Source organism: Lentzea sokolovensis (assembly GCF_033949975.1).
Classification (GTDB): Bacteria; Actinomycetota; Actinomycetes; order Mycobacteriales; family Pseudonocardiaceae; genus Lentzea; species Lentzea sokolovensis.
The window spans coordinates 343,274-804,646 of sequence record NZ_JAXAVU010000001.1 but is presented as its reverse complement, the minus strand read 5'-3'; the positions used below and the strand labels follow the sequence as shown (position 1 = coordinate 804,646).

The window sequence follows — 461,373 nt, the reverse complement described above, 5'->3', positions numbered from 1 at the left end:
CGCCGCGGTCAACGGCCCGAACAGCGTCGTCATCGCCGGTGACAAGGCCCAAGTCCAGAAGATCGCCAAGAAGTTCGAGAAGACCAAGCAGCTCACCGTCAGCCACGCGTTCCACTCGCCGCTGATGGACCCGATGCTGGACGACTTCCGCGCGGCGATCACAGGCATCACGTTCACGCCGCCGCGCATCCCGATGGCCACCACCGGCGACGTCACGACCGTCGACTACTGGGTGAACCACGTCCGCGACACGGTCCGCTTCCACGACAACGTCCAGAGCCTGAGCAACGTCGACACGTTCGTGGAGATCGGCCCGGACGGCGTGCTCGCCGCGATGGTCGACGGAGCCGTTGCCACGCAACGCAAGGACCGCGACGAGGTCAGCGCGTTCGCTCTCGCTCTCGGCACGCTGCACGTCCGCGGCGCCGAAGTCGACTGGTCGCAGTACTTCGCCGGCACGACCGCGAAACGCATCCCGTTGCCCACCTACGCGTTCCAGCGCGAACGCTTCTGGCCCACCACGACGCCGAAGTCCGTCACCGACGACTGGCTGTACGAGGTCGTGTGGGAGCAGCAGCAGGTCAGGACCACGACCGCAGGCACCTGGCTCGCGATCGGAGACACCACGGGCTTCGAGGGCGACACCGTCACGGAACTCGTGCCCGGTGACTACGCCGGCGTGATCGCGACGGGCAGCACCAGCCCGTTCGAGATCCTGAACACGCTGGCCGACAACGACATCACAGCCCCGCTGTGGTGTGTCAGCGACGAACCCGCTGTCTGGGGCGAAGGCCGCGTCGCCGCGCTGGAACAGCCGGAACGCTGGGGTGGCCTGATCCGCGTCGACACCGACACGTGGGCGATTCCTTTGCAGGAAAAGGAAGTTGCCTTCCACGACGAAGGCGCTTTCGTGCCACGCCTGCGCCGCATCGAAGCCACCACCCCGTGGATGCCGACCGGCAAGATTCTGCTCGTCGGCGCGGAAGGCCCGATGGGCGAACAGCTCAGGGCGTTGGAGAACACCACCGACACCCTCACCGACGACGTCACCGCGGTGATCCACCTCGGCGGCGCCGACTCCCTGAGGCAGCTCGACGAGCAGCTGGGCGACCGGGACCTGGAAGCGTTCGTGGTCTTCGGTTCCGTCGCCGGGACCTGGGGTTTCCGCGGCCAGGCCCAGCAGGCCGCGCACAGCGCGATCGTCGAGGAGTTCGCGCGGCACAGGAAGGCCCGTGGTCTCAAGGCGACGTCCATCGCGTACTCGCCGTGGGAAGGCACGACCGACCGGAGCATGACCGCGCATCTGCGGATGAGCGGCATCCCAGTCCTCGACGCCCCGAACGCCATCGCGGCGCTGCACAGCGCGGTCGCGAGTGGACGGACGAACGTCGTCGTCGCGAACGTCGACTGGAGCACGTTCCAGCAGCCCAACAAGCTGTTCAGCGGGTTCGTGCAGGAGAAGACGGTCGTCGAGCCGGTTCTCAAGCAGGTGATCGAGCGGCTGCCCGAGTACGAACGGCACGGCACCCTGCTGACCCTCGTCCGCGAGAAGGCGGCGTTGGTCCTCGGCCACAACGGGACCGACGCGATCGAGCCGGACGTGCCGTTCCGCGACCTCGGTTTCGACTCGCTCACCGCCGTCGACCTGCGCAACCAGATCCAGACAGAATCAGGTCTGCAGCTCAGCGCCGCGCTCGTGTTCGACTATCCGACACCGAACGAGCTCGCCGAGCATCTCCTCACCGAACTCCTCGGCGGCGCGGAGGAAGTCGAGTTCGTCGCCAGGACCCTGACCGACGACCCGATCGCGATCGTCGGCATGGCCTGCCGTTACCCGGGTGACGTGCGGTCGCCGGAAGACCTGTGGAAGTTGCTGCTCGACGGCGTCGACGCGATCGGGGAGTTCCCCGCCGACCGAGGCTGGGACCTCGCCACCCTCTACAGTGGACAGAGCGTCACGCGCAGCGGCGGTTTCCTCTACGACGTGCCGAACTTCGACCCGGACTTCTTCTCGATCTCGCCGCGCGAGGCGATGGTCATGGACCCGCAGCAGCGCATCGTGCTCGAAACCGCCTGGGAGGCACTGGAACGAGCGGGCGTCGACCCGGCCACGATCCGCGGCAGCGTCACCGGTGTGTTCGTCGGTGGTGGCAGCGGTGAGTACCGGCCGTCGCCCGAGGAGACCGGCCTGGAGTGGCAGACCGCGCAGTCCGCGTCGCTGCTGTCCGGCCGGCTCGCCTACACGTTCGGCCTGCAGGGCCCGACGGTCTCGGTCGACACCGCGTGCTCGTCGTCGCTGGTCTCGCTGCACCTCGCGGCCCAGGCGCTGCGCACGGGGGAGTGCGAGATGGCGCTGGCCGGCGGTGTGTGCGTGATGTCGACGCCGGTCGGGTTCATCGAGTTCAGCGCCCAGGGCGCGCTGTCGGAGGACGGCCGCTGCAAGGCGTTCTCCGACAACGCCGACGGCACGGGCTGGGCCGAGGGCGTCGGCATGCTGGTGCTGGAGCGGCTGTCGGATGCTCAGCGGAACGGCCACGAGGTGCTCGCCGTCGTGCGCGGTTCGGCGATCAACTCCGACGGCGCGTCGAACGGCCTGACCGCCCCGTCCGGACCGGCCCAGCAACGGGTCATCCGGCAGGCGCTGGCCGCGTCGGGACTGCGTCCGTCCGATGTGGACGCGGTCGAGGCGCACGGCACCGGCACGAAGCTCGGCGACCCGATCGAGGCGCAGGCGCTGATCGGCGTCTACGGGCAGGACCGGTCGGCACCGCTGTTGCTCGGTGCGGTGAAGTCGAACATCGGCCACACGCAGGCGGCGTCCGGTGCGGCGGGCGTGATCAAGATGGTGATGGCGATGCGGGCGGGCGAGCTGCCTCGCACCCTGCACGCCGAGACGCCTTCGTCGCACGTCGACTGGACCGCCGGCGCGGTGCGGCTGCTGCAGGAACGCACGGCGTGGCCTGCTGTTGACCGCGCGCGGCGCGCCGCCGTTTCGTCGTTCGGGGCGAGTGGCACCAACGCGCACGTGATCTTGGAAGCGCCGGGAGCGTCGGGGATCCCCCCAATTTCCAGCGTACCGGACGAAGGTGCTGGTCAAGGGGCCGCTCAGCGATCTGTGGACAACTTCGACCTGGTGCCGGTGCTCGTCTCCGGGCGGACGTCGCCGGCCCTGCGCGACCAGGCCGCGCGCTTGCTCGACGTGGACGCCGACCTGCTCGACATCGCCCGCTCGGCGGCCACCACGCGCGCCTCGTTCGACCAGCGCGCGGTGGTACTGGCGAGCAGCCGTGAGGAGCTGACCGGCGCGCTGGCCGCGCTGGCGTCCGACGTGCGCAACCCCCTGGTCGTCCGCGGCGAGGTGGCGCGCTCCGGCAAACTCGCGTTCCTGTTCGCCGGGCAGGGCTCGCAGCGTCTCGGCATGGGCCGGGAGTTGCACGCCAGATTCCCGGTGTTCGCGGCGGCGTTCGACGAGGTCCTGAGCCACCTCGCCCCCGGCCTGAAGGACGTCGTCTGGGGCGACGACCAGGACGCCCTCAACCTCACCGGCACCACGCAGCCCGCGCTGTTCGCCGTCGAGATCGCGCTGTTCCGCCTCGCCGAGTCGTGGGGCCTCAGGCCGGACTTCCTGGCGGGCCACTCGATCGGCGAGATCGCGGCCGCCCACGTCGCCGGGGTGCTCAGCCTCGAAGACGCGGCGAAGCTCGTGACCGTGCGGTCGGCGCTGATGCAGGCGCTGCCCGAGGGCGGAGCGATGGTCGCGGTCCAGGCCAGTGAGGACGTCGTTCTGCCGCACCTCACCGACGGCGTCGTGATCGCGGCGGTCAACGGCCCCGAGTCGGTCGTGATCGCCGGACCGGAAGATGCCGTCGTCGCCATCTCGGAACGCTGGAGGGCCAAGCGTTTGCGCGTCTCGCACGCCTTCCACTCGCCGCTGATGGACCCGATGCTGGACGAGTTCCGGTCCACTGTGGAGTCGCTGACGTTCCAGCAGCCGCGGATTCCCGTGGTGGCGGAAGGCGATGTGACCGACCCCGAGTACTGGGTGCGGCACGTGCGGGAAGCGGTCCGGTTCGCGGACAACGTCAGGACCCTCACCGGACGCGGCGTCACCACGTTCGTCGAGCTCGGCCCGGACGCCACGCTGTCCGGCCTGGTCGAAGGAATCCCGCTGCTGCGCAAGGACCGCGACGAGGAGCAGTCGATCGTCGGCGCGCTCGCCCGCCTGCACACCCGCGGCATGAAGGTCGACTGGGCCGGGTTCTTCGGCACCCAGGGCCGCAAGATCACGCTGCCGACCTACGCGTTCCAGCACCAGCGGTTCTGGCCGTCGACCATGGTCGGCTCCGCGAAGCCCGCCGCCTCGGCGAGAGACGACACGGCGTTCTGGGCCGCGGTCGAGGGCGAGGACTTCGGGTCGCTGCAGAACGTCCTGAGCGTCGACACCGACGCGTTGTCGCAGGTGCTGCCCGCGCTGCTCGACTGGCGCAAGCAGCGCACCGACCACGCGCTCGTCGACAGCTGGCGGCACCGGATCACCTGGAAGGCGTTGGACGCCACCAGGTCCGGTGAGCTGACCGGCACGTGGCTCGCGGTGACGACGGGTTCCGACGAGTGGAGTGACGCGGTCATCGACTCGCTCGGCGTGAGCGTGCTGCGGGTCGACGTCAGCGCCCCGGACCGCGAGGCCATCGCGGACGAACTGCGCTCGCTGGGCACGTCGTTCACCGGTGTGTTGTCGCTGCTCGGACGCGCGGAAGCCGGTGACGGCAGCGCGCCCGCCGGCGTGCTGCTGACCGCCGCGCTGATCCAGGCACTCGGCGATGCGGGCATCAACGCGCCGCTGTGGTGCGCGACCCGTGACGGAGCCGCCGTCAACGGAACGGCTCTTGAGGACCTGACGCAGGCCGCGATTCACGGCCTCGGCCGGGTCGTCACTCTGGAACACCTCGAACGCTGGGGCGGCCTGGTCGACCTGCCCTCCGTCATCGACGACAGGGTCGCGAACGGGCTCACGTCCGTCCTTTCCGGACTCGACGGCGAGGATCAGGTCGCGGTGCGGGCCAACGGCTTGTTCGGCCGGCGACTGGTCGCCGCACCGGCACCTGTGCCGGCACAGGAGTGGCAGCCACGCGGCACGGTCCTGATCACCGGCGGCACCGGTGCGCTCGGCGGCCACGTCGCCCGGATGCTCGCCCAGAACGGCGCCGAGCACCTGGTTCTGGTCAGCCGCAGCGGGGTGAACGCGCCGGGTGCGGACGAGTTGCGTTCGGAACTCGTCGGCCTGGGCGTCGACGTCACGATCGCCGCGTGCGACGTGTCCGACCGGAAGTCGTTGCAGGCAGTGCTTTCCGCGCTCCCGCAGCCGTTGACGGGTGTCGTGCACACCGCCGGCATCATCGACGACGGCGTGCTGGACAAGATGACGCCGGAGCGGTTCGAGGCGGTGTTCCGCAGCAAGGTCACCTCGGCACTGCTGCTGGACGAACTGACGGCTGACCTCGACGCGTTCGTGCTGTTCTCCTCCGCGTCGTCGTCGGTCGGCAGCCCCGGCCAGTCGAACTACGCGGCGGCCAACGCGATGCTCGACGCGCTGGCGGATCGCCGGCGAGGCCAGGGTCTCGCGGCGACGTCGATCGCGTGGGGTGCGTGGGGTGGCGGCGGCATGGCCGACACCGAGGACGCGCTGGCCAACGCCAAACGCGCCGGTATCGCCTCGATGGACCCGGTGCTGGCGTGTGTCGCTCTGCGTCAGCTCGTCGGCGAGGGACTGGCGACGGCGGTCGTGGCGGCGGTCGACAAGGGCAGGTTCTCCGGTGGGTTCAGGCCGAACCCGCTGCTGCGCGAGCTCGCCACCGAGGCCGCGGTCGAGGCTCCGGTCGCGGAGGGCGCGTTCCGCGAGAAGCTGCTGGCGTTGCCCGTGGCGAAGCGGCACGACGAGGTGCTGGAGCTGGTGCGGACACGGGCTGCAGAGGTGCTCGGGCAGGCCGACGTCGATGCCGTGCGCCCCGACCGGCCGTTCCGCGACCTCGGGTTCGACTCTCTCGCGGTGGTGGAGCTGCGCAACCAGCTCAACGCCGCCACGGGCCTGGCGCTGGCGTCGACGCTGGTGTTCGACCACCCGTCACCGGAGGAGCTCGCGACGCACGTGCTGACCGAGCTGATCCCGGACGCCGCTGCGGTGGACACGGAGGAGTCGGAGATCCGCGGCCTGCTGGCACGGGTGCCGCTCGCCCAGTTGCGCGAGATCGGCGTGCTGGAGCCGTTGATGCAGCTCATCGGCAAGGGAACGGCTCAGTCTGACGAGGACATCGACGAGATGAGCGTCGACGACCTCATTCAGGCCGCGCTGGACGGCCACACCGACTGATCCGGCCGCCGGTTTTCTGAGGAATTCGCTACCGCTTCCGCTGCTCCAATTGCTGGCGGGATGACCGTGTCCGGCTGGACTGACGGAGCTGATGAATGAGTACCTCCAGCGAGAAGGTGGTCGAGGCCCTCCGCGCCGCGATGAAGGAGGCGGAGCGGCTGCGCAAGCAGAACCGGCAGCTCGTCGCCGCCGCCACCGAACCGATCGCGATCATCGGGATGGCCTGCCGCTTCCCCGGCGGCATCAGCTCGCCGGAGGACCTGTGGGAGCTGGTGTCGTCCGGTCGCGACTCGATCTCCGGCTTCCCGGCCGACCGCGGCTGGGACATCGACGCGCTCCTGGGCGGCGGCGTCGACGAACGCGGCCACAGCGTGTCCGTGCAGGGCGGCTTCCTGCACGGCATCGCGGACTTCGACCCGGCGTTCTTCGGCATCTCGCCGCGAGAAGCCGTGACGATGGACCCTCAGCAACGCCTCTTGCTGGAGACGTCCTGGGAAGCGCTGGAACGCTCCGGCATCGATCCTTCTTCTTTGCGCGGCTCACGCACCGGTGTTTTCGTCGGCACCAACGGCCAGGACTACGAGCACCTGCTGATCCGCGGCCTCGACGACGCGACCGGCGACGTCGGTACGGGTATCGCGGCGTCCGCTGAATCGGGTCGCATCTCCTACGCCCTGGGCCTCGAAGGCCCGACGTTGACCGTCGACACGGCCTGCTCCTCTTCCCTGGTCGCGCTGCATCTGGCCGTGCACGCCTTGCGCGCGGGGGAGTGTTCACTGGCTCTCGCGGGCGGCGTCAACGTCATGTGCACGCCGGGTTCGTTGGTCGAGTTCTCGCGACAGGGCGGACTCGCGTCCAACGGCCGGTGCAAGGCCTTCTCCGACGACGCGGACGGCACGGGCTGGTCCGAGGGCGTCGGCGTGTTGGCGCTGGCGCGTCTGTCGGATGCCGAGTCTCTTGGCTACCCGGTACTTGCCGTGGTGCGCGGTTCGGCCGTCAACTCCGACGGCGCCTCCAACGGCTTCACCGCCCCGAACGGCCGCGCCCAGCAACGCGTCATCCGAGCCGCCCTCGATCGCGCCGGCCTTGGTCCGTCCGATGTGGACGTCGTCGAGGCTCACGGGACCGGCACACCGCTCGGCGACCCGATCGAGGCCCGCAGCCTGCTTGCGGCGTACGGCGCCGATCGTCCTTCGCCGCTGCTGCTGGGTTCGGTGAAGTCGAACATCGGCCACACCCAGGCCGCCGCCGGTGTCGCGGGCATCATCAAGATGGTGCAGGCGATGCGGCACGGCGTCGTGCCCGCCACCCTGCACGTCTCCCGGCCGTCCACACACGTCGACTGGACCACCGGCTCCGTCGAACTCGCCACCTCGGCCGTGGCCTGGCCTTCCACCGGCCGTGCCCCTCGCGCCGCCGTCTCGTCGTTCGGCGTCTCGGGCACGAATGCTCACGTGATCTTGGAAGCCCCGAGCGCGCCAGAACTGTCAGACCTGCCTGAGATGATTGAGATGGGGGCTCGCGACCCCCTGGGGGTCGGCCAATCCGAATCGATCCCGAACAGCGCGCCGCCGTGGCTCGTGTCGGCGAAGTCGGAGGCCTCGCTCGCGGCGCAGATCGAACGAGTGCGCGCGCTCGACGCCGACCCGGTGGACGTCGGGTTCTCGTTGGCGACCACGCGCGCGTTGTTCGAGCACCGGGCCGTGCTGCTGGACGGAACCGAGATCGCGAGCGGCCTGGCGCGGCGGACCGAGCTGGCACTGCTGTTCTCCGGTCAGGGTGCGCAGCGCGTCGGCATGGGCAAGGAGCTGTACACCGAGTTCGCAGTCTTCCGTGAGGCGTTCGACGAGGTGTTGCGGCACCTCGACCCAGGGCTGCGCGACGCCATGTGGGGCGACGAGGAAGCGCTGAACCAGACGGGCACCACGCAGCCCGCGCTGTTCGCGTTCGAGGTCGCCCTCTACCGGCTGCTGGAGTCGTTCGGCGTCACCGCCGCGCACGTCACCGGCCACTCGATCGGCGAGATCGCCGCCGCGCACATCGCGGGCGTGTTCAGCCTCGAAGACGCCGCCAAGCTCGTCCAGGCACGCGCGAGCCTCATGCAGGCGCTGCCGGGAGGCGGCGTCATGATCGCGCTCCAAGCCGCCGAGGACGAGATCACCCTCACTCCCGGCGCCTCCATCGCGGCGATCAACGGACCGGATTCCCTCGTCGTCGCAGGCGTCGAGAGCGACGTCCGCGCGATCGTGGCGCGGTTCGAAGGCCGCAAGAGCAAGCAACTCGCCGTCAGCCACGCGTTCCACTCGCCGCTGATGGACCCGATGCTCAACGCCTTCCGCGAAGCCATCGGCGGCATCACGTTCCACAGCCCGGCGATCCCGATGACCGGCGACGTCACCAACCCCGAGTACTGGGTCCGCCACGTCCGCGACACCGTCCGCTTCCACGACACCGTGACCGCCCTGGGCGACAGGACGCTGCTCGAAGTGGGCCCGGACGGCGTGCTGTCCGCGCTCGTCAACGCGATCCCCGCCCAGCGCAAAGACCGCGACGAGCGCACCGCGTTCATCACCGCACTCGCCCGGCTGCACGTCGCGGGCGTCGGAGTCGACTGGACACCGTTCTATCCCAACGGCAAACGTGTCGACGTCCCCACCTACGCGTTCCAGCACGACCGCTACTGGCCGTCGGTGTCGGTGAGCGCGGGCGACGCCGCCGGGCTCGGCCTGTCCCCGGCGGACCACCCGCTGCTCGGCGCCGCGATGACCGTGGCGGGCTCCGGCGAACTGATCCTCACCGGCACGCTGAGCAGGACGGGCTGGCTCGCCGACCACGTCGTGTTCCCGACCGCGGGTGTGCTGGAACTGGCGTTCCGCGCCGCCGACCTCGCGGGCTACGAGCGCGTCGAGCAGCTCACGCGGACCGCGCCGCTCGTGCTGCCTGACAGCGGTGCCGTTCAAGTGCAGTTCCACGTGGGACGCGACGGCGCGTTCCGCTTCCACGCACGGCGCGGCGACGCGGACTGGGTCGAGCACGCGACCGGTCTGCTCGGAGCAGGCGCTCCGGTACCGGCTGGGGAAAGCGAGTGGCCGCCGAAGGGCGCGACGGTCGTCGATCTCGACGGCTTCTACGACGAAACCCCGTACGGGGAGGCGTTCCAGGGGTTGCGCGCCGCCTGGAGGCGGGGACAGGAGGTGTTCGCCGAGGTCGCCTTGCCTGTTGACGCAAAGGGTTTCGGTGTCCATCCCGCGCTGCTCGATGCCGCCACGCACGCCGCCGCGTTCCTCGGTCTCGATGGTGTTCCCGCGAACTGGCAGGGCGTTTCCCTTTACGCGAACGGCGCGGAGGTCGTTCGCGCAAGGCTGTCTGTTGTGGATGGTGGCCTGAAGCTCGACGTCGTCGACGTGGCCGGGGACCCTGTCCTGTCCGCGGCCACCGTGACCATCGAGCCGTTGGGTGACCTGAGCACCCGATCCGGTGTCGACTCGCTGTTCCGCCTCGACTGGGTGCCCGTCAGCTACACGCCCGCCGACGTCACCGTCGCGCACTTCGCCGGTGAGCAGACGCCGGAGTCCGCGCACGCCCTGGCCGCGGCCGCGCTCGACGCACTTCAGCAAGCCACCGGAAAACTGGTCTTCGTCACACGCGGAGCCGTGACCGGGGACGACGTCGCGGCCGCGACCGTCTGGGGACTGGTGCGGTCCGCGCAGACCGAGGACCCCGGCCGCTTCCTGCTCGTCGACCTCGACGACGCGCCCGAGTCCGAAGCGCTGCTGCCCGGCCTCGGTGGACTGATCGACGCGGGGGAGACCCAGGTCGTCGTCCGCGCGGGCGAGGTGTTCGCGGGCCGGTTGGCGCGCGCCACCGACATCGTTGCGGGTGAATGGGATTCCGACGGCACGGTGCTCATCACCGGCGGTACGGGTGGGCTCGGCGCCGTCCTCGCCCGCCATCTGGTGACGCGCGGTCAGCGCCGGTTGCTGCTGGTCAGCCGCCGTGGTCTGAACGCCCCCGGTGCAGTCGATCTGCGCGACGAACTCACCGCGCTGGGCGCCGAGGTCGAGGTGAAGGCCTGCGACGTCACGGAACGCGCTGCCGTCGCGGACCTGCTGGCCGGCGAGCGGCTCACCGCCGTCGTCCACACGGCTGGTGTGCTGGACGACGGCGTGATCGGTTCGCTGACGCCCGAACGGCTTTCCGCTGTCCTGCGGCCGAAGGTTGACGCCGCCTGGCACCTCCACGACCTCGCCGGCGACGCGCGGCTCGTCCTGTACTCGTCGGTGTCCGGCGTGATGGGCGCGGCAGGCCAGGGCAACTACGCCGCCGCCAACGCGTTCCTCGACGCCCTCGCGGCTCATCGGCACGGGCTCGGCCTCCCCGCGTTGTCGCTGGCCTGGGGCGCCTGGGACACCGGCATGACGTCCACTTTGGATGAAGGCGATCTTCGCCGAATGCCCGTGCTGTCGGTGGAGCAGGGCCTCGCGCTCTTCGACGCGGCCGTCACCTCCGGCGAGTCCCTGCTCGTGCCGCTGGCATCCGGCGGTGCGGCGCAGGGTGACGTTCCCGCGATCATGCGCGGCCTGGTGCGAGCGGGGCGGCGCACGGCCGCGCGCGAGTTCGTGGCAGGCGGGCTGCTCGCGAAACTCGGCGGATTGGCTGGCCCTGAGCGCGTGCGGGCTGTTTCCGACGTCGTGCGCGCGGAGGCCGCGAAGGTCATCGGCTACGCCAACGCCGACGCGGTGGGGACGGAGAAGGAGTTCCGCGCGCTCGGCTTCGACTCGCTGACCGCGATCGAACTGCGCAACGCCCTCGCCTCGGCCACCGGCCTGACGCTCCCCGCGACGTTGATCTTCGACTACCCGACGCCGCTCGTGCTGGCCGAGCACCTGCTCGCCGAACTGACCGGCGAGGGCACTGATCTCGACATCACCGCGCAGGCCGTCGCGGACGCGGACGACCCGATCGTGATCGTCGGCATGGCCTGCCGGTTCCCCGGCGGCGTCTCGACCCCCGAGGACCTGTGGCGCCTGCTGGCCGACGGCACCGACGCGATCGCGAGCTTCCCGACCGACCGCGGCTGGGAGCAGGACGCATTGGCCGCCGGTGGCACCGGCGAAGGCGGTTTCCTCTACGGCGCAACGGAGTTCGACCCGGCGTTCTTCGGCATCTCGCCTCGCGAAGCGCTCGCGATGGACCCGCAGCAGCGTCAGCTTCTCGAAGTTTCCTGGGAGGCGGTCGAACGCGCGGGCATCAACGCGGCGACGTTGCGCGGCTCGAAGACCGGCGTCTTCGTCGGCACGAACGGACAGGACTACACGAACCTCGTGCTGCGGGCACGCGGGGACATCGAGGGCCACGCCTCGACCGGCCTCGCCGCCGCGGTGATCTCCGGTCGTCTGTCCTACACGTTCGGCTTCGAGGGGCCCGCGCTCACCATCGACACCGCCTGCTCTTCTTCTTTGGTGGCACTGCACCTGGCCGCGCAGTCGCTGCGCTCGGGGGAATCGTCGCTGGCGCTCGTCGGCGGTGTGACGGTGATGTCCACGCCGATGAACTTCGCCGGCTTCAACGCCCAGGGCGGCCTCGCGGCGGACGCGCGCTGCCGTGCCTTCTCCGACAACGCCGACGGCACCGGCTGGGCCGAAGGCGTCGGTGTGCTGGTCGTCGAACGTCAGTCGGACGCGATCCGCAACGGCCACACGGTGTTGTCGGTGGTCCGCGGCTCCGCGGTCAACCAGGACGGTGCGTCGAACGGCTTGACCGCTCCGAACGGCCCCGCCCAGCAACGCGTCATCCGCCAGGCCCTGGCCAACGCCGGTCTGTCCACTTCGGACGTCGACGCCGTCGAGGCTCACGGCACCGGCACGCGCCTGGGTGACCCGATCGAGGCCCAGGCGCTGCTCGCCACCTACGGCCGCGACCGGGCTGGAGCACCGCTCCACCTGGGCGCCATCAAGTCGAACCTGGGCCACACCCAGGCCGCGGCGGGTGTCGCGGGCGTGATCAAGATGGTGCTGGCCTTCCAGCACGGCCTGCTGCCGCGAACCCTGCACGTCACCGAACCGTCCTCGCACGTCGACTGGTCCGCGGGCGCCGTCTCGCTGCTCACGACGAACACCCCGTGGCCCGCCGTGGGCCGCCCGGTCCGCGCCGGTGTCTCGTCGTTCGGTCTCTCGGGCACGAACGCGCACGTGATCTTGGAGTCGCCGAGCGCGCCAGAACTGTCAGACCTGCCTGAGATGATTGAGATGGGGGCTCGCGGCCCCCTGGGGGCCGGGCAATCCGAATCGATTCCGCAGGGTGGCGGGGTGCCGCTCGCGGTGTCGGCGAAGTCCGAGGCGGCGTTGCGCGCCCAGGTCGAGCGGATCCGCGCGGTCGAGGCGGCGCCCGTTGACGTCGGGTACTCGTTGGCGGCCACGCGCGCATTGTTCGAGCATCGGGCCGTGTTGCTGGACGGCGAGGTGCTGGCCAGCGGCGAGGCGTCGGGGAAGACGCTCGCCATGGTGTTCTCCGGGCAGGGTGCGCAGCGGCTCGGCATGGGACGCGAGCTGTACGAGGCGTTCCCGGTGTTCGCCGAGGCGTTGGACGCGGTGCTGGAGCACCTCGGAGACGTTCGCGATGTCATGTGGGGTGACGACGCCGAGGCGCTGAACCAGACCGGGAACACGCAGCCCGCGCTGTTCGCGGTCGAGGTGGCGCTCTACCGGCTGGTGGAGTCGTTCGGGGTCGTTCCGCGGCTGCTCGCCGGGCACTCGATCGGCGAGATCGCGGCCGCGCACGTCGCCGGGGTGTTCAGCCTCGAAGACGCGGTGAAGCTCGTCCGAGCACGCGCGCGGCTCATGCAGGCGCTGCCGCAGGGTGGCGTGATGATCGCGCTGCAGGCGACCGAGGCCGAAGTGGCACCGCACCTGACCTCGGGTGTGTCCATCGCGGCGATCAACGCGGCCGACTCGCTGGTCATCGCGGGAGTAGAGGACGAAGCCCGCGCGGTCGTCGCCAAGTTCAACACCCGCAAGAGCAAGCAGCTGAACGTCAGCCACGCGTTCCACTCGCCGCTGATGGAGCCGATGCTCGACGAGTTCCGGCGGGCGGTTCAAGGACTCGCGTTCACCCGGCCAAGCATCCCGATCGCGTCCACGGGCGACGTCACCGATCCCGAGTACTGGGTCGGCCACGTCCGCGACACGGTCCGCTTCGCCGAGAACGTCGGCGAACTCAGGGAACAGGGTGCGAGCGCGTTCCTGGAGATCGGGCCAGACGGAGTGCTGGCCGCGCTCGTCGACGGAGCGATTCCGGTGCTGCGCAAGGACCGTGGCGAGCACAAGGCGTTCGTGACGGCACTCGCGCGACTGCACGTCAGCGGTACCGACGTCGACTGGTCTGGCTTCTACCTGGGCGGGCGCACGATCAGCCTGCCCACGTACCCGTTCCAGCACGAGCGGTTCTGGCCTGAAGCGGCGACCGCGGCGGTGGCGGCGGATCCGGCCGACGCGGCGTTCTGGACGGCCGTCGAGCAGGAGGACGTCGCCTCGCTGGCCGCCACGCTCGACCTCGACGGCGAGACGCTCGCCGGAGTGCTGCCGGCGTTGTCGGCGTGGCGGGGCAAACGGCAGGCAAAGTCCACTGTGGATTCTTGGCTGCACGGGGAGAGCTGGCAGCCGATCGCCGGTCTCACCGCCAAGCCGGGCAAGTGGCTCGTGGTCGGCGAGGCCGACGAACTGCTCTTGAGCGCGCTCGAAGACGTGACGGTGCTGGCGGTCGAGCAAGACCGCGAGCAGATGGCCGGGCGACTGGTTGAGTTCGCGCAGGTCTCATTCACCGGTGTCGTGGCGTTGCCGGCTCACGAGCCGATCATCAGCACGACCACGCTGATCCAGGCGCTCGGCGATGCCGGAGTCATGGCGCCGCTGTGGGTGCTGACGCGTGGTGCGGTGTCGACCGGGCGCGCGGACGCCGTCACCGACCCCTGGCAGGCCGGCGTGTGGGGACTCGGCCGGGTCGCCGCGCTGGAGCACCCGAACCGCTGGGGCGGCCTGATCGACCTGCCCGCCGAACTGGACGAGCGGGCGGCGCAGCGCGTCGTGGCGGTGCTGAGCAGCGACGAGGATCAGGTCGCAGTGCGGGCGTCAGGTGTGTTCGGCCGACGGATTCTCGTGGCACCACGGGGGTCGGGAGAATGGCAGCCGCGTGGAACCGTCGTGATCACCGGTGGCACCGGCGCGCTCGGCAAGCACGTCGCGCGGGACCTGGTCGCGCGTGGCGCGGAGAAGGTCGTGCTGCTGAGCCGCCGTGGCATGGATGCTCCAGGCGCGGCGGAGATCGTGGCCGAGCTGGGCGTCGAGGTCGTGAAGTGCGACGCCGCGAACCGCGCGGAGCTGGCCGCGGTGCTGACGGACGACGTCAAAGCCGTCGTGCACGCGGCCGGTGTGCTGGACGACGGTGTGCTCGACAGGCTCACGCCGGAGCGGTTCGCCGACGTGTTCCAGGCGAAGGTCACCTCGGCCTTCCTGCTCGACGAACTGACCCGCGAACATGAGCTGGACGCGTTCATCCTGTTCTCGTCGGTCGCGGGCGCGATCGGCAACCCCGGCCAGGCCAACTACGCCGCCGCCAACGCCGTTCTCGACGCGATCGCGACGCAGCGCCATGAGCAGGGGCTGCCCGCGACGTCGATCGCGTGGGGCGCGTGGACCGGTGACGGCATGGCGGGCGAAGAACGCGTCGCGCGGACCATCAAGTCGGTCGGTGCGTCCACTTTGGACCCGGAGCTGGCGGTCGCGGCGATGCGAGGAGTGGTGGCGGAGGCCGGGCCCACCGCCGTGATCGCGGACATCCACCACCCGCAGCTGCTCGGCGCGTTGCTGAGCCTGCGGCCCTCGCCCGTGCTGGCCGAACTGCCCGGCGCCCGCGAGGTGCTGGACGAACTGGCGGCCGCGCGCCGCGACAGCGAGTCGGCCGCTGCGGAGCTGCGTCGCAGTCTGCGTGAACTGCCTGCCGCGGAACGGATCGAGCCCGTCCTGGACCTGGTCAGAGTGCACGCCGCGCAGGTGCTCGGCCACTCCGGCAAGGACGCGGTGGCGAGCGACAAGGCGTTCCGCGACATCGGCTTCGACTCGCTGACCGCCGTCGAACTGCGCAACCAGCTCACCGAGATCACCGGACTCGCGCTGCCCGCCGGCCTGGTGTTCGACTACCCGTCGCCGCGTGTGCTGGCCGAACACCTGCTGGCGTCGTTGCTCGGCGAGGGCGCCGACGTCGACGACGTGTCGGTCGTGCAGACCACCGACGACATCGCGATCGTCGGCATGGCGTGCCACTTCCCCGGCGACATCGACTCGCCGGAAGACCTGTGGCGGTTGCTGATCGACGGCGAGGACGCGATGTCGGACTTCCCCGCCGATCGCGGCTGGGACCTGGCGTCGTTGCAGAGCTCGACGTTGCGCGGCGGCTTCCTGAGCGGTGTCGCGGACTTCGACCCGGCGTTCTTCGGGATCTCGCCGCGCGAGGCACTCGCGATGGACCCGCAGCAGCGTCTGCTGCTGGAAACCTCGTGGGAGGCCGTCGAACGCGCCGGCGTCGACCCCGCCTCGTTGCGCGGCTCGCGGACCGGCGTGTTCGTCGGCACGAACGGGCAGGACTACCAGCACGTGGTCATGGCGTCGAACGAGGACCTGGAAGGCCACGCCGGCACCGGTCTCGCGGCGTCGGTGATCTCCGGCCGCATCTCCTACGCGCTGGGGCTGGAGGGACCCGCGGTCACGATCGACACGGCCTGCTCGTCGGCTCTGGTGGCGCTGCATCTGGCGGCACAGGCGTTGCGCGGCGGTGAGTGTTCGCTGGCGCTGGCGGGTGGCGTCACGGTGATGGCGACGCCGACGTCGTTCTCCGGCTTCTCCCGGCAGGGCGGACTCGCGCCGGACGGGCTGTGCAAGGCGTTCTCCGAGTCCGCGGACGGCACCGGCTGGTCCGAGGGCGTCGGCATCCTCGTCGTGGAACGACTTTCCGACGCTGTCGCCGCCGGGCACCCGGTGCTCGCGATCGTGCGCGGCTCGGCGTTCAACCAGGACGGCGCGTCCAACGGCTTGACCGCGCCGAACGGCCCGTCGCAGCAACGAGTCATCCGGCAAGCGCTTGCGTCCGGTGGGCTGGCACCGTCCGATGTGGACGCGGTCGAGGCGCACGGCACCGGAACCGTGCTGGGCGACCCGATCGAAGCGCAGGCGCTGCTGACCGTGTACGGACAGGACCGCGCCGAGCCACTGCGGCTGGGTTCGGTGAAGTCGAACCTCGGCCACACGCAGGCGGCGGCGGGCGCGGCGGGCGTGATCAAGATGGTGATGGCGTTCCAGCACGGCCTGCTGCCGCAGACGCTGCACGTGACCGCGCCTTCGTCGCACATCGACTGGTCGGCGGGCGCGGTCTCACTGCTGACGGAGAACTCCGCCTGGCCCTCGGTCGACCGGCCGTGGCGAGCGGGCGTGTCGTCGTTCGGCATCAGCGGCACCAACGCACACGTGATCTTGGAAGCGCCGAGCGCGCCAGAACTGTCAGACCTGCCTGAGATGATTGAGATGGGGGCTCGCAGTCCCCTGGGGGTCGGGCAATCCGAATCGATTCCGCAGGGTGGCGGGGTGCCGCTCGCGGTGTCGGCGAAGTCCGAGGCGGCGTTGCGCGCGCAGGTCGAGCGGATCCGCGCGGTCGAGGCGGCGCCGGTCGACGTCGCGTACTCGCTGGTGAGGTCGCGGGGGTTGTTCGAGCACCGGGCCGTGTTGCTGCACGGTGCCGAGATCGCCAGAGGGGTCGCGGGGGAGCACGCGCTGGCCGTGCTGTTCTCCGGGCAGGGGTCGCAGCGGCTCGGCATGGGTCGTGAGCTGTACGCGCGGTTCCCGCAGTTCGCGGATGCGTTCGACGACGTGCTGGCGCACCTCGATCCGCAGCTCAAGAGCGTGATCTGGGGCGACGACGAGGAGAGGCTCAACCAGACCGGGTACACGCAGCCGGCGTTGTTCGCGTTCCAGACGGCGCTCTACCGGTTGCTGCGGGCCTTCGGGATCAAGCCCGCCCACCTCGCCGGGCACTCGATCGGCGAGATCGCGGCGGCACACGTCGCGGGCGTGCTCAGCCTGGAGGACGCGGCGAAGCTGGTCAGTGCGCGCGCGAGTCTCATGCAGGCGTTGCCGCGCAACGGCGCGATGGTCGCCGTGCAGGCGAGCGAACAGGAGGTGAGCGCGTACCTCACGAGCAAGGTGTCGATCGCGGCCGTCAACGGGCCGGCCAGTGTCGTTGTCGCGGGCGACGAGGCCGAGGTCGAGGCCATCGCGAGCCGGTTCGAGAAGACGAAGCGGCTCAAGGTCAGCCACGCGTTCCACTCGCCGCTGATGGAACCGATGCTCAACGACTTCCTTGACGCCATCAGCGCCATCACCTTCCACGCACCGAAGATCCCGATCAGTGCGACCGGCGACGTCACCGATCCCGAGTACTGGGTCAGTCACGTCCGCGACGCGGTCCGGTTCACCGACAACGTCGCGAAGATCCCGGCGACCAAGTTCCTGGAGGTCGGCCCGGACGGGGTGCTGTCGGCGCTCGTCGACGGTGCGATCCCGACGCTCAGGAAGAACAAGCCCGAGCAGGCCGCGCTGGCCACCGCACTCGGTCGCCTGCACGTCGACGGAATCGACGTCGACTGGACGCCGTGGCTCCAGGGCGGCCGACTCATCGCGCTGCCGACCTACCCGTTCGACCACGAGCGTTTCTGGCCCAAGGCCACCGTCGGCGGTCGTGCGGGCGACCCCACCGCGTACGGGCTCAGGTCCGGCGGGCACCCGTTGCTCAGTGCGGCGATCGCCGTCGCGGGCACCGACGAGCTCGTGCTCAGCGGCCGCCTCAGCCTCGCGACGCACCCGTGGATCGCCGATCACGTCGTTGGTGGAGCGGTGCTCTTCCCCGGCACCGGGTTCCTCGACTTCGCGATCCGCGCGGGCGACATGGTCGGCTGCGACCGCGTCGACGGGCTCACGATCGTCGTTCCGCTGGTGCTGCCCGAACGGGAGGCCGTCGCGGTTCAGGTGCGCGTCGGGGCGCCGGACGAGCACGGGCGCCGGCTCGTCAGCGTGCACTCGCAGCATCCCGGCGCGGACGAGTGGATCCAGCACGCCGGAGGCACTCTCGCCGAAGGGCCGCACCAGGCCGAGTTCGACACGAGCGAGTGGCCGCCCGCGAACGCCGAAAGCCTTGACCTCGAACGCTTCTACGAGACGCTCGCGGAAGGCGGGCTCACCTACGGGCCGATCTTCCGTGGCGCGCAACAGGCCTGGCGCAACGGTGACGAGGTGCTCGTCGAGGTCGCGTTGCCGGACAGCGTGGACGACGCGGCGACGTTCGGCGTGCACCCGGCACTGCTCGACTCCGCGCTGCACGCCATCACGTTCGTGGAAGGCGCCGGCCAGGGGCTGCCGTTCGAGTGGAACGGTGTGTCCCTGCACGCCATCGGGCCGTCGCGGCTGCGCGTGCGGCTGAAGCACACCGGCGGCGACGCGGTCGAGGTCACCGCCGTCGACGTCGAGGGCGCGCCGGTGCTGTCGGTGAAGTCACTGGTGGTCAGGACGCCCACGGCCGCCGCGCCGAGCAATCCTGTGCAGGACTCGCTGTTCCGCGTCGAATGGGTGCCCGTGCAGGTCGGCGAGGCGACCGAGATCGACGCGCGGGTCGTGGAGCTCAGTGGCGAGTCTGTGCGCGATACGACCCAGCGTGTGCTGGAGATCCTGCAGAACGCCGAAGAACGCGTTGTGTTCGTGACGCGGGGCGCCGCAGCGATCGGGGACGAACCGATCAGCGAACTCGGCGCGGCGGCGGCCTGGGGACTCGTCAGGTCCGCCCAGGCGGAGAACCCCGGCCGGTTCCTGCTCGTCGACCTGGACGAGCACAGCGAACTGACGCCCGGCATGCTCGTCACCGAGGAACAGCAGCTGATCGTCCGTGGCGGCACTGTCCACGCTGGACGGCTGGCGCGTCTGCAGACCGGCCCGACGCTGGTGCCGCCGACCGGAACGCCGTGGCGCCTCGACACGACCGCGAAGGGCAGCCTGGACAACCTCGTCCTGGCACCGTGGACGCCAGAGCCTTTGCGGGGCAAGCAGGTTCGCGTCGCGATCCGGGCGGCCGGGCTCAACTTCCGCGACGTGCTGAACGCGCTCGGCATGTATCCGGGCGAGGCGGGCTCGTTCGGTGCCGAGGCCGCGGGTGTGGTCGCGGAGATCGGGCCCGAGGTCGAGGACCTGAAGGTCGGCGATCGCGTGTTCGGCATGCTGTTCGGCGGCATGGGGCCGGTCGGTGTCATCGAAGAGCCTTACCTGACCAGGCTTCCGGACGGCTGGACGTTCGAGCAGGGCGCGTCGGTGCCACTGGTGTTCCTCACCGCCTACTACGCGTTGATCGAGCTCGGGAACGTGCGTCCGGGGGAGAAGGTCCTCGTCCACGCCGGTGCCGGTGGAGTTGGTATGGCGGCGATCCAGGTCGCCCGGCACCTCGGCGCTGAGGTGTTCGCCACCGCCGGCGAGGGCAAGTGGGACGTGCTGCGGGGCCTCGGCCTCGACGACGACCACATCGGCAACTCCCGCGACACCGGTTTCGCCGGCAGGTTCCCGCGGGTCGACGTCGTGCTGAACGCGTTGACCGGCGAGTTCATCGACGCCTCGCTGGGACTGCTCGGCGAGGGCGGGCGGTTCCTGGAGATGGGCAAGACCGACCTGCGGGAGGACGTGCCGGGCATCTTCTACCGGCCGTTCGACCTCGGCGAGGCGCATCCGGACCACGTCCAGCGCATGCTCGTCGCGCTCGTGGACCTGTTCGAGCGGGGCGTGCTGACCACGCTGCCCATCGCGGCCTGGGACGTGCGGCGGGCGCGCGACGCGTTCCGGTTCATGAGCCGTGCCCAGCACATCGGCAAGATCGTGATCACCGTGCCGGCGGGCTGGGACCCGTCCGGCACCGTCGTGATCACCGGCGGCACCGGTGGCCTGGGAGCTGAGCTCGCCCGGCACCTCGTCGCGCAGGGTGCGAGGAAGCTGTTGCTGCTCAGTCGCCGTGGCCTCGACTCGCCGGGCGCGGAGGAACTGCTGGCGCTGGACGCGGACGTCACGATCGCCGCTTGCGACGTGGCAGACCGGGACGCGCTGGCGGACGTCCTCAGTGGACATGAAGTGACCGCTGTCGTGCACACGGCCGGTGTGCTGGACGACGGCGTGATCGCGTCGATGACGCCGGAGCGCCTGGAGAAGGTGTTGCGGCCCAAGGTGGACGCGGCCTGGAACCTGCACACGCTGGTACCGGACGCGCACTTCGTCCTGTACTCGTCGGTGTCCGGCGTGCTCGGCACCGCGGGTCAGGGCAACTACGCGGCGGGCAACGCGTTCCTCGACGCCCTGGCCCAGTACCGGCGTTCACTGGGGCTGCCGGCGGTGTCGCTGGCGTGGGGCGCGTGGACGTCCGAGGTCGGCATGACGAAGACGATGGACGCGGCCGCGTTGGAACGGCTGGAGAAGTCGTCCATGCCGCCGATCTCGCTGGAGCACGGACTGGCGTTGTTCGACGCGGCGATCGGCGTCGACGAGCCGCTCGTCGTGCCCGCGCGGATCATCACCGGCGCCGGCACGACCATGGTGCCGCCGTTGCTGCGCAACCTCCTGCGCGGCGGCCGCCGAACCGCGGCACGGGCACAGGGAACGGTCGCGCTGCAGGGGTTGCAGGACGTTCGCCCGGCCGAGCGGGTGCGCACGCTCGTGGACCTGGTGCGAGGTGAGGCCGCCGCGGTGCTGGGACATGCCTCGGCCGACGCTGTCGACGGCGACCGCGAGTTCCGGCAGCTCGGCTTCGACTCGCTGACGTCGGTGGAGCTGCGCAACCGGCTCGGCACCGCCACAGGGCTGACGCTGCCCGCGACGCTGGTGTTCGACTACCCGACCCCGCAGGCGCTGGCCGAGCACCTTCTCGCCGAGCTGTTCGGTGGGACCGCCGAGGTCGAGGACTCGGTGCGTGTCTCCGACGAGGCCATCGCGATCGTGGGTATCGCCTGCAAGTTCCCCGGCGGCGTGTCGTCGCCCGAGGAGCTGTGGGAACTGGTGCTGGGCGGGCGGGACGCGATCAGCGGGTTCCCGGCCGATCGCGGCTGGGACGAGAACCTCGTCGGCGACGGCGCCGGGCAGTCCGTCACCGGGCAGGGCGGGTTCATCGACGGCATCGCGTCGTTCGACCCGGCGTTCTTCGGGATCTCGCCGCGGGAGGCCGTGTCGATGGACCCGCATCAGCGGCTCGTGCTGGAGACGTCGTGGGAGGCGTTGGAGCGCACGGGCATCGACCCGCTGGCGTTGCGCGGCTCGCGGACCGGCGTCTACGTCGGTGCGTCCGGGCAGGACTACGCGCACCTGATGCTCGCGTCCGAGCAGGCGCTGGAAGGGTATTCGGGCACCGGGACCTCGCCGAGCGTGATCGCCGGCCGCGTGTCGTACGCGCTGGGGCTGGAAGGCCCGTCGATGACCATCGACACGGCGTGCTCGTCGGCGCTGGTCGCGCTGCACCTGGCGGTTCAGGCGCTGCGCAACGGCGAGTGCTCCTTGGCGTTGGCCGGCGGTGTGCAGGTGATGTCGGCGCCGGGTGCGTTCATGGAGTTCTCGCTCCAGGACGGGCTGGCTCGTGACGGCCGGTGCAAGCCGTTCTCCGACACCGCTGATGGCACGGCGTGGTCTGAGGGCATCGGTGTGCTCGTGGTCGAGCGTCTGTCGGACGCTGTCGCCGCAGGGCATGACGTGCTCGCGGTCGTGCGTGGCTCCGCGGTCAACCAGGACGGTGCGTCCAACGGCCTGACCGCGCCCAACGGACCCTCACAGCAGCGGGTGATCCGGCAGGCGCTGGCCTCGGCGGGCTTGAAGTTCGCTGACGTCGACGCGGTCGAGGCGCACGGCACGGGCACGACTCTGGGTGACCCGATCGAGGCTCAGGCGTTGCTCGCGACCTACGGCCAGGACCGCGCGGAGCCACTGCTGCTCGGCTCGATCAAGTCCAACATCGGTCACACGCAGGCCGCCGCCGGTGCCGCCGGTGTGATCAAGATGGTGATGGCGCTGCGCCACGGCCTGCTGCCGCGCACGATCAACTTCACCGCCCCCTCGTCGCACGTCGACTGGACGGCGGGTTCGGTCGCGCTGCTGCGGGAGAACACGCCGTGGCCCGTCGCGGACCGGGTGCGTCGCGCGGGCGTCTCGTCGTTCGGCATTTCGGGCACCAACGCGCACGTGATCTTGGAGGCCGCACCGGCCGTTCCGGAATTGTCAGACCCGCTTGAGATGATTGGAAAGGGGACCTCGCGTCCCCCCAAGGGGGCGCCTCTCGTTTTTTCGGCGAAGTCCCCCGCTTCGCTGCGCGCTCAGATCGAGCGGGTCAGCGCGGTCGAGGCTGACGCGTTCGACGTCGGGTTCTCGCTGCTCAAGCGGTCGCGATTCGAGCACCGCGCGGTGCTGCTGGACGGCGTGGAGGTTGCTCAGGGGCAGGCGGGAAGGCGCAGGCTCGCCGTGGTGTTCTCCGGGCAGGGCTCGCAGCGGCTGGGCATGGGGCGGGAGCTGTACGAGCGGTTCCCGGCGTTCGCGCAGGCGCTCGACGAGGTGTTCGAGCACGTTGACGTTCGAGACGTCATGTGGGGCGATGCCGCAGCGCTCGACCAGACCGGGAACACGCAGCGCGCGCTGTTCGCCATCGAGGTCGCGCTGTTCCGGCTCGCCGAGAAGTTCGGCATCGAGCCCGACTACGTGGGCGGTCACTCCGTCGGCGAGATCGCGGCCGCGCACGTCGCCGGAGTTTTCAGCCTTGAGGACGCTGCGAAGCTCGTCAACGCGCGTGCCGCACTCATGCAGGCACTCCCAGCCGGGGGAGCCATGATCGCGGTCGAGGCCACCGAGGAAGAGGTCACGACCACCGGGCACGTGTCGATCGCGGCCATCAACGGGCCCAGGTCATTGGTGCTCGCCGGTGAGGAGGATGCGGTCCGACAGATCGCTGACGGGTTCGAAGCGATGGGCCGCAAGACTAAGCGTTTGCCGGTCAGCCATGCGTTTCACTCGCCGTTGATGGAGCCGATGCTGGATGACTTCCGCGCCGTGGTCACGGCGCTGGACCTCCGCGCGCCGCACATCCCCGTCGTCTCCAACCTGACCGGCACCGTCGCGGGCGCCGAGCTCACCGAGCCGGAGTACTGGGTGCGGCACGTCCGGGAAGCCGTGCGGTTCGCGGACGGCGTCACGGCGCTCGAAGCGGCAGGAGTCACCGCGTTCCTGGAGATCGGGCCGGACGGCGTGCTGTCGGCGCTGGTGGACGGAGCGATCCCCGCGCTGCGCAAGGATCGCGACGAGACCACGGCCTGGCTCACCGCGCTCGCACGACTCCACGTCGCGGGCACGAACGTCGACTGGGCGGAAGCGTTCGCGGGCACCGGTGCCCAGCGCGTCGACCTCCCCACCTACGCGTTCGACCACGACCACTACTGGCCGACGCCGATGGCCCAGACCGCCGACGCCTCCGGGCTCGGCCTCGGCCCGGCCGACCACCCGCTGCTGGGTGCCGCGCTGAGCGTCGCGCGGGAAGACTCCGTCGTGTTCACCAACCGGCTCGCGGTGGCGTTCCCGGAGACGGCGTTCGCCGAGATCGCGTTCCGGGCGGCCGACCAGGTCGGGTACGGCACGGTCGAGGAACTCACCGTCACCGGGCCGCTCACACCCGGCGTGCTGCAGGTGTGGATCGGTGCCCCGGACAACGGAAAGCGCTCCCTCACCGTCTACACGCGACCGAACGACGAGCAGCCGTTCAGCAGGATCGCGAGCGGAACCCTCGCGGAAGGCGAGTACCGGGCCGGATTCACGGTCAGCGAGTGGCCGCCGAAGGACGCGACGGCGATCGGCGAGCAGATCTGGCAGGCGGGCGACGCCGTCTACGCGGAGGTCACGCTGCCGGAAGGCACCACGGACGCCCAGTTCTACGGCGTCCACCCGGCACTGCTCGACTGCGCGACCCGGATCACCGAGGACACCCAGGTTCCGCTGGAGTGGCACGGTGTCAGCCTGCACGCGGTCGGCGCAGACACGGTGCGGGTCAGGCTGCGCGACGGAGAGTTCGCCGCCGTCGACACCAGCGGGTCGCCGGTCGTGTCGGCCCGGAACGTCGTCTTCGGCGCACCGCTCGCGGCCCAGCACCACCAGGACTCGCTGTTCCGCCTGGAATGGGTGCCCGCACCCGAAACCCAGCCCACCGCCGACGTGCGCGAGGTGCGGTTCACCGGCGAGAGCGTCGACCAGGCGCACGAACTGGCCGCCAAGGCGTTGGAGCTCCTCCAACAGACCGAGGAACGGCTGGCGTTCGTGACGAGCGGCCTGGCGAGCGCGACCGTCGATGGCTTGGTCCGCACGGCCCAGACCGAGAACCCGGGACGCTTCCTGCTCGTCGACACCGACGGCAGCACCCCGCTGCCCACCGGACTGCTCGACGCGGGGGAGACGCAGGCCCGTGTCCGCGACGGCAAGACCTACGTGGCCCGCCTCGCCCGCGTCACCGACACGGTCGAAACAGCCGAGTGGGACCAGGAAGGCACCGTTCTGATCACCGGCGGCACCGGCGGCCTGGGCGCGGAACTGGCCCGCCACCTCGTCGCGGAGCGCAACGTCAAGCGCCTGCTGCTCGTCTCCCGACGTGGTCCGGAAGCGCCGGAAGCCGTTGCGTTGCAAGCAGAACTCACGGCGCACGGCGCGGACGTCACGATCGCCGCCTGCGACACCGCCGACCTCAAGGCGGTGAAGAAGGTGATCAAGGGCGTCAAGCTGACCGCCGTCATCCACACCGCAGGTGTTCTCGACGACGGCATCGTCGGCTCCCTCACGCCGGAGCGACTCACCACCGTCTTCAAGCCCAAGGTCGACGGCGCCTGGAACCTCCACGAGGCCACGAAGAAGCAGAAGCTCCAGGCGTTCGTGCTCTACTCGTCGGTGTCGGGCGTGCTCGGCAGCGCCGGGCAGGGCAACTACGCCGCGGCCAACGCGTTCCTCGACGCACTGGCAGAACACCGGCGCGCCCAGGGCCTGCCGGCGACGTCACTGGCGTGGGGTCCGTGGGCACAGACCGGTGGCATGACAGCACATCTGCAGGACGGCGCGATGGACCGCATCGGCCGCACCGGCATGCCGCCGCTGTCCGTCCGGCAAGGCATGGCGCTGTTCGACGACGCGACCTCACGCGAGGACGCGGTGCTCGTGCCCGCCCGCATCACCACCGGTCGCACGAACGGCCCGGTCGCGGCGGTGCTGCGCGGCCTGGTGCGCGGCGGGAAGCGCGCTGCCGGCGCCGGGGAGTCGTCCACTGTGGACTTCGCGGCGACGCTCGACGCCGTGCCCGCCGAGGACCGGGCGAAGTACCTGGTCGACCTGGTGCGTGGCCACGCGGCAGGCGTACTCGGGCACGCGACGCCCGCGGCGATCGACAACGACAAGCAGTTCCGCGACCTCGGTTTCGACTCACTTACCGCCGTGGAGCTGCGCAACAGCCTCGCGTCCGCGACGGGCCTGAAACTGCCCGCCGGCTTGGTTTTCGACTACCCGACACCCGACGAGCTCGCCGACTACCTCGCGGGCGAACTGCTCGGTGACGACGCCGGGCCGTCGCTCGCGACCGAACTCGACAGGTTCGAGGCCGTGCTGGCCGCGAGTCCCGACGAGGACAGGGCCGGAATCGCCGCCCGCCTGCGCACGCTGCTCGCCCAGTACGGCGGCGCGAAGTCCGAGGAAGCCGTGAACGACCGCATCAACTCGGCCACCGTGGACGACGTGTTCGCCTTCATCGACAACGAACTCGGCCGACGCACCGAGCGCTGACCCCACCACGTGGACGGAAGGTTTCCGGCGATGCCGAACGAAGAGAAGCTCGTTGAGTACCTGAAGTGGGTCACCGCCGATCTCGCCCAGACCCGCCGGCGGCTGGAGGAGGTCGAGTCCGGCAGGCACGAGCCGGTCGCGATCGTGGGCATCGCCTGCCGATTCCCCGGCGACGTCCGCTCGTCGGAAGACCTGTGGGAACTGGTCTCGCAAGGCCGGGACGCCATCACCGGGTTCCCGACCGACCGAGGCTGGGACCTCGGCACCCTGGCCGGCGGCACCAGTGCGACGCTGCAGGGCGGATTCCTCTACGACGCCGCCGACTTCGACCCCGGCTTCTTCGGCATCTCGCCGCGTGAGGCGCTAGCGATGGACCCGCAGCAACGACTTCTGTTGCAGACCACGTGGGAGGCAGTCGAACGCGCGGGCATCGACCCGACGTCGTTGCGCGGCTCGCGGACCGGCGTGTTCGTCGGCACCAACGGCCAGGACTACGGCCACGTGCTGATCGCCTCCCAGGAGGACGTCGAGGGGCACGCCGGCATGGGCACCGCGGCCAGTGTCATCTCCGGACGCATCTCCTACACGTTCGGCTTCGAGGGCCCGGCCGTCACCGTCGACACCGCGTGCTCCTCGTCCTTGGTGGCCCTGCACCTGGCCTCCCAAGCGCTGCGCAACGGCGAGTGCTCGCTCGCGCTGGCCGGTGGCGTCACCGTCATGGCGACCTCCTCGAACTTCGCCGGATTCACCCGGCAGGGCGGTCTCGCGACCTCGGGCCGGTGCAAGGCGTTCTCGGACGACGCGGACGGCACCGGCTGGGCCGAGGGCATCGGCGTGCTGCTCGTGGAGAAGCTCTCCGACGCCCAGCGCAACGGCCACCCGGTGCTCGCCGTGGTTGCCGGTAGCGCGATCAACCAGGACGGCGCCTCCAACGGCCTCTCCGCCCCGAACGGTCCCGCCCAGCGCGAGGTGATCAAGGCCGCGCTGGCCTCGGCGGGCCTGTCGGCGTCCGATGTGGACGCTGTCGAGGCCCACGGAACCGGGACGGTGCTGGGAGATCCGATCGAGGCCGAGGCGCTCCTCGCCACCTACGGCCAGGACCGCGCGACGCCACTGCGGCTCGGCGCGATCAAGTCCAACATCGGCCACACCCAGGCGGCGGCCGGCGTCGCGGGCGTCATCAAGATCGTGGAAGCGCTGCGCCACGACACCCTCCCGCCGACCCTGCACGTCAGCGAACCCTCGTCGCACGTCGACTGGTCGGCGGGCAGCGTCGCCCTGCTGACGGAGACCACCGCCTGGCCACGGGGCGGTAAACCCCGCCGCGCCGGCATCTCGTCCTTCGGAGTGAGCGGCACCAACGCCCACGTGATCATCCAAGAGGCCCCAGAACTGTCAGACCTCCCTGAGATGATTGGGATGGGGGATGAAAGCCCCCTGGGGGCCAGCCAGCCGGAATCGATTCAGGGGCTGGCGGGCCGGTACCCGCTCGTCGTCTCGGCTAAGTCGGCGAACGCGCTGAAGGCCCGCGTCGAGCAGGTCAAGGCGCTCGAAGGAGAGCCGCGGGACCTCGCGTACTCGCTGCTCACCACGAGGCCGACGACGTTCGACCACCGCGCTGTGCTCCTCGACGGCGACGTCATCGCGAGCGGGACCGTGCAGCGCAAGCCGTTCGCCGCGCTGTTCTCCGGCCAGGGCGCCCAGCGCGTCGGCATGGGCAAGGAGCTGTACGAGGCGTTCCCCGCCTTCCGGGAGGCCCTCGACGCCGCCCTCCGGCATCTCCCTGCGGGCCTTAAGCAGGCCATGTGGGAGGACGAGACCCGGCTCGACCAGACCGGCCACACCCAGCCCGCGCTGTTCGCGTTCGAGGTCGCGCTGTACCGGCTGCTGGAGAGCTACGGCTTCAAAGCCGACCACGTCGCGGGCCACTCGATCGGCGAGATCGCCGCCGCGCACGTCGCCGGCGTCCTGAGTCTCGAAGACGCCGCGAAGCTCGTCACGGCCAGGGCGAGCCTCATGCAGAACCTCTCGGCAGGTGGCGTGATGATCGCGCTTCAGGCCACCGAGGCGGAGGTCATGCCGCACCTCACCGCAGGTGTCTCCCTGGCTGCCGTCAACGCCGAGGACTCGGTCGTCATCGCCGGCGTCGAGGAGGAGGCGCGGAAGGTCGCGGCGCGGTTCACCGACCGCAAGACCAAGCAGCTGAAAGTCAGCCACGCGTTCCACTCGCCGCTGATGGAGCCGATGCTCGACGACTTCCGCGCCGCGATCAGGACCATCACGCTGAACCCGTCGAAGATCCCGTTCAGCGCCACCGGCGACGTCACGAACCCCGAGTACTGGGTCAGCCACGTCCGCGACACCGTCCGCTTCGCCGGCAACGTCAGCCGCATCGAGGAAGCCACCCACGTCGAGATCGGCCCCAGCGCCGTCCTGGCCGCCCTCGTGGACCGCACCATCCCGACGATGCGCAAGGACAAGGACGAGGTCACGGCGTTCATCACGGCCCTGGCCAAGCTCTACACGGCCGGTGCCAAGATCGCCTGGCCCGCCAAAGGCACGAAGACGGCGCTGCCCACCTACCCGTTCGACACCGAGCGGTTCTGGCCGCGGAGCACCATGGCCCCCGGTGCCCAGCCGAACGCCGGCCGCCCCGCGCTCTACGAGCTGAACTGGGTGAAGTCCACAGTGGACGCACCGGCCATCACGGGCGCGCGCTGGGCGATCATCGGCGGCGACGAGTTCGACCTCGCCCACGTCCTGTACGCGGCGGGCCAGTCCGTCAGCGGCTACGGCGAAACCCTCACCGAAGCCGCCCAGAACACCACGCCGGACGTGTTCGTCGTGGCCGTCACGGGCGACAACACCCCGGAGACGACCCACGCGCAGACCCGGCGAGCGCTGAACATCCTCCAGGAAGCGCTGAAGTTCGAGAACTCCCGCGTCGTCTTCGTCAGCCGCGGCGCCGCGGCGGGCGAGGACCTGGCCGCGGCGGCCGTGTGGGGCCTGGTCCGCACCGCGCAGGCCGAGAACCCCGGCCGGTTCCTGCTCGTCGACAGCGACGGCCTCGACGTCTCCGGCGCCCTGCTCACCTCGCTCGTCAACGGCGACGAACCGCAGGTCGTCGTCCGCGAGGGCAAGGTCGAGGTCGCCCGGCTCAGGGAACTGCCCGAGAACCCCGACGCCAGGTACGAGTGGAGCGAGAACGACACCGTCCTGATCACCGGCGGTACCGGCGGCCTCGGCGCGGAACTGGCGAAACACCTCGTCACCAGGCACGGCGTCCGGCACCTCCTGCTCGCCAGCCGTCGCGGCGAGGAGGCACCCGGCGCCCAGAACCTGAAGCAGGAGCTGGAGAACAAGGGCGCCACCGTCACCATCGCGGCCGCCGACGTCTCGAACCCCAACGACGTCCAGACCCTGTTCGCGGCCACGGAACGCCCGCTCACCGCCGTCATCCACACCGCAGGCGTACTGGACGACGCCCTCGTCGACGCGCTCACCCCGGACCGTCTGAAAGCGGTCCTCACGCCCAAGGTCGACGCCGCACACCTGCTCGCCCAGCACGACCTCAAGCTGCTGGTGCTCTACAGCTCGGTCTCCAACGTCATGGGCGCGCCCGGCCAGGGCAACTACGCCGCCGCCAACTCCTACCTCGACGCCCTCGCGCAGACCAGGCCGAACACCCTCAGCCTCGCCTGGGGACCGTGGGCGCAGGACAGCGGCATGACCGCAGGCCTGAGCGACGCCGCCATGGACCGCATCGCCCGTTCCGGCATGCCGCCACTCGCCGCCGAGCAGGGCCTCGCACTGTTCGACGCCGCACTCGCGGAGAACAAGCGCGTCGTCATCCCCATGCACGTCAACCGCAACCAGCAGCGCGTTGCCCCGCTGCTGCGCGACATCGTCGACGAGCAGCTCCTCCCGCAGCAGAGCCAGATGGCGGCCGTCACGGTCCTCGACCGGTTGCGCAACCTCGACGGCGACGACCGCGTCAACCAGGTCCGCGAACTCGTCGTCGGCACGTGCGCCGCACTGCTCGGCCACCACGACGCGTCCACAGTGGACGCCGAGAAGAACTTCCTGGAACTGGGCTTCGACAGCCTCATCGCCGTCGAACTGCGCAACCAGCTCAACGACATGCTCGCCCTCAAACTCCCCGGCAGCGCCGTGTTCGACAGCGGCACACCGGCCGCGCTCGCCGCGAGGGTCGACGCCGAACTGGGCACCATCGCCGGGCCTGCCACGAGCAACGGCATGACGGTCAGCGCGCACGACACGGTGTTCGGGCTGTTCATGGACAGCGTCGCGGGCGGCAAGGTCGTCGAAGGTCTGAGGTTGCTCAAGGCCGTCGCCACCCTGCGTCCGATGTTCGACAGCCCGGCCGAACTGGAGGACCTGCCCGTCCCCGTCACCCTCGCCGACGGCCCGAAGCTGCCGAAACTGGTCTGCGTCAGCGCACCCGGCGCCACCGCCGGCGTGCACATGTACGCGAGGCTCGCCGCCCACCTGCGCGGCAAACGACACGTCTCAGCGCTCCCGCTCATCGGTTTCAACGAAGGCGAAGCACTGCCTCGCACCACCGAAGCCGCCGCCAGGTTCGTCGCGGAAAGCATTCTCAACGGCACCGACGGCGACCCGTTCGTCCTCGTCGGACACTCCTCTGGCGGCACCCTCGCCTACTTCGCGGCCGCCGTGCTCGAGGAGACCTGGGGGATCACACCGGAAGCGGTGATCATGCTCGACACCCTGAGCATGAACTACAACTCCAGCGAGGGCATGGACTTCGGCGCCGTCACCACGAACTACTTCAACACCATGGACTCGCCCGCGGTGAACATGAACAGCACGCGCCTGTCCGCGATGGCGCACTGGTTCCCGCTCATCATCGACACCGGCCTCCACACGACGGTCCCGAAGCTGCTCATCCGCTGCGCCAACGAGGTCAAGGGCACCGACCTCGTCACGACCGACCAGGACGTCGACGTGCCCGCCGACGAGATCCGCGTCGTCGCCACCGACCACATGGCGATGGTCAAGGAGGACGCGGGCGTCATCGCGGACGTGATGGAGGACTGGCTCAGCACCCGTATCGAGAAACTGGAAGGCGTCCGATGACCACATCGCAGGAACTGCCCCTCATCGGGGTCGAACTGCCGTCGATCCTGACGTTCAGCGAACTCCGCCTGCGGTTGCAGGAACAGGCGCCGGTGTGCCGCATCCGGACACCCGCGGGCGACGAGGGCTGGCTCGTCACCCGCCACGCCGAGGTGAAGGCGCTGCTGCAGAACCAGAAACTCGGCCGCAGCCACAAGGACCCTGCCAACGCGCCGAGGTACTTCCGCAACCCGATGCTCGACATGCTCATCACCGCCGACGACATCGAGGTCGAGAAGGAGCGCCACGAGAAGAAACGCGTCCTCTACACCAAGAGCTTCGCCGCCCGCCGCGTTATCGAACGCCGCGAGCGCGTGATCGGCATCGCGAACGACAAGATCGACGCGATCATCGCCGCCGGTCAGCCCGCCGACCTGCACAGCGCCTACTCGATGGACTACTCGCAGCAGGCGCTCTGCGACATGGTCGGCATTCCCGTCGAGGACCGCGCCAAGCTGCTGGAGATGATGGACACCGTCGGCGCCTCCGACCAGGAGTCCGCCGAGGCCGGCATGGACCCGTTGTTCGGATTCGCCGCCGACATCGGCGAACGCCGCAGGTCAGAACTCGGCGACGACGTCATCTCGCGGTTCATCGAGACCGGCCTGACCAACGAGGAGATCGGCCTCCACGTCGTCACGCTGCTGTTCACCGGCCTCGCGGGCCTCGCGAGCCACCTCGACTTCGGCGTGCTGCTGTTCCTGCGCAACCCCGAGCAGCGCGCGAAGGCCATGGCCGACCCGGAGATCATGGCCCGCGCCGTCGACGAGGTCATGCGCGCCACGATCAGCTCGCCCGTCCTGCCCCGCTACGCCAGCGAGGACATCGAGATCGGAGGCGTCACGATCAAGGAGGGCGACCTCGTGATGCTGGACTTCAGCCTCGCCAACTTCGACCCGCGCGCGTTCGAGAACCCGAACGACTTCGACGTCACCCGCTCGCCGAACCACCACTTCACGTTCGGTCACGGCATGCGGCACTGCACCGGCGCCCCGCTCGTGCGGATCATCCTCGCCGTCGCCTACACCACGCTGTTCGAACGCCTGCCCACGCTGCGGCTCGCCGTGCCGGAGTCGGAGCTCGAATCCCACCCCGGCGGCAGGCTCGCGGGTGGTCTCGAGCGGTTCCCCGTCACCTGGTGAGCAGGGTCACTCGGCTTCTTCCTCGAGGCGCGCCTTCTCCGCCAGGCGCGCCTCTTCGGCCTTGAACTCCTTGTAGGTGGCGCGCTCGCGCACCAGCCAGTCCGGGTTCTCGTCCTTGATCGCGGCGATCTGGTCGGTGGTCAGCGCCTCGGTGATGCCGGCGCGCACCAGGCCCGACGCCGAGATACCGAGCTTCTGCGCGATGAGCTGCTTGGGGTGCGGGCCGTTGCTGCGCAGGTTCGCCAGCCACTCCGGCGGGTTGGCCTGCAGCTCGTTCAGCTCGTCGCGCGACACGACGCCGGCCTGGAACTCCTCGGGGGTGGCCTCGAGGTACACGCCGAGCTTCTTGGCGGCGGTGGCGGGCTTCATCGTCTGCTGCGACTTCATGCGCAAAGAGTAACCGCTGCGTCCGGTAGCCTCAGCGCGTGACCGGCTCTTTCACGCTCGCGTACGTCCCAGGTGTGACGCCGGGCAAGTGGGCACGGGTCTGGGAGGAACGCCTGCCGGAGACCCCGCTGACCCTCGTCCAGGTGACCGTCGCCGAAGCAGGGGCGAAGGTGCGCTCTGGTGAGGCCGACGCCGCGCTGCTGCGGCTGCCCGGCGACCGCGAGGACCTGCACGCGATCCCGCTCTACACCGAGACCAGCGTCGTCGTGTTCCCGAAGGACCACGAGTTCGCCGCGGCCGACGAACTGTCCCTCGAGGACCTGGCGAAGCACGTCCTGTGGCAGCCGCTCGACGACCCGCTCGGCTGGGAGGCGCAGCCCGGTCAGCCGCCGGTCGAACGGCCGGAGACCACCGCGGACGCGATCCAGATCGTGGCCGCCGGCGTCGGCATGCTGGTCGTGCCGCAGTCACTGGCGCGGCTGCACCACCGCAAGGACCTCAAGTACGTGCCGCTCTCGGACGCGCCGCAGTCCCGCGTGGCGCTGTCGTTCCCGATCCGCGACGAGAACCCCGAGCTGATCGAGCACATGATCGGCATCGTCCGCGGCCGCACGGTCAACAGCACCCGCGGCCCCGCGCCGGAACCGGCCAAGAAGCAGGCGCCCCAGCAGCAGCGACGAGGCCCTGCGCCCCAGCAGAAGAGGCAGCCTGCCAAGCGGGCGAAACCCCGTCGCGGTCGCTGACGTCAGTCGTGCACCGTGATCGCCTGGGCCGGGCAGATGCCCCTGGCCGTCCTGGCGGCCGACTCCGCGTCACCAGAAGGACTGGCGTCGAGCACGGTGACGAACCCGTCGTCGTCCTGGTCGAACACGTCCGGCGCGGCCAGCACGCACTGCGCCGAGCCGATGCACTTGCCGGTGTCCACACTGATCCGAGCCATGACGATCCCTTCTCACCAACGCACAGGTAGCGCGTGGAGTCCGAACAGGACTCCGTCGTACTTGAACCGCAGCTCCTCCAGCGGCACCGCGACCTCCAGGGTCGGGATCCGCTGGAACAGCCCGCGGTAGGCGACGTCCATCTCCAGCCGCACCAGGTTCTGCCCGAGGCACTGGTGCACGCCGTACCCGAACGCCACGTGCCCGGTGGCCGAGCGGGACGGGTCGAACTCGTCCGGCCGCTCGAACATCTCCGGGTCGTGGTTCGCGCCGGCCACGAGCGGCACGATGCCCTCACCGGCCCGGACCAGCTGGCCGCCGATCTCGACGTCCTCGATCGCCACCCGCAACGCCACCAGGTCCGCGACGGAGTGGTAGCGCAGCAGTTCCTCGATCATGCGGTCGTCGTCGATCCACTGCTTCTGCTGCAACAGCGTGACGACGCCGAGCGAGATGTTGTTCGCCGTCGTCTCGTGGCCCGCGATCAGCAGCAGCATCGAGACGCCCGAGAGCTCCTGCGGCGTCAGCAGGCCGCCCTGCAGCAGCTTGCTGATCAGGTCGTCGCCGGGGCGCTTGGACTTGATCGTGATCAGCCGGTTGATGTAGCGCAGCAGGTGCTCGGACGCCTTGTCGCGCTGCTCGTCGGTCGACGTCAGCGTCACGAGGACCTTCGTCTTCTCCTCGAAGAAGTCGCGGTCCACCTTCGGCACGCCCAGCAGGGCCGAGATCACCAGCGACGGTACCGTCAGCGAGAAGTCCTCGACCAGTTCGGCCGTGTTTCCCTTGGCCAGCATCTGGTCGATGGCGTGGTCGACGATCTGCTCGACCGCCGGCCGCAACGCCCTGATGCGGCGCACCGTGAACTCGGGGATCAACGCCTTGCGGAACCTGTTGTGGTCCGGCGGGTCCAGCGACACGAACCAGCCCGGCACGTCGTCCGCGGACGGCGCGCCCACGGTCCGCGACGGACGCGGAAACCCCTCGTGCGTCGGGTTGGAGCTGATGCGCGGATCGGTGAGGACCGCGCGCACCTCCTCGTGCCTGGTCACCAGCCACACCGTCTCGCCCGACGGCAACGCGGCCTTCGTCAGGCCGGGTTTCGTGCGGAACCCCTCGTACTCGGGCGGAGGGAACGGCACGCCGGGGCGGCGCATCATGAACGGGACCAGGTCAGTGCTCGTCATGTCTCATCCCTCGTAGAACCGGCGGACCTGAGCCACGATGTGGTCCTGGTCGTCCTCGGTCAGCTCGGCGTGGGTGGGGAGGTACAACCCGTCCTCGGCGAACCGGTTCGCGTTCAGCGTCGGCCACACCGGGTCGAGATAGCCGGGCTGCCTGCTCATCGGCTTGAAGAAGAGCCGGGTCTCGATCCCGTTGTCCGCCAGGAAGGTCCTGAGCTCCTCCCGGCGTTCCGCGCGCAGGTCGTACATCCACAACACGTCCCGCGGCGGCATGAGGGTGATGCCGGCGATGCCGCGAAGGCCCTCGTCGTACCGCTTCTCGATCTGCGCGCGCGTCGCGATGATCTCGTCGAGGCGTTCGGTCTGCGCGAGCGCGACCGCGGCCTGCAGGTTGGTCATCCGGAAGTTGTAGGCGAGCTTCTTGTGCAGGAAGCTGTGGTCGCGGGTGAACGCCATGCCGCGCAGGTGCGCCATCTGCCGCGCCAGGTGCGGATCGTTCGTGACGCAGACACCGCCCTCACCCGAGGTGATGACCTTGTTGGCGAACAACGAGAACGCGGCGATGTCACCGGTCGGCTTGACGCCGTGCGCTTCCGCCGAGTCCTCGACCACGCGCAGGTTGTACTCGTAGGCCAGTTCGAGGATCGGCTCCATGTCGCACTGCCGGCCGTAGACGTGCACCGGCATGATCACCTTGGTGCGCTGGGTGATCTTCTCCTCGATCTTCGTGACGTCGATGTTCAGGTCGTCGGCGCAGTCAACGAAAACGGGGGTGGCACCGGTGTAGGTCACCGCCCACGCCGACGCGATCATCGTGAACTCGGGCACGATCACCTCGTCGCCGGGACCGACGCCCAGAGCCCTCAGTGCGAGCGTCAGAGCCGTCGTACCGGAAGAACACGCGACGCCGTACTTGACGTCGTTGTAGGCGGCGAAGGCCTCCTCGAACTGCGGCACGTACGGCCCCTGCGAGGAGATCCAGCCGTCCGTCACGGCCTTCGTCGTGTACTCGAGTTCGTTGCCGCGCAACGAAGGCATCGAGACGGGATAGCGATAGCTCATCGTCAACTCACTTCGAGGCCAGTGCGGGCAGAGAGAGGATCAGGTCGGCGGCGGTCTTGCGGCCGCCCGCGGAGTGCTGCAGTGCCGCGAGACGTTCGGCGTTCTCGGTGAACGCCGGGTCGTCCAGGACGCGGGTCAGCTTGTCCACGACGTCGTGGGGGTCGACGGTGTGAGGCTTGTCCAGCGTGAGCCCGACGCCGAAGCTCGTGGCGCGGACGGCCTGGTCGTAGCAGTCGACCCACAACGGCCGTGACACCATCGGCTTGCCGAAGTAAATGCTTTCGGTGTAGGCGTTTCCGCCCGCGTGCGTGAAGAACAGCTTGACGTTCGGGTGCGCGAGCACGTCGAGCTGCGACGGCACCCACGTCTCGATGCGCAGGTTGCCGGGCAGCGTGGAGGGCAGGAACTCCTGCTGGTCGCGCGGCAGCTTCCACAGGACCGAGTGCTTGCCGTTCAGATCGTGGGCGACCTGGACGAATGCCTCGACCTGGTCCCGGGTCAGCCGCGTGATCGTGCCGAAACCCATGTAGACGACGGACTTCTGCGCGTCCAGCCACGTGCCCAGCTCGCCGGGTTCCGCCTGGGGGAGTGGCGGCACCAGCGCGCCGACCGTGCGGATCTTCTCCGGAATGTCGAACGGGTAGTCCATCTCCGGGATCGAGTAGCACAGCACCATTTCGGCCTGCTCCACCCTCGCGAACTGGCCGAAAGCCTTGGAGGAGATGCCCAGCTCGGCGATCACCTTGGCGTTGCGCGCGTTGCGGTCCTTGTTGTCCTTGGTGAACGCGGTCGCGAGCGTGCGCCAGCCGAAGAGCCTGTTGGCCCAGCGCTGGGTCCAGGACATGTCGGCGGGCAGTCCGGTGTGCGGGCGCGGGAAGTCCTTCGGCGTGTACGAGGGACCGATCGGGATCGCGGACGTCACGAGGTTCGACGCGACGAACGGGTTGCTGATCACGTACGGCACGCCCTTGGTGATGGCGACCTCGTAGCCGAACATGCACATCGACTCGACGATCATCAGCGCAGGCCGGATCTCGTCGACCAGCTCCGAAAGCCCGCGGTACTTGGGAATCCGCTGCTCGGGTCGGTTCGTCTGCGCGATGACGGCCTTGCGCGCCTTGAACCGCGACCGCTGCGTCACCTTCGCGTAGACGTCGTCGGGCCAGGTGACCGAGGACATCTCCGGAATCACGTCCCCCAGCGAGAAGAACTCGATCGGCGAGCCGACCGCGGCCGCCTCGACCTCCTCGCGAGCCTTGTCGTCGGTGGCGAACCACAGGTCCTCGACGCCGCGGCGCGACAGTTCCTCGGCTAGCACGAGCATCGGGTTCAGCAGGCCGCTCTCCGGCAGACTGACGAACAGGATCGGCCGCTGGCTCATGGACTTCACCCTTCGGACTGACGCCTGATGACCGCGAGCCTGCCGGACCCCGAGGTGCCCTGTCCCAGGGCGGCAGTCTTCTCCGGAAGAAGACCTAGTGTTCGAAAGCACCGGCACTCCAGGAGAACACCTAGAACTGGCACGTATCGATTTGATGGGGATGCGTTCGCCTGCGACGCTCGGTGCCTCCTGGCGAGAGGTACATCATCATGACCGGGATGTCTGACAACGGCATGACCAAGGCGAGGCTCGCGGGCCTGATCGAGCGGGACGACCAGTGGGCCACCTTGGAGACGTTGCTGACGGACTCCCTGTCAGGATCTGGAAGGGTCGCTCTGCTCACCGGCCCTGTCGCGTCGGGGAAGACCGAGCTGCTGCACGCGTTCGGTGAGGCCTCCGGCGCTGGGTTCGTCAAGGCCACCTGCTCGGCGTTCGAGCGCGACCTGCCGTTCGGCGTGGCGAGCCAGATCTTCCACCCCCTGGACGCGCCGGACGAGGTCGGCGAACTGCTCGACGCCGCCGCCCGGAGCGCTGAGGGGCCGACCGCACGCCAGTTGCACGCGTTGTGCCTGGCGTTGCTGGATCTCACGGCCGAGACGCCACTGGTGATCGGCATCGACGACGTGCAGCACGCCGACTCGTCGTCGCTGCACTGGCTGCTGTACCTGATCCGCCGCATCGGCCAGGCGAAAGTGCTGCTGATGCTCAGCGAGACCGCCTCACCGCGTGCCGCGCACACCGCCCTGCACACCGAGTTGTTGCGCCACCCGCACTGCCGCGACGTCCAGCTGGCGCCGCTGGGATCGTTGGGCGAGTTGTTCGAGGCGTCCGCGCACGCCGCGGACGCGATGGCGTTGTCCGGCGGGAATCCTTTGCTGGTGCGGTCGTTGCTCGACGATCAACGGCTGTGCAAGCCGCGCGACGACGGCGGTCTGGTGATCGGCCCCAGCTACCGGCGAGCGCTGGTCAGCTGCCTGCATCGCAGCGACCACCACGTGCTGCCCGTCGCGCGGGCGCTGGCCGTGACGGGGGAGCAGGCGACGCACGAGTCGCTGGGGCGGCTGGCTCGCACCGACACCGACACCGTGGCGTCCGCGCTGGACGTGATGAACGAGGCCGGGCTGCTGTGCGACGGCTGGTTCCGCGACCCGGCAGCGCGAGGTGCCGTGCTGGACGATCTGTCCACTCAGGACCGCAAGGAGATGTACCTCGGGGCGGCCCTGCTGCTGCACGACGAGGGCGCGCCCGCCACCGAGGTCGCTCCCTACCTGGTGATGGCCGACCACTCCGAGAACCCGTGGATGGTGCCGGTGTTCGTGGAGGCCGCCGAACACGCCCTGCGCGACGAACAGATCGACACGGCGTTGCGCTACCTGGAACTGGCCCATCGGGCGTGCGTCGAGGTGCACGGACGTGCGGCGATCGCGGCGAAGCTGGTGCGGGTGGAGTGGCGGGTCAACCCGTCCGCGGCCGGCAGGAGGCTCGGCACGGTGGTGCCGGCGATGCGGGCCGGGCAGCTCTCCGACCGGGACGTCACGTCGCTGGTGCAGCCGATGCTGTGGAACTGCCAGGTCGACGAGGCCACCGAGGCGATGGACCGGGTCCGGCGCACCACCACGTCGAGCAACGGCCTGCGCGCCATGGAACTGTGGCTCGCCTGCTCGCACCCGACCCTGGCCCGCCGGGCGACGTCCACCCCGGAGGCCGTGAAGACCCGGACGGTGAGCCTGACCTCCGGCCCGATGCTGAAGGCCGTCACCGCGCTCGCGAACGTGCTGACGTACGGCAACAACGACGCTTCGGCCACCGACGCCGAGCACGTGCTGCAGGCCGCGCGGCCGTCCGACAGCGGCTGGTGGGGCCCGGAGTCGGCGATGCTGGCGTTGCAGGCCCTGGTCTACGCGGACCGGCTCGACGTGGCGGCGCAGTGGTGCGACAAGCTCCTGGACGAGGCGCGGACCAAGAACCTCGCGGTCGCGCGCGCCTTCTTCTCCTGCGTACGTGCCGAGGTGTCGCTGCGGCGCGGCGACCTGACCACCGCTTTCGAGCACGCCCAGAACGCCCTGGACCTCATGCCCGCCGGCGGATGGGGCGTGGCGCTGGGCATGCCGCTGGGGATCCTCATCAACGCGGCCACCAAGATGGGACGGCACGAGGACGCGGCGTCGTTCCTGGAACAGCCGGTGCCCGAGGCAATGTTCCAGTCGCGGTACGGGTTGCACTACCTGTACGCGCGCGGCCACCACTACCTGGCGACGTCCCGGCACTACGCGGCGCTCGCGGACTTCCTGTCCTGCGGCGAGCTGATGACGTCCTGGGGTGTGGATCAGCCGGGCGTGGTGCCGTGGCGGACGTCGGCCGCGGAGGCGTGGCTGCTGCACGGGGCGAACCGGGACGAGGCCAAGCGGCTGATCAACGAGCAGCTCGCCCGGCTGGGCCCGGACGCCTCGCGCACCCGAGGCGTGGCGTTGCGGTTGCTGGCCGCCACCAACCAGCCGCACAACCGGCCACAGTTGTTGCAGGACGCCGTGGTGATCCTGGAGGAGTACGGGGACCAGTACGAGCTGGCCCGCGCTCTGGCCGATCTGTCCAAGGCACATCAGGCTTTGCGGGAACACCGGCGCGCGTGGACCGTGGCCCGGCGGGCGTGGCACGTGGCGAACGTCTGCGACGCTGCCGAGTTGTGCGAGGAGTTGCTGCCTTCGCGGGGGAAGGCCGACGGCGAGGACGCGCCGGCCGAGGAGAAGCCGGCCGATCCGATCGCCACGCTGACGGACGCGGAACGGCGGGTGGCCGCGCTGGCCGCCGTGGGGTACACGAACCGGGAGATCGCGTCGAAGCTCTACATCACGCCGTCGACGATCGAGCAGCACCTGACGCGGGTGTACAGGAAGCTGAACGTCAAGTACCGCAAGGATCTCCCGGCGGATCTGCACTCGTACCTGCCCAGCACGGCTTGATCCTCCACTGAGGACGCCACGCTTTCACTCGATCGTGTTCACGCTGACCCGTTATCAAAACGTGATCTTGCGGTAGTGTCGAACACATGAGCGAACCGGACCCGTGCCTCCTCTCGACTGACGAGCTGCTCAGCAGCGTCGTCAGCGAGGTCGTGGAGATCAGGGTTCGTGAGCACGCGGTGCTGCGGAAGCTCGCTGAGCTGGACCGTCGCGGCGCCGCCGAGGAACTCGGTTACAAGGACCTGCCGCAGGTGTTGCGGCACGCGGTCCGCTGGGATCTGAAGACCGCCCGGCAATGGCTCGCGAACGCGCACGCCCTGAGCCACGACATCACCCCGACGGGCAGCAGGCTGGAGCCGGATCTCCCGGTGACCGCCGCCGCGGTCGCGGAGGGCACGCTGTCGGCCGACCACATCTCCGCCGTCGCCGAGGTGATGAAGAAGCTTCCCGCCGCGGCCGAAGCCCCGGTGGTGGAGTTCGCGCAGGCCCACGAGCCGAGCGCGGTCCGCTCCTTCGGCAAGGAACTGGCCTACCGCCTGTACCAGGACGACCCGGAGCCCCGCGACACCGAGCCCGCACCGCCGACGAACCAGCACGTGATGCGCTGGAAGGGCGAATGCCTGGAGATCTGGGCGAAGCTCGACAAGATCACCGGCGCGAAGTACGAGGCCCTGCTCGACCCATTGGCCAAGCCGCGCCCGGAAACGCCAGAGGAAGGCCCGGACCTCCGCACGCGCTCCGAACGCGAGGGCGACGCCCTGGCCGAGCTCGTCGACCTGATGCTGCGCGCCGACCAGCTGCCCGAACACGGCGGCGAACCGGTCAGCCTCACCCTGACGATGCGCTACGAGGACCTGGTGAGCCAGGCAGGTCAGGCGATGCTCGACAACCGCGAGCGCATCCCGGCCGCCGAAGCCCGTCAGCTCGCGTGCAACGCCGGCATCATCCCGCTGGTCCTGGGCGAACGCTCCCAGCCGATGGACATCGGCCGCAAGGCACGCACGTTCCCCGCCGCGATCCGCCGAGTGCTGGTGGCCCGCGACCAGGGCTGCGCCTTCCCCGGCTGCGAGCGCCCGCCGAAACACTGCGACGCCCACCACGTCCGGTTCTGGTCCAACGGAGGCGGCACCTCCGTCGACAACGCCGTGCTGCTGTGCCGCAACCACCACCGCCTGATCCACCACAGCGAGTGGGAGATCAGGATGGTGCACGGCCTGCCGCGCTTCTACCCGCCGGGCTGGCTGGATCCGGACCGCGCGGCCCGCCGCAACGTGCTCCACGCCTTCGAGGGTGATGAGCCCAAGACGAGACGCACCGACAGTCTGGGCACGCTGACGCCCAGTTGGGTCTTGCCACAACCGCGTCCTCAACCGGCTCCGGCCTTGGTCTAGCGCACCAGTGGCAGCTGCGCCTTCAGGTCGTTCACCAGCGCGGGCAGGTCAGCCCGGTCCGCTGCGAACCCGAACACGTAGTAGTCCGGCCGCACCAGCGCCGCCACCTTCTTGTACCCGGCCAGCCAAGGCAGGTAGAGGCGCTCGACGTCCACGACCTCGTGCGCACGAACGATCTTGGGCGGAATCCCGGCCGGCATCACCCGCACCAGGTGCGTTCCCAGTGACTTCAGGAACTCCAGCTCGTCCTCGCCCAGCGCCTCGTACGGGTCGAGCGTCGTGATCAGCTGCCACCCGCGTCCGACGACGTCGTCGAACCGGTCCCGCTGGGTTCCCCGCGCCACCACGCCCTGGGGCGACAGTTCGCCGTGCGGCAGGGTGATGTCCGGAGTGCGCCGGACGATGCCGTCCTCCAGCGCGTAGGCGGACGGCGCGAGGTCCACGCCCTCGGGCTTGGCCTGCATGGCGATCAGGAACGCGTCCCGCCGGGCCGCGGCCACCGGGTCGAGCTCCGACACGATCTTGCCCACCTCGATGGACATCTCGATCGTGTGCCGCACCTGCAGGGCACGCTCGGCCTGGTACGCGTCGAGCAGAGAGTCAGAGGCCAGGTCCCGCAGCACCAGGTCGAGCTTCCACGCCAGGTTCACCGAGTCGCGGATGCCGGAGCACATGCCCTGACCGGCGAACGGCGGCATCAGGTGCGCGGAGTCCCCGGCCAGCAGCATCCTGCCGTTGCGCCACTTGTCCGCCATCGCCGCCTGGAACGTGTAGACGATGTTGCGCGTCAGGTCGGCGTTCGCGGGGGTCACGTCATAGGGCGCCAGAAGCTCCCACATGCGCTCCACAGTGGACATCTCTTCGATCGACTCGCCGGGCAGCCGCATGAACTCCCAGCGCCGGTGCCCGCGCCCGGACGCGACGATCGTCGTCGGCCGGGCCGGGTCGCACACCTGCACGTCGTTCGGCCGGAACGCGCGCTTCTCGTGGAAGACGACGTCGACCAGCAGCCAGTCGTGCTTGAAGTTCAGGTCGATCATCCGCGAGCCCATGACGTCGCGGACGAAGCTGTTGGCGCCATCGCATCCGATGACGTAGGACGCCGTGACGTCACCCTCGTGGTCAGGGCCGGGCGCGGTGATCGACACGTGCGAGCCGTGGTCCTCGACCGCCTCCACCTTGTGCCCGAACAACGTCGTGATGTTCGGCAAGGTCAGCACGTGTTCGCGCAGCGCCCGTTCGAACGTCGGCTGGTGCATCACGGTCGCGATCGGCCAGCCGTCGCGGCCGGGCTCGTACGGTGCTTCGAAGCTGAACAGCTCGCGGCCCTCGGCGTTCTGGAACATGTACTGCCCCAGGGGTTCGCCGAGCTCCATCAGGTCGGCGCCGATGCCGGCCGAGGCGAACGAGCGGGCGGTCTCGCCGTCGAACGCGACGACGCGCGGGAACGGGTACTGGCCGCGGTACTTCTCCAGCAGGACGACCCGCCATCCCCTGTGCGCGAGGAGGATGGACAGAACGAGGCCGACCGGGCCGCAGCCGACTACCGCGACGTCGGCGGTGTGTGACTTCATCAGTTTCCCTGTCTGCCTGGGGGAATCAGAACACCGAGTCGATCACTCCGAGCGCCTGTCCGGGGTTCAGCCGCGGGTCGCAGAGGGTCTCGTAGCGCGCGGAGAGAGCGTTCTCGTCGGAGACGGACCCGCCGACGCACTCCGTCACGTCCGTCGCGGCCACTTCCAGGTGCAAGCCGGCCGCGTGCGCGCCCTCGGTCTCGAGGATGTGCCGGAACGCCGTGGCCTCCTCGATGATATGGGTGACATGTCGAGTCTTTCGCCCAGATTCGGTGGTGACCGTGTTGCCGTGCATGGGGTCCGAGATCCAGACGACGGGGTGGCCGGCGCGTCGCACGGCGCGCACGATCGGCGGCAGGGCGACGTGGATGTCCTCGCGGCCCATGCGGACGATGAGCGTCAGGCGGCCGGGCGTGTGGTGCGGGTCGAGCAGCTGGCACAGGCGCACGACGGTCTCGGGGTCGGCGGTCGGGCCGACCTTCACGCCGATCGGGTTCGCGATCGCCGAGAACATGCTGACGTGCGCGTTCTCGAGCTGGCGGGTGCGCTCGCCGATCCACGGGAAGTGCGTCGAGGTGAGGAACTGCTCGCCGGTGCGCTCGTCCGTGCGAATGAGCGCGTTCTCGTAATCCAGCACCAATGCCTCGTGAGCCACCCACGGACCACCGGACAGTTCCTCGGCACTTCCCGACCAGTGGGCGCGCACTTCTCGGATGACGGCGGCCGATGCGTCGTAAGCCTGCAACATTCGTTCCGGGTCGTGCCTGCGGGCGAAAACGTCAGGCTCGAACGAATTGACCAGCTCACCGCGGAACGACGGCAGATCGACTCCGTCGATCGTTTCGAAGTTGCTCGAACGGGGCTTCGCGTACTGCCCGGCCATGCGTCCGAAACGAGCCACCTGCTGCCCGGTTCGTTCCGCCAGCCGGGACGCGATGCGGCCGATGTTGCGCACCTTTCCGGAAGTTGTCACCGGGTCGACGTCTGAAAACGATTCCGCGCAGTCGCCGAGCTGCAGGACACGCGCCTCACCGAGGGCGGCGAGACCCAGAGCGCGTTTCGCCTCGCGAATTTCGGAATGCGCGACCAGGGGGAGCGCGCCGGACAGTTCGGCCTCGATCAGGTCGTAGTCGGGGTGGTGGTGCCAGTGCGGCTGTTGCGTCGCCGGCAACGTCATCCACGGGGCCGCCGTCTGCGTCTGCGTGAACTCGGTCAGCTTCACCGTCTGAGGCATTGTTCTCGCTCCTGTATCTGGTTCGGCCGGACGAGTCAGGCGATGATGCCCTCGATCTCCACGAGGAGATCGGCGCGGCAGACGTCGACGTTCAGGTACTGGACGCGGGCGTTCGGGGAGAAACGCTCCTCGCACATCCTGCGGACCGCCGGGATGTCGGAACGGTGACGGACGTAGACCTTGATGTTGTCGAGGTTCAGCAAGGAATTGCCCTGCGTGATCTCGTAGTCCGCCAGGTTCTCATCGGAGATGAGGTGCTCGATGTTGTCCAGCGACAACCTCACCTGCGCCTCGATGTCGCCGTCGTGCAGGGTCTCGTGGCCGCGGATGCTAGCGGTGCCGGCCACGTAGATCTGCCCTGACCTGCGGTCGGTGTGCGTGCCGGCGAGGTAGGTGGCCCGCGCGAACTTGGGCGGGCGCGGGCCGTACTGCCGCGGGTAGTGGTAGGCGGCCATCTGCTTCGAGTTCTCCACCGACGTCAGCGCGGCGGAGCGGGAGGCGAGGAAGTAGAACGCGATCCCGCCGCCCTGCGACCCGATTCCGGTCGCGCTCGGGACCTCCTTGTCGCCGAAGTGGAAGAGTTCGAACGCCTCGGCGCGGCCCTTGCAGAAGTCCCGGTAGATCTCCAGGCCCTCGGCGTTGTCGCCGTTGATGTCGTTGAGGAAGTTCCACATGCGGAAGCAGTTCTTGTAGCCGAGGCCGTCCATCAGGTCGAGCGCGGCGACGTAGGCGGCGCGGGTGTCCTCGGTGTAGCGGCCCGTCGGTGCGATCCGCCCGGCGACGAGGAGGTACTCGCCGTCGTGGGCGTAAACGACGCCGTGGTGCTCGCCGGTCTCGACGGTGCCGGTGGTCGTCCACACCTCCGCGAATGCCTCGCCGAGGTCGCTCGCCATGTGCAGGTCGAGCGTGAGGAGGCCATTCTCGACGCGCGGGTCGGTGCACTCGGTCGTGTAGTTGACGACTCCGAGAACGTTTCCGGTGGCCGCTGCGTGGCTGACTTCGGTGAGGCCGGTGAACACCGAGCTGGGAAGGTTCACCGTCTGCTGCGCCTGAGTCATTGGAATGCCCCTCCGAGGAGTAGGTAAAGAATTTTGCGGAGTGGAGCCGAATTATTGTTTCCGGCTGCTCTTCCGGGCCGGTGATCAAAGATTAGCCACCGGCTGGGCTCAGCAAAACTCCTGCGCCAGGAGAAAGCACTTTCGGCCGGATGATAGGGGGATCGTAGGGGGGTGCTAGGGGATTTCCTACTTACCGGCTCGATGAGGCCGAGGCTAGCATCGCTCGAGGTGCAGGCCACGTCTCCAGCAAGCCGGTAAATAGGGAGCGACGTCGGGATGTTTCGAACCGAACTGATCCGGCCGTTGTCCGAACTGCTGCGCTACCACGCCGCGAACCAGCCGGAGAAGGTCGCGTTCGCGGACTCGCGCCGCGCGGTCACGTACGCGGACCTGGAACTGCGCACCCGGCGGCTCGGCGGGCATCTCGCCGGCCTGCGGTTGCAGCCGGGAGACCGGGCGCTGATCTTCCTGGGCAACAGCGTCGACATCATCGAGAGCTACCTGGGCGTCACCCGCGCGAACGCGGTCGCGGTGCCGTTCAACCCGCACTCCGCCGACGCCGAGCTCGCCTACGTGCTGGACGACAGCGGCGCCCGCGTCGTGATCACCGACTTCGCGCACCTGGACCAGGTCCGCAAGCTCCTGCCGGGCCGTCCGTACCTCCAGGTGGTGGTGAGCGGTGACGAGCCGCTGCCGCGTGGCGGTTCCGTTGTGTCGTACCAGGAACTGACCTCGACGGACCCGGCTGTTCCCGCGCGGGACGACCAGGGCCTCGACGATGTTGCGTTCATGCTCTACACCTCCGGTACTACCGGCAAACCGAAGGGCGTGCTGTCGACTCAGCGCAGCTGCCTGTGGTCGGTCGCCGCCTGCTACGCCCCGGTCATCGGCCTGAACCACGAGGACAAGGTGCTGTGGCCGTTGCCGCTGCACCACTCTCTCGCTCACGTGCTGTGCGTCGTCGGCGTCACGGCGGTCGGCGCTTCGGCCCGCGTCCTCGACGGGTTCGCCGCGGACGAGGTGCTGACCGCGCTGGAAGGTGACGACTACACGTTCCTGTGCGGTGTTCCCGCCATGTACCACCATCTTCTGGAAGTCGCGCGCACCCGCGAGGTCTCAGCGGGCACGGTGAAGCGCTGCCTGACCGCGGGTGCCGCGTGCCCGCCGGCGTTGCGCGTCGAGTTCGAGGCCCTGTTCGGTGTCGCTCTGCTCGACGGCTACGGCAGCACCGAGACGTGCGGCCTGATCGCGGTGAACTGGCCGCAGGGCACCAGGGTCCCGGGTTCGGTCGGCCTGCCGGTGCCGGGTCTCGCGGTGCGGCTGGTCGACCCGGACACCCATGTCGACGTCGACGTGGAGGCCGAGGGCGAGGTGTGGGTGCGCGGCCCGAGCCTGATGGCGGGCTACCACAACCAGCCGGAGGCGACGGCCCAGGCGATGCCGAACGGCTGGTACCGCACCGGCGACCTGGCCAAGCGCGACCTCTACGGCTACGTCACGATCACCGGCCGCGTCAAGGAGCTCATCATCCGCGGCGGCGAGAACATCCACCCCGGCGAGGTGGAGGAGGTCCTGCTCAAGGTCCCCGGTGTCGCCGACGCCGCGGTGGTCGGCAAGCCGCACGACATCCTCGGCGAGGTGCCGATCGCGTTCGTCGTGCCCGGCGGGCAGGGCCTCGACCCGGTGCGCCTGTACGACGCCTGCCGCGAGCAGCTGTCGAACTTCAAGGTGCCGGAGGAGCTGTACGAGATCGACCACATCCCGCGCACGACCTCGGGCAAGATCACCCGGCACGTGCTGCTCGACCGCCCGGCCCGGTTGCGGGCCGCGAGCGGCGGGCAGCACGAGTCGTTGCTGCGCATGGACTGGGCGCCGATGACGTCGGTCCGCACCGCCGGCCTGGAACTGGCGAAGCGCTGGGCGGTCGTCGGTCCGGACATGTTCGGGCTGACGGCGTCCCTGGCCTCGGCCGGTGTGCACGTGGCCACCTATCCCGACGCGGCCTCGCTGCACGTGTCCGTTGTGGACGGAGAGCCCGCACCGGACGTCGCGGTGTTGTGCTGCCCCGACGACATGGACACCGGCGGCAAGCTCACGACGGCGGCGCAGGAGGCGTTGCGCAAGGTCGGTGGCGTGTTGCGGACGTGGGTGAACGACGACTGGTTCGCGCACTCCCGCCTGGTCGTGCTGACGCGCGGCGCGGTCGCGGCCGGAGTCGAGGACGTGCGCGACCTCGTGCACGCGCCGGTGTGGGGGCTGCTGCGGTCGTTGCAGGTCGAGTTCCCGAACCGGTTCACGCTGATCGACATCGACGACCAGGCGCCGTCCATCAGCGTGCTGCCGCGCGCGGTCGCCGCCGACGAACCGCAGCTCGCGATCCGCTCGGGCATCGCGTTGATGCCGCGGCTGAAGCGAGTCTCGGCGTCGGTCGACAGCGACGAGGTGCTGCGCATCGACCCCAAGCGCACCGTGGTCGTGACCGGTGCGGACGGCACCATGGGTGCCGCGCTGACCCGGCACCTCGTCGCCGCGTACGGCGCGCGTCACCTGCTGCTGATCAGCCCGCGCGGCCGCGCCGACGAGGCGACGGCACAGCTGGAGTCGGAACTGTCCGCGCTGGGCGCGAAGGTCGCGGTCGCGGCCTGCGACGTGGCGGACCGCGCCGCGCTGGCCGAGGTGCTCGGCAAGCTCAAGCGACCGATCACCGCGGTCATCCACGGCGAGGGCGAGCATCCGGCGAAGCCGTCGGCGAACCTGCCGCGCTCGGACGTGTTCCGGTCCGTTGTGGATGGTGCGGTGAACCTGCACCAGCTCACCAAGAGCGGCGACGTCACCGCGTTCGTCATGCTCTGCACGGTCGCCGGCGCGCTGGGCCTGGTCGGGTCCGGCGAGCAGGCGGCGGCGAACTCGTTCCTCGACGCGTTGGCCCGCTACCGCCGCAAGCGCGAGCTGGCCGCGACGTTCCTCGCGGTCGGATCGACGGACGCGCCGACCACGGCGTCGCGGGTGGGCGAGCTGTCGGCGCACGAGTTCAGCGCGATGTTCGACGTCGCGACCTCGGCGGGGCTCGCGCAGGCCGTCATCATGCGGATCAACAGCGCGGCGCTGCGCGAGCAGACGTCGTCGACCGAGGTCCCGGCGTTGCTGCGCGGCCTGATCGACGTCTCCGCGCGGCTCGCCACCCCGGACGAGCGCGACCTCTCCGCTTTACGCCAGCGCCTGGTCGCGATGTCGCCGGAGGAGCAGGACATCTTCCTGCTCAACCTGGTGCGCACCGAGGTCGCGGGGGTGCTCGGCCTGACCGGTGCCGAGCGCGCCGAGGCGAAGAAGACTTTCCGCGAACTCGGCCTGACCTCGGTGACCGCGGTCGACCTGCGCAACAGACTGACCGCCGCGACCGGCCTGCACCTGTCCGCGCCGGTCGCGTTCGACTACCCGACCCCGACCGTGCTGGCCCGGCACCTGCGGGCGGAACTGCTGGGTGAACGGGCTTCCGTCGTGCCGCTGGAGATGGTGCGGTCGGCGCCGGACGAGCCGATCGCGATCGTCGGCATGGCCTGCCGCTATCCCGGCGGGGTGTCCTCACCGGAGGACCTGTGGCGGCTGGTGATGGCGGGCGGCGACGTCGTGTCGCCGTTCCCCGCCGACCGCAACTGGGACCTGGAGAAGCTGTTCGACGGCGCCTCGCACACGCGTTCAGGCGGCTTCCTGCACGACGCGGCCGACTTCGACGCCGAGTTCTTCGGGATCTCGCCGCGCGAGGCGCTGGCGATGGACCCGCAGCAGCGGCTGCTGCTCGAAGTCTCCTGGGAGGCCCTGGAACGCGCGGGCATCGACCCCGCGACGTTGCGCGGCACCAACGGCGGCGTGTTCGCGGGCGTGATGTACCACGACTACGGCGCCGGGCTGCTGGACGCGCCCGCCGGGACCGAGGGGTACTGGACGACCGGCACCGCGGGCAGCGTCGTGTCCGGCCGCGTCGCCTACACGCTGGGACTGCAGGGGCCGGCCGTCACCGTCGACACCGCGTGTTCGTCGTCCCTGGTCGCGTTGCACTGGGCCGCGCAGTCGCTGCGGTCGGGCGAGTCGTCGATCGCGCTGGCCGGTGGCGTGACGATCATGTCGACGCCGCAGACGTTCGTGGAGTTCTCCCGGCAGGGCGGGCTGTCGGCGGACGGCCGTTGCAAGGCCTTCTCCGACTCCGCCGACGGCACGGGCTGGTCCGAGGGCGCCGGACTCGTCGTGCTGGAACGGTTGTCCGATGCTCGCCGCCACGGTCACACGGTTCTCGCGGTGCTGCGCGGTTCGGCGATCAACCAGGACGGCGCGTCGAACGGGCTGACCGCGCCGAACGGCCCGTCGCAGCAGCGCGTGATCCGGCAAGCGCTTGCGTCCGCCGGTCTGTCCACTTCGGACGTGGACGCGGTGGAGGCGCACGGCACCGGCACGACCCTGGGTGACCCGATCGAGGCGCAGGCATTGCTGGCGACCTACGGCCAGGACCGGACTGGGCCCCATTCCTCCGGGCCGCTGTGGCTGGGATCGGTCAAGTCCAACATCGGCCACACCCAGGCCGCGGCGGGTGTCGCGGGCGTGATCAAGATGGTGATGGCGTTGCGGCACGGCACGTTGCCGCGCACCCTGCACGTGACCTCGCCGTCGACCCACGTGGAGTGGGGGAGTGGCCGCGTCGAGCTGCTGACCTCGGAGCAGCCGTGGCCGTCGGTGTCGCGGGAACGCCGGGCCGCCGTGTCCGGGTTCGGTGTCTCCGGCACGAACGCGCACGTGATCCTGGAGCAGGCGCCCGAGGTCGAGGTGACGCAGGAGGAGCCGTCGTCGGTGCTCTCGGTGGTGCCGTGGGTGGTGTCGGCCAAGAACGCCGTCGCGTTGGACGCGCAGCTGGAGCGGTTCCGGGCGGTGCAGGCTCCCGTGCTGGACGTCGCGGCGTCGCTGGTGTCGACGCGAACGCAGCTGGAGCACCGGGCTGTGGTCGTGGACGGCGTGGAGATCGCGCGCGGCGTGGCCACGGAGCGTCCGCTGGCGGTGCTGTTCTCCGGACAGGGTTCGCAGCGGCTCGGCATGGGACGCGAACTGTACGAGCGATTCCCCGTGTTCGCCGCGGCGTTCGACGCGGTGCTGGAGCACCTGGACGGCTCGCTGCGCGACGTCATGTGGGGCCACGACCTCGACGCGCTGAACGAGACCCGGTACACGCAGCCGGCGTTGTTCGCGATCGAGGTGGCGCTGTTCCGGTTCGCCCAGTCGTTCGGCGTGCGGCCGGACTTCGTGGGCGGGCACTCGATCGGCGAGATCGTCGCCGCGCACGTCGCGGGTGTGCTTTCCCTGGAGGACGCCTGCCGGCTGGTCGACGCGCGGTCGCGGCTGATGCAGGCGCTGCCGCCGGGCGGGGCGATGGTCGCGGTGCAGGCCACGGAGGAGGAACTGCTGCCGCTGCTGGGGTCCGAAGTGTCGATCGCGGCGGTGAACGGACCGCGCTCGGTCGTCATCGCGGGCACCGAGGACGGTGTCGAGGCGGTCGTGGCCCGGTTCGCCGATCGCAAGACTAAGCGTCTCCCGGTCAGCCATGCGTTTCACTCGCCCTTGATGAACCCGATGCTGGACGACTTCCGCGCGGTCGTCGAGGGCCTGTCGTTCTCCGAGCCGCAGATCCCGGTCGTGTCGAACGTGACCGGGCAGCTCGCCGTGCGCGAACAGCTGACCTCGCCGGAGTACTGGGTGCGGCACGTGCGTGAGGCCGTGCGGTTCTCCGACGGCGTGCGGGCGTTGGGGCGTCAAGGAGTCTCGGCGTTCCTGGAGCTCGGGCCCGATGGCGTGCTGTCGGCGCTGGTGGCGGAGATGACCGAGACGGGCGCGGTGCCGCTGGACACCGCTGTCGTGCCGATGCTGCGCCGCGAACGACCGGAGGAGGCGTCCGCGGTGTCGGCGTTGGCGCGCCTGCACGTCGTGGGTGTGCCGGTTGACTGGTCCGTGCTGTTCGAGGGCACCGGCGCGGTGCGCGTCGACCTGCCGACCTACGCGTTCCAGCGGTCTCGTTTCTGGCCGGAGCCCGAGGTCGCGGCCGGCGGGGCCGATCCGCTGGACGCGGCGTTCTGGCAGCTGGTGGAGAAAGACGAGCTGGCGTCCGTGCTGGAGCTGGATCCTGAGGTCGCGGCGGCGGTCGTGCCGGCTTTGTCGTCGTGGCGGACACGGCAGCGGTCGCAGTCCATTGTGGATTCTTGGCGGTTCCGGGAGTCGTGGACCCGGCTGTCGCTGTCCGGTGCCTTCTCCGGGGCCTGGCTGGTCGTCGTGCCGCCGGGGGAGCAGGACACCTGGACGCGGGACGTCGTGGAGATCCTCGGCGGTGTCGCCGTGCCGCTGGACAAGGTCTCGGGGCTGACCGGCCGGGAGTTCACGGGTGTCGTGTCGTTGCTCGGTGTCGCGGACGACTCGGGTGACGTGCCTTACCCGCTGTCCGGAACGTTGGAGCTGCTGACGGCTCTCGAAGGCATCGAAGCTCCGTTGTGGACGGTGACGCGCGGTGCCGTGTCGACCGGTCACGGGGACATCGTGACGTCGCCGGTGCAGGCCGCGTTGTGGGGCATGGGCCGGGTCGCCGCTCTGGAGATGCCGCGCCGGTGGGGTGGCTTGATCGACCTGCCGGGCGGCGTGGACAACCAGATCGCGCAGGGCCTGCAGGCCGCGCTGCGGAACTCGCTGGGCGAGGACCAGATCGCGGTGCGCGGCAACGGCGTGTTCGCCCGTCGCCTGGTGCCCGCGCCGCGTGGCGAGCACGGCGAGGACTGGGCGCCGTCCGGCACGGTCCTGATCACCGGCGGCACCGGAGCGCTCGGCGGGTTCGTTGCGCGCGCTGTCGCCGCGCGGGGTGCTTCGCGCATCGTGCTGACCTCGCGCCGGGGTTCACTCACTCCCGGGATCGAGCACCTGGTGGCGCAGCTCGAAGGCTATGGCGCCGAGGTCTCCGTCGAGGCCTGCGACGTCGCCGATCGTGCTGCCCTCGCGGAGTTGCTGGACGGTCTGCCCGATCTGACGGCGGTCGTGCACTGCGCCGGAATCGACAGCGGTGACGCACCTCTGCTGGAGTTGTCCGCCGACCAGCTCGGGGATCTACTGCGCGCCAAGATGGTGGCGGCGCGGAACCTGCACGAGCTGACCGGGAGCCTCGACGCGTTCGTGCTGTTCTCGTCGGGCGCGGCGGCGTGGGGCAGCGGCGGCCAGCCCGCCTACTCGGCCGCGAACGCCTACCTGGACGGGCTCGCACAGTTCCGGCGTGGCCAGGGCCTGGCGGCGACGTCCGTGCAGTGGGGCGCGTGGGCCGAGGCCGGCATGGCGACCGACCCGCACGCCTACGACCAGTTGCGCCGCCACGGCGTGCTGCCGATGGATCCCGAACTGGCGCTGACCGCGCTGGTGCAGGCGGTGTCGGACGGCGAGACCGTGCTGACCGTCACGAACACCGACTGGGCCCGGTTCGCGCCCGGCTTCACCGCGTCCCGCCCGTCGCCGCTGTTCTCGTCGATTCCCGAGGTCGTCGCGGCACTGGTGCCCGACGCCGACGTGACCGGCGCCGAGGTGGCGTTGCAGGAGAAACTCGCGGGCCTGTCCGAGGCCGATCGATCGCGCGTGCTGCTGGACCTGGTGCGCTCCGAGGCCGCCGCGGTGCTCGGCTACTCCGGCGTCGAGTCGATCCACGCTGAGAAGGCGTTCCGAGAGCAGGGTTTCGACTCGTTGACCGCCGTGGAGATGCGCGACCGCCTGAAGGCCGCGACGGGCCTGCCCGTGCCGTCGGCCCTGGTGTTCGACTACCCGACGCCGCGCCAGGTCGCCGAGCACCTGCTGACCGGCCTGTCCGCCGCGACGGACGGCTCGGCGCTGGCCGAGCTGACCAGGCTCGAAACCGCGGTGGCCTCGTCGTCCGCTGATCACGACGCGATCCGTGAGCGCCTGGAGAAACTGCTCGGGCGCCTGAAGAAGCCGGTGTCCACTTCGGACGACGACATCCGCAACGTCTCCGTCGAGGACCTCCTGAACATCATCGACGACGAGTTGCTCGACCTCTCGTAGAAGCAGTGTTTGCCCGCACGAAATGAGGACGGACCAGTGCAGGAAGAGCAGCAGGACAAGGTTGCCGACTACCTGAGGCGAGTCACGGTCGAGTTGCGCCGGTCTCGCGAACGCGTCCTCGAACTGGAGCAGAAGCACAGCGAGCCCATCGCGATCGTGGGCATGTCTTGCCGCTTCCCCGGCGGGGTGACCACACCCGAGCAGCTGTGGGAGGCCGTTGTCTCCGAACGGGATCTGGTCTCCCCGTTCCCGGCCGACCGCGGCTGGGACCTGTCCTCGTTGCGCGACCAGTCGCTGGCGCAGGAAGGCGGGTTCCTGACCGACCTGGCGTCGTTCGACGCCGGCTTCTTCGGCATCTCGCCGCGCGAGGCCCTGGGCATGGACCCGCAGCAGCGCATGATGCTGGAGCTGACGTGGGAGGCCCTGGAACGCGCGGGCCTGGACCCCGCGGCGTTGCGCGGCTCGCAGACCGGCGTCTTCGTGGGCACGAACGGCCAGGACTACGCGGACCTGGTGTCGGTGGACGGCGACGGGCACGCCTCCACCGGCCTCATCGCGTCCGTGCTGTCGGGCCGTCTCTCCTACACGTTCGGCTTCGAGGGTCCCGCGGTCTCCGTCGACACCGCCTGCTCCTCGTCTTCTGTCGCCATGCATCTCGCGATGCAGGCCTTGCGCGGCGGCGAGTGCTCGCTGGCACTGGCCGGCGGCGTGACGATCATGGCCACGCCGAGCTCGTTCATCGAGTTCACCCTGCAACGCGGCCTCGCCTCCGACGGCCGCTGCAAGGCCTTCTCCGACTCGGCCGACGGCGTCGGCTGGGCCGAGGGCGCCGGCGTGCTCGTGCTGGAGCGGCTGTCGGACGCCGTCGCCGCCGGGCACCACGTTCTGGCTCTGCTGCGCGGTTCGGCCGTCAACCAGGACGGTGCCTCCAACGGCCTGACCGCGCCCAACGGCCCGTCGCAGCAACGCGTGATCCGCGCCGCGCTGGCCTCCGCCGGTCTGACGCCCGCCGACGTCGACGCAGTGGAAGCGCACGGCACCGGCACCACCCTGGGCGACCCGATCGAGGCCGCCGCCCTGATCGCCACCTACGGCCAGGACCGCGCAGTCCCGCTCTACATCGGCTCCATCAAGTCCAACATCGGTCACACACAGGCGGCGGCGGGCGTCGCTTCGGTGATCAAGGTCGTGCAGGCGATGCGGCACGGCGTCCTGCCCCGCACCCTGCACATCACCGAGCCTTCGTCCCACGTCGACTGGACGGCGGGCTCGGTCTCTCTGCTGACCTCCGCCACCCCGTGGCCGTCCGTCGACCGGCCGCGCCGCATCGGCATCTCGTCGTTCGGCGTCTCGGGCACGAACTCACACCTGATCCTGGAAGCGCCGCCCGCCCCGGAACTGTCAGACCTGCCTGAGACGATAGAGATGGGGGCCGAAAGCCCCCTGGGGGCCAGCCACTCGGAATCGATTCCGAGCGTTCCGTGGCTCGTCTCGGCCAAGTCCGAGGAGGCGCTCACCGCTCAGATCGCCCGGCTGCGCGACGTCACCGCGGACGCGAAGGAGATCGGCCACGCCCTGTCTGCGCGGACGCTGTTCGAGCACCGCGCGGTCCTCCTCGACGGCGCTGAGATCGCGCGCGGCGTCGCCGGTGAGAAGCAGCTCGCGATGCTGTTCAGCGGCCAGGGTTCCCAGCGGCTCGGCATGGGCCGCGAGCTGTACGACGCGTTCCCGGCGTTCCGCAGCGCGTTCGACGAGGTCGCGCAGCACCTCGACGTGAGCGCGATGTGGGGTGACGACGCCGACGCCCTGAACCAGACCGGCATCGCGCAGCCCGCGATCTTCGCGCTGCAGGTCGCGCTCTACCACCTGCTTCAGGAGTTCGGGGTCAAGGCCGACCACGTCGCCGGCCACTCGATCGGCGAGATCGCCGCCGCGCACGTCGCGGGCGTGCTCAGCCTCGAAGACGCCTGCACCCTCGTTCAGGCCAGGGCCCGGCTCATGCAGGCCCTGCCCACCGGCGGCGTGATGATCGCGCTCCAGGCCACCGAAGCCGAGGTGACCCCGCACCTCACCGCAGGTGTGTCCGTTGCCGCGATCAACGGCCCGGACTCGCTCGTCATCGCCGGTGCGGAAGAAGAAGCCCGCGCGGTCGTCGCCCGGTTCGAGGACCGCAAGTCGAAGCAGCTCCAGGTCAGTCACGCGTTCCACTCGCCGCTGATGGACCCGATGCTGGACGACTTCCGCGCCGCCATCGCACACCTGACCTTCAACGCGCCCACCATCCCGGGCCTGGGCGACGTCGCGAACGCCGACTACTGGGTCCGCCACGTCCGCGCCGCGGTCCGATTCCACGACACCGTGCAGGCGCTGGGCGACAGGAGGTTCCTGGAGATCGGCCCCGACGGCGTGCTGTCCGCGCTGGTCGACGGCATCCCCTCGCTGCGCAAGGACCGCCCCGAAACCCAGACCCTGATCACCGCGCTCGCCCGCCTGCACGTCGCGGGCACCGACGTCGACTGGACGCCGTTCTACGAAGGCGCCGCCAGGATCGACCTGCCGACGTACGCGTTCCAGCGCCGGCGCTTCTGGCCGTCGACCGCGAAGAACGCCGACGCGTCCGGACTCGGTCTCACCGCCGTCTCCCACCCGCTGCTCGGCGCGGCGATGGAACTGGCCGACGGCCAGGGAGTCGTGTTCACCAGCAGGCTCTCGGCCACCACCCACCCGTGGCTCGCGGACCACGTCGTCGGTGGCCGAATCCTGTTCCCCGGCACCGCTTTCGTCGAACTCGCGTTGCGCGCCGGCGATGAACTCGGCCTCGACCGCCTGGACGAACTGACCCTCTCCGCGCCGCTCGTGCTCAACGACCCGGTGCAACTCCAGGTCGCGGTCGGCGCCCAGGACGCGACAGGACGCCGTTCCATCACCGTGTACTCACGGCTCGACCCGGACACACCGTGGCTCGAACACTGCACCGGCTACCTCACCTCTGGCACCGGGACCACTCTCGACACTTCGGCGTGGCCGCCGAAGGGAGCGGAACCCGTTTCCCTGGAAGGGTTCTACGAGCGTTTCGCGGACAAAGGCTTCGCGTACGGCCCGGCGTTCCAAGGCCTCCAGGCGGCCTGGCGAGTCGGCGACGACGTCTACGCCGAGGTCACCATCGCGGACGAGACCGACCGCTACGGCCTGCACCCCGCCCTGCTGGACGCCGCCCTGCACGCCGCCGACCTCAGCACGTCCGAGGGAGGCATGCCGTTCGCGTGGCAAGGTGTCTCGCTGCACGCGACCGGTGCTTCCGCGCTGCGCGTGCGGATCCGGACTCAGGGCGAGTCGTTCGCGATCACCGCGACGGATCCCCACGGCACTCCGGTCATCTCGATCGACTCGCTCGTCACCCGCCCGATCCCCGGCGATGACTCGGGAATCGCGCGCGAAGCCCTGTTCCACGTCGACTGGACCCCCGTCGCTCTCCCCAGCGAGACCGCTGCGGCAGAGGTCGAGCTCGTCGTCTCCGAGGGCTCCCCGATCGAGTCCGCGCACGCCCTGACGTCACGGGTGCTCGCGCGCCTGCAGCAGTGGATCGCCGATGAGCGGCAGGACCGCCTGGCGTTCGTCACGCGTCCGGGCGACCTGGGTGCGGCGGCAGTGTGGGGTCTGGTGCGGTCGGCGCAGACCGAACACCCCGGCCGTTTCGTGCTGGTGGAGTCGGACGGCGACGTTCCGGCAGAGGTCTTCGCGCTGGACGAACCGCAGATCCGGTTGCGCGGCAACGAGGTGTTCGTGCCGCGCCTGACCCGCCTGGCCCCGGCCGGCGGGTTCTCCTGGCAGGGCAAGGTTCTCATCACCGGCGGTACCGGCGGGCTCGGCCTGGTGATCGCCCGCCACCTCGTCGCCACGCACGGCGTTCGCGACCTGCTGCTCGTCTCGCGGCGGGGCGAGGCCGACGTCACGGAACTGGAAGCGCTGGGAGCACAGGTCACCGTCGAGGCGTGCGACGTCTCCGACCGCGCCGCCGTTGCCGATCTCTTGGCACGCCACGAGGTTCGGGCGATCGTGCACACCGCGGGCGTTCTCGACGACGGCACCGTGGAGTCTCTGACGCCCGACCGCGTCGGCACCGTGTTGCGGCCCAAGGTGGACGCCGCCTGGCATCTGCACGAGCTGGCCACGAACCTCGACGCCTTCGTCGTGTTCTCCTCGGTCGCGGGCACGATCGGCACGGCGGGCCAGGGCAACTACGCCGCCGCCAACGCGTTCCTCGACGGCCTCATTGAACACCGCCGCGCGAACGGCCTGCCCGGCACGTCGCTCGCGTGGGGCCCGTGGATCGCGGGCATGCTGTCCGGTGCCGACGCGGAACGCGTGGCACGCACCGGAATCCCCGGTCTCACCGTCGAGCAGGGCGTCGAGCTCTTCGACGCGGCCATGACCGCCGGCAACGCCGTCCCCGTGCGCCTCGACCTGCCCGTGTTGCGCGGACGAGGCGACATCCCGCCGATGCTGCGCGGCCTGATCAAGACCCGCCCGCGCCGGGTGGTCGCAGGCTCGGACACCGCCGTCTCGCTCACCGGCCGCCTGGCGTCGCTCGACGGCGCCGCACGCCTGGAAGCGTTGCTGGACCTCGTGCGCGGCCAGGTCGCCACCGTCCTCGGACACGCGGGCACCGACGAGATCGACCCCGGCCGCGCCTTCCAGTCACTGGGTTTCGACTCGCTCACCGCCGTCGAACTCCGCAACCAGCTCACCGCCGTCACGGGCCTGCGCCTGCCCGCGACCCTGATCTTCGACTACCCGAACGCCGGTGTCCTCGCCTCCTACCTGCGCGACGAACTCTTCGGCGCTGACACGGTCGTTCGGCCGGCACAGGCGCGTTCCGCGGTCTCCGACGACCCGATCGTGATCGTCGGCATGGCCTGCCGCTACCCCGGAGGCGTGTCGTCGCCGGAAGACCTGTGGCGCCTGGTGGTCGACGGCGTCGACGCCGTCACCGACATGCCGTCCAACCGCGGCTGGGACGTCGACGCGCTCTACCACCCGGACCCCGACCACATCGGCACCTCCTACACCCGCTCCGGCGGCTTCCTGCACGACGCACCGCTGTTCGACCCGGCGTTCTTCGGCATGTCCCCGCGCGAAGCCCTCGCGACCGACTCGCAGCAGCGCCTGCTGCTCGAAACCGCCTGGGAATCCCTGGAACGCGCCGGCATCGACCCGGTTTCCCTGCGCGGCAGTGCGACCGGCGTGTTCGCGGGCGTCATGTACACGGACTACTCGGTCGTGATCAGCGGCAGCGAGTTCGAGGGCTACCAGAGCATGGGCAGCGCCGGAACGTTCGCGTCCGGCCGCGTCTCCTACACCTTCGGCTTCGAGGGCCCGGCCGTCACGGTCGACACCGCCTGCTCTTCTTCTTTGGTGGCACTGCATCTGGCCTCGCAGGCCCTGCGGAACGGCGAGTGCGCCCTCGCTCTCGCCGGCGGCGTCACGGTGATGTCGACCCCGTCCACGTTCATCGAGTTCTCCCGCCAGCGCGGCCTGTCCGCCGACGGCCGCTGCAAGTCCTTCTCCGACACCGCGGACGGCGTGGGCTGGTCCGAGGGTGTTGGTCTCCTCGTCCTGGAGCGCCAGTCCGACGCCATCCGCAACGGCCACACCGTCCTCGCCGTCGTGCGAGGCTCGGCCATCAACCAGGACGGCGCCTCGAACGGCCTGACCGCCCCCAACGGCCCCTCCCAGCAACGCGTCATCCGCTCGGCCCTCGCCTCCGCGGGCCTGTCGGTCGCCGACGTCGACGTGGTCGAAGCCCACGGCACCGGCACGACCCTGGGCGACCCGATCGAGGCCCAGGCACTCCTCGCCACCTACGGCCAGGACCGCGCCGAACCCCTCCTGCTCGGCTCCATCAAGTCGAACATCGGCCACTCCCAGGCCGCCGCGGGTGTCGCGGGCGTGATCAAGATGGTGCACGCGATGCGCCACGGCCTCGTTCCCGCGACCCTGCACGCGGACGAGCCCTCCACCCACGTGGACTGGGAAGCCGGTGACATCACCCTGGTCACGACATCCACCGAGTGGCCGGCCGCCTCACGCCCGCGCCGCGCCGGCGTCTCGTCGTTCGGCGTCTCCGGCACGAATGCTCACGTGATCTTGGAGTCGCCGAGCGCGCCAGAACTGTCAGACCTGCCTGAGATGATTGAGATGGGGGCTCGCGGCCCCCTGGGGGCCGGGCAATCCGAATCGATTCCGCGGAGTGGCGCGGTGCCGTGGTTGCTCTCGGCGAAGTCCGCGGCATCGCTGGACGGGCAGATCGACCGGGTGCTGGCGCTGCAGGGCGATGCGCGGGACATCGGGTACTCGCTCGCGCTGAAGACGACCTTCGACCATCGGGCTGTGGTGCTCGGTGGGCAGGTCGTCGCCCGGGGAGCGGTGAGTGGAAAGCCGCTCGCGTTCGTCTTCTCCGGGCAGGGTTCACAGCGGCTGGGCATGGGCCGCGAGTTGTACGAGACGTTCCCCGCGTTCGCGCGTGCGCTGGACGAGGTGTTGGAGCATCTCCGAGGCGTCCGCGAGGTCATGTGGGGCGACGACGCCGAGGCGCTGAACCAGACCGGGTGTGCGCAGCCCGCGATCTTCGCGGTCGAGGTGGCGCTGTACCGGTTGCTGGAGTCGTTCGGCGTGCGGCCCGGTCAGGTCGCCGGGCATTCGATCGGTGAGATCGCCGCCGCGCACGTCGCCGGAGTGCTCAGCCTTGAGGACGCGGCGAAGCTGGTTCAGACACGGGCCGCTCTCATGCAGGCGTTGCCGGTCGGCGGCGCGATGGTGTCGGTGATCGCGTCCGAAGAGGAAGTGCGCGCTCAGCTGACGGACGGAGTGTCCATTGCCGCCGTCAACGGACCGCGCTCTGTGGTCATCGCCGGCAATGAGGCAGAGGTTCTGGCTCTCGCGGAGCGGTGGAAGAACAAGCGTCTGAACGTCAGCCACGCGTTCCACTCGCCGCTCATGGAGCCGATGCTGGACGACTTCCGCGAGGCGATCAGTGGGCTGACGTTCCACGAGCCTGTTGTCGGAATGTCGACATCCGGCGATGTCACGACGGTCGAGTACTGGGTGGACCACGTCCGCAGCACCGTTCGTTTCCACGACAACGTCACGCGGTTGGGTGACGTCACGCTGGTCGAGGTCGGGCCGGATGCGCAGTTGACGGCGATGGTTGACGGGTTGATTCCGACGTTGACGCGGGTCAAGTCCGATGTTGAGTCAATGTTGACTGCACTCGGTCATGTACACGTCAACGGAATCAATGTTGATTGGGCGCAGCTGTACACCGGCGGTCGACGGGTCGACGTGCCGACGTACGCGTTCGAGCACCAGTCGTACTGGCCCGAGAACACCGCGAAGTCCGACGTCAGGTCGGCCGGCCTCGGCGCGGTGGAGCACCCGCTGCTCGGCGCGGCGGTCGAGCTCGCGGGTGGCGCGGGCTACCTGTTCACGGCACGGCTGTCACGCCGGTCCTGGCTCGCCGACCACACCGTGCACGGCGCGGTGCTCGTGCCGGGCGCGGCGCTGGTCGAGCTGGCGGTGCGGGCGGCCGACGAGGTCGGGCTGGATCGAGTCGAGGAGCTCACGCTGGCCGCGCCGCTGGTGCTGCCGGAGAGCGGTGGCGTCCAGGTTCAGCTGATCGTGGGCGTCGAGGAGAACGGCCGCCGGTCGATCACCGTCTACTCGCGGGCCGAGGCCGCGGTGGACGAACCGTGGACGGAGCACGCCACCGGTGTGCTCGGGTCCGGCGGGACCGTCGCCGAGGTCGGCGAATGGCCGCCGCGCGCGGAGGCGATCGACGTCGCGGACGCCTACGAGCGGTTCGCGGAGAACGGGTTCGAGTACGGGCCCGCGTTCCAGGGGCTGCGGGCGGCGTGGCGGACCGGCGACACCGTGTTCGCCGAGGTCGCGGTGCCCGAGGGTGTGTCGGCGAATGGCTTCGGGCTGCACCCCGCGCTGCTCGATTCGGCGTTGCACGCCGCGTTGCTCGTGGACGACGGCGCTGGACTCCCGTTCTCGTGGGAGGGCGTCCAGTTGCACGCGACGGGCGCGACGGCGTTGCGCGTGAAGCTGACCCGCGACGGCGACAGTCTCGCCATCGCGCTCGCCGACACCACCGGCGCACCGGTCGCGTCGGTGGACGCGCTCGTGGTGCGCGCCGTCTCGGCCGAGCAGCTCAGCACGACCGACCGCGACTCGCTGTTCCAGCTGGACTGGGTCGAGGTCGGCCTGCCCGCCGAACCCGCCGCGGACGTCGTGGTGGAGCACGTGGTCGCCGAGGGCGAGGTCGTCCAGGCCACGCACGCGCTCGTGGCGCAGGCGCTGGCGCGGCTGCAGGAGTGGATCGCCACCGAACGTCCCGAGAAGCTCGTTTTCGTCGCCGGCAAGGGATGCCTGGCAGGCGCGGCGGTGCGAGGCCTCGTGCGGTCGGCGCAGACCGAGCATCCCGGCCGGTTCGGCATCATCGACACCGACTCCGGCGAACTCGTCGCACGGGCGTCGGGGATCGACGAGCCCGAGCTGATCATCCGCGACGGCGTGGTCAAGGCGGCCAGGCTCGCGCGAGCGGCCGGTGTGCGGAGCGACGTCACCTGGCAGGGGCCGGTGCTGATCACCGGCGGCACCGGTGGACTGGGCGGCATCATCGCGAAACACCTTGTCGCACAAGGCGTCGAGGACCTGGTGCTGGTCAGCCGACGCGGCGAGAAGCCCGCATGGGTCACCGAACTGGACGCGCGCGTCACCGTCGCGAAGTGCGATGTGTCGGACCGCAAGGCCGTGCAGAAGCTGCTGAAGAAGCACCCGGTTCGCTCGATCGTGCACGCCGCCGGCGTGCTGGACGACGGCGTGATCGAGTCGCTCACGCCGGAGCGTCTCGCGACCGTGCTCAAGCCCAAGGTCGACGCCGCGTGGCACCTGCACGAGTTGGCGGGCGACCTGGACAGGTTCGTGCTGTTCTCGTCCGTCGCCGGAACGCTCGGCAGTGCGGGCCAGGGCAACTACGCGGCGGCCAACGCGTTCCTCGACGCGCTCGCCGAACACCGGCCGAACACCATCTCCCTCGCCTGGGGTGCCTGGGAAGGCGGCATGGCCGGGCAGCTGTCCGAAGTGGACGTCGAACGCATGCGTCGCGCCGGCATGCCACCGATCTCGGTGGAGCAGGGCGTAGAGCTTTTCGACACGGCCGTCGCGCACGGAGCCGGAACGCTGGCACCGTTCCGGCTCGACCTCGCCGTGCTGCGAGCCAAGGGCGAGGTGGCGCCGGTGCTGCGCGGCCTGGTCCGGACGCGCTCGAAGCGTTCGGTCGCGGGCTCGGACACCGCGGTCACCCTCGTCTCACGGCTTTCCCCGCTCTCCGAGACCGACCGGCTCGAAGCGCTGCTCGACGTCGTCCGCGTGGAGGTCGCCGGGGTTCTCGGCCACGTCAACGCCCAGGTGATCGATCCGGCGCAGCAGTTCCGCGACCTCGGCTTCGACTCGCTGACCGCCGTCGAACTGCGCAACCGCCTCACCGCGTCGACCGGCATCCGCCTGCCCGCGACGCTGATCTTCGACTACCCGACGTCCGGCGCGCTGGCGTCCTACCTGCGTGACGAACTGCTCGGAGCCGTTGTCGTCACGCCGAACCTGCCCGCGCTGGTGTCCACTTCGGACGATCCGATCGTGATCGTCGGCATGGCCTGCCGCTATCCCGGCGGCGTCACGACGCCGGAAGAGCTGTGGCGGCTCGTGATGGACGAGGTCGACGCCGTCACCGGGTTCCCGTCCGATCGCGGCTGGGACCTCGAAGGCCTCTACCACCCGGATCCCGACCACATCGGCACCTCCTACACGCGGTCCGGCGGGTTCCTGCACGACGCGGCCGAGTTCGATCCGTCGTTCTTCGGCATGTCGCCGCGGGAGGCACTGGCGACCGACACCCAGCAGCGCCTGCTGCTGGAGACCGCCTGGGAAGCCCTGGAGCGCGCGGGAATCGACCCGGCGTCGTTGCGGGGCAGCGCGACCGGCGTGTTCACCGGCCTGATGTACAACGACTACCAGTCCGTCGTCGGTGGCGGCGACATGGAAGGACACCAGGGCCAGGGCAGCGCGGGCAGCGTCGCGTCGGGCCGCGTGTCCTACGTGTTCGGGCTTGAGGGACCTGCCGTCACGGTCGACACGGCGTGCTCGTCGTCGCTGGTCGCGATGCACTGGGCGATCCAGTCGCTGCGGTCGGGGGAGTGCTCGCTCGCACTGGCCGGCGGCGTGACGGTGATGTCCACGCCGTCGACGTTCATCGAGTTCTCCCGGCAGCGCGGCGTCTCCGAGGACGGGCGCTCGAAGGCGTTCTCCGACTCGGCGGACGGTGTCGGCTGGGCCGAGGGCATCGGCCAGGTCGTGCTGGAACGCCAGTCCGACGCGCTGCGCAACGGCCACCGCATTCTCGCGGTCGTCCGGGGATCCGCGGTCAACCAGGACGGCGCTTCCAACGGCCTCACCGCCCCGAACGGCCCTTCACAGCAACGAGTCATCCGCGCGGCCTTGGCTTCCGCCGGTCTCTCCGTCACGGATGTCGACGCCGTCGAGGCGCACGGCACCGGAACGCCGCTGGGCGATCCGATCGAGGCCCAGGCCCTCCTCGCCGTGTACGGCCAGGATCGCGACGAACCGCTGCTGCTCGGCTCCATCAAGTCGAACATCGGCCACTCGCAGGCCGCCGCCGGTGTCGCGTCGGTGATCAAGATGGTGCAGGCGCTGCACCACGGCGTGCTGCCGCGCACCCTGCACGTCACCGAGCCGTCGTCGCACGTCGACTGGGAGGCCGGCGCCGTCGAACTGCTGACCTCGACGCGCGAGTGGCCTTCGGTTTCCCGACCGCGCCGCGCCGGTGTCTCGTCGTTCGGCGTATCGGGCACCAACGCGCACGTGATCCTGGAGGCTCCGAGTCTTCCTGCGGCCCAGCAGGAACCGTCCCAGGCCGGTCTGGTGCCGTGGCTGGTGTCGGCGAAGTCCGCGGAGGCGTTGGAAGCCCAGATCGAGCGGATCCGGGCGGTCGAGGCCGACCCGGCCGACGTCGGGTTCACGCTGGCCGCGCGGACCGCGTTCGACCACCGCGCGGTCGTCATCGGCGAGAACGTCGTCACCGGCCAGGTCACGACCGCGGGCAAGACCGTGTTCGTGTTCCCCGGCCAGGGCTCGCAGTGGGTCGGCATGGGCAGCGAACTGCTCGCCACCAACGAGGTGTTCGCCCAGAGGATCGCCGAGTGCGACGCGGCGCTGCGGCCGTTCGTGAACTGGTCGTTGATCGAGGTCCTCCGCGACGAACTGCCGCTGGACCAGGTCGACGTCGTGCAGCCCGTGCTGTGGGCGGTCATGGTGTCGCTGGCCGAGGTCTGGCGTGCGCACGGCGTCGAGCCGCAGGCGGTCGTCGGCCACTCGCAGGGCGAGATCGCGGCGGCGGCCGTCGCCGGGGCGCTCACGCTCGACGACGCGGCGCGGGTGGTCGCGCTGCGCTCGCAGGCCGTCGACGAGGCGTTGTCGCGCAAGGGCGGCATGCTGTCGGTGCCGTTGCCGGTGGACGAGGTGCGGCCGCGGATCGCGCGGTTCGAGGACCGGGTCGCGGTCGCGGCCGTCAACGGGCCCCGCGCCACGGTCGTCGCGGGCGAGGTCGAGGCACTCGCGGAGATCGTGCTGGAGTGCGAGACGCAGGGCATCCGGGCGCGCATGATCGCGGTCGACTACGCCTCGCACACTCCGCAGGTCGAGGCGATCCGCGAACGGGTGCTGGCTGATCTGGCGGAGCTGCGGCCGCGCACCGGCACGATTCCGTTGTACTCCACGGTGACCGGTGAACCGATCGACACCGCGATCATGGACGCCGGCTACTGGTTCACCAATCTGCGGCAGACCGTCGAGTTCCAGAACGCCACCAGCGCTTTGCTGCGTGACGGCTTCCGGTTCTTCGTCGAGCCGAGCGCTCACCCGGTGCTGACGTTCGGCGTCGAGCAGACCGTCGAGCACCACGACACCGAGGCCGTGGTGCTCGGAACGTTGCGGCGCAACGAAGGCGGGCACCTGCCCCTTGCTCTCGCGCAGGCTCACGTGCGAGGGCTCGACGTCCGATGGGACTTCCCCGGCGGCAAGCTGATCGACCTGCCCACCTACGCGTTCCAGCGACGGCGGTTCTGGCCGTCCCGGCAGGTACGGCCCGGCGAGCACCCGCTGCTCGGCGCGGCGGTCAGCGTCGCGGGCAGCGAGGACGTGCTGTTCACGTCAAGGCTGTCGGCGCACTCTCACCCATGGCTCGCAGATCACGCCGTCAGCGGCACTGTTCTGTTGCCCGGCACGGCTTTTGTCGAACTCGCGGTCCGAGCGGGTGACGAGGTCGGCTGCGAGCAGCTCGACGAGCTCACGATCTCCGCGCCGCTCGTCCTCGACGGATCCGTGCAACTGCAGGTCGCGGTGAAGGCCGAGGACGCGAACGGACACCGCCAGGTCGCGATCTACTCGCGCACCGAGAACGACGCGCCGTGGACGCAACACGCGTCCGGCACGGTGTCGACTGGCAGCGCTACCAGCGACTTCGACGCGTCGATCTGGCCTCCTCAAGCCGAAAGCGTTGACGTCGAAGGAGCTTACGAACGCTTCGCGGACATGGGCTTCGAGTACGGGCCGTCGTTCCAGGGCCTGCGGGCGGTCTGGCGTTCCGGCGAGGACGTGTATGCCGAGGTCACCACGTCCGAGGAGACCGCGGGTTTCGGCCTGCACCCGGCGTTGCTGGACTCCGCGCTGCACGCCGCGTTGCTCGCGAAGGACGGTGCCGGGCTGCCGTTCTCGTGGGAAGGCGTGTCGCTGCACGCCACCGGCGCGACGGAGCTGCGGGTCCGGTTGCGCTCCCGCGGTGACGCGATGGAGATCGCGCTCGCCGACACCACCGGTCAGCCCGTCGCGACCGTCGAGTCGCTCGTCGTGCGGCCTGTCGCGTTGCCGCGCAACGAGGTCGACCGCGACTCGCTGTTCCGCATCGAGTGGACGCCCACCGCACTGCCGTCCGACGTGGCCGAGAACGTCGTCATCGAGCACGTCGCAGGTGACGGCGACGTCATCGAGTCGACCCGCACCCTGACGACGCGAGTGCTCGCCAAGCTCCAGGAGTGGATTTCCGGCGAACGCGCCGAGCGCCTGGCTTTCGTGACCCGCGAGGGGGATCTGGCCGGGCAGGCCGTGTGGGGTCTGGTGCGGTCGGCGCAGACCGAGCACCCCGGCCGGTTCGTGCTGGCCGACGTCGACGATGAAGCCGTTCTGCCGCAAGCGCTTGCCGCGAACGAACCGCAGGTGCGGATCAGGCAGGGGCAGCTCTTCGCGCCACGGCTCCAGCGCGTCGCGGCGGCCCAGGAGACCGTCTGGGAGAGCCCGGTGCTGATCACCGGCGCGGGCGGGCTCGGCGGCGTGATCGCCCAGCACCTCGTCGCCGAGCACGGTGTCACGGAGCTGATCCTGGCCAGCAGGAGCGGCCGCAAGCCCGACTGGGACGTCGACGCGGCCGTCAAGGTCGTCAAGTGCGATGTCAGTGACCGCAGGGCGTTGCAGCGTCTGCTGAAGAAGCACACGGTCAAGTCGGTCGTGCACACCGCCGGTGTGCTGGACGACGGCGTGATCGAGTCGCTCACGCCCGAGCAATTCGACACGGTGTTGCGGCCCAAGGTCGACGCCGCGTGGCACCTGCACGAGCTGTTGCCCGACGCCAGGATCGTGTTCTTCTCCTCCGCCGCCGGCATTCTCGGCGGCGCGGGCCAGGGCAACTACGCGGCGGGCAACGCGTTCCTCGACGCGCTCGCCGAGCACCGCGGCAACGCCGTCTCGCTGGCCTGGGGCACGTGGGAGGCGACGGTCGGCCTCACCGGTTCGCTGACCGACGCCGACCGGGAACGCCTGGTGCGCGCCGGAATGCCGCCGATCACGCCGGCGCAGGGCACCGCGTTGTTCGACGCGGCACTCGCGACCGGGGAGTCGGTCCTGCTGCCCGCACGCCTCGACCTCGCGACGGTGCGGGCGCAGGGCGAGGTTCCCTCGATGCTGCGCGGCCTGATCCGGACTCGCACCCGTCGCACGGTCGCCGGTTCGGACGCGGCGACGGGTCTGGCCGCGAAGCTGCGCCCGCTGGGCGACGCCGAGCGCCTCGACGCGTTGCTCGACCTGATCCGTGCGCAGGTCAGTGCTGTGCTGGCGCTGGAGAGCTTCGACGCCTCGCGGGCGTTCCGCGATCTCGGGTTCGACTCGCTGACCGCTGTCGACCTGCGCAACCGCCTCACCGCGGTCACCGGGCTGCGGCTGCCCGCGACCCTGGTGTTCGACTACCCGACCGCTCACGTGCTCGCGTCGTTCCTGCGTGACGAGCTGTTCGGCGCGGACGGCGGCGACGTCGTCACGGCGCGGACGGTGTCGGACGACGACCCGATCGTCGTGGTCGGCATGGCCTGCCGGTTCCCCGGCGGGGTCAGCACGCCCGAGGACCTGTGGCGGCTCGTGCTGGACGGCACGGACGCGATCTCCGAGTTCCCGTCCGACCGCGGCTGGGACCTCGACACCCTGTTCTCCGGCACCGACATCGGCACCTCCTCGACGCGCCTCGGTGGCTTCCTGCACGACGCGGGCGAGTTCGACCCGGCGTTCTTCGGCATGTCGCCGCGGGAGGCACTCGCGACGGACTCGCAGCAGCGTCTGCTGCTGGAGACCGCCTGGGAGGCGTTCGAACGCGCCGGGATCGACCCGGTGTCGTTGCGCGGCAGCGACACCGGCGTGTTCGCGGGCGTCATGTACAACGACTACGCGCAGCTGCTCGGCGGTGAGTTCGAGGGCCATCACGGCACCGGTTCGTCGCCGTCGGTCGCGTCCGGACGAGTGTCCTATGTGCTCGGTCTGGAAGGCCCGGCCGTCACGATCGACACCGCCTGCTCTTCCTCTTTGGTGGCAATGCATCTCGCGGCGCAGTCGCTGCGGACGGGGGAGTCGTCGCTGGCTCTCGCCGGTGGTGTCGCGGTGATGTCGACGCCGGCGACGTTCATCGAGATCTCCCGGCAGCGCGGCGTCTCGCAGGACGGGCGGTGCAAGGCGTTCTCCGAGGGCGCGGACGGCACCGGGTTCTCCGAGGGCGTCGGCCTGCTCGTGCTGGAACGCCAGTCGGACGCTCGGCGAAACGGCCACAACGTCCTCGCGGTCCTGAAGGGCACCGCCGTCAACCAGGACGGCGCGTCCAACGGCCTGACCGCGCCGAACGGCCCGTCGCAGCAACGGGTGATCCGCGCGGCGCTCACGTCCGCGGGCTTGACCCCAGCGGACGTCGACGCCGTCGAAGCGCACGGCACGGGCACCTCGCTGGGCGACCCGATCGAGGCGCAGGCGCTGCTCGCCGTCTACGGGCAGGATCGCGCCGAGCCGCTCTACCTGGGCTCGATCAAGTCGAACATCGGCCACACCCAGTCGGCGGCCGGTGTCGCCGGCGTGATCAAGATGATCATGGCGCTGCGCCACGGCGTGCTGCCGCAGACGCTGCACGTGTCCGCGCCGTCGTCGCACATCGAGTGGGACGCGGGCGCCGTCGAGCTGCTCACCTCCTCCCGCGACTGGCCCGCAGTCGACCGGCCCCGTCGCGGCGGCGTGTCGTCGTTCGGCATCAGCGGCACGAACGCCCACGTCATCCTCGAGGCTCCGGAATTGTCAGACCTCCCTGAGATGATTGGGATGGGGGCTCGCAGCCCCCTGGGGGCCGGCCAAGCAGGATCGATTCAGCAGGGCGGCGTGGTGCCGCTGGCGGTGTCGGCCAAGTCGGCGGGGTCACTGCGGGCGCAGGTCGAGCGGGTCAAGGCGCTCGTGGCCGGTGGGCGTGACCCGATCGACGTCGGGTTCTCGCTGGCCGCGCGCAGCAGGTTCGACCAGCGCGCGGTGATCGTCGGCGACGAGGTCGTCGAAGGTGCGGTCGCGGACGCCGGGCCGGGACCGGTGTTCGTGTTCCCCGGCCAGGGCAGCCAGTGGCACGGCATGGCGGTCGCGCTGCTCGACGAGGACGAGACGTTCGCCCGGTGGATGGCCGAGGCCGACCGGGCGATCGCCGGGCACGTCGGCTGGTCGGTCATCGACGTGCTGCGCGGTGACGCCGAGCTGCTCCAGAGCATCGAGGTCCTGCAGCCCGCGCTGTTCGCGATCATGATCTCCCTCGCTCAGACGTGGCGCGCGAACGGCGTCGAGCCCGCCGCGGTCGTCGGGCACTCGCAGGGGGAGATCGCCGCCGCCTACATCGCCGGCGCGCTCACCCTCGACCAGGCCGCGCAGATCGTGGTCAAGCGGTCGCAACTGTTCGCGGACGAACTCGTCGGCAACGGCGCCGTCGCGAGCATCGCGTTGCCCGCCCCCGAAGTCGAGAAGCTGCTGCCGCCGGAGCTGGCGATCGCGGGCGTCAACAGCCCGCACGCCTGCACGGTCGCCGGCGCCGTCCCCGCGCTCGAGAAGTTCGTGGAAAGCTGTGTCGCCCAGGACATCCGGGCTCGCGTGATCGGCTCGACCGTCGCCTCGCACTGCGCGCAGGTCGACCGCCTCCGCGACCAGATCCTCGACCTGTTCGCCGACATCACGCCACAGCCCGGCACCGTGCCGTTCTACTCGACTGTCACGGCCGGGCGCATCGACACAGCGACCCTCGACGCCGAGTACTGGTTCCAGAACGCCCGCCAGCCCGTCAGCTTCGCCAAGGTGGTCGAGAAGCTCGTCGCGGACGGCCACCGCGTGCTGATCGAGTCGAGCGCGCACCCCGTGCTGATGCTGCCCGCGCAGCAGACCGCGGAAGCGGTCGGCGCCGAGATCGTCGCGATCGGCTCGCTGCGCCGTGACCAGGGAGGCAGCCGCCGGTTCGCCACCTCGCTCGCCGAGGCGTGGGTCGCGGGCCTCGACGTCCGGTGGCAGTACCCCGGTGGCCGGACCGTCGCGCTGCCGACCTATCCGTTCGACCACCAGAGGTTCTGGCCCGAACCGCTCGTCAAGGACACCTCCGACCCGGTCGACGCCGAGTTCTGGGAACTCGTCGACAACGGCGGCCTGGAGGACATGGGCGTCGGGCAGGGTGTCGCGCACACGCTCGCGCAGTGGCGCAACCGTCGCAAGTCCGAATCCACAATGGACACCTGGCGGTACCGCGACCAGTGGACGCCGGTCACCGTCAGCGGAACCCCGCCCGGCTCCTGGCTGGTCGTCACGTCCGGCACGGCGGCTCAGGACGTGATCGACGCGCTCGGCGCCGTTCACCTCGACGTCGACGAGCAGATCACCCGCGCCGACCTCACCGCGCGCCTGCCCGAGACGATCGACGGCGTCATCGCGATGACCGGCCTGCAGGCGACGATCACGCTGGTCCAGGCACTGGCGGAAGCCGGTGTCAGCGCGCCGATCTGGGCCGTCACCCGCAACGCCGTCGCGATCGGCGGCGAGGAGGTCGATCCGTCGCAGACCGCGATCTGGGGCCTCGGCCGCGTCGCCGCACTCGACCTGCCCCGCCGCTGGGGCGGCCTGATCGACCTGCCCGCATCGCTGGACGACAAGGCCGCACAACGGTTCGCGGCCGCGTTGACCGGCAAGGAGGACCAGGTCGCGATCCGCGGCAACGGCGTGTTCGCCCGCCGTCTCATCCGCACGAACGCCCACCACAGCCCGGACTTCCAGGCATCCGGCACGGTGCTGATCACCGGCGGCACGGGCGCGCTCGGCGGCCACGTCGCCCGCTGGATGGCCGAGGCCGGTGCCGAGCACCTGGTGCTCACCAGCCGCCGCGGCCTCGACGCGCCCGGCGCGGCAGAACTCAAGGCAGAGCTCGACACGACCACCCGTGTCACGATCGCGGCCTGCGACGCGGCGGACCGGGACGCCCTGGCGACCCTGCTCGCGGGCATCGACGACCTCACGACGGTCGTGCACGCCGCGGGCATCGGCACCGGCGACGCCCCGATCGACGAGATCCAGTACGAGAACGTCACCGCGTTGCTCGACACGAAGATCACCGCGGCCCGTCACCTGCACGAACTCGCGCCACAGGCCCGTTTCATCCTGTTCTCGTCGGGCGCGGCGAGCTGGGGGAGCGGCGGTCAACCCGCGTACGGCGCGGCCAACGCCTACCTCGACGGCCTCGCTCACCTGCGCCGGTCGCAGGGCCTGAAGGTGACGTCGATCGCGTGGGGAGCGTGGGCGGAAGCCGGCATGGCCGCCGATCACGGCATGTACGAGGCGCTGCAGAGGATCGGCATCGGCGCGATGCCGCCGGAGCTCGCGATGAAGGTGCTGCGCCAGGCCGTCGCCGACGATCAGACCCAGCTCACCGTCACGAACATCGACTGGGCCAGGTTCGCGCCGAGCTTCACCGCGGAACGCCCGAGCCCGCTGCTCAGCGGCATCGCCGAGGTGCGTGCGGCGCTGGCCGACGAGGTCGTCGAGGAGTCGGAGCTCAAGCAACGCCTCTCCCGGCTGACCGAGGCCGAACGCGACCGCGCGCTGCTCGACCTCGTTCGCGCCGAAGCGGCGAAGACGTTGGGTTACCAGGAAAGCGACCAGGTTCCGGTGGCCCGCGCGTTCCGCGAGCTCGGGTTCGACTCGGTCACCGCGGTCGAGATGCGCAACCGGTTGAAGACCGCGACCGGACTCGCGCTGCCCGCCACCCTCGTCTTCGACTACCCGACCGCGACGACGCTGTCGCGGCACCTGCGTGACGAACTGTTCGGTGGAACGCAGCAGATCGAGGTCCGCGCGGCCACGATCGCCACCGACGACCCGATCGCGATCGTCGGCATCGGCTGCCGCTACCCCGGCGGTGTGACGACGCCGGAAGCGTTGTGGGAACTGGTCTTCGAGGGACGGGACGTCATCTCGCGGTTCCCGGCCGATCGCGGCTGGGACCTGGAACGGCTCGCCAGCTCGACGTTCGAGGGTGGTTTCCTCGACGCCGTCGCCGACTTCGACGCGGGCTTCTTCGGCATCTCGCCGCGCGAGGCCGTCGTGATGGACCCGCAGCAGCGCCTGCTCCTGGAGACCTCCTGGGAAGCGCTGGAACGAGCGGGCATCGACCCGACGTCGTTGAAGGGCAGCCTGACCGGCGTCTTCGTCGGCACCACCGGCCAGGACTACGAGTCGCTGCTCAACCGCTCGCTGGAGGAGACTGGCCCGTACGCGACGACGGCGTTCTCCGCGTCAGTGCTGTCCGGGCGCATCTCCTACCTGCTCGGCCTCGAAGGCCCGGCCGTCACTATCGACACAGCTTGCTCGTCGTCGCTGGTCGCGATGCACTGGGCCGCACAGGCTCTGCGCAACGGTGAGTGCGACCTCGCGCTGGCCGGTGGCGTCGCGGTGATGACCACGCCGAACGCCTACTCGGCGTTCACCGCGGCCGGAGGACTCGCGCCGGACGGGCGCTGCAAGGCGTTCGCGGAGTCCGCCGACGGCACCGGCTGGTCCGAAGGCGCCGGTGTGGTGCTGCTGGAACGCTTGTCGGACGCTCGCCGTCACGGCCACGAGGTGCTCGCCGTGCTGCGCGGTTCGGCGGTCAACCAGGACGGCGCGTCCAACGGCCTGACCGCGCCGAACGGCCCGTCGCAGCAGCGGGTGATCCGCCAGGCGCTGGCGAACGCCGGACTGGCGCCGTCCGAAGTGGACGCCGTCGAAGCGCACGGCACCGGTACGACCCTGGGTGACCCGATCGAGGCTCAGGCCGTGCTCGCGACGTACGGGCAGAACCGGGAGACCCCGCTGCTGCTCGGTTCCATCAAGTCGAACCTCGGCCACCCGCAGTCCGCCGGCGGTGTCGCCGGCGTCATCAAGATGATCATGGCGCTGCGCAACGGCGTGCTGCCGCAGACCCTTCACGTCGACGCGCCGTCGTCCAACGTGGAATGGCAGACCGGCAACGTCGAGCTGCTCACCGAGCGCCGGGACTGGCCCGCGAACGGCCACGCGCGCCGTGCCGGTGTCTCGTCGTTCGGTGTCTCGGGCACGAACGCGCACGTGATCATCGAGGAGGCGCCGGAGTTCACGGCCCCGGTTCCCGAGGTCACGGCGACCGCTTCGGTGGTGCCGCTCGTGGTGTCGGGCCGGTCCGAGGAGGCGCTGGCCGATCAGCTCGCGGGCCTCGGTGCGGTCGATGCCTCGCAGCTCGATCTCGCCTGTTCGCTGGCGGTGTCGCGCAGCGCGTTCGAGCACCGGGTGGTGCTGGTGGACGGCGTGGAGATCGCCAGGGGAGAGGCCGGCGAGCGTGATCTGGCGCTGCTGTTCACGGGGCAGGGATCGCAGCGGCTCGGCATGGGCCGGGACCTGTACGAGCGGTTCCCGGTGTTCGCGGACGCCTTCGACGCCGTGCTCGCGCACCTCGACTCCGAGTTGCGGTCGATCATGTGGGGCGAGGACGCGGACGCGCTGAACCAGACCGGCAACGCCCAGCCCGCGATCTTCGCTCTGGAAGTGGCGTTGTACCGGCTCGCGGAGTCGTTCGGCATCAAGGCCGACCGGCTCGCGGGGCACTCGATCGGCGAGATCGCGGCCGCGCACGTCGCCGGAGTGTTCAGCCTCGAGGACGCGTGCACGCTGATCTCCGCGCGCGCCTCGCTGATGCAGGCGCTGCCGACTGGCGGTGCGATGTTCGCGATCGAGGCAGGCGAGGAGGAGATCACTCCGCTGCTCACCGAGGGCGTGTCCATCGCCGCGGTCAACGGCCCGATCGCCGTGGTCATCGCGGGTGGTGAACAAGAGGCACGTAGGATTGTTGAACAACTCAACGATCCTACGTCTGCGGCCGGGCAGCGCAAGGTCAAGCGGCTGCAGGTCAGTCACGCGTTCCACTCGCCGCTGATGGAGCCCATGCTGGACGACTTCCGCGCGGCCATCGCCGGGATTTCGTTCAACGATCCGACGATCCCGTTGTTGACTGGTGGGATTGTTCAACAATCCGAGTACTGGGTGCGGCACGTCCGAGAAACCGTGCGCTTCCACGACACGGTGCGCGCGCTCGAAGGCAGCACGTTCCTGGAGATCGGCCCGGACGGCGTGCTGTCGGCGATGGTCAGCGGCATTCCGCTGCTGCGCAAGGACCGTGGTGAGGAGCAGGCGTTCGTCGCCGGGCTCGCGCGTCTGCACGTCAGCGGCGCGACCGTGAACTGGAGCGCGCTGTTCGAGGGCACGGGCGCGCGGCGGATCGACCTGCCGACGTACGCGTTCCAGCACGAGCGCTACTGGCCGACCGTGCTCGACGTCGCACCGATCGACCGCGCCACGTCCACTGTGGACTCGTGGCGGCACCGCGAGTCGTGGGAGCGGATCACCCCGCGTGGCGCGATCTCCGGAACCTGGCTCGTGCTCGGTGCCGAGGACGACTTCGCCCGCGAAGTCGCGACGGCCGTCAACGGCACAGTGGTGCAGGAGGTGCCGGAGACGCCGTTCGACGGGATCGTGTCGCTGCTCGCGTTGGACGGAGAGGCCGATGAGAACGGCGTGCCGCAGGGCGTGATCGCGACGATGGAGCTGATCCAGTCGTTGGCGCGCAAGGGTGTGAGCGCCCCGGTCTGGGCAGTCACGCGAGGTGCGGCGACCAGTGCGACGCAGAGCGCGGTCTGGGGCCTCGGGCGAGTCGCGGCGCTGGAGCTGCCCGCGCAGTGGGGCGGTCTGGTCGACATCACCGGTGGCGTCGCGGAGCTGGCAGCGGTGCTCGCCGACGGCGAGACCGAGGTCGAGATCCGGCCTGAAGGCGTGTTCGCGAGGCGATACGACGCTGCTCAGCCGACCGAGGCGATGTGGGAGCCGCACGGCACCGTGATCGTCACCGGCGGCACGGGCGCGCTCGGCACGCACGTCGCCCGCGACCTCAAGCAGCGCGGCGTCGAGAAGATCGTGCTGGTCAGCAGGCGCGGTCTCGACGCACCGGGAGCCGCGCGACTCCAGGACGAACTGGGTGCGGAGATCGTGGCGTGCGACGTCGCGGACCGCGCGGCCGTGGCCGACCTGCTGAACACGTACTCGCCGAACGCCATCGTGCACACCGCCGGCGTGCTGAGCGACGGCGTGCTGGAAGGCCTTGCGCCGGAACGGTTCGCGGACGTGTTCCGCTCGAAGGTCGCCTCGGCCCTGGTGCTCGACGAGCTGACGCGTGATCGGGAACTGGACGCGTTCGTGCTGTTCTCGTCGGTCGCGGGCGCTCTCGGCAATCCCGGCCAGGCCAACTACGCGGCCGCCAACGCCGTGCTCGACGCCATCGCCCGCGACAGGCGCGCGCAGGGGCTCAAAGCGACGTCGATCGCCTGGGGCGCGTGGGCCGGTTCCGGGATGGCGGACGGTGTCGGCGCCGACCTGCGCTCGATCACGATGAGGCCCGACCTGGCGGTGGAGTCGATGTGGCGGGCGGTCGCGGAGGACGCGCCGACCGTCGCAATCGCGATCCTTCCGGACAAGAAACCCCAGGCACGCAAGAAGATCGAGGTCAGCGGTGACGTGCTGGAGGTCGTCCGCACGGCCGTCGCGTCGGTGCTCGGCTATGCCGGACCGCATGCGGTGGGGGTGGACAAGGAGTTCCGCGACCTCGGGTTCGACTCGCTGACCGCGGTCGAGCTGCGCAACCAGCTGTCGACGGCGACCGGCCGGACGTTGCCCGCGTCGCTCGTCTACGACTACCCGACGCCGCGCCGGCTCGCCGACCACCTGCGCGGGGGAGCGGTCGGGTCGCAGGAGAACGTCGTGGCGCGGAACGACGAACCGATCGCGATCGTCGGCATGGCCTGCCGCTTCCCCGGTGACGTCACCACGCCGGAACAGCTGTGGCAGCTGCTGCTCGACGGACGGGACGGCATGGGCGCGTTCCCGGCCGACCGCGACTGGGACGTGGAGTCGGTGCTGTCGACGTCGGTGACGCGCGAGGCCGGATTCCTCGCCGGGACCGCGGACTTCGACCCGGCGTTCTTCGGGATCTCGCCGCGTGAGGCGATGGCGATGGATCCGCAGCAGCGGTTCCTGCTGGAGACCACGTGGGAGGCGCTGGAACGGGTCGGCGTCGACCCGCTGTCGTTGCGGGGGTCGCAGACCGGTGTCTTCGTCGGCACGAACGGCCAGGACTACGCGACGCTGCTGACGTCGTCGGCCGAGGACACCGAGGGCCACGCGGCCACGGGACTCGCGGCGTCGGTGATCTCGGGTCGCCTGTCCTACACGTTCGGCTTCGAAGGGCCGGCGGTCACCGTCGACACGGCATGCTCCGCCTCTCTCGTCGCGATGCATCTCGCGGTGCAGGCGCTACGCGGCGGTGAGTGCTCATTGGCCGTGTCTGGTGGTGCGACGATCATGACGACGCCGTTCGCCTTCGCCGAGCTGACCCGGCAGGGTGCTCTCGCGGCGAACGGCCGGTCGAAGGCGTTCTCCGACGACGCCGACGGTGCCGGTTGGTCCGAGGGCGTCGGCATGGTCGTCATGGAGCGGCTGTCCGACGCGGTGCGCAACGGCCATCAGGTGCTCGCGGTGATCCGCGGTTCGGCGGTCAACCAGGACGGCGCCTCCAACGGCCTGACCGCACCCAATGGCCCGTCACAGCAGCGCGTGATCCGTGCTGCTCTCGCGAACGCCGGTCTGTCCGTGGGCGATGTCAACGTCATCGAGGCACACGGCACCGGCACAGCCCTGGGAGACCCGATCGAGGCGCAGGCCCTGATCAACACCTATGGCGCGGACCGGTCTTCGCCGCTGTGGCTGGGTTCGGTGAAGTCGAACATCGGCCACACGCAGGCGGCCGCGGGTGTCGCGGGCGTGATCAAGATGGTGCTTGCGCTGTGCCACAACCTGTTGCCGCGGACGCTGCACGTCGCCTCGCCGTCCTCGCACGTCGACTGGTCCGACGGCACGGTCGAGCTGCTCACCGAGGCCCGTAGTTGGGAGACCAACGGCCAACCGCGCCGCGCGGGCGTCTCCGCGTTCGGCATCTCGGGCACGAACGCCCACATGATCCTCGAAGAAGCCCCAGATCAGGCCAGTCGGCCGGAGTCCGTTCAGCAGGTCGGCGCGGTGCCGCTGGTCGTGTCGGCGAAGTCGCCGGCCTCGTTGAAGGCGCGCATCGAACAGGTCCGCGCGCTGGAGAGCGACGCGAACGATCTGGCGTTCTCGTTGCTGACGACCAGGTCGGTGTTCGACCACCGTGCGGTGCTCATCGGGGACGAAGTGGTCCAGGGCGTCGCGCAAGAGAGTGCGCCGGTGTTCGTCTTCCCCGGTCAGGGCAGTCAGTGGCACGGCATGGCGGTCGAACTGCTGGACGAGGACGAGACGTTCGCGCACTGGATCATCGAGTGCGACGCGGCGATCGGCAGGCTCGTCGGCTGGTCGGTGATCGACGTGCTGCGCGGCGAGGCCGCACTCCTCGAACGCATCGAGGTGCTGCAGCCGACGTTGTTCGCGGTCATGGTGTCGCTGGCCCAGACGTGGCGCGCCAACGGCGTCGAGCCCGCCGCGGTCGTCGGGCACTCGCAGGGTGAGATCGCCGCCGCCTACGTCGCCGGGGCTCTCAGCCTCGACGAAGCGGCCAAGATCGTCGTGCTGCGGTCGCAGCTGTTCGCGGACGAGCTCGTCGGGAACGGCGCCGTGGCGAGTGTCGCGTTGCCGGTCGAGGAAGCGCGAAAGCTCATCGAGCAGTGGCCGGTGCTGTCCATCGCGGGCATCAACAGCCCCAACGCCTGCACGGTCGCCGGCGCCCTGCAGGAGCTCACCGAGTTCGTGGAACTGTGCCAGGCCAGGGAGATCCGGGCCCGGGTGGTCGCGTCGACGGTGGCCTCGCACGGTCCGCAGGTCGAACCGCTGCGCGAGAAGCTGATGAGCCTCCTCGGCACGATCACGCCGCGCTCGACCGACATCGCGTTCTACTCGACGGTGAAGGCCGAACGCGTCGACACCGCGACTCTGGACGCCGACTACTGGTACGAGAACGCGCGCCGTCCCATCGAGTTCGTCGCGGTCACCAGGAAGCTGATCGAGGACGGCTACCGCGTGTTCGTCGAGACGAGCCCGCATCCGGTGCTGACGATGTCCGCGCAGGCCACGGCCGAAGCGGACGGCACGGAACTCGTCACGGTCGGCTCGCTGCGCCGCGACCAGGGCGGGAGCCACCGGTTCACCACCTCGCTCGCCGAGGCGTGGGTCGCGGGCCTCGACGTGCGGTGGAAGTGCGAGGGTCGCAGGATCGACCTGCCGACGTATCCGTTCAGCCGCAGCAGGTTCTGGCCCAAGGCCGGTGCCAAGGTCGTCAACGCCGAGGACAGCGCGTTCTGGCAGCTGGTCGAGAACGGCGAGCTCACCGGTGCTCTCGGCGTCGACGCGGAGAACGTCCTGCCCGCGCTCAGGGAATGGCGCGCGAAGCAGCAGACGCAGTCCACTGTGGATGGCTGGCGTTACCGCGACTCGTGGCAACTCCTGCGCGGCGTCCAGGCCACCGGCATCAACGGCACCTGGCTCGCGGCCGTGCCCGAGCACGTCGACGAGTGGACCGAGGCGGTGCTGCGGACGTTCGGCAACGACCTCGTGCGGGTCACCGTCCGCGCCAACGCCGAACGCGCTCTGCTCGCCACCGAACTGATCGGCATCGAACCGGTCGGCGTGATCTCGTTGCTGGGCACGGAGAACACCCCGCACGAGGAGTTCACCGCGACACCGCTCGGTCTCGCGTTGAACGTCCTGCTCCTGCAGGCACTCGGCGACGCCGGCAGCACCGCGCCGTTCTGGGCGGTCACGAAGCAGGCCGTCTCGACCGGCGCGACCGACCCCGTGCACCACCCCGAGCAGGTGGCGTTGTGGGGCCTGGGCAGGGTCGCGGCGCTCGACCTGCCGCGCCACTGGGGCGGCCTGGTCGACCTGCCGGGGACCATCGACGGCCAGATCGAACAGGGCCTGGTCGCCGCCATCACGAACGGCGGCGGCGAGGACCAGCTCGCGGTCCGCGACACCGGCGTCCACGGCCGCAGGCTCGTGCCGGCCCAGCGCGCGCCCCAGTCCGCGGAGTGGATCCCGCGCGGCACAGTGCTGATCACCGGCGGCACCGGCGCGCTGGGCGGCCACGTCGCCCGCTGGGTCGCGGGACGCGGCGCCGAGCACGTGCTGCTCACCAGCCGTCGCGGTGATCAGGCGCCTGGAGCGGCGGAGTTGCGCGAAGAGCTGGAAGCGTTGGGAGCGCGCGTCACCATCGCGGCCTGCGACGCCTCGGATCGGCAGAGCCTGAAGTCGGTGATCGACACGGTGCCCGACCTGCGGGCCGTGGTGCACGCGGCCGGCATCGTCGAAGGCAACGCGACCACCGACGCGGTGGGCATCGATCAACTGGATCGCTTGCTCAAGGCCAAGATGACGTCGGCCCGGCTGCTGCACGAACTCACGAGCGACCTGGACGCGTTCATCCTGTTCTCGTCCGGTGCGGCGAGCTGGGGCAGTGGCGCGCAACCCGCGTACGCCGCCTCGAACGCCTACCTCGACGGCCTCGCGCACTTCCGGGCCTCCCAGGGCCTCAAGGCGACGTCGATCGCGTGGGGTGCCTGGGCGGACTCCGGCATGGCGTCGGAGAACGAGGAAGGCGCCGAACAACTGCGCCGCCGCGGCGTGCACACGATGAAACCCGAACTCGCGATCACCGCGCTGCAGCAGGCGGTCGAGGACGGCCACACGTCGCTGACGATCACCAACATGGACTGGGAGAAGTTCGCGCCGAGCTTCACGGCATCGAGGCCGAGCCCGTTGCTGATGGGCATCCCGTCGGTCCGGGAAGCCCTGGAAGAGCCGGAAACGACGGACTCAGGGCTCAAGGAACGGCTCCTGGCGTTGCCTGAGGTGGAACGCGCGCGCACGTTGCTCGACCTCGTCCGCACGGAAGCCGCGGCGACGCTGGGCTTCGAGGGTGCCGAGGCGTTCGGGCCGGCCAGGGCGTTCCGCGACGTCGGCTTCGACTCGGTGACAGCGGTGGACCTGCGCAACCGGCTCAAGATCGTCACCGGCGTGGCGCTGCCCGCGACGCTGGTGTTCGACTATCCCACCCCCGCCGCGCTGGCCCAGTTCATCCGCACGGAACTGCTCGGCGAGGCCGCGACCACCGCCCACGACCCCGACGCGCCGATCCGGGACGCGCTCGCGGCGATCCCGATCAGCCGTCTGCGGCAGGCCGGGCTGCTGGACCTGGTGCTCCAACTTGCTCAGGACAGTGGGGAAAACAACAGCGCCGGAGATGTTGTGCTTGCAGCCGAGGCGGAATCGATCGACGACATGGACGGCGAAGCCCTCCTGCGTCTGGCGATCGGGGACGCCATGGACTAGCGGGCGATCCGAGAAGGAAGCGCGATGACCACCTCTGCTAACCAGTACGTCGAGGCTCTGCGGTCGTCACTGAAGGAGATCGACCGGCTGCGCAAGCAGAACCAGCAGCTGATCGCGGCAGCGGTGGAACCGATCGCGATCGTGGGCATCGGCTGCCGGTACCCCGGCGGGGTGATCTCGCCCGAGGACCTGTGGCAGGTCGTCGCCCAGGGCAGGGACGTGATCGGCGGATTCCCCGCCGATCGCGGCTGGGACGTCGCCGACCTCAACTCCGCCACCGTCGAAGGTGGTTTCCTCGAAGACCCGGCGTCGTTCGACGCCGGGTTCTTCGGCATCTCGCCCCGCGAAGCCGTCGTCATGGACCCGCAGCAGCGCCTCCTGCTCGAAACCGCCTGGGAGGCCCTGGAACGCGCGGGCGTGAACGCGCAGTCGTTGCGCGGCACCAAGACCGGTGTGTTCATGGGCACGACCTCGCAGGACTACGCCGATCTGCTCTCGCGCTCGGGCGAGGACGTCGGCCTCTACGCCACGACCGCGTTCGCCGCCTCCGTTCTCTCCGGCCGCATCTCCTACCTGCTGGGACTGGAAGGCCCCGCCGTCACCGTCGACACCGCTTGCTCTTCTTCTCTGGTGGCACTGCATCTCGCCTCGTCCGCTCTGCGCGCTGGGGAGTGCGACCTGGCGCTCGCCGGTGGTGTCGCGGTCATGACGACGCCCGCCGGGTTCGCCGCCTTCACTTCGCAGGGCGGGCTCGCCGGAAACGGTCGCTGCAAGGCGTTCTCGGACGACGCGGACGGTACCGGCTGGTCCGAGGGCGTCGGCGTGCTGGTGCTGAAGCGACTTTCCGACGCGCAACGCGCCGGCGACAAGATCCTCGCCGTCGTCCGCGGTTCCGCCGTCAACCAGGACGGTGCCTCGAACGGCCTGACCGCGCCCAACGGGCCCTCGCAGCAGCGCGTCATCCGTCAGGCGCTGCAGAACGGAGGCCTCGCACCGTCCGATGTGGACGCCGTCGAGGCGCACGGCACCGGAACCACGCTGGGCGACCCGATCGAGGCGCAGGCCATTCTCTCGGTGTACGGCCAGGACCGCGCCGAGCCGCTCTACCTCGGGTCGATCAAGTCCAACATCGGCCACCCCCAGGGCGCCGCCGGTGTCGCCGGCGTGATCAAGGTCGTCATGGCGCTGCAGAACGGACTGCTGCCGCAGTCCCTGCACCTCGGCACGCCCTCGACCCAGGTCGACTGGACCAAGGGCAACGTGTCCCTGCTGCACGACGCGCGGCCGTGGCCCTCGGTCGACCGCCCGCTGCGTGCCGGTGTGTCCGCGTTCGGCGTCTCGGGCACGAACGCGCACGTGATCATCGAACAGGCTCCTGCGCTGGTCGTCGAAGGCGCTCCTGTCGTGTCCGCTCCCGCTGTGCTGCCGTGGGTTCTGTCCGGTCGCACCGCCGCTGCCCTGGACGCGCAACGAGATCGGCTGCAGGCTGTCGTGGACTCCCTGTCGCCGCTGGACATCGCGTACACCCTGGCTACGGCGCGGGCGTCGTTCGAGCAGCGTGCCGTGGTGCTGCCGGACGGCACCGAGCTCGCCCGCGGGGTGGCCGCCGACGAGACCACGCTCGCGTTCCTGTTCTCCGGCCAGGGATCCCAGCGCCTCGGCATGGGACGTGAGCTGCACGCCCGGTTCCCCGTGTTCGCCGCCGCGTTCGACGCCGCTCTCGAACACCTCGACCCCGCTCTGCGTTCGGTGATGTGGGGCGACGACGCCGCCGCGCTGGAGCAGACCCGCTACACGCAGCCCGCGTTGTTCGCCTTCGAAGTCGCCATGTTCCGGTTGCTGGAGTCGTTCGGACTCGTGCCGGAGCAGGTGGCGGGCCACTCGATCGGTGAGATCGCGGCCGCGCACGTCGCCGGGGTGTTCTCGCTGGAGGACGCCTGCACGCTGGTGACCGCGCGCGCCTCGCTGATGCAGGCGCTCCCGGCCGGCGGCGTGATGATCGCCGTGCAGGCCACCGAGGACGAGGTCCTTCCGCTTCTCACCGACGGCGTCTCGATCGCCGCGATCAACGGCCCGGCGTCGCTGGTCATCGCCGGTGTCGAAGACGAAGCGCGTAGGATTGTTGAACAACTCAACGATCCTACGTCCGGCGTCGCGCCGCGCAAGTTCAAGCAGCTGCAGGTCAGCCACGCGTTCCACTCGCCGCTGATGGAGCCGATGCTGAACGACTTCCGCGCGGCGATCTCCGGAATTTCGTTCAACAATCCCTCAATTCCCCTGATGACTCGTGGGATTGTTGAACAATCCGAGTACTGGGTTCGGCACGTTCGCGACGCCGTGCGGTTCCACGACACCGTGACTGCGCTGGGCGACAAGACGTTCGTCGAGGTCGGCCCGGACGGCGTGCTCGCCGCGATGGTCGACGACGCGATCCCGACCGCGCGCAAGGACCGCGGCGAGGAGCTGGCGTTCGTGACGGCGCTGGCGCGGCTACATGTCGTGGGCGTTCCCGTGGACTGGACCCGGCTGTTCGAGGGTTCCGGGGCGCAGAAGGCGGACCTGCCGACGTACGCGTTCCAGAGGCAGCGGTTCTGGCCGCGTCCGAAGACGCAGTCCGGCGACGTGCGCGGCGCCGGACTCGGCTCGATCGGTCACCCGCTGCTCGGCGCGGCCGTGGAACTGGCCGGCTCGTCGGGACACCTGTTCACGTCCCGGTTGTCGCTGACGACGCACCCGTGGCTTGCCGATCACGTCGTGATGGGGCGGGTTCTGTTCGCCGGCACGGCATTCCTGGAGCTCGCCGTTCGCGCCGCGGACGAGGTCGGCTGCGACCGCGTCGAAGAACTCACGCTCGCCGCGCCGCTCGTGCTGGCGCCGGACGCCGCCGCTCAGGTGCAGGTCTCCGTCGGCGCTGCCGACTCCGAGGGCAAGCGCAGCGTCGCGATCTTCTCGCGGGCCGAGGGGTCCGTTGACCTGCCTTGGCTTCAGCACGCTTCCGGCGTGCTCGGCTCAGGCACCAACGCGGTCTCGTTCGACGCCTCGGTGTGGCCGCCCGCCGGTGCCGAGCCCGTCGACATCGCCGGGTCGTACGAGCGCTTCACCGACATGGGCTTCGACTACGGCCCTGTTTTCCAGGGCCTGCGGGCGGTCTGGCGTGGCGGCGACGGTGTCGTCTACGCCGAGGTGGCGCTGCCCGAGGGCGTCGACGGCGGAGCGTTCGGGCTGCACCCGGCGCTGCTGGACGCCGGTATGCACGCCGCCGGGTTCGGTGACCTCGGTTCGATCAGCCGTGGCGGGCTGCCGTTCTCCTGGCAGGGCGTGTCGCTGCACGCATCGGGCGCTTCCGCGGTGCGGGTGCGGTTGTCGCGCGGCGAGGACGGCTCGATGGAGATCGCCGTCGCTGACGCGACCGGCGCACCCGTTGCGTCCGTCGAGGCCCTGCAGACACGCCCTGTTCCCGTTGAGGAGCTGGGGTCCGGGGTCGAGCGCGACTCGTTGTTCCGCATCGAGTGGGCGCCTGTCGAACTGCCGGCGGGGTTCGCGGAGCAGACCGTCGCGGTGCTCGGGCCGGACGTGCTGTCGCTGGCCGCTGGTCCGGTCGTCTCCGAGTTGACGGACGCCGACCTGACGCTGGTTCCTGTGGTCGGCACGGATGTTCGCGAGACGTGTGCGCGGGTGTTGTCGCTGATCCAGGAGTTCGTGACGCGGCCCGAGGGGCGGCTCGCGTTCGTGACGCGCGGCGCGGTGGACGGCGACGATCTCGCCGCGGCCGCCGCGCGCGGCCTGGTGCGGTCGGCGCAGTCCGAGCACCCTGGCCGTTTCGTGCTGGTGGACCTGGACTTCTCCGACGCTTCCGTGGGCGCGGTGCTGCACGCGTTGACGACCGACGAGCCGGTGCTGGCGATCCGCGACGGTGTCGTTCTCGCCGCCCGCCTCGCCCGCGCCGCGCTGCCCACCTCGCAGTTGCCCTGGTCCGGTCGAGTGCTCATCACCGGTGGCACCGGCGGACTCGGTCAGCTGGTGGCCCGGCATCTCGTCGCGGAGCACGGCGTTCGCGACCTGTTCCTGGTCTCGCGCAGCGGCTCTGCCGACGTCTCGGCGTTGCAGGAGCTCGGCGCGGACGTGATCGTCGAGGCGTGCGACGTCTCCGACCGTTCGGCACTGGAGTCGTTGCTGTCGCGGCACTCCGTCGGCGGCGTCGTGCACACGGCCGCGGTGCTGGACGACGGTGTCGTCGAATCGTTGACGCCGGAGCGCATTGCCGTGGTGCTGGGCCCGAAGGCGGACGCCGCGCTGCACCTGCACGAGCTGTTGCCTGACGTGCCTTTCGTGCTGTTCTCGTCGGCCGCGGGCACGTTCGGTGGCGCCGGGCAGGCGAACTACGCCGCTGCCAACGCTTTCGTCGACGCTCTCGCCCGCATGCGCCGCGCATCCGGTCAGCACGCTGTCGCGCTGGCGTGGGGCGCCTGGGAGCAGACCTCGGGCATGACCGCCGCGATGTCGGACGCCGACATGCAGCGCATCGCCCGGTCCGGCATGCCTCCGCTGAAGGTCGCCGAGGGCTTGGCCTTGTTCGACGCCGGTGCCGCCGGATCGGACGCCTTCCTGCTGCCGCTTCGCCTGGATCTTCCCGCGCTGCGCGCCCAGGGCACGCCGCCGCCGTTGCTGCGCGGCCTGATCAAGACCCCGAAGCGCCGCGCCGCCGCGCAGTCCGTCGCGGCGGAAGGACTTGTCGCCGAACTGTCACGGCTCGGCTCCGACGCCCGGCTGGAAGCGTTGCTGAGCCTGGTCGCCACCGAGGTCGCCGCCGTGCTCGGCCACGGCAGCGCGTCCGAAGTGGACAGGACCCGCACGTTCCAGGGGCTCGGGTTCGACTCGCTGACCGCCGTCGAGCTGCGCAACCGCCTGACCGCGTCGACCGGTATCCGCCTGCCCGCGACCCTGATCTTCGACTACCCGACCGCCGGCGCCCTCGCCTCCTACCTGATGGACGAACTGTTCTGTGCGGACGTCTTCGTGCCGGAGGCGATCACCGGAGCGGTGTCCGACGACCCGATCGTGATCGTCGGCATGGCCTGCCACTACCCAGGCGGTGTGGCGTCACCGGAAGACCTGTGGCGCCTGGTGTCCGAGGAACGCGACGGCGTCACCGGCTTCCCGTCGAACCGCGGCTGGGACCTGGACGGGCTCTTCGACCCGGACCCGGACGCCGCCGGCAAGACCCACGTGATGCAGGGCGGTTTCCTGCACGACGCCCCGTCGTTCGACCCGGACTTCTTCGGCATGTCCCCGCGCGAGGCCCTCGCCACGGACGTGCAGCACCGGCTGCTGCTGCGGACCGCGTGGGAGGCCTTCGAGCGTGCGGGCATCGACCCGGCTTCCGTTCGTGGCTCCAAAACTGGCGTGTTCGCGGGCGTGATGTCCAACGACTACTCGACTTTGGTGTCCGACGACATCTTCGAGGGCTACCAGGGCACCGGTACCGCGCAGAGCGTGCTGTCCGGACGTGTCGCCTACACCTTCGGCCTCGAAGGCCCCGCGGTCACCGTCGACACGGCTTGCTCTTCTTCTTTGGTGGCACTGCATCTCGCGTCCTCGGCCCTGCGCAACGGCGAATGCTCACTGGCATTGGCCGGTGGCGTGACCGTCATGTCGACGCCGGGTTCGTTCGTCGCCTTCTCCAAGCAGCGCGGCCTCGCGATGGACGGCCGCTGCAAGTCCTTCGCCGACGCCGCCGACGGCACCGGCTGGGGCGAGGGCGTCGGCCTCCTCGTGCTGGAACGGCAGTCCGACGCGCTGCGCAACGGCCACACCGTGCTGGCGGTCGTACGAGGTTCTGCGGTCAACCAGGACGGCGCCTCGAACGGCCTGACCGCGCCGAACGGCCCGTCGCAGCAACGCGTGATCCGCTCCGCGCTGGCTTCGGCCGGACTTGCCGTGACCGACGTCGACGTCGTCGAAGCGCACGGCACGGGCACCACCCTGGGCGACCCGATCGAGGCGCAGGCGCTGCTCGCCGTGTACGGCCAAGATCGTCCGTCGCCGCTGCTGCTCGGCTCCATCAAGTCGAACATCGGCCACACCCAGGCCGCCGCGGGTGTCGCGGGCATCATCAAGATGGTCCACGCGATGCGCCACGGTGTCGTGCCCGCGACGCTGCACGTCGACCAGCCGTCGACCCACATCGACTGGACCGCGGGCGAGGTCTCCCTGGTCACGGCTGCGACGACGTGGCCTTCCGTCGCCCGCCCCCGCCGCGCGGGTGTCTCGTCGTTCGGTGTGTCGGGCACGAACGCCCACGTGATCTTGGAAGCGCCAAGCGCTCAGGAATTGTCAGAGGCGGCTCCGGTGCCCGCACCCCCCGCGGTGCCCGTGCCCTACGTGGTGTCGGCGCGCTCGGCGGACGCGTTGGCCGGGCAGGTCGAGCGGATCAAGGCGTGGCCGGGGGACGCGGCGGACATCGCGTTCTCGTTGCTGACCACGCGTGCGTTGTTCGCCCACCGGGCTGTAGTGCTTGACGGCGAGGTATTGGCTCGCGGTGTCGCCAAGGCCGGCGAGCCGGCATTCCTGTTCAGCGGGCAGGGGTCGCAGCGGATCGGCATGGGCCGTGAGCTGTACGGGGCGTTTCCCGTGTTCGCCGAGGCGCTGGACGCGGTGCTGGCCAACCTCGACCCGGCCGTCCGCGAGGTCATGTGGGGCGACGACCAGGAAGCGCTCAACCAGACCGGGGTCGCGCAGCCCGCGCTGTTCGCGTTCCAGGTCGCGCTGTACCGGTTGTTCGAGTTCTACGGCGTGAAGCCCAGTCGCATCGCGAGCCACTCCATCGGCGAGATCGCGGCCGCGCACGTCGCCGGTGTGTTCAGCCTCGAAGACGCCTGTCAGCTCGTGACGGCGCGTGCGTCGCTCATGCAGGCGTTGCCAGCCGGTGGCGCCATGGTGTCCGTGGTCGCTTCCGAGAAGAAGGTGCGCGAGCACCTGACTGATGGCGTGTCCATCGCTGTGGTCAACGGGCCTCGGTCCGTGGTGATCGCCGGCGTCGAAGAAGAAGTGCTCGCCATCGCGCAGAAGTGGAAGAACAAGCGGCTCAAGGTGTCGCATGCGTTCCACTCGCCGTTGATGGAGCCGATGCTGGACGACTTCCGCGAGGCCATCAGCGGGCTGACGTTCCACGAGCCTGTTGTAGGAATGTCGACATCCGGCGATGTCGACACTGTCGACTACTGGGTGAACCACGTCCGCGACACCGTTCGCTTCCACGACAACGTCACCGCGTTGGGTGACGTCAAGTTCGTGGAGATCGGGCCGGACGGCGTGCTGTCCGCGATGGTGGACGGCTGCGTGCCCGCGGTGCGGCGCAACGTTGACGAGGTCAGGTCAATGTTGACGGCATTGAGCCGAATCAATGTTGACGGCGTCAATGTTGATTGGAACAGGTTCTGTCAACATGGCCGGAAGATCGACCTGCCGACTTACGCCTTCGAGCAGCGAACGTTCTGGCCAGAGGTGTCCACGCGCTCGGATGTCCGGTCGGCCGGTCTCGGGGCGGTCGGGCATCCGCTGCTCGGCGCCGCCGTCGAGCTCGCCGGCGGAGAGGGCCTGCTGTTCACGAGCAGGCTGTCGCTGCGCACGCACCCGTGGCTGCGGGACCACTCGTTGCACGGCAAGGTCCTCGTGCCGGGAGCGGCACTCGTCGAGCTCGCGCTGCGGGCCGCGGACGAGGTGAGCCTCGATCGGGTGGACGAGCTGACGATCGCGGCGCCGCTCGTGCTGCCCGAGTCCGGCGCCGTGCAGGTGCAGATCCGGGTCGGCGGGGACGGCGACCGGCGGGCGGTGGCGATCCACAGCCGTCCCGAGGACAGCGACCTGCCGTGGACCGAGCACGCGTCCGGCTTCCTGATGTCCGGCGCCACGGCCGCGGACTTCGACACCTCGACGTGGCCGCCCGCGGGCGCGGAGGCCGTGCAGATCGAGGGCGCGTACGAGCGGTTCGCGGAGCTCGGGTTCGACTACGGGCACGCGTTCCAGGGCCTGCGGGCCGCGTGGAAGCTGGGCGACCAGGTGTTCGCCGAGGTCGCGCTCCCCGAGGACGTGGCGGCCACCGGTTTCGGCATCCACCCGGCGTTGCTGGACGCGGCGCTGCACGCGGTCGCGTTCGCCGACCAGCGGACCGAGGGCGCGGTGCCGTTCTCGTGGGAAGGTGTCGCGCTGCACGCGGTCGGCGCCACGTCGTTGCGGGTGCGGCTGCGGACCACCGGTGACAGCTCCATGGAGATCGCCCTCGCCGACGCCGCCGGTACGCCGGTCGCGACGGTCGGTTCGCTCGTCACACGGGCCGTGGCGGCGCAGCAGCTCAGCGCCGCGCAGGACGCGTTGTTCGGCTTGGACTGGGTGCCGATCACGCTCACCGAGGCGGTTCCGGCGGCACACGTCGTCGAGCGCGTCGAGACGGAAGGCTCTCCGGTCGAGGCCGCGCACGCGGTGACGGCTCAGGCACTCGCGAAGATCCAGGAGTGGATCGCGGCCGAACGCGCCGAGAAGCTCGTTTTCGTGACGCGGCAGGGTGATCTGGGCGCATCGGCCGTATGGGGGCTCGTGCGGGCCGCGCAGTCGGAGCACCCAGGCCGGTTCGCGTTGATCGAGACCGACGGCGACCTGCCGGACGCGGCGCTCGCGAGCGCCGAACCCCAGCTGCGCGTTTGGGGCGGCGAGGTCTTCGTGCCGCGTGTCGCCCGGGTCGCCGCCGGTGAGAGCGTTGTGCTGGAAGGACCTGTGCTGATCACCGGTGGTACCGGTGGGCTCGGCCAGGTCATCGCACGGCATCTCGTGGCCGCACATGGTGTCCGCGACCTGGTGCTGGTCAGTCGGCGCGGTGAGACGCCGGACTGGGTGGCGGAGCTGGACGCGTCGGTCACGGTCGCGGCCTGCGACGTCGCCGACCGGCACGCCGTCGCGAACCTCCTTGCAGGGCACCAGATCCGTTCCATCGTGCACACCGCTGGCGTGCTGGACGACGGCGTCATCGAGTCGCTCACGCCAGATCGTCTGTCGAACGTGTTGCGCCCCAAGGTCGACGCCGCGTGGAACCTGCACGAGCTCTCCGGCGACGTCTCGGCGTTCGTCGTCTACTCGTCCGGTGCGGGCATCTTCGGTTCGTCGGGCCAGGGCAACTACGCGGCGGGCAACACGTTCCTCGACGCGTTGGTCGAGCACCGGCGTTCGCAGGGCCTGCCGGGCGTGTCGCTGGCGTGGGGCGCGTGGGCGGAGACGGGCATGCTGTCCGGCGCGGACGCCGAGCGGCTCGCCAAGTCGGGCATGCCGCCGATCACGCCCGCGGAAGGTGTCGAGCTCTTCGACGCCGCATTGTCTTCCGGTGCCGCGCTAGTGCTGCCGCTGCGGCTCGACCTTCCGGTGTTCCGTGCGCGCGGCGAGGTTCCGGCGGTGTTGCAGGGGCTCGTGAAGGTTCGCGCTCGACGGGCGGCGGCGTCCGGCACCTCGTCGTCGCTGGTGCGGAAACTGACCGGTCTGGACGACGCCGGCCGCCTGGAGGCCTTGCTGGGCCTGGTCCGGGCCGAGGTCGGTGCGGTGCTCGGACACAGCGGCGGCGAGACGATCGATCCGTCGCGCGCCTTCCAGTCGCTGGGCTTCGACTCGCTGACCGCGGTCGAGTTGCGCAACCGCCTCGGTGAGGTCACCGGGTTGCGCCTGCCCGCGACGCTGACGTTCGACCACCCGACCGCCGCCGTGCTCGCCGGGTTCCTGAAGGACGAGCTGTTCGGCGCTGCGGACGCGGCGCCGCGGCTGCCCGCTCTGGTGTCCCCTTCGGACGATCCGATCGTGATCGTCGGCATGGCCTGCCGCTATCCCGGAGGCGTGTCGTCGCCCGAGGACCTGTGGCGGCTCGTGGCGGAGGGCGTCGACGCGATCACGGAGTTCCCGGTCAACCGCGGCTGGGACGTCGACGGCATCTACCACCCGGACCCCGACCACGCGGGCACGACCTACTCGATCGCCGGTGGCTTCCTGCACGAGGCGGGTGCGTTCGACCCGGCGTTCTTCGGCATGTCCCCGCGCGAGGCCCTGGCCACGGACTCACAGCAGCGCCTGCTGCTCGAGACCACCTGGGAGGCGCTGGAACGCTCGGGAATCGACCCGGCCTCGTTGCGGGGCAGTGCGACCGGCGTGTTCACCGGCGTCATGTACAACGACTACGCGTCCATTCTGGACGGTGGCGAGTTCGAGGGACACCAGGGCCAGGGCAGCGCGGGCTCGATCGCTTCGGGTCGCGTCTCCTACACGTTCGGCTTCGAGGGCCCGGCCGTCACGGTCGACACCGCTTGCTCTTCTTCTTTGGTGGCGCTGCATCTGGCTTCGCAGGCGCTGCGGTCGGGGGAGTGCTCGCTGGCTGTGGCGGGTGGCGTGACGGTGATGTCGACGCCCACCACCTATGTCGAGTTCTCCCGTCAGCGCGGTCTTTCCGTTGACGGGCGCTGCAAGGCGTTCTCAGACGACGCGGACGGCACCGGCTGGGGTGAGGGCGTCGGTCTGCTCGTGCTGGAACGGCAGTCTGATGCGGTTCGCAACGGCCACACCGTGCTGGCGGTCGTGCGCGGTTCGGCGGTCAACCAGGACGGCGCCTCGAACGGCCTGACCGCGCCGAACGGTCCGTCGCAGCAACGCGTGATCCGCGCGGCGCTGGCTTCGGCTGGGTTGTCGCCGGCGGACGTCGACGCGGTCGAGGCGCACGGCACCGCCACCCGGCTCGGCGACCCGATCGAGGCGCAGGCGCTGCTGGCGGTGTACGGGCAGGACCGCTCCGAGCCGCTCTACCTGGGTTCGATCAAGTCGAACATCGGCCACACGCAGGCCGCCGCGGGTGTCGCGGGCGTGATCAAGATGGTGCAGGCGCTGCGCCACGGCGTGCTGCCCGAGACGCTGCACGTCGGCACGCCGACCACGCAGGTCGACTGGGAGTCCGGCGCCGTCGAGGTGCTGACCTCGTCCCGCACGTGGCCTTCGGTGTCGCGCGCACGTCGCGCGGGCGTCTCGTCGTTCGGTGTCTCGGGCACGAACGCGCACGTGATCTTGGAGGCTCCTGACGCTCAGGAATTGTCAGACCCGGTTGAGATGATTGGGATGGGGGCTCGCAGCCCCCTGGGGGCCAGCGAGGCGGGATCGATTCAGGTCGTGGGTGCGCCGCTGGTGGTGTCGGCGAAGTCGGCGGCGTCGTTGCGGGCCCAGGTGGAGCAGGTCGGCGCGCTCGTGGCGAGTGGTGTGTCCGCTGTGGACGTCGGGTTCTCGTTGGCGACCACGCGGGCGTTGTTCGACCACCGGGCCGTGGTGCTCGGTGGTGAGGTTGTCGCCGAAGGCGTGGCGGCGGGCAAGCCGCTGGCGTTCCTGTTCTCCGGGCAGGGGGCGCAGCGGATCGGGGCCGGGCGTGAGTTGTACGAGGCGTTCCCGGTGTTCGCGGAGGCGTTCGATGCCGCGCTGGTCAACCTCGATCCGGCGTTGCGCGAGGTCATGTGGGGCGATGACCAGGAGGCGTTGAACCAGACCGGGGTGGCGCAGCCGGCGTTGTTCGCCGTCGAGGTGGCGCTGTACCGGTTGATCGAGTCGTTCGGGGTGCGGCCGGACCACCTGGTCGGGCACTCGGTCGGGGAGATCGCGGCGGCGCACGTTGCGGGTGTCTTGAGCCTTGAGGACGCGTGCCTGCTGGTTACGGCGCGGGCGGCTCTCATGCAGGCGTTGCCGGCCGGTGGCGCGATGGTGTCCGTCATCGCTTCCGAAGAAGAGGTGTTGCCGCACCTCACCGCAGGCGTGTCGATCGCGGCGGTCAACGGGCCGCGCACGGTCGTGATCGCCGGCGTTGAAGACGAGGTGCTGGCTGTCGCTGAGCGGTGGAAGAGCAAGCGGCTGAAGGTGTCGCACGCGTTCCACTCGCCGCTGATGGAGCCGATGCTGGACGACTTCCGTGAGGCGATCAGCGGGATCGAGTTCCGTGAGCCGCTTGTCGGAATGTCAACATCCGGCGATGTCACCACCGTCGACTACTGGGTCAACCACGTTCGGGACGCGGTGCGGTTCCACGAGAACGTCACTCGGTTGGGTGATGTCACGCTGATCGAGGTCGGGCCGGACGCCCAGTTGAGCGCCATGGTGGACAGCTCGACGTCGGTGTTGAGGCGTGATCGCGGTGAAGTCGAGTCAATGTTGACCGCACTCGGTCAAGTACATGTTGACGGAATCAATGTTGACTGGACGCAGCTGTACACAGGTGGGCGGAAGGTCGATCTGCCCACCTACGCGTTCGAGCACCAGATGTTCTGGCCGAAGGCGGTGCGCAAGGCCGGTGACGTCGGTGCGCTCGGGCTCACGCGGGTGGAGCACCCGTTGCTCGGGGCCGCGGTCGACGTCGCCGGTGCGGACGGGGTGCTGTTCACGAGCCGGTTGTCGCTGGGCTCGCACCCGTGGCTCGCGGATCACCGGGTGTTCGGGCAGGTGCTGCTTCCCGGCACGGCGTTCCTGGAACTCGCGGTTCGCGCGGGTGACGAGGTCGGGCTCGACCGTGTCGACGAGTTGACGCTGGCCGCGCCGCTCGTGCTGCCCGAGCAGGGTGCCGTGAGGGTTCAGGTCGCGGTGGGGGACGAAGAGAACGGACGTCGTACCGTCGGGGTCTTTTCACGGCCGGATGGCGAGAACGCGCCGTGGACGCAACACGCCACTGGCTTCCTGGCGAGCGGCACGACTGGCAGTGACTTCGATGCGACCGTCTGGCCACCGGACGCGGAAAGCGTTGACGTCGAACGGGCTTACGAACGGTTCGCGGAGAACGGCTTCGAGTACGGGCCGGTGTTCCAGGGGCTGCGGGCGGTCTGGCGCGGGGACGGCGAGGTGTTCGCCGAGGTCGCGCTGCCCGAGGACGTGGACGGGACGGCGTTCGGGCTGCACCCGGCGCTGCTCGACGCCACGCTGCACGCCGGCGGGTTCTTCGACGGGGCCGAGGCGGGGCTGCCGTTCTCGTGGGAAAGGGTGTCGCTGCACGCCACCGGTGCGACGTCGGTCCGGGTGAGGCTGCGGCGCGACGGGGACGCGTGGGTGATCGCGGTCGCCGACACGACGGGCGCTCCGGTCGCGACGATCGGGTCGCTGGTGACGCGGGCGGTGTCCGGGAAGCAGACGAGCGCGGTGGACCGCGACTCTCTGTTCCGGCTTGACTGGGTGCCGGTGTCGCTGCCCAACGCCGGTGCGGCCGCCGTGTGTGTGGAGGAGTTCGTCGGCGACGGGGACGTCGTCGCACAGACGCACGCTCTCGCCGCCCGTGCGCTGGAGTTGGTGCAGCGCTGGATCGCTGAAGAGCGTGCCGAACGGCTCGTGTTCGTGACGCGGCAGGATGATCTGGCCGCGAGCGCGGTGCACGGCCTGGTCCGGGCCGCGCAGAACGAGCACCCCGGCCGGTTCACGCTCATCGACACCGATGCCGAGGTGTCCGAGCAGGTTCTCGCGATCGACGAGCCGCAGCTGCGGGTGCGCGACGGTCAGGTGTCCGTGGCGCGGCTCGCGCGGGCCGAGGCGGCGGAGCAGGGCGAGTTCACCGGACCGGTGCTGATCACCGGCGGCACCGGCGGGCTGGGACGGGTGATCGCGAAGCACCTCGTCGAACGCTACGGCGTCCAGGAACTGGTGCTGGTCAGCCGCACCGGCAAGGCCGAAGTGCCCGATGTGGACGCCAAGGTCACCGTCGTCGCGTGCGATGTCAGTGACCGCAAGGCGTTGCAGAAGGTGTTGAGGAAGCACAAGGTCCGCAGCGTCGTGCACACCGCCGGAGTGCTGGACGACGGCGTGATCGAGTCGCTCACGCCGGAGCGGCTGTCGGCCGTGCTCAAGCCCAAGGTCGACGCCGCCTGGAACCTGCACGAGCTCACCAAGAACCTCGACAACTTCATCATCTTCTCCAGCGCCGCCGGCACGTTCGGTGCCGCGGGGCAGGCGAACTACGCGGCGGGCAACGCGTTCCTCGACGCACTGGCGCAGCACCGGCGTTCGGCCGGACTGCCGGCGGTGTCGCTGGCGTGGGGCGCGTGGAACCAGACCGGCATGCTGTCCGAGGCCGACGCCGAACGCATGGCACGCGGCGGAACTCCACCGCTGTCGGTGAAGCAGGGGCTCGCGCTGTTCGACGCGGCGATCGCCGGTGAGGACGCGGTGCTGCTGCCGTTGCGCCTGGACCTCGCGACGTTGCGCGGCCACGACGAGATCCGCCCGCTGCTGCGCGGACTGATCCGCACGAAGGCCCGTCGCGCGGCGGCCCAGGCCGACTCCGGGCTGGTTCAGCGGCTCACGGCGATGGCCCCGGAGGCACGGCTCACCGCGCTGCTCGACCTGGTGCGCGCCGAGGTCGCCGCGGTGCTCGGCCACGACGGGGTCGCCGCGGTGGACCCGGCGAAGGCGTTCCAGGACCTCGGGTTCGACTCGCTGACCGCGGTCGACCTGCGCAACCGGCTGACCGGCGTCACCGGGTTGCGCCTGCCGAGCACGCTGATCTTCGACTACCCGACGTCCGCGGTGCTCGCGGGTTTCCTGCGCGACGAACTGTTCGGCGCCTCGGACGTGCTGGAATCGCTGCCCGCGCTGACGTCCACTTCGGACGATCCGATCGTGATCGTCGGCATGGCCTGCCGCTATCCCGGTGGTGTCGCCACGCCGGAACAGCTGTGGGACCTCGTGGTCGACGGCCGCGACGCCATCACGGAGTTCCCGTCCAACCGCGGCTGGGACCTCGACTCGCTCTACCACCCGGACCCCGACCACGTCGGCACCTCGTACACGAAGTCCGGCGGCTTCCTGCACGACGCCGACCAGTTCGATCCGGAGTTCTTCGGCATGTCGCCGCGTGAGGCGGTGTCGACCGACGCGCAGCAACGCCTGCTGCTGGAGGCGTCGTGGGAGGCGCTGGAGCGGTCGGGGATCGACCCCGTCGCGCTGAAGGGCAGTCCGACCGGTGTGTTCGCCGGTGTCATGTACAACGACTACTCGCTGCTGCTCGAAGGTGATTCCGAGGGTTACCAGACGACCGGTGGTTCGCCTTCGGTGGTGTCGGGCCGGGTCTCCTACACGTTCGGCTTCGAAGGACCCGCGGTCACGCTCGACACGGCGTGCTCGTCGTCGTTGGTCGCGATGCACTGGGCGATGCAGGCTCTCCGCGCCGGTGAGTGCTCGCTGGCGCTGGCCGGCGGCGTGACGGTGCTGGCTTCTCCTGGCACGTTCATCGGGTTCTCGCGGCAGCGCGGCCTCTCGCCGGACGGCCGTTGCAAGGCGTTCTCCGACTCCGCTGATGGTGTCGGCTGGTCCGAGGGTGTCGGTGTGGTCGTGCTGGAGCGGCTGTCCGACGCTGTTCGCAACGGCCACGACGTGCTGGCTGTCGTGCGTGGTTCGGCGGTCAACCAGGACGGCGCCTCCAACGGCCTGACCGCGCCCAACGGTCCCTCGCAGCAACGGGTGATCCGGCAGGCGCTGGCGTCCGCCGGTCTGTCCACTGCGGACGTCGACGTCGTCGAAGCGCACGGCACCGGTACGTCTTTGGGCGACCCGATCGAGGCGCAGGCGTTGCTCGCGACCTACGGGCAGGACCGGCCGTCGCCGCTGCTGCTCGGCTCCATCAAGTCGAACATCGGCCACACCCAGGCCGCGGCCGGTGTCGCCGGCGTGATCAAGATGGTGCAGGCGCTGCGGCACGGCGTCGTGCCGCAGACGCTGCACATCGACTCGCCGTCGTCCCACGTGGACTGGGAAGCGGGGTCGGTCCAGCTCCTGACCGGCAACGCCTCGTGGCCTGAGGTCTCCCGTGCCCGCCGCGCCGCCGTCTCGTCGTTCGGTGTGTCGGGCACGAACGCGCACGTGATCTTGGAAGCGCCGAGTGCTCAGGAATTGTCAGACCCGGTTGAGATGATTGGGATGGGGGCTCGCAGCCCCCTGGGGGCCAGCGAGGCGGGATCGATTCAGGTTGTGGGTGCGCCGCTGGTGGTGTCGGCGAAGTCGGCGGCGTCGTTGCGGGCCCAGGTGGAGCAGGTCGGCGCGCTCGTGGCGAGTGGTGTGTCCGCTGTGGACGTCGGGTTCTCGTTGGCGACCACGCGGGCGTTGTTCGACCACCGGGCGGTGGTGTGGAACGGCGTCGAGCTCGCCTCTGGTGTGGTGCGGAACCGGCCACTTGCCTTCGTGTTCTCCGGGCAAGGGTCGCAGCGGGTTGGCATGGGGCGCGAGTTGTACGAGGCGTTCCCGGTGTTCGCGGAGGCCTTGGACGCCGCGCTGGTCAACCTCGATCCGGCGTTGCGCGAGGTCATGTGGGGCGACGACCAGGAGGCGTTGAACCAGACCGGGATCGCGCAGCCCGCGATCTTCGCGGTCGAGGTGGCGTTGTTCCGGTTGCTGGAGTCGTTCGGGGTGCGGCCCTCGCAGCTCGCCGGGCACTCCATCGGGGAGATCGCGGCGGCGCACGTCGCGGGCGTGCTGAGTCTGGATGACGCGTGCTTGTTGGTGACGGCGCGGGCGGCTCTCATGCAGGCGTTGCCTGCTGGTGGCGCGATGGTGTCCGTCATCGCGTCCGAGGGCGAGGTGCGTGAGCATCTGACGGACGGTGTGTCTGTTGCTGCCGTCAACGGGCCGCGGTCTGTGGTGATCGCCGGCGTTGAGACAGAGGTTCTGGCTCTCGCGGAGCGGTGGAAGAGCAAGCGACTGAAGGTGTCGCACGCGTTCCACTCGCCGTTGATGGAGCCGGTGCTGGGCGACTTCCGCGAGGCGATCAGTGGGCTCACGTTCCACGAGCCTGTTGTCGGAATGTCGACATCCGGCGATGTCACGACGGTCGAGTACTGGGTGGACCACGTTCGGGACACCGTTCGTTTCCACGACAACGTCGCTCGGTTGGGTGACATGACGTTGGTCGAGGTCGGGCCCGACGCGCAGTTGACGGCGATGGTTGACGGGTTGATTCCGACGTTGACGCGGGTCAAGTCCGATGTTGAGTCAATGTTGACTGCACTGAGTCAAGTACATGTCGACGGAATCAATGTTGATTGGGCGCGGTTCTACGGCGGCGGCAAGCGCATCGAGCTGCCCACCTACCCGTTCAACCGTCAGCGGTACTGGCCGGCGAGCGCCGGGAAGACGTCGGACGCGTCCGGGCTCGGGCTGGTCAGTGTCGGGCACCCGTTGCTCGGCGCGTCGGTGGAGCTCGCCGAGGGCGAAGGCGTCGTGTTCACCAGCCGGGTGTCGCTGAGCACGCACCCGTGGCTCGCCGACCACGTGATCATGGGGCGCACCCTGGTGCCGGCCGCCGTGCTGATCGAGCTGGCCATGAGGGCCGCGGACGAGGTCGGGCTGGACCGGGTCGACGACCTCACGCTGGCCGCGCCGCTCGTCCTGCCGGAGCGCGGAGCCGTGCAGGTGCAGTTGAAGGTCGGTGCGGAGAGCAACGGTCGCCGGCAGTACGCGATCCACTCACGGCCTGAGGACGCGCAGGACACGCCGTGGACTCAGCACGCGACCGGTTTCCTGGCGAGTGGCACGACCACGGGCAGCTTTGACGCCTCCGTCTGGCCGCCTGCTGGGGCTGTGGCGATGGACCACGAGGAGTGCTACGAGCGGTTCGCGAGCGTCGGGTTCGCCTACGGGCACGCGTTCCAGAACCTCAAGGCGGCCTGGCGGGTAGGTGGGGAGATCTACGCCGAGCTCGCGTTGCCGGAGGACGTCGACGGGGCCGCATACGGTCTGCATCCGGCGTTGCTCGACTCGGCGCTGCACGCGGCGTTGCTGGACGAGACGCTCGACGCCGGTCTGCCGTTCTCCTGGGAGGGCGTGTCGCTGCACGCCACCGGGGCGAGCGAGCTGCGCGTCAAGCTGACCCGCGATGAGGGCGGCATGCGCAGGACGATCGCGCTGGCCGACGTCACGGGTGCGCCGGTCGCCACCGTCGAGGCCGTGATCGTGCGGGCGGTGAACGTCGAACAGCTCGGCGAGGCCAGGCAGAGCGAGCTGTTCGGGCTCGAGTGGGTGCCGGTCACGCAGGAGGACGTCGCCGCGCCCGCGTCTGTCTCGGTGCTCGGGCCGGACGTGCTCGACCTCGGGTTCCCGGTCGTCGGCACGATCGCTGACGCCGATGCGGGGCTTGTGCTGGTGCCGATCGTGGGAACTGAAGATGTGCTCGGCAGCACGCACCGCAACGCAGCACGTGTGCTGGGACTGGTGCAGGAATGGATCAGCAGCGGTAAGGACGGCAGACTCACGTTCGTCACGCGGGGGGCGACCACCGGCGAGGACATGGGGGCCGCCGCGGTCTGGGGTCTGGTGCGGTCGGCGCAGTCGGAGCACCCGGAACGGTTCGGGCTGATCGACCTGTGCGGCAACAACCTTTCCACCGCGATGGTTTCAGTTGCGTTCGGGGTCGACGAGCCGCAGCTGGTGGTGCGTGACGGCGAGGTGGTGGCCGCACGGCTGGCGCGGGTCACCGGTGAGTCCGAGGTCCGGTGGGAAGGCAAGGTCCTGGTCACCGGCGGTACCGGCGGTCTGGGTGCGGTCGTCGCGAAGCACCTCGTCGAGGCGCACGGTGTTCGGGAGCTGCTGCTCGTGAGCCGTCGCGGCCACGCCGACACGGCGGAGCTGGAAGCGTTGGGAGCACAGGTCACCGTCGCCGCGTGCGACGTGACCGATCGGGATGCTGTCGCGGAACTTCTTGCCCAGCACGAGATCCGGGGTGTCGTGCACGCGGCCGGTGTGCTGGACGACGGCGTGATCGAATCGATGACGCCGGAGCGCGTCGCGAACGTGCTCAAGCCCAAGGCCGATGCCGCCTGGCATCTGCACGAGTTGACGTCCGATCTCACGGCGTTCGTGGTGTTCTCGTCGGCGGCCGGGGTGTTCGGCAACGCCGGGCAGGCCAACTACGCGGCGGGTAACGCGTTCCTCGACGCGCTTTCCGCGCATCGCAAGGCGTCCGGTCTGCCCGCGACGTCGATGGCGTGGGGCGTGTGGGCCGGTGTCAGCGGGATGACCGGCGAGCTGACCGAGGCCGAGGCCGCGCGGATGACCACCGCCGGCATGCCGCCGATCACGGTCGAGCAGGGGCTGGAGTTGTTCGACGCGGCCGTGACGAGCGGGGCGGCGCTGACTGTTCCGGTGCGGCTCGACCTCGCGACGTTGCGGGCACGTGGTGCGGTGGCGCCGTTGCTGCAGGGGCTGATCCGGGTCAGGGCGCGGCGGGCGGCGGCTGGTTCCGCCACCGCTTCCGGACTGGTGCAGAAGCTCGGCGCGATGGACGTCGCCGACCGGCACTCGGCTCTCGTCGACCTGGTGCGCGCGCAGGTGTCGTCGGTGCTGGGCCACGCCTCGATCGACGCCGTTGACGCGACGCGGGCGTTCCAGGACCTCGGGTTCGACTCGCTGACCGCCGTCGAGTTGCGCAACCAGCTGACCGAGGCGACCGGGTTGCGGCTGCCGGCGACGCTGGTGTTCGACTACCCGACGGCGATCGCGCTGGCCGATCACCTGCACGCCGAGCTGTTCGGTTCCGCCGACGTGGTGGCGGATCTGCCCGCGCTCGTGTCCACTTCGGACGACCCGATCGTGATCGTCGGCATGGCCTGCCGGTTCCCCGGTGGCGTGTCGTCGCCGGAGACGTTGTGGGACCTGGTGGCGTCGGGCACGGACGCGATCACGCCGTTCCCGGCGAACCGCGGCTGGGATCTCGACTCGTTGTTCCACCCGGACCCCGACCACCTCGGCACGTCCTATGCGCGCGCCGGTGGTTTCCTGCACGACGCGGACCAGTTCGATCCGGCGTTCTTCGGGATGTCGCCGCGGGAGGCGCTCGGCACGGACGGCCAGCAGCGCATCCTGCTGGAGACGACCTGGGAGGCGCTGGAACGGGCCGGGATCGACCCACAGACGTTGCGCGGCAGTCGAACCGGTGTGTTCGCCGGCGTCATGTACTCGGACTACGCGCAGATCCTGGAGTCCGACTCCGAAGGGCACCAGGGGGCCGGAACCTCGCCCTCGGTGGTGTCGGGCCGGGTGTCCTACACGTTCGGGTTCGAGGGGCCGTCGGTGTCGATCGACACCGCGTGCTCGTCGTCGCTGGTCGCGATGCACCTCGCGGCGCAGGCTCTTCGGGCCGGTGAGTGCTCGCTGGCGCTGGCCGGTGGTGTGACGGTGATGTCGACTCCGGGTGCGTTCGTCGGGTTCTCGCGTCAGCGGGGGTTGTCGGAGGACGGGCGGTGCAAGGCGTTCTCGGATTCCGCCGATGGCGTTGGTTGGTCTGAGGGTGTGGGTCTGCTCGTGTTGGAGCGTCAGTCGGATGCGGTGCGTCTTGGGCACACGGTCCTTGCGGTCGTGCGTGGATCGGCGATCAACCAGGACGGTGCTTCTAACGGGCTGACGGCGCCTAACGGGCCGTCGCAGCAGAGGGTGATTCGGCAGGCGTTGGCGTCTGCTGGACTGAGCACTGCTGATGTCGACACGGTTGAGGCGCACGGCACGGGTACGACTTTGGGTGATCCGATCGAGGCGCAGGCGTTGCTCGCGACCTACGGTCAGGATCGTGCGGTGCCGTTGCTGCTCGGTGGCATCAAGTCGAACATCGGGCACACGCAGGCGGCCGCGGGTGTGGCGGGCGTGATCAAGATGGTGCAGGCCATGCGGAACGGCGTCGTGCCGCCGACGCTGCACGTGACTTCGCCGTCCTCGCACGTCGACTGGAGCGAGGGGGCGGTCGAGCTCGTCACCGAGGCGACGCCGTGGCCCGCGGTGTCGCGGCCGCGACGGGCCGGTGTCTCGTCGTTCGGGCTCTCCGGCACCAACGCGCACGTGATCTTGGAAGCGCCGGGAGCGTCGGGGATCCCCCCAATTTCCAGCGTACCGGACGAAAGTGCTGGTCAAGGGGCCGCTCAGCGATCTGTGGACAACTCGGTGCCTGTGGACAACCTGGTGCCGTTCGTGGTGTCGGCCAGGACCGCGGAGGCGTTGCCCGGGCAGGTCGAGCGGGCCAAGGTCGCTGAAGGGGCGCCTGAGGACGTGGCGTACTCGTTGTTGAACACTCGGGCGCGGTTCGATCATCGGGCCGTGGTGCTCGGGGGCGAGGTGCTGGCGTCCGGGGTCGCGTCGTCGCAGCGGTCGGTCGCGGTGTTGTTCTCCGGGCAGGGATCGCAGCGGGTTGGTATGGGGCGCGAGTTGTACGGCGTGTTCCCGGTGTTCGCTGAGGCGCTGGACGCCGTGTTGATGTACCTCGACCCGGCTGTTCGGGACGTCATGTGGGGTGACGACCAGGAGGCGTTGAACCAGACCGGGGTGGCGCAGCCGGCGTTGTTCGCCGTTGAAGTGGCGCTGTACCGGTTGTTGGAGTCGTGGGGTGTCCAGGCCGAGCAGGTCGCCGGGCATTCCATCGGCGAGATCGCGGCGGCGCACGTCGCGGGTGTGTTGAGCGTTGAGGACGCGTGTCTGCTGGTCACCGCGAGGTCTGCGCTGATGCAGGCGTTGCCTGAGGGTGGCGCGATGGTCTCGGTTCAGGCTTCTGAGGACGAGGTTCTGCCGCACCTCACGGGTCGCGTGTCGATCGCGGCGGTCAACGGGCCCAGGTCCGTGGTGATCGCGGGTGTGGAAGACGACGTGCTGGCGATCGCTGAGCGGTGGAAGAGCAAGCGGCTCAAGGTGTCGCACGCGTTCCACTCGCCGTTGATGGAGCCGATGCTGGACGACTTCCGCGAGTCGCTCGCGGAGATCACCCTGCGAGAGCCGGGCATTCCTGTGGTGGCCAGCGGGGACGTCACGACTGTCGACTACTGGGTGAACCACGTCCGGGACGCGGTTCGGTTCACGGACAACGTGCAGCGGCTCAAGGATGGTGGCGCGACCACGTTCGTCGAGGTCGGGCCGGACGGGGTGCTCAGCGCTCTGGTCGAGGACGCGATTCCGTTGCTGCGCAAGGACAAGGGTGAGCGTCTTGCGGCGTTGACGGCGTTGGCTCGTCTGCATGTTGAAGGTGTGAGGGTCGACTGGAGCGGGTTCTGCGCCAGTGGCAAGAAGATCGACCTGCCCACCTACGCGTTCGACCACCAGCGGTACTGGCCCGCGGTGCGGATCGGCGGGGACGACGCGTCCGGCATCGGCATGGTCGCGGTCGGGCACCCGTTGCTCATCGCATCGGCGGAACTCGCTGACGGGGAAGGGTTCCTGTTCACGAGCAGGCTGGCGGCGCGCACGCATCCGTGGATCCGCCACCACACGATCATGGGACGCGTGATGGTGCCGGGTGCGGCGCTCGTCGAGCTCGCGCTGCGGGCCGGGGACGAGGTCGGGCTGGACCGGCTGGAGGAGCTGACGTTGTCGGCGCCGGTGATCCTGCCGGAGCACGGCGGACTCGCGCTGCAGATGAAGGTGTCCGCCGGCGATGACCGACGGACGTTCACCATCCACGCGCGGCCTGACGAGGTGACCGACGCGCCGTGGACCCAGGTGGTCAGTGGTGCGCTGGCCAAGGGGGAGCAGCGCGTCGAGTTCGACGCGAACGTCTGGCCGCCCAAGGCTGAAGTTGTTGACGTGGAGGGGTGTTACGAGAGGTTCGCGGAGGCCGGGTTCGCTTACGGCGGGCTGTTCCAGGGGTTGCGGGCGGCCTGGCGCGACGGTGACACGACCTATGCCGAGGTGGCGCTGCCGGACGACGTCAACGTGAAGCCGTTCGGGCTGCACCCGGCGTTGCTCGACGCCGCGCTGCACGCCTCGCTGCTCGACGAGAGCGGGGTCGCCGGGCTTCCGTTCGCGTGGGAGAACGTGTCGCTGCACGCGACGGCGGCTACGACGTTGCGGGTGAAGATGACGCGCGACGGCAACGGACTGCGGATCGCGCTCGCCGACCCCGCCGGCAACCCGGTGGCATCGGTCGAGTCGCTGGTGATGCGGGCCGTCGCGGCCGAGCAGCCGGCTGAGCTCGACGCGTTGTTCGCGGTGCGGTGGACGCCTGTCGCGGTGACGCCGGCCGAGGCGGGCAAGACCGTCAGCGTGCTCGGGCCGGACGTGCTCGGGCTGTCCGTCGGACGGGTCGAGGGTCTGCTTTCCCTGGCGGACACGGACGTTGTGCTCGTGCCGGTCGCGGGGGAGCAGAACGCCGAGTCGGTGCGGGCCGTGACGCACCGGGCGTTGGAACTGGTCCAAGAATGGATTCGCGAGGACCGCGACGGGCGGCTGGTGTTCGTCACGCGCGGTGCGGTCGAGGGTGACGACCTGGCCGGTGCGGCCGTGTGGGGGCTGCTGCGGACCGCGCAGACCGAGCACCCGGACCGGTTCGGATTGATCGACGTGGACGCGGAGGAGTCGTCGCTCGCGACGCTGCTCGGAGTGCTGGACCTGGACGAGCCTCAGCTGGTCGTGCGGGACGGTGAAGCTCGGGCGGCGCGTCTTGGACGGGTCACGGGTGGGGTCGACGAGGGTGCTTGGGAAAGTCCGGTGCTGATCACGGGTGGCACCGGTGGGCTTGGGCGGATCGTGGCTCGGCATCTGGTGGAGGCACACGGGGTCACGGAGCTGGTGCTGGTCAGTCGAAGCGGTTCCGGTGACGTGAGCGATCTGGAGGCGTTGGGTGCGAAGGTTTCTGTCGTCGCCTGCGATGCCGCTGACCGGACCGCCCTGTGGGAGGTGTTGAAGCAGCACAAGGTTCGTGGTGTCGTGCACGCGGCCGGTGTGCTGGACGACGGTGTGATCGAGTCGCTCACGCCGGAGCGGGTTGACGGTGTGTTGCGAGCGAAGGTCGACGCTGCGCTGAACCTGCACGATCTCGCGACTGAGGCGTCGAGGTTCGTGGTGTTCTCATCGGCGGCCGGGGTGTTCGGCAACGCCGGGCAGGGCAACTACGCCGCCGGCAACGCGTTCCTCGACGCGTTGGCCGCACACCGGCAGCTCAACGGGCTTCCTGGAGTTTCTTTGGCTTGGGGCGCCTGGGACACCGGCATGGTGTCGGCCGAGGACGCCGAACGGATGCGGCGTTCTGGCATGCCGGCCATCCCGTCCGAGCTGGGGCTGCGGCTGTTCGACGCGGTGGTCGCCGGAGCGGAGCCCGCGGTGGTTCCGGTGCGGCTCGACCTGGCGGCGCTGAAGCAGAACGGTGACGTGAAACCGTTGCTGCGCGGGCTGATCCGGGTCAAGGCGCGGCGCAAGGTCGCGGGGTCGGAGACGGCTTCCGGGCTGGTGCGGCGACTGTCCGCTCTGGACGAGGCCGGGCGGAACGAAGCGCTGGTCGACCTGGTTCGCGGCGAGGTCGCGGCCGTGCTCGGCTACGACACGATCGCCGCGGTCGACCCGGCGCGGGCGTTCCAGGAGCTCGGGTTCGACTCGCTGACCGCGGTCGAGCTGCGCAACCGGCTCACGGCGGTCACCGGGCTCAAGCTGCCGGCGACCGTGGTCTTCGACTACCCGTCGTCGGCCCAACTGGCCGGGTGTCTGAAGGACGAACTGCTCGGAGCGGTCACGGACGCCTCGGACCTGCCCGCGCTGGTGTCCACTTCGGACGATCCGATCGTGATCGTCGGCATGGCCTGCCGATACCCCGGCGGTGTCTGCTCGCCGGAGGACCTGTGGGATCTGGTCGCTTCCGGCGTCGACGCGATCACACCGTTCCCGGCGAACCGCGGCTGGGATCTGGACACGCTGTTCCACCCGGACCCAGACCACCCCGGCACGTCGTACGTGCGGGCGGGCGGCTTCCTGCACGACGCGGACCAGTTCGACCCGGAGTTCTTCGGGATGTCGCCGCGGGAGGCCGTCGCGACGGACTCGCAGCAGCGGCTCATGCTGGAGACCGCGTGGGAGGCGTTGGAGCGTTCCGGGATCGCGCCGGCATCGTTGCGTGGCAGCTCCACCGGTGTGTTCGCCGGTGTGATGTACAACGACTACACGCAGCTCATCGGCGGTGCGGACACCGAGGGCTTCGGCTCGACCGGAGCTTCGCCTTCGGTGATCTCTGGGCGCGTGTCCTACGCGCTGGGGCTTGAGGGACCGTCGGTGTCGATCGACACCGCGTGCTCTTCGTCGTTGGTGGCGCTGCATTGGGCCATGCAGGCTCTTCGGGCCGGTGAGTGCTCATTGGCATTGGCCGGTGGTGTGACCGTGATGTCGACCCCAGGCTCGTTCGTCGGGTTCTCGCGTCAGCGTGGTCTGTCGGAGGACGGGCGGTGCAAGGCGTTCTCGGATTCCGCCGATGGTGTCGGTTGGTCTGAGGGTGTCGGTCTGCTCGTGTTGGAGCGTCAGTCGGATGCGGTGCGTCTTGGCCACACGGTCCTTGCGGTCGTGCGTGGTTCCGCGATCAACCAGGACGGCGCGTCCAACGGGCTGACGGCGCCTAACGGGCCGTCGCAGCAGAGGGTGATTCGTCAGGCGTTGGCGTCCGCTGGGTTGTCCGCTGCTGATGTCGATGCCGTTGAGGCTCATGGCACCGGTACTTCTTTGGGCGACCCCATCGAGGCGCAGGCGCTGATGGCGACGTACGGGCAGGATCGGGACGTGCCGCTGCTGCTCGGTGGCATCAAATCGAACATCGGGCACACGCAGGCCGCTGCCGGTGTCGCGGGCATCATCAAGATGGTGCAGGCGATGCGGCACGGGGTGTTGCCGCGGACGTTGCACGCTTCGACGCCTTCGTCGCACGTCGACTGGAGCGAGGGCGCGGTCGAGCTGCTGCAGGAGAACACCGCGTGGCCTTCGGTGGAGCGGGCGCGGCGGGCGGCGGTGTCGTCGTTCGGCATCAGTGGCACGAACGCGCACGTGATCTTGGAAGCGCCTGGGGCGCTGGGGATCCCCCCAATTTCCAGCGTACGCGATGAAAGTGCTGGTCAGGGGGCCGCGCAGGAATCTGTGGATAACTCGCGGCCTGTGGACAACCTGGTGCCGTGGATCGTGTCGGCTCGGAGTGAGGCGGCGCTCGACGGGCAGGTCGAGCGGATCAGGCAGGCTCGTGGGTCGGCCGAGGACGTCGCGTACTCGTTGCTGACGAGCAGGACGTTGTTCGATCACCGGGCCGTGGTGCTCGGCGGTGAGGTGGTGGCGCGTGGGGCGGTGAGCAGGAAGCCGGTGGCGTTCCTGTTCAGCGGGCAGGGGTCGCAGCGGATCGGCATGGGGCGTGAGCTGTACGAGGCGTGTCCCGTGTTCGCCGAGGCGCTCGACAACGCGTTGCAGCACCTCGATCCCGCGTTGAAGGAAGTCATGTGGGGCGACGACCAGGAGGCGCTGAACCAGACCGGGTTCGCGCAGCCGGCGTTGTTCGCCGTCGAGGTCGCGCTGTACCGGCTGGTCGAGTCGTTCGGTGTCAGGCCGGATCACGTTGCCGGGCACTCGATCGGTGAGGTCGCGGCGGCGCACGTCGCCGGTGTGCTGAGCCTTGAGGACGCCTGTCAGCTCATCACGGCGCGGGCCGCGCTCATGCAGGCGTTGCCGCGGGGCGGCGCGATGGTGTCCGTCATCGCCTCGGAGGAGGAGGTGACGCCGTACCTGACGGGCAACGTGTCGATCGCGGCGATCAACGGGCCGCGGACCGTGGTGCTGGCGGGCGAGGAGGACGAGGTCCTCAAGATCGCCAAGCAGTGGAAGTACAAGCAGCTCAAGGTGAGTCACGCGTTCCACTCGCCGTTGATGGAGCCGATGCTGCCGGACTTCAGGGAGGCGATCAGTGAGATCACCTTCAGCGAACCGGCGATCGCGTTCCAGACCGCCGGCGACCCGACCACGGTCGACTACTGGGTCGCCCACGTCCGGGATGCCGTGCGTTTCCACGACAACGTGACCGCGCTGGGAGACAAGACGTTCCTGGAGATCGGGCCCGACGCGGCGCTCACCCCGCTGGTCGACGGGGCGATTCCGACGATCAAGCGGAACGAGAACGAGGTCACGCGGTTCCTCACGGCGCTCGGCCAGGCTCACGTCGAGGGCGTCAAGGTCGACTGGACGCCGCTGCTCGGCCACGCCAAGAAGATCGACCTGCCCACCTACGCGTTCCGCCGGCAGTCGTACTGGCCGAAGGTCGTGGAGGGCGCGAGCGATGTGAAGGCGGCCGGTCTCGGCAGTGTCGGGCACCCGTTGCTCGGCGCGGCGGTCCAGCTCGCCGGGCAGGACGGGCACCTGTTCACCAGCCGGATCTCGCTCAGGACGCACGCCTGGCTCGCCGACCACGTGATCATGGGACGCGCGCTCGTGCCCGGCGCGGCGCTGGTCGAGGTCGCGCTCAAGGCCGGCGAGGAACTCGGGCTCGACACGCTGGACGAGCTCACGATCGCGGCGCCGCTGATGCTGCCCGAGCAGGGCGGCGTGCAGATCCAGGTCGCGATCGGCGCCGAGGAGAACGACCGGCGTGCCGTCACGATCTACAGCAGGCCCGAGGACGCCGACCTGCCGTGGACCGAGAACGCCGGCGGCACGCTCAGCACCAGCGAGAGCCGCGGAACCGCGCTCACGGACTGGCCGCAGGGGGAGCCGATCGAACTGGACGGCGTCTACGACAAGTTCGCCGAGATCGGGTTCGCGTACGGGGACACGTTCCAGGGCCTCAAGAACGCGTGGCGTCACGACGGCGCCGTTCTCGCGGAGGTCGCGCTGCCCGACGGCGTCGAGCCCGGCGCGTTCAGCCTCCACCCGGCGCTGCTCGACGCCACGCTGCACACCGCGTTGCTGCAGGAAGGCGACGGGGGAGCGGGGCTGCCGTTCAGCTGGGAGGGCGTGAAGATCCACGCCACCGGTGCGGCCGCCGTCAGGGTCAGGATGACCAGGGACGACAGCGGCGCGATGCACATCGTCGTCGCCGACCCGCAGGGCAACCCGGTCGCCGAGGTCCGGTCGCTCGTGGTCCGCGCGGTCACCACGGGGCAGCTCAACGAGAACACCACCCGCGACGCCCTGTTCACGCTCGACTGGAAGCCGATCACCGCCACGGAACCCGTCAACGCCACCGTGGCCATCGCGGGCGAGGACCACTTCGGACTGGTCGGCCACTTCGTCGCCGGACGCGTCTACGGCACCATCGAGACCGCTGACGCCGAGGTCGTCCTCACCGAGATCAAGGCCTGCTCCGACGACGTCGTGGACTCCGCGCACGCCGCCGTGAGCGACGCCCTGATCAACGTCCAGCAGTGGATCACGGCGAACAGGCCGGGAAGGCTCTGGTTCGTCACGAAGAACGCCATCGCGGCGAGCAGCGCAGAAGCACCGGATCCCGTCGCGGCGGCGGTCTGGGGCCTCGTCCGGGTCGCGCAGTCCGAGCACCCCGGCACGTTCGGGTTGCTCGACATCGACGACGAGCGCTCCAGCCTCGCCGTGCTGCGGCAGGCGATCCAGGCCGAGGAACCGCAGATCGTCATCCGCGACGGCGAGATCCTCGGCGGCCGCCTCACCAGGGCGCAGCGCGGCGAGACCACGACCGAGTACGGGAAGGTGCTCATCACCGGTGGCACGGGTGGTCTCGGCCGGATCATCGCGAAGCACCTCGTCGAGAACCACGGCGTGCGGGAGCTCGTCCTCGCGAGCCGCACCGGTCAGGCGGACGTGCGAGATCTCCCGGCCGACGTCACGGTGGCGGCCTGCGATGTCAGCGACCGCGACGAACTCGCCGCACTGCTCGCCGGCCACAACCCGGCGACGATCATCCACGCGGCGGGCGTCCTGGACGACGCCACCGTCGACACCCTGACGCTGGACCGCATCGCCCCGGTGCTCCAGCCGAAGGTCGACGCCGCCTGGTACCTGCACGAACTGGCGCCGGAAGCCACCCTGATCCTGTTCGGCAGCGTCGCCGGCACGTTCGGCAACGCGGGTCAGGCCAACTACGCGGCGGCCAACGCGTTCCTCGACGCCCTTGCCGCACAACGCAAGGCGCACGGCCAGAAGGCGATCAGCATGGCGTGGGGCGCCTGGGACACCGGCATGCTCAGTGCCCAGGACGCCGAACGCATGGCCCGCTCCGGCATGCCGGCGATCACCGAGGAACTCGGCGTCACCCTCTTCGACGAGGCGCTCCAGACCGGCGCGGCAGCGACCCTTCCGGTGAAGCTGGACTTCGCGGTCCTGCGCAACCACGAGGTCGCACCGTTGTTGCGCGGCCTCGTGCGCACCAGGTCGAAGAAGGCCGTGGCAGGCCAGGAAACAGCGGACTCGCTGATCACCCGCCTGACCGCGCTCACCGACCAGGGACGCACCGACGCGTTGCTGGAGCTGGTGCGAGGCCAGGTCGCCGAGGTGCTCGGCCACGGCGAGAACGAGCAGATCGAGGGCGACCGGCAGTTCCAGGAGCTCGGCTTCGACTCGCTCACCGCGGTCGAACTGCGCAACCGCCTCGGCGGCGCGACGGGGCTGAGGCTGCCCGCCACGCTGGTGTTCGACTACCCGACGCCGAACGACCTGGTGGCACACCTCAAAACCGAGCTGCTGGCCGACGCGCCGGAGCCCGGCTTGCCGAGCGTGCTCGCCGACCTCGACGCGTTCGAGAAGGCGCTCGCCGCGGCCAGCGTGGATCCCGCGCTGCACCAGCAGATCGCCGGACGGCTCGACGTCCTGCGCACGAAGTGGGCCAGGAACACCAGCACCGAGAAGGACTTCGAGTCGGCTTCGGACGACGAGATGTTCGCGATGCTCGACGAAGAACTCGGTCTCTAGGCTAGGAGACGGACATGCTCGTGATCGGTGTGGTGGGGCTCGGCAGCCTCGGGGAGGGCCTCGCGAAGGTCCTGCTCGCGAACGGGGCCGAGGTGATCGGCGTGGACAGCGATCTCGACGTGCTGGCGCGCGTCCACGGCAGGCTCGGCGGTCCCCGGCTGGGCCTCGCGACCGAACTGGTCGACCTCAAGCGGGCCGACCTCGTCATCGAGGCGCTGCCGGAGGACTTCGGCGTCAAGGAGACCGTGCTGCGGCAGCTCGTCGACCAGTGCGCGCCGGGCACGGTCTTCCTCACCGCCACCTCGACGCTGTCCGTGGCGAAGCTCGCCATCGCGTCCGGTGCGCCGGACCGCGTCGTCGGACTGCGCTACTCCATCCCGCCGCCGTACGGGCGGCACGCGAGTCTGATCGGCACGTCCATGGCCTCCCCGGAGGCGTTTCACCTGGCGCGCAGGGCAGTCCGGCTGGCAGGCACCGAGCTCGTGAGCCTCGGCTGCCGGCCCGTCGAGGCGGCCACGGCGCTGCTGTACGCCTGCATGAACCGCACGATGAATCTCGCCGACGAGGGCTACGCGACCGTCGAGGACCTCGACGCCGCCCTGAAACTGGGCTGTGGCCTCAAGTTCGGTCCGCTGCACCTGCTCGACCTGATCGGACTCGACACCGTCCGCAAAGCTCTCCACCACCTCCACGACAGCACCGGTTCCGACTCCTACGTCCCGTCCCCGCTGCTGGTCCGCAAGGTCGAGGAAGGCCACCTCGGGCGGAAAACGGGCCAGGGCTTCCACCGGTACGACGACCGCGGCGAGATCCAGCCCCCGTCCCGCCACCGCGTCAGCGACGGCGAACCACGCGAGATCCGCCGCGCCGGTGTCGTCGGCGCCGGGCTGATGGGCCGGGGCATCGCGGAAGTCCTGATCGTGGCGGGCATTCCCACCACGCTCGTCGCCCGCACACCGGAAAAAGCCGAGATCGCACGGCAGCAGATCTGTTCTTCCCTGGGCAGACTCGTGCAGAAAGGCAGGATGTCCGAACAGGACCGCCAGGACGTCCTCGCGAGGCTCACCGCCGGCACGAGCTACGAAGAGCTCGCCGACGCGGACATCGTCATCGAGGCCGTGGCCGAGGACATGGCCGTGAAAAGCGCTGTGCTGCAAGGCATCGACGCCGCCGTCAAACCCGGCGTCATCATCGCCACCACCACGTCGAGCCTTTCCGTCACCGACTGCGCGAACGTCACGAGCCGTCCCCAGGACGTCATCGGGCTGCATTTCTTCAACCCCGCCCCGGTCATGAAGCTCGTCGAGGTCGTCCGCACGAGCCACACCGCCGACGACGTGCACGCCACCGCCCACGCGTTGGTGAAGTGGCTGCGCAAGACCGGCGTGGACTGCGCCGACCGGGTCGGGTTCATCGTGAACCACGTGCTGTTCCCGTATCTGAACGACGCCATTCGGATGCTCGGCCGCACCGACGTCACGGTCGACGAGATCGATTCGGCGATCGTCACGGCGTTCCACCACCCGATGGGGCCCTTCACCCTCCTCGACACCATTGGCCTCGACATCTCGCTCGCCATTCTGGAGACGCTCAGCGCCGCCTCTCCCACCGGAGAACCCGCGCCCGCCGAGGAACTGCGCCGGCTCGTCGCCTCCGGTCACCTCGGGCAGAAAACGGGCAGTGGATTCCGGCTCGGGAACAAAGGAAAGTGAGACATTCCCCTGGCATTGAACGCGGTACAACGGCATCAGGCAGCACGTCGTTCGCAGAGAGGTGGTCATCAACGATGGCCGAGGAGGTCGGCACCCGACGGCGGCACGTGGCGATCTTCGCCAATCCCGCGCAGGGCCAGGCACTACCGGCGCTCGCGGTGATCGAGGAACTGGTGCGCCGCGGCTACCGCGTCACCTACGCCACCTCGTCCGAGGTCGCCGCCCGTCTCGCGCTGAGCGAGGCGACCGAGGGCAGGTGGGACGTGGTGGGGTTCCTCGACGACAGCTCGTCGCCGATCTCGCTGGCACGCGGCTACTTCGCGGGCGACCTGCCCGACCTCGTCGTCTACGACAGCACCGCCGTCGACGTCGCGAGGGCCGCCGCGGAGACGTGGGACGGCCTTCCGGACGACGACTTCGTGGACGCCGCCTTCCGCGAGTTCCTCACCCGCTTCGGGCTCGCGTTCCTCCCGGAGAAACCGAGCCTCTACCGGGTTGTGCCGGGCCGCGTTGTGGCGTATTAGTTCACTGACTGGAACCGGCGGTGGATTCGCCACCCGCACAATGCGGAATCACCGCGCCAGACTTTGACACCTGCCTCACGGAGTTTGCGGTCCGGTCACCTGGGGCATTTATCCTCAGCGCAGGGTCACTCTTCGAGCCTGAGGCGGTAGGCGGTGGACGACCAGTCGGAGCTCTTCGGTCGTGAGAGCGTGCTCACCGCGGTGGCGCACCACACGACCGCGGCTCGCCGTGGCAGGGGCGCGCAGGCCGTGCTCGTGCGCGGGGGCCGTGGCTCCGGCAAGTCCGCCGTCCTGCGCCTGGCGGCCGCGACCGAGACTCGTGCCGGGACGACGGTGCTGAGCGCGGGCGGCCACGGCGAACGCCTGCCGCTCACCGTCGCCCGCCGACTGCTCGCCCAGGCCGGCACGGGAGTTCCGGAACTGACGGACACCTCCGCCGCCTCCTTCTACCGCGTGTACCGGGGCATGTGGCGTGACGTCGTGACGCTGGCGCGAAAGTCGCCCGTCTGTCTCGTCCTCGACGACCTCGACGCGTGCGACGACGCGACCGTCCGCTGGGTGGACTTCGTGCTGCGCAGGCTCGGCGACGAACCGGTCAGCCTGGTGCTGTCGCAGAACTCGCCGCTGCACGTGGATCTGGCCAGCGCGCACGTGGTCGACCTGCAGCCGCTCACCACGCCCCAGGTCGCCGACATGATCTCCACGACCCTGCACTTCCCGCCCGACGCGGTGTTCACGAACCTGTGCCTGCGCCTGTCCGGCGGCATCCCGAGTCACCTCACGACCGTGCTCGCGGACATCCGCGCCGCCCGGGCGTTGCGGCAGGAGTCCGTCGAACTCGTCGCCGCCCGCAGGCTGCGCGACCTGCCGGAACACCTGCGCTCCATCGCCACCGCGCTCGTGGTCGTCGACCGCGAGGAACTCGTCGGGCCGCTCGCCGGGGTGTCCGCGCGGGTGGCCGAGAACGGGATCTCCACGCTGCGCCGCCACCACCTGCTCGGCGACGGCCTGCCCGACCACGTCCGCGCCTGGTACCGGGCGGGAGTGCTCGACGTGCTCGACCCGGCCGAGGCCGCCGAACTGCGGCACCGCGCGGCCGTCGTGCTGGACGAGTTCGGGCACGACGCGGGCGCGGTCGCCGACCAGCTCGTCCACCTGCCCGCCGTCGACGCGCCCTGGATGTCCCAGGTGCTGCACGAGGCGGCCGCGGGCGGGCAGCCCCGGGACGCGTCCCGCTACCTGCGCCGGCTCGTCGAGCTCAGCCCGGACGACGTCGAACTGCGGGTCACCCTGGCGACCGAGCTGTCCCGGCACGATCCCGCGCAGGCGTGCGAACACCTCGCCGCCGCGTTCCACCGCACCACCGACCCGGAGCTGCGGGCCGCGCTCGCCGTGAAGCACGCGCTGACCGGGCGCACCCGCGCGTTCCTGCGACTGGCCAGGGATCCCGCGCTGTCCGCGGACCTGGTGACGCTGCTCGACGCCGTGCAGCTGTCGATCGACCTCGACGACGCCCGCGTGGTCGCGGCGGCCGTCGCGAAGGCCACGCCACCACCGGCGGGAGACACGACGGCACAACGCTGTCTGCTCGGCGTCGTCGCGGAGGCCGTCATGCGCGGCGGGGGAAGGATGGAGGCCGCCGTCGGGTACGCGCGAGCGGCCCTCGCCGACTCGGAGGCGCTCACCGACTGGTCGATGCTGTCCGCCGCAACGGTTCTGCGCGTGGCCGGTCATGCCGGGGAAGCGCTCTCCGTGCTCGACCGGGCCGTGGACGCCTTCTCCGGCAACGGGGATTCGCTCGCCCGCTGCCGATCGCTCGTGCAGCGCGCGCTCGTCCACATGTCGCTGGGTGATCTCCCGCGTGCCACCCAGGACGCGGCGACGGCTGTCCAGGCGATGCGCGACGGCGGCTGGCGGCTGCCCCGCGCGATCGTCCTGCTGGCCTGGCTGTCGCTGCAGACCGGCAACACCCCGCTCGCGGAGAAGCTGCTCGACGAGGTCGACGAGGACGACGTCCGGCACCTCACCCCGATCCACCGCGAGTACCTGCGCGCGTCCGGCTGGCTCGCGGTCGTGCAGGACGACCTCCCGCTGGCGGCCGAACGGATGACGGCCTGCCAGAAGGTGATGATCGAGGTCGGGCTCAGCGACCCCGGCGCGCTGCCGACGTGGATCGACGTCGTGCAGGTGATGACGCTGGCAGGACGGGACGCCACCGCCGCCACGCGCGAGGCGGACCGGCTGGCCAAGGCGTGGCCGACCAGGGAGTCGGCCGCGTTCTCCCTGCTGGCACAGGCTTACGCCACGACCGGGCTCGGCGCGATGGACATGGCCAGGGCCGCCGCGGACGGGTTCGCGGCCGTGCCGTCGCTCATCCAGCAGGCGCGAACTGAACTGCTGCTGGGCCAGCGGTGGGCCGGCGTGGGCGATCCCCGGCAGGCGCGAGCGCACCTGCGGGCCGCAGTCGGACTGGCGTTGCGGGCCGGCAGCAGGGCGCTCGCGGACTCGGCCAGGACGGTGCTGCTCGGCGTCGGCGGGCGGATGCGCGTGCCGTCCACTGTGGACGGACTGGCGGTGCTGACGGCCAGCGAGCGCAAGGTCGTGGACCTGGCGGCGGCCGGTGTGACGAACCGGGCGATCGCCGACCACCTGTTCGTCACGCTGCGGACCGTCGAGGTGCACCTGACCCGCGCCTACCGCAAACTCGGGATCTCCAGCCGTGCGGAGCTGGCGGACTACCTGGCCTCGTGATGATCCTGCTCGAACGCACCGAGGAACTGCGCCGGCTCACTCAGGCGCTGCACCGTGCCCGCCAGGGACACGGCGGTCAGGTCGTCATCACCGGACCGCTCGGCTGCGGCAAGTCCGCGCTGCTCGACGCGATCCGGACGCAGGCCACCGGCTTCCGCGTGCTCACGGCCACCTGTTCCGCGCTGGAGCAGGACTTCGCGTTCGGCGTCGCCCGCCAGTTGCTGGATCCCGTGCTGGCTCAGGACGGCGCCCGCCTGCTCAGCGGCCCGGCAGGGCTGGCGAGACCCGTGTTCGAGGAGGACACACCGGTCGACTCGGTGTTCGCCGTGCAGGAGGCGGCGATCAGCGGACTCACCGCGCTGCTGCGGGCGATCGGCGCGGAACAACCGGTGGTGCTGCTGATCGACGACCTCCAGTGGGCCGACGACCCGTCGCTGCACTGGCTGGTGACTCTCCGCGCGGTGCTGGAGAGCGAGCCGGTGCTGCTCGTCGCGGCCACCAGGGACTGCGCGCGCGGACTGATCGGGGGTACCGAGATCCGGCCGGAACCGCTGTCGCCGCAGGCGATCGCGGACCTCGTCGAACGCCGCGTCGGCAGGTGCCCCGACGAGGAGTTCGTCGCCGCGTGCCACGCGGTGACCGGCGGCAACCCGATGTTCCTGTGCGCGGTGCTGCACCACGTCACCAGCCCCACCGCCGACCAGGTCCCGCACGTCCGCGAGTTGCGGCCCGCGCGGCTAAGGGAACGGCTCGTGCGCGACCTCGCCACCCAGCCGCGGTTCGCCCAGGACTTCGCCAAGGCCGCGGCCGTGCTCGGGGAGGACGAGCTCGTCGGCCGGCTCGCCGGGCTCACCGAACGGCAGGCGCACGAGGCCCAGCGCGTCCTCGACCAGGCCGGTCTCGTGCTCGGCAGGCCGGTGATCAGGGACGCGATCGAGGAGTCGATGCCCGTCGGCGAACGCGACGACTGGCAGGCGAAGGCCGTGAAGTTGTTGCACGACAACGGCAGGCCCGCAGAACAGGTCGCGGCCCGGCTGCTCACCGCCACCTCCGCGCACGGCCCGTGGGCGATCGAGGCGCTCGGCGAGGCCGCCGCGACCGCGTTGCGCAGAGGCGCGCCCGAGGTCGCCGCCCGCTACCTGCGCCGCGCGTTGCGGGACGTGGCAAGGGATTCCGAGCAACGCGCCCGGCTGCTCGTCGATCTCGCCACCGCCGAACGCCTCTTCGACCCCGCCGCGTCCGTCCGGCACATCTCCTACGCCGTGCCGTTGTTCCGCGAGGCCGAGGAACGGGCGGCCGCGCTCGTGCGGATCGCGCCGACCGCCCTCGGCTCGGCACCCCGGCCGGTACGCGACCTCATCGACCAGGTCGCCGGCCTCACCAGCGACCAGGAGCTCGCGTATCGGCTCGAGGCACGCCAACGGTATGCGTGGCACTCCGATCCCGCGTCGCTCGCCGACTCCGCGCAACGCCTCCGGCAGATCAGCGGCGTCACCCCCGGCGAACGCGAACTGCAGATCGTGCTGCTCGACGCCGCCATGCTCACCGCCCGCATGCCCGCGCACGAGGTCGCGGCCATCGCACGGACCGTGCTGCGACAGGAACCGCCGCATCCCAAGCACGTGCACACCGCGTTGCCGTTGCTCATCAAGGTCCTCGCCGCCGCCGACGCCGCGCACGAGGCCGTGCCGTGGCTCGACCAGGCGCTCGGACAGGCGACGACCACCGTCGAGCAGGCCCTGATCCGCGCCCAGCAGTCGTTCGTCCTCATGCACCTGGGCAAACCGGGGGAGGCGCGCGTGGCCGCCGAACACGCCGTCGATCTCGCCGTGCTGGACTGGCGCGGTGACACCACGACCGCCGCGGTCGGGCTCATCGCCGTCGCGATGGACCTGCGCGATCCCGGGCTGATCGCGAAACTCCTCGCTTCCCGGCCCGATCGCGACGAACCCGCGGGCGTGGAGGCGGTGTACCGGATGTTGCACGCGATGGGTGAGGCGCTGGCGGGGGAGCACGCGCAGGCGCTCGAACGTCTCCAGGACTGCGGTCGCGTGTTCGACGCCGCGGGGTGGCGCAATCCTGTGTTGCTGCCGTGGTGCGTGTACGTCGCACGGCTGCATGCCCAGCTCGGTGACTTCGCGGCCGCGAGAGAAGCCGCGGCGGCCGGCTGGGACCGCGCCGTCGAGTGGGGCGCGCCGCTCGGCATCGGTCGGGCGCTCACCGTGCTCGGCCGCTACACGCCCGGCGGCCAGGGCCTCGAGATGCTGCGCGAGGCCGTCGAGGTCCTGCACGCCAACCCGTTCGAACGGGCCAAGACGCTGCTTCACCTCGGCGCGCGCGAACGTGCGGATGGCGACCCTCAGGCACAAAGCCGTCTCAGCGACGCGTATCAGCTCGCGGTGGAAAGCGGCGCCGAAAGACTGGCTCAGAGAATCGCGCAGGAACTCGACGGCAATTCCCCCGGCATCGTCGTGGCACTGACCCGCGCTGAGTTCAAAGTCGCCGGACTCGTGGTCCGCGGTCTCACCAACGCCGAAATAGCGGACGAACTCGCCGTGACCTCACGCGCGATCGAAAAGCACCTCACGAACTCGTTCCGCAAGCTCGGCATCCGCCGCCGCACGGAACTGGCCGGCGCACTCGCCAGGGCCTACCCGCCCGACGCGTAACACCGGCGACACATCTACGAATTTCTTGTGCGCATGTGCCGCACAGTTGAGCTGTGCCTCAGTTACCGCGCGGTGGCGTCTCGATCGGTCGCGCGGACATCTCCGCAGTTCAGGGCTGTATCGGGCCATCAGGTGAGACGCGGCCGAAACGCCCTACCGAAATACGCGGACGCCTCCCCGAACCCCCGGCCCACCCCTACCACAACATTAGGGGCCACCCCTCACACCTCGTTGACCGGGTTCGGCAGATCTTCCTACGATTCATCGTGTCAAGGTGAGATTCGGGAAATAGTTCTAGATCGCCTCGATGCCGCCTCAAGTTTCATTTCTGCACGAGAGGGATTCTCTCTGATGCACACTGTTGCCGCTGGTTCTCTCGCCACCGACCAGATCGCCGTTCCGGACGCGGACGTGTTCCGCTCTCTGCTCGAACGCTCCGGTCTCTGCCTCGCTCGTCTCGACCTGCAGCTGCGCGTGGTCGAGGCCAACGACGACTTCGTGACCCAGTTCGGCCACTCCCGCGAGTCGCTGCTCGGCCGCAGCTTCTACGAGCTGCTGCACCCCGGCGTGCACGGCCCGATGCGCAAGCAGTTCGACCGCCTGGTCGAGGGCCGCCGCCAGCGGTTCGTGGAGCACCTCGCCGGCATCGGCCCGCGTCACGCCGTCTTCACCGGCGACATCACCGGCATCGCCGTCCACGACGTGCACGGCGGCCTGGTGCAGTTCGTCGTCGTCGTGAACCCGGAGAAGGGCGAGCAGCCCAACGCCGTCGTGGTCGACCGCAACCGCATCCTCACCGAGCTCGACGCCCGCATCCTGGAGGGCATCGCCACCGGCGAGTCGACCGTGCGCCTCGCGTCGCGGCTGTTCCTGTCGCGCCAGGGCGTCGAGTACCACGTCGGCACGATGCTCAAGAAGCTCAAGGCCCCCAACCGCGCCGCGCTCGTCTCGCGCGCCTACAGCCTCGGCGTGCTCAGCGTCGCGAGCTGGCCGCCCCGGGTCTCCGCCGACTACATCAAGTAGGCCGTCGTGGAGGAGATCCTCGACCGGGCGGCGGAGGCCGCCCGCGAGTGGGGCACGACCCGGCCGGACGAGCGGGCGGCGGCACTCGACGCCGTCGCCGAGGCGCTCGACCGCGAGACCGGCGACCTGGTCGCGCTGGCCGAGTGGGAGTGCAGGCTCCCCGGCGAGGGCCTGCGCGCGGAGGTGGCCCGCACCACCTTCCAGCTGCGCTCGTTCGCCGCCCACCTGCGCTCGGGCGCGGTCAACGGAGTCGTCGTCGACCGCGAGGACCCGGCGTGGCCGGCCGGACCGAGGCCGGACCTGCGCCGCATGCTGGTGCCGCTCGGACCGGTCGCCGTCTTCGGCTCCACCTCCTACCCGTTCGCGTTCTCCGTGGCCGGCAGCGACACCGCGTCGGCGCTGGCCGCCGGGTGCCCGGTCGTGGTGAAGGCCAGCCACAGCTATCCCGATCTCGCCGACCGCACGGCCGAGATCGTCGAGGCAGTGCTGCCCAAGGGCGTGTTCGCGCTCGTGCACGGGCAGCGCCGCGCCCGTCAGCTCGTGCTCGACCCGCGGATCAAGGCCGTCGCGTTCATCGGCAGCAGCCGCGTGGGCCGCGAACTGCACCACCTCGCCGCGACCCGGCCGGAGCCGATCCCGTTCTACGGCGGGTTCGGCAGCGTGAACCCGGTGTTCGTGACCGCTCAGGCCGCTCGCGAGCGTGGTCGGGAGATCGCGCGCGGGTTCGCCCAGGCATTGGCGCAGCAGAGCGGGCAGCTCTGCACGAAGCCCGGACTTCTCGTCGTACCAGAGGCAATCGCCGACGACGTCGCCGCCGAGGTGCGCGCGTTGCGGGCGGAGCCGCTGTTCAACAAGCTCGTGGCGAAGCGGTTCGAAACGGGCGTGGAGGCGTTGACGGAGTTTCTCGACGTGCTCGTCGAGGGGGGCTCCGTGGCGGGCGGGCACGCGCCGACCCTGTTGCGCACCACCGCCACCGACGTCCTGAACGGCCACGACGAGGTGCTCAGCGAGTGCTTCGGGCCCGTGTCCGTCGTGGTGACCTACCGCGACAGCCACGAACTGCTGGAGCTCGCCGCCACGTTGCCGGGACAGCTGACCGCGACCGTGCACGGCGAGGACGACGACGTCCTGCCCGAGCTGGTCAGCGAACTGACCGGGCGGGCGGGGCGGATCGTGTGGAACCAGTGGCCCAACGACATCGCGACGACCCCGGCCATGCACCACGGCGGTCCCTGGCCCGCGACCACGTCGCCGTTCCACACCTCCGTGGGCGTGCGGGCCGTCGAACGGTTCCAGCGTCCCGTGGTGTTCCAAGGGTTTCCCAGCCGCTTCCTCCCGGAAGTCCTGGCTGACGAACGGTGAGGAAGGTCGGAGAATGCGCGCAGCGGTGGTCGCGGGACTCGGGTCATGGCTCCCGCCGCGGGTGGTCACCAACGACGAACTGACAGCCAAGCTGGACACGACCGACGAGTGGATCAGATCGCGGATCGGGGTCGCCACGAGACACGTGGTCGAACCCGGCATGGCGACCTCGGACCTGTCGGTCGAGGCGGCGCGGCGGGCACTGCGGTCGGCGGGCGTGCCGGGCGCGGGGGCGGTGATCCTCGCGACGACGACACCGGACCGGCCGTGTCCCGCGACGGCTCCGGAGATCGCGTCGCGGCTGGGACTGATCGACGTCCCGGCGTTCGACATCGCGGCCGTGTGCACGGGATTCGTGTACGGGCTGGGCGTCGGAGCCGGGCTGATCACGGCCGGCATCGTGGACAGCCTCATCATGATCGGCGGCGACGCCTACTCCACGATCCTCAACCCGCAGGACCGCACCACGTCCGTCATCTTCGGCGACGGCGCGGGCGCGGTGGTGCTGCGGGCGGGAGCCCCGGACGAGCCGGGCGCGCTCGGGCCGTTCGACCTCGGCTCGGACGGCGAGCTGTCCGACCTGATCACGGTGCCGGCCGGCGGCTCGCGGCAGCGGTCGTCGCGCGACATCGTGCCGCACGGCGACAAGTTCTTCCAGATGGAGGGCCGGGAGGTCTTCGCGAACGCGGTCGCGCGCATGTCCGCCGCGTCGCGCAACGCGATCAAGCGGCAGGGCTGGGTCGCGTCCGATGTGGACAGAGTGATCGCGCACCAGGCCAACACCCGCATCCTGGACGCGGTGTCGGCGGAGCTCGGGGTGCCGCGCGACAAGTTCATCTCCAACATCACCGACGTCGGCAACACCTCCGCCGCCTCGATCCCGCTGGCGCTCGCGCACGGCGTGCGGTCGGGGGAGCTGGAGGCGGGGCAGAAGGTGCTGCTCACGGCGTTCGGAGGCGGTCTCACGTGGGGCGCCACGTCGCTGGTGTGGCCGGAGCTGAGCCTTTCGGAGTGACGGCGAGAACGGCCGGGAGGACATGCCCTCCCGGCCGTTCTGGGTGCTGCTAGACGGGAAGTACGCGGCGGAAGATCGGCACGGACACCGCCGCCACGACGACGTGCATGACCATCAGTGCGAGCACGCCGACGATGCTCGCGCCCGGCAGGAAGAAGACCGGCACGTCGGCGAGGAACGACACCACGACCACGATCGGGACCAGCTTGCCGAGCGTGCGCGCGGGATCTTTGGCGCGCTTGCGGATCGTGGCCCACGCGATCGCGGCGATGATCACGCCCAGCGCGGTCAGCACGACGTAGCCCTGGGGTTTCAGGCCTTCGACGGCGTTCGGGTCGGCGCCCAGCGCCTGCGCCAGGTACGACACGACGGCGTTGCCGATCGAGGCCGCCACGATCGCGGCCACGACTCCGAGCACGACCTTGCCCGTGCTGGTCCTGGTTTCTGTTGTCACTGGAGGATCTCCCTGCGTTGGCGGTTGTGTCAGCGCTGCGAAGGCACAGCGGGCATGCCCACGCGGACCCGGCGGGACAGCTGGGCGGGGTCGGTGAGGAAGATGCTCTTGCGCTCGATCGAGATCCAGCCGCGCTGGGCGAAGTCCGAGAGCGTCTTGTTGACGGTGTCGCGGCGCGATCCGACGTACTGGCCGAGTTCCTCCTGGGTGAGGTCCTCGATCATCAGCACCGCGCCGCGGCGGTCGGTGCCGAACCGTCCGGCCAGGCGCAGCAACGCTTTCGCGAGCCGTGCGGGGGCGTCCATCTGCACCAGGTCCATGCGCATCTGGTGCGACTCGCGCTGCCGGCGGGCGATCTGGCCCAGCAGCCGTTCGGCGATCTCCGGGCACAGCGCGAGCCACTGCGTCAGGTCCGCCCGCGAGATCCGGCCCGCCCGCACGTCGGTGATCGCGACCGTCGTCGACACCGACGGCGCCGCGTCGAACAGCGTCGGTTCCACCAGGAGATCGCCCGCGCAGTGGAAGTCCAGCACCAGCTCGCGGCCGTCGGGGGAGGCGCAGCAGGTCTTCGCCTTGCCCGACCGCAGGACGATCAGGTCGTCGGCGGGGACCCCGAGCCGCAGCAGGACGTCACCGCGGCCGAACTCGACGGGGGCGAGGGCCTGCGCGAACTGGCGCCAGGCCTCGTTCGACGGCGTGAGGATCGGCGGCCGCGCCGGGGCGAGCAGCTGAGGTGCCATGCACCCGACGTTAGGGTCGCGGGCACTGGCGTACCGCTGGAGAACGCTGGGGGTTTCCCCACTGCCCGCGCTGAAATCCTTCAGCGGCGCGAAAGAGGGAGGGACCAGTGCTCTTCGACGTCGGTCGCCTGCTGCACGAGGAGTTCCTCGCCGTCTACCGGGCCGCCGCCGCTGACGCCGACGGCTGGGAGGACGCCGCCGTGGCCGTGGCGCACCGCGTCGGCTCCCGGCTGCGTTCGGCGAAGGTTCCGGTCGCGCACGTGGTCGTGGCCTTGCGGTCCACCGACAGGTTGCTGACCGAGGCCATGCTGGACGACGGCGGCGACGCCCGCGCCCTGGCCGCCGCCGGGACCGCGCTGACCGCCGAACTGATGTCGTCGTTCTGCGCCGCCGACGACGGGCTGGCGGACGCGGTGCTCGCCGGTGGCGCACCTGATGGCGCGGCCGCGTTCTACACCGTCGTCTCGGTCCGCGGAGCCCTGGTGGACAGGGTGATAAACGCTTTCCGCAGACACGGCACGGTGTTGCGGGCGTCGTCCGGTCACCTGCTGTTGCCGGTCTCTGAAACGGCGGCCCTGGCGTTGTGCCGGGAGGTGTGCCTCGACATCGGTGGCGAGGTGTGGCTGTGCGTCGCGGAACGGCCCGCCGCTCGCGTTCCGCTGGCACGCAAGGAGGTGGACGAGATCGACGCGCTCGTGTCGTCGCTCGGCCGGCCGCCGGGTGTCTACCGGATCGACGACGTGCTGTTCGAGAGCGCGATGATCCAGACCCCGGAGGTGCGCGACGAGCTGGACAGGGTCGTCGCGCCGCTGCTGGCGAACCCCGTTCTCGTGGAGACCGTGCTGGCGTTGCTGGAGGCCGACGGCAACCGGGCGGTAGCTGTCAGGAAGCTGTTCATCCACCGCAGCACCATCGACTACCGGTTGTGGCAGATCGAGGAGCTCACCGGACTGAGCCCCGTCAACCCGCGTGACCTCGCGGTTCTGGGCACGGCGATCGGGATGAGCCGCGCGAACGCCTGGGGCTGAACGGATTCAGCTCGCCGCGGTCAACGTCAAGACTCCCTCAAGCGGACTGTGCCGACTGTCGGCGGTTCCCTACCGTTCGGTGCGACATCGCAGACCCCTCGAGGAGGCGACGCGTGACCACCGTGCTGGACAGCAGACTGCTGGGAGACGTGCTGCGTGACATCCTCCGTCCGTTCGGCCTTCCGCCGGTCGAGGACGTGGCGACCCGTCGTCAGCTCGCCAGAACCCTGCTCTCCGGCCGTGACAACGGTTCCTTCGACGGACTGGCGCTGGCGTACGCGGTGATCGCGTTCTGCGCGTCCACTGAGGACGATGCGGCTCGCGTGCTGGAATCGTTGCGGGACAACGCCGACGCGCTGGTGCTCGACGGCGTTCGTGGCGGCTACGTGCTGCTGCCCTGTGCCCAGGACGGTCAGCTCGCGTTGGCCCGTGACCTGTACGAGCAGCTGGGCCTGGACGTGTGGATGGGCGTCACCTGGGCTCCCCGGCGTGATCTCGCGGCCGCCCGCGCGACGGCGGAGGACGTCCTGAGGATCGCTTCCTGCCGTGCGCCGGGCGTCTACGAGCTGCGCGACGTCCTGGCGGACTTCGCGGTGCTGCGCCAGCCGCACGTCGCCGAACGGCTGGCCCGCGTGATCGAACCCGTGGTGGCGCAACAGCCGCTGCTGGACGCGTTGCGGGCGTTCATCGGCGAGGACGGCAACCGCACGGCGGCGGCGCGGCGGCTCGACATCCACCGCAGCACGCTCGACCACCGCCTGCGGCTGATCGAACGGCTGACGGGCTGCCGTCCGACCTCGCCGCGTGCGTTGCTGACCCTGAGCGTCGCGCTGACCGCGCACTCAACGCCCGACGTGCCGCTGCCGCGCACTCACTGACTCTGCCCACTCACTGACTCCGGGAGGCGATCTGCTCGCGCATCCGGTCCTCCTGCGCCTTGATCTCGGGCGTCAGCGCGTCACCGAACGCCTCGTCGCCGTGGACCTGGCGGATCTCGACCTCGCCCTCCTGGAACGGTGCCTTCTTCAGCCACTCCACGGCGTCCTGCAGGCTCGGCAGCTCCCAGATCCAGAAGCCCGCGATCAGCTCCTTGGACTCGGTGAACGGACCGTCGATGACCGTCGTCGCGCCCTTGCCGTCGAACCGGACGCGCGCGCCCTTGTCGCTCGAGTAGAGGCCGTCGCCCGCGAGCATCACACCCGCCTTGACGAGCTCCTCGTTGTAGTTGCCCATGGCGGCGAGCTCGTCGGACGTCGGCATCACGCCCTGCTCGGTCTCCGGGGTGGACTTGACGATGACCATGAAGCGCATCTCGGGTCTCCTCTGCCTGGTGTCTGGTGCGTTTCTACCCAGGCGTCGATCGGGGACCCCGGCGTTTCGACCGGCTTCCGGCAATTGTGACCGGGGTCACAAGGTTAGTGTGGAGGGCATGCGCGAAGACGTCGACTGGATCCTCGAGAACTGCCAGGTCTGGGCCATCGTCGGGCTCTCGGACAACCCGTCCCGCGCGGCCCACGGCGTCGCCCGGTTCCTGCAGCAGCGCGGCAAGAAGATCGTGCCGGTGCACCCGTCCGCCGAGACCGTGCACGGTGAGCAGGGGTACGCGACCCTGGCGGACATCCCGTTCGCGGTCGACGTCGTGGACGTGTTCCGCCGCTCGGAGGACGCCGGGCAGTTCGCCGACGAGGCCGCGGAGATCGGCGCCAAGGCCGTGTGGTTCCAGCTCGGAGTGGTGGACGACGCGGCGTACGCGCGCGCTCGCGAGGCCGGTCTGCGCATGGTGATGGACGTGTGTCCCGCGATCGAGTGGCGCTCCCGTTGAACGACTAGCTAACCTGGCGTCGTCGTCACCGGGCACCTGGGGGTCCCGGGGGACAATCAGCCTGGGGGGCTTGATTTCGCATGTTCGTCGACATCACCGCTTTGCGGTCCGCCGAATCGCCGCGTCTTCGCGGCTGCAGCGACGACTTCGTTCGTTCACTGGCGTCGTCCGGCGCCCAGTTGCCACCGATCGTGGTGCACCGCCCGACGATGAGGGTCGTCGACGGCATCCACCGTCTGAAGGCCGCGGTGCTGCGCGGCTGCCGTTCCGTCGAGGTCGAGTACGTCGACGGACCCGTCGAGGACCTGTTCGGGTTGTCGGTGTCGCTGAACCTGGCGACGCTGCCGACCGCCGATCGCGAGGCCGCGGCCCGGCGGCTGCTGCGGTCGCACCCGCAGTGGTCGGACCGCGCGATCGCGGCCTCCACCGGCCTCGCCGCCAAGTCCGTCGGCGTGCTGCGGCGGGCCGTCGGCGGGCAGGCCCCGGTGCGGGTGGGCCGCGACGGGAAGGTCAGGCCGGTCAACTCCGCCGCCGGGCGCAGGCTCGCCGGCCGGATGGTGGCCGAACGCCCCGACGCCTCGTTGCGCGACATCGCCCGTGCCTCCGGAGTGTCGCCCGGGACCGTCCGGGACGTCCGCCGCCGTCTCAGCGCCGGGCTGGATCCCGTGCCCGAACGGATGCGGGCCTCCGAACGGGCCGACGCGGTGCTGCCGGCCGGGCGGACCGACGTCCGCGATCCCGACGCCACCCTGCCGATTCTGCGCCGCGATCCGTCGTTGCGGTTCAACGAGCACGGGCGGCTGGTGCTGCGGTGGCTGGAGGCGCACGCGGTGTCGTCCGGGGAGTGGGCCACCGTGGTGTCCGGGGTGCCTTCGCACTGCCGGGAACTGGTGGCGGACATGGCTCGCGGGGTCGCTGAGGCCTGGGTGGAGATGGCCGAGGCGCTGGAACGCGAGGACCGGGCCGCGGTCTAGGTCGCTTCCGCACACGGTCGTGTCGCCTTGGTCAGCCGATCAAGGCGATTAGCCTGTACGGCCCAATCCGTTCCGCTAGCGTCTGACGGCGTGATGTCAAGGGCGACCCTGGGGGACGCATGATCGATCCCGAACAGCTGCTCAGCCAGTACGAGGGCAAGCTCGCCGAGGCTCAGGCCAAGAGCGACGCCATCCGCGAGAACCTCGCGGCCATGCAGGTCACCGAACGCAGCCCGGACGGGCAGATCACGGTGACCGTGAACGATGCGGGCAACCTGGTCGGCCTGCAGCTCGGGCAAGCGCTGCAGCGCAAGGACGGTGCCGCTGTTGCCCAGGACATCCTGCGCACGCTGCAGGCCGCCCAGAGCAAGGTCGCCAACACGGTCCAGGAGTCAATGGCGCCATTGATAGGCGCTGACTCCGAGGCCATGCACATGATGATGGACAAGTTGCGCAGCGCCCAGCCGCCGCCCCCTGCCGAGCAGTACGTGCCAGGCGGTGGTGGTGGCGGATGGGGTCCCACCGAGCAGCGCCTGGGTGCCATTGAGGACGACGGCGGACCGCCCCAGGCCCGCCCACAGCAGCCTCCGCAACCGCCCCGGCGCCGTCCCGTCGAGGATGATGACGACTTCAGCGACGGAGGGTTCCTCCGATGACCTACCGCATCGACCTCGGCGAGATGGAAAGCCATGCAGGACGGGTCAACGAGATCGGCGGGCGCATCAACACCGCCATCGGCGCGGGCAGTTCGGCCGAGAACTCCGAGGCGTTCGGACTGCTCGGCATCCCGCTCGCGGCCATCTGCTTCGGCGCACAGCACATGGCGATGAACGTGCTGAAGGAGGCCGCCCAAGCCGCCACCGACCACCACAGGCGAGTCCTCGCGTGGCGCGAGGACGTTATGAACAACGAAGAGATGCAGCACGACCGCTTCAAGGTTGAGGACTGATGACCACGTCGAGCGTGGGGCCCGCACCCGCCCCGAACCCGCTGATCCGCAAGGGCTCCGAGACCCCGGCCACCGAGGGCGCGGGGATGTTCCACGACGCCACCGAAGCGGTGAAGGGCTTCGCCGACGGCAACTGGGCAGAGGGCCTGCTGAACCTGGCGAGTGCCGCCGGTGACTTCGCCAAGCTCGCCACCGACCCGCTCGCGTACCTGTTCAGCGCGGGCATCGGCTGGCTGTTCGAGCACGTCAGCTTCCTCAAGGAACCGCTCGACTGGCTGACTGGTGACCAGCAGACGCTGGACGGCATGGCGCAGACGTGGCAGTCCGTCGGCAGCTACATGGACGAGATCTCCACCGACCTCAAGAGCACCGTCAGCAAGGACGCCGGACAGTGGCTGGGCGATGACTCGATCGCCTATCGCGCGTTCGGCGAGGACCGCGCTGACACCTACGGCGCCGTCGGCACCGCCGCCAGCGGCATGGGCATCCTGGTCACGATCTGCCGGACGATCCTCAAGGTCGTGCGCGACATCGTGCGCGACCTGATCTCCGAGGCGATCGGCAAGCTGATCAGCATCTGCCTGCGCTGGGCCCCAGCGATGGCGGCGTTCGGTGCGGGCGTCGCCGGCGCCATCGCCGAATGCGTGCCCACCGCGGTTCGGTACGCGAACAAGTGCATCGAGTGGTGCCGCAAGCTGACCAGCGCGTTCGGCAAGGCGGGCGGCCTGTTCAAGAAGCTCGACGACATCCTCGCCAACGCCAGCAAGAACCTCGCCAAGAGCGGCGACGACTTCGTGACCGTGTTGCGGGCGACCGAGGCCGCGGACATCGCCCGCAAGACGCGGACGTTCAACTTCGGCGAGATGGCTTCGGAGGCCGGTCAGGCCACCAAGAAGGTCGTCGTCGACGGCATCACCGGCTTGCCGAAGGACATCGGTCCCGCCATGGGCGAGGAGTTCCGCAAGGAGGTCGCGAAGGTCTGGGACAACGGTGGCTGGCTGAACTGGCGCGAGCTTCAGCAGAAGCAGAAAGAGGACGAGAAGAACTCATGAAGGCTCTGCACCGCATCTTCGCTTTTCTGCTCGTTCCGTTCCTCGGCTACCTGCTCGGCGCCACGATCTTCAACTTCTTCTGGGACAAGGCCGAACCGGGCGACCTGGCGAAGGCCGACATGGTCGCGGTGGCGAAGTCCTGCGAGCGCAAGGGGCCCGTGGCCCTGCGAGGCTTCGGCTACTACTACGACTGCAAGATCGAGCGCCGGTTCAAGGACGGTGACATCAACACGTCGACCGTGACCGGCTGGCTGGACCCGTCGGACATCGGCAAGGAGTACGCCGCTCACAACGTGCGGCGTTCGCAGCCCGCGCCGGATGAACGGCCCCAGGTCTTCGTCGGCTGGTTGTGCACGTTCGTCTACGGGATGCTGTTCATGTACGTGTGGGCGAAGATCGCTGTTCCAGCCTTCGCGGATAGATTCCGGCAGATGCCCGAGCCGCAGGAGCCTCTGGCGACGTAGAACCGGGCCGCCGTCTAGGTGGCGAACAGGATGTCGCCGATCTCTCCCGCCACCTCACGCCCCGCCGCGGGACGCAGGCGGGACAACAGCTTGCTGAACGCCGTCAGGTCTATGTGGACGGTCGCCGACCGCACCTGGCGGATGTCGTCCAGCAGGTCGACGACCAGGTCGCAGGCGTGGTCGACGTCGCCGGCCTCGGCGTGGGCCAGGGCTCTGCGCAGGCCGAAGCGGGTGCGGGCGCGCAGGGCGGTGGGGGCGATCAGCGGCATCTGGTCGTCGAGGATCGCGGCGGCCTCGGCGTGGCGGCCCAGGTCGTGGAACGACCAGGCGCGGGCGATGGCCACCTGGTCGACGAGACTCGTTGTGCCGTAACGGGATTCACTCACGGCTCGCTGGAGTTCGGCGGCGCGGTCGAGGGCGGCCTGGCAGCGGTCGGCGGCGCCGGCCAGGGCGTAGCCCTGGGCTTCCCGTTGGGCTGCAACGGCTTTGACGGCGATCGAGCGGGATTTGCCTGCCTTGCGGGCGAAGTTGACGGTGGCGTGGGCGTCGCCGCGGTACAGGGCGAACTCCGAGGCGCGGACGTAGGCGTAGGCCTCCAGGTCCGGATCGCCGCCTCGTGCGGCGTACTGGACGGCGCGCCGGGTCAGTTCGGCCGCCGAGGCGTCGTCGCCGCGCTCCTGTTCCATCCAGCCCGCGTACTCGGCGTAGCGGGCGGCCAGCAGCCAGAGGCCCCGGCCCAGACCGGGGTCGTCGGCGGAGCGGGCCATCGAACTCAGCGCGTCCACCTGGGGGCGGAGACTGGACAACACCACCTCGGGGCTCAGGCGGTGGCCCAGAGCGCGGTGGTGGTCGAACATCGAGTCGAACGTCAGGAGAGTGGTGTGGTCACTGGGAATCGGACGGGCCGGTGCGTCCGCTAGTTCGATCAGGTGACCGTCAGCCTGAAGGACGTTGTCGAAGAGCCTGGCCATTTCGGGGTTCGGGTGAACCTGGCCGTTCTCGATCTTGCTGAGGTGTCCCTTGCTGTACGGTACGAGGCCGGTCATCTGACTGAGTGAGAGCCCGCGCTCGTTGCGCAGGCGGCGAACCTCCTGGGCGAACGTGGGCGACAACGGCTTCACCCCCCTCCCCCCGGAAGTGTGTACGCCGTCAAACACCCGAATGCCGAATGTCCACTTATTGGCCGTTGATTGACGATCAACTGGGGCTATCTGGAACGGTCGGCGATGGTTCCATGTGAGTCATGGTGATGACGCGGCTCGACGAGGCGGCTGGTGTGGTGATGGTCTGGCAGCGCTTGGCGACCAACGTGGTCCACCGGTCGCAGTGGTTCGAGGTTCGCTCCGACAGGGTCGTCAGACCCGATGGCGGGCATGGCACCTACACGCACGTCGTGGCGCCGGGATCGGTCACGATCCTCGCGATCCAGGACGACGACGAGGTCGTGCTGACCCGGCAGTGGATCTACACGCACGGCGGCACCGAATGGCGGCTGCCCGGCGGCGCCGTCGACCACGCGGACGCTGATCCGCTGGCCGCGGCACGTCGTGAGCTCGCGGAGGAGACCGGGCTGCGCGCGGCGAAGTGGGAGCGGCTCGGCCAGATCCACGGCGCGGACAGCCTGAGCAACCACGTCGACCACATCTTCCTCGCCACCGACCTCACCCAGGGCGAGGCGGCGCTCGAACCCGGTGAGGCGGACCTGCGCGTGCGGACGATGCCGTTCTGCCACGCGCTCGACCTCGTCCGGCAGGGCATGCTCCCGCACGCGGGCAGTTCGCACGCGCTGCTCGTGATGGCGTTGCGCCGCACGACCCAGAAATAGCGTTCCCCAAGGGTTTCCTCATTCAGCAGGAAACAGGAAACCCGTTCTCATTCGACTGGCGAAAAGCCACTCTTGGTGCATCGGCGAGAACAACAGCCCGAAAGCCAGTCAGAATGAGAAGGTGAATTCTTCCATGAGAATGATCTGCTCACTCGCCACCGTCATGAAGGTTGCCGCCATCTGTCTTTTTCTTGGATTCATGGCAGGCAGCGTCTTCATCGCGACGGTGATCTGACTTCATTTCGGACTGCGGTTCTCCCTGGCCATCAAAGGGAGGTGTCAGCCGTGGAACCGCACTTCTGCATCGACACGATCTGAACCCGCACGGCTTCTAGCGTGGCGTCCACTGCACGCCGTAGCCGCGGCCCTGGCGGGGATGGGGGAACTGCACGTCGATCTCCCCGATCTCGTCCAGCGGCAGCGTCTGCGGCCAAGGCGTCAGATCGTCGGTGTCGCGTGCCAGAGCCTCTTCGACGCGCCACACCGACTCCGGCAGGTCGTCCTGGTCGAATCGCACCCGCAACCGGAACGACTCGCACATCCGCTCCGGCCAGAACACGTAGGTCGGACGCATCGATTGTCCCCGCGGCACGCGCACTTCGAGCGCGAACTGGTGCGTTTGTCCCGCGTTGAGGGGTCGGGGCAACCGCAGCTTCATCAGGAAGCGTCGCGGGGACGGACGTTCGTGGCCGATGAGCTCGACCCCGTGCAACACCTCCACGTCCAGGTCGCCTGGAGCACCTTCGGGCGTGGGTGAGGGGATCGTGATCGACCACGCGATCTCGTTGACACCGTCGGTGTCGGCCACAACGGTCCGGCGTTCCGTGCACGCGGGCGTCGGACCGTCCAGCTTCAGCAGCGCGTCGAACTCCTTGACGTGCCACAGTTCCGACGGCGCCACGTGCGTCGTCGAAGGAGCCGGCTGCAGCGCCACCTCCACCAGGCGCTGCAGTCCGGCGTCCATCCGTCTGCGCACCGTGCGCGCCCCGCGGTCCTGTTGCTTCGCGAGCCACTCGATGCGTTCGTTGAGGAACCGGAACTGCGCTTCGTCGTGCAGTCCGAGGGGTGCCAGAACGGCGTTGCGGACCTCGACCGGGAAACCGCGCGTCGCGTTCAGGACCCAGTCGCGCAGTTTCGTCCGCACGGCTTCGGCGCCATCCCTCTCGACGATGCCGCACACCTGGCGCAGCGCCGGTCCGACGTGCAAGTCGATACCGGGAGTCTGCACACCGCGCCCACGGCACAAGGTGCGCAGTTCTTCCATCAGCTGCTCAGGTGAGACTGGCATCCGTCCTCCGCGCGGAAATGCTTTGCCGGGCATGTCGGGCTTACCCGATCGGACGTTACTCCGGATGCACCATCCGGGTGAACGAATGCGGGCGGCCGAACGGATTCTTCTACATCGTCCCGCTAGATGATCACCGCCGAACGACTGATGTCCTGACCTGGTCTTTGCCGGTAACGTGCTGGTCACGGGCGGTGACTCCCTCCGGTCGCCGCCACCCCTGCCGATGGAGGTTGTCTTCGTGCTGCGCACAATATTGTCCGTCGCCGCCGTGTTCTCGCTGGTCAGCGGCGTTCCTGCCGTCGCTGCCCCGGCAGAGAGCGCTTACCTGCTGCAGTTCCGCACCACCCTGAACGACGGCCAGCGCCACCAGCTCCAGGGCCTCGGCGTCCGGCTCGGCGCGTTCGTCCAGGACGGCACCTACCTCGCCCGCATGACGAGCACCGCGCGCGTCTCGCGGCTGAGCTACGTGCGCGAGGTCCGCCCGTTCCAAGCTCAGCCGCAGATCATGGCGCTGGGCGGCGCTTCCGACTACCTGATCACGCTCGTCGAGCAGGACGAGCGCGACCAGAAGGCCGTCGCCGCCAAGGTGAAGTCCTTGGGCGGCAAGGTGAACGTCATCTCCGCGAGCCGTGAGCACATCATGGCCACCTTGGACGCCGGTCAAGCCGCGCAGCTCGCGAAGCTGCCGGCCGTGATCGCGATCGACCCGGTGTCCGCGCCGGAGACCGACATGGCGATCTCGCGAGAGTCGTCCGGTGCCAACCACATCGAGAGCGTCGGCGGCTACAAGGGTCAGGGCGTGCGCGGCGAGGTGATGGACGGCGGATTCCGCCTGACGCACCAGGAGTTCCGCACCCGGCCGCCGTTGCAGCACACCGCCAACACCACCAACACCTCGCACGGCACCTCGACGTACGGGCAGATCTTCGCGTCCGGCGTCTCGTCCGCGCACCGCGGCCTGCTGCCTGAGGGCCAGGGCATCACGGCCGTCTACAACACCGGCGACCGCTACGCCCACACCAAGCAGCTCGTCGACCCGGCCGGCCAGTACAAGGCCGTGTTCCAGTCGAACAGCTGGGGTGACTCGCTCACCACGGCGTACAACTCGATCTCGCAGCAGATGGACCGGATCGTGTTCGACCACGACCTGCTGATCTGCCAGTCGCAGAGCAACGCGGGCACCAGAAGCTCGCGTCCCCAGGCGTGGGCGAAGAACGTGCTGTCGGTCGGCGGCCAGTACCACTACAACACCCTCGACCGCGCGGACGACAAGTGGAACGGCGGAGCGTCGATCGGCCCCGCCGCCGACGGCCGCATCAAGCCGGAGATCTCGAACTACTACGACCGCATCGACACCACGACGTCCACCAGCGACACCGCCTACACGACGTCGTTCGGCGGCACGTCCGGCGCGACGCCTATCACCTGCGGCAACGCCGGTCTGCTGTTCCAGATGTGGGCCGACGGCGTGTTCGACGGCGCGCCCGGCAAGGGGCGTGACGTGTTCGCGTCCCGCCCGCACGCGGCGACCGCCAAGGCGCTGCTGATCAACACCGCCAACCAGTTCACGTTCTCCGGCACCACCCACGACCAGACGCGCACGCACCAGGGCTGGGGCACGGCTTCGGTCCGCAACCTCTACGACCGCGCGAAGGCGGGCGGCTGGAAGCTGCCGGTGCTGGTGAACGAGACGGACCTGCTGGCCACCGGCCAGTCGCGCAAGTACACCGTCGCGTCCAACGGCCAGACGCCGCTGCGCGCGACGCTGGCCTACACCGACCCGGCCGGTTCGCCGACCGCGGCCAAGGCGACCGTCAACGACCTGACGCTGAAGGTCACCGCCCCGAACGGCACCGTCTACTGGGGCAACAACGGCCTGCTGGCCGGCAACTGGTCCACGTCCGGCGGCGTCGCGAACACCGTCGACACCGTGGAGAACGTCCTCGTCCAGACGCCCGCCGCGGGCAACTGGACGGTCGAGGTGATCGCGACCTCGGTCAACGTCGACGGTCACGTCGAGACGGCCGCGACCGACGCCGACTACGCGCTGGTCGTCTCCTGACCTACTCGAACCGGGTCGGGTCGCCCGCGCCGTAGCGGATGATCTCGGCCTCGCCGCTCGAGAAGTCCACCACCGTGGTGGGCGTGGTGCCGCACTCCCCGGAGTCGATCACCGCGTCCACCACGTGGTCGAGGCGTTCCTTGATCTCCCAGCCCTGCACGAGCGGCTCGGCCTCGTCGGGCAGCAGCAGGGTGCTGGTGAGCAGCGGCTCGCCCATCGCCTCCAGCAGCGCCTGCGTCACGACGTGGTCCGGGATGCGCGCGCCGACCGTCTTCTTCTTCGCGTGCATCATGCGGCGCGGCACCTCCTTCGTCGCGGGCAGGATGAACGTGTAGTTGCCCGGCGTGGAGGACTTGATCGCCCGGAACACCGCGTTGTCCACGACGACGAACTGACCGAGCTGGGCGAAGTTCTCGCACATCAGCGTGAAGTGGTGCTTGTCGTCGAGCTTGCGGATCTCCCGGATGCGGTCGATGCCGTCCTTGTTGCCCAGCCGGCAGCCCAGCGCGTAGCAGGAGTCGGTCGGGTAGGCGATCAGGCCGTCCTCCCGCAGGATCTTCACGGCCTGGTCGATGGCGCGCTTCTGCGGGTTGACCGGGTGGACGTCGAGGTACTTGGCCATGGCCGGTGAGCTTAGGCCGATCACCGAGGGGCCAGCATTTCGGCTCGCGCACGTTGATAACCTGGGGGTACTTCTTTCCCTGGTTTGGAGACCCCTAGCGATGCTCGACCGTGCCGTCGTCGACGCCCTGTTCCCCTCGGACCTGCCTGAACCGGCCTTCTGGGAGGAGCAGTACCCGCCTCGCGGGCTGGCAGAAGGCGCGAAGGTCACCCGTCTGGGCCCGTCGCCGACCGGGTTCCTGCACATCGGCGGCCTGTACGTCGGCATGATCGACCGCGACCTCGCGTCCCACTCCGGTGGCTCGTACATCGTGCGCGTCGAGGACACCGACCAGGCGCGTGAGGTTCCCGGCGCCGTCGAGCAGTTCAACAAGGCGTTCAAGTACTTCGGCATCGAGCCCGACGAGGCCGACGCGGTGGGCTCGTACGGCCCGTACCACCAGTCGCAGCGCGAGCAGGTCTACCTGACGTACGTGCGTGAGCTGGTGCGTTCCGGTCACGCGTACCTGTGCTTCGCGACGAAGGAAGAGCTCGCGGACATCACCGCCCGTCAGCAGGCCACCAAGCTGCCGACCGGCTACTACGGCCGGTGGGCGATCTGGCGCGACAAGACCGCCGAGGACGTTCAGGCCGCTTTGGACGAGGGCCGTCCGTACGTCGTGCGCTTCCGTTCGCCGGGCAAGGCGGGGGAGCGGACGTCGTTCGTCGACGCGATCCGCGGCCCGCTCGAGCACGACGCGAACCGCAACGACGTGGTGATCCTCAAGGCGTCCGACCAGTCGCCGCGCCTGCCCACGTACCACTTCGCGCACGCCGTCGACGACCACCTGATGCGCGTGAACCTGGTGATCCGCGGCGAGGAGTGGATCTCCTCGGTCCCCACCCACCTGCAGCTGTTCGACGCACTGGGCTTCGAGCGCGTCGAGTACGCCCACATCGCGCCGCTGATGAAGCAGCAGGGCGGCTCCCGGCGCAAGCTCTCGAAGCGCAAGGACCCCGAGGCGTCGGTCGAGTTCTTCATCGAGGCGGGCTTCCCGGCCCCGGCCGTCCAGTACTACATGCGCGGCCTGGTCAACGCCCGCCTGGCCGAGTTGCCGCTGGCCGAGGCCCTGGAGGCCCCGATCTCGCTCGCCGAGTGCGGCGTCGCGGGTCCGCTGGTCGACCTGGTGAAGCTCGACGACATCTGCGCCGACCACGTGGCGACGCTCTCCGGCGAGGAGATCATCTCGCTCGTCTCGGAGTGGGCGGCGACCTACGACCCCGAACTGGTCACCGTGCTGGCCTCGGAGCGTGACGCGGCGCTGGCGGCTTTGCGCGTCGAGCGCGGCCCGGAGGTCGCGAACCCGCGCAAGGACCTCCGCAAGTGGGCGGACTTCCGCACCGCCTACGGCTTCTTCTTCCCGTCGCTGTTCCCGCTCGTGTCCGACCGGACCGACGAGCGCCTCGGCGGTCTGGCGCCCGAGCTGATCTCCGCGTTCGCCGCGGACTTCGCCGACGGCTACGCGGACCTGGAGGACGGCCAGGAGTGGTTCGGCCAGATCCGCGAGCTCGCCGCGAAGCACGGGTTCGCGCCGAACCCCAAGGAGCTCAAGAAGAACCCGGACGCGTACCCCGGCTCGATCCGTGAGGCCGCGCAGCTCATCCGCGTGGCGCTGACGGGGTCGAAGGCGAGCCCGGACCTGCACGCGGTGGCCCGCACGCTGGGCACGGACGAGGTGCTGCGCCGGGTGCGCGCGCTCGCCGGCTGACGGTTCGTTCTGACGGCCCCTGGTTCCTGCGGGAACCGGGGGCCGTTCGCTGTCCGTGGTCCAACTGGACCACCACAAAAGTCCACACGAACGCACAAGCCCGGTATGGAAAATTAGTCCTGAAAGTTTCCGGAACAAAGTCGTGAGAGCGTTCCCATTGACGTGGACGTAACACGCCGTTGAGGATCGCGGCATGCATTGGAGAAGCACTCTCGCCGCGGTGCTGGGGCTGACACTGGTCGCCGGCACGACATCGGCGGCCGTCGCGCAGGAAGCGCAGCACTGGCCGCCGAAGCAGCCGGTCATCGGGCAGCCGAAGACGGAGCACGGTTGTGCTCGCATCGAGAAGTCCCTGCCGACGCTCAAGGACTGGCCGAAGGTCGAGAGCCAGCTCACGGGCGACCGCAAGGACGAGGCTCGGATCAAGGCGATCCTCAAGGACATGACGCTGGCCGAGAAGGTCGGCCAGATGACGCAGCCCGAGATCGGCGCGATCACGGCCGCGGACGTCACGACCTACGGGTTCGGGTCCGTCCTCAACGGTGGTGGCAGCTGGCCCGGCGCCAAGAAGAACGCGACGCCGCAGGAGTGGCTCGCGCTGGCCGACGCCTACTTCGAGGCGTCGAAGCAGACGCGCACCAAGATCCCCGTCATCTGGGGCATCGACGCGGTGCACGGCAACAACAACGTCTACGGCGCGACGGTCTTCCCGCACAACATCGGTCTCGGCGCGGCGCAGGACCCCTGCCTCATCCGCGACATCAACGAGGCCACGGCCGAGCAGATTCGCGCGACGGGCCAGGACTGGGCCTTCTCGCCGACGCTCGCCGTCGTGCAGGACGACCGGTGGGGCCGCACGTACGAGGGCTTCTCCGAGGACCCGCGGATCACGCGCGCCTACGGCTACGAGGCCATCAAGGGCCTGCAGGACAACGCGAAGAAGCGCATCGGCGAGGACGGCGTGATCGCCACCGCCAAGCACTTCATCGGTGACGGCGGCACGACCGGCGGCAAGGACCAGGGCATCAACGCCTCGTCCGAGAAGGACATGATCAACGTCCACGGTCAGGGCTACTACGGCGCGCTGGCCGCGGGTGCCCAGACGGTGATGATCTCGTTCAACAGCTGGACGAACGACGTCATCGCCGAGGGCAAGGTGCACGGCTCCAAGTACGTGCAGACCGGCATCCTCAAGGGGAAGATGGGCTTCGACGGCCTGCTCGTCGGCGACTGGAACGGCCACGGCCAGGTTCCGGGCTGCACGAACGCCAGCTGTGCGGCGGCGATCAACGCCGGCCTGGACATCCTCATGGTGCCGAACGACTGGAAGGCGCTCATCACCAACACGATCGCCCAGGTCGAGTCCGGTGAGATCCCGATGGCCCGCATCGACGACGCGGTGACCCGCATCCTGCGCGTCAAGCTGCGCGCCGGTGTCTTCGAGGCCAAGAAGCCCTCGCTGCGTGAGCACGCGGGTGACGCGAAGGCGTTGCAGCACAAGGAACTCGCCCGCGAGGCCGTGCGCGAGTCCGCCGTGCTGCTGAAGAACGACAAGCGCGTGCTGCCGTTGTCCAAGCGCAGCAAGGTTCTCGTCGTCGGCAAGAGCGCCGACAACATCGGCAACCAGACCGGTGGCTGGACGCTGTCGTGGCAGGGCACCGGCAACACCAACGCCGACTTCCCGAACGCCACCAGCATCCTCAAGGGCATCCAGGACACCCTGGGCGCCGCGAACGTCACGTTCGCCGAGACCGCGGAGGGCGTCGACCCGGCGCAGTTCGACGCCGTCATCGCCGTGATCGGTGAGACGCCGTACGCGGAGGGCGTGGGCGACCTCGGCAAGCGGTCGTTCGAGTCCGCTCGCCTGCAGCCGCAGGACCTCGCCGTGCTGGACAAGGTGTCCGGCAAGGGCAAGCCGGTCATCACCGTCTACGTCGGTGGCCGCGCGCTGTACATGAACAAGGAGATCAACCGCTCCGACGCGTTCGTGGCCGCCTGGCTGCCGGGCTCCGAGGGCGGCGGCATCGCCGACCTGCTGATCAAGGGCCGCCACAACGGGTTCAGTGGCAAGCTGTCCTACTCGTGGCCGGGCGAGGCCTGCCCCGCGCTGCCGGGTGAGCCCGCCAAGAAGCCGCTGTTCAAGCTCGGCTACGGCCTGCGCGACTGGGAGACCGGCCGCGTCGGCACGCTCGACGAGACCAGCCCCGGCGTCCTGTGCTCCGGCGGTGGCGGCGGTACGGCCACCGAGGACCTGGAGATCTTCAACCGCACGGACATCGCGCCGTACCAGTCGATGATCGGGTCGGCGGAGAACTGGGGCGGCACCGTGGTCGGCCCCGACGGCCAGGCCTCGCACGCCGAGATCAACGTCGTGCAGTCCGACGTCAACGTCCAGCAGGACGCGCTCAAGACGACGTGGACCGGTACCGGCCCCGGCCAGGTGTACCTGCAGAGCCCGGCGGTCAGCGACCTCCGCGGCTACGGCAACGCCAACGCGGCCATCCAGTTCGACGTGATCGTGCACCAGGCCCCGGCCAACCGCACCGTCATCAGCTCGCACTGCCAGTACCCGTGCATGGCGGAGATCGATGCCACGCAGGCGTTCCGCAACCTCCCCGTCGGGCAGAAGTCGACCGTCAAGATCCCGGTCTCCTGCTTCTCCAACAAGGGACTGGACCTGGAGAGCGTCAACACGCCGTTCCTCGTCTACACCGACGGCGCGTTCCAGGCCTCGTTCGCGAACATCCGGTGGGTGCCCAAGGCGGGCGCCGATCCGGACGCTCTGCCCTGCACCTAACCCATAACAAGTGACGGCGGCGCGCTTCAGGCTGTGTTCTGCAGCAGGAAGCGCGCCGCGGTCTGTGCCTGCCGGGCCGGTTCGGACGACACCGTGATCGCCGTGTTCGTCATCGCGCCCTCGAACAGCAGGAAGATCGAGTCCGCCACCCACTCCGGCCGCCCGCTCGCCGCGACCAGCGCCGCGATCGCGCCCCGCACGCCGGACTTCTGGTGGCGCACCACGGCCGTCACGCGTTCCGAGGACGGACCCAGCTCCGCGTAGGAGTTGATGAACGCGCACCCGCGGAAGTCGGTCGTGCCCGACGAGTCCGCCATCCAGTCGAAGACCGCCAGGATCTGCTCCTCCGGCGTCGACGCGCGCAGCACGTACTTCATGGTCTCAGCCGTGATGGCCTCCTCCCGCCGGCGCAGCACCTCCTCGACCAGCGCCTCCTTGCCGTCGAAGAGGCTGTAGAGCTTCTTCAACGAGACGCCCGCCTCCGCACGGAGCTCGTCCATGCCGACCGCGTGCGCGCTCTTCGCGTAAAACAGCCGGTCAGCGGCCTCCAGGACCCGCTCCCGCGCCTCTGTGTCCGTCGTCACCTCAGTACCCCTTGCCGTGGAGAACGCTCGTTCTCTACTGTAGCACTCATGCCGGAGAACGAGCGTTCTCCACAACTGAGGGAGACGGAAATGTCGAAGATCGTGCTGGTTCACGGACTGTGGCTCACCTCCGCCAGCTGGAAGAACGTCGCCGAGCGGTTCGAGGCGGCCGGCCACGAGGTGCTCACCCCGACCTGGCCCGGCTACGGCGAGGTCGCCGAGATGAGGGCCCATCCCGAGGTCGCGAACGGCCTGGGCGTCGTCGAGATCACCGACCACGTCGAGAAGTTCATCCGCGAGCACCACGCCGAGGACGCGATCATCATGGGCCACTCGTTCGGCGGCCTGATCACGCAGAAGCTCCTCGACCGGGGCTTCGGCAAGGCCGGCGTCGCGATCCACTCGGCGCCCGCCAAGGGCACGCTCGGCCTGCCGGTCTCGTCCATCAAGGCCGCGTTGCCGGTGCTGAAGAACCCGGCCAACGCCAAGCGCAACGTCGAGCTGTCGGCCGCGGAATGGCACTACGCGTTCACGAACACCCTGCCGGCCGACGAAGCCGAGGCGCTGCGGCAGCAGTTCGCCATCACCGCGCCCGGACGCCCGCTGTGGCAGGCCGCGACCGCGAACTTCACCACGCACAACGCGACCAAGGTCGACCTGAAGAACCCGGACCGCGCGCCGCTGCTGTTCATCGCGAGCGAGGGCGACAACGTCGTGCCCGCGTCGATGAACCGCGAGAACGCCCGGCGCTACAAGGGCCCCGCGATCACCGAGATCAAGGAGTTCCCGAACCGCCCGCACTTCGTCCTGGGCACGCCGGGCTGGGAAGAGGTCGCCGACTACGCCCTGAACTGGGCCGAGAAGTTCTGATCTGGGCAAGTTCTAACTGTCGAGGTCCACGGGCTCGCCCCTGATCGCGGTCACGGAACCGCCGGTCTGCGCGGCGAGCCAGACCTCGAAGTCGTCCGGGTCCTTCGTGAGAACGGTGAAGGTGACGTCATGACCGTATTCGGTGTCCGCGACGTGGTACCCGGCCGCGCGCAACGCGTTCTCCAGCTTCCCCGCCTGGTCGTGAGCCGAGACGAGACGTCTCGTCTCGTGGCGCTCGCGGGTGAGAGTGCCGAGCGCGTCGATGGCCTCCGACACTGCTCGTCCGTACGCCCGGACCAGTCCACCGGCACCGAGCTTGATCCCGCCGTAGTAGCGGGTGACGACGACAGCGGTGTCCACGAGATCCCGGCGCGTCAGCACTTCCAGCATCGGAACGCCTGCGGTGCCGGCAGGTTCGCCGTCGTCGGACGACCGTTGGGTGTCGAGAGTCCGGAACGCCGTGCAGTTGTGCGAGGCCTGCCAGTGCTCCTTGCGGATCCGCGCGAAGAACTCGGAAGCGTCGGCATCGGAGGTGACGCGGGCGACGTGACACAGGAACCGCGACCGCTGGATCTCGATCTCGTGCGTGCCGTCCCGCTTGATCACCTTCACGGCTCGATTGTCCGCCTGCGTTGTTCGGCCTCACCGAACAGGGCGTCCAGTTCGGCCGGCGCCACCTCTTCCAACTGCTCGTACGTGCACTCCATCGCGGTCTTGTCCGCACGGAAGCGCACAAGCCGTGAGGTGTGCCGGAACCGTCCACCCTGCACGTGCTCGTACCGCACCTCGGCCACGCGCGTCGGTTCGAGCAGCACGACCTGAAGCTGCTTCTCGGGGTTCCATCGGCTGTTCATGCCAGGACCCTCGTACGTCGCCCACGCGCTCCACGGATGCTCGGCGGGGTTGAGCAACGGCTTGAGCTCCTCGACCAGCTCCCGCCGCCGCGCCGCGGTGAAGCTGCTGGCCACACCGACGTTGTGCAGTTCGCCGTCCTGGTAGAGCCCGAGCACCAGCGACCCGACCGTTTCGCCGTCCTTGTGCCACCGGTAGCCCGCGACCACGCAGTCGGCGGTCCGCTCGTGCTTGACCTTGAACATCACGCGCTTGTCGGGCTCGTAGACGCCGTCCAGGGCCTTCACCATCACGCCGTCGAACCCCGCGCCCTCGAACCGGGTGAACCAGTCCTGCGCCACGTCCGGGTCCGCTGTGGACGGTGTCAGGTAGACACCGGGGACTTCGGTGACGATCTCCTCCAGCATCTTGCGCCGCTCGCCGAGCGACAACCCGGTCACGTCCTGGTCGCCGCACGCCAGCAGATCGAACGCCACGAAGCTCGCCGGCGTCTCCACCGACAGCTTGCGCACGCGCGACGCCGCCGGGTGCAGCCGCAGCTGGAGCGTGTCGAAGCTCAGGCCGTCGGGCGTGACCAGCACGATCTCACCGTCCACCACGCACCGCGGCGGTAGCGCCTCCCGCAGCAGCTCGACGACCTCGGGGAAGTACCGGGTGAGCGGCTTGTCGTTGCGCGAGCCCAGCTCGACCTCGTCGCCGTCGCGGAACACGATGCAGCGGAAGCCGTCCCACTTCGGCTCGTACGCGAGTCCGTCGCCGCGCGGCAGCACGGGCACGGACTTCGCGAGCATCGGCTTCACCGGCGGCATCACGGGCAGGTCCACACCGGGACCATAAGCTCAGCGGAGAGCCACCGCGAGCTTTTCGAGTTCCCGCACGTCCGCGTCCATGCCGTCGTCCTCGGGAATGGCCAAGGCGATCGGCCGCCGCATCGTGACCGCTCCCGACCTGCGCGTCTCCAGCCCGGCCCGCAGCCGTTCGGACAGCGGCAGCTCGTCCGGCGTCTCGGCGACGTACGGGCTGATCCGCACCAGCCCGTCCCGGCACTCGATCACCCGCCGGTAGTAGCGCCGATGCACGCCCCGCAACGACAACGTGTCGCGCTTGGACGGCACGCGGTGCAGGGCGTCCTCGGGGAACGACTGGTTCAGCAACGTCCACAGTGGAGAGAGCCGGTGGTACGCGCGCAAATGCCGCAGCCACAAACGAGTCGCCGCGAACCGCATCGCGGCGATCGGGTAGATCACGCCGACGACGCACAGCAGCACGCCGGGCAGCAGGAACCACACCGCGGTGGTCAGCAGCCAGCGGGGGAGCGGCTCGCCGAAGTAGCGGGAGACGTTCGACGACACGAAGATCGCGTCCGCGGGCACCAGCAGCGCGAGGCCCGTCGAGGTGATCCGCAGGCCGCGCCGCAGCCGGGGCTCGGCGCCGCGGGCGTAGCGGCGGGCCCACACGAACATCGCCGCGAAGCCGTAGAGCAGGTAGCCGTTGCCCAGCGCGTAGAACACCGTGATGGCGAGAACGCCGGTCGGGCCGCCGCCGAGCGAGTTCGGCACGCGGGCCGCCGCCACCCTCAGGTCGTCCGGGATCGCGAGCACGGCCCACGTCATGAAGCTGATGCACAGGGCGAGCGGGATCAGCTGCAGGAGAGCGTGCTTGCGGGCCTTCTCGTCGTCCAGCGCCGAGAAGATGAAGAAGCAGATCAGGCCGTACACGCCGACCTGCAGCATCGAGTGCTGGATCAGCTGGCAGACCATCGGGTCGAGCCCGAGGAACCACCGTCCGTTCGCCGCCGCGCGTCCGAACGGATACCCGATCGCCCAGCCGGCCACCAGGCCCGTCACCGAACGCAGCCGCGGATCGTGCGGGCGGCGGACGAGCAGGTACAGCACCACGGCCAGCGCGGAGAACGCGACGATGCCCTGGGTCTCCTTGAGGTACTCCACCTACAACCACCCCAGGCGGTCCGCGAGCGACTTCGACATGCGGCGGGCGGGACCCTCCGACGCCCGCGGCGCCACCTTGTCCAGCACCGACGCCCATTCCAGGATGATCGTCGCGACCGTCTCGGCCTCGCGCTCGTGCTCCGAGTCGTAGGACGTGCGCCGCAGCGCGCGCCGCACCGCGTCCGGTTCGAGGTCGGGGTACAGGCCCGCGAGCAGGTCGTCGTCCTGCTCGTCGCTCGTGTGACCGGCCAGCAGGTGGCCGAGTTCGTGCAGGATGATGTGGTTCTGGTGCGCCTTCGACGTCTCCTGCTGGTACAGGATGTAGTCGGCCTTGGCGGTGGCGATCCACACGCCGTACGGGCCGGGCACCGGAATCGGGTGCGCGATCAGCCGGATGGGCTTGCCGCGCTGGTCACCGACACGGCGGCAGAGCTCGCCGACGTCGAGCGGCGGCTGGATGTCCAGTTCGTTCAGCAGGCGGCGGCACCGCTTGCGCAAATCTCGTTCGGCCACGAGTCATCCTTCGCCGCGCTCGGCCTGTTCCTGTCGGTAGACGACGTCGAGCAGCTCCATGACCAGGCGGCGGCGGTCCGGCGACAGTTCCCCCGCCCGCATCGCCATGAGCTGCGCGTCGCTGCCCGAGGCGATCTCGTTGAGACGCGACTGCTCGTCCTGCAACGATTTCAGCTGCTCGTCGACGCGGTCGGTGACCTCGTCGTCGAAGAAGTAGCTCACGGGCACACCGAAGAAGCCTGCCAGTGCCTGCAGGTGCTTGAACGTCGGGTTGTCCTTCTTGGACTTGCGCAGTTGCCAGATGTAACTCTGGGAGATGGTCACGCCGGTATCGGCGATGGCCGCCGCGACCTGCTCGTTGCTGTACTCCTGGCCTGACCTGGCGGTGTGCCGCGCGAAGAGGTGGTTGAGCTTGTCAGCCAGGGACCGTTGCCCCGCCATGCCGCCTCCCCGGTCGCGCGCAGTGAGCGTCTCCACCCATGGAAAGGGCTATCTGGGTGACGAGATTTTCACCAGTTGAAAGCCCTCCAATGGCCAACATAGACTCCCCCCGTGTCTGTCTCAACTGCGGAGGGTGTCCGCGCGGTCCGCGACAGTCATGACAGCCCACCTGATCGCCACTTCGCGGAGGTTCCGGGACATGGCGCTTGCTGAACGACAGGGGTCGTTTCACCGCTCGGTGATCGACGTCGTCTACAAGACCATGAACCAGCTCGCGCAGACGGACTCGCCCAACGAGGTGTTCGAACTGCGTGAGCAGCTTCGTGCTGCTCTGCCGTGGTGGCGCGGGCTGCTGCGGATGCACGAGCCGAACGAGCGGCATCGGTGCAAGTCGTGTCACGCCTGGTACGGGCGGCATCGCGCGTGGCCCTGCCCGGTGTGGCGGGACGCGGTGCAGGCGCTGCACCAGCTCAACGACATGTACGGGTTTCTCGGGGCACCACACCCCGCGGACCCGCTTCCAGGGGAACGGGTGGTCGTGAGTGGTTCCGGGCGCCTCGACGACCAGAACCACTCACGATCCTCCTAGCCGATCTTGAAACTCTGCGCGGCCGACCCGTTGCAGGTCGCCTGGATCAGCTGCACACCGTCACCGGACCCGGCCGGCGCCGACAGGCACTTGCCGGAGTGGCGTGCCGTCAGCGTCGAGTAGCCGTCGGAACCGGTGGTGACCCGCCACTGCTGGTTGGTGCCACCACCGAAGTCCCACAGGTGGATGCCGGCGTTGTCGGCGCTGGACACGTTGCTCACGTCCAGCACCTTGGCCGGGTCGTTGCGGTACTCGACGCGGGAGTAGCCGTCGGTCGTCGCCACCGCGCGGAAGTTCTGCGCCGTGGTGCCGTTGCACGCGTACTGCTGGATGACGGTGCCGTTGCTCAGGCCCGCGGCGGCGGCGTCGACGCACTTGCCGTTGCCGCGGTTGACGACCGTCTTCCACTCACCCTGCGGCGGCGGGGTGCCGCCACCGCCCAGCCACAGCAGGCTGTCGATGAGGAAGTTGTTCTGGGTGGCGCTCGCGAACGTGGACGACAGCGGCCGGTTCGCCGCGTAGTCCATGGCGTTGTGCCCGAAGTTCGCGTAGATCATCTTGTAGTTCTTGTTCGACCACATGATCGGGTAGTAGCCGCTGCGCCACTGCTGGTTCGGGTCGGTGCCGAGCGGGAAGCTCGACGGGTCGACGCTCGCCAGGATCTGGATGTTCGGGTTCTGGCGCAGGTCGCGGTCCCAGCTGTACCACTCGCTGACCGCGGAGGTGAACTTCTCCGGCAGCCGCAGCGTCGACGGGTGCGTGCGGGTCTCGACCTTCAGCACCGCGGTCGTCGGGCCCCACGTGTTGCTGACGAAGTTCCCCTTGGCCAGGAACGTGTTGTGGTACCAGGGCCACTCGTTCGCGTTCTGGGTGAACGCGCTGACGTGGAAGCCGAAGAACCCGCCACCGGCCTCGATGTAGCGCTGGAAGCCGGTGCGTGCGGCCGCCCCGGTGGGCGCGTCGTCGAGGAAGATCACGACCTGCGCCTGGGCCGGGGTCAGGGTGCCCAGCCGGTTCCAGTCACGGGTCGACTCGTAGGTGAAGCCGTTCTCCTGGCCCGCGCGGGTGAGCCACGGGTTCGCCTCGTTCACGAACGCGATGTGCGCCGCGTCCCAGGTGCCGTTGTAGAAAGCGAGGACTTTGAACGGTGCCGCCTGTGCCGTGCTCGTTGCCGAGAGCGAAACCGGGACGAGGGTGGCGGCGAGCATTGCCAGCAACGCCAACAGTTTTCGAGCCATTCGGGTACACACCTTCGTGTAGCAGGGGTTGCGCGCCCGAAGATCATCGTAGAGAAGGTCTAGACCTGTTGGGGACCGGGACGTTCACAGAATTCTTTTGCGCCACAACATGATCCCGCCGAGGACGGCGAGCCCGCCCAGTGCGGCCACCACGGCCGATATGCCGAACCTCGTTGCGTTGGAAGGAGGTTGTTCGGCGCTCGACGCAACGGGAACAGGTCGCGGGATGCTCGACTTCGGTGCGGACGGCTTGGTCGACGGCGCGGCGGAGCTCGGGGGCGCGGCCAGCACCGGGGGTGCGGCGACGGGTGCGGGCTGGGCCGCCGGTGGTGCGGGCTTCACGGCCGCGGCGATCTCGACGTCCGTGCACGAGTAGTAGGTGTCGGGGGTGTCCGTGTTCTGCCAGACCGTGTAGATCAGGTGGCGTCCGGTCCGGTCCTTCGGCAGCTGCACCTTGAACTCGTAGGAGCCGTTGACCAACGGGGGAGAGGGCACGTCGAGGAACTGGTCGAGGTCCGCCCATCGCAGCGGCGCGGCGGGCGAGTAGCCGTCGCGCGTCACGTAGAAGCGGAACGAGCCCTGGTGCGGGATCGTGGCCTTGTACGTGAAGTCCGTGCTCTTCAGCTTCGTGGCGGGCCACTGCGCGCTCGGCAGGTCGAGACCGGCGTACTTCGGCAGCCCGGCGCTGCACAACCGGCCGTCCGGAACCTTGGCCTCGTCCTGGCCGCGGACGTTCGGCAGCCGGATGTTGTCCCACTCCTTGGACGGCAACCCCGCCGCGATGGCGCTGCGGCAGAGCGGGGATGATGCTGTGGGCTGACCTGGCGAACACAGGAAAGCCCTGCTCGCGGGGTCAGTGGGCGCGCCATGGGCGTGCGCGGGAACCGCGGAGAGCATCATGAGCAGCGATAGCACGCCCAAAAGGCGAAACACAGGCACCGCCCCCTTCCTTCTAGGGGTACGCGTGCCAGACCCAAGTCGTTCACGGAAGATGTATTGACATGTCCTTCGCTGATGAGGTGTCCGCGGCCGCAGCCCGGCTCGGCGGTGTAGCACGCACGACCCCGCTGGAGGTCAACCAGCGGTTGTCCGAGAGGACCGGGGCGCGCGTGTGGTTCAAGCGCGAGGACCTTCAGGTCGGCCGTTCCTACAAGCTGCGTGGCGCCTTCAACCTGCTCTGCCAGACCGAGTTCGCGTTCGGTGGAGCGGTCTGCGCGTCGGCCGGCAACCACGGCCAGGGCATGGCGTACGCCTGCCGCCGTCTCGGCATCGAGGGCCGCGTGCACGTCCCGCGGACCACGCCGCGCCAGAAACGCGACCGCATCCACGCCCTCGGGCAGGGCATGGTGCAGCTGGTCGTGGACGGCGACACCTACGACGACGCGGCCGCGCTGGCGAAGGAGTACGCGCAGCAGACGGGCGCGACCCTCGTCCCTGCCTTCGACGACCGCCGCACGGTCGCCGGTCAGGGCACCGTCGGCCTGGAGATCGTCCAGCAGCTCGGCGGCGCGCCCGACGTGATCGTGGTGCCCGTCGGCGGTGGCGGACTGCTCTCCGGCGTCGGCACGTGGTTCAGGGAACGCTTCCCGCGCACCCGGATCATCGGCGTGGAACCGGCCGGCGCCGCGAGCATGATCGCCGCCATCCAGGCCGGCGGTCCCGTGACGCTGCCCGAGGTGGACTCGTTCGTCGACGGCGCCGCGGTCCGCCGCGCCGGCGAGGTGACGTTCCCGATGGTGCGCGACAGCGGCGCCGAGCTCCTCACGGTGTCCGAGGGCGCGGTCTGCACGGAGATGCTGGAGCTGTACCAGATCGACGGCATCGTCGCGGAACCCGCCGGAGCGCTGGCCTCGGCCGCGCTGCTGGAGGAGATCTCCGTCGCGCCGGACTCCACGGTCGTGTGCCTGCTCTCGGGCGGCAACAACGACGTCTCGCGCTACGCCGAGATCGTCGAGCGGTCCATGATCCACCGCGGGCTGAAGCACTGGTTCCTGGTCGAGTTCCCGCAGGAGCCGGGCGCGCTGCGCCGGTTCCTCGACGACGTGCTCGGCAAGGACGACGACATCGTCCAGTTCGAGTACATGAAGCGGGACAACCGGGAGACCGGGGCCGCGCTGGTGTGCATCGAACTGGGCCGCCGCGAGGACTACGACCTGCTGTGGGGACGGATGAAGGAGTCCCCGCTCAAGATCCAGCACGTGGAGCCGGGGTCGACGGCGTACCGCTTCCTGATCTAGGCGGTGCTCACGCGGTGCAGCACGGCGCCGGTCGCGACCTCGATGACCTCGACCAGGTAGGCCGAGCGCTGGACCGCCACCCACGGCAACCCGTGGTGGAGGAGCACGGGACCGTCGAACTCGACGACCGTGCGCACGTCTTCCAGCGTGCGCGCCCGGACGACGGCACCCTCGCGGGTCAGCAGCGCCGGTCGATCGTCGAACTCGGTCAGCCCGAGGACCTCCTCGGCCGGTGGCACGGGGATGACCTCGCCGTCCCGCCCGTACCCCCACGTCACCCAGCCGTCGTCGCGCCGCCCCGCGGTCCTGCGGCTCGGGCCGAACAGCGACAGGCCCGCGCCGTCCAGCACGGTCTGGAACGGAAAGCGCTCGGGCTGGTGCACCTTGGAGTTCGACGGTTCGAGCCTCACGTGGCCGGGCGACCAGCTGAACTCCCACCACAGTCCGGCGCGGCGGAAGTAGACGCGGTAGTCCCAGAGCTCCACCGCGTGGAGGTAGAGCGGCGACAGGTCGCGCTCCGCCTCGTCGGCCACGCTGAAGTCGATCGGGATGCGCAGGTTGCGCATGATCGTGTCGTGGTCGTCCTCGTAGTGCACGAACAGTTCGCCGTCGACCTCGATGAGCGCGTTCAGGCCCGTTCTGGACACGTAGGTGGCGGCGAGCACGGGACCGGGCAGCCGGACCTCGGTCACCGGTGCGCCGGGCTCCCACAGCACCACCTCGTCGGGCCGGTGGCCGCGCGCGAGGAGGAACGGTCCGTGGCTGGGGAAGACGGGGAAGCGCAGCACGGTGCCGCGTGCCCCGGGCTCCAGCAACCGCCGGCACTCCTGTTCGGACGGTGGCCGGAACTCGAACCGCTCCTCGCCGATCGTGACGCGCACGAGTTCGCCGTCCTCCGCGATGGTCACCGGGCGTCCAGGACGACGTTCCTTGAAAACAGCCGCCTTGAGCGCGGCCGGCCATCCCCTGCGCGGAGGGGCCGGGACGCCCTCGAACTGCTCGCCCGCCCGTTCCAGCGCCACGATCACGGCCAGCCGCACCAGATCCAGCCGCGCGGAGGAGTTCGGCAGGTCTGCCGGAAGCAGCGTCCGGCCGGGGTGCGGTGTCGTCCCGGCGATCGCGTTCACCATCGCGCGGAACTCCGGCCCCAGCTCCGCTTCCATTCCCGCGTGCATCTTCGTCCCCCCAGACGTCGGCTGGGACGATCCTCTCAGGACAGGGGCGTGCCGGGCACCCCGTTCGCGGAATGCCCGGCACCTAGCGGGTACTACGGCTTGGGCGGGCAGACCTTCCACGCGAAGTGGTAGGTCGTCTCGATGGATCCGTCCGTCGAGTCCATCGCGATGAAGCTGGTGACCTTCTTCGGGTCCGACGTGCCCGCCATGACCCGCAGCTCCGTGTTGATGTTGAAGTTCCGCTTCTCGCCACAGGGGTGGTAGACGATGGCGGCCACGTCGGTCGTGTCCGTCGCCTGCCAGTCGTCGCTGAGCGGGCCCTTGTAGTTGTGCTGCTTGTACTCGGTCTGCGACATGCCCTGGAAGTAGTAGTTGGCCTTCTCCAGGGCCGTGGCGCCGCGTTCGAGGTGCGCGAAGCCGCGGTAGTCGGTGGACGCGATGCCGTAGGTGAAGCCGGACGGCACGTTGACGCGCAGGTTCAGCTGGCAGTTCTTGCGGAAGTCGGTGGGCAGTGCCTGCGGGCCGACCTGCGCCATGAACTCGCTGTAGGTGACGGTGAAAGCCTTGTTGTCGGGGCTCACGGCGACGGCGGCCGTTCCCGCCCGGCAGCCTGAACCGTTGATCGTCACGACGTCGATGGTGATGTTCTCCGGCGGGGGCGTGTCGCCGGGGGCGCCACCGGGGGGAATGATGATCGTCGACATCGCGAGCGCGGCCGCGGCGAGTGTGGTGAGCATGGGGCACCTTTCCGTCTGGGGTTCAACGAAATGAACGGGCGGCGGCAATCGGTGCCTGGATCAGCAACGCTTCCAGGAGAACTGGTACTTCGTGCTCACACTGCTGTCCGTGGAATCCATCGTCATGAAGCTGTTGGCCTTCGACGCGGTTCCCGCGTTCACGCGCAGTTCGGTGTTGATGTTCAGGTGGCGGACTTCCCCGCACGGCGCGTAGATGATTTCCGACACCGTCGCGCGGTCGGTGGCCTGCCAGTTGTCGCTCTTCGGGCCGTTGAACGTGTGGGTGCGGCTCGCGGTCTGCGACATGCCCTGGAAGTAGTAGTTGCCCTTCTCCGTGCCCGTGGCGCCCTGCTGCAGGTTGGCGAATCCGCGGTAGTCGGCCTGGGCGATGCCGAACGTGAAGCCCTGCGGGTAGCTCACTCTGATGTTGAGCTGGCAGTTCTTGCGGAAGTCGGTGGGGCCTGAGCCCTGTCCGGCCTGCGCCAGGTACTGGCTGTACGTGACCGTGAACGCCGTGCGGTCGTCCGCGGCCGCGACAGCCGCGGTGCCGGCCGGGCAGCCGGAACCGTTCACGGTGACGACGTCGATCGTCACGAAATCAGGAACATCGGATGCTGCGTTCGCGGCCGGCGCGGTCAGGACCGCGGACAGCGCGAGGGCAGCAGCCGCCACCGTTTTCAGCATGGTCAGCCTTTCCAAACATGACTGCGGTAGCGGCGGCGGAATTCAGACGATATCGGAAACTCTGCGTGGTGACGGGCCGCCGAATGGGTGACTGAATTGATCGGCAATGCCCGCACGAATTCACGACGAATTGCACGCCCGAAATCTTCGGCCGTGCGCGAACTATGTTCACTCACCGTGCAGGGAATTGACCTGACGATTGTCTGACGATCGCCGGCGGCTGCGCCGTCCGAGTGGTGCGCGGCACAGCGGTACCCCGGGAAGAAGTGCTCCTCGCCGAACGTTGACACTGATGACGATGTCCAACCCCGACGAGGAGTGCGCCTGATGGCTCCCGACCAGCTGACCGTCTACTCGACCTCGTGGTGCGGCTACTGCCGGATCCTGAAGAGCTCGCTCGACCGCGAAGGCATCGAGTACGTCGAGATCAACATCGAGGAGACGCCGGGCGCGGCCGACTTCGTGATGGAGGTGAACGGCGGCAACCGCACGGTGCCGACCGTGCACTTCCCGAACGGCGCGGCGCTCACGAACCCGTCGCTGGCGCAGGTCAAGGAACAGCTCGCGGCCTGACCCGCTACTCGTACAGGAACGCCGTGGTCGACTGACCGTCGAGCGTCTCGCGGATGATGTCCGCGTGGCCCGCGTGCTGCGCGGTCTCCCGGATCAGGTGCAGCACGATCCGCCGGATCGACATGGGCTTCGGGTTCTGGTCCCAGGGCGCGGACGGCAGCGGCACCAGCTTGTCGAGCGAAGCGGTGCGCACGGCCTCATCGGTCGTGCGCACCGCTTCGTCGTAGGACTCCAGCAACGCGTCGAGGTCGTCGCCGGTCCAGGTGTACTGGTCCCAGTCGAGCATGCCGGGCGGGGTGCCGGGCTGTTCGGTCAGGATGTGGGTCCAGCCGCGCTCACACCAGGTGAGGTGCTTGAGCAACCCACCCAGCGTGAGCTCGCTGACGGTCGTGCGCTTGACCGCCTCTTCGGCGGTGAGACCTCGCACGGTGACGCGGAAGGTCCTGCGCTGATCGTTCAGCTCGTGCAACAGGTCGTTGAGCTCCATGGTCATGAATTGAAGCTACGACCGAACTAGGACCGCTCAAGTCCTAGTCAGGGCGACCACTAGCAGTAGAGGTTGTTGCCCTGCGCCACACCGATGATGCCGGTGATCTGCTGGTACTTCGAGACGCGGCTCTGGACCTGCGCCGGGTTGCGGCCGTCGCATTCCAGGGATCCGTTGATGCTGCGGATGGTCTGGCCGAAGCCGGCACCGTTGACCATCGCGTTGTGCGCCGTCATGCTGCCTGGTCCGTTCTGGGTCATCCAGTACCAGAGCGCCGTCCTCCACGCGGTCTTGGAGTCCTGCGCCACCTGCCACGGGTTTCCGAGCAGGTCGAGACCCATGTGGTCACCCGCGGCCTTGTAGTTGAAGTTCCACGACAGCTGGATCGGACCGCGGCCGAAGTAGGCGTAGGTGCCGGCGGGGCAGCCGTACCACTGGCTCTCGTCGCAGAGATCGTTGTTCTTGTTGATCTCTTCGATGTAGACGAGGCCACCGGTCTCGTGCGACGCGTTCGCGAGGAACGCCGCGATTTCCTGCTTCCTCACCGTGTCGCTGCCCGTCGTGGCGAACCCGGCCTCGGAGTTCACCGCGTTGACGAAGCCCTGGTAGGTGTAGAAGCTGTTGCGGCCGGGGAACATCTGGTTGAACTGGGCCTCGCTGACGAGGGAGTTGCCGGGGTTGCCGGGGTCGCCGCCGCCGTTGCAGGAGTGTGGCTCCCAGTACCAGGTGGAGATGATCGGGTCGTAGCCCGGGTTCTCGTTCTTGGCGCGGTAGTACTGGCCGTTGGTGTACTTCACGATCGAACCGGCGGGGTACCACGTGCCTGCCGCCCAGTTCGGAGCGCCGGTGCAGGTGCCGCCACCGGGGGTGCCGCCGCCGTCACAACTCGTCGGCTCCCAGTACCAGGTGGAGATGATCGGGTCGTAGCCGGGGTTGTCGTGCTCGGCGCGGTAGTACTGGCCGTTGGTGTACTTCACGATCGCGCCGGTCGTGTACCACGTGCCCGCTGCCCAGTTGGTGAACGAGCAGGCCTGTGCGGACACTTCCGCCTGTGAAGACGCGGTCGGCGCGATGACGGCCATGGTCGCCGCCATCGTCACCGCCGCGAGAGACGCCAGAATTCGTTTTCTCAGCAAGGTCACTCACTCCTGGAGTCTTTGCGCCCGGAGGATCAGGTATGTGAACAGCGCTGAGATTGGCACCAATGGTCCAGACCAGTCAAGGGTCTAGACCTGTTTTGTCACTAGCAGTAGAGGTTTGATCCCTGTGCGACACCGATGGTGCCGGTGAACTGCCGGTACTTCGAGACACGGCTCTCGACCGCTCCGGGGTTCTTGCCGCCGCACTCCAGTGATCCGTTGATGCTGCGGATCGTCTGACCGAAGCCGCGCGAGTTGAGCATGGCGGCGTGCGGGGTCATGGTGCCCGGACCGTTCTGCGTCATCCAGTACCAGATCGCGGTCTTCCATGCCGTCGTCGCGTTCTTCGCGACCTCGCTCGGGGTCCTCAGCAGGTTGATGCCGAGGTAGTCGCCGGCTGCCTTGTAGTTGAAGTTCCACGACAGCTGGATCGGTCCGCGGCCGTAGTACTGCTTGACGCCGGCGGGACATCCGTAGGACTGGCTCTCGTCGCAGTAGTCGCCGTTCTTGTTGATCTCTTCGACGTATTTGAGGCCACCGGTCTCGTGGGAGACGTTGGCGAGGAACGCCGCGAGTTCCTGCTTCTTCACCGTTTCGGAACCCTGGTTCACGAAGGTGCCGGACCAGTTGATCGCGGACTTGAGGCCCGCGTAGGTGTAGAAGGCGTTGCGGGTCGAGGACGGGAACATGCTGTTGAACTGCGCTTCGGTGATGATGTACGGCGCTGCCGTCGCCGGCTGAACGAGCGTGAAGACGCCGATCAGCGCGACGATCAGGGCGGCGGCGCGTGTCCGGAACATGGGGACCAACTCCTCGGAGCATCTGCGCGCCCACGGTGTGTTACCGCTCTCACGGTGGCAGGCAAGGCACTCCGAGCACAAGAGGTGGTCTATACCTTTTAGATACGTGAACCGGTTCGTCAGCTGCCGGAGCCGTAGGGCCGGGTGATGATCTCCAGCGCATGGCCGTCCGGGTCGTTCCAGTAGACGCCGCGGCCGCCGTCGTTGCGGTTGATCTGCTGCGGCTGGCTGTGGAACGGGTCGGCCCAGTAGTCGAGGCCGCGTTCCTGGATGCGGCCGAAGATCTGGTCGAACTCCTCTTCGGTCACGAGGAACGCGTAGTGCTGCTCGGTGATCGGGCCGCGGGCCGTCATGTAGTCGAGCGAGACGCCGTTCGCGACCTCGACGACGAGGAACGGGCCGTAGCGCACCGGGTCGGGCAGGCCGAGCAGTTCGGTGAGGAAGCGGGCGGAGTGGTCCTGGTCGCTGACGTGGACGATGGTGTGGTTGAGCTGTACGGGCATGCTTCCTGCTTACTCGGGTGTCAGTGCGTTGTCAGCGCGAACGGCGACGATCACCCGCATGAAGAGGGCGATCATCGCCGCCGCGTTCGTGCTGCTCGGTTTTGTCTCTCCCGGTGTCGCCAACGCGGAGACGCCGCCCGGTTGCGCGAGTGCCGCGCAGATCGGGTCGACCGGGTACGTCAAGTGGCGCGGCGACAACATCGCGTCCGTGAAGCAGTTCGCCGGGTGCGGGTCGAACTCAACAGCAGCCAGCAGGACGACAACTTCACCGCGTTCTCCAGCAAGCGCTGCTAGCTAGCTTCGAATCGAGAACACCGGCCACGTACCCGTGTGGTTGGTCTTGCGGGTCTCGTAGTCGATGGTGTTGGCGATCAGGTCGCTCGGCCGGTTCTCCACGAAGTTCGCGTAGAACGTCGTGTCGGCGCCCGCGGAGTACGGCACCGCCAGGTCGTGCTTCGCCGTCACCGCCCCGCCCGGCGTCCACGACTTCACCAGCAACCGCTTGCGATCCGCACTGGCGTAGGAGAAGTCGACGCCGTTGCCGGTCGCGGCGAGGTCCTTGAACAACGACGTCGAGGTGTCGGCCGTCGTGGAAGTCCAGGTGCCACCGGCGAAACGGGAGAGCACGATCTTGGCGCTGGTGCTGGTGTGCACGCCGTAGCCGAGCACGAGCGAGCCGTCGCTCAACGGCACCGTCACCGGGTTCTCCTCCGGAAGGTCCTTGCCCGCCGGGAGATCGGTGGGGTTCGTCGTGACGACCCGGGCCTTGTCGGTGTCCGAGGAGTCGATCACCGTTCCGAGTGACGCGCCGCCGACGGTGAACAGGTTCCCGGACGCCGTGTCGAGGTAGGCGACGTAGATGTTCTTGCCGCCGCCGTTGTGGCCCCTGGGGCCGCCGTGCAGCGACCAGGTCAGGTAGACGCGGCCGTTGCGGTGTGTCACGCCGAACGCGTACACCTCGGCGTACCTGTCGGCCGTGCGTCCCGAGTCGATGATCGTGCGCGGTGCGGACCACGTCCTGCCGTTGTCCGTCGACTTGATCACCTTGTACGTGCGGTACGGGTACGAGAGATCCGTGTTGTGGCTGTAGAACAGGTGGATCGTGTTCCCGGTGACGATCGGCTCGGGGTAGGTGTTCTTGTCGGTGCTGATCGTCCGAGCGGTCCACGTGCCGGTGATCGACCGCGGCGTGGGCGCGGTGTAGAGCTGCATCGACGTCGTGTGCGTGGCCCGGAAGATCGCGAGCCTGCCGTCGCCGAGCTGCGTGAGCACCGGGTAGTCGTGATAGGCGTTGTCGTGCGTCAGGTTCAGCGCGGCGACCTTGACCGCCGCCGACCACGAGTGCGCGGCGTGGTCGAACGCCCTGACGTAGATGTCGTGCCTGGTCCCCGAGTACGTCACGAACGTCTTGTTCACCGTCGCGTCGTACACGCCGGCGCCGTTGGTGCGCAGGCACCCGTAAACGCTCGCTGTGGTGACCGTGTCGAGAGTGGGCGCGGCCTGCGCCGGTTGACAAAACGCGACAAGAAGCAGCAACACTGCGGCCAAAGCGCGCATCGCCGACCTCCGATGGGTGTCGGGGCGGCGACGATCGGACAATACTGCCTCCCATGCGGACACTGGTTGTAGTCGGGCTGTTACTGGGGTTAACAGTCCCTGCTCAAGCGGCACAGGCGGACGAGGATCCTTCGTCGTTGGTCAATCCCTTCGTGGGCACGCAGAACTTCGGCAACACCTTCCCCGGTGCCTCGGTGCCGTTCGGGATGGTGCAGGTCAGCCCTGACACGGGAGGTCAGGGCGGGTACGACTACAAGGCCACCTCCATCTACGGCTTCTCGCAGACACACCTGTCGGGCGTGGGCTGCGGCGTCATGGGCGAGCTGCCGGTCATGCCGACAGTCGGGTCCGTTGACAACGTTGACATCAACGCCTACAAGTCCGATTTCAGCCATTCGGACGAAACCGCGCAGCCCGGGTACTACCGCGTCGGGCTGCCTCGTTACGGCGTGAACGCCGAACTCACGGCCACGCAGCGGACCGGGTGGCAGCGCTACGCGTTCCCGTCCTCCGCAGCGGCGAACGTCCTGTTCAACACCGGACGGTCCAACCAGACGGTGCTGGACTCGGAGATCCACGTCGTCGGTGACAGAACCATCGAGGGCCGGGTGCGCAACGGCCGGTTCTGCGCGGGCAAGGACGAGCACACCGTGTACTTCACGGCGTCGTTCGACCGCCCGTTCGCGTCGTTCGGTGCGTGGCGGGGGAGCGTTCCCACGGCGGGCGTCCGGGACGCGGCCGGCACCGGTGGGAACGGCGCCTGGGTCACGTTCGACGCCACCGCCGACCGGGACGTCGTGCTGAAGCTCGGCCTGTCCTACACCGGCATCGAGGGCGCGCGGAAGAACCTCGCGGCGGAGGCTCCTTCCTACGACTTCGACGGCGCGGTCGCGGCGGCCAAGGACGTCTGGAAGAAGCAGCTGGACGCCGTGCGGATCTCCGGTGGCACGCGGGACCGGCAGGTCGCGTTCTACACCGCGCTCTACCACTCGGTGCTGCACCCGAACCTCGCCGGTGACGTCGACGGCAAGTACATGGGCTTCGACGGCGAGGTGCGCACGGCGTCGGGCTACACGCCGTACCAGAACTTCTCGCTGTGGGACACGTACAGACCACAGAACCAGCTGTTGCAGATCCTGGAACCGAAGGTCGCCCGTGACGTCGCGCTGTCCGTAGTGGCCAGTGGACGGGACGGCGGATGGTTGCCGCGCTGGGCTTTGGCGTCGTCCGAGACCAACATCATGACCGGCGACCCGGTGACGCCGTTCCTCGTCGAGGCCTGGTCCAAGGGACTGCTCAAGGGGTACGAGGAGGAGACGTACAAGCTGTTGCGCGCCAACGCGACGTCGTTGCCGCCCGCTGAATCGCCGTACAACGGGCGATCCGGTGTCACCTACTACAACGACCGCGGATACATCCCGTCCGGCCTGGTGCTGGGCAAGGACTGCGCGCACAAGGGCGGCGACAACGACTGCGTGCACCCGGCTTCCGCGACCCTGGAGTACTCGGCGGCCGACGCGTCGCTGGCGTTGATGGCCAAGGGGCTGGGCAAGAAGGCCGACGCGCGCCTGTTCGCCGATCGCGGCCAGTGGTACCGCAATCTGTGGGACTCGTCGATCGGCCAGTTCCGGCCGCGCACCGCCGCGGGCACGTGGCTGACGCCGTACAACCCGGTCGACGCCTCGCACCAGTTCCACGAGGGTGGCGCCTACCAGTACCAGTGGCTGGTTCCGCAGGATCCGGCCGGGCTGGTGTCGCTGATGGGCGGCCGCAAGGAGACCGAGAAGCGGCTCGACTCGTTCTTCGCCTACGAGAAGCTGCTCGCCGACCCGGCCGGCACCGCACGGCACGACTGGATCACCGAGCCGTACGACTACTACGGCAAACCCACCTACAACCCGAACAACGAACCGGACCTGCTCGCGCCGTACATGTACCTGTGGTCGGGCACGCCGTCGAAGACCGCGACCGTCGTGCGGGCGGCGATGACGTTGTTCACCACCGGCCCGGACGGCATGACGGGCAACGACGACCTGGGCACGATGTCGGCCTGGTACGTCTTCTCGTCGCTGGGCATCTACCCGACGTTCAACGGCGCGGACTTCCTCGCGTTGTCCTCGCCGCAGTTCGAGTCCGCGACCGTCCGAATCGGACAGCACGGCTCGCAGGGCGGCACGCTGACCGTGACGGCGCCAGGGGTCTCGGACACCAACCGGTACGTCAAGAGCGTGTCGTTCGGTGGCCGTGACGTCCGCAAGACCTGGCTCTCCTGGTCCTCGTTGCAGCGCGGTGGAAAGCTCGCCCACCAGGTGTCGTCCAAGCCCTCGTCGTGGGGAACCGCGAAGGGTGACGAGCCGCCTTCGCTCAACGACGGCGACGAGGACTCGCGTCGTGCGTTGTCCGCGTCGCTGCGGAATTCGGAGATCGTGCTGCCGACCTCGGACTCCGCGCAGTCGCTGACGGTGCAGCTCGACGTGCTGGCCCAGTCGCCGGGGGCCACGACCGTGCGGCCGGTCGCGACCGTGCCCGCCGGTTGGAAGGTGAGCGGTGCCAAGCCGTTCGTGATCGTGTCGCGGCACCTGCCGACGCAGAAGACGGTGCCGTTGACGCTGACCGTGCCCGCCGGGGTGGCTCCGGGCTCGTACGAGGTCTCGGTGCAGGTGGAGGCGGTGGCGCTCAAGGCCGTGGTCGAGGTCAAACCGGCCGCGCTGTGCGCGTTCTCGACGTGTTCGGTCGACGTGACGCCGGAGCTCAACCACGACGGCACGGCGACGGTCGCCGACTCCGCGTCCGGCAACTTCGACGGCGGTGGTTGGAGCTACGACGCGGCCCTGCTGCCCCCGGCCGGGCCGGTCACGTGGGGCGGCATCACCTACCAGGCGCCTGACCCCGCCGGCACGAAGCCGAACTTCGTGGAGGCACACGGGCAGGGGCTGTTGCTGCCCACCGGCCAGTTCTCGTGGCTGCACGTCGTGGGCTCGTCGCACAACGGACCGGTGTCGGCCGCCTTCACCGTCTGGTACACCGACGGCACCTCGGCCGAGGTCGTCGCCTCGGTGGCGGACTGGGCGGGCGGCGGCCCGACCGTGCTGGAGATGCCGCACCGCATCAAGGCGGGCCAGGGTGTCGACGGCCCGCCGGTCCGGCTGTTCGGTCAGTCGCTGAGGCTGGACGCCGCGAAGACGGTTCGTTCGGTCACGCTGCCCGACGATCCGCGGGTGGAGCTGTACGCGCTGACGCTGGCGTGACCAGTGCTGGTCGGGGTGCCCCCTTGAGGAACCGTTCCGCGGGCACCTCGACCAGCCGGTACAACAGCCACGCCCCGAGCATCGACACCACGAACATCCCCAGTGCCGCGACCAGCGGGAACGCGTGCACGTCGAGGAGCTTCTCGCTCACCCGGATGACGATCTGGTGGACCATGTAGAACGCGAACGACACGGTCCCCAGCCACACCATCGGTTTCGAGCGCCAGGGCGAGGGCCTGCCGGTGAGGTCGGCGACCGCCGCGGCCGGGATCAGCAGCGCCAGCGGGACGACCGTGCCCGCGACGTACGGGAACGAGGCCGGCAGGTAGCCCGACCCGACGTACGCGGCGACGAACAGCGCACTCGCGGGCCACAGCCCGAGGCCGATCCACTTCCCCTGCTGCACGACCCGCGCCATCGCCATACCGAGCACGAACTCCAAAGCGCGCACTGGCGGGAAGACGAAGACGAACCAGTATTCGATCGGACCAGGCATGGTTAGTGCGATTGCCGGAACGGCCATAATCGCGATCGCTGTTGCCGATGCGATCAACCAGGGACTGCGCATCTGCCACTTGATGAGCAACGGGAAAGCGAGGTAGAAGGCCATTTCGCACGACAATGACCACGCGGGCGTGTTCAGGCTGAAGTAGACGCTCTCGGCAGGGAACCACGCCTGGATCAGCGACAGGTTCACGAGCGCCGTCGCAGGGGACACCGCGGCGGCCGCGACCAGCACGAAGAGCCAGGTCGCGACGTGGTTGGGGAAGATCTTCGCCGCCCGGCGCCGCCAGACCGCGGGGGCGCCGGTGCCCGGCCTGGCAGACCACGTGAGCACGAATCCGGACAGGATGAAGAAGAAGCTGACCCCGGTCGCGCCCTGCCGGAATCCGATGTCGAGATATGGCCACAACCCAGCCGAGCTGATGTGGAATCCGAACACGACGAACGCGGCGATGAATCTCATGCCGGTCAGCGAAGGCAACCGCCCCGGCTTCGCTTCCGCCCCATGGTTCTGCACGCCGGTGAATTCGGCCGGATATCTTCCTCTGTTACAGCATTGCGCCGAATGGAAGATTGTTTCGTGGCATATTCTTTATGAATGTGGAATAGTCGTGTCCGTGCAGCGACTCAAGAGCGGTGTGCGGTCCCGCGTCTGGGCGGACGGTGACCGGATCATCAAGCAGGTGGTCGGCGACCAGGTGGCGTTCGAGCGTGAGGTCACCGCGCTGAGGCTCGCCGAGCACACCGGCGTGGTGCCGCGCGTCCTCGACGTCGACCACGAGAAGCGGACGGTGGTGCTCGAACGGCTGCGCTCCGACCCGTTCGGGGAGGACTGGGTGATCGCCTACGCCCGCGGTCTCGCCCGCCTCCACATGGCCACCGGGCCGGAGCACGCCGGGCTGCTGCCGCGCCAGGCGGTCCCGGACCCCGCCCCGTTCCTGCGGTTCGTGCGGGCGATGGAGGTCGAGATCGGGGGCGCCGAGAACGAGCTGGTGTTCGAGGACTCCGGGAAGTTCGACCTGGTGCACGGCGACCCGTGTCCCGGCAACGACATGTACACGCCGCAGGGCGCGAGGTTCGTCGACCTCGAAGGAGCGGCGCTGGGCGACGGGCTGACCGAGGTCGTCTACCTCCGCATCGGCTTCCCGACCTGCGCGACCGTCACCGAGACGCCCCGGGAGCTGCGGGAGGCCGCCGAGCGGGCCTACTTCGAGGAACGCGGGTTCACCGCGGGGCTCGAAGACGCGTGCGTGCGGTGGCTCGTGAACGGCGACGCGCTGGTGCAGCGCTCCGAGCGGGACGGCACCGACCACCTCGCCAAGGTCGTCGACGAGGACTGGTTCTGGTACAGCACGACGGCGCGCGGCCGGCTGATGTTCCGGGCGCGGGTCGTGGCGACGTTCACCGAGACCCACCCGGAGATGAGCGCGCTCGCCCAGCGGTTGCTCGACCGGATGGGCCAGGTCTGGACGCCGCAGCCGATCGGAACCCTCCGCACGCACGTCTCATGACCAGGCGGACAGCTTCAACCCCGAGGTGAACGAGCGGTCGACGCCCGACACGGGGTCCACAAAGGACAAGGTGCGGGCGAGGAGCTGGAGTGGCGCCGAGAAGTCGTCCAGGGGACGTTCCCTCAGCACCGGGTAGAAGTCGTCGTTCACGATCGGCAGGCCGAGCCCGGACATGTGCAGCCGCAGCTGGTGGGTGCGGCCGGTCACCGGCTTGAGGTGGTAGCGGCCGAGCGGACCACGATGCTCCACAAGGGACACGTGGGTCTCGGCGTTCGGTGCGCCGTCCTCCTCGAACGCGGTGATGATGCCGCGTTCCTTGATGATCCGCGAGCGCACCACGCGGGGCAGCTCCAGCGCCGGGTCGTACGGGGCGATCGCCTCGTATTCCTTGCGCACCACCCGATCGCGGAACATCGTCTGGTACTTGCCGCGCAGCTCGCGGCGCACCACGAACAGCACGAGCCCGGCCGTCACGCGGTCCAGCCGATGCGCGGGCGAGAGCTCCGGCAGGCCCAGCGAGTCGCGGAGCTTCACCAATGCGGTCTGCATGATGTGCTGGCCGCGCGGGATGGTCGCGAGGAAGTGCGGCTTGTCCGCCACCACGATGTAGTCGTCCTGGTGGACCACGCCGACCTCGAACGGCACCGGCACTTCGACGGGCAGGTCGCGGTGGAACCAGATGTAGGAGTCGGGCACGAACGGCGCGTCCACGCCCAGCGGCCCGGAGACGCTCCAGATCCGTTCCTCGGCCAGCATCTCGTCGATGCGTTCGACCGCCACCCGCGGCAGGCGTTCCACGAGGTGCTCGCGCAGGGACAGCCACGGACCTTCCGGCGGCAGCTTCAACCGCGCCGCGTCCAGGCCGTTGCGCTGGGGGAGAGGGGAGGAGGGTTTGCGTCTCATCGCACCGGCCAGTCTAAATGTTCGGGAAAACCGAACGATATCGCTCGCAAACATTCGCTGTACTGAAGGGACGGCGGAAACAACACTGGGTGCATGTCGGTCTTCCTCGTCCTCGGCTCGGTCGTCTCGCTGCAGTTCGGCGCGGCGTTCGCGAACCAGCTCTTCGGCCAGATCGGCGCGCCCGGCGCCACGGCCCTGCGGCTCGGCATCGCGGCGCTGATGCTGGCCGTGGTCGTGCGGCCGAAGTTCCGCCAGGAGACGCTCGTGCTCGGGATGACCATGGCCGGCATGAACGGCACGTTCTACCTCGCGATCGACCGGATCCCGCTCGGCGTCGCGGTGACGATCGAGTTCCTCGGGCCGCTCGGGCTCGCGGCGGTGCTGAGCCGGCGGCCCAGGGACTTCGTGTGGGTCGGGCTGGCGCTCGCCGGTGTCGTCGTCCTGGGCGTGCACGAGTACACCGGCGCGAAGCTCGACCTGATCGGTGTGGTGCTCGCGTTGATCGCGGCCGCGTTCTGGGCCTGCTACGTCCTCGCCGGGCGCAAGCTCGCGACGGCCGGGCTCGGCACCGGCGGTCTCGCGGGGGCGAGCCTGATCGCGGCGGCGCTCACCCTGCCGTACGGATTGTCGACGGCCGGCGCCACGTTGTTCGAGCCCAGGATCCTGTTGCTCGGCACGCTGGTGGCGCTGCTCGCGTCCGCGATCCCGTACACCCTGGAGATCAGGGCGCTCAAGACGTTGCAGCCCAGCACGTTCGGCGTCGTGCTCGCGCTCGAACCCGCCGCCGCCGCGCTGGCCGGAGCGTTGCTGCTCGGCCAGCACCTGAGCGTGATCTCGTTGTGCGGCATCGCCCTGGTGATCACGGCAGGGGTTGGAGCGGCGCTACGGAAAGCGCCAGCGCCTCCCGGAACGCCCGCACAGCGGGATGCTGACCTCGTCCTGCCCGTGCCGCAGTGAACAGCAGCCGCGACATCGGCACCGGCAGCTCGTGCAGGTCGACGGCGACCTCGCGGTCGTACCAGATGAGGTCCGGCAGCAACGCGACCGCGAGACCCCGTTCCACGAACCGCAGCTTCACCAGCACGTCGGTGGAGGAGAAGCGGACGTCCGGCTCGAAGCCGTTGTGGCGGCACCAGTTCACGTTGAAGATCCGCTGCGGGAAACCCTCGGTCTCCATGATCCACGGGTAGGAGCCGATCTCGGCGACCGGAAGTCCACGTGGGACGGCCAGCCGGATCGGGTCCCGGCACAGTTCCCGGTACTCCAGGCCGGTGAACCTGGCCTCCGGCTGGTCCGGCCACTCCTCCACGAAGACGAGGTCGAAGTCCCTGGCGTTCAGCGCGGAAAGCGCTTCCGCGGGGTCGAGGACCTGGAACTCGATCCGCAGTGACGGATGCTCGTCCCTCATGCGTGCCAGCGTCGCCGGGATCAGCGCGAGCGCCGCGGTCTGGAACGTCGCGACCCGCAGCGTGCCGGTGATCTCGTGCAGCGACGCGGCCACCTCCGACTCGGCCTGGTCCAGCCGGGCGAGCACCTCTTCGGTGTGCCGCACCAGAATTTCGGCCTGGGGCGTGAGCTTCACCCGCCTGCCGACCGGTTCCAGAAGGGGCACGCCGACCTCGGACTCCAGCAGGGAGAGCTGCTGCGACACCGACGACGGGCTGTAGTTCAGCGCCTGCGCGACGGCGGCGAGCGTCCCCCTTTGGGAAAGTTCTCGCAGCAGTCGCAGGCGATGGAGGTCGAACATCAGATCATTATCCGATACAGTGCCGCTACCGCCCCCTGAGAAAACGTGCTGTCCTCAGCACGCTTTGAGGAGGTATCGGTATGTCCAAACGACTCCGCATCGTCGCGGGGATCGCGCTGGCAGCCGGTCTGCTCGTGTCGGTCTCACCGGCACAGGCACAGGTCGAGACGGGTCCGTGGACCAGCTACTCACCGTCGTTCACCGTCCAGGAACGCGGCTGCGGCAACGTCAACAACCTCACGTTCCAGCTCACCTGCTCGACCGCGAGCGGTGACCAGCGTGCCGAGCGGCGTTACGCCACTTACACCGGCGGCACGCGCCAGTTCGAGGGGAGCTTCCGGATCACGAGTCTCGGCGGCACCCGCATCAGTCTCAAGCAGACGTTCCGGGAAGCTCCCACCGCCGGACCGTTCTGGATGCTCGCCGTGGAACGCGGCGGCCGGCTTTACGCCGTGCACGGGGGCGACACCATCGCCACCGGCGCGACCGTGGGGGCGACCGTGCGCGTGAACACCGTGCACAACACGGCCACGGAACACCGCACGTACATCAACGGCTCGCGTGCGCACACCTACGCGAGCTCGGGTTCGAGCTTCTACGACAAGTTCGGCGCGTATCGGACTTCCAGCGGCCAAGGACCTGCCACGGTCGTCTGGAGCAACATCAAGTTCTGGCGCAAGTGATCCGACGCACGACTGCTTTGGTGCTCCTGCTGTTCTTGGCTGCCTGCGGCCAGGAACAGCAGGACCCCGTGCTGACGTCCGAGCTGACCTCGCCGATCGACGTGACGCTGCACTGGCGTCCGGAGGCGGGGTCGGCCGGGCAGGTCGTCGAGTACGCGAACGCGGCCGACGGCGAGTACACGATCCTGGAGTTCGCCGCACCGGCGAAGGACACGTACAAGCATCCGGACCTGATCCCGGAAACCCAGTTCTACTACCGGGTCCGGCCGCTCGCCGGACCCGCTTCGGCCGCTGTGGACGTCGTGCTGCCCCCGGGCGAGGACGTGCCGGAGATCGAGGGGCCGGACTGGACCGCGCCGGTCAAGCGCGGTGGGGGCGCGACGCCGGTGGCCTCACCCGAGGCGGCGGCGACGAGCCTGAAGGCGGAGGTGAAGCACGCCAACGGGATCCTGTTCACCTGGGAGGACCACGCGTCCGACGAGGACGGGTACCTGATCGAGGTCAGGCCGGCGGGCGCGGCGGACTACCGCGTCGCCGTGCAGCTCGACCCGGACACCACCTCGTACGGGGTGATCACACTTCCAGACGAGAAAACCGCGACCTATCGGGTGCGCGCGTTCCGGTTCGGATCGCCGTCGAACCTGACGCATCAGACGACGGGGAAGGTCTGAGCGCCTGTCTGGCGCTCCACGCGCTCGCGGCGAGAAGCAACGCCGCGAGCGCGTAGGGCCAGGTCGTTCTCTCCGTGACGGCCAGTGCGACGTTGATCGCCGCGAGCAGGCCGAACACGCTGGTCAGCAGCCACCAGGTCAGTTGATCTTCGCGTGCGAGAGCGGTCATTCGGGTGGGCTACCCGTTTTCCAACTCCCTCACACCTTCTTCCTCTTCTTTTTTCTCGCCGCGGCGGCGCATGAACCCGAAGCCCGGGATGCCGAGGATCGCCTGGCGCATGTCGCTGGTGACCTCGAGCAGCTGGTGCACCTCCGGACCGACCTTGTCCAGGGTCGCGAGGATCGGCAGGATGTCGCTGGTCAGGTGCTCTGTCAGCACCGGCAGCTCGTCGACCAGCTTGATCGCGGCCTCGACCTCGTGCGGCGAGAGCTCGTCCACGAACCGCTTCGCGAGCGGCTGGGCCTGCTTGGCGAGCGGTTCGTACATGCCGATCAGTTCGTTGGCCGTGTTCGCGGTGTGGCCCGCAGTCGTGACGACCAGCCCGGCCCGTTCGGCGACGTCGCTCGCGCTCGTCGTGATCGCGCGGACCTCGTCGACGGCCTTCTCCGCGTCGGCCACGACATTGGCCGTGCGGTCGACCAGGTCGCCGGCTTTCGCGACGATGCCGTCGACGGCGTCGATCGTGCCGTTGACCTTGCGGACGAGTTGCTCGACCTCGCCGATCAGGCTCAGCACGCGGGCCGGAACGGCCGCGACGGCCACTGTCGTGTCGAGGGCGGTGTTGAGCGCCTGCTTGGCAAGTCCCATGCCGGGGATTTCCATGCGTCCACTCTGCCTTATGCGTTAGTCGAGTTGGGGGAACGCCATTCGGTTTTCGAAACTGCCGGTCGGCGTCGATCACCATTCCTGATGTCTGCCAGTCGGCTGACCAGGCGAACCGGGAACCATGCGCCGCCCGAAGTTGTCAGAGCCGGGGGTTAGCATCCCCGGCGGGCGAGGGAGGGCGCGTTATGTCTTGGTGGCACCGGATCAGACGCATTATCTCCGGTGGAGGGCGGGAATCGGCGAGTTTCGTCGCGGCACTGCTGGGTGTTCTGGTGCTCGCGGGCGCCGCGCTCGGGCAGGGCATCTCGCGCACGTCGGTCTCGGTGTCGGACGGGCTCACCTGGCTGGGCGATGATCAGCGCGGCGAGGTCGTGCAGGTCAACCCCGTGTCGGGCAAGCCGCAGACGCGGTTGCAGATCAGCGGGCCCGACTCGCAGCTCGAGATCGCGCAGGAGGACGGCCGGCTGATCGTCCTGAACCGGCGCACCGGCGAGATCACCGTCATCGACCTCGCGACGCTGCTCGCCTCCGGCCGCAGGCAGGCGCCGCCCGGTGCGACGAGCAAGGTGCTGGTGGCGAACGGGCTGGTGTTCGTCGTCGACCGCGCGGCCGGCACCGTGCACACCGCCGATCCGTTGTCGCTGGCCGACATCGGGCAGACGTGGCAGGCAGGACAGCCCCTGGCCGACGCCGTCGTGGACGAGCGCGGTGTGCTGTGGCTGGTCGATCATGGTGGCACGTTGCGTTCCCTGGACTGGTCGGACGACGAGGAGCGGTTCCAGGAGCGCTCGCAGCGTCAGGTCACCGGTGCCGGGCCTCGTACTGTTCTTGTGCCGCACGACCAGGGCGTCACGCTCATCGGCCTCGACGGCGGCGTCGTCGTTCGCGACGGCACGGGTGAGGACGTGGACTCGTCCACCGACCGCTCGGACGCCGAGGTGATCGCCGCGCAGACCTCGCCGCTGGACCTGGTGCCCGCGTCGGTGCCGTCGTCCTCGGTCGTGGTGCTGGTCGTCGGTCGCGAGGTCCTCCGTGTCGACGTCGGCGCGATGGGGTGCCCGAATCCCGGGCGGCCCGCGGTGTTCCGCGACAAGGTCTACGTGCCCTGCAAGGGATCCGGCAAGGTCATCATCCTCGACCGCTCCGGCAACCGCGGCGGCGACGACGTGCGCACGTCCGGCGGGTCCGACCCCGAGCTCGTGTTCGACGACGGCCGGTTGTTCGTCAACGTGCCCGGTTCCTCCACGGGTGTGCTGGTCGACGCGGACGGTGGGACGCGGTCGCTGACGATCCGCAGCCCTGAAGTTCCGGTGAAGGACCCGGACCGCTCGCCGCCGCCGTCCGTGCCGCCGCCCCCGCCGCCGAACCCGAACGAGCCGACGAAGCCGCCGCGCAACCCCGGCCTGGGCAACGGCCCGACGAGCGAGGTGCAGCCTCCGCCGTCGGCTCCGTCCACACCGCCGTCCGCCGGTGCCACGGCTCCGGCCGCGCCCGCGGGCGTGACCGTGAGGGAGAAGTCCCGCAACGCTTCCGCGCTCGTCGTGACGGTGAGCTGGACCGCGGCCGCCTCGACCGATCCGGTCGTGGGCTACACGGTCGCGGGCTCCGGCTCGTTCAGCGGTGGCTCGGTGTCGGCTCAGTCCGCCGGTACGTCCACTGATCTGTCGGTGCCGTGCGCGGGTTCCACGTTCTGCTCGGGCGGCAGACTGGACGTGACGGTGCGCGCGTCGACGGCGTCCGCCGCCGGTGCCGCCGGCATGGCCGCGTTCACGGTGGCGCCGCCGCCCCCGAACAACCCGCCGCCCAACAATCCGCCGCCGACCACCACGCCGCCACCGCCTCCACCGCCGCCTCCGGTGACGACGACCACCACCACGCCTCCACCGCCGCCTCCTCCGCCGCCCTCGCTGCCGAGCGCGGGTGCGGTGGTGATCACGTCGATTTCGGGTGTGCGCACGAACCCGACCCGCCGGGTCAACCTGGCGCCGCCCGCTGACTGGGCGAGCCACAACGGACGCTGCGAGGTCGTGAACCTGTCGTACGGGTTCTCCGTCGGAATCCCGTGCAACGCGACGTCGGCGACCATCGACGTGGACGAGGGCAGCAACGCGATCGTCGTGCGCGCTTACGCGGCCTCGGGAGCGGGCCAGGTCGACTCGGCGCAGAAGAACGCGCTCTTCACCTACGACGAGTGCGCGGGCAAGCCGAGCTGCATCCCGCGGATGGCGCCGGCCGGAGCCGGCACGGCGCCGATGGGCGCGGGCGGTCTGGGTCTGCTGGCGTGCGCGTTCCTGCTGCGCATCGGTGTTCGTCGTGGAGAAGAGGACAAGTGATCGACACCGGTGAGGTTTCCGCCTTCCGCGACCTGCACACCCGTCTCGGCGACGCGGTCGAGAGCGCGGTGCGCGGCAAGCGCGACGTGATCGACCTGGTGCTGGTGGCGATGTTCGCGGGCGGCCACGTGCTGCTCGAAGACGTGCCCGGCACGGGAAAGACGACGCTGGCACGTGCCGTCGCGGGTGCGCTGGGCGGCCTGTCGCGGCGCGTGCAGTTCACGCCCGACCTGCTGCCGTCCGACGTCACGGGCACCTCGGTCTACGACCCGCAGACGGGCCAGATCCGGTTCCGGCCGGGTCCGGTGTTCGCGAACATCGTGCTGGCCGACGAGATCAACCGCGCGGCCGCCAAGACGCAGTCCGCGCTGCTGGAGGTCATGGAGGAGCGGACCGTCACGGTCGACGGCATCGGGCACGCGGTGCCGGACCCGTTCCTCGTGGTGGCGACGCAGAACCCGATCGACCTCGACGGCACCTACCGGCTGCCCGAGGCGCAGCTCGACCGGTTCATGCTGCGCACCTCCATCGGCTACCCGTCGGTGGAGGACGAGCTGGACGTGCTGCGTCCCGGCAGCGGCGCGGGCCGGGTCGCCGACGTGCGCACGGTGTCGTCGCCGCGCGAGATCAGTTCGTTCAGCGGACGGTTGCAGTTGCTGCACGTCGCCGACCCGATCCTGCAGTACATCTCGTCCGTGGGCACCGGTACCCGCACCGACGAGCGGTTGCGGCTGGGCACCTCGACGCGTGGCCTGCGGACCCTCGTGCGGTGCGCGCAGGTCTACGCGGCGTCGAAGGGGCGGCATTTCGTTGTGCCGCAGGACGTTCAGGACATCGCCGAGCCGGTGCTGGCCCATCGCCTGGTGCTGACGCGGGAGAGCGTCCTGTCGGGCGTGACGACGGCCGAGGTGCTGTCCGACGTGCTGTCGCGCGTGGCGGTGCCCAAGCCCGCGGCACAATGAGACTCACCCTGCGCGGCACCGGAACCGCGGTGCTGGGCCTGCTGATGCTCGGTGTCGGGCTGTGGTGGCGGTACGCGGGGATGGCGGCGTTCGGCCTGGCGCTGACCGCGCTGGTCGTCGCCTCGATCGTCTCCGTGCTGGTCGCCTCACCGCTGTCGGTCTCGCGCACGGTCCGCCCGCGCACCGTGCCCCGGCTGGCCCGCTGCAACGGCCGGCTGGAGCTGTCCGCGACCGGGCGCTGGCCGGTGGCGCTGGACGCCGTCGACATGGTCGCGGGCTCGCCGATGGACGTCGACGTGCCGCTGCTGGCACCCGGCGCGGTCGAGGCCGTCGACTACGCGATCCCCACCGAACGCCGCGGCGTGTTCGACGTGGGCCCGTTGACGTTGCGGCGCAAGGGCTTGGCCGGTCTGGCGCAGGCGCGCACCGTGCTGGGCGAGGTCGTCCAGGTGCGGGTCGTGCCGCGCGTGCTGCCGGTCCGCGGCCTCCCGTCCGGTGCCCGCCGGGGCCAGGTCGGCGCCGACGAACGCGTCGAGCGCGGCGGCACGGACCTGGTGGGACTGCGCGAGTACGTGCCGGGTGACGACCTGCGGCGGCTGCACTGGGCGACGTCCGCGCGCACCGGCACGCTGATGATCCGCGAGGACGCCGACCCGGCCCGCCCGCACCTTGCCGTGCTGCTGGACGACAGCGTCTCCTCGTACGCCGAGGAACAGCGTTTCGAGGAGGCCGTCGAGGTGGCGGCGTCGCTCGTCACCTCGGCCCTGGAACAGGGGCACCCGGTGCGGCTGCTGACGTCGTCCGGCGGCACCGACATGGAGGAGCAGCAGGACTCGGCGCCGATCCTGTCCGCGCTGGCCGACCTCGAACTGCGGGACGTCGACGGCCGCCCGACCGTGCCGGTGCGCGACCTCGACGTGGTCGCCGTGATCAGCGGCAAGAGCGTTCCCGCGCTGGTGCTGGAGGCCGGGCGGGCCGCGTTCGGCGCGGTGCTCGTGGTGGACGAGAAGCGGCCGGTCGGCGCGGCGGGGTCGGTGCTGGTGATCAGCGGGGCGCGCGCGGAGGACCTGGTCGACTCGTGGAACGCGGTGGTGGCCCGATGAAGTTCGCGTGGGTCGCCGCCATTCTTCTCGTCGGCTCTCTCCAGCTCGCCCAGGCCTGGGACGGCGCGTTCGTCTACTTCGGACTCGCCGCGTTCGCGGGTTTCCTGGCTCTGCCGCTGAAACGTCTCGTCCCGGCCGGCCTCGCCGCGCTGGCGGTCATGGTGCTCGCGATGACGGGCGGGTTCTTCCTGGCCCGCGGCGCGTCCCCGGACCGCGACCCGACGTGGGTGCTGCTCGACACCGTGCCGAGGCTGCTCACCGCCGCCCGGCCCGCCCCCGCGACGCCCGAACTGCTCGTGCCCGGACTGCTGCTGATCATCGGCATCTCCACGGGAATGGTGCTGTCGGTGACCAAGCGCGGCACGGCGTTGTTCGTCCCGGCGCTCGGTGCGGCCACCCTGTACGTGTCGGCGGCGCTGCTCACCACCGGCCGTGCGGACCGCTACGGGCTGGTGGCGCTGACGCTGGTCGTGGTGCTCGCGCTGGGATGGCTGATCATCGACCGGCGCGGGCCCGTGGTGCCGCCGGCGGTGCTCGCCACCACGCTGGCCGCGCTGACGCTGCTGACCTTCGTGTTGCCCACCAACGGGTTCGAGCCGCGCAAGCTCGTCACGCCGCCCGTCACCGACCTCGCTCTCTCGAACCCGCTGCCGCAGCTCGCCTCGTGGGCGGCGCAGGGGGACACGGAGCTGTTCCGGATGCGCGGGCCCGAGGTGCCGGTGCGGCTGGTGACGCTGAGCCGGTACTCGGGGGCGTCGTGGGAGGCCGCGTCGACGTACGGACCGCTTGGTGTGGTGGACGCGCCGGACCTGCCGACCGGCGGGAAGTTCCAGGACGCCAGCGTCGATCTGCGGATCACCGGGCTGACGGGGGAGTGGCTGCCGGGCGTCGGGAAGCCGCAGGCGGTGTCCCTGAGCGACGCCATGGTGGATCCGGACACCGGCTCGTTGGTCGTGGCCGAGGGCCTCAAGACCGGGCTGAGCTACACGGTGCGCGGCGTCGTCGAGACGCCGGCCGACACCGATCTCGCCGAGGCTCAGGTTCCTTCCAGCGCAACGAGGTACACGGCGTTGCCGCGCCTGCCGTTCACGCTGGCGGACTACGCGCGCCAGGCGACGCAGAACGCGCGCACGCCGTACGAGAAGGCTGTTGCGCTGGAACAGGTCGTGCGGCTCAACCGCCGGCCGGACGCCGAGGCGCCGGTCGGCTCGTCCTACGCGCGGCTGGAGACGTTCCTGTTCGGCGCGGCGGGCGAGGCCGGCGCGGGGGCGGGGACGGCGGAGCAGTTCGCGTCGGCCTACGCGGTGCTCGCACGGGCGGTCGGGCTGCCGACTCGGGTGGTGGTCGGGTTCCAGCCGGTGCCCGAGCAGAACGGCGAGCGGATCGTGCGCGCCGCCGACGCCACCGCGTGGCCTGAGGTGTACTTCAGCGGGTGGGGCTGGGTCGCGTTCGATCCGGTGTCCGGCAACGGAAGCGGTCCCAGTGCCGCCTCGAAGCGCGAGGTGCTGAACCGGCTCGCGTCGACCACCGCGAAGCCGACGCCGACCTCGCTCCAGTCCGTGCCTCCGCTGGTGCAGCCGACCGCGGTGCGGGGCGACCAGGTGGCCGCGCCCGAGGCTCCGAAGGGGTTCCCGTTCTGGGTGTTCACGCCGGTGCTGCTGCTCGTCGGGCTGTACGTGGCACGGACTTCGCGGCGCGTCCGGCTGCGCGTGGCCGGACCGGTGGGAGCGTGGCACGAGGTGCTCGACGCGTTGCAACTGGCGGGACTGCGGCCGAAGCCGAGCCGCACCGTGCCGGACGTCGCGCGAGAGTGGGGAGAGGCGGGCGCACAGCTGGCCGTCTTGGTCGACCAGGCCGCGTTCGCACCACAGCCGGTCGTGGGCGAGAACAGCTGGCGGCTCGCCAGACAGGTGAAGAAAGCGGTGCGGCGCAAGGCTTCCTGGTGGCGCAGGCTGGTGTGGGCGATCGACCCGCGGCCGTTGTTCCGGCGCTGACGGATCAGCGCACCACCTGGGCGGGAATGCAGTTCTTCCCGATCACCTTGAACAGCGCCTCGCACAGCCCCGGTGCCGTGTCGGACGGGAACGGGCCGAGCCAGATGAACTGCGTGAATCGCGTGTCCTCGGGGACGATGACCGGGCAGACGTCGTCGCGTCTGGTCAGGAACGCGGTTTGGCCGCGCAGTGCGGGGTTCGCGCTCTCACGATGCTTCACCCACATCGTTTCGTAGTCCAGCAGCACCTGGACTTCCGACTGCGGCATCGCGCCTTCCAGCGAGTGCAGCACGAGGACGGACGAGCCGGGGTCGCAGGGCATGTCCGTGTATTCGAGCTGATCGGGCACAGCCGGGGAAGTGGGCGAGGCGCCCGTGTTCTGCCGGGACTCCGACTGCAGGTTGCCGCCGATCAGCATGCCGATCCCGATGCCGACCACGAGTGGAATGACCGCCCACACAATGAGAATGCGGCGCTTTCGTTGTCGAGCGAACATCGGTGGGCCGGCATAACGAGCGCTTTGCACCGGGGCAACCTACGCCAGTTCGTGCGTGCGCAACAACAACGGTCGTGAACAAGGTCAGTTCTTGTTGGCACAGACCTTTGCGGAGCTGCCACGTTCGCCGTTGTAGCCGAACGCCGCGATCTGGAAGCACCGCCGGTCACCGCCACCGTCCTCGATGACGTACTTCGTGCTGCCGCCGGTCACTCTCGTCACGGCGTTCGGCTTGGCGCCCGTCACGTCGACCACGACGAACTCGGCCTGGCCGTCGCTGGGATCGCTCCATTCCAGCTCGATCGCCCTGCCCTGGTACTCGGCGCGCTTGAGGACCGGGACGAACCTCGGGTCGGTGTTCGGTGACGGTCCCGCGTCGGCGGAGTCCGAGGTCGGCACGGGCGGTGTCGTTGTCGTCACTGGTGGTTGGGCCTGCTGACGGTCGTCACCCCGGTTGAGGAAGATGCCCGCGGCGAGCCCGCCGGTCACCGCGATCACGGCCAGCAACGCCAGCACCGCGCCGCGTTTGCTCTTGCGGACCGGCGCGGTCATCGGTTCGACGGGAGGCAGATCTACTGTCGGTAGCACCGCGACCGGCTGCGACCGGGGAGGCGGTGGCGGGACGAGGTCGTGCTGCCGGTAGGTCAGGTCTTCGAGCCGGCCCTGCCACGAGTCGTCGCGCTCTTGTTCCGGTTCGGGTTCGGGTTCCGGTTCGGGTCTGAAGCCGCGCGGCCCGAAACCCGGCGCCTCGGTCGGGCCCTCCGGGTAGTAGTCGGGGCGTTCGCCCAGCATCGCCGTCGCGTCGGGATCCACAGTGGACAGCGAGGTGCCGGAGTTCACCGCCATCAGCGCGTCGCGCAGCTCCAGTGCCGAACCGAAGCGCTCGGCCCGGTCCTTGCGCAGGCAGCGCTGGAGCACGGCGACGAGGGGCGCCGGCACGTCGAACCGCGTGAGCGACCGGGGTTCGCCGCTGCCGACCCGGCCGACGTAGGAGAGCAGCGTGTCCTCGTCCGGGTTGTCCGAGGCGAACGGCGGTTTGCCCTCCAGCAACGTGAACAGCGTCGAGCCGAGCGACCAGATGTCGTCGGCGAACGACGGCGCGGCGCCCTCCAGCATCTGCGGAGCGGCGTGCCGGTAGCTGACCATCTGCAGTGACGCGGAATGTCCCGCGTCGGCGCCACGCGCGATGCCGAAATCGGCCAGCACGTACGAAGTCGGGAGAACCAGGACGTTCTGCGGCTTCACGTCCCGATGCAGGATGCTCTGGCCGTGCGCGAACGCCAGCGCGTCCGCCACCGCGATGCCCGCCGCCACCACGTCCTGCACGGGCAACGGGCCCATGGCGCGCAACCGGTCGTGCAGCGAGCCGCGTTCGTAGAACTCCATGACGATGCACGGACGGCCGTCCGGGAGCGTGCCCGTGTCGAGCACCGTGACGATGTGGGGGTGCTGGCGGCCCAGTTCGACGGTGATGGCCAGCTCGCGGCGGAAGCGCGTCACCGTGGCCGGGTCCGTCACCTGCAGCACCTTGACCGCGACGTCGCGGCCCAGGCCGTCCTGGCGAGCGCGGTAGATCGTGCCCTCGCCGCCCTGCGCGATCACGCGGAAGCCGCTGTAGCCGGGCAACGCGATCTCCGGCGCCTGCGCAGCTCCCTGCGCGGGCGCCCAGGCCATCAGATCGTCTTCCACCGGCGGATCCTATCCCGGAGCGAACGGGGCATCGCTGGACGTTCGCAGGGATTGGCCGGGAGGTTCAGTCGCCGACGACCTTCACCTGGAATCCCAGTGCCTGCAACATTCCCGTCAGCATCACGCGGGTGTTGTCCTCGGCGCGCTTGAGGATCTCCGACTTCTGCGCGGCCTCGGTGAGCTTGGCCTCCGCGGCGACGTAGAACCGTTGCTGGTCAGGAGGTCCCGCCAGCGCCTGCAGGTCGTTGATCAGGCCGCGTTCCTGGCTGAACACGTACGACCTGTCGTGGTGCAGGTTCGGTTTGTCCAGCTGGGGCTTCGGCACGCGCAGTTCGACGGTCTTGCCGTCCGGCGACAGGATCAGCCCGTCGTCCTGGAGCGTCCCCAGGTCCACGAAGGCGTTGACGGACCCGGCCGCGACGAACAGCGTCCGTTCGCCGGCCAGTGCGGCAGGCACCCACTTCACGTCGTTCTCGATGTCCAGCACGACCTGGAACTCGCCCGCGGCGGCGTGGTACTGGCTCAGGTCCCGCACCGACTTCAGCATCGCGGGCTGGCTGCGGTCGATGGATTCGTCACCGAAGGGTTTTATTTGTGTGAAACCGAACGCCGCCACTCCGAGGAGAATGAGGACGGCCGCGACCAATGCTCCACGCGTCACCCAGCGCCTATACACCGCGTTGGAGTACCCGTGAGGTGATGCGCGCACACGGTCCGTATGGGCTAATCGACCCGAGCGGAATCAGTTCCGTGTCCACGTGGTTGGCTTGGACGAGACGAGAGCGACAGTTCAGGAGGCGTGCGGTGGACCCGGAGAACCTGTACGAGGTGGACTCGGAGGTCCCGGACCTCACGGGTGCGGTGCTGCTGCACCACTTCGAGGGCTTCATGGACGCCGGTGCCGCGGGCCGTCTGCTCACCGAGCACCTGCTGGAGACCCTCGAAAGCCGCGTCGTCGCGCGCTTCGACATCGACGGCCTGATCGACTACCGGTCCCGCCGCCCGCTGATGACCTACGCGACCGACCACTGGGAGGACTACGCCGCCCCGGAACTGGTCGTGCACCTGCTCTGGGACAGCGCGGGCCACCCGTTCCTGCTGCTCACCGGCCCCGAGCCGGACCGCGGCTGGGAGGCGTTCATCCAGGCCGTGCGCTCGCTGATCGACCGCTGGGGTGTGCGTCTGACCGTGGGCTACCACGGGATCCCGATGGGGGTGCCGCACACACGGCCGTTGAACGTCATCGGCCACGCCACGCGACCCGAGCTCGTGTCGGAGTACCAGCCGTTCTTCAACCGCGTGCAGGTGCCCGGCAACGTGTCCGGGCTGCTGGAGTTCCGCCTCGGCCAGGCGGGCCACGACGCGATGGGGTTCGCCGCCCAGGTGCCGCACTACCTGGCGCAGTCGCAGTACCCGACCGCCGCCGTGACCCTGCTCGACGCCCTCGCCCGCGCCACCGGCCTCGCGCTGCCCATCGGCTCGCTGGTCGACGCCGCGCAGGCCGCCGACGCCGAGATCCACCGGCAGGTCGCGGAGTCCGAGGAGGTCGCCCAGGTGGTGGAAGCGCTCGAGCGGCAGTACGACGCCTTCATCCAGACTGTGGGAAACACCGACCTCCCCAGCGCGGACGAACTGGGGGCCGAGTTCGAACGGTTCCTGGCCGAGCAGCAGCGTCCGCCGGACCACCTGTAGGAGCTCGCTATGGCCACCTGGGACGACGTGCACCGGATCGCCACCTCCATGCCCGATGTCACGGAGCGGGTGCGCGAGGGCGTCGTCGACTGGAGGGTCAAGGACAAGCTGTTCGTCTGGGAACGGCCGCTGCGCAAGACCGATCTGTCGGCGCTGGGGGCGGCGGCCCCGTCCGGACCGATCCTGGCCGCCCGCGTCCCGGACCTCGGCGCCAAGGAGGCGTTGCTGGCCTCGGACCACTCGGTCTACTTCACGACGCCGCACTTCAACGGGTATCCGGCGATCCTGGTGCGGCTGGAACACATCGAGGTGGGGGAGTTGGAAGAGTTGATCGTGGAAGCGTGGCACGCGAGGGCACGGCGCCGGTGACGCTGACGAAGTGGATCCGCGAGGTCGCGGACGAGCCGTTGCTGCTGACAGGTGATCTCCAGGCCCAGGCGGAGGAGAACACCTGGTCGCTGGGCAGGGCCAAGGGGGAGACACCCGTGGCGGCGGAGGTGGTCGCCGCGTTCGAGGAGACCGCGCGACGGCTCGGTGAGCGCGTGACCGCGATGGAGCGGACAGCGACCTTCTACGTCTGGTACGACGTGCAGGCAGGGCACCTGAAGTGTTCGACGAGCTCGGCGAAGAAGGACGCGCTGCCGTTCGGCGCCAAGGTCGATCCGGACGCGACGCTGGCGGCCGTCGTCGCTGACTACCTCGCCGGCGACTGGCCGGGAACGGACGAGGACTTCGTCCTTCCCGTGTGGACCGCCGAGGTCGGGCTCTAGTGGAGTTCCTCTGCTACCACCGGGATCGGCCGGGGTCGATGCCGGTGCGCTCAAGGCTGGTCGAGGCGCACTGGTCCTACATGGACGGGTTCGAGCTCATCGCCCGCGGGCCCACGTTCGCGGACGACGTGGTCACGGGCAGCGTGCACGTCGTCGACGTGCCGGACGCGGCCGCTGCCCGTGCGTTCGCGTTCGACGAGCCCATCTACCAGGCCGGTGGCTACCGGGACGTGCTGGTGCGCAGGTGGCGCAACGTGCTCGGGCGCACGATGTGGGACTTCCCCGGCGGCCGCGAGGGTGGTGGCCACCTGGTGCTCGGGTTCGGCTCCGGAGACCCCGCGGACCTCGTCCCTGCGCGGCCGGAGGAGCTGATCGCGTACGGGCCGTTGCTCTCAGACGACGGCAACGCCTGGCTGGGCACGGCGGCACTGGTCAGGTCGGCGGACCCGCGATCGGTGCTGACCGCGGACCGGTACGACGCCGTCGAGGTGCACGAGTGGGAGTTCGGCGGCCGTCGCTAGTAGCTGACGAACCGGTAGTGCAGGCCGCTGCTCGACTCCAGCCACTCGCCGACGCTGACCGGCTCCCGGTCCACGACGGGTGCGTACGTGTCGCCCTCGAACGCCTCGCGGATCTCGGTCACCTCGACGCGGTCGGCGAACGGCAGCGTCGCCGCGTACACCGCCGACCCGCCCATCACCCACAGGTCGCCGGTGACGTCGGCCAGGGCCTTCTCCAGGCCGTCGAACGTCTCGGCGCCCTCCTGGGGCGTCCGGGACAGCACCAGGTTGCGGCGGCCCGGCAGCGGCCGGAAGCGCGGCGGCAGCGACTCCCACGTGCGGCGTCCCATGAGGACGGCCGAGCCCGCGGTGATCTCCCGGAAGTGCTTCATGTCCTCGGGGACGCGCCAGGGGATGGCGTTGTCGCGGCCGATCACGCGGTCGGCGGTCTGGGCCCAGATCAGCCCGATCACACCGCCACCGGAGCCTTGATGCCGGGATGCGGGTCGTAGCCCTCGATCGTGAAGTCCTCGTACCCGTACTCGAACAGCGAGGCCGCCGGAGCCGTCTTCAGCGTGGGGAACTCGCGCGCGTCCCGGCTGAGCTGCAGCTCGACCTGCTCGACGTGGTTGTCGTAGATGTGGCAGTCGCCGCCGGTCCAGATGAAGTCGCCGACGCCGAGGCCGGTCTGCGCGGCGATCATGTGCGTCAGCAGCGCGTAGGAGGCGATGTTGAACGGCACGCCGAGGAACAGGTCCGCGCTGCGCTGGTAGAGCTGGCAGGAGAGCTTGCCGTCCGCGACGTAGAACTGGAAGAACGCGTGGCACGGCGGCAGCGCCATCTGCGGGATCTCGCCGACGTTCCAGGCGGAGACGATGATCCGGCGCGAGTCCGGGTTCGTCTTCAACGTCTTGAGCACTTCGGCGATCTGGTCGACGTGCCCGCCGTCGGGCGTCGGCCACGACCGCCACTGCACGCCGTAGACCGGGCCCAGCTCCCCCTCGGGGGAGGCCCACTCGTCCCAGATGGACACGCCGTGCTCCTGCAGCCAGCGGACGTTGCTGTCGCCACGCAGGAACCACAGCAGCTCGTACGCGATCGACTTGAAGTGCACGCGCTTCGTCGTGATCAGCGGAAAACCGGCGGCGAGCGGATAGCGCAGCTGGTGGCCGAAGATCGACCGCGTGCCGGTGCCGGTGCGGTCCTCCTTGCGCACACCCTCTTTGAGGACGTGGCGGAGCAGGTCTTCGTACTGCGTGTCGGGCATGAACGCACCCTAACTAATTCCAGCGGTCGAACGACGTCACCTCCGCCACGTCGCGTCGCACGGCCACGGAGAACTTCTCGGCGGGGTGGCCGAGCGGGACCATCGCGGCGATCTCCCAGCGCTCCGGCACGCCGAGCAGCTCCAGCGTCTCGGCCTGATGCACCCTGATCACCGTGGTCAGCGTGGTGCCGAGCCCCAACGCGCGCGCGGCCAGGCAGAAGTTCTGCACGGCCGGGTACACCGACGCGTGCACCGGCCCGATGTCGATGCCCTCCACCAGCGACGGCAGCCGGGGCATGAGGAAGAACACGATCACCGGCACGGACGCGAGGGTGTCGGCGAGGTGGTTCGCGGACCGGCCGATCCGCAGGCCGACCGCGTCAGTGCGTTCCGGCGCCATCTCGGCGTAGCGGGTGAACGCGCTGCGGTACAGCCTGCCCACCTCGGCGCGCACGTCCGGATCGGTGACGACCAGGTACCGCGTGGGCTGGACGTTGCCCCCGGACGGCCCCTGCTGGGCTGCCCGCAGACACGTCCACACGTCGTCGACGGCCACGGGCTCGTCGGTGAACCGGCGGATCGCCCGCGTGGTCATGATCGCTTCGAGGGCGTCCATCAGAACCTCGTCATGTCCGGGGCGAGCCCCAGCTTGAGCATCGAGTAGGTCTCCAGCATCCGCCGCGACACCACCGTGTGCTGCGCCGCCACGTGCGCGTCGCGCAGGCAGCGTTGCAGAGCGGACGACTCGAACACCGAACTGCCGCCGCCCGCCGCGAACGCCTTCTGCGTCACGTCCGTCGCCTCGCCCGAGGCGAACGAGCAGGCCAGCCGCAGCCGCGCCTTCACGGGATCCGCGGCGGCGGCGCCGGTCAGCGCCGCGTCCCAGGCCGCGCTCAGCGTCTCGTGCAGGAACGCCGTCGCCGACGACAGCCGTGCCTCCATCAGCGCGAGCTCGATCTGCACGCCGGTCTGCTCCGCGAGGCGGGACGTCGCGTACTGCGGCACCTTCTCGACGGCCAGCGCCTCGATCTCGTCGATCGCGCGGCGGGCCACGCCCAGGCACACGGACGCGACGCCCACGGCCAGGAAGCTGAAGTAGGGGAACACCGTGATGGGGCCTTCGATGCCGGGGGCGATGCCGATCGGCCACACCGCACGACGTGACGGCAGGAAGGCGTTCGTGAGAGAGAACTCGTGCGAACTGGTCGCGCGCAGGCCGGCGGCGTGCCACGTGTCGTGGATAGTCACGTCCTCACGCGGATACACGGCCAGACGCGGACCTACGGGCGTGAGCGTGCCACCGATGACCCATGAGGCGTGAGTGACGGCGCTGCCCCAGCCCCAACGGCCGGTCACGCGATAACCGCCGTCGGTTTCCACGGCCTTCCCCAACGGCGCGGCGGTGCCCGCGATCAACGCGCGCGGGTCGCCGAACACCTCGTCGGCGGCGTCGGTGGGCAGGTACCAGGCCAGCGACGACGAGATGGTGGTCGTCATCGCGGTCCAGCCGGTCGAGGCGTCGGACCTCGACAGCTCCTGGACCTCCCGGCTCCACTGCGGCAGCCCGAGTTCGGCGCCGCCGTAGCGCTTCGGGGCGATCAGGCGGTGCACGCCGTGGTCGACGAGCGCGGTCAGCACCGGTTCGGTGAGGGCGCGCTGCTGTTCGGCCACCGGCGCCTCGGCGCGGATCAGGGCGTGGAGATCCATGCGCGCGATCTTGCTCCAGCGGCTACAGCTTGGCGAGCGCCTCAACGAGTGGCTTGAGCTCCGGAACGTCCCCGGCTTCCGACAGCGACTCGGAGAGCACCTGGTCGTGCGTGGGACGGGCGAGCGCGAGCAGCTCGTGGCCCTTCTCGGTGACCTCGGTGTAGATGCCGCGCCGGTCGGTGGGGCAGAGGTAGCGCGACAGCAGGCCGCGGTCCTCGAGTCGCGTGACCAGGCGCGTTGTGGCTGACTGGCTGAGCACCACGGCGTTGGAGAGCTGGTTCATCCGAAGGTGGAACCCGTCCTGGCGATTGAGGACGTCCAGAACGGTGTACTCGCTGACGGAGAGTTCGTGGCCCTTCTGCAGCGCTCGTTCGAGGCGGTCCTCGATGCGCGCGTGCAACGCCGCGAGCGTGCGCCATCCCTGTGCGCGCGCCTGGACGGCGTCGTCGTCCAGTGACATAGGTCAACCCTTCTCGAATAGACAGCGTGTGCAACTATTGCGTACGCTTGTAATCGTCTTCAACAAGTCTACCGGGGAGAGACATGGATCTGTCGGGACGCACGGCACTTGTGACGGGCTCCACCGCGGGCATCGGCTTCGCCACCGCGGAAGGGCTGCTCAAAGCGGGTGCCGCCGTCGTCATCACCGGCCGCGCCGAGGACCGCGTGGCCGAGGCGGTCGGCAAGCTCAGCGCCCACGGTGACGTGCGCGGTGTCGCGGCGGATCTCGCGACCGCCGAGGGCGCGGCCGAACTGACCGGCCAGGTGCCCGACGTGGACGTGCTCGTCAACAACCTGGGCATCTACGGCGCGAAGCCGGTCTTCGAGATCGACGACGCCGAGTGGCAGCGGTTCTTCGACACCAACGTCATGTCCGGCGTCCGGCTCGCCCGGCACTACACGCCCCGCATGGTCGACCGCGGCTGGGGCCGGGTCATCTTCGTGAGCAGCGAGTCCGGCGTCTTCACGCCGACCGAGATGGTCCATTACGGCATGACGAAGACCGCGCAGATCGCCATCTCGCGCGGCATGGCCCAGGAGGTCAAGGGCACCGGCGTCACCGTGAACTCGGTGCTGCCCGGCCCCACGCTGACTCCCGGCGTCGAGGAGTTCATCCGCGAGCGCGTCGGCGACGGCGGCGAGGCGGAGTTCGTCCGCACCGAACGGCCGACCTTGTTGCTGGGCCGCCTGATCCGCCCCCACGAGGTCGCGAACCTCATCACCTACGTCGCGTCGGACCTGTCGTCCGCGACGACCGGAGCCGCGTTGCGCGTCGACGGCGGCACCGCTCCGACGCTCATTCCGTAAGTACAACCGTAAGGATTCTGCTTTGAACACCGTGAAGCTCAACAACGGCGTCACCATGCCCCAGCTCGGTTTCGGCGTCTGGCAGGTGCCGGACGCGGAGGCCACCCCCGCCGTCGCGGAGGCGCTGAAGGCCGGATACCGCAGCATCGACACCGCCGCGGCCTACGGCAACGAGGCCGGCACGGGTGCCGCCATCGCCCAGTCCGGTGTGGACCGTGACGACCTCTTCGTCACCACCAAGCTCTGGAACGACGACCACGGCTACGACGCGACGAAGCGCGCGTTCGACGAGTCGCTGCGCAAGCTCGGCCTCGACGTCCTCGACCTGTACCTGATCCACTGGCCGACCCCGGCGCGCGACAACTACGTCGACACCTGGAAGGCGTTCGTGGAGCTGCAGAAGGAAGGCCGCGTCCGTGCGATCGGCGTGTCCAACTTCCAGCCCGATCACCTTAAGCGGCTGATCGACGAGACCGGCGTCGTGCCGGCGGTCAACCAGATCGAGGTGCACCCGTACTTCCAGCAGACCGAGGTGCGCGCGTTCAACGCCCAGCAGGGCATCCAGACCGAGGCCTGGTCGCCGCTCGGCCAGGGCGGCGAGCTGCTGAGCGATCCGGTCGTCCAGAAGATCGCCCTGGCCCACGGCAAGTCGGCCGCGCAGATCGTGCTGCGCTGGCACCTGCAGATCGGCAACGTCGTGATCCCGAAGTCCGTGACGCCGTCCCGGATCCGGGAGAACATCGACGTGTTCGACTTCGAGCTGCCCGACGCCGAGATCGAGGCGCTGTCCACTCTGGACCGCGGCGGCCGCATCGGCCCGAACCCGGACGAGCTCAACTAGTGGCGTGACCCGGAAATACGAAGCCCCGGCCCGCTTGATCGCGGTCCGGGGCTTCGTCGGCGACGGGCCAAGGACTAGGCCCGCATGACTGTGGCGATCGGGATCCGTGCCGCCCTGATGGCCGGGATGAGCCCGCCCAGCACACCGGCGACGAGGCCCGCGATCACCCCGGCGACCCCCGCCTCCCACGGGAAGGCGGTGCCCACCAGCGACGGGAAGCGGCTGCCGAACATCATCAGCGCCACCTGCAACCCGGCGACGCCCGCGCCGATCGCGAGCGCGGCGGTCAGCAGACCGGTCAGCAACGTCTCGGCCAGCACGATGCCCGCCAGCAGCAGCCGGGACATGCCGACCGCGCGGCGCAGCGCGAACTCCTCGACGCGCTCACCGACGGTGGCGAGGCCGACGTTCAGGATGCCCGCGACACCGATCAGCAGCACCAGGAACGCCATGCCCAGGAAGATCAGTTGCATGATCCGCAGCTGGGACTCCATGCGCTCCTTGGACTTCACCGCCTGGAACTGCATCTGCTCCTGCGGCAGGCCCGCGCCGACGAGCTTGGCCTTGAGCAGCTGCTGCAGGTCGTCCGTGCCCGGCTGCATGAACAGCTCGAGGCTCGTGCCGCCACCGCGGTACTGGTTGGCGTTGCTGGTCGCGGTGGCCGACGGCATCCACGTGCGCAGCTCGTCGAGCCGCATGTAGATGCGCGGCTGCATGTCGCCGTCCTGCACCACGCCGATGATCTGCGGCGTCACGTGGTGGGTGGCGCCCTCGATCGTCATCTCGCCGGGGACGCGGTACTGCCGCAGGCCCTTGGCGGCCTCCTCGTTCAGCACGATCCGGGGAGCGAGCGACGGCGCGGTCCCGAAGTCGAGCCAGCTGCCGGAGACCGGGCGGAACGGCTTGAACGGGCGGATGTCGCCGGTCAGCGCGACCATGCTGACCTCGATGGCCTGACCGTCCGGCTTCTTCTCCGGCTCCTTCTGCTCCTGGCACGTGCCGTCGGCGTCGCAGATCATCCGCGGGCCGTAGTAGTTCCCGCCGCGGCCGGCGTACTCGAACGGCATGCCGCCCTCGTTGATCGGCCGCACACCGGGCTCGCCGATGATCGCCTGCGAGCTGATCATCGCGACGGCGTCGGCGCGGCCCTTGAACGTCGACTCGACGATCGCCGGCGCGCCCTTCTCACCGGGGACGTAACCCCGGATCGTGCCGTCCTTGCCCGACTGCAGTTCGACGTCGGTGAGCATCGCGCGTTCGGCGATCTCCGACCCCGCCTGCACGGCCACGACGGCGAGAACACCCAGGAACAGCGAGACCATCGAGAGGAACGTGCGCAGTTTTCGGGCGCGGATGCCCTGTCCGCCGATGACCAGGGCGGACCGGAACTTGCCGGAAAGCATCAGTTGAACCGCCCGTCGCGGAGCTCCATCACGCGGCCCATCTTGCGCGCGTGATCGTGGTCGTGCGTCACCAGCACGAGGCCACAGCCCTGCCTGGTCGTGTTGAGCAGCACCTCGACGACGAGGTTGCCGGTCTCGGTGTCGAGTGCGCCCGTGGGCTCGTCGGCGAGGATGATCCGCGGCTGCCGCACGAGTGCGCGGGCGATGGCCACGCGCTGCTGCTCACCACCGGAAAGCCTGGTGGGCTTGGACTTCGCGAGGTGCGCGATGCCGACCTGCTCCAAAGCTTCCATGACCAGCTGCTTGCGCTTGCGCCGTGCCGACCAGCCCTGGCCGTTCACCAGTGCCATCGCCACGTTCTGCGCCGCGGTGAGGTGCTTGAGCAGGAAGAAGCGCTGGAAGACGAACCCGAACTCCGCGCTGCGCAACGCCGCGGCCCTGCGTTCGGGCAGCTTCGTGATGTCGTTGCCGTGCAGGAAGTACTGGCCCTCGTCGGCGCGGTCGAAGAGACCGATCAGCGACAGCAGCGTCGACTTGCCGGAGCCGGACCGGCCGAGGATCGCCACGCTCTGTCCAGGATGGACGGTGAAGTCCACACCGGACAGGATCGTGCGCGGTTCCCCTTGCCCCTTCAGGACCTTCGTGATGCCGTTGAGCTGCAGCAGCGGTGCCTGCACCTGAACCGTGGGTTGATCGAAGGACTGCGTCATCACGGACCCGTCGGCTTGGTCTGGTCGCCGCCCTGCTGCTGACCCTCTGGCAGGTTCGGGCCCGGCACGGCCAGTTCCTCGTCACCGGTGAGACCCGACTTGATCTCGATGACCTTGCCGTCGGTCAGCCCCAGCGTCACGTCCGTGGTGCGGCGCGCGCCGTCTCCCGCGATGACGTCGACCTTGCCCTTGCCCTGCGCACCCGCGACGGCCTCGACCGGGACGACCAGCGCCTGCGCCGACTTGCCGGTGGTGACCTCGATCGACGCGCTGGCGCCGTTGATCATCTGCACGTCGGCGGGCGCGGTGCACACGATGCGCAGGCCCGTGGAGCCGCTCGGCTGCTGCGGCTGGTCCTTGGGCTGCTGCTGTTGCTGCGGCTGGTCCTTCTTCTCGTCCTTGGTGTCCGGCGTGACCGGCGGCTTCTCCGGGATCGTGCCCTGCGGCAGCGCGGCGATCGTGCCGAGCACCGCGCACGGGAACGGGCCGGGGCCGTTCTTGATCTGCACCACGACGTCGGTGAGCGCGCCGTTGATCTTGTACGCCTGCTGGCCGTCGATGTCGCCGACGATCGCGTAGCCGACGTGCTTGGCCGACGCGATCGGCATGCCCGCCGTCACCGTCGCCTTGTCGTCGACGAGCCTGCCGCTGAACGTGGATCCGGGCGGCGCCTCGACGTAGTTCGGCGTCTGGTCCTTCCACACCGTGGCGACCCGGATGGGCCTGGTCGGCGTGCCGTTGGGTGCCGGGACGTCGAAGTACCGCACCTCGCCCGCGACCGGCGCGACGAGCCCGAACGTCGGGTTCATCTCGACCTTGCCGGTGATGCTGATCTTGGTGGTCAGGTCCTGCCTGGTGGGCTTGACCTTGGTCATCGGCGTGCCGCGCGGCGCCAGCTCCGGATTGGTCTGGTCCGGACCTGACGGACTGCACGCCGCCACGGTCACCGTGACCAGCGCGCACAGCGGCGCGAGAACAATTTTGCGCACGAACGTCCCCCATGTCGTTTCGACCAACCTACCGATAAGGACACCTGATAGGTCCCTGAGGTTGCATCAGTCTTTCGGCCGATGTCCCTCGACGTTTCGGCCCTGATCGAAACTAGCGGCTCAGCGCGGCGGCATAGGTGGAAAGCGCTTCACGGTCGGGCTGGCCGGTCTTCGCGATGAGCGAGGCGACGTGCTTTTCCACCGTACGCGGCGAGATGTGCAGCCGGGTGCCGATCGCCTTGTTGCCCATTCGGTCGGCCAGCAGCACGAACACCTCGAACTCGCGCACCGTCACGCCGTGCCCGCGCAACTGCCGCGGTACCTGTTCCGTGCCGTTGCGGCGTTGCTGGACCGGCGCTCCGGCCTGGCGCAGCAGGCCGCGGCACGCCGACGCCACCGCCGGAATCGCGGCCTGGTGGAAGTACTCCTCCGCCGAACGCAGCCAGGACACCGGATCGCCCCAGCCCGTCGCCTCCGCCGCGATCAGCCGCCGGCCCAGGTGCCCGGCCAGCGGATACAGCTCCGAGGCTTCCTGGGCGTGCTGAAAGGCTTCCAGGGCCTCGGCGAACCGGTTGTCGCGGCCGAGGAGAACGGCGTGCGCCAGTTCGGTGAACTGCCGGTTCCACCGCATTCCCGAGGCGGACGCCGCGGTCAGCTCCCAGTAGTCGGACCAGCCGAACCGGCCGTCGAGCACACCGAGCAGCACCCGCATTCCGTGCGTGCCGGAAAGGTGGAACGTGGTGGGGTTCTGGGATTCCAGCGCGAGCGCGCGGTCGAGTTCCGCCATCGCCAGCGCGTGGTTCTCCTCCAGCAGGGCGCAGAACGCGCGGGCGAGCCCGAAGCACAGCGGGTACTCCTGCGCCCCGTTCTTCGCGACCGCCTCGAACTCGCTGATGGCGTCGTCGGTTTCGGCGCGGTTGCCCCGGTGCGCGGCCAGGGTCGCCTTCGCCATCAGCAGATAGCGGGTCAGCGCGTGGAACCGCAGGCGGGTCGTCGTGCGCAGGCAGCGGTCGATCTCCTCGGCCGCGACGACGTAGTCCCCGGTCAGCACGGACTGCAGCGCCAGGATCGCGTCCACGTTGTGCGCCACCGTGATCGCGCCCGCCCGGCACGCCTCGGCGTGCGTGCGGCCGAGCGACGCGGTGCTGCCGTGCTGCAGCCAGTCGTTGCCCGCCAGGCGGACCAGCGCGTAGACGTGCTGGATCGGCATCTGGTGCGCGTCCGCGAGCGCGAGAGCCTTGCTGAAGCAGGTGTTCGCCTCGTCGATGTCCTGCTCGCGCGCGATGATCCCGAGCAGTTGCCACGCCTCGCACGCGACCGTCGGCAGTTGCGCCCGGTCCGCCGCCAGTGCCGCCTGCTTGGCGAGGCCCGCGGCCGAGGAGATCCGGTCGGGGCTCGGGATGTTCAGCGTCAGGTAGGCGGAGTTGACGTCCAGCTGCGCGGCCAGTTCGTCAGGCGCGTCCGGTCCGAGCAACGTCCTCGCGACGCGCACCTGTTCCACGCCTTCGGTGAACCAGCCGGCGAGGTAGGCGACACGTGACAGTCGCGTGTGGAGCTTCGCGCGCTGCGGGCCGTCCAGGCCCTGGAGATCCTTCATCTCCAGGGCGAAGGCGCGTTCGAAGTCGCCCGTCTCGGCCAGCGCCGGCAGCAACGTGTCCAGAACGTCGGCGCGGGCGGCGTCGGTGAGCAGGCTCTGCGCGCGGTCGAGCAACGTGACGGCCGACTTCGCCGCACCACCCGCCAGCGCCCGTTTGCCCGCCTCGGCGAACAGAAGTCCTGCCTGGGTCGGCGAACCGGCGTCGAACCGCAGCTTCGCGACGAGCGGGCACCAGTCGCCGGGCAGCCCGGCGTGCAGGTCCTCGATCGCGTCGGCCGTGCGGCACGACAGGTCCACGCGTTCGGCCGGGGTCAACTGGGCCAGCAACGCGTCCGCGGTGAGCGGATGCCGGAACGCGTACCAGTCCGGCGCGGGCTCGTCCGGCGTCACGAGCTGTGCGGCCACCCCGGCGTGCAGGTGGCTGAGCAGCGCGCGGTCGTCGGTGCCGGTCACCTTCTGCACCACGGAGAGCGGGAACCGGTGGCCCAGCACCGCCGCGATGGACAGCACCTCGCGGCCCTGCGGCCCCAGCCTGTCCGTGCGGTGCGCGACACTGCGCACGAACGCCGCCGGCACCGGCAGTTTCAGCTCGCCGAGCACCTGCCAGCCGTGCGCACCGGCCACCAGCAGGCCGCCGCTGACCATGCCGTGCAGCAGTTCCTCGATGACGAACGGGTTTCCGGCGCTGTCCGTCCACAAGCGATCGACGAGCTCCGCCGGGATCAGCTCGCTCTCCAGACACGCGGCCGTCATCTGCCCGACCTCGTCCTGTGACAACCGGTGCAGCTCCACCAGCCGGCCGGAGCCGCGTTGTCCCATCCGGTGCACGAGTTCCAGCGCGTGGCCGGGTTCGGTGCGGATCGTGGCCAGCAGCAGGACCGGCTGGTCCTCCAGGTTGTCCGCCAGGTACTCCACGACGGCGAGCGTCTCCGCGTCCGCCTCGTGCAGGTCTTCGAGGACGAGCAGGCACGGCGTCTTGCGCGCGACGGACGCGAGCAGCCGGAGCACCGCTTCTGCCAGAACCACGACAGATTCCGTCGTGGACCGGTGGTCGTGCCACTCCGGGATCAGCGTGCCCAGCACGGGTTTGTACGGGCCGAGCGCGGAGTCGTCCGGCGGTTCGCCGCGGAAAAGACCCAGAAGTGCTTCCGCGATTGGACGAAACGGCACCATCGGCCCGATGGTCGTGCCGCGTCCTTTGAGCACCCGCATGCCCTCGTCGTACGCGTGGCCCGCCGCGTACCGGGCGAGCCTGGACTTGCCGATTCCCGCCTCCCCGGTGAGGAAGACGGCGCCGCCACGGGACTCGCGCGTGTGTCCGAGTGCCCCCGTGATGGCCGTGACCTCGCGATCACGGCCGACCACGTGGGGCGCTCTGGTCTGCATGTCTGGACCCTAACGGTCCTGCGCAGTTCTCCGTATCGGCTGCCCAGGCGTATTAGGGGTGAAAGTTTCCTACTTGTCGCTCACCGTGGTGTCCGAGATCGCGGGTGTGATGGCCACGAACGCGCTCATCGCCATGGTCACACCCATCAACGCACGCGCACGCGCACCCGCGAAGGTCTTCGGCGCGAGCTCCATCTCCCCGATCGCGTGCTCGGCCGGTTCGGGCTGGTCGGCGGTGCGGTGCAGGGACTCGTTCATCAGGAGCACTCCTCTTTGTCAGGTGACGATTGCAGTAGCAGGACCGACGGGACCGGGAACCCCTGGCGCAGCAGGCCGTGACCGATGCCGGCCAAACCTGTGAACAGGCCTGGTGACGGCACGCCGCCCGGGGTGGCGCAGTGCGCGCCGTGTTCCTCCAGTGCTCCCAGCAACAACGCCGTGCGACGGGTCGCCGCGCTGGGGTGGTGCGCGGCCAGTGCTTCGACGACGCCCAGTTCGCCGTGGCAGAGACTCATGTCCCGCAACGGTTTCCTGGACGCCAGCAGACCGGCCAGACGCTCGTCGTCCCTGGCGAGCGCGGCACCGGCCAGGCCCGTGCACCAGCCGGTGTCGGTCGGGTCGATGGCGTCGCTCTCCAGGAACGATCGTGCGGTCACGTCAGATAACTCGTCGCGAGCCGTTGCCGCGTAACGCCTCAGCGCCCATCCGATTCCCGCATGGCCGCGAGCGAAACCATTCGCGGAACAAATAGCACCACGCAGAGCAGACGCGTAGTGATCGGCCAGCGTGAGTGCTTCCGGCGTGCCGACCGCGAGCATCGCGGCCAGCGAGCCCGCGACGCCGTCCACGACGGTGAGCGACGAATCTTCTTCCGGCATCAGCCGCACGGCCTGGGTCAGCAGCTCGTCGTCCAGGCCGAGCAACGAAGTGAGACGCGCGAGCCCGTAGCAAATGCCGCCCAGGCCGTGGATCCCGCCGCCGGCCGCCGTGACGAGTTCCGGCTCCCCGGCGAACATCTCCAGCAGCGCGGGCAACGGCCGCAGCGCGTCGCGCGCGAACTCCTCGTAGCGCGCGGCGCCGGTCAGCGCGCCCAGTTCGGCCAGGAACAGCGCCACACCCGTGTAGCCGTTGGACAGACCGGCGCCGAGCGGCTGCACCGTCCAGTGCCGGTCGTCGACCAGTTCGAGCCCGAGCCAGTTGACGCGGTCCCTGCCGGTGACGGCGTGCGCGAGGATCTGGTCGGCGATCCCGCACGCGGCGACCAGCAGCCGGGCCGGATCCGGATCGACCGGCGCGACGTGCCCGGACACCGCGACGCCGCTGTGGTGCGACACCGGCCGCGGCCGCGACGCCAGCAGGGCCGTGATCACCCACTGCTGGTCGTGCCGGTCGACCTCGCTCATCGCCAGGATCTTGCGCGTCACGGCGTGCAGTCCGGGCTCCGGCAGCATCCCCGGCAGCCGGAGCCCGGACGCGGTCCACAGGTCGGTCGACCCCGGCCGGCACGTGAACAGCGGCACGTCGCCGCGCCACAGGTCGGAGACCTCGAACGGCACCAGCCGGTCGAGCAGCGGATCGTCGACCACCAGCACGCCGAACGCCAGGTCGCGGTCGAGTGCGTCGGCCAGCACGGACGGATGCGTCGACTCGTCCAGCAACCGCGCGTACTGCCGTGTCGCGCGTGCCACGAACCGCACTTCTTCGTTCACACACGCCCGCACGAGCCCCAGCAGTTCGTCGCGGTGCGCCACGATCGCGTCGTAGCCCGCGCGGAACCCGGCCAGCAGCGAGTCCTGGTAGTCGGCGGGTTCGGCGGGCTCACCCTGCAGCAGCGGCCGGTTGAGCGCACCCGACGACGTCTTGGGGCGCCTGACCAGCCGCATCCGGTCGGTTCCCGCGTCGGCCCAGTCGACCGCGTCCAACGGCGACAGCACGCCGTGATCACCGCCGACCCCGGACACGTCCGCGACCCCGTTGTCGCCCAGCAGCACGTGGGGGAGCAGGGCCGTGCGGTGCACCGAACGCACCAGGGCGAGCGTCGCGGGATCCGTGTCCGGCGTGAGCGTGGGGTGGAACAGCGTCTCGACGTCCACGAGCACCGGCTGGTCGCCGCACGCGATGAGGTTCTCGTAATGCATGTCGGTGCCGTCGACCGCGTAGAGCAACGCGAGCAGCGCGCCGAGCCTCTTGTAGAACTCGGCGACCCCGGCCACGTCCGCGCACGGTGCGTACGGGATGTGCTCCAGCCAGCCGTAGCCGTCGCGGGGGAGCAGTCGCGGCGCGCGGAACTCGATTCCGGTGCGCTGGGAAAGCCAGTCGAGTTGGTCCTGGAACCGCGCGTGCAGCCCTACCGGTCGCGGCCGGTAGATCAGCCTCTGGCCGGACTCGAAGGTCAGGATCGCGACGGTCCGGCCCTGCCGATGTGCGTCGCCCTGGCCCATGTCGATGGAGATCAGCGTGCCCGGATCGGTGTTCTCGAAGATCGTCCGGATGATCTCCCCGCGGTCGCGGGTGAACCGCGACGACAGCTCGTGGTGCGTGGAAACTGCCTGCTCACAGGCCTGCGCGAGCAATCGGGCCAGCACCGGGTAGCGGTTGAAGACCGACGACAGGCTCAACGTCCTGGTGAACTCGGTGAACCGCTCGGAGCTGGTGGGCGCGGTCAGCGTGTCCCGCGCGTTGTGCAGCTCCAGCACGAGCGTCCGCGCCGCGATGGCCACCAGCCGGCGGCCGAGCTGCTCGGCGAACGCCGCGTCGAACGGCGGCGCGACCTCCGTGCGGGACGCGTCGATCAGCGGGCGCAGAGCGTGCGCGAAAGCCGCTGTCCAGCTCTCGCCGGTGCTGGTCTCGGCCGCGGAGGTCACGCGGCCAACCTCGCACGCGCGGGCGGGCGGCACATGGGGATCAACCCCCCAGATTTGCGGGCGGACGTGAATATGGGGGATCGCCACCCATGTTTCGGCGGCCGATTCACCCGAGACTCGATGTCCGAGGGAGGGGAACGGGATGAGGGAGTTCGGAGAACTGCTGCGCACGCACCGCATCGGCGCGGGCCTCACCCAGCAACAGCTGGCTGACTTCGCGATGGTGAGCGTGCGGGCCATCCGCGACCTGGAATGCGGCCGCACCCGCTCACCGCGGGCCGAGACGGTGCGCCTGCTCGCCGACGGACTGCGGCTCGACGAGGCCGGCCGCGCGGACCTGCAACAGGCGGGAGGCCGGGCCGCGGGCCGCACCGCCGTGGCGCCGCCCGCACCGGCCGGGCAGGCGGGCCTGATCGTGGGACGGGAGGCGGAGGCCGCGGCGCTGTCGGCGTTGCTGACGGAGGGACAGCCGGAGGCGGGAGGCTACGAGTCCCGGCGGCTGATCACCATCACCGGCGTGAGCGGTGTCGGCAAGACCAGGCTCGCCCTGGAGGTCGCGGGCGAGCTGCACTTCCGGCACGGCTGGTCGGTCCTGTGGCACCCGGCGCAGCCGAGCCCGTCCGTCGACGACGACCAGGACACCGTCCTCGTCACCGATCGCCTGCCGGACCCGAGTCTGCTGGAGGCGCACCCGAGGCTGCGGATCGTCGTCACGGCACTGGCGCCGACCGGACTGGCCGGCGAGCACGTGTTCCCGCTGGGAGCGCTGGCCGATGACGCCGCGATGCGGGTGCTGCTCACGCACGTGCACCGGGTGCGGCCCGCGTTCAAGCCCGAGCCGGCCAACCAGGCCGCGCTCGTGGGTCTCGTGCACGAGCTGGACGGGCTGCCGTCCGCGCTGGAGTTCGCGGCCGGGTGGTTCATGGTCTACTCGCCGCAGCACCTGCTGGACCGGCTGCGGACCAACCCGCTCGACCCGACCTCGGCGCACCTGCGCGACTCGCTGCGCCGCTCGCTGTCCACAGTGGACGACGAGGGGCGGGAGCTGCTGGTGCGGATGGCCGAGGGAGACGACGCCGCACCTGGCCGGTCCCTGCGGGACCTGTGCGTGCGCGGGCTCGTCCGCCGTGCCGGATCCCGGCACGAGGTGCTGAACCTCGTGCGCGCGGCGGTGCTGGAACCGATGTCGGGGCCACACCTCGCGGGAGGGGTGGCCCTGACCGGACCGTGCTAGAAGGCTGCGGTCAAGCACGCGAGGCGGTCACCGGCGGTGCCCGCCTTGCCGTGCTCGGTGCTGGTGTGCGCGGCGTGCACGACGACGGCGTTCGCCTCGCCCTTGCGGAACTCCCACTTCACCGTCGCCGTGCCGGTCGCGGCGCCCTGCGCGTCGGTGGTGAAGTCCAGCCAGATCTCGTTCTCGGCGTTGGCGTACTTCGGGTCGACGCTCGGCGACACCGGGTCCTTCTCGTTCTGGTAGTGCGGGCCCGAGTCGGCCGGCTTGGCGCCGCACGGCTTGGTGTGCACGTGCGAGCCGTACTTCGTGTTCGGCAGCAGGCCGGACACCTTCAGCTCGACCGTCGTCTGTCCATTCGCGATGGACGAACCGGTGGAGAGCTTGGCGCCCAGCGGGATCCGCGCCACGTCGTAGGTGATGCCCTTCGGCTGGTCACCGGACGCCGCGGGAGCCACCGCGTCGGTCTCCGCCACCGGCTGCACGGCCTGGGTCCGCGGTGCGGACGGGGGCGCGGGCTCGCTCGAACAGGCGGCCAGTCCTCCGGTGAGCAGTACGGCTCCCGCGAGGGTCGCCACAGTCGTGCGCATGTTTCTCCTTGAGTCAACTGCGTTCCAGGTTCCCATCCCCTCCACGTTCACGATCGGGTGACTGGTTCAGATCGGCCGAGACGAGGTCCGTGAGCGCGTCTCGATAGGCCGTGCACAGGTGGTAGTCGCTGTGAGTCTCCACTTTGTCCGGTGACCCGTTGGTCTCGCCTGCGCGCCGGTCGAGGTCGTTGGGTTCCCAGCCGTGCACGGGAAAACCCAGGTAGTCGGTGCGACGCCACAGGTTGATCCAGTTCTTGTCCATCAGTCTGGTGAGCCCGCGTTCCGGTGTGCTGCCAGGATTTCGGCGCCACGGATCGCACGAGAACAGTGCGCCCGCACGGACCTCCGGTGTGCCCAGGACCGAAGGACCCAGCAGTTCTGGGAAGATCCGCCCGAAGTACGGCCGCAGCTGCACGCCGTAGGTGAGCAGCCGCACGCGCTGGAGATACCCCTCCGGCAACGCGAACAGCGCCGCCACAGCCAGCACGGCGCCCAGGCTGTGCGCGGACAGCACCACCCGATGATCAGGCGACTCGTCCAGGAACTCACGGGACCTGTCCGCGATCTCCGGCACCGCGCGCTCCGCGTAGCAGGGCGGCGCGAACGGGTGGGCGGTGCGCGGCAGGAAGCACATCAGGTCCCACACCAGGCCGAGGGGCCGGCGGTTGGTCAGCATCCCGGCCCCGACGAACGACCCGATCACCGCGACCCCGGCGAGCCCGGTGACCCAGTCGCCCTTGCCCACCACCCACGTCACGCCCGACCACTGCGACCACGAAGGCGAGGCGAACGCCAGGTAGCAGGTCAGCACCAGGGCGAGCACGCCCAGCGTCGACAGCACGCCCGCCACGGTCTCCGCCCGGTGCGTCACCGCGACCACGTGCCGCACCCGCACGACGAGCACCTCGGCCTCGTCGTCGTCGAGCACGGCGGGCTTGGTCAGCCGCGGCAGCAGCACGACGGCCTGGGCGATCACCAGCAGCACCAGCGGAACCAGCGCGACGGCGAACGCGGCGCTGAACCACGAGTAGAACGGCGGCGCCTGAAGACCCGTGCCGACCCAGCCCCGGAACGTCAGCACCAGCACGGTCGCCATCGTCACCGACGACGTCAGCGACAACCCCAGCAGCACACCGGGACCGGCGCCGCGCCAGGCCTGCCACTGATCACCGTCCTGCGGCCGGGCGCGCCACGCGAGCGCCCCGCCGGCCACGACCGCACCGATCCAGGCGAGCGGAACCCAGTACGTGGCAACCATGAAAGCCACGAACAGCACGAGCAGGACCAGCGGCCCCTTGGCGTCGTTGCGCCGCCACGACCATGCCGCCAGCACGGACCCGAGCAGCGCGACCGTGACGACCGGCGGTCCCCACGACGTCAGCCACAACGGCCCGTCGAACGCCGGTTCGATCGCGTACAGGCCGAACCCGTGCGCCACCAGCACGAGCACCGCCGAGATCATCAGCAGCCACGACCACAGGCCGCCCTTCTCGGTCGACGGCACGTCCGGGCAGTCGGTCGCCGTCACGACCACCCGCGCCATCACGACCGCCAGCACCCCGGCCGCGAGCACGGTCAGCACCAGGAAGAACGCGTGCCGCCACAACTGCGCGCTCGTCACCAGCACCACCACGCAACACCCCGCCGAGATGTGCAGCCGGGTCAGCCTGCGGATCCGCGGGCTGCCCTCCCACATCGACGCCCGGCTCAGCATCACGCCCGGCCGCCGCACGGGCTTGCGCCGCATCGTCGCCTGCTCGTACCTGTTGCGCGACAACGAGGTCAGCGCCACCAGTCCGAGCAACAGCAGCACCGGCACGACGGACGCGGCGAGCACCCTGACGTGCCGCGCGGGATCGCCCAGCACGTCCAGGAAGTCCGGCAGCCGCTTGCACGTGATGCCGGGCAGCGAGCACTGGATCGCGTAGACGTCGATCGCCACCTCGCACACCGCGAGCACCAGCAACACCGTCAGCCCCAGCCCGAAGAGCCGCGTCGAGGCCGCGCCGCGCCCGGCGTTCCACCAGACCATGTGCTTGGTCGTCGGCGTCGAGTCGTCGGGGAGTTTCCGCGACCAGTAGGCGACGTTCGCCAGCCCGAACGGCAGCAGCAGCGCCCACCCGACGCGCCCCAGCACGTTCGCGAGCACCGACGGCACCCCGCTGCCCGGCACCCCCGGACTGCTGCGCGCCATCCCGCCCCACGAGTACGCCTCGCGCCGCACGGCCGCAGGCACCTGCCCGGCGTGATCCGGCGGCAACTCGGCGAGCTTGTCCGGCTTCGGCCGCCAGAAGCTGCCGAACCGGTCGCCGCGGAACTGTTCGACCGCGTGCTCGGGAAGGGCCAGCATCGCGTCCGGGGGTGTGTTGTTGACCCCGTGGATGCGCAGTTCCAAGAACCGTGGGTTCATGACCGGCCTCCCCCTTTACTCCAGTTGTCGTCCTGAAAACTGCTCCAGTTAGCGGCCGAACGGGTGAAACAGGTGTATCCAGGCGCCCTGGAAAGCCTCTACTGGACAAGGAGGCCCCACCATGACCACAACCGCTCACCCGAACGTCGCAAACTCCGTCGGACTCGCCGAGTTCCTCGCGACGGCCGGCACCCTCACCCTGGCGCAGCGCAAGCTCATCGTCGACCAGGCGCTGATCCTGCTGGAGCAGAACTACGCGCACCTGCCCCTCAAGGTCGCCATGCACGCGGTGAACCCTGTGCAAAGACTCAGGGTTCTCCGAGCCAGACTCGAACGGCAGACCGACGCCACGGCCGAGGCCGAGTGGCAGTTCCACCGCGAGCTGTCGAGCACCTTCCACTCGGTGCGCGACCTGCACACGAACTACCTGCTGCCCGCGCCGTTCGCGGGCAGGATCGCCTTCCTGCCGTTCCAGCTGGAACGCTGTTTCGCCGCCGACGGCACCGAGCAGTACCTCGTCGCCCGCACGGTCGCCGGTTTCGACGGCATCCCGGCCGGTGCCGAGGTGACGCACTGGAACGGCACGCAGATCGGCCGTGCGGTGGCGTTGAACGGCGCGATCTTCGCGGGCAGCAACACCGCCGCGAACCTGGCCCGCGGCCTCGAGTCGCTCACGTTGCGCCCCCTGGTGATCCAGCTCCCGCCCGACGAGGACTGGGTGGTCGTCACGTTCCGCACCGAGGCGGGTACCGCCGAGGACGTCCGGGTCGACTGGCAGGTCACGGAGAACCTCCCTCCGATGACCGACGTCGACGCTCTGAGCCCCGCAGCGGCCGCCCAGGGCGTCGACCTGGACTCCGACGAGAAGGCGCGCGCCAAGAAGTTGTTGCACGCGCCCAAGGTCGTGCAGGCCGAGGCCGCCGGTGGCGCGGTCGCGATGGCGTCCCAGGACGTCGCCACGACGATGCCCGGTGTGTTCCGGGCGCGTCCGGTCGCCACGCCGTCCGGCACGTTCGGGCACCTGCGGATCTTCACGTTCAGCGTCGACGACCCGCAGGCGTTCCTCGCCGAGTTCGTCCGGCTCGCGAACCTGTTGCCGCAGAACGGACTCATCGTCGACGTCCGCGACAACGGCGGCGGCCACATCTTCGCCTCGGAGTTCCTGCTGCAGACGATGACGCCGCGGCCCGTGCAGCCGGAACCCGTGCAGTTCCTGAGCACGCCGCTGAACCTGCGGATCTGCCGGCGGCACGCGGAGGACCCGACCGGCCAGATCGACCTCGGCCCGTGGTTCCCGTCGCTCGACAGCTCAACGGAGACGGGCCAGGCGTTCTCCTGCTCGCACACGATCACGCCGGTCGACGGCGCGAACGCGGTGGGCCAGACCTATCACGGCCCGGTCCTGCTGATCACCGACGCGCGCTGCTACTCGGCCACGGACATCTTCGCCGCGGGCTGGGCCGACCACGAACTGGGCCCGATCCTCGGCGTGGACGACAACACCGGTGCGGGCGGCGCGAACGTGTGGACGCACGGTCTTCTGAAAACACTGCTGACGATCCCGGCACCGGGCGACGCCGAGTCGCCGTACAAGTCGTTGCCCAGCAAGGCGAACATGCGGGTCTCGATCCGCCGCACGTTGCGCGTCGGCAAGCTGGCCGGCACGCCGGTGGAGGACCTGGGTGTGCGCCCGACGCACCAGCACAAGGTCACACGCGCGGACCTGTTGCAGGGCAACGTGGATCTGCTCGCACGGGCGGGAGAGCTGTTGAAGGCGCTGCCGGTGCGACGGCTCGGAGTGGCGGTCGAGGGAACGACCGTCTCCCTGGACACCGTGAACCTCGACCGGGTGGACGTCTACGTCGATGGCCGCCCCGCCACCTCGCTGGACGTGACCGACGGCGCGCACACCGCGACGTTGACCGCGACCGGGCGCGAGGTGCGCGTCGAGGGGTTCGCGGACGGGCAGCTGGTGGCCGCGCGCAAGGTCGCCAGCTGATCGAGCGGGCGCTTCCGGTGACTCCATGACCGGAAGCGCCCGCTCTCTCTTCGAACTAGTGGTGTGGCCCAGAAAGTTGCCGGGCGAATTCGCGGTCAGACGGGTGCATCGTGGTGCCGCCCCCACGTCCTCGTACTGGTTTTACGGAGGCGTGGGGGCGGCGCCGCGAGGTGCCCTGCTGAGCGTGGATCACCTCGCCAACGTTCCGAGCCACACCACTAGCGCGTGAACGTGTACGCGCGGTCCGACGCCACCGCCGCCAGCTGTGCCTCGGTGCCCGGCGTCCAGCTCTGCACGTAGACCACCTCACCGTTGCGGCGGAAGTTCCACGCGGTCGCGGTGCCGTACAGGTCGTTCTTCGTGAAGACCGTCACGCCACCGCGGTGGTCGCTCTCCCTGCCGGTGCACGTGTTCTGCTCGCAGACCTGCGTCGGCGAGTTCGAGAAGAAGCCCGGGGCGTTGACCTGCATGAACACCGTGTTGTTCTGACCGTTGACGGTGAACTCCGTCCAGTTGGTCATGTACTGCATGTCGTCGAACACGCCCTCGGCCTCGCCACCCCAGTTGCCGGGCTCGACGTTCTGCGCGCCGCGGAAGACCTTCGGGAAGGTCTGCTGCAGGCGAGCGGTGAACCCGGCCGCCTGCTTCTCCAGTTCCGCCTTGGTCTTGTGGACCGGCGTGACGTCCTTCGGCGGCCAAGCCAGGCCGGTCTGAGCGGACGCCGTGCCCGCGAGTCCGAGAAGTGCCAAGCCCGTCAGGGCAGCCGCCATCACGTTGCGCATGCGCATAATTCCCCCTGGTGATCGTTCGCTTGCGAAGGGAAGGACGCCAGGTGATCACCGGAGGTTGCATGCGAGATCGTTTCTAGAGCCAGCCTCGCCGCATCGCCTGAACGCCTGCCTGGAACCGCGTCTGCGCCCCGCACCGGTCCATCAGCTGCCGCACCCGCCGCTGCACGGTCCGGGGCGCGAGCCCGAGCTGCCGCGCGATCGACTCGTCGGTCAGCCCGGCGGCGAGCAGGCCGAGCAGGTTCGGGTCCACGTCGGCCGCCGCCGCGTAGATGCCGCCGGGGCTGAACGGGATTCCCTTGTCCCAGTACAGCTCGAACGTCGAGCGCAGCACGTCCAGCAGCGCGGACGGCCGGATCAGCAGCACCTTGTCGATCACGTCGCCGGACGCCACCGGCAGCACGGCCGCGTGCGCGTCGATCACGGCGAGCTTGAACGGCAGCGTCGGCGTGACGCGGGCCCGTTCGCCGGCCGCGACCAGTTCGATGATCTCGGTGACTCGGCCGGGCAGGTCGACGGCGGACCTGTCGTAGACCACGCGCCACTGCACGTCGCGCTGCCGCGTCGAGTCCTCCAGCTCGGCGTGCTCCTCCTGCGGCGACAGGTACGGCGGCTGGTCCAGGACGCAGACCTCCTCGCGCGCGCCGCCCAGCAGCGTGCGCCACAGATCGCGCACAGCGTCCTTTCCGGACACCACCTCGACGAACGCGTTGTCCGCCAGTTCCTCGTCCCGGTTGCGCAGGTACAGCTCCATCAACGGGCCGACGTCCGCGCGGGCCCGGCGGTGGGCCTCCTCGCGGGCCGCGATCAGCGCCTCCACGGCGAGGTCGGGCGGGACGGCCTGCCACACGTCGCCGGGCAGGTGCCGGACCATGCCGAGCTCCCGCATCGACTCCAGCAGGGCGGCCGACGCGCCGATCTCGACGGTCGTGCGGCTGCCGCCCGTTACCAGAAGCTCGTAAACAGCGGTCTGTTCCGCGTTGACGCCCAGGTGTCCCAACACGGCCACATTGTGCGCCATTCAGAGCAGTACCCCTGTCGTGAACACGCCAGTGTCGTTAAACGGCCTCCGCTAGACCTGTTTTCGCAGCTGTGACCCGGCTTACGGTCCCCCCACCTCCGCAGCCGGTTCAGAACACTGACGCCCTCAACGGCACGCGAAGGCCCTGCGTGGAAGGACCTCACGTGAACGGATTGCGACGCACGACCCTGTGCGCCGCGGCAGTTTCCGCCGCCGTGTTCAGCGTTGCCTCACCCGTCAACGCAGCTCCAAGCCAGATCCAGTCCCAGCCGGACTCGACCCAGGTGAACCGTCCCTTCGAGCGGCTGATCGTCGGCTACAAGCCCGGCACCGCCGAGGCCTCTTCCGACACCGCTGCCTCGGACGACGCCCGCAAGAAGGGCAAGTCCCTGCACCGCCGCACGGCGAGTGGCGCGGTGGTCGTCGACCTCGGCGCCAAGACCACGAACGCCGACAGCACGATCCAGGCGTTCAAGAGCGACCCGAAGGTCGCCTACGTCGAGCCGGACCTGCTCATGCAGCCGTTCGCCGACCCGAACGACACCGAGTACTCCCGGCAGTGGGACCTCTTCGAGGCCACCGCGGGCATGAACGTGCCCGGCGCGTGGTCCAGCACGACCGGCTCCGGTGTGACCGTCGCGGTCATCGACACCGGCTACGTCGCGCACAGCGATCTGGCGTCCAAGGTCGTCGCGGGGTACGACTTCGTTTCCGACTCCGCTCGTGCCCGTGACAACAACGGCCGCGACTCCAACCCGGCCGACGAGGGCGACTGGACCGCACGCGGTGAGTGCGGCACCGACGCCAACGGCAACCCGGTGCCCGCGCAGGACAGCGCGTCGTCCTGGCACGGCACGCACGTCGCCGGCACGATCGCCGCGGCCACGAACAACGGCAAGGGCATCGCGGGCATCGCCTACGACGCCAAGATCCAGCCGTTGCGCGTGCTCGCCAAGTGCGGTGGCGCCACCTCGGACATCGCCGACGCGATCACCTGGGCGTCCGGCGGCACGGTGAGCGGCGTCCCCGCGAACGCCAACGTCGCCAAGGTCATCAACATGTCGCTGGGCGGCAAGTCCTCCTGCTCCACGACGTACCAGAACGCGATCAACGGCGCCATCAACCGCGGCACCACGGTCGTCGTCGCGGCCGGCAACTCGAACGACAACGCGTCGCTCTACACCCCGGCCAACTGCAGCGGCGTGATCACCGTCGCGGCGTCTTCCCGTGAGGGCAACCGCACGTTCTACTCGAACTACGGCACCCGCATCGACATCGCGGCTCCGGGCGGCGAGACCCGTCGCGGTACCGACACCCCCGGCACCATCACCACGCCGGAGAACGGCATCTGGTCGACGCTGAACGCCGGCGCCACCACCCCCGGTGCCGAGAACTACAAGCCCTACCAGGGCACGTCGATGGCCGCACCGCACGTCGCGGGCCTCGCGGCACTGCTCGTGGCCAAGAAGCCGTCGCTCACGCCGGCCCAGGTCAAGGACCTGATCAAGACCAACGCCCGTCCGCTTCCCGGCACCTGCTCGGGTGGCTGTGGCGCGGGTCTCGCGGACGCCGCCAAGACCGTGGCCGCCGTCGACACGACTCCGCCGCCCTCCGGTGGCCTGGAGAACACGACCGACGTCGCCATCGCGGACCGCGGTGCCGCCGTGACGTCGTCCATCACCTCCACGGTGACGGGCAACGCCTCCTCGACCACCAAGGTCGGCGTGGACATCGTCCACACCTACCGCGGTGACCTGGTGATCGACCTGATCGCGCCGGACGGCACCGCCTACCGGCTGAAGAACTCGTCCTCTTCGGACAGTGCCGACAACGTGGTGGCGACCTACACGGTCAACGCCTCGTCCGAGGTCGCGGCGGGCACGTGGAAGCTGCGGGTCCAGGACGTGTACTCCGGTGACACCGGGTACATCAACTCCTGGAACCTGACCCTGCAATAGCTCTACGAGTTCGCCGAGGGGCGGCGCCTTCCAACCCTGAGATCTGGGGGAGGCGCCGCCCTTTCACATGCGCACGAGTTTCCGGTTGCGGTGCACGATCCGTTCCAGGTAGTCGGCGACGTCCCGGATCGACGGCAGCCCGAGCACGTGCCGTTGCGCCCGCCGCACGCCCGCCCGGATCCCGTCGTCCGTCAGCGCCCGCTGACAGGCCTGAGCGACCGCGTCGGAGCAGAAGTCGTGCACCCGCACGCCCAGCTGGAGATCGTTGACCCGATGGGCGTTGTGCATCTGGTCGTGCAGGACCGGCAGCACGGCCGACGGCACCCCGGCCCGCATCGCCTCGCGAACGGAGTTGTACCCGCCGTGCGACACCAGCAGATCCGCGCTCTGCAACAGCAACGCCTGAGGCAGCGACTCGACCAGGTGCACGTGCGCCGCCGTGGCCTCCACCGGCAGCCCGCCCGTCAGCACCACCGCCTCGCACTCCACAGAGGACAGTCCGGCCACCATCGCCTCCAGGTGGGCCAGCGGCGAGCGGTCCAGGGCCTGCGGGGGCAGCGCGTCGAAGTCGAACAGCTCCGGCGACGACTCGGACTCGAACACCCCGCCCGAGGTGGAGGTCGACGCCACCACCAGCGGCCGCGACGGGTCCAGGTCCGCGAGCCACTGCGGCAGCCGTTCCCCGGCGCTGTGGTGCGACGGTTGCTGGAAGGCGAACGCGGGAGGCATCGGCTGGCGGGCGAACGAGTAGCCCGGCGGGACCGCGTCCAACCGGCCGTACCGGTGCGCCGAGTCGAGGGACTCGTGCAGCGGCCGGCGCAGTTCCGCGCGGCGTTCGTTCAGAGCGTTCAGCAGCGTCAGGCGGTCCATGTACTGGCCGACACCGGACGGCGTGGCCACGTGCGGCACGCCCAGGTGCTCGGCGACGAGCAGGCCCGCGAACTCGATTCCGCCGCGCAGCACCAGTTCGGGCCGGAACTCGGTGGCGACCGGCAGCAGCGCCTGGACGGCCGCGGTGATGTGCGGGCCCGCCGCGAACTCGACGATCATCTCGTCGGAGAACGGGTCGTAGTCCGGTGGGAGCGTGAGCACCTCGCCCTGCAACAGGTCCGCGAGCTGGTCGGCGATCTCGGGGAACACGGCGGCGACGCGCACCGGCTCGTCCGCGAAGCCGCGCAACACCGACGGCGGGCCCGTCACCAGCACCTCGTGGCCGAGTGACGTGAGCATCGCGACCAGCGGCAGGGTGGCCCTGGCGTGGGCGGCCGAGAACGCGACTGTGCACAGCACGCGCACGGCGTCCTCCCCGCGGCCGAGGGTTTGTTCCCCACCTTAGGGAGCCGCGGGGGCGCGGGGGAATGGCGAAGTTCCATTCACAGGTAACGTCGCGGACATGGCGACATTGGTGACGTTCCACGCCCACCCCGACGACGAGTGCATCGTCACGGGTGGCGTGATGCGCAAGGCGTTCGAGGAGGGACACCGGGTCGTGCTCGTCGTCGCGACGCGCGGGGAGGCCGGGGAGGTGCCGGACGACCTGGCCGACGGCGAGGAGCTCTGGCAGCGCCGCGTCGTGGAGACGCACGCGTCGGCGGACCTGCTGGGGGTCGCGCGCGTGGAGTTCCTGGGATACCGCGACTCCGGGATGATGGGCGACGAGCTCAACGGGCACCCCGGATCGTTCTGGACCGCGGACGTCGAGGAGGCCGCCCAGAAACTCGCGGCGATCCTCGTCGAAGAGGACGCGAAGGTGTTCACCACGTACGACAGCTTCGGCGGCTACGGCCACCCGGACCACATCCAGGCGCACCGGGTGGGCATGCGCGCCGCGGAGCTCGCGGGCACGCCGGCCGTCTACCAGGGCATGGTGCGGGAGTCGGAGTTCCGCGAGGCGTTCCGGCGCGCGGGCATCGAGGAACCGCCGCCGCTCGGCGAGGACGCGGTGCCGGAGTCGGAGATCAACGTGGGCGTCGACGTCGCGAAGTACCTGGAGGTGAAGCGCGCGGCGATGCGCGCGCACGCATCGCAGATCCCCGAGCAGTCGTTCTTCCTGTCGCTGGACGAGCCCACGTTCGCGCACGCGTTCGGCACCGAGTGGTTCATCCGCGAGGGCCACGGGCCCGCGACCGAACTGGACCTCTAGACGAACAAACGGGGCGGTCCACTTCGGACCGCCCCGCTTTCAGTTCAGCTGGTTCAGGCGCTGCGACGGCGCAGGAACAGCAGGGTGCCGGCACCGGCGCCCACGAGCCCCAGACCCGAGAGCAGCAGCCACATCGGGGACGCGCCGGTTGCCGCGAGGGGCGGTTCCGGAGCGCTGCCGCCGGGAGCGGCCGGGGTGGTGGACGGCGGGACCTCGGAGGACGAGGGCACCTCCGGAGTCGTGGTCGCCGGCTTCGTGGCGGTCGTCGTCGTGGTCGTCGTGGTCGGCGGCGCCTTCTTCACGCACGGCTCGACCGTCTTCGTGTCCTCGTAGTTGTAGCCGTCCGACGCGGTCACGACGAGCTTGAACACGTGCTTGACGGAAGCGTCGAGGTTGTTCCACTCCTTCGAGAAGGACTCCTGGAACTCGGGCTTCTCGATCGGCAGCTTCGTCTGACCGTCCAGGACCGTGACGGTGTTCTTGGCCTTCTTGTTGTACTGGGTCAGGTTGACCGACACCTTGGTGACCTTGGCGCCCTCGTCGCAGGACGCCGTCCACCTCGGGGTGTGGGCGCTGGCAGGCGTCGACAGCGCCAACGTGGCGAGTGCAGCGGTGGCGGTCACCGCGAACGCGCCGAGAACTCTACGTGCCAACGAATCTCTCCTGCTCTTGCTTTTGATGCGTGGCGGGTCGAGCACACATTCATGATCTGAATCACCCGACCGGGTGAACCGCGCCACGCTAGCAACCGAGAGCACTCGAAAGGTCACCGTATGACAACGCTACGGTGTCACCACGGATAGATCCTCATGTTTTCTGTTAGGCCGATCGTGCCCGCGACGAGTCTCATCTGCTCCACGCCGCGCACGTCGGCGTCCAGCAGCCGCGGCGAGCAGATCATCACGGCGAGCGTCTGGGCACGGGACAGGGCCACGTTCAATCTGTTGCGTGACAAAAGAAAGTCCAGGCCACGTGGCAGGTCCACGGTGGACGACGACGTCATGGACATGATGACCGCGGGTGCTTCCTGCCCCTGGAAGCGGTCCACGGTGCCCACCCGAGTTTCGCCGAATCCCGCATCGGCGAGCCGTCGGCGGATCACCCGCACCTGCAGGTTGTAGGGCGCCACCACGAGAATGTCCGCATCGGTCAGTTCGCGCGTTTTGCCGTTGTCCGTCCACGTACGACCGACGATCGCGCGCACGGTGTCCACCACGGCTTCGGCTTCCTCGACCGACGACGTGATGTTGTGACGGTGATCGACCTCGCGCAGGTAGATCCCGGGCTCGATGCCGGAGATCGACCGATGCGCGGCGGATTCGTGCGAATGGAGCAGACCTGCATAGGAAAGTTCGGAGACCGGACGGCACACCGCCGGATGCATGCGACGCGTCTCGGCCAGGAAGTAGCCCAGATGCGCGGGGATCACGTCCGCGTCGCCGAGCAGATGGCCCAGTGCGGAGGCGTCCGAACCGGGCGGGTGCACGCCCTGCACGACCTGTGGCAGTTGCTGCGGATCGCCCAGCAGCACGAGGTTGCGCGCCGCCGTCGCCACAGCCACCGCGTCGGCCAGCGCGAACTGACCGGCCTCGTCGATGATCATCACGTCGAACGGCTGCGCCTTGATCACGGCGTTGGAGAACGTCCAAGCCGTGCCGCCGACCAGGTGGCCCTGCGGGTGTTCCTCGCGCCACCTGGCCAGCGCGCCGTTGTCCTTGGGCTGGTCCCACGGCAGGCCCTCGACGGGCTTCTTCTCCTTGGAGCGCTTGGCCATCGGGATGTCGGGATCCACTGAAGACAGCACGTTCTCGACGGCCTTGTGCGACGTCGAGGTGACCGCGACGGTCTTGCCCTGGTCGATCAGGTGCCGCACGAGCTTGGTCGCGAGGTACGTCTTGCCGGCGCCGGGTGGTCCCTGCACGGCCAGGGTCCCGCCGTCGAGCTGGTCGACGGCCTTGATCACGGCCTGCACCACGTCGTCGTGCTGCGGCAACGGTTGCGCGGGCGGCGTGCGCAGCAACAGGTCGATGCCGGGGTTGCGGGGGAGCAGCGGCAACAGACCGACGGCCTGCTCGGCCAGGTCCGCGACGGCCTCGTCCTTCGGCGAGGCGGGCACCGGACTGCCCGGCAGCACGGCGATCGGCAGCTCCGAATGCTCCTGCGAGTTGCTCTCGGTCAGCACCAGTTCGTACGGGTTGTCGTCCGCGACCACGGCGTTGCGCGTCACGTTGCCGGGGTAGAGCAGCCGAACCTGCTCCCCGGAGCCGAACGGATGCGGCCGCTCCGGGTCGATCCGCGCGTGCACCTGCCGTTTGTGCGTCCGGACGCGCCCGGCCGGCGGCACCCAGTCCTCGGCCTTGAGTGTGATCGGCACCGCGCAGTTGGAGTCGGTCTCCAGATCGGAGATGGGCGCGAGGGCCTGCCGGAAGAAGTCGCCCCACGCCGGACTCGCCTCCCGCCGGTGATATCCGACCGTCGCCGCGAACAGGTCGTGCCCCTCGGCGAGCAACGGCTCCGTCAGCGCCGCCATCCTGCGCGCCCGCTCAGCCGCCTTCTCCTTAGCTGCTTCGTCCTGCTCCTGCGGCGGCGCGGTCTCGATCTCGCGCTCGATCTTGATGGCGTGCAACAGATCCCGCAGACCACGAGTGGGAATCTCGTCGTCCAGCAACGGCTTCAGCGCCGGCAGCGTGTACTCCCGGGTGGACACCCGCAGCACCCGTCGCGTCAGCGCGCCGAGGTCGACGCACCGTCGCACGAGCTCGTCCACTTCGGACTCCTTCGTCGCCGTCCGCGCGGCCCGCCCGGCCAGATCGTGCGGCGTGAAGTGATACACCGTCCCAGCGGGCGTCCGGTCGACGAACTCCTCGAACGTGCCCTCCCACCCCGGCGTGCGGAACGTGTCGCCGTCGACCTCCAGGAACACGTCGTCCTCGGCCGGCTCCGGCAGGTTCGCCAACGCCTCGGGCGCCACGACCTCGTAAGTCGTCACGCCGGTCCGTTCCTGCTGCACCTGAAGCCGGGCCTGCGCGGTCAACGCCGCGAACGAGGCAGGTGACAACGTGGCGGGCCGCTCCTCGGTCGCCGCAAGCGCGTCGATCGTGTCAATGCCGACCGAAACCAGCTTCCGCCGCTGGTCAGCCCTAAGACCCGCCACGAGCGAGAGGTCCCGCGCCTCCTCACGACCAGAAGCGCAGTGACGGGCGAACCGGCACCCGTTGCACGCGGCCCGCACGTCCCCCCACGACCGCGGAGGCGCGGGTGAGGGCTTCGCGAGCCGCGTGCGGAGGCGCCCGAGCAGGGGAAGGAAGTCGGCGACGCGGAACGACGTCCGCCGCCCGTCGACGATCAGGTGCGCCCGCGCGGCCCCCAGTGCCTCAGCGGCGGCGACGAGCGACAACACGGCCAGGGGAGTGGCGTCCGAGGCCTCGTCGCACGGCTCGTAGCCCTCGGCGGTGCGCACGAGGGTCTGAGTCGAGCAGTGGAACACGCCGTCGAAGAACACGGCGTTCTCGACCAGGTCCGCGCCGGACCGCATCTCGGCGGCCGTCCGAGCGGCCTGACGGTGCAGTTCGGCGGGGTCGCCACGCCGTTCGTCACGAGCGAGGAAGCTGCGGTGCTCGCATTCGAGCAGGTCGACGAGATCGGACGGGCTGGCGAGCATGGCTGCCGATGCTAGCGCCGCCCCCTGACAGAACGGGCGCGCGACCCGCGTTCATCCCCGAGACGCGGGTCGCGCACCCGCACCGTCAGGAGCCGGTCACACGTTGGCCTCCACCAGGTGCAGCAGGGCCTCGTGGTGCGTGTTCGGGTAGTCGTGCGGTCGGAACGGACGCGTCTGCGCCCGCACCAGCGCCGCCGCGGCGGCCAGTTCGCCGGTCCGCACCTCGGTGTCCCGGTGCAGGAACGCGAAGTGCGGCTCCCGCACCTCGTCCGGCCACAACAGCGTGTGCAGCACCAGGACGCCCTGCTGTGGCCGCAGTGCCGCCAGCGTTTCCTTGCCCCGCAACGCGAACTTCACGATCGCCGCGGCCTTGGTGCGCTCCAGCGTCTCCCGCAGCAGCACGTAGGACCGCACGGCCAGGTCGTCCGGCTCCACGTAGTAGCTGCGGTGCAACGCGACCGGGTCCAGGTCGACCTGCGGCGCGAACTGCTGCACGTCGATCACGCCGTCCTCCGGCGCCGGCAGATCGCCGGGATCGATCTGCACGATCCGGCCGTCGTCCAGTTCGTAGCCGCGCCCGATGTCCTCCGGCGTGAGCCGCAGCGAGCACTCGCCGCACACCTGTTGGTGGCGTACGCGGCCACTGTCCTCGCGGTGCACCAGGTGCACCTTGCTGCGATGTTCGGTGGCGGCCGACACCAGCCGCACCGTCATCGTCGACATCCCGAACCGAAGTGCTCCCCGCCACACAGTTCTCATGACAAATGAGTACTCGAACAGGTGTTCAACTAAGCATAATGCCTGATGAAAGGCCTCGTTCGGACGCGTCCGACAGGTGCCTCGGACGCGTGTTTCCGACGAAAGTCACTCTGAAGGCCTACCAGGGAGATGGCGCGTAGTCCTTCAGGAAGCATCCGTACAGGTCCTCGCCGGCCTCGCCGCGCACGATCGGGTCGTACACCCGCGCCGCGCCGTCGACCAGGTCCAGCGGGGCGTGGAAGCCCTCCTCGGCGAGCCGCATCTTCATCGGGTGCGGGCGCTCGTCGGTGATCCAGCCCGTGTCGACGGCGGTCATCAGGATGCCGTCGGCCTGCAGCATCTCCTCGGCGCTGGTGCGCGTCAACATGTTCAGCGCGGCCTTCGCCATGTTCGTGTGCGGGTGCCCGGAACCCTTGTAGGCGCGGGAGAACTGGCCCTCCATCGCCGACACGTTCACCACGTACTTGCGGCGATACGAGGACTTCGCCATCGACGACCGCAGCCGCGAGATCAGCAGGAACGGCGCCGTCGAGTTGCACAGCTGCACTTCCAGCAGCTCCACCGGGTCGACCTCGTCGACGTTCTGGATCCACGAGTTGACCGGTGCGGTGTCCGGCACGAGGCCGCCCGCGTCGATGTCCTTCGAGCCCGCCATCAGCGCCAGCGTCGTCACCGAGTGCGCCTCGGGAACGGCGGTGCCGGGCAACGCCAGCTGCCCGTGCCCGCCGAACGAGATCAGCTCGGGACGGCGGGCGTCACCGGTCAGCTCGTCGTGCTCGGCCTGGGCCAGCGGCGTGTAGGCGTTGGCGGAGCGGCGCACGGTCTGGGCGGCGTTGTTGATCAGCACGTCGAGTGGGCCGCGCGACGCCACCTCGTCGGCCAGAGCCAGCACCTGGGACGGGTCGCGCAGGTCGATGCCGACGATCTTGAGCCGGTCGATCCACTCGGCGGCGTCCGGCATCGTGGCGAACCGGCGCGCGGCGTCCTTGGGGAACCGGGTGGTGATCGTGGTGTGCGCGCCGTCACGCAGCAGACGCAGCGCGATGTACATGCCGATCTTCGCGCGCCCGCCGGTCAGCAGGGCGTTGCGGCCGGTCAGGTCCGTGCGGGCGTCGCGCTTGCTGTGGTTGAACGCGGCGCACTCGGGGCAGAGGTTGTGGTAGAAGGCGTCTACCTCGACAAACCTCTTGCGGCACGTGTAGCAGGACCGCGCGCGCAGCAACGTGCCGGCGGTCGCGCCGGCGGCGTTCGACACGAGGGGGAGGCCCTGCGTCTCGTCGTCGATGCGGTCCGGCGACCCGGTGGCCGTCAGCGCGGTCACGGCGCGGTCGTTGGCCGTGATGGCGGCCTTGCGCTCGGTCTTCCGGAACTTCTTCGCGGCCTTGAAGATCTTCGCGGTGGCCCGGCGGACGCGCACGGCGTCGTCGTGTTCCGCCGGCAGGTCCTCGACCTGGGCAAGCACGCGCAGGCAGACTTCCAGCTCTGCGGGGTCGATCGAGGTCATGAGCAGGCATTTTACGGGGTGAGGGGGTGCTCGGGATGACCGGGCCCGAACTGCTGGTGCTGTGGGACATCGACAACACGCTGATCGCGGCGCGCGGCTTCGGCGGACTGATGTACCGCGAGGCGTTCCGGACGGCGTTCGGCCGGGAGCTGGCGGGCCCCGTCGACCTCGGTGGACGCACCGAGCTGGACATCATCGAGGAGACCCTGCGGCAGCACGGCATCGAGCACACCGAGGAGGCGTCGCGGCTGCTGGCCGACGCGCTGGCGGACTCCTTCGAGACGCGCCGCGCCGAACTGCCCGGCCACGGCGAGGTCCTGCCCGGCGCGCTCCAGGCGCTGGAACACTTCGCGGACGATCCGCGCGTGCACCAGGGCGTGCTGACCGCCAACCTCCGCAGTGTGGCGAGGATCAAGCTGGAGGAGTTCGGGCTGGCGCACCTCGTCGACTGGGACGCGAGCGCGTTCGGCGACGACCACGCCGACCGCGCCGAGCTCGTGACGTTCGCCCGTGAACGCGCGCAACGCATCCGGTCGTTCGCACAGGACGAGGTCGTGCTCATCGGCGACACCCCGCACGACGTCTACGCGGCGACGAAAGCGGGTGTGCGGCTCGTCGCCGTGGCCACCGGGCGCAGTTCGAGACAGGATCTCCACCAAGCTGGAGCCCAGATCGTGATCGACGACCTGAGCGACCTGTCACGGCTGGCCAGGAGCGTGTGGGCCACCTGAGACGGGTCTGAACGGCCCTGGCCGACGGTCGATCACGGCGTTATGGTGCGCGGCATGCCCACAGCAGGCGGCCCGACAGTCAAACGGCTGTCCCAGCCGGACGCCGACATCAAACCGAAGGCCCTCGGAATGCCCCGAGGCCGCACGGTGATCTCGGTCTTCGGCTCTACAGAAGACATCGAGACGGATCTCGCCGCGAAGTTGTTGCCGGTGCTCAGATCCGTGGTGGTGACGGCGGCGCGCAACGGCGCCGTGTTCGTCACCGAAGGCACCGACCGAGGCGTTGTCCACTTGCTGGGCATGGCTTTGCAGGCGTGCGAGCAGCGCTGGCCCGTCGTGATCGGGGTCGCGCCGAGCAGCAAGGTGCACGACCTCACCGAGACCTCCACCAACGGTCAGGTCCCGCTGGAACCCAACCACAGCATCGCCGTCGTCGTGCCCGGTTCGGAGTGGACGGACTCGACACCCGTGCTGTTCCGCACGATCGACGCGGTGCGCCACAAGAAGCCCGTCGTCGCTCTCGTCGTCGGAGGCGAGAACGAGCGGGAGGTGATCGACCACCTCAGCGGCGACAACCCGCTGCTGGTGCTCGCCGGCACCGGTGGTCTCGCGGACCGCATCGCGACAGGTGACCTCACCGGCGACCTCGCGGTGCTCGTGCGCAGCGGCAAGATCTTCATCGTCCACGTCGACGAGGGCGCCGGTAAGGCCGTCACCGCGCTGGAACGGCTGCTGGGCAAGGAGAAGCCCGTCAAGCCGCCGCGGATCCTGCCCAAGGTCCGGTACAAGGCGCCGGAACCGCGCCCGCTCGTCGATCCCGGCTTCGTCGTGGCGTATCCGATGCTCGCCGACGCCATCCACGACGCGAACCAGGTCGTCGCGCCGGCGTTCCAGGAGCTCGACTCCGAGGCCGAGGTCGAGCAGAACCGCTACCGGCTCACGGCCGTGCTCGCGATCGCGGGCGGCCTCACCACGACGGTGTTCGCCGGGCTGCAGACCTGGCTCAAGGACACGCCGTGGCCGGGCGTGCTCGTCGTGGCGGGTGGCGCGTTCGCCGCGGCCATCACGATCGTGGCGCGCAAGCGGGAGTCACTCGACAAGTACCTCACCGCCCGGTCGCGCGCGGAACGCCTGCGGGCGCTGTACTTCGCGCACCTCGCCTCCGTCGCCCCGGCCACGGAGGAGGAGCGCCTGGACAAGGTGGCGGACCTGGAAGCCGCGGTCAGCAACCGCAAGCACGAGGTGGTACGGACATGAGCGACAAGCAGCGCCAGGCCCAGTTCGTGGAAGCCTATCTGCGCCACCGCTTCCAGGACCGGCTCGACCACTTCGAACGCGCCCGCAAGCGCTACTCCCGCGCTCGCACGTGGACGGTCGCGCTCGCCGCCGCCTTGTTCATCGCCGCCGCTGCCGCCGCGGCCGTGGGGATGGCGGACGGACCGCGCAGGGCCATGTGGGGTTTCGTGGCAACGGTTCTGGCCGCTTTGGGCACCGCGATGTCGCTGTACGAGGCGACGTTCGGTTTCCGCCGCCTGGCGCGGGAGAGCGCCACCACTTCCGTTGCGCTGCAACGGCTCGCGGTGGACGGCCCCACGCCGGACGACGTGGACGACGAACGGCTGGTCGCATTTGTGACCGAAGTGGAATCGGTGCTCAGATACGGCAGGTAAAGTCGAATCGTGGCAAAATGATCAGGGGACAAGGCGAAGAAAGCGCTCCCATGGTTACCACGCAGCGTGGGTGATCGATTACGGTAAGCACCGGTTCTGGTGTTTCCGTCACCCAGTTGCCATGATGACCACATCCCCCGATGCGGAAGCAGGCACGAGATGACTTGGGCGCGTCCCGCGATCGCCGAGCCCGAAACCGGCACCTTCGCCGAGGCCAAGGCTCTGGAGAAGGAGCACAGCACGATTCAGAACAGCAAGGCGGCACGCACCGTGGCCTGTCACGCCACGGACGCGCTCGACTGCGCTGACCTGCTGGAAATGCTCGGCTTGAACGCCACGGAGGGCAAGGTCCGGGTGTAACCCCGCGACTGGATCCACCACTCGGCCACCAGCAGGTTCACCACGAACGACAGCCAGTTCGCGGTGGCGAAGATGAGCAGCCCGTCCCCGTCGGGCATCACCGCGCCGAGAGCAAGCCCCCAAAGGCGACCCGTCACGGCGGCGCCAGTGAGTGCGAAACCGCGGATCATCCAGATGCGGTGTTCGCCGAACTGGCGCCGCCGTGCCGTCTTCAGGCCGTAGAGGGCCGTCACGAACCACAGCACCGACAGAACCGTCAGCGGCGCGGACGAGGCCAGCCCGGCCAGCGACAGCTGAGCGCACACGACGCCGAGCAACGACGACGGCAGGACCGCCGCGAAGTACACGCGCCCCATCACCCGGTGCACCCGCGGATGCCGGCCGCGCAGGCGAGGCCAGAACTGCGAGACACCCGCGAGGACCGCGACCGTTCCGGTGAAGATGTGGGCGACCAGAAGCCCGTAGTGGACCGATCCGTGCAACGGCGGTCTCGCCTGATCCACGTCCAGGGTGACGTACGCGCTCGCGGCGAAGATCGTTATCGCGACGCAGACGAATCCCGATACCGCCAACCAGGCGGCGTACCCCCACGAAGTTTTCATACTTCAAGCGTGTCAACGCCTTCACTCGAACGCGCTGGTGTGGCCCCCCGAGCGAGCAGTGGGGAGCTCCCTACTGGGATGATGGGACTCATGCGGACGGTCGAGATCTCCGAAGAGCCGATCAGGCTAGGGCAGTTCCTCAAGCTGGCGCAGCTGGCCGAGGACGGCGCACACGCCAAAGAGCTCATCGAGGACGGGGAAGTCCACGTCAACGGCGCTGTGGAGCTCCGGCGTGGAGCACAGCTGCGGCACGGTGACGTAGTGGTTGTCGAGAGTGACGAAGTGCGCGTTTCCGTTCGGTCGTAGCGCATTACTCCGTTCAGCGGTAAGTGCATGCACAATGGCAGTCGATCAGACTAGGGCCTGAAGACCTGTTCTGAGCCATTACCTCGCGACATACGTATCCAATTATGTCCCTTGTGGACATCTGGAAACGTGTTACGTCGCCACGGTTTCCAGGCGGTGAGACGCGCGTCACGTCCGGTATTCGGACTTCGGGAAAGTTTTTTCCAGGGTCTGTAACGCCGATGCCGGTACGTGCGAATCACCGGTTGCGAGCTTCGGGCGCCAATCCAGTTCGACGTCGTGCCGAAGATCGCGAAGCTGGAAGTTCCAAGGTCCTCGGGGTGACCTGTGCCTGTGCGTGTCCAAAATCGCCGCTGAGCCGGGGAGATCAGAACGATGAGTGAGCAGGTCCGCGCTGCCCGTGACGTCGCTGCCCGTGACGTCGAAGGGTTGCGCTCCACGCTCAATCCTCTGTCGGAACACAGACAGACGCACCCACCCGTTGCCCGCTGGGAAAGCCGCTACCGCTATGCCGTGATCACCGCCGACGTGCTGACCGTTGTCCTGGTCGTCATCGCCGTCGGTGCCGTCATGAGCATCAGACACGCCGCTTTCGGCCCGCTTTCCCTTGCCCTGCTGGACATACTCACAGTAGTTCTCGTGGTCGGCTCGCTCGCGATCAACCGCGTGTGGACGCCGACCGTTCTCGGCCAGGGTGCCGAGGAGTTCCGAAGACTCGGCCGGGGTTTGTTCGGTGCCGTCGTGGCGCTCGGACTCGGAGCGCTCGCCGTCGACATCCCCGGCGCCCGCCTGTGGATCTTCGTCGTGGTTCCCGCGATCGCCCTGGTCGCGTTCCCCATGCGTTACCTCCTGCGCCGCCCGCTGCACCGCGGTCGCAGTGAAGGACGTTTCCTGCTCTCGGTCCTCGCCGCCGGCAACCTGGACACCGTCGAGGACCTCATCCACCGCACCAAGCGCGTCGCCCACCTCGGCTGGCGCGTGGACGCGATCTGCACGATCGACGGCCGCGGCCGCTCCGGCACCGACGTCGAGGGTGTTCCCGTCGTCGGCCAGCTGCGTGAGCTCGCCGAGCACGTCCGCCGCGGTGGGTACCGCATCGTCGCCGTCACGCCCGACGCCTACTGGACACCTCGCCGTCTCCAGCAGCTCGCGTGGGCGCTCGAAGGCTCCGGTGCCGAAATGGTCGTGTCGCCCGGTCTCATGGAGGTCGCCGGCCCGCGACTGCACATGAGCGCCGTGCTCGGCATGCCGCTGCTGCGCGTGAGCGAACCGGCACTGAGCGGATTCCGCCGTCTGGTCAAGGAAGTCGTCGATCGCGTCGGAGCGTTCGCCCTCCTGGTCCTGCTGGCACCGCTCATGTTCGCCGTCGCCGCGTTCGTGATGATCGACAGCCGTGGTCCCGTCTTCTACCGCCAGAAGCGGGTCGGCAAGACCGGCGTGCCGTTCACGATCATCAAGTTCCGCACGATGGTGACCAACGCCGACGCGTTGCGCGCCAGGCTCGCCGCTGTCGACGAAGGCAACGGCGTGCTGTTCAAGATGAAGAAGGACCCGCGCATCACCAAGGTCGGCACGTTCCTGCGCCGCTACTCGATCGACGAGCTTCCGCAGCTGTTCAACGTCCTCGCGGGCAGCATGTCGCTCGTCGGCCCGCGCCCGCCGCTGCCGGAGGAGACCGCGAAGTACTCCTCGGACGTGCGGCGCCGCCTGCTGGTGAAGCCCGGACTGACCGGCCTGTGGCAGGTGAGCGGACGGAGCGATCTCTCGTGGGAGGAGTCGATCCGGCTCGACCTGCGCTACGTCGAGGACTGGTCGCTCGCCCTCGACCTCGTGATCATGTGGAAGACCTTCCGCGCCGTCTTCGGCGGCCAGGGGGCCTACTGATGGGGAACCAAGACGTGATTGGCCTTGCTGTCATCGGAGCCGGGTACTGGGGGCCGAACCTCGTTCGCAACGCCCAGGCCACCCCGGAGCTCCACCTGCGCTACCTGTGCGACCTCGACGTCGAGAAGGCTCAGCGCGTGCTGGGCCAGTACTCGACCGTGCGCGCCACTGCGTCGCTGGACGAGGTCCTCGCCGACCCCGACGTCCACGCGGTCGCCATCGCCACCCCCGCGGCCACGCACCTGCCCGTCGCCCTCGCGGCGTTGGAGGCCGGCAAGCACGTCCTCGTGGAGAAGCCGCTCGCGGCGAACTTCGAGGACGGCCTCAAGCTCGTCGAGACCGCCGAGCAGCGCGGTCTCACGCTGATGCTGGACCACACCTTCGCGTACACGTCGTCGGTGCAACACCTGCGCAAGATCATCCGCGGCGGCGAACTCGGTGACATCCAGTACATCGACTCGGTGCGCATCAACCTCGGTCTGGTGCAGCCGGACGTCGACGTGCTGTGGGACCTCGCCCCGCACGACCTGTCGATCTTCGAGGCGATCCTGCCCGACGACGTCCACCCGGTGGAGGTCGCGGCGCACGGCTCCGACCCGATCGGCGCGGGCGTCGCGTGCGTCGGCCACCTCACGGTGCGGCTGTCCAACGGGGCAATCACGCACGTGCACGTGAACTGGCTGTCGCCGACGAAGATTCGCACGATGGTCATCGGCGGTTCACAGCGCACGGTCGTGTGGGACGACAACAATCCCGCACAGCGACTGTCCATTTATGACCGGGGCGTCGACAAGTCCCCGGAGCAGCAGAAGATCTCCTACCGCACCGGCGACATGGTCGCGCCGGCGTTGGTGGAACGCGAGGCGTTGCGCACGATGATGGCGGAGTTCGCCGCGTCCATCACCGAGAAGCGGGCGCCGCTGACCGACGGCCGCGCGGGTCTGCGCGTGCTGGCGGTGCTGGAGGCGGCGTCGGAGTCGCTGCGCGCCGGCGGAGTTTTCGTTCCTGTTCAACAAGTCGAAGGCAAGGTGTCCTGATGTCGGCCAAGGAGTTGGGCCAGCCCATCGCCGGTCAGCGTGCGCTCGTCACCGGTGGTGCGGGCACGATCGGTTCCTCGGTGGTGGACCAGCTCGTCGAGGCCGGTGCGGCCGAGGTCGTCGTGCTGGACAACTTCGTGCGCGGCCGCCGCGAGAACCTGGCCGCCGCGCTGGAGTCCGGTGTCGTCCGCATCGTCGAGGGCGACATCAACGACAAGGCCCTGGTGCGCGAGCTGACCGAGGGCGTGGACCTCGTCTTCCACCTCGCCGCCATCCGCATCACCCAGTGCGCCGAGGAACCGCGGCTCGCGCTGGAGTGCCTGGTCGACGGCACGTTCACGATCCTGGAGGCCGCCGCGGCCGCCGGGGTGAAGAAGGTCATCGCGTCGTCGTCGGCGTCGGTGTACGGGCTCGCGGAGTCGTTCCCGACCAACGAACGGCACCACCCGTACAACAACGACACCTTCTACGGCGCCGCGAAGGCGTTCAACGAAGGCATGCTGCGCAGCTTCAAGGCCATGTACGACCTCGACTACGTGGCGCTGCGCTACTTCAACGTGTACGGCCCGCGGATGGACGTCCACGGTCTGTACACCGAGGTGCTCATCCGCTGGATGGAGCGCATCGTCGACGGCAAGTCGCCGCTCATCTTCGGCGACGGCGCCCAGACGATGGACTTCGTGCACGTGCACGACATCGCACGCGCCAACATCCTCGCGGCCAAGGCGCCGGTCACGGACACGGTGTACAACATCGCGTCCTCCCAGGAGACATCGCTCAAGGAGCTCGCCCTCGCGTTGCTTGCCGCGATGGACTCCGACCTGCCGCTGGAGCACGGCCCCGAGCGCAAGGTGAACGGCGTGACGCGCCGGCTCGCCGACATCAGCCTCGCGGCCACCGAGCTCGGGTGGAAGCCCGAGATCGGGATGGACGGCGGTCTGCGCGACCTCGTCGCGTGGTGGCGTGCCGAGAAGGCCGCCGCCGACGCGGCGGGCGTGTAACCCCCAAGACCGCGGGCGCGGCCGACACCCCCAGGTCCGCCGCGTCCGCACCCCTTTCCGCGACCGTCGCTGGAGTTCCACCCGCCGTCGAACTCCAGCGGCGGTCGCGGACACCAACTCCGCCAATGAAGAGGTAGAGCTTTGATTCCGGTTATGCGGCCGTTGCTCGGCGAAGAAGAGGCGCTCGCCGCCGCCGAGGCCGTCCGGTCCGGCTGGGTGGCCCAGGGTCCCCGAGTCCGGGAGTTCGAAGAAGCGTTCGCCGCCTCGGTCGGCGCGCAGCACGGTGTCGCGGTGTCCTCCTGCACAACGGGTCTGCACCTCGCCGTGCACGTTCTCGGCATCGGCCCCGGCGACGAGGTCGTCGTGCCGTCGCTGTCGTTCATCGCCACCGCCAACGCCGTGCGCTACACCGGTGCCACCCCCGTCTTCGCCGACGTCGAGGTGGAGACCGGCAACCTGAGCGCGTCCACAGTGGAACCCGTGCTCACCGAACGAACACGCGCAGTCATGGTCGTGCACCAGGCCGGCGTGCCCGCGGACGTCGACGCGCTCAAGGCGTTGTGCGAACCGCGCGGCATCGCGGTCATCGAGGACGCGGCGTGCGCGGCGGGCTCCACCTACAAGGGCAAGCCGGTCGGCACGGACGCGCTGCTGGCCGCCTGGTCGTTCCACCCGCGCAAGCTCCTCACCACCGGTGAGGGCGGCATGGTCACCACCGACGACCCCGAGTGGGCCGTCCGGCTCAAGCGCCTGCGCGAGCACGGGATGAGCGTCTCCGCGGCGGACCGCCACAACGGCGGAAGCGCCGTCATCGAGCAGTACCTGGAGACGGCGTTCAACTACCGGATGACCGACATCCAGGCCGCCGTCGGCCTGGTGCAGCTGTCCAAACTGGACGCGATCATCGCCCGTCGCCGTGAGTTGGCCGCGCGCTACCACGAGTTGCTGGACGGCGTCGTCGAGACCGTTCGTGACCCTGAGTACGGGACGACGAACTACCAGTCGTTCTGGGTCTGGCTGCCCGAGGGCGCCGACCGTCAGGAAGTCCTTGCGGGCCTTGCCGAACGCGGCGTGAGCGCACGGCGCGGAATCATGGCGTCACACCTCGAACCCGCCTACGAGGGTCATCCCGGCATCGCGCTGCCGGTGACGGAGGCCTTCACGGCCCGGACGCTGATCCTTCCGCTCTTCCACGACATGACCGAGTCCGAACAGGACACCGTCGTGTCAGCGTTGTCGGAAACTCTCCACACATCCCAACTGACCGTGCGTGGTTGAAAGATAAAGATTCAACCCCCACCGGAACATTTTTGTGTTGACACGTAACAGTTCTAACCAGATCGCCGACGTTCGGAGTAGCAGCCCTGTGCTGTCCAGCGTAGTGCGCGGATCACACACGGTAACTCCGTCCGAGAGGTAGAACCCAATGGTGGCTCAGCAGTCGCGTCTCGTGCGGGTGCTTGTGATCACGGCATTAATCGCATCGACGATGTTCGTGATGGGGGTCTTCAACGCCCCCAACGCCAATGCTGCTCCGTGTGACTTCCCCGTCACCAACAAGGTCGCGTGTGAGAACACGCAGACCGGTGCGGACAACTGGCAGGCCCAGTACCGGGACGACGCGATCCTCGGGTACACAACGGACATCAGCTACAACATCGGCCAGACCGTCAGCTTCAAGATGCTGACGTCGGCCTCCTCGTACAAGCTCGACATCTACCGGATGGGCTGGTACGGCGGCAAGGGCGCCCGGCACATGGGCACGGTCAACCGCAACACCCCGCAGAACCAGCCACCATGTCTGCGGGACGCGCCGACCGCGCTCATCGACTGCGGCAACTGGGCCGTGTCGGTCACCTGGAACATCCCCTCCACCGCGGTCTCCGGCATCTACTACGTGCGCATGACGCGCAACGACACCGGCGCCGAGAACGAGATGGCGTTCGTCGTCCGCGACGACGCCTCCACCTCGAAGGTGTTCTTCCAGACCTCCGACGCCACCTGGGTCGCGTACAACCGCTACGGCGGCAACAGCCTCTACTTCGGTGACGGCCCCGGCCAGGGCGGCAGCTCGTACAAGGTCAGCTACAACCGCCCGTACACCGGCGGCGACGGCGACGAGAACTTCATCTTCAACGCCGAGTACCCGATGCTCAGGTTCATGGAGCGCAACGGGTACGACATGAGTTACACGACCGACGTGGACTCCGCCCGGCGCGGCAACCTGATCAAGAACCACAAGGTCTTCATGGCGGTCGGCCACGACGAGTACTGGTCGAACGAGCAGTGGAACAACGTGATGGCCGCGCGTGACGCCGGCGTGCACATGGCGTTCCTGACCGGCAACGAGATCTTCTGGAAGACCAAGTGGGAGAAGAGCATGGACTCCTCCCAGACCGACTGGCGCACCATCGTCTGCTTCAAGGAGACGAAGGGCACCCAGAACGACGGCACGAGCACCTGGACCGGCACCTGGCGAGACCCTCGCTACAGTCCACCTCAGGACGGCGGCAGACCCGAGAACGCGTTGCTCGGCAACATGTTCACGGTCAACGGCCGGCGTGACGACGCGCTGCAGGTGCCGGCCGCGTACGGCAAGATGCGGCTCTGGCGCAACACCGACCTGGTGAACCTCGCCGCGGGCAGCACGTACACGTTCCAGCCCGGCACGCTCGGCTACGAGTGGAACACCGTCTACGACAACGGCTTCCAGCCCGCCGGCGTCGCGCAGATGTCCCGCACGACGGTCAACCTCGACGGCTACTACGGCCTGAAGAACTACGGCGACGAGTACGGCTCGGGTCCCGAGACGCACGCGATCACGTACTACCGCGCGCCTTCCGGTGCGCTGGTGTTCGGTGCCGGCACGGTGCAGTGGGCGTGGGGCGTCGACGACGAACACGCGTTCCCGACCAACACGCCGACGTCGGACAAGCGGATCAAGCAGGCGACGGTCAACTTCCTCGCGGACATGGGCGTGCAGCCCTACCAGCTGTGGGGTGCCGACCAGCTCACCATCTCCGGTGCCATCAACGACAACGCGGCGCCCGGCGTGCAGATCTCGACGCTGCCGGCGCAGGCGACGGTCGGCCAGGCCTACACCTTCGGCGGCACGGTGATCGACGCGTCCGGCAAGGTCGCGGGCGTCGAGGTCTCGACCGACGGCGGCACGCGCTGGCACTACGCGAACTGGCTGGCGGGTCAGACGTCGTGGACCTACACCTACACGCCGAACCAGTCCGGCACGGCACAGATCAGGGTCCGCGCGGTCGACGACTCGCTGAACCTGTCCACGCCCGTGAGCGCGACTCCGAACGTGGCCGCCAAGACCTGCCCGTGCGGCATGTTCGCCGGCACGGAGGTCCCGAAGGTCACGTCCGCCGACGACAGCTCGCAGCTGGAGCTCGGCGTGAAGTGGAGGGCCGCGAGCAACGGCTACGTCCGCGGCGTGAAGTTCTACAAGGGCACCGGCAACACCGGCACGCACACCGGCAGCCTGTGGTCGAGCAACGGTGATCTGCTCGCCACCGGCACGTTCACCAACGAGAGCCCGACGGGCTGGCAGACGCTGCTCTTCCCGTCGCCGATCGCGGTGAACGCGAACACGACCTACATCGTGTCGTACTACACGCCGACCGGGCACTTCGCCTACGACACCGGCGGGTTCTACCAGCAACAGGCGTACATGCAGCCGATCACCGGCCTGCAGTCCGGTGTGGACGGACCGAACGGCATCTTCCGCTTCGGCGCCGGCTTCCCGAACCAGACGTTCGACAACACGAACTACTGGGTCGACGTGGTGTGGGCGACGGACCCCGGTCCCGACACCCGTGCGCCGATCCAGAGCGCGAACTCGCCGGTGACCAACGCCGGTTCGGTCGCGCTGAACACCACGGTGTCCGGCACGTTCGACGAGAACGTGACGCTCAGCTCGGCGCAGGTCACGGTGACCGGCCCGTCGGGCGCGGTCACGGGCACCAAGTCGATCTCGAACGACGCCCGCACGATCACGTTCACGCCGTCCGCGCCGCTGGCGGCAGCGACCGCCTACACCGTCACGATGAGGGCGGCGGACGCGGCAGGAAACCTGTCCTCGCAGTCGAACTGGACGTTCACGACAGGATCGCCGCGCCCGGCGGCCTGCCCGTGCACGATCTGGGACGACTTCGCGGCACCGGCCGTGATCGACGCCGGTGACACCAGCCAGGTCGAGGTCGGCACCAAGGTCCGCTTCGACGGCAAGGGCGAGGTGCTCGGCGTCCGCTTCTACAAGGGCACCGGCAACACCGGCACGCACACCGGCTCGCTGTGGACCTCCACGGGTCTGCTGCTCGCGACCGGCACGTTCACCGCGGAGACGACGTCAGGCTGGCAGAAGCTGATGTTCAACTCGCCGGTCCAGGTGCAGGCGAACACGACGTACATCGTCTCGTACAACGCCCCGAGCGGCCGGTACTCGGTCACCTCCGGCTACTTCAACGGCCAGGAGGCGAGCTACCAGTCGCTGCACGCGTTGCAGAACGGCACGGACGGCGGAAACGGCGTCTACAAGTACGGCACCGGTTTCCCGAACAACTCCTACAACGCGACGAACTACTGGGTCGACGTCATCTACCGCAACGGCCTCAACGGTGACACCACGCCGCCGACGATCACGAACCGCGCGCCGGCCGTGAACGCGACGAACGTGGGCCTGCAGAACGCCCTCACGGCGACGTTCAGCGAGCCGGTCGACCCCGCGTCGGCGCAGATCTGGCTGAAGGACCCGAAGGGCGCCAAGCTGTCCGGCTCGGTGTCGCTGTCCGGAGACCAGAAGACGGTCACCTGGACGCCGTCCGCCAAGCTCGTGTCGGGTACGCAGTACCAGGCGCACGTGGGCATCGCGGACGTCAACGGCATCGCGATGACGGCTGCCGCGGAGTGGAACTTCACGACCACGACGACGCCGACCTGCCCGTGCTCGCTCTTCAGCACGGCGACGGTGCCGGACGAGACGTCCGCGGACGACTCGGGCGCGTACGAGCTGGGTGTCCGGGTCACCCCGACCCAGTCGGGCCAGATCACCGGTGTCCGCTTCTACAAGGGAACCGGCAACACCGGCACGCACACCGGCAGCCTCTGGAACGCCAACGGTCAGCGCCTCGCCACGGGCACCTTCACGGGTGAGACGGCGACGGGCTGGCAGACGCTGACGTTCTCGCAGCCGGTGGTCGTGAGCTCCGGCCAGACCTACACCGCCTCGTACACGACGACCACCGGGCACTACGCGGTGAACGCCGGGTACTTCGGGACGGGTCCGGTCAACTCCGGTCCGCTGTCGGCACCGCAGGAGCTCAACGGCGTGTTCGTGCCGGGTGCGGGCTTCCCGACGATGACGTACGGCTCCGGCAACTACTGGGTCGACGTGATGTACCAGCCCAACGCCGACAACGTCGCTCCGGTGGCGCAGTCGCACACGCCGCTGACCGGCGCGAGCGACGTGGCGTTGAACTCGACGGTCACCGTGTCGTTCGACGAGCCCGTGGATCTCAACTCGGCGCAGTTCGACGTCACCGACCCCGGTGGCGCGAAGATCGCCGGCACGCGGGCGCTCTCGCCGGACAGCAGGATGATCACGTTCACGCCCGCCGCCAGATTCGCGGCGTCCACTGTGTACTCGGTGACCGCGAAGGCCGCGGACACGTTCGGCAACATGATGGCCAACCCGGTCACGTGGTCGTTCACCACGACGACGACGCAGACCTGCCCGTGTTCGCTGTTCAGCGCGGCGACCGTTCCGACGGTAACTTCGGCTGATGACAACGGCGCGTACGAGCTGGGCGTCAAGTTCACGTCGAGCACGAACGGGCAGATCACCGGCGTGAAGTTCTACAAGGGCACGGGCAACACCGGCACCCACACCGGATCGCTCTGGTCCGCGGACGGCCAGCGCCTGGCCACCGGCACGTTCTCGAACGAGACCGCGTCCGGCTGGCAGACGCTGACCTTCAGCTCACCGGTGTCGATCACGGCGAACACCACGTACACGGCCTCGTACACGACCACCGTCGGCCGCTACGCGGTGAACGAGGGCTACTTCGGCTCGGTGACCTCGCCGCCGCTGGGTGCCACGCCGTCCGCCGGTGTGTTCACCGCCGGATCCGGGTTCCCGACGTCGACCTACAACGGTGGCAACTACTGGGTGGACGTGATGTTCCAGTGATGCGCCTGTGACTGCTCGGCCACTGCTGTTCCTCGGGGCGGGTGGACTGACTCGCGAGACCCTCGCGGCGGTCCGCCTCCTCCCGGAGACGTGGGACCCGATCGGGGCTCTCGACGACTCCACCGCCCTGCACGGCACCCTGATGGACGGGGTGCCCGTGCTGGGCGGGCTCGACACCCTGGCCGATCATCCGGACGCGGCCGTCGTGCTCTGCATCGCGAGTGCGCGGCGGTCGCTGGTCCGGCTGGACGTGGCCAGGAGGCTCGATCTGCCGGACGAGCGGTGGGCGACCATCGTGCATCCGGCGGCTGTCACCTCCGGTGCTTCTGTCGGCGCCGGAACGATTCTGCTCGCGGGCGTCGTCATCACGACCCCGCTGTCGATCGGCCGGCACGTGGTGGCCATGCCCCAGGTGCTGATCACCCACGACGACGAGGTCTCGGACGGCGTCACGTTCGCCGGCCGCGCGGCGCTCGCGGGTTCTGTGCACGTCGGGGAGGCCGCGTACCTGGGACAGGGAGCCCTGGTGCGCGAGGGCGTGAAGATCGGCGCCGGTGCCGTCATCGGCATGGGAGCCGTTGTCCTGCGGGACGTTCCCGCGGGAGAGACGTGGGCCGGCGTGCCGGCCCGCCCGTTGCGTGGGGAGAGCGCGTGATCGAGATTCCACTGGTGGACCTGCGTGCCCAGCACGAGCAGGTGGCCGACGAGGTGGCCGACGGCTGGGCCGAGGTGCTCAAGACGACGGCCTTCATCAACGGCCCCCAGGTCGCCCGGTTCGAGTCGGAGTTCGCCGCCTACCAGGAAGTCGCGCACGCGATCGGTGTCGGCAACGGCACCGACGCCATCGAACTGGCGTTGCGCGCGCTGGGCGTCGGCCACGGCGACGAGGTCGTGCTGCCCGCCAACACCTTCATCGCCACCGCCGAGGCCGTCGCCAGGGCCGGCGCGACGCCCGTGCTCGTCGACTGCGTGGACGACACGCTGCTGATCGACGTCGACCAGGTGTCCTCCGTGGTCACGTCGCGCACCAAAGCCGTTGTGCCGGTGCACCTGTACGGCCAGGCCGCGCCGGTCGAACTGCTGCCGCTCGGTCTGCCGGTCGTCGAGGACGCCGCCCAGGCCCAGGGCGCGCGCCGCAACGGTGTCGCCGTCGGTGGCCTCGGTGTCGCGGCCGCGACCTCGTTCTACCCCGGCAAGAACCTCGGCGCGTACGGCGACGGCGGCGCGGTGCTGACGACGTCCGACGCGATCGCCGAGTCGGTGAAGCTGTTGCGCGAGCACGGTTCACCGCGCAAGTACGAGCACCCGGTGCTCGGCTTCAACAGCCGCCTCGACACGCTGCAGGCCGTGGTGCTGTCCGCGAAGCTGCGCCGCCTGGAGGGCTGGAACCAGGCCCGCCGCGCCGCCGCCCAGCGCTACACCGAGCTGCTCGCCGACGTCGAACGGGTGCGCGTGCCGGTCGTGCTGGACGGCAACCTGCCCGTCTGGCACCTCTACGTCGTCCGCGTGCCGGACCGCGACCGCGTGCTCTCCGCCCTGCACGCCGCGGGAATCGGCGCCGGCATCCACTACCCGACGCCACTGCACAAGACGGGTGCGTTCGCGCACCTCGACGGTTCGTTCCCGGTGGCGGAGACCTCGGCCGCGGAACTGCTGTCGCTGCCGCTGTTCCCGGAGATCACCGAGACCCAGCAGACCCGCGTGGCCGAGGCACTGAAGGAGGCGCTGCGATGACCGGCGTTCGCGTGCACCCCAAGGGTTTGTGCGAGTCCGAGGACGTGGGCGACGGCACGCGCGTGTGGGCGTTCGCACACGTGCTGCCAGGCGCCCGCATCGGCCGTGACTGCAACATCTGCGACGGCGCGTTCGTCGAGTCCCGCGCGGTGCTGGGCAACAACGTGACGGTCAAGAACGGCACGTTGGTCTTCGACGGCGTCACGTGCGAGGACGACGTGTTCCTCGGCCCGAACGTGTTGTTCACCAACGACCTGCGCCCGCGCGCCCACGTCAAGAAGACCGGCGACGCGCTGGAGACCACCCTGGTGCGTCGCGGCGCGACGCTCGGCGCCGGTGCGATCGTCGTGTGCGGCACCGAGATCGGCGAGCACGCGTTCGCCGCGGCCGGTGCGGTCATCACGAAGTCCGTGCCCGCGCACGCTTTCGTGGCGGGCAACCCGGCGGTCGTGAAGGGCTGGGTCTGCGCCTGCGGTGTGCGACTCTCGGACGATCTGTCGTGCCCCGAGTGCGGCATCCGGCACGAGGAGACCCCGGACGGCCTGAAAGCCGTCTGAACCAGCGTTCAAGGCCGCCGAAGCGAGGGCTTCGGCGGCCTTTCGCGCAAAACCCGGACACGTCGCCGCAGGACTTGTAACGTCCCGGCGGTGCATTTGCTCACCACCGCGCAACAGGATCGGTTGCGGCACCTGGCCCGGCGCAGTCCAGCGTTCATCGGCATGCGGATCGTCGTCCACGACGACCACGTCGAGGTCGTTCATCCGGAGCCGCTCGAACTCGGCTTCGAGTCGCTTTCGGCGACCCTGGCAGGCGCTCCCACCGGCGAGTGGGCGGATCTGGTCGACGAGCACTTCCGGCGGGCCGTCGTTCTCGCGACGGCGGACGGTTCCGACGTCGAAGGACCGACCGATGTCGTGCTCCAGCGCACCTACCTGCGCCTGGCCACCTCGGACAGCGGGGTGTCGGAGGTCGCGTCCTACGCCGCCGAGATCACGCCCGGCCTGCTCCAGGTGTTCGCCTTCGACCGGCCGGACTCCATCGTGGTCATGAAGGACGAGCACGTGCTCCGGCACGGCTACGACCAGCTCTACGACGCCGGCGCGGAGAACCTGGCGAGGGAACTGCCGGACGGGTACTACGAGGCCGACGGCGTCTACTACCTGCAGGGCTCGGACTACGTCGGTTCCCTGGTGCTGATCGTCCCGTGGGTGATCGAGGCCGTGACCGCGGTGGCCGAGGCGCCCCACGGCGCGCTGGTCGCGATGCCCGCCCGCGACCAGTTCATCTTCCACGTCATCCGGGACCGCGACACCGCGGGTGTGCTGGCGGCACTCGACGAGGTCGGGCGGCTCGCCGCCGAGTGCCACGCGAACAGCGCCTACCAGCTCAGCTCACGGGTGTACTGGTGGCGTCCCCTGCCCGCGGGCGGGCTCGAAACCGTCGGGCACCACAACGGCGCGGGCATGGTCACCTACTACTCCGACGACTTCGAGGACCTGCTCTTCACCGTGGGGCTGGAGCACGGGACCGACTGAGCGGTTATTCGGGCTCCCAGGCCACGAGCCGCTCGAAGGTGCGCTGGTCGCCCTCGACCTTCAGGTCGTCCGCGGTCTTGCGGCCGTAGAAGGACAGCACCAGGTCGCTCGCCGTGCCGCTGAACGTGGTGTCGGCCGTGCCGGGGACGTCACCGAGTCGGGCGCCCTCGGCGTCGAGCGTGACGCGCCAGGAACGGCCCTCGGTGGCGTGGTAGTCGACGAGCACGGGCTCGTGCGGCCACGGGGACGTCGTCGCGACGCAGGTCGTCTGGAACTCCTCCACACCGTCGAGCGCCACCTCGGCCGGCAACGGCTGCGGGGCGCCGATGGTGAGCTGGGCGTCGTAGGTGTGGACCGCGATCTCCTGGAGCTGGTGGCGGGCCGCGGTACCCGTGTTGCGCGGCGACTGGAAGTCGCTCCACCACGCCCAGCAGTCGCGGTCGGGGCCGGACTCCTTCAGCGCGTCGATCAGCAGTCGCGACGACTCGGTCATCCACGCCACCAGGTCCTCGCGCGGTGCCTCGACCGGCGTGCGAGCCGGGGGAGCGTCGGCCGGGCCCGCGGCGACGATCTCGGCCCACTTGCGGCGGCCGTCGCCCAGGTGCTGGACCAGGTCGTACAGCGTCCAGCCGGGGCACGACGGCACCGGGGCGTCCAGATCAGGGGCGGCGGCGACGGCGGTGGTGAAGGCGGCGGTCCGCTCCTCGATCAGTCGCAGGAGGTCGGAGAACGCCAGGTTGTTGTGCACGCCCGCTGTCTATCACCGTGCCGGGGTGGGCGCACACTCATTTTGTGAGGCGAGCAGGCGAAGGCGTTCCTCGTCCTGGCTGCCCGGCTCGGCGGTGTAGACGATGAGCACGGGGCCTGGCGCGCCCGGCATCGGGTAGGCGTCCCAGTCCAGGTTCAGGTCGCCGACCAGCGGGTGGTTCACGCGCATCCGGCCGCGGGTCGTGTCCTCGACGTCGTGGCGGGCCCACAGCGTCGCGAACTCGCCGCTGCGCGCCTTCAGTTCGTCCACCAGTTCCGTCGCACGCGGGTGGCCCGGCTCGGCGGAGACCTGCGCCCGCAGCATCCCGGTCAGTTCGGCGACCGTGGCCGCCCGGTCCGGGCACGCCTGGTCGGCCTCCGGGTGCAGCAGCAGGGCGAGCAGATTCCGTTGAGGCGCCTCGGTGAACGCACCCAGCAGAGCGCCGGCCAGCGGGTTCCAGGCCAGCACGTCCAGGAAGCGGCCCACGACGAGCGCGGGTGAGGCCGTCGCGTTCAGCAGCCGCAGCGTGGTCGCCGGCACCTCCTCCGGCAGGTACCGGCGTCCTGCCCGAACGGGAGTGCGTGCGGCGGCCGCGAGGCTGTGCAGGTGCCGCGACTCCTCCGCGGAGAAGTTCAACGCCCCGGCGATGGCGTCGAGGACCTGGTCGGACGGCCGCACGTCACGGCCCTGCTCCATGCGCTGGTAGTAGTCCGGGCTCACCCCGGCCAGCAGGGCCAGTTCCTCCCGGCGCAGTCCCGCGACGCGCCGCCGCGGACCCGGCTCCAGACCGACGTCCTGCGGACGCACCCTGGTGCGCCGGGTCCGCAGGAACTCGGCCAGCTCACGGCGGGGGTCGTCGGTCATCGGGCCAGTATGCCCGCGGTGTCAGCGACGAGGGTGGGTCCGGCAGACCCAGGACAAGGCGAACGACCGAGATCACGCGAGGGGAGCCCAGGATCGGTGGCACACCAGCCGATCACAGGAGGAAACACGACATGAAGGCCGCACAGATCACGAGCTTCGGAGCACCGGACGTCCTGCGGGTCGTCGAGATCGACCGGCCCGCTCCCGGTGCCGGCGAGGTCCTGGTGCGGGTCGAGGCCGCCAGCGTGAACGGCCACGACACGATCGTGCGGGCCGGCGGACTGAAGATGGTGTCGGGCCGCACTTTCCCGATCGGCGTCGGCCTGGACTTCACCGGTGCCGTCGTCACGACCGGCTTCGGCGTCGAGGACTACCGCGCCGGGGACCGGGTGTGGGGCATGGTGCACCCCCGCCAACGGCACACCGTCGCGGGAGCGGCCGAGTACGTCGTGGTCGCCGCCGACCGCATCAGCCCCGCTCCGGCGGGGGTGTCGGCGGTCGAGGCGGCGTCCCTGGTCGTCGCGGGCAGCACGGCGCTGATCGCGTTGCGCGACAGCGTGGGACTGGCCGAAGGGGAGCGGGTCCTGGTCCGGGGCGCGGCCGGTGGTGTGGGCACCGCGGCCGTGCAACTGGCCCACGCGATGGGGGGCCACGTCACCGCACTGGCCCGCGACCGCCACGCCGAGGCGCTCGGTGCGCTGGGCGCCGACGTGGTCCTCGACCACAGCACCACCACCCCGGATCAGATCGGACCGTTCGACGTCATCGTCGACACGGTCGGCTCCGAGTTGGCGCGCTATCGCCGCAGGCTGACCAAGGGCGGCCGGATGGTCACCATCGCGCTCTCCGGTCCCGCCCTGGCCGCGATCGCGGTGTCGAGCGTCCACGGCTCCCGGCGCATTCGCACCTTCAGCGCCAACCCCGGCTACGCGGTGCTCGACGACCTGGCCGACCACGTCACCTCCGGCGCTCTACGCCCGGTGGTGCACAGCGTTTATCCGCTGACCGACATCGCGGTCGCGCACGAGGCCTTCGAACGCGGCGGCGTGCTCGGCAAGCACGTCATCGCCGTCTGAAGCTGGTCCGTTTTCACCCGAACGAGCCGTTCTTTGGAGTTACTTCAACAGTTACGGTCCAAGAGCATGACTGCATTCCTTTCCACCGCGTACAGCCGGGATCTGGGCGACGAACTCCGCAGGTTGCGCGAGAACAACACCAGTTTCGGAGGCCGGTCCATGGCCGTCCAGCTCGGGTGGGACCCGAGCAAGGTGTCGAACATCGAGACCGGCAAGGCCCGGCCCACCGAGGTCGACCTCGCTCAGTACCTCGCGACGTGCGGAAAGGGCATCGAGTTCCTGCAGGACTTCACCAATCGGTACCGCCATGCCTTCGACCTGTACTTCGCCCAAGCGCCGGGCAACCTGCGCACGCTCGCCATGGTCGAGTCGATGGCGAAGAAGATCTTCGCCTACGAAATCCTGTCGATACCGGGCCTCTTGCAAACCGAGGCCTACGCACGGGCGCAGTTCGAGGAGACCGGCAACGTGTCGCCAGAAGACGTCGAGAAAGGCGTCAAACTCCGCATGCTGCGGCAGAGCATCTGGCAGCGGCCATATCGCCCTGAATGCGTGTTCTACGTGCATGAACTGGCGCTGCGGATGCGTGTCGGCGACGCCAAGGTCATGGAGGACCAGTACCTGCGCCTTCTCTTCAACGCGCACATCTTGCGAGTCGTGCCAGCGACGGTCAAGGGCATCGCGTTCCACTCGAAGTGCACGTTGTTCGAGTTCGGCAAGGTATCGCCGTTGGCTTACACGGAGACCGATCTGGCCAAGGTGTTCGCCCAGGAAGAGGCGGCCGTCGCGTGGAGCAGGAAGCTCTTTGAGCGGCTAGATGCGGTCGCGCTGGATGAGGAACAATCTCGGAGCAAGCTGGCGGAGTACGTCAGCGGACTTCGAGAGGACCTTCATGACTGGCGACCGGACCTGGCGTAAGAGCTCCTACAGCAGCGACACGATCGACAGCGACTGCGTCGAGGTCTCGCTGACCCAGGACGCGTTGGTGCGGGACTCGAAGAACGCGAGCGGCGACGTCCTCGCGTTCTCCGCCCCTGCCTGGCAGAGCCTGCTCAACTGGCTGAACTGACCTCGGCCGCCTTGCGTTCGGCGGCCTCCTGTCTGGCTATTCGCAACAACGTGCCGGACACGCCGATCAACATGAACGTCATGCCGGTGGCGACGCTGAACGCGAGTTCGTCGAACGTGGCGGCGCCCAGTGCGGACGTCAGCATCGCGGCCACCAGGCACATGGCGATCCCGCGCACCCCCTCGTCCTTCGACAGCGCGCGGGCCCGCAGTGCCGCGAAGATGCCGGCGAGGAACAGCAGCACGAACGCGATCAGGCCCAGATAGCCGTTCTCGATCATCGTCAGCAGGTACTGGTTGTCGAGGATCGTGTACTTCGAGGGCAGGAACGTGCCGAAACCCCGGCCCAGCCACGGGTGTTTGGCGATCTCCAGCCAGGCTCCGTCGTAGTCCTTGGTGCGGCCCTGGAACGACGGGTCGTCCTCGATGTTCGAGAACATCGAGGTGACCGTGCCGAACAGGCCCGGCACGACGACGGAGGCGCCGCCCAGGAACACCGCGCCGACGCCGAGCAGCGGCAGGCCGCGTTCGCGGGGGAGCAGGATCGCCATCACGACGCCCGTCACGACGAGGCCGATGATGGCCGTGCGGGACAGCGACAGGATCGCCATCAGCGCCAGCAGCGACAGCGCCATCCACCAGCGGCCGGCGGGTTCACCCTTGTCCTTCGCCTGGAACACGAAGTGCGCGGCGAACGGCACGCCCAGCACGCAGACCAGACCGAACTCGATCGGGTGGTTCACGGTGCCGGCGGGGCGGAAGAAGATCGACCTGGATTCCAGCGCCGAGTAGCCGTTGTCCTGCACGCGCAGGCCCGGCAGCGTGATGTACGAGGCCAGGTCGAGGCCCAGGCCGAACTGGAACAGGCCGACGAACGCGCTGACCGTCAGGCAGGCCACCATCACCCGCAGCGCGCGGCTCAGGCGTTCACCACTGCGGACCGCGTCGACGATGAACACCGCGAGCGCCGCCATCGACACGACCCGGATCAGTGCCGAGTCCGACACCGACAGCTCGTCGATCGGCAGGTAGCGCCGCGTCGCCAGGGCGTACGTCATCAGGTGCAGCATCACGTAGATCGCGAGGACCGTGCGGACGGCGTTGCGGCCCTTGGCCATGCCGAGGTGGTCGACGAGGTGGGCGGCGAACCACACCACGGCCAGGCACATCGCCACGAACAACGCGGGCGGCAGCGTGATCGGGACGAACGCGATGGTGAACCGGGCGGGGACGACGAGCAGCGCCACCATGTAGAAGATGAGCAGAGTGGCGCCGTCGGCTCGCTGGGCGGTCAGTCGTCTTTCGTCGGCCATGCTGGGTCTGGCTTGGGTGCGGCGATGATGACGGTCTTCTGGTGCGCGTTCGGCACACCCTGGGGCATGGGCCGCTGAGGTGCGCCGCCGTTGCCGTTGTGCGGTGGCCCAGGCCGGACCGGCGGGACGGGCTGCGGCGTCGTCTCCTTTTCGGACGGTGCCGCGTCCTTGGTGTCCTTGCCGTCTTTGGCGTCCTTGTCCTTGCGGCGCTTGGCCCTGAGCATGATCGAGTCGGCGGCGAACGTCGAGGCGAGCGTCAGCAGCAGCAACACGACGGTGGCCGCGCCGACGTACCGGACCTTGCCGCCGATCTTGGCCGAGGCCGTCGTCGGCTTCACCAGGATCTGCGCGGTGATGAACGTCTGTTCGGGCGCGTTCAACGCCTTCTGCTGCGCCGCGAGCTCGGCGACGGTCTTCTCGAGCACCTTGCCGACGAGGCCTTCCGCCGACTCGGCCGAGTCCGACTCGGTCGTGATGAACAGCAGCGGGCCGCCGACCGGGCCGGTGTTCGCGGTGTAGACGGACGTCGAGCCCTTGCCCGCCAACTCCTCAGCGGTCTTCGGGTCGCCGAGGACCTGCGTGAGGATCTGCGCGGTGGTCGTGAGGCTGCCGTCGAACTGCAGCAGCGGGTTGACCCTGACGACGTCCTCGGGCTTGGTGTTCGCCGTGTACCGGCCGCCTGCCGCGGGGGAGGTGAGGACCAGCACGCCGCTCGACTCGTACCGGGTGGGCACGGAGACGTAGACGGACAGCGCGAGGATGCCCGTGAGCAGCACTGCGGGGAGGGCGATGTACCACCGCCGCCGCAGCACTCGTACGGTTCCCCAGAAGTCCATCAAAATCCCCGATCCGCGGCTCGGTATTGCGAACGCAATGTTCGTAGGGTATCGCCTGCTTTGAAAATCGGGGTGAGCTGCCAACTGTTACAGGCCGTAGCTGTACGGCGATGAACAGGTGGAAACCAGGAGGCAGCATGCGTGCAGGACGTCTGACCGTGACCGTCGCGGCCATTCTCGTGGTCATCGGCGGGACAACGGCTTACGTCGTCACGGCGGCCACCGACGCGAAGCAGTCGGGCGGCACCGAACAGGTGACGCAGGCCAAGGTCGGCGATCTTCTCTTCGTCGATCTCGCCGGGGGGCAGAACCGTGTCGAGAAGCTCGCCGACGGCGGCGCCCGTACCCAGATGGAGCTCGCCTGCCAGCGGTTTTACGCCGCCGGCGGCACCAGCGTGTGCCTGAAGCTCTCCGGTCCCGGCCCGACCTACGCGGCCGAGGTGAGCCGCGGCGGCAAGCCGATCAAGACCATTCCGCTGCCGGGCATCCCGAGCCGCGCGAAGGTGTCGCAGTCCGGCAACGTGGTGTCCTGGACGAGTTTCGTCACCGGCGACTCGTACTCGGTTCCCGGCGGCTTCTCCACCCGCACCGGCTACTTCGACGTGCGCACCGGCGAGACCGTCGAGTCGCTCGAACACTTCGCCGCCACTGTGGAGGGTGCTCTGCTCACCGCGAGTGACGCCAACTACTGGGGCCTGACGGTCGGTTCCGATGACAGGACCTTCTACGCGACGCTCGCCAGCGGTGGTTTCACCTGGCTGGTCAAGGGCGATCTGACGACCAAGTCCGTGACGTCGTTGCGCCGTGACGCGGAATGCCCGTCGCTGTCGCCGGACGGCACGAAGGTCGCGTACAAGAAGCGCATCGGCCGCCTCGGTCCGTGGGACCTCGCGGTGCTCGACCTCGCCACGAACACGGAGAAGCGGCTGCCCGGCACGGCCGGCGTCGACGACCAGGCGACGTGGCTCACCCAGACGGAGCTCGCGTTCGCCGCGGTGCCCAAGGACGCCAAGCTGCCCGCCGTTCACGTGGTTCCCGCCGACGGCTCGCAGGACGCTCGGGTGCTGATCCAGGACGCCACGTCGCCGTCCCCGGTCATGTAGCGAGTTCGCGGCGGAGCACCTTTTCCAGCTCATGTCCTGCCGCATCCCAGGAACGTCCCTCCACACTGGACGCGGCCGCACGGGCGACCGCGTCGAAGTCCGGCGATGTGACCACTTCGGACAACGCACGCGCCAGTGAGTGCGGGGTGGGTGTCGCGTACCGGACGTGGTCGTTGTCCAGGACTACGCGGTTGAAGTGCGCGTCGTTCACCACGGGGATGCATCCGGCCGCGAGCATCTCGTGCGGCACGAGGGACACGTTGGTCATCGACAGCGACAACCCGGCGAAGCACCGGTTGTAGATGGCGTTGAGGTCGTCGGGCGTGACCAGGCCGTGGTCGTGGAACTGCGGCCCGAGCTGCCCGATCTTCTCGCCGTAGACGTGGATCTTGAGGTCCGGGTGCTTCTCGGCGAAGACCTCCAGCGCCAGCACGCCGAGTTCGAACGCCCTGCGCGGTGCCTTGCGCCGGGCGTAGAAGACGATGCCGTCGCGCTTGTCGTCGCCGAGCTTGTACCTGTCGGCGTCGCAGCCGAAGTCGAAGTGGTCGGCCGGCATGTCGTGCTCGTCGAGGAGCTTGTCGGCGAGGAACCTTCCGGCCGTGAAGCCGTGCATGCCCATCCGGTACGTGTTCTCCGCGAGCGCGTAGAGGCCGCCGGACGGGTAGAACCACGGTTCGTAGTCCTGCACGAGGTAGAACCTCTTGCCCGCGCAGGGATCGTTGAACGCCGGGTACGCGGTGATCCACGCCGTCGCGAAGACCGCGTGCGCGTCCGCCATGCCGTCCGTCACGTCGTGGATCGAACCCCGGAAGAACGGGAACGCTTGCCTGACACCGGGTTCGAGGTCGGCGACCGTGTTGCCGAACGTGTCGTACAGGTAGAGCCTGCACTCGTGCCCGAGCGACTCCAGGTGCCGGATGAGCCGGAACATCGTGGTGTGGCCGCCGGATCCCTTGGACGGGGGAGTGGTGACCCAGTTGATCGTGAGCTTGCCGCCCGGCGGGATCGGCGGGATCACCACGGGCTTGCGCTGCTCCACGTCGGCCCTGCGGACGTCGTCGAGACGCACCGGCATGTCTTCGCCCTCGGCGCCGAGCCTGCGGGTCGCGGCGGTGAGCAGGCGGACGCCGAGCTGTTTCGCGCCCTGCTCGCGGACGATCTTCGTGACCTGCCTCAGTCGCCTCACGCGTCGGCCCTCTTCTTCAGCACCGCAAGGATCTCGTGTCTCATCGGGTACACCACGAGCAGGTAGGCGAGGCAGGACAGCGCGCCGCCGACGAGGATCTGCAGCACCTCGCTGTCGATCATGTTCCGGACCACGAGCACGACCGCGACCATCAGCACGCCGCCGAGGAACGGCCGCAGCAGCCTGGTGCCGAGCGCGCCGGCGCGGATGCCGTAGGGCTTGAACGTGACCAGGTACGCGGGTGTGATGATCAGGACGGCGACGATCACGTGGGCCGCCGCGACGCCCCGGATGCCGTCGAGGTGCGCGCCCAGCGCCAGCAACGGCACCAGCGCGACGAGCCAGACCACGTGGATCACGAGGATCGCTCGCGACCGGCCGGCCGAGGCGAGGAAGTCGTAGCCGAGTTCGAGGGCGACCCGGACAGCGCCGAGCAGCACCAGCAACGCGAGCGCCGTCGCCGCGGGGGCCCAGCGCTCGCCGTAGACGACGCGGATGAGCGGTTCGGCCAAGGCGGCCAGGAGCACGCACGCGGGCACCGTGACGAGCGCCAGGAGTCCCAGAGCACGTCCGAACGACTTCTGGAACAGCTCGGGATCCTCGCGGACCTTCGAGAAGGCGGCCAGCGACACGCTTCTGACCGGGGCGCTGAACGCCGCCACCGGCCAGCTCGCGAGGTTGAACGCCAGCAGGTAGAAGCCGAGCTGGACGGTGCCGAGCATCGCGCCGGCGACGATGTAGTCGACGTTCATCACGCCGAAGATCAGCAGGCTCGATCCGGCCAGCGGCAGGCCGAACGCGAGCAGTTCCTTGGCCTGCACGGCGTTCCAGCCGGGCCGGAACCTCTCCTTGGTGAGCCAGAACATGATGACCGCGGCGGAGACGTTCTGCGCGATCCGCTGCCACGCGAGGCTCCACGCGCCGAAGCCCATGAGCGCCAGCACGACCGCGACGGCCGTACCCGCCACGAACGCGGCGGTGTCGGCGTAGAACTTGTGGTCCTGGCGGAAGTTCCGCTGCATCATCGCGCCGGGCACCGCGGTCGCGCCCGCGACGACGAGCGCGATCGACATGAGCTGGATGACCCCGGCGGCCTCAGGCGCGTCCATGGCGTTGGAGAACCACGGTGCGCCGACCGCGCAGATCAACGCGAGCAGCGTGCCGGACGCGAGGGACAGCGTCGTGACGGTCGGCGCCATCTCCTCGATCGGGCCGTTGTGACGGACCAGGGCGGCGCTGACGCCGAGCTCGGACACGCTCAGCACGATGTTGAGCACGACCAGGGCGACCGCGAAGACACCGAACTGCTCGGGCGCGATCAGGCGCGCGAGCAGGACGCTGATGCCGACGGCGGCGAGTCGTTGCAGCAGTGAGTTGACGGCGCTCCAGCGGATCGCCGAGGAGACCTTGCCTTCGAGCCGGCCGGTGTCCGTGCTCACCACTCGCCCCGCCACTTCCAGCGCTGCGTGCCGATCCACAGCTTCGCGCGCTTGACGGCGTGGGGTGCGAGGAACAACTGAGTACGGCTCAGGAAACGCGGGCTGAACTTCTTGCGCCGCAGGAGTGCCTTGTACTCGGGCAACTCCTCCAGCTGCGCGTAGGTCTCGCGGGCGAAGTCGAGGAGTTCCTGCTCGGTGCCGTCGAGCTGGTTCCTGTCGTGGAGCCGGACCGCGCGCCACAGCGCGTCGCTCGCGATCGCCTTGTGCGCCAGCGTCTTCAGTCGCGCGGGCAGGCCCGGGTTCTGCTCCAGCACCAGGTCGAACACGTCCCGGCGCTGCTCCAGGTCGGCGAACACCGACTTGAACGTCGTGCGCATCATCGAGTTCTCGTGCACCCGGTAGTACGCGCCGGGCCTGCCGCTGACGTACCCTATGTCGGACACCGCGGCGATGCGCAGCCACATCTCCAGATCACCCGCGTGGGGGAGGTCCGAGCGGTAGCCGCCGACCTTCTGCTGGATCTTGGTGCGCACCACGACCTCCGGCGAGGAGATCACGTTGCGGCTGCTGCGGAAGCGGTTCTCGATCCAGTCGTCGCCGCGCCAGACCCTCGACGTGGCCGGAAGCTGAGTGACCCTCGGCAACGCGTTGTGGTCGCTGTAGTAGACGACGCGGCCGTAGACCATGCCCACTTCGGGGTTCTGCTCGAAGACCTCGGCGGCACGCTGGAGTGCTCCCGGCGCCAGCAGGTCGTCCGCGGACAGCAGCACCGTGTAGTCGGCGCTCGCCCAGTCCAGCAGGCCCTCGTTGTAGGTGGCGATGTGCCCCTTGTTCACCTCGTGCCGGTAGCCCTCGACGCGCTTGTCCGCGGCCATCAGCTCGGCCATCACCTCAGGGGTGTTGTCCGACGACGTGTCGTCGATCACAAGCACTCGGACGTCCACGCCGGGTTGGTCGAGGACGCTGCGGACGCAGGCCGGTAGGAAGTGGGCGTAGTTGTAACAGGGGATCACGACGTCCACTGTGGGAAGCGTTGGCACAACCTCACTATCGGTGTGGGTTCGCATTCGTTAGCCCCGCAACGTTTTGGGCCCATCGGGCGATGTAGGCGATGACCGGAGTAAGGGGAGTCATGGCCGACCACGTCATCCTGACGCGCTTCAACCTGCCTTCGAAGGGGGCCGAAAGTTACGTCCGGGCAAAGGAAGGATGGCTGACCGAACGCGTTGCGCTGTTCGAGCGCTACTGCCTGCCATCGGTGCTCGCGCAGACGGACGAACGGACGCGTTGGCTCATCTATTTCGACCCCGAATCACCGCAATGGCTCAAGGACAAAATCGCCTCACACGGTGACGCGTACACGCCCGTTTACCGTCCGGAAGTGTCGCGGGAAGAGCTCCGATCGGACATCCGGTCGCTTTACGGTCAGGTCGGCGACGAGCTCATCACCACGAACCTGGACAACGACGACGGCCTCGCCGTCGACTTCGTGGAACGCCTCTGCGCCGCTCCCCGCCCCACCACGACCGCCGCGTACTACCTGGTCAACGGACTGATCAAGTCTCCGGGCGGCTTGTACCACCGGGTCGACCGGCACAACGCGTTCGTCTCGGTGCGCGAGTCCTGGGACGAGCCGGTCACGTGCTGGGCGCACTGGCACAACCACATGCACCTGCACTTCCCCGTCGTGGAACTGGACGGGGCGCCGGGCTGGCTGCAGGTCGTGCACGGCGGCAACGTGTCGAACCGCACACGCGGCCGGCTGGTCTCGCCCGAGCCGTACAAGGCGTCGTTCGGGGACTCGCTGGACGACGTGACGGCGCCGGGCTCGCTCGCCGTGGCGCAGGACCGTCTAGTGGATCAGCCGGTCCGGTTCCTGCGCGACTCCGGGCGCGTGGCGGCGAAGAACGCGGCCATGAGGGTGCTCGGCAAGGGCGGCTTCGAGAAGATCAAACAGAAGCTGGCTGCTCGCGGTTGATGCCGTAAGCGAGGACTAGCGTCACGGTCAGTGCTGCCAGCGCTACCGTGATGCTCGTCCCGAAGCTGGAGAACTGCAGCAGCAGTCCGAACGCGACGGACGAAACGAGACGCCCCAGCGCCTGGCCGGTCTGCACGACACTCAGGCCACTCGCTCGCAGCGACTCCGGAGCAGACTCGCTCACCTTGGCCGACAGCACGCCGTCCGTGGCCGCGTAGAACAGGCCGTGCAGCAGCAGCGCCGCGATCGCGACCCCCATGCCGCCCTCGGGGATGAAAAGCAGCGCGTACACGCCGAGCAGCAGCCCGTGGCCGGCGAGGAACATCCGCCAGCGCCCCACCTTGTCCGACAGCTTCCCGAGCGGAGCGGCGGCGGCGAGGAACACGACCGCCGTGCCGAGCGGCAGCAGCGGCAGGTAGCCGAGCGAGATGTTCGTGGCCTTCTGCACCAGGACGTAGACGAACGCGTCCGACACGGTCGCGAGCCCGAGCATCCCGGCGGAGATGGTCGTGCGGCGGAAGTGCTTGTCGGTGAGCAGGTTGAGCCCGGCCCGGAACGACGGCCGCGGCCCCTTCGGCTTCTCCCCGGCGGGCTTCTCCCGCACGAACGAGATGAGCACGATCAGGCCGATGACCGCGAACGCCGCGGACACCGCGAAGATCGGCCCCGGCACCATCCCGATCTGCGTGAGCAGCAGGAACGTGATGAGCGGGCCCAGGAGCGCGCCGAACGTGTCCATGCTCCGGTGCACGCCGAACGCGGCACCGAGCCGATCCTCCGGCGTGGCCAGGGAGATCATCGCGTCCCGCGGGGCGGTCCGGATGCCCTTGCCCGCACGGTCCGCCGCCATCAGCGCGCCGATGCCGAACGGGGAGGCGCCGACCAGGGGGAAGAAGACCTTGGTGAGCGCCGAGAGCCCGTAGCCGGCCGCGGCGACGGCCTTGGGCCTGCGGAACTTGTCCGAGACGCTGCCTCCGACGAGTCGCAGCAGGGCCGTGGCACCGGTGTAGATGCCGTCCAGCAGGCCGAACTGCGCGTAGCCCAGGTGCAGCGTGAAGAGCAGGTACACCGGCAGGAACGCGGTGATCATCTCGGCGGAGACGTCGGTCAGCAGGCTGACCGTGCCGAGCGCGAACACCGTGCCCGGCAACCGCTTGCGGAAGTCCGTCTTGGACGGACGGGAGGAGGCGACGTACACGGGTCACCCACCTGCCCCGGAAACGAAATCCCTGTTCATTGACCGTCCTACCAGCTGAGCGTTTGGTGCCACACCTCTAGAGACAGCAGCGTCCAGATGCGCGGCTGCTCGTTGCGGTCACCGGAGTCGTGGTCGTCGAGCAGTGAGCGCACCGCGGCTCGGTCGAAGGTCTTGCCCACGAACGACGTGGTCCCGGTCAGCAGGTCGTAGGCCATGTCGCGCAGGCCGTCGCGGAACCAGGCGTCGAGCGGCACCTTGAAGCCCGACTTGGGCCGGTCGACGATGTCGGCCGGCAGGTGCTGGCGCGCCACCTCCTTCACGACCCACTTGGTCGTGCCGCCGCGCACCTTCACGTTGCTGGGCAGCGAGAACGCCAGCTCGGCGACGCGGTGGTCGAGGAACGGCGGGCGCAGTTCCAGCGAGGCGGCCATCGACATGCGGTCGCCGCGTTCGAGGAGGTTGTCCGCGAGCCAGGTGTGCGAGTCGGCGTAGAGCATGCGCCGCAACGCGTCCCCGCGCCCGTTCTCGTACGGCGCCAGCACGGACCGGGTGGCGGGGCCGCCCAGCAACGCTGCCCGTTCGGACACCGTGAAGGGGGCGAACCAGCCGCGCATGCGTTCGGCGTAGGAGGGTTCGGAGATCGCCCGCAGGGCGACGCCCAGCCGTGCCTTCGAGGCGGGCAGGGCCTTCTCCAGGCGCTTCAGCGCGAACGACGGCGCGGCACCGGCGAGCCGGGTGGCCGTGGCGAAGCGGTACTTCGGGTAGCCGCCGAACAGCTCGTCGCTGCCCTCGCCGGACAGCACGACCTTCACGTCCCTGCGGGCGAGTTCGGCCAGGCGGAACACGGCCACGTCAGCCGGTTCGGACAGCGGCGCGTCGCGGTGCCAGGAGAGCTTCGCCCAGCTGTCGCGGAAGTCGTCGGCCGTGACGATCACGTTGTGGTGGCGGCTGCCGACGAGGCGGGCGACCTTCTCGGCGTGGTGGATCTCGTCCACGCGCGGGTCGCCGAAGCCCGCGGAGAACGTGTGCAGCTCCGCGTCACCCCGTTCCCGCGCCACCAGAGCCGTGATGAGCGACGAGTCGACGCCGCCGGACAGGTAGGCGCCGACCGGCACGTCCGCGACCAGAGCGTCCCGCACGGACGCGGTCAGCGCCTCGTCGACGAGCCGCACTGCCTCCTCGGGCGTGACCTGCCTGATCTCCGACTCGCGCGGCAGCTCCCAGTACGCCTCGGTCCGCACCTCGCCCTTCGCGGTGACGACCAGGTGGTGGCCCTGCGGCACCTTGTGGACGCCTTTGACGAGCGTGTGGGGCGCTGGGACGGACCGGTGCGCCAGGTAGTCGTGCAGCGACTCGTGGTCGACCTCGGCCGCGCCGATCGCCGGCAGCAGCGCCTTGATCTCGGACGCGAACGCGAACATCTTCGAGTCCGCGTAGTAGTACAGCGGCAGGATGCCGAGCCGGTCGCGGAACAGGTGCGTCTCGCCGGTGTGGGCGTCGTGGATCGCGTAGGCGAACTGGCCGCGCAGCTTGGCGACCGCCGACGGCCCGTGCTGTTCGTACAGCGCCAGCAGGACCTCGGTGTCGCCGTTCGTGCGGAACGGGTAGGACAGCTCGGAGCGCAGCTGCCGGTAGTTCAGGATCTCGCCGTTGAACGCGATCTGCGTGGTGCCGGACGCGCCCGCCATCGGCTGCGGCGACCCGGCCAGGTCGATGATCGACAACCGGGTGTGCGCGAAGCCGATCGAGCCTTCCGACCAGAAGCCGCTGTCGTCGGGGCCGCGGTGGTGCAGCCGCTTCGCCATCTCGGCGAGCAGCTCACGGGAGACGGGTGCGCCGTCGAACCGTCTGATGCCTGCGATACCGCACACGTCTAGCGCTCCCCAGAAGAGGATTTTTCAGAGATCTGCATGAGCTCACGGGCGCGGGAGTCCCAGGAGGCGGTGAGCACGGCCGCACGTCGTTCGGCCGGGGTCTTCAGACCGCCGTCCTTGAGCGTGAGCCGGATCTGGTCGATGAAGTCGGCCTCGCCCTGGGCGATCCGGATGACGTCGGAGTAGCGCTCGACCTCGGGGAAGTCCGTCGACACGACGGCCAGGCCCAGGGCCAGGTACTCCTTCATCTTGATCGGGTTCGCGTGCTTGATCCAGTCGTTGTCCAGCCACGGCATCAGCGCCACGTCGAAGCCCGAGCCGTAGCCGGGAATCTGGTCGTAGGACCGGAAGTCCAGCCAGTGGACGTTCGGGTACTTGTCGTAGCGCTCCATCGAGCAGGTCGCGTCCCCGATCAGCACGACGGACGCCTCGGGGAACTCCTGCGCGACCTTCTCGATCAGGTCGAAGTCGACGAGGTAGTCGTCGAGGCTGCCGAAGAACCCGATGCGCGGGCCGGAGATGCTCGCGATGTCCGCGGGCAGTTCGGTGCGGCGGGTGAAGTGGTCGACGTCCACGCCGTGGTCGAGGAAGTGCGCGCGGTTGCCGGTCAGCGCGGATTCTTCTTCTTGGAGGGCGCGCGACACGTAAAGAACGGAGTCCGAATTGGACAGCAGCTGGTTCTCCAGCGCGGCGATGGTGCCCTGGTCGGCCTCGGGGAACGCCGAGTGCCGGTCCGAGCGGTTGAACACCAGGCCCTTGGTCTTCATGGGCTTCACGACGTCCCACGCGGTCGGGATCGTGGCGACGACGACCGGCGTGCCCATCCTGAGGAAGAAGCAGACGGCCTTGACCTGCGTGCGGACGAGGACCGAGTTCAGCTTGCGCAGCCACGGCTTGCCGTAGAACGGCAGGGGAGCGGGCGTCATCACGTAGAAGTTCGGCGTCTCCGGGATGGGCTGCCGGACCAGCATCGCGACGCTCTTGGCCTTGCGGAAGATCCGGCGCAGGAACTGCGTGCTCTTGCCGGGCGACGGCATCCGCAGGCCGATGCTGTTGACCAGCAACACCTTGCGGTGCTTCGCGACGCGGCGCAGCAGCTGGAAGTCCGAGTGGGCGCGGTTGTGGTACCACCAGTCCTGCGCCGAGAAGCACAGGTAGCTCGGGCCCTCGGAGGCCACTTCCTCCGGCCAGCGGCGCATGCGGAAAAGCCCCTTCAACGCGGTGCGGTGCTTCGGCGAACGCGCGCGAAGCCCTTCGTTCACGACCATGGCGAGCCACATGAAGAGTGCTGCGAACCGGCCGTGCAGCTCGCGGTGCAGCCGGACCTTGTTCTGGGTGAGCATCGACCACAGCCGGGCGTTCGTGGAGACCTCGCCGCCGATGTGCGTGGCCGTCGCGCGCGGCTCGAACCAGACGCCGCCGGCGCGCAGCATGTAGTCGGTCTCCTCCGAATAGAGGAAGTAGCGTTCGTCCAAAAGGCCGTGCCGCTCGATGACTTCCCTTTTGATCAGCCACGCGCAGCCCGTCGCCCAGTCGGCGGCGTGCGCTCCCTGGTAGGCCTTGTCGTCGGTGACCGTCTCGCCCAGGCCGATCCGCCCGGCGCGGCCGCCACCGATGAGGGCTTCCGCGAACGCTCCGGCGGCGCGCGGCTTGCGCCGCAGCGAGTGGGACAGCTCACCGGAATCGTCCACCAGCCGCGGCACGACGATCGGCTTGTCGGCGGCGCGGAGTGTCTCCACGGCTCCGGGGTGCAACCGGATGTCGGCGTTCAGCACGAGAACGTCGTAACCCTCTGCGGCTTTGATGCCCAGATTCACACCGGCCGCGAATCCCGCATTCACAGGGCTTCGCACGATGTGCACGCCCGGCCGAGTGGCGGAGGACACAGTGCCGTCGGTGGAAGCGTTGTCGACGACGATCACCTTCACACCGTCGGGCAACGAGTTCAGGCATCCCTCGATGACCTGTTCGCTCTGGTACGTGACGATGACCACCGCGACAGGTGACCGTTCCACAACCGCTCCTCGCTTTGGGGCCTCTTCGCGCTACATCGAGCCTTTTGCAACCTCCGTTACGAGAATCGGCGAAGGTGTAACCGTTTTGCCCTCCGGAACGAGAATCAGAGCGTGACGTCATCGCCTCACGTGTTGATCATCGTGCAGAACCTCCCCGTGCCGCTGGACCGGCGGGTGTGGCTGGAATGCCGCGCCCTGACCGCCGCCGGGTACGAGGTTTCGGTGATCTGCCCCAAGGGTCCGGGTGACCCCGCCTACCAACTTCTCGACGGAGTGCACCTGTACAAGTACGCTCCGCCGCCCCAGGCCGAGGGCGCGCTGGGCTACGCGTGGGAGTTCCTGTACTGCTGGGTGCGCACGGCGTTGCTGAGCGTGAAGGTGCGTACCCGCAGGCGGTTCCACGTCATGCAGGCGTGCAACCCGCCGGACACGTACTGGGCGCTCGCGCTGCTGTGGCGGCTCGGCGGCGTGAAGTTCGTCTTCGACCACCACGACCTCAACCCCGAGGTGTTCCTGTCTCGTTTCGGTGAGCCCAAGGGGTTCGCGGGCAAGCTGCAGTACCGGATCCTGAAGTGGCTGGAGCGCCGGACGTTCCGCACGGCCGACCGGGTGACGTCGACCAACACCTCGTACCAGAAGATCGCGTGGACGCGGGGCGACGTTCCGCCTGAGCACACCACCGTCGTGCGCTCCGGCCCGGACACCACCGTGATGCGGCCTGTCGAGGGCGTGGACGAACTCCGACGCGGCGGCAAACACTTGGTGGCGTATCTCGGAATCATGGGACCGCAGGACGGCGTCGACGGCGTCCTGGAAGTCGCACGGAGAGTTGTTCTCGACCGCGGGCGCACCGACGTCCGCTTCGCGCTGCTGGGCTTCGGCGACTGCCTCGAAGACCTGAAGAAGCAGGCCACGGCCTGGGGACTCGATCCGTACGTGGAGTTCACCGGACGGGTTGGGCCCGAACAGATCACCCGTTACCTGTCGACCTCCTCCGTCGGACTGGGCCCGGATCCGTTGTCGCCTTTGAACGACGTGTCCACTATGAACAAGACCATGGAGTACATGGCCTACGCGCTGCCGGTCGTCACGTACCGGTTGCAGGAGACCGTGGTGTCCGCCGGCGAGTGCGCCGTGCTGGTCGAACCGGGTGACGTCGAGGCGTTCACGACGTCACTGCTCGACCTGCTCGACGACGCGGAACGCCGGGCGCGCCTCGGCTTCGAGGGCCGTCGCCGCTGTGAGGCCGTGCTCGACTGGCGCCCGCAGGCCGAGAACTACGTGGCCGTGTTCGACGGGCTCACCGGCTTCGCCTCGCGCGGCCCGTTCCCCGACGGCAGGCCCGAGCTCGGCGCCGGCACCGACCAGTGGGGCAACAAGATGATCGACGTGAGCGACGACGCCGTGCTCCGCGCGTTCGCCGTGACCCGAACGGGAGAATGATGTTCGTCAGAAGGATCGCTGTCGTCGGCACCGGCTACGTCGGTCTGACCACCGGTGCCTGCCTCGCCTCGCTGGGCCACCGCGTGGTGTGCGCGGACGTCGACGCGGGCAAGGTCGAACGCCTCTCGCGGGGCGAGGTCGACATCCTCGAACCGCGTCTCGCCGAGCTGGTCGCCGAAGGTCTGGCCTCTGGTCGCCTGACGTTCGTGCTCGGCGCTTCGGCCGCGGTGGCCGACGCCGAGGTCGTGTTCCTGTGCGTGCCCACGCCCATGGGTGTCGGCGGCATCGCGGACCTGGCCGCGGTCGAGTCCGTTGTGGACGAGACGCGCGACCTGCTGCCGTCCGGCACTGTGATCGTCAACAAGTCCACGGTGCCGGTCGGAACCTCGATCCGCACCGCCGAACTGCTGCGCCGCGACGACGTCGCCGTCGTCTCGAACCCCGAGTTCCTGCGCGAGGGCTCGGCCGTGCACGACTTCCTGAACCCCGACCGCATCGTCGTCGGCTGCGACCAGCAGGACGCGGCCGAGCGCGTTGCCGCCCTGTACGCACGCCTCGGCGCGCCCACGGTGCTGACCGACGCGGCCTCGGCCGAGATGGTCAAGTACGCGGCGAACTGCTTCCTGGCGATGAAGCTCTCGTACGTCAACGCGGTCGCGGAGCTGTGCGAGCGGCTCGGCGCGAACATCACCGACGTCACCGAGGGCATGGGCTACGACAAGCGCATCGGCCAGGCGTTCCTCAACCCCGGCCCCGGCTGGGGCGGCTCGTGCCTGCCCAAGGACACGCACGCGATGCTCCAGGTCGCGGACGCCGCAGACTTCGAGTTCCGGCTGCTGCGCGCCACGATCGACACCAACGAGCGCCAGCGCCAGCGGATGGTCGAGAAGGTCCGCCTGGCCGTCACCGGCAAGCGCGGCGGCTCGCTGTCGCACGTGCGCCTGGGCCTGCTGGGCCTGACGTTCAAGGCGGGCACGGACGACCTGCGCGACTCCCCGGCGCTGGCCGTGGCGGCGTTGCTGAAACAGGCGGGCGCCGAGCTCGTCGGCTACGACCCGGCTCTGACCGGCGGCACGGACCTCGGTCCGGTGTCCGTTGTGGACGATCCGTACCAGGCGGCGAAGGACGTCGACGCCCTCGTCGTGCTGACCGAGTGGCCGGACTTCCGTTCGCTGGACTGGGCTCGCCTGGCCGAGACCGTGCGCCAGCCGGTGGTCGTCGACACGCGGAACCTCCTGGACCCGGACGTTCTTCGTCGTGCGGGCCTCACCTGCACGTCGCTGGGTCGCCGCTAGTCCACTTGAGACTGTCCATTTAGCTCAATGGTGTGACAGGGCGCGCGGCCTTGTCGTGCTAGCGCTTTGATTCCCGGCATCACCCCGGTGGGAGCGGCCCGCCGGGACTTGTCGGGGAGGTTCTCGCCGTGGCTGGACTCATGGACATGGTCAGCGGTCTCGTGCACCAGGCGTCTGGCCTGCTGGCTCAGGCGAGCGATCTCGCGAGCGGCCTGCTGTCCGCGCTCCCGCTCTAGCTTTGAAGGGGCGTTCGTCTTCAGGACGAACGCCCCTTTGCTCACCAGCGCGGCAGATCCGGCCCGTGGTGCGTGATGCCGGCGAAGAGATCGGTCTCCGGCAACGGCGCGCCGGTCGTGTCGATCGCGCGGATGTACGACTCGGCCGCGAACCGTTGCTGCGCCGTCAGCTTCCCGATGAGCGACTGGCTCTCGTAGCAGTACAACGCCTTGCGCTTCACGTCGGCGACCGCGGACGTGTCGACCGTGGTCGTGGCAAGGCTGTCGTGCGCCTCCAGGTACAGCTTCGCCGGAATGCCGGTCTCCTTGACCGCGTGCTGCGCGACGCGCGCGGCGTGGACGTGGTCGCGGTGCTGATGTGGATTGTGGTGGTCGTGCGTGACGACCACCTGCGGCCGGAAGTGCTCGATCAGCGCGGCCACCCGCCCTGCCGCCGTCTCGACGGGGATCGAGCAGAACGCGCCGGGCGGCACCTCGCCGGTCTCGCCGGAGTCGTGATACCCCAACAGTTCCAGGTCTGTGATGCCGAGCACATCGCACGCCGCGTTGAGCTGCGCCCGTCTGCGCGCCGCCACGGCCTGCGGGTGGTGGTTCAGCTCGCCGGGCTTGACGCCACCGGGCATGTCACCCAGCTCGCCGCTGGTACAGGTGACGAGGACGATCCGGACACCCTGACGGGCGTAGTGGGCCAGGATTCCTCCGGTCGACCGCGACTCGTCGTCGGGGTGAGCGTGGACGGCCAGCAAGGTTCTCGGTCCATCGAACTGCACGCGGGGAAGTTACCTCGAAACTATTGTCTTGCCGGTGACCGACTTGCCGTCCGGCCTGAAGCCGCACGAACTCGCACAGCACCTGCTCGGGCAGATCGAACGCGGACACGCGTACGCGCGTTCCCGCAAGCAGCGGTTCAGGTGGAAGTCCGTAACCGTCCGACTGACCACTTTGGTGCTTTCGGCGGTGTCGACGATCATCCTCGGCCTGCAGAACCTCGACCCCTGGACGGGAACGGCGTTCTCTCTGGTGGCGGTCGTGACCGTGGTGTCCGCTTTGGAGCCGTTCTTCGCGTGGCGCTCGCTGTGGGTGCTGATGGAGGAGGCCAGCTACCAGTTCCACCGGCTGGAGGACGATCTCGCCTACTACGTGGCGTCGACTCCGGCCGCGGACGTGGATCCCGAGCGGGTGCGGGAGATGTTCGAGCGCTACCAGGAGATCTGGGACTCGCTCAGCGGGCGCTGGCTGAAGTTCCGCGACAACGGCTGAGCGGGTGCCGCGGCCGGTAGAGTCGATCTCCGCTGTCCGAGGATCAGGGGGTTCTCATGTCGGATGCCTGGGGTTTGCTGATACCCGTCGCCGCTCTCGTGGTGATCGTGCTCGGTGGGATGGCCGTGATGAAGCTGCAGAAGTCCTTGTTCGGCGTGCTGGGCACACGCACGTCGGACACGGCACCCGGTGCTTCGCCTTTCGGCACGTTCCAGCAGTCGCCGCAGGAGAGCCGGGAGGACTTCGTGCGCAGGCACTGGCAGCGCCCCGGCGTGGTGGCGGACGGCGTGACCCTGGTCGATCTCTACGATCGCATCCGGGCTCTTGAGGAACGCCTCGCCGAGGCCGAGCGCCGTTCCGGCACCGCCTGACCGAGCCCACGCATCGTCTTCGCCGCCGGCGGGGGCACGGCGGCGAAGACGGTCACAGGTGCTAGGGAGTGCCCGCGGGCTTGCCCTTGGCGTCCGGCGCGTTGGCGTCGTGCAGGAAGTTGTCCTGCCACACCGCCCACTTGTACGAGGCGCCCTTCTGGCTCACGTACGCCGCGCCCCATCCGGTGCCGCTGAAGCGGTTGTTGATGGACTTCATGTTGCGGCCGTAGAGGTTGTCGAAGCCCGACTCCAGGCCGAGCTGGTAGCCGCCGCCCTCCAGGAGGTTGCCCTCGACGGTGACGTTGTCGATGTCGCCGCCGTAGGTCTGGATGAACAGCGCGCCGGTGTCGTTGCCGGTCGAGCAGTCGATGCGGTTGTTGCGGAACGTCAGGGTGCGGCCCGCGTTCTTGTCGAGCGGGAAGTCGCGGACGGTGGCGCCGTCGTTGTGGGACTCGCCGTCCGAGCGCAGGCCGCGGACGTAGTTGCCCTCGGCGAGGCCGCTCAGGGAGCTGCCGGTGTTGTAGAAGCAGATGCCGGAGCCCATGCCGCTGATGTAGTTGCGCTGCAGGGTGCCGACGCCGAGGAACGCGCAGGAGCCCGCGATGGTCTTGGCCGACAGGGCCGAGCCGTCGATGTTCGAGTCGCGGATCGTCACCGGGGCGCCGGTGACCTGGCAGGAGTTGCTGCCGCACGGGCCGTTCGTGGTGATCAGCGGAGCGGTCTCACCGAGGTTCTTCGGGCGGATGCAGGACTTCTCGACGGTGATGTTGCCCGCGAACAGCGTGAGGGCCTGCTCGATGCGCTTGCCGGAGATCACGGTGCCCGCGGCGGGGGCGCCGGGACCGGTGTAGAGCGGCAGCGAGTCGCAGTTCAGGCCGTGGGCGGCGAGGCCCGTGTTGGCCTGGGTGAGCTTCCAGCCGGGGGAGCCGGCGGGGGCGGGGGAGTTCGCCGGGGGCTTCACAGGTCCGTTGGTCGCGGACCGCGTCGTCGAGCTGGGGGCCGCCGAACTGCTGCTCGGGGCGGCGGAGGAACTGCTGGTGGTGCTGGTCGAGGTGGCGCTGGAGCTTTCCGCTACGGGTGTCGGCTGGGCCGCCTTGGTCGGGGAACAGGCGGCCAGCACGATGACACCACCGGTCAGCAGTACGGCCAATCTCAGTCTCACGGCTGGTTCTACCTCCACGCGCGCTCACGACGGGGGACCGTGAACTCGCTTATTGTGTCGTCGGCCGTCGCGGAATGTGTACAAAACTCGTGCGACGAAGTTTCGTACGGGGCCGTTGAACGGTCAGCACACTGCACGGCAGAACCGGAGGAGTCAAGCGGATCTCGTTGCGGCGCAACATCATCTTCCGCCTGGTGGGGAATGCTCCATCCGTGTGAGCAGGTAGATCACGGTTTTATCACCGAGCCATATGATTCTTTGATGTGTGAGATCAGCGACCCGTGAATGTCGCGCGACCGGGACCGTCCGTGAGGAAGCTGTGCACAGCGCGTGGCAGGTCCTCGGTTTCGAACAGCGCCGACGCGATCGTCGTGACGTGGGCGTCGGCCTCCGGGACGCCTCCGTTCTCGAAATGCGCGAGCACCTGTTTGGTCGCGAAATGTGCCTGCGTCGGACCGGCCGCGAGACTCAGCGCGAACTGCTCCGCGGCCATTGCGAAACCTTCGTCGGGGAACACCCGGTTGACGACATTCCACCGTTCCAGCGTGGCCGCGTCGTAAAGGTCGCCGGTCATCACGAACTCCTTCGCACGACCCACGCCCGCCCGTGCGGCCAAACGCTGCGTGCCGCCCATCGTCGGCGTCAGGCCCACGACCTTCTCGACCAGCCCGAAGCGGGCCTTCTCGGAGGCCAGGATCAGGTCGCACGCCACCGCCAGCTCGAAAGCCCAGGTCAGGCACAGGGCGTGCGCGGCGAAGACGGTCGGGATCGGCAGTGCGGCCAGGCGTTGCGGCAGGAGCAGCATGCGGTCGAACAGCTGCTGCGCCTCGTCGCGGTACTCCTGCGCGGCGAACAGCGACACGTCGACACCGCCCGACACGACCCGGCCCGTGGCGTTGACCAGCAACGCCCGTGCGTCACCCAGCTCGTCCAGGGCCTCGTGGAACTCGGCGTCGAGGTCGAGGGCGTACAGGTTGAGCGGCGGCGCGTCGATCGTGATGATCGCGAGCTCGTCGCGGCGGGTCAGGTGGATCTTCACAGGCTCACAACCAATCGCGGCGCTTGAACATCAGGTACAGGAGGTAGGAGAGGCCGAAGATACCCAGCGTGGACACCCAAACGCCCCATTTCTGCTCAAAACCGGGGTAGGGGACGTTCATGCCGTAATAGCCCGAGATCGCCGTCGGCACGGCGATGATCGCGGCCCAGCTGGTGACCTTCTTCATGATCGAGTTGAGGCGGTTGCCCTGCACGGCCACCTCGGCCTCGCGCAGGTTCGTGACGAGCTCCCGCATCGACTCGGTCAGCTCCGCGGTGAACAGCGTGTGGTCCTTCACGTCGAGGTAGTACGGCATCATCGTGTCGTCCACGAGTTCGTGCTCGCGGTGCAGCAGCGACCCCAGCACCTCCCGCATCGGCAACGCGACCCGCCTGAGCTGCACCAGGGCGCGCCGCAGCTGCAGCGCCCTGCGCCCGACGTGCGGCTTCTCCTCGTAGATGTGGTCTTCCAGCGCCTCGATGTCGTCGTCGAGCTTCTGGGCCGCCGCGTAGTGGCCGTCCACGACGTCGTCGAGCAGGCCGTGCAGCAGGAACCCGACGCCAGACGAGGCCAGCGACGGCGCGCTGTCCCATCTGCGCTCCACGCCGGCGAGGTCGTAGTCCTCGCTCTCGCGCACCGTCACGAGCACGTTCTTGCCCACGAACAAGTCGACTTCGCACGCCTTGATCTCGTGGTCGACGTACTGGACCGCGTAGACGCTCATGAACAGGTGGGTGGGGTAGCGGTCGACCTTCGGGCGTTGCCGCTCGGTGAACGCGTCCTCGATCGCGAGCTCGTGCAGTCCCAGTTCGTCGCGCAGCAGACCTATCTCGTCCTGAGACGGCGCGCAGAGGTCGAACCACACGACTGCGGAGTGATCTTTGACGTGCTTCGTGATCTCGGAGACCGGGAAGTCCCTGTCCACGAGTTCGCCTTTGCGGTACAAGCGGGTCTTGCCCATGGACGACAACGATACGTAGATCTACTCAGATGTGAGGTTTCGGCCCGAGTTCCCGCTACCCTCGATCCGGTGAAGGTGGACCAACCACAGCGCATTGGGGACTACCTGCTCTTGGGCAGGCTTGGTCGTGGTGCCATGGGAACGGTCTACCTGGGACAAGGCAGCGACGGACGCCAGGTCGCCGTCAAGGTCGCCCGCGCGGAGCTCGCCGACGACCCGCGCTTCCGCGAGCGGTTCCGCCGCGAGGTCCAGATGGCCCGTGCGGTCGGCAGCGCCGGCACGGCGGCGGTCGTGGACGCCGACACGCGCGCGCCCCGGCCGTGGATGGCGACGGAGTACGTGCCCGGTCCCACGCTCCAGGAAGCGATCGAACGGCACGGTCCGTTGCCGGAGCACCATTTGAGACGCCTCGCCGAAGGTCTGGCCGAGGCGCTCACCGCGATCCACCGGGCCGGCCTGGTCCACCGCGACCTCAAGCCGTCCAACGTGCTGCTGGGCGCCGACGGGCCCCGCGTCATCGACTTCGGCATCTCGCGCGCGATGGAGCACACCGCGCTGACCGAGACCGGCATGGTCTTCGGCACGCCCGGCTTCCTGTCGCCCGAGCAGATCACCGGCCAGGACGTCGCGTCCCCGTCGGACGTGTTCGCCCTGGGCGCCGTGCTCGTCTACGCGGCGACGGGCAAGGGTCCGTTCGGTGAGGGACCGACGGCCACGTTGCTCTACAAGGCCGCGCACGGCGAACCTGACATCGATGGCGTGCCCAAGCCGTTGCGGCCGCTGGTGCAGAAGTGCATGCACCGCGACCCGGCCAAGCGTCCCGAACCGGCCGAGGTGACGCGCCTGCTCTCCCAGGTCGTCACGCCCAAGGCGCCGACCAGCAAGCTCCCCGCGCCGATGACGCCCGCCGCCGCGACGTTCTCGACGTCGCGGTTCGTGCCGATGGCGTGGGGCGGACTGAACCTCGCCGTGGCTTTGCTCGCGGCCGCGATCGCCGACCCGGCCGCGCAGGCCAACGGCGCCACGCAGCTGCTGGCCCTGGCCGCGTTCTGCGTGCTCGTCGTGCGCGCGGTGCGGTACTTCAGCGCCGCCGCCCGCCGCAAGGTCGTCATCGAGATCAGCCGCGAGGGCATCGCCACGACGCGCAACGGCAAGTTCCACCAGTACTGGTGGTACGAGCTCGCACGGGTGCGCGTGGTGCCGCACAAGAAACGGCCGTGGGTCGTCGTCTGGCTGAAGGACCCGGCACCGCGTCGTTTCTTCGGCGCGCACCACGGCGGTGTGCGGGTGTTCCCGGTCGCCCACGAGCGCACCAGGCGGCGGCGCGAGCGCGACGTCGCCGAGCTGCGCGCCGCCTTGGCCTGGTACCTGCCGCGGTCCTACGACGGACGCTGATCGGCCCACTCGTAGGTGACCGTGACGCTCAACGCCAGCGTGCCGCTGGGCAGCCTGGTGTCGTGCGGCGCGTCCACGTCCATGCCGGTCACCTCACCCGTGGCGGGATCGACCCGGAACACCCACCGGCTGCCTTCGGCGAACACCTTCCCGTTGTCCCAGCGGATCGCGGGGGCCTCGGCGAGTCTGCGGTAGAGCCCGGCTTTCTCCTCTGCGGTGGTGAACGGCGAGAGCAACGCCTGCGCCGCGGCCTCCAGCTTCTCCCCGTCGTCGACGGGCAACGGTGTCGAGATGCTCTCCTCCCGGCACGGGGTGGCCGCGCAGAACGAGTTCCACAGGATCGTGCCGCTGGTTCGTCCCTCGATGTCCTTGATCGGACGCTGCGGACCGGTGACCGCCCGGTGCTCGCCGGTGAACCTGCGGTAGATCAACACCATCTCGTCCGGCGCGGTGGGCAGCCAGACGTCGTACTCGAACTTGACCGAGGTCGCGTCGAACGGCGCCTCAGCATCGGTGACGAGCTGCCAGACCTGGTACTTGACGTGCCGGTACTTCGCGGTCGGCTTCGGTGCCAGTTCCAGCATCGCCGCCGCCTCCGGCAGTGAAGTGGCGGGCGCGACCGGCATCGTCGCGGGCGCGTCCCGGGAGACCGGCCGCAGCAGCACCACGAGCCCGGTGATCATCACCACCGCGACGGCCGCGGCCGCGATGCCGACCCAGCGCCATGAGCGTGGCTGGGGCTTCTCGGCGAAGAGCTGTTCGCGCAACCGGGCCAGCCGCACGTCGTCGTCGCCCCGCACCGGGTACAGCTCGGCGAGATCGTCGTCCAGCACGTCACGCATGTTCCACTTCCTTCAGCTTGGCGCGCAGGCGGTGCAGACGAGACCGGGCGGTGCCGGGGTTGAGGTCGAGGGCCTCGGCGGCCTCCTGCACGGTCAGTCCGGCCAGCGACACGAGCAGCACCAGGTCGCGGTCGGCCTCGGTCATCCGCGCCAGCTCGCGCGCGATCCGGCGCAGGTGCGAGCGGGAGTCGAGGCGGGCGACGACCGTGTGCTCCAGCGACTCGGCGACACCGAGGTCGACGCCGTACCGTTCGGCGGTGCGCAACAGGCGCGCCTCGCGTTTGGCGTGGCCGCGCAACAGGTTCGTGGCGATGCCGTAGAGCCAGCCGACGACGCTGCCCTTCTCCGGGTCGTAGCTCTCCTGGCCGCGCATGGCGGCGAGGAACGTCTCGCTGACCAGGTCGTCAGCCACGTCGACGCCCACCCGTCGCGCCAGATATCTGTGCAACGGATGGGCGTGCTCGTCGAACAGCTCCGCGAACATCACGCCCCCAGTTGGCTTCTCGCGGTACCAGTGTTGCAGTGACCTGAATCACAGTGGACGGACTTTCGATGATGGTGGCATGACCAACTGGACCGTGACGGCCACCGACGCCGCGCGTTCGCCGCTCAACCGCGAGTACAACGCGGAGATGATCAGCCGCTACTGGGGGCGTCCGACGAACGACGCCGAGATCGACGCCTACGAACGCGACGAGCAGGACCACGACGTGCCCGTGTTCCTCGTGGCGTCGTGCGATGGCAACGATGTCGGCTGTCTGGGTATGCGCTTCCTCGACAACGGTGTCGGCGAGCTGACGCGGATGTTCGTGCGGACGCCGTTCCGCGGACAGGGCGCCGCGTCGGCGTTGATCGTCGCGATGGAGGCCGAGGCGCTGAAGCGCGGCGTCACCGTGCTGCGGCTCGACACGCGCAATGATCTCGTGGAGGCGCGGAGGCTGTACGCCAAGCACGGGTTCGTGGAGATTGCTCCGTACAACGCAGCCGAATACTCCGATCACTGGTTCGAGAAGAGGCTAACGTCCGCTCATCCGGTCGCGATGTCCTGAAGGGTCGGGATGACTCGCGCCAGGAGGCATTGAACATGCGGTTGCGTCCACTGGTGATGGCTGCTGCCGTCACCACGGCACTGGTGGTGACCCCGGCCTCGGCGGCTCCCGCCGGCCGGGTGCTCGGATACGTCGCCAACAACGGCGGCGGGGTGTCGGTGATCGACACGGCCACGAACGCGGTGTCCGCGACGATCGCCGACAGCGGCGGTAACTCGCCCTACATGGCAGCTGTCGCGTTCGACGGAACCCGTGGCTACGTCACGAACTCCGTGCAGAACACGCTCACGGTCATCGACACGCCGACCAACACGGTCGACAAGTCCGTTCCCGTCGGGTCCCACCCGGCGGGTGTCGCGGTCGCCCCCGGTGGCGGCTTCGTCTACGTCACCAACTATCTGGACGGCACGGTGTCCGTGGTCGACACGGCCACGCTGACGGTCACCGCGACCGTCACGGTCGGCTCGAACGCCGACGGTGTCGTCGTCACGAAGGACGGCAAGTCCGTCTACGTCACGCACGACCTGCCCGGACCGGGCAAGGTCTCGGTCATCGACACGACGTCCAACACCGTCGTCACCACGATCGCCGTCGGCAACGCGGCGACCGCGATCGCGGCGTCGGCGGACGGCACGCGGATGTACGTGGTCAACAAGGGTTCGGACAGCGTCTCCGCCATCGACGTGGCCTCGCGCACCGTCGTCGGCACCGCGTCCGTCGGCTTCACGCCGCACGGCATCGCGTTGGCGCCCAACGGAACCAGGGCGTACGTGACGAACAGCGAGTTCGACTCGGTGTCCGTCGTGGACCTCACCACGATGACCGAACTGCAGAAGATCTTCGTCGGCGATCGTCCGATCAGCGTGGCCCTCACGCCGGACGGCGCTTCCGCCTACGTGACGAACTTCAACAGCAACACGGTGTCGATCATCGACACGGCGTCCAACACGGTCACCGGCACCATCGCCGTGGGCCAGCGCCCGGTGGGCATCGCGATCAACTTCGTGCCGCCCGCCGCGTCGAAGCTCGTGTCCGGGTCCGCGCAGTTGCAACTGCGGCTCCTCGGCTTCACGGTCCGCTCGCTCGACGCGACGCTGACCGACAAGCACACCGGGGCGCCGATCGCCGGCCAGTCGATCGTCTTCCGCACGGTGAAGGGCAACCCGCTCTGCACCGCGACGACCAACTCGTCCGGCAAGGCCACGTGCGACGCCCAGGTGGCGTTGCTGGTCGGCCTGTCCACCCTGCTGCAGGGCTTCACGGCCTCGTACGCGGGCGACAACGAGCACGGCGGGGCCTCTTCGCACGGGTACATCACCCTGCTTTAGGCCTGTCAGAAGTAGTGATGGCTTGTCGCATCCCTCGGCTCGGGTGAAGTGCCCGGGTCGAGGGATGTTCTTTCCGGTGAGCACCGAGTCCGATGTGGACGGACGCTCGACGTGGACGTCGTCGGGGCGAGAGCGTGGGGGACGCGCGGCTGACCTGCTAGGCAGCCAGGGGAAGGTCGCTCCGGAGAGCCTGGACGTAGTCCTCGCAGGACTGGCGGCAGGCGACTCCGTGGACGACCTGCCACCCTGCGGGCACCTGCAGCACCGCGGGCCAGATCGAGTACTGGCCCGCCGGGCTGACCAGCACCAGGAACATGGTGTGAGCCTGAGCGAACGGGGAAGTCATGCCCCCAGGGTGACCTGCGACACCTATGGTCCGGCTATCTCTACGCTCAAGCTCACTCGTCCGCGTGGTTCCCGATCTTGGCCCGCGTGTGATTACGTGGTGCCCGTGACTGTGGAACAGGTGGTCCTCCTGGCCGAGGACGGTTCGGCCATCGGCGTTGAGGACAAGGCAGCGGTGCACCACGCGGACACCCCGCTGCACCTGGCGTTCTCCAGCTACGTCTTCGACTCGGCGGGCAACACGGTCCTCACCCGCCGCGCGCTGCACAAGAAGACCTTCCCGGGCCTGTGGACCAACACCTGCTGCGGCCACCCCCTGCCGGAAGAGGACATGGCCCAGGCCGTTCTGCGCCGTCTGCGGGACGAACTCGGCATGAAGACCCCCGAACCCGAGCTCCTGTTGCCGGCCTTCCGCTACCGCGCGGAGATGGACGGCGTCGTCGAGAACGAGATGTGCCCGGTGTTCCGCGTGCTCTCCGACGACGAGCCCGTGCCGAACCCGGACGAGGTCGACTCGACCGAACGGGTGGCGTGGAGCGAGTACGCGTCCGGTGTGCTGGACGGGACGCGCGCGGTGTCGCCGTGGTCCCGGCTGCAGGTCGCCGAACTGGTGAAGCTGGGGCCGGATCCGCTGGCGTGGCCGGTGGCGGGCCCGGCCGGACTCCCGAAGGCCGTGAAGCTCGGGTCCTGATCACGACCCGGCGATCAGGGTCACCCCGAGAGTGATCATCACGGCCGCGATCAGGCCGTCCAGCACCCGCCACGCGCGGGGCCTCGCGAACAACGGGCCCAGCAGGCGCGCGCCGTACCCGAGCGCGACGAACCACGTGATGCTCGCGGTCACCGCGCCGACGCCGAACAGCCAGCGGCCGGCCGCGATCGAGCCGAGCAGCAACACCGTGTCGAGGTAGACGTGCGGGTTGAGCCACGTCAGTGCCAGCGCGGTCAGGACGGGACGGGTGTTCACGTCCCCGGCCGCCCGAAGCGCTGACGGGTGGAAGGCCCGGCGTGCCGCCAGGAAGCCGTAGCCCAGCAGGAAAACACCGCCCGCGATCGCGGCGACGGTGATCGCCGCCGGGAACATCTTCACGATCGCCCCGAATCCGGCGACGCCCGCGGCGACCAGGATCGCGTCCGAGAGGGCGCAGACGGCGACGACCTTGGCGACCGCGTGCTTGCGAAGCCCCTGGCGCAGCACGAAAGCGTTCTGCGCGCCGATCGCGACGATCAGGGTCATCATGGTGCCGAAGCCGAGCAGCAGATCAGTCACGCGGTCCACGCTATTGACGCCGTCTTGATGAGGCCAGCTACAGATTCTTACGTATCATTAGCAGCCGTGATGGATTTGGACCTGGTGCGCACGCTGCTCGCGGTCGTGGACGCGGGCACGTTCGACGCTGCCGCCGCCGCGTTGCACGTCACGCCTTCCGCTGTCTCACAACGCATCAAAGCGCTGGAGCAGCGGACCGGACGCGTGTTGCTGGTGCGGGCGCGCCCGGTGCGGCTGACGCCGTCCGGCGAGGTGATCGTCCGCTACGGTCGGCAACTGCTCGCACTGGACCAGGATCTCGACGCGGCGCTGGGCGAGGACGCCGTCGTGCGGGTGCCGATCGCGGTGAACGCCGACTCGCTCGCCACCTGGTTCCTGCCCGCGCTGCAACGGGTTTCGCCGTCGCTGCGAATCTCGTTCGACCTGCACCGCGAGGACCAGGACCACACGACGGCGTTGCTGCGGCAAGGGGTGGTGATGGCGGCGGTGACGTCCTCGCGTGAGCCGGTCGCGGGCTGCTCGGTCACCAAGCTGGGGGAGATCCGTTACGCCGCAATGGCATCGCGGCCGTACGTGGAGCGGCACGAGGCCGGACCGCTGAAGTCGTGGCTGCCCGACGCGCCGGTGGTCGTGTTCGACCGCAACGACGACCTGCAGGACCGGTTCGTGCGCACGCTGACCCGTGGCCGCGGCGCCTCGGAGCACCGCCACTTCGTTCCCTCGTCCGAGGTGTACGTGCGGACGATCGTGGCGGGTCTCGGCTGGGGAATGGTGCCGCCGCAACAGCTCCAGGACGGCCTGGTCGACCTCGCGCCGGGCCGCACCATCTCCGTGCCGCTGTACTGGCAGCAGTGGAAGCTCGACTCGCCTGCGCTGAACGCCGTGGCCGAGGCGGTCGCGCAGGAGGCGGGCACAGCTCTCCGGAGTTAGCCTCGACGCCATGACCGGCGAACCGATGAACCTCGACGGGAAGACCGCGGTCATCTACGGCGGCGCGGGCAACGTCGGCGGCGCGATCGCGGCGGCGTTCACCAGGGCCGGTGCCGACGTGCACCTGGCCGGGCGCACCGAGGCGACGCTCAAGGCGAAGGCCGACGAGCTCAACGCCCGTTACGCCGTGGTCGACGCGCTGGACGAGGAGGCGGTGGACCGGCACGCCGCCACGTTCGACCGGATCGACATCTCCGTCAACGTCACCACCGACAACGACGTCCAGGGCACGCCGATGGTCGAGATGAGTGTCGAGGACTACCTCAGTCCGGTCGTGTCGGCGGTCAGGTCGAAGTTCCTCACGGCGCGGGCGGCGGCGCGGCACATGACCAGGCAGGGCGAGGGCGTCATCCTGTTCTTCGGCGGCACCGGCGAGCCGTCGGCGCACCGGAAGTGGCAGCTCGGCGGCCTGCTCGCGGCGTTCGACGCGGTGGAGTCCATGCGCCGTCAGCTCGCGGCCGAACTCGGACCGCACGGTGTGCGGGTGGTGACGTTGCAGACCGGTGGCATCCCCGAGTCGGTGCCTCAAGAGCATCGGGCGCCGATCGAGGAGGACATCGTCGGCGACACGCTGCTCGGCCGGGCCGCGACGCTGGAAGACGTCGGCAGGGCTGCCGTGTTCGCCGCCTCGGACTGGGGGCGCACCATCACGGGAGCGCAGGTCAACATCACCTGCGGCAGCGTCTTCGGCTGAAAGCTGGTGAAAGCCTGTGCGCGAGCTGTCGGGTTCCTGAACCCAGGAACCCGGCACGTTCACCGGGGCGTTGTCCGTTATGTGCTGATACCTCGACTAGCCGCCACCGGCGGTTCACTCGCCGTCGTCGCGACGGTGGCCATGGTCGGCCTGCTCGACCTGACCGTCGGCCCGCTGCGCCGCACGATCAGCGAGTACGCGCTGGGCGACTACCGCACGGTCTTCGACATCGCGGTGGTGTCGCTGGCCGTGGGCTCGCTCGCGATCCTCGCCGTTCTGGTCCACAAAGGACTGACAAGATGGCGTTCGGGAGGCGCGATCGCGCTCACCCTGTGGTCGATCGGCCTGTTCCTCGTCGTGGTGTTCCCCAAGACGAACTGGGCCATGGGCACCAACGAGCTGAGCGGAAGCATTCACCGGTTCGGCAGCATGATCGCGTTCGTCAGCCTGCCGATCGCCATCATCCTGCTGGCGCGGCCGTGGCTGCGGGATCACGTGTGGGGCAAGCACGCGAGATGGACGATGGCGTCCGGTTTGTTGAGTGTTGTCGCATTCATGCCCCTCCTCTACGCCATTGTGCTGGGCATGGTCTCCGACGTTCGGTGGTGGCGCGTGTTCCCGTTGGGCTACATAGAGAGGATCTTGCTCGCCGCGGAGGTGGCGGCTGTTCTGGTCGTCGGGCTGTGGGCCATCGCGGCCAGTAGGGTTGCGCCATGGCGAGTTGGGGAGACCTCGCGGATTACGTCCGCGCCGAGTACGACGTCATCCACGACGAGGACGAGGAGCTGAGGATCCTCTTCACCTTCGGGGACGAGGACGAAGGCGACGATGAACGCACGCAGGTCGTGATCATCGTCAGGGAAGTGCTCGACAAGATGCACGAGTGGGTGCAGATCGCGTCCCCGTGCGGGCTGGCCAAGGACGTGGACCTCCGCGCGGTGCTGGCGGAGGTGGGCAACTCGACCGTCGCGTGCGGCCTCGCGATCATGGGGGAGCACGTCGTCGTCCGGCACTCGTTGCCGCTCAAGGATCTCGACATCCACGAGTTCACCGATCCGCTCCAGTTGCTCGCCGGTACCGCTGACACGCTCGAAGAACAGTTCTGGGGAGGCGACGGCTACTGATGTTCGACCTGACTCCCGCGGCTGATCAGCTCGCGGGTCTGGTGTGCAACGTGACCGACGGCGATCTGAAGGCGCCGACCCCGTGTCCCGACTACACGGTCGGCGACCTGCTCGACCACGTGAACGGCCTGTCGGTCGCGTTCACCGCGGCGGCGCTGAAGACCCCGCTCGAAGGCTCGGGCTCCGGTGACGCGGCGCGACTGCCACTCGACTTCCGCGAGTCCGTGCCGGCGAGGCTCGAAGAACTGGCGAAGGCCTGGCGTTCGCCGGGGGCGTGGGAGGGCATGACCCGCGCCGGCGGCGTCGACCTGCCCGGCGAGGTCGCCGGTGCCGTGGCGCTGGACGAGATCGTGCTGCACGGCTGGGATCTCGCCAAGGCGACCGGGCAGCCGTTCGAGGTCGAGGAAGGCCTGCTCCACGTCGTGCACGGCTTCGTGGCGTCGATCGGACCCGACGATCGCGACGGCTCGCTCTTCGGAGCCGCGGTGGAGGTCGACTCGACCGCGCCACTGCTCGACCGTGTCCTGGGACTCAGTGGGCGGAACCCGGAGTGGACCTAGGTTAGGCTCTCCTAATGTGAGAGCCATTACGGTGCAGGTTCGGGCAGGGCTGGGCGTGGGACGTCTCGCCGCCGCCATGGATTCCCTGGTGGAACTGCATCCTGAGCTGTGTCGCTCCGGCTTCGCGCATCACGAGGTCGCGGACCCCGTCGCCGCCACCCCCGCCGCCCTCGCGGAGGCGGAGGCGGGGCTCGACCTGCGGACCGGCGTCCTGATGCACGTGGTGTGGCTCGACGCCGGCCCCGTGCACTCCGGCCGGATGGTGCTGGTGCTGCACGACATCGTGGCCGACCGGCTGCCGCGCGTCCTGCCGTGGCTGGTGCGGGCCTGGAAGCAGCCCGCGCTGGTCAGTTGACCCTGCGCGCCACGAACACGTGCTCCCGGCCAGGCCGGTCGGGTGCGTCGCGCACGTCGACCACCTCGAAGCCGCAGCGCGTCAGGCTCTGCTCGATCTCGGGACGCGACCGGAACCGCAGCGTCGAGTCCGAGGAGATCACCGAGCCGTCCGGGAACTGGTAGGTGTGCCGGAACGACACGAACGGCAGGCTCACGTTGAGCAGTTCGAGTTGCTCTCGCACCCCGACCAGCACCCGCGGCTTCGCCCGGGACCAGTCCTCCCAGGCGCGGTGCTCCGGGCGGCGCGTCTCGAACACGAAGTGCCCGCCCGGCTTGAGCGCCCGGCGCACCCCGCGCAGCGTGGCCTCCCAGTCGTCGCCCAGGAACACCTGGGCGACGTTCCCGGTCATCGTCGCGAGGTCGACCGACAGCGCGGGCAGCGTGGTCGCGTCGCCGTGGATCCAGGTGACCCTGGACTCCTTGGCGCGCGCGATCTCCAGCGACGCCAGCGCCGGATCCACCCCGACGACGGTCCGGCCGGACGACGCCAGCATCACCGCCAGGCTGCCCGTTCCGCAGCCGACGTCGAGCACGCTCGCCGCCTCCAGTTCGGCCGCGATGCCGAGATACAGGTTCAGGTCCACGCGCGGCCCGTCGAAGGCGTCGTAGAGCCGAGCCAGTCTTGGGTCGGCGAAAATCGCGTCAGGCATGCCACATCCTAGGTCCGACCACGAAGGGCATCAGCAACTCGATCACCTCGCGGTCAGGTCGTCCGTTGAGTTCTTCCTCGGCGACCCGTCGCGCGATTCCGGCCAGGAAGTCGGCAACCTGCACGCGGGCGTCGTACTGCGAGTCGACCAGCGTCAGGCTTTGCAGCCGTGGCGCGAGTTTCTTGAGCTGCCGGATCCGTCCATCGGTGAGCGACAGCTGCTGGTCGTGCACGATCGACACCGGCCCGCCCCCCGAAGTCTGCCACTGCGCCACCGCGCGCAGGATGGCGGGGAACAGTGGGTCGAGATTCCCGCGCGGACCACGGGCCCGCAGCAGGTCGTTGTAGAGCTCCAGCGGCCCCGTCACACCGCCGAACTCGGCACGTACCCGCGAGGCGAGGTACCGCCGTTTGTCCACGAGTTGTACGCGCGCCTTGCCCGCCAATGGGCCGTCTGGCCCCAAGAACCACAACAGCACCCACCTGTTCTTCTGCCGCAGCAGGTGGTTCGCCTTGTACTCCAGCGCGGGTGACTTGATCATCTCGCGCAGCGTCTCGACGCACGCCGAGGCCTCCTCCCGCGAGAGCAGCACTCCGGCATGGGCGAAGACCGCGGTGACCCCGCCGACGAGCTTCTCGCCCTCGGACCCCGACTCGTCGCAGGCGATCTCCATCAGGACATCCGGAAGACGGGGCCGCGAGCGCGGAACGGCAGATGCGCGCCCGCCGGGATCAGGAACGCGTGCTCGCGCCGAATCCTCAGCACGTCGCATCCGGCGTCGGTGATGATGAGAATCGGACCGGCCTCGGGAAAGTCGGGGGCACGTTCGAGCAGGTCGACACCGGGCTGCAGCACCGTTCCGCCGCGCCCGCGCACCGTCACGCGGCCCGCGATGTCCTCCACGGGCACGTATCCAGCGTCATATGCCATCGCGTCACAGAAAACCACGCGTGCGGCGGGCACGTCACGTGCCGCGGCGTAAGAAGCGATCGCGCCGAGTGCCTTTCCCAGCAGTTGGGGGTCCATCGAGCCGGACGTGTCGAGCACGACGCCGAACGTCGACCGTGCCTCCAGCGACTCCGGCCGCACCCAGCCGGGCCGTGGAATGTCCGGAGTGGACGCTTGTCGCCGTGACGCGCGGGCATAGGTGCGGCGCTTCTCCACGGCCGGAACGAACTCCTCGAACCACCGCGCCAGCTGGGCGTCCCACGACAGCGGCGGGTGCTCCAGTGCCCGGATCTCCTCTACCAGTCCTGCGGGCAGGAGCCCACGAGACGACGTGTGGTAGCTCAGCCCCGTCAGCAACGCACGCCGGTAGAAGTCGTCCAGATCGGCCACGTCCGAAGGCCCGCGAAGAGGGTCGCCGAGCAGGTCGCCCTGATGGTTTCCCCTCAACGTGAGCAGCTTGCGGTACCGCCGCAGGTCCACCGCGATCCGGTCGTAGACCGACTCCGCCGAAAGGCCGCGCAGCTCGGGGTCGTGCAGGACCCCGGAAGGCGGGGAACCGACGCCCATCTCGACCAGCCAGCCGTTCACCACGAAGTCGGCGGCGATGTTCCACAGGTACGGATCCCGCCCGCCGACCCGGTCGCCGTGGCGCAGCGCGGCGTGCAACATCTCGTGCGCGAGCACGAACCGCCACTCCTGCCGGGAAAGCCCGGCCAGCGGGTTCACGTAGATCTCTGCCGAGGCCGCGGACACCGCCGCGATCGAGATGTCCCAGCCCCGCGCCAGTTCCGCGTCCGCCACCACCTTCATCGTCGACGCCAACGCGCCCAGCAGCGGGTAGTTCGACACGAACCAGCCCAGCGCGAGATCCCACTCCGTCTTCAGCGGCCGTGCGTCGGACAACGACGACCGCGCGCCACCCGCCACTTCGATCGCGGCCACGGCGGCGTTGGAGAGCCCGGCCGCGAACCGTTCCGCCCACTTCTTCGGGTCCTTCGACTCCTCGCCGCGCACACAGCTGCCCGGTCTCCACGACGGTGGCCGCGTGCCGAACCTCAGCGCGGGCTGGAAGTCCAGCACGTCTTCACAGGAGTGCGTGCTGAAACCCAGGTGCAGCAGGCAATGCGCGAACACCCACGTCCACTCGTCCTCGCTCGCCTGCCGTGACGGGTGGGCGCGCAACTTGCCGTCGAGCGAGATGTCGGCCCACGGGTGCTCGGAGAGCCGGAACACGTACGAGCCGAGAGCGGCGAACAGCGGATGGGCGGCAATCCGCTTCTCCGCCGTGTCGAACGCCACCACGGCTGGATACGCACTGACCTTGGTGCGCTTCCTCATGCGCGTGCGGCGACCAGTCGGGGCAGGTCGCGGGTGACCTCGACGAGGAACCACGCGGGCAGCACGGGATTGCCGTCGTCGTCGGCCGCGATCACCATCTGCGCGATCTCCAGCGACAGCTCGGCCAGTTCCAGCAGCAGCGCCTTGCCGCGGTGCGCCAGCTGCTTGCCGGCCGCCGGCGCGTGCGCCTTGTCGTGCGGCAGCTCCTTCACCAGCCGTGCGCGGAACGCCTCGGCCAGGAAGTACAGCAGGTCGCGGTCGTGGGGAGCGGACGGCCACCGAGCGTCGCCGCGCAGCACGGCCTCCAGCCCGTACGCGTGCCGCACGGTCTTCACGTACGCCTTGAACATCGACGCGTGGTTCGCGGTGACCGTGCCGAACGCCAGCACCTCCAGCAGGTCGTCGGAGATGTCGTCGCCGAACGAGTGCAGCGCGTCGGAGAGCATGTGCCAGCCACGTGGCGTGGAGAACGACTCCTCCACCTTGGGTGCCGCGCTCCACAGGTGGTCCGGGCGCTGCGTCAGGTACTCCAGCACCCACGGGTGGATGTCGCTCTCACGCGCCCATGCCAGCCAGTCCTTCGAAGATGCCGTGAGGTGCACGTGGATCATGCGGTTCACGAGTGCGGACGCCATCGGGCGCGCCAGGGCGTTGTCGACCGCCCGGTTGCCGGCGCCGATCACGATCGAGCCCTTCGGCAGCTCGTAGGCGCCGATGCGCCGGTCGAGGATCAGCGAGTAGAACGCCTTCTGCACCTCGGGGGAGCTCGCGTTCAACTCGTCCAGGAACAGGCAGTACGGGTCCTGCCGTGCGATGGACTCCGGCGGGGCGAACCGGGAACGGCCACCGACCAGTTCCGGAACTCCGATGAGGTCCTCCGGCGCGAGCTGCGTGCCCAGCAGCGTCACGCACTCCAGGCCCAGCTCGGCGGCGAACTTGCGGACGAGCGAGGACTTGCCGATACCCGGTGCTCCCCACAGGAAGACCGGCCGGACGACGGCGACGTGCAGCAGCACCTCCGGGAGCTGCGCAGGGGTCACGGTGACTTTGGATCGCATCAGGTGGTCGAGGATGCCTCATCCGACTTGTTCCGGTCGCCCGAATTTGTTGACACGAGCAGTGGTCTAGTGCTGTGATTCAAGCCACCACTGATAGGAAACCTTCTTAACTAAATCGCCGCCGCGCCCTGCTGTTCCCCTCACACAGGAGGCACCTGTGGCCAGACCCCTGTTCCTGGTCGTACCAGCGGCTCTCGCACTCGCCGTGGTTCCGGCCGTCGCCCTCGCCGCCCCGGTCCAGTACCAGGCGGAGAGCGCGACGATCTCCAACGGCCTCGTCGAGTCCAACCACGCCGGCTTCACCGGTTCGGGCTTCGTCAACTACGACAACGAGGTCGGCAGCTCCGTCGAGTTCACCGTGAACGCGGGCACCGCCGGTCCGGCGGCACTCACGTTCCGGTTCGCCAACGGCACCACGGCGAACCGCCCGATGGACATCTCCGTCAACGGCACCGTGGTGGCGTCGAACTTCTCGTTCCCGGCCACCGGCGCGTGGACCACGTGGACGACCAAGTCCACGACGGTCACCCTGAACGCGGGCTCGAACACCATCAAGACGGTCGCGACGACGGTGAACGGCGGTCCGAACCTGGACCGCGTCGACGTCGACGCCCAGTCGGGCACGCCGGACACCGTGGCTCCCTCGGTACCGGGCAACCTGCGCTCGACCGGCACCACGTCGTCCTCGGTGTCGCTGGCGTGGAACGCGTCCACCGACAACGTGGGCGTCGCCGGGTACGTCCTGTCCAACGGGCAGACCGCGGCCGGCACCACGCACACCGTGACCGGCCTGACGCCGGACACCGCGTACACCTTCACCGTGCAGGCGCGCGACGCGGCGGGCAACCTGTCCGGCGCCTCGAACTCCATCTCGGTGCGCACGCAGCCGGGCACGCCCGGCGGCACCAGGCCGCACGACATCAACGGCCTGCTGCGCGTGTGCGGTGTGCAGCTGTGCAACCAGTACGGCAAGCCGATCCAGCTGCGCGGCATGAGCACGCACGGCATCCAGTGGTACCACCAGTGCGCCAAGTCCCAGTGGTGGGACGCGCTGGTGAACGACTGGAACGCGGACTTCATCCGCGTCGCCATGTACATCCAGGAGGACGGGTACGAGACCGACCCCCGCAAGTTCACCGACATGATGCACGGGTACATCGAGGAAGCCACGCGTCGCGGCATCTACGTCCTCGTGGACTGGCACCAGCTCTCGCCCGGTGACCCGAACTACAACCTGTCCCGCGCCAAGACGTTCTTCACGGAGATCGCCAACCGGCACAAGGACAAGACGAACATCATCTACGACATCGCCAACGAGCCCAACGGCACGTCGTGGGCGAAGGTCAAGTCCTACGCCGAGCAGATGATCCCGGTCATCCGCAACATCGACCCGGACAGCCTCATCGTCTCGGGCACGAACGGCTGGTCGACGTTCGGCCACTCCGACGGCGAGGACCCGTCGGTGGTGCTGAACAACAAGGTCAACGCGACCAACTTCATGTACTCGTTCCACTTCTACGCCAACTCGCACAAGCAGGCGTACATCGACGTCCTGAACCGCGTCTCCAGCGCTGTTCCGGTGTTCGTGACCGAGTTCGGCACGCAGACGGCGTCCGGCGGCGGCTCGAACGACTTCACGACGTCGCAGAAGTACATCGACCTGATGGCCCAGAAGAAGATCTCGTGGGCCAACTGGAACTACTCCGACGACGGCCTGTCGGGCGCGGTGTTCAAGACGGGTACCTGCTCCGGCACGAACTTCTCGGGTACCGGTGTGCTGAAGGAAGCCGGTGTGTGGGTGCGCGAGCGCATCAGGACGCCGGACAACTTCCCGACCAGCTGAACTGAATGAGGAAGGGGTGGCCGCTTCGGCGGCCACCCCTTCCTCTCACGTCAACGGCCAGGTGTGCACGGGTTCGTTGGCGTGCATCAGGTCCACATAGGTCCGGAGCATCGTGCGCAACGCGTCCGCCCGGTCCATGTGCGTGTGGTCGTAGTGCCGGTGGAACTCCCGCGCCTGCCAAGTAGCGCCGTTCACGCCGCTCAGGCACCGCTGCTCGATCACGCCCAGTAAACGGTCACGCTCGGCCGAGTCGACGCCCCACCGGATCAGTCCCTCGTGCGCCAGCGGCAGCAACCGGCGCAGCACCAGCTCGACCACCGGCACGGTGCCGACGCCGGGCCAGTACATCTGCGCGTCCATCCCGTTGCGCGAGGCGGCGTTGAAGTTCTCCTCCGCCGCCTGGAAGCTCATCTGCGACCACAGTGGACGCTCGTCCTCCGCCAAAGCGCGCACCAGCCCGAAGTACAGGGCGGCGTTGGCCAGGGTGTCCACGATGGTCGGCCCGGCCGGCAGCACGCGGTTCTCGACGCGCAGGTGCGGGCGGTCGCGGACCACGTCGTACACGGGCCGGTTCCAGCGGTAGATGGTGCCGTTGTGCAGCTTCAGCTCGCTCAGCGCGGGCGTGTCGCCCTTGTCGAGCACCGCCAGCGGGTCCTCGTCGTCGGTGATGGGCAGCAACGCGGGGAAGTAGCGGACGTTCTCCTCGAACAGGTCGAAGATCGAGTTGATCCACCGCTCGCCGAACCACACGCGCGGCCGCACGCCCTGGGCCTTGAGCTCGTCGCCCCTGGTGTCGGTGGCCTGCTGGAACAGGGCGATGCGGGTCTCGCGCCAGAGCTCCTTGCCGAGGAAGAACGGCGAGTTGGCGCCGACGGCGACCTGCACGCCCGCGATGGCCTGGGCGGCGTTCCAGTACGCGGGGAACTGCTCCGGCGACACCTGCAGGTGCAGCTGCGTGCTCGTGCAGGCGGCCTCCGGGACGATCGAGCTGGCCGTGAGGTGCAGCCGCTCGACGCCGTCGATGGAGATCTGCAGGTCCTCGCCCCGCGCGGCCAGCACCTGCTCGTTGAGCAACGCGTAGCGCGGGTTGCCGGAGAGCAGGCCGGGGGAGATGTCCTGGGTGCGCAGGGTCGGCAGGATGCCGTTGATGACCATGTGCGCGCCGACCGCCCGCGCCTTCTCCTCGGCGTCGTTGAGACTGCGGCGGACGGTCTCCTCGAACGACGTGATGCCGCCGCCCGCGAGCCGGCGCGGGGCCACGTTGATCTCGATGTTCCACTGGCCGAGCTCGGTCACGAAGTCCGGGTCGTCGATGACGTCCAGGGCCTCGTGGTTCTTCATCGCCGGATCGCAGTTCTCGTCGATGAGGTTGATCTCGATCTCCAGGCCGGTCATCGGCCTTTCGAAGTCGAAGCGCGCTTCACGCAGCATCCGCGCGAACACGTCGAGACATCGCCGCACCTTGGTGCGGTACCGCGTGCGGTCCTCGCGCGTGAACTCGTGCTTCGCGACGTCCTCGCCCATGGTGGCCTCCCGGCGGTCGAGGGTTCAGCCCACCACTCTGCACCATGGTTGATCAAGCCGACACCCGTGTCTTGTTGCGAAACAGGACAGGCCCCGGAACGCCCTCACCCGCGCGCGGGCACGGCGATCACGGTGAGCAGGAGGTCGCCCTGCACCAGCCAGCGGCCGTCGAACCCGGCGATCGGGGTGTCGGCCAGCAGGATGCGCGAGTGGAACGTGCCGTCGGCGTTGAGCGTGATGTCCGCGTCCTCGAACCCGAGCCAGCGCCGCGTGACCGGGTACCAGGCCTTGTAGGTGGACTCCTTGGCGCTGAACAGCAGCCGGTCCCAGCAGATCTTCGGGTCGTCGACCTTCAGCCCCGGCATCCTGCGCAGCTCGGCCGGGATGGCGATCGCGCCCAGCACGCCGTCCGGCGCGGGCTTGTGCGGTTCGGCGTCGATGCCGATCGTCTCGAAGTCGCTCGCGCGTGCCAGCGCCGCGGCCCGGTAGCCGGCGCAGTGCGTGAGGCTGCCGACGATCCCCGCCGGCCACAGCGGCTCGCGCTTCGGGCCCGGCAGGATCGGGGCGGGCTCGACGTCGAGCTGCCGCATCGCCTCGCGGGCACACGCGCGGACCGTGCCGAACTCGAACCGGCGCTTGGGCACGGCGTTGCCCAGCAGCGCCTCCTCCTCGGGGAAGAGGTCGGCCGGCTGCTCGTCGTCGTACCGCTCCACCGCCGCGACGGGCGGGGGAAGAACCTGCTCCAGCACGGTCACGCCTCCCGGAGCACGTCGTGCAGCTTCACCTGGGTGGTGCCGCGTGGTTTCCACTCGCGCGGGTAGCCGAGCGAGACCTCGTCGAAGCGCACGCCGTCGTAGTGCGTCGTGCGGGGGATGTGCAGGTGGCCGTAGACCATCTCGACCACGTTGAACCGCTTGTGCCAGTCGGCGGTCAGCGTCGTGCCGCACCAGAGCGCGAACTCGGGGTAGCGCAACACGAACGTGGGGTCGCGGACGAGCGGGTAGTGGTTGATCAGCACGGTCGGGCCCTGGATCTGGGCGAGCCGCTCCTCGGTCTCCTTGACGCGCGCCTGACACCACGCCTCACGGGACGGGTACGGGTCTGGGTGCAGGAAGTACTCGTCCGTGCACACCACACCCGCTTCGTGCGCGATGGCGAGGGCCGACTTCACGTCCGTGGCGCCGTGCGGCCGAAAGGAGTAGTCGTAACCGAGGAAAAGTGGACAGACGGTGACCGGACCCCGGGGACCGTCGAACGTGACGTACGGGTCTTCCGGCGTCACGACGTCGAGGCTGCGGCACAGCTCCACGAGCTGCTTGTAGCGCATCTCGCCGCGGGCCTGGTTGGGGTCGTCCTTGGTGGTCCACAGCTCGTGGTTGCCGGGCGACCAGATCAGCTTCGCGAACTTCGGCCGGAGGGTGGCGAGCGTCCACTCGATGTCGGCGAACTTCTCGCCGATGTCCCCGGCGATGATCAGCCAGTCGGTCTCGTCCGGTGAGGCGATCGTCTCCACGACCTGGCGGTTGTCCTGGTAGGAGACGTGCAGGTCGCTGGTGGCCAAGAGCTTCACAGTTCGAACGGTATCTGTGGCGTCAACGACCGGATCATTGCCCTCCGGTGGGCCACCCGTTCGTGAGAGCGGTACCACGACCGGTTATCCGTTCGTCGCAGACAGTGCGCCACTCGTCTCAACAGGGCAAGCCGCGTATCGCCGCCGCACGCCCGTTCACCGCCTTTTATGGCCTACCTACTTACCTGTTTTCTGGCCTCCTTCCTACTGTGAGCGCTGTCACCTGACGGAAAAGTCCTGGCGGAGGACCCCATGACCGACTCACAGTTCGCTCGCACCCCGGACCCGCGACTCTCGCGACAGGTCCCGCCCCGTCAGGTGCCAGGACGCCCAGTTCCCCCACGCCAGACGCCCGCGGGCCAGATCCCGCCTCGTCAGGCGGCCGTGAGCCAGGTCCCCACCCGCTACGGCCAGCCGGTCGACCCCCGCCTCGCGGGCAACCCGTCGTTCCGCCGCACGGTGGGCGCCGAGATCGCCCGCCACGCCCAGCAGCACCAGGCCTACGCCGTCCCCCAGCGCCGCACCACGGCCGAGGACACGGCCCTGGCCACCCTGCTCCGCTCCCGTCAGCGCGCCGAGTCCGCCCGCCAGGACCAGCGGCCCGCCGACGTGGCGCAGCGCCCCGACGCGTGGATGCGCACGTCCGCCTGGCCCGAGTCCGGCATGGAGTCCGGCCGCGGTGACGTCATCGACCAGCTCTCCGCCCGCCTCGTCTCGGCGAACCTCTGGGCCGTCGTGGAGCCGCTCATCCCGCCGGCCAAGGTCCGCCGTCAGGGCGGCGGCCGCGGCCGGGTGTGCAGCCGTTCGGTGTTCACCGCGATCGTGTTCGTGCTGTCGTCCGGATGCGCCTGGCGGCACCTGCCGGCGTCGTTCGGCGTGACCGTGCCGACCGTGCACCGGCGGTTCCAGGAGTGGACCGACCTGGGGCTGTGGGTCCGGCTCCGGCGTGCCGCTGCCGAGGGCGCATGCGGGACCGAGGAGATCGACTGGATCCGCGCGGTGCTGGACGCGGCGGACCGCCGGGCCGCGAAGGCCGCCAGCTGATCTCTCCCTTTGCTTCGCCGGAGTCACCCTGAGAAAGGGTGGCTCCGGCGTTTTCGTGCGCTCACATGCCGTTGATGCCCGCGTGGTACTTCGGCACCCGCACGGTGATCTTCGTGCCCAGCCCGCAGGCGGTCTCCACGACCAGCCCGTACTCGTCCCCGTACACGCGCCGCAGCCGTTCGTCGATGTTGCCGAGCCCGATGCCGGCCGACTCGTCCACCTGCCCTGCCAGCGTCCGGCGCAGCTTCTCCGGGTCCATGCCGATGCCGTCGTCCTCGATCGTGATGTGCGCTTCGGCGCCGCCGTCGTTGGCGTAGATCTGGATGTGGCCGGGCTCGACCTTGCCCTCCATGCCGTGCCGGACGGCGTTCTCGACCAGCGGCTGCAGGCACAGGAACGGCACGGTCACCGGCAGCACCTCGGGCGCCACCTGCAGCGTCACCTTCAGCCGTTCGCCGAAGCGCGCCCGTTCCAGGGCCAGGTACTGGTCGATCGAGCGCAGTTCCTCGGCCAGGGTCGTGAAGTCGCCGTGGCGGCGGAACGAGTAGCGGGTGAAGTCCGCGAAGTCCAGGAGCAGGGTCCGGGCGCGCTCCGGGTTCGTGCGGACGTAGGAGGCGATGGCGGACAGCGAGTTGTAGATGAAGTGCGGCGAGATCTGCGCGCGCAGGGCCCGCACCTCCGCCTCGACCAGCCGGGTCCGGGAGCGGTCCAGTTCGGCGAGTTCCAGCTGGCCCGCCGCCCAGCGGGCCACCTGGTTCGTCGCGCGCACGAGGCCGGCCGAGGCTTCGCGGGAGTAGGCGGCCAGGGTGCCGACGACGCGGCCCTCGACGGTCAGCGGGGCCACGACCGCGCAGTTGATCGGGCAGTTCGGTTCGGTGCAGCCGATGTCGAACGCCTGGGTGCGGCCGGTCAGGAAGACGTCCTCGGCCTGGGCCATGGCCTCGGCCGCGTGGTGGTCGGAGACGCCCTCCCAGGCCACGACCTCCGTCTCGTCGGTCAGCGCCAGAGCCGGGGTGTCGAGCAACGTGCGCAGGTGCCGGGCGGACTTCTTCGCCGCGTCGGGGACGAGACCGGCGCGCAGCGGGGGAGCGGCGGACCAGGCCGTGTGCAGGGTTTCGTAGGTGACGCGCTGGGCCTCGGTCGAGAGCGACTGCTTGTTGCGCGTGCCCCGCCACAGGACGAGCACGGCCGCTCCGCCCACGAACAGGATCGCGGCGGCGGTGAGGAAGTCCTGCATGTCACACCCCTAGCTTCGCTCTTCGCCCGAGTTGGAGCTTGAGCTGTCCAGCCCGAGGTTCTCGGGCGCGTGGAGCTTGACCATCGTGCGCTGCACCCCGGCCGGCACGTGCCGTTGGGTGAGCAGGGAGACGACGTACATGACCGAGAAGCCGAGCGGGACGGTCCACGCGGCGGGGCGGGAGAGCAGGATCTCGTACCAGGCGTCGCCGGTGTCGGTGAACATCGTGACGAGGCCCGCGGTCAGTGCGGGCACGCCGCCCGCGAGCATGCCGGCGATGGCTCCGACCGTCGTGATCCGACTCGACCAGATCCCCAGCATCAGCAAGGGGCACAACGAGGACGCGGCGACGGCGAACGCGAGGCCGACCATGTCCGCGACGGGCATGCCGGTCGACACGAACGTCATCGCCAGCGGCACGAGACCCGCGAGCACCGTGGAGATCCGGAAACCGCGCACGCCGCCCAGGCGCAGCACGTCCTGCGAGAGCACGCCCGCCAGCGACACCACCAGGCCCGACGAGGTGGAGAGGAACGCAGCGAAGGCGCCGCCCGCCACCAGGGCGCCGAGCAGCTCGCCGCCGATGCCGTCGATCATCCGGGTCGGCAGCACCAGCACCACGGCGTCGGTCTGACCGGTCATCAGCAACTCGGGCGTGTAGAGCCGGCCGAGCGCCCCGTACATCGGTGGCATCAGGTAGAAGACGGACAGCAGGCCGAGCACGATCAACGTCGTGCGGCGCGCGGCGGTGCCGTTCGGGTTCGTGTAGAAGCGCACGATCACGTGCGGCAGGCCCATGGTGCCCAGGAACGTCGCGATGATGAGCGAATAGGCCCCGTACAACGGGAAGTCCTGGCCGCTCGACATCGGCAGCGACCACATCTCGTTGGTGTTGTGCGCCATTGTGGACAGATGGGGGACGGGCGCGTCCTTCGGGAACGTGAACTCCGCGCCCTGCCCGATGCGGTGGTAGCCCTCGGTCAGCACGATGCCGGTGTTCTCGATGCGCACGCCGTCGACCTCGCCGGTGCCCTTGATGAACAGGGCCTTCTCGGCGTGGATCGTGGTCTGGCGCTGGAACGCGACCTCGGTGTCCTGCCGGAACGTGGGGTACTCGGGCTTGGTCAGCGAGTCGGCGCCGTGTGCCTGCCAGACGACGATCAGGAACACGATCGGCACGGTGATCGCGGTGAGCTTGAGCCAGTACTGGAACGCCTGCACGAACGTGATCGACCGCATCCCGCCGGACATCACGTTCACCGTCACGACCACCGTGACCACCAACGCGCCCAGCCAGTCCGGCGCGCCCGTCACCGTGTTCAGCGTCAGGCCCGCGCCTTCCAGCTGCGGCAACAGGTACAGCCAGCCGATCGCCAGCGCCAGGATCGACGCGACCGCGCGCACGCCGCGGGAACGGAAGCGCGCCTCGGCGAAGTCCGGCAGCGTGTAGGCGCCGGACCGCCGCAGGGGAGCGGCGACCATCGTCAGCAGCACCAGGTAGCCGGCGGTGTAGCCGACCGGGAACCACAGCATGTCCGGCCCGTAGGCGAAGATCAGCCCGGCGATGCCGACGAACGACGCCGCCGACAGGTACTCACCGCCGACCGCGGAGGCGTTCCACCACGGGGAGACCGTGCGCGAGGCGACGTAGAAGTCGGACGTCGTGCGGGAGACGCGCAGTCCGTAGGTGCCGACCAGGATCGTGCCCAGTGCGACGACCAGCACCGCCACGATGGCGTAACCACTCGTCATGGACGTTCGACCAGCTCCGCGAACTCGCGTTCACTGCGTTCGGCCTGCCGCACGTAGAACCAGCCGGCCAGCAGCAGCATCGGGCAGGTCGCCACGCACAGCAGGAACCACGGCAGGCCGAGCCCGAGGATCCGGAACTTGCCGAACTCCGGCTCGATCGCGAACAACAGCGGCAGCAGGCCCAGCGCACCGCACGCCACCAGGCACACCGAGAGCCCCAGCCGCCGTTGCGCCCGGATCAGCGTGCGCATGTAGACGGCGCCGAGCTCACTCTGCTCGTTGATCTCGCGCGTGCCCGAGTACGGGCGGCGCGCACGGGGTGCCCGCGTGCGCGGGCTCGTCACCACCACGCGCTGGGTCGGCCTCGGGTCCGGCCGCCGGGGTGGTGGCGTCGTCACGACCCGAGCCCGTTCCTCGGTTGCAGGACACCGGCGCTCCCCGGCACCGGAGTGGGCCTGGCGCGTCGCACGAGCAGTTGCCGCAGGTGGCGGGCGTGCCGACGGCTGACCGGCAGCACCGCGCCGCCGATCGTGACGCTCAGGTGCCCGTCCTCCAGCCGCAGTTCGTCGATGTGGCCGAGCGACACCAGGTGGCTGCGGTGGATGCGGACGAACCCGGCGCTGCGCCAGCGTTCCTCGAGACCGTTCAACGCCGCGCGCACGAGGCCGCTGCCGGTCGCGGTGTGCAGGCGGGCGTAGTCGCCGTGCGCCTCCACGTACCGGATGTCGGCGAGGCGGATGAACCGGGTGACGCCACCGAGTTCGACGGGGATGACCTCGTCACCCATCTCCGGCGGCGTGGAGTTCGCGGGCTGCGCGGGCGCCGGGGCGGCGGGTTCGGCAGCGGTCTTCGAGTCCCAGACCTCGTGCACGATGCGGTGCACGGACTCCGCGAGCCGTTCCGCGCGCACGGGCTTGAGCAGGTAGTCGAGCGCCTTGAGTTCGAACGCCTCCACCGCGGGCTGCTGGTGCGCCGTCACGAAGACCACGGGCGGCGGCTGCGCGAACCGCGACAGCACACGGGCGAGGTCGAGACCGTCCAGCCCGGGCATGCGGATGTCGAGGAACACCGCGTCCAACGGCTGCCCGGCGTCCATCGCGCGGTGCAGCACCCGGAGCGCCTTGGTGGCGTCGGTGACCGCTTCCACGTGGGCGATGCGCGGATCGGAGCGCAACAGGTAAGTGAGGTCTTCCAGCGCGGGCGCCTCGTCGTCGACGGCGAGCACCCGCAGCGAGCGCTCGAGGCTGCCACGTCGATCCGGCCCCTCGCAGATGGGGCAGGGCAGACCTGAGGTCATTCGAGATCGAGTCCAAACTGTGTACGGCCGATCCTCACGTGGCGGCGATTAGACCACGCTCGGTCATCGCGCGCCTGGTGAGCCGTGGGCGTCGGATACGCGATCATGCCCCCTCACGGAGGGTGACCCGCCGCGGGGGTCCGGTTGCGCACCGTGTGCACCACGAGTTCCCCCTCCCGCCCTGAAACCCCGATCGGGCGCATCATCCGCCAGGGAGAGGAGGAGCGGAAACCCTCCGATCGGGTGTGTCTCGGTGACGAGGTGCGAACCCTCAGTGAACTGAGCCGCTCACAGTGCGGGGAAGATTCAGTCAGGGCTGCCGGATCGCGCGAGGCTGAGCCGCCAGCGCGTCACCGAGCGTGATCTCCAGCTCGATGAACGACTCCTCGGCACGGCGGGCGGCGACGCTCACGGAGGCGGCGGCGGCCGGGCCGACCAGTCTGCGGGTCGGCGCGCGCAACGCCTGGATCGCCTCGGACCACTGGTTCGAGAGCTTGGCGAGACCGCTCAGCGTGTCCACCAGTTCCTCGGTGTTGTCCGGCGGTGACGCGACGATCTCCGCCAGCCGGTCGCGCAAGGCGTCCAGTGCCGGGTCCACGGATTCCTCCAGTCGTGCTGCGCCAGACATTTCCCCACTGGGCAACACCATATCTCGACCTCTGCGGTCCAGTGCAATGATGTTGCCCCAAGGGGACTACCCGGTCAATCGATTGCGCAATCCGTCTCAACTGGCGCTCGTCTCAACTGGCGCGCACTTATGGCCGTTGGCTGAAATGAACGCGTTTCGGCGTTTAGTCGATGTTTCCCGACATCGTGTCGGTTCTAGTTGCCTGGTAGGCCCGGCGGTACCGGTCGCGCCGGGCCTGATCGGTGTGTCCCAGGTCGCCTGAATCACGGCATTGAGTTACGTCGGCTGAGGGACTTCTCGACCGACGTATTAACTCTTTTGCCTCAGGGCAGGTGGAGTTCAGTCGTTCAGGTTCGTACAGGGCAATCTGACGATTCCCGGCGACGTTCCAGGTGGTCGGCAGGACCTGGGGATCCCCCGAACGGAGCTACGCGACCAGTCCGCGCCGAACCCGCCCGCGGGTACCGTGGCCAGACCTTCGAGGCCGAACGAGTGCTGCGAGAGGCCAGGCATGACCTCAGAGCGAGCGAGCGACCCCACCAACGTCGCGCGGGTGGGCGATGCCACCAACGTCGTGCAGGTGGGCGCCGTCCACGGCGACCTGAACGTCGGCACCGCGACCCGCCGCCCCGCGCCGGTCGAGATCGCATCCCTGATGCGGGCCCAGGTCCTGATGGCGGAGCAGCTGCCGTACCAGCTGCGCGGCGCGCGAACGCCGTCGCTGTCCACCGTCTACGTGCGGCAGGACCTCGGCACCGGTGGCGACGAGCTCACGTCCGGTGAGTCCAGGCCGCGGCCGATGGTCGACGGCCACGGCCAGCTCGTCGACGTGTCCACGACCCCGCGCGTGCGAACGTCAGTGCGGCCACCGGCGCGAACGGTGCGCGAAGCGCTGGAGTCCGACGACCACCTCGTCATCACGGGAGGCCCCGGTCAGGGCAAGTCGACCCTCACCCTGAGACTCGCCGCGGAGCTCGCACTCGGCTGGTCCGCGGACGGCACCGAGCAGACGACCGAGCGCGTGGTGCCGTTGCGCCTGCCCGCGAGGGAACTGGCCGCGCGCCTCGACGTCCCGTTCGCCGAGGCGCTGGCCGCGAGCGTGCGAGCCGAATACAACCTGCGGCTCAGGTGCGCGATCGACCCGTCGCACTTCGAGGACCGCGTCTCCGGCTGCCGCTGGCTGCTCCTCGTCGACGGCCTGGACGAGGTCACGTCTCCCGCCGCCCGCGACGACCTGGTGCACGCGCTCGCCGGCTGGGCGGCCTCCGGCGACGTCTACCGCATCGTCCTGACCACCCGTCCGATCGAGGGCGGCGTCCTGGCCCCACTGCAACGCATCGGCGCCACGCGCTACGAGCTGCAACCGTTCGACGAAGAGGCGCTGCGCACGTTCGCGGAGAGCTGGTTCCGCGACGACGGCGACGCCGCCACGAACTTCCTGCGCCAGATCCGCAAGGCCTACCTCGACGAACTGGTGCGCGTCCCGCTGCTGGCCACCATCGCCGCGATCATCTTCGAACAACGCCGAGCCCACCCGTTGCCCGACAACCAGTACGAGCTCTACGAGGCGTACCTCAAGTACCTGCGCTCAGGCCACCCGCACCACCCCAGCCCGCTCGACGCCCACCGCGAACCGCTGCTCGAACACCTCGGCCAGGTCCGCGTGGACGCCGACACCTCACTCCTGGCCGCCGCTCGGACGTGGGCGGCCACCCACGTCGCAGGCGAATGGCAGGACGACCTGGTCCGCTTCCTCACCGCGGTGGGCCCCTTCACCCTGCGCGCCGACGACATCCACTTCCTGCACCACAGCTTCGCCGACCACCTCGCCGCCACCGCGAAGGCCCGCGGCCTTCCCGCCACCTTCACCGCAGACCACTTCGCCTACCTCCTGCACGCCGCCCGGCCTCGTGAGCACGGCCGGCACGCGCGGCGCGTCCTGTTGCACTACGGCCGCCTCCGTCCCCTTCAGGCCGACTCGCTCCTTCGCACGCTGAACTCCGGTGACTCCGAGAAACACCTGCTGGCGGCTCGTCTGCTCGCCGGTCACCTGCCGGCTTCGTCCGGCGTGGTCGAGGCTTTCCTGACCACTACCCGGGCTTGGGCCATGACCACGCACCACTACGCGTACGAGATCCTGGCGGGGGCGAGTCGTGCCACCCACCATCCCGGCCTGGCCGACTGGCTGGCGGATTTGATGTCCGACCCGCGCGCGCCGTGGACGAGCCGTGCGGAGGCCGCCGCGGCCTTGGCCACTCGGTTGCGGGGCCACACTGAACAGGCCGCGCTGGAACTCCTGCACACTGCGGTCAACGACGTCGAGGGCCAGATCGTGCACCGGCTGGTCGCCGCAGAGGCGTTGTCCGAGTGCGGCGACAACCAACGGGCCACTGCCGAACAGGCGCTGCGCGTCATCCTCGACGACCCGTTCGCGACGCCGCGTGAACATCGCGATGCCGCATTGGTGATGGCATCGCTGGGTGGCGAGGCCCGAGCCTTCGCCACAGTCGCGCTCCTGTCCGTGCTGAACGACCCGGAAGCTCCGCCGCCGCGCATGGCGGAGGCGGCGAACGGCCTGGTCGAGATCACTGTCGAACACGCTGACCGGTGTGCGGAGGTGCTGGTCGAGATCCTGCGGAACTGCCCCGCCTGGCTCGAGACCGAAACGCTGCGAACAGCGGCCAAGACCCTCGGTTCGCTAGGGGCGCAGTATGTCGCATCGGGAGTCGAGACGATCAACAACCGCGTTGCGGATGCGCGCTTGGTGAGGTGGGAGCGGGTCGCCGCGGCGGGAGTGCTTGTGACGATCGGGCCGTCGTATCGAGCAGCCGCGGCACGGCACATCGTTGCCCTGTCTGAACAGCCAGGAGTGCCGCTTTCCGAACTCTGGCGTCACGGCGAGGCTCTGCTGGAATGTGGATGGGAGTACCGCAAGGAGGTCGCGTCGATTTTTCATCGTGTGCTCAACCACGGCGCGTTGACCGTCAACACGGCGTTTTGGGCGATCCGAGGACTGCTCGAGATCGGCCCGGAGTACCGGGGCGAAGCAGTCAGCCGTCTGACGAACCTATGCGAGGCGACCGCTCACCGGTTCTCGACGAGTTGGGAACACGAGGCCGCCCTCAGCGAGGTGGCGAGTGCCGATGAGTCGCGTCGCACAGAAGCCGTGTCCCAGCTGAGAGCGACTCTCGCCGACAGAACGGTCGCTCCGGTTCGCCGCAACCAGGCCGCTTCCCGACTCATTCGACTCGGGCCTGAGTTCCACGCCGAGGTCATCGATCATCTCCGCGAACTGGCGGAGCGACGGTCCGACCTCGGAGCAGGACTGGTGGCACGGCACCGCCTCTCGGAACTCGGCGCCCAATACCGGACGGAGGCGGCCGCGTTCCAGATCGAGTTGATCTCGACGGGCGACGGAGACGACCACGAGCCGGCCGACGGGCTGTGGCTTTCGGCAGCCTCGTTCGACGACGTCGACGCTGTAGGGGCTGTGTGGCTGCGGCTGTTGCAGGACCACGGCCGCGATGAGCACTGGCGCGGGTTTGCCGCCCGCAACCTGATCGAGTTGGGGCAGGCGTTCCACCGCCGCGCCGTGCGCGGCCTGATCGACCTGATTCGCACCGAGGCTGTGCCCCGCACCTATCTAGCTGAATGGTTGCAACAGTGCGCTGGCGTCGCTGACGTGTTCCAAAAGGACCTCGCGCAGGCACTGCTCGCCCAAGTGTTGTCGGCTGACAGTACAGCCGCGACTGTGGTGAACGCAGCCGAGGCGATGCGGGTGATGGGCTGGCGGCGTGAGTCTGAGGTCGTCCCCGTGCTCAGTGCGATTCTGCACGGCGCAGATGTGAATCCCTGGCATCGCCTCAGGCTCGCGGTCCAGATCGCCTCCCTGCAACCCGACCTCGCGGACGCCGTGACCAGGATCGTGGTCTCCGATCAGCGCGATGCGCGTTACGGCTGGAATGAGGAGCTGTGGTCGCTGTCGCAGTTGGGTGCTGAGCCCCTGCCTCTGTTGTGTGCGCTGGTCGCGGATGCGAACGCACGCGCAGTAAAACGAGTGCATGGCATCAGCGCCCTGGTGAGTCTAGGTCGATATGAGGCACCGGAGATCCTTGGCCGCTTCGCCAACGACGAGTACCTGCATCACAGAGTTCGCGCGAATGCTGCGAAAGCCTTGGCTGAGCAGGGCGGACGTGAGCTTCCTCAAGTCCGCGAGCACCACAAGCGAGTGCGAGACGACTTGACAGCGCCGATCGCCGATCGGTGCACGTCCGCGCATTGCCTGAGCGAGATGGACATGACAGCGGCGTCAGCGGCCTTGGATCTGTTACCGCAGTTCGCTGTGGATGCTGAACTGACTGTTGCGGAGAGGGCATTGGCGGTGTCGAGCCTGCAACATCTGATCCGAGTTTCGGCTCTCACCGATTTCCTGGGACGTGCGGTCGCCGACGATCCAGCCTCCGGCGCGGCTGAGCGGAAGAGGGCGCTCCGCGGCCGGAAGCGGGTGAACCGGTTGGCGGCGCAGCGGGTCATGCTCGCTGACCGCTCGATCGACCTGGAGCACCGGATTCCGGACCTGGACAACTGGAGCTACCAGCCGCTGCGTCGTGAGACGGAGGTTGCGGTTCGTGATGTCCTTGCGGCTCCCGAAAGTTCCCACCACGAACGCGTGACCGCGGCCGCCGCCCTCGCCCAGCTGTCGTCGTGTTTCGTCGCCGAGGCAGCGGAGTTGCTCGACTGCATGGGCTGGCGAGGCCAGGACGAACTGGCCAAGCTCGGCCCCCGCTGGAGCGCCCAGGTCCGCGCCAACGCCAGAACCATCGCGGACGACGAGACGCAGCCGTGGCGTGAACGGTGGAAGGCCTCGCGCTTCGACTGGTCGGTAGAACCCCGCTCCCACGAGCAGCACATGGAACGGGCGGAAGCGCGCGGCGCCATAGCTCAACTCCGCACGATGCTCACAGACCCTAGGCCGGCAACCCGCTGGCGTGCGGCGAAACGCTTGCGCGACTACGACTTCGCCGACCGCGTGGCTGGTGCCCAAGCGTTGGAAGCGATCGCGGAAGACCCCACCAACAAGGCCGCGTTGCGGTGGCGGGCAGGGGAGGAGTTGACGCGGTTCGGGGCCAAGGGACGCGAACGGGGCGTGAGAGCCCTACGGCACATGATGGGTGACGAGTGGTTGAACAGCATGGCGCGCGTGGAAGCCGCCACCGTCGTCGGGAAGATCAGGCCAGACCTGAGAGCAGAGGTCGTGCGGTTCCTTAGACGGATGAAGGTGGACGAGCCGTTGCTGCGCATCAGGCTGTACAAGGCGATAGGGGTGTTCGAGCCGGACGAAGGTGCGCAGGCGTTACAGGACATGACAAAGAGCAAAGTACCGGTGGTGCGTATCAAAGCCGCCGAAGCCATGTTCGCGTTGCGGCGGGACTACAAGGAACAGGCGGCCATGACGGCGCGCGACGTCATGCGGGACCGAGCCACGCCGTGGCATGTGCGACGGCGTGCGGCGGTGCATTTGGCGCGGTGGAGCGATCTCATGGTGGAGGAGGCCCGCGCGGTACTCAGAGCCTGCCGACGTCCGTGATCGTCACGACCGCCTCGCCCAGCTCGTCGGACGCGGCCAGGTCGACCTCGGCGTTGAAGCCCCAGTCCTTGTCCCCGGCCGGGTCCTCGAAGATCTGCCGGCACACCCAGCGCTCGCGCTCCACGTTGATGATCAGGAACGCCGGGCCGCGCGCGTTCGGGCCCGCGCCGATGTCCGAGTGCTCCTCGAAGTACGGCTCCAGCGCGTCCATCCACTCCTTGGCCGTCCAGCCCGACTCGTGGTCGAGCTCGCCCAGGGAGTACCAGTCGCGCTTCGCGGCCAGCTCCACGCGGCGGAACAGGGCGTTGCGGACCAGCACGCGGAACGCGCGGACGTTGCGGGTGACCGCCGGCGGCAGGTCGACTCGGACCTCCTCGACGGGAGCGTCCGGGTTGGTGAGCTTCTCCCACTCGTCGATCAGCGACGAGTCGACCTGGCGGACGAGTTCGCCCAGCCACGAGATCAGGTCGTTGAGCTCCTCGGTCTTCGCCTCGTCCGGCACCGTCTGCGACAGCGCCTTGTAGGCGTCGGCCAGGTACCGCAGCACCAGGCCCTCGGAGCGCGCCAGGCCGTAGAACGCCACGTACTCCGTGAACGTCATCGCGCGCTCGTACATGTCCCGCACGACGGACTTGGGGGACAGGTCGTAGTCGCCGACCCACGGGTGGCCACGGCGGTACGTGAAGAACGCGGCGTCGAGGAGTTCGGCGAGCGGCTTCGGGTACGTGACCTCGTCCAGCATCTCCATGCGCTGGTCGTACTCGATGCCGTCGGCCTTCATCGCGCCGATCGCCTCGCCACGCGCCTTGTGCTCCTGCGCGCCCAGGATCTGCCGCGGATTGTCCAAAATGGACTCGATCACCGACAGCACGTCCAGCTCGTAGCCCGGAGCTTCGCGGTCGAGCAGTTCGATGGCGGCCAACGCGAACGGCGACAGCGGCTGGTTCAGCGCGAAGTTGAACTGCAGGTCGACGGTGAGCTGGAAGTCGTCGCCGTGGCGTTCGACGACACCGGCCGCGACCAGCGCCTTGTACATCGACAGCGCCCGACGGACGTGCTTGAGCTGCTTCGGGCGGTCCTCGTGGTTGTCTTCCAGGAGGTGCCTCATGGCCTGGAACGCGCCGCCGAGGGGACGGCCGATCACGTTCAGCAGCATCGCGTGCGAGACCTGGAACGACGACGTGAGCGGCTCCGGTTCGGCGCCGACGAGCCGTTCGAACGTCGCCTCGCTCCACGACACGAACCCGTCCGGAGCCTTCTTGCGGACGATCTTGCGGCGCTTCTTCGGGTCGTCGCCGGCCTTCGCCAGCGCCTTGATGTTCTCGACCTCGTGCTCGGGTGCCTGCACCACGACCGTGCCGATGGTGTCGAAGCCCGCGCGGCCCGCCCGTCCGGCGATCTGGTGGAACTCACGGGCCTTGAGGATGCGTGTGCGCGTGCCGTCGTACTTCGACAAAGCGGTGAACACGACCGTGCGGATCGGGACGTTGATGCCGACGCCGAGGGTGTCCGTGCCGCAGATGACCTTCAGCAGACCGGCCTGCGCGAGCTGCTCGACCAGGCGGCGGTACTTCGGCAGCATGCCGGCGTGGTGCACGCCGATGCCGTGCCGGACCAGCCGCGACAGCGTCTTGCCGAACCCGGCCGAGAACCGGAAGTTGCCGATCGTGGCGGCGATCTGCTCCTTCTCCGGCTTCGTGGCGACGTTGACGCTCATCAGCGACTGCGCGCGCTCCAGAGCCGCGGCCTGGGTGAAGTGCACGACGTAGATCGGCGCCTCACGGCCGTGCAGCAGGTCTTCGATCGTCTCGTGCAACGGCGTGGAGACGTACTGGAAGTTCAACGGCACCGGACGCTGCGCCGAACGGACCACCGCCGTCGGCCTGCCGGTGCGCCGCGTCAGGTCCTTCTCGAAGAACGAGACGTCGCCCAGCGTCGCCGACATCAGCAGGAACTGGGCCTGCGGCAGCTCGACGATCGGTACCTGCCAGGCCCAGCCGCGGTCGGGCTCGCTGTAGAAGTGGAACTCGTCCATCACGACCTGGCCGACGTCGGCCGTGTGGCCGTCGCGCAGGGCGATGTTCGCGAGGATCTCCGCGGTGCAGCAGATGATGGGCGCCTGGTCGTTGACGCTGGCGTCGCCGGTCATCATGCCGACGTTCTCCGGGCCGAACACCTCGCACAGCGCGAAGAACTTCTCCGAGACCAGCGCCTTGATCGGCGCGGTGTAGAAGCTGCGCTGGTTGGCCGCCATCGCGACCAGGTGGGCGCCGATCGCCACCAGGCTCTTCCCCGACCCCGTGGGGGTGCTGAGGATGACGTTGGCCCCCGAGACGAGCTCGATGACCGCTTCCTCCTGCGCCGGGTACAGCGCGAGGCCGCGCTCAGTCGCCCAGTGGGAGAAGGCGTCGAACAGTTCGTCTTCGTCGGCGATCGAGGTGAGCCGGTCCGTAAGTGCAGTCATCGCAGGTGAACTATAGGTGGTACGCGTATTCGGTGAACTCCCAGTCGGTCACGAACCGCTGGAACCGGGCCACCTCCTCCCACTTGAAGTCCACATAGGACCGCACGAAGTCCTTGCCCAGCACCTCGACCATCGCCGTGTCCTCCTCCAGATAGGCGAGGGCGTCGGGCAGCGTGGCGGGCAGCGTGGGGGCCTTCGACGGGTCGTAGCCGTACCCGGCGGAGGGCCGCGGCGGCTCGATCCGGTCGCGAATGCCCAGGTAGGTGGCCGCGACGAGACCGGCGATGCCGAGGTAGGGGTTCGCGCTCGCGTCGCCGAGCCGCAGTTCGAGCCGGGTGGTCTCACCGCGCTCGGCCGGCACCCGGAGCATCGAGCTGCGGTTGTCGAGACCCCAGTCGATCAGCCACGGCGCGAGCGAGTCCGGGCCGAACCGCTTGTAGGAGTTGACCGTGGGGTTGAGCAGCGCGGCCAGCGCCGGGGCGTGCTTCAGAATCCCGCCGATGGCCCACCGCGCCTCGTCCGACAGGCCGCTGGAGCTCCCCGGCGCCTGGAACGCGTTGCGGCCGTCCTTCTCGTGGCACGACAGGTGCAGGTGGAACCCGCTGCCGCCGCCGTCGTTGAACGGCTTGGCCATGAACGTCGCCAGCCGGCCCTCACGCCTGGCCAGCTCCTTCACGCTCGTTTTGAAGCGGAACGCGCGATCGGCCGCGTCCATGGCGGGCGAATGGACGAGATTGATCTCGAACTGGCCCCCGGCGTATTCGTGGTTGCCGCCGGTCGTCTGCAGGCCTGCCGAACTCAGGGTGCGCAGAGTTCTCAGCAGATGACCGTCCGAATCGCCCCGGCGGCCGGTCGCGTAGACGTTTCCGGGCTCGTCGCAGTACGGCCGCCACCCGTTCGGGCGATCTTCGTCCGGTTCGCAGAGAAAATATTCCAGCTCGGGCCCGATCACCGGGGACAGCCCGGTGGTCTCGAACACCTCCAGCGCTCTGCGCAGCACCTGTCTGGGAGATTCGTCGACGGGCCTTTCGTCGGACGGGCTCACCGCGTCGCCGATGCACCACGCGACGCCCGGCTCCCACGGGATCGGGAGCAGCGTGTCGAGGTCGGGGACCACGATCACGTCGGGCAGCCCGGCGTCGAGCACACCGCCGGTCTCGGTCGTCTTGCCGCCTGGAGTGGTGCTGTACACGGCCCGGCAGAACGACAGTCCGCGCTGAATGACCGCAGGTAGGTGCTCTACGAGGACGTCACGGCCCCGGTCGGTGCCGAGCAGGTCGGGGAAGACGACGCGCACCACGTCGATCCCGTCCTCGCCGAGTCTTGCCGCGAGTTCCCGAGTCACCTGTTCACCGACCACGTCGAACTACCTTTCCGGCACAGTGTGTCGCTGACGCGGAGGGGATAACGTTGAGGGGCAAACGCTATCGACCCGTCCGTGGAGCAAAGACCGCCATTGGTCCCCGTTCGGTGCTCCACACTCATCGTCCACCACGGGGCAACAGTCCGTAACTGGACGGGTGACGACCGTCACGAGATCATGCACGATGTGGGATCGTGATCAAAGTGGTTGCGGACCGACTCGCACCACATCACAGACATAGTTCGGAACCGCAAGTATTGTGCCGGGAACACCTGAGCTCGAGCACGGGAGACTTTCAGTTGTCTGGTCACCACACGATTGCCGAGACCGAGAAGGCCGTCCAGGCCAAGCTCGGTGCGGTGCCGCTGCATCGCGAGCAGATGGCGGCGGTGTCGAACATCCACCGCGCCGCGACCGCGATTCGCCAGCACCTCGAGAACTCGGTGCTGCGCACCAGCGATCTGACCTGGACCGGCTTCGTCGTGCTCTGGGTCGTGTGGATCTGGGGCGAGATGGAGACGCGCTACGTCGCCGAGGAGGCGGGTATCTCCAAGGGCACCCTGACGGGCGTCGCCAAGACGCTGCAGTCACGGGGCCTGCTGGAGCGCCTGGGCCACCCGACCGACGGGCGTCTGGCGGTCCTGCGACTCACCCCTGAGGGTGAAGAACTGATGGCCGACCTCTTCCCCAAGTTCAACGAGGAGGAGGTCTTCGTCAGCGGTTCGCTGGAGTCGTCGGAGGCCCAGTCGCTGGCCGAGATGCTGCGCCGCATGGTGACGCACCTCGAGGCCAACGGCGAGCAGCGCCGGCTCGACCTGCGCGGAGACACGCCGCTGCCGCCGCGCCGATCCGGTCGGCGCGCCAAGCACGGCTGACTCGACGCCCTTGGGCGACTCACCGGGGGTGAGTCGCCCAATTTGGCGTTGAATCGGGGTCTGACCGGTCAGAGGGCAGGCCCCTGACCAGCGCTCAGAGCAGGCTCAGCACCCGCGCGTGCAGGGTGTCGAGGTAGTCCTCGGACTCCGGCTTCATCAGCACGCTGCGCAGCACCCGCGCACCGTCCGCATCGGCCTCCACCTCGGGATGCCGGGCGGCGAACGCGGTCGTCGAGGCCCGTGCCACGCTCAGGAAGATCGGGTCGACGGCCGCGTTCATGCCCGTCTCCATCACGCGGTGGGAGGCGGCGTCCACCGCGGACAGGGTCAGCGGGTCGGTCCGCGGGAAGTACGTGACGATGTCCAGCTCGGGCTCCTGGTAGAGCTCCAGGGAGTCCGACTCGCGGATGATCGACGCCCACCGCACGGCCGCCCGCCGTCCGGCCGCCAGCACCTCGCCCAGGCCGTCACGCGTCAACGGCAGCAGCCGCAGCGTCAGCCAGAGCCCGGCCGCCGCGGCGCCCGCGCGGGAGCACTCCAGGCTGATCTCGCCCAGGTGCATCTCGTCGGACGTGAAGTACGTGTAGGGGGAGTCGTGCAGGTAGAAGCGGCCGACGGACGGATCGCGGAACAGGACCGCGCCGCAGCCGTAGGGCTGTAGGCCGTGCTTGTGCGGGTCCACCACCACGGAGTCGCACGAGCCGATGGCCTCCCACGGCTCAGGCGCGAGATCGGTGCCCGCGAGCAACGTGAAGAAGCCGCCGTACGCACCGTCCACATGCACCCGTGCGTCGTATCGGCGTGCGACGTCCAGTACAAGATGCACCGGTTCGATGGCACCCAAAGCGGTAGTTCCCGGAGTGACTACGACGGTTCCGACCTTGCCGGTCTTCAAGAGGTCTTCGAGCGCGTCGAGATCAATGCGACCTAGTCCGTCCACGGCGACAGGGAAACCCTCGATGCCGAGCACGCCGCACATCCGTGAGTGCGTGTAGTGCGCCTCGGAGGAGTACGCGACGCCACGGGTCGGATGAAGCGAACGGGCCACGAAGAGCGCTTCGAGGTTCGCGATCGTGCCGCTGGAGGTCAGGTGGCCGAGGTGCTGGTCGCCGTAACCGAACATCGTCGCCAGGTCCGAGACGACCTCGCGTTCCATCGCGGCGGTCGCGGGACCGCCGTCGAGGGCGTGGTTGTTCGGGTTGATCAGCATCGCGGACAGGTAGCCCACGACGGCCGCCGGATGCGGCGGCTTGAGCATCTGGCCCGCGTAGCGCGGGTGGAAGAACGGGTAGTTGTCGCGCAGCCGGTCCTGCAGCTCGGCGAGCGCCGAACCGAAGAGCGCCGGGTCGACCTGCAGGGACGAGTGGGGTGTGAAGGTGCCGTAGTCGGCCGTCCACTTCTCGTGGTTGGCCAACGCCTCGTTGAGCCAGTGCTGAAGATCCACCGCACACTCCACTCGTCCACACGCGCAATCCGAATGTTCGAATTTGGACGTTACGGCAGACCCCAGCGCGAAGACGAGCCGTTCGCTTTCACATCACGTGCTGAGACGTCAGGACGTGTGCCGCGACGCGCCACCACGGCGCTCTGACCTCGGCGAAGCGGGATCTCGATGGCCGAGCCACGCGTCTTGTAGTCGAGGCGTCGTCCCCACGTGTCGCGGACGTCGATGTCACCCGCGATCCCGTGCTCCAGAAGCAAAGGCGAGCCCGCCTCCGAATGGACCTTGATCCAGTCCGTCCGTCCGGACGAACGGGAAGCGTCCACAAGGAACGCTCCTTGCGTGCGCAACGACGAGATGGACGCATCGGCCCATGTGGACGAAACGGACGGGAAGACGCGCACGACGTTGTTGTGAGACTGGACCATCATTTCCAGCACCGCCTGGCCGGACATCAGCGGCGACTCGATCGCGAGGTTGCCTCCCTCGCGGTAGAAGGAGTTCTCGGTCAGCACGGCGTTCGTGCCGACCTGCTTGCGGTCGAGGAAGTAGCGCAGGAACTGGAGCGCCTCCTCCGGCCGGCCCATCGCCGACGCCATCGCGGACGCGGCCCCGTAGCTGTAGCCGGCCCACGCCTGCTGCCGCGACACCCAGTGGTCGAAGGTCTTGTTGATCAGGTCGCGGTGCTCCGGCATGTCGTAGGTCAGCTCGCGCAACGGGTAGAACCAGAGCATGTGCGAGAAGTGCCGGTGGGAGTCGTTGAGCGAAACGTCCTTGCCGATCAAAGCACCATTCGGGCCCAGGTGGTAAGGCACGAGCCGATTGGCGATGTCCCGCCAGCGCGCGTTCTCCTCGATGGACAGCAACGTGCGCACACCCCAGCGGATCAGCGAGAGGTCGTACGTCGTGTCCGTGGCGTTCGCGTACTCCGGTGAACGGGTCTCGGGCAGATGCAGCTTGCCGTCCGTTCCCTCGACGAGGAAGCGGGCGTAGTAGTTGACCGCCTTCGTCAGGATCGGGAAGAGGACGTCCTTGAGGATCTTCTCGTCCATCGTGTGCCGGTAGCCCAGCCAGACGTTGTGACAGGCCCACAGAAGATTGCCCGTATGGTCGTTCGGCGCGACGCCCGGAACGCCGCAGTAGCGCGGCCCGGACCGCAGCGTGCGGTCGCCGGGGTGGCAGATCGCGTACGAGTCGCCGTCGCGGTATGCCGGGTTCACGTTGAGTTCCAGGTTGTGCTCGAACCGCTTCAACGTCGTCGTCACCGCGTCGAGTTCGTGGTGGTTCGAGCCGTTGATCAGCGGATACGAGATCTGGACGTTGAGGTTCCACCACACGGCCGTCCAGCTGTTGCCCTGCTCGGGGAACCACGGGCCCCACTCGGAGATGACGGGCGCGTCGTTCCTCGTCGCCGCGGCCATCTTGTAGAGCTGCAACCAGTAGAAGCGCTGCACGAGCTTGTCCGGCACGGACACCAGCGACTTCGCGAAGTAGGCGTTCCACCAGCGGCGATGCTGCAGCGTCAGCACCTCGGACGGGATCGCGAGCGCCTGCCGCACCTCACGGATCGCGTCGGACGTGTGCGTGTCCGCAGGGTGTGTGTACGCCACGTGAGCCGCGAACCGGCCGTTGCGGGTCTGCCAGGCCGTTGTGTAGCCACCGCCCGCTAGCAGCGGCTGAGCCGCGTACGAGACGCCGTTGGCCGTGCCCAGGGTCGCGGCGGGGTTGGCCGTGTAGTCGGCCGGCCTGCGGATCTGGCGGGTCGTCGACGACTCCAGCGGCTGGAAACCCCAGGTCACGTCACCCTTGACGGAGGCGAGGAACGTGCTGCGCGAGTTGTGCACGAGCATCGTGAACGTGGCACTGCCCTGAGTGGTCGTCACCGAGCCGGTGAGCTCGGCGTTCCACAGGTCGAGCGTCCAGTCGACGGCGGTGATCGCGCCGGCGAACTGCAGGGTCAGGTACCCGATGGGCAGCCGGGACAGGCCGACCGCGGCCTCCCAGTGTTCGCGCTGGTCCTGGACCTCCGAGTGGCTGAGCATGAGCTTCAGCTCGTTCGCGGTGCGGCCCGCGTAGACCTGGACGCCCAGGAATCCGTTGGCGAGGAACGGACTGTCGCCCCAGTTCTGCGGCAGTTTCTTCCACTCCATGCGGGCATCGCGGACCACATCCCGGTGCACGTTGTGACCCGATGTTTCCGGCGCTGCGACGGCGGAGCCCACTCCGAGTGCGGAGGCCCCCACGGCCGCGCCCGTCCCGTACAAAAAGGTTCTACGCGACAGCTCTGTCACTGTTCGTCCCTCCGTGCCGTGGCGGCGGCGGAACGGATCTAACCGCAGAAGTCATCCGATGACTAGCGAGCGTGTGACGATCAACGCCCTTCTTGCCTGCAAATCGTTGTTGCACAGTTCTAGCCATAGCCGAGGTCGGGCAATTAGCGTGACGGTTCATGTCACCTGTTGCCATGCACATGAGCGACGGTCTGCTGAACGCGCCGGTGTCTGTCGCCTTCCTCGTCCTCGCGGCGGTGGGCGTCGGGTTCGCGTTGGTCAAGGCCCGTGCGGACCTCGACGACCGCACGGCGCCGATGGCGGGCCTGGTGGCCACGTTCATCTTCGCCGTCCAGATGATCAACTTCCCGATCCTGCCCGGCGCCTCCGGCCACCTGCTCGGCGGCGCGCTCGCGGCGATCCTCGTCGGCCCGTGGGTCGGCGCGCTGTGCGTGACGATCGTGCTGGTGGTGCAGGCGCTGCTGTTCGCGGACGGCGGCCTCACCGCGCTGGGCGCGAACGTCACCAACATGGCGCTGATCGGCACCGCGACCGGGTTCCTGGTCGCCGTCGCCCTGCGCAAGATCGCCGAACGGGGCAAGGGCGGGCTGTTCGCCGTCGCGTTCATCTCGGCGTTCGTCAACACGGTGGTCGCCGCTACCGGCTTCGTCGTCGAGTACGCGATCGGCGGCGCGGGCGGCGTGGAGATCGGCAAGGTCGCGCTGCTGATGTGGGGACTGCACGCGCTGATCGGCATCGGTGAGGGCCTGATCACCGCCGTCACGGTCACCTCGGTCGCGTCGATCCGGCCTGACCTCGTCTACCTGCTCAAGGGTCGCAACACCGCATTTGGCAGCAAGCCGCTGGAGGTCCGGTCGTGAAGAAGTTCGCCATCGGGTTCGTCTTCGTGTCGCTGCTGATCGCCGGGGTGCTGTCGTACTTCGCGTCCGGCGACCCGGACGGCCTGGACAAGACCGTCGAGGACACCGGGATCGCCGAGCACGCGCAGGAGCACCCGTTCTCCGGCAGCACGTTCGCCGACTACGCGCTCGGCGGTGACGACAAGTTCACCGGCCTCGCGGGCGTGCTCGGCGTGGTCGTGGTGCTGGGCCTGTCGTTCGGCCTGTTCTGGGTGCTGCGCAAGAAGTCCGACGCCTGATGAGCGGCGGCCACGACGTCCTGCACCACGCCGGCGACTCGCCGGTGCACCGCCTCGCGCCCCACGTGAAGATCCTCGTGGCGTTCGGGGCGGTGCTGGGTGTCGTGGCGACCCCGCGCACGCTGTTCCCGCTGTTCGGGCTGTACCTGCTGGTGATCGTCGCGGTGTGGTTCGCCGCGCAGGTCCCCGTGCTGTGGTTCCTCAAGCGCGCGGTGATCGAGGCGCCGTTCGTGGTGCTCGCGTTCCTGCTGCCGATCTTCGGCACGGACCCGCGCACCGACTTCCTCGGCTTCTCCGTGTCGATCGAAGGCTCGCTGGCGGGCTGGAACATCCTGGCCAAGGGCACGCTGGGCGTGCTGATCAGCCTGACCCTGGCGGCCACGACCGCACCAGGGGAGTTGTTGCGCGGCCTGCAGACGTTGCGGGTGCCCGCGCCGTTGATCATGATCGCGACCTTGATGCTGCGGTACGGCGAAGTCGTCGTGGGCGAGGCGAAACGCATGCGCGTCGCCCGCATCTCGCGTGGCGACGACCCGCGGTTCCTCTGGCAGGCGGGCGCGGTCGCCCGGTCGGTCGGCACGCTGTTCATCCGGTCCTACGAACGCGGAGAGAGGGTGCATCTCGCGATGGTGTCGCGTGGCTGGACGGGCCAGCCGGGAGGGTCGGCGACGATCGTTCCCGAGACGGTGGCGGCTCCCGCCCTGGAGGTCTCGAAGCTGGCCTTCGCCTACCCGGACGGCCACCAGGCGTTGTTCGGCGTCGACCTGCGCGTCGACCGCGGCGAACGCGTCGCGGTGCTCGGCCCGAACGGTGCCGGCAAGACCACGTTCGCGTTGCACCTCAACGGGGTTCTCGGCGGCGGCTCCGGCTCGATCTCGATCGCCGGGCTGGAGGTCCGCAAGCAGAACCTGCGCGAGATCCGCCGCCGCGTCGGGCTCGTCTTCCAGGACCCCGACGACCAGCTGTTCTGCCCGACGGTCGCCGAGGACGTCGCGTTCGGCCCGCGCAACTTCGGTCTGTCCGATGTGGACGCGCGCGTGCTGAAGGCGTTGAGCGCGGTGGGAATGGAGTCGGTCGCGGACCGCTCCCCGCTACACCTGTCCGGCGGCCAGCGCCGCCGTGTCGCGCTGGCCTCGGTGCTGGCCTGCTCGCCGGAGATCCTCGTGCTGGACGAGCCGTCGGCGAACCTCGAACCGGTGGCCCGCCGCGAACTGGCCGAGCTGCTGCTCTCGTTGGCCCCCACCATGCTCATGGTCACGCACGACCTGCCGTTCGCGTTGCAGATCTGCCCTCGCAGCGTGCTGATCGACGACGGCGTGGTCGTGGCGGACGGCCCGACCCGCGAGATCCTCGCCGACAGCGCGTTGTTGTCGCGCCACCGGTTGGAGTTGCCCTACGGGTTCCGGCTCGACTGAAGTCCTTTCAGGACGATCTCCAGCAGCACGGCGGGATTCGCCCCGTCGTGCATGCTCTGCAGCATCCCCTTCATCAGCACCACGAGGTCTGTGGCCGTGACGTCGGCACGGACCGTTCCCGCTTCCTGGGCTCGGTGAAGAAGCCCGCCCAGCGCTTTGTGCAGGCTCTTGCGCAGCTCGGGTGACACGGTGATCGCGTCGGACATGTCCCGCTTCACCGACGCCTCGTCCGCCATCTTGGTGAGGAACGCGAACAGCGCTTGCTGAGGGTCCTCCGCGGGCTCGCCGGCCGACGCGATCATGGCCGACACCCGCGTCTCCGTGACGGCCTGGAACAACGCCTGCTTCGTCGGGAAGTGCCGGTAGACCGTGCCGGGCCCGACCCCCGCCTTGCCCGCGATCTCGTCCAGTGGCACCTCGAAGCCCTGGGTGGCGAACAGCTCGCGTGCCGCGTCCAGCACCTTCTCGCGATTCCGCGCCGCATCGGCCCTCACCGTTGCCAACCGGGGCGTGCGTTCCGTATCGTCATAACCGGGGTCACCGTTCCGATTCTACTGTGGGGATGAAGCCATGACGCGCACGCCCGAACAGATCGTCGACCACGTCCGCCGCATGGTCGCGGGGGAGCAGACGCACAGCCAGTTCGCCGACCTCTTCGCCGAGGACGGGGTCATGGCCTACCGCTTCCCGACGCACTTCCAGCCGGAGGAGATCAAGGGCCGAGAGGAGATCCGCGCGTACTTCGGCCAGGTCCGCGGTGCCGCCGTGCGCGACAGGATCGAGATCCAGAGCGTCGAAGCCCAGTGCTGGCGCACCAACGACCCGTCCGTCGCGGTCGCCGAGATCACCCACCGCGGCTGGTCGAAGGTGAAGCAGGACCACTACACGTTCACCGCCGTCGCGATCATCCACTTGCGCGACGGCGAGATCGTCCGCTACGACGACTACATGAACCCGTTGCTGCTGACCGAGCTGCTGGGCGTATGACCTTCGACCTCGCTGCCTGGTGCGTCGCGGAGCTGGGAAGCCCGGTGTCCGAGGTGCGGTACGAGCGGGTGTCGATCTCGTCGGTCCACGGCCTCCTTCTGGCCGACGGCCGCGAGGTCTACGTGAAGGCCCGCGAGGACGACGGCCGCGCCGTGTCGTGCCTGGCCGCGCAGGCTTCTTTGGCGGAGCGGGGGTTTCCGTGCCCCCGCCCGCTCACGCCGGTGGTCTTCGCGGACGGGCTGGCCGTGCACGCCGAGGAGTCGTTGCCCGGTGGGGAGATGCTGCTCGGCTCGTCGCTCGACGTCGCCCGGCGCTATGCGGCCGTGTTCGCTTCGCTGATGGCGTTGCTGGCCGACGTCTCCGTGCCACCACCGCTGCCGTCGCCGCGCTGGGCTCGTTGGGACCACACGGATCCCGGTGTGTGGCCGGCGATCGACTTCCTCGACGCGCGGGACCAGAGCGTGGTGCCACCGTTCGTTCTCGAAGCGGCTTCTCGTGTGCGTGCGCGGCTGCTGGCCACTTCGCTGCCGTGCGTGCTGGGCCACGCCGACTTCGAGGCGCAGAACCTCCGCTGGCAGGACGGCGCGGTGCTGGCCGTGCACGACTGGGACAGCCTGGCGTGGCAACCCGAAGCCGCCCTGGTGGGAGCGGCTTCCGGGGCGTTCGCCAACGCTTCGCCTCCTGGCTGGGTGCCTTTGGAGAGTTCCCGGGCGTTCATCGAGACCTATCAGCAGGTCCGTGGGCGTGCGTTCTCCGTGGAGGAGATGGAGATCGCGTGGGCCGGGAGCATGTGGACCGCCGTGCACAACGCACGCTGGGAGGTGCTGCACGGCGATCCGACGCCGTCCGGTGACGCGGTGCGGGAGCAGGGGGCCGAACGCCTCCGGCTGGCGAACGCCTAGATCGCCGCGCGACGCCGGCGTTCCGCCAGCACCGCCGACAGGTACGGATGCGGGTGCGTGTACTCCAGACGCGGCGACCGGATCGCGGTCCCGACGTCATCCGACAGCCGCGACCCGAGATCCCACCGCGCCTGCTCGGTCAGCTCGTGGTACCGGCTCAGGTACTGCCGCACCGCCAGCACCAGCTCGTCCGGCAGCTGCGACAGGTCCAGCCCGGACGCCCAGTCGGCGAGCTGCGGCGGCATCGTGGCGAGTTCCACCTGTTGCTTCGGCACGCGCGTGTGGATCACGACGGTGCCCGCCAGGTAGTCGCCGACCCGCTTGCCCTGCGGGGAGAACAGCGACACGAACAGGGCGACCGCGCCGCCCATGCCGAGTGCCCAGAAGTCCACGAAGAAGCCGCCGAGCGCGCGCACCAGGGCGTGGCGGAAGCGGATGGCGCCGCCGTCGTCGCGCACCACGCGCAGGCCCATCACCAGTTTGCCCAGCGAGCGGCCGCGGGACAGCGACTCGACGGTGGTCGGATAGCCGATCAGGACCAGCACCGTCAGGGACAGCGCGAGGGCCGTTTGCAGCGCGTCGTCGAAGCCGATCGGCACGAGCAGTGACACGAGCAGCAGCAGGCCGAACTGCACGGCCACGTCGAACGCGAACGCGACGGCCCTGCTCGCGAGCTGTGCGACGCGCAGGTCCAGAACTACGGCTTCACCGGTGACGAGGTCCCCCACGCGGATAGTGTGACTCATCGTGGATCTGGACGTGTTCATCGATCGCCACCGCGAGTCGTGGCAGCGGCTCGAGAAGCTGGTCAAACGCTCCGGCAGGCTCACCGGCGCCGAGGCCGACGAGCTGATCGAGCTCTACCAGCGCGTCACGACGCACCTGTCGATCGTGCGCAGCCAGACCCCGGACCCGGCCACGGTCGAACGGTTGTCGTCGCTGGTCGCGCAGGCGCGGTCCGCGCTCACGGGCACGCACACGCCGGCCTGGCGGGTCTTCACGCGCTTCTTCACGCACCGGCTGCCCGCCGCCATCTACCTCGGCTGGCGCTGGTGGGTGCCGGCCGGCGTCGCGTTCTACCTGGTCACCGGCATCATCGCCGCGTGGATCGCCTCCAACCCGGACGTGCAGGCCGCCATCGCCGCGCCCGACGAGCTGCGCGAGATGACCAAGGTCGGCGGCGGCTACGAGTCGTACTACTCCAGCGATCCCGCCGGGTCGTTCGCGGCGAAGGTGTGGACCAACAACGCTTGGATGACCGCCGCGTGCCTGTTGCTCGGTGTGTTGTTCGCGATTCCGCCGATCTACCTGCTCTTCACCAACGCCGTGAACGTCGCTGTCGGCGTCGGACTGATGTTCGGCGCGGGGCGCGGTGAGTTGTTCCTCGGGCTGTTGGCGCCGCACGGGCTGTTGGAGCTCACGGCCGTGTTCGTGGCGGCGGGCATCGGCATGCGACTGGGGTGGCAGGTGATCGACCCCGGCAAGCGCACACGGGCCCAAGCCCTCGCCGCGGAAGGGCGATCGGTCGTCGCCGTGGCGCTCGGACTGGTCGTGGTGCTGCTGGTCTCCGGTGTGCTGGAAGGCTTTGTGACGCCGTCCGGCCTGCCCACGTGGGCGCGCGTCGGCATCGGGGTGGTCGCGGAGGTGCTGTTCCTGCTGTACGTCTTCGTGGTCGGGCGACGGGCCGCGCAGCAGGGCGAGACGGGCGACGTGGACGCGAGCGAACGTGAGGACGTCGCGCCGGTCGCCGTCTAAAGCTTGCCCGCGGCCTTCAACGAGAGATAGCGGTCCGCGAGAGCGCGCGGCAGGTCATCGGGCAGTGCGTCGACGACGTCGACTCCGTGCCGTGCGAGCAACGCGGTGAGACGGCGTCGTTCGGCCAGAGTGCGTTCCGCGGCGGCGGCCGTGTAGACGGCCTCCAGGTCGCCACGCCCGGCGGCCATCGCGTGCACGGCCGGGTCGGACACCGAGGCGATCAGCAGGTGGTGCCGCGAGGCCAGCGTCGGCAGCAGCGGCAGCAGACCGTGTTCGATCGACGGTTCCAACGACGTCAGCAGCACGACCAGCGAGCGGCGTCCGGCGCGGCGCAGGACCTCGGCCACGGCGGCACGGGCGTCGAACTCGACCAGTTCGGCTTCCAGCGGTCCCATGGCCTGCACCAGCACCGGCAGCGTGGCGCGGGGGACCGAGGCGCGGACCTTGTGGCTGAACGCCAGGAAGTCCACCTGGTCGCGGGCCTGCGACGCCAAGGCGGACAACAACAGCACCGCGTCCATCGACGTGTCCAGGCGCGGCAGGCCGCCCAGGGCGCCCTCGACGCGGCTCGCGGACGTGCGGGCGGTGTCCAGCACGATCGTCACCTGACGGTCGCGCTCCGGACGCCAGGTGCGCACCACCACGTCCGACGAACGAGCCGACGCACGCCAGTCGATGGAACGCACGTCGTCACCGATGACATACGCGCGTAGCGAGTCGAACTCCGTGCCGGCGCCACGGATCAACGACGCACGGCGGCCGTCCAGTTCACGCAGCCGTTCCAGCAGAGGCGGGAGATGGCGGCGGCTGTGGAACGGCGGCAACGCGCGCACGGTCCACGGCACGACGTGTGAGCCTTGCCGTGCCGCGATGCCCAACGGGCCGAGGGAACGCACGGTCACACGGTCCGCAGTGCGATCGCCGCGACGCACAGGCCGTAGGTCGAAAGACAGCACACGCGAGCCACCAGCGGGCACATCGACCGGAACGCGATCGGAGACCACACCGGCAGAAGGCGCCCACGCGTCACGAAGAACGCCACGCAACCGACGGCCGGGGTTGTGCACGGTGAGCTGAACCGAGCACAACTCGCCCGTACGCACAGAGGTCGCCCCCGCGCGTGAGAACGTCAACGGCCGAACGCCGGCGGCCAGCAACAGGTCGGCCGCCACGCACAGCACCAAGACAGCGAACACGACGAGAATCCCCTGCCAGGACGGCAGTAGAAGACCGACGACGAGAACCCCGATGAGCGCGAGCAGGCCCGCGCGACCCGTGAGCGCCACGTCAGCGCGGCACCTGAACCGCGCCGAGCACGCCGTCCAGCACGCCGTCGGCCGTCACGCCCTCCAGTTCGGCCTCCGGGCGCAGCTCCAGGCGGTGCCGCAGAGCAGGGCGGGCCAACGACTTCACGTCGTCCGGCGTCACGTAGTCACGGCCCGAGAGCCACGCCCACGCGCGTGCGGCAGCGAGCAGAGCCGTTGCGCCACGCGGAGAAACGCCCAGACGAACGGCCGGAGACTGACGAGTCGCACGGCACACGTCCACGACGTACGCGATCACCTCAGGAGCCACGGTCAACGCGCGCACGGCAGCCCCACCGGCCTCCAGGTGCGCAGCACTCGCCACCGGCTGCAACGAGGACAGGTCCCGCGGATCGAACCCGGACGCGTGGCGCGTCAGCACGTCGATCTCGTGCTCCCGCGCGGGAATCGGCATCGTCACCTTGAGCAGGAACCGGTCGAGCTGGGCCTCGGGCAACGGGTAGGTGCCCTCGTACTCCACCGGGTTCTGCGTCGCGACGACGATGAACGGCGAGGGCAGCGGCCGGGTCTTGCCGTCGGCGGAGACCTGCCGTTCCTCCATCGCCTCCAGCAGCGCGGCCTGCGTCTTCGGCGGCGTCCGGTTGATCTCGTCGGCGAGCAGCAGGTTCGTGAAGACCGGGCCCTCGCGGAACGAGAACGCCGCGTTGTGCGAGTCGTAGACCAGCGAACCCGTCAGGTCGCCGGGCATCAGGTCCGGCGTGAACTGCACCCGCGTCGTCGACAGGTCCAACGCGCGCGCAAGGGCACGCACGAGCAACGTCTTCGCAACGCCAGGTACGCCCTCCAACAGCACGTGTCCCTTGCACAGCAGCGCGAGGATCAGCGACGTCACGGCGGCGTCGTTGCCCACCACGGCCTTGCCGATCTCCGCGCGCAACGCCACCAGCGCCGTGCGGGCTTCCTCGGTGGTGACCACAGCCGTCATGCCTTGCGCACCTCGTCCTCCAGAGCGTCCAGATCAGTTGCCAGCGCGACCAGCCCCCGGTCGTCCACCGACCCCTCGTCGTACAGCAGCGCCCGCACCGAAGTGACGGGACGCGAAGTCCTGCGGGCGATCTCCTCGGACGGATCGTCCCCCACCGGCACCCCCAGCAGTGGCGCCAACCGGTCCCGAGTCGCCTGCCGCAGCACCGAAGCGGCGTGTGCGGCGGCGTGCGACCGTCGATACAGCCGGGCGCGGCCTTCCACGGTCTCGGCGGCGCGCACCACGACCGGAAGCCGTTCGGGCACCACCCGGCCGAGCCTGCGCGCCCGCCACAGAGCGATCAGCACGGCCGCGATGCCGAGCTGCAGGGCGGCGAACTTCCAGCCGTCCGGGACCAGGTCGGTCAGCGACTTCTGCTGTGACCTGTCCGCCGCCGACGGCACGTACCAGACCAGCCGTTCGTGCTGGCCCAGCAACGACAACGCGAGCGCCGCGTTGCCCTCGGAGTCGATGTCGCGGTTGGTGAAGATCCCGCCGTAGCCGATCATCGTCACGGTGCCGGTGCGCACCAAAGTCGAGTCGTAGCACCGCTGTTCGCCCTCGTAGACGAACCCGCCCGTGGTCGCCGCGCCCGCCTTGGCCGCCAGCGGGCAGCCCGGCTGCCGGGTCTCGGGCTCCAGCCGGCCCACCCCGGTCGCGGGCGCGAGGAGCACCGTCGCGGCGGCCCGCCCGCTGAGGTCCGCGAGCCGTTCCGGGTCGATCAGGTTCGGCTGCGTCACGAACAGCGTCGCACCGTCCACCGAGGACGCGTTGTCGGTGAGCTCGATCCGCACACCGTTCTGCTCCAGCAGGTCGGCGACCGCGTGGCTGCCCTCCGGCCGGAACGAGCGGGGATCGAACGACCCGCCCTCGCCGCTGCCGCGCAGCAACGTGATCACGACCGCGGTGAAGAGGATGATCACGCCGATCAGCAACGGCCCGCGCGCGGCCGTCCAGATCCGCCCGGCGTCGGGGGAGACCGCCGTCATCCGCGCACCTTGCCGTCCACGGAGACCAATGCCTGATACCCCTCCGCGGTCGCGGTCCTGCCGCCGTACCAGACGTCGTCGAACTGCATCGCCGCACCGCGCAGGTCGTCGGCGAGCACCGGAAGTGCCTGGCCCGCCTCGAAAGCGACCTCGTCCACGGTGCGGCCGGCCCGTGCGTCGAGCACGCCGCGTTGCTCCAACTCGCGCACCACGGCACGGAAACGTTCGCGCACGGCCTCGGCCAGGTCACCGGCGGCCGCGGCCTTCTCGGCGGCGGCCCGGTGCTCCGCGGCGGTCATGACGGTGGAACCGAACACCTTGGCGCCCGACCGCAGCACACGGCCCGTGCGTCCGACGCGGAGCCTGATGACGATCACGATCAGCACCACCACGGCCACGATGATCACGATCGCGGTGAGGCCGCTCATGCCACCCGCCCCGGCGAAGAGCTCGCCGAGGCGGTCGAGGATCCACTCGATGGCGCGTTGCAGCGGGTTCGGGTCGTCGGAGACGTACGCCGGGTCGCTGAGCTCCCGGACGGCCGCCTCCCTCGCCTCGTCGCGGCCGAGATCTACCGGTACGTCAGCTACCGCCATGCCCTGCGGCCCGCTGGAGTTCGATGTCCATGCCCTCGGAACGCATGCGGCGGTCGACGTAGAGCAGCACGGTCACCGCGGAGCTGAACGGCAGCGTGATCGTCGAGGCGATGATCGCGCCGATGGTCGACAGGATCAGCGAGCCGATGCTCAGCGCCGCCGCGGGGTCGGGCGAGAACCCGGTCGTCGCCGCGCCCAGCAGGCCGAACGGCAGGCCGATGATCCACTCGATCACGACGGTGATCACGACGGTGAGCAGCAGGATGCCGAACGTCCGCCACCAGGCGCCGTCCACGAGCTTCTTCGAGCGGCCGAACGCGGCGGTGACGCCGCAGCGCTCCAGCACCAGCGCGGGCGTGACCAGGGCGAACAGCACCCACAGCCAGACGCCCGGCACGATGCACAGCACCAGGCCGACGGTGATCACGAGACCGGAGAGCAGCGTCGCGCCGAGCAGCGGGAGCAGCCGCGGCTTGAACTCCTCCCACGCCTGCGCGAACGTGACCGGCTTGCCCAGCACGGCGTGGCCCACGATGACGGTGATGAAGCCCGACAGGAACACGGTGCCGAGCAGCAGCAGGAAGACGCTGAGCAGCGTGCCGGTGAGGAAACCGGTGATGGCGCTGGTGAACTGGTCGATCGCCTGTTCCTGCGTCACCGAGTTCGGGTCGAGCGTCACGACGGCGGTGAGGTCGTCCAGGAACGGCAGCTGCGCCAGCAGGCCGAGGATCTGCGTGACCGCGGCGACGATGGCGGCCGCGCCGATGATCAGCTTCGGGTAGCGGCGCATCGTCGTGATGGCGCCATCGACGATCTCACCGACCGCCAGCGGGCGCAGCGGGATCACACCGGGCTTGATCGTCGGCTGTGCTCCGGGCGGCGGCGGGGCGTTGTAGCCGTACTGCGGCTGCGGGCCCCCAGGCGGCTGCTGCCCCGGCTGCTGCGGCTGGTTCGAAGGCTGGTCCGGTGAGGACCAGCCGGGCGTTTCGGACATCTCGGCTACCCCCGGTCGTGGTGTGAGCGGCATCCTGCCAGATCAGCGCCCACGCCACTGGCGAACCCGATCACGAAACGAGCTCGGTCCGCGCCTTGGACGGTGTCGTGCGCCGCATGCCCGCGCTGACGCATCGTTTGACCACCTGCGGCTGCTCGCGCATCAGCCGCAACCCGCGTCTGACCAGCGTCGGCACCGGTTTGCGGGCCTCCGCGACGTCGCGGGCGAACCGGCGCACGAACGTGACGGGCGGACTCGGCGCGAGCACGATCGCGTCCCGCAGCACCCCCGCCTCCCGCGCGCCCTGGACCAGCAGGTCCGCGAACAGCCCCTCGGCGATGAACGCGGGCGCGTCGCCGAGCTCGATCGTCTGCGTGCCGACGGCGCGGTCCTCGCTGATCGAGTAGACGGGCGCCTCGACCCTGCCCGTGTTCGACAGCTCGATGATCGCCCGCAGTGCCTTGTCCGCGTTCCACGAGCCGATGTCGTCCCAGTCGGCCCTGCCGTGCTCGTCGCGGGGCAGCAGCGGGTCGTCGCCGTCGCGGTAGAAGTCGTCCAGGCGCAGCACGGGCCAGCCGAGGTGGGCGGCGAGTGTCGACTTGCCTGAGCCGGAGGGTCCGGCGAGCAGCACGGCACGAGGGATGGGCACGGAACGCGATCATCGCACATGACTTAGGCTCGAACGCATGAGCGAAGGTCTGTTCGACGAGGGCCTCTTCGGCGCGACCGACGAGGAGAAGGCCGAGCGCATCGCGGCCAACGCCCCGCTGGCCGTGCGGATGCGTCCGGTCACGCTGGACGAGGTCGTCGGCCAGGACCACCTGCTCGGGCCGGGTGCGCCGCTGCGCCGCCTGGTCGAGGGCGCCACGCCGGCCTCCGTGATGCTCTACGGCCCTCCCGGCACCGGCAAGACGACCCTCGCGACGCTGGTGTCGAAGGCGACCGGCCGCCGGTTCGTGGCTTTGAGCGCGCTGTCGGCCGGGGTCAAGGAGGTGCGGTCGGTCATCGACGAGGCCCGCCGCCGCCTGGTCCGCTCCGGCGAGTCGACCGTCCTGTTCATCGACGAGGTGCACCGGTTCTCCAAGACGCAGCAGGACGCCCTGCTGGGCGCGGTCGAGGACCGGATCGTGCTGCTCGTCGCGGCCACCACGGAGAACCCGTTCTTCTCGGTCGTGTCGCCCTTGCTGTCGCGTTCGCTCGTGTTGCAGCTCAAGTCGTTGACCGACGACGGAGTGCGTTCGGTCATCAAGCGCGCGGTGTCAGACGAACGCGGCCTCGGCGGCTCCGTCGTGCTGGAACCCGAGGCGGAGGACCACCTGATCCGCCTGGCGGGTGGCGACGCCCGCCGTTCGCTGACAGCGCTGGAGGCGGCGGCGGACTCGGCACTGGCGTCCAACGAGGGCGTGATCACCCTGTCGCTGCTGGAGTCCACTGTGGACAAGGCGGCGGTGCGCTACGACCGCGACGGCGACCAGCACTACGACGTGACGTCGGCGTTCATCAAGTCGATCCGCGGCTCGGACGTCGACGCGGCCCTGCACTACCTCGCGCGCATGATCGAGGCGGGCGAGGACCCGCGCTTCATCGCGCGCCGCCTGGTGATCCACGCCAGCGAGGACGTCGGCATGGCCGACCCGACGGCACTGCAGACGTGCGTGGCGGCGGCTCAGGCCGTGCAGCTCATCGGCCTGCCCGAATGCACCCTGAACCTCGCGCAGGCCACGATCCACCTCGCCACCGCGCCGAAGTCGAACGCCGTCACCACCGCGATCTACGCCGCCATCGAGGACGTCCGCAAGGGCGCCATCGGTTCCGTGCCCGCACATCTGCGCGATGGCCACTACGCGGGCGCGGCGAAGCTGGGCAACGCCCAGGGCTACCGCTATCCGCACGATGTGCCGGATGGCGTGCTGACGCAGCAGTACGCGCCGGACGACCTGGTGGGACGCGACTACTACGAGCCGACCGGGCGCGGGAACGAACGCGCGCTGGCCGAACGGGTGCCGCGCCTGCGCAAGGTGATCCGCGGCGAGTGAGGTTGCTCTGTTCGGACTAGCATCTGGTTGCGTTGGGTGATCACGCGCACACCAGGGGCGAGAATGACCGATCCCGATCAGATCCTCGCGAATTACGAGGGGACGCTCGCCGAGGCGCAACGCCGCGGCGACGCGATTCGCGAGGCGCCGGCGACGTTGCAGGTGACCGAACGCAGCGCGGACGGCCAGATCTCGGTGACGGTCAACGACGCCGGCAACCTGGTGGACCTCCGGCTCGGCAACGCCTTGCAGCGCAAGGACGGCGACACGGTCGGCCGCGAGGTGCTGCGGGGCGTGCAGGCAGCGCAAGGACGTGTCGCGTGGACGGTGCAGGAGGCCATGACGCCGTTGATGGGCGCGGACTCCGAGGCGATGCGCATGATGATGGACAAGCTCCGCAGTGCCCAGCCGCCCGCCGAGCCCGAACGCCCGTCGTGGGGTCCGCCGCAGTCCGGCCTCGGCCAGATCGAGGACGACCACCCGCCGGTCCCGCGTCCGCCGCGCGCACCCCGTCCGACCGAAGAGGACGAGGACTTCGGCGACGGCGGGTACCTGCGATGACCCACGCCAGCAGTGAAGCCGAGATGAAGGCGCACTTGGGCAAGCTCGACGACATCGGCGCCCGCATCAACACCGCGGTCACGTCCGCGAACGCGACCATGGACGCGACGGCGTTCGGCCTGCTGGGCATGCCGCTCGCGGGCATCTGCGCGGGCACGTCGGCCCTGGCGGCCAACGCCATCGAGAAGGCCGCGGACTCGGCGGTCGCCCACTGCCGCGAGTTCGCGGACATGGCGTTGCACATCAAGACCAACGAACAGGCGCGGGCGGCCGATCTCGACGGGATGTACCGGAAATGACGAACCCGCTGAACGTCGAAGGCGAGAAGACCAAGGCGACCGAGGGCCTCGGCCTGGCCCACGACGCCGTTGAGACGTTCTCCGCCATCAGTCAGGGCAACTGGGCCGAGGGCCTGATGAACGCGGCGGGCGGCGCGATGGGCGTGGCGGGCTTCCTGGCGGACCCGCTCGCCGGTCTGATCGGCGCGGGCTTCGGCTGGCTGATCGAGCACGTCCCGTTCCTGCGGGAGCCGCTCGACTGGCTCACCGGCGACCAGCAACAGCTCGACTCGATGTCCAAGACGTGGGGCAACATCGCCAACCACGTCGAACAGGTCTCCGCCGACCTCAGGCAGTGGGTGAAGACCGACAGCGGCCAGTGGACCGGCGAGGAGTTCCGGGCGTACGAGAGGTTCGGTGTCGACAAGGCGGACACGTACGGCTCGGTCGCGACCGGCGCACAGGGCATCTCCGTGCTCGTCAACGTCTGCAAGACCATCCTCAACGTGGTGCGCGGCATCGTCCGCGACCTGATCTCCGAAGCCGTCGGCAAACTGATCAGCATCTGCATCCGCTGGGCCCCGGCCATGGCCGCGTTCGGCGCGGGCGTCGCGGGCGCGATCGCCGAATGCACCGCGACGGCCGTCAAGTACGCGAACAAGGCCCTGGGCTGGTGCAAGAAGCTCTCCAAGGCGTTCAGCAACGCCACCGGCCTGTTCTCGAAGCTGGAGAACGTCTTCCAGGGCGCCATGAACGCGCTGACCAAGCTCTCCAGCGGTGTGCGCGGCGGGGTGACGAACTTCTACGTGGCGAATGCCATCGTCAGCAAGGCGACCAACCTGGACGCGCTGAAGCACGGGGTGAGCGAGGCGAAGAAGCACGTCGTGGACGGGGTGAAATCCGCACCCGCCGACTCCGTGCCGAAGCTGGGTGTCGACCTGGGCAAGGAGGCGGGCAAGGCGTTCGACAGTCAGTCGGGCAGCCTGTTCGACTCGGAACCAGAACAGAAGCAGGGTGGATGAAGCTCCTCGGATTCCTGTTCGTCTTCTTCGTGATGCCGCCGCTCGGCTACCTGACCGCGGCCACGGTGTGGACCCACCTCGGCGACCAGATCGTCGTCACCGAAGCGAAAGACGAGACCCCTGTCGGGGTGGCGAGGTCGTGTGAGCGGCAGGATCCGATCACGCTGACCGGTGGCTTCAAGGCCTGGTACCTCTGCCAGGTCGACGTCAGCGCACGCGGCGGGCCGGCACGCACGATGGAGTCACGGGGTTTCCTCACCCCGGAGCACATCGGCGTCGATGTCCCGGTTGCGACCACGCACAACGGCCGGAACCTGGTGGCCAACTCCGACACCATGCGCTACCCGAACCTCGCCCCGCTCGCGCTGGCCGGGACGGTCATCGGCTGGATCCTGCTGATGGCCGCGATGCTGTGGTCGTTGAGCCGCAAGCACATGCCGAAGAAATCCGTCGGGCGATCCAGAGAGATCGCGTAACTTCGGCGACGTGACGATCAGAGAAGACTTCCTGACCACCGCCCGCGTCGCCCTGGACCTCCTGCGCCACCAGCAGGTCGCGGCGAACTGGGACCGGCCCAGCGCCCTGCCGGAGTTCGGGGTCAGCGGCCTCGCCGGGCACGTCGCCTACCAGGCCCTGCCGCTGCCGGGCATGATCGGGACCCCCGCGGGCGACGAGCCGGTCGTCAGCCTGATGGAGCACTACGAGCGGGCGAAGTGGACCGATCTCGACGTCGACTCCGAGTTCCACACCCGCATCCGCGCGGGCGGCGAGAAGCTGGCGGCGGAAGGGCACGCGGCACTGTGCGACCGGTTCGAGCAGACCCTCGACGAGCTCGCGAAGACGTTGCCGGGCATGGAGAACCGGGGTGTCCGGATGCCGCACTGGGGGCCGTGGGCGGTGCCGCTGGACGAGTACCTGCTCAGCAGGCTGATGGAGTTCGTCGTGCACTCCGACGACCTCGCGGTGAGCGTCGGGCTGGAGACGCCCGAGTTCCCGCGCCCCGTCAACGAGGCCGTCATCGACCTGCTGACCCGCATGGCGCTCAACAAGCACCGCGCCATCGACGTGGTGCGCGCGCTCAGTCGTAAGGAACGCGCACCGCAGGACATCACGGCGTTCTAGCGACGGCAGACCATCAGCAGTGCGAGCTTGCCCGGCAGCATGATCTCGTCCGCGGCCACGAACCCGCCTGCCTCGAACGACTTGATGGCGCGGGTGTTGCGCACGTCCGGTTCCAGCACGATTCGCGTGCAGTGCGGGTCGGCCTCGAACAACGCGTCGGTGAGCCGGGGGAGCAGCGACCGCACGAGTCCGCGGTCGGTCATGGCCAGTTCGCCGACCGCGAGGTTCAGGCCGAGGTCGTGCGGCCGCGCCTGGTAGCAGCGGGCGACGGCGTGCCTGGCCGCGCGGTAGACCTCGGCGTAGATCACCGGGCGGCCGTGCCAGCTGATCAGCAACGGCCGGTCGTCGTCGCCCGCCAGTTGTTCTTCGAGCCGGCGTTCCCACTGGGGCAACGTCCACGCCTGCCGCCAGAACGCCGCCACGTGCGGTGCCTGGTTCCAGCGGTGCACGAGGTGCAGGTCGTAGCCGTCCGCACGGGCGACACGGGCCTCCCACGGCATCGACAGGTCCGGAACGGGCGGTGGGCCCGCCGTGATCTGGGGCCGATAGGAGTCCAGGTGCGACACCGGCTTCACTGGGCCTCCTGCACGGGTCAACTCAGGGTGGCCTAACTTCACGCTGTGCAGGACCGAGCTGTCAAGCCCTGTGTGACGGGTATTTCACAGGCTGTGACGGCCGCGAGTCAATGAGTGGTCCGTCCCAATTGGATGTGCGTAGGTTGACCGCCATGCCGGAGACCCAGCGCGAGCCGGTGCCGCGCGTCGACACGGGCGAGCTCGACGTCGCGCACGCGTTCCTCAAGTTCCAGCGGCACTGCGTGCTCAAGAAGGCGGAGGGGCTGACCGACGACGAACTGCGGCGGCCGATGGTCGCCAGCGGCACGTCGATCCTCGGGCTGATCCAGCACCTGGCCGAAGCCGAGCGCTACTGGTTCGGCCACCACCTCGCGGGCGCGGAGTGGTCCGCGGACACCGAGTTCGGCATGAGCGTCCCGGCCGACCGCGACGCGGCGACGGTGATCGCGGACTACCGCTCGGCGATCGCCGGCAGCGACGGGGCGATCGAGGCCGCCGGTCATCCCGATGCGCTGATGGTGACCCCGGTCGAAGGCGTGTCGAAGACGCTGCGGTGGGTACTCGCGCACATGACCACCGAGACCGCCCGGCACGCGGGCCACGCCGACATCATCCGCGAGCAGATCGACGGCGCCACCGGTCGTTGAAGATCAACAAATGGTGCCCCTCGGTCGGGTGTCGGACCTACCCGGTAATCTCACCCGCAACCAAGCCCGAACGCCTGTTCACCAGGAGGATCCGTGTCGCCAGGGTGGCTCGCCGCCGGTGCCTTCGTGCTGCTCGTGCTCATCGTGGGGATCGTGGCGATCAAGGCGGCGCGTTTCTTCGACGAGGCCACGATCGCGATGCGCAAGGCCCACGAGAACACGGACCCGTTGTTCGTCGAGGCCAACACGACGCTCACGCACGTGAACACGCAGCTTGAGCGCGTCGACGGCATCACGGCCAACGCGCGCGCCGTCACCGGCAACGTCTCCGCGCTCACCAGCCTGTTCACCGCCACGCTCGGCGGGCCGCTGGTGAAGGCCGCCGCGCTGTCCTACGGCGTGAGCAAGGCCGTCAAGGCCCGCCGCAAGGCCGCCGAGCAGCCGAACAAGCACGCCAAGCGCCGCCTGAAGCGAGGTGCCAGGTGAGCCGCCTCTTCTGGTTCGGTCTGGGCGCCGCGGCGGGGTTGTTCGCCGCGAAGAAGGCCGCCGAGGTCGCAAAGCAGGCGACTCCGGCCGGTATCGGCACTAACGTGGGTGAAGGCCTGCGCGAACTCGCCGGCGCCATCGGTTCCTTCGGGGCCGAGGTCCGCGCGGGGATGGCCGAACGGGAACAGGAGTTGCAGGACACCGTGGAACGTCAGACGGGATTCACGCCAGGGCGCCGAGCGCCCAGGGCGAACGGGAAGCACTAGCGCCGTTCGCCCCGTGACCATGCCCTGACTGTCCCCAGCAACACACTTAGGAACTTCCCGTGCAGACCCACGAGATCATCAAGCGTTTCCGCGAGCACTTCGAGAAGGCCGGGCACAAGTACATCCCCAGCGCCTCGCTGTTGCTCGACGACCCCAACCTGCTGTTCGTCAACGCCGGCATGGTGCCGTTCAAGCCGTACTTCCTCGGCGAGGCCCCGCCGCCCGCCCCGCGGATGACGAGCATCCAGAAGTGCGTGCGCACCCCGGACATCGACGAGGTCGGCAAGACCACCCGCCACCTCACGTTCTTCCAGATGGCCGGCAACTTCTCGCTCGGCGACTACTTCAAGGAAGACGCCATCCGGCTCGCCTGGGAGCTGATCACCAACTCCCAGGAGAACGGTGGCTACGGCTTCGATCCCGAGCGCATCTGGGTGACGGTCTACCTGGACGACGACGAGGCCATCGAGCTGTGGCAGAAGGTCGCCGGCATGCCGCTGGAGCGCATCCAGCGCCGCGGCGTCGAGGACAACTTCTGGTCGATGGGCGTCCCCGGCCCGTGCGGCCCGTGCTCGGAGATCTACTACGACCGCGGCCCCGAGTACGGCGAGGAGGGCGGCCCGGTAGTCGACGAGGACAGGTACCTGGAGATCTGGAACCTCGTCTTCATGCAGAACATCCGCGGCGAGGGTGGTGCCAAGAAGGACTACCCGGTCATCGGTGAGCTGCCGTCGAAGAACATCGACACCGGCATGGGCGTCGAGCGCGTCGCCTACCTGCTGCAGGGCGTCGACAACGTCTACGAGACCGACCTGGTCCGCGCCGTCATCACCAGGGCCGAGGAGCTCTCCGGCCGCAAGTACGGCGCCAACGAGGTCGACGACGTCCGCTTCCGCGTCATCGCCGACCACGCCCGCAGCGGTGTGCTGCTGGTCGGCGACGGCGTCACGCCCGGCAACGAGGCCCGCGGCTACGTGCTGCGCCGCCTGCTGCGCCGCATCGTCCGCTCGTCGCGCCTGCTGGGCGTGAACGAGCCGGTGCTGCAGCAGTTCGCCGAGGTCGTCCGCGACTCGATGGGCGAGGCCTACCCCGAGCTGGTCAGCGGGTTCGCCCGCATCCAGCAGGTGCTCAAGGCCGAGGAGGACACGTTCCTGCGCACGCTCGACGCCGGTTCGCGGATCTTCGAGGGCGCCGCCGCCGAGGTGAAGTCCGACGGCCGCGCCATCCTGCCGGGTGACAAGGCCTTCCAGCTGCACGACACGTACGGCTTCCCGATCGACCTCACGCTGGAGATGGCCTCCGAGGCCGGCCTGTCCGTGGACGAGGACGGTTTCCGCAAGCTGATGGCCGAGCAGCGCGCCCGCGCCAAGGCCGACGCCGCCGGCAAGAAGACCGGCCACGGCGACCAGTCGGTGTACCGCGAGCTGCTGGAGCAGGGCCCGACCGAGTTCACCGGCTACACCGAGCTCGCCTCCGAGGCCACGCTGCGCGGCATCGTGCACAACGGCGCTCGGGTGAAGTCGGCTCGCGAGGGCGACATCGTCGAGGTCGTGCTGGACCGCACGCCGCTCTACGCCGAGTCCGGTGGCCAGGAGTCCGACGCCGGCACGATCGTCACGGCCAACGCCGAGCTGGAAGTGCTCGACGTGCAGAAGGTCGCCCGCAAGCTGTGGGTGCACCAGGTGCGCGTCCGCTCCGGCGAGGTCAGCGAGGGCGAGCAGGTCGAGGCCCGCGTCGACCCCGAGTGGCGCGTCGGCGCCCGCCAGGGCCACTCGGGCACGCACGTCGTGCACGCCGCCCTGCGTCACGTGCTCGGCCCGTCGGCCCTGCAGAGCGGTTCGTACAACAAGCCCGGTTACCTGCGTCTCGACTTCGCCTGGACCGGTGGCCTGTCCGCCGAGGCCCGCAGCGAGATCGAAGAGGTCTCGAACCTCGCCGTGCGCAAGGACCTGCCGGTCAGCGTCGTCTACACGGACATGGCCGGTGCCCAGGAGCTGGGTGCCGTCGCCCTGTTCGGCGAGACCTACGACGAGACCGTGCGCGTCATCGAGATCGGTGGCGAGTGGTCTCGTGAGCTGTGCGGTGGCACCCACGTCGAGCACTCGTCGCAGATCGGCCCGATCACCCTGCTGGGTGAGTCTTCGGTCGGTTCCGGCGTGCGCCGCCTGGAGGCCTACGTCGGCATCGAGGCCATGCGGTTCCTGGCCAAGGAGCGCGCCATCGTGCAGAACCTCTCCGACATGCTCAAGGTCGGTTCCGAGGGCCTGCCCGAGCGGATCGAGTCACTGGTCGAGCGCCTGAAGTCCGCCGAGAAGGAGCTCGAGAAGGTCCGCGCCGCCGAGCTGCTGGGCAACGCCGGCGCCCTCGCCGACAAGGCTCTGGACATCCGCGGCCTGTCGCTGGTGGCCCTGGGCCTGGAGGGCGTGTCGGGCAACGACCTGCGCACCCTCGGTGGCGAGGTCCGCAACCGCCTGGGCAGCAGGCCCGGTGTGGTGGCCCTGTTCTCGGTCGACGGCGACAAGGTCAGCTTCGTGGTGGCCACCACGGCCGCCGCCCGCGACCTGGGTCTCGCCGCCGGCAAGCTCGTCCCGGTGTTCGGCCCGGCCATCGCCGCCCGTGGTGGCGGCAAGCCGGACCTGGCCCAGGGCGGCGGTACCAACCCGGCCGGCGTTCCCGACGCCATCACGAACCTCACCAACGAACTGGACAAGGTGCTTGAACAGCGCTGATTCCACTGATGTCGGCGACCCGGGCCTCGGCAGGAGGCTCGGCGTCGACGTCGGATCGGTTCGCGTGGGTGTCGCCCTCAGCGATCCGTCGGCATTTCTGGCGACGCCGCTGGTCACCCTGCAGCGTGACGAGAAGCGCGGCTCGGACCTCACCGAGCTCGTACGTCTCGTGGCCGAACATGACGTCGTCGAGGTCGTGGTCGGCCTGCCGAAGACGCTGGCCGGTCGGCACGGTCCCGCGGCGGACTCGGCGACCGCGTACGCTGCGGCCCTGGCCGGCCGCATCGCCCCGGTGCCGGTACGGCTCAGCGACGAACGACTGACGACGGTTGTGGTGAGCCGGGTGCTGGCACAGCGCGGTGTGAAGGGCAAGAAGCAGCGTGCCGTGGTCGACCAGGCTGCCGCTGTCGAGATCCTGCAGTCTTGGCTGGACGCACGGGCACGGGTTGTGTCCGCCCGAAAGGACGAGGTGTGAGCGGCGACGATCTCGGGTTGTTCACCGACCCCGAAGCGGACGAGAGACGGCCGGTCAAGCGCGACCGCAGCCGGGACAACGCCCGTGCCAAAGCGAAGAAGCGCAAGAAGACGGTCCTGTGGCTCGTCGTGGCGCTGATTCTCGCCGTCGGCATGGGCGGTGCCTACTACGGCTACAAGGAGCTGCGCGGCATCGGCTCGTTCGAGGACTTCGCCGGTACCGGTGAGGCCGACGCCATCGTCGAGGTCCAGGACGGCGACGTGGTCAGCAAGATCGCGTCGACCCTGTACGACAACGGCGTCATCGCCTCCGCGCGCGCCTTCACCGAGGCCAGCAAGACCGACGCCCGCGTGACGTCGATCCAGCCCGGCTTCTACCTGATGAAGACGAAGATGTCGGGCCAGAACGCCGTGGCCCGCATGATCGACCCGAAGACGCGCGTCCCGGCCGTCCAGGTCGTCGGTGGCCTCAAGCTCACCGACATCCAGGCCAACGGCAAGACCGTCAAGGGCATCTACTCCCTGCTGGCCGACGCGAGCTGCACGGAGAAGGACGGCGCCAAGGTGTGCCTGACCGGCGACGAGATCAAGGCCGCCGCGGAGCAGACCGACCCGGTCGCCCTCGGCGTGCCGGACTGGGCGCTGGCCGACGTGAAGCGCGCCGAGCCGCAGTACCGCCTCGAAGGCCTGATCATGCGCGGCGTCTACCAGGTCAAACCGGGTGTCAGCGCGGTCGAGCTGATCCGCAGCGTCGTCGTGTCCTCTGCCCAGAAGCTGCAGGGCGCGGGCATTCCCGGTGGCACCATGAACACCGGCTTCCGTCCGTACGAGGTCCTGGTCATCGCCTCGTTGATCGAGAAGGAGGCCATCGAGAAGGACTTCTCGAAGGTCTCGCAGGTCATCTACAACCGGCTCAAGAAGAAGCCGCAGTCGATGCCCCTGCAGTTCGACTCGACCATCAACTACAAGAACAACCAGCCCCACATCCGCACGTCCGACGCGGACCGCAACGCGGAAGGGCCGTACAACACCTACATCAACCAGAACCTGACGCCGACCCCGATCGGCTCGCCGTCGCAGCAGGCGATCGCCGCCGCGATCAAGCCGGAGGGCGGCGACATCCTGTACTTCGTGAAGTGCCAGACGGACGGCACGTCGTGCTTCGCGAACACGTTCGAAGAGCACAACGCGAACGACCAGAAGGCACAGAGGGACGGCGTCTACTAGTGGTGCGCAAGGCCGCGGTGATCGGTTCGCCGATCGAGCACTCGCTTTCCCCCGTGCTGCACAACGCCGCGTACGCCGCCCTGGGCCTCGACTGGGAGTACACGCGCCTGGAGTGCACCGAGGCCGAAGTTCCCGCTCTGGTCGCCTCTCTGGGGCCGGAGTGGGTCGGCCTCTCGTGCACGATGCCCACCAAACGCGCCGCGCTGGCGTTCGCGTCCGTCGTGACCCCGCGCGCTTCGGCGGTGGGGGCGGCGAACACGTTGGTGCGCAACGGCTCCGAGTGGCACGCCGACTGCACCGATGTGGACGGCGTCGTGGGTGCGTTGCGGGAGAAGGGGTTCTCCAGCGGCACGCACGGCGTCGTGTTGGGTGCCGGTGGCACGGCGACGGCCGCCCTGGCCGGGTTCGCCGCGCTCGGTATTTCTTCTGCTTCCCTTGTGGTGCGCGATCCTTCGCGTGCGGGAGAGGCCCTGGAGACCGCGTCCAGGGTCGGCATCACCGTCGAGGTCCTGGAACTGTCCTCTGTGGATCTCGGCGTGCTGGCCGGCGCGTCGGACGTCGTGGTGTCGACGGTGCCCGCCGAGGCCACCGTGCCGCTGGCCGCCGACCTGGCTCGTGCGCCCTACGTGCTGGACGTGATCTACCACCCGTGGCCCACACCGGTCGCCGCGGCCGTGGAGGCGTCCGGGGCGCGACTGGCCACCGGCCTGGACATGTTGCTGCACCAGGCTTTCGGGCAGGTGGAGCAGTTCACCGGCAAGCCCGCGCCGCAGGACGTCATGAGGTCGGCGCTCGACGCCGCCCTGGCCGCCCGCGCGTAACTTTCGTCTTGATCTTCGGCCGTTCGATTCCGGTGTGCGCGAGGCCCGTGGTTGCCTACGGCTGACTCGTTGGCTGCGGACGATGTGCCACTCGGCCGGAGCCATCGCATGCCGGTGTTCCTCACCTTGGGAGGGCCGGTCGGTGGGACGCACGGCCTACGGCCGCCGCTGCGTCCCGCCTCTTTCCCAGGAAGACCCGTTGACGTCACCGCGATCCCGCGGCGACCAGCTTCGCGCTGATGGGGTCGAGCACGGCGACCAACTCGTCCAGTTCGGCGGGGGAGAGGGCGTCGTAGGGCGCCGCGGCGAGTTCGTCGGTGAGGGCCTCGATGCCTTGCTGGGTCTCGCGACCGGCGTCGGTGAAGTGGCCTTCGGCGTCGATGAGACCGCGTTCGCGCAAACCGTTCATGACCGCGGCCAGTCGCTTCTTCGGCAGGTGGTGGATGCGCCCGAACGTCTTCGCCGGGTGGATGCCCATCGCCAGCGCGGAGAGCACGTGGGCCTCGGTGCCGCCGATCCGTGCGCCGACGAGAGCGGCGATGTGCCCGTCGCCGCGGTGCTCGCGCAGCATGGTCGCGGAGTGCCACAGCCGGGCCACCGGGTCGCCGGGCACCGGAAGAGTGCGCATCCCGGCGTACATCACCCGGCCCTCCATCGGCGCGCTCGTCGCGGCCTTGGTGGTCAGGTCGGCGGCGCGCACCAGGCCGGGGGAGCCGGCCAGTTCGTCGCCGAGGATCCGCCGCAGGGAGGCCGCGCTGCCCCGCTCCCGTGCGGCGACCGATGCTTCGGGCGGGATCGTCTCCCACGCGCTCGGGATGTGCCGAGCGGCCTCCCCGTCGGCGAAGTTGTAGAACGCCGCGTGCACGACCTCCGCCGGCACCCGTCCCAGCTGCGCGGCGCGGCTCGCGAAGTAGCCGTCCCAGTAGGTGCGGTGGCCGAGTGCGGCCAGCTCCTCACCGCACTCGCGAGCGAAGAAGGTCACCAGGCAGATCGGCTCCAGGAGCTCGAACATGCGACGGGCGGTGTGAGCCATGACCGACATGATGCCTACGGGCAGTTCTCGTCGGGAAGCGACTCGACTCCCGCGACCTTCGCGCGGCTCGCCAGCGCCGTGCAGTGCACCTGGAACACCGCCCACTTGGACGTCGGCGGTTCGATGCCCTCCGGCATCACGATCACGTTCAGCACGGCGACCGCCTTGTCGTTCGTGGTGGGCAGCTCGGTCACCAGGCCGAGCTTCTTCTCCTCGTCGGTGAGCCCGGCCAGCAGCACGTTCATGGCCGTCGTGATGTCGACGGTGCCGGTGTAGTCACGGGTCCGGCGCACCAGGCCGTCCCGTTGCGGCGTCACGAGGTAGATGGTCAGCGTGTGCGACGAGACCGTCGGCGCCTCGGCCCCGGTGAGGATCGAGGTCGGGCGGATGCCGCAGGCCGTGAGGGTCACCAGGGCAAGCGCAAGGTGAAGACCGCGCCACCCGAGGGCGCGTTGGCCGCTTCGATGGTGCCGCCGTGCAGGCGTGCGTTCTCCCATGCGATCGCCAATCCCAGTCCGCTGCCCTCGGAACGGGAGCGGGCCGTGTCTGCCTTGTAGAAGCGGTCGAAGATGTGAGGCAGGGCCTCAGGAGAGATACCAGGGCCGTGATCGGACACCTCGATCACACCCGGCCGCACGCTCACACGCACCGGCACACCGCCGTGCTTGAGCGCGTTGCCCACCAGGTTGGCCACGACGACGTCCAGCCGGCGCCGGTCCACCCGGCCCACCACGCCCTCGGGCAGCGAAGCCTCGACGGACGCGGCCCAGCCACGGGCGGCCAGCGTGTCGCGCACCGCCGTGCCGATGTCCCAGTCGTCCAGTTCCAGCAGGTTGCGGCCCTCGTCGAAGCGGGAGATCTCCATCAGGTCGTTGACCAGGCGGGTGAGCTTGCGGGTCTCGGCCGACACCAGCCTGGCCGCGACGGCCGTGTCGGGCGGCAACGTGTCGGCGTCCTCGTCCAGGACGGCGGTCACGGCGTTCATCGCGGTCAGCGGCGTGCGGAGCTCGTGGGACACGTCCGCGACGAAGCGGCGGGACGCGGCCTGGGAGGCTTCCAGCCGTTCGGCGGCGCGGTTGAACGTGCGCGCCAGGTCGGCGAGTTCGTCCGAGCCGCGTTCGTCGACGCGGGTGTCCAGCCGGCCGGACCCCAGCGCACGGGCGGCGGTGCCGAGGCGCCGGACGGGACGCAGCACGCCGCGGGCGGTGAAGAGCGCGAGCCCCAGCGCCAGGGGCAGCACCAGGCTGACGCCCACCCAGGCGGCGGTCGAGAAGCTGTCGATGGCGGTCTGGGGGCCTCTCAGGTACAGCAGCGACCACACCTCCACGCCGGTCGGATCGCCGTCCGGGCGCAGCAGCGGGATGCCGATGACGACGTACGGGTCGGTCAGGTCGGTGCGGCGCTGCCAGAGGGTCGTCCTGCTCGTCTTGAGCATCTCGCGCATCTCGGCGGGGATGAACGCCGGATCGGGGCCGGTGTTGGAGCGCAGGCCCTCGTACAGCACGACCCCCGAGCCGCGCAGGTACGTGCCGAACTCGTCCAGGTCCTGCTGCGCCGGCGGCACGGTCAGCCGGGGCGCGTAGTCGCGGACGTCCTTCACGAGCGGGTTCATGAAGTTGTCCTGCGCGTCCGCCAGCAGCAACGTGCGGGCGGTCGCGTAGGAGGCACCCGCCGCCCCCACCGCGCCCAGCACCGTCAGCAGCAGGAACGCGGCCATCAGCCTCGGGCGCAGGCCGCGGAACAGCGACCTCATCGCGGGCCGAAGCGGTAACCGAAGCCGCGCACGGTGTGGACGTAGCCGGGGTCGGAGGGCACGTCCTCGATCTTCGCGCGCAATCGCTGCACGCACGCGTCGACGAGCCGCGAGTCGCCGAGGTAGTCGTGCTCCCACACCGCTTCGAGGATCTGCTGGCGGGTCAGCACGCGGCCGGGGGTGCGGGAGAGTTCCAGCAGCAGCTTCAGCTCGGTCGGGGTCAGCGCGACCTTCACGTCGTTCTTGAGCACCTGCAGGCCTGCCCGATCGATCACCAGCGAGCCGTGGCGTTCGAGGCTGGACGGCTCGGCGACGGTGCGTCGCAGCACGGCGCGGATGCGGGCCTCCAGGACGCGCGGTTCGACGGGCTTGACCACGTAGTCGTCCGCGCCCGCCTCCAGGCCCGCGACCACGTCGAAGTCGTCGCCGCGCGCGGTGAGCATGATGATCGGCACCTCGGCGTGCGTGCGCATCCGGCGGCACGTCTCGAAGCCGTCGATGCCGGGCAGCATGATGTCGAGGACCACGATGTCGGGGCGGGATTCGCGCAGCTTCTCGACGCCTTCCTCGCCCGTTCCCGCCGCCCGGACGTCGTGTCCCTGCCGGCGCAACGCCAGTCCGAGTCCTTCACGCACCGCGGGGTCGTCCTCGACCAGCAAGACCATCGCCACGAGATCCATTATCGGCAGGAGACGGCACCGGCGCCGGTTCTGTAGCGGAACCATGACATGCCGTGCACGTTCCCATGGAGCGGCGCGCGGACTCTCGAAGTCATGGCCGGAAGCTTGCTGGGATTCCTCTTCACGTACTTCGCGCTGGTGTGGACGTCGTTCGGGCAGAAGGCGGAGAACGCCGCGTTGCCCGAGCTGTCGCTCCAACGCTCGTGGGCGTCCAACGTGGACATGGCGATCCTTGTCGCCGCTGTCCTCGTGATTCTCTTCGCACGCAAGAAGTCGCTGACACCGTTGCTGCTGCTCGGCGGTTCGGTGCTGGGCGCGCAGGTGCTGAAGCTCTACGTGCTGGTGCGGCCGCCGCTGGACGACGACGCCGTGCTGGTGCACAACAGCTTCCCGAGTGGACACACGACGGCCGCGGTGGCGTCGGTGATCGCGGTGACGATGGCCGTGCCCAAGCGGTTCGCGCTGGTCGTGGCGGTGCCGGGGGCGATCGGCGCGGGGGCGGTCGCGGCGGAGACGGTGTCGCTCGGCTGGCACCGGTTCAGCGACACGCTCGGCGCGGCGCTGCTGGTCTCGACGCTCGCGTTCCTGTTGCTGCGCAAGTGGACCGCGGGACTTCTCGTGCCGCCCGTGCTGGCCGTGGGCGGTGTCTGGCTGATGGTGAGCTACCCGCAGGCCACGCCGTCGACCTTGGCCGGCGTCGTGACCGCGGGTGTCGTGCTGCACTTCGGGTGGGTCGTGAGTGGTCTCGGCCATCGGGGCGACCAAGACCACTCACGACCCGGCTCACTCGTCGTGATCGGTGGCGATCAGTTCGGCGATGGCGTCCAGAGCGGCATCCGCTCCGTCCCCGTCGGCGCTGAGCACCACCTCGTCACCATGCATAGCGCCCAGGGTCATGAGTCCCAGGACACTCGCCGCGTCAACGGCTTCGCCGCCGTCCTTGCTGATGGTGACCGTCACCGGTTGGTCGGCGGCGGCCTTCGCCAGCAGTGCGGCAGGCCGGGCGTGCAGTCCGACCTTGCTGGCCACGGTGACCCGTCGCTCGGCCATGATGGTTCCTCCCGGTAGTACTGGTTGTGCTTACTGCTGTTCGTTCGTGGCGCGCTTCTCCCGCACCGCGGTCTCGCGCACGGCGGTGTCACCGCTGCTGCCGACGACACTCTCGTCGGCCTCCGGCGACTCGTCATCCTCGCGGCCGGGCGTCTTCAGGTTCCACTTGGTGATGACGAAGCGGAACAGGAAGTAGTAGATGGCCGCGTAGACGAGACCGATCGGGATGATCAGCAACGGCCTCGTCGCGATGTTGAAGTTGAGCAGGTAGTCGATCACACCCGCGGAGAAGCCGAAACCGTCGTGCACACCCAGCGCGTTGGTGATCGCCAGCGACGTGCCGGTGAGGAACGCGTGGATGACGTACAGCGGCCACGCGACGAACATGAACGCGAACTCGAGCGGCTCGGTGACACCCGTGATGAACGAGGTGAGGGCCGCCGAGCCCATGATGCCGGCGATGATCTTCTTCTGCGACGGCTTGGCGGTGTGGATGATCGCCAGCGCGGCCGCGGGGAGCGCGAACATGAAGATCGGGAAGAAGCCGCTCATGAACGTGCCGGCGGTCGGGTCGCCCGCGAAGAACCTCGGGATGTCACCGGTCTTGGTGGCACCGTCGACCTGGTACTCGCCGAAGACCTGCCACATGAACGTGTTCGGGATGTGGTGCAGACCCAGCGGGATGAGCAGGCGGTTGATCACGCCGTAGACGCCGGCGCCGAGGATCGTGCTGCCGGAGACGGCCTCGCCGACCGCGGTCAGACCCTTGTCGAACCACGGGTAGATGAGGCCCATGACGACCGCGACCGGGATCATGACTGCCGCGACGATGATCGGCACGAAGCGACGGCCACCGAAGAACGCCAGGTACGGCGGCAGCTTGATGCGGTGGTACTTCTGCCACAGAACGGCGGAGATCAGGCCGACCACGATGCCGGTGAGCACCGAGTAGTTGATCTGCTCCTGCTTGGTGGGATCCTCGGCGAGAGGAAGCACCATCGGAGACATGGCCTTGAACACGGCCTGGGTGACGACGAAGCCGACCACGGCGGAGAGTGCGGTCGAGCCGTCGCCACGGCGGGCGAAGCCGATGGCCACACCCACGGCGAACAGCAGCGGCAGGTTGCTGAACAGGGCGTCGCCCGCACCGCCGATGACGGCGGCGACCTTGTTCCAGCCCAGGCCGTCCTTGCCGAGCAGGTCAGGCTGACCGAAACGCAGGAGAATCGCGGCGGCGGGCAGTGAGGCGATCGGCAGCATGAGGCTGCGGCCGAACCGCTGCATACCGGCCAGGCCCTTGAACCCGCGACCGCCTGTCGCCTCTGGGGCGCTGGCGCTCATTTGGTACCTCCCTTGGCGGAGTTAGGTCCGGAACCCGGGACGGTCCGGTCCAGTTGCATGGTCACCTGGTAGAGATCGCCCCGGTACCAGGAGGTCACGTCTTCGCAGGGCCGCCCGTCGGAGCTGGCGACCCTCCTGAACACGAGGAGCGGGCTGCCCTTGCGGACGTCGAGCGCCTTCGCGGTCTCCGCGTCGGCGGTCTCGGCCCACACGGTCTGCCGCGCGTGGTCGAGCTGAATTCCGTACCGGGTCGCGATGATCTCGTAGATCGACCCGGTCAGGTCACATCGGTCGAGCTCGGGAAGCATGTGCGGGCTGTACCAGCCGGCCTCGAGCGCCAACGGTGCCCCGTCGGCCTTGCGCAGCCGCACGACGCGGTACGCGTACTCGTCGGCCTCCAGGCCCAATGAGGCCTTCGAGCCCGGTGCCGCCTGGGCGCAGCTGATCACCTCGGTGCTGGGTTCGACCCCGCGCGCCTTCATGTCCGAGGTGAACGAGGCCAGGAAGAGCTGCAGGTCGTAGCGCCGCTTGGCGGTGAACGTCCCACGTCCCTTGGCCCGTGTGAGCAGGCCGTCCGCGACCAGCTGGCCGACCGCGGCCCGCACGGTGATTCGAGAGACTCCGTACCGCTCGGCGAGGTCGCGCTCCGACGGAATGGGCGAGCCCGGAGCGAGTTCCTGTTCGGCCAGCCGTCGCAGGATCTCCCGCAACTGCGCGTGCTTGGGCTTGGGCCCGTCCACGATCTCGTTCACTCGACTCACCTCCCTCGTCGCTAGTGGTACTTTCCGGTCTAGACCAGTTGGTGCGGGAGAATGCTCCGCGCACCGAGCGGGTGTCAACCGCTGTTACGGGAACGAGAGGTACGAACGTGGCTGACGAGAAGGCTCAGAAGATCCTCGCCGCGCTGGGCGGACGGGACAACATCGTCGAGATCGAGCCCTGCATCACCCGTCTGCGGTGTGAGCTCGAGGACGGTTCCGTCGTGGACGAGAAGGCCCTGAAGGCGTTGGGAGCACACGGAGTCATGCGCTCCGGCAACGTCGTCCAGGTCGTCGTCGGACCCGAGGCGGACACCATCGCGTCGGACATCGAGGACCTCCTGTGAGCCTCCGCGTCGGCAGCCCGGTCGCCGGTCGGGTGGTCGCGCTCTCCGCCGTTCCGGATCAGGTCTTCGCCGAGGCGATGGTCGGCCCCGGCGTGGCCGTCGAGCCGCTTCGATCGAAGTCCGATGTGGTTTCGCCGCTCGACGGGACCATCGTCACGTTGCACCCGCACGCGTTCGTGGTCGCCAACGGTGACGGGGCGGCCATCCTGGTCCACCTCGGCATCGACACCGTGAAGCGCAAGGGCGAGGGCTTCGAGCTGCACGTCGTCAAGGGCGAGCAGGTCCAGGCCGGTCAGCGGATCGTGACGTGGGACCCGGCCGAGGTCGAGGCGGCCGGGTTCGCGCCGATCTGCCCGGTGATCGCGCTGGACGCGTCCGCCGAGGCGCTGGCCGGCCTCGCGCTGGACGTCGACGTGGCGGCGAACGACGCCCTGTTCGACTGGTCTCGCTGAACCCGTAGTTCCGGGCGTTCTCCCAGCCCCGTTCGAGGCACCGTGAAGCCTGTGCGTGAACGGACCGTTCACGACAGGGCGGAATTTGTGCCAGGTCGTGCCGAGCAGGACCGTGGTGTCATGACCACGGTCCTGCTCGCGTTCGCGCTGGGTTCCCTGTGGACGGTCGCCGCCGTCCTGGACGCTCCACCCTCGTCGTTCCTGCTGGCCTGGTTCGGCATCGTGCTCGCCATGATCGATCTGCGGCACCACCGGTTGCCGGACGCGCTGACCCTCCCGTTGGGTGCCGCGCTGCTGCTCCTGCAGTTCCACGGACTGGGAGCGGCGGTGCTCTCGGCGCTCGTCTTCGGTGGCGCGCATCTCGCCGTCCGGCGCTTCCGGCCCGCGCTCATGGGCGGCGGGGACGTGAAGCTCGCTCTCGGCCTCGGCGCGGCGCTCCCGCTGCCGTCCCTCTTACCTGCGGCGATCCTGTCCAGTGCGGTCACGCTCGTCGTCGCCGCGCTCCGCCGCAGCCGTGCCGTGCCGCACGGACCGGGGCTGCTGGCCGCCACCTGGGCGTTGACGACGCTGTGAAAGGATTGTGAACGTGCTGCGCTGGATCACCGCTGGAGAGTCACACGGCCCCGCTCTCGTCGCCGTCCTGGAGGGCATGCCCGCCGGAGTGGAGGTGACCACCGAGGACCTGGTCGCCCAGCTCGGGCGCCGCAGGCTCGGTTTCGGTCGCTCGCCCCGGATGGGCTTCGAGCAGGACGAGGTCGAGATCCTCGGTGGCGTGCGCCACGGCAAGACCCAGGGCGGTCCGGTCGCGGTCACGATCGGCAACTCCGAGTGGCCCAAGTGGCAGACGGTCATGTCGCCGGACCCGGTCGACCCGAGCCTGCTCAAGACGACGGGCCGCAACGAGGCCCTCACCCGCCCGCGCCCCGGTCACGCCGACCTGCCGGGCATGCAGAAGTTCGGCTTCGACGAGGCCCGTCCGGTGCTGGAGCGCGCCTCCGCCCGTGAGACGGCCGCCCGCACGGCGCTGGGCACGGTTGCACGGCAGTTCCTGCAGCAGTTGCTCGGCGTGCAGATCCTCAGCCACGTGGTGTCCATCGGCAAGGCCGTGACGCCCGAGGACTCCGCGCTGCCGACGCCGGACGACCTGCCCGCGATCGACGAGTCGCCGGTGCGCTGCTTCGACGCCCGCGGCACCGACGCGATGGTCGCCGAGGTCGAGGCCGTCAAGGAGGCCGGTGACACGGTCGGCGGCGTGATCGAGGTGCTCGCCTACGGGCTCCCGCCGGGCCTCGGCTCGCACGTGCACTGGGATCGTCGCCTCGACGCGCGCCTGGCCGCCGCCCTCATGGGCGTGCAGGCGATGAAGGGCGTGGAGATCGGCGACGGCTTCACCTCCGCCCAGCGCTGGGGTTCGCAGGCGCACGACGAGATCGACCGCGGCAGCGGCCCGGTCGGCGTGACGCGCCGCTCGAACCGCGCCGGTGGCCTCGAAGGCGGCATCACCAACGGCGAGATCCTGCGCGCCCGCGTGGCGATGAAGCCCATCTCGACCGTCCCGCGCGCACTGTCCACGGTGGACGTGCGCACCGGTGAGCCCGCCGTCGCGATCCACCAGCGTTCGGACGTGTGCGCCGTGCCGCGCGCCGGTGTGGTGCTGGAGTCCGTGGTGGCGCTGGTGCTGGCCGAGGCCGCGCTGGAGAAGTTCGGCGGCGACTCGCTCGACGAGACGCGCCGCAACGCCCACGCGTACCTCAAGGCCCTGGAAGCCCGCTGGGAGGGCATGTGAGCCCGCGCTACGTCGTGGTCGGCCCGCCCGGCGCGGGCAAGACCACGGTCAGCGAACTGCTGGCGGCACGCCTGGGCCTGCCGTTCCGCGACGCCGACGCGGACATCGTCGCGCTGGCCGGCAAGCCCATCTCGGACATCTTCACCGACGACGGCGAGCCCGTTTTCCGTGCCATGGAAGAGGAAGCGGTCGCCAAGGCGCTGGTCGAGCACGAGGGCGTGCTGGCGCTGGGCGGGGGAGCGGTGCTGTCCGCGGCGACCCGCGAGCGCCTCCAGGAGCACACCGTCGTGTTCCTGAACGTGGGCATGGCCGAGGGCGTGCGCCGCACCGGGCTGTCGTCCTCGCGGCCGCTGCTGTCCGGCATCAACCCGCGCGCCACGTTCAAGGCGCTGCTGGACGCGCGCCTGCCGCTGTACCGCGAGGTCGCGACGATCGAGGTCCTGACGGATTCGCTGGACCCGGAACAGGTCACCGACGCGGTGATCGAGGGAGAGCAAGCATGACCGAGCCCGTGCGCATCCGGGTCGCCGCGGAGAAGGCCTACGACGTGGTGATCGGCCGCGGCCTTCTCGGCGACATCGTCGAGTTCCTCAAGGCCACGGCGAAGATCGCGATCGTCCACCAGCCGACGCTGGCCGAGACGGCGAAGGTGCTGGTCGACGAGCTCAAGGCGGTGGGCGTCGACGCGCACCGCGTCGAGGTCCCCGACGCCGAGGACGGCAAGGACCTGGCCGTCGCCGGCTTCTGCTGGGACGTGCTGGGCAAGATCGGCCTGTCGCGCTCCGACGTCGTCGTGGGCCTGGGCGGCGGCGCGGTCACGGACCTGGCGGGCTTCGTCGCGTCCACCTGGATGCGCGGCGTGCGGCTGGTCAACATCCCGACGACGCTGCTCGGCATGGTCGACGCGGCCGTGGGCGGCAAGACCGGCATCAACACCGACGCGGGCAAGAACCTCGTCGGCACGTTCTACGAGCCGGACGCGATCTTCGTCGACCTCGCGACGCTGGAAACGCTGCCGCGCAACGAACTCATCGCCGGCATGGCCGAGATCGTGAAGGGCGGCTTCATCGCCGACCCGGTCATCCTCGACCTGATCGAGGCCGACCCCGCGCTCGCCCTGGACCCGACCGGCGACGTGCTCGCCGAGCTGGTCCGCCGCAAGATCCAGATCAAGGCCGACGTCGTCACCACGGACCTGCGCGAGTCGAACCTGCGCGAGATCCTGAACTACGGCCACACCCTCGGCCACGCCATCGAACGCCGCGAGCGCTACCGCTGGCGCCACGGCGCCGCCATCAGCGTGGGCCTGGTCTTCGCCGCCGAACTGGCCCGCCTCACGGGCCGGCTGGACGACGAGACGGCCGACCGTCACAAGCGCGTGCTGCAGCTGCTCGGCCTGCCGACCTCCTACGACCCGGACGCCCTCCCGCAGCTCATGGAGGGCATGAAGGTCGACAAGAAGAACAAGGCGGGCGTGCTCCGCTTCGTCGTCCTCGACGGTCTCGCCAAGCCCGGCCGCCTCGAAGGCCCGGACCCGGCCCTGATCGCCGCCGCCTACTCGGCCGTCGCCGCCGAGCCGACCACCGGTTCCGGAAAGGTGCTGCTGTGAGGGTCCTCGTCCTCAACGGTCCGAACCTCGACCGCCTCGGCACCCGCGAGCCGGACGTCTACGGCCGCACCACCTACACCGACCTCGTCGACCTGTGCGTGGCCGAGGGCAAGGAACTCAACTTCGAGGTCGAGGTCCGCCAGACCGCCCACGAGGGCGAGATGGTCGCGTGGCTGCACGAGGCCGCCGACGCCTCGATCCCCGTGGTCCTCAACGGCGCAGCCTGGACGCACTACTCGATCGCGGTCCGCGACGCGTGCTCCCAGCTCACCGCGCCACTGGTCGAGGTGCACATCTCGAACATCCACCAGCGCGAGGAGTTCCGGCACCACAGCGTCATCTCGGCCGTCGCGAGCGGCGTGATCGTGGGCCTGGGCGTCGAGGGCTACCTGCTGGCACTGCGCTGGCTGGCGCTCAAGCGCTAGTTCCGAGTCATGCCACCGGCTCAGCGGTGGCGCATCCAGAGGTTCGTCTCCTCGTAGAGCCCCTGGTCGCGCTCCCGGTCGATCGCGACGAGGTCCAGCCCGCCCGCGACGACGTAGCGGCCGGTCTGCGGGAACGCCATGCCCGTCCACCGCTCCCACTGCGCGACGGTGCCGGTCACGACCATCGACCGGGGCGCCGGCGCGAGGATCGTGGCGCCGAGCCGCTGGTGGGTGCGGATCCACGGGTCGAGGTGCAGGCCGTCCTCGCGGGTCCACCGCTGGAAGTCCTCCATCGGGGTCAGCGGGTAGGTCGCTTTGAGCGTCGGCCGGACCGGCACGATCACCCGCGCGAGCCCGTCGTCCGCCGCCCGTTCGCGCAGGCCGGTGAGCACCTTTCCCGCCAGCCCACCGCCGGTGCGGTCGGTTCGCACGGTCGCGGCCACGACGCACAGGGTGTCCGGCTCGATCCCGGCCTCGTGCTCGGCGACCGCCGCGACCAGGGCGCCGTCGTACCCTCCGTCCGGCAGCGACGAGGTCTCGCCGTCCCAGCTCAGCGCCACCGCGGTCGCCCGCGCGAGCACCGTGTCGTCGTCATCGAGCAGCAGCACGTCGTAGCGCGGGAAGTACTCCGCCACGGCGCCGCGGTGGGTCGCCGGGATCTGGCCGCGCAGGACGAACGGTGCCCAGCCGTCCCGGAGCGAGGCCTGGGCAGGACCCTGGAGATCGGGCCGGTCGCCGTTCGAGACGATCTTCACGAGCCGATCGTAGGAGCCAGGGGAGCGCGGAGTGCTGCATCATGTCGAACTGTGGGTGCCTGATCTCGCCCGCGCCGAGGCCACGTTCGGGTGGATCTTCACCGAACTGGGCTGGACCGAGCACCAGCGGTGGAGTGCCGGTGTCAGCTGGAAGCTCGGCGAGACCTACGTGGTGGCCGAGCGGTCCCCGGCCATGACCGGCCCGCACGACCGGATGAAGGCGGGCCTCAACCACCTCGCCCTGCACGCCGGCACCCGCGAGGACGTCGACCGTCTGACCCGGGAATCCGAGGCGCACGGCTGGAAACTCATGTTCGCGGACAGGCATCCTCACGCGGGAGGACCGGACCACTACGCGGCGTTCCTGGAGAACGAGGACGGCTTCGAAATCGAACTGGTCGCCACCTGAACGTGTCTGGCAGCCATCTGAACGTGTCAAGATGCTGATCGTGCCGAGACTGTGGATCGCCGCGTTCGCCCTGCTCCTGGCCGGGTGTGCCACCGCGCCGGAGCCCGCGCCCGTCAGCAGCGAGACGACGACGGCCGGACGCGAGCGGCTGTCCGATCAGGACCTGCAGGCGAAGTGGTGGACGTGGGCGGCGTCGAGTCCGGAGAACCGCAACCCCGTGGTCGACGACACCGGGCAGTGGTGCGCGGAGAACCAGCCGCAGGACGTGTGGTTCTTCGCCGGCACGTTCGGCGGCGCCGTGGACCGCAGGTGCCGGGTGCCCGCCGGTCGCCCGCTCGCCGGCCCCGCGATCACTCTCGCCTCCACGGACGCGAACTGCACGACGTTCATGGCGGACGCCAAGGGCTCGGTGACCCTCGACGGGCAGTTGGTGGAACTGCGCCGCATCGCGCCGGTCGCGATCACCTACCAGGCCGCGCGCGACAACGTGGTGGGACAGCGCGAGGGACGCGTGCCGGCGCAGGGCTGCGGGCTGTGGGCGTGGATCCCGCCGCTCAATCCAGGTGAGCACGAGCTGCTGGTCAAGGGCGAGTCCGGCACTTTCAGCAGTTCGGCGCGCTACCTGCTGCTCGTCAACTCCTCGGACTAGCCGAGTCCTTGCCGACCAGGAACCCGCCCAGCAGCATCCCCAGGCCGGCGGGCGCGAGCACGAGCAACGCCGTGAACGCCGCTCCGCCCGTCAGCGCGACCCACAGCGCCTCCTGCCCGGTCTGGTCGACCAGCAACGCCGACCCGATCACGCCCAGCGCGCCCGCGAACGGGCCCGCGATCAGCGCCGCGATGAACCACTGCATGCCGCGCCCGTCCATCTCGCGCGCCGTGTCGACGGCGCCCCAGATGACCGCGGCGGCGATCAGCAGCCCGATCGCGATCGGGCGGACCGAGGAGGCTTCGGGGCTGCGCACGCCCACGGCCGCCACGCCGGTCTGCACGGCTCCGTGCAGGAGCCCCATCCACAACGCACGGACGAACCAAGGACGCATGCGGACAGCTTAGGACTGGCCGTACGCTGCGAGACATGTCGTCGTACGCCGCACGCCGAACCGCCCTCCGTCAGGAGCTCCAGGCCACGAACCTGGACGCGCTGCTCGTCACGAACCTGCTGAACGTCCGGTACCTCACCGGGTTCACCGGATCGAACGCCGCCGTCCTGGTCGACGCGGCCGGCGACGACACCACGGTGTTCTGCACCGACGGCCGTTATCTCACCCAGTCGGCGAAGCAGGTGCCGGACCTGGAACGGCTGATCGACCGGCCGTGCGACACCGCGCTGGCCCGGCGCGCGAAGGGCAGGCTCGGGTTCGAGAGCCACCAGGTGACGGTCGACGGTCTGGACGAGCTGACCGCGGCCGCGGGCAAGGCGGAGCTCGTGAAGTCCGGCGGCCTGGTCGAGAAGCTGCGGCTGGTCAAGGACGAGGTCGAGATCGAGGCGCTGCGGATGGCGTGCGCGGCGGCGGACCGCGCCCTCGGGGCGTTGATCGGCCACGGCGGGCTGCGTGCGGGCCGCACCGAACGCGAGGTCGCGCGCGAGCTGGAGAGCCGCATGCTCGACCACGGCGCGGAGGGCCCGTCGTTCTCCTCGATCGTGGCGTTCGGCGCGAACTCGGCCGTGCCGCACCACTCGCCGACGGACGCGACCCTGCACGTGGGCGACCTCATCAAGCTCGACTTCGGCGCACTGGTCGACGGCTACCACTCCGACATGACCCGCACCCTCGTCCTCGGCAAGCCCGCGGACTGGCAGCGCGACCTGTACGACCTGGTCGCGCGGTCGCAGGCGGCGGGCCGCAACGCGCTCACGCCGGGCGCGCGGGTGAGCGACGTCGACCACGCCTCACGCGAGGTGATCGAGAAGGCCGGGCACGGGAACGAGTTCCTGCACGGCCTCGGCCACGGGGTCGGGCTGGAGATCCACGAGGCACCGGCGTTGTCGAAGGCGGGTGCCGGTACACTTTCGGCCGGTATGGCGGTCACCGTCGAGCCCGGCGTCTACTTGTCGGGGCGGGGCGGGGTCCGCATCGAGGACACCCTCGTGGTCCGCGAGAGCGGGCCGGAGCTCCTCACCCTGACCACGAAAGAACTCGTGGTCGTCTGACACCCCCGTCCTACACAGGAGAAATCCCACCGTGGCCACCACGAACGACCTGAAGAACGGCCTGGTGCTGAACCTCGACGGCCAGCTCTGGACCGTCACCGCGTTCCAGCACGTCAAGCCCGGCAAGGGTGGCGCCTTCGTGCGCACGACCCTCAAGCACGTGCTGACCGGGAAGGTCGTCGACAAGACCTTCAACGCGGGCACCAAGGTCGAGACCGCCACCGTGGACAAGCGCGGCATGACCTTCCTGTACAAGGAAGGCACCGACTTCATCTTCATGGACGGCGACACCTACGACCAGATCCCGGTCTCGGCCGAGACGGTCAGCGACGCCGCGAACTACCTGCTGGAGAACCAGGAAGCGATGGTCGCCACGCACGAGGGCGTCCCGCTGTTCGTCGAGCTCCCGACCTCGGTCGAGCTCGTCATCGAGCACACCGACCCGGGCCTGCAGGGCGACCGCTCCACCGGCGGCACCAAGCCCGCCCGCCTGGAGACCGGCGCCGAGATCCAGGTCCCGCTGTTCGTCACGACCGGCGAGAAGATCAAGGTCGACACCCGCGACGGCCGCTACCTCGGCCGCATCAGCGACAAGTCCTGATGGGTGCTCGGAGCAAGGCCCGCAAGCGCGCGGTCGACTTCCTCTACGAAGCCGACCTGCTGGGCAGCGACGCGGTGACGTTGCTGGCCTCGCGTGTCGGGTCTCCCGACGTGCCGCCGGTGAACGACTACACGGTGACGCTCGTCGAGGGCGTCACCGCACACCGGACGCGCATCGACGACCTCATCTCGGAGCACGCCGAGGGCTGGACCCTGCAGCGCATGCCGGCGGTCGACCGCGCGATCCTGCGCCTCGGCCTGTACGAGCTGCTGTGGGCGACCGACGTGCCGGACGCGGTCGCGATCGACGAGGCCGTGGAGCTCGCCAAGGGCCTGTCCACGGACGACTCGCCGCGGTTCGTGAACGGCGTGCTCGGCCGGATCGCGGTCATCGCGGACCAGCTGCGCGCCGTTCTGTGAGTGCTGCCACCGCGGGGGTCACATCAACGATGTTGATGTGACCCCCGCGGTTTTGGCATTGGACGTCATACCAGCGCTGCCCCCAGGCTTCAGGTCATGAACCTGCAGACCTTCCTCGACGACGTGGCGTCGATCGTGGCCGCCTCCGACGACGAGAACGAGATCACCAAGCGGGTCGCGGAACGCCTCTCCGCATTGCTGGACAGCGGGTACCGCCTTCCGCGCGAACTCACCCGCCCGTCGCCCGACCACCACGTCAACTACCCGCTGCACCTCGCCTCCGGCTGGTGCGTCGCCGTCGTCGTGTGGGCACCGGGTCAGCGCACGCCCGTGCACGGCCATGAGACGTGGGGCGTCGTCGGCATCTACTCCGGCGCCGAACGCGAGATCCGCTACGCCAAGCCCACCGGACCAGGTCCCCTGGTCGAGCTCGGCGAGCAGGTCTTCCGGCGCGGCGAGGTCACCGTGTGCTGCACGACCGACGACGATGTTCACTCGGTCGTGGCCGAATCCGACGAACCGACCATCGGCATCCACGTCTACGGCGCCGACATCGGCACCGTCGAACGCCGCCGCTACGACCCGGCGACCGGTGAGGTGCAGTGGTTCGCCGGCGGCTGGCACACCCCTTAGGACCGCGCCCAGCCCCGCCGCTCACCCTCGTTGATCAGCTCCAGCGCCGCTTCCCAGAGCTTCGCCGAGCCCTCGCCGATCACGGCCTTGCGCGCACGCACGTCCTCGGAGGTCACACCGGGCGTCCGCCAGGTCCCGCCCTTCGCCATCCAGTTGAGCAGCAACGGTTGCAGCCGGTCCATGGCTTTCGCGAACCGCGCCTCGGGCGTCGACCTCGCCTCGAACTCGTCCCACAACGCCCTCAGCGCGCGGCCCGCGTCTTCGGGCAGGATGCCGAACAGCCGGTCGGCGGCGGCCTCCTCGCGTTCCTGCTGGCTCTCGCCCAGTTCGGTGTCGTAGATCGGCGTGTCACCCGCGTAGATCTCGACCAGGTCGTGCACGACCACGAGCTTCATCGTGTGGCCGACGTCGATCGGTTCGTCGGCGTATTCGGCGAGAGTCAGCACCATCAGCGCGAGGTGCCACGAGTGCTCCGCGTCGTTCTCCCGCCGGTCCGCCGCCGCGAGGGGCGAGGCGCGCAGCACGGTCTTGAGCTGATCGACCTCGATCAGGAACGTGAAGTGCTCTCGCAGCCGGGAGTCCACACCGGACGGCAGCGGGTTCTGATCGGCGAGAAGTCCTGCGTCGGAAGGGGTCACGTTGCCGGGATTCTACCGATCGGCGAGGAACTCCTCCCACGTCCGGGCGCCGTGGTCGCCGTCCAGCGTCAGGTTCCGGCCGTCCCGGTAGGCCTTCCCGGCCTTGCCCGGCAGCGGCATCGGCACGGTGAGGCGGCGCTTGCCCGTGGCCGACAGGTAGTCCCGCACGAGCTGCCCCATCTCGTAGACCACGGGTCCGGCGATGTCCGTGACGCGTCCGGCGGGCGAACCGACCGCCAGCTCGACGATGCGCGCGGCCACGTCGCGAGCGTCGACCGGCTGCAGCCGCATGCCGGCACCGGCACGATCGGCAGCTTCGCCAGGCCTCGCACCACGGTCAGCGTCAGGTCGTGGAACTGGGCCGCGCGCAGGATCGTGAACCCGATGCCCGAGTCCGCGATCGCCTGCTCGCAGGCGAGTTTCGTGCGCAGCCACGCCAGCGGCACGGTGTCCGCGCCGATCACCGAGATGTAGACGAGGTGGCGGACACCCGCGCACGCCGCGAGCAGGTTGCGGGTCGCCACGTCGTCGCCCTTCTGCCCGCCGGCCAGGTGCACCACGACGTCGGCGTCGATCCGCGGGACGTTCCCGGCCAGCAGATCGCAGGCGATGTCGCCGTGTCTGCTCAGGGTCACGACGTCCGCGCCGGTGTCGCGCAGCGACGCGACCACGTGCCTGCCGAGCGTGCCGGTGCCGCCTGTCACGAGGATCTTCATGATTACTCTCCCGAATGAGTCGTTGCCCGGTCGACCCGGCGGCGCTCGGGAACGTGACAGGGTGTGTGCCAGGCCACAGGGGGAAGTCGTGATCGCGCAGTTCGAGCAGGAGCGCACGAGGTTGCGCGCCATCGCCCACCGCATGCTCGGGTCGTTCGCCGAGGCCGACGACGCGCTGCAGGACGCCTGGCTCCGCGTCGAGCGCGCCGACACGAGCGAGATCGACAACCCGGCCGCGTGGCTCACGACCGTCGTCGGGCGGGTCTGCCTGAACATGCTGCGCGACCGGCGGGAGCACGCGTTCGAGATGCCCGATCCCGTGATCGAGACGGGGGAGGAGCCCGAGCAGCAGGCCGTCGCGAAGGACCAGGTCGGGCTCGCGATGCTGATCGTGCTGGACTCGCTCAAGCCCGACGAGCGGCTGGCGTTCGTGCTGCACGACCTGTTCGCCGTGCCGTTCGACGACATCGCGCCGTTGATCGACAAGACCCCGGCCGCGGCGCGTCAGCTCGCGAGCAGGGCCCGCAAGCGCGTGCAGGACCGGCCGCGGCCGAACGTCGCCCTGCCGCAGCAGCGCGAGGTGGTGCGGGCGTTCCTCAGGGCGTCGCGGGAAGGCGACCTGGAAGGCCTGGTCGCGGTGCTGCACCCGGACGCCGTGCTGCGCGCGGGCGACCTGCGGATCATCGGCGGGCGGACGGTCGCGGGCCGTGCGAGCCTGTTCCGGAAGTACGCCGCGATGGCGGCCGTCGAGTTCGCGGTCGTCGGCGACGAGATCGGCTTCGTCACGAGGGTGGACGGCGTGCCGTTCTCGATCATGGCGTTCACGGTGCGCGACGACCGGATCGTCGCGATCCACGTGATCCAGGACCAGAAGCAGCTCGCCGCTCTTGTTCCGTGAGCAATACCACTGCTGTCACTGGTCACGTCGAACGCCCGCCAGGTGTCTAGTGGAAGTGGGCGCTCGAGGTGAAGGGGACCAACGATGATCGGGGAGTTGGACCAGGGGGACAGACTCGCCTACCGGATGCTCGGCCGGTTCGCCGAAGCGGAGGACGCGGTGAGGGAGGCGCGACGCAAGATCGAGAAGTCTGGTGAGCCGGGCTGGCTGGGCACGGTCGTCGCACGGGTGAGCCTCACGATGCTGCGCGTCCGTGCCAAGAACGGCTTCGAGATGCCGGACCCGGTCGTGAGCGCGGGACCGAACCACGAACCCGGCCTCGGCGTGCTGACCGCACTCGACGCGCTGACCCCCGACGAACGCGTCGCGTACGTCCTGCACGACATGTTCCAGGAGCCGTTCGAGCAGGTGGCGCCGCTGATCGGCCGCACACCGCTCGGTGCGCTGCAGGTGGAGGCACGGGCGCGCAAGCGGGTGGCGGGCAGACCGGTGTCCGATGTGGACCTGGCAGGGCAGCGCGAGGTCGTCGACGCGTTCATGGCGGGCAAGGACGTGCTGGACGCGGACGTGACGCTGCGCTCGGAGGAGATCTGGCTGCGGGGCGCCGGCATGGTCACACCCAAGATCGCGGCGATGCGGGCGGCGCCGTGCATGGAATCCGCGGTCGTCGGCGGCGAGGCGGGACTGGTGTCGACAGTGGACGGTCAGCCGGTCGCGCTGGTGGCGTTCACGGTGCGCGAGCGGAAGATCGCGGCGATCCACGCGATCACCGACCGGGAGCACGTCCGGCGGCTGTTCTCACCCGAATGACCTGAAGAACGCACATGGCTCCCTCGAACGTCCTCAGGGCGACAAGCAGGACGTCGGGGGAGCCATGAACGGCGTGTGAAGCTCAGTCTTCCTTCGCGGGACGGGCCTCGGGAGGCAGCACGCCCCAGTCGATGAGCTGCTCGGTGAGCTCGCCCGGCGTCATGTCGTAGATGATCGCGAGCGAACGCAGGTCCTCGGTGCGGATGGAGAGCACCTTGCCGTTGTAGTCACCGCGCTGCGACTGGATGGTCGCCGCGTAGCGGGCCAGCGGACCGACCTTCTCGACCGGCAGCTGCTGCAGCCGTTCGAGGTTGATCACGATCTTGGTGGCCGGCTCGGCACCGGAGGGCACGCGGCCCTCGGGCAGGAGCTCGGCGACGGGAACGCCGTAGAAGTCGGCCAGCTCGGCCAGCTTCTGCACGGTCACCGCGCGGTCACCGCGTTCGTAGGAGCCGACGACCACGGCCTTCCAGCGACCGCCGGACTTCTGCTCGACGCCGTGCAGGGACAGACCCTGCTGCTGGCGGATAGCGCGGAGCTTGGCCCCCAGCGCCTTGGCGTAGTCGCCCATGTGGCGGTTCTCCGTTCATTCGCCCCGTCAGCTGTACCGGCGTGCTGCGGGGAGGCTTCGATCGATACGCAGAGTAATGATTACTCGCCGTGGTCGGGAGGTCAAGCTGATCTCAAGGAGAGACGCGCGCCACGCCTGGCCTACCACTCGGATGGTTGACCGTCCGTAGGTGATACGGTGCAGGTCAGCCTAGTTATTACTAGGTGTCCGACGTCCTTTAAGGACCCGTCCAGTGAGGCGGGGAAGGAGGTCCAGCCGTGGCGTCACGTCAACGTGGCGCGACGGATCCGGCCGGGGATCGCGAGATTCTCTCGGCCGGTGACGTCGCGCGCACTGTCGCCCGAATGGCCCATCAAATCATCGAGAAGACCGCACTCGATGCACCCAGCGCACCCGACGTCGTCTTGATGGGTATTCCCAGCCGGGGAGCCCCCCTCGCACGACGTCTAGCCGCTAAGATCGCCGAATTTTCCGGCCGGACGGTGCACGAGGGCACGCTCGACATCACCCTCTACCGCGACGACCTGCGCAGAGGCCCCACGCGACCGCTGGAGGCGACGAAGCTGCCCGAGGGCGGCATCGACGACAGGCTGGTCGTTCTCGTGGACGACGTGCTGTTCTCCGGCCGCACGATCCGCTCCGCCCTCGACGCGCTGCGCGACCACGGCCGGCCCCGCGCCGTCCAGCTCGCCGTGCTCGTCGACCGCGGTCACCGCGAACTGCCGATCCGGGCGGACTACGTGGGCAAGAACCTGCCGACCTCCAAGACCGAGGACGTCGTCGTGATGCTGGAAGAGTTCGACGGCCGCGACGGAGTGGTGCTGAAGTGAAGCACCTGCTCTCCACCGACGGCCTCGACCGCGACCAGGCGATCGCGATCCTCGACACCGCGGACCGGCTGAAGCAGGCGCTGCTCGGCCGCGAGGTCCGCAAGCTGCCGACGCTGCGCGGCCGCACGGTGATCACGATGTTCTACGAGAACAGCACGCGCACGCGGGTGTCGTTCGAGATCGCCGGCAAGTGGATGTCCGCGGACGTGATCAACGTCAGCAGCTCCGGTTCCAGCGTCAGCAAGGGCGAGTCGCTGCGCGACACCGCGCTGACCCTGCAGGCCGCGGGCGCCGACTGCGTGATCGTGCGCCACCCGGCGTCCGGTGCCGCGCACCGCCTCGCGGGCTGGCTCAAGCACACCAACACGTCAGTGGTGAACGCCGGCGACGGCATGCACGAGCACCCCACGCAGGCGTTGCTCGACGCCGCCACGCTGCGCGACCGCCTGGGCAGCCTCGACGGCCGCCGCGTCGCGATCGTCGGCGACGTCCTGCACAGCCGCGTCGCCCGGTCGAACGTGCACCTGCTGACCACGCTCGGTGCCGAGGTCACGCTGGTCGCCCCGCCGACCCTGCTGCCCACCGGCGTCGAGAAGTGGCCGGTCACGGTCTCGCACGAGATCGACTCCGAGCTCGCGTCGCAGGACGCGGTGATGTTGCTGCGCGTGCAGGCCGAGCGGATGACCGGCGGGTTCTTCCCGAGCTCCCGCGAGTACTCGATCGCGTACGGCCTCAACGAGCGCCGCCTGAAGCTGCTGCCAGAGCACGCCGTCGTGCTGCACCCCGGCCCGATGCTGCGCGGCATGGAGATCGCCTCCGTCGTCGCCGACAGCCCCCAGGCCGCGATCACCGAGCAGGTCCGCAACGGTGTCCACGTGCGCATGGCCGTGCTGTACCACCTGCTTGCCCACGAGGAGGAAACCGCGTGAAACCCTTGCTTCTCAAGGGAGTTCGGCCCTACGGCGAGGGTGATCCGATCGACCTGCTGATCCGCGACGGCGTGATCGCAGAGGGCACGGATTCAGAAGCCGAAGTCATCGAAGGCAACGGCGCGGTTCTGCTGCCCGGTTTCGTCGACCTCCACACCCACCTGCGTGAGCCGGGCCGCGAGGACACCGAGACCATCGAGACCGGCTCCAAGGCCGCCGCACTCGGTGGTTACACGGCCGTTTTCGCCATGGCCAACACGGATCCGGTCGCCGACAACGCCGTCATCGTCGAGCACGTCGCCCGCCGCGGCCAGGAGGTCGGCCTGGTCGACGTCCACCCGGTCGGCGCCGTCACGGTCGGCCTCAAGGGCGAGAAGCTCGCCGAGCTCGGCACGATGGCGAAGTCCAAGGCGAACGTCCGCGTCTTCTCCGACGACGGCCACTGCGTGCACGACCCGCTGATCATGCGCCGCGCGCTGGAGTACTCGAAGTCCCTGGGCGCGGTCATCGCCCAGCACGCCGAGGAACCGCGCCTCACGGTCGGCGCCCAGGCGCACGAGGGCGAGAACGCGTCGCGCCTCGGTCTGCAGGGCTGGCCCGCCGCGGCCGAGGAGTCCATCGTCGCCCGTGACTGCATCCTCGCGAAGCAGGTCGACGCGAGGCTGCACGTCTGCCACGTCAGCACCACCGGCACGGCGGACGTCCTGAAGTGGGCCAAGGCGCGCGGCACCAAGGTGTCCGCCGAGGTCACCCCGCACCACCTGATCCTGACCGACGACCGGCTCTCCACCTACGACCCGGTCAACAAGGTCAATCCGCCGCTGCGCACCCAGTCCGACGTGGACGCGCTGCGGCAGGCGCTCGCGGACGGCACGATCGACTGCGTCGCCACGGACCACGCCCCGCACGCGATCCAGGACAAGGACTGCGAGTGGTCGGCGGCCCGTCCGGGCATGCTCGGCCTGCAGACCGCGCTCGGCATCGTCGTCGAGACGATGGTGCGGACCGGCCTGCTGGACTGGCGCGGCGTCGCGCGGGTGATGAGCGAGAAGCCCGCCGAGATCGCCGGCCTGACCGACCAGGGCCGTCCGATCGCGGTCGGCGAGCCCGCGAACCTCGTGCTGGTCGACCCGGACGCGTCGTGGACGGTGAACGGCGCGCAGCTCGCGAGCATCGCGGGCAACACCCCGTTCGAGGGCATGGAACTGCCCGCCGCGGTGACGGCCACCATCTTGCGTGGCCGGGTGACCGCACTGGCGGGGAGGATTGCGGAATGACGCGCGTTCTCCTGTCCCTGGCGGTTTTCGTCTTCTTCGCCCTGTGCGTCTACGGCATGTGGCACGGCTGGAGGCGACGCCAGCGCAAGCAGGCCGACCTGCCCGCATTCCCCTCGACACCGGCCGCCCTGGGCGCGCCGAGGCTCGCGACCACGGGCGTCTACATCGGAACGACGAACGCGGGCAACTGGCAGGACCGCGTCCAGGTCGGGGACATCGGCTTCCGCGCCGAGGCCACGCTGAGCCTGGTTCCGGAAGGTGTCGCCATCGAACGTGTTGGCGCGTCACCGATCTTCATCCCCGCCGAGTCCATCCGGGACGCCCGCACCGACCGCGGCCTGGCCGGGAAGGTCATGTTCAGCGAAGAGGGCCTGCTGGTGGTCCAGTGGGAGAACGAAGGCCACCTCTTCGACACCGGATTCCGCGGTGACGACAAGGACGTTTACGACGAATGGGTCGCGGCTCTGAGCCAGAACCCGATCAACACGGAGGGCAAGGCGTGACGAACGCGGCATTGGTGCTGGAAGACGGACGTGTCTTCCGCGGTGAGGCGTACGGAGCGACCGGCGTCTCGCTCGGCGAGGTCGTGTTCTCCACGGCCATGACCGGGTACCAGGAAACCCTGACCGACCCCTCCTACCACCGCCAGATCGTGGTGCAGACCGCGCCACAGATCGGCAACACCGGCTGGAACGACGAGGACGACGAGTCCTCGAGGATCTGGGTCGCCGGCTACGTGGTCCGCGACCCGGCGCGCACGCCGTCGAACTGGCGCTCCCGGCGCGGCCTCGACGAGGAACTGACGAACCAGGGCGTGGTCGGCATCGCGGGCCTCGACACCCGCACCCTGACCCGCCACATCCGCGAGCGGGGCGCGATGCGCGCCGGTGTGTTCTCGGGCTCCGAGCTCACCGACGACGCGTCGATGGTCGAGCAGGTGAAGGCCTCGGCGGAGATGGTGGGCGCGAACCTCGCGGTCGACGTCACCACGGACAAGCCGTACGTGGTCGAGGCCATCGGCACCAAGAAGTTCACCGTCGCGGCACTCGACCTGGGCATCAAGTCGAACACCCCGCGGATGATGGCGGCGCGCGGCATCGAGGTGCACGTGCTGCCGCTGACGAGTTCCTTCGAGGACGTCCTCAAGGTCAGCCCCGACGGCCTGTTCCTCTCGAACGGTCCGGGCGACCCGGCCACGCAGGACCACGCCATCGCGCTGACGAAGGAGGCGCTGGGCCGCAAGCTGCCGCTGTTCGGCATCTGCTTCGGCAACCAGATCCTGGGCCGCGCGGTCGGCCGCGGGACGTACAAGATGCGCTACGGCCACCGCGGCATCAACATCCCGGTCATCGACGTGACCACCGGCAAGGTCGCCATCACCTCGCAGAACCACGGGTTCGCGCTGGAGGGCACGCCGGGCGAGGAGTTCTCCTCGGAGTTCGGCCGCGCCGTGCTGTCGCACTACTGCCCGAACGACGGCACCGTCGAGGGTGTCCGGCTGCTCGACGCGCCGGCGTTCTCCGTGCAGTACCACCCCGAGGCCGCGGCGGGCCCGCACGACGCCGCGCCCCTGTTCGACGACTTCGTGACGCTGATGAATGAGGCCCGCTGATGCCGAAGAGGACTGATCTCAAGCACATCCTGGTCATCGGCTCCGGTCCGATCGTCATCGGTCAGGCCTGCGAGTTCGACTACTCCGGCACCCAGGCGTGCCGAGTGCTGCGCGAAGAGGGCATCCGGGTCAGCCTGGTGAACTCCAACCCGGCGACGATCATGACGGACCCGGAATTCGCCGACGCCACCTACATCGAGCCGATCACGGCCGAGTTCGTGGAGAAGGTCATCGCGCAGGAACGCCCGGACGCGATCCTGGCGACGCTGGGCGGCCAGACGGCGCTCAACACGGCCATCGCGCTGCACGAGCGCGGTGTGCTGGAGAAGTACAACGTCGAGCTGATCGGCGCGGACATCGACGCCATCCAGCGCGGCGAGGACCGGCAGATCTTCAAGGACCTGGTGCGGGGCATCGGTTCCGAGGTCCCGCGCTCCGCCGTCTGCAAGTCGATGGACGAGGTGCGCAAGACCGTCGCCGAGCTCGGTCTCCCGGTCGTCATCCGCCCGTCGTTCACCATGGGCGGCCTGGGGTCCGGCATGGCGTACACGGCGGAGGAACTGGAACGCCTCGCGGCGATCGGCCTGGAGGAGTCCCCGGTCACCGAGGTGCTCATCGAGGAGAGCGTGCTCGGGTGGAAGGAGTACGAGCTCGAGCTGATGCGCGACCGCAACGACAACGTCGTCGTCATCTGCTCGATCGAGAACATCGACCCGATGGGCGTGCACACCGGTGACTCGGTGACGGTCGCGCCCGCGATGACGCTGACCGACCGCGAGTACCAGCACATGCGCGACGTCGGCATCCAGGTCATCCGCGAGGTCGGCGTCGACACCGGTGGCTGCAACATCCAGTTCGCGATCCACCCGGACACCGGCCGCATGGTCGTCATCGAGATGAACCCGCGTGTGTCGCGGTCCTCGGCTCTGGCGTCCAAGGCGACGGGCTTCCCGATCGCCAAGATCGCCGCGAAGCTCGCCATCGGGTACACGCTCGACGAGATCACCAACGACATCACGGGGGAGACCCCGGCGTCGTTCGAGCCGTCGCTCGACTACGTGGTCGTGAAGGCGCCGCGGTTCGCGTTCGAGAAGTTCCCCGGTGCGGACCCGACGCTGACGACCACGATGAAGTCGGTCGGCGAGGCCATGTCGATCGGCCGGAACTTCGTGGAGGCGCTGGGCAAGGCGCTGCGTTCGCTGGAAACGAAATCGGTCGGTTTCTGGACCCAGCCGGACCCGGAGGGCACTACTCTGGAGTCCACTCTGAAGCAGTTGGAGCGCGGCCACGACGGGCGCCTCTACACGGTCGAGCGTGCTCTTCGACTCGGAGCGTCCATTGAGGACGTGTACAACGCGTCGAAGATCGACCCGTGGTTCATCGAGCAGATCGCGTGGCTCGGCACGTTGCGGCAGGAGCTGCTGGACGCGCCTGTGCTCGACGAGCCGTTGCTGCGCAAGGCGAAGCGTGCCGGCCTCTCCGACCGGCAGATCGCCACGCTGCGGTCCGAGCTGGCCGGTGAGGACGGCGTGCGCACGTTGCGGCACCGCCTGGGCGTGCGTCCGGTCTACAAGACGGTCGACACGTGCGCGGCGGAGTTCAAGTCCGAGACGCCGTACCACTACTCCGCGTACGAGCTCGATCCTCAGGCCGAGACCGAGGTCGCGGAGCAGCGGGAGAAGCCCAAGGTGCTGATCCTGGGCTCCGGGCCGAACCGCATCGGTCAGGGCATCGAGTTCGACTACTCGTGCGTGCACGCGGCGATGGCGTTGCGGGCAGCCGGGTACGAGACCGTGATGGTCAACTGCAACCCGGAGACGGTGTCGACGGACTACGACACGTCGGACCGGCTGTACTTCGAGCCGCTGACGTTCGAGGACGTGCTGGAGGTCGTGCACTCCGAGCAGCGCTCCGGCACCGTCGCGGGCGTGATCGTCCAGCTCGGCGGCCAGACGCCGCTGGGCCTGGCGCAGCGCCTGTCCGACGCCGGTGTGCCCGTCGTCGGCACGACGCCCGAGGCGATCCACCTCGCCGAGGACCGCGGCCAGTTCGGCAAGGTGCTGAACGAGGCCGGCCTGCCCGCGCCGAAGTTCGGCACGGCCACGTCGTTCAGCGAGGCCAAGGAGATCGCGGACGAGATCGGCTACCCGGTCCTCGTGCGCCCCTCCTACGTGCTCGGCGGGCGCGGCATGGAGATCGTGTACGACGAGGAGTCGCTGTCGGGCTACATCGCCCGTGCGACCGAGGTGACGCCCGAGCACCCGGTGCTGGTCGACCGGTTCCTCGACGACGCCATCGAGATCGACGTCGACGCGCTGTGCGACGGCGAGGAGGTGTTCATCGGCGGCGTGATGGAGCACATCGAGGAAGCCGGTGTGCACTCCGGCGACTCGTCGTGCGCGCTGCCGCCCATCACGCTCGGCGCCTCCGACATCGAGAACGTCCGCCGCTCCACCGAGGCCATCGCCAAGGGCATCGGCGTGAAGGGGCTCCTGAACGTCCAGTACGCGCTCAAGGACGACGTGCTGTACGTCCTGGAGGCAAACCCGCGTGCGTCGCGCACGGTGCCGTTCGTGTCCAAGGCGACGGCGGTGTCGATGGCCAAGGCCGCGTCCCGCGTGATGCTCGGCGCCACGATCGCGGAACTGCGCGTGGAGGGCATCCTGCCGGCCACCGGTGACGGAGCCCGGCTGCCCGAGCACGCCCCGGTCGCGGTGAAGGAGGCGGTCATGCAGTTCCACCGCTTCCGCACGCCCGAGGGCCACGGCGTGGACTCGTTGCTGGGCCCGGAGATGAAGTCCACCGGCGAGGTCATGGGCATCGACTCGTCGTTCGGCAAGGCGTTCGCGAAGTCGCAGACGGCCTCGTACGGCTCGCTGCCGACGTCGGGCAAGGTGTTCGTGTCCTTCGCGAACCGCGACAAGCGCGCGATGATCTTCCCGGTCAAGCGGCTGGCCGACCTCGGTTTCCAGATCCTCGCGACCTCGGGCACGGCGGAGGTCCTGAAGCGCAACGGGATCGCGTGCACCGAGGTGCGCAAGCACTTCGAGGGCGAGGGCAACGTCGTCGACATGATCCTGGCCGGCGAGATCGACATGATCTTCAACACGCCGTACGGCAACAGCGGCCCGCGCATCGACGGCTACGAGATCCGCACCGCCGCCGTGGCGAAGGACATCCCTTGTGTGACCACGATCCAGGGCGCCGCCGCGGCCGTGCACGGCATCGAGGCGCTCATCCAGGGGGACATCGGCGTCCAGCCGCTGCAGGCCCTCCAGGCCGCTCTGCGGGGTGACAAGTGACCTTCGGCGACAAGCTCGCGAAAGCCGTTGAGGCGTACGGACCTCTGTGCGTCGGGATCGACCCGCACCCGAGCCTGCTGGAGGCGTGGGGCCTGTCCCCGACCGCCGAGGGCCTCGAACGGTTCGCCCTGACGGCCGTGGAGGCGTTCGGCGGCAAGGTGGCGATGGTGAAGCCGCAGGCGGCGTTCTTCGAGGCCTACGGGTCACGTGGGGTCGCCGTGCTGGAGCGGGTGATCGCGGAGCTGCGCGGCTCGGGCACGCTGGTGCTCGTGGACGCCAAGCGCGGCGACATCGGCTCGACCATGGCCGCCTACGCGCAGGCCTACCTGGGCGACGGCTCACCGCTGGCCGGTGACGCCGTCACGGTCTCTCCGTTCCTGGGCTTCGGATCACTGCAGCCCGCGCTCGACACGGCACGGGCGACGGGCAGGGGCGTGTTCGTGCTCGCCCTCACCTCGAACCCCGAGGGCGCGCAGGTCCAGCGGTCGGTTGCTCCGGACGGGCGAACCGTGGCGCAGACGATCATCGATTTCGCCACCGCCCGGAATTCAGGCATTTCCCCGTGCGGCGATGTTGGTCTCGTCGTGGGCGCCACGATCGGGGAAACGGATGTAGACCTCTCCGGGTTCAACGGACCGATCCTGGCGCCCGGTTTCGGCGCTCAGGGCGGCTCCGTGGCCGATCTAAAACGGCTCTTCGGACCCGACATGCGCAACGTCTTTCCGACTTCTTCACGAGATGTTCTCAAGCACGGCCCGGACGTGTCTTCGCTGGTCAGCGCGGTGCAGAGGGTCCAGCAGAGCCTCTGAGGAGGGGCGCGCCACGCCTTTTGGGGTGTGGCGCGCTCACCAGGGCAAACATGTGTTGGTAGGGTCCACGCCACCGGCTGCCCCGCTGGTCACCGGCCTCATAGCACACCTAGAGTGGGCGATGAGTTGCCGGAGGGCGGTGATCAGGCCGCCGGAGGGTTTGGTACTACTACCACCCGCCGCAATCATGACCGCTGAAGATTTACCTGACTGGGTCACGTTGTACTCAGGCAATTGCGGTCGGTACGGTCGCGGCACCGATCCGAAAAGAATCCACACCACGGAGGAAATCGTGGCTCTTCCCCAGCTTACCGAGGAGCAGCGGGCCGCAGCGCTGGAGAAGGCTGCTGCCGCTCGTCGCGTCCGGGCTGAGCTCAAGGAGCGCCTCAAGCGTGGCGGCACGACCCTGACGGACGTGCTGAAGTCCGCCGAGAGCGATGAGATCCTTGGCAAGATGAAGGTGTCCGCGCTGCTTGAGGCCCTGCCGGGTGTCGGCAAGGTGCGTGCTCAGCAGATCATGGAGCGCCTCGAGATCGCTCCCAGCCGTCGCCTGCGCGGTCTTGGTGACCGTCAGCGCAAGGCCCTGCTCTCCGAGTTCAGCGGAGAGTGATTGGCAGCGAGGCGGGAACGGGTGTTGCCCGTTCCCGCCTCACCGTCTTGTCCGGGCCGTCCGGCGTTGGCAAGTCCAGCGTTCTGACGGAGCTGCGCAGTCAGCAACCCGATATCTACTTTTCCGTCTCGGTGACCACCAGGAAGCCGAGGCCGGGCGAGGTCGACGGAGTGCACTACCACTTCGTGGACCACGAGAAGTTCCAGCAGATGGTCGAGGCGGGCGAGTTCCTGGAACACGCCGAGTTCGCCGGAAACCACTACGGAACCCCTCGCAGGCCTGTCGAAGAAGCTTTGGCCGCGGGCCGCCCCGCGCTCCTGGAGATCGAACTGCAGGGCGCGCGGCTGGTCCGCGTGGCCATGCCCGACGCCCAGCTGGTCATGCTGATGCCCCCGTCCTGGGAGCATCTGGTCGATCGGCTGACCGGCCGGGGCACCGAACACCCGGACGTCGTCGAACGCCGGCTCGCCATCGCCCGCGAGGAGTTGGCGGCCGAAAAGGAGTTCGACGAGGTCGTCGTGAACGCCGACGTGAAGTCGGCTGCGTCCGATTTGCTATCCTTGATGGTCGGACCACGAATTTCAGGAGATTGACGAGTGATCACCCACACCGAGCTCGGTCACCTGACCGGTTCTCCGGAGGGCATCACCAACCCGCCGATCGACGACCTGCTTGAGCAGGTGAGCTCGAAGTACGCGTTGGTGATCTACGCCGCGAAGCGTGCCCGCCAGATCAACGACTACTACGCGCAGCTCGGCGAGGGCCTGCTCGAGTACGTCGGCCCGCTCGTCGAGCCGGGCCCGCGTGAGAAGCCCCTCTCGATTGCTCTTCGCGAGATCCACGCGGGTCTGCTTGAGCACACCGAGGGCGAGTGACTGCGTCATCTGACGCTGGTGCCCCTGTTCGCCCCAAGATCGTTCTTGGGGTTGGCGGGGGCATCGCCGCGTACAAGGCCTGTGAGGTTTTGCGGCGGTTGACCGAATCCGGTCACTCCGTGCGGGTCATCCCCACCGAGGGCGCGCTGAAGTTCGTGGGAGCCGCCACGTTCGAGGCGCTGTCCGGTCAGGTGGTGTCGGCGGACCCGTTCGACGACGTGCACGAGGTGCCGCACGTCAAGATCGGGCAGAACGCCGACCTCGTCGTGGTCGCCCCGGCGACGGCGAACCTGATCGCGAAGGCCGCGCACGGCCTCGCGGACGACCTTCTGACGAACACCCTGCTGACCGCGCGCTGCCCGGTCCTGCTGGTGCCGGCGATGCACACCGAGATGTGGGAGCACCCCGCCACCCAGCACAACGTGCACCTGCTGCGCAGTCGTGGCGTGATCGTCGCCGAACCCGCGTCCGGCCGCCTCACCGGCAAGGACACCGGCAAGGGCCGCCTGCCCGACCCCGCCGAGATCGTCGAACTGGCCCGGCTGCTGCTGGTGCGCCGGGACGCCCTCGCGAGGACACTCGAAGGCGTGCACGTCGCGATTTCCGCCGGTGGCACGCGAGAACCACTCGATCCGGTCCGGTTCATCGGCAACCGCTCGTCCGGCAAGCAGGGCTATGCACTCGCGCGGGTGGCCGCGCAACGTGGTGCCCGAGTGACTTTGGTCGCGGGCAACACCGCGGACCTGGTCACGCCGGCCGGTGTCGACCTGGTCCGGGTGGGCTCGGCGGTGGAGCTGCGCGACGCCATGCACAAGGTGTCGGCGGACGCGGACGTGGTCGTGATGGCCGCCGCGGTAGCCGACTTCCGGCCGTTGTCCCTCACCGGGCACAAGATCAAGAAGACCGACGGCGACCCTGATCCGATCTCGCTGACGAAGAACCCCGACATCCTCGTGGAGCTCGTTTCCGCACGTAGGACGGGCCAGCTGATCGTCGGATTCGCCGCGGAGACCGGCGACGAGACGACGTCGGTGCTCGACTACGGACGGGCGAAGCTGCGGCGCAAGGGCTGCGACCTCCTGGTGCTGAACGCGGTCGGCGACGGCAAGGCGTTCGAGCAGGAGGACAACGCCGGCTGGCTGCTGTCCCCGGACGGCACCGAGACGCCTATACCGCACGGCCCCAAAACACAAGTGGCGTCCGCGGTGTGGGACGCGGTTACCGTTCGCTTGACTGATTCTCAGTAGAATTTTTCCCTGTTGAGCCCCTCGAACAAGGAGTGTCCGTGAGCCAGCACAGCAGCAGGCTGTTCACCAGTGAGTCGGTGACCGAGGGACACCCCGACAAGATCTGCGACGCGATCAGTGACTCGATCCTGGACGCGTTGCTGGCCAAGGACCCGCGCTCGCGCGTCGCCGTGGAGACGATGGTCACCACCGGCCAGGTCCACGTCGCGGGTGAGGTCACCACCGAGGCGTACGCGGACATCCCGACGATCGTCCGCGAGAAGATCCTGGAGATCGGGTACGACTCGTCGCAGAAGGGCTTCGACGGCAACTCCTGTGGCGTGAACGTGGCCATCGGCGCGCAGTCCCCGGACATCGCGCAGGGTGTCGACACGGCGTTCGAGAACCGCGTCGAGGGCGCTGACGACGAGATCGACAAGCAGGGCGCGGGCGACCAGGGCCTGATGTTCGGCTACGCGTGCACCGACACGCCCGAGCTCATGCCGCTGCCGATCGCGCTGGCCCACCGGCTTTCTCGTCGCCTGACCGCGGTGCGCAAGGACGGCACGGTTCCGTACCTGCGCCCGGACGGCAAGACGCAGGTCACCATCGAGTACGCGGGCGACCAGCCCGTGCGCCTCGACACCGTCGTCATCTCCACCCAGCACGCCGACGGCATCGACCTGGAGAAGCTCCTCGGCGTCGACCTGCGCGAGCACGTCGTGGCCCCCGAGATCGCCGAACTGGGCCTCGACACCTCCAGCGTCCGGCTGCTGACCAACCCGACCGGTCGCTTCGTCATCGGCGGTCCGATGGGTGACGCCGGTCTCACCGGCCGCAAGATCATCGTCGACACCTACGGCGGCATGGCCCGCCACGGTGGCGGTGCCTTCTCCGGCAAGGACCCGTCGAAGGTCGACCGCTCCGCCGCCTACGCGATGCGCTGGGTCGCCAAGAACACCGTCGCGGCGGGCCTCGCCACCCGCGTCGAGGTCCAGGTCGCCTACGCCATCGGCAAGGCCGCCCCGGTCGGCCTGTTCGTCGAGACCTTCGGCACCGAGACCGTGGACCCGTCGAAGATCCAGCAGGCCATCTCGGAGGTCTTCGACCTGCGTCCGGCCGCGATCATCCGCGACCTCGACCTGCTCCGCCCGATCTACGCCCCGACCGCCGCGTACGGCCACTTCGGCCGCACCGACGTCGACCTGCCCTGGGAGTCGACGGACCGCGCCGACGCCCTGCGCAACGCCGCAGGCGCCTGATCACCCAGCACGCCCGAACGGCCCGCCTCCACCCGGAGGCGGGCCGTTTCGCGTATTTCAGGTCTCTCGCGGGCCTCCGCAGTGAGTGGGGGACGACCAGACAGGCTTGCACGCGGTGCCGCGCCCGCTCGACGTCGAGCTGGCGCGCCCGCGCCTGGTCGACCGCCTGAGAGGCCGCTGGTGCCGCCCGGTGACGCTGGTGACCGCCGGTGCGGGCTTCGGCAAGACCACCGCGCTGGCCCAGGCGGTCCGCGCGAACCTCCTGGAACCACGCGGCATCGACGCCTGGGTCACCTGCGGTCCCGGCCACGAGGACGCGACCCGGCTGGCCGCGGCGATCCTGGACGCCCTCGCGGCGGAGCACGGATCCCGGGCCGGCGCGGCGGAGATCCTCCAGGCGCTGCACCGGAAAGCCCCGCTCGACGTGTGTCTGCTGCTCGACGACGTGCACGAGGTTCCGGACGGATCGCCGGGAGCGGAGCTGCTCGCCACCCTCGCCCGCGCGTTGCCCGCCACCGCGCACCTCGTCCTGTCCGGACGTGCCGTGCCGGGACTTCCGCTGGCGCGCAGGGAGGCGGCGGGGGAGGTGGCCACGATCGAGACCGCCGACCTGGCCTTCACCGACGCCGAAACGTCCGCGCTGGCCGGGAGGTTCGGCCGGGAGCTCACCGAGGACCTGCACGGCTGGCCCGCGCTGATCAGGCTGTCCCTCACCGCGGGTCCGGCCGCGTCCTGGCGCTACGCCGCCGAGGAGGTGCTGAGCCGTCTGCCCGCACCGACGCGGGACACGTTGGCAGCGCTGGTGATCCTCGGGACCGCGACCGCCGCGGAGGTCGGCACGGTGGCGGGCGTGGCCGCAGACGTGGAACACCTCGTCCGGAGCGTTCCACTGGTCGACCGGCTCGACGACGGCCGCTACCGGGCTCACGACCTGTGGGCGAGCGTGCTGCCCACCGGTCACCTGCGCGCCGAAGCCGTCGAAGTGCTGGTTCAGCGCGGTGAACTGGCAGGGGCCGGACGGGTCGCGTGCCGGGCCGGCGACTGGACGCTGCTCGCGCGCCTGGCGGTCGAGCTCGTGCGGACCACGCTGTCGGTCCTGCCCAGCGCGACGGCCAGGAGATGGCTCGACGCCGTTCCGGCACACCGGCTTCAGGAGCCGGCGTTCCTGTTGCTCACCGCCGCGGTCCGGCACGCCGACGACTTCACCGACCCGGCCATCGACCGCCTCGTCGACAGGGCGTGCGCGCGGTGGCTCGAAGCCGGCGACCACGACGGTGCGGCGGTGGCGCTGGGACAGGCCGTGATCACCGCACATTCCCGGGGAGACCTCACCAGACTGGTCGCCGTCGCCCAACGGGCACAACGACTCGAAGCGCGGTCACCCGTGCTGAGACTGCTCCGGCACAGCGTCGCCGCGGTGGTCGCCGAGCTCGCCGGTGACCCGGAGACCGCGCTCACCCACCTCGCCCAGGCACCCACGAGCGAGGTGCCCCAAGCGCTTGCGGTGTCCACGACGCGGTTCCACGTGCACTGCCTCGCGTTGTGCGGACGTGGCCAGGACGCGGCCGAACTGGCCGGACGGATGCTCACCGGCGACCTGTCCCGCCGTCACGTCGCCACGGCGCGGTGGTTCGACGGTGAACCCGTTGTGTTCCAGGGGGACAACGGGGACGGCACGGCTCGTGACGAGTTCGTGGCGCGGGCCTTTCACGCGGTCATCGCCGCGTCGTTCGGCGAGATCACCGCTGAGCTGTCCGCCGAGCAGGACAACCCGCGCGACGCGGTTCTGACGTGTGCTGCGCAAGCGGCGGCCGCCGTCACCCGCGGCGACGAGGAACTGGCCCGCGACATCTACAAGCAGCACCTGGCCCGGTGGCCCGTGGACGTCAAGGTCGCCGAACGGCACCTGCGCCGGTTCCTGACGCTGGGCTACGTGCTCAGCGACGAACTCAGGGAACGCTGGGACAGCACCGATCTGGGCCCGTCCCACCGCAGGGCCCGCGCGGCGGGACGCGCGTTCCTGCAAGCCAGGCAAGGAGATCTCCGCACCGACCTGCCGGCGGAACACGCCTTCTGCTTCCTGCCGCTGCCGTGGTCGGCCGAACTCGCCGCCCGTCAGGCGGCGAGGGGCAGGACTGCGTTGGGCACCTGGCTGGCGGACCGCGTCGGACCGGCCGCGCACCGCCAGTTCCGTGAGCTCGCCAGAGATCCCGGCCTCGCCGCCGGTGCGTTGAAGCTCCTGGCCACCGTGCCCGCGCCACCGGATCACCCGATCGGCATCGAGGTCATCGGGCCGATGCGGGTCACGAGAAACGGCCTCACCGCACAGGCTCCGGAACTGCGCCGAGCCCGTGTCCGCCAGCTCCTCGGCCTTCTCGTGGTGCGCACCACGATCACCCGCGCCCAGGCGATCGACCTGCTGTGGCCCGACCTGGATCCCGCGAGTGCCGCGAGAAACCTGCGCGTGACGATGACCCACCTCCGGCGGCTCCTGGAGCCGGGCCGGACCGGCGGCGAGGCCAGTTACTTCCTGCGCAGCGACAGCGAGTCCCTCCGTCTCGTCCGCAGCGACCGGCTGACGGTGGATCTCTGGTCGTTCCACGAGCTGAGCGACACGGCCAGGCCAGGTGAGGCGGCCGCGTTGTGGCGAGGCGAGCCGCTCCCGGACCTGACCGACCTCTGCGAGGCGGAGATCGCTCAGATCAGGGAACGGCACGTCGGCAACCTGCTGGCGCTGGGCGAACTCCGGCTCGTCACCGGAGATCCGGCGCAGGCACGTCACCTCGCCGACCGGGCGCTGGAGCTGGAGCCGTTCGAACCGCGTGGGCACCGGCTGGCGCTCGCCGCCGCGTTGCGCGCACGGAATCCACAAAGGACCGAGGAGGTCCGTGCGCGCGTGCTGGACTCGTTGCGCCAGCTCGGGGTGAGACCCGACCCGGCCACGGAGATCCTGTTGCGGCAGACGGTCACACGCAGCTGACGGTGACCTCCGTCGACGCCGGGCAGAAGTCGAAGCCGAGCTGGCCGTCACCGCGGTCGAAGTTCGCGTCACCGGACAGCAGGTCCATGCCGTCGCCGCCGAGCATGTCGTCGTCGCCGACCTCGCCGTAGACGGTGTCGTGCCCGTCGCCGCCCTGGACGTTGTCAGGGCCCCAGCCCGCACAGACCAGGTCGTTGCCCTCGCCGCCGAAGATCGTGTCGTCGGCACCGAGTCCGAGGATGATGTCGTTGCCGCCCAGCCCGAAGATGGTGTCCGGCCCGTTGCTGCCGACGATCACGTCCGGTCCCGGCCCGCCGGCGATGAAGCCCGCGCCGACGATCGTGGGCACGGCGTTGTAGCAGTTCGCGGGCGTGGGTCTGTTCTGGAACTCCGGCGGCACCTCGTCGGCCTGGGCCACACCGGCGGTGCAGAGCCCGATGGCGAGCGCGGCGGCGGCAATGCGCAGTCTCATGGTCGTTTCCCCTCTTCTGTGTCTTGCCTGGGGAGAGAGTCACAACCGGCCGTTGCCCGAACGCTAACCAAAGGTTGGTTCCGCGACACCTTCCGAGGCTACAAACTCCGTTCATGTCGCTCTCTCGTCGTGGGTTCATGGCTGCCGTCGCCGCAGCCGGTGCGGGCACGCTGCTGCCACCGTCGGTGTACGCCGCGTTGGCCCGTGAGCCTCGTACGGGAGGGTTGCGCGCGATCAAGCACGTCGTGCTGTTGATGCAGGAGAACCGCTCGTTCGACCACTACTACGGGACCCTCCGTGGCGTGCGCGGGTTCTCCGACCGCAACGCGCTGAAGGGCGTGTTCAACCAGTCGGGCGTGCTGCCGTTCCCGGTGCGTGAGGCGGCGTCCGGCCGTGACATCCAGTACATCGGTGACCTGGACCACAGCTGGAACGGCGGGCACTCGGCGTTGCGCGGCGGGTGGAACGACAACTGGGTGCCGGCGAAGACCGGGGCGACGATGGCGTTCTACACGCGCCAGGACATCCCGTTCCACTACGAGCTCGCGGACACGTTCACGCTGTGCGACGCCTACCACTGCTCAGTGCCGTCCTCGACCTCGCCGAACCGGAACTACTGGGTGTCCGGGTACACGGGTTTCGAGCCGTCGGGAGGCCGTGCGACCGGCAACGCGGCCTACAGCGAGGACACCCACACCGGGTACACGTGGAAGACGTACCCGGAACGCCTTGAGGCGGCCGGGAAGTCGTGGCGCGTGTACCAGGAGTGGGACAACTTCCAGGACAACAACCTGGAGTTCTACGCGCGGTTCAAGGAGATCGCGCGCAAGGTGCTGCCCACCGGGTTCAAGTCGCTGGACAAGCTGTACGGGACCGGCGACCCCGCGCTGATCGGCTCGCTGGACCTCTCGAAGCTCTCCGCCGCGGAGAAGTCGCTGTACTCGCGCGGACTGCACCGGGTGAAGCCCGGCGGACTGGGGGAGACGTTCCGCGCGGACGTCGCCGCGGGCCGGTTGCCCGCCGTGTCGTACCTGGTGCCGTCCTCAGTGGACTCGGAGCACCCCGGCGCGTCCTCGCCCGCCGCCTCCGCCTCGATCACCTACCAGGTGCTGGACGCGCTGGCGTCCAACCAGGAGGTGTGGGAGTCCACGGTCCTGTTCATCACCTACGACGAGAACGACGGCTTCTACGACCACGTGCCGCCACCGCGCCCGCCGTTGTCCGTTGCCGACGAGTACGTGGGTGACCGGCCGTTGGGGCTGGGCGCGCGCGTGCCGATGACCGTCGTATCGCCGTGGTCCGTCGGTGGTTACGTGAACTCGCAGGTGTTCGACCACACGTCGATGACTCAGTTCCTGGAGAAGTGGACCGGGGTGCGGTCGGAGGAGATCTCCGCGTGGCGCCGGACCGTCGCCGGTGACCTGACCTCGGCGTTCGACTTCGACCGGCGCCGGACGTGGCCGGAGGTCGGCGAGCCCGCCGCCGTGCCGCCCGCGACGCCGCGCTGGCGTCCCGCGCCTCCGTCCGAGCAGAAGATGCCGGAGCAGGAGGCCGGACGGCGGCGTGCGCGCGCTCTGCCGTATCAGCCCGACGCGTCGTTGCGGGGGTCGTCGCTGGAGATGTCGAACTCCGGATCGGCGTCCGTGCACTTCGCGCTGTACCCGTACTCGGGCCAGTTCGCGCTGCCGCAGCACTTCGACGTCGCGTCGTCGGCGTCGCTTGAAGTCACGGGCGATCACGACCTCGTGCTGCTGGGGCCCAACGGCTTCCGCCGTGAGTTCGCCGGGTCTTCCTCCGACCGTGCGCGCGTCTCGTCGTCGGTGCGTGGATACAGCCGTGTGCTGACGTTGACGTTCGAGAACAGTGGATCGTCGCGGCTGACGTTCGTGCTGGGGCGGCGTCGTTACGTTGTGAGGCCAGGACATCGGCACGTCATCCCATGGCTGACGGTCATGAACTCCGGCTGGTACGACCTGACGGTGACCGTGGAGGAGGAGCCCCGGTTCCGCCGCCGTCTGTGCGGTCACATCGAGAACGGCCAGGAGTCGATCTCCGGATAACGTTGCCCCCGTGGAGATCAAGGGGGACGAGATCCGGCGGCGGATGATCGAGCACGACTTACTGGATCCCGGCGGGTTCGTGCTCGTCGGGGCCAAGATCACCGGTCAGCTCGACCTGTCCGACGTCGTGGCGAAGAAACCACTGGTGCTGCGCGACTGCACGACCGAGCAGCCGGTGCTGCTCGACCGGGCGCAGTTCTCGCAGCTGGACCTGCGCGGCCTGACCGCGCCCGCCGTGCACGCGCGGGGCCTGACCGTGGACCACAACCTCGGCCTGAGCGGCGCCCGCCTCTCCGCCGCGGAGTCGATCGACGCGCTGCACATGCGCATCGGCGGCAGCGTCTACCTGGACGACGGCTTCCACGCCGCGGGTTCGGTGACGCTCAGCGGATCCCAGATCTCGGCCGTGCTGATGTGCGCCGGCGCCCGTTTCCAGGCGGGGCTCGTGCTCGTCGACCTGCGGGTCGGCGACGGGATCTTCCTGTCCCAGGGGTGCGACGTCTCGGGCGGCGGCATCCACGCCTCGGTGCGCCTGCGCGGGACGAGGGTCGACGGCCAGCTCATCTTCCGGGACGGCCGGGTCAGCTCACCGGATGTCGCGCTGGACCTGCGACACGTGCGTGTGGGCAAGGAACTGTTCCTGCCGTTCGACGGCGTCGAGGGCAAGGCACAGCTCGAAGGCCTCACCTACGAGGGCCTGCCACGAGACGCCACTCTGGACGAATGGCTCTCGTTCCTGGCGACCCGCACCCTGCGCTACTCGACGCAACCGTGGACCCAGCTGGCCGCCGCCCACCAGGCCGCCGGCCACGAACGCGACGTGCGGCGGATCCGGGTGGCCCAGCAACGCGACCTGCGCCGCCGCGGCCAGCTCTCCCGGTGGGGCCGGGCCTGGCACCTGATCCGAGGCGTGACCGTCGGGCACGGTTACCGCCCCGGCCTCGCACTCGTGTGGCTGGCCGGCGTTCTCACCGTGTCGGTGGGTGTGGTGTTGATCTCCGGCGCCGTCCGCTGCTCGACGGTGGAACAGGTCGGCTACGCCCTGAACGTGGCGACACCGCTGGTCAAGGTGGACGCCACCCGCTGCACGGTCGACGCGGGCACGGCCCCGGGCCAGGTGGTTTTGGCGACGACGTGGCTGCTGCAGATCCTGGCCTGGGCCTTCGCGACCCTGTTCGTGGCGGGCTTCACCGGTTTGGTGAGGCGCAACGCGTGACTGTCGGGGGTGTCTGATACACCAGGAGGCATGAACGCGAAGACCGGAGCGAGAAAAGGGGAGCGGGTCCCCGCGGAGTCGCTGCCGGTCGCCCGGATCGTGGTGGACGTGCCCCTGGCCCACCTGGACCGCCCCTTCGACTACTCGGTTCCGTCCGAACTGGACGTTGCCGCGGTCCCGGGCTGCCGCGTGCGCGTGAGGTTCGCGGGCCAACTCGTCGACGGCTACCTGCTGGAGCGCGCCGAAACCTCGGAGTACGGCAAGAAACTGGCCTTCATCGAGAAGGTCGTGTCCCCCGAACCGGTGCTGGCGCCCGAGATCGCCACCCTGGCCCGCGCCATCGCCGACAGGTACGCGGGCGGCATGATCGACGTGCTGCGCCTGGCCATCCCGCCCCGGCACGCCCGAGCGGAAGCCGCCGCCTCGGTGGAGCCGCCGCCGCTGCCTCAGTTGCCCGCGTGGGTGGGGCAGCGGTCGGCCGAGGCGGCACAGGCCGGAGCCGCCCCGCAGGCCGCAGCGGACTCACATGCCGAAGCCGCCTCGGATCCCGAAGAGCCGCGTCCCGCAGCGACCTCACAGACCGAATCTGCCGCGCACCCTGAGGGTGTCTCCTCGGTCGGGGCCGCTCCCGGTTCCGAAGCTGCCCCGCAGACCGAAGCAACCCCGCCTGCCGAAGTCGTTCCGCCGTCCGAGGCGGCGGCCGGGCGTTCTCAGCTGCCGCCCGTCCCCGCCGACGCCTGGGCCCGCTATCCCCGCGGCCCCAAGTACCTGGAGGCCCTGCACGAGGGCCGGCCCGCCCATGCCGTGTGGCAGGCGCTGCCCGCCGAGGACTGGCCCGCGCGGCTCGCGGAGGCGGCTGCCGCCGTGGCGTCGTCCGGGCGTGGGGTGGCCATCGTCGTTCCCGACCACCGCGACCTCGCCCGTGTCGCCGAGGCGTGTGGTGAGCTGATCGAAGGCGTGGTGACGCTGTCGGCCGACCTCGGGCCGTCGGAGCGCTACAAGCGCTGGCTGTCCGTGCGCCGGGGTGTGGCGCGGGTGGTGGTCGGCACGCGGGCAACGGCGTTCGCGCCGGTCAAGGACCCCGGGCTGCTCGTCGTGTGGGACGACGGTGACGATCTGCACGTCGAGCAGCGGTCGCCGTATCCGAACGTGCGTGATGTGTTGGTGCAGCGTGCACATATGACGGGGGCCGCGTTGCTCATCGGCGGGTTCGCTCGCACTGCCGAGGCGCAGTTGCTGGTGGAGACGGGCTGGGCGCACGAGATCGTGGCGTCCCGCGAGACGCTGAGGTCCGTCGCGCCTCGTGTGGTGTCGGTGGGCGACAACGAGTGGCAGGACGTCAAGGACCCTGCCGCCCGCACGGCCCGGTTGCCGTCCATCGCGTTCGACGCCGCCCGGTTCGCCCTCACCGACTCGCCGGTGCTGATCCAGGTGCCGCGCCGTGGTTACGTGCCGTCGCTCGCCTGCGGTCAGTGCCGCGGGCCCGCCCGGTGCCGACGGTGCGCGGGGCCGCTGGCGTTGCCCGGCGGGACCGAGGACGGGCTGCCGAAGCCCGCCTACTGCCGGTGGTGCGCGGCGACGGAGGCCGCGTTCCGGTGCCCCACGTGCGGGTCGCGCAAGCTTCGCGGGCAGATCATCGGGGCCAGGCGCACGGCGGAGGAGCTCGGGCGGGCGTTTCCCGGCATTCCGGTGCGGACCAGCGGCGCGGACGAGGTGCTCACCAAGGTGCCGGGCAAGCCCTCCCTGGTCGTCGCGACGCCGGGCGCCGAACCCGTGGCCGAGGGCGGCTACGGCGCCGTGCTGCTGCTCGACGGGTGGGCGTTGCTGGGCAGGGCCGACCTCCGCGCCGCCGAGGAGGCGCTGCGGCGCTGGATGACGGCCGCGGGGCTGGTGCGGCCCGGAAACGGGCGGGTGGTCGTGATCGCGGACTCGTCGCTGACCCCGGTGCAGGCCCTGGTGCGCTGGGACCCGGTGTGGCACGCCGCCACCGAACTCGCCGCGCGGACCGAGCTGGGCTTCCCGCCGGCGGTCCGGATGGCGACCGTCGACGGCACCCCGGACGCGGTGAACGCCATGCTCGACGAACTCCGCCTGCCGCCCACCGGCGAGATCCTCGGGCCGGTGCCGCTGGGCGACGACGAGACCAGGGAACGAGCCCTGGTGCGGGTCGCGCGGAGCGAAGGCCGTCAGCTGGCCGCCGTGCTGGCTGACGCGCAGGCCGTGCGGACGGCGCGCAAGGAGCAGGAGCTGGTGCGCATCAAGCTCGACCCGCTGGAGGTCCTGTAGGCGCTCAGTTCGCGAAGTGGGAGCGCAGGCCGGCGATGTGCTCGCGGATGTCCTCGTCGGTCAGCTTCTCGTACTCGAGGTACTCGCTCATGTAGGTCATGAGGTCGCCGCGTTCGGGGTGCTCCTCACCCGCGATCACGTGCGCCGTCGTGCCCGCGATGCCCGCCGGGAACAGCAGGAAGCCGTCGAGGCCCGCCATCGTGTCGAAGGAGGCGTTCTTGGCCTCCCACAGGGCCCAGACGTCCTCTTCGCGGCCGCACTCGGCGAGCAGCAGGGCGGCGAGCACCAACGTCTCGCGCACACCCCAGCCCTCCTGGTGCGCGGCGGTCTCCTCGGCCAGCAGATGGCGCAGCAGGCCGGCGTCCTCATCGCGGCGTTCACGCAGCAGGAGGTGCAGCGCGTCCTCGCGGTCGGCCTCGTCGAGCGGGGTGTTCGTGAAATCGGTTCGCAACTGATCAAGATCGATCGACACGCCCGCACCTTAGGCCTTCCTCAAGGGGTGTTGCCATCCGGTCACAACGGAGTAGAAGTTTTCGCATGTTGCGAACGGTTGCCGCACTGACGCTCTCCGTCGTACTGGTCGCTCCTGCCCCGGCAGGAGCGGCGGAGTCATCGCCACGCGTGCCCGAGCAGGTGGGCTGGGGAGGCGCTGTCTCGAGCGTCGACCCCGACGCGTCCCAGATCGGCATCGACGTGCTCCGCCGCGGTGGCAACGCCGTCGACGCCGCCGTCGCCACCGCCGCCGCGCTCGGCGTGACCGACCCGTTCAGCGCGGGCATCGGTGGTGGTGGGTTCTTCGTCCACTACGACGCCCGCACCGGCCGAGTGTCCACTTTGGACGGCCGGGAGACCGCGCCGCGGTCCGCGACCGACCAGCTCTTCGTGGAGAACGGCCAGCCCCTGCCGTTCGCCGAGGCGATGACCAGCGGCAAGTCCGTCGGCGTCCCCGGCACGCCCAAGACGTGGCAGCAGGCGCTGCGCAAGTGGGGCACGCTGAACCTGCGCGAGGCCATGGCGCCCGCGGAAGCGTTGGCACGGCGTGGTTTCACCGTCGACCAGACGTTCAACTCGCAGATCACGAACAACGCCGCCCGCTTCGCCGACTTCACCTCGACCCGCGACCTGTACCTGCCCGGCGGCCAGGCGCCCGCGGTCGGCAGCACGTTCCGCAACCCGCAGCTCGCCGACACCTACCGCGAACTCGCCCGCACCGAACTGGCGTCGCTGTACGGCGGCGCGGTCGGCCGCGATCTCGTGAAGGCCGTGCAGAAGCCGCCGGTCGTGCCCGGCTCGACCCGCAACGTCCGCGCCGGCGACATGCAGCTCTCCGACCTGGCCCGCTACCAGGTCGAACGCCGCGACCCGACGCGCACCAGCTACCGCGGTCTCGACGTCTACGGCATGGCGGCGCCGTCGTCGGGCGGCACGACCGTCGGTGAGGCGCTCAACATCCTGGAGTCGACCGACCTGTCGAAGGTCTCCGACGTCGAGTACCTGCACCGCTTCATCGAGTCGACCAAGCTCTCCTTCGCCGACCGCCTGCGCTGGGTGGGCGACCCCGCCTTCTCCCGCGTGCCGACCGAGGGCCTGCTCTCGCAGAAGTTCGCCGACAGCCGCGCGTGCCTGATCAAGCCCGACGCCGTGCTGCCCGCCCCGCAGCCCGCCGCCGACCCGCGCGACCCGAAGGCCTGTGAAGCCACCGCCGGACTCTCGGCCCTGCGCGAGGACGCCGAACGCACCACGCACCTCACGACCGCCGACCGCTGGGGCAACGTCGTCGCCTACACCCTGACCATCGAGGCGGAGGGCGGCAGCGGCATCGTCGTGCCGAACCGCGGCTTCCTGCTCAACAACGAGCTCACCGACTTCGAGTTCGTCGCCCCGACCGCCGGCGTGCCGCACCCGAACCTCCCCGGCCCCGGCAAGCGCCCGCGCTCGTCGATGGCCCCGACGATCGTCCTCGACCACGGCAAGGTCGTGCTCGCCGTCGGCTCACCGGGCGGTTCCACGATCATCACCACGGTCGCCCAGATCCTGACCGGCCGCCTGGACCGCAAGATGTCCCTGCTCGACGCCGTCGCGGCCCCGCGCGCCTCCCAGCGCAACGCCGCCACCACCCCGGCGGAGGCCGCGTTCCTCGCCGCCTCGACCACCGCGGGCCTGCAGGCCATCGGGCACAAGTTCAGCCAGAACGCCGAGATCGGCGCCGCCACGGCCGTCGAACGGGCCAAGGACGGCCGCTGGCGCGCGGTCGCCGAGCCGACGCGGCGCGGAGGTGGCGCGGCCCGCGTGGTGAAGGTGGGCTGACCCCGCGGCACCAGCACGCTGAAGGGACGGGTCGCGTGACGGCCCGTCCCTTCGCTGTGGGCGGCCCTGTCAGTTCGCGGAGTGAGCGCGCGGCCGGCTACTTGTTGGTGCGTCCGTCGATGCGTTCGCGGAGGAGGTCGGCGTGGCCGTTGTGCTGCGCGTACTCCTCGATCAGGTGGATGTAGAGCCAGCGCACCGAGATCTCGCCCACCCGTTCGTGCAAGAAGACGTCGTCGAGGTCCCGCGTGGCCGCCGCCGCGCGGCACTCGGCCATCTCGGCCACGAGCTCCGCGTACTCGGCCTCCGCGCGGGATCGAGGCCCTCGAAGGCGCCGTCCCAGTTGCCGGGCACGCTGTGCCGGGCCTTCACGTCCTGGCCGGCCAGACGGACGCGGAACCACACGCGCTCCACGTCCGCGAGGTGGCGGATCAGACCCAGCAGGCTCAGGTTCGACGGCGCAGCGGACTCTTCGGCCAGCTGTTCACCGGTGAGCCCGGCGCAGTTCTGCAGGAACGTGGCTCGATGGCGGTCGAGCCACGCCTCCAGCATCGGGCGTTCCGCCCCGAGGAGCGGTTCGTCGGTGATGTCTACTTCGGGTGCCGTCCAGGTCATGGCTCCATGATCACTCGAACCCGCCCTCGTAGACGACCTCGTTGTCGGAGTCGCGGCCGACGACGTGCAGGCGCTTGGAGTAGTCGATCTTGTTCTGTGTGGCGGAGACCGGGATCGTGGCGATGAAGTAGCCGTCGACGACGTCCGCGGTCACCGCTTGCTCGTCGTCGACGGACACCTCGACGGTGTCGACCGAGCGCTTGATGCGCCCGACGGCCATGAGCGCCGACTCGTTCCCGTGAATGGTGACCAGCACGGGCTTCTCGGGCTTCTTCGTGACGGCGGGCAGATGCTCCCAGTGCACGCCGGTTCCCACGCCGGGGCCGAAGACGCAGGTCGCCCACGCGTCGTGCTCACGATGGGCGATGAGCACACCCGCTCGCTGGTCGAGACCCGACACCAGCAGCGGCTCCCAGTTCTGGAGGTCGCCGGCGTTCGCTCCGTTCTGGTACGAGGTGTCGGTGCACCTGGCGATGACGTTCACCAGCGTCCACGGGTCGGGGTCCCCGCTCTCGAAAGTCTGCGATTCGGTGACCGCCCCCTCGGGGATGTCCGGCATCGGGGTGGCCCGGTCATCGAAGACGAGATCGAAGTACGAGTTCTGGTACCGGGTGTCGACGACGAAGAAGTGTGGCGTGACGACGCCGTCGCCGGCCTCGAAGTCCTGGTCGCGGAACTCCGGCTTCGGGCCGGTCTTCAGCGTCCGCGCGTCCTTCGGCGGAATCCCCGCGATGATCCCGTAAGAGCGGAAGGTGACCGTGCCCTCCCGCAGGTCTGTGGGCCGGAAGCTCTGCGACGCCACATAGGCCTTGGTACGGGTGAGCTCGCAGAAGCGGCCGTCCTGGCCGACCAGAACCTTGCTCAGGCCGAACTCCACCATCTCGGAGGACTGCCAGTTCTGGTCACCCAGTGCGGTGCGGCACCGCGCAAGGTCCATGCCGGAGGGCTGGACGACGCGCTCGTGGCCGGGGCGGGCGTTGTGGATGAACGGCTGGACGACGAACTGGGCGGCGGCGACACCTCCCGCGATCAGGAGCACCGCGGCCGCCACCGCCAACGGCGCGCGGCCACGGCGGCCCAGGGACTCGGCGGCCTCGGCGAAGTCCGGGCGCATGCGCTCCTTGACGTCGGCGGGGAGCGTACGGCGGGGCGGCAGGTCGAAGGCCATCACTCCACCTCCAGGGTGTCGTAGGAGAGTTGCTTGCGCAGGCGGGCGCGGGCACGCGAGATGCGCGAGCGGACGCTCGCCTCGGCGACCCCCAGTGCCTCGGCGGCCTGCGCGGTGGACAGTTCGCCGAACAGCACGAGTTCCACGGCCTCGCGTTCGGCGCGGGGGAGACGTTCGACCGCCTCCAGCACCTCGCGCAGCCGGGCCTCGTGGTCGAGCGACGCCGCGACGTCGTCGGCGTGGTCGCGCTGCACCTCGTTGCGCGGCACGCGGTGCAGCAGCCGGGTGAACCGCGCTTTGCGGCGGAACTCCGAACGCGCCAGGAAGCCCGCGACGGTGAACAGCCACGGCAGCGCGCTGTCCCGCACGAGCGTCATCTCGGCGCGGCGGCGCCACGCGGTCATGAACGTCGCCGACGTCAGGTCCTCCGCCGTCGACCACGACGCCGTCAGGCGGTACGCGTGGTTCCACACCGCCTCGGCGTAGCGGTCGTAGAGCTCGCTGAACGCGTGCTCGTCGCCGCGGGTCCACAGTTCGGCGTCCGACGGGGCGTCGTCGCGCACGCCGGCCGCCCCCTCCCAGATCGGTCGCATCAGCCTCATGACCTGGAGGTGTCCACCTTCCGGCCGAGTGTTGCACCCGATCTTCCTACCTCGGGCTGACGCAGGGTCGATACTCCGAGCCGATGTGAGCTGACCTGCGCGAACGGCACAGTTGACCACATGACGACGACCACTGTTTCCGGCACCCAGACGGCCCACATCGACTTCCACGCGTTGCTGCGGCCCGTGCTGACGGCGCTGCGCTTCACCGGCCACTTCGTCGTGGCGCTGGTGGGCGTGATCTTCCTCGGCAGCGCGTCCGAGCACTGACCGCGCTCCTCGTAGACTGACCTACAGTCCACACGAGGAGCATTGCGTGACCGTCCAACCCATCCGCCTGTTCGGCGACCCAGTGCTGCGCACCGCGGCCACCGAGGTCACCGACTTCGACAAGGAACTGCGCACCCTGGTCAAGGACCTGTGGGACACGATGCAGGACGCCGGCGGAGCAGGACTCGCCGCGCCTCAGCTCGGTGTTGGACTGCGCGTGTTCACGTACCACTGCGACGGTTTCGCGGGTCACCTCATCAACCCCACGTGGGACGTGGTCGGCGAAGAGATGCAGGACGGCTCCGAGGGCTGCCTGTCCATCCCCGGCATGTCGTGGGACTGCAAGCGCCACCTGCACGTGGTGGCCAAGGGCTGGAACATGCACGGTGAGCCCGTCGAGGTCGAAGGCACCGAGACGCTGGCCCGCTGCATCCAGCACGAGTCGGACCACCTCGACGGAGTGCTGTTCCTCGACCGCCTCGACGCCGACACCCGCAAGCTGGCCATGCGGGAAATCCGGCAGTCCGACTGGTTCGACGGTACGGTCCCCACCTTGAAGCAGAGCCCGCACCCACTCTTCGGCAGGTCCAGCTGACCATGCGACTCGTGTTCGCCGGTACGCCCGAGGTCGCACTGCCCTCGCTGCGCGCCCTCATCGACTCCTCCCGCCACGACGTCGTCGCCGTGGTCACCCGCCCCGACGCCCCCTCCGGCCGAGGCCGCAGGCTCGAGCGCTCCCCGGTCGGCGCGCTCGCCGACGAGCACGGCATCGAGGTCCTCACCCCGGTCAAGGCCGGGGAGCCCGAGTTCCTGGAGCGCCTGCGCGCGCTGGAACCCGACCTCTGCCCGGTCGTCGCCTACGGCAACCTGCTCCCGCAGCGCACGCTCGACGTCCCGAAGTTCGGCTGGGTCAACCTCCACTTCTCCGTGCTGCCCGCGTGGCGCGGCGCCGCGCCGGTGCAGGCCTCCGTGCGCAACGGCGACGACATCACGGGCGCCTCGACGTTCCGCATCGTGAAGGAACTCGACGCGGGCCCGGTATTCGGCGTGGTGACCGAGAAGGTGCGCGACCGCGACACCTCCGGCGACCTGCTGACCCGGTTGTCCCTCTCGGGAGCCGACCTGTTGCTGTCCACTGTGGACGGCATCGAGGACGGCACCCTGCGCGCCGTCGACCAGCCCGACGACGGCGTGACCTACGCCCCGAAGATCTCCGTCGAGGACGCGCGCCTCGACTTCACCACGCCCGCCACGGCCGTCGACCGCCTGGCGCGCGCCGTGACACCGGAGCCCGGCGCGTGGGCCGAGTTCCGGGGAGAACGGCTCAAGCTCGGCCCCGTCACGCCGGTCGCCGACGTGACGCTGCCGGCGGGCGAGGTGCTCGTCGAGCGCAAACGCGTGCTCGTGGGCACCGCCACCACCGCCGTGGCCCTCGGTGAGGTCCAGGCGCAGGGCAAGAAGCGCATGGCCGCCACCGACTGGGCGCGCGGCGTGCGGATCGAATCAGGGGAGCGCATCGCATGACGCGCTCCCGGACGAGCTCGGCAGGCGCCGCCTGTGAGCGGCAGGACAGGAACGTGGCGCGCGTGATCCGCGGCGCCGCAGGGGAGCCAGAGACAGTGGAGTACAACGCATGACCGGCCACCCGCGAGGCGCTTCCAAGCCTTCCCGCCCGAGCAGGCCCCACCCGCCTAAGCGGCGCACCGGACCCTCCCGGCCACCCGTGGAGGACCCGGCACGCCTCGCCGCGCTGGAGACCCTGCGCGCCGTGCGGCAGCGTGACGCGTACGCGAACCTGGTGCTGCCGCAGATGCTGCGCGACCGCCGCATCACCGGCCGTGATGCCGCGCTCGCCACCGAACTCACCTACGGCGCGTCCCGGGCCCAGGGCCTGCTCGACGCCGTCATCGAGGCGTGCTCGGACCGCCCGATGTCCGAAGTGGACGGCTCGGCGCTCGACGCGTTGCGGCTGGGCACGTACCAGCTGCTGCGCACCCGGATTCCGTCCCACGCCGCGGTCGCCTCGACCGTCGACCTCGTGCGGGCCGAACTCGGGTCCGGCGTCGCGGGCTTCGTCAACGCCGTCCTGCGCCGGGTGGCCGAGCAGGACGAGGCCGCGTGGGTCGACGAGCTCGCACCCGACCCGGACACCGACCCGATCGGCAACCTGGCCTTCACCCACGCCCACCCGCGCTGGATCGCGCAGGCGTTCGCGGAGGCCCTCGGCAGCCGCGAGGAAGCGCTGAAGCTGGCTCTCGCGGCTGACGACGCGCGCCCGGCCGTGCACCTGGTGGCACGTCCCGGCGAGGTGAGCGCCGACGAGCTCGCCGCCATCACCGGCGGCGACGTGGCGCCCTACTCGCCTTACGGCGTGCACCTGGAGCCTGGCGCGGGCGACCCGGGCGATCTCGAGCCCGTCCGGGAACGCCTCGCCAACGTCCAGGACGAGGGCAGCCAGCTGTGTGCCTTGGCCCTGACGCGCGCGTCACTCCAGGGCGGCGACAACGGTGGTACGGACGACCGCTGGCTGGACCTCTGCGCGGGCCCCGGCGGCAAGGCCGCCCTGCTGGCCGCGCTGGTCGGCATCGAGGGCGGCGAACTGATCGCCGTCGAGAAGGCGCCCCACCGCGCCGAGCTCGTGCGCAAGCTCACCTCAGGCCTGCCGGTCACCGTGGAGGTGGCCGACGGCCTGGAGACCGGCTTCGTCGAAGGAGCGTTCGACCGCGTGCTGGTCGATGCGCCCTGCACCGGTCTCGGCGCGCTGCGCAGGCGCCCGGAGGCGCGGTGGAGGCGCCAGCCCACCGACGTCGGCACGCTCACGAAGTTGCAGCGCGAGCTGCTCACCGAGGCGTTGCGACTGGTGCGGCCGGGCGGCGTCGTGGCTTATGTCGTGTGCTCACCTCATCTCTCGGAGACCGTAGGGGTGGTGACGGACGTCGCGCGGCGGACCGGGGCCGAGGTGCTGGACACGCGGGAGCTCTTCCCGGGAGTTCCGGACCTCGGGGAAGGACCGCACGTTCAGCTGTGGCCCCATCTGCACGGCACCGACGCGATGTTCTGCGCGGTGCTGCGACGCCCTGTTTGAGCGCTCGTGAAGGACGCTAGCGACGGGGTCTGACAGGTTCTTGACCCTGTCGTCGTCCTTGGGTGCAACGGTTGCGGAATTCACCTGTTCGAGTGACGACGGGGCGCAGGCAATTCCGCGACGGTGACGAATCGGGTGCCTTCTGCGATGTTGTTCCCGTGACCGTGGCGCGAGTCGTGTTGACGTTGACGTGCGTGGCGGCGGCCGGCCTGGCCGGCTGGTTCGCCGTCGCACGGTGGGAAGACGCCAACCGGGTGGCGACCGCGACGTCAGCCGTGTTCGCGGTCGCCGCCGTGGGCGTGGCCGTGTGGGTAGCCCTGCGCACGCCCGGCACCAGCGTTCGGGTCAAAGACACCGGCAGGGCGACGTCGACCGGCAGCGGCACGGCCAACACAGGGGTGATGGGCCCGGTGCAGGGAAACGTCGTAGTCGAACGCACCGGCGAGGCGACCTCGGGAGGGGCCGCGAACTCGGGCGTGCGACTTGACTGATCGCGGTCCCTCACCAAGGCGCATCGACGTCTCCGGTACTGGTGCGGCACACGCCGCCGGAGGTCTCGCCAACACGGGCGTGCTCATCGGGAACGTGACCATCGGTTCCCGGCCCTCGGTGCGAAGCCGTTACCTGGTGCAGGTCCGGCGGATCTTCTCGGGAGAGCTGGCCGGCCGCGTCCCCGAACTCCAGGCGTTACGGGACTTCTGCACCGCGGACTCGGTACCGAGTCCCTACCGCTGGCTGCGCGCGCCCGCGTGGTCGGGCAAATCGGCCCTGCTCGCGTGGTTCGTGCTACACCCGCTCGACAACGTGCGGATCGTGTCCTTCTTCATCACCGCCCGGCTGGCCGATCAGAACGATCGCAACGCTTTCATCACCGTCGTGATGGAACAGTTGCTGGAGTTCCTCGACGAGCCGATGCCGCCGTTTCTCACCGCTGCCAACCTGGAGGTCCACCTCCTCGGTCTGCTGCACGACGCGGCCGCGGCCTGCCGTGAACGCGGTGAGCGCCTGGTCCTGGTGGTCGACGGCCTGGACGAGGATCGCGGTGTGCACACCGGTTCTGATTCGCACAGCATCGCCAAGCTGCTGCCGCCGGCCCCCGAATACGGCATGCGCGTCATCGTGTCCGGAAGGCCCAACCCGCCGATCCCCGTCGACGTGCCGAACGACCACCCGTTGCGCGACCCGAGCACCGTGGTGGAGCTCGCGCCGTCCCCGCACGCCGAGGCCCTTCGCGAGGGCATGGTCAACGACCTGAAGGAACTCCTGCGCGGCGGCGGGATCGCGCACGACCTGCTCGGCCTGGTGACCGCCGCCGGCGGTGGCCTCACGGCCGCGGATCTGGTCGCTCTGACCGGTGCGAAGCTGTCGGAGGTCGAAGGATGCCTCGAAACGGTGTCCGGCCGCAGCTTCGCGGCACGTCCCGGCCACTTCACGCCGGACGCGGCGGACGTCTTCCTGCTGGCCCACGAAGAGCTTCAGCGCAGCGCGGAGGACAGGCTGCGCAACGACAAGGAGCTCGACGGCTACCGGGGCGATCTGCACTCCTGGGCGGACCGCTGGCGGCGGGAACGCTGGCCCGAGGACACGCCCGAATACCTGCTGCGCGGCTACTACAACATGCTGAGCGCCAGCGGGGACGTCCGCCGCATGGTCGCCATGGCCACCGACGCGGCCCGGCAGGACCGGCTGCTGGCCGTGTCCGGCGGCGACGCCCTCGCCTTGGCGGAGATCACCACCGTGCAGCACGCGCTCGCCGAGGCCGACGACCCGGACCTCGTCTCCCTCGCTCGGCTGGCAGTGCACCGCGATCACCTGATCGAGTGCAATGCGACGACGTCCGCGGAACTTCCCGCGGTGCTGACGCTGCTGGGGCAGCACGGCCGGGCGGAGGCAGTCATCGCGTCGATCGCCGACCCGTTCCGACGGTGCAACGCGGTGCTCGCGGTGTCCCAGGCACTTGCCGCGTCGGGCGACTCACTCGGCGCACACGGGACACGTGCGCGGGCAGAGTCGTTGGCAGTGCGGCAGTTGGAGCAAGTTCGCCAGTACGTCGCGATCAGGGCGATCGCGGACGTGCACGTGAAGCTCGGCGACATGGCCGCAGCGGTGGCTCTCGTACGCCAGATAACGGATGCCTACTACCGCGACATCGCGCTGGGACTGTTGGTGCCGACGATGACCGCCGAGCTGGACACCGCGCTGGAGGTGGCCCGGTCCATTTCGCGCTCGTCGACGCGAGGAAAGGCGTTGCGGGCTCTCGTGACGCACCGGGTGTCCGCGCGCGAGGTCGAGGCGGCCGCCGAACTGGCGCAGGAGATCGACGACATCGAGCAGCGGTCCCTGGCGATGATCGAGGTCACCGCCGGTCGCGCCACGACCGACGTTTCGGAGCTTCACCCTCAGCAGCAGGTCGCGGTGCTCGTCTGCGAGGCTCGGTGCCTCGGCCGCTCGGGGAATCGTGCGCAGGCTCTGGCGAAAGCCGAAGTCGCCGCTGGAGTCGCACGATTCATCTCGCTGCCGAACATCCGGGACATCGCTGTCGAGTCGGTGGTGTCGGTGCTGGCCGCGCTCGGCGAGCTGGACTCGGCCGAGAACCTGGCACGTGGCATCGGAAACCCGGGCCAGCGCGGCATGGCGTTGCGCTCCGTGATGACCTCGGCCGTCGGCGACCGGCGGCGCGCACTGGCCGTCGCGAACTCGATCGATGAACCGTTCCAGCAGATGCGCGGGCTGTCCTCGTTGGCGGAAACGCTCGTCAGATCGGGAGACACAGCGGCAGCGGACCAGCTGGTCTCCCGTGCCGTCGACCTCACCGGCGCCATTTCCGATCCCGTGGCGCGCACCAACGCACTGGGCGTGCTGGCCGGCGTGATGGTGCGGATCGGCGACACGGGCGCCGCCTGCGAGCTGATCGCCGACGCGGCCGCAGTCGCACGTGGTGTTGCTGACCCGGTCCGCCAAGGTGAGCTGTTGTGGCTGTTAGTGCTCCGGCTCGCCAAACTCGATCACCGCGCGGCCGAGGCGCTGGCCACGTCCACACCGCACACCGGTCACCGCGTGGCCGCGACGACCTTCCTGGCACACGAGGCCGCGAGATCAGGTGATCTGGCTCGGGCAGCAAGATTGGCCGCGACAGCACAGGCGGTGTCGCGTGCCTTGGCCGAGCCGACGCGACTGGGCGAAGCCCTGGCCTGCCTGGCGTCAGCCGCGGCCAGGCAAGGCCACGTGGATCAAGCGGCGCGGATCATCGACCACATCACCGAACCCGCGTGTGCGGTCCGCCCCCTCGTCGTGCTCGGGGAGGTGGTTGGTGTGCAGGACCGCGACAAAGGGCTGGGCATCGTCGAACGAGCCGCCGCCGTGCTGGAGGGTGTGGCAGACGACGAACTCAGGCTTGTCGTCAACGCTTTCGTCAAGCTGGGCGAGTCGGATCGTGGTGCCGAGGTCGGCGCGTCGATGCCGTACAGCCGCCCTCGGCACCACGTGCTGTGGCGTGCTGTCGAGGCTGTCGCGTCTCAAGGGCGGCTGGCCGCGGCGAGGGACATGCTTCGGCGCTTCGGTGGTGATTCGAGCAGCGGTGAGGCGTTCGCGATGCTGGCCAGGCTCGCGCAGCAGCACGGCGAGGAGGCGTTCGTCGACGAGTTGGTGGAGGAAGCCGAGGCGGTCGCCCGAACGGTCTCCGACCCACATTTGCGAGACACGGCGATGTGGAATGTCGCCACCAGGATGGCGGAGGTCGGACGCTTCGATCGAGCCGAGGCGCTGGCCCGCGCTGTTCAGGCCGACTCGGCAAGGAACGCCGTGCTGGCCGCCGTGGCCGCGAGGCACAGCAACCGCGGCAACTTGGGCAGAGCGGTGGAGATCCTGCGGTCCCTACCCGCGGGGCGCTTGGTCGACTTCGAGCTGAGGTCCACGTGCTGGCGGCTCTGGCGCAAGAACCGTGCCGACGCTGTCCAGGTAGCAGAGTCCATTGTGGATTGTCGGCAGCGTGCGCTGACGTTCGTGGATCTCGCGAATCGGGCGTCGGAGCAGAGTCTGTCAGAAGCGGTGGAACTGATCGAACGAGCTGTCGAGGTCTCTCGATCGATCGCTGACGCCGGGGGTCGGGCCGAAGCGCTGGTCAAGGCCGCCGCGCAGATGAAGGCGGTCGGACAGGTCGCTCGCGCGGTCGAGACCGCTGATGACGCGGTGACGATCGCGCGGGGTGAACCCGACGAGTCGAAGCGTTCCTGGGCACTCGTCCGCGTCGCGGAGGTGCTCGCCGAGGAACTGGACGAAGTCGCCCTCGCCGTCGACGTCGCGGGCTCTTGCTGTTCGTTGCGACGGCAGGGCCGAACCCTGACGAGGATCGGCGCTCATCTGCAGTGGCGGGGACGGTTCGAGACCGCTGAGGAGGTCGTGCAGGCGATCACCGACCACGGACACCGGGCGGACGGATTTCTCGAACTGGCACGCAGCGGCAGGGCAAACCCGAGGAAGGAAGCCCTCCTCGACCTCGCGGAGACGGCTGCGGCCGAGATCGATGAACCAGCGCGGCGAGGCGGGGTGCTGCGGGCGATCGCGGCAGCGGTCCAGGACCCAGGCCGGGCACGTCGGCTGGTCGCTCGGGCGTTGCTCCTCGACCGGTGGCGACTGTCGGCGGACCTCCTGGCCGAGATCGAACCGGATCTGCTCGGAACGATCGTCGCCGAGCTGCGGATCGTGACGAACCGCCCGACCTAAGATCGTCCACATGACACGTGGGCTGCTCGGACTGGTCGCGTCAGGCTGCGGCGGGGTCGAAGGCTGGTTCCGCACGGAACTCGCCGAGCCCGCCGCGCGACGGGGGTGGCGGTTGGCCATCACGTTCACCCCGACCGTCGTCCCGTGGTTCGAGGAAGCCGGGGAACTCGACGAGCTGCAGGCGCTCACCGACCTCCCGATCCGCTGGGGGCCCAGGATGCCGAGCCAGCCCAAGCCCTACCCCACGCCTGACGCGTTCATCTTCGCCCCCGCCAGCGCGAACTCGGTGGCCAAGCTGGCCCTGGGCATCGGCGACAACCAGGCGCTGACGGCGTTGAACGAGGCCATCGGCGTGCAGGGCTGCAAGGTCGTCGTCCAGCCCCAGGCCAACGCGGACAAGCGCCGTCACCCGATGTGGGAGACGCACGTCACGACACTCACCAATGCGGGTGTCGTAGTGGTCACCGACGAGCCTCCCGGCAGGCTGCTCGACCTGCTGGACACCTAGACTTCACCCTTGTGGTCCACACGCCGATGATCGCCCCCAGCATCCTGTCCGCCGACTTCGCGCGCCTCGCCGACGAGCTCGCCGCGGTGCCCACCTCGGACTGGATCCACGTCGACGTCATGGACAACCACTTCGTGCCGAACCTGACGCTCGGCCTGCCGGTGGTGAAGTCGCTGCTCAAGGTGACCGACATCCCGATCGACTGCCACCTGATGATCGACGACCCCGACCGCTGGGCCATCGGCTACGCGGAAGCGGGCGCGTACAACGTGACCGTGCACGTCGAGGCGGCCGACGACCCCATCGCGCTGGCCAAGAACCTCAAGGCGGCCGGGTCCAAGGCGGGGCTGAGCATCAAGCCCGGCACCCCGCTGGAGCCGTACGTCGACGTGCTCAAGCACTACGACACGCTGCTGGTCATGTCGGTCGAGCCGGGCTTCGGCGGCCAGAGCTTCATGGCCGGCGTGCTGGACAAGGTGCGCCAGGCCCGTCACCTCGTCGACACCGGGCACCTCAAGCTGGTCGTGGAGATCGACGGCGGCATCAACGCCGACACGATCGAACAGGCCGCGGAGGCCGGAGTGGACTGCTTCGTCGCCGGGTCCGCCGTGTACGACGCCGCCGACCCCGGCAAGGCCGTCGAGGCACTGCGCGCCCAGGCAGCCGGCGCCCAGGGAACCAGGACCACGTGACGCCCGAAGACGCGATGGCGCTCGCCATCGCGGAGAGCGAGCGGGTGCGGGGCATCACCAGCCCCAACCCGCCGGTCGGCTGCGTCATCCTCGACGAGAACGGCAACGCGGCGGGGTTCGGCGGCACGCAACCCGTCGGCGGCCCGCACGCCGAGGTCATGGCGCTCAAGGCGGCCGGATCGAAGGCCCAGGGCGGCACCGCCGTGGTCACCCTCGAACCGTGTTCGCACCACGGCCGCACGCCGCCGTGCACCGACGCGCTCATCGAAGCCGGCATCAAGCACGTCATCCACGCGGTCAGCGACCCGAACCCGAGGGCGGCGGGCGGCGCGAACCGGCTGAAGGAAGCCGGGATCACCGTCGAGAGCGGACTCCTCGCGACCGAGGTCAGCCGTGGCCCCCTCAGGGCGTGGCTGCACTACGCGCGCACGGGCCGTCCGCACGTCACGTGGAAGTACGCCGCCTCGCTCGACGGCCGGATCGCGGCGAGTGACGGCACCAGCCAGTGGATCAGCTCGGAGATCTCCCGCAAGGAGGTCCACGAGATGCGCGCGAAGCTCGACGCGATCATCGTCGGCACCGGTACGGTCCGCAAGGACGACCCCGCGCTGACGGCCAGGGACACCGGCGGAATGCCGTTGCCCCGCCAGCCGTTGCCGGTGGTCGTGGGCATGAGCGACCTGCCGGTCGGAGCGAAGCTCCAGCACACCGCGCTGCACCTGCGCACGCACCACCCGGACGACGTGCTGACCGCACTCGCCGAGCAGGGGGTGGTCGACGTGCTGCTGGAAGGCGGACCGACGCTGGCCGGCGCGTTCTGGCGCGCGGGCAGGATCGACCGCGTGCTCGCCTACATCGCGCCGGTGCTGCTCGGGGACGGTCCCGCGGCGGTGCTGGGAGCGGGCGTGTCAACCATCACGGACGCTGTCCGGTTGACCGTGCAAGACGTCACCATGAGCGGGCCGGACGTGCGGATCAGCGCGGTTCCGGAAAATTAGGAGGAGCGGTGTTCACCGGGATCGTCGAGGAACTCGGCCACGTCGTAGCGACGGAGGACCTGCCGGACGCGGCACGGATCCGCATCGCGGGGCCGACCGTGACCAGCGACGCGAAGCACGGCGACTCCATCGCGGTGAACGGCGTCTGCCTCACCGTCGTGGAGGTCGAGAACGACTCCTTCACCGCCGACGTGATGCGCGAGACCCTTCTGCGCAGCAGCCTCGCGAAGGTCGCTCAGGGCGACCGGGTCAACCTGGAGCGCGCGGCCGCGGTCGGCCAGCGCCTCGGCGGCCACATCGTGCAGGGCCACGTCGACGGCACGGGCACGATTCTCGCGCGGGAGAAGGCCGAGCACTGGGAGATGGTCCACATCGGACTCCCGCCGACCCTCGCCCGCTACGTCGTGGAGAAGGGCTCCATCACGGTCGACGGAGTCTCGCTGACGGTCGTGACCGTCTCCGAGGACCAGTTCACCGTGAGCCTCATCCCGACGACCCTCGAACTCACCACGCTCGGGCGGCGCATGCCCGGCGACCTGGTGAACCTGGAGGTCGACGTGCTGGCGAAGTACGTTGAACGACTGGCGATCCCGCACCTGCGGGCCATCGCGGGCGAGGAGGCCCAGTGAGCACCGACTTCGCCGACATCGAGCGCGCGATCAAGGACGTCGCCGCCGGACGGCCAGTGGTCGTGGTGGACGACGAGGACCGCGAGAACGAGGGCGACCTGATCTTCGCCGCCGAGAAGGCGACGCCGGAACTGCTCGCGTTCATGGTCCGCTACACGTCCGGGTACGTCTGCGTGGCGCTGACGGACTCCGACTGCGACCGCCTCGACCTGCCGCCGATGTACCACACGAACCAGGACCAGCGCGGCACCGCGTACACGGTCACGGTGGACGCACGCGACGGCATCAGCACCGGCATCTCGGCCGCCGACCGCGCCCGCACGATCCGGTTGCTCGCCGACCCGACCTCGAAGGCCACCGACTTCAACCGGCCCGGCCACGTGGTTCCGCTGCGCGCCAGGGACGGCGGCGTGCTGCGCCGGCCCGGTCACACCGAGGCCTCCATCGACCTCGCGCGTCTCGCGGGCCTGTCACCCGCCGGCGTGCTCTGCGAGATCGTGTCGCAGAAGGTCGAGGAGGACATGGCCCGCCGCGACGAGCTCGAGGTCTTCGCCGCGGACCACGACCTCGCGATCATCACGATCGCCGACCTCATCGCGTACCGCCGCCGGGTCGAGACCCAGGTCGAACGCGCCGCCGAGGCCCGCATCCCCACCGCGCACGGCGTGTTCACCGCCTTCGGCTACGACAGCCTGCTCGACGGCATCGAGCACGTCGCGATGGTGTACGGCGAGATCGGTGACGGCGAGGACGTGCTGGTGCGCGTGCACTCCGAGTGCCTCACCGGCGACGTGCTCGGCTCGTTGCGCTGCGACTGCGGCCCGCAGCTCGACGCGGCGCTGGAAGCCGTTGCGGCGCAGGGACGTGGCGTCGTGCTGTACATGCGCGGCCACGAAGGCCGTGGCATCGGCCTGATGCACAAGCTGCAGGCCTACCAGCTGCAGGACCAGGGCGCGGACACCGTGGACGCGAACCTGGTGCAGGGCCTGCCCGCCGACGCGCGCGACTACGGCACGGGTGCGCAGATCCTCGTGGACCTCGGCATCAAGTCCATGCGGTTGCTGACGAACAACCCGGCCAAGCGCGTCGGCCTGGAGGCCGGATACGGTCTGCGGGTGCTCGACCGGGTGCCGCTGCCGATCTCCCCGAACCCGGAGAACCTGCGGTACCTGCGCACGAAGCGCGACCGGATGGGCCACGAGCTGCACCAGCTGGAGCAGTACGAGGCCGTTGTTTCCGCTACGGAGGACAAGGAATGAGCGGCGAGGGCCGTCCAGAGCAGACCCGGCTCGACGGCAAGGGTCTGAGCGTCGCGATCGCGGCGACGCGCTGGCACACCAAGATCACCGACCAGCTCGTCGAGCGCGCCCTCAAGGCCGCCGAGGACGCCGGTTGCGTCGACACGACCGTGGTGCGCGTGGCGGGAGCGATCGAGCTTCCCGTCGTGGTGCAGGAACTCGCGCGTCACCACGACGCCGTGGTCGCGCTGGGCGTGGTCATCCGCGGTGGCACCCCGCACTTCGAGTACGTGTGCGACTCGGTGACGGACGGGCTCACGCGCGTCGCGCTGGACGAGTCGACGCCGGTCGGCAACGGCGTGCTCACGACCAACACCGAGGAGCAGGCTCTGGCCCGCGCCGGCCTGCCGGACTCCGTGGAGGACAAGGGGTACGAGGCGACCGTCGCCGCGATCGACACGGCACTGGTGCTGCGCGGCCTGCGTCAGCCCTGGACCGAGCGGGGTTTCGAGTGATGACGTCCATCGTGTTGCGTCCCAAGAAGATCCGCCGCGTCGCGTGGGCGTGCGCGGTCGGTCTCGTCGTCGTGTTCACGATCGTGGGCCTGCTGCTGGGTGACACCCCGACCGGCGTGATCTTCCGGACGTCCGACCAGGTCGCCATGATCGTGCTGGGCTTCCTGCTCGCGGGCGGGGTGCTGCTGCTGACCCGTCCCCGCGTCACCGCCGACGCCGAGGGTGTCGACGTGCGCAACGTCGTGACGTCCCACCACTACGACTGGAACGACGTGCTGTCGGTCAGCTTCCCGGACGGCGCCGCGTGGGCCCGCCTGGAGCTGCCGGAGGACGAGTACATCTCGGTGATGGCCGTGCAGGCCGTGGACCGCGAGTACGCCGTCTCGTCCGTGCGCGCGTTGCGTGAGTTGCACAAGGCGGCGCGCGTCTAGCGTTCGTAAGAAGCCGAACGAACCGCTACTCTCAGTGGCGGGGTGGTGCCGGTGGACGAGACGCACAACGAGGTCGCGGCGAGCACGATCGGCGCCGTCGTGCAGGCGGGGTCCATCGGCTCGTTGTACCTGCCCGAACAGCGGCGGCCGGTGCCCAAGCAGTTGCCCGCCGCACCGAGGCACTTCGTCGGCAGGGGCACTGAGCTCGCGCTGCTGGACGAGGTGCTGGGCGGCACGGCGGTGATCGGCGGTGCGGGCGGGGTCGGCAAGACCTGGCTCGCACTGCGGTGGGCGCACTCGCGGCTGGACGCGTTCCCGGACGGCAGGCTGCACGTCGATCTGCAGGGTTTCGCGCCCGGCGGTGATCCGCTACCGGCCGCGGTGGCGGTCCGGCTGTTCCTGGACGCGCTCGGGGTGCCGCCCGGTTCGCTCCCGGTGAGCCTGACCGCTCAGGCCGCGTTGTACCGCAGTCTGGTGGCGGGCAGGCACATGCTCGTGGTGCTCGACAACGCCGCCGAGGAGGCGCAGGTCGAACCACTGCTGCCGGGAAGCCCTTCCTGCACCGTGCTGGTGACCAGCCGCCGTTACCTGCGTGGACTGGTGACGAGCCACGGCGCGGAACCGGTCGGGCTGGACGTGCTGTCCGAAGAGGACTCCCGCGCGGTGCTGACCGGCAGGCTGGGGGAGGACCGGGTCGGACGTCACGGCGACGCGGTGGCCGAGTTGGTGAGCTGGTGCGGTGGGCTGCCGCTGGCGCTCGCGACGGTCGCCGCACGGGCGCGGCAGCACGGGGACTTCCCGTTGTCCGTTCTCGCGGAAGAGCTCCGCGCGGATCGGCTGGACGGATTGCGCTCGGTGTTGTCGTGGTCCTGCAGGCTGCTCTCGGATCGTGCGTCGATCCTGTTCGGCCTGCTTGGCCACGCACCCGGACCGGACATCGGTTTCGAGGCCGCGGCCAGTCTCGCCGGTCTGCCCGGACCGCAAGCGCGTGAAGTGTTGCGGGAGCTGGAAGACGCGCATCTGGTGCACGAGTACGTGCCAGGCCGCTATCGGATGCATGACCTGGTACGTGGCTATGCAGCAGAACAAGCGGTGGACCAGGAGCGGGGACTGCGCCGGTTGACCGACTTCTACCTGCACACCGCCCATGCCGCCGACTATCTCGTCTACGCACACAGGCGACGCTTGGTGCTCGATGAACCTGTGCCCGGTTGTGTGCCGTTGTGCCCTCCTGACGACGGCGCGGCGCTGGCCTGGCTCGACGCGGAACATCTATGCCTGCTGGAAACGCAACGGACTGTGCTCGCCCTGGGCTGGTATCCCGTGGTCGCGCAGTTCGCGCATGTGCTGACCTCGTTCCACTACCGCCGCGGACATCTGCGTGACCAGGTCACGTCATGGGAGCGCGGCCTGGCCGCCGCCGAACGGCTGGGCGATGTGAGCCTGGAAGCCAAGGCACTGAGAATGCTCGGCAACGCGCACACCCAGACCGGCGACCACAAGGCAGCGACAGCACGACTGCGGCGCGCGTTGGAGATCGGGGACGACCTGTTCGCGCAGGGGCAGGCCTGCATGGCACTGGCCATGTTGCTGGAGATCGAGGGCGGTCTCGCCGAGGCGGTGGAGTGCGGGGAGCGGGCCGTGCGGTCTTTCGCGGAGCTGGGAGACACCCTGTGCGAGGCGGATGCTCTCGGGTTGGCGAGCTGGCTGCACGTCCTGGTGGGCAACCACGACACCGCGCTGCCGATGGCGCTCAGGGCGCTCGCGATGCATCGTGAACTCGGCAACGGCGCCGGAGAAGCGGTGGCGCACAACAGTCTCGGCCAGCTCGCGCAGGTGACGGGCAGGTACCGGGAGGCGTTGGAACACCACGAGCAGGCACTGGCCTGGCATCGCCATGTCGCCGGTGACGCGTGGAGCGAACCCAACACCCTTGACCTGATCGGCCAGGCACACGCCGCGCTCGGCCAGGTCGACGAGGCTCGAACTGCCTGGCAGCGGTCGGTGGAGATGTACGAGGAGCAGTTCCGGCTGGATCTCGCAGCCAAGGTCAGGAACCGCCTGGACGCGCTCTAGACCCAGAAACCGAGGATCGCGCCCGCCAGCGTGAGTCCGACGACGTGATAGCCCGCTCCGATGGCCGCGAAGGTGATCGGGGCGGGCTTCGTCATGTCGTAGCCGCCCGTCACGAACCGGACCGGCAACGCGATGCCGACGCCCACGACGAGCCCGAGCAGGATGCCTTCCATGATGTTGTCGGTCTTCGAGGCGTAGCCGATCATCGCGGTCGCGAGCGTGATGACGAAGCAGGTGAACAGCGGGATGGCGTAGACGACCGCGCTGGTGTTCTCCGGCGGGCTGAGGTCCCATCCTGCCGCCCGCTGCCAGGCCCTGCCGAAGGCGTACTCCGCGTACCAGACCATGCCCAGCGCGAAGTAGGCGATCGTGGCCACGATGACGGCCAACCAGTTGAGGTCGCCGAGCACGGTCAAGCTCATGAGGGGTCTCCCGCGGTGATCAGGGTGACTTGGCATCGCGGGGTGGACGTTCGCCGTTACGAGTGCATAGACGGCGAAAGGGCCGCTCACCCTGCGGTGAGCGGCCCTTTCGTCAGCGTTGACTAGCTGCGGACCATCTTGCGCAGCACGTACTGCATGATGCCGCCGTTGCGGTAGTAGTCGGCCTCACCGGGCGTGTCGATGCGGACGACCGCGTCGAACTCGACCTTCGAGCCGTCCGTCTTCGTGGCGACGACGTGCACCGTCGACGGCGTGGTGCCGTTGTTCAGCTCCGTGACGCCGGTGAAGTCGAACGTCTCGGTGCCGTCGAGGCCCAGCGACGACGCGTTGTCGCCCGCCGGGTACTGCAGCGGCAGCACGCCCATGCCGATGAGGTTCGAGCGGTGGATGCGCTCGTAGGACTCGGCGATGACGGCGCGGACGCCGAGCAGCGAGGTGCCCTTGGCCGCCCAGTCGCGCGACGAACCGGAGCCGTACTCCTTGCCCGCCAGCACGACCAGCGGAACGCCGGCCTCCGCGTACGACACGGACGCGTCGTAGATGGTGGTCTGCGGGGCGCCGTCGGCCAGGAAGTCGCGGGTGAAGCCGCCCTGGACGTCGTCGAGCAGCAGGTTGCGCAGGCGGATGTTCGCGAACGTGCCGCGGATCATCACCTCGTGGTTGCCGCGGCGGGAGCCGTAGGAGTTGAAGTCCTTGCGCTCCACGCCGTGCTCGGTCAGGTACTTGCCCGCGGGCGAGTCGGCCTTGATCGAACCGGCGGGGGAGATGTGGTCCGTGGTGACCGAGTCGCCCAGCAGCGCGAGGACGCGGGCACCCGAGATGTCGTTGACCGGCTTCGGCTCCATCTCCATGCCCTCGAAGTACGGGGGCTTGCGCACGTAGGTGGACTGGGCGTCCCACTCGAACGTGTTGCCGGTCGGCGTGGGCAGCGACTGCCAGCGCTCGTCACCGGAGAACACGTTCTTGTAGCCCTTGGTGAAGCCCTCCGCGGAGATCGAGGTCGAGATGACCTCGGCGATCTCGGCCGGGGTCGGCCAGATCTCCGACAGGTACACCGGCTTGCCCTCGGGGTCGTACGCGAGCGGCTCGGTGGTGATGTCCTTGTCCATCGAACCGGCCAGCGCGTACGCCACGACCAGCGGCGGCGACGCGAGGTAGTTCATCTTGATGTCCGGGTTGATCCGGCCCTCGAAGTTGCGGTTGCCGGACAGCACCGAGACGACCGCGAGGTCGCCTTCCTGCACACCCGCCGAGATCTCGTCCTGCAGCGGGCCCGAGTTGCCGATGCAGGTGGTGCAGCCGTAGCCGACCAGGTGGAAGCCGAGCTTCTCCAGGTACGGCATGAGGCCGGCGCGCTCGTAGTAGTCCATGACGACCTTCGAGCCCGGAGCCAGGGTCGTCTTGACCCACGGCTTGCGCTCGAGACCGCGCTCGACGGCCTTCTTCGCGAGAAGGGCCGCGCCGAGCATCACGGACGGGTTCGAGGTGTTGGTGCACGACGTGATCGCGGCGATCGCCACGGCGCCGTGGTCCAGCTCGAACTCGGCACCGTCGAGGGTGACCTTGACCGGCTTCGACACGCGGCCGGTGGCGCCCTCGGCGGCGGACTGGAACACCTTCGGAGCGCCGGAGCCGTTGCCGCCCTCGTGGATGGCGGCCGGGTCGCTCGCGGGGAACGACTCGTCGACGGCCTCGTCCACACCGGACAGCTCCGGGGAGTCGGTGTGCGCGACGTAGGCGCCCAGAGCCTGGCGGAACGACTCCTTGGCGTTGGTCAGCTCGATGCGGTCCTGCGGGCGCTTCGGGCCGGCGATGGACGGCACGACCGTCGCCAGGTCGAGCTCCAGCGTCTCGGAGAACACCGGCTCGCGGGACGCGTCGTGCCAGAGGCCCTGTTCCTTGGCGTACGCCTCGACGAGCGCGATCTGCTCTTCGGAACGGCCGGTCAGGCGCAGGTAGTCGATGGTCTCGCCGTCGATCGGGAAGATGCCGACCGTGGAGCCGAACTCCGGCGACATGTTGCCGATCGTGGCGCGGTTGGCCAGCGGCACCGCGCTGACGCCCTCGCCGTAGAACTCGACGAACTTGCCGACGACGCCCTGCTTGCGCAGCATCTCGGTGATCGTGAGCACGAGGTCCGTGGCGGTGGCGCCGGGGGGCAGCTCGCCGGACAGCTTGAAGCCCACGACGCGCGGGATCAGCATGGAGACCGGCTGGCCGAGCATCGCGGCCTCGGCCTCGATGCCGCCGACGCCCCAGCCCAGCACGCCGATGCCGTTGACCATCGTGGTGTGCGAGTCGGTGCCGACGAGGGTGTCCGGGTACGCCTGGCCGTTGCGCACCATCACGACGCGCGCGAGGTGCTCGATGTTGACCTGGTGCACGATGCCGGTGCCGGGCGGGACGACCTTGAACTCGTCGAACGCCGTCTGGCCCCAGCGCAGGAACTGGTAGCGCTCGCGGTTGCGCTCGTACTCCAGGTCGACGTTCTGCTCGAACGCGTCCGGGCGGCCGAAGATGTCGGCGATGACCGAGTGGTCGATCACGAGCTCGGCGGGCGCGAGCGGGTTCACCTTCTCGGCGTCGCCGCCGAGCTGGGTGACGGCCTCGCGCATGGTGGCGAGGTCGACGACGCAGGGCACACCGGTGAAGTCCTGCATCACGACGCGGGCCGGCGTGAACTGGATCTCGGTGCTCGGCTCGGCGGCCGGGTCCCAGTTGGCGAGAGCGCGCACGTGGTCGGCGGTGATGTTCGCGCCGTCCTCGGTCCGCAGCAGGTTCTCCAGCAGGATCTTCAGGCTGAACGGAAGACGCTCGGCGCCCTCCACGGCGCTCAGCCGGAACACCTCGTACGAGGCGTCGCCGACGTTGAGCGTGCCGCGGGCGCCGAAGCTGTCCTTGCTAGCTGGTGCAGTCACGTGCAACTCCATAACTGGTGACAGCGCGGTGGTCAGTTCGGGATGGGGGAGAGTCTTCCTCACCTGGTTGACCCCTGCCCCTCGACCCCAAACAGTACGCTTGTCCTGTAAGCCGGTTCAACCCAGGTTGCCCTAAGTCACGAGCCGAGTCCGGTACTCACCCGGCGAGCGGCCGGTGAACCTCCTGAACGCGGCGCTGAACGCGCTTTCGGTGCGGTACCCGGCGGCGGTGGCGATCGAGGAGACCGTGCCGGTGGTCTCCCGGAGCACGCGGGCGGCCTCCCGCATGCGCAGTCCGTGCAGGTAGTCGAGCGGCGTCGTGCCTGCCACCTCCTTGAACCGCAGGAAGAACGTCGATCGCGACATCGCCGCGATGCCCGCCAGCTCGCTGACGGTCCACGGGTGCGCGAGGTCGTCGTGCATCGCCTTCAACGCGGGACCGAGCTGGGGGTGCGCGGTCGCGTTGGCGGAGTGGTCGCGCAGAACCTGGAGCAGCAACACCTGGCAGAGACGGTCGAGGATCATCCCGCTGCCGCCGTGGATCTCGCTCCTGATGAGCGCGATGGTCGCCGCGGCGCTGCCCGCGCGGACGTGGATCACCGGCGGCAGGACCTCCAGCAGCCGTGCGGCCTCCTGACCGCAGGTGAAACCGGCGCCGACCAACGTCGTGTCGTGGCCTTCGCCGACGCTGGCCGTGTCGCGCTGGGTGCCGTCCTCGTGGTCGTAATACGGCATCGCGAACACCGACGGGGTGCTCGGGTCGGCGGCGATCTGGTACGGCCGCTTTCCGGCGATGACGTAGCAGTCGCCCTGCTCGGCCCAGAAACTCCGCCCGGCCACCGTGACGTGCGCTCGGCCCTGGACGACGACCTCCACCCGCAGGTCCAGCAGTCCGGCGAAGTGCAGCGCCCACCGTCCGCCCGCGTGCAGAGGCGTCGCGACGGCCCAGTTCACGCTCAGCGTCGAGAGGAGGTGTTCCAGCGGGTTCAAGCTCGGACTCTCCCGACAGGACGGCGGACTCTGACGACGGTGGACGGTGATCTTGCCTGGTTAGCGTAGGGCCAAACGGATGAGGGAGAGTGTGATGGACCGCGGGAACCTGCTGCTCGTGCACGGTGCGTGGCACGGAGCGTGGTGCTGGGACCGGCTCGTTCCCGAGTTGGCGGCGCACGGCTGGACGACCTCGGTGCTCGACCTGCCGAGTGCTTCGGGCTCCCCGGCCGCCGGGGTGCGCGAGGACGCCGACGCCGTGCGGGAGGCGTTGGCGGCTCTGGGCGGGCCGGTGACCGTGCTGGCGCACTCGTACGCCGGTGTGCCGGTGGGGCAGGCCGCGGCCTCCGCGGATCGGTTGATCTACCTGGCGGCGCACATGCTGGAGCCGGGCGAGTCCGTGGTGTCGCCGCTGGGCGGTCCCTGGTACGAGGCGGGGACCAAGCTGCTGGACGTGCCGGAGCCCGCCCGCGACCTGCTGTTCGCCGACGTGCCGGACGACCTGGCCTCCTGGGCGGTGGCCCGGTTGCGGCCGCAGAGCGCGCGCTCGTTCGAGGAGACGGTCACAGCGGCGGCGTGGCAGACGGTGCCGACGACAGCGATCGTGTGCGCGGACGACGTGATCTTCCCGCCGGTGTTCGCGGACCGGCTTCGGGCGCACGGTGCGCTGGAGCTGGCGGGCTCGCACTCGCCGTTCCTGTCCCGGCCGGCCGAACTGGCCGGTCTGATCAGCTCAGCAGGATGACCGCGAACGTGATCAGCATCAGCACTTTCACGCATTCGAGCGCGATGTAGACGAGGTGAGTGCGGGACTCTGGCGGCGTCTCACCCGCGATGATGAGCTCGGCCCTGACTTCGAGCCGGGGCCGCAGCACCGTCACCTGGACCACCAGCGTCAGCGCCAGGGCGATCAGCAGCACGGTCGCGGTCATCGGGCGTGGGGTCGGTGCGAACGTGATCGCCGTGGCCGCCGCGAGCACGATCTCCGCCGAGTTCAGGGCGCGGAACACGAGCCGGCCGATGCCGAGTCCCAGCGGCAGCGTGATGCCGGGCGCGCGGAACTTCAGCGGCGCCTCGATCGAGATCGCCAGCACCATGCCGAGCCAGATGCACGCCAAAGCGAGCGGAAGCGATGTCATAGGTGGTTATCTTGGCGTGGTGCTCCTCGATCAGGTTTCCAAGCGGTACGGGCGCGGGCCCTGGGTGCTGCGCGACCTCACGCTGGAGGTGTCCGGCCTGACCGTGCTGACCGGCGCGAACGGCACCGGCAAGTCGACGTTGCTCAAGATCGCCGCCGGGGTGCTGAAGCCGACGTCCGGACGTGTCTCGCGACCTGCTTCGGTCGGTTACGTGCCCGAGCGTTTTCCCTCGGACGTCAAGATGTCCGCTTCGGCGTATTTGGCGCACATGGGACGGATCCGGCGTGCCGAGGCGAACGACGTGCTGGAACGGCTCGGTTTCGTCGGCTCGATGACGTCGCCGATGGCGGAGCTGTCCAAGGGCAACGCGCAGAAGGTCGCGCTGGCGCAGGCTTTTCTGGCCTCGGACGTGCTGGTGCTCGACGAGCCGTGGACCGGCCTCGACGCCTCGGCGGCCGCCGAGCTGGTGTCGTTGCTGGAGGAACGGACGGCGCTGGTGTCCGATCACGAGGGACACCTGGCCTCCGCGACGCGCGTGGACCTCGCGGGTGGGCACGTGACGATCGATCTCAGCCGCGTGTCCGCATTGGACGCCCTGGAAGCGTTGGAAGGCGTGCGGTCGGTGCAGGCTCGCGGGTCGTCGGTGCGGGTGGTCGTGGCGCCGGACCGCAGTGATCAGGTGCTCGCCGAGGCGTTGCGGCTCGGGTGCTCGGTGCGGAGTGTGCGGTGATCTCTCTCGTTCGGTATCTCGCCGCTGACGTCTTTCGCGGGCAACGGTATTTGGCGCCTCTGCTGGTGTTCCTCGGTGTGATGGGGATGTTGTTCTCCTCCGACGCCGGGCAGCCGCTGGAGGCGTATTCGGGGTCGTCGGCGTTGCTCTACCCGATCGCGGCGTGGATGGCCGTCGTGGTGGCGACGTCCGAGGACGTGGTGCGGCGCGAGATCACCGTGGTGTCCGCCGGTGGGTGGTCGCGGGTGCTGACGGCGGCCGCGCTGGTCTCGGTGTTGATCGCGCTGGCGATGGCACTGCTGGCGGCGGTGTGGCCGGTGGTGACGAACCCGCACCCGTACACGGCGGGCGAATTTTTTGTCGGACTCGCCGCGCATACTGGATGCGCGTTGCTCGGCGTCGGTGTGGGCCTGATGTTCGCCCGCCCCGTTTTCGACTCCATCGGGCGCACCGTGCTGGCGGTGTTCTCGGTGGTGGTGCTGACCTATCCGCTCGGGCGGGCCACCCCGCTCGGGTGGGTGCTGGACGCGCTGGGGCACAACAGGGCGTCGCTGTCCTTGCTGGGGACGGTGGCGGTCGGTGCCGCTCTGGTGGCAGCCGCGGTGGTGGCCGGGGTGCGGCGGGCCTGATGCGGGTCAACGTGCTCGGACCGCTGCAGGTCGTGGCCGCGGACGGCGCACCGGTCGAGGTGCGCGGTAAACGGCTGCGCTGGTTGCTGATCCGGCTGGCGATGGAACCCGGCCACGTCGTGGCGGCGGACCGGCTGATCGCCGACCTGTGGCCGGACGAGCCACCGGTGGACGGTTCCGCCGCGTTGCAGTCGCTGGTGTCGCGGCTGCGGCGGTCGGTCGGTGCCGAGGTGATCTCGTCGCACGCGTCGGGGTACCGGCTGGAGGCGCCGACCGACGTCGAGGCCTTCGTTCGGACGCGTGACGCGGCGTTGTGGCGCGGGGCGGCGTTCGAGGAGGCGCCGTTCGCGCTCGACGAGGCCGTGCGGCTGGCGTTGCTGCGCGACGATCTCGCGGGGCTGGAGGCCTTGGCGGCCGCGCATCCGTTGCGCGAGGACGTCCAGGCCCGGTTGATGCTGGCGCTGAACGCCGCCGGACGGCGGTCGGACGCGCTGGCGGTGTTCGCGCGCGTTCGCTCGGCGTTGGCCGACGAGCTGGGCGTGGATCCCGGTGAGGCGCTGGCGGCCGCCCACCTGACGGTGCTGCGCGAGCGCGTCTCGCGAGGCAACCTGCCGGCGCCGGTCGGGTCGTTCGTCGGGCGTGCCGACGACTTGGCCGCGCTGGCGGAGCTGTTGCGGGACAACCGGCTGGTGACGCTGACCGGGTTCGGCGGCGTGGGCAAGACGCGCCTCGCGCTGACGCACGCCGCGTCGGTGCCACAGGCGTGGTTCGTCGAGCTGGACTCGACGGCCGAACCGCTCGCGGCGCTCGACGCCGCCCTGGGCCCGAATCCGTTGGCGGCCCCGGTGTTCTCACGGCTCGGGTCGTCGCTGGTGGTGCTCGACAACTGCGAGCACGTCGTGGACGCGGCCGCCGCGTTGTGCGTGCGGTTGCTGGCCGAGGCGCCGGACGCGCGCGTGCTCGCGACCTCACGCGAGCCGCTGGGGATCCCGGGCGAGGTCGTGCACCCGGTGGCGCCGCTCGGCCTCGACCACGCGGTCGGGCTGTTCTCCGCACGGGTCGGCTCCCCGCTGGATCCCGGCGTCGTTCGGCGGGTGTGTGCTGCCCTGGACGGGATTCCGCTCGCGCTGGAGCTCGCGGCGGCACGGGCCCGGTCGCTGTCGGCGGCGCAGCTGGAGTCGCGGGTGGACAGCCGGCTGCGGCTGCTGGACCGCGGCACGCGGACCGGGCCGGCGCGGCATCGAACGTTGCGTGCGGTGATCGACTGGAGCTGGGAGCTGCTGGACGACGCCGAGCGCACGCTGCTGGCGCGGCTGGCCGTGTTCGTGGGTGGGGCGACGGCTTCGGCGGTGCACTTCGTGTGCGGCGCGGGCTCGCGCAGGGGTGCTCTGTCGCCGGGAACTCCATTTGAGCCTGTGGCAGGGGTTCTGGATGACCGCGAAAGCGTCATCGAGGAGCCTGCTGACCCCGGTTCCGTTGCTCTGGCGGGAGAGGCGGCGCAGGACACCTCAGCCCGGCACGGGGCGTCCGCCGCCCATGCCGCGCCGGTGCGTTTCGAGCCCGGGGCAGGCTCGCGCAGGGGTACCCGCGAGCCGGGAACCCCTGCATCTCAACGTACTCAGGAGGTCCGACAAGATCAGGACCTCTGGGACACCGAGGACCTGCTGGCCGCGCTCGTGGAGAAGTCGCTGGTCGTGCGCTCCGGCGAGCGCTACCGGCTGCTGGAGACCGTGCGCGAGTACGCGTTGGAGCAGGGCCAGTCCGATCCCGCCCGGCACGCCGCCTACTACGTCGCGCTGGCCGAGCGGAACGAACCGCTGCTGCGAGGTCCGGAGCAGCTGGACGCGTTGAAGGTCTTCGACGTGGAACGGTCCAACCTCGACGCGGCGCAGGCGTGGGCGGTCCGGCACGACCTGTCCGTCGCGCGGCGCATGATGGCCGCGCGCACGTGGCATTGGCTGGTGATGACCAAGCGGTTCGAGGAGATCCGCCGCTGGGCCGCGCTCACGCCGGACGACCCGCTCTCGGAGGTGCTGGCCTCGCTCGGCACGCCGGCCGCCCTCGCCGCCGCGGAGCGGTTGTGGGAGGAGGACCTCCCGACGGCGCTGTGCGCGTTGATGCTGACGAGCGGTCAGGTCTGGGGTCAGACCGCGCTGGCGGAACGGCTCGAGGTGCTGGCCGGTCGGCTGGAGCGGTCGCCGGACGCGTGGATGCGTGCGTTCGCGGCGCTCGTGCGGGGGCTGGTGGCCGGTGAGTTCAGCGAGGGTTCCGCGCCGCGGGCGGAGACGGCGTACCGGGAGGCGCTCGACGGGTTCCGGGCGGTGGGAGATCGGTGGGCCGTCGTGTTCGGGCTGTCCTGCCTGGTCATGGTGCTGATCAACCGGGGTGCGTTCGCCGAGGGCTTCCAGGCGGTCTCCGAGGCGCGGCAGGTGGCCGCCGAGCTGGGTGAGCCGGAGTCCGTGCTGGTGCCGATGTCGGTGCTCATGCAGGCGGCGCGCATCAAGATCAGGATCGGCGACCTCGCCGGTGCCCGTGAGGACCTGGAACTGGTGCCGGCCTCCCCGTTCGGCCTGGACCGGGCACGGGTCACGCAGGCCTACGGTGAGATGGCGTACTTCAGCGGTGACTTCGAGCAGGCCGTCACGTTGTACCGCCAGGCGCTCGACGCCACGGAGGACTCGCCGGCGAACCAGTTCCGCGCCACCGTCCACGCCGGACTGGGACTGGCGCTGACCCGCCTCGGGCATCTCGGTGAGGCGGGCGAGCACCACGGGCGAGCGCTCGACACCGTCAACAGGAGCGCGGACGGACCGGCCAGGGCACTCGTGCTGGAGTGGTACGCGGACTGGCTGTCCGCCCAGGGCGACCCCCGTGGCGCGAGGGAGGCCCTGGACGACGCCGAACGGCTACGCGGCGGTCCGAGCAGCGACCCGGCGGTGGTGCGGCTGCGTGACCGGGTTCGCGCCGAAGTAGGCGTCGATCGCTGAGCGGCCGATCGCGGCGACGTAGCCGTCCGGGCGCACGAGCACCGGACCGTCCGGGAAGTCGAGCGTCACGAAGTCGGGGCCCCGTAGCAGGTCGAAGATCCGGCCCTGCTCGGTGACGCCGTCGGGCATGCGGTCACCCGCCTGAAGGCCCTCGCCTTCTGCGGTCCGGTACGACAGCGAGAGCTGCAGCGTCTCGTCGCCACGCCGTTCGAACGGGTTGCCGGACATCATGATCTCGGTCGTCATGCCCAGCAGCCACTGCGCGACGGGCTTGCGCTCGGACTCGTAGGTGTCGAGCAGCGTTTCCATCGCGAGCTTCCAGCCCAGGTTGTAGGCGTCCTGGATGCCGGTGTTCATGCCCTGCGCGCCGGCGGGGGAGTGCACGTGCGCGGCGTCGCCCGCGAGGAACACCCGTCCGACGCGGAACCTGTCGACCATGCGGATGTTCATGCGGTACAACGACATCCACGTCGCGTCGTGCACGACCACGTCGTCTCGGCCGGTGCGGTCGCGGACGATCTCGCGGTAGAGCTCCAGCGACGGCTCACCGTCGCCGGTCGCCTGGAACTGGAAGAGGTCCGTGCCGGGCAACGGGCACAGGGCGAGCCACTTGTCGGCGCGGCCACCCCACTGGTGCCAGTGGTCGCGGTCGAGACCGGAGACTCGCACGTCGCCGACGAGCATCCGCTGGTCCTCGTGGGTCTCGCCGACGAACGACACACCGAGTTCCTTGCGCACGAACGACTTTCCGCCATCACAACCGACGAGGTACTTCGCCCGCACGGTCTCCCCGCCGACGACTGCCGTCACGCCGGAGTCGTCCTGGGTGAAGGACGTCAGCGGCATTGCGTACTCGACGGGCCGGGGGAGTGCCTCGCGCAGGATCTGCTCGACCCGGAACTGCGGGATGAGCATGGTGGCGGCGTACGGGCGTTCGGCCGTCGGGACGCGGCCCTCGTGCACGTCCCACTCGCGCAGCACCTCGCTGCCCTGGTAGGCGCGCATCGTCATGTGGAACCGCCCGGACGCCAGCACCGGCTCGATCACGCCCAGGTCGTGGAAGACCTCCATGCTGCGCGGCTGCAGGCCTTTGCCGCGCGAGCCGGCGAACGGCGCCGGGGAGGCGTCGACGATGCGGAACGGGACGCCGCGGCGGGAGAGGTCGAGCGCCAGGGTGAGGCCGGTCGGGCCGGCACCGATGATCAGAACCTGAATGTCCATGGGCAGAGACTCGGCCCGAGAACTGCCACGGCCCTGTCACCGCGCTGTTGCGGGTGACAGGGCCGTCGATGAGCAGCGAGAACTTACTTCTTGAGCAGCTCGATCAGCGCGTCGACGTCCTTCGGCTCGAAGCCGCGGAACAGCGTGAGCGCCAGCTCGTAGTACGAGCGGACCGGGCTGACGTACCACTTGCCGTCGACCTCGGTGGAGACGACGCCGACGCCGGACTTCATGACCGACCCGGCCACCCGGCCGATGATGTCGATGGCCTCAGCCGGGATCTGCTTGCCGCCCTGCTGCTTCAGCAGCTGCGTGATCTCGCTCGCGCACAGCTTCTGCGAACCCTGGCCGGGCACGTCGGCCGCGTAGCAGTCACCCTCGCGGGTGATCGTCATGGTCTCGCCCTCGGCGGTGATCGACAGCTTCTTGACCGTGACCTGCTTGCCGCCGGTCACGTCCTTGACGTCGGTCTCCAGCGCGTTGAGCTTGGCGCCGGTCGGCTTCTGCTTGCCGGCCTCGGCCAGCAGCAACGGGCCGAGGTCCTGCAGCACACCGGCCTCGTCGGGCGGCAGCAGCGCGATGACCTTCGTCAGGTCGGCGTCGAGCGCGGCGTTCACCATCTGCTTCGCGGCGTCCTCCGCCGAGCTCGCGCCCTGTGCCGCGATGCCCTGCGCAGGCCACTTCTTCTTGTCCTCCTCCAGGACCGCGTTGGCGATCGTGTAGAAGGCGCTCGGGTACCACTTGTCGCCGACCTTGATCGACGCGATGCCGATCGGCATGCCGCGCTTCTTCACCTCGGCGGTGATGTCGACGGTCTCGGACTTCGACGTGGTCGTGCTGAACTCGGTGCCGAGCGCGTCCACGAGCTTGTCGGTGAGCGGGATCTTCGACGCGTCCGAGGTGATCGTGATCTTGCCCTCGACCAGCTTGTTGATGGTGAGGTGGTCGTTGATCTTCTCGGCGGCCGCCTCGTCGAACTTGATGTTCTCGCTCTTGAACTCGACGCCGGTCAGCTTGTTCGGGTCCGCTTCGGGCTTGAGGATCTCGAGACGCTTCATCTCCTTCGTCATCGAGTCCATGTAGTCCTTGGACAGCGCGGCCTCGGCGGGCGCCAGCGACGCCATGATGCCGACGACGTCACCGCTGCCCAGCTGCTCGACGAGGTTCTTCGCCGCGACGGCCGGGGTGTCCTGGCCCGCGTTCGTGCCGGGGTCGGCCTTCTTCAGCGCGAAGAACGTGACACCGCCGCCGATCAGCAGCAGCACTGCGACGACGGCCGTGACGACCAGGCCGGTGCGCTTCTTCTTCGGCGGCTCGCCGCCCATCGGCGCGTAGCCGTACGGCTGCTGGTCGAAGCCCTGCTGCGGAAAGCCCTGCGGGCCCGTCTGCGGGTAACCCTGCTGCGGGTAGCCCTGCTGGGGATGACCCTGCGGCCCGGGCTGCGGCTGCTGCGGGAATCCCTGCGGACCGGTCTGGGGGTAGCCGCCCTGCTGCGGGTAGCCACCCGGCTGCTGCGGGTAGCCGCCCTGCTGGGGCTGCTGCGGCTGCTGGCCGTACGGGTTGTTCTGCGGCTGCCACTGGCCGCCGCCGCCACCTGGGTAGCTCACGGTTTTCCTCCCGGAGTAATCACTGCGCTGCGCCTGTTGGAGGTGAGCACCGTGATCGCCCCCACGATCGTCAGTACGGCACCGGCAAGAGTCGTCATCGGTCCGGAGATGCTGATTCCGACCAATGCACCCTTGCTGTCCCCTTGGACTGTGGCTAGTAGGGCCACGGTTCCCCCGATCGTGCCAAAGAGAAGGCCGACGCACGCGGCAAACCGTGGAAATCGGACTACGTGGAGACCGATCGCGACCATGGCCAGTGGCGTCAGCCCCACCCAGATCGACGTCACGACGGTGCCCGCCACCCCGTCCAACCCGGCGAGATCACGGAGCGAGAGCACTTCGTAACTGTCTCTCGTGGTCGATCCGGATTTCAGCCACGGCAAGAACGTCCCGGTGATGGTGGTGACCAAGCCCACTGCCGCGATCGCGGCTCCCACAGCGCTGCGCACGGGGACTAGTGTGAACCGATGGCCTCGGAGGCGTGCGCAGCGGCACGGGCGCTGGTCGCGTCCGCCCACCGGATCACGGTGCTGACCGGGGCCGGAGTCTCCACGGATTCGGGCATCCCTGACTTCCGCGGACCGGACGGGCTGTGGACGCGCGACGCCGACGCCGGGCTCGCGGCTTCGCTCGACGCCTACCTCTGCGACCCCGAGGTGCGCAGGCGCTCCTGGCGGGCGAAGCTCGACAGTCCGGTGTGGACCGCGAAGCCGAACGCCGCGCATCGGGCGTTGGTGGAACTGGAACGGTCCGGCCGGTTGCGCACCGTGGTCACGCAGAACATCGACGGCCTGCACCAGAAGGCGGGCTCCGATCCGCATCGCGTGCTGGAACTGCACGGCACGTTGCACGCCACCGTGTGCCTGGGATGCGGTGCCACGGGCCCGATGCGGGACGCGTTGAGGCGCGTCGCCGAGGGGGAGCAGGAGCCGGACTGCCCGCGCTGCCGGGGAATCCTCAAGTCCGCCACGGTCTCGTTCGGCCAGGAGCTCGACGGAGAGGTGCTGCACCGCGCCCGCCTCGCCGCCCTGGATTGCGATGTGCTGCTGGTGGCGGGAACATCGCTCTCGGTGCAGCCCGCCGCGGGCCTCGTGCCGCTGGCGGCCAAAGCAGGTGCACAGGTCGTCATCTGCAACGCCGAACCCACGCCGTACGACTCCGTGGCGGCCGTTGTGCTGCACGAACCCGTCGCCGACGTGCTTCCGGATCTCAGTTCCGTTCCTCCATCCGGGGGAGGCCGATTCTCGTCCTGGGGAGATCCGAGCACCTGGTCGTAGGGTCGCTTCATGCGCGTACCGCTGATCACCACGGACTTCCTGGACCGCGCGTCGTTCGCGTTCGGAGCGACGACGGCGGCCATCGACGAACCGGACCAGCCCGCGAAGCCGGTCGCGACGACGACGTACGCCGAGATGGCGACCCGCGTGCGCGCGTGGCAGGCCGGGTTCGACGCACTGGGCGTCGGCGAGGGCGAACGGGTCGCCGTCGTCAGCCACAACTCCGCGCGGATGCTGGAGCTGCTGCACGCGCTTCCCGGCAGCGGGCGCATCTGCGTGCCGGTGAACTTCCGCCTGCGCCCCGACGAGGTGAAGTACATCGTCGAGCACAGCGGCGCGTCGGCGTTGTTCGTCGACCCCGAACTGGAACTCGATGACGTCGTGGCACGCCACCGGTTCACGCTCGGCGAGGAGTCGGAGTCGCTGCTTCGGTTCGATGTGGAGCCACGGCCGTGGAGCGCGCCCTCGGAGGACGCGACAGCCACCATCAACTACACGTCCGGAACGACCGCGCGTCCCAAGGGCGTGCAACTGACGCACCGCAACATCTGGCTGAACGCGGTCACGTTCGCCATGCACACCCGTGCGTGGGAAGGCGACGTGTACATGCACGTGCTGCCGATGTTCCACTGCAACGGCTGGGGAATGCCGTTCGGACTCGCGGGCCTCGGTGTGCCGCAGGTGGTGCTGCGCAAGGTCGACGGCGCCGAGATCCTGCGTCGTGTGCGCGACCACGGCGTCACGCTCATGTGTGGCGCACCGGCCGTGTGGAACGCCGTGCTGGACGCCGCGCAGACGTGGGACGGCGAGATCCCCGGCCGTGACACCGTACGGATCGTGTGTGCCGGTGCGCCGCCGCCCTCGCGCACGATCCAGCGCGTGACCGAGGAACTCGGCTGGGAGTTCCTGCAGATCTACGGCCTGACCGAGACGGCGCCGCTGCTCACCTTCAACCGCGCTCAGCCAGGTCTGGAGGGCGAGGAGAAGGCGAAGAAGCAGTCACGGGCGGGTGCGCCGGCCCTGGGCGCGCAGCTGCGGATCTCCGAGAACGGCGAGGTGCTCGCGCGGTCGAACGTGGTCATGGAGGGCTACTGGGAGAACCCGGAGTCCACCGCGGACGCGATCGAGGACGGCTGGTTCCGCACCGGCGACGGCGGCTACTTCGACGACGACGGCTACCTGACGATCTCCGACCGCAAGAAGGACGTGATCATCACCGGCGGCGAGAACGTCTCGTCCATCGAGGTCGAGGACTGCCTGTTCTCGCACCCGGCCGTCGCCGAGGTCGCGGTCATCGGCGTGCCCCACGAGAAGTGGGGTGAAACGATCAAGGCGCTGGTCGTGCTCTCCGGTGAGGCCACCGAGGCCGAGCTGATCAAACACTGCAAGGAGCGGCTCGCCGGGTACAAGGCACCGACGTCGATCGAGTTCCGCGACTCGATCCCGCGCACGGCGACCGGCAAGATCCAGAAGTTCAAGCTCCGCGAGCCGTACTGGGCCGGCCGGGGCCGCGGCGTCAACTAGGCCATTCGGCGACACGCCGGGACTTCGATCGTCCCAAAAGGACCACACCGCGTGTTCCACTGTGACACGTGTGGCTGACGGTGCGTTAGTTCCGGATGCGCCGGATGAGTCTGATTGGTCTAATGCGGTCGGAGGTGATGTCCAGTGTTGACACGACTCTCCGCCGTGTTGGTGTTGATGACGGCCGTCCTCACGGGGACGGCCAGTGCTGTGCCGCCTCCTCCGCCGAACCCCAGTGACTCGGAGATCTCGGCGTCACGGGCAGAGGCGGACGCGAAGGCGGCCCGCGTCGGCGAGCTGACCGGGCGGCTCACGCAGGCGGAGTCACGCCTGCAGGAACTGCTCGACGACGTCTCGTACAAGCGCGAGCTCGCCAACAAGGCCCGGGTGGACCTGGAAACGGCGATCTCGGAGGCCGAGACCGCCCGCCGTGAGGCTTCGGCCGCCCGTGTCGAGGCCGACGCGGCCTCCAAGACCGTGGAGAAGAGCCGCCTCGAACTGGACGAGTTCGCGGCCGCCTCCTACGCGCAGGGCACGACCGTCGGGTCGTTCTCCGCGTACATCGGCGCCAAGTCGCCCGAGGACCTTCTCGCCCGTGCCCAGATGCTGGAGGCGGTGTCCGCGTCCAGCCTGAACCGGCTCGACCAGGTGACCCGCGACCAGGGCACCGCCGCGAACCTCGACTCCGCCGCTCGCGCCGCGCTGCAGAAGGCCGAGGTGAAGCAGGCCGCCGCGGACGAGGCCAAGAAGGTCGCCGAGCAGGCCCAGCAGGTGGCCGTGAACGCGCACTCGGCGCAGGCCGCGGCCACCGAGGAGCTGCAGTCCAACAAGGACGCCGTCGAACGTGAGCTCGCCTCGGCGCGAGGCGCGGTCAACGGGCTGGAAGCGCAACGCCAGCAGTACGACCAGTGGACCGAGGCCAAGAAGCGCGAGGACGAGGAGAACGCCCGCAGGGCCGCCGCGGCAGCCGCTGCCGCCGCAGCTCCGCAGGCTCAGGCACCCCGCCCGGCCGCCTCGGCGCCCGCGCCGTCCGGCAACCGCGTGCAGACCGTGATCAACCGGGCGTTGGCCCAGCGCGGTGTCATCTACGCGTGGGGCGGCGGCAACCACTACGGCCCGACGTACGGCGTGCGCGACGGCGGCGTCGCCGACTCGTACGGCGACTATCGCAAGATCGGCTTCGACTGCTCGGGCCTGATGATGTACGCCTTCGCGGGCGCCGGCGTGTACCTGCCGCACTACAGCGGCTACCAGTACAACTCCGGCCGCAAGGTGCCGTTGTCGCAGATGGCCCCCGGCGACATGATCTTCTGGGGTCCTGGCGGCGGCACGCACGTGGCGTTGTACCTGGGCGGCGGGATGATGGTGGAGGCGCCGCATTCCGGTGCCGTGGTGCGGATCTCCCCGGTGCGGTACGGCGGCATCATGCCGTACGTGACCCGGATGCTGTGATCGGATCGGTGGCCCGCCGGGAGCGGGCCACCGGGTCTGGTGCTCAGAGGTCACGTGCCCAGAGCTGGCCGGTCACGTCGTGGCCGAAGCTGTGCTGGGGCGTTTCCTCGATCAGCTCGAACTCGTGCGCGTCGTAGATCTTCCTGGCGGACGCGAGGCCGGCGACCGTCCACAAGACCATGCGTTCGTAGCCCGCGTTCTGGGCGAACTCGATGCACGTGCTGACGAGCTTGTTGCCCGCGCCGTGGCCACGGGCGTTCGGATGCACGAGCAGCACGCGCAACTTCGCTGTCGTGTCGTCCTCACGAACGCAGAGCACGCATCCGACGCGTTGGCCGTCGAGTTCGGCGATCCACGCGCCCTCTCTCGCGGGGTCGTGGTCGGCCGCGTAGTCGCCGACGATCTTGGCGACCAACGCCTCGAACGAGGTGTCCCAGGCGAGTTCGGACGCGTAGAGCTCGCCGTGTGCCTGGACCACCCAGCCGAGGTCGCCGGGCAGGCCGAGCGGGCGGATCAGCATGGTCGCCTCCACTGACACGACTGTTTCAGTCATGCCAAGATACTGCCATGCCGTCCGCCAGGGAGACCGAACTGCTCGAAGCCGCGTACCGGTACGTGCTCACCCACGGCCTCGCGGACGTGTCGCTGCGGCCGTTGGCGGCGGCCATCGGATCGAGCACACGCGTGCTGCTCTACCTGTTCGGCAGCAAGGAAGGCCTGGTCAGGGCATTGCTGGCGCGGGCGCGCGCCGAAGAACTGGGATTGCTGGCCGACATCGGCACCGGTCCCGGCGTCGTCGCGCGGTTGTGGGAGTGGCTGTCCGCGCCCGCACATCGGCCGTTGCTGACGCTGTGGCTGGAGGCCTACGCGCGCTCTCTCGTGGAGCCTGACGGGCCGTGGGCGGGCTTCGCGCGTGCGACCGTGGAGGACTGGCTGGAGGTGTTGCGCGCCGCTCAGCCCGAGGACGTGCGCGACACCGCTGCCGGACTGGCGTCGCGCACGCGTGAACTCGCGTTGCTGCGGGGCGCGTTGCTCGACCTGCTCGCGACGGGGGACGGCGAGCGCGTCACCTCGGCAGTGGGGTCTAGCTTTGGGGTGTGAAGATCGTGGTGTTCGGTGCGTCCGGAATGGTCGGTCAGGGCGCGTTGCGGGAGTGCCTGCTCGACCCGGCCGTCGACTCTGTGGTCACGGTCGGGCGTTCGCCGTCGGCCGTGGCGGATCCCAAGCTGCGGCACGTGGTGCACGCCGATTTCGGTGACCTGTCGCCGGTCGCGGCGGACGTGGCCGACGCCGACGCGTGCTTCTACTGCATGGGCGTGACGTCCGCGGGTCTGAGCGAAGCCGAGTACACGCCCGTGACGCACGACTACGCGGTTGAAGCCGCACGCGTCGTCGGTGGCACCTATGTGTACGTGTCCGGTGAGGGCGCCGACGCCGAGAGCAAGACGATGTGGGCGCGGGTGAAGGGGCGCACGGAGAACGAGCTGCTGGCGCTGGACCGGCCGGTGTTCGTCGTGCGACCGGGCTTCATCCAGCCACGGCACGGGATCACGTCGCGCACCCGCATCTACCGCTACCTCTACTCGTGGTCCTCGTGGCTCGTGCCGGCGCTGAAGAAGGTGGCGCCGAAGTTCGTCACGAGCACCGACGAGCTCGGGCGCGCGATGGTGGCGCTGGCCAAGGGCGCTCAGGCGACGCGGGTGCTGCGCAGCGACGAGATCAACCGGCTCGCGGGATGACGCTCGAGGAGACCATCCGCGAGTACCAGGAGGACGGCTACGAGGTCACGCACGTCGTGGAGTCCGTGTGCGGCGGGTGTGGTGAGAAGTCGTTCCACGTGCAGATGACCGAGGATCAGGCGATGCGCCGGACCTGCCTCGGCTGCGGCCTCGCGGAGTTCATCGCCGACTCCGAGGAGCACTGGGACGACGAGGACGCGGAGGAGTGCGAGTGCACCTGCGGCGGCGAGGAGTTCGCCGCCGCGCTCGGGTCGTCGTGCCGCCCGGACGGCGAGGTGCGCTGGCTGACCGTCGGGCTGCGGTGCCTGAAGTGCGGGCTTTGTGGCGTGTACGAGGACTGGAAGATCGACTACATGCCGAGCAAGCACCTCATCACGCGGGCCTGACCGCGTCCCGAGTGGGAGATGCCGGTGTCGGACCTCGTCGTCCACTTCGACGACGAGCTGAAGAAGTTCTCCGTCTAGGACTTGAACGCCTCCTCGGCCTTCACGACGCCCGCGGTGCGGCCCGGCGCCGTGTGGTTCTCCCAGTACAGGTTCGTGTGCGCGATGACCTTGTCCGGGGTGGGCGCGCCGTACTCCGACAGGTCCTCGGTCGTGTGCGCGTCGCTGACCAGCAGAGCGTCGTAGCCGCGCACGACGGCGCCGTGCAGGGTCGAGCGGATGCACTCGTCGGTCTGCGCTCCGGACACGACCAGGCTGCCGATTCCCTTGCCCGCCAGCACTTCCTCGAGGTTCGTCGCCTCGAACGAGTCGGCGTACGTCTTGTGCACCACGGGTTCGCCGTCGGCGACCTTGAGCTCGGGCACGAACTGCCAGCCGTCGGACTCCTTGGGCATGTGCTCGGCGTTGCTGTGCTGCACCCACACGACGTCGACGCCGGCCGCGCGCGCCTTGTCGACGAGAGCGGCGACGTTGGCGACGACCTCGTCGCGGTTGTGGGCGTGGTTCACCACGCCGTTCTGGACATCGATCACGAGCAACGCTGTGTTGGGGCGGTTCGCCAGAGTCGTCACGCGGCCAGCTTAGGCCGCTTCCGGTGGCGTGCAAGGGTGTTCCGTCGACTGTGGACGGCCGCACGCGTGCGGCTCAGCGGGAACGCAGCCGCCGCAACATCCGGGCGTCCTCGAAACCGACGTTGCGCGCGGCGGTCTCGACCGTGGCGCCTTGACCGATCAGGTGTTCGGCCCGTTCGACGCGCAACGCCTGCTGGTACTTCAAGGGCGTCATGCCCGTCGCACGGCCGAACAACCGCGTCACGGTCCGTTCGCTGCAACCGGCGTGGACGGCGAGTTCCGCGAGCGAGAGACGGTCGGCGAGGCGTGACTCGATGACGTCCTGAACGCGGTGCACGGTCTCGTTGATGTGCGACCGGTGCCGCAGCAGGACACTGGCTTGCTGGTCGTCACCGTTCCTGCGCGCGTAGATGACCATCGTGCGTGCGATCGCGGCGGCGACCGTGGGCCCGTGGCGCACGGCGACGAGATGCAACGCGAGGTCGATGCCGCTCGCGATGCCCGCGGACGTCACGACCCTGTTGTCCTCCACGAACAAGACGTCACGCACGACGTGTGCGGCCGGGTAGCGCCGTGCGAGTTCCTCTTGCAACTCGTGATGCGTGGTGCAACGCCGTCCGTCGAGTAAACCGGCGCGTCCCAAAGCATCCGCGCCGGCACACACACTTGCCACCGTGCCGCCGTTGTCGTGGTGTGCGCGCACCCACGCCAGCGCGCGTTCGCTCAGATGTCCGGTGCCCACGATCTTCGGCGACCGCCACCCCGGCACGAACACGAGGTCGTCCACCTCAAGAGAGGGCAACTCACGCGACGCGCCCAGCGGCACGCCCTGATGACTGAGCACGGTGTCCATGTCGCCGACGTAGGACAGCGCGTACCCGTTCACCAGGTCGGCAGCGCTGGAGAACACCTGCGCCGGCCCCGCGAGGTCGAGCAGGTGCACGGAAGGTGCGAGCAGGAAGACGACTCTGGTCACGATCCGGTCAGCGTAGCGACATCCGAGATCCGCGCGAACCGGCCCGCCAGCACGTACTCGGTCCGCTCGATGATCTCCTCGACCCCGAGGACCTTGCCGGTCCGCCAGTGCGGCAACGGCGTGGTGGCGGTCGCGTCCGTCACGAACGTCATGTCGAACCCGAGATCCGACCCGACCCGCGTGGTCGTCTCGCAGCACTGCTCGGTCCGGATGCCGCTGATCAGCAACTCCCGCACGCCCCGCGTCGTGAGCGTCTGCTGCAGGTTCGTCGTGGTGAACGCGTTGTGCGCGGTCTTGGTCAGCACCGGCTCGTCGTCGAGCGGCTTGAGGCCGTCGATCAGCCGCACGTGACCCAGCGCGGGGTCGAACACGTCGCCGGAGCCGGGCTCGGAGTGCAGCACCCACACCACCAGGTCGCCGGCGTCGCGGCTCAGGTCGACCAGCTGGTTCACCTTGCCGACCACGTCCGGGTTGGACACCTCGGCCCAGTTGGGGCGCTGACGGAACGACTCCTGCACGTCGATGACGATCAATGCTCGCTTCATGTCCTCCAGCCTCGCGGGCTCGAAGATCGCGAAACAGGCACGGGCCGGGCGAAGGGCGGACGGATCCGGTCACCCGTGCGAAGATCGCGGACGTGAAGCTGCGCGTGCTGGCGGGCGACCCCGCGGATCCGGCTCTGGGGGCCGAGGTCGAGGTGACCGCGGGCGACGGCCCGAGGAGCGGCCTCGCCGTGCCGTACCTGCGCCTGGTCGGCCGCCACGGCGGCCGCGAGATCCTGGTCGGCGAGGCACGGGTCACCGCCACGAGCGTCGAGATCGCGGTCAGCGCCACCTGGAACGAGACCGGCGGCTGGCACCGGGAACCCTGGAACGGTGAGGTGCTGGGCGAGACCCTCGCGCACCCCGCTCACCCGATTCGGCCCAACCAGCGGGACGTCTCCATCGCCAAGGGCGTTGCCGAGGGATCGCGCAACACCGTCGGCGAACTGCGGCAGCTGCGCTACGAGATGGAACGCCAGGTCGCCGACCTGCTGACCCAGCGCACGAACGCGAAGCTCCGGCTGATCATGGCCCAGCTCGTCGAACTGTCGATCGCGTTCAGCCGTGCCCGTGACTTCGCGCGCGAGGCCATCCGCGAGCAGCTCTGGATGCGCGACGGTGGCGCGTTACCGCACTGCCAGGCGATGGACACCGAGCTCGGTGACGAGATGACGCGCCTGCAGTCGTTGCTGGGCAGCGTGTCGACGCTCGCCGTGGCCCAGGACGGCGAGGCGCAGCAACGGTTCAACATGCTCGCCGCCGCCGCTGCCGCCGGACTGGGTCTGCCCGCCCTGATCCTGTCGCTGTACGGCGCCGACGAGTACCTGCCGTTCACGTGGGACAAGGCGTGGCGCGCGCTGACCCCGATCGCGGGCGTCCTGACGGTGGCCGCCGGGATCATCCTGAGCCGCATGCCCGGACGCACCACCGGGAAGCACTACCTGGTGGCCGCCGGACTCATCACCGGCCTGATCGCGGTGCTGCTGATCGCCGGATTCCTCGCGCCGGGCTAGATCCGGCGGCGGCCCGCGAACCCCAGATCCGTCCGGTGGTACCAGGCCAGCTCGCGGTCGCCTTCGAGCCAGCACAGCAGCACCGGCACACCGTCCATCTCCGACGGGAAGTCCACGAGCAGCGGCGCGAAGCCCTTCAGCTCCGCCCCGCTGTGCTGCACGGTCTCCATCAGCTCGTCCAGCCGGGCCTGCGCGGCCTTGAACTCCGGCAGCCCGCCCAGAGCGGACTCACCGGCGGCGAGTTCGGCGGCGTCGGCCCGCAGACGCACGATCTCGTCCAGCGACGGCAGCAGGCGTTCGAGTTCGGTCCTGGCTTCGGAGAGGGTGAACAGTGGCACGGCGCCAAGGCTGGCACAGTGGTGGGAATGACGTGGCGACTGGGTGACCTCACCGTGAACCGGATCGGGTTCGGCGCGATGCGGCTGCCGCAACGGGGGACGGCGTTCGACCGCCGTGCCGAGCCACGCGACCGCGGGCAGGCGATCGAGGTGCTGCGGAAGGCCGTGGAGCTCGGGGTCAACCACGTCGACACGGCCGCCTTCTACTTCTCCGCCACGCGGTCGGCGAACGAGCTGATCAACAGCGCGCTCTCGCCGTACCCGGAGGACCTGGTGATCGTGACCAAGGTCGGGCCGGGCCGCACGCCGCAGGGGGAGTGGCTGCCGCTCGCGACGCCGCGGCAGCTGCGGGGACAGGTCGAGGAGAACCTGCGGCAGCTCGGCCGCGACCACCTCGACGTGGTCAACCTGCGGGTGAGCGGGCTGGACGACGTCAGCGCGCACTTCGAGCAGCTCGCGGCGCTCCGGCAGGACGGACTGATCCGGCACCTCGGGCTGTCCAACGTCAAGCCGCACCACCTCGACCAGGCGCAGCGGATCGCGCCCGTGGTGTGCGTGCAGAACTCCTACGGGCTCGGACACCACCCCGAGCAGGACGACTTCGTCGGCGTCTGCGGCGAGCGAGGCGTCGCGTACGTGCCGTTCTTCGCGCTCACCGGCGCCAACCAGGAGGCCGGGACGTCGGCCGACGACGACGTGGTCACCGAGATCGCCCACGACCGCAACGCTTCGCCCGCGCAGATCCGGCTGGCGTGGACGCTTGCGAGAGGCCCGCACGTGCTGGTCATCCCGGGCACGGGCGATCCGGAGCACCTGCGGCAGAACGTCGAGGCGGGGCGGCTCGGCCTCACGACCGAGGAGCTCACCCGCCTCGACGCCGCACACCTCAACGGCGGCTGATCCGCCCGAACAACCAGGTGGACCACAGGAAGGCCACCACGAGCAGTCCGCCCGACCACGCCAGCGCGAGCCAGCCGGACGACACGGGCTGGTCGTTCAGGAACGCGCGCACGGTCTCGATGACCGGCGTGATCGGCTGGTGCTCGCTGACGGCCCGCAGCCAGGGCGGCATCGTCGCCACCGGCACGAAAGCGCTGCTCAGGTACGGGATGAACAGCATGAAGAACCCGAGCAGGCTGGCTGACTCGACGCTGCCCGCGATCACGCCGAAGCCCGCCGCGAGCCACGACAACGCCAGCACGTAGAGCAGCAGCAGACCCATCGCGAGGACCCACGACCCGAGCGACGCGGTGGGGCGGAAGCCCATCAGCAACGCCACCAGCACCACCGCGAACGTCGCCAGGGCGTTGCGGGCGACCGAGGCGAGAACGTGGCCGGTCAGCACGGAGAAACCGCTGATCGGCATCGAGCGGAACCGGTCGACCACACCCTTCTTCATGTCGTCCGCCACGGACATCGCGGTGGACGTGGCGCCGTAACCGGTGCACAGCACGAGGATGCCGGGCACCACGTAGTCCACATAGGACTGCGTCGAGCTGATCGCGCCGCCGAACACGTAGACGAACAACGCCATCATCAGCACCGGCAGCACGATCGCCATGATCAGGGTGTCGAGGTTGCGGCGGCTCAGCCGGACGCTGCGGCCGACCATCGTCAGCGAGGCGGTCATGCGGCCACCGCCGTCAACGAGGTGAACACGTCGTCCAGGGTCGGGCGGTGCGCGGACACCCGCAGCACGCCGACCCGCGCCACCCGCAGGTCGTCCAGCACGCGGTGCAGATGAGCCGCGCTGCCGTCGGACGGCACGCTCAGCGTCAGCCCGTCGGCCACCCCGCCGACCACGGCCGCAGCCCGCGACACGTCGTCGGCGCAGGAGAAGGTCAGGTCCAGGCGGGTGCCGCCGACCGAGTTCTTCAACGCGTCCGCGGTGCCGTCCGCGACGACGCCCCCGTTGTGCAGCACCACGATCCGGTCGGCGAGCCGGTCCGCCTCCTCCAGGTACTGAGTGGTGAGGAAGATCGTCACTCCATCGCGCACCAGGTCGCCGATCGCGTCCCACATGGTCGTGCGGCTGACCGGGTCGAGTCCGGTGGTCGGCTCGTCCAGGAACAGCAGCCGCGGCTGTGCCACCAGGCTCATCGCCAGGTCCAGGCGCCGCCGCATGCCGCCGGAGTAGGTCCGCACTCGCCGGTCCGCCGCGTCGGTCAGACCGAACCGCTCCAACAGGTCGACGGCCCGTCCGCGAGCCGCCGGCCTGGCGAAACGTCGCAAGCGGGCGATCATGACAAGGTTCTCGCGTCCGGTCTGCTCCTCGTCCACCGCCGCGTACTGCCCGGTCAGGCTGATCACGCCACGAACAGCGGCGGCCTCGCGTGCCACGTCGAACCCGCACACCCGCGCCGATCCGCCATCTGGCCTGGTCAGCGTGCTCAGGATGCGGATCGTGGTGGTCTTGCCGGCGCCGTTCGGCCCGAGCAACGCGAGCACGGACCCCTCCGCGACCTTCAGGTCCAGCCCGGTCAGCACCGTGGCCGACCCGTATCTCTTCGTCAGACCCTCTGTCTCGACGATCATCGAACCCCCTTATATGCGTATGCCATACGCAAAACCTGAATTAGCGTATGGCATACGCATCTGTTTGACTAGAGGGCATGAAGAGGGGGCGCAAGCCGACCATCGACGCCGCCGACATCACCAGGGCCGCCATCGCGATCGCGGACGCCGAGGGGCTCGCCGCCGTGTCGATGGCCCGCGTCGCGCAGGAGATGGGCAACGCGACGATGGCGCTCTACCGGCACGTGAAGAGCAAGGACGAGCTGCTCCGGTTGATGGCCGACGCGGCGTTCGAGGATCCGCCCCCGTTGCTGGACGGCGGGTGGCGCGACAAGTTCGAGGTCTGGGCGAAGGCGCTGCTGGCGGGCATCCGCCAGCGTCCGTGGTTCCTGCAGATCCCCCTGAACGGCCCGCCGAGCGGCCCCAAGAGCCTCGCCTGGTTCGACAGCGCGCTGGGTGCGCTCGACGACACCCCGCTGGAGCCGGGGGAGAAGGTCGGCGTCGTGATGAGCCTGATGACGTTCGTGCACGGCGAGGCGTGGCTGAGCATCTCGCTGACCAAGGGCTTCGAGAACGACCCGGCCCAGTTCACCCGTCAGTACGGGCAGCGGCTGCGGGAGATCGTCGACCCGCGCAGGATGCCCGCGCTCGCGAAGATCGTCGCGGCCGGTGTCTTCGACATGGACGACCTCCTCGACGCGGACGACATGGCCGCGGAGTTCGACTTCGGCCTGCACCTGTTCCTGGAAGGCGTCGCCGCGCACATCGGAGGACGGTCATGACCTACGCGGCGATCATCCTCACCGGCGGCAAGGGCGAACGGCTCGGTGGCGTCGACAAGGCGGAACTGTCCTATCGGGACGCCACGCTGCTCGACCACGTGCTGTCCGTTGTGGACGACGCGGCGCGGAAAGTCGTTGTGGGACCCGAGAAGGATCTTCCCGGCGTCGTCTGGGCGCGCGAGGACCCACCCGGTGGCGGTCCGCTCGCCGGTCTGGCCGCCGGACTGGCGAAGGTCACCGAGGACTGGGTCGCGGTGCTCGCCGTGGACCAGCCCGGCCTCACGAAGGACACGATCGCGCGACTGCGCGAAGCCGGCCGCAACGCCGTGCTGAAGGACGACCGCGTGCAGTGGCTGATCGGCTACTGGAACGTCGCTGAGCTGCGTGAAGCCCTACCCGAAGAGCCGCGGGACCTGCCGTTGCGCAAGACTCTGCTCGCGCTGAACCCCGCCGAAGTGTCCGCTTTGCCCGGTGAGGCGAGGGACGTCGACACGCCTGCCGACCTGGACACCCTTCACAGCGGTTGAACAGGCGAGGGGTAAGACTGTTCAACGATCGGTAAAACCCTGTTCTGCATGGAGGCCCGCACGTGACCGAGCCCGCCGCCGAGGCAACGCCGAACGCATCGGCGCCCGTCACCCCGGCTCGTGACGCCCAGCTGCTCGAACGCACCGTGTTCGAGGTGAAGCGGGTCATCGTCGGCCAGGACCGGCTCGTCGAGCGGATGCTCGTGGGTCTGCTGGCCAAGGGCCATCTGCTGCTCGAAGGTGTGCCGGGTGTCGCGAAGACGCTCGCCGTCGAGACGTTCGCCCGCGTGGTCGGCGGCTCGTTCTCGCGCGTGCAGTTCACGCCCGACCTGGTGCCCGCCGACATCCTCGGCACCCGCATCTACCGCCAGTCCACCGAGACGTTCGACGTCGAGCTCGGCCCCGTCGTCGCGAACTTCGTGCTCGCCGACGAGATCAACCGCGCGCCCGCCAAGGTGCAGTCGGCGATGCTCGAGGTCATGGCCGAGCGGCACGTGTCCATCGGTGGCCGCACGTTCCCGATGCCGAACCCGTTCCTGGTGCTGGCGACGCAGAACCCGATCGAGAACGAGGGCGTGTACCCGCTGCCGGAGGCGCAGCGCGACAGGTTCCTGTTCAAGATCCAGGTCGAGTACCCGACCGCCGAGGAAGAGCGCGAAATCGTCTACCGCATGGGCGTCGAGGCGCCCACGCCGAACCAGGTCCTCTCCCCGGAAGAACTGGTGCGCCTGCAGGGCGTGGCGTCACGCGTCTTCGTCCACCACGCGCTCGTCGACTACGTGGTGCGCCTGGTGATCGCGACCCGCGCGCCCGGCGAGCACGGCCTCACCGACGTCGCCGGCTGGGTCGCCTACGGCGCCTCGCCGCGTGCGTCGCTCGGCATCATCGCCGCCGCGCGTGGCCTCGCGCTCGTGCGCGGCCGTGACTACGTGCTGCCGCAGGACGTCGTGGACGTCGTCCCGGACGTGCTGCGTCACCGCCTGGTGCTCTCCTACGACGCGCTGGCCGACGGAGTGCCGCTCGACCACATCATCACCCGCGTGCTGCAGATCGTGCCGTTGCCGCAGGTGTCGGCCCGTCCGCAGCAGCCGGTTCCGGCTGGTAGGCAGTGAGCGACAAAGAGACCGCCGAGCGCCCGTCGTGGGCGCCTCCGATCCTGCGCGGCGTCCGGATGGAAGCCGCGCTGCGCATGCTGGAGCTCGACGTCCGGCGCCGTCTCGACGGTCTGCTGCAGGGCAACCACCTCGGCCTCGTGCCGGGGCCGGGCACCGAACCGGGCGAGGCGCGCACCTATCAGCCCGGTGACGACGTGCGCCGGATGGACTGGGCGGTCACGGCCCGCACGACGATCCCGCACATCCGGGAGACGGTCGCGGATCGCGAGCTGGAGACGTGGATGGCGATCGATCTGTCGCCGTCGCTCGACTTCGGCACCGCCGCCTGCGAGAAGCGCGACCTGGCCATCGCCGCGACGGCCGCGGTCGCGCACCTGACGCGCGGCGGTGGCAACCGGATCGGCGCCGCCGTCTCGACGGGTGCCGAGAACGTCCGCATCCCGGCCCGCGGTGGCCTGGCGCACGCACGCGGCATGATCCGCAAGATCGCCGAGATCGACCGGGCGCCCGAGGGCACGCGCGGAGACCTGGCGGCGTTGCTGGAACAACTGCGCCGCCCGCCTCGCCGGCGCGGCCTGATCGTGGTGGTCTCCGACTTCCTCGGCGGCATGGAGTGGCAACGGCCGTTGCGCGCGTTGTCCGCGCGTCACGACATCGTGGCCATCGAGGTCGTCGACCCGCGTGACGTCGACCTGCCCGAGGTCGGCACCGTGGTGCTGTCCGACCCGGAGACCGGCCGGCAGCGCGAGGTGACCGCGTCCGCGTTGCTGCGCAAGGAGTTCGGCGCCGCGGCCGCGGAACACCGGGGCGAGGTGGCGGCGGGCCTGCGCCGCGCGGGCGCCGGGCACCTGGTGCTGCGGACCGACTCGGACTGGATCGCGGACACGGTTCGTTTCGTGGTGGCGCGCAAGCGCCGCTGGTCTGGGGGTGTCGCTTGAGCTTCTCGAACTTCGTCGCCCCGTGGTGGTTCCTGCTGCTGCTCGCGGTGGGGCTGCTCACCGCCGGATACGTGGTGGCGCAACGGGTCCGCCGCAAGCGGGTGCTGCGGTTCACGAACCTGGAGCTGCTGGAGAAGGTCGCGCCCAAGCGGGAACGCTGGTCGCGGCACGTCCCGGCGGCGTTCCTGCTGGCCGCGCTCGCGTTGCTGACGGTCGCGCTGGCCGGTCCGACGTCCGAGCAGCGGGTCCCGCGCAACCGGGCGACCGTGATGCTCGTGGTCGACGTGTCGCTGTCGATGAAGGCCACGGACGTCAAGCCGTCCCGGCTGGAGGCCGCGCAGGTGGCCGCCAAGTCGTTCGCCGAGGGCCTCACGCCGGGCATCAACCTGGGCCTGATCTCGTTCGCCGGCTCGGCCACCGTGCTGGTCGCGCCGACGACGGACCGCGCCGCCGTCACGCAGTCGATCGACGGGCTCAAGCTCGCCCAGTCGACCGCCACGGGTGACGCGCTGGTGGCCGCGATGGCGTCGATCGACTCGTTCGGCAAGGTCGTCGGCGGCGCCGAGGGCCCGCCGCCCGCCCGCATCGTGCTGATGACGGACGGCAAGGAGACCGTCGGCACCCGCAAGGCGTTCGACGCGGCCGAGGACGCGAAGAAGGCCGGGACCCCGATCTCCACGATCTCGTTCGGCACCGAGGACGGCGTGGTCGACATCGAGGGGCGGACGCAGTCCGTGCCCGTCGACGACGACTCGATGAAGGAGATCGCGAAGATCTCCGGCGGCGAGTTCTTCAAGGCGGCCTCCGCCGAGGAACTGCGCCGCGTCTACGACACGCTCGGCGAGCAGATCGGCTACGAGAAGAAGCAGGCCGACGCGTCGAAGCCGTGGCTGCTGCTCGGCACGATGACGGCGATGTTCGCGGCCGCCGCGGCCTTGTTGCTCGGTCAGCGCCTGCCGTAGATCAGCTCGACCACACCTGCCCCGAACGCCCTGGTGCTCTTGAGCGCCAGGGCGATCGGCTTCTTGAAGAACGGCGTGCCCTCGCCGATCGCGACCGGGTTCAGGTAGAGCCGGACCTCATCGATCAGGTCGTGCTCGAAGAACGACCCCACCAACTGCGCGCCGCCGACCATGCTGTCGCCGGGCAGCGCCCTGATCTCGTCCGGCACGACCTCGCGCTTGACCGTGGTGTTCCAGTCGGCGGTCTCCAGCGTCCGCGAGTAGACGATCTTGGGCATGTCCCGCCAGATCCGGCCGAAGTCGTGCATCGGTTGCGGCCACTCGGGATGCTCATCGGTGTGCGGCCACGCTTCGAGCATCGTCTCGTGGTTGCGGCGGCCGTCGATGAACCTGCTCATCCGCGCCAGCCCGGTGTTGAAGTGCTCGTGCATCTCGTCGTCGACGACGTGCCAGCTGATGTCGTGGCCGGGTCCCTCCATGAAGCCGTCCAGCGAGACCGATGCCATCGTGATGATCATCCGAAGTCCCTCGATCGTGTTCCACAGTGGACCGCTAGGGTTCTGAACGTGGGCGGGCATGTCAAGCGGGCGTTCAAGTATCGCTTCTACCCGACCGCGTCGCAGGCAGCGGAACTGTCACGCACGTTCGGCTGTGTGCGCAAGGTCTACAACCTCGCGTTGCAGGTCCGTTCGGAGGCGTGGTCCCAGCACCAGGAACGGGTCGGTTACGGCGCCACCTCGGCGATGCTGACCGACTGGAAACGCGCCGATGATCTCGCGTTCCTGAACGAGGTGTCGTGTGTTCCGCTTCAGCAGGCACTGCGCCATCTACAAGTAGCCTTCTTCAACTTCTGGGACAAGCGAGCGGCGTATCCCCGGTACAAGTCGAGGAAGCGGTCGCGCGCGTCGGCGGAGTACACGCGTTCGGCGTTCCGTTGGCGTGAGGGAACCTTGACGCTGGCGAAGATGTCTGAGCCTCTCAACGTCCGTTGGTCGCGATCACTGCCGGACGGTGTGGTGCCTTCTACGGTGACTGTGTCGCGGGACTCAGCTGGACGCTGGTTCGTGTCGATGTTGTGCGAGGACCCTCGGGTGATGCCGCTCCCACGTGCCGATTCGGCGGTGGGCATCGACGTGGGTATCGATCATCTGCTGGTGCTCTCGAACGGGGAGAAGATCGCCAACCCTCGGCACGAGCGACGTGACAGGACTGCTTTGGCCAAGGCTCAGCGTTCACTGTCACGCAAAGAGCCTGGAAGCAACAACCTGGCCAAGGCGGGCTTCAAGGTGGCGCGAGTTCATGCGCGGATCGCCGATCGACGCTCTGATTTCCTGCAGAAGATCACCACTCGGCTCGTGCGTGAGAACCAAGCGCTCGTGATCGAGGATCTGGCCGTGTCGAACATGGTGGGAAACCGCCGCCTCGCCCGTGTGATCAGTGACGCGGGCTGGCGCCAGTTTCGGCAAATGCTGGAGTACAAGGCAGCCTGGTACGGGCGGGACCTGGTCTTGATCGATCGTTGGTTCCCGTCGTCGAAACTGTGCTCTGTCTGCGGCACAACGGCGGCGACGATGCCTCTGCACGTACGCAAGTGGACCTGTGGCTGTGGCGCTACCCACGATCGCGACGTCAACGCCGCACTTAACATCCTGGCCGCCGGGCTGGCGGTGACAGTCTGTGGAGCCGATGTAGGACCTCAACGGAGCATTCCGGGCGGGCAGTCGGCTAAGAAGCAGAAAGCCCCGAGACGTGAGCTTCGGGATTCCCTCCTTATATGAGGGAAAAGGTCAACCGTGCAGCCTCCGGTATTCCGCTGCCGCGCCAGGATGCAGGGGCACTTTGCCCGTGTCGATCAGACTGCGCACGTCGAGGTACTGCGTGCCGAGCGCCTGCTGCGGCACCAGCTCGGCGGCCTTGCCCACGAGCAGCCGCACGACGGCGCCCGCGTACTCGGCGCTCAGGTCCGGCCGGCACACCAGCAGGTTCGGCGTGCCGATCGTGGGGACGTCGACGGGGGAGCCGTAGACGCCCATGCGGACGTCCACGCGTTCGTAGACCTTGCCGTGGTCCTGGCGCAGCCTCGGCAGGAAGCCGTCGAGCGGCAGCAGCCTGATCCCGCTGGCCTTGTCGAGCTCCGGGGTCGGCACGCCACCGGACCACAGCAGCGCGGCGATCTCGCCCGCCTTGAGGGCGTCCACGGCGTTGCGCAACGGGTAGTGCGCTTCCTGCACGCCCAGCGCGAGCCGCGAACCCTGCAGCGCGGCACCGGATCCGTCCGCACCCAGTGACACGGGCTTGCCGACCAGGTCGGCGGCCTTCGTGTACGGCGAGGACTTCAGGACCACCAGCTGCAGGTAGTTCTCGTAGACGCGGCCCAGTGCGACGAGGCCGGGCTCTGTGTGGGCGCTGTCGCTCAGGGACAGGCCGATGTCGGCGGTGCCTTCGCGCAGGTGCTTCAGGTTGTCGGCACTGCCACCGGTCTGGACCGGCGTGATGGTCAGCGGGGCGGGGGAGAGGCGGGAGAGCAGCGCGGCGAAGTCGTTGTAGAAGCCGCCGGGTTCGCCGCCGGCGATCCTGATCGTGCCGTCCGGCTCCGAGGAACCGCAGGCGGTGAGGGCGAGAGCGCCCAGCAGGAACGTCCGGCGCCTCACAGCAGCGGCTCCTTCGGCAGTTCCACCGTCACGACCAGGCCGTTGTCGGTGTGCAGCTTCAGCTTTCCGTCGTGCGCGGTGACGATGCGTTCCGCGATGGCGAGGCCCAGGCCCGTGCCGCGCCGGGTGTCGTCGCCGCGCCAGAACCGTTCGGTGGCGTGCTTGATGTCCTTTTTGGACAGGCCGGGCCCGTTGTCCCGCACGGTGAGCGTGGCGCGGTCGCACACGACGGTGATCTCCGAACCGCCGTACTTGATGGCGTTGTCCAGCACCACGTCCAGCACCTGCGCGAGGTCCGACACCGCGCACCGCACGAGTCCGGGCGCCCGGTCGTCGACCGTGATCGTGACGCCCTCCGCCTGGGCCGCCGCGCGCCACGCGTCGACCCGGTCGTGCGCCACGACCTGGAGATCCGCGAGTTCGGGTTCGACGCCGCCGGCCGCGCGTTCGGTGGCGGTGCTTTCGGCGTTGGCGAGGGCGAGAAGCCCGTCCAGCAACGACTCCAGGCGTTCGACCTCGGTCAGCAGTGATCCGTTGGAGGGCAGCATGTCGACGCGCAACCGCAGTGCCGCCATCGGGTTGCGCAGCTGGTGCGAGGCGTCGGCGATCAGTCGTCGTTGCTGGTCGGCGGCCTCGGCGACGGCGTCGGACATGCGGTTGAACGACTCCGACAACGCTCTGAGCTCCGCCGGTCCGGCGGTGTCGGCGACGTGCGTGCGCCGTTGGCCCTCGGCGACCGCTCGCACACCCCGGTCGAGTTCCTTCAAAGGCCTGAGCAGCCAGCGGGAGACGACCAGCGCCAGCAGTACGCACGCGCAGGCCGCCAGCAACGCCCCGGCCAGCACGATCGCCCAGCGCCGTGCCACGTCGAGCGCGGCCACACGCGTGGAAGCCCGCAGCACCACGGCGCCCGCGACCTTCGTACCGATGCCGACCGGGCGGGCGAACAGGACGTCGCCGCCGCTCCACGGCAGCACGGTCGGCACGGGCGCGGCAGGCTGGTTGCGCAGGGCCGCGTCGATCTGCGCGGACACGTCCCCGGCTGTCATGCCCGACTCCACGACGGGCGTGCCGGACGCGTCGACGACCACGATCTCCTCGCCGTAGACCTCGGCGTAGCGCTCCGCCTCGGACACCACGACGTCGACGGGCAGCGTGGCGAAGCGGTCCAGGTCGGCGGTACGGCTGATCACGAACTGCTGGGTGCGTTCTGAGGCGGTGCTCATCAGCAACGGAAACGCGAACGCCGTCACGGCCGAGAGCGAGAACAGCAGCAGCACCAAGAGAAGCCGTTGCCGCATCTATTCACCGAGCCGGTAGCCGAAACCGCGGATCGTGTGCAGCAGCCCCGGCCGGTCGAGCTTGGCGCGCAACTGCGTGAGATGCACGTCGAGAGTGCGCGACACCGCGACGAACGCGTTGCCCCACACCTCGTCCATCAGCTGCTGCCGGCTCACCGCCGTGCCGGGGCGCCGCGCGAGCACCGCCAGCACGTCGAACTCCTTGGTGGTCAACGAGATCTCACGCCCGCCGACCACGACCTGACGGCTCTGCAGGTCGATCTCCACATCGGACACCCGCACGACGTCCTCGGGTTCCTGCGACCGGGCCGCGCTGCGCCGTGCCACCGCGTCGATGCGCGCCAGCAGTTCGGCCAGCCGCACCGGCTTGACCAGGTAGTCGTCCGCACCGAGCCGGAGCCCTCGCACCACCGTGCGTTCGTCACCACGGGCGGTCAGCACGAGCACCGGCACCGGGTCGATCTTGCGGAGCTTGCGCAGCACCTCCAGGCCGTCCTGGTCGGGCAGGCCGAGGTCGAGCAGCACCACGTCCGCGTCGCGGTGGGCGATCAGCGCGTCGGCGCCCCTGCGCACGCGGGCAGGCCGATGGCCGTTCGCCCGCAGCGCTTCCACCAGGGCGTCGGCGACACCGTCGTCGTCTTCGACCAACAGCACCCGCATGGGAGCAGTATCAGCCATGAAGTCTGTTTCGTGTGCGTGGCGACGCGCCTAAGGGACGGTTAAGTTGCCCGCGGGCCGGGCGGAGGTTCCCGTACGTTCGGATGCACGGGACGTAGTCGTTCCATCACAACAGGTTCTGGGGGAATCTGAATGCTTCTGAAGAAGACTCGTGCGCTGATGCTGTCGGCGGGACTCGCCGCCGCCGCGCTCACGCTGACCGTGCCGGCCTCCGCCGCGCCCGTGACCACGGCGTCGGTGTGCGGCCTGCACTACGAGGCGGGCGCGCCCACACAACTCTGGTGGCACAACTGCGACGCGTCGCCCGACCTGGTGGAGCTGCACTACGCCGTGCTGCCCAACCAGAAGGTGTGCATTCCGCCGTACGCCGACCAGTGGGTGGCGAGCCAGGACTACGACAACCCGCTGGGCTGGGTGAACTCGCTGTCCCTCGCCGGCGAGTGGTGCTGATCGAGCAGACCCCGCGGAGGGCGGTCTTGCGGCGACCGCCCTCCGCCTTCCGTTGCAGCCCTTGAACTACTTGACCGACGCCACGGTCTCGGAACCGTGCTTCAGGTGCTTCGTCGACCCGATCTGCGTGACCCCGCTGGAGCACGACGCTCCAATCCTCTTCTGCGTGCGCACGACGACGGCCGGGCGCGGTTGGTCAGCGGTAGATCACACCCAGCCGGGCCGCGAGCGCGCTGGCCAGGTGGACCGGTTCGCGTTCGATGGTGTGGCGGATCTGCGTGCGGCAGCTGAAGCCGTCCGCGATCACCAGCGCGTCCTCGTTGCCCCGCAACGCCGGCAGCAGGTCCTGTTCGGCGCAGGCGATCGAGACGTCGTAGTGCCCCTTCTCGAAACCGAAGTTCCCGGCCAGTCCGCAGCAGCCCTCGACGATCTTCGGCTTCAGCCCCGCCCTGGCCATCGCCTCGCGGTCCGGGTCGAACCCGAGTTCCGCGTACTGGTGGCAGTGGGTCTGCACGACGGCCTCGCGGGCGCCCTCGAGTTCGGGCAGCTTCGGCGCGACGTGCTCGGCGAACGTCCGGGTGGCCCGCGCCAGCGCGTGGACGGACGGTTCCTGCGACAGCTTCGGGGCCTCGGTCCTCAGGAACGCCGTGCAGCTCGGTTCCAGGCCGATCACCGGGACGCCCCGGCTCGTCCACGGGTGCAACGCCCGTGCGGTCCGTTCGATCACTCGGCGCGCCTTGGAGAGTTGACCCGTCGAGTGCCACGTCAGTCCACAGCAGACGTTCGCGGACGGCACCTCGACGCGGTTTCCCAGATGTGCCAGCACGTTCGCGGCGTCGAGGCCGACACCCGGTTCGAAGTGGTTCGTGAACGTGTCGGGGAACAACAGCACCGGATCGCCCTCGCCGAGCGGGTGCAGCTGGCGGACGAGGCGAGTGGTCTGCGTCGGCAGCTCACGTTCCGGCGTGATCCCGGCGAACCGGCCGAGTTTCGCGGTGAACCTGTTGACCAGCCCGTACTTCAGCCACGTCGGCAGCCAGCCCATGGCGTAGTGCGCCCGTGGCCGGATCCGCCGCTTGTAGTGCTCGTGCAGGAACTCGGCCTTGTAGCTCGCCATGTCGACGTCGACCGGGCAGTCGCGTTTGCAGCCCTTGCAGCCCAGACAGAGGTCCAGGGCCTCCGCGACCTCGGGCGACCTCCAGCCACCCTTGACCACGTCGCCGTTGAGCATCTCGAACAGCAGGTGCGCGCGGCCCCGCGTGGAGTGCTTCTCCTCCTTGGTGACGCGGTAGCTGGGGCACATCACGCCGCCCTGGGTGTTGAGGCACTTTCCGACGCCGACGCACCGCCGAGTGTCGCTCGCGAACTCCGCGCGGGTCGGGATCTTCGGCGGTGCGACCAGGATCCGCAGGTCGTCGTCGAGCTTCAGCGGCTCCACGATCCGTCCGGGGTTGAGCAGGTTCCCGGGGTCGAAGGCGTGCTTGAACTCGCGGAACGCCCTGATCGCCTCCGGCGGGTACATGCGGCTGAGCAGCTCGGACCGCGCCTGGCCGTCGCCGTGCTCGCCCGACAGGCTGCCGCCGTGGCGGACGACCAGGTCGGCGGCGTCCTGCAGGAACTCGCGGTAGCCGTGCGCGAGGTCGAAGTCGATGCGGACGTGGATGCACCCCTCGCCGTAGTGGCCGTAGGTGATGCCGCGGCGGCCGTACCCGGTCAGCAGCTGGTCGAACTCGCGCAGGTAGGCGCCGAGGCGTTCCGGCGGGACGGCCGCGTCCTCCCAGCCGGACCAGGCCTCGCTGCCGTCGGCCATGCGGGTGGCGAGGCCGGCGCCGTCCTCGCGGATCCGCCACAGCGCCCGCTGCCGCACCGGGTCGTGGATGATCATCGAGTTCCTGGTGATCCTGGCGACGCGTTCGGGATCGTCCTCGACCTCGACGAACAGCCAGCTGCGCCCTTCTGGCAGGTCCGGGCGGGTGCGGACGCTGTGCACCAGCGACTCGTTCAGACCTTCGATCGCGAGCGCGTTCTCGATCTGGGTGACCTGGTCGGCGGCCTCGTAGGTGTCCGCGAAGCCCAGCACGACCAGGACGCGGCGCTCCGGCCTGCGCACGAGCTTCAGTTCCGCGCCCAGCAGCACGACACAGGTGCCCTCGGTGCCGACGAGCTGTTGTGTGAGTGTCGGGGCGTCCAGCGCGTAGCCGCTGACCCTGCGGCTGAGCTGGGGAAACCACGCCGGGTCGTGGTCCGGCAGGGCGAGAGCGGGCGGGTTCGTCGTGTCGAACGTGCGGCCGTCGGCGGTCAGGACCTGGAGGTTCGTGACGTTCTCGCTGGTCTTGCCCCACCTCACCGAGTGCGCGCCGCACGCGTTGTTGCCGATCATCCCGCCGATCGTGCACCGGGAGTGCGTGGACGGGTCAGGGCCGAAGAGGTAGTCGCCGGCCTGCGCGTTGATCTTGTCGAGCACGGCGCCCGGCTGGGCGAAGGCGCGGTCCCCGGAGATCTCGAACGCGGTCAGGTACCGGCTGAAGTCGATCACCAGGCCGGTGCCGCACGCGTTGCCCGCGATGGACGTTCCCGCGCCACGGCTGGTGATCGGCACCCGGTGCTCGGCGGCCAGCCCGACGGCCGCGACCACCGCGTCCGTCGTGCGTGGACGGACGATCACCCGTGGCACGTGCCGGTAGTTCGACGCGTCCGCCGAGTACAGGGCCCGGCTGGCCGGGTCGTCGAGCACGTCGCCGTCCACATCGCGCCGGAGCTGATCGAGAAAGGCCCGCATCACCCGATCATGCCCGCCTTGATGTGACATGCCTCCGCCGATGCCGGTCTACCTGCCGGTAGCCGATAACCTCACCCGGTCAACCAGCAGCGATTCTCAGGAGAGCTAGTGAGTCGGTCCGTTCTGGTCACCGGAGGCAACCGCGGCATCGGCCTCGCCATCGCGCAGGCGTTCGCGGCGCAGGGCGACAAGGTCGCGGTGACGCACCGCGGGTCCGGCGCTCCCGAAGGCCTGCTCGGCGTGAAGTGCGACGTGACGAACTCGGAAGAGATCGACGCCGCGTTCACCGAGGTCGAGGCCGCGCACGGGCCCGTCGAGGTGCTCGTCTGCAACGCGGGCATGACGCAGGACACGCTGCTGCTGCGCATGAGCGAGGAGCAGTTCACCCAGGTCGTCGACGCGAACCTGACGGGCGCGTTCCGGTTCGCCCAGCGCGCCTCCCGCGGCATGCTGCGCAAGAAGTTCGGCCGCATCGTCTTCATCTCGTCGGTCGTGGGCCTCACCGGTGGCGCCGGCCAGGTCAACTACGCCGCCTCCAAGGCCGGCATGGTCGGCATGGCGCGCTCGATCGCGCTGGAGCTCGGCTCGCGCAACATCACCGCGAACGTCATCGCGCCCGGCTTCATCATCACCGACATGACGGCGGACCTGCCCGAGGCGGTTCGCGAGGCAGCGCTCAAGCAGATCCCGGCCGGCCGTTACGGTGCGGCCGACGAGATCGCGCGCGCCGTCACGTTCCTCGCCGCGAACGAGGCGGGCTACATCAACGGTGCCGTGCTGCCGGTCGACGGCGGCCTCGGCATGGGCCACTGAGCTTTCTCCACTACTGCTGTCTCGTACTGCGAAAGGGTTGGATCAAGTGACCGGACTGCTCGAAGGCAAGCGACTGCTGATCACCGGTGTCATCACCGACGCGTCGATCGCCTTCCACGTCGCACGCGTCGCCCAGGAACAGGGCGCCGAGGTCGTGCTGACCGGGTTCGGCCGGATGAGCCTCGTGACGCGCATCGCCCAGCGCCTGCCCAAGCCCGCGCCCGTCGTCGAGCTCGACGTGCAGAACCAGGAGCACCTCGACACGCTCGCCGACCGCGTGCGTGAGCACGTCGACGGCCTCGACGGTGTCGTGCACGCCATCGGCTTCGCCCCGCAGAGCTGCCTCGGCGCGCCGTTCATGGACGCGCCGTGGGAGGACGTCTCCGTCGCGATGCACGTCTCCGCGTACTCGTACAAGGCGCTCGTGCAGGCCACGCGCCCGTTGCTCTCGCACGGCGCGTCGGTCGTCGGCCTCGACTTCGACGCACGCCAGGCGTGGCCCGCCTACAACTGGATGGGCGCGGCGAAGGCGGCGTTCGAGTCGATCAACCGCTACATGGCGCGCGACCTCGGCCCGGACGGCATCCGCGTGAACCTGATCTCCGCCGGTCCGGTGCGCACGATGGCCGCGAAGTCCATCCCGGGCTTCGGCGAGCTGGAGAAGATGTGGGGCGAGAAGGCTCCGCTCTCGTGGGACGTCGACGACCCCACGCCGGTCGCGAAGTCCGTCTGCGGCCTGCTGTCCGACTGGTTCCCGGCCACCACGGGCTCGATGGTCTTCGTCGACGGCGGCGTGCACTTCCTCGGTCTCTGACGTCACATCTGTTCGTCATGTGAGGCGATCGGGCGTCTGATTGGATGGAGTGGTGAGTTTCGACGCGCTGCTCTGGCTGTCTTTCGGCGGCCCTGAAGGTCCTGAGGACGTCCGTCCCTTCCTGGAGAACGTGGTTCGCGGACGTGGCGTGCCGCCGGAGCGGCTGGACGAGGTCGAGGCCCACTACCAGCACTTCGGCGGCGTGTCGCCGATCAACCGCCTGAACCTCGAAGCCATCGAGGCCGTGCGGGCCACCGGTTTCGAGCTGCCGATCTACTTCGGCAACCGCAACTGGCACCCGATGGTCGAGGACGTCGTCGCGCAGATGAAGGCCGACGGCATCAAGCGCGCGCTGGTGTTCCCGACGAGCGCGTACGGCGGCTACTCCGCGTGCCGCCAGTACGACGAGGACATCGTGCGCGCCCTGCAGGCCGTGCCGGACGGCCCCGAACTCGTGAAGCTGCGCCAGTTCTTCGACCACCCGCTGTTCATCTCCTCCTTCGCCGACGGCATCCGCGCCGCCGCCGCGTCCCTGAACGGCCCGTACCGGCTGGTCTTCACCGCGCACTCGGTGCCGGTGTCCGCCGACAAGGCCGCCGGGCCGCCCGCGGAGGGCGGCTACCGCTACTCGCGCCAGATCGTCGAGGCCTCGCGGCTCGTGGCGGCGGAGCTGGGCGTCACCGAGTACGACGTCGTGTGGCAGTCGCGTTCGGGCCCGCCGCAGATCCCGTGGCTGGAACCGGACGTCGTCGACCACATCGACGCCCTGCACGCCAAGGGCGTCACCGGGGTCGTCGTGTGCCCGATCGGGTTCGTGTCCGACCACCTCGAAGTCGTGTGGGACCTCGACACCGAGGCACGCGACCGTGCCGCGGAGCTGGGCATGGAGTTCGCCCGCGCCGCCACGCCGAACGCGGACCCGCGCTTCGCCGAGCTCGTGGTGGAACTCGTCGCCGAGCACACGGCGGACGCTCCCGTGCGGAAGCTGTCGTCGTTCGCGGTGGCGGGTTGCACTGTGAACGGTGCGCCGTGCGCGCCGTTGTGCTGCGAACCGGCGAAGAGGCCCGCCCGCGCCTAGCGACCCTGCAGGGCCGCGGTCAGCGCCTCCTCGGCGTTGCCGGGTAAAGCGCCGTCGTGGTCGAGGGCGTAGCGGACGATCGTGCGGAACTCGTCGCTGAAGCGTGAGTAGTACGGGGTGAGCGGCCGCAATCGCGCGTCCTCGATCGCCTTCAGCAGCGTGCGGGCGTAGGGGTGTTCGGTGGCGACCCGGCTGTCCTGGTAGACGATGCCGCGGGTGGCGGCGAGGCCTCCGCGTTCGAAGAGGAGCTGCTGGCTGCGCGGGCCCGTGAGGAACTCGATGAGGGCCTGGGCGGCGCGGGGTTTGGTGGACTTGGCGGAGATCGCGAGGTTCTGGCCGCCCAGCACGCTCGGGCCGGGCAGCTGCGCCACCTCGAAGTCGATGGCGGGACGGCCCGCGGACTCGCCGCGGTTGCCCTGCAGGGTGCGGTGGGCCACGGGCCAGTTGCGCATGAAGACGACCTTGCCGTCGCGGAACGCCTGGGTGGTCAGCTGCTCGTTCTGCGCGCGGGATTCGGGCAGCACCACGGGTTTCTCGCCCTTGAGACCGTCGGCGAGCCAGCGCAGGGCGCGGCGGGTGCGCTCGGAGTCGATCACGACCTTGCCGCTCTCGTCGACGACGTCGCCCTTCTCCGCCCAGATCAGCTCCAGGGCGTTCACGGTGAGGCCCTCGTAGTCGAGGAACTGGCCCGCGTAGCCGGCGGTGAGGCGGGCGTCCTGCGCGGCCCGCAGCGCTCGGGTCGACGTGTCGGCGATGTCGTCGAGGCCGAGAGGTTCGTCCTGGACCAGGTCCTTGCGGTAGAAGAGCAGGCCCGCGTCGGTGTTGAACGGCAACGCCCACAGCACGCCCTGGTAGCGGCAGCTCTCCAGCGGACGGCGCAGGAAGCCGCTGGTGTCCACGGTGGACAGCGGGCGCAGGTAGCCGGACTGGGCGAACTCGGCGGTCCAGGTGACGTCGAGGTTGAAGACGTCCGCGTTGTCGGCCTTCTCCCTGGCCCGCGCGACCATCTCGCTGCGCTGGCCGTCCGCCTCCGTGGGCAGCTCGATGATCTCCGCGGGCTGTTCGGGGTGCTCGGCGTTCCACTGGTTGATCAACGCGCGCCGCTGGCCGCCGTCGCTCTGGTCGCGGCCGCTGAGCACGACGAGCTTGCCCTTCTCCCAGTCGGTCGACTCGCGGAAGAGCGGTTGCACCCCGCTGGTGAACAGGATCGTCAGCACGATGCCGACGGCCACGCCCATCGCGAGCCACGACCGGTTCGCCCACACCACGCCGGGCGGGCCCAGCCTCGGCAGAGCCGCCCACGTGCGCCGCAACCACCTCATCCGGCACCTCCCCACACCCGGCGGAACAACGCCGCCAGGTCGTCGCCGAGCGTGTCCGTGGTCGAGTCACGGCACTCACCGCCGGACGCGTCCGTGATCGCGGTCAGCGCGTGGGCCGCGCAGCTGGCCTCGCCGACAGCGATCACGAACACCCGGATCCCCTTCTGCCGCACCGCGTTCACCACGTCCTGCCGGGTCTGCGGACTCGTCGTGTCCTCGCCGTCGGTCAACGCGATCACCGCGCTGACGTGGTCCGCGTCGTTCGCCCCGACCCGGTCGAGGCTGTCGAGGATCGCCTGGTGCAGCGGCGTGCCTCCGGTGGGTCGCACGGCGTTCAGCGCGGCGGTGGTGGCTTCCTTGTCCCGCCTGCCGAGGGGGATGAGCGGCCGGACCTCGGTGTCGTTGAACACGGACAGGCCGTACGTGTCGTCGGCACCCATCTGCGTGAGCGCTTTGCGGACGCCTTCGACCGCCACGTCGAACCGCTTCTCACCGGTGGCCGTCTGCTCGACCATCGACCCGGAGGCGTCGAGCGTGAGCCAGACGCGTCCGTCCCTCTTGGCCTGCTCGTACTTCTTCAGGAACGCGGTCTGGGTCTCCTCGCCGGGTGCGGCCTCGGCGCGGTCGAGCGCCAGGCCCGCGCGCACCCCGTGCTCCTCGCGGAACTCGGCCCCCGCGGCCTGCCGGGCGGGACGCAGCCCGGCGGTGTTGAGCGCCGTCATGCCCTCCTGCGTGCCGAGCCACGCCTGGAACGCCTTCGCCGGCGCGCGGGCGGCGAAGTTGGACACGTCCGGCGCGTCCCACTCGACGAGGTTCAGCGGGTAGTCGGCGCGGTAGGTGTCCGACGGGTACAGCGCGGTCAGGCACGGCTTCTGCGCACAGCTCGTCCTGTTGTGCCGCAACAGGACCTGCTCGGTCGTGATCATCGCGGCACCCGGCGCCGGCCGGTCGGTCTCCGTGACCCTGCGCTCGACGACGGCCGGTTCGAGCGACTCGTACAACGCCACCGTGGCGAGCCTGCCGTCGATCGCCATCAGCGGGTTCGGCCTGCCGATCGCGATCTCGTTCTTGCCGACCTTGGCCATCAGTTCGCCCCACGTCTCCGGGGAGCCGGAGACGACGTCCTGCGCGATCGGCGTGGGCACCGCGAGCACGACGGGCGAGAACGCGACCGAGTCGCCCGGCGTGATGCGCACCGCCGACCCGATGCCGCCGGTGCGGCGCACCACCTCGTTCGTCTCCGTGGTCGAGTCCGGCAGCCACACGTCCGGGTGCGGGCCGATCTCCCGCAGTTCCGGCGACGACCAGGAGGACCGCAGCGCGATCGCACCCCGGTTGCCCGGCGCCGCGAACACGTAGAGCCGCGCGGTGCGGCACCCGTGGTTCTCCGCGGCCGTGTGCTGCTCGAACCTCCGCGCCACCTCCCCGATCGCGGGCAACGCGTCCTGCGACGTCAGGACCCGCACCTCGGTCGGTTGTGGACAGCCGAGCAGCAGCACCCGGCCGTAGGCGATCAGGGGCGGTGCCGCGAGCGCGATCAGCCCCGCCGCGACCACCAGCACGGCCGTGAACACCACCCAGCGCAACCGGATCCGTTTGACCAACTGGTTCAGGCGGTCGATCGCGGACGCGGACAGCACGAGGAGCGTGGCGCCGATGCCGTAGAGCACCCACGACTGCCAGGTCGAGAGCGCCCCGGTGGCCGTCTCCGAGAGCAGGTGCCCGGCTACCGCGGTGAGCATGAGGGCGCCCGCGTACCTGGGCGCTGTGCTCGACCGGCGCTGGTCGACGTCCTCCATCCGGCGTTCCTCCCCGTTCGGCACCCTATGTCGGGGCACCGACAGTTCTGGGGGAGTTGCCCGCCAGGGCGGGGTTGCCGGAGGAGAACCACTCGTTTGGATCAGTGCCGGCCCGAGTCCGGCCGGGAACTGTGGAAAACTGCCGCTCATGACGTCCGTTCCCGACCGGATCGCCGCCGAGCTGGAGAAGGAGATCCTCGAGCAGCGGCTGGACTCCGGCGCGCGCTACGCGTTGCGCACGGAGCTGATCGAGCGGTACGGCGTCAGCGCCAACGCGATGAACGAGGCGCTGCGCATCCTGCGGGAGCGCGGAGTCGTCGTCGTGAAGCCCGGTGTCCAGGGTGGAGTGTTCATCGCCCAGCCGCCGCCCCAGGTCCGGCTGGGCGTGATCGACCTGTGGTTCCGCGGCCTGCTGGTGGACGCCGTGGACCTGTTCGAGGCGCGTTCCCTGCTGGAGGACGGCTTCGCGGAGGTGGCGGCCGAGCGGGCGACCCCGGAGGACGCCCGCGACCTGGGCTGGGCGCTGGAGGAACTGCGCGACCGGCGCGACGACCCGCGGCTCTACCTCGAAGCCAACATGCGCCTGCACTCCGTGATCGCCCGCGCCGCCCGCGTTCCGGTGCTGGCGGGCATGTACGAGTCGATCGTCACGCTGCTGCGGGGTGCGCTGGTGCGGGCCGAGTTCGCGGTGGCCGACCCCGGCGAGGCGCTGGACCACAACATCGAGGTGCACGCACGGCTGGTCAAGGCGATCACCTCGGGTGACCGCGAGCTGCTGGCCGTCGCGATCACCGACCACCGCACGGACCTGGTCCGGCTCACCGAGCCGTCGCGCTCACCCGGTCGCGACTCCCGCTGAGGTCCTTCTCGGCCAGGAAGTCCTCCAGCAGCGCGGTGAACCGGGCCGCCTGTTCGATCTGGACCCAGTGGCCGCAGCGTGCGAACACGTGCAGCTGAGCCCTGTCGATCAGATCGAGCAGCCGCAGCGAGGTGGCCAGCGGGATCACGCGGTCGTCGCGCCCGTGCACGATCAACGTCTCGTGCGGCAGCGCCGCGATGACGTCGTCGGCCAGCGCGAGCGCGTCCACACCGTCTTGCCGTGGTTCGGGGAACATGCTGGCGAACGCCTCGTGCACACCGGGACGGGTGGCCGCGTCGAGCCGCAGGCGGGCGAGGTCGTCGCGCACGGCGGAACCGTCGAACGTGAACACCCGCAGGAGATCGCGCATCGCTTCCAGCGACGGCTCGAACCCCCACACGGCGTCGAGTCCGGGCGTGAGCTCGAAGGGCACGCCGACGCTGCCCATCAGCACCAGCCGGTCGACCCGTTCGGGAGCCACGTCCGCCAGGCGCAGTGCCAGCGCGCCGCCGAAGCTGTTGCCCACCACCGACACCTTCGGCACGTCCAGCGCGTCCAGGAACCCGAGCAGGTGGTCGAGCCACACCTGCGGGCTGTAGGCGAGGTGCGCCGGCCGTGCCGTGTAGCCGAAGCCGACGACGTCCGGTGCGAGGACCCGGTGCCGTTCGGACAGCCGGGGCAGCACCGTGCGCCAGTTCGCCCAGGCCGAGACGCCGGGACCGGAGCCGTGGATCAGCAGCACGGGTGGCCCGCCTCCGAGGTCGTGGTAGTTCGTCGCGACGCCGCAGACGTCGACGCTGCGGCCGATCTCCTGGTTGGTCTCACGCATGGCCGGATAGTTGCATAACTTTCAGGAACAATCTAGCTAGTTCAATCTTGAACTATCCTTCGGAGTGCGCCTATGCTGCTGACGAGCGCGAAAAATTGCGAAAGTTTTGGAAACTTTGCCGGAAGGGCCGGTCATGCCTGTCGTCACCGTGGTTCCCCAGGACGTCCAGGTGCGGACGCGGGCGGGTGAGTCCGTGGTCGACGCGCTGCGCCGGCACGGCTGGCGCAGCCCGTACCGATGCCGGCGTGGTGGCTGCGGAGCGTGCCGCGCCCGGCTGCTCTCCGGGCGGATCCGCTACCCGCTGCCTGTGGCCGAGTCCGTGCTCACCCCGGCGGAACAGGCGGCGGGACAGTGCCTGCCGTGCCGTGCCGTCCCGGTCACCGACGTCGTGCTCGACATCGGCGCGCACCCGCTCCGCGCGGTGCTGGCCAGCGCTCCCACTCCCGATCCCCGTCCGCAGGAAGGACTGTGACCATGGCGGTCATCAGACTCGGCTACGTGCACGTCCGTGTCACCGATCTGGCCCAGGCCCGGCAGCACTACCAGGAGACGCTGGGCATGGACGCCGTCCACGAGGAGGACGGCAGGGTCTACCTCAAGTCGTGGGACGAGGACGACCACCACTCGGTCGTGCTCGAGGAGGGCGGCGTCGGGCTGGTCAAGTTCGGCTACAAGGTCACCGCCGACGGCACGCTGGACGCGATCGAGTCGAAGGCGCGGTCGTTCGGCGCCACCTGCGAGCGGATGTCCAAGGGGGACAACGTGGGCGTGGGTGACGGACTGCGCGTCACGCTGCCGTCCGAGCACGTGCTGGAGCTCTACTCCGACGTCGACCACCTGGGCACGAGGGTCGGCAAGCTCAACCCGGACCCGTGGCCCCGCGACCTGCGCGGCATCGGCGTGCCCCGGATCAACCACGCCCTGATCACCACCGAGGACCCGGCCCTGCTGGAGCGGTTCTTCTCCGACGTGCTGGCCTTCCGGCCGTCCGAACGGCTGGTCGCGAGCCACGAGGACTCGGACCTCGTCGGGTCGTGGATGTCCTGCGGTGACCAGCCGCACGACATCGCGTTCGTCAAGGGCGCCAACGGAAAGCTCCACCACTTCGCCTACGAGATCGACGACTGGAGCGCGTTGCTGCGGGCAGGTGACGTCATGTCGATGGACGACGTGCCCATCGACTTCGGTCCCGCCCGCCACGGCATCACCCGCGGCGGCACCATCTACTTCTTCGACCCGTCCGGCAACCGCAACGAGGTCTTCTCCGGCGGCTACCGCACCGGCCCGGACTTCCGCCCCATCACGTGGACGATGGACCAGGCCGCGCGCGGCATCAACTACACCCACCGCGAGATCGACCAGGAGTTCCTCCAGGTCGTCACCTGACGTCAGTGCCGACCGGCTCCGCTGTCCGCCAGCACGCGCACGGCCTCGTCGACCGCCGCGCACCGTGCGCGGCGCACGGCTTCCGACACGGGCCGCAGCGCCTCGGTGCGCGCGGTCATCGCCGACGCCGACATCGCGCCGCCGGGGGAGTCGGAGCTCGCCACGGACACGATCGCGGCCACCTCGGCGGCCCGTTGCAGCACTCGCAGCGAGCGGGGCGGCATCGCGTCCGGCCAGGGCAGCGTCGAGTTCTCCGCCGCCAGGTCGGTGATCTCCTTGCGCACGTTCGGGCGGTGCTTGGCCACGTCGAGCGACGCCAGGGCCGCCGTCGCCTCGCGCAGCGCCGCGCCCAGGCCGTGCTCGGCCTCGCCGATCGGGATGTGCTCCAGACCGTTGGACGACGGCAGGTCGAACACCGTCCAGCGCATCACGCCGTCCGCCACGATCTTCGGCACGAGCCCGATGTGCACGGACGGCACCACGAGGGCCTCACCGGACCGCAGCGCGCACGTCGAGAGCGGACCCTTGCCGCCCAGGCCTCGCACGTCGCCCGGTACTGGTAGCACCAGCCGAGCCGAGGTCGCGCCCGCGCGCCGCAGGGCGGCCAGCAGCAGGGCGGGCCCCACGGGGGCCTCGTCGGGACCGGGGAGGTCGAGCGCCGTGGCGGTGCCGTCGTCGTCGGCCACCACCTCGTGCTGCTCGGCCCACATGTGCAGGGCGTCGAGGACGTCGTCGGCGGCGGCTAGACCGTGCAGCCATCCCGACGTCCACACGACCAGCGTGGCACTTGCACAGGACACCCGACGAGATTACGTGGCCCAGCCCCGCGAGCCCCACCCGGTGTGCCCGATCCGAGACGACTAATTGGCCGGACCGATGTGCTTTTCGAGGAGCGTGCGGAACGACGCGGTGTCCTCATCGGACGCGAAAGCCCGGTGCGGCACGGAAAGCGACGCCGCGCCCTCGTCGAGGGTCTCCAGCACGAAGCCCTGCCGCGTCTCGGTCCAGCCGGGCAACTCCTGCCAGACGATCTCCTCGCGCACGGCGTTGCCCACGGCCATCCGGAACGACTGCTCGTCGGCGCTGCCCACCACGGTCCGGCTGATCATCTCGTCGGACGAGAAGCGCCACCACACCGCGACCGGCTCCATGAACCCGATGACCAGCGCGCACACCAGCCCGAAGAGCGCCACGAAGAGCGCGTCGTCGAAGCCGAACAGCAGCACCAGCGAGACCACCGCGAGCACGAGCGCGAACCACGGCGCCCATCTGAACATCGGCACCATCGCGCGCAGGCTGGCCCGCCAGTCCGCCGGTGAAGGGGCCCATTTGAAATCAACGCTGTCACTCATGTCGCCCCGCATTCTGGCGCACGAGCCCGGCCCGCGCCTGGAGTTGCTCCACATCGACGGGTCCCGATTCGGTGCGTAGCGTCGTCTGCGTGACCCAGAACCTGGCCCGCACGGCGGGCGAACTGCGCGCCGCCGGGCACTTGCCGCGCGGCGTCAAGACCGAGATCAGGGAGAACCTCCTCGCGGCCCTGCGCGAAGGACGCAACCCGTGGCCCGGCATCGTCGGTTTCGACCGCACGGTGCTCCCGCAGCTGGAACGCGCGCTGCTGGCCGGCCACGACGTCGTCCTGCTCGGCGAACGCGGGCAGGGCAAGACCCGCCTGCTGCGCACCATCGTGTCGTTGCTCGACGAGTGGACGCCCGTCATCGAGGGCTCCGAGCTGGGCGAACACCCGCTCGACCCGATCACTCCCGAGTCGAAGAGGCGCGCCGCGGAGCTCGGCGACGACCTGCCGGTGGTGTGGCGGCACCGCGACGAGCGCTACGCGGAGAAGCTCGCGACGCCCGACACGTCCGTCGGCGACCTGGTCGGCGACGTCGACCCCGTGAAGGTCGCCGAAGGCCGTTCGCTCGGCGACCCGGAGACGATCCACTACGGCATGCTCCCGCGCGCCCACCGCGGCATCATCGCCATCAACGAGCTGCCCGACCTGGCGGAACGCATCCAGGTCTCGCTGCTCAACGTCATGGAGGAGCGCGACATCCAGGTCCGCGGCTACACGCTGCGGCTGCCGCTGGACGTGCTGCTCGTGGCGACCGCGAACCCCGAGGACTACACGAACCGCGGCCGCATCATCACGCCGTTGAAGGACCGCTTCGGCGCCGAGGTGCGCACGCACTACCCGTTGGAGATCGACGCCGAGGTCGACCTGGTCCGCCAGGAGGCCGATCTCGTCGCCGAGGTGGGCGACCACCTGCTGGAGATCATCGCCCGGTTCGTCCGGAACCTGCGCGAGTCGTCGTCGATCGACCAGCGCTCCGGCGTCTCCGCCCGGTTCGCGGTCGCGGCGGCGGAGACCGTCGCGGCGTCGGCGCTGCGCCGGTCCGCGCTGATCGGCGAGACCCCGGCCATCGCCCGTCCGGTCGACCTCGCGTCGGTGCCGGACGTGCTGCGCGGCAAGCTCGAGTTCGAGGCGGGGGAGGAGGGCCGTGAGGACGAGGTCCTGGTCCACCTGCTGCGCCGCTCGATCGCCGACACCGCCCGCGCCCGCCTGGCCGGTCTGAACCTGCGGGCGCTGGCCGAGGTCGTCTCGGACGGCCACCCCGTCGCGACCGGCGACCGCGTGCACGCCGGTGACCTGCTGGCGGCGTTGCCGGAGCTGCCGATCCTGCACGAGGTGGCGGCCCGCATGGGCGCGGGCCCGAAGGACCCCGTCGGCCGCATCGCCTCGGCCGTCGAACTGGCCCTGGAGTCGCTGTACCTGACCCGCCACCTGTCGAAGGACGACTCCTCCGACGACGACCGATCGGTGTACGGATGAGATACCGCTACGGACGCTGGGGCGGCGGCGCCGATCCGCTGGCGCCCCCGGTGGACCTCCGCGCGGCCGTGGACGAACTCGGCCGCGAGATCATGGAGGGCGCCTCACCGGCGTCCGCCCTGCGCGAACTGCTGCGCCGCGGCGTCGACGGCACCCGCGGCCTCGACGACATGACCTCACGCCTGTGGCAGCGCCGCTCGTCGATCCAGCGGCGGCACCGCCTGGACGGCACGCTGACCGAGGTCAAGCAGCTGCTGGACAAGGCGGTCGAGGCCGAGCGCCGCGCGCTGTTCCCGGACCCGTCCGACGACGCGCGCTTCCGCGAGGCCCAGCTCGACGCCCTGCCGGCGGGCACCGCCGCGGCCGTCCAGGAGCTCTCCTCCTACGACTGGCGTTCCGAGGAGGCCCGCGAGGCGTTCGAGCAGATCCGCGGCCTGCTCGGCCGCGAACTGCTGGACCAGCGCTTCCAGGGCATGAAGGAAGCCATGTCCAACGTGGACGCCGAGGACGTCAAGCGCATCCAGCGGATGCTCAGCGACCTCAACTCGTTGCTGGAGGCACACGCCTCCGGTTCCCCGGACACGCCGCGCATGTTCGACGACTTCATGCGCAAGCACGGCGAGTTCTTCCCTGAGAAGCCCCGCAACGTCGACGAGCTCATCGACGCGCTGGCCGCCCGTTCGGCGGCCGCGCAACGCATGATGAACTCGATGACCGACGCCCAGCGAGCCGAGCTGTCCGCTTTGTCCCAGCAGGCTTTCGGCGGTATCGGCTCTTCTCTGTCCACTCTGGACTCGCTACTGCAACGCCTGCGCCCGGGCGAGGACTGGACGTCGTCCGCCCGCTTCCGCGGCCAGGACCCGCTGGGCCTGGGTGAGGGCGCGCAGGCCATGGCGGACCTCGCCGAACTCGACGCCCTGGCCGAACAGCTCTCGCAGTCGTATCCGGGCGCCCGCCTGGAGGACATCGACCTCGAAGCCCTGGAACGCCAGCTCGGCGAGTCGGCCTCGGTCGACGCCCGTCGCCTGGCGGAGCTGGAAAAGGCGCTGCGCCAGCAGAACATCGTGGAACGCGCCCCGGACGGCTCGTTGCGCCTGACGCCCAAAGCGTTGCGGCGCCTGGGCGAAACGGCCCTGCGCGGCGTCGTGGACCAGCTGCGCTCGTCGCAGGGCTCACGCGAGACCACCTCGGCCGGCGCCGCGGGCGAACTGATCGGCTCGACCAGACCCTGGCAGTTCGGCGACACCGAACCCTGGGACGTGCCACGAACCCTGCGCAACTCCGTGCTGCGCTCCGGCTCGATGTCCCTCGACGTCGTGGACCTGGAAGTGTCCGAGACCGAACACCGCACCCGTGCGGCTGTCGCTCTGTGCGTGGACACCTCCTGGTCGATGGTGCAGGACGGCCGTTGGGTGCCCATGAAACGCACGGCTCTCGCCCTGCATCACCTCGTGCGCACCCGTTTCCGGACGGACGCTCTGCAACTGGTGACCTTCGGGCGTTATGCCGAGGCCGTGGACATCGGCCAGCTGACGGCGCTGGAAGGCGTGTGGGAGCAGGGCACGAACCTGCACCACGCCCTGTTGCTGGCAGGGCGCCACGTGCGTCGCCATCCTGACGCACAGCCCGTGGTGCTCGTCGTGACCGATGGTGAGCCCACGGCGCACCTGGAGCCCGAGGGGGATGCGGAGTTCAACTACCCGCCGCTGCCCCGGACGCTGGCCAAGACGTTGAACGAGGTCGACGCGCTGGCTCGGCTCGGCGCGACGATCTCGGTGTTCAAGCTGGGCGACGACCCCAGGCTGGCCGCGTTCGTCGACATCGTGGCCCGGCGAGGCGGTGGGCGTGTGGTGTCGGCGGACGAGGAAGGACTCGGGGCCGCCGTGGTCAGCGACTACCTGAGGTCTCGGCGCCGGCGTCGTTGATGCGATTCCTCCTTGCTGTCGTGCTGAGTGGCGTGCCGTCGACCGTGCACGCACTGATGGCGGGTGACGACCTGTTGCGCGCCACCAGAGCCGCCGGGGCGTTGGTCGGCGGTGGGGTTCGTTCGGGCGTCGTGGTGCACGTTGCCGTGTCCGCGTTCTGGGCGTTCGTGCTGACACGGCTTCGGGTGCGCGGTGTGGTCGGTGGGGCGGTGGCCGGGTTGGTGATCGCCGCCCTCGACCTGGAGGTCATCGGGCGTCACAACGCGCGGATCCGTGCACTGCCGAGGATTCCGCAGTGGCTGGATCACGTGGCGTTCGGCGTGCTCGTCTCCGCCGGGTCGATTTCGCGTAGGAAGGCGAGGACTTTCGTCAGCTGATCCCTTAGACCGGGATAGCGTGGTAGCACGGCTCGATAACGCTCAGCCGCTTCTGTCGCGAACACGCGTGCACGGGCTGTTCTGACTGCGGTAGAAGACCGATGTTCGACTATCGCGGCGTTGTACAGCAGAAGCGGAAGAACGGAGTCCAGCGTGGTCATGCCTCTTTCCAGCGCGTTGCGAACGATGGTGACCGCGACCCCAATGCTTGTGCTCGCCTGATCCAGCTGACCTGCCAGGAGCTGGTAACCCGCGAGCTTGTTCATGCTCGCCGAGGCTTCCACGGTGTAGAAATCAGGTGATGTGCGGGCCAGTCCGAGGTAGGTGCGCGCGGCCACCCACATGGCTCGGACCGCGTCGTCCATGTTCTGGTCTCCCGCGAATCTGCCGGCCAGCTTGGTCATCACTCCGGCCAGGCCGGGTACGTGGATGCTGGCCCCTGTCGCGTGTTCAGCTACCTCGAGTGCTTCGGCGGCCGCCGCGTCGGACTCGTCATCACGGTCTGCTTGACGCAGGTGACTGGACAGGTTGTTGAGCGCGGCCACAAGACAGATGTCGCGATCGGCCTCGTTGTCCCCGCCCGCACCGCGAGCGACCTGGACCGCCTTCTCAGCAAGCATCACCGCGTTCGGCCAGTCGTCGGCTCTTGCGAAGTGGACGCTGAGGTTCATCATCACGTGCGCGGCGGTGTTCGCGAACTCGGGCGACGCCTGCGATGGGTCCAGAGTGATCGCTGCGCATTGGTGCATCAGCGTCCACACCATGTCCGGGTTGTCGCCGATTTCGGCGATGCGGCTCGCCAAGTTCATGAGGACGGCCACACGAGTGGTCGCAGGCAGGTCGTCGGTGAGATCCCGAGCCAGGCTGCGGTTGAGCTCCAGGCCGAGCGCGCGCATCCCGATCGAAGGATGCGGCAGGAAATCGACGAGCAGTGCTCTGATGAGGAACGGCGCGTGCGCGGTCGCCAGTCGGACCAGTTCCGCGTTCGGTGTGAGGTACAGCGCTGGGCATTCGGGCACGAGCTCCCAGATCACTTCGCGGACGTGCGGGTGACGTTCCGCGGCCGCGCTGAGGACTGCGGCCGGGTTCCGCAAGACCCCCGGTGCGACGTCCCCGCTCTGAGCCACGCGCCGCACGAGTTCAGCCGCGCGCGGATGTGCTTTCAGGTGCTCCGCGACATAGTCCTCACCGAACCTGTCAGGTAGCAGGGGAGGGAGCCCGCGAACGGACGGATAGACCCGGTCGTGCCACATCAGCAGCTCGCGGCCGGCTGTGGCGCTGGAGGTGAGACCGGCGATCTCGAACAGACTCAGTGCGTTGTCCTCCCCGGCGACAGGGCCGAACAGCGTCGCCAGGAACACCGTGTCGGCCGCCTTCGGATGTGGGGGCCACAGGCGGCGTTCGTGAGCGAGGAGGTAACCGGACAGTTCATCGCGACGAGCGACTTCCTCATCGCTCCGCTCAGCGCAGACTGCGGCCAGCGCGGCCATGTGGAGAATCAGGGGCGAGGCGTAGTCGTCGTGCGCCAGGTCCTCTGGTGGTGCGGTCGTGCAGGCGTCACCGAGTCCCAAAGCGGTGTGAAACGCCTGTGCCGCCGCGGCGAACGCGCTCACACGATCTTCGGGCGTGGCGGTGAGGTCGAGCAGCGGGATCGGTTCGGGCAACTCGATCGGCGTCGGGTCCAGATGATCGCACAAAGGCTGCCACAGGTCCTGGATGGAGCGTGCCAGCAGCAGCACGCGCAGCTTGACCGCCGAGTGCTCGCGGGCGAGATCGGTGATCAGTGTCAGCATGAGGTCGATCGGCCAGCGTTCCGCATAGTCGACAACGACCAGCACGTCGGCGCTCGGCGTTGCTGCAGCGGGCGCGTCCGGCAGCATCGAATGTTTGTCCGTCAGGCGGTTCAGTGCGTGTGCCACTCGCCAGCCCGAGGTGTGGGAGTGGGTGGCGAACGCGTTGGCGAGCCGAGTCTTGCCGCGACCTCCGGCACCGTGCAGCAGGAGGACCGAGGCTGGCGGCTCGGACACCAGCCAGTCGAGCAGGCGACGTTCTTCGGCCGGACGCCGGAGGTAGGGAACCACCTCTCTTCTGGTGTCCAGCAGGCGGCTCGGCGTCCGGTGGCGCTGGGGAAGGTAGGACGGCGTCGTCGTCGGGCGAAGCCATTGGACCTGGTAGTCACGGCGGTTCAACGCGATGGTGACGTCGCCACCGACCGATCCGATTTGGATGGCCGGGCCGGTGATGAACGAGTTCGTGATCTTCAAGGGTTCAGGGGCACCTTGGTCGGTTTCGGCGTCGGACGGCTCGTCCTGCCGCGAAGAACTGGCAGTGTCGCAGATCGGCAGCGCCGATGAAGGCAGGCCGGTCACGCCCCATGTCAGACCTCGTACAGCGCGGCCAGGCGGGGTAAGCGGACGGCCAGTTCGGCGCTGTCGTCGAAGTCGAAGTCCCAGTCCGGGTCGAGATCGGGGTAGCGGATCCGGAACGCGTCCTGCGGCAACTGCATGCCGGTGGCCTTGATGTGGGCGTTCCAGGCGATCGACAGGGCCGACTCGCACTCGAACTCCATGCCGGACTCGGCGGCCTCCACGACCGCCGGTAAGGACGCCAGCGAATCGGGGGATGCCACGACGGCGCTGTAGGTTTCCTCGCCCTGGGTGAGGAGCCAGCCGCGGAAGTAGTCGAAGCCGTCGTCCGAGCAGCCGCCGTTGATCAGGTAGGCCGCCGCCCACAGCGGGTTCTGGTACGACATGGCCAGCAGGTCCCACAGGATCTGTTGCGTCGCCACGATCTCCGCGGGCGGCCTGGCGGCCAGCAGGGCGGAGGCGGCGTCGGCCACCGCTTCGCCGTCCGACGGGTCGGAGACGCTCGCGCGGGCGTCGGCGATGAGCTTCCAGAAGGTGTTCTGATCCACGTCGGGAAGCTTGGCAGAGGGGTCTGACAATTTCGTTGCCCGACGGGTCGCGCAAACCAGCCGTGCAACTGTGTAACCGTATGTGATCGCGCGGATGGTTTCTGTCATAGGTTTCATGCCGAACAACAAGGTGTCGATTCCCTGGGGGAAACTTGAAGCTCGCAAACGTGGTGTCCGCTGTCGTTGTTGCAGTCGCGGCGCTCGGGGCATTGGGGGCGACGGCATCCGCCGCTCCCAGCGAAGACGTGGGTGTCCTGGCGTGGCGGGTCGTGGCGGGTCCGTATCCGGGCAACGACGATGGCCTCACGACCTGCCAGAGGGACGCGGTGGACTACCGGGCCGGCACCGGCAGGCCGACCGGTTGTCTCCTGGAGGCGGACAGCAACCAGTACTTCCTCTGGGCCAACTTCTGACAGACGGCCTAGGCCGGTGCGGCGGGCGCCCGCCGCACCGGCGGCTGACTTACGAGCCGGAACGTTCTAGGTTGAGACACATGATCAGGAACCTGTTTCGTTCGCTCGAGGCCGTGCACGGAATGATCTACTTCGCCCCCGAGGCGGAGTCCCGGTACGCGAGCGTCGGGCTCGACCGGCCCGGCGGGTACTTCGCGTCACGGGCAGCGGCGCTGGGACCGGTCGGGGCCGAGGTCGTGATCGCGACCTTCTACAACTTCAACCCCGAGATCGTGCGGGCGCGCATTCCCCAGGCGTGGGAGAAGGTCACGCCGGAGCGCCTGCTCGAACTGCGGTGGGAGGCGGCGGACGAGGCGCTCGCGAAGGCCCTGCCGGACGACCTGAAGGAGATCACCGAGCTGGCGAAGCGCGCTGCCGAGCGGTCGAAGGAGATGCTGAGCGGCCGCACGTTGTTCGCCGCGTACGCGCGCTTGCCGTGGCCGGACGAGCCCCGTCTGCAGCTGTTCCACGCCCAGACGTTGTTGCGCGAGTTCCGCGGCGACGGGCATCTCGCGGCCCTTCTGCGGCACAACATCACCGGCATCGAGGCGTTGGTGTTGCACGTCGCGACGGGCGACTACCCGGCCGACGTGTTGCGCAAGACGCGGGCGTGGTCCGAGGAGCAGTGGGCGGCGACGGTGGATGACCTGCAGAAGCGCGGGCTCGTCGGCGAGGACCAACTCCTCACCGACAAGGGGCGCGAGCTGCGGGACGGCATCGAGGACGACACGGACCGCATGGCCGCGCCGGCCTACGACGTCCTGTCGGACCAGGAGAAGCAGCGGTTCGTCGAGCTCGCCGCGCCGCTGAGCAAGGCCGTGGTCGACGCCGGGATGATCCCCGGCCGCCGCTAGTCGGTCCCGTCGCGGTCGGTGGACGCGAGCGCCTTCTCGGTGGCCTCGTCCTTGCCTGCCCGGTGTTTGCCGGGATGGGTCAGCGAGAAGTGCGCCTCGTCCCGCATCCGTTCGACCATGTGCGGGTAGTGCAGCTCGAACGCCGGACGCTCCGAGCGGATCCGCGGCAGCTCCTTGAAGTTGTGCCGCGGCGGGGGAGACGTCGTGGCCCACTCCAGCGAGTTGCCGTAGCCCCACGGGTCGTCCTGCGGGGCCGGGTCGCCGTAGCGGTAGGAGCGGAAGACGTTCCACACGAACGGAAGCACGGACGCGCCGAGCAGGAACGAGCTGATCGTGGAGATCGTGTTCAGCGTCGTGAAGCCGTCGGACGGGAGGTAGTCGGCGTAGCGGCGCGGCATGCCTTCGTTGCCCAGCCAGTGCTGCACGAGGAACGTGCCGTGGAACCCGATGAACGTCGTCCAGAAGTGCAGCTTGCCCAACGGCTCGTTGAGCATCCGCCCGGTCATCTTCGGGAACCAGAAGTAGATGCCGGCGTACGTGGCGAACACGATCGTGCCGAACAGCACGTAGTGGAAGTGCGCCACCACGAAGTACGTGTCGGACACGTGGAAGTCCACCGGCGGCGACGCGAGCAGCACGCCGGTGAGACCGCCGAACAGGAACGTCACGAGGAAGCCGACCGAGAACAGCATCGGCGTCTCGAACGTCAGCTGGCCCCGCCACATCGTGCCGATCCAGTTGAAGAACTTGATGCCCGTCGGCACCGCGATCAGGAACGTCATCAGCGCGAAGAACGGCAGCAGCACGGCACCCGTGGCGTACATGTGGTGCGCCCACACGGCCACGGACAGCATCGCGATCGCCAGGGTCGCGAACACCAGGCCCTTGTAGCCGAACAACGGTTTGCGGCTGAACACCGGGAAGATCTCCGTCACGATCCCGAAGAACGGCAACGCGACGATGTACACCTCGGGATGACCGAAGAACCAGAACAGGTGCTGCCACAGGATCACGCCACCGTTGGCCGGGTCGAACACGTGCGCCCCGAGGTGCCGGTCCGCCGCGAGACCCATCAGGGCCGCGGTCAGGATCGGGAACGCCAGCAGGATCAGCACGGACGTGACCAGGATGTTCCAGGTGAACACCGGCATCCGGAACATCGTCATGCCCGGCGCCCGCAGGCACACCACGGTGGTCGTCATGTTGACCGCGCCGAGGATCGTGCCCAGACCGGAGATGGCCAGACCCATGATCCACAGGTCCGCGCCGATGCCCGGCGAGTGCACGGCCGAGGACAGCGGCGTGTAGGCGAACCAGCCGAAGTCCGCCGCACCACCGGGCGTCAGGAACCCCGAGACGGTGATGATGGCGCCGAACAGGTACAGCCAGTACGAGAAGGCGTTCAGGCGCGGGAACGCGACGTCCGGCGAGCCGATCTGCAGCGGCAGGACGTAGTTCGCGAACCCGAACAGGATCGGCGTCGCGTACAGCAGCAGCATGATCGTGCCGTGCATGGTGAACAGCTGGTTGTACTGCTCGTTCGACAGGAACTGCAGGCCTGGCCGCCCCAGCTCGCCGCGCATCAGCAGCGCCATCACGCCGCCGATCATGAAGAACGCGAACGACGTGGTCAGGTACATGATCCCGATCTGCTTGGGATCTGTGGTCTTGAACAGCGAGAGGAAGTACGAACCCTTCGGCCGTGCACGCGCCGCCCCGGGGTGGGGCACCACAGGCGTGGGCTTGATCGTGGTCATCGCGCCTCCTCCGTGCCAGACGTGAATCGTCCTCCCGGTCAGACCGAGGGGCAATCCATGACGAGCACCGCACTGGTCACCGGGACCACCGGAGCGCCTACCGAAATGCCGCTGACCTGCACGTAGTAGGCGCCGGGGGCCAATTCACCGAATTTGATCGTCATCCTCTCGGAGATGGCCGGACTGCGCGATTCGACCTGTTTGCCCTGCTCGTTCAGCAGCGCCACCTTCACCGCCCGCGCGGCCGTGTCCTTCAGCTCGACGGTGACCTCCAGGTCCTCCCCGGTCAGCACGAGGTCGGGCACGGTGAGCTGAGGCTCGGTCGCCGTCACGTTGCGCGGCACGACGGCCTTCGCGGTCAGGTACGACTCCACCGCGTCCAGCACGGCGGCGTTGTCCTGCAACGACGTGTGCTGCTCCGTCACGCGGTGCAGCGTGTTCGACGACAACGCCAGCCCACGCCGTGCGCCGCCGACCATGGGCACGGTCGCGTCTCCGTACAGGTCCTCACCCTCGTACGTCCGGAAGCAGGTGACCTTGCCGTCGGCGATGCGAGCGGTGGTGGCCGTCGGCTGCTTACCGCCGAGGATCGCGTACGTCTGATCAGCGAACGAGTCGGTCAACGAGCCGTGGAACGCCATCGCGTCCGTGACCATCTTCGTGTCGAGCTCGGGCAACGAGGTCTCAGTGGTCTTGAGCAGGCCACCCGGCGACTCGATGCACGCGTACTCAGGCAGCAACTGGTGCAGCGACGGCATCGACCGCGCGAACTCCGTCAGGTCGATCGCCAACGGCCCGAGCCCCTTGCGCACGCCGTTGACCAGCTGGTCCAACGCGCTGGCGGCCCCGCGATAGGGCGTGCCCATCGTGATCAGCTTCGCGGTCCGCTCGGCCATCCCGCACTGCTCGATGCACCACCGCGCCACCAGCCCGCCCATCGAGTGGCACACGAAGCTGACCTTGGCGTCCGGCCCGATCCGGTCCAGCGCCTCGTCCACCCGCCGGGCGAGCAACGCGCCGTTGTAGCGGTTCGACAGCCGCCAGTCGTAGGCGAACAGCAGCAGGGTGCCCTTCTCGACGCTGTAGCCGAGCGAGTTCATCCTGCGCGTCACCCGGTCGTAGCCCTTCAACGGCGTCCAGATGCCCGGGATGACGTGCAGGTCCGACATCAACGCCACGGGCTCGACGCCGTCCTGAGGGTGCTCGTCGCCGATGCCGGCGGGCAGCTTCAACCGCCCCAGGCTGCGGCCGAGCGTCAGCACCGCGCGCAACGCGGCCTTGCCGGACACCTCCCAGACCATGCCGTCGGCGTTGCGCAGCGTGCTGCCGAGAATGCCGGGCAGAACCACCACCAGATCGGTCATCAGGTCTCCTCGGCGAGCTTGCGGATGAGGGAGAGCAACGCGAGGTTCGCGGGCACCAGGTAGGTCAGCTCGTGAATCCAGACCAGACGCTGGTCCGCCGCGGGCAACGCCAGGCGTTCGTCACCGGCCCGAGCGCGCGCGACCGCCTTGTACAGCGCTGCCAACGCGTGCGGTTCCAACGCCGTCACGGCCTGGGTCAACGCCTGCGGTGACGCACCGGCGGCGAGCCCGCGCAGAATCTCGGTCACGCGTGTGGGGTCTTCCACGGCGTCCAGCACGAGGTCGAGCACATCGGCGTCCTCGTCGGCCAGCAGCAGCAACGCGTGCACGGGCCGGTTGTCGCGGACGTTCTTCAGCACTTCCTTGTCCAGCAACTCCTCCCGCCGTGTGGCGAGGAGTTCGCGACGGCGCGTGGGCGTTGCGTCCATGAACTCGTCCGCGAGACTCGCGAGCAGCCACGGCCGGTAGGCGAGTGCGACGCCCTGCTGCTGCGCGGTCGCGCGGCGCGACTGGATGACCTGCGCCTCGATCAGGCTCGTTCCGTACAACGCCTCCGTGACGGCGACGTCCGCGTCCGTGGACAACAACTCGGGGTGTGCGACCAGGAGCGCGCGCTCCTCGGCGTACGACCGCGCGAACACCCACGAGCGGGCGGTCCTCAGCAACGCCCGGTCGACCGTCAGCCAGTCCGGTGTGGAATCCCACGGCCACGGGCCGGAGTCGTAGTGGCGGCGCGCGATGTCGTGCACGTCGTGCATCGCCTGCCGTGACTGACCGACGTGCGTGAGCGCCTGGCACAGCCACTTCGCCGCCGCCGGATCACCGGCTCTCGTCGCGGCCGCCCGCAGCATCAGCAGCGTGGCGAGGTGCGGGCCGTTGAACCGCGCGGTCACCCGTTCCCAGGTCTCCTCGACGATCTCGGGCTGCTTGAGCCCCGCGCAGAGCGTGTCGAGCGTGAACAACGCGGCGGCCAGCGTCGAGAGCCGGTCGGTGTTCTCCGGCAGCAGGCAGACCTCGACGGTCCGCAGCCCGGTGGCCAGCGCCTCCCTGGGCTTGTCCGCGTCCCGCTGGCGGCGCATCAGGTTGTGCAGCGCCTGGGCGTGGATCCGCGAGCCGTCGGCGAGGTCGGCGGCCTGCCGGGCGGCGTTGAGGGCCGCCTCCGTGCGGTCGACCATGCTGTACGCGACGCTCAGGCTCAGCGCCGCGTCCGCGAGCTGGGGACGGAACGCCGCGTGCCGGCCGAGCGTGCCGCTGATCTCCGCGGCCTGCCGGGTCATGCTGTCGGAGTCGGACAGCCTGCCCAGGGCCAGGTAGTCGCGGCTCAGTTCCACCAACGCGCTGACCAGGTCCGCGAGGAACACCGGGTTCGTCTGCGCGAGCGAGTAGTACAGCTCGACGGCCTGCTTCGACCGTTGCATGGCCTCATAGCGCAGGCCGGAATCGCTGCACCGGGCGGCAAGACACGTCACCGCGCGCGCAAGCGGTGCATCGGTTTCGACGGCCGCGACAGCGTCACGAGCCGTGGACAGGGCCTCCCGCCGACGGCCGAGCATCGCGTAGATCTCGCTCAGGTCTACCAAAGCGCCACTGAGGTGCGCCGCGTACGTCGGGTTGTCACCGCCGTGCGTCGTCGTCTTCGCGATGCGTTGCGCGAGCCGTTTGTGCGTAAGGCTTTCCGCTGTCGTCGGTGTCGACGCCACCAGCTCGCGGTAGCGCACGGCGGCCTCTTCGGCGGGCGCCACGGCCTGCTGGAGGCGTCCGGCGTCACGGAACCGCCGGCCGAGCTTGTTCAGCACGAAAGCCAGGTCCGCCAAGTACATCCGCAGCGTGGGAACCAAGGCGCGGAAGTGCTCGGCGGCTTCTTCGAGAGGCGCGATGGCCTCGTCGCCACGACCCCAGTGCATCAGCTCGTTCGCCGCCGTCGTCGCCGCGAGTGCGATGTCCGGCAACAACATCCGGTTCATCCCCGCGAGATCCCGCAGCCCGTCCAACGCCCGCGTTCCGGCGTGCCCGCAGTGCCGCCACGCGTACTTCCACAGATATCCCGGCACGTTCGGCGGTACGCCGGCCTCCATGCGCTGGCGATAGAGCTCGATGAGCGCACAGGCCACCTTCTCCGCGCCTGGTGCGAACACCACGTCCCGGCTCGGCGCGAACTGCGGCCGCAGGTGGTCCGCGAACGTCTGGTGCGTCAGCTTGAAGACCGCTGTGCCCTCCTCGCCGTCCTGCACGACGTGACGGCCCAGTTCGGTGAGCACGGCGGTGATGTCGTCACGGGTGAACTGCTCGCCGGACAACGCCTGCGCGACCGCCATCCACTCGGCCTCGGGGAACCCCGCGCCGTAGCTCCACGTCAACGCGGTCAGCAGCGCACGGGCTGAGGACACCTTCGCGAGTTCACGGTCGAACGCGGCCTCCAGCGAGAACCGGAGGTCGCCACCGCCGTCGGCCAGCACCTGGTCGGTGATCATCCACGCGGTCAGGAACGGCAGCTTCGCCAGTTCATCCACAGTGGACTGCGGTGCGCCGGATCCCAGGCGTGCCAGGACGTAGTCGCGCACGTCGGTCTCGCTGCCCGCCTCGTCGAGGTCGAGCACCTCGACCGGCGACAGCTCGGTCAGCAGGGGAGCGCCACCCGCGACCCGCTGCGCCTGCCGCGTCGAGACGATCACGACGGCGTAGGCCGCGAGCTTGGTCAGCAGCGAGGTGGCGATCGAGAACGACTCGCCGCGCGCCTCGTCCAGGCCGTCGACCACCAGCACCGGAGGTGTGCTCAACGCGCTGACCACGCCCACCAGTTCGGCGGCGCCCCGGCGCGGGCCGTCGGGCGCGGGGATCAGGCCCGCGGCGACGAGTTGACGGCTGAGCAGGTCGGCGACGCGGTCGGCGTCCATCGCGCGGGCGTGCACGGCCGCGTCGACCGACTCGGGACCGGGGTCGGCGTGCCGGAACGACGGCCCGGTGGTGAGCAGGAGGTCGCGCTCGGCCGAGTTGGACAGGCTGACAACTCGGCCGACGACCGCGGACTTGCCCGTGCCCGGCGACCCGGTGACCACCCGCAGGCCGGCCACCCCGGACTTCACCCAGCTCACGACCTTGTCGACCTGGGCGGTGCGGCCGGTGAACCACGACCGGTTGGTCGTGGAGTCACCACCGCGGGCCGCGAGCAGAAGGTGCTTCACGACCGTGTTCGCGGCGTAGAGAGGGTTCGGCAGCATCGGCTGTGCGGACCCGTACTGCATGAAGCGCGGCCGTTGGATGTCGCTGTCCCACGCGTTCAGCAGCGCCGTACCGACCGCGCCGCCGTCGATCAACGCGATGCGGTCGCTCCACCGCCGTGCGTCCTCATCGGCCGTGGGACCGGCACGCAGCAGCTTGCGGAGCTTGCCGCCGAACAGGCCGTCACGGGCCGTTTCGACGCTCGAACACGACACCAGCACGCCCGCCCAGTGCACCTGACCGGCCAGCAGCTCCTCCTGCACTGCCGCGACCGTGCGGACGGCCTCGTCGAGCTGGGCGCCCGAGTAGCAGGCGTCGATGATGATGAGCACCTGGTGCGCGCCCGACGCGGCGCACCACAGCGCGAACTCGTGCAGCATGACGCCGTCGACCGCGCCGTCGTTGTCCCTGGCCAGGAGCCTGAGGTTGCCGGCGACGGGGATGGCGTGCCCGCTCCACAGCGCCACCAGCGCGCCGCCGTCCTGCGGCGTGGTGCGCAGCGCCTTCATGTGCGCGCGGATGTCGGCCTCGGTCGGGTCGGCCAGCGGTTCGCCCTCGTAACCCTTGAGCAGGGCGCGCAGCTCCCGCACGTCGCTCACGGCGTGCTGCAGCGGCTGCACCAGCTCGTAGGAGCCGACGCCGATGCCGACGAACCTTCCTCTGACCCTCTCCTGCATGCCTCACTACCCCCTGTCCACACGTCGTCGTGCGGCAGAAGGTGTTACGCCGGTTAACTCACACGGACTACTCCGGCGAATCCTTCGGCAACTCGAGGTTCGTGTTCTTCTCCAGGAACCTCAGGAGCTCCACCGGGAACGGCAGCACCAGCGTCGAGTTCTTCTCCGCCGCCACCTCCACAATGGTCTGCAGCAACCGCAGCTGAAGCGCGCCGGGCGTCGCCTCCATGGTCCCGGCGGCCTCGGAGAGCTTCTTCGACGCCTGCAGCTCACCGTCCGCGGTGATGATCCGGGCGCGGCGCTCCCGTTCGGCCTCGGCCTGCCGCGACATCGAGCGCTTCATGCTCTCCGGCAGCGCCACGTCCTTGATCTCGACGCGGTCGATGTCGATGCCCCACTCCAGCGCGGGCGTGTCGATCATCAGCTCCAGGCCCTGGTTGAGGCGCTCGCGGTTGGACAGCAGGTCGTCGAGCTCGCTCTTGCCGATGATCGACCTGAGCGAGGCCTGCGCGACCTGCTGCATCGCGAACCGGTAGTCCTCGATGTTGATGATGGCCTTCGCCGCGTCCTGCACCTTGAAGTAGATGACGGCATCCACGCGCACGGTGACGTTGTCGCGCGTGATGCCGTCCTGGGCCGGCACGGGCAGGGTGACGATCTGGAGGTTGACCTTCCTGAGTTGGTCGACCCCGGGAACCAGCATCGTCAGCCCCGGCCCGCGCACGCCCTCGCGGAGCTTGCCGAACCGGAACACCAGTCCCTGTTCGAACTGTTTGATCACCCTCGCGCTCATCGCGAGGCCGAGGCCTCCGAGCACGACGAGACCACCGAGGATTTCGAAGAAGATCATGAGACCCCGCCTTTCATCGGCGAATGCCCTTGATCTCCAACGGTACGCCTCAAACGCAGCTGAGCACGGGGTTCGCCCAGTCGGAGTGGTCGTTGGCGTTGCCATCACCCCCGTCTGCGACCCGGAACGTCAGCACCGTTGCTCCAGAAGTGTCGACGTTGATCGGAACGGCCGCGCTTTGTCCTGTCAGCGTTGGGCTTTGGTAGGCGGACACCCCGTCCTTCAACACCTCGAACCGGACGGTGCCGCCGCCGTTCGTCTCGTCGTCGACACCGATCGTGGCGGTGAGCGTCGAGCACTTGCCGCCGGTGTAGATCTGGAACTCCGAGTCGGCGTGCGTGCCGACGCCCTTGTCGAACCGCGCGCCCCGGATGCTCATCGGGTTGCCGTCACCGCCCGAGTTCTCGCCGTTGCTGCGGTCGCGTTCGATCGGGCCCCAGCCGTTGCGCTCGTTCAGGAACTCCAGCGCGGACACCTCGGTCTCGCCCTGGGGTGGACGCGGGGTGGCGGTGAAGTCCTTGGTGATCGTGCTCGTCGCCTTGCCCGTGGTGATCTCCGCGAAGACCGGGCGGGTGCCGGTCTCCCCGCCCTCGCGCTTGATCGTCACCTTCGCGGAACCGCTGGAGAGGTCGGCGGTGCTCGGAGTGACGGTCCAGTTGTCCGGCGCGGTCAGCCTGGCCGTGGTCGTGCCGGGGCAGGGCTTCGTCACGACCAGTTCCGCCTCGACCTGCTCACCCGGTTCGAGAACGGTGTCGGCGGCGTTGAGTTGCGCGGTGGGCGCGCAGTCGACGTTGCGGCCGAGCTTGCCCGTCGCGGCCTCCACAGGCGTGAGCGGGCGCAGCAGCACGGAGTACGCGTACTCGTTGCCCGCCTCCACCTGATACTGCGGCAACGGCTCGTGGAACGTCTCGCTGACACCCGTCACGCGATGCGCCGCGTGCAGGGTGGTCCAGCCGTCGTTCTTCTTGAGCGCGAACGGGTACGCGGCGCGGTCGAGGTCGTCGTACCGCGAGACCCGGACGTCCAGGTCGCCCGCGACGAGCAGGCCCGCGCGGCCGTTGGACAGCGTCGCCCAGCGCGTGTCCGCGTGGTTGCCGAAGTCCTGCGGCTTGTAGTAGTCGTTGAACTCGCGGTCCACAGTGGACTGGTGGACGCCGACCGGGTTGCCCGCCTTGCGGTCGTCGTAGTTCTCGCCGGGACCGCGGCCGTACCAGGTGAACCTGCTGTAGTCGTCGGGAACCTTGAGCGTGAAGCCGATGCCGGGCAGGTAGCTCAGGTCGCGCATGCGGTCCTGGGCGGCGACCCGGTGGCCGACGGCGATCTCGCCGTCGCCCGTGATCCGGTAGGTGAAGGTCTGGCCGAACGACGCGGTGGCCACGGCCTGGGCGGTGGACTTGGCCGTGATGACCGTGTCGGCGGCGTTCTGGGCGACCGTGACGCTCGACGGTGTGGTCTTGAGGCGGTCGAGACCGTTGCGGTACCAGGAACCGTCCTCGCTCATGAACTCGTTCGACAGCGGGGCGCGCCACGCGTCCAGCTCCGGACCGGTCTTGAGCAGTTCGGTGCCCCGCACGCGCATCGACGTGAGCGTGCCGGACCTCTTGCTGACGACGTACCGGAAGTCCTTGCCGGACACCACGATCTCGTCGTCGTTCTGGGTCGTCGTGAGCTTGCCGGGTGTTCCCGGCGTGTGCAGACCGGCGATCTGCGTGCCGCCCAGCGGGAACTGGGCGATGCCGACGTCGTCGCCCCGCCGATCGGTGGCGCGGACGGTCAGCCAGCGTTCGGTTTCGGATGTGAAGTCGGGCAACGGGATCGTGCCGGGTTGCAGCCTGCCGCGGTGCTCGGCGATCGTGCGGCCGTTGTCCTGGACCTGCCAGCGCAGTTCGAGGTCGTCGGTGCCGGTGAACTGGCGTTCGCTGACGGTCGTGAGCTTGTTGTCCGCGAAGGAGAAGCGGATGGGGGAGTGGACGGCCATCAGTTCGGTGGTCTCCGGCTGCGGTCGGCGGTCCGACCACACCACGCCGTCGACGCCACCGGTTCCCGCGCCGTAGGACTGCTGGCGGCCCTTGTCCTCCAGCTTCTCGAAGTCGAGCGCCAGCACGGCGGTCTTCTTCGGGTCCTGAGCCAGCTCGGTGTCCGTCAGAGCGCGGTGGTAGATCCGGACCTGGTCGACCGAGCCGTGCGCCATGCGGGTGCCGACGTTCTCCTGCATGGTCTCGGCGTTGCGGCCGATGTTGACCGGCCAGTGCGACCAGTCGATCGCGCCGCTGTGGTCGGCGGTGGAGACCTCGCGGCCGTCGATCAGCAGTCGTAGCTTCGAGCCGTCGAACGTGCCGGTGACGCGGTGCCAGTTGCCGTAGAAGTCCGCCGGGACCGTGGCCCTGACCGTGCGCCAGGTGCCGCTGTGTACGAAGAACTCCAGCGTCGTGGCGTCGGACATCTTCAGCGCGTACTGGTGGTCGCCCTTGGAGATGACGGTGAAGTCGCCGGTCCAGGTGTCGGGCTTGATCCAGGCGTCGAGGGTGAGGCCGGTGGTGACTTCGTCGAGCTTGCGGTCGCGATAGACCTCCACGAAGTCGTCGAGTCCGCTGAGTTGCAACGCTTTGCCGTGTGGTCCGTCCACCTGGGACGGCTTGCCGGACAGGTAGGAGAGGATGCCGCTGGCGTCGTCGGGCGTGGTGTGGAGCGGGAGAGCGATGTTCTGCTCGGCCCAGTCCCAGATGAACCCGCCCTGCATCTGCGGATAGGCGCGCACGACGTCCCAGAACTCCTTGAAGTTGCCGAGGCTGTTGCCCATCGCGTGCGCGTACTCGCCCATGATGATCGGCTTGGTCGTGGTCTTCGCCTTGGCTTCGAGGCTCGCGGGCGACGGGTAGCGCGGGCCGGCCACGTCCGCGAACGGAGCGTCACCGTCCGGCACGTTCGGCTGGTGGTAGAGCGGACGGGTGTCGTGCTTCCGCGCGTACTCGGCCATCGTGTAGTGCGCCTTGCCGAGCCCCGCCTCGTTGCCTGTGTCCCACATGACCACGCTCGGGTGGTTCTTGTCGCGCTGCATCATGGCGGTGAACCGGTCCTGGAACGCGTCCTGCCACTCCGGGCGTTCGGCGAGGCAGTTGTTCGGGCAGCCGTCGTGGTGGTGGGTCTCGATGTCGACCTCGTCAGCGATCATCAGGCCGTTGCGGTCCGCGAGCTCGTAGAAGTACGGGTCGCTCGGGTAGTGCGAGGTCCGCACGGCGTTGATGTTGAACCGCTTCATCAGCTGGACGTCTTTGTCCTGGTCAGCGTGGGTGACGTAACGGCTGCCGTGCACGCTGGTCTCGGCCCGGTTGGTGCCGCGGAACAGGACGCGCTTGCCGTTGATCTTGAACTGCCGGTCGATGATCTCGATCTCGCGGAACCCGACCGGCTGCTTGCCGGTCTGGATCACGCGGCCGTCCTTGAGCAGTTCGACGCGGAGTTCGTAGACGTTCGGGGTCTCGTCGGTCCACTTCAGCGGGTTCGCGACCTTGCCGTCCTGGACGGTGACCTCACGGCCTTGCGGGTCGAAGAGCCTGGTCCGGACGGTGTGACCATCCTGAGGACCGCCGATCTTGACGTCCGCGCTGATCGTGGCGTCGCGGTACCGGTCGTCCAGATCGGTTTTGATCGTGACGTCCTGGAGGTAGGTCCTCGGCGTCGAGTAGAGCCAGACCTCGCGGAAGATGCCCGAGAACCGCCACTGGTCGTAGTCCTCCAGGTGGGAGCCGGAGCCCCAGCGGTGGACCTGGACCCTGATCGTGTTGCGGCCGGGCTTGAGCCTGCTGGTGAGATCGAACTCGGCGGGCGTGTAGCCGCCCTGGTCGTAGCCGACGTACGTACCGTTGATCCAGACGAAGTATCCGCTGGTCACGCCCTCGAAGCGGACCAGCGTGCGGTCCCAGTTCGCCGGCAGGTCGAACGTCTTCTCGTAGACGCCGGTGGGGTTGACGTCGTGCGGGATGGCCGGCGGGTCGTCCGGGTACATCTCGGTGGGAATGTTGCGGAACATCGGGTGGTCGAGGAAGTCGGTCTGCCACGTGTGGGGGACTGTGACCGTGCGCCATCCGTCGGGCGTGTCTCTGACGTCCTGCGGCCTGTCGAACATCCGGATGCGCCACTCGCCGTTGAGGCTGAGCCTGCGCTCGGGTTTCAGATCCGGGTGCGGAGGTTCCTGGTTCTCCCCGGTCATTCTGGGATTCTCCAGATATGCCAAGGCATCCAGGGGTTCGGCCTGCGCGGTTGCGGGGGCCAGTGAGAGCGCTACCACCGTGGCTACGACGACACGAAGCATGCCTTCGGAAGCTAGGGGCGGCGTGAGGACGGCGTCAACGAATGTCCGCTCTTTCTGTCCGAACGGATCGAGCGCGCACGTCTCAGCACCCGGAAATCACGCTCTGCTCCGCAGCACGCGTTAGTGTCGGATACATGCAGACCTGGTCATCAATTCCTGTGCCGCGGGTTCCGGGGGACCCCCGCCCGCTGCGGCTGTTCGACACGGCTACGGGCGAGGTTCGCCCCACGGCTCCAGGAGACACCGCCAGGTTGTACGTCTGCGGGATCACGCCGTACGACGCGACGCACCTCGGCCACGCCGCCACCTATCTCGCGTTCGACCTCGTGCACCGCGTGTGGCTCGACAACGGCCACAACGTGCACTACGTCCAGAACGTCACCGACGTAGACGATCCGCTTCTGGAGCGGGCGCTGCGGGACAAGGACGACTGGGAGGTGCTCGCGATGCGCGAGACCGCCCTGTTCCGCGAGGACATGGAGGCGCTGCGCGTCCTGCCGCCGCAGGACTACGTCGGCGTCGTCGAGGCGGTCCCCGAGATCGTCGAGGTGGTCGCGAAGCTGCTCGCCGACGGCCACGCCTACCGTGCGGACGACTCCGAGTACCCGGACATCTACTTCTCGCACAACGCCACGGGCCGTTTCGGCTACGAGTCGAACTACTCCGCCGAGGAGATGCTCCGGCTGTTCGCCGAACGCGGCGGCGACCCGGACCGTCCCGGCAAGCGCCACCCGCTCGACGCCCTGCTCTGGCGCATGAAGCGCCCCGGCGAGCCCGCGTGGGAGTCCGAACTGGGTGAGGGCCGCCCCGGCTGGCACATCGAGTGCAGCGCCATCGCCCACAACCGCCTCGGCGCCGGTTTCGACGTCCAGGGCGGTGGCTCCGACCTGATCTTCCCGCACCACGAGTACTCCGCGGCGCACGCCGAGGCCCAGACCGGCCAGCACCCGTTCGCGCGGCACTACGTGCACGCGGGCATGATCGGCCTCGACGGCGAGAAGATGTCGAAGTCGCGCGGCAACCTGGTCTTCGTCTCGAAGCTGCGCTCGCAGAAGGTCGACCCGAACGCCGTCCGCCTGGCCCTGCTCTCCGGCCACTACCGCGAAGACCGCCCGTGGTCGCAGGAACTGCTGGACACGGCACTGGCGCGGCTCGACAGGTGGCGCCAGGCCGCCGGCCGCGACACCGGACCGTCCGCTGTGGACACCGTGACGCGGCTGCGCGACCACCTGGGCAACGACCTCGACACGCCTCGCGCGCTGGCCGCGATCGACGCGTGGGCCGACGAGGCGTTGACGCACGGCGGGACGGACAAGCACGGGCCGTCGCAGATCCGTGACGCGGTGGACGCGCTTCTGGGCGTGGACCTCTAACCGGCAGTCCATGTTGTGGCGCTGCTCAGTCGCAGCGCCACAATGGACCGGTGATGGAGTCGGCACGGCGCGACCTCGCGCGCACGCGGGAGTCGGCGGCGGCGTGGCAGGAACTGCGCTACGAGAGCACCAACGACGGCGACGACGTGAACGAGGTACGGCGCGCCAAGGTCCTCTGGGCGTTGCAGTACGACCGACGGCCCGAAGACCTGCCGCTGCTGCGGTTCCTGGCCGAGCAGGAGGCGTTGTGCCGCCGCAACGCGCCGTTCCAGGGCATCGGCGAACAGGTCCAGCTGGCCGGCTTTCTGCTGGCCGCGCACGGGCAGGTCGAGGACGTGTGGCGGCAGCACGCGATCAAGCGCGCCAACTTCGACACCTGGTGCGGCTACGATCAGGAGCACGTCTTCGCCGCCGGCGCCGAGGCCACGGTCGCGCACGTGCGGGCGAGCGACCACCCCGATCGGGACGAGGTGCTGGAGTTCCTCCTCGACCGGGACGTGGACGACGAGGACGTGCGGGAATGGCTTGAAGGCCGCCGCGAGTGGTTCCCGAACGACCCCGGTGACGAGGACCCGCTGACGTGGGTCCAGCGCGCGAAGCTGGCGGGGGAGCGGGAGCTGGCCCGTGCCGAACTGGACCGGTGGGCGCTGGGCCGTTCGAGGGACATCGGCACGTTGACCCAGTTGCGCTACGAGCTGGCCGATCTGGGGGACTTCGCGGAGGCGGCGCGGACCCAGCGGGAGGCCCTCGCCTTCGCTGACGGTGACTGGAATCGCGCAGTCGGGTGGTGCGTCCTCGCGGAACTCGAACGCCAGGCCGGGGATCACGGCTCCGCCTGGGACGCGTTGCGGGAGTGCGGGGCCGCCTTGGGAGGTGTGGCGGACTGGCGGGAGGTCGGGCTCGGGCGCGATTTCGTGAAGGAGCTGTACCTGCTCGCCGGGGTCGCGGAGATCGGGCTCGCCCGTGAGGTGTTCGCCGAGGCGCAGCGGCAGGCGCGGGACGTGCCGGGGCTGCCTCCGGTCGTGCTGCAGGCCGCGGCCGACGCGGCGGAACGCTGCGAATAGAGGAAACCGCCCCCGAGGCGGAAGCACCGGGGGCGGTCTCGTTCAGCGGTTACAGCTGGTCTGCTCAGACGTCGAGCGTCCAGTTGTTCAACGTGCCGGAGTCCAGGAACGCCGCGTCGCGCACGCGCAGCGTCCAGGTGCCGTTGGCAGCCTCACCGGAGAGGTTCTTGGTGTAGGTCTCGTTGATGTTGTCGGCCGAGCCGCCGGACCGGTTGTGCAGGTTGACGACCGTGCCGTCGGGCGCGACCAGGTCGACCACGAGGTCGCCCTTGTAGGTGTGCGTGATCGAGACCTTGATCGACGACGTGGCCGACGCGTTGCCCGCGCAGCCGGAGACGACGATCGTGCTGGTCACCGTGGCCTGGTCCGGGATCGCGACCGGGGTCGAGTTCGTCCGGGCGTCACAGCTGCCGCCGACCGCGTTGACGACCCACGAGAAGGTCGCCGTGGCGGTCTTGTTCGCGGCATCGGTCACCGTGGCGGTGACGGTCGAGGTGCCCGCCGTGGTCGGGGTGCCGGAGATCGCGCCGGAGGCGGACGCCGACAGACCGGCCGGGAGGCCGCTCACGGACCAGGTGTACGGCGCGGTGCCGCCGCTGGCCGAGAGCTGCAACGACGCCGCCGTGCCGACCGTGGAGGTCTGCGTGCCGGGGTTCGTCACCGAGGGGTCGCCCGGCTGGCCGCCGCCGAAGAGCGTGTAGAGCAGCTTGTTCGGCGTGTTGGCGCCGACGTTGGTGATCTTGTTGGGCGTGGAGGCGGCGTTCAGGCCGTTCCACACGGCGGCAGGCGAGTCGGTGGGGTGCGTGGCGAGCCACAGGGCTGCCGCGCCCGCGACGTGCGGGGTGGCCATCGACGTGCCGGAGATGTTGTTCGTGGCGGTGTCGTTGGTGTTCCACGCCGACACGATGTTCGAGCCCGGAGCGTAGATGTCCGTGCAGGAGCCGTAGTTCGAGAACGACGACCGCGCGTCGGTGTTCGTCGACGAGTTGACCGTGATGGCCTCGGTGACGCGTGCGGGCGAGGTGCTGCAGGCGTCGGTGTTCGAGTTGCCGGAGGCGATGGCGTAGGTGATGCCGGCCGCGATGGACCGGCGCACGGCCGCGTCCAGGGTGGCGTCGGCGCCGCCGCCGAGCGACATGTTGGCGACAGCGGGCTTGACCGCGTTCGCCGTCACCCAGTCGATACCGCCGACGACACCGGCGGTGGTGCCGGAGCCGGAGCAGTTCAGCACCTTGACGGCGACGACCTTGGCGGCCTTCGCGAGGCCGTACTGGGAGCCCGCGACGGTGCCGGCGACGTGTGTGCCGTGGCCGTTGCAGTCGGTGTTGTTGCCGTCTCCGGAGGTGTTGGTGCCCCACGTGGCGCGGCCACCGAACGTGGAGTGCGTCGTGCGCACACCCGTGTCGATGATGTACGCGGTCACGTTGGCCGCCGTGGTGTCGTACTGGTAGCTGTTGCTCAGAGGCAGGTCGCGCTGGTCAACGCGGTCCTGACCCCACGACGGCGGGTTCTGCTGGACGTCGAGCGCGTGCACCTCGGCGTCCTGCTGGACGAACGCGACCTTCGGGTCCGCGGCGAGCTTGGCGGCCTGCTTGGCCGTCATCTTCACCGAGAAGCCGTTGAGCGCGTGCTGCCAGACCTGACCGACCTGGCCGCCGTACTTGTCCGCCAAGCCCGGTGCGGCGGCCCTCGACGCCGTGTCGGCCTTGAGCGAGACGATGTAGCTGTCCTTCACGACATCGGCGCGGTCGGTGCCGAGAATCGTCCCCACGTTTTCTTGAGCTGATGCGGCGGGCACCACGGCTGCGGCCAGACATACGGCGGCAGCGGCAGCGAGTCCCGTACCCAAGACTCTTCGCATTGCAGGGTTCTCCCTCGTGCAGGGAACAGGGTGACCAGCACGCTAGCCCTAAACCGCAGGTCAGAGGGATACGCCGACGAGTGCGAACTGTTGACAGATTTGACATTTCGTGTCAAAGCGACAGTTGCGGACAGTCACGGAAATAGGCCGAGAGAACGCATTTGGTTTCCCTATATCAACCCGAACGCCGCGAGGTCCACCCCTCGATCGACCCTACCGTCCGGTAGACACGCCGAAGTAGCGTCGCCCAGACGGAGGAACGAACTGATCGGGCAGTTCGCCGCCTGGGGACGCCATTCATCCGGTGTCGTACGCGCTGTGTTGCAGCACAGCTGATCTCCTCATCGCGGTTGCCCGGTCCGGCGTTACACCGGCCCTGCACAAAACCGAAGACCAAGGAGAATTGCCTATGAAGCGCATGGCTGTCGCAGCTGTGGCCGTGTTGGCGGGTGCTCTCGCGACGACGGTCTCCCCTGCCGCCGTCGCCGCCGAGGGACCGTCCGCCGACCTGCTCGCCGCGATGCAGCGCGACCTCGGACTGGACGCCCAGCAGGCGGCGGAGAGGCTGCGCCAGGAGAGCGCGGCCGCGGTCCTGCAGCGGGTCGCGGAGGGTTTCGCCGGCGAGAGCTACGGCGGCGCGTGGTTCGACGCGGCCACCGGCAAGCTCGTCGTGGGCGTGACCGACGCGGCCAAGACCGACCGGCTCCGCAAGCTCGGCGCGGAGCCCCGCACGGTCGCGCACAAGGCGAGTGACCTCGACGCGGCCAAGGCGAAGCTGGACGCGGCGCAGGCTCCGGCCGAGGTCACCGGCTGGTTCGTCGACACGAAGGCGAACGCGGTCACGATCACCGTCAAGCGCGGCCAGACCCAGGCGGCGCAGACGCTGGTGGAGAAGGCGGGCGCGGTCGCGAAGGTCGTCGAGACCGACGAGGCCCCGCGGTTGTTCAAGGACACCCGTGGTGGCGACGCCTACTACATCAACAACGCCGGACGCTGCTCCGTCGGCTTCGCGGTCGCGGGCGGCTTCGTCTCCGCCGGGCACTGCGGGTCGCCCGGCGACACGGTGACCGGCGTCGACAAGACGGCGATGGGCGAGTTCGAGAAGTCGTCCTTCCCCGGCAACGACTACTCGTTCGTCAAGACCAACTCGTCCTGGACGTCGACGGCCAAGGTGAACCACTACGGCGGCGCCGACGTCATCGTGTCCGGTCACACCGAGTCCGCGGTCGGCGCCTCGATCTGCCGTTCCGGCTCGACCACGGGCTGGCACTGCGGCGAGGTCCAGGCCAAGAGCCAGACCGTGAACTACCAGGAGGGCTCGGTCAGCGGCCTCACGCGCACGAACGTGTGCGCGGAGCCCGGTGACTCGGGTGGCTCGTGGGTCAGCGGCACGCAGGCGCAGGGCGTCACCTCCGGTGGCTCCGGCGACTGCACCAGCGGCGGCACGACCTACTACCAGCCGGTCAACGAGATCCTCGAGACCTACGGTCTGACGCTCACCACGGGCTGAAACAAATGAGGTGAGGGGGAGCTTCCGATGGTGGAAGCTCCCCCTCATCGCGTTTCGGCAGGGGGACAGGGCTTGGAACTGGAGATCGTCGTCAGACCGCGCGACGAGGACGTCGGCTCGAAGCTGGACGAGGCGCCGGGCTGGCCCGACTACGCGCGCGAGCTGCGCGAGGTGTTCCGAGTCGCGGTCGAGGCGAGCGGTGCCGGCGCGCTGGAGGTCAGCGGGCTGATGGTGCACGAGCCGTTGCCCGACCGGCTCTCGTGGTTGCGCGAGGGGATCAGCATTGCCGCGGCCGAGGTCGCCGACCTCTACACGGAGACCGTGGGGCGTGGGTCCAGCCCGCTCTTCTGCCTGGCGAGCGACGTTCTGCGGATCGAGCTCTGCTGGGACGGCTGGGTGTTCCTGCCGACGACGCAAGAGGTGTACGACGCGTTGGACGACCTGCCGGAGGAGCACCTGGAGATCGGGTGGCGGCCGAGCCGGCCCGACCCGGAGCCGGACGGCGTGGTCGAGTTCTCGGCGGACGAGGACTTCTGGGCTCAGGTGCGTCTCGCGGCGCGGCACAAGACGACGCTGCTGGGCGAGCGGTGGGCGTCCGGCACGTGCGGCACCCGGTGGTTCCTGCTGAGCCCGGAGAACGTCGACGACGTGATCGCGGCGGTGGAGCCGGGATCGCTCATCAGCGTCGCGGTCGACCCTGATCTGCGGGTTCGCCTGGTGGACAGGAGTTTCACCGCGTTCACCGCGCCGCTTGGGCCGGGTGAACTGGTCTACCGCGAGGTGTGGTTCGGTGTCGACGACGACGCCGAACTCGCCGAGGTGACCGGTGCCGGGTTCGACCTCTTCCTCTCCGACGCCGCGCTGGCCGAGCTGTACGCGGTGGTGCCGGACGCGGACGGCGTCGCGCGCAGGCGGTGGGACGACCCGAAGCAGGTGCTCTGAACTAGTCCTGACGCTCCTGCATCCACTTCTCGCGGTGCACGCGCCAGCGGTCCAGCATCGAGCCGAGCTCGCTGTGGCAGAACCGGAAGAACTCGCGCGTCTCGTCCAGCCGCGACCCCGCCTCGGAGGCCGGGCCGAGCGCCTCGACGCCCTCGCCGAGCACCTCGTCGATCATCACCAGCATCTGGTCCTTGCGGAACGTCGTCTCGTACCAGACGTTGTCGCGCATCCGGTAGATGTCGCGGCGTGATCCGGGCTCGCGCTCGCGGCTGACGATCTGGACCGTGGTCAGGTAGCGCACCGCGCCCGACACCGCCGCCGGGGAGATCTGCAGGAGGTCGGCGATCTCGGCCGCGGTGAGCCGTCCCGAGTCCGTCGTCAGCAGCGCCGCGAGGATGCGAGCCGGCATGCGCGGAACGCCGGTGTCCGCCAGAATCCCGCCGAACCGTTCGACGAACTGGCTCACCGCCTGCGTGTCACGCTCCGTAGTACTCGTCACGGCGGCATCATCCCCTTTCGTCAGCCGATCGAGCAAAATTTACGTCCTTCACGAAGTTGTGAAAGAAGTGTAGCTTACCGGGCATGACATCTGCGATATCCGTGTCGGGCCTGGTGAAGACCTTCGGCTCGACGCGTGCACTGGACGATCTCAACCTGGACGTCCAGACCGGTGAGGTGCACGGCTTCCTCGGGCCGAACGGCGCGGGCAAGTCGACGACGATCCGGGTTCTCCTCGGCCTGCTGCGTGCCGACTCCGGCACCGCGCGGCTGCTCGGCGGCGACCCGTGGAAGGACACCGCGGCTCTGCATCGCCGGCTCGCCTACGTTCCCGGCGACGTCAACCTCTGGCCCAACCTGACCGGCGGCGAGGTCATCGACCTGCTCGGACGACTCCGCGGCGGCTTGAACAAGCAGCGCCGCGAGGAGCTCCTGGAGCGCTTCGAACTGGACCCGCGCAAGAAGGGCCGCACCTACTCCAAGGGCAACCGGCAGAAGGTCGCGCTGGTCGCCGCCCTGTCGAGCGACGTCGAGCTGCTGATCCTCGACGAGCCGACCTCGGGCCTCGACCCGCTGATGGAGTCCGTCTTCCAGGCCTGCATCAACGACGAACGCGAGCGCGGCCGCACGGTGCTGCTCTCCAGCCACATCCTCGCCGAGGCCGAGGCGCTGTGCGACCGGGTGAGCATCATCCGCAACGGCCACATCGTCGAGACCGGCACGCTCGCCGACATGCGGCACCTGACCCGCACGTCCATCTCCGCGGAGCTCGCGGGGCCGCCGAACGGGCTGACGTCGCTGGCCGGTGTGCACGACCTCGTGGCCGAGGGCAACCGCGTCCGGTTCGAGGTCGACTCGGACAAGCTCGACCTCGTGCTCAAGCAGCTCGTGTCCACCGGCGTGCGCACGCTGACCTCGCAGCCGCCGACCCTGGAAGAGCTCTTCCTGCGTCACTACGAGGACGTGAAATGACCGGCACCTGGCAACTGGTCCGCCTGGCCCTGCGCCGCGACCGGATCCTGCTGCCCGTCTGGGTGCTCTTCCTGGTCGGCGTGACCTACTCGACGACGACCGCGCTCGAAGAGCTGTACAACACGCAGCAGTCGCGGGACCTGCTCGGCGCCACCGCGAACGCGAACTCCGCGTTCCTCGCGATGCTCGGCCCGTTGCACGACTGGTCGTCGCTCGGCGGCCTGGTCGTGTGGCGCTGGGGCGTCTTCTCCGGCCTGTTCATCGCGATCATGGCCATGCTGGTCGTCACGCGGCACACGCGCGCCGAAGAAGAAGCCGGCCGTACCGAACTCATCGCGGCCACGGTCGTCGGACGGCACGCGCCGCTCGCCGCCGCCGTGATCGTCGCGGGCGGCACGAGCCTGCTGATCGGTCTGCTGCAGGCGCTGGCGCTGATCGGCAAGGACCTCGCTCCGGCGGGCGCCTTCGCGTTCGGCCTCTCCACCGCGAGCGTCGGGCTGGTGTTCACCGGCGTCAGCGCGTTCACCGCGCAGCTCTCGGAGAACTCGCGCGTGTCCAACGCGATCGCGGGCGGCTTCCTCGGCGTCATCTACCTGCTGCGGGCGGCCGGCGACGCGGCGGGGGAGTCGGGCCCGCAGTGGCTGACCTGGTTCTCACCGATCGGCTGGACCGAGCACGTGCGGTCGTTCGCGGACAACAGGTTCTGGGTGCTGCTGCTCCCGCTGGCGGCGTTCGCCCTGCTGGTGGGCGTCTCCTCGTACGTCGTGACCCGCCGCGACGTCGGGCTCGGCCTGCTCGCGGCCAGGCTCGGCCCGCCGCACGGCACGATCAGCACGCCGTTCGGGCTCGCGTGGCGGTTGCAGAAGGGTTCGCTGATCGGCTGGTCCATCGCGTTGTTCGCGGTGGGCGTGATCTACGGCAGCGTCGCCCAGGCGGTCGGGCAGATGGTGCAGGACAACCCGACGCTCGGGCAGATCGTCAGCAAGATCGGCGGCGCCGACGCGATGGTGGACGCGTTCTTCGCGACCGTCACCCAGTTGGTCGGCCTGATCGCCTCGATCTACCTGGTGCAGGCGATCCTGCGGCTGCGCTCGGAGGAGACCTCGTTCCGCGCGGAGCCGATCCTCGCCACACCGGTCTCGCGCTGGAGCTGGGTCGCGTCGCACGCGGTGTTCGCCCTGGTCGGCGGCGCGGTCGTGCTGGCGGCGGCCGGCCTCGGGCTGGGCCTGGTCTACGGACTGCAGATCGACGACCTGGGCACGGTCGTGCCGAAGATGCTCGGCGCGGCACTGGTCCAGCTCCCGGCCGCCTGGGTGATCGCGGGCGTGGCGCTGGTCCTGTTCGGACTGTTCCCGCAGCTCACCGGAGTGAGCTGGGCGGTGGTGTCGGTGTCGCTGGTGATCACGCTGCTCGGCCCGGCCCTGCAGCTCGATCAGTGGGTCATCGACGTCTCGCCGTTCACGCACGTCCCGAAGTACCCGGACATCACCTTCGGGCCGCTCGCGTGGCTCACAGTGGTCGCGGTGGTGCTTCTGGCGGCGGGGTTCGCCGGGTTCCGCCGGCGCGACCTGACCACGTGACGATCGCCGGGATCGTGATCAGCAGAGCCGCCGGCACCAGGAAGCCCAGCAACGGGTGCGCCTGGTAGAGCGGGACGAACGCCAACGGGGCCGCGGCCGCGCCCATGAAGCGCAGTGACTGCACGACACTGACGCTGCCGCCCCTGTTGGCGTTGTCGCTCTGCAACACCAACGCGTTGATGCTCACCAGCACGCCCTGCGCCGCCGCACCGGTCAGCGCCCACGCGAGCACCACGACGGCGGCCAGGGGAGTGGTGCCGACCGCCGCGACGAGGCCCGCGCCCAGCGTCGCGCCGAGGATGGCGGTGGTCGCGGCGCCGAACCGGTCGATCGCCTTGCCGACGAACCGGGCGGTGACGAAGCCGACGACGCCGAACCCCGTGAGCAGCACACCGCGTTCGCCCGCGCCGAGCCCGAAGACGTCGTCGAGCCGGAACGCCACGAGGAACGACAACCCGCCCAGGCACCCCCAGCCGATGAACCCGACGAGCGCGGGCCACAGCGTGCTCGGCACGAAGGCGCTGCGCAGGCTCGCGTCGCGCTCCGGCTCCGCGTCCGTCTGCGGCACACCGAGGATCGCGAGCCCCACGGCCACCACGGAGATCACGACGAACGCCAGCCGCCAGTCGATCTCGGCGGTCAGGCCACCGACGAGCGGCGCGGACGTCTGCCCGGCCGCCTGCATCGACCCGAACAACCCCAGCGCGCGCCCGAGCTTCTCCTTCGGCGTCGAGGCCGCGATCACGGCCAGCAGCACCGGTGTCGTGAACGAGTTCGCCGCGCCCTGCAACGCGCGGGAGGCCAGCAGCACCTCGAACGTCCACGAGGAGGCGGCCAGCGCGGACGTGACGGCGTAGGCGATGTAGGCGATCCGGACAGTCCGTTGTGGACCCCAGCGTTGCGCGAGCGTGCCGGAAGCCAGCATCAGCACGGCGAACGGCACGAGGTAGAACGTCAGCGTCGAGGCCGCGGACCCGGCGGACCTGTCGAAACTGGCACCGATCTCCGGCAGGATCGACGTGGTGACGGCGCCGCCGAACGGCCCGATCAATGCGCCCGCGTACAGCCCGGCGCGTGCCAACCGTCCCAACCGACACCTCCGCCGCTCACCCTAGGGGGGCGAGCGGCGGAGAGCGCCGAAAAGTGGTTGTTGTCGCTAAGTTTCTATCCGTGGAGGCCCGCGGTGAAGCCTTGGAACGACTCCCTGACGTCGCTCACGGTCGTGTGAGGACCGTTCTCCCCGAGGGAGTCGACGGGGGAGAGAGGAGCTGCACTGGCGGGAGACACGGCCAACAGCACGCCGCCGCCCGCAGCAAGGCCGACAACGATCTTGCGCACGAGGGACACGGTGGTTCCTGTCTGGAGAAGGATCTTGCTACCCATTCCTCGGCGTCTGGAATCCTCGACTCGATCACTCGGAAGCGTGAAAAAGCCGTCCCGGTCCAAATGACCGAGACGGCTTCTGACCTGCGTGAAGGCTAGCGAGGACCGGCCGAAGGCCAGCCCGGACCGCGCCCGCGGCGGCGCAGGTAGCGCTCGAACTCCGCGGCGATGTCGTCACCCGAGGCCTCGGTGATCTGCAGCTCCGCGTCGCCGCGCTCTTCCAGGGCGCGCACGTAGTTGCGCACGTCCTCGTCCTCGTCGGCCATCTCGGTGACCGTGCGCTCCCACTCCTCGGCCTGCTCCGGCAGCGCGCCGAGCGGGACCTCGATGTCGAGCACCTCCTCCACCCGGTGCAGCAGGGCCAGCGTGGCCTTGGGGGAGGGCGGCTGCGACACGTAGTGCGGCACGGCGGCCCAGAACGAGATGGCCGGGATGCCCGCCTGCACGCACGCGTCCTGGAACACGCCGACGATGCCGGTCGGGCCCTCGTACTTCGAGTGCTCCAGGCCGAACTTCTCGGCGGCGTCCGCGTCGTAGGCCGTGCCGGTGACCGGGACCGGGCGCGTGTGGGGCGTGTCCATCAGCAGGGCGCCCAGCGTCACCACCGTCGTCACCCCGAGAGCGTCGATGTGGCCCAGCAGTTCGGCGGCGAACTTGCGCCACCGCATGTTCGGTTCGATGCCGTGCACGAGGATCACGTCCACGTCGGAACCGGGAGGGCGGCACACCGACAGCCGCGTCGTCGGCCAGTCGACCCTTCGCGTGACGCCGTCCACCATTCGCACGGTGGGGCGCGTCACCTGGAAGTCGTAGTAGTCGTCCGGGTCGATCTCGGCGAGCGGGGTGGCGTCCCAGGTGAGTTGGAGGTGCTCGATCGCGGTGCTGGCGGCGTCGCCGGCGTCGTTCCAGCCTTCGAACGCACAGACCATGATCGGAGCCGTGAGCGGGATGCGCGGGTTCGAGGGGGTCGGGGATTCCTGGGACGGATCGTTCACGGCGCCAGACTACGGGTTCGGCCAGTCAACTCATCGTAGGCTTGGCCCATGCGTGATCGCGGAGAGTCGCCGTTGCTGGAAGCGCTGGTGAACCGTGTTGTCGTCGCTGACGGCGCCATGGGCACCATGCTTCAGGCCGTTGACCTCTCTCTGGACGATTTCAACGGTCTTGAGGGCTGCAACGAGATCCTGAACGTCACCCGCCCGGACGTCGTGAAGGCAGTGCATCGAGGCTATCTCGAAGTCGGTTGCGACGCCGTGGAGACGAACACGTTCGGCGCGAACCTCGCGAACCTGGCCGAGTACGACATTCCGGACCAGATCTTCCACCTGTCCGAACGCGGCGCGGCGCTGGCGCGGGAGGTGGCGGACGAGTTCGGCACGTCCGGGCAACCCCGGTTCGTGCTCGGGTCCGTAGGTCCTGGCACGAAGCTGCCGACGCTCGGCCACGCTCCTTATGCGACATTGCGCGACGCTTACCAGGAGCAGTGCAAGGGGCTGCTCGTCGGCGGTGTCGACGCGATCATCGTCGAGACCTCGCAGGACCTGCTGCAGACCAAGGCGTCCGTCGTCGGCGCCAAGCGCGCGATGACCGCCGAGGGCCGGTACGTCCCGATCATCGCCCAGGTCACCGTCGAGACGACCGGCACGATGCTGCTCGGCTCGGAGATCGGCGCCGCGCTGACCGCGCTGGAGCCGCTCGGCATCGACCTGATCGGCCTCAACTGCGCCACCGGTCCCGCCGAGATGAGCGAGCACCTGCGCACGTTGTCCAAGCACGCCCGCATCCCGTTGTCGGTGATGCCGAACGCCGGACTCCCCGAGTTGGGCCCGAACGGCGCGGTCTACCCGCTGAGCCCGGAGGAACTGGCTCAGGCGCTGTCGGGGTTCGTTCGCGAGTTCGGCACGCGGCTCGTGGGCGGTTGCTGCGGCACGACCGCCGAGCACCTGCGTCAGGTGGCCGAGGCGGTGCGCGATCTCGGACCGTCGCCGCGCCGGCCGCGCCCCGAGCCTGGCGTGTCCTCTCTGTACCAAGCTGTTCCGTTCAAACAGGACGCCTCGGTGCTGATGATCGGCGAGCGCACGAACGCCAACGGCTCCAAGGCGTTCCGCGAGGCGATGCTGGTCGAGAAGTGGGACGACTGCATCGAGATCGCGCGCGACCAGACGCGTGAGGGAGCCCACCTGATCGACCTCTGCGTCGACTACGTGGGCCGCGACGGTGAGGCGGACATGCGCGCGCTGGCCTCCCGGCTGGCCACCGCGTCGACGTTGCCGATCATGCTCGACTCGACGGAACCCGGTGTGCTCCAGGCCGGCCTGGAGTGTCTCGGTGGCCGCAGTGCCGTCAACTCGGTCAACTACGAGGACGGCGACGGCCCCGACTCCCGGTTCCAGAAGATCATGCGGCTCGTCTCGGAGCACGGCGCCGCGGTCGTGGCGCTGTGCATCGACGAGGAGGGCCAGGCCCGCACGGCCGAGTGGAAGGTCCGCGTCGCCACCCGGCTGATCGAGGACCTGACGACCAACTGGGGCATGCGCGTCGGCGACATCATCGTCGACTGCCTGACGTTCCCGATCTCCACCGGCCAGGAGGAGGTGCGCCGCGACGCCGTCGAGACGATCGAGGCGATCCGCGAGCTCAAGCGTCGTTTTCCCGACGTGCAAACGACTCTGGGCCTGTCGAACGTCTCTTTTGGACTGAATCCGGCTGCCCGTCAGGTGCTGAACTCCGTGTTCCTGCACGAATGCGTGCAGGCGGGTCTCGACACGGCGATCGTGCACGCCTCCAAGATCGTGCCGATGGCGCGCATCCCGGACGAGCACCGCGCGGTGGCGCTGGACCTGGTCCACGACCGCCGCCGCGAGGGCTACGACCCGTTGCAGAAGCTCATGGAGCTGTTCGAGGGCGTCACGACGAAGTCGAACTCCGCCACACGGGCCCAGGAACTGGCCGCGTTGCCGTTGTTCGAACGCCTGCAGCGCCGGATCGTGGACGGCGAGCGCAACGGCCTGGAAGCCGACCTGGACGCCGCGTTGGACGAGCGCCCGGCGTTGCAGATCATCAACGACACGTTGCTGGCGGGCATGAAGACCGTCGGCGAGCTCTTCGGTTCCGGCCAGATGCAGCTGCCGTTCGTGCTGCAGTCCGCCGAGGTCATGAAGACCGCCGTCGCCCACCTCGAACCGCACGTGGAACGGTCCGACGACGACGGCAAGGGCCGGATCGTGCTCGCCACCGTGAAGGGCGACGTCCACGACATCGGCAAGAACCTCGTGGACATCATCCTGTCCAACAACGGCTACGAGGTCGTGAACATCGGCATCAAGCAGCCGATCACCACGATCCTGGAAGCCGCCGAGGAACATCGCGCGGACGCGATCGGCATGTCCGGCCTGCTGGTCAAGTCGACCGTGATCATGAAGGAGAACCTCGAGGAGATGAACTCCCGGGGTGTCGCGGCGCGGTGGCCGGTGCTGCTGGGCGGCGCGGCGTTGACGCGCGCGCACGTCGAGAACGACCTGACGGAGATGTACTTCGGCGACGTCCGCTACGCCCGCGATGCCTTCGAGGGCCTGCGCCTGATGGACGCGATCATGGCAGCCAAGCGCGGCGAGGCTCCTCTGCTGGACGCCGAGATGCGGGAGAAGGCGGCGGAACGCAAGGCCCGTCGCGAACGTTCTCTGCGCATCGCCGCGGCCCGCAAAGCCGTTGCGGTGGAAGAAGAAGTCGTGACCGGCCGCTCCGACGTCGCTGCCGACAACCCGATCCCGGCCCCGCCGTTCTGGGGCAGCAGGGTCGTGAAGGGCATCCCGGTCGCGGATTACTCGGCGTTGCTGGACGAGCGTGCGACGTTCATGGGCCAGTGGGGCCTGAAGGGTGCGCGCGGCGGCGGCCCGACCTACGAGGAACTGGTCGAGACCGAAGGCCGTCCGCGGCTGCGCTACTGGATGGAACGCCTTGCCACGGAAGGTGTTCTTGCCCACGCCGCCGTCGTCTACGGCTACTTCCCGTGCGTCTCCGACGGCGACGATCTCGTCGTTCTGGAAGAGCCCGCCGTGGGTTCGCCGGAGCGCTTCCGGTTCACTTTTCCGCGCCAGAAAAGGGATCGAAGGTTGTGCCTGTCGGACTTCTGGCGCTCGAAGGAGTCCGGAGAGGTCGACGTCATCGCGTTCCACCTCGTGACGATGGGCAGCCCGATCGCCGACTACGCGGGCGAACTGTTCGGCAAGAACGCGTATCGTGAGTACCTGGAAGTCCACGGACTGGGGGTCCAGCTCACCGAAGCGCTGGCCGAGTACTGGCACAAGCGGGTCCGCGAGGAACTCGTCTGGCCCACCGGCGGCACCGTTGCCGCCGAAGACCCCGCGGCCGTCGAGGAGTACTTCAAACTCGGCTACCGCGGCGCGCGGTACTCGTTCGGCTACGGCGCCTGCCCCGAGATGGAAGACCGCAAGCGCGTCGTCGAACTGCTCGATCCGTCGCGCATCGGGGTCTCGCTGTCCGAGGAACTTCAGCTCCACCCGGAACAGTCCACCGACGCCTTCGTGGCGCACCATCCGGAGGCGAAGTACTTCAATGTCTGACCTGCACGCTGTCCTGTGGGACATGGACGGCACGCTGCTGGACTCCGAGAAGCTGTGGGACATCCCGCTCTACGAGTACGCGGAGAAGCTGGGCGGCGTGCTCTCCCCGGAGACCCGCGAACGCATGGTCGGCAGCAACGTACCGACGACGATGCGCCTGCTGTTCGCCGACGTCGGCATCGAGCCCACCGAGGCCGACATGGCCGACGGCGCCGCGTGGATCTCGCGCCGCACCGAGGAGGTCTTCCGCGCCGGGCTGCCGTGGCGTCCGGGCGCGCAGGAGGCCTTGAAGTCAGTGCGCGCGTCAGGCGTGCCGATGGCTCTCGTGACGTCGACCGAGCGCTCGCTGACCGAGGTGGCGCTGGACACGATCGGACGAGACCTGTTCGACGTCACCGTGTGCGGCGACGAGGTGGACGGGCTGAACAAGCCGCTGCCCGAGCCGTACCTGAAGGCGGCCCGGCTGCTGGGCGTGGACGCGGCGCGGTGCGTGGCGATCGAGGACTCGCCCACCGGGGTGGCCGCGGCGGTGGCGGCCGGGTGCACCGTGCTGGTCGTGCCGTGTGACGTGGAAGTGCCGACGGGGGAGCGGCGGGTGTTCCGCGACTCCCTCGCCGGCGTCGATCTGGACGTGCTGAAGGCGCTCTAGACGGAGGCCTCGGTCACGCGTGCTTTCGCCTTGCGCGCGGCCGGGTCGATCAGCAGGCCGAACACCACGCCGATGCCGACGTAGAGCGTGGCGAGCTGGGCGAGCGAACTGAGGCGGAACTGCCACAGCACGTTCACCGGCATGTCCGCGGGGATCGTGTCCGGCGGCGCGGGGAACGCCAGCAGCACCACCGCGACGGCCGCGGCCACCGCGAGCAGCACGGCCGTGGTCCGCATCGGCTGCGACTGCGCGCGCAGCTGCTCGGCGAGCCAGCTCGCCGCCCACACGATCACCAGACCGGCCACCACCACACCGAGGTAGAGCGCGGTCCGGTAGTTCACCGTCTCCGGGTCGCCCACGGCAGGCGGGTTGGCCGGGTACTTGAGCCACGGCAGCAGCGCCACGGCACCGAACACCGCGGCACCGAACGCGAAGCTGCGGCTGAACGGCGTGCTGCCGGTGAACCAGCGCTTCGACAGCGCGTAGGCCGTGGCGAACACCAGGCCCACCGCGATGCCGACGATCACCACGCCGAGCATGCCGCCCGCGATCTGGGCGCCACGGCTGACCAGCTCTTCCTCGCCGCCGTGCGTGTGGCCGGCCTCACCGGCGGGTTCCCGGGCCTCTTCGACCGCGAGCGCGGCGCGAATCGGGATCTCGGTCACCAGGAGCTGCACGAGCGCGGAGGCGACACCGGCGATACCGCCGGCCGCCACTCCGCGCAGCGCAAGGGACTTGTAGGTCGTCGTCATGTCTTCCCTGCCTGGGATCGGGGGATCAGTGGCAGGGGACGCCCAGCGCGTGGCGGCCGTCGTGGAAGAACTCGTGCAGCAACTCGGAACCCGCGCCGAGCGCGAGGCCGTTCTCCTGCAGGACCAGGTAGGTGACGATCAGGCCGAGCACTGAGACGGCGAAGGCCCATTTGGGCACGCGGACGGCGGACAGGCTTGCTGCGGGGCTCGTCATGACGGGCTCCTCCATACCTCGTGGAAGGTCAACTCTCCTTGCGGCGCCGCAGCCGGTCTCCTGACTCCCGGATCAACGCTGCCCCCGCGTCTTCCCAGCCCTCTCGCGAGGGCCAGTGACGTGCTCGGCGGGGATCGCTTCCCGGTCACAGTGGCGAGGACCGCGCCGGATTTTCACCGGCTTCCCGTCACTGCGGCGCGTGCACCGTAAGTTGATCGGCCCGTTAAGCACAACCGGCCATAAGAGTTGTTGCGTTCCTCACTTCACGAGTGGACAGTCACCACACTTCCCACCTGCGGCGACGCGGTAGTAGAGACAGCACGACCGGCGCCGGAACGAGACCTCTCCGGGAAAAGTCAGAAATTCCCCCGCCTGTTCGAACGGCGGGGCGCTCATGAGCCGTTCGCCGCGTTCTTCCGCTTCGTCGGCGGTGAGCATGCGTGCGCGCACAACCATTTTGAGCGCGCCCGCGATGTTCGACATGGCGTTTCCCCACAACAATCCGCGCGCCACGGGGGTCACGCCCTGGATCGCCTCCACCACCGGTGCGAGCGCCTCGGCGGCCTTCGGGCCCAGTCGTGGCTGGTCGATCCGGACGCTCAGGCCGTTCGTCGGGTGGTGCTGCCACCAGAGGTTCTCCGGGCGGACGTCGATCGGGATGCCCGCGGCCGTGAGCGGGCTGAGCAGCCGGGCCGTGTAGCTGAGGAAGAACAGGCTGGCCGCTACGCG

345 protein-coding genes, 6 pseudogenes and 1 riboswitch (2 of these 352 only partly in view) are annotated in these 461,373 nt (G+C 69.5%); of the genes and pseudogenes, 194 read left to right on the top strand and 157 right to left on the bottom strand.

What is annotated here, in order from left to right; translation table 11 throughout:
* The 4 genes and pseudogenes from SK854_RS03380 to SK854_RS03365 all read left to right on the top strand — a co-directional run.
* A protein-coding gene (locus SK854_RS03380; RefSeq protein WP_319973449.1) for a type I polyketide synthase crosses the window boundary here: on the top strand, positions 1-6,367 show its final stretch. It extends 20,330 nt beyond the left edge of the window; the window shows 6,367 of its 26,697 coding nt (coding positions 20,331-26,697); its start codon lies off the left edge, out of view; the stop codon is at positions 6,365-6,367.
* 95 nt (positions 6,368-6,462) lie between these two features.
* A complete protein-coding gene (locus SK854_RS03375; RefSeq protein WP_319973448.1) occupies positions 6,463-26,271 on the top strand; it encodes a type I polyketide synthase in 19,809 nt (6,602 codons plus the stop codon).
* Between the two features lie 30 nt (positions 26,272-26,301).
* A pseudogene (locus tag SK854_RS03370) lies at positions 26,302-31,389 on the top strand (type I polyketide synthase); the annotation flags it as partial.
* The gene (locus tag SK854_RS03365; RefSeq protein ID WP_319973446.1) at positions 31,386-32,570 is read left to right on the top strand and encodes a cytochrome P450; all 1,185 of its coding nucleotides are present in this window, start codon (positions 31,386-31,388) and stop codon (positions 32,568-32,570) included. The pseudogene SK854_RS03370 and the gene SK854_RS03365, both read left to right, overlap by 4 nt.
* Positions 32,571-32,576: 6 nt before the next feature.
* Here SK854_RS03365 and SK854_RS03360 read toward each other — a convergent pair whose 3' ends face one another.
* Positions 32,577-32,939, bottom strand: coding sequence for a DUF5997 family protein (locus SK854_RS03360; RefSeq protein WP_319973713.1), 363 nt, complete (start codon positions 32,937-32,939; stop codon positions 32,577-32,579).
* Between the two features lie 56 nt (positions 32,940-32,995).
* On the opposite strand from SK854_RS03360, the gene SK854_RS03355 reads away from it, so the two are divergent.
* Positions 32,996-33,700 carry a LysR substrate-binding domain-containing protein gene (locus SK854_RS03355; protein WP_319973445.1) on the top strand — a complete coding sequence of 235 codons (705 nt, stop codon included), beginning with the start codon at positions 32,996-32,998 and terminating at the stop codon, positions 33,698-33,700.
* A 2-nt stretch (positions 33,701-33,702) separates the two neighbouring features.
* Here SK854_RS03355 and SK854_RS03350 read toward each other — a convergent pair whose 3' ends face one another.
* The 4 genes from SK854_RS03350 to SK854_RS03335 are packed head-to-tail and all read right to left on the bottom strand — an operon-like array spanning position 33,703 to position 37,519.
* Complete coding sequence (locus SK854_RS03350; RefSeq protein WP_319973444.1) at positions 33,703-33,897, bottom strand: ferredoxin; 195 nt, start codon at positions 33,895-33,897, stop codon at positions 33,703-33,705.
* 12 nt (positions 33,898-33,909) lie between these two features.
* Positions 33,910-35,079 carry a cytochrome P450 gene (locus SK854_RS03345; protein WP_319973443.1) on the bottom strand — a complete coding sequence of 390 codons (1,170 nt, stop codon included), beginning with the start codon at positions 35,077-35,079 and terminating at the stop codon, positions 33,910-33,912.
* A 3-nt stretch (positions 35,080-35,082) separates the two neighbouring features.
* Positions 35,083-36,138, bottom strand: coding sequence for a DegT/DnrJ/EryC1/StrS family aminotransferase (locus tag SK854_RS03340; protein WP_319973442.1), 1,056 nt, complete (start codon positions 36,136-36,138; stop codon positions 35,083-35,085).
* A gap of 7 nt (positions 36,139-36,145) precedes the next feature.
* Positions 36,146-37,519 carry a glycosyltransferase gene (locus tag SK854_RS03335; RefSeq protein WP_319973441.1) on the bottom strand — a complete coding sequence of 458 codons (1,374 nt, stop codon included), beginning with the start codon at positions 37,517-37,519 and terminating at the stop codon, positions 36,146-36,148.
* Positions 37,520-37,728: 209 nt separating this feature from the next.
* Here SK854_RS03335 and SK854_RS03330 point away from each other — a divergent pair, with 209 nt between their 5' ends.
* Together SK854_RS03330 and SK854_RS03325 are read left to right on the top strand one after the other, a co-directional pair.
* Complete coding sequence (locus SK854_RS03330; protein WP_319973440.1) at positions 37,729-40,479, top strand: helix-turn-helix transcriptional regulator; 2,751 nt, start codon at positions 37,729-37,731, stop codon at positions 40,477-40,479.
* An 86-nt stretch (positions 40,480-40,565) separates the two neighbouring features.
* Complete coding sequence (locus SK854_RS03325) at positions 40,566-41,870, top strand: HNH endonuclease signature motif containing protein (protein ID WP_319973439.1); 1,305 nt, start codon at positions 40,566-40,568, stop codon at positions 41,868-41,870.
* Here the strand turns inward: SK854_RS03325 and mhpA are convergent.
* From mhpA to SK854_RS03310, 3 genes are read right to left on the bottom strand one after another with little or no spacing between them, the layout of a single operon-like run.
* Positions 41,867-43,444, bottom strand: a complete 1,578-nt coding sequence (mhpA, locus tag SK854_RS03320) for a bifunctional 3-(3-hydroxy-phenyl)propionate/3-hydroxycinnamic acid hydroxylase MhpA (RefSeq protein WP_319973438.1) — start codon at positions 43,442-43,444, stop codon at positions 41,867-41,869. The genes SK854_RS03325 and mhpA overlap by 4 nt on opposite strands.
* 25 nt (positions 43,445-43,469) lie before the next feature.
* On the bottom strand, positions 43,470-44,678 hold the full coding sequence (locus SK854_RS03315; RefSeq protein ID WP_319973437.1) for a 3-deoxy-7-phosphoheptulonate synthase: 1,209 nt from the start codon (positions 44,676-44,678) through the stop codon (positions 43,470-43,472).
* 35 nt (positions 44,679-44,713) lie between these two features.
* Positions 44,714-45,736 (bottom strand): FkbO/Hyg5 family chorismatase, encoded by a 1,023-nt coding sequence (locus SK854_RS03310; protein WP_319973436.1) that lies wholly within the window; start codon positions 45,734-45,736, stop codon positions 44,714-44,716.
* A 276-nt stretch (positions 45,737-46,012) separates the two neighbouring features.
* Between SK854_RS03310 and SK854_RS03305 the strand changes: the two genes are divergently transcribed.
* The 10 genes from SK854_RS03305 to SK854_RS03260 all read left to right on the top strand — a co-directional run bounded on the left by SK854_RS03305 (position 46,013) and on the right by SK854_RS03260 (position 121,895).
* Positions 46,013-53,818 carry a type I polyketide synthase gene (locus SK854_RS03305; RefSeq protein ID WP_319973435.1) on the top strand — a complete coding sequence of 2,602 codons (7,806 nt, stop codon included), beginning with the start codon at positions 46,013-46,015 and terminating at the stop codon, positions 53,816-53,818.
* A 36-nt stretch (positions 53,819-53,854) separates the two neighbouring features.
* Complete coding sequence (locus SK854_RS03300; RefSeq protein WP_319973434.1) at positions 53,855-81,175, top strand: type I polyketide synthase; 27,321 nt, start codon at positions 53,855-53,857, stop codon at positions 81,173-81,175.
* Positions 81,176-81,199: 24 nt separating this feature from the next.
* Positions 81,200-110,839 (top strand): SDR family NAD(P)-dependent oxidoreductase, encoded by a 29,640-nt coding sequence (locus tag SK854_RS03295; protein ID WP_319973433.1) that lies wholly within the window; start codon positions 81,200-81,202, stop codon positions 110,837-110,839.
* Positions 110,840-110,853: 14 nt separating this feature from the next.
* A complete protein-coding gene (locus SK854_RS03290; RefSeq protein ID WP_319973432.1) occupies positions 110,854-112,551 on the top strand; it encodes a 3-hydroxyacyl-CoA dehydrogenase family protein in 1,698 nt (565 codons plus the stop codon).
* Positions 112,552-112,625: 74 nt separating this feature from the next.
* Positions 112,626-113,075, top strand: coding sequence for a glycosyltransferase (locus SK854_RS03285; RefSeq protein ID WP_319973431.1), 450 nt, complete (start codon positions 112,626-112,628; stop codon positions 113,073-113,075).
* A 153-nt stretch (positions 113,076-113,228) separates the two neighbouring features.
* Positions 113,229-115,826 carry a helix-turn-helix transcriptional regulator gene (locus tag SK854_RS03280; RefSeq protein WP_319973430.1) on the top strand — a complete coding sequence of 866 codons (2,598 nt, stop codon included), beginning with the start codon at positions 113,229-113,231 and terminating at the stop codon, positions 115,824-115,826.
* Positions 115,826-118,495, top strand: coding sequence for an ATP-binding protein (locus SK854_RS03275; RefSeq protein WP_319973712.1), 2,670 nt, complete (start codon positions 115,826-115,828; stop codon positions 118,493-118,495). The genes SK854_RS03280 and SK854_RS03275 overlap by 1 nt, the downstream gene beginning before the upstream one ends.
* A gap of 351 nt (positions 118,496-118,846) precedes the next feature.
* Positions 118,847-119,518: a PAS domain-containing protein gene (locus SK854_RS03270; RefSeq protein WP_319973429.1), complete on the top strand. Its 672-nt coding sequence runs from the start codon at positions 118,847-118,849 to the stop codon at positions 119,516-119,518.
* A gap of 6 nt (positions 119,519-119,524) precedes the next feature.
* Positions 119,525-120,880: an aldehyde dehydrogenase family protein gene (locus SK854_RS03265; RefSeq protein ID WP_319973428.1), complete on the top strand. Its 1,356-nt coding sequence runs from the start codon at positions 119,525-119,527 to the stop codon at positions 120,878-120,880.
* A 13-nt stretch (positions 120,881-120,893) separates the two neighbouring features.
* Positions 120,894-121,895, top strand: a complete 1,002-nt coding sequence (locus SK854_RS03260) for a beta-ketoacyl-ACP synthase III (protein WP_319973427.1) — start codon at positions 120,894-120,896, stop codon at positions 121,893-121,895.
* A gap of 49 nt (positions 121,896-121,944) precedes the next feature.
* On the opposite strand, the gene SK854_RS03255 is transcribed toward SK854_RS03260, so the two are convergent.
* Both SK854_RS03255 and SK854_RS03250 read right to left on the bottom strand, forming a co-directional pair.
* Positions 121,945-122,349 carry a DUF6069 family protein gene (locus SK854_RS03255; protein WP_319973426.1) on the bottom strand — a complete coding sequence of 135 codons (405 nt, stop codon included), beginning with the start codon at positions 122,347-122,349 and terminating at the stop codon, positions 121,945-121,947.
* Between the two features lie 29 nt (positions 122,350-122,378).
* Positions 122,379-123,089, bottom strand: coding sequence for a Crp/Fnr family transcriptional regulator (locus SK854_RS03250; protein WP_319973425.1), 711 nt, complete (start codon positions 123,087-123,089; stop codon positions 122,379-122,381).
* Positions 123,090-123,196: 107 nt separating this feature from the next.
* Here SK854_RS03250 and SK854_RS03245 point away from each other — a divergent pair, with 107 nt between their 5' ends.
* Positions 123,197-124,117, top strand: coding sequence for a PucR family transcriptional regulator (locus SK854_RS03245; RefSeq protein ID WP_319973424.1), 921 nt, complete (start codon positions 123,197-123,199; stop codon positions 124,115-124,117).
* A 113-nt stretch (positions 124,118-124,230) separates the two neighbouring features.
* Positions 124,231-124,995, top strand: a complete 765-nt coding sequence (locus tag SK854_RS03240; protein WP_319973423.1) for a PucR family transcriptional regulator — start codon at positions 124,231-124,233, stop codon at positions 124,993-124,995.
* Positions 124,996-125,005: 10 nt separating this feature from the next.
* Here the strand turns inward: SK854_RS03240 and SK854_RS03235 are convergent, their stop codons facing one another.
* On the bottom strand, positions 125,006-125,428 hold the full coding sequence (locus SK854_RS03235) for a YciI family protein (RefSeq protein ID WP_319973422.1): 423 nt from the start codon (positions 125,426-125,428) through the stop codon (positions 125,006-125,008).
* Positions 125,429-125,546: 118 nt separating this feature from the next.
* On the opposite strand from SK854_RS03235, the gene SK854_RS03230 reads away from it, so the two are divergent.
* The 6 genes from SK854_RS03230 to SK854_RS03205 all read left to right on the top strand — a co-directional run bounded on the left by SK854_RS03230 (position 125,547) and on the right by SK854_RS03205 (position 129,378).
* Complete coding sequence (locus SK854_RS03230) at positions 125,547-125,939, top strand: CoA-binding protein (protein ID WP_319973421.1); 393 nt, start codon at positions 125,547-125,549, stop codon at positions 125,937-125,939.
* An 80-nt stretch (positions 125,940-126,019) separates the two neighbouring features.
* A complete protein-coding gene (locus SK854_RS03225) occupies positions 126,020-126,913 on the top strand; it encodes a ParB/RepB/Spo0J family partition protein (protein ID WP_319973420.1) in 894 nt (297 codons plus the stop codon).
* Positions 126,914-127,032: 119 nt separating this feature from the next.
* A complete protein-coding gene (locus SK854_RS03220) occupies positions 127,033-127,569 on the top strand; it encodes a YbaB/EbfC family nucleoid-associated protein (protein ID WP_319973419.1) in 537 nt (178 codons plus the stop codon).
* On the top strand, positions 127,566-127,862 hold the full coding sequence (locus tag SK854_RS03215; protein ID WP_319973418.1) for a hypothetical protein: 297 nt from the start codon (positions 127,566-127,568) through the stop codon (positions 127,860-127,862). The genes SK854_RS03220 and SK854_RS03215 overlap by 4 nt, the downstream gene beginning before the upstream one ends.
* Complete coding sequence (locus SK854_RS03210; protein ID WP_319973417.1) at positions 127,862-128,914, top strand: hypothetical protein; 1,053 nt, start codon at positions 127,862-127,864, stop codon at positions 128,912-128,914. Before SK854_RS03215 ends, SK854_RS03210 begins: the two co-directional genes overlap by 1 nt.
* On the top strand, positions 128,911-129,378 hold the full coding sequence (locus tag SK854_RS03205) for a DUF6346 domain-containing protein (RefSeq protein ID WP_319973416.1): 468 nt from the start codon (positions 128,911-128,913) through the stop codon (positions 129,376-129,378). Before SK854_RS03210 ends, SK854_RS03205 begins: the two co-directional genes overlap by 4 nt.
* A 14-nt stretch (positions 129,379-129,392) precedes the next feature.
* On the opposite strand, the gene SK854_RS03200 is transcribed toward SK854_RS03205, so the two are convergent.
* A complete protein-coding gene (locus SK854_RS03200; RefSeq protein WP_319973415.1) occupies positions 129,393-130,499 on the bottom strand; it encodes a helix-turn-helix domain-containing protein in 1,107 nt (368 codons plus the stop codon).
* A 122-nt stretch (positions 130,500-130,621) separates the two neighbouring features.
* On the opposite strand from SK854_RS03200, the gene SK854_RS03195 reads away from it, so the two are divergent.
* Positions 130,622-131,203, top strand: a complete 582-nt coding sequence (locus SK854_RS03195; protein ID WP_319973414.1) for an NUDIX hydrolase — start codon at positions 130,622-130,624, stop codon at positions 131,201-131,203.
* A 331-nt stretch (positions 131,204-131,534) separates the two neighbouring features.
* On the opposite strand, the gene SK854_RS03190 is transcribed toward SK854_RS03195, so the two are convergent.
* Positions 131,535-132,491, bottom strand: a complete 957-nt coding sequence (locus SK854_RS03190; protein ID WP_319973413.1) for a hypothetical protein — start codon at positions 132,489-132,491, stop codon at positions 131,535-131,537.
* A 238-nt stretch (positions 132,492-132,729) separates the two neighbouring features.
* On the opposite strand from SK854_RS03190, the gene SK854_RS03185 reads away from it, so the two are divergent.
* A complete protein-coding gene (locus SK854_RS03185) occupies positions 132,730-134,553 on the top strand; it encodes a S8 family serine peptidase (RefSeq protein ID WP_319973412.1) in 1,824 nt (607 codons plus the stop codon).
* A 1-nt stretch (position 134,554) separates the two neighbouring features.
* Here SK854_RS03185 and SK854_RS03180 read toward each other — a convergent pair whose 3' ends face one another.
* Positions 134,555-135,175 (bottom strand): L-threonylcarbamoyladenylate synthase, encoded by a 621-nt coding sequence (locus tag SK854_RS03180; protein ID WP_319973411.1) that lies wholly within the window; start codon positions 135,173-135,175, stop codon positions 134,555-134,557.
* A gap of 100 nt (positions 135,176-135,275) precedes the next feature.
* Between SK854_RS03180 and SK854_RS03175 the strand changes: the two genes are divergently transcribed.
* Positions 135,276-136,922 carry a glutamate--tRNA ligase gene (locus SK854_RS03175; RefSeq protein ID WP_319973410.1) on the top strand — a complete coding sequence of 549 codons (1,647 nt, stop codon included), beginning with the start codon at positions 135,276-135,278 and terminating at the stop codon, positions 136,920-136,922.
* Between the two features lie 223 nt (positions 136,923-137,145).
* Positions 137,146-139,719 (top strand): glycoside hydrolase family 3 protein, encoded by a 2,574-nt coding sequence (locus tag SK854_RS03170; protein ID WP_455032257.1) that lies wholly within the window; start codon positions 137,146-137,148, stop codon positions 139,717-139,719.
* Positions 139,720-139,745: 26 nt separating this feature from the next.
* On the opposite strand, the gene SK854_RS03165 is transcribed toward SK854_RS03170, so the two are convergent.
* Positions 139,746-140,303 (bottom strand): TetR/AcrR family transcriptional regulator, encoded by a 558-nt coding sequence (locus SK854_RS03165; RefSeq protein WP_319973408.1) that lies wholly within the window; start codon positions 140,301-140,303, stop codon positions 139,746-139,748.
* Between the two features lie 90 nt (positions 140,304-140,393).
* Between SK854_RS03165 and SK854_RS03160 the strand changes: the two genes are divergently transcribed.
* Positions 140,394-141,173 carry an alpha/beta hydrolase gene (locus SK854_RS03160; protein WP_319973407.1) on the top strand — a complete coding sequence of 260 codons (780 nt, stop codon included), beginning with the start codon at positions 140,394-140,396 and terminating at the stop codon, positions 141,171-141,173.
* A gap of 12 nt (positions 141,174-141,185) precedes the next feature.
* On the opposite strand, the gene SK854_RS03155 is transcribed toward SK854_RS03160, so the two are convergent.
* From SK854_RS03155 to SK854_RS03135, 5 genes are read right to left on the bottom strand one after another with little or no spacing between them, the layout of a single operon-like run.
* The gene (locus tag SK854_RS03155) at positions 141,186-141,785 is read right to left on the bottom strand and encodes a YigZ family protein (protein WP_319973406.1); all 600 of its coding nucleotides are present in this window, start codon (positions 141,783-141,785) and stop codon (positions 141,186-141,188) included.
* A complete protein-coding gene (locus tag SK854_RS03150) occupies positions 141,782-142,849 on the bottom strand; it encodes an ATP-dependent DNA ligase (protein ID WP_319973405.1) in 1,068 nt (355 codons plus the stop codon). The genes SK854_RS03155 and SK854_RS03150 overlap by 4 nt, the downstream gene beginning before the upstream one ends.
* A 15-nt stretch (positions 142,850-142,864) precedes the next feature.
* The gene (locus tag SK854_RS03145) at positions 142,865-143,974 is read right to left on the bottom strand and encodes an MAB_1171c family putative transporter (RefSeq protein WP_319973404.1); all 1,110 of its coding nucleotides are present in this window, start codon (positions 143,972-143,974) and stop codon (positions 142,865-142,867) included.
* Positions 143,975-144,487 carry an ImmA/IrrE family metallo-endopeptidase gene (locus SK854_RS03140; protein WP_319973403.1) on the bottom strand — a complete coding sequence of 171 codons (513 nt, stop codon included), beginning with the start codon at positions 144,485-144,487 and terminating at the stop codon, positions 143,975-143,977.
* Between the two features lie 3 nt (positions 144,488-144,490).
* Positions 144,491-144,928 (bottom strand): helix-turn-helix domain-containing protein, encoded by a 438-nt coding sequence (locus tag SK854_RS03135; RefSeq protein ID WP_319973402.1) that lies wholly within the window; start codon positions 144,926-144,928, stop codon positions 144,491-144,493.
* Positions 144,929-145,127: 199 nt separating this feature from the next.
* On the opposite strand from SK854_RS03135, the gene SK854_RS03130 reads away from it, so the two are divergent.
* The gene (locus SK854_RS03130; protein ID WP_319973401.1) at positions 145,128-145,517 is read left to right on the top strand and encodes a hypothetical protein; all 390 of its coding nucleotides are present in this window, start codon (positions 145,128-145,130) and stop codon (positions 145,515-145,517) included.
* Here the strand turns inward: SK854_RS03130 and SK854_RS03125 are convergent.
* Positions 145,514-146,755: an RICIN domain-containing protein gene (locus tag SK854_RS03125; RefSeq protein ID WP_319973400.1), complete on the bottom strand. Its 1,242-nt coding sequence runs from the start codon at positions 146,753-146,755 to the stop codon at positions 145,514-145,516. The two genes, SK854_RS03130 and SK854_RS03125, sit on opposite strands and share 4 nt — an antisense overlap.
* Positions 146,756-146,839: 84 nt before the next feature.
* Positions 146,840-147,670 (bottom strand): lytic polysaccharide monooxygenase auxiliary activity family 9 protein, encoded by an 831-nt coding sequence (locus SK854_RS03120; RefSeq protein ID WP_319973399.1) that lies wholly within the window; start codon positions 147,668-147,670, stop codon positions 146,840-146,842.
* 86 nt (positions 147,671-147,756) lie between these two features.
* Between SK854_RS03120 and ilvA the strand changes: the two genes are divergently transcribed.
* A complete protein-coding gene (gene ilvA, locus SK854_RS03115; protein ID WP_319973398.1) occupies positions 147,757-148,992 on the top strand; it encodes a threonine ammonia-lyase IlvA in 1,236 nt (411 codons plus the stop codon).
* Here ilvA and SK854_RS03110 read toward each other — a convergent pair.
* The 3 genes from SK854_RS03110 to SK854_RS03100 form a co-directional block, all read right to left on the bottom strand.
* Positions 148,989-150,155 (bottom strand): hypothetical protein, encoded by a 1,167-nt coding sequence (locus tag SK854_RS03110; protein ID WP_319973397.1) that lies wholly within the window; start codon positions 150,153-150,155, stop codon positions 148,989-148,991. The genes ilvA and SK854_RS03110 overlap by 4 nt on opposite strands.
* Positions 150,156-150,259: 104 nt before the next feature.
* The gene (locus SK854_RS03105) at positions 150,260-150,871 is read right to left on the bottom strand and encodes a DUF4360 domain-containing protein (protein WP_396424967.1); all 612 of its coding nucleotides are present in this window, start codon (positions 150,869-150,871) and stop codon (positions 150,260-150,262) included.
* A gap of 93 nt (positions 150,872-150,964) precedes the next feature.
* Positions 150,965-151,588 (bottom strand): DUF4360 domain-containing protein, encoded by a 624-nt coding sequence (locus SK854_RS03100; RefSeq protein WP_319973395.1) that lies wholly within the window; start codon positions 151,586-151,588, stop codon positions 150,965-150,967.
* Between the two features lie 327 nt (positions 151,589-151,915).
* Between SK854_RS03100 and SK854_RS03095 the strand changes: the two genes are divergently transcribed.
* On the top strand, positions 151,916-152,161 hold the full coding sequence (locus SK854_RS03095; RefSeq protein WP_090069138.1) for a mycoredoxin: 246 nt from the start codon (positions 151,916-151,918) through the stop codon (positions 152,159-152,161).
* 4 nt (positions 152,162-152,165) lie between these two features.
* Here the strand turns inward: SK854_RS03095 and SK854_RS03090 are convergent, their stop codons facing one another.
* The 4 genes from SK854_RS03090 to SK854_RS03075 all read right to left on the bottom strand — a co-directional run bounded on the left by SK854_RS03090 (position 152,166) and on the right by SK854_RS03075 (position 155,090).
* Positions 152,166-152,654, bottom strand: coding sequence for a DinB family protein (locus SK854_RS03090; protein ID WP_319973394.1), 489 nt, complete (start codon positions 152,652-152,654; stop codon positions 152,166-152,168).
* A gap of 53 nt (positions 152,655-152,707) precedes the next feature.
* Positions 152,708-153,730, bottom strand: coding sequence for a chitinase (locus SK854_RS03085; protein WP_319973711.1), 1,023 nt, complete (start codon positions 153,728-153,730; stop codon positions 152,708-152,710).
* Between the two features lie 161 nt (positions 153,731-153,891).
* Complete coding sequence (locus SK854_RS03080; protein ID WP_319973393.1) at positions 153,892-154,587, bottom strand: chitinase; 696 nt, start codon at positions 154,585-154,587, stop codon at positions 153,892-153,894.
* Between the two features lie 119 nt (positions 154,588-154,706).
* Entirely contained in the window at positions 154,707-155,090 is a 384-nt protein-coding gene (locus tag SK854_RS03075) for a VOC family protein (protein WP_319973392.1), read from the bottom strand.
* A 58-nt stretch (positions 155,091-155,148) separates the two neighbouring features.
* On the opposite strand from SK854_RS03075, the gene SK854_RS03070 reads away from it, so the two are divergent.
* Positions 155,149-155,388, top strand: coding sequence for a hypothetical protein (locus tag SK854_RS03070; protein WP_319973391.1), 240 nt, complete (start codon positions 155,149-155,151; stop codon positions 155,386-155,388).
* Here SK854_RS03070 and SK854_RS03065 read toward each other — a convergent pair.
* Positions 155,385-156,647, bottom strand: coding sequence for a BNR-4 repeat-containing protein (locus SK854_RS03065; RefSeq protein WP_319973390.1), 1,263 nt, complete (start codon positions 156,645-156,647; stop codon positions 155,385-155,387). The two genes, SK854_RS03070 and SK854_RS03065, sit on opposite strands and share 4 nt — an antisense overlap.
* Before the next feature lie 53 nt (positions 156,648-156,700).
* On the opposite strand from SK854_RS03065, the gene SK854_RS03060 reads away from it, so the two are divergent.
* Positions 156,701-159,895: a GH92 family glycosyl hydrolase gene (locus tag SK854_RS03060; RefSeq protein ID WP_319973389.1), complete on the top strand. Its 3,195-nt coding sequence runs from the start codon at positions 156,701-156,703 to the stop codon at positions 159,893-159,895.
* Here the strand turns inward: SK854_RS03060 and SK854_RS03055 are convergent.
* Positions 159,843-160,862, bottom strand: coding sequence for an acyltransferase family protein (locus tag SK854_RS03055; RefSeq protein ID WP_406601703.1), 1,020 nt, complete (start codon positions 160,860-160,862; stop codon positions 159,843-159,845). The genes SK854_RS03060 and SK854_RS03055 overlap by 53 nt on opposite strands.
* Before the next feature lie 154 nt (positions 160,863-161,016).
* Here SK854_RS03055 and SK854_RS03050 point away from each other — a divergent pair, with 154 nt between their 5' ends.
* Positions 161,017-161,910, top strand: a complete 894-nt coding sequence (locus SK854_RS03050; RefSeq protein WP_319973387.1) for a phosphotransferase — start codon at positions 161,017-161,019, stop codon at positions 161,908-161,910.
* On the opposite strand, the gene SK854_RS03045 is transcribed toward SK854_RS03050, so the two are convergent.
* Positions 161,905-162,813, bottom strand: coding sequence for a pseudouridine synthase (locus SK854_RS03045; protein ID WP_319973386.1), 909 nt, complete (start codon positions 162,811-162,813; stop codon positions 161,905-161,907). The genes SK854_RS03050 and SK854_RS03045 overlap by 6 nt on opposite strands.
* Before the next feature lie 93 nt (positions 162,814-162,906).
* Between SK854_RS03045 and SK854_RS03040 the strand changes: the two genes are divergently transcribed.
* Positions 162,907-163,770: an EamA family transporter gene (locus tag SK854_RS03040; protein WP_319973385.1), complete on the top strand. Its 864-nt coding sequence runs from the start codon at positions 162,907-162,909 to the stop codon at positions 163,768-163,770.
* On the opposite strand, the gene SK854_RS03035 is transcribed toward SK854_RS03040, so the two are convergent.
* Positions 163,673-164,560, bottom strand: coding sequence for a LysR family transcriptional regulator (locus SK854_RS03035; RefSeq protein ID WP_093588208.1), 888 nt, complete (start codon positions 164,558-164,560; stop codon positions 163,673-163,675). The genes SK854_RS03040 and SK854_RS03035 overlap by 98 nt on opposite strands.
* An 80-nt stretch (positions 164,561-164,640) precedes the next feature.
* On the opposite strand from SK854_RS03035, the gene SK854_RS03030 reads away from it, so the two are divergent.
* Positions 164,641-165,243 (top strand): hypothetical protein, encoded by a 603-nt coding sequence (locus SK854_RS03030; protein WP_319973384.1) that lies wholly within the window; start codon positions 164,641-164,643, stop codon positions 165,241-165,243.
* Positions 165,244-165,263: 20 nt separating this feature from the next.
* Positions 165,264-165,914: a fibronectin type III domain-containing protein gene (locus SK854_RS03025; RefSeq protein ID WP_319973383.1), complete on the top strand. Its 651-nt coding sequence runs from the start codon at positions 165,264-165,266 to the stop codon at positions 165,912-165,914.
* 178 nt (positions 165,915-166,092) lie between these two features.
* Here SK854_RS03025 and SK854_RS03020 read toward each other — a convergent pair whose 3' ends face one another.
* Complete coding sequence (locus tag SK854_RS03020; RefSeq protein WP_319973382.1) at positions 166,093-166,737, bottom strand: hypothetical protein; 645 nt, start codon at positions 166,735-166,737, stop codon at positions 166,093-166,095.
* Between the two features lie 188 nt (positions 166,738-166,925).
* On the opposite strand from SK854_RS03020, the gene SK854_RS03015 reads away from it, so the two are divergent.
* From SK854_RS03015 to SK854_RS03000, 4 genes are read left to right on the top strand one after another with little or no spacing between them, the layout of a single operon-like run.
* Entirely contained in the window at positions 166,926-169,073 is a 2,148-nt protein-coding gene (locus SK854_RS03015; protein WP_319973381.1) for an NHL repeat-containing protein, read from the top strand.
* Positions 169,070-170,035, top strand: coding sequence for an AAA family ATPase (locus tag SK854_RS03010; RefSeq protein ID WP_319973380.1), 966 nt, complete (start codon positions 169,070-169,072; stop codon positions 170,033-170,035). The genes SK854_RS03015 and SK854_RS03010 overlap by 4 nt, the downstream gene beginning before the upstream one ends.
* Positions 170,032-171,138, top strand: a complete 1,107-nt coding sequence (locus SK854_RS03005) for a DUF58 domain-containing protein (RefSeq protein ID WP_319973379.1) — start codon at positions 170,032-170,034, stop codon at positions 171,136-171,138. The genes SK854_RS03010 and SK854_RS03005 overlap by 4 nt, the downstream gene beginning before the upstream one ends.
* Positions 171,135-173,132 carry a transglutaminase domain-containing protein gene (locus tag SK854_RS03000; RefSeq protein ID WP_319973378.1) on the top strand — a complete coding sequence of 666 codons (1,998 nt, stop codon included), beginning with the start codon at positions 171,135-171,137 and terminating at the stop codon, positions 173,130-173,132. Before SK854_RS03005 ends, SK854_RS03000 begins: the two co-directional genes overlap by 4 nt.
* A 4-nt stretch (positions 173,133-173,136) precedes the next feature.
* Here SK854_RS03000 and SK854_RS02995 read toward each other — a convergent pair whose 3' ends face one another.
* The 3 genes from SK854_RS02995 to SK854_RS02985 all read right to left on the bottom strand — a co-directional run bounded on the left by SK854_RS02995 (position 173,137) and on the right by SK854_RS02985 (position 175,978).
* Positions 173,137-173,571 carry a hypothetical protein gene (locus SK854_RS02995; RefSeq protein WP_319973377.1) on the bottom strand — a complete coding sequence of 145 codons (435 nt, stop codon included), beginning with the start codon at positions 173,569-173,571 and terminating at the stop codon, positions 173,137-173,139.
* 141 nt (positions 173,572-173,712) lie between these two features.
* Positions 173,713-175,317, bottom strand: a complete 1,605-nt coding sequence (locus SK854_RS02990) for a serine/threonine-protein kinase (RefSeq protein ID WP_319973376.1) — start codon at positions 175,315-175,317, stop codon at positions 173,713-173,715.
* Between the two features lie 64 nt (positions 175,318-175,381).
* Positions 175,382-175,978 (bottom strand): DUF4230 domain-containing protein, encoded by a 597-nt coding sequence (locus tag SK854_RS02985; RefSeq protein ID WP_319973375.1) that lies wholly within the window; start codon positions 175,976-175,978, stop codon positions 175,382-175,384.
* Between the two features lie 143 nt (positions 175,979-176,121).
* On the opposite strand from SK854_RS02985, the gene SK854_RS02980 reads away from it, so the two are divergent.
* From SK854_RS02980 to SK854_RS02965, 4 genes are read left to right on the top strand one after another with little or no spacing between them, the layout of a single operon-like run.
* Positions 176,122-177,009 carry a proteasome assembly chaperone family protein gene (locus tag SK854_RS02980; RefSeq protein WP_319973374.1) on the top strand — a complete coding sequence of 296 codons (888 nt, stop codon included), beginning with the start codon at positions 176,122-176,124 and terminating at the stop codon, positions 177,007-177,009.
* 9 nt (positions 177,010-177,018) lie between these two features.
* On the top strand, positions 177,019-177,378 hold the full coding sequence (locus tag SK854_RS02975) for an MmcQ/YjbR family DNA-binding protein (RefSeq protein ID WP_093588201.1): 360 nt from the start codon (positions 177,019-177,021) through the stop codon (positions 177,376-177,378).
* Positions 177,351-177,779: a hypothetical protein gene (locus SK854_RS02970; RefSeq protein ID WP_319973373.1), complete on the top strand. Its 429-nt coding sequence runs from the start codon at positions 177,351-177,353 to the stop codon at positions 177,777-177,779. Before SK854_RS02975 ends, SK854_RS02970 begins: the two co-directional genes overlap by 28 nt.
* Positions 177,755-178,300 carry a YciI family protein gene (locus SK854_RS02965; RefSeq protein ID WP_319973372.1) on the top strand — a complete coding sequence of 182 codons (546 nt, stop codon included), beginning with the start codon at positions 177,755-177,757 and terminating at the stop codon, positions 178,298-178,300. The genes SK854_RS02970 and SK854_RS02965 overlap by 25 nt, the downstream gene beginning before the upstream one ends.
* On the opposite strand, the gene SK854_RS02960 is transcribed toward SK854_RS02965, so the two are convergent.
* The 5 genes from SK854_RS02960 to SK854_RS02940 are packed head-to-tail and all read right to left on the bottom strand — an operon-like array spanning position 178,297 to position 181,713.
* The gene (locus SK854_RS02960) at positions 178,297-178,752 is read right to left on the bottom strand and encodes a dihydrofolate reductase (protein ID WP_319973371.1); all 456 of its coding nucleotides are present in this window, start codon (positions 178,750-178,752) and stop codon (positions 178,297-178,299) included. The genes SK854_RS02965 and SK854_RS02960 overlap by 4 nt on opposite strands.
* Complete coding sequence (locus SK854_RS02955; protein ID WP_319973370.1) at positions 178,749-179,546, bottom strand: thymidylate synthase; 798 nt, start codon at positions 179,544-179,546, stop codon at positions 178,749-178,751. Before SK854_RS02955 ends, SK854_RS02960 begins: the two co-directional genes overlap by 4 nt.
* A 13-nt stretch (positions 179,547-179,559) precedes the next feature.
* Positions 179,560-180,162: a nitroreductase family protein gene (locus SK854_RS02950; RefSeq protein WP_319973369.1), complete on the bottom strand. Its 603-nt coding sequence runs from the start codon at positions 180,160-180,162 to the stop codon at positions 179,560-179,562.
* Entirely contained in the window at positions 180,162-181,253 is a 1,092-nt protein-coding gene (locus SK854_RS02945; RefSeq protein ID WP_319973368.1) for an acyl-CoA dehydrogenase family protein, read from the bottom strand. The genes SK854_RS02950 and SK854_RS02945 overlap by 1 nt, the downstream gene beginning before the upstream one ends.
* Positions 181,254-181,275: 22 nt before the next feature.
* Positions 181,276-181,713 (bottom strand): MarR family winged helix-turn-helix transcriptional regulator, encoded by a 438-nt coding sequence (locus SK854_RS02940; protein WP_319973367.1) that lies wholly within the window; start codon positions 181,711-181,713, stop codon positions 181,276-181,278.
* A gap of 83 nt (positions 181,714-181,796) precedes the next feature.
* Here SK854_RS02940 and SK854_RS02935 point away from each other — a divergent pair, with 83 nt between their 5' ends.
* A complete protein-coding gene (locus SK854_RS02935) occupies positions 181,797-182,561 on the top strand; it encodes an SDR family NAD(P)-dependent oxidoreductase (protein ID WP_319973366.1) in 765 nt (254 codons plus the stop codon).
* Positions 182,562-182,616: 55 nt separating this feature from the next.
* Positions 182,617-183,402, top strand: a complete 786-nt coding sequence (locus SK854_RS02930; protein ID WP_319973710.1) for an aldo/keto reductase — start codon at positions 182,617-182,619, stop codon at positions 183,400-183,402.
* Between the two features lie 74 nt (positions 183,403-183,476).
* On the opposite strand, the gene SK854_RS02925 is transcribed toward SK854_RS02930, so the two are convergent.
* The 6 genes from SK854_RS02925 to SK854_RS02900 all read right to left on the bottom strand — a co-directional run bounded on the left by SK854_RS02925 (position 183,477) and on the right by SK854_RS02900 (position 192,351).
* On the bottom strand, positions 183,477-184,805 hold the full coding sequence (locus SK854_RS02925; RefSeq protein ID WP_319973365.1) for an ABC transporter permease: 1,329 nt from the start codon (positions 184,803-184,805) through the stop codon (positions 183,477-183,479).
* A complete protein-coding gene (locus SK854_RS02920) occupies positions 184,805-185,515 on the bottom strand; it encodes an ABC transporter ATP-binding protein (RefSeq protein ID WP_319973364.1) in 711 nt (236 codons plus the stop codon). Before SK854_RS02920 ends, SK854_RS02925 begins: the two co-directional genes overlap by 1 nt.
* Positions 185,515-186,504, bottom strand: coding sequence for an efflux RND transporter periplasmic adaptor subunit (locus SK854_RS02915; RefSeq protein ID WP_319973363.1), 990 nt, complete (start codon positions 186,502-186,504; stop codon positions 185,515-185,517). Before SK854_RS02915 ends, SK854_RS02920 begins: the two co-directional genes overlap by 1 nt.
* A gap of 112 nt (positions 186,505-186,616) precedes the next feature.
* Entirely contained in the window at positions 186,617-189,487 is a 2,871-nt protein-coding gene (locus SK854_RS02910) for an AAA family ATPase (RefSeq protein WP_319973362.1), read from the bottom strand.
* Positions 189,488-189,556: 69 nt separating this feature from the next.
* On the bottom strand, positions 189,557-189,745 hold the full coding sequence (locus tag SK854_RS02905) for a hypothetical protein (protein WP_319973361.1): 189 nt from the start codon (positions 189,743-189,745) through the stop codon (positions 189,557-189,559).
* Positions 189,745-192,351, bottom strand: coding sequence for a type 2 lanthipeptide synthetase LanM family protein (locus tag SK854_RS02900; protein ID WP_319973360.1), 2,607 nt, complete (start codon positions 192,349-192,351; stop codon positions 189,745-189,747). The genes SK854_RS02905 and SK854_RS02900 overlap by 1 nt, the downstream gene beginning before the upstream one ends.
* 142 nt (positions 192,352-192,493) lie before the next feature.
* Between SK854_RS02900 and SK854_RS02895 the strand changes: the two genes are divergently transcribed.
* Entirely contained in the window at positions 192,494-193,585 is a 1,092-nt protein-coding gene (locus tag SK854_RS02895) for a helix-turn-helix domain-containing protein (RefSeq protein ID WP_319973359.1), read from the top strand.
* On the opposite strand, the gene SK854_RS02890 is transcribed toward SK854_RS02895, so the two are convergent.
* Positions 193,582-194,172, bottom strand: coding sequence for a superoxide dismutase family protein (locus SK854_RS02890; RefSeq protein ID WP_319973358.1), 591 nt, complete (start codon positions 194,170-194,172; stop codon positions 193,582-193,584). The two genes, SK854_RS02895 and SK854_RS02890, sit on opposite strands and share 4 nt — an antisense overlap.
* 13 nt (positions 194,173-194,185) lie before the next feature.
* Positions 194,186-196,582, bottom strand: a complete 2,397-nt coding sequence (locus SK854_RS02885) for a hypothetical protein (RefSeq protein ID WP_319973357.1) — start codon at positions 196,580-196,582, stop codon at positions 194,186-194,188.
* 121 nt (positions 196,583-196,703) lie between these two features.
* On the opposite strand from SK854_RS02885, the gene SK854_RS02880 reads away from it, so the two are divergent.
* Positions 196,704-198,581 (top strand): S41 family peptidase, encoded by a 1,878-nt coding sequence (locus SK854_RS02880; RefSeq protein WP_319973356.1) that lies wholly within the window; start codon positions 196,704-196,706, stop codon positions 198,579-198,581.
* Positions 198,582-198,799: 218 nt separating this feature from the next.
* Here SK854_RS02880 and SK854_RS02875 read toward each other — a convergent pair whose 3' ends face one another.
* Positions 198,800-199,363: a hypothetical protein gene (locus SK854_RS02875; protein WP_319973355.1), complete on the bottom strand. Its 564-nt coding sequence runs from the start codon at positions 199,361-199,363 to the stop codon at positions 198,800-198,802.
* Between the two features lie 82 nt (positions 199,364-199,445).
* A complete protein-coding gene (locus SK854_RS02870) occupies positions 199,446-200,372 on the bottom strand; it encodes a LuxR C-terminal-related transcriptional regulator (RefSeq protein WP_319973354.1) in 927 nt (308 codons plus the stop codon).
* Between the two features lie 182 nt (positions 200,373-200,554).
* Between SK854_RS02870 and SK854_RS02865 the strand changes: the two genes are divergently transcribed.
* On the top strand, positions 200,555-202,348 hold the full coding sequence (locus SK854_RS02865; RefSeq protein WP_319973353.1) for a S8 family serine peptidase: 1,794 nt from the start codon (positions 200,555-200,557) through the stop codon (positions 202,346-202,348).
* Positions 202,349-202,411: 63 nt separating this feature from the next.
* Here the strand turns inward: SK854_RS02865 and SK854_RS02860 are convergent, their stop codons facing one another.
* Positions 202,412-203,638: a glycosyltransferase gene (locus tag SK854_RS02860; RefSeq protein ID WP_319973352.1), complete on the bottom strand. Its 1,227-nt coding sequence runs from the start codon at positions 203,636-203,638 to the stop codon at positions 202,412-202,414.
* A 103-nt stretch (positions 203,639-203,741) separates the two neighbouring features.
* On the opposite strand from SK854_RS02860, the gene SK854_RS02855 reads away from it, so the two are divergent.
* Entirely contained in the window at positions 203,742-204,491 is a 750-nt protein-coding gene (locus SK854_RS02855; protein ID WP_319973351.1) for a PIG-L family deacetylase, read from the top strand.
* Between the two features lie 53 nt (positions 204,492-204,544).
* Here SK854_RS02855 and SK854_RS02850 read toward each other — a convergent pair whose 3' ends face one another.
* The 4 genes from SK854_RS02850 to SK854_RS02835 all read right to left on the bottom strand — a co-directional run bounded on the left by SK854_RS02850 (position 204,545) and on the right by SK854_RS02835 (position 210,415).
* Positions 204,545-205,144, bottom strand: coding sequence for an LPXTG cell wall anchor domain-containing protein (locus SK854_RS02850; protein ID WP_319973350.1), 600 nt, complete (start codon positions 205,142-205,144; stop codon positions 204,545-204,547).
* 137 nt (positions 205,145-205,281) lie between these two features.
* Positions 205,282-208,152 carry a bifunctional RecB family nuclease/DEAD/DEAH box helicase gene (locus tag SK854_RS02845; RefSeq protein ID WP_319973349.1) on the bottom strand — a complete coding sequence of 957 codons (2,871 nt, stop codon included), beginning with the start codon at positions 208,150-208,152 and terminating at the stop codon, positions 205,282-205,284.
* Positions 208,153-208,248: 96 nt separating this feature from the next.
* The gene (gene ku / locus SK854_RS02840) at positions 208,249-208,911 is read right to left on the bottom strand and encodes a non-homologous end joining protein Ku (RefSeq protein ID WP_093588179.1); all 663 of its coding nucleotides are present in this window, start codon (positions 208,909-208,911) and stop codon (positions 208,249-208,251) included.
* Positions 208,912-209,029: 118 nt separating this feature from the next.
* Positions 209,030-210,415: an SDR family oxidoreductase gene (locus tag SK854_RS02835; RefSeq protein ID WP_319973348.1), complete on the bottom strand. Its 1,386-nt coding sequence runs from the start codon at positions 210,413-210,415 to the stop codon at positions 209,030-209,032.
* Between the two features lie 35 nt (positions 210,416-210,450).
* On the opposite strand from SK854_RS02835, the gene SK854_RS02830 reads away from it, so the two are divergent.
* From SK854_RS02830 to SK854_RS02820, 3 genes are read left to right on the top strand one after another with little or no spacing between them, the layout of a single operon-like run.
* A complete protein-coding gene (locus SK854_RS02830) occupies positions 210,451-211,146 on the top strand; it encodes an HAD family hydrolase (protein ID WP_319973347.1) in 696 nt (231 codons plus the stop codon).
* 54 nt (positions 211,147-211,200) lie between these two features.
* Positions 211,201-212,403 (top strand): DUF4231 domain-containing protein, encoded by a 1,203-nt coding sequence (locus SK854_RS02825; protein WP_319973346.1) that lies wholly within the window; start codon positions 211,201-211,203, stop codon positions 212,401-212,403.
* A complete protein-coding gene (locus SK854_RS02820) occupies positions 212,400-212,816 on the top strand; it encodes an SLATT domain-containing protein (RefSeq protein WP_319973345.1) in 417 nt (138 codons plus the stop codon). The genes SK854_RS02825 and SK854_RS02820 overlap by 4 nt, the downstream gene beginning before the upstream one ends.
* Positions 212,817-213,094: 278 nt before the next feature.
* Here SK854_RS02820 and SK854_RS02815 read toward each other — a convergent pair whose 3' ends face one another.
* Entirely contained in the window at positions 213,095-213,778 is a 684-nt protein-coding gene (locus SK854_RS02815; RefSeq protein ID WP_319973344.1) for a DUF2306 domain-containing protein, read from the bottom strand.
* Positions 213,779-213,868: 90 nt separating this feature from the next.
* On the opposite strand from SK854_RS02815, the gene SK854_RS02810 reads away from it, so the two are divergent.
* The 10 genes from SK854_RS02810 to SK854_RS02765 all read left to right on the top strand — a co-directional run bounded on the left by SK854_RS02810 (position 213,869) and on the right by SK854_RS02765 (position 227,477).
* Positions 213,869-214,084, top strand: a complete 216-nt coding sequence (locus tag SK854_RS02810; RefSeq protein ID WP_319973343.1) for an RNA-binding S4 domain-containing protein — start codon at positions 213,869-213,871, stop codon at positions 214,082-214,084.
* Positions 214,085-214,459: 375 nt separating this feature from the next.
* Positions 214,460-215,968: a sugar transferase gene (locus SK854_RS02805; RefSeq protein ID WP_319973342.1), complete on the top strand. Its 1,509-nt coding sequence runs from the start codon at positions 214,460-214,462 to the stop codon at positions 215,966-215,968.
* A gap of 14 nt (positions 215,969-215,982) precedes the next feature.
* Positions 215,983-217,005, top strand: coding sequence for a Gfo/Idh/MocA family protein (locus tag SK854_RS02800; RefSeq protein ID WP_319973341.1), 1,023 nt, complete (start codon positions 215,983-215,985; stop codon positions 217,003-217,005).
* Entirely contained in the window at positions 217,005-218,006 is a 1,002-nt protein-coding gene (locus SK854_RS02795) for an NAD-dependent epimerase/dehydratase family protein (protein ID WP_319973340.1), read from the top strand. The genes SK854_RS02800 and SK854_RS02795 overlap by 1 nt, the downstream gene beginning before the upstream one ends.
* Before the next feature lie 153 nt (positions 218,007-218,159).
* Positions 218,160-219,284, top strand: a complete 1,125-nt coding sequence (locus tag SK854_RS02790) for a DegT/DnrJ/EryC1/StrS family aminotransferase (RefSeq protein WP_319973339.1) — start codon at positions 218,160-218,162, stop codon at positions 219,282-219,284.
* A 220-nt stretch (positions 219,285-219,504) separates the two neighbouring features.
* Positions 219,505-224,208: a DUF4082 domain-containing protein gene (locus SK854_RS02785; protein ID WP_319973338.1), complete on the top strand. Its 4,704-nt coding sequence runs from the start codon at positions 219,505-219,507 to the stop codon at positions 224,206-224,208.
* A gap of 7 nt (positions 224,209-224,215) precedes the next feature.
* On the top strand, positions 224,216-224,863 hold the full coding sequence (locus SK854_RS02780; RefSeq protein WP_319973337.1) for a NeuD/PglB/VioB family sugar acetyltransferase: 648 nt from the start codon (positions 224,216-224,218) through the stop codon (positions 224,861-224,863).
* Positions 224,860-225,942, top strand: coding sequence for a DegT/DnrJ/EryC1/StrS family aminotransferase (locus SK854_RS02775; protein ID WP_319973336.1), 1,083 nt, complete (start codon positions 224,860-224,862; stop codon positions 225,940-225,942). The genes SK854_RS02780 and SK854_RS02775 overlap by 4 nt, the downstream gene beginning before the upstream one ends.
* Entirely contained in the window at positions 225,939-226,499 is a 561-nt protein-coding gene (locus SK854_RS02770; protein ID WP_319973335.1) for an acyltransferase, read from the top strand. Before SK854_RS02775 ends, SK854_RS02770 begins: the two co-directional genes overlap by 4 nt.
* A 90-nt stretch (positions 226,500-226,589) precedes the next feature.
* Entirely contained in the window at positions 226,590-227,477 is an 888-nt protein-coding gene (locus tag SK854_RS02765) for a hypothetical protein (RefSeq protein ID WP_319973334.1), read from the top strand.
* 4 nt (positions 227,478-227,481) lie between these two features.
* On the opposite strand, the gene SK854_RS02760 is transcribed toward SK854_RS02765, so the two are convergent.
* A complete protein-coding gene (locus SK854_RS02760) occupies positions 227,482-228,225 on the bottom strand; it encodes a maleylpyruvate isomerase family mycothiol-dependent enzyme (protein ID WP_319973333.1) in 744 nt (247 codons plus the stop codon).
* Between the two features lie 12 nt (positions 228,226-228,237).
* Positions 228,238-229,089, bottom strand: a complete 852-nt coding sequence (locus SK854_RS02755) for a helix-turn-helix domain-containing protein (RefSeq protein ID WP_319973332.1) — start codon at positions 229,087-229,089, stop codon at positions 228,238-228,240.
* 131 nt (positions 229,090-229,220) lie between these two features.
* On the opposite strand from SK854_RS02755, the gene SK854_RS02750 reads away from it, so the two are divergent.
* The 3 genes from SK854_RS02750 (at position 229,221) to SK854_RS02740 (ending at position 231,234) form a co-directional block, all read left to right on the top strand.
* Entirely contained in the window at positions 229,221-230,165 is a 945-nt protein-coding gene (locus tag SK854_RS02750; protein WP_319973331.1) for an NADP-dependent oxidoreductase, read from the top strand.
* Between the two features lie 66 nt (positions 230,166-230,231).
* Positions 230,232-231,083 (top strand): helix-turn-helix domain-containing protein, encoded by an 852-nt coding sequence (locus SK854_RS02745; RefSeq protein ID WP_319973709.1) that lies wholly within the window; start codon positions 230,232-230,234, stop codon positions 231,081-231,083.
* A complete protein-coding gene (locus SK854_RS02740; RefSeq protein ID WP_319973330.1) occupies positions 231,058-231,234 on the top strand; it encodes a DUF397 domain-containing protein in 177 nt (58 codons plus the stop codon). The genes SK854_RS02745 and SK854_RS02740 overlap by 26 nt, the downstream gene beginning before the upstream one ends.
* Here the strand turns inward: SK854_RS02740 and SK854_RS02735 are convergent.
* A complete protein-coding gene (locus tag SK854_RS02735; RefSeq protein WP_319973329.1) occupies positions 231,218-232,546 on the bottom strand; it encodes an O-antigen ligase family protein in 1,329 nt (442 codons plus the stop codon). The genes SK854_RS02740 and SK854_RS02735 overlap by 17 nt on opposite strands.
* A complete protein-coding gene (locus SK854_RS02730) occupies positions 232,525-233,382 on the bottom strand; it encodes a YveK family protein (RefSeq protein WP_319973328.1) in 858 nt (285 codons plus the stop codon). Before SK854_RS02730 ends, SK854_RS02735 begins: the two co-directional genes overlap by 22 nt.
* 137 nt (positions 233,383-233,519) lie before the next feature.
* On the opposite strand from SK854_RS02730, the gene SK854_RS02725 reads away from it, so the two are divergent.
* Entirely contained in the window at positions 233,520-234,485 is a 966-nt protein-coding gene (locus tag SK854_RS02725) for a TolB-like translocation protein (protein WP_319973327.1), read from the top strand.
* On the opposite strand, the gene SK854_RS02720 is transcribed toward SK854_RS02725, so the two are convergent.
* From SK854_RS02720 to SK854_RS02710, 3 genes are read right to left on the bottom strand one after another with little or no spacing between them, the layout of a single operon-like run.
* Positions 234,478-235,671 (bottom strand): rhamnosyltransferase WsaF family glycosyltransferase, encoded by a 1,194-nt coding sequence (locus tag SK854_RS02720; RefSeq protein ID WP_319973326.1) that lies wholly within the window; start codon positions 235,669-235,671, stop codon positions 234,478-234,480. The two genes, SK854_RS02725 and SK854_RS02720, sit on opposite strands and share 8 nt — an antisense overlap.
* A complete protein-coding gene (locus SK854_RS02715) occupies positions 235,668-237,110 on the bottom strand; it encodes a lipopolysaccharide biosynthesis protein (RefSeq protein WP_319973325.1) in 1,443 nt (480 codons plus the stop codon). Before SK854_RS02715 ends, SK854_RS02720 begins: the two co-directional genes overlap by 4 nt.
* Positions 237,107-238,132, bottom strand: a complete 1,026-nt coding sequence (locus SK854_RS02710; RefSeq protein ID WP_319973324.1) for a glycosyltransferase — start codon at positions 238,130-238,132, stop codon at positions 237,107-237,109. The genes SK854_RS02715 and SK854_RS02710 overlap by 4 nt, the downstream gene beginning before the upstream one ends.
* Positions 238,133-238,242: 110 nt before the next feature.
* On the opposite strand from SK854_RS02710, the gene SK854_RS02705 reads away from it, so the two are divergent.
* Positions 238,243-239,088: a glycosyltransferase gene (locus SK854_RS02705; protein WP_319973323.1), complete on the top strand. Its 846-nt coding sequence runs from the start codon at positions 238,243-238,245 to the stop codon at positions 239,086-239,088.
* On the opposite strand, the gene SK854_RS02700 is transcribed toward SK854_RS02705, so the two are convergent.
* From SK854_RS02700 to SK854_RS02690, 3 genes are read right to left on the bottom strand one after another with little or no spacing between them, the layout of a single operon-like run.
* Positions 239,060-240,286: an MFS transporter gene (locus SK854_RS02700; protein ID WP_319973322.1), complete on the bottom strand. Its 1,227-nt coding sequence runs from the start codon at positions 240,284-240,286 to the stop codon at positions 239,060-239,062. The genes SK854_RS02705 and SK854_RS02700 overlap by 29 nt on opposite strands.
* 47 nt (positions 240,287-240,333) lie before the next feature.
* The gene (gene asnB / locus SK854_RS02695) at positions 240,334-242,157 is read right to left on the bottom strand and encodes an asparagine synthase (glutamine-hydrolyzing) (protein ID WP_319973321.1); all 1,824 of its coding nucleotides are present in this window, start codon (positions 242,155-242,157) and stop codon (positions 240,334-240,336) included.
* Positions 242,158-242,159: 2 nt separating this feature from the next.
* Positions 242,160-244,175, bottom strand: a complete 2,016-nt coding sequence (locus SK854_RS02690; RefSeq protein WP_319973320.1) for a glycosyltransferase — start codon at positions 244,173-244,175, stop codon at positions 242,160-242,162.
* 111 nt (positions 244,176-244,286) lie between these two features.
* Between SK854_RS02690 and SK854_RS02685 the strand changes: the two genes are divergently transcribed.
* Complete coding sequence (locus SK854_RS02685; RefSeq protein ID WP_319973319.1) at positions 244,287-245,618, top strand: glycosyltransferase family 4 protein; 1,332 nt, start codon at positions 244,287-244,289, stop codon at positions 245,616-245,618.
* Positions 245,618-246,913: a UDP-glucose dehydrogenase family protein gene (locus SK854_RS02680; protein WP_319973318.1), complete on the top strand. Its 1,296-nt coding sequence runs from the start codon at positions 245,618-245,620 to the stop codon at positions 246,911-246,913. Before SK854_RS02685 ends, SK854_RS02680 begins: the two co-directional genes overlap by 1 nt.
* 277 nt (positions 246,914-247,190) lie before the next feature.
* Here SK854_RS02680 and SK854_RS02675 read toward each other — a convergent pair whose 3' ends face one another.
* Positions 247,191-247,919: a PIG-L deacetylase family protein gene (locus SK854_RS02675; RefSeq protein ID WP_319973317.1), complete on the bottom strand. Its 729-nt coding sequence runs from the start codon at positions 247,917-247,919 to the stop codon at positions 247,191-247,193.
* A 34-nt stretch (positions 247,920-247,953) separates the two neighbouring features.
* Here SK854_RS02675 and SK854_RS02670 point away from each other — a divergent pair, with 34 nt between their 5' ends.
* Positions 247,954-248,409 carry an SLATT domain-containing protein gene (locus SK854_RS02670; protein WP_319973316.1) on the top strand — a complete coding sequence of 152 codons (456 nt, stop codon included), beginning with the start codon at positions 247,954-247,956 and terminating at the stop codon, positions 248,407-248,409.
* 56 nt (positions 248,410-248,465) lie between these two features.
* On the top strand, positions 248,466-248,780 hold the full coding sequence (locus tag SK854_RS02665; protein WP_319973315.1) for a hypothetical protein: 315 nt from the start codon (positions 248,466-248,468) through the stop codon (positions 248,778-248,780).
* Between the two features lie 61 nt (positions 248,781-248,841).
* Here the strand turns inward: SK854_RS02665 and SK854_RS02660 are convergent, their stop codons facing one another.
* The 3 genes from SK854_RS02660 to SK854_RS02650 form a co-directional block, all read right to left on the bottom strand.
* Entirely contained in the window at positions 248,842-249,942 is a 1,101-nt protein-coding gene (locus SK854_RS02660; RefSeq protein WP_319973314.1) for a right-handed parallel beta-helix repeat-containing protein, read from the bottom strand.
* A 271-nt stretch (positions 249,943-250,213) separates the two neighbouring features.
* A complete protein-coding gene (locus SK854_RS02655) occupies positions 250,214-250,981 on the bottom strand; it encodes an enoyl-CoA hydratase/isomerase family protein (protein WP_319973313.1) in 768 nt (255 codons plus the stop codon).
* A 4-nt stretch (positions 250,982-250,985) separates the two neighbouring features.
* The gene (locus tag SK854_RS02650; protein WP_319973312.1) at positions 250,986-251,942 is read right to left on the bottom strand and encodes a magnesium transporter CorA family protein; all 957 of its coding nucleotides are present in this window, start codon (positions 251,940-251,942) and stop codon (positions 250,986-250,988) included.
* A gap of 69 nt (positions 251,943-252,011) precedes the next feature.
* On the opposite strand from SK854_RS02650, the gene SK854_RS02645 reads away from it, so the two are divergent.
* Positions 252,012-253,337, top strand: a complete 1,326-nt coding sequence (locus tag SK854_RS02645) for a serine/threonine-protein kinase (protein WP_319973311.1) — start codon at positions 252,012-252,014, stop codon at positions 253,335-253,337.
* On the opposite strand, the gene SK854_RS02640 is transcribed toward SK854_RS02645, so the two are convergent.
* The gene (locus SK854_RS02640) at positions 253,322-254,179 is read right to left on the bottom strand and encodes a hypothetical protein (protein ID WP_319973310.1); all 858 of its coding nucleotides are present in this window, start codon (positions 254,177-254,179) and stop codon (positions 253,322-253,324) included. The two genes, SK854_RS02645 and SK854_RS02640, sit on opposite strands and share 16 nt — an antisense overlap.
* Positions 254,172-254,663 (bottom strand): RNA polymerase sigma factor, encoded by a 492-nt coding sequence (locus tag SK854_RS02635; protein WP_319973309.1) that lies wholly within the window; start codon positions 254,661-254,663, stop codon positions 254,172-254,174. Before SK854_RS02635 ends, SK854_RS02640 begins: the two co-directional genes overlap by 8 nt.
* A 79-nt stretch (positions 254,664-254,742) precedes the next feature.
* Here SK854_RS02635 and SK854_RS02630 point away from each other — a divergent pair, with 79 nt between their 5' ends.
* Positions 254,743-255,228, top strand: coding sequence for a GNAT family N-acetyltransferase (locus tag SK854_RS02630; RefSeq protein ID WP_319973308.1), 486 nt, complete (start codon positions 254,743-254,745; stop codon positions 255,226-255,228).
* Between the two features lie 35 nt (positions 255,229-255,263).
* A complete protein-coding gene (locus tag SK854_RS02625; RefSeq protein WP_319973307.1) occupies positions 255,264-256,556 on the top strand; it encodes a YVTN family beta-propeller repeat protein in 1,293 nt (430 codons plus the stop codon).
* 157 nt (positions 256,557-256,713) lie between these two features.
* Here SK854_RS02625 and SK854_RS02620 read toward each other — a convergent pair whose 3' ends face one another.
* Positions 256,714-256,902, bottom strand: coding sequence for an MbtH family protein (locus tag SK854_RS02620; protein ID WP_319973306.1), 189 nt, complete (start codon positions 256,900-256,902; stop codon positions 256,714-256,716).
* Positions 256,903-257,013: 111 nt separating this feature from the next.
* On the opposite strand from SK854_RS02620, the gene idi reads away from it, so the two are divergent.
* The gene (idi, locus tag SK854_RS02615) at positions 257,014-257,592 is read left to right on the top strand and encodes an isopentenyl-diphosphate Delta-isomerase (protein ID WP_319973708.1); all 579 of its coding nucleotides are present in this window, start codon (positions 257,014-257,016) and stop codon (positions 257,590-257,592) included.
* Here idi and SK854_RS02610 read toward each other — a convergent pair whose 3' ends face one another.
* Positions 257,593-258,141 (bottom strand): LysE/ArgO family amino acid transporter, encoded by a 549-nt coding sequence (locus tag SK854_RS02610; protein WP_319973707.1) that lies wholly within the window; start codon positions 258,139-258,141, stop codon positions 257,593-257,595.
* A gap of 99 nt (positions 258,142-258,240) precedes the next feature.
* Here SK854_RS02610 and SK854_RS02605 point away from each other — a divergent pair, with 99 nt between their 5' ends.
* The 6 genes from SK854_RS02605 (at position 258,241) to SK854_RS02580 (ending at position 261,894) form a co-directional block, all read left to right on the top strand.
* Positions 258,241-259,101, top strand: a complete 861-nt coding sequence (locus SK854_RS02605) for a LysR family transcriptional regulator ArgP (RefSeq protein ID WP_319973706.1) — start codon at positions 258,241-258,243, stop codon at positions 259,099-259,101.
* 10 nt (positions 259,102-259,111) lie between these two features.
* Positions 259,112-259,855, top strand: a complete 744-nt coding sequence (locus SK854_RS02600; protein ID WP_455032256.1) for an SDR family NAD(P)-dependent oxidoreductase — start codon at positions 259,112-259,114, stop codon at positions 259,853-259,855.
* A gap of 81 nt (positions 259,856-259,936) precedes the next feature.
* Entirely contained in the window at positions 259,937-260,644 is a 708-nt protein-coding gene (locus tag SK854_RS02595; RefSeq protein ID WP_319973305.1) for a DUF998 domain-containing protein, read from the top strand.
* On the top strand, positions 260,569-260,979 hold the full coding sequence (locus SK854_RS02590; RefSeq protein WP_319973304.1) for a type III secretion system chaperone family protein: 411 nt from the start codon (positions 260,569-260,571) through the stop codon (positions 260,977-260,979). The genes SK854_RS02595 and SK854_RS02590 overlap by 76 nt, the downstream gene beginning before the upstream one ends.
* Positions 260,979-261,539, top strand: a complete 561-nt coding sequence (locus tag SK854_RS02585) for a TIGR03086 family metal-binding protein (RefSeq protein ID WP_319973303.1) — start codon at positions 260,979-260,981, stop codon at positions 261,537-261,539. Before SK854_RS02590 ends, SK854_RS02585 begins: the two co-directional genes overlap by 1 nt.
* Before the next feature lie 16 nt (positions 261,540-261,555).
* Entirely contained in the window at positions 261,556-261,894 is a 339-nt protein-coding gene (locus SK854_RS02580) for a hypothetical protein (RefSeq protein ID WP_319973302.1), read from the top strand.
* Here the strand turns inward: SK854_RS02580 and SK854_RS02575 are convergent.
* The 4 genes from SK854_RS02575 to SK854_RS02560 are packed head-to-tail and all read right to left on the bottom strand — an operon-like array spanning position 261,887 to position 265,929.
* Positions 261,887-262,585: a class I SAM-dependent methyltransferase gene (locus SK854_RS02575; protein WP_093588135.1), complete on the bottom strand. Its 699-nt coding sequence runs from the start codon at positions 262,583-262,585 to the stop codon at positions 261,887-261,889. The two genes, SK854_RS02580 and SK854_RS02575, sit on opposite strands and share 8 nt — an antisense overlap.
* Entirely contained in the window at positions 262,578-263,258 is a 681-nt protein-coding gene (locus tag SK854_RS02570; protein ID WP_319973301.1) for a DUF3800 domain-containing protein, read from the bottom strand. The genes SK854_RS02575 and SK854_RS02570 overlap by 8 nt, the downstream gene beginning before the upstream one ends.
* Entirely contained in the window at positions 263,258-264,871 is a 1,614-nt protein-coding gene (locus SK854_RS02565; RefSeq protein ID WP_319973300.1) for a vWA domain-containing protein, read from the bottom strand. Before SK854_RS02565 ends, SK854_RS02570 begins: the two co-directional genes overlap by 1 nt.
* Complete coding sequence (locus SK854_RS02560) at positions 264,868-265,929, bottom strand: MoxR family ATPase (RefSeq protein ID WP_319973299.1); 1,062 nt, start codon at positions 265,927-265,929, stop codon at positions 264,868-264,870. Before SK854_RS02560 ends, SK854_RS02565 begins: the two co-directional genes overlap by 4 nt.
* Positions 265,930-266,086: 157 nt before the next feature.
* Between SK854_RS02560 and SK854_RS02555 the strand changes: the two genes are divergently transcribed.
* Positions 266,087-267,772, top strand: a complete 1,686-nt coding sequence (locus SK854_RS02555; RefSeq protein WP_319973298.1) for a cellulase family glycosylhydrolase — start codon at positions 266,087-266,089, stop codon at positions 267,770-267,772.
* Positions 267,773-267,817: 45 nt separating this feature from the next.
* Here the strand turns inward: SK854_RS02555 and SK854_RS02550 are convergent, their stop codons facing one another.
* The 3 genes from SK854_RS02550 to SK854_RS02540 form a co-directional block, all read right to left on the bottom strand.
* On the bottom strand, positions 267,818-269,296 hold the full coding sequence (locus SK854_RS02550; protein ID WP_319973297.1) for a glutamate--cysteine ligase: 1,479 nt from the start codon (positions 269,294-269,296) through the stop codon (positions 267,818-267,820).
* A gap of 104 nt (positions 269,297-269,400) precedes the next feature.
* The gene (locus tag SK854_RS02545; RefSeq protein WP_319973296.1) at positions 269,401-270,051 is read right to left on the bottom strand and encodes a 4'-phosphopantetheinyl transferase family protein; all 651 of its coding nucleotides are present in this window, start codon (positions 270,049-270,051) and stop codon (positions 269,401-269,403) included.
* Entirely contained in the window at positions 270,048-270,866 is an 819-nt protein-coding gene (locus SK854_RS02540) for a metallophosphoesterase family protein (protein ID WP_319973295.1), read from the bottom strand. The genes SK854_RS02545 and SK854_RS02540 overlap by 4 nt, the downstream gene beginning before the upstream one ends.
* 663 nt (positions 270,867-271,529) lie before the next feature.
* Between SK854_RS02540 and SK854_RS02535 the strand changes: the two are divergent.
* Positions 271,530-271,907, top strand: a pseudogene (locus tag SK854_RS02535) (transposase); the annotation flags it as partial.
* A gap of 64 nt (positions 271,908-271,971) precedes the next feature.
* On the opposite strand, the gene SK854_RS02530 reads toward SK854_RS02535, so the two are convergent.
* The 5 genes from SK854_RS02530 to SK854_RS02510 all read right to left on the bottom strand — a co-directional run bounded on the left by SK854_RS02530 (position 271,972) and on the right by SK854_RS02510 (position 276,794).
* Entirely contained in the window at positions 271,972-273,147 is a 1,176-nt protein-coding gene (locus tag SK854_RS02530) for a sensor histidine kinase (protein ID WP_319973294.1), read from the bottom strand.
* A gap of 9 nt (positions 273,148-273,156) precedes the next feature.
* A complete protein-coding gene (locus SK854_RS02525; protein WP_319973293.1) occupies positions 273,157-274,899 on the bottom strand; it encodes a sodium/solute symporter in 1,743 nt (580 codons plus the stop codon).
* Positions 274,896-275,297, bottom strand: a complete 402-nt coding sequence (locus SK854_RS02520) for a hypothetical protein (protein WP_319973292.1) — start codon at positions 275,295-275,297, stop codon at positions 274,896-274,898. Before SK854_RS02520 ends, SK854_RS02525 begins: the two co-directional genes overlap by 4 nt.
* Positions 275,294-276,196: a LytR/AlgR family response regulator transcription factor gene (locus SK854_RS02515; RefSeq protein ID WP_319973291.1), complete on the bottom strand. Its 903-nt coding sequence runs from the start codon at positions 276,194-276,196 to the stop codon at positions 275,294-275,296. The genes SK854_RS02520 and SK854_RS02515 overlap by 4 nt, the downstream gene beginning before the upstream one ends.
* Positions 276,197-276,506: 310 nt before the next feature.
* Entirely contained in the window at positions 276,507-276,794 is a 288-nt protein-coding gene (locus tag SK854_RS02510) for a hypothetical protein (RefSeq protein ID WP_093588124.1), read from the bottom strand.
* A 541-nt stretch (positions 276,795-277,335) separates the two neighbouring features.
* Here SK854_RS02510 and SK854_RS02505 point away from each other — a divergent pair.
* On the top strand, positions 277,336-282,411 hold the full coding sequence (locus tag SK854_RS02505; RefSeq protein ID WP_319973290.1) for an NACHT domain-containing protein: 5,076 nt from the start codon (positions 277,336-277,338) through the stop codon (positions 282,409-282,411).
* Here SK854_RS02505 and SK854_RS02500 read toward each other — a convergent pair.
* The gene (locus tag SK854_RS02500) at positions 282,389-284,875 is read right to left on the bottom strand and encodes a DEAD/DEAH box helicase (protein ID WP_319973289.1); all 2,487 of its coding nucleotides are present in this window, start codon (positions 284,873-284,875) and stop codon (positions 282,389-282,391) included. The two genes, SK854_RS02505 and SK854_RS02500, sit on opposite strands and share 23 nt — an antisense overlap.
* Before the next feature lie 10 nt (positions 284,876-284,885).
* Positions 284,886-286,235: a glutamine synthetase family protein gene (locus SK854_RS02495; protein ID WP_319973288.1), complete on the bottom strand. Its 1,350-nt coding sequence runs from the start codon at positions 286,233-286,235 to the stop codon at positions 284,886-284,888.
* Positions 286,236-286,537: 302 nt separating this feature from the next.
* Between SK854_RS02495 and SK854_RS02490 the strand changes: the two genes are divergently transcribed.
* The gene (locus tag SK854_RS02490; protein WP_319973287.1) at positions 286,538-287,113 is read left to right on the top strand and encodes a MarR family winged helix-turn-helix transcriptional regulator; all 576 of its coding nucleotides are present in this window, start codon (positions 286,538-286,540) and stop codon (positions 287,111-287,113) included.
* Between the two features lie 94 nt (positions 287,114-287,207).
* Here SK854_RS02490 and SK854_RS02485 read toward each other — a convergent pair whose 3' ends face one another.
* Entirely contained in the window at positions 287,208-288,557 is a 1,350-nt protein-coding gene (locus SK854_RS02485; protein WP_319973286.1) for a pyridoxal phosphate-dependent decarboxylase family protein, read from the bottom strand.
* 50 nt (positions 288,558-288,607) lie between these two features.
* Entirely contained in the window at positions 288,608-290,704 is a 2,097-nt protein-coding gene (locus SK854_RS02480) for a glycosyl hydrolase family 95 catalytic domain-containing protein (RefSeq protein ID WP_319973285.1), read from the bottom strand.
* Between the two features lie 299 nt (positions 290,705-291,003).
* On the opposite strand from SK854_RS02480, the gene SK854_RS02475 reads away from it, so the two are divergent.
* The 4 genes and pseudogenes from SK854_RS02475 to SK854_RS02460 all read left to right on the top strand — a co-directional run bounded on the left by SK854_RS02475 (position 291,004) and on the right by SK854_RS02460 (position 293,398).
* Positions 291,004-291,705, top strand: coding sequence for an energy-coupling factor ABC transporter permease (locus SK854_RS02475; RefSeq protein ID WP_319973284.1), 702 nt, complete (start codon positions 291,004-291,006; stop codon positions 291,703-291,705).
* Complete coding sequence (locus SK854_RS02470) at positions 291,702-291,983, top strand: PDGLE domain-containing protein (protein WP_319973283.1); 282 nt, start codon at positions 291,702-291,704, stop codon at positions 291,981-291,983. Before SK854_RS02475 ends, SK854_RS02470 begins: the two co-directional genes overlap by 4 nt.
* Positions 291,983-292,621, top strand: a pseudogene (cbiQ, locus tag SK854_RS02465) (cobalt ECF transporter T component CbiQ); the annotation flags it as partial. The gene SK854_RS02470 and the pseudogene cbiQ, both read left to right, overlap by 1 nt.
* Complete coding sequence (locus SK854_RS02460) at positions 292,610-293,398, top strand: energy-coupling factor ABC transporter ATP-binding protein (RefSeq protein ID WP_319973704.1); 789 nt, start codon at positions 292,610-292,612, stop codon at positions 293,396-293,398. The pseudogene cbiQ and the gene SK854_RS02460, both read left to right, overlap by 12 nt.
* Here SK854_RS02460 and SK854_RS02455 read toward each other — a convergent pair.
* On the bottom strand, positions 293,377-293,892 hold the full coding sequence (locus SK854_RS02455; RefSeq protein WP_319973282.1) for a TetR/AcrR family transcriptional regulator: 516 nt from the start codon (positions 293,890-293,892) through the stop codon (positions 293,377-293,379). The two genes, SK854_RS02460 and SK854_RS02455, sit on opposite strands and share 22 nt — an antisense overlap.
* Before the next feature lie 76 nt (positions 293,893-293,968).
* On the opposite strand from SK854_RS02455, the gene SK854_RS02450 reads away from it, so the two are divergent.
* Complete coding sequence (locus tag SK854_RS02450) at positions 293,969-294,385, top strand: nuclear transport factor 2 family protein (RefSeq protein ID WP_319973281.1); 417 nt, start codon at positions 293,969-293,971, stop codon at positions 294,383-294,385.
* Positions 294,382-295,287: a phosphotransferase gene (locus SK854_RS02445; RefSeq protein ID WP_319973280.1), complete on the top strand. Its 906-nt coding sequence runs from the start codon at positions 294,382-294,384 to the stop codon at positions 295,285-295,287. The genes SK854_RS02450 and SK854_RS02445 overlap by 4 nt, the downstream gene beginning before the upstream one ends.
* Here SK854_RS02445 and SK854_RS02440 read toward each other — a convergent pair.
* Positions 295,284-296,015: an RDD family protein gene (locus SK854_RS02440; RefSeq protein ID WP_319973279.1), complete on the bottom strand. Its 732-nt coding sequence runs from the start codon at positions 296,013-296,015 to the stop codon at positions 295,284-295,286. The genes SK854_RS02445 and SK854_RS02440 overlap by 4 nt on opposite strands.
* A 19-nt stretch (positions 296,016-296,034) precedes the next feature.
* On the opposite strand from SK854_RS02440, the gene SK854_RS02435 reads away from it, so the two are divergent.
* On the top strand, positions 296,035-297,042 hold the full coding sequence (locus SK854_RS02435; protein ID WP_319973278.1) for a stage II sporulation protein M: 1,008 nt from the start codon (positions 296,035-296,037) through the stop codon (positions 297,040-297,042).
* Here the strand turns inward: SK854_RS02435 and SK854_RS02430 are convergent.
* From SK854_RS02430 to SK854_RS02405, 6 genes are all read right to left on the bottom strand, one after another.
* Positions 297,039-298,328 carry a DUF58 domain-containing protein gene (locus tag SK854_RS02430; RefSeq protein WP_319973277.1) on the bottom strand — a complete coding sequence of 430 codons (1,290 nt, stop codon included), beginning with the start codon at positions 298,326-298,328 and terminating at the stop codon, positions 297,039-297,041. The two genes, SK854_RS02435 and SK854_RS02430, sit on opposite strands and share 4 nt — an antisense overlap.
* Position 298,329: 1 nt before the next feature.
* Complete coding sequence (locus SK854_RS02425; protein ID WP_319973276.1) at positions 298,330-299,292, bottom strand: AAA family ATPase; 963 nt, start codon at positions 299,290-299,292, stop codon at positions 298,330-298,332.
* On the bottom strand, positions 299,289-300,320 hold the full coding sequence (locus SK854_RS02420) for a DUF4350 domain-containing protein (protein WP_319973275.1): 1,032 nt from the start codon (positions 300,318-300,320) through the stop codon (positions 299,289-299,291). Before SK854_RS02420 ends, SK854_RS02425 begins: the two co-directional genes overlap by 4 nt.
* On the bottom strand, positions 300,317-300,916 hold the full coding sequence (locus tag SK854_RS02415; protein WP_319973274.1) for a DUF4129 domain-containing protein: 600 nt from the start codon (positions 300,914-300,916) through the stop codon (positions 300,317-300,319). The genes SK854_RS02420 and SK854_RS02415 overlap by 4 nt, the downstream gene beginning before the upstream one ends.
* The gene (locus SK854_RS02410; RefSeq protein ID WP_319973273.1) at positions 300,903-301,910 is read right to left on the bottom strand and encodes a hypothetical protein; all 1,008 of its coding nucleotides are present in this window, start codon (positions 301,908-301,910) and stop codon (positions 300,903-300,905) included. The genes SK854_RS02415 and SK854_RS02410 overlap by 14 nt, the downstream gene beginning before the upstream one ends.
* Before the next feature lie 70 nt (positions 301,911-301,980).
* Positions 301,981-302,559 (bottom strand): uridine kinase family protein, encoded by a 579-nt coding sequence (locus SK854_RS02405; protein WP_319973272.1) that lies wholly within the window; start codon positions 302,557-302,559, stop codon positions 301,981-301,983.
* A 37-nt stretch (positions 302,560-302,596) separates the two neighbouring features.
* Here SK854_RS02405 and SK854_RS02400 point away from each other — a divergent pair, with 37 nt between their 5' ends.
* The 6 genes from SK854_RS02400 to SK854_RS02375 all read left to right on the top strand — a co-directional run bounded on the left by SK854_RS02400 (position 302,597) and on the right by SK854_RS02375 (position 306,929).
* Positions 302,597-303,946: a replication-associated recombination protein A gene (locus SK854_RS02400; RefSeq protein WP_319973271.1), complete on the top strand. Its 1,350-nt coding sequence runs from the start codon at positions 302,597-302,599 to the stop codon at positions 303,944-303,946.
* A 63-nt stretch (positions 303,947-304,009) separates the two neighbouring features.
* On the top strand, positions 304,010-304,507 hold the full coding sequence (locus SK854_RS02395; protein WP_319973270.1) for a YbaB/EbfC family nucleoid-associated protein: 498 nt from the start codon (positions 304,010-304,012) through the stop codon (positions 304,505-304,507).
* Positions 304,508-304,530: 23 nt separating this feature from the next.
* Entirely contained in the window at positions 304,531-304,806 is a 276-nt protein-coding gene (locus SK854_RS02390; protein ID WP_319973269.1) for a hypothetical protein, read from the top strand.
* Positions 304,803-305,807: a hypothetical protein gene (locus tag SK854_RS02385; protein WP_319973268.1), complete on the top strand. Its 1,005-nt coding sequence runs from the start codon at positions 304,803-304,805 to the stop codon at positions 305,805-305,807. Before SK854_RS02390 ends, SK854_RS02385 begins: the two co-directional genes overlap by 4 nt.
* A complete protein-coding gene (locus SK854_RS02380) occupies positions 305,804-306,283 on the top strand; it encodes a DUF6346 domain-containing protein (protein ID WP_319973267.1) in 480 nt (159 codons plus the stop codon). The genes SK854_RS02385 and SK854_RS02380 overlap by 4 nt, the downstream gene beginning before the upstream one ends.
* Before the next feature lie 10 nt (positions 306,284-306,293).
* Entirely contained in the window at positions 306,294-306,929 is a 636-nt protein-coding gene (locus SK854_RS02375) for a maleylpyruvate isomerase N-terminal domain-containing protein (RefSeq protein WP_319973266.1), read from the top strand.
* Here the strand turns inward: SK854_RS02375 and SK854_RS02370 are convergent.
* Positions 306,926-307,504, bottom strand: coding sequence for a GNAT family N-acetyltransferase (locus SK854_RS02370; protein ID WP_319973265.1), 579 nt, complete (start codon positions 307,502-307,504; stop codon positions 306,926-306,928). The two genes, SK854_RS02375 and SK854_RS02370, sit on opposite strands and share 4 nt — an antisense overlap.
* Positions 307,505-307,656: 152 nt before the next feature.
* On the opposite strand from SK854_RS02370, the gene SK854_RS02365 reads away from it, so the two are divergent.
* The 7 genes from SK854_RS02365 to SK854_RS02335 all read left to right on the top strand — a co-directional run bounded on the left by SK854_RS02365 (position 307,657) and on the right by SK854_RS02335 (position 314,154).
* Positions 307,657-308,151, top strand: a complete 495-nt coding sequence (locus SK854_RS02365; RefSeq protein ID WP_319973264.1) for a DinB family protein — start codon at positions 307,657-307,659, stop codon at positions 308,149-308,151.
* 93 nt (positions 308,152-308,244) lie between these two features.
* Entirely contained in the window at positions 308,245-308,637 is a 393-nt protein-coding gene (locus tag SK854_RS02360; RefSeq protein WP_319973263.1) for a DUF948 domain-containing protein, read from the top strand.
* Positions 308,634-308,903: a hypothetical protein gene (locus tag SK854_RS02355; RefSeq protein ID WP_093588095.1), complete on the top strand. Its 270-nt coding sequence runs from the start codon at positions 308,634-308,636 to the stop codon at positions 308,901-308,903. The genes SK854_RS02360 and SK854_RS02355 overlap by 4 nt, the downstream gene beginning before the upstream one ends.
* Before the next feature lie 59 nt (positions 308,904-308,962).
* Positions 308,963-311,632 (top strand): alanine--tRNA ligase, encoded by a 2,670-nt coding sequence (gene alaS, locus SK854_RS02350; protein ID WP_319973262.1) that lies wholly within the window; start codon positions 308,963-308,965, stop codon positions 311,630-311,632.
* Positions 311,619-312,107, top strand: a complete 489-nt coding sequence (gene ruvX / locus SK854_RS02345) for a Holliday junction resolvase RuvX (protein WP_319973261.1) — start codon at positions 311,619-311,621, stop codon at positions 312,105-312,107. Before alaS ends, ruvX begins: the two co-directional genes overlap by 14 nt.
* Entirely contained in the window at positions 312,104-313,333 is a 1,230-nt protein-coding gene (mltG, locus tag SK854_RS02340) for an endolytic transglycosylase MltG (RefSeq protein WP_319973260.1), read from the top strand. The genes ruvX and mltG overlap by 4 nt, the downstream gene beginning before the upstream one ends.
* A gap of 2 nt (positions 313,334-313,335) precedes the next feature.
* A complete protein-coding gene (locus SK854_RS02335; RefSeq protein WP_319973259.1) occupies positions 313,336-314,154 on the top strand; it encodes a shikimate dehydrogenase in 819 nt (272 codons plus the stop codon).
* A 205-nt stretch (positions 314,155-314,359) separates the two neighbouring features.
* Here SK854_RS02335 and SK854_RS02330 read toward each other — a convergent pair whose 3' ends face one another.
* The 4 genes from SK854_RS02330 to SK854_RS02315 are packed head-to-tail and all read right to left on the bottom strand — an operon-like array spanning position 314,360 to position 317,611.
* Positions 314,360-315,187, bottom strand: a complete 828-nt coding sequence (locus SK854_RS02330) for an SCO6745 family protein (protein WP_319973258.1) — start codon at positions 315,185-315,187, stop codon at positions 314,360-314,362.
* A 14-nt stretch (positions 315,188-315,201) separates the two neighbouring features.
* Positions 315,202-315,597 carry a hypothetical protein gene (locus SK854_RS02325; RefSeq protein WP_319973257.1) on the bottom strand — a complete coding sequence of 132 codons (396 nt, stop codon included), beginning with the start codon at positions 315,595-315,597 and terminating at the stop codon, positions 315,202-315,204.
* Positions 315,594-316,940, bottom strand: coding sequence for a HAMP domain-containing sensor histidine kinase (locus SK854_RS02320; protein WP_319973256.1), 1,347 nt, complete (start codon positions 316,938-316,940; stop codon positions 315,594-315,596). The genes SK854_RS02325 and SK854_RS02320 overlap by 4 nt, the downstream gene beginning before the upstream one ends.
* Positions 316,937-317,611, bottom strand: a complete 675-nt coding sequence (locus SK854_RS02315; protein WP_319973255.1) for a response regulator transcription factor — start codon at positions 317,609-317,611, stop codon at positions 316,937-316,939. Before SK854_RS02315 ends, SK854_RS02320 begins: the two co-directional genes overlap by 4 nt.
* A 57-nt stretch (positions 317,612-317,668) precedes the next feature.
* On the opposite strand from SK854_RS02315, the pseudogene SK854_RS02310 reads away from it, so the two are divergent.
* A pseudogene (locus SK854_RS02310) lies at positions 317,669-318,205 on the top strand (phosphatase PAP2 family protein); the annotation flags it as partial.
* Positions 318,206-318,403: 198 nt separating this feature from the next.
* Here the strand turns inward: SK854_RS02310 and SK854_RS02305 are convergent.
* The 3 genes from SK854_RS02305 to SK854_RS02295 are packed head-to-tail and all read right to left on the bottom strand — an operon-like array spanning position 318,404 to position 320,763.
* Positions 318,404-318,670, bottom strand: coding sequence for an HPr family phosphocarrier protein (locus SK854_RS02305; protein ID WP_319973703.1), 267 nt, complete (start codon positions 318,668-318,670; stop codon positions 318,404-318,406).
* 30 nt (positions 318,671-318,700) lie between these two features.
* Positions 318,701-320,011 carry a PTS transporter subunit EIIC gene (locus tag SK854_RS02300; RefSeq protein WP_319973254.1) on the bottom strand — a complete coding sequence of 437 codons (1,311 nt, stop codon included), beginning with the start codon at positions 320,009-320,011 and terminating at the stop codon, positions 318,701-318,703.
* Positions 320,008-320,763, bottom strand: a complete 756-nt coding sequence (locus SK854_RS02295) for a GntR family transcriptional regulator (protein ID WP_319973253.1) — start codon at positions 320,761-320,763, stop codon at positions 320,008-320,010. The genes SK854_RS02300 and SK854_RS02295 overlap by 4 nt, the downstream gene beginning before the upstream one ends.
* 116 nt (positions 320,764-320,879) lie before the next feature.
* Here SK854_RS02295 and SK854_RS02290 point away from each other — a divergent pair, with 116 nt between their 5' ends.
* The 7 genes from SK854_RS02290 to aroQ all read left to right on the top strand — a co-directional run bounded on the left by SK854_RS02290 (position 320,880) and on the right by aroQ (position 325,388).
* On the top strand, positions 320,880-321,116 hold the full coding sequence (locus SK854_RS02290; RefSeq protein WP_093588084.1) for a glucose PTS transporter subunit EIIB: 237 nt from the start codon (positions 320,880-320,882) through the stop codon (positions 321,114-321,116).
* Positions 321,113-321,568 carry a PTS sugar transporter subunit IIA gene (locus tag SK854_RS02285; RefSeq protein ID WP_319973252.1) on the top strand — a complete coding sequence of 152 codons (456 nt, stop codon included), beginning with the start codon at positions 321,113-321,115 and terminating at the stop codon, positions 321,566-321,568. Before SK854_RS02290 ends, SK854_RS02285 begins: the two co-directional genes overlap by 4 nt.
* A 120-nt stretch (positions 321,569-321,688) precedes the next feature.
* Positions 321,689-322,141, top strand: a complete 453-nt coding sequence (locus tag SK854_RS02280; RefSeq protein ID WP_319973251.1) for an A24 family peptidase — start codon at positions 321,689-321,691, stop codon at positions 322,139-322,141.
* A gap of 13 nt (positions 322,142-322,154) precedes the next feature.
* Positions 322,155-323,354, top strand: a complete 1,200-nt coding sequence (gene aroC / locus SK854_RS02275; RefSeq protein ID WP_319973250.1) for a chorismate synthase — start codon at positions 322,155-322,157, stop codon at positions 323,352-323,354.
* Positions 323,351-323,857, top strand: a complete 507-nt coding sequence (locus tag SK854_RS02270) for a shikimate kinase (RefSeq protein WP_319973249.1) — start codon at positions 323,351-323,353, stop codon at positions 323,855-323,857. The genes aroC and SK854_RS02270 overlap by 4 nt, the downstream gene beginning before the upstream one ends.
* The gene (gene aroB, locus SK854_RS02265) at positions 323,854-324,963 is read left to right on the top strand and encodes a 3-dehydroquinate synthase (protein WP_319973248.1); all 1,110 of its coding nucleotides are present in this window, start codon (positions 323,854-323,856) and stop codon (positions 324,961-324,963) included. The genes SK854_RS02270 and aroB overlap by 4 nt, the downstream gene beginning before the upstream one ends.
* Complete coding sequence (aroQ, locus tag SK854_RS02260) at positions 324,960-325,388, top strand: type II 3-dehydroquinate dehydratase (protein ID WP_319973247.1); 429 nt, start codon at positions 324,960-324,962, stop codon at positions 325,386-325,388. The genes aroB and aroQ overlap by 4 nt, the downstream gene beginning before the upstream one ends.
* 20 nt (positions 325,389-325,408) lie before the next feature.
* On the opposite strand, the gene SK854_RS02255 is transcribed toward aroQ, so the two are convergent.
* Positions 325,409-326,143, bottom strand: coding sequence for a Long-chain-fatty-acid--CoA ligase (locus tag SK854_RS02255; RefSeq protein WP_319973246.1), 735 nt, complete (start codon positions 326,141-326,143; stop codon positions 325,409-325,411).
* A gap of 31 nt (positions 326,144-326,174) precedes the next feature.
* On the opposite strand from SK854_RS02255, the gene SK854_RS02250 reads away from it, so the two are divergent.
* Both SK854_RS02250 and SK854_RS02245 read left to right on the top strand, forming a co-directional pair.
* Positions 326,175-326,552 carry a VOC family protein gene (locus tag SK854_RS02250; protein WP_319973245.1) on the top strand — a complete coding sequence of 126 codons (378 nt, stop codon included), beginning with the start codon at positions 326,175-326,177 and terminating at the stop codon, positions 326,550-326,552.
* 40 nt (positions 326,553-326,592) lie between these two features.
* Positions 326,593-327,201, top strand: coding sequence for a hypothetical protein (locus tag SK854_RS02245; protein ID WP_319973244.1), 609 nt, complete (start codon positions 326,593-326,595; stop codon positions 327,199-327,201).
* On the opposite strand, the gene SK854_RS02240 is transcribed toward SK854_RS02245, so the two are convergent.
* Positions 327,185-327,595, bottom strand: coding sequence for a B-4DMT family transporter (locus tag SK854_RS02240; RefSeq protein WP_319973243.1), 411 nt, complete (start codon positions 327,593-327,595; stop codon positions 327,185-327,187). The two genes, SK854_RS02245 and SK854_RS02240, sit on opposite strands and share 17 nt — an antisense overlap.
* Before the next feature lie 35 nt (positions 327,596-327,630).
* On the opposite strand from SK854_RS02240, the gene SK854_RS02235 reads away from it, so the two are divergent.
* The 4 genes from SK854_RS02235 (at position 327,631) to SK854_RS02220 (ending at position 330,360) form a co-directional block, all read left to right on the top strand.
* Positions 327,631-328,707 (top strand): M24 family metallopeptidase, encoded by a 1,077-nt coding sequence (locus SK854_RS02235; RefSeq protein ID WP_319973242.1) that lies wholly within the window; start codon positions 327,631-327,633, stop codon positions 328,705-328,707.
* A 31-nt stretch (positions 328,708-328,738) separates the two neighbouring features.
* Positions 328,739-329,308 (top strand): elongation factor P, encoded by a 570-nt coding sequence (gene efp / locus SK854_RS02230; protein ID WP_093588074.1) that lies wholly within the window; start codon positions 328,739-328,741, stop codon positions 329,306-329,308.
* Complete coding sequence (nusB, locus tag SK854_RS02225; RefSeq protein WP_319973241.1) at positions 329,308-329,727, top strand: transcription antitermination factor NusB; 420 nt, start codon at positions 329,308-329,310, stop codon at positions 329,725-329,727. Before efp ends, nusB begins: the two co-directional genes overlap by 1 nt.
* Before the next feature lie 96 nt (positions 329,728-329,823).
* Positions 329,824-330,360: a cysteine dioxygenase family protein gene (locus SK854_RS02220; RefSeq protein ID WP_319973240.1), complete on the top strand. Its 537-nt coding sequence runs from the start codon at positions 329,824-329,826 to the stop codon at positions 330,358-330,360.
* Here SK854_RS02220 and SK854_RS02215 read toward each other — a convergent pair.
* From SK854_RS02215 to SK854_RS02205, 3 genes and pseudogenes are all read right to left on the bottom strand, one after another.
* Positions 330,357-330,998: an HD domain-containing protein gene (locus SK854_RS02215; protein WP_319973239.1), complete on the bottom strand. Its 642-nt coding sequence runs from the start codon at positions 330,996-330,998 to the stop codon at positions 330,357-330,359. The genes SK854_RS02220 and SK854_RS02215 overlap by 4 nt on opposite strands.
* A gap of 12 nt (positions 330,999-331,010) precedes the next feature.
* A complete protein-coding gene (locus SK854_RS02210) occupies positions 331,011-331,289 on the bottom strand; it encodes a Rossmann-fold NAD(P)-binding domain-containing protein (protein WP_319973719.1) in 279 nt (92 codons plus the stop codon).
* A gap of 116 nt (positions 331,290-331,405) precedes the next feature.
* Positions 331,406-331,714, bottom strand: a pseudogene (locus tag SK854_RS02205) (SDR family oxidoreductase); the annotation flags it as partial.
* An 88-nt stretch (positions 331,715-331,802) separates the two neighbouring features.
* On the opposite strand from SK854_RS02205, the gene SK854_RS02200 reads away from it, so the two are divergent.
* Positions 331,803-332,612, top strand: a complete 810-nt coding sequence (locus SK854_RS02200) for a sigma-70 family RNA polymerase sigma factor (RefSeq protein ID WP_319973238.1) — start codon at positions 331,803-331,805, stop codon at positions 332,610-332,612.
* Positions 332,613-332,696: 84 nt separating this feature from the next.
* Positions 332,697-333,422 (top strand): sigma-70 family RNA polymerase sigma factor family protein, encoded by a 726-nt coding sequence (locus tag SK854_RS02195; RefSeq protein WP_319973237.1) that lies wholly within the window; start codon positions 332,697-332,699, stop codon positions 333,420-333,422.
* 82 nt (positions 333,423-333,504) lie between these two features.
* On the opposite strand, the gene bldD is transcribed toward SK854_RS02195, so the two are convergent.
* Entirely contained in the window at positions 333,505-333,993 is a 489-nt protein-coding gene (bldD, locus tag SK854_RS02190) for a transcriptional regulator BldD (RefSeq protein WP_030471611.1), read from the bottom strand.
* A gap of 257 nt (positions 333,994-334,250) precedes the next feature.
* On the opposite strand from bldD, the gene pyrR reads away from it, so the two are divergent.
* The 13 genes from pyrR (at position 334,251) to SK854_RS02125 (ending at position 349,705) form a co-directional block, all read left to right on the top strand.
* Positions 334,251-334,823: a bifunctional pyr operon transcriptional regulator/uracil phosphoribosyltransferase PyrR gene (gene pyrR / locus SK854_RS02185; RefSeq protein ID WP_030481810.1), complete on the top strand. Its 573-nt coding sequence runs from the start codon at positions 334,251-334,253 to the stop codon at positions 334,821-334,823.
* Entirely contained in the window at positions 334,820-335,752 is a 933-nt protein-coding gene (locus tag SK854_RS02180) for an aspartate carbamoyltransferase catalytic subunit (RefSeq protein WP_090005958.1), read from the top strand. Before pyrR ends, SK854_RS02180 begins: the two co-directional genes overlap by 4 nt.
* Positions 335,749-337,029, top strand: a complete 1,281-nt coding sequence (locus SK854_RS02175; protein WP_319973236.1) for a dihydroorotase — start codon at positions 335,749-335,751, stop codon at positions 337,027-337,029. Before SK854_RS02180 ends, SK854_RS02175 begins: the two co-directional genes overlap by 4 nt.
* Positions 337,026-337,532: a PH-like domain-containing protein gene (locus SK854_RS02170; protein ID WP_319973235.1), complete on the top strand. Its 507-nt coding sequence runs from the start codon at positions 337,026-337,028 to the stop codon at positions 337,530-337,532. The genes SK854_RS02175 and SK854_RS02170 overlap by 4 nt, the downstream gene beginning before the upstream one ends.
* Positions 337,529-338,641 carry a glutamine-hydrolyzing carbamoyl-phosphate synthase small subunit gene (carA, locus tag SK854_RS02165; protein ID WP_406601694.1) on the top strand — a complete coding sequence of 371 codons (1,113 nt, stop codon included), beginning with the start codon at positions 337,529-337,531 and terminating at the stop codon, positions 338,639-338,641. The genes SK854_RS02170 and carA overlap by 4 nt, the downstream gene beginning before the upstream one ends.
* Positions 338,641-341,943 (top strand): carbamoyl-phosphate synthase large subunit, encoded by a 3,303-nt coding sequence (carB, locus tag SK854_RS02160; protein WP_319973233.1) that lies wholly within the window; start codon positions 338,641-338,643, stop codon positions 341,941-341,943. Before carA ends, carB begins: the two co-directional genes overlap by 1 nt.
* Positions 341,940-342,752 carry an orotidine-5'-phosphate decarboxylase gene (gene pyrF, locus SK854_RS02155; RefSeq protein WP_319973232.1) on the top strand — a complete coding sequence of 271 codons (813 nt, stop codon included), beginning with the start codon at positions 341,940-341,942 and terminating at the stop codon, positions 342,750-342,752. The genes carB and pyrF overlap by 4 nt, the downstream gene beginning before the upstream one ends.
* A 292-nt stretch (positions 342,753-343,044) precedes the next feature.
* Complete coding sequence (gene mihF / locus SK854_RS02150; protein WP_030481817.1) at positions 343,045-343,362, top strand: integration host factor, actinobacterial type; 318 nt, start codon at positions 343,045-343,047, stop codon at positions 343,360-343,362.
* The gene (gene gmk / locus SK854_RS02145; protein WP_406601691.1) at positions 343,359-343,955 is read left to right on the top strand and encodes a guanylate kinase; all 597 of its coding nucleotides are present in this window, start codon (positions 343,359-343,361) and stop codon (positions 343,953-343,955) included. The genes mihF and gmk overlap by 4 nt, the downstream gene beginning before the upstream one ends.
* A 3-nt stretch (positions 343,956-343,958) precedes the next feature.
* Positions 343,959-344,237, top strand: coding sequence for a DNA-directed RNA polymerase subunit omega (gene rpoZ, locus SK854_RS02140; RefSeq protein WP_045313812.1), 279 nt, complete (start codon positions 343,959-343,961; stop codon positions 344,235-344,237).
* A 38-nt stretch (positions 344,238-344,275) separates the two neighbouring features.
* The gene (gene coaBC, locus SK854_RS02135; protein WP_319973701.1) at positions 344,276-345,484 is read left to right on the top strand and encodes a bifunctional phosphopantothenoylcysteine decarboxylase/phosphopantothenate--cysteine ligase CoaBC; all 1,209 of its coding nucleotides are present in this window, start codon (positions 344,276-344,278) and stop codon (positions 345,482-345,484) included.
* A 38-nt stretch (positions 345,485-345,522) separates the two neighbouring features.
* Complete coding sequence (metK, locus tag SK854_RS02130; RefSeq protein WP_319973231.1) at positions 345,523-346,725, top strand: methionine adenosyltransferase; 1,203 nt, start codon at positions 345,523-345,525, stop codon at positions 346,723-346,725.
* Between the two features lie 115 nt (positions 346,726-346,840).
* The gene (locus SK854_RS02125) at positions 346,841-349,705 is read left to right on the top strand and encodes a hypothetical protein (protein WP_319973230.1); all 2,865 of its coding nucleotides are present in this window, start codon (positions 346,841-346,843) and stop codon (positions 349,703-349,705) included.
* On the opposite strand, the gene SK854_RS02120 is transcribed toward SK854_RS02125, so the two are convergent.
* A complete protein-coding gene (locus SK854_RS02120; RefSeq protein ID WP_319973229.1) occupies positions 349,692-350,177 on the bottom strand; it encodes a calcium-binding protein in 486 nt (161 codons plus the stop codon). The two genes, SK854_RS02125 and SK854_RS02120, sit on opposite strands and share 14 nt — an antisense overlap.
* 113 nt (positions 350,178-350,290) lie before the next feature.
* On the opposite strand from SK854_RS02120, the gene SK854_RS02115 reads away from it, so the two are divergent.
* Genes SK854_RS02115 through SK854_RS02105 form a run of 3 tightly spaced genes read left to right on the top strand, consistent with a single transcriptional unit; the run spans position 350,291 to position 355,739 of the window.
* Positions 350,291-352,237: a phosphocholine-specific phospholipase C gene (locus SK854_RS02115; RefSeq protein WP_319973228.1), complete on the top strand. Its 1,947-nt coding sequence runs from the start codon at positions 350,291-350,293 to the stop codon at positions 352,235-352,237.
* 10 nt (positions 352,238-352,247) lie between these two features.
* On the top strand, positions 352,248-353,453 hold the full coding sequence (locus tag SK854_RS02110) for a hypothetical protein (RefSeq protein WP_319973227.1): 1,206 nt from the start codon (positions 352,248-352,250) through the stop codon (positions 353,451-353,453).
* Between the two features lie 30 nt (positions 353,454-353,483).
* Positions 353,484-355,739 (top strand): primosomal protein N' family DNA-binding protein, encoded by a 2,256-nt coding sequence (locus SK854_RS02105; RefSeq protein ID WP_319973226.1) that lies wholly within the window; start codon positions 353,484-353,486, stop codon positions 355,737-355,739.
* Between the two features lie 4 nt (positions 355,740-355,743).
* Here SK854_RS02105 and SK854_RS02100 read toward each other — a convergent pair whose 3' ends face one another.
* Positions 355,744-356,211 carry a hypothetical protein gene (locus SK854_RS02100; protein ID WP_319973225.1) on the bottom strand — a complete coding sequence of 156 codons (468 nt, stop codon included), beginning with the start codon at positions 356,209-356,211 and terminating at the stop codon, positions 355,744-355,746.
* Between the two features lie 65 nt (positions 356,212-356,276).
* On the opposite strand from SK854_RS02100, the gene ggt reads away from it, so the two are divergent.
* Positions 356,277-358,046 carry a gamma-glutamyltransferase gene (gene ggt / locus SK854_RS02095; RefSeq protein ID WP_319973224.1) on the top strand — a complete coding sequence of 590 codons (1,770 nt, stop codon included), beginning with the start codon at positions 356,277-356,279 and terminating at the stop codon, positions 358,044-358,046.
* A gap of 97 nt (positions 358,047-358,143) precedes the next feature.
* On the opposite strand, the pseudogene SK854_RS02090 reads toward ggt, so the two are convergent.
* The 3 genes and pseudogenes from SK854_RS02090 to SK854_RS02080 all read right to left on the bottom strand — a co-directional run bounded on the left by SK854_RS02090 (position 358,144) and on the right by SK854_RS02080 (position 360,428).
* Positions 358,144-358,595 (bottom strand): annotated as a pseudogene (locus tag SK854_RS02090) (DinB family protein).
* 73 nt (positions 358,596-358,668) lie between these two features.
* Entirely contained in the window at positions 358,669-359,826 is a 1,158-nt protein-coding gene (locus tag SK854_RS02085; RefSeq protein WP_319973223.1) for a hypothetical protein, read from the bottom strand.
* Positions 359,826-360,428, bottom strand: a complete 603-nt coding sequence (locus SK854_RS02080) for an RNA polymerase sigma factor (RefSeq protein WP_319973222.1) — start codon at positions 360,426-360,428, stop codon at positions 359,826-359,828. The genes SK854_RS02085 and SK854_RS02080 overlap by 1 nt, the downstream gene beginning before the upstream one ends.
* Before the next feature lie 120 nt (positions 360,429-360,548).
* On the opposite strand from SK854_RS02080, the gene SK854_RS02075 reads away from it, so the two are divergent.
* From SK854_RS02075 to SK854_RS02010, 14 genes are all read left to right on the top strand, one after another.
* Positions 360,549-360,698: a hypothetical protein gene (locus SK854_RS02075; RefSeq protein ID WP_319973221.1), complete on the top strand. Its 150-nt coding sequence runs from the start codon at positions 360,549-360,551 to the stop codon at positions 360,696-360,698.
* A gap of 46 nt (positions 360,699-360,744) precedes the next feature.
* Positions 360,745-361,293: a peptide deformylase gene (gene def / locus SK854_RS02070; protein WP_319973220.1), complete on the top strand. Its 549-nt coding sequence runs from the start codon at positions 360,745-360,747 to the stop codon at positions 361,291-361,293.
* A 2-nt stretch (positions 361,294-361,295) separates the two neighbouring features.
* Positions 361,296-362,222, top strand: coding sequence for a methionyl-tRNA formyltransferase (gene fmt / locus SK854_RS02065; RefSeq protein ID WP_319973219.1), 927 nt, complete (start codon positions 361,296-361,298; stop codon positions 362,220-362,222).
* Between the two features lie 109 nt (positions 362,223-362,331).
* A complete protein-coding gene (locus SK854_RS02060; protein ID WP_319973218.1) occupies positions 362,332-363,783 on the top strand; it encodes an RsmB/NOP family class I SAM-dependent RNA methyltransferase in 1,452 nt (483 codons plus the stop codon).
* Between the two features lie 158 nt (positions 363,784-363,941).
* On the top strand, positions 363,942-364,274 hold the full coding sequence (locus SK854_RS02055) for a hypothetical protein (protein ID WP_319973217.1): 333 nt from the start codon (positions 363,942-363,944) through the stop codon (positions 364,272-364,274).
* Positions 364,267-368,505 carry a hypothetical protein gene (locus SK854_RS02050; RefSeq protein WP_319973216.1) on the top strand — a complete coding sequence of 1,413 codons (4,239 nt, stop codon included), beginning with the start codon at positions 364,267-364,269 and terminating at the stop codon, positions 368,503-368,505. Before SK854_RS02055 ends, SK854_RS02050 begins: the two co-directional genes overlap by 8 nt.
* Positions 368,506-368,515: 10 nt before the next feature.
* The gene (locus SK854_RS02045; protein ID WP_319973215.1) at positions 368,516-369,013 is read left to right on the top strand and encodes a flavoprotein; all 498 of its coding nucleotides are present in this window, start codon (positions 368,516-368,518) and stop codon (positions 369,011-369,013) included.
* Between the two features lie 26 nt (positions 369,014-369,039).
* Entirely contained in the window at positions 369,040-369,705 is a 666-nt protein-coding gene (gene rpe / locus SK854_RS02040; RefSeq protein ID WP_319973214.1) for a ribulose-phosphate 3-epimerase, read from the top strand.
* 14 nt (positions 369,706-369,719) lie between these two features.
* Positions 369,720-370,703 (top strand): bifunctional diaminohydroxyphosphoribosylaminopyrimidine deaminase/5-amino-6-(5-phosphoribosylamino)uracil reductase RibD, encoded by a 984-nt coding sequence (ribD, locus tag SK854_RS02035; RefSeq protein ID WP_319973700.1) that lies wholly within the window; start codon positions 369,720-369,722, stop codon positions 370,701-370,703.
* An 8-nt stretch (positions 370,704-370,711) separates the two neighbouring features.
* Positions 370,712-371,332, top strand: a complete 621-nt coding sequence (locus SK854_RS02030; protein ID WP_319973213.1) for a riboflavin synthase — start codon at positions 370,712-370,714, stop codon at positions 371,330-371,332.
* Positions 371,329-372,591, top strand: coding sequence for a bifunctional 3,4-dihydroxy-2-butanone-4-phosphate synthase/GTP cyclohydrolase II (locus SK854_RS02025; protein WP_319973212.1), 1,263 nt, complete (start codon positions 371,329-371,331; stop codon positions 372,589-372,591). The genes SK854_RS02030 and SK854_RS02025 overlap by 4 nt, the downstream gene beginning before the upstream one ends.
* Complete coding sequence (gene ribH / locus SK854_RS02020) at positions 372,588-373,085, top strand: 6,7-dimethyl-8-ribityllumazine synthase (RefSeq protein ID WP_086665621.1); 498 nt, start codon at positions 372,588-372,590, stop codon at positions 373,083-373,085. Before SK854_RS02025 ends, ribH begins: the two co-directional genes overlap by 4 nt.
* Positions 373,085-373,516, top strand: a complete 432-nt coding sequence (locus tag SK854_RS02015; RefSeq protein ID WP_319973211.1) for a PH domain-containing protein — start codon at positions 373,085-373,087, stop codon at positions 373,514-373,516. The genes ribH and SK854_RS02015 overlap by 1 nt, the downstream gene beginning before the upstream one ends.
* 51 nt (positions 373,517-373,567) lie before the next feature.
* Positions 373,568-375,592 (top strand): tetratricopeptide repeat protein, encoded by a 2,025-nt coding sequence (locus SK854_RS02010; protein ID WP_319973210.1) that lies wholly within the window; start codon positions 373,568-373,570, stop codon positions 375,590-375,592.
* Here the strand turns inward: SK854_RS02010 and SK854_RS02005 are convergent.
* The 3 genes from SK854_RS02005 to SK854_RS01995 form a co-directional block, all read right to left on the bottom strand.
* A complete protein-coding gene (locus SK854_RS02005) occupies positions 375,589-376,014 on the bottom strand; it encodes a DUF1761 domain-containing protein (protein ID WP_319973209.1) in 426 nt (141 codons plus the stop codon). The genes SK854_RS02010 and SK854_RS02005 overlap by 4 nt on opposite strands.
* A gap of 122 nt (positions 376,015-376,136) precedes the next feature.
* A complete protein-coding gene (locus SK854_RS02000) occupies positions 376,137-378,953 on the bottom strand; it encodes an aconitate hydratase (protein ID WP_319973208.1) in 2,817 nt (938 codons plus the stop codon).
* A gap of 132 nt (positions 378,954-379,085) precedes the next feature.
* Positions 379,086-379,943, bottom strand: coding sequence for an AraC family transcriptional regulator (locus SK854_RS01995; RefSeq protein WP_319973207.1), 858 nt, complete (start codon positions 379,941-379,943; stop codon positions 379,086-379,088).
* Positions 379,944-380,037: 94 nt separating this feature from the next.
* Between SK854_RS01995 and SK854_RS01990 the strand changes: the two genes are divergently transcribed.
* Positions 380,038-380,688, top strand: a complete 651-nt coding sequence (locus tag SK854_RS01990) for an alpha/beta fold hydrolase (RefSeq protein WP_319973206.1) — start codon at positions 380,038-380,040, stop codon at positions 380,686-380,688.
* Here SK854_RS01990 and SK854_RS01985 read toward each other — a convergent pair.
* Positions 380,672-381,082 carry a hypothetical protein gene (locus tag SK854_RS01985; protein ID WP_319973205.1) on the bottom strand — a complete coding sequence of 137 codons (411 nt, stop codon included), beginning with the start codon at positions 381,080-381,082 and terminating at the stop codon, positions 380,672-380,674. The two genes, SK854_RS01990 and SK854_RS01985, sit on opposite strands and share 17 nt — an antisense overlap.
* A 19-nt stretch (positions 381,083-381,101) precedes the next feature.
* Here SK854_RS01985 and SK854_RS01980 point away from each other — a divergent pair, with 19 nt between their 5' ends.
* From SK854_RS01980 to SK854_RS01970, 3 genes are read left to right on the top strand one after another with little or no spacing between them, the layout of a single operon-like run.
* A complete protein-coding gene (locus SK854_RS01980) occupies positions 381,102-381,812 on the top strand; it encodes an ATP-binding cassette domain-containing protein (protein WP_319973204.1) in 711 nt (236 codons plus the stop codon).
* On the top strand, positions 381,809-382,441 hold the full coding sequence (locus SK854_RS01975; protein ID WP_319973203.1) for a hypothetical protein: 633 nt from the start codon (positions 381,809-381,811) through the stop codon (positions 382,439-382,441). The genes SK854_RS01980 and SK854_RS01975 overlap by 4 nt, the downstream gene beginning before the upstream one ends.
* A complete protein-coding gene (locus tag SK854_RS01970; RefSeq protein WP_319973202.1) occupies positions 382,441-385,428 on the top strand; it encodes a BTAD domain-containing putative transcriptional regulator in 2,988 nt (995 codons plus the stop codon). Before SK854_RS01975 ends, SK854_RS01970 begins: the two co-directional genes overlap by 1 nt.
* On the opposite strand, the gene SK854_RS01965 is transcribed toward SK854_RS01970, so the two are convergent.
* The 3 genes from SK854_RS01965 to SK854_RS01955 all read right to left on the bottom strand — a co-directional run bounded on the left by SK854_RS01965 (position 385,348) and on the right by SK854_RS01955 (position 388,705).
* On the bottom strand, positions 385,348-386,649 hold the full coding sequence (locus SK854_RS01965) for an FAD-dependent monooxygenase (RefSeq protein WP_319973201.1): 1,302 nt from the start codon (positions 386,647-386,649) through the stop codon (positions 385,348-385,350). The genes SK854_RS01970 and SK854_RS01965 overlap by 81 nt on opposite strands.
* Positions 386,650-386,732: 83 nt before the next feature.
* On the bottom strand, positions 386,733-388,256 hold the full coding sequence (locus tag SK854_RS01960) for a flagellar basal body protein FliL (RefSeq protein ID WP_319973200.1): 1,524 nt from the start codon (positions 388,254-388,256) through the stop codon (positions 386,733-386,735).
* A complete protein-coding gene (locus SK854_RS01955) occupies positions 388,253-388,705 on the bottom strand; it encodes a hypothetical protein (protein WP_319973199.1) in 453 nt (150 codons plus the stop codon). The genes SK854_RS01960 and SK854_RS01955 overlap by 4 nt, the downstream gene beginning before the upstream one ends.
* A gap of 18 nt (positions 388,706-388,723) precedes the next feature.
* Here SK854_RS01955 and SK854_RS01950 point away from each other — a divergent pair, with 18 nt between their 5' ends.
* The 3 genes from SK854_RS01950 to SK854_RS01940 all read left to right on the top strand — a co-directional run bounded on the left by SK854_RS01950 (position 388,724) and on the right by SK854_RS01940 (position 392,509).
* Positions 388,724-389,533 carry an SIR2 family NAD-dependent protein deacylase gene (locus SK854_RS01950; protein ID WP_319973198.1) on the top strand — a complete coding sequence of 270 codons (810 nt, stop codon included), beginning with the start codon at positions 388,724-388,726 and terminating at the stop codon, positions 389,531-389,533.
* A gap of 9 nt (positions 389,534-389,542) precedes the next feature.
* The gene (locus tag SK854_RS01945; RefSeq protein WP_319973197.1) at positions 389,543-391,057 is read left to right on the top strand and encodes a class I adenylate-forming enzyme family protein; all 1,515 of its coding nucleotides are present in this window, start codon (positions 389,543-389,545) and stop codon (positions 391,055-391,057) included.
* A 144-nt stretch (positions 391,058-391,201) separates the two neighbouring features.
* Complete coding sequence (locus SK854_RS01940; RefSeq protein WP_319973196.1) at positions 391,202-392,509, top strand: NlpC/P60 family protein; 1,308 nt, start codon at positions 391,202-391,204, stop codon at positions 392,507-392,509.
* Positions 392,510-392,552: 43 nt separating this feature from the next.
* Here the strand turns inward: SK854_RS01940 and SK854_RS01935 are convergent, their stop codons facing one another.
* Positions 392,553-393,062, bottom strand: coding sequence for a GNAT family N-acetyltransferase (locus SK854_RS01935; RefSeq protein ID WP_319973195.1), 510 nt, complete (start codon positions 393,060-393,062; stop codon positions 392,553-392,555).
* Positions 393,063-393,076: 14 nt separating this feature from the next.
* Here SK854_RS01935 and SK854_RS01930 point away from each other — a divergent pair, with 14 nt between their 5' ends.
* The 3 genes from SK854_RS01930 to SK854_RS01920 are packed head-to-tail and all read left to right on the top strand — an operon-like array spanning position 393,077 to position 394,634.
* Complete coding sequence (locus SK854_RS01930) at positions 393,077-393,610, top strand: TetR/AcrR family transcriptional regulator (RefSeq protein WP_319973194.1); 534 nt, start codon at positions 393,077-393,079, stop codon at positions 393,608-393,610.
* The gene (locus SK854_RS01925; protein WP_319973193.1) at positions 393,607-394,248 is read left to right on the top strand and encodes a Rossmann-fold NAD(P)-binding domain-containing protein; all 642 of its coding nucleotides are present in this window, start codon (positions 393,607-393,609) and stop codon (positions 394,246-394,248) included. Before SK854_RS01930 ends, SK854_RS01925 begins: the two co-directional genes overlap by 4 nt.
* Complete coding sequence (locus SK854_RS01920; protein WP_319973192.1) at positions 394,245-394,634, top strand: hypothetical protein; 390 nt, start codon at positions 394,245-394,247, stop codon at positions 394,632-394,634. The genes SK854_RS01925 and SK854_RS01920 overlap by 4 nt, the downstream gene beginning before the upstream one ends.
* Before the next feature lie 74 nt (positions 394,635-394,708).
* On the opposite strand, the gene SK854_RS01915 is transcribed toward SK854_RS01920, so the two are convergent.
* The 3 genes from SK854_RS01915 to SK854_RS01905 form a co-directional block, all read right to left on the bottom strand.
* On the bottom strand, positions 394,709-395,263 hold the full coding sequence (locus SK854_RS01915; protein WP_319973191.1) for an isochorismatase family protein: 555 nt from the start codon (positions 395,261-395,263) through the stop codon (positions 394,709-394,711).
* 73 nt (positions 395,264-395,336) lie between these two features.
* Positions 395,337-396,239: a GlxA family transcriptional regulator gene (locus tag SK854_RS01910; RefSeq protein ID WP_319973190.1), complete on the bottom strand. Its 903-nt coding sequence runs from the start codon at positions 396,237-396,239 to the stop codon at positions 395,337-395,339.
* The gene (locus tag SK854_RS01905) at positions 396,236-396,784 is read right to left on the bottom strand and encodes a cysteine hydrolase family protein (RefSeq protein ID WP_093588544.1); all 549 of its coding nucleotides are present in this window, start codon (positions 396,782-396,784) and stop codon (positions 396,236-396,238) included. The genes SK854_RS01910 and SK854_RS01905 overlap by 4 nt, the downstream gene beginning before the upstream one ends.
* A 92-nt stretch (positions 396,785-396,876) precedes the next feature.
* Here SK854_RS01905 and SK854_RS01900 point away from each other — a divergent pair, with 92 nt between their 5' ends.
* Positions 396,877-397,794, top strand: a complete 918-nt coding sequence (locus tag SK854_RS01900) for a hypothetical protein (RefSeq protein ID WP_319973189.1) — start codon at positions 396,877-396,879, stop codon at positions 397,792-397,794.
* Here the strand turns inward: SK854_RS01900 and SK854_RS01895 are convergent.
* A complete protein-coding gene (locus SK854_RS01895) occupies positions 397,791-398,132 on the bottom strand; it encodes a DUF2203 domain-containing protein (RefSeq protein WP_319973188.1) in 342 nt (113 codons plus the stop codon). The genes SK854_RS01900 and SK854_RS01895 overlap by 4 nt on opposite strands.
* 27 nt (positions 398,133-398,159) lie before the next feature.
* Between SK854_RS01895 and SK854_RS01890 the strand changes: the two genes are divergently transcribed.
* Positions 398,160-399,032, top strand: a complete 873-nt coding sequence (locus SK854_RS01890) for an oxidoreductase (RefSeq protein ID WP_319973187.1) — start codon at positions 398,160-398,162, stop codon at positions 399,030-399,032.
* Here the strand turns inward: SK854_RS01890 and SK854_RS01885 are convergent.
* Positions 399,019-399,762, bottom strand: coding sequence for an ABC transporter permease (locus SK854_RS01885; RefSeq protein WP_319973186.1), 744 nt, complete (start codon positions 399,760-399,762; stop codon positions 399,019-399,021). The two genes, SK854_RS01890 and SK854_RS01885, sit on opposite strands and share 14 nt — an antisense overlap.
* Positions 399,759-400,667, bottom strand: coding sequence for an ATP-binding cassette domain-containing protein (locus SK854_RS01880; protein ID WP_319973185.1), 909 nt, complete (start codon positions 400,665-400,667; stop codon positions 399,759-399,761). Before SK854_RS01880 ends, SK854_RS01885 begins: the two co-directional genes overlap by 4 nt.
* Positions 400,668-400,744: 77 nt before the next feature.
* Between SK854_RS01880 and SK854_RS01875 the strand changes: the two genes are divergently transcribed.
* The 5 genes from SK854_RS01875 to SK854_RS01855 all read left to right on the top strand — a co-directional run bounded on the left by SK854_RS01875 (position 400,745) and on the right by SK854_RS01855 (position 404,970).
* The gene (locus SK854_RS01875) at positions 400,745-401,428 is read left to right on the top strand and encodes a TetR/AcrR family transcriptional regulator (RefSeq protein ID WP_319973184.1); all 684 of its coding nucleotides are present in this window, start codon (positions 400,745-400,747) and stop codon (positions 401,426-401,428) included.
* Entirely contained in the window at positions 401,425-401,955 is a 531-nt protein-coding gene (mobA, locus tag SK854_RS01870) for a molybdenum cofactor guanylyltransferase (RefSeq protein WP_319973183.1), read from the top strand. Before SK854_RS01875 ends, mobA begins: the two co-directional genes overlap by 4 nt.
* Before the next feature lie 62 nt (positions 401,956-402,017).
* Positions 402,018-403,067, top strand: coding sequence for an AAA family ATPase (locus SK854_RS01865; RefSeq protein ID WP_319973182.1), 1,050 nt, complete (start codon positions 402,018-402,020; stop codon positions 403,065-403,067).
* 59 nt (positions 403,068-403,126) lie between these two features.
* Entirely contained in the window at positions 403,127-404,008 is an 882-nt protein-coding gene (locus SK854_RS01860) for a DUF58 domain-containing protein (protein ID WP_319973699.1), read from the top strand.
* Positions 404,005-404,970 carry a VWA domain-containing protein gene (locus SK854_RS01855; RefSeq protein ID WP_319973181.1) on the top strand — a complete coding sequence of 322 codons (966 nt, stop codon included), beginning with the start codon at positions 404,005-404,007 and terminating at the stop codon, positions 404,968-404,970. The genes SK854_RS01860 and SK854_RS01855 overlap by 4 nt, the downstream gene beginning before the upstream one ends.
* On the opposite strand, the gene SK854_RS01850 is transcribed toward SK854_RS01855, so the two are convergent.
* Positions 404,955-405,488, bottom strand: coding sequence for a dihydrofolate reductase family protein (locus tag SK854_RS01850; RefSeq protein ID WP_319973180.1), 534 nt, complete (start codon positions 405,486-405,488; stop codon positions 404,955-404,957). The two genes, SK854_RS01855 and SK854_RS01850, sit on opposite strands and share 16 nt — an antisense overlap.
* A gap of 48 nt (positions 405,489-405,536) precedes the next feature.
* Between SK854_RS01850 and SK854_RS01845 the strand changes: the two genes are divergently transcribed.
* Positions 405,537-406,748, top strand: coding sequence for an RNA-guided endonuclease InsQ/TnpB family protein (locus tag SK854_RS01845; protein ID WP_319973179.1), 1,212 nt, complete (start codon positions 405,537-405,539; stop codon positions 406,746-406,748).
* A 9-nt stretch (positions 406,749-406,757) separates the two neighbouring features.
* On the opposite strand, the gene SK854_RS01840 is transcribed toward SK854_RS01845, so the two are convergent.
* From SK854_RS01840 to SK854_RS01830, 3 genes are read right to left on the bottom strand one after another with little or no spacing between them, the layout of a single operon-like run.
* Positions 406,758-407,621, bottom strand: a complete 864-nt coding sequence (locus tag SK854_RS01840) for a TAXI family TRAP transporter solute-binding subunit (RefSeq protein WP_319973178.1) — start codon at positions 407,619-407,621, stop codon at positions 406,758-406,760.
* Complete coding sequence (locus SK854_RS01835) at positions 407,618-408,922, bottom strand: sensor histidine kinase (RefSeq protein WP_319973177.1); 1,305 nt, start codon at positions 408,920-408,922, stop codon at positions 407,618-407,620. The genes SK854_RS01840 and SK854_RS01835 overlap by 4 nt, the downstream gene beginning before the upstream one ends.
* A complete protein-coding gene (locus tag SK854_RS01830; protein WP_319973176.1) occupies positions 408,923-409,582 on the bottom strand; it encodes a response regulator transcription factor in 660 nt (219 codons plus the stop codon).
* 150 nt (positions 409,583-409,732) lie between these two features.
* On the opposite strand from SK854_RS01830, the gene SK854_RS01825 reads away from it, so the two are divergent.
* A complete protein-coding gene (locus SK854_RS01825) occupies positions 409,733-410,050 on the top strand; it encodes a hypothetical protein (protein ID WP_319973175.1) in 318 nt (105 codons plus the stop codon).
* Positions 410,051-410,246: 196 nt separating this feature from the next.
* Here the strand turns inward: SK854_RS01825 and SK854_RS01820 are convergent, their stop codons facing one another.
* Positions 410,247-412,829 (bottom strand): FAD-binding and (Fe-S)-binding domain-containing protein, encoded by a 2,583-nt coding sequence (locus tag SK854_RS01820; protein WP_319973174.1) that lies wholly within the window; start codon positions 412,827-412,829, stop codon positions 410,247-410,249.
* Between the two features lie 108 nt (positions 412,830-412,937).
* Between SK854_RS01820 and SK854_RS01815 the strand changes: the two genes are divergently transcribed.
* From SK854_RS01815 to SK854_RS01805, 3 genes are read left to right on the top strand one after another with little or no spacing between them, the layout of a single operon-like run.
* Complete coding sequence (locus SK854_RS01815) at positions 412,938-413,642, top strand: beta-ketoacyl-ACP reductase (protein WP_319973173.1); 705 nt, start codon at positions 412,938-412,940, stop codon at positions 413,640-413,642.
* A gap of 46 nt (positions 413,643-413,688) precedes the next feature.
* The gene (gene fabI / locus SK854_RS01810) at positions 413,689-414,456 is read left to right on the top strand and encodes an enoyl-ACP reductase FabI (RefSeq protein WP_093588011.1); all 768 of its coding nucleotides are present in this window, start codon (positions 413,689-413,691) and stop codon (positions 414,454-414,456) included.
* 52 nt (positions 414,457-414,508) lie between these two features.
* Complete coding sequence (locus SK854_RS01805) at positions 414,509-415,534, top strand: ferrochelatase (RefSeq protein WP_319973172.1); 1,026 nt, start codon at positions 414,509-414,511, stop codon at positions 415,532-415,534.
* Here the strand turns inward: SK854_RS01805 and SK854_RS01800 are convergent.
* Entirely contained in the window at positions 415,531-416,856 is a 1,326-nt protein-coding gene (locus SK854_RS01800; protein WP_319973171.1) for an extracellular solute-binding protein, read from the bottom strand. The two genes, SK854_RS01805 and SK854_RS01800, sit on opposite strands and share 4 nt — an antisense overlap.
* Positions 416,853-418,655: a vWA domain-containing protein gene (locus SK854_RS01795; protein WP_319973170.1), complete on the bottom strand. Its 1,803-nt coding sequence runs from the start codon at positions 418,653-418,655 to the stop codon at positions 416,853-416,855. Before SK854_RS01795 ends, SK854_RS01800 begins: the two co-directional genes overlap by 4 nt.
* Positions 418,656-418,803: 148 nt before the next feature.
* Here SK854_RS01795 and SK854_RS01790 point away from each other — a divergent pair, with 148 nt between their 5' ends.
* Positions 418,804-419,514, top strand: a complete 711-nt coding sequence (locus tag SK854_RS01790) for a FadR/GntR family transcriptional regulator (RefSeq protein WP_319973169.1) — start codon at positions 418,804-418,806, stop codon at positions 419,512-419,514.
* Here SK854_RS01790 and SK854_RS01785 read toward each other — a convergent pair.
* A complete protein-coding gene (locus SK854_RS01785; protein WP_319973168.1) occupies positions 419,474-420,343 on the bottom strand; it encodes an alpha/beta fold hydrolase in 870 nt (289 codons plus the stop codon). The genes SK854_RS01790 and SK854_RS01785 overlap by 41 nt on opposite strands.
* Positions 420,344-420,476: 133 nt before the next feature.
* On the opposite strand from SK854_RS01785, the gene SK854_RS01780 reads away from it, so the two are divergent.
* Both SK854_RS01780 and SK854_RS01775 read left to right on the top strand, forming a co-directional pair.
* Positions 420,477-420,815, top strand: coding sequence for a 2Fe-2S iron-sulfur cluster-binding protein (locus tag SK854_RS01780; RefSeq protein ID WP_319973167.1), 339 nt, complete (start codon positions 420,477-420,479; stop codon positions 420,813-420,815).
* Positions 420,816-420,817: 2 nt separating this feature from the next.
* On the top strand, positions 420,818-421,729 hold the full coding sequence (locus tag SK854_RS01775) for a catechol 2,3-dioxygenase (RefSeq protein ID WP_319973166.1): 912 nt from the start codon (positions 420,818-420,820) through the stop codon (positions 421,727-421,729).
* Between the two features lie 2 nt (positions 421,730-421,731).
* On the opposite strand, the gene SK854_RS01770 is transcribed toward SK854_RS01775, so the two are convergent.
* Together SK854_RS01770 and SK854_RS01765 are read right to left on the bottom strand one after the other, a co-directional pair.
* Positions 421,732-422,529 (bottom strand): hypothetical protein, encoded by a 798-nt coding sequence (locus SK854_RS01770; protein WP_319973165.1) that lies wholly within the window; start codon positions 422,527-422,529, stop codon positions 421,732-421,734.
* A 60-nt stretch (positions 422,530-422,589) separates the two neighbouring features.
* Entirely contained in the window at positions 422,590-423,015 is a 426-nt protein-coding gene (locus tag SK854_RS01765) for a YcxB family protein (RefSeq protein WP_319973164.1), read from the bottom strand.
* A gap of 155 nt (positions 423,016-423,170) precedes the next feature.
* Here SK854_RS01765 and SK854_RS01760 point away from each other — a divergent pair, with 155 nt between their 5' ends.
* Genes SK854_RS01760 through SK854_RS01750 form a run of 3 tightly spaced genes read left to right on the top strand, consistent with a single transcriptional unit; the run spans position 423,171 to position 426,864 of the window.
* Positions 423,171-424,562: a sigma 54-interacting transcriptional regulator gene (locus tag SK854_RS01760; protein ID WP_319973163.1), complete on the top strand. Its 1,392-nt coding sequence runs from the start codon at positions 423,171-423,173 to the stop codon at positions 424,560-424,562.
* Complete coding sequence (locus tag SK854_RS01755; protein ID WP_319973162.1) at positions 424,559-426,487, top strand: vWA domain-containing protein; 1,929 nt, start codon at positions 424,559-424,561, stop codon at positions 426,485-426,487. Before SK854_RS01760 ends, SK854_RS01755 begins: the two co-directional genes overlap by 4 nt.
* Positions 426,487-426,864, top strand: coding sequence for a hypothetical protein (locus SK854_RS01750; RefSeq protein WP_319973161.1), 378 nt, complete (start codon positions 426,487-426,489; stop codon positions 426,862-426,864). Before SK854_RS01755 ends, SK854_RS01750 begins: the two co-directional genes overlap by 1 nt.
* Here the strand turns inward: SK854_RS01750 and SK854_RS01745 are convergent.
* Both SK854_RS01745 and SK854_RS01740 read right to left on the bottom strand, forming a co-directional pair.
* Positions 426,792-429,233: a hypothetical protein gene (locus tag SK854_RS01745; protein ID WP_319973160.1), complete on the bottom strand. Its 2,442-nt coding sequence runs from the start codon at positions 429,231-429,233 to the stop codon at positions 426,792-426,794. The two genes, SK854_RS01750 and SK854_RS01745, sit on opposite strands and share 73 nt — an antisense overlap.
* An 8-nt stretch (positions 429,234-429,241) precedes the next feature.
* The gene (locus SK854_RS01740) at positions 429,242-429,778 is read right to left on the bottom strand and encodes a DUF4240 domain-containing protein (protein WP_319973159.1); all 537 of its coding nucleotides are present in this window, start codon (positions 429,776-429,778) and stop codon (positions 429,242-429,244) included.
* Between the two features lie 152 nt (positions 429,779-429,930).
* On the opposite strand from SK854_RS01740, the gene SK854_RS01735 reads away from it, so the two are divergent.
* Together SK854_RS01735 and SK854_RS01730 are read left to right on the top strand one after the other, a co-directional pair.
* Positions 429,931-430,191, top strand: coding sequence for a hypothetical protein (locus tag SK854_RS01735; RefSeq protein ID WP_319973158.1), 261 nt, complete (start codon positions 429,931-429,933; stop codon positions 430,189-430,191).
* Positions 430,192-430,271: 80 nt separating this feature from the next.
* Positions 430,272-431,084: an SCO6745 family protein gene (locus tag SK854_RS01730; RefSeq protein ID WP_319973157.1), complete on the top strand. Its 813-nt coding sequence runs from the start codon at positions 430,272-430,274 to the stop codon at positions 431,082-431,084.
* On the opposite strand, the gene ctaD is transcribed toward SK854_RS01730, so the two are convergent.
* From ctaD to SK854_RS01705, 5 genes are all read right to left on the bottom strand, one after another.
* Positions 431,081-432,841, bottom strand: coding sequence for an aa3-type cytochrome oxidase subunit I (gene ctaD, locus SK854_RS01725; protein WP_319973156.1), 1,761 nt, complete (start codon positions 432,839-432,841; stop codon positions 431,081-431,083). The two genes, SK854_RS01730 and ctaD, sit on opposite strands and share 4 nt — an antisense overlap.
* A 38-nt stretch (positions 432,842-432,879) precedes the next feature.
* Complete coding sequence (locus SK854_RS01720; RefSeq protein ID WP_319973155.1) at positions 432,880-434,205, bottom strand: esterase/lipase family protein; 1,326 nt, start codon at positions 434,203-434,205, stop codon at positions 432,880-432,882.
* Positions 434,205-438,101 (bottom strand): AAA family ATPase, encoded by a 3,897-nt coding sequence (locus SK854_RS01715; protein ID WP_319973154.1) that lies wholly within the window; start codon positions 438,099-438,101, stop codon positions 434,205-434,207. Before SK854_RS01715 ends, SK854_RS01720 begins: the two co-directional genes overlap by 1 nt.
* Positions 438,102-438,168: 67 nt before the next feature.
* Positions 438,169-438,948: a slipin family protein gene (locus SK854_RS01710; RefSeq protein ID WP_093588540.1), complete on the bottom strand. Its 780-nt coding sequence runs from the start codon at positions 438,946-438,948 to the stop codon at positions 438,169-438,171.
* A gap of 52 nt (positions 438,949-439,000) precedes the next feature.
* Complete coding sequence (locus tag SK854_RS01705; RefSeq protein WP_319973153.1) at positions 439,001-443,161, bottom strand: glycoside hydrolase family 2 TIM barrel-domain containing protein; 4,161 nt, start codon at positions 443,159-443,161, stop codon at positions 439,001-439,003.
* Positions 443,162-443,397: 236 nt separating this feature from the next.
* Between SK854_RS01705 and mshC the strand changes: the two genes are divergently transcribed.
* Both mshC and SK854_RS01695 read left to right on the top strand, forming a co-directional pair.
* Positions 443,398-444,636 (top strand): cysteine--1-D-myo-inosityl 2-amino-2-deoxy-alpha-D-glucopyranoside ligase, encoded by a 1,239-nt coding sequence (gene mshC, locus SK854_RS01700; protein ID WP_319973152.1) that lies wholly within the window; start codon positions 443,398-443,400, stop codon positions 444,634-444,636.
* A gap of 50 nt (positions 444,637-444,686) precedes the next feature.
* Positions 444,687-445,700, top strand: a complete 1,014-nt coding sequence (locus SK854_RS01695; RefSeq protein ID WP_319973151.1) for a hypothetical protein — start codon at positions 444,687-444,689, stop codon at positions 445,698-445,700.
* A 64-nt stretch (positions 445,701-445,764) separates the two neighbouring features.
* Here the strand turns inward: SK854_RS01695 and SK854_RS01690 are convergent, their stop codons facing one another.
* Positions 445,765-447,471, bottom strand: coding sequence for a S8 family peptidase (locus SK854_RS01690; protein ID WP_319973150.1), 1,707 nt, complete (start codon positions 447,469-447,471; stop codon positions 445,765-445,767).
* Positions 447,472-447,970: 499 nt separating this feature from the next.
* On the opposite strand from SK854_RS01690, the gene SK854_RS01685 reads away from it, so the two are divergent.
* Together SK854_RS01685 and SK854_RS01680 are read left to right on the top strand one after the other, a co-directional pair.
* The gene (locus SK854_RS01685) at positions 447,971-449,071 is read left to right on the top strand and encodes a S1 family peptidase (RefSeq protein ID WP_319973149.1); all 1,101 of its coding nucleotides are present in this window, start codon (positions 447,971-447,973) and stop codon (positions 449,069-449,071) included.
* Between the two features lie 72 nt (positions 449,072-449,143).
* Positions 449,144-450,013, top strand: coding sequence for a hypothetical protein (locus SK854_RS01680; protein WP_319973148.1), 870 nt, complete (start codon positions 449,144-449,146; stop codon positions 450,011-450,013).
* A gap of 1 nt (position 450,014) precedes the next feature.
* On the opposite strand, the gene SK854_RS01675 is transcribed toward SK854_RS01680, so the two are convergent.
* Entirely contained in the window at positions 450,015-450,512 is a 498-nt protein-coding gene (locus SK854_RS01675; RefSeq protein ID WP_319973147.1) for a GbsR/MarR family transcriptional regulator, read from the bottom strand.
* Between the two features lie 83 nt (positions 450,513-450,595).
* Here SK854_RS01675 and SK854_RS01670 point away from each other — a divergent pair, with 83 nt between their 5' ends.
* Positions 450,596-451,483, top strand: a complete 888-nt coding sequence (locus SK854_RS01670) for an ABC transporter ATP-binding protein (RefSeq protein WP_319973146.1) — start codon at positions 450,596-450,598, stop codon at positions 451,481-451,483.
* Positions 451,480-453,063 carry an ABC transporter permease gene (locus SK854_RS01665; protein WP_319973145.1) on the top strand — a complete coding sequence of 528 codons (1,584 nt, stop codon included), beginning with the start codon at positions 451,480-451,482 and terminating at the stop codon, positions 453,061-453,063. The genes SK854_RS01670 and SK854_RS01665 overlap by 4 nt, the downstream gene beginning before the upstream one ends.
* Here SK854_RS01665 and SK854_RS01660 read toward each other — a convergent pair.
* Positions 452,993-454,153 carry an MFS transporter gene (locus tag SK854_RS01660; RefSeq protein WP_319973144.1) on the bottom strand — a complete coding sequence of 387 codons (1,161 nt, stop codon included), beginning with the start codon at positions 454,151-454,153 and terminating at the stop codon, positions 452,993-452,995. The two genes, SK854_RS01665 and SK854_RS01660, sit on opposite strands and share 71 nt — an antisense overlap.
* A 388-nt stretch (positions 454,154-454,541) precedes the next feature.
* A complete protein-coding gene (locus SK854_RS01655; protein WP_319973143.1) occupies positions 454,542-455,441 on the bottom strand; it encodes a PAC2 family protein in 900 nt (299 codons plus the stop codon).
* 48 nt (positions 455,442-455,489) lie between these two features.
* Here SK854_RS01655 and metH point away from each other — a divergent pair, with 48 nt between their 5' ends.
* Together metH and SK854_RS01645 are read left to right on the top strand one after the other, a co-directional pair.
* Positions 455,490-459,029, top strand: a complete 3,540-nt coding sequence (gene metH, locus SK854_RS01650) for a methionine synthase (RefSeq protein ID WP_319973142.1) — start codon at positions 455,490-455,492, stop codon at positions 459,027-459,029.
* Positions 459,022-459,678, top strand: a complete 657-nt coding sequence (locus SK854_RS01645; RefSeq protein ID WP_319973141.1) for an HAD family hydrolase — start codon at positions 459,022-459,024, stop codon at positions 459,676-459,678. The genes metH and SK854_RS01645 overlap by 8 nt, the downstream gene beginning before the upstream one ends.
* On the opposite strand, the gene SK854_RS01640 is transcribed toward SK854_RS01645, so the two are convergent.
* The 3 genes from SK854_RS01640 to SK854_RS01630 all read right to left on the bottom strand — a co-directional run.
* Positions 459,675-460,430, bottom strand: a complete 756-nt coding sequence (locus SK854_RS01640; protein WP_319973140.1) for a CbtA family protein — start codon at positions 460,428-460,430, stop codon at positions 459,675-459,677. The genes SK854_RS01645 and SK854_RS01640 overlap by 4 nt on opposite strands.
* Positions 460,431-460,455: 25 nt before the next feature.
* Positions 460,456-460,644 carry a CbtB domain-containing protein gene (locus tag SK854_RS01635; protein WP_093588538.1) on the bottom strand — a complete coding sequence of 63 codons (189 nt, stop codon included), beginning with the start codon at positions 460,642-460,644 and terminating at the stop codon, positions 460,456-460,458.
* Positions 460,645-460,677: 33 nt separating this feature from the next.
* A riboswitch (cobalamin riboswitch) is annotated at positions 460,678-460,854 on the bottom strand.
* Positions 460,855-460,902: 48 nt separating this feature from the next.
* On the bottom strand, positions 460,903-461,373 hold the 3' portion of the coding sequence (locus SK854_RS01630) for a (2Fe-2S)-binding protein (protein ID WP_319973139.1). 180 nt of this gene lie beyond the right edge of the window; the window shows 471 of its 651 coding nt (coding positions 181-651); its start codon lies beyond the right edge, outside the window; its stop codon occupies positions 460,903-460,905.

Excerpts from the sequence above, each read along its gene's own strand:
- SK854_RS03375 (WP_319973448.1), top strand. The coding sequence starts at position 6,463 with ATGAGTACCTCCAGCGAGAAGGTGGTCGAGGCCCTCCGCGCCGCGATG.
- SK854_RS03365 (WP_319973446.1), top strand. The coding sequence starts at position 31,386 with ATGACCACATCGCAGGAACTGCCCCTCATCGGGGTCGAACTGCCGTCG.
- SK854_RS03360 (WP_319973713.1), bottom strand. The coding sequence starts at position 32,939 with ATGAAGCCCGCCACCGCCGCCAAGAAGCTCGGCGTGTACCTCGAGGCC.
- SK854_RS03350 (WP_319973444.1), bottom strand. The coding sequence starts at position 33,897 with ATGGCTCGGATCAGTGTGGACACCGGCAAGTGCATCGGCTCGGCGCAG.
- SK854_RS03345 (WP_319973443.1), bottom strand. The coding sequence starts at position 35,079 with ATGACGAGCACTGACCTGGTCCCGTTCATGATGCGCCGCCCCGGCGTG.
- SK854_RS03340 (WP_319973442.1), bottom strand. The coding sequence starts at position 36,138 with ATGAGCTATCGCTATCCCGTCTCGATGCCTTCGTTGCGCGGCAACGAA.
- SK854_RS03335 (WP_319973441.1), bottom strand. The coding sequence starts at position 37,519 with ATGAGCCAGCGGCCGATCCTGTTCGTCAGTCTGCCGGAGAGCGGCCTG.
- SK854_RS03330 (WP_319973440.1), top strand. The coding sequence starts at position 37,729 with ATGACCGGGATGTCTGACAACGGCATGACCAAGGCGAGGCTCGCGGGC.
- SK854_RS03325 (WP_319973439.1), top strand. The coding sequence starts at position 40,566 with ATGAGCGAACCGGACCCGTGCCTCCTCTCGACTGACGAGCTGCTCAGC.
- mhpA (WP_319973438.1), bottom strand. The coding sequence starts at position 43,444 with ATGAAGTCACACACCGCCGACGTCGCGGTAGTCGGCTGCGGCCCGGTC.
- SK854_RS03315 (WP_319973437.1), bottom strand. The coding sequence starts at position 44,678 with ATGCCTCAGACGGTGAAGCTGACCGAGTTCACGCAGACGCAGACGGCG.
- SK854_RS03310 (WP_319973436.1), bottom strand. The coding sequence starts at position 45,736 with ATGACTCAGGCGCAGCAGACGGTGAACCTTCCCAGCTCGGTGTTCACC.
- SK854_RS03305 (WP_319973435.1), top strand. The coding sequence starts at position 46,013 with ATGTTTCGAACCGAACTGATCCGGCCGTTGTCCGAACTGCTGCGCTAC.
- SK854_RS03295 (WP_319973433.1), top strand. The coding sequence starts at position 81,200 with ATGACCACCTCTGCTAACCAGTACGTCGAGGCTCTGCGGTCGTCACTG.
- SK854_RS03290 (WP_319973432.1), top strand. The coding sequence starts at position 110,854 with ATGCTCGTGATCGGTGTGGTGGGGCTCGGCAGCCTCGGGGAGGGCCTC.
- SK854_RS03285 (WP_319973431.1), top strand. The coding sequence starts at position 112,626 with ATGGCCGAGGAGGTCGGCACCCGACGGCGGCACGTGGCGATCTTCGCC.
- SK854_RS03275 (WP_319973712.1), top strand. The coding sequence starts at position 115,826 with ATGATCCTGCTCGAACGCACCGAGGAACTGCGCCGGCTCACTCAGGCG.
- SK854_RS03270 (WP_319973429.1), top strand. The coding sequence starts at position 118,847 with ATGCACACTGTTGCCGCTGGTTCTCTCGCCACCGACCAGATCGCCGTT.
- SK854_RS03260 (WP_319973427.1), top strand. The coding sequence starts at position 120,894 with ATGCGCGCAGCGGTGGTCGCGGGACTCGGGTCATGGCTCCCGCCGCGG.
- SK854_RS03250 (WP_319973425.1), bottom strand. The coding sequence starts at position 123,089 with ATGGCACCTCAGCTGCTCGCCCCGGCGCGGCCGCCGATCCTCACGCCG.
- SK854_RS03235 (WP_319973422.1), bottom strand. The coding sequence starts at position 125,428 with ATGCGCTTCATGGTCATCGTCAAGTCCACCCCGGAGACCGAGCAGGGC.
- SK854_RS03230 (WP_319973421.1), top strand. The coding sequence starts at position 125,547 with ATGCGCGAAGACGTCGACTGGATCCTCGAGAACTGCCAGGTCTGGGCC.
- SK854_RS03225 (WP_319973420.1), top strand. The coding sequence starts at position 126,020 with ATGTTCGTCGACATCACCGCTTTGCGGTCCGCCGAATCGCCGCGTCTT.
- SK854_RS03220 (WP_319973419.1), top strand. The coding sequence starts at position 127,033 with ATGATCGATCCCGAACAGCTGCTCAGCCAGTACGAGGGCAAGCTCGCC.
- SK854_RS03215 (WP_319973418.1), top strand. The coding sequence starts at position 127,566 with ATGACCTACCGCATCGACCTCGGCGAGATGGAAAGCCATGCAGGACGG.
- SK854_RS03210 (WP_319973417.1), top strand. The coding sequence starts at position 127,862 with ATGACCACGTCGAGCGTGGGGCCCGCACCCGCCCCGAACCCGCTGATC.
- SK854_RS03205 (WP_319973416.1), top strand. The coding sequence starts at position 128,911 with ATGAAGGCTCTGCACCGCATCTTCGCTTTTCTGCTCGTTCCGTTCCTC.
- SK854_RS03195 (WP_319973414.1), top strand. The coding sequence starts at position 130,622 with ATGGTGATGACGCGGCTCGACGAGGCGGCTGGTGTGGTGATGGTCTGG.
- SK854_RS03190 (WP_319973413.1), bottom strand. The coding sequence starts at position 132,491 with ATGCCAGTCTCACCTGAGCAGCTGATGGAAGAACTGCGCACCTTGTGC.
- SK854_RS03180 (WP_319973411.1), bottom strand. The coding sequence starts at position 135,175 with ATGGCCAAGTACCTCGACGTCCACCCGGTCAACCCGCAGAAGCGCGCC.
- SK854_RS03175 (WP_319973410.1), top strand. The coding sequence starts at position 135,276 with ATGCTCGACCGTGCCGTCGTCGACGCCCTGTTCCCCTCGGACCTGCCT.
- SK854_RS03160 (WP_319973407.1), top strand. The coding sequence starts at position 140,394 with ATGTCGAAGATCGTGCTGGTTCACGGACTGTGGCTCACCTCCGCCAGC.
- SK854_RS03135 (WP_319973402.1), bottom strand. The coding sequence starts at position 144,928 with ATGGCGGGGCAACGGTCCCTGGCTGACAAGCTCAACCACCTCTTCGCG.
- SK854_RS03130 (WP_319973401.1), top strand. The coding sequence starts at position 145,128 with ATGGCGCTTGCTGAACGACAGGGGTCGTTTCACCGCTCGGTGATCGAC.
- SK854_RS03125 (WP_319973400.1), bottom strand. The coding sequence starts at position 146,755 with ATGGCTCGAAAACTGTTGGCGTTGCTGGCAATGCTCGCCGCCACCCTC.
- ilvA (WP_319973398.1), top strand. The coding sequence starts at position 147,757 with ATGTCCTTCGCTGATGAGGTGTCCGCGGCCGCAGCCCGGCTCGGCGGT.
- SK854_RS03110 (WP_319973397.1), bottom strand. The coding sequence starts at position 150,155 with ATGGAAGCGGAGCTGGGGCCGGAGTTCCGCGCGATGGTGAACGCGATC.
- SK854_RS03105 (WP_396424967.1), bottom strand. The coding sequence starts at position 150,871 with ATGTCGACGATCATCATTCCCCCCGGTGGCGCCCCCGGCGACACGCCC.
- SK854_RS03100 (WP_319973395.1), bottom strand. The coding sequence starts at position 151,588 with ATGCTGAAAACGGTGGCGGCTGCTGCCCTCGCGCTGTCCGCGGTCCTG.
- SK854_RS03095 (WP_090069138.1), top strand. The coding sequence starts at position 151,916 with ATGGCTCCCGACCAGCTGACCGTCTACTCGACCTCGTGGTGCGGCTAC.
- SK854_RS03090 (WP_319973394.1), bottom strand. The coding sequence starts at position 152,654 with ATGACCATGGAGCTCAACGACCTGTTGCACGAGCTGAACGATCAGCGC.
- SK854_RS03085 (WP_319973711.1), bottom strand. The coding sequence starts at position 153,730 with ATGGCCGTCATCGCGCCGACCGCGTCTTCACAGGCGGAAGTGTCCGCA.
- SK854_RS03080 (WP_319973393.1), bottom strand. The coding sequence starts at position 154,587 with ATGTTCCGGACACGCGCCGCCGCCCTGATCGTCGCGCTGATCGGCGTC.
- SK854_RS03075 (WP_319973392.1), bottom strand. The coding sequence starts at position 155,090 with ATGCCCGTACAGCTCAACCACACCATCGTCCACGTCAGCGACCAGGAC.
- SK854_RS03070 (WP_319973391.1), top strand. The coding sequence starts at position 155,149 with ATGAAGAGGGCGATCATCGCCGCCGCGTTCGTGCTGCTCGGTTTTGTC.
- SK854_RS03065 (WP_319973390.1), bottom strand. The coding sequence starts at position 156,647 with ATGCGCGCTTTGGCCGCAGTGTTGCTGCTTCTTGTCGCGTTTTGTCAA.
- SK854_RS03060 (WP_319973389.1), top strand. The coding sequence starts at position 156,701 with ATGCGGACACTGGTTGTAGTCGGGCTGTTACTGGGGTTAACAGTCCCT.
- SK854_RS03055 (WP_406601703.1), bottom strand. The coding sequence starts at position 160,862 with ATGAGATTCATCGCCGCGTTCGTCGTGTTCGGATTCCACATCAGCTCG.
- SK854_RS03045 (WP_319973386.1), bottom strand. The coding sequence starts at position 162,813 with ATGAGACGCAAACCCTCCTCCCCTCTCCCCCAGCGCAACGGCCTGGAC.
- SK854_RS03040 (WP_319973385.1), top strand. The coding sequence starts at position 162,907 with ATGTCGGTCTTCCTCGTCCTCGGCTCGGTCGTCTCGCTGCAGTTCGGC.
- SK854_RS03035 (WP_093588208.1), bottom strand. The coding sequence starts at position 164,560 with ATGTTCGACCTCCATCGCCTGCGACTGCTGCGAGAACTTTCCCAAAGG.
- SK854_RS03030 (WP_319973384.1), top strand. The coding sequence starts at position 164,641 with ATGTCCAAACGACTCCGCATCGTCGCGGGGATCGCGCTGGCAGCCGGT.
- SK854_RS03020 (WP_319973382.1), bottom strand. The coding sequence starts at position 166,737 with ATGGAAATCCCCGGCATGGGACTTGCCAAGCAGGCGCTCAACACCGCC.
- SK854_RS03015 (WP_319973381.1), top strand. The coding sequence starts at position 166,926 with ATGTCTTGGTGGCACCGGATCAGACGCATTATCTCCGGTGGAGGGCGG.
- SK854_RS03005 (WP_319973379.1), top strand. The coding sequence starts at position 170,032 with ATGAGACTCACCCTGCGCGGCACCGGAACCGCGGTGCTGGGCCTGCTG.
- SK854_RS03000 (WP_319973378.1), top strand. The coding sequence starts at position 171,135 with ATGAAGTTCGCGTGGGTCGCCGCCATTCTTCTCGTCGGCTCTCTCCAG.
- SK854_RS02975 (WP_093588201.1), top strand. The coding sequence starts at position 177,019 with ATGGCCACCTGGGACGACGTGCACCGGATCGCCACCTCCATGCCCGAT.
- SK854_RS02955 (WP_319973370.1), bottom strand. The coding sequence starts at position 179,546 with ATGCCCGACACGCAGTACGAAGACCTGCTCCGCCACGTCCTCAAAGAG.
- SK854_RS02950 (WP_319973369.1), bottom strand. The coding sequence starts at position 180,162 with ATGGACGCCCTCGAAGCGATCATGACCACGCGGGCGATCCGCCGGTTC.
- SK854_RS02945 (WP_319973368.1), bottom strand. The coding sequence starts at position 181,253 with ATGGATCTCCACGCCCTGATCCGCGCCGAGGCGCCGGTGGCCGAACAG.
- SK854_RS02940 (WP_319973367.1), bottom strand. The coding sequence starts at position 181,713 with ATGTCACTGGACGACGACGCCGTCCAGGCGCGCGCACAGGGATGGCGC.
- SK854_RS02935 (WP_319973366.1), top strand. The coding sequence starts at position 181,797 with ATGGATCTGTCGGGACGCACGGCACTTGTGACGGGCTCCACCGCGGGC.
- SK854_RS02930 (WP_319973710.1), top strand. The coding sequence starts at position 182,617 with ATGCCCCAGCTCGGTTTCGGCGTCTGGCAGGTGCCGGACGCGGAGGCC.
- SK854_RS02925 (WP_319973365.1), bottom strand. The coding sequence starts at position 184,805 with ATGCTTTCCGGCAAGTTCCGGTCCGCCCTGGTCATCGGCGGACAGGGC.
- SK854_RS02920 (WP_319973364.1), bottom strand. The coding sequence starts at position 185,515 with ATGACGCAGTCCTTCGATCAACCCACGGTTCAGGTGCAGGCACCGCTG.
- SK854_RS02910 (WP_319973362.1), bottom strand. The coding sequence starts at position 189,487 with ATGCAGACCAGAGCGCCCCACGTGGTCGGCCGTGATCGCGAGGTCACG.
- SK854_RS02905 (WP_319973361.1), bottom strand. The coding sequence starts at position 189,745 with ATGAACGAGTCCCTGCACCGCACCGCCGACCAGCCCGAACCGGCCGAG.
- SK854_RS02895 (WP_319973359.1), top strand. The coding sequence starts at position 192,494 with ATGAGGGAGTTCGGAGAACTGCTGCGCACGCACCGCATCGGCGCGGGC.
- SK854_RS02890 (WP_319973358.1), bottom strand. The coding sequence starts at position 194,172 with ATGCGCACGACTGTGGCGACCCTCGCGGGAGCCGTACTGCTCACCGGA.
- SK854_RS02885 (WP_319973357.1), bottom strand. The coding sequence starts at position 196,582 with ATGAACCCACGGTTCTTGGAACTGCGCATCCACGGGGTCAACAACACA.
- SK854_RS02880 (WP_319973356.1), top strand. The coding sequence starts at position 196,704 with ATGACCACAACCGCTCACCCGAACGTCGCAAACTCCGTCGGACTCGCC.
- SK854_RS02875 (WP_319973355.1), bottom strand. The coding sequence starts at position 199,363 with ATGCGCAACGTGATGGCGGCTGCCCTGACGGGCTTGGCACTTCTCGGA.
- SK854_RS02855 (WP_319973351.1), top strand. The coding sequence starts at position 203,742 with ATGGCGACATTGGTGACGTTCCACGCCCACCCCGACGACGAGTGCATC.
- SK854_RS02845 (WP_319973349.1), bottom strand. The coding sequence starts at position 208,152 with ATGCTCGCCAGCCCGTCCGATCTCGTCGACCTGCTCGAATGCGAGCAC.
- ku (WP_093588179.1), bottom strand. The coding sequence starts at position 208,911 with ATGAGAACTGTGTGGCGGGGAGCACTTCGGTTCGGGATGTCGACGATG.
- SK854_RS02835 (WP_319973348.1), bottom strand. The coding sequence starts at position 210,415 with ATGACCTCGATCGACCCCGCAGAGCTGGAAGTCTGCCTGCGCGTGCTT.
- SK854_RS02830 (WP_319973347.1), top strand. The coding sequence starts at position 210,451 with ATGACCGGGCCCGAACTGCTGGTGCTGTGGGACATCGACAACACGCTG.
- SK854_RS02825 (WP_319973346.1), top strand. The coding sequence starts at position 211,201 with ATGCCCACAGCAGGCGGCCCGACAGTCAAACGGCTGTCCCAGCCGGAC.
- SK854_RS02820 (WP_319973345.1), top strand. The coding sequence starts at position 212,400 with ATGAGCGACAAGCAGCGCCAGGCCCAGTTCGTGGAAGCCTATCTGCGC.
- SK854_RS02815 (WP_319973344.1), bottom strand. The coding sequence starts at position 213,778 with ATGAAAACTTCGTGGGGGTACGCCGCCTGGTTGGCGGTATCGGGATTC.
- SK854_RS02810 (WP_319973343.1), top strand. The coding sequence starts at position 213,869 with ATGCGGACGGTCGAGATCTCCGAAGAGCCGATCAGGCTAGGGCAGTTC.
- SK854_RS02805 (WP_319973342.1), top strand. The coding sequence starts at position 214,460 with ATGAGTGAGCAGGTCCGCGCTGCCCGTGACGTCGCTGCCCGTGACGTC.
- SK854_RS02795 (WP_319973340.1), top strand. The coding sequence starts at position 217,005 with ATGTCGGCCAAGGAGTTGGGCCAGCCCATCGCCGGTCAGCGTGCGCTC.
- SK854_RS02790 (WP_319973339.1), top strand. The coding sequence starts at position 218,160 with ATGCGGCCGTTGCTCGGCGAAGAAGAGGCGCTCGCCGCCGCCGAGGCC.
- SK854_RS02785 (WP_319973338.1), top strand. The coding sequence starts at position 219,505 with ATGGGGGTCTTCAACGCCCCCAACGCCAATGCTGCTCCGTGTGACTTC.
- SK854_RS02770 (WP_319973335.1), top strand. The coding sequence starts at position 225,939 with ATGACCGGCGTTCGCGTGCACCCCAAGGGTTTGTGCGAGTCCGAGGAC.
- SK854_RS02755 (WP_319973332.1), bottom strand. The coding sequence starts at position 229,089 with ATGACCGACGACCCCCGCCGTGAGCTGGCCGAGTTCCTGCGGACCCGG.
- SK854_RS02750 (WP_319973331.1), top strand. The coding sequence starts at position 229,221 with ATGAAGGCCGCACAGATCACGAGCTTCGGAGCACCGGACGTCCTGCGG.
- SK854_RS02745 (WP_319973709.1), top strand. The coding sequence starts at position 230,232 with ATGACTGCATTCCTTTCCACCGCGTACAGCCGGGATCTGGGCGACGAA.
- SK854_RS02740 (WP_319973330.1), top strand. The coding sequence starts at position 231,058 with ATGACTGGCGACCGGACCTGGCGTAAGAGCTCCTACAGCAGCGACACG.
- SK854_RS02735 (WP_319973329.1), bottom strand. The coding sequence starts at position 232,546 with ATGGCCGACGAAAGACGACTGACCGCCCAGCGAGCCGACGGCGCCACT.
- SK854_RS02730 (WP_319973328.1), bottom strand. The coding sequence starts at position 233,382 with ATGGACTTCTGGGGAACCGTACGAGTGCTGCGGCGGCGGTGGTACATC.
- SK854_RS02725 (WP_319973327.1), top strand. The coding sequence starts at position 233,520 with ATGCGTGCAGGACGTCTGACCGTGACCGTCGCGGCCATTCTCGTGGTC.
- SK854_RS02705 (WP_319973323.1), top strand. The coding sequence starts at position 238,243 with ATGGCCGACCACGTCATCCTGACGCGCTTCAACCTGCCTTCGAAGGGG.
- SK854_RS02680 (WP_319973318.1), top strand. The coding sequence starts at position 245,618 with ATGTTCGTCAGAAGGATCGCTGTCGTCGGCACCGGCTACGTCGGTCTG.
- SK854_RS02665 (WP_319973315.1), top strand. The coding sequence starts at position 248,466 with ATGTCGGATGCCTGGGGTTTGCTGATACCCGTCGCCGCTCTCGTGGTG.
- SK854_RS02650 (WP_319973312.1), bottom strand. The coding sequence starts at position 251,942 with ATGGGCAAGACCCGCTTGTACCGCAAAGGCGAACTCGTGGACAGGGAC.
- SK854_RS02640 (WP_319973310.1), bottom strand. The coding sequence starts at position 254,179 with ATGCGTGACGTGCTGGACGACGATCTCGCCGAGCTGTACCCGGTGCGG.
- SK854_RS02635 (WP_319973309.1), bottom strand. The coding sequence starts at position 254,663 with ATGTTCGCGGAGCTGTTCGACGAGCACGCCCATCCGTTGCACAGATAT.
- SK854_RS02630 (WP_319973308.1), top strand. The coding sequence starts at position 254,743 with ATGACCAACTGGACCGTGACGGCCACCGACGCCGCGCGTTCGCCGCTC.
- SK854_RS02625 (WP_319973307.1), top strand. The coding sequence starts at position 255,264 with ATGCGGTTGCGTCCACTGGTGATGGCTGCTGCCGTCACCACGGCACTG.
- SK854_RS02620 (WP_319973306.1), bottom strand. The coding sequence starts at position 256,902 with ATGACTTCCCCGTTCGCTCAGGCTCACACCATGTTCCTGGTGCTGGTC.
- SK854_RS02610 (WP_319973707.1), bottom strand. The coding sequence starts at position 258,141 with ATGATGACCCTGATCGTCGCGATCGGCGCGCAGAACGCTTTCGTGCTG.
- SK854_RS02605 (WP_319973706.1), top strand. The coding sequence starts at position 258,241 with ATGGATTTGGACCTGGTGCGCACGCTGCTCGCGGTCGTGGACGCGGGC.
- SK854_RS02600 (WP_455032256.1), top strand. The coding sequence starts at position 259,112 with ATGACCGGCGAACCGATGAACCTCGACGGGAAGACCGCGGTCATCTAC.
- SK854_RS02590 (WP_319973304.1), top strand. The coding sequence starts at position 260,569 with ATGGCGAGTTGGGGAGACCTCGCGGATTACGTCCGCGCCGAGTACGAC.
- SK854_RS02585 (WP_319973303.1), top strand. The coding sequence starts at position 260,979 with ATGTTCGACCTGACTCCCGCGGCTGATCAGCTCGCGGGTCTGGTGTGC.
- SK854_RS02575 (WP_093588135.1), bottom strand. The coding sequence starts at position 262,585 with ATGCCTGACGCGATTTTCGCCGACCCAAGACTGGCTCGGCTCTACGAC.
- SK854_RS02570 (WP_319973301.1), bottom strand. The coding sequence starts at position 263,258 with ATGGAGATCGCCTGCGACGAGTCGGGGTCCGAGGGCGAGAAGCTCGTC.
- SK854_RS02565 (WP_319973300.1), bottom strand. The coding sequence starts at position 264,871 with ATGAGGAAGCGCACCAAGGTCAGTGCGTATCCAGCCGTGGTGGCGTTC.
- SK854_RS02560 (WP_319973299.1), bottom strand. The coding sequence starts at position 265,929 with ATGCGATCCAAAGTCACCGTGACCCCTGCGCAGCTCCCGGAGGTGCTG.
- SK854_RS02550 (WP_319973297.1), bottom strand. The coding sequence starts at position 269,296 with ATGGGCGAGGACGTCGCGAAGCACGAGTTCACGCGCGAGGACCGCACG.
- SK854_RS02530 (WP_319973294.1), bottom strand. The coding sequence starts at position 273,147 with ATGCAGGACTTCCTCACCGCCGCCGCGATCCTGTTCGTGGGCGGAGCG.
- SK854_RS02525 (WP_319973293.1), bottom strand. The coding sequence starts at position 274,899 with ATGACGAGTGGTTACGCCATCGTGGCGGTGCTGGTCGTCGCACTGGGC.
- SK854_RS02515 (WP_319973291.1), bottom strand. The coding sequence starts at position 276,196 with ATGACCTCAGGTCTGCCCTGCCCCATCTGCGAGGGGCCGGATCGACGT.
- SK854_RS02505 (WP_319973290.1), top strand. The coding sequence starts at position 277,336 with ATGACCTCAGAGCGAGCGAGCGACCCCACCAACGTCGCGCGGGTGGGC.
- SK854_RS02500 (WP_319973289.1), bottom strand. The coding sequence starts at position 284,875 with ATGACTGCACTTACGGACCGGCTCACCTCGATCGCCGACGAAGACGAA.
- SK854_RS02480 (WP_319973285.1), bottom strand. The coding sequence starts at position 290,704 with ATGGAGTGGAAGAAACTGCCGCAGAACTGGGGCGACAGTCCGTTCCTC.
- SK854_RS02475 (WP_319973284.1), top strand. The coding sequence starts at position 291,004 with ATGTCACCTGTTGCCATGCACATGAGCGACGGTCTGCTGAACGCGCCG.
- SK854_RS02460 (WP_319973704.1), top strand. The coding sequence starts at position 292,610 with ATGGTGTCGCGTGGCTGGACGGGCCAGCCGGGAGGGTCGGCGACGATC.
- SK854_RS02450 (WP_319973281.1), top strand. The coding sequence starts at position 293,969 with ATGACGCGCACGCCCGAACAGATCGTCGACCACGTCCGCCGCATGGTC.
- SK854_RS02445 (WP_319973280.1), top strand. The coding sequence starts at position 294,382 with ATGACCTTCGACCTCGCTGCCTGGTGCGTCGCGGAGCTGGGAAGCCCG.
- SK854_RS02425 (WP_319973276.1), bottom strand. The coding sequence starts at position 299,292 with ATGACGGCTGTGGTCACCACCGAGGAAGCCCGCACGGCGCTGGTGGCG.
- SK854_RS02420 (WP_319973275.1), bottom strand. The coding sequence starts at position 300,320 with ATGACGGCGGTCTCCCCCGACGCCGGGCGGATCTGGACGGCCGCGCGC.
- SK854_RS02415 (WP_319973274.1), bottom strand. The coding sequence starts at position 300,916 with ATGGCGGTAGCTGACGTACCGGTAGATCTCGGCCGCGACGAGGCGAGG.
- SK854_RS02410 (WP_319973273.1), bottom strand. The coding sequence starts at position 301,910 with ATGTCCGAAACGCCCGGCTGGTCCTCACCGGACCAGCCTTCGAACCAG.
- SK854_RS02400 (WP_319973271.1), top strand. The coding sequence starts at position 302,597 with ATGAGCGAAGGTCTGTTCGACGAGGGCCTCTTCGGCGCGACCGACGAG.
- SK854_RS02395 (WP_319973270.1), top strand. The coding sequence starts at position 304,010 with ATGACCGATCCCGATCAGATCCTCGCGAATTACGAGGGGACGCTCGCC.
- SK854_RS02390 (WP_319973269.1), top strand. The coding sequence starts at position 304,531 with ATGAAGGCGCACTTGGGCAAGCTCGACGACATCGGCGCCCGCATCAAC.
- SK854_RS02385 (WP_319973268.1), top strand. The coding sequence starts at position 304,803 with ATGACGAACCCGCTGAACGTCGAAGGCGAGAAGACCAAGGCGACCGAG.
- SK854_RS02380 (WP_319973267.1), top strand. The coding sequence starts at position 305,804 with ATGAAGCTCCTCGGATTCCTGTTCGTCTTCTTCGTGATGCCGCCGCTC.
- SK854_RS02365 (WP_319973264.1), top strand. The coding sequence starts at position 307,657 with ATGCCGGAGACCCAGCGCGAGCCGGTGCCGCGCGTCGACACGGGCGAG.
- SK854_RS02330 (WP_319973258.1), bottom strand. The coding sequence starts at position 315,187 with ATGGCTCACACCGCCCGTCGCATGTTCGAGCTCCTGGAGCCGATCTGC.
- SK854_RS02320 (WP_319973256.1), bottom strand. The coding sequence starts at position 316,940 with ATGAGGTCGCTGTTCCGCGGCCTGCGCCCGAGGCTGATGGCCGCGTTC.
- SK854_RS02305 (WP_319973703.1), bottom strand. The coding sequence starts at position 318,670 with ATGGCCGAGCGACGGGTCACCGTGGCCAGCAAGGTCGGACTGCACGCC.
- SK854_RS02300 (WP_319973254.1), bottom strand. The coding sequence starts at position 320,011 with ATGAGCGCCAGCGCCCCAGAGGCGACAGGCGGTCGCGGGTTCAAGGGC.
- SK854_RS02280 (WP_319973251.1), top strand. The coding sequence starts at position 321,689 with ATGACCACGGTCCTGCTCGCGTTCGCGCTGGGTTCCCTGTGGACGGTC.
- aroB (WP_319973248.1), top strand. The coding sequence starts at position 323,854 with ATGACCGAGCCCGTGCGCATCCGGGTCGCCGCGGAGAAGGCCTACGAC.
- SK854_RS02240 (WP_319973243.1), bottom strand. The coding sequence starts at position 327,595 with ATGCGTCCTTGGTTCGTCCGTGCGTTGTGGATGGGGCTCCTGCACGGA.
- SK854_RS02235 (WP_319973242.1), top strand. The coding sequence starts at position 327,631 with ATGTCGTCGTACGCCGCACGCCGAACCGCCCTCCGTCAGGAGCTCCAG.
- nusB (WP_319973241.1), top strand. The coding sequence starts at position 329,308 with ATGGGTGCTCGGAGCAAGGCCCGCAAGCGCGCGGTCGACTTCCTCTAC.
- SK854_RS02220 (WP_319973240.1), top strand. The coding sequence starts at position 329,824 with ATGAACCTGCAGACCTTCCTCGACGACGTGGCGTCGATCGTGGCCGCC.
- SK854_RS02210 (WP_319973719.1), bottom strand. The coding sequence starts at position 331,289 with ATGCGGCTGCAGCCGGTCGACGCTCGCGACGTGGCCGCGCGCATCGTC.
- SK854_RS02195 (WP_319973237.1), top strand. The coding sequence starts at position 332,697 with ATGATCGGGGAGTTGGACCAGGGGGACAGACTCGCCTACCGGATGCTC.
- bldD (WP_030471611.1), bottom strand. The coding sequence starts at position 333,993 with ATGGGCGACTACGCCAAGGCGCTGGGGGCCAAGCTCCGCGCTATCCGC.
- SK854_RS02170 (WP_319973235.1), top strand. The coding sequence starts at position 337,026 with ATGACGCGCGTTCTCCTGTCCCTGGCGGTTTTCGTCTTCTTCGCCCTG.
- carB (WP_319973233.1), top strand. The coding sequence starts at position 338,641 with ATGCCGAAGAGGACTGATCTCAAGCACATCCTGGTCATCGGCTCCGGT.
- SK854_RS02120 (WP_319973229.1), bottom strand. The coding sequence starts at position 350,177 with ATGAGACTGCGCATTGCCGCCGCCGCGCTCGCCATCGGGCTCTGCACC.
- SK854_RS02115 (WP_319973228.1), top strand. The coding sequence starts at position 350,291 with ATGTCGCTCTCTCGTCGTGGGTTCATGGCTGCCGTCGCCGCAGCCGGT.
- SK854_RS02105 (WP_319973226.1), top strand. The coding sequence starts at position 353,484 with ATGAACGCGAAGACCGGAGCGAGAAAAGGGGAGCGGGTCCCCGCGGAG.
- ggt (WP_319973224.1), top strand. The coding sequence starts at position 356,277 with ATGTTGCGAACGGTTGCCGCACTGACGCTCTCCGTCGTACTGGTCGCT.
- SK854_RS02085 (WP_319973223.1), bottom strand. The coding sequence starts at position 359,826 with ATGGCCTTCGACCTGCCGCCCCGCCGTACGCTCCCCGCCGACGTCAAG.
- SK854_RS02080 (WP_319973222.1), bottom strand. The coding sequence starts at position 360,428 with ATGAGGCTGATGCGACCGATCTGGGAGGGGGCGGCCGGCGTGCGCGAC.
- SK854_RS02075 (WP_319973221.1), top strand. The coding sequence starts at position 360,549 with ATGACGACGACCACTGTTTCCGGCACCCAGACGGCCCACATCGACTTC.
- fmt (WP_319973219.1), top strand. The coding sequence starts at position 361,296 with ATGCGACTCGTGTTCGCCGGTACGCCCGAGGTCGCACTGCCCTCGCTG.
- SK854_RS02060 (WP_319973218.1), top strand. The coding sequence starts at position 362,332 with ATGACCGGCCACCCGCGAGGCGCTTCCAAGCCTTCCCGCCCGAGCAGG.
- SK854_RS02045 (WP_319973215.1), top strand. The coding sequence starts at position 368,516 with ATGACACGTGGGCTGCTCGGACTGGTCGCGTCAGGCTGCGGCGGGGTC.
- rpe (WP_319973214.1), top strand. The coding sequence starts at position 369,040 with ATGATCGCCCCCAGCATCCTGTCCGCCGACTTCGCGCGCCTCGCCGAC.
- ribD (WP_319973700.1), top strand. The coding sequence starts at position 369,720 with ATGGCGCTCGCCATCGCGGAGAGCGAGCGGGTGCGGGGCATCACCAGC.
- ribH (WP_086665621.1), top strand. The coding sequence starts at position 372,588 with ATGAGCGGCGAGGGCCGTCCAGAGCAGACCCGGCTCGACGGCAAGGGT.
- SK854_RS02015 (WP_319973211.1), top strand. The coding sequence starts at position 373,085 with ATGACGTCCATCGTGTTGCGTCCCAAGAAGATCCGCCGCGTCGCGTGG.
- SK854_RS02005 (WP_319973209.1), bottom strand. The coding sequence starts at position 376,014 with ATGAGCTTGACCGTGCTCGGCGACCTCAACTGGTTGGCCGTCATCGTG.
- SK854_RS01990 (WP_319973206.1), top strand. The coding sequence starts at position 380,038 with ATGGACCGCGGGAACCTGCTGCTCGTGCACGGTGCGTGGCACGGAGCG.
- SK854_RS01985 (WP_319973205.1), bottom strand. The coding sequence starts at position 381,082 with ATGACATCGCTTCCGCTCGCTTTGGCGTGCATCTGGCTCGGCATGGTG.
- SK854_RS01970 (WP_319973202.1), top strand. The coding sequence starts at position 382,441 with ATGCGGGTCAACGTGCTCGGACCGCTGCAGGTCGTGGCCGCGGACGGC.
- SK854_RS01965 (WP_319973201.1), bottom strand. The coding sequence starts at position 386,649 with ATGGACATTCAGGTTCTGATCATCGGTGCCGGCCCGACCGGCCTCACC.
- SK854_RS01950 (WP_319973198.1), top strand. The coding sequence starts at position 388,724 with ATGGCCTCGGAGGCGTGCGCAGCGGCACGGGCGCTGGTCGCGTCCGCC.
- SK854_RS01945 (WP_319973197.1), top strand. The coding sequence starts at position 389,543 with ATGCGCGTACCGCTGATCACCACGGACTTCCTGGACCGCGCGTCGTTC.
- SK854_RS01935 (WP_319973195.1), bottom strand. The coding sequence starts at position 393,062 with ATGACTGAAACAGTCGTGTCAGTGGAGGCGACCATGCTGATCCGCCCG.
- SK854_RS01930 (WP_319973194.1), top strand. The coding sequence starts at position 393,077 with ATGCCGTCCGCCAGGGAGACCGAACTGCTCGAAGCCGCGTACCGGTAC.
- SK854_RS01920 (WP_319973192.1), top strand. The coding sequence starts at position 394,245 with ATGACGCTCGAGGAGACCATCCGCGAGTACCAGGAGGACGGCTACGAG.
- SK854_RS01905 (WP_093588544.1), bottom strand. The coding sequence starts at position 396,784 with ATGAAGCGAGCATTGATCGTCATCGACGTGCAGGAGTCGTTCCGTCAG.
- SK854_RS01890 (WP_319973187.1), top strand. The coding sequence starts at position 398,160 with ATGACGTGGCGACTGGGTGACCTCACCGTGAACCGGATCGGGTTCGGC.
- SK854_RS01885 (WP_319973186.1), bottom strand. The coding sequence starts at position 399,762 with ATGACCGCCTCGCTGACGATGGTCGGCCGCAGCGTCCGGCTGAGCCGC.
- SK854_RS01880 (WP_319973185.1), bottom strand. The coding sequence starts at position 400,667 with ATGATCGTCGAGACAGAGGGTCTGACGAAGAGATACGGGTCGGCCACG.
- SK854_RS01875 (WP_319973184.1), top strand. The coding sequence starts at position 400,745 with ATGAAGAGGGGGCGCAAGCCGACCATCGACGCCGCCGACATCACCAGG.
- mobA (WP_319973183.1), top strand. The coding sequence starts at position 401,425 with ATGACCTACGCGGCGATCATCCTCACCGGCGGCAAGGGCGAACGGCTC.
- SK854_RS01860 (WP_319973699.1), top strand. The coding sequence starts at position 403,127 with ATGGAAGCCGCGCTGCGCATGCTGGAGCTCGACGTCCGGCGCCGTCTC.
- SK854_RS01850 (WP_319973180.1), bottom strand. The coding sequence starts at position 405,488 with ATGATCATCACGATGGCATCGGTCTCGCTGGACGGCTTCATGGAGGGA.
- SK854_RS01835 (WP_319973177.1), bottom strand. The coding sequence starts at position 408,922 with ATGCGGCAACGGCTTCTCTTGGTGCTGCTGCTGTTCTCGCTCTCGGCC.
- SK854_RS01830 (WP_319973176.1), bottom strand. The coding sequence starts at position 409,582 with ATGCGGGTGCTGTTGGTCGAAGACGACGACGGTGTCGCCGACGCCCTG.
- SK854_RS01825 (WP_319973175.1), top strand. The coding sequence starts at position 409,733 with ATGCTTCTGAAGAAGACTCGTGCGCTGATGCTGTCGGCGGGACTCGCC.
- SK854_RS01820 (WP_319973174.1), bottom strand. The coding sequence starts at position 412,829 with ATGCGGGCCTTTCTCGATCAGCTCCGGCGCGATGTGGACGGCGACGTG.
- SK854_RS01800 (WP_319973171.1), bottom strand. The coding sequence starts at position 416,856 with ATGAGGTGGTTGCGGCGCACGTGGGCGGCTCTGCCGAGGCTGGGCCCG.
- SK854_RS01795 (WP_319973170.1), bottom strand. The coding sequence starts at position 418,655 with ATGGAGGACGTCGACCAGCGCCGGTCGAGCACAGCGCCCAGGTACGCG.
- SK854_RS01790 (WP_319973169.1), top strand. The coding sequence starts at position 418,804 with ATGACGTCCGTTCCCGACCGGATCGCCGCCGAGCTGGAGAAGGAGATC.
- SK854_RS01785 (WP_319973168.1), bottom strand. The coding sequence starts at position 420,343 with ATGCGTGAGACCAACCAGGAGATCGGCCGCAGCGTCGACGTCTGCGGC.
- SK854_RS01780 (WP_319973167.1), top strand. The coding sequence starts at position 420,477 with ATGCCTGTCGTCACCGTGGTTCCCCAGGACGTCCAGGTGCGGACGCGG.
- SK854_RS01775 (WP_319973166.1), top strand. The coding sequence starts at position 420,818 with ATGGCGGTCATCAGACTCGGCTACGTGCACGTCCGTGTCACCGATCTG.
- SK854_RS01765 (WP_319973164.1), bottom strand. The coding sequence starts at position 423,015 with ATGGTGCCGATGTTCAGATGGGCGCCGTGGTTCGCGCTCGTGCTCGCG.
- SK854_RS01755 (WP_319973162.1), top strand. The coding sequence starts at position 424,559 with ATGAGATACCGCTACGGACGCTGGGGCGGCGGCGCCGATCCGCTGGCG.
- SK854_RS01750 (WP_319973161.1), top strand. The coding sequence starts at position 426,487 with ATGCGATTCCTCCTTGCTGTCGTGCTGAGTGGCGTGCCGTCGACCGTG.
- SK854_RS01730 (WP_319973157.1), top strand. The coding sequence starts at position 430,272 with ATGATCAGGAACCTGTTTCGTTCGCTCGAGGCCGTGCACGGAATGATC.
- ctaD (WP_319973156.1), bottom strand. The coding sequence starts at position 432,841 with ATGACCACGATCAAGCCCACGCCTGTGGTGCCCCACCCCGGGGCGGCG.
- SK854_RS01720 (WP_319973155.1), bottom strand. The coding sequence starts at position 434,205 with ATGACCGATCTGGTGGTGGTTCTGCCCGGCATTCTCGGCAGCACGCTG.
- SK854_RS01715 (WP_319973154.1), bottom strand. The coding sequence starts at position 438,101 with ATGCAGGAGAGGGTCAGAGGAAGGTTCGTCGGCATCGGCGTCGGCTCC.
- SK854_RS01705 (WP_319973153.1), bottom strand. The coding sequence starts at position 443,161 with ATGACCGGGGAGAACCAGGAACCTCCGCACCCGGATCTGAAACCCGAG.
- mshC (WP_319973152.1), top strand. The coding sequence starts at position 443,398 with ATGCAGACCTGGTCATCAATTCCTGTGCCGCGGGTTCCGGGGGACCCC.
- SK854_RS01685 (WP_319973149.1), top strand. The coding sequence starts at position 447,971 with ATGAAGCGCATGGCTGTCGCAGCTGTGGCCGTGTTGGCGGGTGCTCTC.
- SK854_RS01670 (WP_319973146.1), top strand. The coding sequence starts at position 450,596 with ATGACATCTGCGATATCCGTGTCGGGCCTGGTGAAGACCTTCGGCTCG.
- SK854_RS01665 (WP_319973145.1), top strand. The coding sequence starts at position 451,480 with ATGACCGGCACCTGGCAACTGGTCCGCCTGGCCCTGCGCCGCGACCGG.
- metH (WP_319973142.1), top strand. The coding sequence starts at position 455,490 with ATGCGTGATCGCGGAGAGTCGCCGTTGCTGGAAGCGCTGGTGAACCGT.
- SK854_RS01645 (WP_319973141.1), top strand. The coding sequence starts at position 459,022 with ATGTCTGACCTGCACGCTGTCCTGTGGGACATGGACGGCACGCTGCTG.
- SK854_RS01640 (WP_319973140.1), bottom strand. The coding sequence starts at position 460,430 with ATGACGACGACCTACAAGTCCCTTGCGCTGCGCGGAGTGGCGGCCGGC.
- SK854_RS01635 (WP_093588538.1), bottom strand. The coding sequence starts at position 460,644 with ATGACGAGCCCCGCAGCAAGCCTGTCCGCCGTCCGCGTGCCCAAATGG.